General features: G+C 39.1%; 406 protein-coding genes, 21 pseudogenes, 2 CRISPR repeat arrays and 5 riboswitches. Of the genes and pseudogenes, 310 read left to right on the top strand and 117 right to left on the bottom strand.

What is annotated here, in order from left to right; genetic code table 11:
• Positions 1–103: 103 nt before the first annotated feature.
• The 8 genes and pseudogenes from NSQ84_RS05595 to NSQ84_RS05630 form a co-directional block, all read right to left on the bottom strand.
• Positions 104–349 (bottom strand): DNA-binding protein, encoded by a 246-nt coding sequence (locus tag NSQ84_RS05595; protein WP_066247273.1) that lies wholly within the window; start codon positions 347–349, stop codon positions 104–106.
• A gap of 91 nt (positions 350–440) precedes the next feature.
• Positions 441–743: a contact-dependent growth inhibition system immunity protein gene (locus NSQ84_RS05600; RefSeq protein WP_063389303.1), complete on the bottom strand. Its 303-nt coding sequence runs from the start codon at positions 741–743 to the stop codon at positions 441–443.
• An 85-nt stretch (positions 744–828) separates the two neighbouring features.
• Positions 829–961 (bottom strand): annotated as a pseudogene (locus tag NSQ84_RS05605) (recombinase family protein); the annotation flags it as partial.
• Between the two features lie 400 nt (positions 962–1,361).
• Positions 1,362–1,823 (bottom strand): Imm30 family immunity protein, encoded by a 462-nt coding sequence (locus NSQ84_RS05610; protein WP_327874245.1) that lies wholly within the window; start codon positions 1,821–1,823, stop codon positions 1,362–1,364.
• An 84-nt stretch (positions 1,824–1,907) separates the two neighbouring features.
• Positions 1,908–2,189 carry a hypothetical protein gene (locus tag NSQ84_RS05615; protein WP_130158595.1) on the bottom strand — a complete coding sequence of 94 codons (282 nt, stop codon included), beginning with the start codon at positions 2,187–2,189 and terminating at the stop codon, positions 1,908–1,910.
• Positions 2,190–2,196: 7 nt separating this feature from the next.
• Positions 2,197–2,634, bottom strand: coding sequence for a hypothetical protein (locus NSQ84_RS05620; protein ID WP_232515500.1), 438 nt, complete (start codon positions 2,632–2,634; stop codon positions 2,197–2,199).
• Between the two features lie 324 nt (positions 2,635–2,958).
• Positions 2,959–3,252: a hypothetical protein gene (locus tag NSQ84_RS05625; protein ID WP_094245387.1), complete on the bottom strand. Its 294-nt coding sequence runs from the start codon at positions 3,250–3,252 to the stop codon at positions 2,959–2,961.
• A gap of 11 nt (positions 3,253–3,263) precedes the next feature.
• Complete coding sequence (locus NSQ84_RS05630) at positions 3,264–4,973, bottom strand: hypothetical protein (protein WP_339212347.1); 1,710 nt, start codon at positions 4,971–4,973, stop codon at positions 3,264–3,266.
• Positions 4,974–5,399: 426 nt separating this feature from the next.
• On the opposite strand from NSQ84_RS05630, the gene NSQ84_RS05635 reads away from it, so the two are divergent.
• The 4 genes from NSQ84_RS05635 to treR all read left to right on the top strand — a co-directional run bounded on the left by NSQ84_RS05635 (position 5,400) and on the right by treR (position 9,908).
• Positions 5,400–5,885: a PTS glucose transporter subunit IIA gene (locus NSQ84_RS05635; RefSeq protein WP_063386461.1), complete on the top strand. Its 486-nt coding sequence runs from the start codon at positions 5,400–5,402 to the stop codon at positions 5,883–5,885.
• 34 nt (positions 5,886–5,919) lie between these two features.
• Positions 5,920–7,335 (top strand): PTS system trehalose-specific EIIBC component, encoded by a 1,416-nt coding sequence (gene treP / locus NSQ84_RS05640; protein WP_063386460.1) that lies wholly within the window; start codon positions 5,920–5,922, stop codon positions 7,333–7,335.
• Between the two features lie 117 nt (positions 7,336–7,452).
• Entirely contained in the window at positions 7,453–9,138 is a 1,686-nt protein-coding gene (gene treC, locus NSQ84_RS05645; RefSeq protein WP_066249864.1) for an alpha,alpha-phosphotrehalase, read from the top strand.
• A gap of 23 nt (positions 9,139–9,161) precedes the next feature.
• The gene (gene treR, locus NSQ84_RS05650; protein ID WP_063386458.1) at positions 9,162–9,908 is read left to right on the top strand and encodes a trehalose operon repressor; all 747 of its coding nucleotides are present in this window, start codon (positions 9,162–9,164) and stop codon (positions 9,906–9,908) included.
• A 228-nt stretch (positions 9,909–10,136) separates the two neighbouring features.
• On the opposite strand, the gene NSQ84_RS05655 is transcribed toward treR, so the two are convergent.
• The 3 genes and pseudogenes from NSQ84_RS05655 to NSQ84_RS05665 all read right to left on the bottom strand — a co-directional run.
• Entirely contained in the window at positions 10,137–10,253 is a 117-nt protein-coding gene (locus NSQ84_RS05655) for an immunity 22 family protein (RefSeq protein ID WP_261308774.1), read from the bottom strand.
• 495 nt (positions 10,254–10,748) lie between these two features.
• Positions 10,749–11,144, bottom strand: coding sequence for a hypothetical protein (locus tag NSQ84_RS05660; protein ID WP_066249867.1), 396 nt, complete (start codon positions 11,142–11,144; stop codon positions 10,749–10,751).
• A gap of 12 nt (positions 11,145–11,156) precedes the next feature.
• Positions 11,157–11,486, bottom strand: a pseudogene (locus tag NSQ84_RS05665) (transposase); the annotation flags it as partial.
• Positions 11,487–11,555: 69 nt separating this feature from the next.
• Between NSQ84_RS05665 and NSQ84_RS05670 the strand changes: the two are divergent.
• Positions 11,556–11,713, top strand: a pseudogene (locus NSQ84_RS05670) (IS3 family transposase); the annotation flags it as partial.
• Here the strand turns inward: NSQ84_RS05670 and NSQ84_RS05675 are convergent.
• Complete coding sequence (locus NSQ84_RS05675) at positions 11,714–11,887, bottom strand: DUF4274 domain-containing protein (RefSeq protein ID WP_165381986.1); 174 nt, start codon at positions 11,885–11,887, stop codon at positions 11,714–11,716.
• A gap of 929 nt (positions 11,888–12,816) precedes the next feature.
• Between NSQ84_RS05675 and NSQ84_RS05680 the strand changes: the two genes are divergently transcribed.
• The 5 genes and pseudogenes from NSQ84_RS05680 to NSQ84_RS05700 form a co-directional block, all read left to right on the top strand.
• Positions 12,817–13,815 (top strand): LacI family DNA-binding transcriptional regulator, encoded by a 999-nt coding sequence (locus tag NSQ84_RS05680; RefSeq protein WP_066249868.1) that lies wholly within the window; start codon positions 12,817–12,819, stop codon positions 13,813–13,815.
• 96 nt (positions 13,816–13,911) lie between these two features.
• A complete protein-coding gene (locus NSQ84_RS05685; RefSeq protein WP_327859070.1) occupies positions 13,912–15,354 on the top strand; it encodes a sucrose-specific PTS transporter subunit IIBC in 1,443 nt (480 codons plus the stop codon).
• 79 nt (positions 15,355–15,433) lie between these two features.
• A complete protein-coding gene (locus tag NSQ84_RS05690) occupies positions 15,434–16,915 on the top strand; it encodes a sucrose-6-phosphate hydrolase (RefSeq protein ID WP_327859069.1) in 1,482 nt (493 codons plus the stop codon).
• Between the two features lie 16 nt (positions 16,916–16,931).
• Positions 16,932–17,903: a carbohydrate kinase gene (locus NSQ84_RS05695; protein WP_327859068.1), complete on the top strand. Its 972-nt coding sequence runs from the start codon at positions 16,932–16,934 to the stop codon at positions 17,901–17,903.
• A gap of 235 nt (positions 17,904–18,138) precedes the next feature.
• Positions 18,139–18,243, top strand: a pseudogene (locus NSQ84_RS05700) (IS110 family transposase); the annotation flags it as partial.
• Between the two features lie 316 nt (positions 18,244–18,559).
• Here NSQ84_RS05700 and bioA read toward each other — a convergent pair.
• Genes bioA through NSQ84_RS05715 form a run of 3 tightly spaced genes read right to left on the bottom strand, consistent with a single transcriptional unit; the run spans position 18,560 to position 21,208 of the window.
• Positions 18,560–19,933 (bottom strand): adenosylmethionine--8-amino-7-oxononanoate transaminase, encoded by a 1,374-nt coding sequence (bioA, locus tag NSQ84_RS05705; protein ID WP_327859067.1) that lies wholly within the window; start codon positions 19,931–19,933, stop codon positions 18,560–18,562.
• Positions 19,923–20,645 carry a dethiobiotin synthase gene (bioD, locus tag NSQ84_RS05710; RefSeq protein ID WP_327859066.1) on the bottom strand — a complete coding sequence of 241 codons (723 nt, stop codon included), beginning with the start codon at positions 20,643–20,645 and terminating at the stop codon, positions 19,923–19,925. Before bioD ends, bioA begins: the two co-directional genes overlap by 11 nt.
• Complete coding sequence (locus tag NSQ84_RS05715; protein ID WP_063386449.1) at positions 20,645–21,208, bottom strand: biotin transporter BioY; 564 nt, start codon at positions 21,206–21,208, stop codon at positions 20,645–20,647. The genes bioD and NSQ84_RS05715 overlap by 1 nt, the downstream gene beginning before the upstream one ends.
• A gap of 898 nt (positions 21,209–22,106) precedes the next feature.
• Here NSQ84_RS05715 and NSQ84_RS05720 point away from each other — a divergent pair.
• The 3 genes from NSQ84_RS05720 to NSQ84_RS05730 all read left to right on the top strand — a co-directional run bounded on the left by NSQ84_RS05720 (position 22,107) and on the right by NSQ84_RS05730 (position 25,298).
• On the top strand, positions 22,107–23,099 hold the full coding sequence (locus tag NSQ84_RS05720; RefSeq protein ID WP_327859065.1) for a permease: 993 nt from the start codon (positions 22,107–22,109) through the stop codon (positions 23,097–23,099).
• Positions 23,100–23,111: 12 nt separating this feature from the next.
• Positions 23,112–24,026, top strand: a complete 915-nt coding sequence (locus NSQ84_RS05725) for a TIGR03943 family protein (protein WP_242513805.1) — start codon at positions 23,112–23,114, stop codon at positions 24,024–24,026.
• Between the two features lie 747 nt (positions 24,027–24,773).
• Positions 24,774–25,298, top strand: a complete 525-nt coding sequence (locus NSQ84_RS05730) for a GrpB family protein (protein WP_339212351.1) — start codon at positions 24,774–24,776, stop codon at positions 25,296–25,298.
• Between the two features lie 343 nt (positions 25,299–25,641).
• Here the strand turns inward: NSQ84_RS05730 and rpsN are convergent.
• From rpsN to NSQ84_RS05745, 3 genes and pseudogenes are all read right to left on the bottom strand, one after another.
• Positions 25,642–25,901 (bottom strand): annotated as a pseudogene (gene rpsN, locus NSQ84_RS05735) (30S ribosomal protein S14).
• A 44-nt stretch (positions 25,902–25,945) separates the two neighbouring features.
• Positions 25,946–26,488 carry a dCTP deaminase gene (gene dcd, locus NSQ84_RS05740; protein WP_066249898.1) on the bottom strand — a complete coding sequence of 181 codons (543 nt, stop codon included), beginning with the start codon at positions 26,486–26,488 and terminating at the stop codon, positions 25,946–25,948.
• A gap of 20 nt (positions 26,489–26,508) precedes the next feature.
• Positions 26,509–27,708: a GTP-binding protein gene (locus NSQ84_RS05745; protein WP_066249901.1), complete on the bottom strand. Its 1,200-nt coding sequence runs from the start codon at positions 27,706–27,708 to the stop codon at positions 26,509–26,511.
• Between the two features lie 455 nt (positions 27,709–28,163).
• Between NSQ84_RS05745 and NSQ84_RS05750 the strand changes: the two genes are divergently transcribed.
• The 4 genes from NSQ84_RS05750 to NSQ84_RS05765 all read left to right on the top strand — a co-directional run bounded on the left by NSQ84_RS05750 (position 28,164) and on the right by NSQ84_RS05765 (position 30,973).
• Complete coding sequence (locus NSQ84_RS05750) at positions 28,164–28,289, top strand: NAD(P)-binding domain-containing protein (protein ID WP_082829538.1); 126 nt, start codon at positions 28,164–28,166, stop codon at positions 28,287–28,289.
• 263 nt (positions 28,290–28,552) lie between these two features.
• Complete coding sequence (locus tag NSQ84_RS05755) at positions 28,553–29,581, top strand: amidohydrolase family protein (protein ID WP_327859064.1); 1,029 nt, start codon at positions 28,553–28,555, stop codon at positions 29,579–29,581.
• A 52-nt stretch (positions 29,582–29,633) separates the two neighbouring features.
• Entirely contained in the window at positions 29,634–30,344 is a 711-nt protein-coding gene (locus tag NSQ84_RS05760; protein ID WP_063386440.1) for an iron-sulfur cluster assembly protein, read from the top strand.
• A 56-nt stretch (positions 30,345–30,400) separates the two neighbouring features.
• Positions 30,401–30,973 carry a DJ-1/PfpI family protein gene (locus NSQ84_RS05765; protein ID WP_063386439.1) on the top strand — a complete coding sequence of 191 codons (573 nt, stop codon included), beginning with the start codon at positions 30,401–30,403 and terminating at the stop codon, positions 30,971–30,973.
• 397 nt (positions 30,974–31,370) lie between these two features.
• Here the strand turns inward: NSQ84_RS05765 and NSQ84_RS05770 are convergent, their stop codons facing one another.
• Complete coding sequence (locus NSQ84_RS05770) at positions 31,371–32,501, bottom strand: sugar diacid recognition domain-containing protein (RefSeq protein WP_327859062.1); 1,131 nt, start codon at positions 32,499–32,501, stop codon at positions 31,371–31,373.
• Between the two features lie 134 nt (positions 32,502–32,635).
• On the opposite strand from NSQ84_RS05770, the gene glcD reads away from it, so the two are divergent.
• On the top strand, positions 32,636–34,048 hold the full coding sequence (gene glcD / locus NSQ84_RS05775) for a glycolate oxidase subunit GlcD (RefSeq protein WP_063386437.1): 1,413 nt from the start codon (positions 32,636–32,638) through the stop codon (positions 34,046–34,048).
• Positions 34,048–35,364: a (Fe-S)-binding protein gene (locus NSQ84_RS05780; protein ID WP_327859071.1), complete on the top strand. Its 1,317-nt coding sequence runs from the start codon at positions 34,048–34,050 to the stop codon at positions 35,362–35,364. The genes glcD and NSQ84_RS05780 overlap by 1 nt, the downstream gene beginning before the upstream one ends.
• 632 nt (positions 35,365–35,996) lie before the next feature.
• Here NSQ84_RS05780 and NSQ84_RS05785 read toward each other — a convergent pair.
• Together NSQ84_RS05785 and NSQ84_RS05790 are read right to left on the bottom strand one after the other, a co-directional pair.
• On the bottom strand, positions 35,997–36,335 hold the full coding sequence (locus NSQ84_RS05785; RefSeq protein ID WP_063386435.1) for a thioredoxin family protein: 339 nt from the start codon (positions 36,333–36,335) through the stop codon (positions 35,997–35,999).
• A gap of 872 nt (positions 36,336–37,207) precedes the next feature.
• Positions 37,208–37,726 (bottom strand): type II toxin-antitoxin system PemK/MazF family toxin, encoded by a 519-nt coding sequence (locus NSQ84_RS05790; RefSeq protein WP_311067069.1) that lies wholly within the window; start codon positions 37,724–37,726, stop codon positions 37,208–37,210.
• Positions 37,727–38,136: 410 nt separating this feature from the next.
• On the opposite strand from NSQ84_RS05790, the gene NSQ84_RS05795 reads away from it, so the two are divergent.
• The 14 genes and pseudogenes from NSQ84_RS05795 to NSQ84_RS05860 all read left to right on the top strand — a co-directional run bounded on the left by NSQ84_RS05795 (position 38,137) and on the right by NSQ84_RS05860 (position 59,592).
• Positions 38,137–38,259: a hypothetical protein gene (locus NSQ84_RS05795; RefSeq protein WP_261308773.1), complete on the top strand. Its 123-nt coding sequence runs from the start codon at positions 38,137–38,139 to the stop codon at positions 38,257–38,259.
• A gap of 644 nt (positions 38,260–38,903) precedes the next feature.
• The gene (locus NSQ84_RS05800; RefSeq protein ID WP_063386432.1) at positions 38,904–39,167 is read left to right on the top strand and encodes a hypothetical protein; all 264 of its coding nucleotides are present in this window, start codon (positions 38,904–38,906) and stop codon (positions 39,165–39,167) included.
• Between the two features lie 18 nt (positions 39,168–39,185).
• Positions 39,186–40,682: a TIGR02677 family protein gene (locus tag NSQ84_RS05805; protein ID WP_339212356.1), complete on the top strand. Its 1,497-nt coding sequence runs from the start codon at positions 39,186–39,188 to the stop codon at positions 40,680–40,682.
• 47 nt (positions 40,683–40,729) lie between these two features.
• Positions 40,730–41,860, top strand: a complete 1,131-nt coding sequence (locus NSQ84_RS05810; protein WP_339212739.1) for a TIGR02678 family protein — start codon at positions 40,730–40,732, stop codon at positions 41,858–41,860.
• The gene (locus NSQ84_RS05815; RefSeq protein WP_339212358.1) at positions 41,850–46,001 is read left to right on the top strand and encodes a TIGR02680 family protein; all 4,152 of its coding nucleotides are present in this window, start codon (positions 41,850–41,852) and stop codon (positions 45,999–46,001) included. The genes NSQ84_RS05810 and NSQ84_RS05815 overlap by 11 nt, the downstream gene beginning before the upstream one ends.
• A 12-nt stretch (positions 46,002–46,013) precedes the next feature.
• Positions 46,014–47,306: a TIGR02679 family protein gene (locus tag NSQ84_RS05820; RefSeq protein WP_339212360.1), complete on the top strand. Its 1,293-nt coding sequence runs from the start codon at positions 46,014–46,016 to the stop codon at positions 47,304–47,306.
• A 253-nt stretch (positions 47,307–47,559) separates the two neighbouring features.
• Complete coding sequence (locus NSQ84_RS05825; protein WP_242513806.1) at positions 47,560–47,649, top strand: ImmA/IrrE family metallo-endopeptidase; 90 nt, start codon at positions 47,560–47,562, stop codon at positions 47,647–47,649.
• Positions 47,650–48,098: 449 nt separating this feature from the next.
• Entirely contained in the window at positions 48,099–51,344 is a 3,246-nt protein-coding gene (gene hsdR, locus NSQ84_RS05830; RefSeq protein ID WP_339212363.1) for a type I restriction-modification system endonuclease, read from the top strand.
• On the top strand, positions 51,345–52,826 hold the full coding sequence (locus NSQ84_RS05835; RefSeq protein WP_339212366.1) for an N-6 DNA methylase: 1,482 nt from the start codon (positions 51,345–51,347) through the stop codon (positions 52,824–52,826). It abuts the gene before it with no gap.
• The gene (locus NSQ84_RS05840; RefSeq protein ID WP_339212369.1) at positions 52,823–54,235 is read left to right on the top strand and encodes a restriction endonuclease subunit S; all 1,413 of its coding nucleotides are present in this window, start codon (positions 52,823–52,825) and stop codon (positions 54,233–54,235) included. Before NSQ84_RS05835 ends, NSQ84_RS05840 begins: the two co-directional genes overlap by 4 nt.
• Positions 54,236–54,758: 523 nt before the next feature.
• Positions 54,759–55,859 carry an NAD(P)-dependent alcohol dehydrogenase gene (locus NSQ84_RS05845; RefSeq protein WP_311067074.1) on the top strand — a complete coding sequence of 367 codons (1,101 nt, stop codon included), beginning with the start codon at positions 54,759–54,761 and terminating at the stop codon, positions 55,857–55,859.
• Positions 55,860–55,913: 54 nt separating this feature from the next.
• Positions 55,914–57,392: an aldehyde dehydrogenase family protein gene (locus NSQ84_RS05850; RefSeq protein ID WP_327863112.1), complete on the top strand. Its 1,479-nt coding sequence runs from the start codon at positions 55,914–55,916 to the stop codon at positions 57,390–57,392.
• A 445-nt stretch (positions 57,393–57,837) separates the two neighbouring features.
• Positions 57,838–58,993 (top strand): annotated as a pseudogene (locus NSQ84_RS05855) (IS3 family transposase).
• Positions 58,994–59,211: 218 nt separating this feature from the next.
• Positions 59,212–59,592 carry a VOC family protein gene (locus NSQ84_RS05860; protein ID WP_063386412.1) on the top strand — a complete coding sequence of 127 codons (381 nt, stop codon included), beginning with the start codon at positions 59,212–59,214 and terminating at the stop codon, positions 59,590–59,592.
• A gap of 65 nt (positions 59,593–59,657) precedes the next feature.
• Here NSQ84_RS05860 and NSQ84_RS05865 read toward each other — a convergent pair whose 3' ends face one another.
• Positions 59,658–60,701 (bottom strand): LLM class flavin-dependent oxidoreductase, encoded by a 1,044-nt coding sequence (locus NSQ84_RS05865; protein ID WP_063386411.1) that lies wholly within the window; start codon positions 60,699–60,701, stop codon positions 59,658–59,660.
• Between the two features lie 578 nt (positions 60,702–61,279).
• On the opposite strand from NSQ84_RS05865, the gene NSQ84_RS05870 reads away from it, so the two are divergent.
• Positions 61,280–61,474: a hypothetical protein gene (locus NSQ84_RS05870; protein WP_063386410.1), complete on the top strand. Its 195-nt coding sequence runs from the start codon at positions 61,280–61,282 to the stop codon at positions 61,472–61,474.
• A gap of 85 nt (positions 61,475–61,559) precedes the next feature.
• Here the strand turns inward: NSQ84_RS05870 and NSQ84_RS05875 are convergent.
• Positions 61,560–61,691 (bottom strand): annotated as a pseudogene (locus tag NSQ84_RS05875) (ATP-binding cassette domain-containing protein); the annotation flags it as partial.
• Between the two features lie 819 nt (positions 61,692–62,510).
• Positions 62,511–62,599: riboswitch (cyclic di-GMP riboswitch) on the top strand.
• A 515-nt stretch (positions 62,600–63,114) separates the two neighbouring features.
• Here NSQ84_RS05875 and NSQ84_RS05880 point away from each other — a divergent pair.
• From NSQ84_RS05880 to NSQ84_RS05900, 5 genes are all read left to right on the top strand, one after another.
• Positions 63,115–64,386 carry a HAMP domain-containing methyl-accepting chemotaxis protein gene (locus NSQ84_RS05880; protein WP_063386409.1) on the top strand — a complete coding sequence of 424 codons (1,272 nt, stop codon included), beginning with the start codon at positions 63,115–63,117 and terminating at the stop codon, positions 64,384–64,386.
• Between the two features lie 426 nt (positions 64,387–64,812).
• Positions 64,813–65,103 (top strand): hypothetical protein, encoded by a 291-nt coding sequence (locus tag NSQ84_RS05885; protein ID WP_063386407.1) that lies wholly within the window; start codon positions 64,813–64,815, stop codon positions 65,101–65,103.
• A gap of 66 nt (positions 65,104–65,169) precedes the next feature.
• Positions 65,170–65,478, top strand: coding sequence for a hypothetical protein (locus NSQ84_RS05890; protein WP_063386406.1), 309 nt, complete (start codon positions 65,170–65,172; stop codon positions 65,476–65,478).
• Positions 65,479–66,094: 616 nt separating this feature from the next.
• Positions 66,095–67,672 carry a class I SAM-dependent DNA methyltransferase gene (locus NSQ84_RS05895; RefSeq protein ID WP_130156735.1) on the top strand — a complete coding sequence of 526 codons (1,578 nt, stop codon included), beginning with the start codon at positions 66,095–66,097 and terminating at the stop codon, positions 67,670–67,672.
• A gap of 244 nt (positions 67,673–67,916) precedes the next feature.
• The gene (locus tag NSQ84_RS05900; RefSeq protein ID WP_339199374.1) at positions 67,917–68,681 is read left to right on the top strand and encodes a hypothetical protein; all 765 of its coding nucleotides are present in this window, start codon (positions 67,917–67,919) and stop codon (positions 68,679–68,681) included.
• Positions 68,682–68,813: 132 nt separating this feature from the next.
• On the opposite strand, the gene NSQ84_RS05905 is transcribed toward NSQ84_RS05900, so the two are convergent.
• Positions 68,814–69,107 (bottom strand): YxcD family protein, encoded by a 294-nt coding sequence (locus tag NSQ84_RS05905; RefSeq protein WP_063386402.1) that lies wholly within the window; start codon positions 69,105–69,107, stop codon positions 68,814–68,816.
• Positions 69,095–69,529, bottom strand: a complete 435-nt coding sequence (locus NSQ84_RS05910; RefSeq protein ID WP_063386401.1) for a hypothetical protein — start codon at positions 69,527–69,529, stop codon at positions 69,095–69,097. Before NSQ84_RS05910 ends, NSQ84_RS05905 begins: the two co-directional genes overlap by 13 nt.
• A 349-nt stretch (positions 69,530–69,878) precedes the next feature.
• Between NSQ84_RS05910 and cydD the strand changes: the two genes are divergently transcribed.
• Both cydD and cydC read left to right on the top strand, forming a co-directional pair.
• Positions 69,879–71,612 carry a thiol reductant ABC exporter subunit CydD gene (gene cydD / locus NSQ84_RS05915; RefSeq protein ID WP_339212372.1) on the top strand — a complete coding sequence of 578 codons (1,734 nt, stop codon included), beginning with the start codon at positions 69,879–69,881 and terminating at the stop codon, positions 71,610–71,612.
• Positions 71,609–73,330, top strand: a complete 1,722-nt coding sequence (gene cydC, locus NSQ84_RS05920) for a thiol reductant ABC exporter subunit CydC (RefSeq protein WP_339212375.1) — start codon at positions 71,609–71,611, stop codon at positions 73,328–73,330. The genes cydD and cydC overlap by 4 nt, the downstream gene beginning before the upstream one ends.
• A 185-nt stretch (positions 73,331–73,515) precedes the next feature.
• Here the strand turns inward: cydC and NSQ84_RS05925 are convergent, their stop codons facing one another.
• The 3 genes from NSQ84_RS05925 to NSQ84_RS05935 all read right to left on the bottom strand — a co-directional run bounded on the left by NSQ84_RS05925 (position 73,516) and on the right by NSQ84_RS05935 (position 76,433).
• Entirely contained in the window at positions 73,516–74,535 is a 1,020-nt protein-coding gene (locus NSQ84_RS05925; protein WP_063386398.1) for a cytochrome d ubiquinol oxidase subunit II, read from the bottom strand.
• A complete protein-coding gene (locus NSQ84_RS05930; RefSeq protein WP_144597509.1) occupies positions 74,532–75,872 on the bottom strand; it encodes a cytochrome ubiquinol oxidase subunit I in 1,341 nt (446 codons plus the stop codon). Before NSQ84_RS05930 ends, NSQ84_RS05925 begins: the two co-directional genes overlap by 4 nt.
• 369 nt (positions 75,873–76,241) lie before the next feature.
• A complete protein-coding gene (locus NSQ84_RS05935) occupies positions 76,242–76,433 on the bottom strand; it encodes a hypothetical protein (RefSeq protein ID WP_117017358.1) in 192 nt (63 codons plus the stop codon).
• 145 nt (positions 76,434–76,578) lie between these two features.
• Between NSQ84_RS05935 and NSQ84_RS05940 the strand changes: the two genes are divergently transcribed.
• From NSQ84_RS05940 to NSQ84_RS05985, 10 genes and pseudogenes are all read left to right on the top strand, one after another.
• Complete coding sequence (locus NSQ84_RS05940; protein ID WP_094245447.1) at positions 76,579–76,875, top strand: DUF3219 family protein; 297 nt, start codon at positions 76,579–76,581, stop codon at positions 76,873–76,875.
• A gap of 57 nt (positions 76,876–76,932) precedes the next feature.
• Positions 76,933–77,913 (top strand): ATP-binding cassette domain-containing protein, encoded by a 981-nt coding sequence (locus NSQ84_RS05945; RefSeq protein ID WP_094245448.1) that lies wholly within the window; start codon positions 76,933–76,935, stop codon positions 77,911–77,913.
• Positions 77,903–78,677: pseudogene (locus tag NSQ84_RS05950) on the top strand (ABC-2 family transporter protein). The gene NSQ84_RS05945 and the pseudogene NSQ84_RS05950 overlap by 11 nt, the downstream one beginning before the upstream one ends.
• A 1-nt stretch (position 78,678) precedes the next feature.
• Positions 78,679–79,467: an ABC-2 family transporter protein gene (locus tag NSQ84_RS05955; RefSeq protein ID WP_339212379.1), complete on the top strand. Its 789-nt coding sequence runs from the start codon at positions 78,679–78,681 to the stop codon at positions 79,465–79,467.
• A gap of 402 nt (positions 79,468–79,869) precedes the next feature.
• Entirely contained in the window at positions 79,870–80,658 is a 789-nt protein-coding gene (gene fdhD, locus NSQ84_RS05960; RefSeq protein WP_094245450.1) for a formate dehydrogenase accessory sulfurtransferase FdhD, read from the top strand.
• A gap of 12 nt (positions 80,659–80,670) precedes the next feature.
• On the top strand, positions 80,671–83,616 hold the full coding sequence (gene fdhF / locus NSQ84_RS05965) for a formate dehydrogenase subunit alpha (protein ID WP_144597505.1): 2,946 nt from the start codon (positions 80,671–80,673) through the stop codon (positions 83,614–83,616).
• A complete protein-coding gene (locus NSQ84_RS05970) occupies positions 83,609–84,079 on the top strand; it encodes a DUF1641 domain-containing protein (RefSeq protein ID WP_063386390.1) in 471 nt (156 codons plus the stop codon). The genes fdhF and NSQ84_RS05970 overlap by 8 nt, the downstream gene beginning before the upstream one ends.
• A 303-nt stretch (positions 84,080–84,382) precedes the next feature.
• The gene (htpG, locus tag NSQ84_RS05975) at positions 84,383–86,257 is read left to right on the top strand and encodes a molecular chaperone HtpG (RefSeq protein ID WP_339212383.1); all 1,875 of its coding nucleotides are present in this window, start codon (positions 84,383–84,385) and stop codon (positions 86,255–86,257) included.
• 385 nt (positions 86,258–86,642) lie between these two features.
• Positions 86,643–87,458: a metallophosphoesterase gene (locus NSQ84_RS05980; protein ID WP_327874004.1), complete on the top strand. Its 816-nt coding sequence runs from the start codon at positions 86,643–86,645 to the stop codon at positions 87,456–87,458.
• A gap of 761 nt (positions 87,459–88,219) precedes the next feature.
• Complete coding sequence (locus NSQ84_RS05985; protein ID WP_327848182.1) at positions 88,220–88,714, top strand: hypothetical protein; 495 nt, start codon at positions 88,220–88,222, stop codon at positions 88,712–88,714.
• A gap of 130 nt (positions 88,715–88,844) precedes the next feature.
• Here the strand turns inward: NSQ84_RS05985 and NSQ84_RS05990 are convergent, their stop codons facing one another.
• From NSQ84_RS05990 to NSQ84_RS06000, 3 genes and pseudogenes are all read right to left on the bottom strand, one after another.
• Positions 88,845–90,065 (bottom strand): MFS transporter, encoded by a 1,221-nt coding sequence (locus NSQ84_RS05990; protein WP_311067095.1) that lies wholly within the window; start codon positions 90,063–90,065, stop codon positions 88,845–88,847.
• Between the two features lie 205 nt (positions 90,066–90,270).
• Positions 90,271–91,461: an FAD-dependent monooxygenase gene (locus NSQ84_RS05995; RefSeq protein WP_327874002.1), complete on the bottom strand. Its 1,191-nt coding sequence runs from the start codon at positions 91,459–91,461 to the stop codon at positions 90,271–90,273.
• A 16-nt stretch (positions 91,462–91,477) separates the two neighbouring features.
• Positions 91,478–91,832 (bottom strand): annotated as a pseudogene (locus NSQ84_RS06000) (hypothetical protein); the annotation flags it as partial.
• Positions 91,833–92,191: 359 nt separating this feature from the next.
• On the opposite strand from NSQ84_RS06000, the gene NSQ84_RS06005 reads away from it, so the two are divergent.
• From NSQ84_RS06005 to NSQ84_RS06045, 9 genes and pseudogenes are all read left to right on the top strand, one after another.
• Entirely contained in the window at positions 92,192–92,965 is a 774-nt protein-coding gene (locus NSQ84_RS06005; RefSeq protein WP_063386385.1) for an IclR family transcriptional regulator, read from the top strand.
• 219 nt (positions 92,966–93,184) lie between these two features.
• Positions 93,185–94,210, top strand: coding sequence for a TRAP transporter substrate-binding protein (locus NSQ84_RS06010; protein WP_063386384.1), 1,026 nt, complete (start codon positions 93,185–93,187; stop codon positions 94,208–94,210).
• 13 nt (positions 94,211–94,223) lie between these two features.
• The gene (locus tag NSQ84_RS06015) at positions 94,224–94,715 is read left to right on the top strand and encodes a TRAP transporter small permease (RefSeq protein WP_063386383.1); all 492 of its coding nucleotides are present in this window, start codon (positions 94,224–94,226) and stop codon (positions 94,713–94,715) included.
• A 1-nt stretch (position 94,716) separates the two neighbouring features.
• Complete coding sequence (locus NSQ84_RS06020) at positions 94,717–95,991, top strand: TRAP transporter large permease (protein ID WP_063386382.1); 1,275 nt, start codon at positions 94,717–94,719, stop codon at positions 95,989–95,991.
• 770 nt (positions 95,992–96,761) lie between these two features.
• The gene (locus NSQ84_RS06025; protein WP_066251654.1) at positions 96,762–97,877 is read left to right on the top strand and encodes a cupin domain-containing protein; all 1,116 of its coding nucleotides are present in this window, start codon (positions 96,762–96,764) and stop codon (positions 97,875–97,877) included.
• A gap of 46 nt (positions 97,878–97,923) precedes the next feature.
• The gene (locus tag NSQ84_RS06030) at positions 97,924–98,772 is read left to right on the top strand and encodes a fumarylacetoacetate hydrolase family protein (RefSeq protein ID WP_327863087.1); all 849 of its coding nucleotides are present in this window, start codon (positions 97,924–97,926) and stop codon (positions 98,770–98,772) included.
• A gap of 11 nt (positions 98,773–98,783) precedes the next feature.
• A complete protein-coding gene (locus NSQ84_RS06035; protein ID WP_063386378.1) occupies positions 98,784–99,185 on the top strand; it encodes a thioesterase family protein in 402 nt (133 codons plus the stop codon).
• 117 nt (positions 99,186–99,302) lie between these two features.
• Positions 99,303–100,383 (top strand): annotated as a pseudogene (locus NSQ84_RS06040) (long-chain fatty acid--CoA ligase); the annotation flags it as partial.
• Between the two features lie 231 nt (positions 100,384–100,614).
• On the top strand, positions 100,615–100,875 hold the full coding sequence (locus tag NSQ84_RS06045) for a hypothetical protein (protein WP_339212743.1): 261 nt from the start codon (positions 100,615–100,617) through the stop codon (positions 100,873–100,875).
• Positions 100,876–101,106: 231 nt separating this feature from the next.
• Here NSQ84_RS06045 and NSQ84_RS06050 read toward each other — a convergent pair whose 3' ends face one another.
• Complete coding sequence (locus NSQ84_RS06050; protein ID WP_094245456.1) at positions 101,107–101,559, bottom strand: hypothetical protein; 453 nt, start codon at positions 101,557–101,559, stop codon at positions 101,107–101,109.
• 93 nt (positions 101,560–101,652) lie between these two features.
• Positions 101,653–101,859: an ATP-binding cassette domain-containing protein gene (locus NSQ84_RS06055; protein WP_339212388.1), complete on the bottom strand. Its 207-nt coding sequence runs from the start codon at positions 101,857–101,859 to the stop codon at positions 101,653–101,655.
• A gap of 132 nt (positions 101,860–101,991) precedes the next feature.
• On the opposite strand from NSQ84_RS06055, the gene NSQ84_RS06060 reads away from it, so the two are divergent.
• The gene (locus NSQ84_RS06060; RefSeq protein WP_157727926.1) at positions 101,992–102,138 is read left to right on the top strand and encodes a hypothetical protein; all 147 of its coding nucleotides are present in this window, start codon (positions 101,992–101,994) and stop codon (positions 102,136–102,138) included.
• Positions 102,139–102,146: 8 nt separating this feature from the next.
• Here the strand turns inward: NSQ84_RS06060 and NSQ84_RS06065 are convergent, their stop codons facing one another.
• From NSQ84_RS06065 to NSQ84_RS06100, 8 genes and pseudogenes are all read right to left on the bottom strand, one after another.
• A complete protein-coding gene (locus NSQ84_RS06065) occupies positions 102,147–103,955 on the bottom strand; it encodes an IS1182 family transposase (protein ID WP_339212390.1) in 1,809 nt (602 codons plus the stop codon).
• Between the two features lie 145 nt (positions 103,956–104,100).
• Complete coding sequence (locus tag NSQ84_RS06070; RefSeq protein WP_094245458.1) at positions 104,101–104,592, bottom strand: hypothetical protein; 492 nt, start codon at positions 104,590–104,592, stop codon at positions 104,101–104,103.
• A 45-nt stretch (positions 104,593–104,637) separates the two neighbouring features.
• Positions 104,638–104,790: pseudogene (locus NSQ84_RS06075) on the bottom strand (transposase); the annotation flags it as partial.
• Between the two features lie 180 nt (positions 104,791–104,970).
• Positions 104,971–105,579: an ATP-binding cassette domain-containing protein gene (locus NSQ84_RS06080; RefSeq protein WP_339212392.1), complete on the bottom strand. Its 609-nt coding sequence runs from the start codon at positions 105,577–105,579 to the stop codon at positions 104,971–104,973.
• A 1-nt stretch (position 105,580) separates the two neighbouring features.
• Positions 105,581–107,380 (bottom strand): hypothetical protein, encoded by a 1,800-nt coding sequence (locus NSQ84_RS06085; RefSeq protein WP_339212394.1) that lies wholly within the window; start codon positions 107,378–107,380, stop codon positions 105,581–105,583.
• 164 nt (positions 107,381–107,544) lie between these two features.
• Positions 107,545–108,691, bottom strand: a protein-coding gene (locus NSQ84_RS06090) for an IS3 family transposase (RefSeq protein WP_339212396.1) whose coding sequence is annotated in 2 segments (ribosomal slippage) — positions 107,545–108,420 and positions 108,422–108,691 — 1,146 coding nt in all. Because the reading frame shifts where the segments join, the coding sequence is not laid out codon by codon here.
• Positions 108,692–109,620: 929 nt separating this feature from the next.
• Positions 109,621–110,919 (bottom strand): globin-coupled sensor protein, encoded by a 1,299-nt coding sequence (locus NSQ84_RS06095; RefSeq protein ID WP_339212398.1) that lies wholly within the window; start codon positions 110,917–110,919, stop codon positions 109,621–109,623.
• Positions 110,920–111,247: 328 nt separating this feature from the next.
• Positions 111,248–111,484 (bottom strand): hypothetical protein, encoded by a 237-nt coding sequence (locus NSQ84_RS06100; RefSeq protein WP_063389449.1) that lies wholly within the window; start codon positions 111,482–111,484, stop codon positions 111,248–111,250.
• A gap of 1,081 nt (positions 111,485–112,565) precedes the next feature.
• On the opposite strand from NSQ84_RS06100, the gene NSQ84_RS06105 reads away from it, so the two are divergent.
• The 8 genes from NSQ84_RS06105 to NSQ84_RS06140 all read left to right on the top strand — a co-directional run bounded on the left by NSQ84_RS06105 (position 112,566) and on the right by NSQ84_RS06140 (position 122,048).
• On the top strand, positions 112,566–113,264 hold the full coding sequence (locus NSQ84_RS06105; protein ID WP_339212400.1) for a helix-turn-helix transcriptional regulator: 699 nt from the start codon (positions 112,566–112,568) through the stop codon (positions 113,262–113,264).
• 938 nt (positions 113,265–114,202) lie between these two features.
• Positions 114,203–114,955, top strand: coding sequence for an IclR family transcriptional regulator (locus NSQ84_RS06110; RefSeq protein ID WP_339212403.1), 753 nt, complete (start codon positions 114,203–114,205; stop codon positions 114,953–114,955).
• Positions 114,956–115,127: 172 nt separating this feature from the next.
• Positions 115,128–116,024: a class II glutamine amidotransferase gene (locus tag NSQ84_RS06115; protein ID WP_063389444.1), complete on the top strand. Its 897-nt coding sequence runs from the start codon at positions 115,128–115,130 to the stop codon at positions 116,022–116,024.
• A complete protein-coding gene (locus NSQ84_RS06120) occupies positions 116,012–116,719 on the top strand; it encodes a hypothetical protein (RefSeq protein WP_063389443.1) in 708 nt (235 codons plus the stop codon). The genes NSQ84_RS06115 and NSQ84_RS06120 overlap by 13 nt, the downstream gene beginning before the upstream one ends.
• On the top strand, positions 116,701–118,059 hold the full coding sequence (locus NSQ84_RS06125; RefSeq protein ID WP_063389442.1) for an FMN-binding glutamate synthase family protein: 1,359 nt from the start codon (positions 116,701–116,703) through the stop codon (positions 118,057–118,059). Before NSQ84_RS06120 ends, NSQ84_RS06125 begins: the two co-directional genes overlap by 19 nt.
• A 23-nt stretch (positions 118,060–118,082) precedes the next feature.
• Positions 118,083–119,441, top strand: coding sequence for a type III glutamate--ammonia ligase (gene glnT / locus NSQ84_RS06130; protein ID WP_199757349.1), 1,359 nt, complete (start codon positions 118,083–118,085; stop codon positions 119,439–119,441).
• 35 nt (positions 119,442–119,476) lie between these two features.
• A complete protein-coding gene (gene solA / locus NSQ84_RS06135) occupies positions 119,477–120,634 on the top strand; it encodes an N-methyl-L-tryptophan oxidase (protein ID WP_063389441.1) in 1,158 nt (385 codons plus the stop codon).
• Positions 120,635–120,665: 31 nt separating this feature from the next.
• A complete protein-coding gene (locus tag NSQ84_RS06140) occupies positions 120,666–122,048 on the top strand; it encodes an ammonium transporter (RefSeq protein WP_066251084.1) in 1,383 nt (460 codons plus the stop codon).
• A 432-nt stretch (positions 122,049–122,480) separates the two neighbouring features.
• Here the strand turns inward: NSQ84_RS06140 and NSQ84_RS06145 are convergent, their stop codons facing one another.
• Positions 122,481–123,701: an acyl-CoA dehydrogenase family protein gene (locus NSQ84_RS06145; protein WP_082830405.1), complete on the bottom strand. Its 1,221-nt coding sequence runs from the start codon at positions 123,699–123,701 to the stop codon at positions 122,481–122,483.
• Between the two features lie 476 nt (positions 123,702–124,177).
• Between NSQ84_RS06145 and NSQ84_RS06150 the strand changes: the two genes are divergently transcribed.
• The 7 genes from NSQ84_RS06150 to NSQ84_RS06180 all read left to right on the top strand — a co-directional run bounded on the left by NSQ84_RS06150 (position 124,178) and on the right by NSQ84_RS06180 (position 129,877).
• Positions 124,178–124,594 (top strand): hypothetical protein, encoded by a 417-nt coding sequence (locus tag NSQ84_RS06150; protein WP_066251087.1) that lies wholly within the window; start codon positions 124,178–124,180, stop codon positions 124,592–124,594.
• Positions 124,595–124,681: 87 nt separating this feature from the next.
• Entirely contained in the window at positions 124,682–125,656 is a 975-nt protein-coding gene (locus NSQ84_RS06155; protein ID WP_235600511.1) for a DUF3445 domain-containing protein, read from the top strand.
• 74 nt (positions 125,657–125,730) lie between these two features.
• The gene (locus NSQ84_RS06160) at positions 125,731–126,684 is read left to right on the top strand and encodes a PDR/VanB family oxidoreductase (protein WP_339212405.1); all 954 of its coding nucleotides are present in this window, start codon (positions 125,731–125,733) and stop codon (positions 126,682–126,684) included.
• 29 nt (positions 126,685–126,713) lie between these two features.
• Positions 126,714–127,445: a hypothetical protein gene (locus NSQ84_RS06165; RefSeq protein WP_063389437.1), complete on the top strand. Its 732-nt coding sequence runs from the start codon at positions 126,714–126,716 to the stop codon at positions 127,443–127,445.
• Positions 127,446–127,613: 168 nt separating this feature from the next.
• Positions 127,614–128,201 (top strand): dimethylamine monooxygenase subunit DmmA family protein, encoded by a 588-nt coding sequence (locus tag NSQ84_RS06170; RefSeq protein ID WP_063389436.1) that lies wholly within the window; start codon positions 127,614–127,616, stop codon positions 128,199–128,201.
• A gap of 71 nt (positions 128,202–128,272) precedes the next feature.
• Entirely contained in the window at positions 128,273–129,592 is a 1,320-nt protein-coding gene (locus NSQ84_RS06175; protein WP_327847658.1) for a hypothetical protein, read from the top strand.
• A gap of 33 nt (positions 129,593–129,625) precedes the next feature.
• Entirely contained in the window at positions 129,626–129,877 is a 252-nt protein-coding gene (locus tag NSQ84_RS06180; RefSeq protein ID WP_327847659.1) for a hypothetical protein, read from the top strand.
• 417 nt (positions 129,878–130,294) lie between these two features.
• Here the strand turns inward: NSQ84_RS06180 and NSQ84_RS06185 are convergent, their stop codons facing one another.
• Positions 130,295–131,059, bottom strand: a complete 765-nt coding sequence (locus NSQ84_RS06185; RefSeq protein ID WP_327873742.1) for an IclR family transcriptional regulator — start codon at positions 131,057–131,059, stop codon at positions 130,295–130,297.
• Positions 131,060–131,660: 601 nt separating this feature from the next.
• On the opposite strand from NSQ84_RS06185, the gene NSQ84_RS06190 reads away from it, so the two are divergent.
• From NSQ84_RS06190 to NSQ84_RS06275, 18 genes are all read left to right on the top strand, one after another.
• Complete coding sequence (locus tag NSQ84_RS06190) at positions 131,661–132,953, top strand: homocysteine synthase (RefSeq protein WP_327873741.1); 1,293 nt, start codon at positions 131,661–131,663, stop codon at positions 132,951–132,953.
• Between the two features lie 638 nt (positions 132,954–133,591).
• On the top strand, positions 133,592–134,449 hold the full coding sequence (locus NSQ84_RS06195; protein ID WP_327873740.1) for a 3-hydroxyacyl-CoA dehydrogenase NAD-binding domain-containing protein: 858 nt from the start codon (positions 133,592–133,594) through the stop codon (positions 134,447–134,449).
• A complete protein-coding gene (locus NSQ84_RS06200) occupies positions 134,439–135,164 on the top strand; it encodes a 3-hydroxyacyl-CoA dehydrogenase family protein (protein WP_066251107.1) in 726 nt (241 codons plus the stop codon). The genes NSQ84_RS06195 and NSQ84_RS06200 overlap by 11 nt, the downstream gene beginning before the upstream one ends.
• Before the next feature lie 85 nt (positions 135,165–135,249).
• Complete coding sequence (locus tag NSQ84_RS06205) at positions 135,250–136,449, top strand: thiolase family protein (RefSeq protein ID WP_327873739.1); 1,200 nt, start codon at positions 135,250–135,252, stop codon at positions 136,447–136,449.
• A 6-nt stretch (positions 136,450–136,455) separates the two neighbouring features.
• Positions 136,456–137,940 carry an aldehyde dehydrogenase family protein gene (locus NSQ84_RS06210; protein WP_327873738.1) on the top strand — a complete coding sequence of 495 codons (1,485 nt, stop codon included), beginning with the start codon at positions 136,456–136,458 and terminating at the stop codon, positions 137,938–137,940.
• Positions 137,941–138,062: 122 nt separating this feature from the next.
• A complete protein-coding gene (locus NSQ84_RS06215; protein WP_339212410.1) occupies positions 138,063–138,863 on the top strand; it encodes an enoyl-CoA hydratase/isomerase family protein in 801 nt (266 codons plus the stop codon).
• Between the two features lie 266 nt (positions 138,864–139,129).
• A complete protein-coding gene (locus NSQ84_RS06220; protein ID WP_066251023.1) occupies positions 139,130–140,005 on the top strand; it encodes a PaaX family transcriptional regulator C-terminal domain-containing protein in 876 nt (291 codons plus the stop codon).
• 22 nt (positions 140,006–140,027) lie between these two features.
• Complete coding sequence (locus NSQ84_RS06225; protein WP_327873794.1) at positions 140,028–141,002, top strand: MBL fold metallo-hydrolase; 975 nt, start codon at positions 140,028–140,030, stop codon at positions 141,000–141,002.
• Between the two features lie 206 nt (positions 141,003–141,208).
• Entirely contained in the window at positions 141,209–142,144 is a 936-nt protein-coding gene (locus tag NSQ84_RS06230) for a Phenylacetic acid catabolic protein (RefSeq protein WP_066251026.1), read from the top strand.
• Positions 142,144–142,470, top strand: coding sequence for a metal-sulfur cluster assembly factor (locus NSQ84_RS06235; RefSeq protein WP_066251029.1), 327 nt, complete (start codon positions 142,144–142,146; stop codon positions 142,468–142,470). The genes NSQ84_RS06230 and NSQ84_RS06235 overlap by 1 nt, the downstream gene beginning before the upstream one ends.
• A complete protein-coding gene (locus NSQ84_RS06240; RefSeq protein WP_063388948.1) occupies positions 142,467–142,697 on the top strand; it encodes a hypothetical protein in 231 nt (76 codons plus the stop codon). The genes NSQ84_RS06235 and NSQ84_RS06240 overlap by 4 nt, the downstream gene beginning before the upstream one ends.
• Positions 142,698–142,702: 5 nt before the next feature.
• Positions 142,703–143,338: a Phenylacetic acid catabolic protein gene (locus tag NSQ84_RS06245; protein WP_327873795.1), complete on the top strand. Its 636-nt coding sequence runs from the start codon at positions 142,703–142,705 to the stop codon at positions 143,336–143,338.
• 9 nt (positions 143,339–143,347) lie between these two features.
• On the top strand, positions 143,348–144,133 hold the full coding sequence (locus NSQ84_RS06250; protein ID WP_066251031.1) for an enoyl-CoA hydratase-related protein: 786 nt from the start codon (positions 143,348–143,350) through the stop codon (positions 144,131–144,133).
• A gap of 17 nt (positions 144,134–144,150) precedes the next feature.
• On the top strand, positions 144,151–144,951 hold the full coding sequence (locus NSQ84_RS06255; protein ID WP_339212413.1) for an enoyl-CoA hydratase/isomerase family protein: 801 nt from the start codon (positions 144,151–144,153) through the stop codon (positions 144,949–144,951).
• A gap of 109 nt (positions 144,952–145,060) precedes the next feature.
• Positions 145,061–146,644, top strand: a complete 1,584-nt coding sequence (locus NSQ84_RS06260) for a benzoate-CoA ligase family protein (protein ID WP_094245477.1) — start codon at positions 145,061–145,063, stop codon at positions 146,642–146,644.
• Positions 146,645–146,677: 33 nt separating this feature from the next.
• Positions 146,678–147,127, top strand: coding sequence for a thioesterase family protein (locus NSQ84_RS06265; RefSeq protein ID WP_063389426.1), 450 nt, complete (start codon positions 146,678–146,680; stop codon positions 147,125–147,127).
• Positions 147,128–147,162: 35 nt separating this feature from the next.
• Positions 147,163–148,731 (top strand): long-chain-fatty-acid--CoA ligase, encoded by a 1,569-nt coding sequence (locus NSQ84_RS06270; protein WP_240326789.1) that lies wholly within the window; start codon positions 147,163–147,165, stop codon positions 148,729–148,731.
• Between the two features lie 143 nt (positions 148,732–148,874).
• The gene (locus NSQ84_RS06275) at positions 148,875–150,653 is read left to right on the top strand and encodes an adenine deaminase C-terminal domain-containing protein (protein WP_327873736.1); all 1,779 of its coding nucleotides are present in this window, start codon (positions 148,875–148,877) and stop codon (positions 150,651–150,653) included.
• Positions 150,654–151,117: 464 nt separating this feature from the next.
• Here the strand turns inward: NSQ84_RS06275 and NSQ84_RS06280 are convergent.
• A pseudogene (locus NSQ84_RS06280) lies at positions 151,118–151,333 on the bottom strand (hypothetical protein); the annotation flags it as partial.
• 844 nt (positions 151,334–152,177) lie between these two features.
• Here NSQ84_RS06280 and NSQ84_RS06285 point away from each other — a divergent pair.
• The 4 genes from NSQ84_RS06285 to NSQ84_RS06300 are packed head-to-tail and all read left to right on the top strand — an operon-like array spanning position 152,178 to position 155,916.
• Positions 152,178–152,567, top strand: a complete 390-nt coding sequence (locus NSQ84_RS06285) for a GntR family transcriptional regulator (RefSeq protein ID WP_063389422.1) — start codon at positions 152,178–152,180, stop codon at positions 152,565–152,567.
• Positions 152,560–153,459 (top strand): ATP-binding cassette domain-containing protein, encoded by a 900-nt coding sequence (locus tag NSQ84_RS06290; protein WP_063389421.1) that lies wholly within the window; start codon positions 152,560–152,562, stop codon positions 153,457–153,459. Before NSQ84_RS06285 ends, NSQ84_RS06290 begins: the two co-directional genes overlap by 8 nt.
• Positions 153,434–155,392 carry a DUF6449 domain-containing protein gene (locus NSQ84_RS06295; RefSeq protein WP_153028133.1) on the top strand — a complete coding sequence of 653 codons (1,959 nt, stop codon included), beginning with the start codon at positions 153,434–153,436 and terminating at the stop codon, positions 155,390–155,392. The genes NSQ84_RS06290 and NSQ84_RS06295 overlap by 26 nt, the downstream gene beginning before the upstream one ends.
• Before the next feature lie 17 nt (positions 155,393–155,409).
• Positions 155,410–155,916 (top strand): sigma-70 family RNA polymerase sigma factor, encoded by a 507-nt coding sequence (locus NSQ84_RS06300; RefSeq protein ID WP_063389419.1) that lies wholly within the window; start codon positions 155,410–155,412, stop codon positions 155,914–155,916.
• A gap of 63 nt (positions 155,917–155,979) precedes the next feature.
• On the opposite strand, the gene NSQ84_RS06305 is transcribed toward NSQ84_RS06300, so the two are convergent.
• Positions 155,980–156,396: a DUF4395 domain-containing protein gene (locus NSQ84_RS06305; RefSeq protein ID WP_063389418.1), complete on the bottom strand. Its 417-nt coding sequence runs from the start codon at positions 156,394–156,396 to the stop codon at positions 155,980–155,982.
• A 147-nt stretch (positions 156,397–156,543) separates the two neighbouring features.
• Between NSQ84_RS06305 and dat the strand changes: the two genes are divergently transcribed.
• The 3 genes from dat (at position 156,544) to NSQ84_RS06320 (ending at position 159,323) form a co-directional block, all read left to right on the top strand.
• On the top strand, positions 156,544–157,383 hold the full coding sequence (dat, locus tag NSQ84_RS06310) for a D-amino-acid transaminase (protein WP_063389417.1): 840 nt from the start codon (positions 156,544–156,546) through the stop codon (positions 157,381–157,383).
• A gap of 78 nt (positions 157,384–157,461) precedes the next feature.
• On the top strand, positions 157,462–158,388 hold the full coding sequence (locus NSQ84_RS06315) for a dipeptidase (RefSeq protein WP_130156951.1): 927 nt from the start codon (positions 157,462–157,464) through the stop codon (positions 158,386–158,388).
• A 122-nt stretch (positions 158,389–158,510) separates the two neighbouring features.
• The gene (locus NSQ84_RS06320) at positions 158,511–159,323 is read left to right on the top strand and encodes an alpha/beta fold hydrolase (protein WP_339212417.1); all 813 of its coding nucleotides are present in this window, start codon (positions 158,511–158,513) and stop codon (positions 159,321–159,323) included.
• Positions 159,324–159,382: 59 nt separating this feature from the next.
• Here NSQ84_RS06320 and NSQ84_RS06325 read toward each other — a convergent pair whose 3' ends face one another.
• The gene (locus NSQ84_RS06325) at positions 159,383–159,940 is read right to left on the bottom strand and encodes a DUF420 domain-containing protein (protein ID WP_063389414.1); all 558 of its coding nucleotides are present in this window, start codon (positions 159,938–159,940) and stop codon (positions 159,383–159,385) included.
• 170 nt (positions 159,941–160,110) lie between these two features.
• Here NSQ84_RS06325 and NSQ84_RS06330 point away from each other — a divergent pair, with 170 nt between their 5' ends.
• Positions 160,111–160,527, top strand: coding sequence for a universal stress protein (locus tag NSQ84_RS06330; RefSeq protein ID WP_063389413.1), 417 nt, complete (start codon positions 160,111–160,113; stop codon positions 160,525–160,527).
• Between the two features lie 704 nt (positions 160,528–161,231).
• Here NSQ84_RS06330 and NSQ84_RS06335 read toward each other — a convergent pair.
• Positions 161,232–162,623, bottom strand: a complete 1,392-nt coding sequence (locus NSQ84_RS06335) for a polysaccharide deacetylase family protein (protein ID WP_094245495.1) — start codon at positions 162,621–162,623, stop codon at positions 161,232–161,234.
• Between the two features lie 999 nt (positions 162,624–163,622).
• Between NSQ84_RS06335 and NSQ84_RS06340 the strand changes: the two genes are divergently transcribed.
• The 3 genes from NSQ84_RS06340 (at position 163,623) to NSQ84_RS06350 (ending at position 165,464) form a co-directional block, all read left to right on the top strand.
• A complete protein-coding gene (locus NSQ84_RS06340) occupies positions 163,623–164,186 on the top strand; it encodes an FAD-dependent oxidoreductase (RefSeq protein ID WP_063389410.1) in 564 nt (187 codons plus the stop codon).
• A 312-nt stretch (positions 164,187–164,498) separates the two neighbouring features.
• Positions 164,499–165,080, top strand: coding sequence for a cell wall hydrolase (locus tag NSQ84_RS06345; RefSeq protein ID WP_063389409.1), 582 nt, complete (start codon positions 164,499–164,501; stop codon positions 165,078–165,080).
• Between the two features lie 225 nt (positions 165,081–165,305).
• A complete protein-coding gene (locus NSQ84_RS06350) occupies positions 165,306–165,464 on the top strand; it encodes a DUF1540 domain-containing protein (RefSeq protein WP_130156947.1) in 159 nt (52 codons plus the stop codon).
• 98 nt (positions 165,465–165,562) lie between these two features.
• Here the strand turns inward: NSQ84_RS06350 and NSQ84_RS06355 are convergent, their stop codons facing one another.
• The gene (locus tag NSQ84_RS06355; protein ID WP_327873734.1) at positions 165,563–167,008 is read right to left on the bottom strand and encodes an N-acetylmuramoyl-L-alanine amidase; all 1,446 of its coding nucleotides are present in this window, start codon (positions 167,006–167,008) and stop codon (positions 165,563–165,565) included.
• A gap of 195 nt (positions 167,009–167,203) precedes the next feature.
• Positions 167,204–167,383: riboswitch (cobalamin riboswitch) on the top strand.
• Positions 167,384–167,493: 110 nt separating this feature from the next.
• Between NSQ84_RS06355 and NSQ84_RS06360 the strand changes: the two genes are divergently transcribed.
• From NSQ84_RS06360 to NSQ84_RS06400, 9 genes and pseudogenes are all read left to right on the top strand, one after another.
• Positions 167,494–168,462, top strand: coding sequence for an ABC transporter substrate-binding protein (locus tag NSQ84_RS06360; RefSeq protein ID WP_327873733.1), 969 nt, complete (start codon positions 167,494–167,496; stop codon positions 168,460–168,462).
• Positions 168,428–169,489: an iron ABC transporter permease gene (locus tag NSQ84_RS06365; protein ID WP_144598461.1), complete on the top strand. Its 1,062-nt coding sequence runs from the start codon at positions 168,428–168,430 to the stop codon at positions 169,487–169,489. The genes NSQ84_RS06360 and NSQ84_RS06365 overlap by 35 nt, the downstream gene beginning before the upstream one ends.
• Before the next feature lie 4 nt (positions 169,490–169,493).
• Positions 169,494–170,957: an adenosylcobinamide amidohydrolase gene (locus NSQ84_RS06370; RefSeq protein WP_327873732.1), complete on the top strand. Its 1,464-nt coding sequence runs from the start codon at positions 169,494–169,496 to the stop codon at positions 170,955–170,957.
• 230 nt (positions 170,958–171,187) lie between these two features.
• A complete protein-coding gene (locus NSQ84_RS06375) occupies positions 171,188–171,760 on the top strand; it encodes a bifunctional adenosylcobinamide kinase/adenosylcobinamide-phosphate guanylyltransferase (protein WP_327873731.1) in 573 nt (190 codons plus the stop codon).
• Positions 171,757–172,545, top strand: a complete 789-nt coding sequence (gene cobS, locus NSQ84_RS06380) for an adenosylcobinamide-GDP ribazoletransferase (RefSeq protein WP_144598464.1) — start codon at positions 171,757–171,759, stop codon at positions 172,543–172,545. The genes NSQ84_RS06375 and cobS overlap by 4 nt, the downstream gene beginning before the upstream one ends.
• Positions 172,503–173,126, top strand: coding sequence for a histidine phosphatase family protein (locus NSQ84_RS06385; RefSeq protein WP_327873730.1), 624 nt, complete (start codon positions 172,503–172,505; stop codon positions 173,124–173,126). Before cobS ends, NSQ84_RS06385 begins: the two co-directional genes overlap by 43 nt.
• Positions 173,078–173,515, top strand: coding sequence for a bifunctional adenosylcobinamide kinase/adenosylcobinamide-phosphate guanylyltransferase (locus NSQ84_RS06390; protein WP_327873729.1), 438 nt, complete (start codon positions 173,078–173,080; stop codon positions 173,513–173,515). The genes NSQ84_RS06385 and NSQ84_RS06390 overlap by 49 nt, the downstream gene beginning before the upstream one ends.
• Before the next feature lie 158 nt (positions 173,516–173,673).
• Positions 173,674–174,396, top strand: coding sequence for an AIR synthase related protein (locus tag NSQ84_RS06395; protein ID WP_327873728.1), 723 nt, complete (start codon positions 173,674–173,676; stop codon positions 174,394–174,396).
• 238 nt (positions 174,397–174,634) lie between these two features.
• A pseudogene (locus tag NSQ84_RS06400) lies at positions 174,635–174,925 on the top strand (transposase); the annotation flags it as partial.
• A 301-nt stretch (positions 174,926–175,226) separates the two neighbouring features.
• Here NSQ84_RS06400 and NSQ84_RS06405 read toward each other — a convergent pair.
• Entirely contained in the window at positions 175,227–175,808 is a 582-nt protein-coding gene (locus tag NSQ84_RS06405) for a carbonic anhydrase (RefSeq protein WP_066250848.1), read from the bottom strand.
• Between the two features lie 768 nt (positions 175,809–176,576).
• On the opposite strand from NSQ84_RS06405, the gene NSQ84_RS06410 reads away from it, so the two are divergent.
• The 5 genes from NSQ84_RS06410 to NSQ84_RS06430 all read left to right on the top strand — a co-directional run bounded on the left by NSQ84_RS06410 (position 176,577) and on the right by NSQ84_RS06430 (position 184,260).
• Positions 176,577–177,869 (top strand): hemolysin family protein, encoded by a 1,293-nt coding sequence (locus NSQ84_RS06410; protein ID WP_066250846.1) that lies wholly within the window; start codon positions 176,577–176,579, stop codon positions 177,867–177,869.
• A 469-nt stretch (positions 177,870–178,338) separates the two neighbouring features.
• Positions 178,339–179,694, top strand: a complete 1,356-nt coding sequence (locus NSQ84_RS06415) for an aspartate kinase (protein WP_066250843.1) — start codon at positions 178,339–178,341, stop codon at positions 179,692–179,694.
• Between the two features lie 419 nt (positions 179,695–180,113).
• Complete coding sequence (locus tag NSQ84_RS06420) at positions 180,114–181,841, top strand: methyl-accepting chemotaxis protein (RefSeq protein WP_063389391.1); 1,728 nt, start codon at positions 180,114–180,116, stop codon at positions 181,839–181,841.
• Positions 181,842–182,051: 210 nt separating this feature from the next.
• Positions 182,052–182,513: a MarR family transcriptional regulator gene (locus NSQ84_RS06425; RefSeq protein ID WP_339212427.1), complete on the top strand. Its 462-nt coding sequence runs from the start codon at positions 182,052–182,054 to the stop codon at positions 182,511–182,513.
• A gap of 94 nt (positions 182,514–182,607) precedes the next feature.
• Entirely contained in the window at positions 182,608–184,260 is a 1,653-nt protein-coding gene (locus NSQ84_RS06430) for an EAL domain-containing protein (protein WP_339212430.1), read from the top strand.
• A gap of 133 nt (positions 184,261–184,393) precedes the next feature.
• Here NSQ84_RS06430 and NSQ84_RS06435 read toward each other — a convergent pair whose 3' ends face one another.
• Both NSQ84_RS06435 and NSQ84_RS06440 read right to left on the bottom strand, forming a co-directional pair.
• Positions 184,394–184,492, bottom strand: coding sequence for a YjcZ family sporulation protein (locus NSQ84_RS06435; protein WP_063389388.1), 99 nt, complete (start codon positions 184,490–184,492; stop codon positions 184,394–184,396).
• Between the two features lie 75 nt (positions 184,493–184,567).
• A complete protein-coding gene (locus NSQ84_RS06440; protein ID WP_339212433.1) occupies positions 184,568–186,367 on the bottom strand; it encodes a DNA ligase D in 1,800 nt (599 codons plus the stop codon).
• A gap of 33 nt (positions 186,368–186,400) precedes the next feature.
• On the opposite strand from NSQ84_RS06440, the gene NSQ84_RS06445 reads away from it, so the two are divergent.
• Positions 186,401–186,928, top strand: coding sequence for an HAD family hydrolase (locus NSQ84_RS06445; RefSeq protein ID WP_063389386.1), 528 nt, complete (start codon positions 186,401–186,403; stop codon positions 186,926–186,928).
• Here NSQ84_RS06445 and NSQ84_RS06450 read toward each other — a convergent pair.
• The 3 genes from NSQ84_RS06450 to NSQ84_RS06460 form a co-directional block, all read right to left on the bottom strand.
• Positions 186,925–187,767: a Ku protein gene (locus NSQ84_RS06450; protein WP_066250830.1), complete on the bottom strand. Its 843-nt coding sequence runs from the start codon at positions 187,765–187,767 to the stop codon at positions 186,925–186,927. The two genes, NSQ84_RS06445 and NSQ84_RS06450, sit on opposite strands and share 4 nt — an antisense overlap.
• 165 nt (positions 187,768–187,932) lie before the next feature.
• Complete coding sequence (locus NSQ84_RS06455) at positions 187,933–188,100, bottom strand: twin-arginine translocase TatA/TatE family subunit (RefSeq protein WP_063389384.1); 168 nt, start codon at positions 188,098–188,100, stop codon at positions 187,933–187,935.
• Between the two features lie 175 nt (positions 188,101–188,275).
• Positions 188,276–188,470, bottom strand: a complete 195-nt coding sequence (locus NSQ84_RS06460; protein WP_063389383.1) for an alpha/beta-type small acid-soluble spore protein — start codon at positions 188,468–188,470, stop codon at positions 188,276–188,278.
• Positions 188,471–188,843: 373 nt separating this feature from the next.
• Between NSQ84_RS06460 and NSQ84_RS06465 the strand changes: the two genes are divergently transcribed.
• The 4 genes from NSQ84_RS06465 (at position 188,844) to NSQ84_RS06480 (ending at position 192,398) form a co-directional block, all read left to right on the top strand.
• Positions 188,844–190,046 carry a glycine betaine/L-proline ABC transporter ATP-binding protein gene (locus NSQ84_RS06465; protein ID WP_063389382.1) on the top strand — a complete coding sequence of 401 codons (1,203 nt, stop codon included), beginning with the start codon at positions 188,844–188,846 and terminating at the stop codon, positions 190,044–190,046.
• Positions 190,036–190,896 carry a proline/glycine betaine ABC transporter permease gene (locus NSQ84_RS06470; protein ID WP_277986810.1) on the top strand — a complete coding sequence of 287 codons (861 nt, stop codon included), beginning with the start codon at positions 190,036–190,038 and terminating at the stop codon, positions 190,894–190,896. Before NSQ84_RS06465 ends, NSQ84_RS06470 begins: the two co-directional genes overlap by 11 nt.
• Positions 190,897–190,946: 50 nt before the next feature.
• Positions 190,947–191,837, top strand: a complete 891-nt coding sequence (locus NSQ84_RS06475) for a glycine betaine ABC transporter substrate-binding protein (RefSeq protein ID WP_339212436.1) — start codon at positions 190,947–190,949, stop codon at positions 191,835–191,837.
• Between the two features lie 345 nt (positions 191,838–192,182).
• The gene (locus NSQ84_RS06480) at positions 192,183–192,398 is read left to right on the top strand and encodes a DUF6366 family protein (RefSeq protein ID WP_311067136.1); all 216 of its coding nucleotides are present in this window, start codon (positions 192,183–192,185) and stop codon (positions 192,396–192,398) included.
• Here the strand turns inward: NSQ84_RS06480 and NSQ84_RS06485 are convergent.
• A pseudogene (locus NSQ84_RS06485) lies at positions 192,370–192,918 on the bottom strand (IS1595 family transposase); the annotation flags it as partial. The gene NSQ84_RS06480 and the pseudogene NSQ84_RS06485 overlap by 29 nt on opposite strands.
• Before the next feature lie 82 nt (positions 192,919–193,000).
• Here NSQ84_RS06485 and NSQ84_RS06490 point away from each other — a divergent pair.
• Positions 193,001–193,225, top strand: coding sequence for a hypothetical protein (locus tag NSQ84_RS06490; RefSeq protein WP_063389379.1), 225 nt, complete (start codon positions 193,001–193,003; stop codon positions 193,223–193,225).
• 39 nt (positions 193,226–193,264) lie between these two features.
• Here NSQ84_RS06490 and NSQ84_RS06495 read toward each other — a convergent pair whose 3' ends face one another.
• Positions 193,265–193,969, bottom strand: coding sequence for a DUF1836 domain-containing protein (locus tag NSQ84_RS06495; protein ID WP_066250820.1), 705 nt, complete (start codon positions 193,967–193,969; stop codon positions 193,265–193,267).
• Between the two features lie 234 nt (positions 193,970–194,203).
• Here NSQ84_RS06495 and NSQ84_RS06500 point away from each other — a divergent pair, with 234 nt between their 5' ends.
• From NSQ84_RS06500 to NSQ84_RS06515, 4 genes are all read left to right on the top strand, one after another.
• Positions 194,204–195,559 carry a TrkH family potassium uptake protein gene (locus NSQ84_RS06500; protein ID WP_066250816.1) on the top strand — a complete coding sequence of 452 codons (1,356 nt, stop codon included), beginning with the start codon at positions 194,204–194,206 and terminating at the stop codon, positions 195,557–195,559.
• Positions 195,560–195,607: 48 nt separating this feature from the next.
• Positions 195,608–197,593, top strand: a complete 1,986-nt coding sequence (locus tag NSQ84_RS06505) for a penicillin-binding transpeptidase domain-containing protein (RefSeq protein WP_066250824.1) — start codon at positions 195,608–195,610, stop codon at positions 197,591–197,593.
• Between the two features lie 391 nt (positions 197,594–197,984).
• On the top strand, positions 197,985–198,140 hold the full coding sequence (locus tag NSQ84_RS06510) for a hypothetical protein (protein WP_162877044.1): 156 nt from the start codon (positions 197,985–197,987) through the stop codon (positions 198,138–198,140).
• A complete protein-coding gene (locus NSQ84_RS06515) occupies positions 198,130–198,279 on the top strand; it encodes a hypothetical protein (RefSeq protein ID WP_186439327.1) in 150 nt (49 codons plus the stop codon). Before NSQ84_RS06510 ends, NSQ84_RS06515 begins: the two co-directional genes overlap by 11 nt.
• Here the strand turns inward: NSQ84_RS06515 and NSQ84_RS06520 are convergent.
• The gene (locus tag NSQ84_RS06520) at positions 198,276–200,045 is read right to left on the bottom strand and encodes a B12-binding domain-containing radical SAM protein (RefSeq protein ID WP_066250813.1); all 1,770 of its coding nucleotides are present in this window, start codon (positions 200,043–200,045) and stop codon (positions 198,276–198,278) included. The two genes, NSQ84_RS06515 and NSQ84_RS06520, sit on opposite strands and share 4 nt — an antisense overlap.
• 491 nt (positions 200,046–200,536) lie before the next feature.
• On the opposite strand from NSQ84_RS06520, the gene NSQ84_RS06525 reads away from it, so the two are divergent.
• Both NSQ84_RS06525 and NSQ84_RS06530 read left to right on the top strand, forming a co-directional pair.
• Positions 200,537–201,283: a FadR/GntR family transcriptional regulator gene (locus tag NSQ84_RS06525; RefSeq protein WP_063389375.1), complete on the top strand. Its 747-nt coding sequence runs from the start codon at positions 200,537–200,539 to the stop codon at positions 201,281–201,283.
• Between the two features lie 109 nt (positions 201,284–201,392).
• Positions 201,393–201,723, top strand: a pseudogene (locus NSQ84_RS06530) (IS701 family transposase); the annotation flags it as partial.
• A 376-nt stretch (positions 201,724–202,099) separates the two neighbouring features.
• Here NSQ84_RS06530 and NSQ84_RS06535 read toward each other — a convergent pair.
• Together NSQ84_RS06535 and NSQ84_RS06540 are read right to left on the bottom strand one after the other, a co-directional pair.
• Positions 202,100–203,908, bottom strand: a complete 1,809-nt coding sequence (locus NSQ84_RS06535) for an IS1182 family transposase (RefSeq protein WP_339212439.1) — start codon at positions 203,906–203,908, stop codon at positions 202,100–202,102.
• A gap of 108 nt (positions 203,909–204,016) precedes the next feature.
• Positions 204,017–204,271 carry a hypothetical protein gene (locus NSQ84_RS06540; RefSeq protein ID WP_066247536.1) on the bottom strand — a complete coding sequence of 85 codons (255 nt, stop codon included), beginning with the start codon at positions 204,269–204,271 and terminating at the stop codon, positions 204,017–204,019.
• Positions 204,272–205,064: 793 nt separating this feature from the next.
• Here NSQ84_RS06540 and NSQ84_RS06545 point away from each other — a divergent pair.
• Genes NSQ84_RS06545 through NSQ84_RS06555 form a run of 3 tightly spaced genes read left to right on the top strand, consistent with a single transcriptional unit; the run spans position 205,065 to position 207,952 of the window.
• On the top strand, positions 205,065–205,784 hold the full coding sequence (locus tag NSQ84_RS06545) for a (Fe-S)-binding protein (RefSeq protein ID WP_063389374.1): 720 nt from the start codon (positions 205,065–205,067) through the stop codon (positions 205,782–205,784).
• Between the two features lie 18 nt (positions 205,785–205,802).
• Entirely contained in the window at positions 205,803–207,236 is a 1,434-nt protein-coding gene (locus NSQ84_RS06550) for a LutB/LldF family L-lactate oxidation iron-sulfur protein (RefSeq protein ID WP_063389373.1), read from the top strand.
• A complete protein-coding gene (locus tag NSQ84_RS06555) occupies positions 207,233–207,952 on the top strand; it encodes a lactate utilization protein C (protein ID WP_063389372.1) in 720 nt (239 codons plus the stop codon). Before NSQ84_RS06550 ends, NSQ84_RS06555 begins: the two co-directional genes overlap by 4 nt.
• Positions 207,953–208,236: 284 nt before the next feature.
• Here the strand turns inward: NSQ84_RS06555 and NSQ84_RS06560 are convergent, their stop codons facing one another.
• Entirely contained in the window at positions 208,237–209,238 is a 1,002-nt protein-coding gene (locus tag NSQ84_RS06560) for an acyltransferase family protein (protein ID WP_066247926.1), read from the bottom strand.
• A gap of 174 nt (positions 209,239–209,412) precedes the next feature.
• Between NSQ84_RS06560 and NSQ84_RS06565 the strand changes: the two genes are divergently transcribed.
• On the top strand, positions 209,413–211,569 hold the full coding sequence (locus tag NSQ84_RS06565; protein ID WP_339212443.1) for a PAS domain S-box protein: 2,157 nt from the start codon (positions 209,413–209,415) through the stop codon (positions 211,567–211,569).
• A 1-nt stretch (position 211,570) separates the two neighbouring features.
• A complete protein-coding gene (locus tag NSQ84_RS06570) occupies positions 211,571–212,065 on the top strand; it encodes a methylated-DNA--[protein]-cysteine S-methyltransferase (protein WP_339212446.1) in 495 nt (164 codons plus the stop codon).
• Positions 212,066–212,246: 181 nt separating this feature from the next.
• Here NSQ84_RS06570 and NSQ84_RS06575 read toward each other — a convergent pair whose 3' ends face one another.
• On the bottom strand, positions 212,247–213,407 hold the full coding sequence (locus tag NSQ84_RS06575; RefSeq protein WP_339212449.1) for a toxic anion resistance protein: 1,161 nt from the start codon (positions 213,405–213,407) through the stop codon (positions 212,247–212,249).
• Positions 213,408–213,412: 5 nt separating this feature from the next.
• Positions 213,413–214,039: a 5-bromo-4-chloroindolyl phosphate hydrolysis family protein gene (locus NSQ84_RS06580; RefSeq protein WP_063389368.1), complete on the bottom strand. Its 627-nt coding sequence runs from the start codon at positions 214,037–214,039 to the stop codon at positions 213,413–213,415.
• 179 nt (positions 214,040–214,218) lie between these two features.
• Here NSQ84_RS06580 and NSQ84_RS06585 point away from each other — a divergent pair, with 179 nt between their 5' ends.
• Both NSQ84_RS06585 and NSQ84_RS06590 read left to right on the top strand, forming a co-directional pair.
• Entirely contained in the window at positions 214,219–214,533 is a 315-nt protein-coding gene (locus tag NSQ84_RS06585; RefSeq protein ID WP_094245531.1) for a YbjQ family protein, read from the top strand.
• 418 nt (positions 214,534–214,951) lie between these two features.
• Positions 214,952–215,200 carry an aspartyl-phosphate phosphatase Spo0E family protein gene (locus NSQ84_RS06590; RefSeq protein ID WP_066247934.1) on the top strand — a complete coding sequence of 83 codons (249 nt, stop codon included), beginning with the start codon at positions 214,952–214,954 and terminating at the stop codon, positions 215,198–215,200.
• Positions 215,201–215,222: 22 nt separating this feature from the next.
• Here NSQ84_RS06590 and NSQ84_RS06595 read toward each other — a convergent pair whose 3' ends face one another.
• Positions 215,223–215,954 (bottom strand): ZIP family metal transporter, encoded by a 732-nt coding sequence (locus NSQ84_RS06595; protein ID WP_063389365.1) that lies wholly within the window; start codon positions 215,952–215,954, stop codon positions 215,223–215,225.
• A gap of 88 nt (positions 215,955–216,042) precedes the next feature.
• On the opposite strand from NSQ84_RS06595, the gene NSQ84_RS06600 reads away from it, so the two are divergent.
• Complete coding sequence (locus tag NSQ84_RS06600; protein WP_339212453.1) at positions 216,043–216,495, top strand: hypothetical protein; 453 nt, start codon at positions 216,043–216,045, stop codon at positions 216,493–216,495.
• A 205-nt stretch (positions 216,496–216,700) separates the two neighbouring features.
• Here the strand turns inward: NSQ84_RS06600 and NSQ84_RS06605 are convergent, their stop codons facing one another.
• Positions 216,701–218,188, bottom strand: a complete 1,488-nt coding sequence (locus NSQ84_RS06605) for an ATP-binding protein (protein WP_311067140.1) — start codon at positions 218,186–218,188, stop codon at positions 216,701–216,703.
• Between the two features lie 173 nt (positions 218,189–218,361).
• Between NSQ84_RS06605 and NSQ84_RS06610 the strand changes: the two genes are divergently transcribed.
• On the top strand, positions 218,362–218,808 hold the full coding sequence (locus NSQ84_RS06610) for a MarR family transcriptional regulator (RefSeq protein WP_327863584.1): 447 nt from the start codon (positions 218,362–218,364) through the stop codon (positions 218,806–218,808).
• 13 nt (positions 218,809–218,821) lie between these two features.
• Here the strand turns inward: NSQ84_RS06610 and motB are convergent, their stop codons facing one another.
• The 3 genes from motB to NSQ84_RS06625 all read right to left on the bottom strand — a co-directional run bounded on the left by motB (position 218,822) and on the right by NSQ84_RS06625 (position 222,672).
• Positions 218,822–219,601 carry a flagellar motor protein MotB gene (motB, locus tag NSQ84_RS06615; RefSeq protein WP_063389361.1) on the bottom strand — a complete coding sequence of 260 codons (780 nt, stop codon included), beginning with the start codon at positions 219,599–219,601 and terminating at the stop codon, positions 218,822–218,824.
• The gene (gene motA / locus NSQ84_RS06620; protein WP_063389457.1) at positions 219,594–220,388 is read right to left on the bottom strand and encodes a flagellar motor stator protein MotA; all 795 of its coding nucleotides are present in this window, start codon (positions 220,386–220,388) and stop codon (positions 219,594–219,596) included. Before motA ends, motB begins: the two co-directional genes overlap by 8 nt.
• A gap of 163 nt (positions 220,389–220,551) precedes the next feature.
• A complete protein-coding gene (locus NSQ84_RS06625; RefSeq protein WP_063389360.1) occupies positions 220,552–222,672 on the bottom strand; it encodes an ATP-dependent Clp protease ATP-binding subunit in 2,121 nt (706 codons plus the stop codon).
• Positions 222,673–222,915: 243 nt separating this feature from the next.
• Here NSQ84_RS06625 and NSQ84_RS06630 point away from each other — a divergent pair, with 243 nt between their 5' ends.
• The 7 genes and pseudogenes from NSQ84_RS06630 to queF all read left to right on the top strand — a co-directional run.
• The gene (locus NSQ84_RS06630) at positions 222,916–223,950 is read left to right on the top strand and encodes a hypothetical protein (protein WP_066247941.1); all 1,035 of its coding nucleotides are present in this window, start codon (positions 222,916–222,918) and stop codon (positions 223,948–223,950) included.
• Between the two features lie 32 nt (positions 223,951–223,982).
• Complete coding sequence (locus tag NSQ84_RS06635; protein WP_066247942.1) at positions 223,983–224,720, top strand: metallophosphoesterase family protein; 738 nt, start codon at positions 223,983–223,985, stop codon at positions 224,718–224,720.
• A gap of 375 nt (positions 224,721–225,095) precedes the next feature.
• Positions 225,096–225,139: riboswitch (PreQ1 riboswitch) on the top strand.
• Between the two features lie 185 nt (positions 225,140–225,324).
• Positions 225,325–225,984, top strand: coding sequence for a 7-cyano-7-deazaguanine synthase QueC (gene queC, locus NSQ84_RS06640; protein WP_063389357.1), 660 nt, complete (start codon positions 225,325–225,327; stop codon positions 225,982–225,984).
• Positions 225,984–226,421 carry a 6-carboxytetrahydropterin synthase QueD gene (queD, locus tag NSQ84_RS06645; protein ID WP_066247944.1) on the top strand — a complete coding sequence of 146 codons (438 nt, stop codon included), beginning with the start codon at positions 225,984–225,986 and terminating at the stop codon, positions 226,419–226,421. Before queC ends, queD begins: the two co-directional genes overlap by 1 nt.
• Positions 226,421–227,149: a 7-carboxy-7-deazaguanine synthase QueE gene (queE, locus tag NSQ84_RS06650; protein WP_063389355.1), complete on the top strand. Its 729-nt coding sequence runs from the start codon at positions 226,421–226,423 to the stop codon at positions 227,147–227,149. Before queD ends, queE begins: the two co-directional genes overlap by 1 nt.
• Positions 227,150–227,173: 24 nt before the next feature.
• A pseudogene (locus NSQ84_RS06655) lies at positions 227,174–227,341 on the top strand (NADPH-dependent 7-cyano-7-deazaguanine reductase QueF); the annotation flags it as partial.
• Positions 227,342–227,724: 383 nt separating this feature from the next.
• Positions 227,725–228,048: pseudogene (gene queF, locus NSQ84_RS06660) on the top strand (preQ(1) synthase); the annotation flags it as partial.
• Positions 228,049–228,178: 130 nt separating this feature from the next.
• Here the strand turns inward: queF and NSQ84_RS06665 are convergent.
• Positions 228,179–228,358 (bottom strand): DUF2187 family protein, encoded by a 180-nt coding sequence (locus NSQ84_RS06665; protein WP_063389354.1) that lies wholly within the window; start codon positions 228,356–228,358, stop codon positions 228,179–228,181.
• 135 nt (positions 228,359–228,493) lie between these two features.
• Here NSQ84_RS06665 and NSQ84_RS06670 point away from each other — a divergent pair, with 135 nt between their 5' ends.
• Positions 228,494–228,697: a hypothetical protein gene (locus NSQ84_RS06670; protein ID WP_063389456.1), complete on the top strand. Its 204-nt coding sequence runs from the start codon at positions 228,494–228,496 to the stop codon at positions 228,695–228,697.
• A 61-nt stretch (positions 228,698–228,758) separates the two neighbouring features.
• On the opposite strand, the gene NSQ84_RS06675 is transcribed toward NSQ84_RS06670, so the two are convergent.
• Positions 228,759–229,268 (bottom strand): sigma-70 family RNA polymerase sigma factor, encoded by a 510-nt coding sequence (locus NSQ84_RS06675; protein WP_063389353.1) that lies wholly within the window; start codon positions 229,266–229,268, stop codon positions 228,759–228,761.
• A 272-nt stretch (positions 229,269–229,540) separates the two neighbouring features.
• Between NSQ84_RS06675 and NSQ84_RS06680 the strand changes: the two genes are divergently transcribed.
• The 6 genes from NSQ84_RS06680 to NSQ84_RS06705 all read left to right on the top strand — a co-directional run bounded on the left by NSQ84_RS06680 (position 229,541) and on the right by NSQ84_RS06705 (position 237,556).
• Positions 229,541–231,016 carry a spore germination protein gene (locus NSQ84_RS06680; RefSeq protein WP_311067334.1) on the top strand — a complete coding sequence of 492 codons (1,476 nt, stop codon included), beginning with the start codon at positions 229,541–229,543 and terminating at the stop codon, positions 231,014–231,016.
• Positions 231,017–231,039: 23 nt separating this feature from the next.
• Positions 231,040–232,134, top strand: a complete 1,095-nt coding sequence (locus NSQ84_RS06685) for a GerAB/ArcD/ProY family transporter (RefSeq protein ID WP_327873536.1) — start codon at positions 231,040–231,042, stop codon at positions 232,132–232,134.
• A gap of 2 nt (positions 232,135–232,136) precedes the next feature.
• Complete coding sequence (locus NSQ84_RS06690) at positions 232,137–233,204, top strand: Ger(x)C family spore germination protein (RefSeq protein WP_157727934.1); 1,068 nt, start codon at positions 232,137–232,139, stop codon at positions 233,202–233,204.
• A 147-nt stretch (positions 233,205–233,351) separates the two neighbouring features.
• Positions 233,352–234,677, top strand: a complete 1,326-nt coding sequence (locus NSQ84_RS06695) for an oligosaccharide flippase family protein (protein WP_094245541.1) — start codon at positions 233,352–233,354, stop codon at positions 234,675–234,677.
• A gap of 119 nt (positions 234,678–234,796) precedes the next feature.
• Positions 234,797–235,345, top strand: a complete 549-nt coding sequence (locus NSQ84_RS06700; protein ID WP_094245542.1) for a TlpA disulfide reductase family protein — start codon at positions 234,797–234,799, stop codon at positions 235,343–235,345.
• A 312-nt stretch (positions 235,346–235,657) separates the two neighbouring features.
• Positions 235,658–237,556: a heavy metal translocating P-type ATPase gene (locus NSQ84_RS06705; protein ID WP_063389348.1), complete on the top strand. Its 1,899-nt coding sequence runs from the start codon at positions 235,658–235,660 to the stop codon at positions 237,554–237,556.
• A 27-nt stretch (positions 237,557–237,583) separates the two neighbouring features.
• On the opposite strand, the gene NSQ84_RS06710 is transcribed toward NSQ84_RS06705, so the two are convergent.
• Positions 237,584–237,805, bottom strand: coding sequence for a hypothetical protein (locus NSQ84_RS06710; protein WP_082829436.1), 222 nt, complete (start codon positions 237,803–237,805; stop codon positions 237,584–237,586).
• Positions 237,806–238,013: 208 nt separating this feature from the next.
• Between NSQ84_RS06710 and NSQ84_RS06715 the strand changes: the two genes are divergently transcribed.
• From NSQ84_RS06715 to NSQ84_RS06775, 13 genes and pseudogenes are all read left to right on the top strand, one after another.
• Positions 238,014–238,709, top strand: coding sequence for a thermonuclease family protein (locus NSQ84_RS06715; protein ID WP_311067148.1), 696 nt, complete (start codon positions 238,014–238,016; stop codon positions 238,707–238,709).
• 97 nt (positions 238,710–238,806) lie between these two features.
• Complete coding sequence (gene pfkA / locus NSQ84_RS06720) at positions 238,807–239,766, top strand: 6-phosphofructokinase (RefSeq protein WP_066247956.1); 960 nt, start codon at positions 238,807–238,809, stop codon at positions 239,764–239,766.
• Between the two features lie 359 nt (positions 239,767–240,125).
• Entirely contained in the window at positions 240,126–240,344 is a 219-nt protein-coding gene (locus tag NSQ84_RS06725) for a DUF1659 domain-containing protein (protein WP_063389344.1), read from the top strand.
• Between the two features lie 19 nt (positions 240,345–240,363).
• Positions 240,364–240,582, top strand: a complete 219-nt coding sequence (locus tag NSQ84_RS06730; protein ID WP_063389343.1) for a DUF2922 domain-containing protein — start codon at positions 240,364–240,366, stop codon at positions 240,580–240,582.
• A 66-nt stretch (positions 240,583–240,648) separates the two neighbouring features.
• Positions 240,649–240,795 (top strand): YvrJ family protein, encoded by a 147-nt coding sequence (locus tag NSQ84_RS06735; RefSeq protein WP_063389342.1) that lies wholly within the window; start codon positions 240,649–240,651, stop codon positions 240,793–240,795.
• A gap of 252 nt (positions 240,796–241,047) precedes the next feature.
• Entirely contained in the window at positions 241,048–241,923 is an 876-nt protein-coding gene (locus NSQ84_RS06740) for a cation diffusion facilitator family transporter (RefSeq protein WP_063389341.1), read from the top strand.
• A gap of 216 nt (positions 241,924–242,139) precedes the next feature.
• Positions 242,140–242,979 (top strand): PRD domain-containing protein, encoded by an 840-nt coding sequence (locus NSQ84_RS06745; RefSeq protein WP_063389340.1) that lies wholly within the window; start codon positions 242,140–242,142, stop codon positions 242,977–242,979.
• 171 nt (positions 242,980–243,150) lie between these two features.
• Positions 243,151–245,220 carry a glucose-specific PTS transporter subunit IIBC gene (gene ptsG, locus NSQ84_RS06750; RefSeq protein ID WP_339212461.1) on the top strand — a complete coding sequence of 690 codons (2,070 nt, stop codon included), beginning with the start codon at positions 243,151–243,153 and terminating at the stop codon, positions 245,218–245,220.
• Positions 245,221–245,347: 127 nt separating this feature from the next.
• The gene (locus NSQ84_RS06755) at positions 245,348–245,614 is read left to right on the top strand and encodes a phosphocarrier protein HPr (protein WP_063389338.1); all 267 of its coding nucleotides are present in this window, start codon (positions 245,348–245,350) and stop codon (positions 245,612–245,614) included.
• Positions 245,614–247,329 (top strand): annotated as a pseudogene (gene ptsP, locus NSQ84_RS06760) (phosphoenolpyruvate--protein phosphotransferase). Before NSQ84_RS06755 ends, ptsP begins: the two are co-directional and overlap by 1 nt.
• A 639-nt stretch (positions 247,330–247,968) precedes the next feature.
• Positions 247,969–249,951: a methyl-accepting chemotaxis protein gene (locus tag NSQ84_RS06765; RefSeq protein WP_339212464.1), complete on the top strand. Its 1,983-nt coding sequence runs from the start codon at positions 247,969–247,971 to the stop codon at positions 249,949–249,951.
• Positions 249,952–250,384: 433 nt separating this feature from the next.
• Positions 250,385–251,170, top strand: a complete 786-nt coding sequence (locus tag NSQ84_RS06770) for an SDR family oxidoreductase (RefSeq protein ID WP_327848611.1) — start codon at positions 250,385–250,387, stop codon at positions 251,168–251,170.
• Between the two features lie 95 nt (positions 251,171–251,265).
• Positions 251,266–252,135 carry an NAD(P)-dependent oxidoreductase gene (locus NSQ84_RS06775; protein ID WP_327873983.1) on the top strand — a complete coding sequence of 290 codons (870 nt, stop codon included), beginning with the start codon at positions 251,266–251,268 and terminating at the stop codon, positions 252,133–252,135.
• 136 nt (positions 252,136–252,271) lie between these two features.
• Here NSQ84_RS06775 and NSQ84_RS06780 read toward each other — a convergent pair whose 3' ends face one another.
• Positions 252,272–253,057 (bottom strand): CAP domain-containing protein, encoded by a 786-nt coding sequence (locus tag NSQ84_RS06780; RefSeq protein WP_327873982.1) that lies wholly within the window; start codon positions 253,055–253,057, stop codon positions 252,272–252,274.
• Between the two features lie 411 nt (positions 253,058–253,468).
• Between NSQ84_RS06780 and NSQ84_RS06785 the strand changes: the two genes are divergently transcribed.
• Together NSQ84_RS06785 and NSQ84_RS06790 are read left to right on the top strand one after the other, a co-directional pair.
• Entirely contained in the window at positions 253,469–255,478 is a 2,010-nt protein-coding gene (locus NSQ84_RS06785; protein ID WP_082829441.1) for a penicillin-binding protein 2, read from the top strand.
• 566 nt (positions 255,479–256,044) lie between these two features.
• On the top strand, positions 256,045–257,838 hold the full coding sequence (locus NSQ84_RS06790; RefSeq protein WP_144598126.1) for a PAS domain S-box protein: 1,794 nt from the start codon (positions 256,045–256,047) through the stop codon (positions 257,836–257,838).
• Positions 257,839–257,853: 15 nt separating this feature from the next.
• On the opposite strand, the gene NSQ84_RS06795 is transcribed toward NSQ84_RS06790, so the two are convergent.
• The gene (locus tag NSQ84_RS06795) at positions 257,854–259,008 is read right to left on the bottom strand and encodes an aminotransferase A (RefSeq protein ID WP_144598127.1); all 1,155 of its coding nucleotides are present in this window, start codon (positions 259,006–259,008) and stop codon (positions 257,854–257,856) included.
• Between the two features lie 109 nt (positions 259,009–259,117).
• On the opposite strand from NSQ84_RS06795, the gene corA reads away from it, so the two are divergent.
• Both corA and NSQ84_RS06805 read left to right on the top strand, forming a co-directional pair.
• Complete coding sequence (gene corA / locus NSQ84_RS06800; protein ID WP_198318521.1) at positions 259,118–260,086, top strand: magnesium/cobalt transporter CorA; 969 nt, start codon at positions 259,118–259,120, stop codon at positions 260,084–260,086.
• 351 nt (positions 260,087–260,437) lie between these two features.
• The gene (locus tag NSQ84_RS06805; RefSeq protein WP_066247977.1) at positions 260,438–260,992 is read left to right on the top strand and encodes a TIGR00725 family protein; all 555 of its coding nucleotides are present in this window, start codon (positions 260,438–260,440) and stop codon (positions 260,990–260,992) included.
• Between the two features lie 114 nt (positions 260,993–261,106).
• Here the strand turns inward: NSQ84_RS06805 and NSQ84_RS06810 are convergent, their stop codons facing one another.
• Positions 261,107–261,553 carry a hypothetical protein gene (locus NSQ84_RS06810; RefSeq protein ID WP_094245551.1) on the bottom strand — a complete coding sequence of 149 codons (447 nt, stop codon included), beginning with the start codon at positions 261,551–261,553 and terminating at the stop codon, positions 261,107–261,109.
• Positions 261,554–261,819: 266 nt separating this feature from the next.
• On the opposite strand from NSQ84_RS06810, the gene NSQ84_RS06815 reads away from it, so the two are divergent.
• Positions 261,820–262,761 (top strand): chemotaxis protein, encoded by a 942-nt coding sequence (locus NSQ84_RS06815; RefSeq protein ID WP_063389327.1) that lies wholly within the window; start codon positions 261,820–261,822, stop codon positions 262,759–262,761.
• Positions 262,762–262,775: 14 nt separating this feature from the next.
• Here NSQ84_RS06815 and NSQ84_RS06820 read toward each other — a convergent pair whose 3' ends face one another.
• Positions 262,776–263,252, bottom strand: coding sequence for a YkyB family protein (locus NSQ84_RS06820; RefSeq protein WP_066247978.1), 477 nt, complete (start codon positions 263,250–263,252; stop codon positions 262,776–262,778).
• Positions 263,253–263,392: 140 nt separating this feature from the next.
• Here NSQ84_RS06820 and NSQ84_RS06825 point away from each other — a divergent pair, with 140 nt between their 5' ends.
• Positions 263,393–263,707: a metalloregulator ArsR/SmtB family transcription factor gene (locus tag NSQ84_RS06825; RefSeq protein WP_063389325.1), complete on the top strand. Its 315-nt coding sequence runs from the start codon at positions 263,393–263,395 to the stop codon at positions 263,705–263,707.
• A 507-nt stretch (positions 263,708–264,214) separates the two neighbouring features.
• Here the strand turns inward: NSQ84_RS06825 and NSQ84_RS06830 are convergent.
• Together NSQ84_RS06830 and NSQ84_RS06835 are read right to left on the bottom strand one after the other, a co-directional pair.
• Positions 264,215–265,486 carry an MFS transporter gene (locus tag NSQ84_RS06830; protein ID WP_311067157.1) on the bottom strand — a complete coding sequence of 424 codons (1,272 nt, stop codon included), beginning with the start codon at positions 265,484–265,486 and terminating at the stop codon, positions 264,215–264,217.
• A gap of 128 nt (positions 265,487–265,614) precedes the next feature.
• Positions 265,615–266,472, bottom strand: a complete 858-nt coding sequence (locus tag NSQ84_RS06835; protein WP_327873979.1) for a metallophosphoesterase — start codon at positions 266,470–266,472, stop codon at positions 265,615–265,617.
• A 1,256-nt stretch (positions 266,473–267,728) separates the two neighbouring features.
• On the opposite strand from NSQ84_RS06835, the gene NSQ84_RS06840 reads away from it, so the two are divergent.
• The 12 genes from NSQ84_RS06840 to NSQ84_RS06895 all read left to right on the top strand — a co-directional run bounded on the left by NSQ84_RS06840 (position 267,729) and on the right by NSQ84_RS06895 (position 279,876).
• Positions 267,729–268,952 (top strand): EAL-associated domain-containing protein, encoded by a 1,224-nt coding sequence (locus tag NSQ84_RS06840; protein WP_066247984.1) that lies wholly within the window; start codon positions 267,729–267,731, stop codon positions 268,950–268,952.
• A 47-nt stretch (positions 268,953–268,999) separates the two neighbouring features.
• The gene (locus NSQ84_RS06845) at positions 269,000–269,239 is read left to right on the top strand and encodes a hypothetical protein (protein WP_094245557.1); all 240 of its coding nucleotides are present in this window, start codon (positions 269,000–269,002) and stop codon (positions 269,237–269,239) included.
• Positions 269,240–269,565: 326 nt separating this feature from the next.
• The gene (locus NSQ84_RS06850; RefSeq protein ID WP_066247988.1) at positions 269,566–270,411 is read left to right on the top strand and encodes an ABC transporter ATP-binding protein; all 846 of its coding nucleotides are present in this window, start codon (positions 269,566–269,568) and stop codon (positions 270,409–270,411) included.
• The gene (locus NSQ84_RS06855; RefSeq protein ID WP_063389453.1) at positions 270,362–271,282 is read left to right on the top strand and encodes an iron-hydroxamate ABC transporter substrate-binding protein; all 921 of its coding nucleotides are present in this window, start codon (positions 270,362–270,364) and stop codon (positions 271,280–271,282) included. Before NSQ84_RS06850 ends, NSQ84_RS06855 begins: the two co-directional genes overlap by 50 nt.
• 70 nt (positions 271,283–271,352) lie before the next feature.
• Positions 271,353–272,357 (top strand): iron ABC transporter permease, encoded by a 1,005-nt coding sequence (locus NSQ84_RS06860; protein WP_063389317.1) that lies wholly within the window; start codon positions 271,353–271,355, stop codon positions 272,355–272,357.
• Entirely contained in the window at positions 272,357–273,367 is a 1,011-nt protein-coding gene (locus NSQ84_RS06865) for an iron ABC transporter permease (RefSeq protein WP_339212747.1), read from the top strand. The genes NSQ84_RS06860 and NSQ84_RS06865 overlap by 1 nt, the downstream gene beginning before the upstream one ends.
• A 1,031-nt stretch (positions 273,368–274,398) precedes the next feature.
• The gene (gene abbA / locus NSQ84_RS06870; RefSeq protein WP_235600508.1) at positions 274,399–274,566 is read left to right on the top strand and encodes an antirepressor AbbA; all 168 of its coding nucleotides are present in this window, start codon (positions 274,399–274,401) and stop codon (positions 274,564–274,566) included.
• Positions 274,567–274,806: 240 nt separating this feature from the next.
• Positions 274,807–275,262 carry a cyclic-di-AMP-binding protein CbpB gene (gene cbpB / locus NSQ84_RS06875; RefSeq protein ID WP_063386842.1) on the top strand — a complete coding sequence of 152 codons (456 nt, stop codon included), beginning with the start codon at positions 274,807–274,809 and terminating at the stop codon, positions 275,260–275,262.
• Positions 275,263–275,445: 183 nt separating this feature from the next.
• The gene (locus NSQ84_RS06880; protein ID WP_327873270.1) at positions 275,446–276,951 is read left to right on the top strand and encodes an MDR family MFS transporter; all 1,506 of its coding nucleotides are present in this window, start codon (positions 275,446–275,448) and stop codon (positions 276,949–276,951) included.
• A 90-nt stretch (positions 276,952–277,041) separates the two neighbouring features.
• Positions 277,042–277,914 (top strand): LysR family transcriptional regulator, encoded by an 873-nt coding sequence (locus NSQ84_RS06885; protein ID WP_063386844.1) that lies wholly within the window; start codon positions 277,042–277,044, stop codon positions 277,912–277,914.
• A gap of 74 nt (positions 277,915–277,988) precedes the next feature.
• Positions 277,989–278,699, top strand: coding sequence for a 2,3,4,5-tetrahydropyridine-2,6-dicarboxylate N-acetyltransferase (gene dapD / locus NSQ84_RS06890; protein WP_063386845.1), 711 nt, complete (start codon positions 277,989–277,991; stop codon positions 278,697–278,699).
• Positions 278,700–278,748: 49 nt separating this feature from the next.
• A complete protein-coding gene (locus NSQ84_RS06895; protein ID WP_066248000.1) occupies positions 278,749–279,876 on the top strand; it encodes an N-acetyldiaminopimelate deacetylase in 1,128 nt (375 codons plus the stop codon).
• A 97-nt stretch (positions 279,877–279,973) separates the two neighbouring features.
• On the opposite strand, the gene NSQ84_RS06900 is transcribed toward NSQ84_RS06895, so the two are convergent.
• Entirely contained in the window at positions 279,974–280,831 is an 858-nt protein-coding gene (locus tag NSQ84_RS06900) for a mechanosensitive ion channel family protein (RefSeq protein WP_066248002.1), read from the bottom strand.
• Positions 280,832–281,181: 350 nt separating this feature from the next.
• On the opposite strand from NSQ84_RS06900, the gene NSQ84_RS06905 reads away from it, so the two are divergent.
• The 41 genes from NSQ84_RS06905 (at position 281,182) to NSQ84_RS07105 (ending at position 321,930) form a co-directional block, all read left to right on the top strand.
• Complete coding sequence (locus tag NSQ84_RS06905; RefSeq protein ID WP_063386848.1) at positions 281,182–281,730, top strand: peroxiredoxin; 549 nt, start codon at positions 281,182–281,184, stop codon at positions 281,728–281,730.
• Positions 281,731–281,822: 92 nt separating this feature from the next.
• Positions 281,823–282,278, top strand: a complete 456-nt coding sequence (locus tag NSQ84_RS06910) for a TlpA disulfide reductase family protein (protein WP_144598344.1) — start codon at positions 281,823–281,825, stop codon at positions 282,276–282,278.
• Positions 282,279–282,509: 231 nt separating this feature from the next.
• Positions 282,510–283,178 carry a hypothetical protein gene (locus NSQ84_RS06915; protein WP_063386850.1) on the top strand — a complete coding sequence of 223 codons (669 nt, stop codon included), beginning with the start codon at positions 282,510–282,512 and terminating at the stop codon, positions 283,176–283,178.
• Positions 283,179–283,243: 65 nt separating this feature from the next.
• Positions 283,244–283,344, top strand: a riboswitch (TPP riboswitch).
• A 124-nt stretch (positions 283,345–283,468) separates the two neighbouring features.
• Complete coding sequence (locus tag NSQ84_RS06920; RefSeq protein ID WP_311067163.1) at positions 283,469–284,734, top strand: acetylornithine deacetylase; 1,266 nt, start codon at positions 283,469–283,471, stop codon at positions 284,732–284,734.
• A gap of 32 nt (positions 284,735–284,766) precedes the next feature.
• The gene (gene tenA / locus NSQ84_RS06925) at positions 284,767–285,444 is read left to right on the top strand and encodes a thiaminase II (RefSeq protein WP_063386916.1); all 678 of its coding nucleotides are present in this window, start codon (positions 284,767–284,769) and stop codon (positions 285,442–285,444) included.
• A gap of 17 nt (positions 285,445–285,461) precedes the next feature.
• Positions 285,462–286,142 (top strand): thiaminase II, encoded by a 681-nt coding sequence (tenA, locus tag NSQ84_RS06930; protein ID WP_144598343.1) that lies wholly within the window; start codon positions 285,462–285,464, stop codon positions 286,140–286,142.
• A 15-nt stretch (positions 286,143–286,157) separates the two neighbouring features.
• Positions 286,158–286,733 carry an ECF transporter S component gene (locus tag NSQ84_RS06935; protein WP_063386853.1) on the top strand — a complete coding sequence of 192 codons (576 nt, stop codon included), beginning with the start codon at positions 286,158–286,160 and terminating at the stop codon, positions 286,731–286,733.
• Between the two features lie 11 nt (positions 286,734–286,744).
• The gene (locus tag NSQ84_RS06940) at positions 286,745–288,202 is read left to right on the top strand and encodes an ATP-binding cassette domain-containing protein (protein ID WP_311067164.1); all 1,458 of its coding nucleotides are present in this window, start codon (positions 286,745–286,747) and stop codon (positions 288,200–288,202) included.
• A gap of 11 nt (positions 288,203–288,213) precedes the next feature.
• On the top strand, positions 288,214–289,011 hold the full coding sequence (locus NSQ84_RS06945) for an energy-coupling factor transporter transmembrane component T (protein WP_063386855.1): 798 nt from the start codon (positions 288,214–288,216) through the stop codon (positions 289,009–289,011).
• 335 nt (positions 289,012–289,346) lie between these two features.
• A complete protein-coding gene (gene urtA / locus NSQ84_RS06950; RefSeq protein WP_311067165.1) occupies positions 289,347–290,594 on the top strand; it encodes an urea ABC transporter substrate-binding protein in 1,248 nt (415 codons plus the stop codon).
• 24 nt (positions 290,595–290,618) lie between these two features.
• Positions 290,619–291,521, top strand: coding sequence for an urea ABC transporter permease subunit UrtB (gene urtB / locus NSQ84_RS06955; RefSeq protein WP_094245564.1), 903 nt, complete (start codon positions 290,619–290,621; stop codon positions 291,519–291,521).
• 11 nt (positions 291,522–291,532) lie between these two features.
• Complete coding sequence (gene urtC, locus NSQ84_RS06960; protein WP_311067166.1) at positions 291,533–292,597, top strand: urea ABC transporter permease subunit UrtC; 1,065 nt, start codon at positions 291,533–291,535, stop codon at positions 292,595–292,597.
• Positions 292,572–293,321, top strand: a complete 750-nt coding sequence (urtD, locus tag NSQ84_RS06965) for an urea ABC transporter ATP-binding protein UrtD (RefSeq protein ID WP_063386859.1) — start codon at positions 292,572–292,574, stop codon at positions 293,319–293,321. The genes urtC and urtD overlap by 26 nt, the downstream gene beginning before the upstream one ends.
• The gene (gene urtE / locus NSQ84_RS06970) at positions 293,315–294,016 is read left to right on the top strand and encodes an urea ABC transporter ATP-binding subunit UrtE (RefSeq protein WP_094245567.1); all 702 of its coding nucleotides are present in this window, start codon (positions 293,315–293,317) and stop codon (positions 294,014–294,016) included. The genes urtD and urtE overlap by 7 nt, the downstream gene beginning before the upstream one ends.
• 206 nt (positions 294,017–294,222) lie before the next feature.
• A complete protein-coding gene (locus NSQ84_RS06975) occupies positions 294,223–294,525 on the top strand; it encodes an urease subunit gamma (RefSeq protein WP_063386861.1) in 303 nt (100 codons plus the stop codon).
• 13 nt (positions 294,526–294,538) lie between these two features.
• A complete protein-coding gene (locus tag NSQ84_RS06980) occupies positions 294,539–294,862 on the top strand; it encodes an urease subunit beta (protein WP_311067167.1) in 324 nt (107 codons plus the stop codon).
• A complete protein-coding gene (gene ureC, locus NSQ84_RS06985; RefSeq protein WP_066248737.1) occupies positions 294,859–296,568 on the top strand; it encodes an urease subunit alpha in 1,710 nt (569 codons plus the stop codon). The genes NSQ84_RS06980 and ureC overlap by 4 nt, the downstream gene beginning before the upstream one ends.
• Before the next feature lie 11 nt (positions 296,569–296,579).
• Positions 296,580–297,029 (top strand): urease accessory protein UreE, encoded by a 450-nt coding sequence (gene ureE, locus NSQ84_RS06990; RefSeq protein ID WP_063386864.1) that lies wholly within the window; start codon positions 296,580–296,582, stop codon positions 297,027–297,029.
• On the top strand, positions 297,022–297,705 hold the full coding sequence (locus tag NSQ84_RS06995; protein ID WP_311067168.1) for an urease accessory protein UreF: 684 nt from the start codon (positions 297,022–297,024) through the stop codon (positions 297,703–297,705). The genes ureE and NSQ84_RS06995 overlap by 8 nt, the downstream gene beginning before the upstream one ends.
• Positions 297,706–297,872: 167 nt before the next feature.
• Positions 297,873–298,481, top strand: coding sequence for an urease accessory protein UreG (gene ureG / locus NSQ84_RS07000; protein ID WP_063386865.1), 609 nt, complete (start codon positions 297,873–297,875; stop codon positions 298,479–298,481).
• A 2-nt stretch (positions 298,482–298,483) separates the two neighbouring features.
• The gene (locus NSQ84_RS07005) at positions 298,484–299,293 is read left to right on the top strand and encodes an urease accessory protein UreD (RefSeq protein WP_066248729.1); all 810 of its coding nucleotides are present in this window, start codon (positions 298,484–298,486) and stop codon (positions 299,291–299,293) included.
• 26 nt (positions 299,294–299,319) lie between these two features.
• Positions 299,320–299,952, top strand: coding sequence for an urease accessory protein UreH (locus NSQ84_RS07010; RefSeq protein WP_311067169.1), 633 nt, complete (start codon positions 299,320–299,322; stop codon positions 299,950–299,952).
• A 215-nt stretch (positions 299,953–300,167) separates the two neighbouring features.
• A complete protein-coding gene (locus NSQ84_RS07015) occupies positions 300,168–301,844 on the top strand; it encodes a sigma 54-interacting transcriptional regulator (protein WP_063386867.1) in 1,677 nt (558 codons plus the stop codon).
• A 284-nt stretch (positions 301,845–302,128) separates the two neighbouring features.
• On the top strand, positions 302,129–303,277 hold the full coding sequence (locus tag NSQ84_RS07020) for an acyl-CoA dehydrogenase family protein (RefSeq protein ID WP_063386868.1): 1,149 nt from the start codon (positions 302,129–302,131) through the stop codon (positions 303,275–303,277).
• 20 nt (positions 303,278–303,297) lie between these two features.
• On the top strand, positions 303,298–304,068 hold the full coding sequence (locus NSQ84_RS07025; RefSeq protein ID WP_066248722.1) for a glucose 1-dehydrogenase: 771 nt from the start codon (positions 303,298–303,300) through the stop codon (positions 304,066–304,068).
• Positions 304,069–304,288: 220 nt separating this feature from the next.
• The gene (locus NSQ84_RS07030) at positions 304,289–305,908 is read left to right on the top strand and encodes a long-chain fatty acid--CoA ligase (RefSeq protein ID WP_311067170.1); all 1,620 of its coding nucleotides are present in this window, start codon (positions 304,289–304,291) and stop codon (positions 305,906–305,908) included.
• Between the two features lie 79 nt (positions 305,909–305,987).
• Positions 305,988–306,761, top strand: a complete 774-nt coding sequence (locus tag NSQ84_RS07035; RefSeq protein WP_311067171.1) for an electron transfer flavoprotein subunit beta/FixA family protein — start codon at positions 305,988–305,990, stop codon at positions 306,759–306,761.
• A 22-nt stretch (positions 306,762–306,783) separates the two neighbouring features.
• Positions 306,784–307,764, top strand: coding sequence for an electron transfer flavoprotein subunit alpha/FixB family protein (locus NSQ84_RS07040; protein WP_311067172.1), 981 nt, complete (start codon positions 306,784–306,786; stop codon positions 307,762–307,764).
• Positions 307,765–308,151: 387 nt separating this feature from the next.
• Positions 308,152–309,303 (top strand): acyl-CoA dehydrogenase family protein, encoded by a 1,152-nt coding sequence (locus tag NSQ84_RS07045; RefSeq protein WP_311067173.1) that lies wholly within the window; start codon positions 308,152–308,154, stop codon positions 309,301–309,303.
• Between the two features lie 108 nt (positions 309,304–309,411).
• Positions 309,412–310,599, top strand: coding sequence for a thiolase family protein (locus tag NSQ84_RS07050; RefSeq protein WP_066248708.1), 1,188 nt, complete (start codon positions 309,412–309,414; stop codon positions 310,597–310,599).
• A gap of 116 nt (positions 310,600–310,715) precedes the next feature.
• Positions 310,716–311,894, top strand: coding sequence for an acyl-CoA dehydrogenase family protein (locus NSQ84_RS07055; protein WP_144598324.1), 1,179 nt, complete (start codon positions 310,716–310,718; stop codon positions 311,892–311,894).
• An 80-nt stretch (positions 311,895–311,974) separates the two neighbouring features.
• On the top strand, positions 311,975–312,739 hold the full coding sequence (locus tag NSQ84_RS07060; RefSeq protein ID WP_130158406.1) for a beta-ketoacyl-ACP reductase: 765 nt from the start codon (positions 311,975–311,977) through the stop codon (positions 312,737–312,739).
• 22 nt (positions 312,740–312,761) lie between these two features.
• On the top strand, positions 312,762–313,211 hold the full coding sequence (locus tag NSQ84_RS07065) for a MaoC family dehydratase N-terminal domain-containing protein (RefSeq protein ID WP_311067174.1): 450 nt from the start codon (positions 312,762–312,764) through the stop codon (positions 313,209–313,211).
• Positions 313,208–313,609, top strand: a complete 402-nt coding sequence (locus NSQ84_RS07070) for a MaoC/PaaZ C-terminal domain-containing protein (protein ID WP_130158402.1) — start codon at positions 313,208–313,210, stop codon at positions 313,607–313,609. Before NSQ84_RS07065 ends, NSQ84_RS07070 begins: the two co-directional genes overlap by 4 nt.
• 243 nt (positions 313,610–313,852) lie before the next feature.
• Complete coding sequence (locus tag NSQ84_RS07075; protein WP_063386879.1) at positions 313,853–315,022, top strand: thiolase family protein; 1,170 nt, start codon at positions 313,853–313,855, stop codon at positions 315,020–315,022.
• 592 nt (positions 315,023–315,614) lie between these two features.
• Complete coding sequence (locus NSQ84_RS07080; RefSeq protein ID WP_311067175.1) at positions 315,615–317,285, top strand: long-chain fatty acid--CoA ligase; 1,671 nt, start codon at positions 315,615–315,617, stop codon at positions 317,283–317,285.
• Positions 317,286–317,338: 53 nt separating this feature from the next.
• Complete coding sequence (locus tag NSQ84_RS07085) at positions 317,339–318,205, top strand: branched-chain amino acid ABC transporter permease (RefSeq protein WP_063386881.1); 867 nt, start codon at positions 317,339–317,341, stop codon at positions 318,203–318,205.
• On the top strand, positions 318,202–319,206 hold the full coding sequence (locus NSQ84_RS07090) for a branched-chain amino acid ABC transporter permease (protein ID WP_130158398.1): 1,005 nt from the start codon (positions 318,202–318,204) through the stop codon (positions 319,204–319,206). The genes NSQ84_RS07085 and NSQ84_RS07090 overlap by 4 nt, the downstream gene beginning before the upstream one ends.
• Before the next feature lie 2 nt (positions 319,207–319,208).
• Complete coding sequence (locus tag NSQ84_RS07095; protein ID WP_063386883.1) at positions 319,209–319,973, top strand: ABC transporter ATP-binding protein; 765 nt, start codon at positions 319,209–319,211, stop codon at positions 319,971–319,973.
• Positions 319,966–320,673 carry an ABC transporter ATP-binding protein gene (locus NSQ84_RS07100; RefSeq protein WP_063386884.1) on the top strand — a complete coding sequence of 236 codons (708 nt, stop codon included), beginning with the start codon at positions 319,966–319,968 and terminating at the stop codon, positions 320,671–320,673. Before NSQ84_RS07095 ends, NSQ84_RS07100 begins: the two co-directional genes overlap by 8 nt.
• Positions 320,674–320,724: 51 nt before the next feature.
• Positions 320,725–321,930, top strand: coding sequence for an ABC transporter substrate-binding protein (locus NSQ84_RS07105; protein ID WP_327873169.1), 1,206 nt, complete (start codon positions 320,725–320,727; stop codon positions 321,928–321,930).
• Positions 321,931–322,109: 179 nt separating this feature from the next.
• Here the strand turns inward: NSQ84_RS07105 and NSQ84_RS07110 are convergent, their stop codons facing one another.
• On the bottom strand, positions 322,110–322,853 hold the full coding sequence (locus tag NSQ84_RS07110) for a DUF3784 domain-containing protein (protein WP_242513839.1): 744 nt from the start codon (positions 322,851–322,853) through the stop codon (positions 322,110–322,112).
• A 220-nt stretch (positions 322,854–323,073) separates the two neighbouring features.
• Here NSQ84_RS07110 and NSQ84_RS07115 point away from each other — a divergent pair, with 220 nt between their 5' ends.
• Positions 323,074–323,871 carry an ABC transporter ATP-binding protein gene (locus tag NSQ84_RS07115; RefSeq protein ID WP_327873168.1) on the top strand — a complete coding sequence of 266 codons (798 nt, stop codon included), beginning with the start codon at positions 323,074–323,076 and terminating at the stop codon, positions 323,869–323,871.
• 141 nt (positions 323,872–324,012) lie between these two features.
• Here NSQ84_RS07115 and NSQ84_RS07120 read toward each other — a convergent pair whose 3' ends face one another.
• Positions 324,013–325,350 carry a 5'-deoxyadenosine deaminase gene (locus NSQ84_RS07120; RefSeq protein WP_339199658.1) on the bottom strand — a complete coding sequence of 446 codons (1,338 nt, stop codon included), beginning with the start codon at positions 325,348–325,350 and terminating at the stop codon, positions 324,013–324,015.
• Positions 325,351–325,526: 176 nt separating this feature from the next.
• On the opposite strand from NSQ84_RS07120, the gene NSQ84_RS07125 reads away from it, so the two are divergent.
• From NSQ84_RS07125 to NSQ84_RS07175, 11 genes are all read left to right on the top strand, one after another.
• A complete protein-coding gene (locus NSQ84_RS07125) occupies positions 325,527–325,889 on the top strand; it encodes a Na-translocating system protein MpsC family protein (RefSeq protein WP_339212478.1) in 363 nt (120 codons plus the stop codon).
• 169 nt (positions 325,890–326,058) lie between these two features.
• Positions 326,059–326,901, top strand: a complete 843-nt coding sequence (locus tag NSQ84_RS07130) for a creatininase family protein (protein WP_327873890.1) — start codon at positions 326,059–326,061, stop codon at positions 326,899–326,901.
• A gap of 52 nt (positions 326,902–326,953) precedes the next feature.
• Positions 326,954–328,294: an FAD-binding oxidoreductase gene (locus NSQ84_RS07135; RefSeq protein ID WP_327873889.1), complete on the top strand. Its 1,341-nt coding sequence runs from the start codon at positions 326,954–326,956 to the stop codon at positions 328,292–328,294.
• 123 nt (positions 328,295–328,417) lie between these two features.
• Positions 328,418–329,428, top strand: a complete 1,011-nt coding sequence (locus tag NSQ84_RS07140) for an ABC transporter substrate-binding protein (protein WP_327874102.1) — start codon at positions 328,418–328,420, stop codon at positions 329,426–329,428.
• Between the two features lie 42 nt (positions 329,429–329,470).
• A complete protein-coding gene (locus tag NSQ84_RS07145) occupies positions 329,471–330,829 on the top strand; it encodes an amidohydrolase family protein (protein WP_339212483.1) in 1,359 nt (452 codons plus the stop codon).
• Positions 330,822–332,057, top strand: a complete 1,236-nt coding sequence (locus NSQ84_RS07150; RefSeq protein ID WP_339212487.1) for an amidohydrolase family protein — start codon at positions 330,822–330,824, stop codon at positions 332,055–332,057. The genes NSQ84_RS07145 and NSQ84_RS07150 overlap by 8 nt, the downstream gene beginning before the upstream one ends.
• A 93-nt stretch (positions 332,058–332,150) precedes the next feature.
• Positions 332,151–332,849, top strand: a complete 699-nt coding sequence (gene wrbA / locus NSQ84_RS07155) for an NAD(P)H:quinone oxidoreductase (RefSeq protein WP_094245580.1) — start codon at positions 332,151–332,153, stop codon at positions 332,847–332,849.
• 62 nt (positions 332,850–332,911) lie between these two features.
• Positions 332,912–333,937 carry an XdhC family protein gene (locus NSQ84_RS07160; RefSeq protein WP_327873897.1) on the top strand — a complete coding sequence of 342 codons (1,026 nt, stop codon included), beginning with the start codon at positions 332,912–332,914 and terminating at the stop codon, positions 333,935–333,937.
• Between the two features lie 444 nt (positions 333,938–334,381).
• Entirely contained in the window at positions 334,382–335,251 is an 870-nt protein-coding gene (locus tag NSQ84_RS07165; protein WP_339212750.1) for an FAD binding domain-containing protein, read from the top strand.
• Positions 335,252–335,301: 50 nt separating this feature from the next.
• Complete coding sequence (gene pucD, locus NSQ84_RS07170) at positions 335,302–337,557, top strand: xanthine dehydrogenase subunit D (RefSeq protein ID WP_327873896.1); 2,256 nt, start codon at positions 335,302–335,304, stop codon at positions 337,555–337,557.
• Positions 337,539–338,069: a (2Fe-2S)-binding protein gene (locus tag NSQ84_RS07175; RefSeq protein WP_082829479.1), complete on the top strand. Its 531-nt coding sequence runs from the start codon at positions 337,539–337,541 to the stop codon at positions 338,067–338,069. Before pucD ends, NSQ84_RS07175 begins: the two co-directional genes overlap by 19 nt.
• Before the next feature lie 1,155 nt (positions 338,070–339,224).
• Here NSQ84_RS07175 and NSQ84_RS07180 read toward each other — a convergent pair.
• The 5 genes from NSQ84_RS07180 to NSQ84_RS07200 all read right to left on the bottom strand — a co-directional run bounded on the left by NSQ84_RS07180 (position 339,225) and on the right by NSQ84_RS07200 (position 344,985).
• Complete coding sequence (locus tag NSQ84_RS07180) at positions 339,225–339,665, bottom strand: hypothetical protein (protein ID WP_339212491.1); 441 nt, start codon at positions 339,663–339,665, stop codon at positions 339,225–339,227.
• A 1,030-nt stretch (positions 339,666–340,695) separates the two neighbouring features.
• Positions 340,696–341,058 (bottom strand): hydroxyisourate hydrolase, encoded by a 363-nt coding sequence (uraH, locus tag NSQ84_RS07185; protein ID WP_327873173.1) that lies wholly within the window; start codon positions 341,056–341,058, stop codon positions 340,696–340,698.
• 271 nt (positions 341,059–341,329) lie between these two features.
• On the bottom strand, positions 341,330–341,839 hold the full coding sequence (uraD, locus tag NSQ84_RS07190; protein ID WP_339212494.1) for a 2-oxo-4-hydroxy-4-carboxy-5-ureidoimidazoline decarboxylase: 510 nt from the start codon (positions 341,837–341,839) through the stop codon (positions 341,330–341,332).
• Between the two features lie 20 nt (positions 341,840–341,859).
• A complete protein-coding gene (locus tag NSQ84_RS07195; protein WP_339212753.1) occupies positions 341,860–343,122 on the bottom strand; it encodes a nucleobase:cation symporter-2 family protein in 1,263 nt (420 codons plus the stop codon).
• A gap of 246 nt (positions 343,123–343,368) precedes the next feature.
• Positions 343,369–344,985, bottom strand: a complete 1,617-nt coding sequence (locus NSQ84_RS07200) for a PucR family transcriptional regulator (RefSeq protein ID WP_327873176.1) — start codon at positions 344,983–344,985, stop codon at positions 343,369–343,371.
• 178 nt (positions 344,986–345,163) lie between these two features.
• On the opposite strand from NSQ84_RS07200, the gene allC reads away from it, so the two are divergent.
• The 6 genes from allC (at position 345,164) to NSQ84_RS07230 (ending at position 351,932) form a co-directional block, all read left to right on the top strand.
• Positions 345,164–346,411 (top strand): allantoate deiminase, encoded by a 1,248-nt coding sequence (gene allC, locus NSQ84_RS07205; protein WP_327873177.1) that lies wholly within the window; start codon positions 345,164–345,166, stop codon positions 346,409–346,411.
• A 20-nt stretch (positions 346,412–346,431) separates the two neighbouring features.
• Positions 346,432–347,676 carry an alanine--glyoxylate aminotransferase family protein gene (locus NSQ84_RS07210; protein WP_327873178.1) on the top strand — a complete coding sequence of 415 codons (1,245 nt, stop codon included), beginning with the start codon at positions 346,432–346,434 and terminating at the stop codon, positions 347,674–347,676.
• Positions 347,677–347,877: 201 nt separating this feature from the next.
• Positions 347,878–348,600, top strand: coding sequence for an ABC transporter ATP-binding protein (locus NSQ84_RS07215; RefSeq protein WP_327873179.1), 723 nt, complete (start codon positions 347,878–347,880; stop codon positions 348,598–348,600).
• A gap of 14 nt (positions 348,601–348,614) precedes the next feature.
• Positions 348,615–349,460 (top strand): ABC transporter permease, encoded by an 846-nt coding sequence (locus tag NSQ84_RS07220; RefSeq protein WP_066249029.1) that lies wholly within the window; start codon positions 348,615–348,617, stop codon positions 349,458–349,460.
• A gap of 17 nt (positions 349,461–349,477) precedes the next feature.
• Positions 349,478–350,530: an ABC transporter substrate-binding protein gene (locus tag NSQ84_RS07225; protein ID WP_327874030.1), complete on the top strand. Its 1,053-nt coding sequence runs from the start codon at positions 349,478–349,480 to the stop codon at positions 350,528–350,530.
• 52 nt (positions 350,531–350,582) lie between these two features.
• Positions 350,583–351,932, top strand: a complete 1,350-nt coding sequence (locus tag NSQ84_RS07230; RefSeq protein ID WP_339212499.1) for an allantoinase — start codon at positions 350,583–350,585, stop codon at positions 351,930–351,932.
• A 408-nt stretch (positions 351,933–352,340) separates the two neighbouring features.
• Here NSQ84_RS07230 and NSQ84_RS07235 read toward each other — a convergent pair whose 3' ends face one another.
• Positions 352,341–353,582, bottom strand: a complete 1,242-nt coding sequence (locus tag NSQ84_RS07235; protein ID WP_066249019.1) for an MFS transporter — start codon at positions 353,580–353,582, stop codon at positions 352,341–352,343.
• 654 nt (positions 353,583–354,236) lie between these two features.
• Positions 354,237–355,178: a Gfo/Idh/MocA family oxidoreductase gene (locus NSQ84_RS07240; protein WP_063386903.1), complete on the bottom strand. Its 942-nt coding sequence runs from the start codon at positions 355,176–355,178 to the stop codon at positions 354,237–354,239.
• 246 nt (positions 355,179–355,424) lie between these two features.
• Between NSQ84_RS07240 and NSQ84_RS07245 the strand changes: the two genes are divergently transcribed.
• The 6 genes from NSQ84_RS07245 (at position 355,425) to NSQ84_RS07270 (ending at position 361,095) form a co-directional block, all read left to right on the top strand.
• A complete protein-coding gene (locus NSQ84_RS07245) occupies positions 355,425–355,652 on the top strand; it encodes a hypothetical protein (protein ID WP_339212501.1) in 228 nt (75 codons plus the stop codon).
• 887 nt (positions 355,653–356,539) lie between these two features.
• A complete protein-coding gene (locus NSQ84_RS07250) occupies positions 356,540–357,259 on the top strand; it encodes an ABC transporter ATP-binding protein (protein WP_066249014.1) in 720 nt (239 codons plus the stop codon).
• Positions 357,228–359,690, top strand: coding sequence for an FtsX-like permease family protein (locus tag NSQ84_RS07255; RefSeq protein WP_339212504.1), 2,463 nt, complete (start codon positions 357,228–357,230; stop codon positions 359,688–359,690). Before NSQ84_RS07250 ends, NSQ84_RS07255 begins: the two co-directional genes overlap by 32 nt.
• 4 nt (positions 359,691–359,694) lie before the next feature.
• A complete protein-coding gene (locus tag NSQ84_RS07260) occupies positions 359,695–360,198 on the top strand; it encodes a PadR family transcriptional regulator (protein ID WP_063386906.1) in 504 nt (167 codons plus the stop codon).
• A gap of 339 nt (positions 360,199–360,537) precedes the next feature.
• A complete protein-coding gene (locus NSQ84_RS07265; RefSeq protein ID WP_339212506.1) occupies positions 360,538–360,747 on the top strand; it encodes a hypothetical protein in 210 nt (69 codons plus the stop codon).
• Between the two features lie 6 nt (positions 360,748–360,753).
• Entirely contained in the window at positions 360,754–361,095 is a 342-nt protein-coding gene (locus tag NSQ84_RS07270; RefSeq protein ID WP_339212509.1) for a hypothetical protein, read from the top strand.
• Positions 361,096–361,570: 475 nt separating this feature from the next.
• Here NSQ84_RS07270 and NSQ84_RS07275 read toward each other — a convergent pair whose 3' ends face one another.
• Both NSQ84_RS07275 and NSQ84_RS07280 read right to left on the bottom strand, forming a co-directional pair.
• Positions 361,571–362,035: a DUF2269 family protein gene (locus NSQ84_RS07275; RefSeq protein ID WP_327874025.1), complete on the bottom strand. Its 465-nt coding sequence runs from the start codon at positions 362,033–362,035 to the stop codon at positions 361,571–361,573.
• Positions 362,036–362,045: 10 nt separating this feature from the next.
• Positions 362,046–362,645: a TetR/AcrR family transcriptional regulator gene (locus tag NSQ84_RS07280; RefSeq protein WP_066249000.1), complete on the bottom strand. Its 600-nt coding sequence runs from the start codon at positions 362,643–362,645 to the stop codon at positions 362,046–362,048.
• Between the two features lie 713 nt (positions 362,646–363,358).
• On the opposite strand from NSQ84_RS07280, the pseudogene NSQ84_RS07285 reads away from it, so the two are divergent.
• Positions 363,359–364,456 (top strand): annotated as a pseudogene (locus NSQ84_RS07285) (IS3 family transposase).
• A 195-nt stretch (positions 364,457–364,651) separates the two neighbouring features.
• Here NSQ84_RS07285 and NSQ84_RS07290 read toward each other — a convergent pair.
• The gene (locus tag NSQ84_RS07290) at positions 364,652–365,212 is read right to left on the bottom strand and encodes a DUF1629 domain-containing protein (RefSeq protein ID WP_130158177.1); all 561 of its coding nucleotides are present in this window, start codon (positions 365,210–365,212) and stop codon (positions 364,652–364,654) included.
• Between the two features lie 255 nt (positions 365,213–365,467).
• Positions 365,468–365,791, bottom strand: coding sequence for a hypothetical protein (locus NSQ84_RS07295; protein WP_339212512.1), 324 nt, complete (start codon positions 365,789–365,791; stop codon positions 365,468–365,470).
• 439 nt (positions 365,792–366,230) lie between these two features.
• Positions 366,231–366,659: a CRISPR direct-repeat array (repeat unit 30 nt; unit sequence GTTTTTATCTTAACTATGAGGAATTGAAAC).
• Positions 366,660–366,960: 301 nt separating this feature from the next.
• Here NSQ84_RS07295 and NSQ84_RS07300 point away from each other — a divergent pair.
• From NSQ84_RS07300 to NSQ84_RS07315, 4 genes and pseudogenes are all read left to right on the top strand, one after another.
• The gene (locus tag NSQ84_RS07300) at positions 366,961–367,710 is read left to right on the top strand and encodes a DeoR/GlpR family DNA-binding transcription regulator (protein WP_094245600.1); all 750 of its coding nucleotides are present in this window, start codon (positions 366,961–366,963) and stop codon (positions 367,708–367,710) included.
• A gap of 2 nt (positions 367,711–367,712) precedes the next feature.
• The gene (gene pfkB, locus NSQ84_RS07305; protein WP_130158789.1) at positions 367,713–368,627 is read left to right on the top strand and encodes a 1-phosphofructokinase; all 915 of its coding nucleotides are present in this window, start codon (positions 367,713–367,715) and stop codon (positions 368,625–368,627) included.
• 13 nt (positions 368,628–368,640) lie between these two features.
• Entirely contained in the window at positions 368,641–370,506 is a 1,866-nt protein-coding gene (locus NSQ84_RS07310) for a fructose-specific PTS transporter subunit EIIC (protein WP_339212514.1), read from the top strand.
• Between the two features lie 618 nt (positions 370,507–371,124).
• A pseudogene (locus NSQ84_RS07315) lies at positions 371,125–371,686 on the top strand (reverse transcriptase domain-containing protein); the annotation flags it as partial.
• A 294-nt stretch (positions 371,687–371,980) separates the two neighbouring features.
• Here the strand turns inward: NSQ84_RS07315 and NSQ84_RS07320 are convergent.
• Complete coding sequence (locus NSQ84_RS07320) at positions 371,981–372,298, bottom strand: hypothetical protein (protein ID WP_063389469.1); 318 nt, start codon at positions 372,296–372,298, stop codon at positions 371,981–371,983.
• A gap of 254 nt (positions 372,299–372,552) precedes the next feature.
• Between NSQ84_RS07320 and NSQ84_RS07325 the strand changes: the two genes are divergently transcribed.
• From NSQ84_RS07325 to NSQ84_RS07410, 18 genes are all read left to right on the top strand, one after another.
• The gene (locus NSQ84_RS07325; protein ID WP_327874106.1) at positions 372,553–372,789 is read left to right on the top strand and encodes a transposase; all 237 of its coding nucleotides are present in this window, start codon (positions 372,553–372,555) and stop codon (positions 372,787–372,789) included.
• A 284-nt stretch (positions 372,790–373,073) separates the two neighbouring features.
• Positions 373,074–373,568 carry an IS3 family transposase gene (locus NSQ84_RS07330; protein WP_339212757.1) on the top strand — a complete coding sequence of 165 codons (495 nt, stop codon included), beginning with the start codon at positions 373,074–373,076 and terminating at the stop codon, positions 373,566–373,568.
• Between the two features lie 628 nt (positions 373,569–374,196).
• Positions 374,197–375,092: a CRISPR direct-repeat array (repeat unit 30 nt; unit sequence GTTTTTATCTTAACTATAAGGAATTGAAAC).
• A gap of 81 nt (positions 375,093–375,173) precedes the next feature.
• Positions 375,174–375,374: a hypothetical protein gene (locus NSQ84_RS07335; protein WP_130157852.1), complete on the top strand. Its 201-nt coding sequence runs from the start codon at positions 375,174–375,176 to the stop codon at positions 375,372–375,374.
• Between the two features lie 609 nt (positions 375,375–375,983).
• The gene (locus tag NSQ84_RS07340; RefSeq protein WP_327873966.1) at positions 375,984–377,666 is read left to right on the top strand and encodes an AraC family transcriptional regulator; all 1,683 of its coding nucleotides are present in this window, start codon (positions 375,984–375,986) and stop codon (positions 377,664–377,666) included.
• Between the two features lie 66 nt (positions 377,667–377,732).
• Positions 377,733–378,722, top strand: coding sequence for an ABC transporter substrate-binding protein (locus NSQ84_RS07345; RefSeq protein WP_339212517.1), 990 nt, complete (start codon positions 377,733–377,735; stop codon positions 378,720–378,722).
• A gap of 20 nt (positions 378,723–378,742) precedes the next feature.
• Positions 378,743–379,750 (top strand): iron ABC transporter permease, encoded by a 1,008-nt coding sequence (locus tag NSQ84_RS07350; protein WP_063388262.1) that lies wholly within the window; start codon positions 378,743–378,745, stop codon positions 379,748–379,750.
• On the top strand, positions 379,743–380,768 hold the full coding sequence (locus tag NSQ84_RS07355; RefSeq protein WP_063388261.1) for an iron ABC transporter permease: 1,026 nt from the start codon (positions 379,743–379,745) through the stop codon (positions 380,766–380,768). The genes NSQ84_RS07350 and NSQ84_RS07355 overlap by 8 nt, the downstream gene beginning before the upstream one ends.
• Positions 380,769–381,117: 349 nt before the next feature.
• Positions 381,118–381,984, top strand: coding sequence for an alpha/beta hydrolase-fold protein (locus tag NSQ84_RS07360; protein ID WP_327873965.1), 867 nt, complete (start codon positions 381,118–381,120; stop codon positions 381,982–381,984).
• Positions 381,985–382,328: 344 nt separating this feature from the next.
• On the top strand, positions 382,329–383,852 hold the full coding sequence (nikA, locus tag NSQ84_RS07365; RefSeq protein WP_339212520.1) for a nickel ABC transporter substrate-binding protein: 1,524 nt from the start codon (positions 382,329–382,331) through the stop codon (positions 383,850–383,852).
• The gene (gene nikB, locus NSQ84_RS07370) at positions 383,853–384,794 is read left to right on the top strand and encodes a nickel ABC transporter permease (protein WP_066248451.1); all 942 of its coding nucleotides are present in this window, start codon (positions 383,853–383,855) and stop codon (positions 384,792–384,794) included. It begins immediately after the preceding gene.
• Between the two features lie 2 nt (positions 384,795–384,796).
• Entirely contained in the window at positions 384,797–385,609 is an 813-nt protein-coding gene (gene nikC / locus NSQ84_RS07375; RefSeq protein ID WP_133309130.1) for a nickel transporter permease, read from the top strand.
• Between the two features lie 12 nt (positions 385,610–385,621).
• Positions 385,622–386,416 carry an ABC transporter ATP-binding protein gene (locus NSQ84_RS07380; RefSeq protein ID WP_130157864.1) on the top strand — a complete coding sequence of 265 codons (795 nt, stop codon included), beginning with the start codon at positions 385,622–385,624 and terminating at the stop codon, positions 386,414–386,416.
• A gap of 91 nt (positions 386,417–386,507) precedes the next feature.
• Complete coding sequence (locus NSQ84_RS07385) at positions 386,508–387,281, top strand: dipeptide/oligopeptide/nickel ABC transporter ATP-binding protein (protein WP_063388255.1); 774 nt, start codon at positions 386,508–386,510, stop codon at positions 387,279–387,281.
• Between the two features lie 11 nt (positions 387,282–387,292).
• Positions 387,293–388,597: an MATE family efflux transporter gene (locus NSQ84_RS07390; protein ID WP_339212524.1), complete on the top strand. Its 1,305-nt coding sequence runs from the start codon at positions 387,293–387,295 to the stop codon at positions 388,595–388,597.
• Between the two features lie 406 nt (positions 388,598–389,003).
• A complete protein-coding gene (locus tag NSQ84_RS07395) occupies positions 389,004–389,180 on the top strand; it encodes a hypothetical protein (protein WP_339212527.1) in 177 nt (58 codons plus the stop codon).
• Positions 389,181–389,204: 24 nt separating this feature from the next.
• The gene (locus tag NSQ84_RS07400; protein WP_339212530.1) at positions 389,205–390,719 is read left to right on the top strand and encodes a cobyric acid synthase; all 1,515 of its coding nucleotides are present in this window, start codon (positions 389,205–389,207) and stop codon (positions 390,717–390,719) included.
• A 114-nt stretch (positions 390,720–390,833) separates the two neighbouring features.
• Positions 390,834–391,130: a 4a-hydroxytetrahydrobiopterin dehydratase gene (locus NSQ84_RS07405; RefSeq protein WP_311067203.1), complete on the top strand. Its 297-nt coding sequence runs from the start codon at positions 390,834–390,836 to the stop codon at positions 391,128–391,130.
• A 428-nt stretch (positions 391,131–391,558) separates the two neighbouring features.
• Positions 391,559–391,744 carry a helix-turn-helix domain-containing protein gene (locus NSQ84_RS07410; protein ID WP_063388251.1) on the top strand — a complete coding sequence of 62 codons (186 nt, stop codon included), beginning with the start codon at positions 391,559–391,561 and terminating at the stop codon, positions 391,742–391,744.
• A gap of 270 nt (positions 391,745–392,014) precedes the next feature.
• Here the strand turns inward: NSQ84_RS07410 and ade are convergent, their stop codons facing one another.
• From ade to NSQ84_RS07430, 4 genes are all read right to left on the bottom strand, one after another.
• Positions 392,015–393,757 (bottom strand): adenine deaminase, encoded by a 1,743-nt coding sequence (ade, locus tag NSQ84_RS07415; protein WP_339212533.1) that lies wholly within the window; start codon positions 393,755–393,757, stop codon positions 392,015–392,017.
• 49 nt (positions 393,758–393,806) lie between these two features.
• Positions 393,807–393,908, bottom strand: a riboswitch (purine riboswitch).
• Positions 393,909–394,036: 128 nt separating this feature from the next.
• On the bottom strand, positions 394,037–394,576 hold the full coding sequence (locus NSQ84_RS07420) for a chromate transporter (protein WP_094245607.1): 540 nt from the start codon (positions 394,574–394,576) through the stop codon (positions 394,037–394,039).
• Entirely contained in the window at positions 394,573–395,139 is a 567-nt protein-coding gene (locus NSQ84_RS07425; RefSeq protein WP_063388248.1) for a chromate transporter, read from the bottom strand. Before NSQ84_RS07425 ends, NSQ84_RS07420 begins: the two co-directional genes overlap by 4 nt.
• 18 nt (positions 395,140–395,157) lie before the next feature.
• A complete protein-coding gene (locus tag NSQ84_RS07430; RefSeq protein WP_063388247.1) occupies positions 395,158–395,634 on the bottom strand; it encodes an Lrp/AsnC family transcriptional regulator in 477 nt (158 codons plus the stop codon).
• Positions 395,635–395,854: 220 nt separating this feature from the next.
• On the opposite strand from NSQ84_RS07430, the gene NSQ84_RS07435 reads away from it, so the two are divergent.
• From NSQ84_RS07435 to NSQ84_RS07445, 3 genes are all read left to right on the top strand, one after another.
• Entirely contained in the window at positions 395,855–397,090 is a 1,236-nt protein-coding gene (locus NSQ84_RS07435) for an MFS transporter (protein ID WP_339212536.1), read from the top strand.
• Entirely contained in the window at positions 397,087–398,667 is a 1,581-nt protein-coding gene (gene ggt / locus NSQ84_RS07440; RefSeq protein ID WP_130157872.1) for a gamma-glutamyltransferase, read from the top strand. The genes NSQ84_RS07435 and ggt overlap by 4 nt, the downstream gene beginning before the upstream one ends.
• A gap of 1,313 nt (positions 398,668–399,980) precedes the next feature.
• Positions 399,981–400,784, top strand: coding sequence for a site-specific DNA-methyltransferase (locus tag NSQ84_RS07445; RefSeq protein WP_327856205.1), 804 nt, complete (start codon positions 399,981–399,983; stop codon positions 400,782–400,784).
• 89 nt (positions 400,785–400,873) lie between these two features.
• On the opposite strand, the gene NSQ84_RS07450 is transcribed toward NSQ84_RS07445, so the two are convergent.
• From NSQ84_RS07450 to NSQ84_RS07470, 5 genes are read right to left on the bottom strand one after another with little or no spacing between them, the layout of a single operon-like run.
• Positions 400,874–402,073 (bottom strand): ABC transporter permease, encoded by a 1,200-nt coding sequence (locus NSQ84_RS07450; protein ID WP_339212540.1) that lies wholly within the window; start codon positions 402,071–402,073, stop codon positions 400,874–400,876.
• Positions 402,066–403,001, bottom strand: coding sequence for an ATP-binding cassette domain-containing protein (locus NSQ84_RS07455; RefSeq protein WP_327873956.1), 936 nt, complete (start codon positions 402,999–403,001; stop codon positions 402,066–402,068). Before NSQ84_RS07455 ends, NSQ84_RS07450 begins: the two co-directional genes overlap by 8 nt.
• A 17-nt stretch (positions 403,002–403,018) precedes the next feature.
• A complete protein-coding gene (locus tag NSQ84_RS07460; RefSeq protein ID WP_066248495.1) occupies positions 403,019–403,879 on the bottom strand; it encodes an ABC transporter ATP-binding protein in 861 nt (286 codons plus the stop codon).
• Complete coding sequence (locus NSQ84_RS07465) at positions 403,879–404,277, bottom strand: GntR family transcriptional regulator (RefSeq protein WP_066248497.1); 399 nt, start codon at positions 404,275–404,277, stop codon at positions 403,879–403,881. Before NSQ84_RS07465 ends, NSQ84_RS07460 begins: the two co-directional genes overlap by 1 nt.
• 15 nt (positions 404,278–404,292) lie before the next feature.
• A complete protein-coding gene (locus NSQ84_RS07470) occupies positions 404,293–405,018 on the bottom strand; it encodes a hypothetical protein (RefSeq protein WP_327848210.1) in 726 nt (241 codons plus the stop codon).
• A 432-nt stretch (positions 405,019–405,450) separates the two neighbouring features.
• On the opposite strand from NSQ84_RS07470, the gene NSQ84_RS07475 reads away from it, so the two are divergent.
• Together NSQ84_RS07475 and NSQ84_RS07480 are read left to right on the top strand one after the other, a co-directional pair.
• Positions 405,451–406,638 carry a glycosyl hydrolase family 18 protein gene (locus NSQ84_RS07475; protein ID WP_327873955.1) on the top strand — a complete coding sequence of 396 codons (1,188 nt, stop codon included), beginning with the start codon at positions 405,451–405,453 and terminating at the stop codon, positions 406,636–406,638.
• Positions 406,639–407,038: 400 nt separating this feature from the next.
• Positions 407,039–407,911 (top strand): AraC family transcriptional regulator, encoded by an 873-nt coding sequence (locus NSQ84_RS07480; RefSeq protein ID WP_066248502.1) that lies wholly within the window; start codon positions 407,039–407,041, stop codon positions 407,909–407,911.
• Positions 407,912–408,059: 148 nt separating this feature from the next.
• On the opposite strand, the pseudogene NSQ84_RS07485 reads toward NSQ84_RS07480, so the two are convergent.
• Positions 408,060–408,839, bottom strand: a pseudogene (locus NSQ84_RS07485) (IS3 family transposase); the annotation flags it as partial.
• A 200-nt stretch (positions 408,840–409,039) separates the two neighbouring features.
• Between NSQ84_RS07485 and NSQ84_RS07490 the strand changes: the two are divergent.
• From NSQ84_RS07490 to NSQ84_RS07535, 10 genes are all read left to right on the top strand, one after another.
• A complete protein-coding gene (locus NSQ84_RS07490) occupies positions 409,040–411,100 on the top strand; it encodes a thioredoxin domain-containing protein (protein WP_327873336.1) in 2,061 nt (686 codons plus the stop codon).
• 667 nt (positions 411,101–411,767) lie between these two features.
• Positions 411,768–413,273 carry a 4-hydroxyphenylacetate 3-hydroxylase N-terminal domain-containing protein gene (locus NSQ84_RS07495; protein WP_327873337.1) on the top strand — a complete coding sequence of 502 codons (1,506 nt, stop codon included), beginning with the start codon at positions 411,768–411,770 and terminating at the stop codon, positions 413,271–413,273.
• Between the two features lie 20 nt (positions 413,274–413,293).
• The gene (locus NSQ84_RS07500) at positions 413,294–413,815 is read left to right on the top strand and encodes a flavin reductase family protein (RefSeq protein WP_327873338.1); all 522 of its coding nucleotides are present in this window, start codon (positions 413,294–413,296) and stop codon (positions 413,813–413,815) included.
• Positions 413,796–414,656: an FAD synthetase family protein gene (locus tag NSQ84_RS07505; RefSeq protein WP_327873339.1), complete on the top strand. Its 861-nt coding sequence runs from the start codon at positions 413,796–413,798 to the stop codon at positions 414,654–414,656. Before NSQ84_RS07500 ends, NSQ84_RS07505 begins: the two co-directional genes overlap by 20 nt.
• A 29-nt stretch (positions 414,657–414,685) precedes the next feature.
• On the top strand, positions 414,686–415,111 hold the full coding sequence (locus NSQ84_RS07510; RefSeq protein WP_063389618.1) for a heme-binding protein: 426 nt from the start codon (positions 414,686–414,688) through the stop codon (positions 415,109–415,111).
• 61 nt (positions 415,112–415,172) lie between these two features.
• On the top strand, positions 415,173–416,087 hold the full coding sequence (locus NSQ84_RS07515) for a catechol 2,3-dioxygenase (protein ID WP_063389734.1): 915 nt from the start codon (positions 415,173–415,175) through the stop codon (positions 416,085–416,087).
• Positions 416,088–416,628: 541 nt separating this feature from the next.
• Positions 416,629–417,486, top strand: coding sequence for an alpha/beta hydrolase (locus NSQ84_RS07520; protein ID WP_339212545.1), 858 nt, complete (start codon positions 416,629–416,631; stop codon positions 417,484–417,486).
• A 500-nt stretch (positions 417,487–417,986) separates the two neighbouring features.
• Positions 417,987–418,193, top strand: coding sequence for a 4-oxalocrotonate tautomerase (locus NSQ84_RS07525; protein ID WP_130158872.1), 207 nt, complete (start codon positions 417,987–417,989; stop codon positions 418,191–418,193).
• Positions 418,194–418,512: 319 nt separating this feature from the next.
• Positions 418,513–418,782, top strand: coding sequence for a 2Fe-2S iron-sulfur cluster-binding protein (locus tag NSQ84_RS07530; protein ID WP_063389622.1), 270 nt, complete (start codon positions 418,513–418,515; stop codon positions 418,780–418,782).
• A 17-nt stretch (positions 418,783–418,799) separates the two neighbouring features.
• Positions 418,800–420,692, top strand: coding sequence for a XylR N-terminal domain-containing protein (locus NSQ84_RS07535; protein ID WP_339212548.1), 1,893 nt, complete (start codon positions 418,800–418,802; stop codon positions 420,690–420,692).
• Positions 420,693–421,231: 539 nt separating this feature from the next.
• Here the strand turns inward: NSQ84_RS07535 and NSQ84_RS07540 are convergent.
• Positions 421,232–421,933 carry a Crp/Fnr family transcriptional regulator gene (locus tag NSQ84_RS07540; protein ID WP_339212551.1) on the bottom strand — a complete coding sequence of 234 codons (702 nt, stop codon included), beginning with the start codon at positions 421,931–421,933 and terminating at the stop codon, positions 421,232–421,234.
• Positions 421,934–422,107: 174 nt separating this feature from the next.
• Between NSQ84_RS07540 and NSQ84_RS07545 the strand changes: the two genes are divergently transcribed.
• The 5 genes from NSQ84_RS07545 to NSQ84_RS07565 all read left to right on the top strand — a co-directional run bounded on the left by NSQ84_RS07545 (position 422,108) and on the right by NSQ84_RS07565 (position 427,065).
• Positions 422,108–423,133: a hypothetical protein gene (locus NSQ84_RS07545; protein ID WP_339212554.1), complete on the top strand. Its 1,026-nt coding sequence runs from the start codon at positions 422,108–422,110 to the stop codon at positions 423,131–423,133.
• Between the two features lie 231 nt (positions 423,134–423,364).
• Entirely contained in the window at positions 423,365–424,054 is a 690-nt protein-coding gene (locus NSQ84_RS07550) for a Yip1 family protein (RefSeq protein ID WP_158640210.1), read from the top strand.
• Between the two features lie 7 nt (positions 424,055–424,061).
• Complete coding sequence (locus tag NSQ84_RS07555; RefSeq protein WP_130157970.1) at positions 424,062–425,189, top strand: efflux RND transporter periplasmic adaptor subunit; 1,128 nt, start codon at positions 424,062–424,064, stop codon at positions 425,187–425,189.
• Positions 425,186–425,875, top strand: coding sequence for an ABC transporter ATP-binding protein (locus NSQ84_RS07560; protein WP_130157972.1), 690 nt, complete (start codon positions 425,186–425,188; stop codon positions 425,873–425,875). The genes NSQ84_RS07555 and NSQ84_RS07560 overlap by 4 nt, the downstream gene beginning before the upstream one ends.
• The gene (locus tag NSQ84_RS07565; RefSeq protein WP_063389627.1) at positions 425,872–427,065 is read left to right on the top strand and encodes an ABC transporter permease; all 1,194 of its coding nucleotides are present in this window, start codon (positions 425,872–425,874) and stop codon (positions 427,063–427,065) included. The genes NSQ84_RS07560 and NSQ84_RS07565 overlap by 4 nt, the downstream gene beginning before the upstream one ends.
• Before the next feature lie 103 nt (positions 427,066–427,168).
• Here the strand turns inward: NSQ84_RS07565 and NSQ84_RS07570 are convergent, their stop codons facing one another.
• Complete coding sequence (locus NSQ84_RS07570) at positions 427,169–428,338, bottom strand: FtsW/RodA/SpoVE family cell cycle protein (protein WP_063389628.1); 1,170 nt, start codon at positions 428,336–428,338, stop codon at positions 427,169–427,171.
• Between the two features lie 213 nt (positions 428,339–428,551).
• Between NSQ84_RS07570 and NSQ84_RS07575 the strand changes: the two genes are divergently transcribed.
• Positions 428,552–429,406 carry a DUF4349 domain-containing protein gene (locus NSQ84_RS07575; RefSeq protein WP_165381945.1) on the top strand — a complete coding sequence of 285 codons (855 nt, stop codon included), beginning with the start codon at positions 428,552–428,554 and terminating at the stop codon, positions 429,404–429,406.
• Positions 429,407–430,270: 864 nt separating this feature from the next.
• Here NSQ84_RS07575 and NSQ84_RS07580 read toward each other — a convergent pair.
• Together NSQ84_RS07580 and NSQ84_RS07585 are read right to left on the bottom strand one after the other, a co-directional pair.
• Positions 430,271–430,897, bottom strand: a complete 627-nt coding sequence (locus NSQ84_RS07580) for a LysE family translocator (RefSeq protein WP_339212559.1) — start codon at positions 430,895–430,897, stop codon at positions 430,271–430,273.
• A 309-nt stretch (positions 430,898–431,206) separates the two neighbouring features.
• Complete coding sequence (locus NSQ84_RS07585; protein WP_339212562.1) at positions 431,207–432,439, bottom strand: aminopeptidase; 1,233 nt, start codon at positions 432,437–432,439, stop codon at positions 431,207–431,209.
• A gap of 147 nt (positions 432,440–432,586) precedes the next feature.
• Between NSQ84_RS07585 and NSQ84_RS07590 the strand changes: the two genes are divergently transcribed.
• Positions 432,587–433,753 carry an acyl-CoA dehydrogenase family protein gene (locus NSQ84_RS07590; protein ID WP_094245627.1) on the top strand — a complete coding sequence of 389 codons (1,167 nt, stop codon included), beginning with the start codon at positions 432,587–432,589 and terminating at the stop codon, positions 433,751–433,753.
• A 231-nt stretch (positions 433,754–433,984) separates the two neighbouring features.
• Here NSQ84_RS07590 and NSQ84_RS07595 read toward each other — a convergent pair whose 3' ends face one another.
• Together NSQ84_RS07595 and NSQ84_RS07600 are read right to left on the bottom strand one after the other, a co-directional pair.
• On the bottom strand, positions 433,985–435,202 hold the full coding sequence (locus NSQ84_RS07595; RefSeq protein ID WP_066251268.1) for an MFS transporter: 1,218 nt from the start codon (positions 435,200–435,202) through the stop codon (positions 433,985–433,987).
• A 264-nt stretch (positions 435,203–435,466) separates the two neighbouring features.
• A complete protein-coding gene (locus NSQ84_RS07600) occupies positions 435,467–436,504 on the bottom strand; it encodes a metal ABC transporter substrate-binding protein (protein WP_327848549.1) in 1,038 nt (345 codons plus the stop codon).
• Between the two features lie 224 nt (positions 436,505–436,728).
• Here NSQ84_RS07600 and NSQ84_RS07605 point away from each other — a divergent pair, with 224 nt between their 5' ends.
• The 5 genes from NSQ84_RS07605 to NSQ84_RS07625 are packed head-to-tail and all read left to right on the top strand — an operon-like array spanning position 436,729 to position 440,353.
• Positions 436,729–437,502, top strand: a complete 774-nt coding sequence (locus NSQ84_RS07605; protein WP_094245630.1) for a sulfite exporter TauE/SafE family protein — start codon at positions 436,729–436,731, stop codon at positions 437,500–437,502.
• A 22-nt stretch (positions 437,503–437,524) separates the two neighbouring features.
• The gene (locus NSQ84_RS07610) at positions 437,525–438,424 is read left to right on the top strand and encodes a LysR family transcriptional regulator (protein ID WP_063389634.1); all 900 of its coding nucleotides are present in this window, start codon (positions 437,525–437,527) and stop codon (positions 438,422–438,424) included.
• 40 nt (positions 438,425–438,464) lie between these two features.
• Complete coding sequence (locus tag NSQ84_RS07615) at positions 438,465–439,190, top strand: NAD-dependent protein deacylase (RefSeq protein WP_066251276.1); 726 nt, start codon at positions 438,465–438,467, stop codon at positions 439,188–439,190.
• A gap of 8 nt (positions 439,191–439,198) precedes the next feature.
• Positions 439,199–439,660, top strand: coding sequence for a DUF6884 domain-containing protein (locus NSQ84_RS07620; protein WP_063389636.1), 462 nt, complete (start codon positions 439,199–439,201; stop codon positions 439,658–439,660).
• Positions 439,661–439,687: 27 nt separating this feature from the next.
• The gene (locus NSQ84_RS07625) at positions 439,688–440,353 is read left to right on the top strand and encodes a TrkA family potassium uptake protein (protein WP_269467019.1); all 666 of its coding nucleotides are present in this window, start codon (positions 439,688–439,690) and stop codon (positions 440,351–440,353) included.
• A 734-nt stretch (positions 440,354–441,087) separates the two neighbouring features.
• Here NSQ84_RS07625 and rnjA read toward each other — a convergent pair.
• Positions 441,088–442,755 (bottom strand): ribonuclease J1, encoded by a 1,668-nt coding sequence (rnjA, locus tag NSQ84_RS07630; RefSeq protein WP_339212565.1) that lies wholly within the window; start codon positions 442,753–442,755, stop codon positions 441,088–441,090.
• 6 nt (positions 442,756–442,761) lie between these two features.
• Positions 442,762–442,971, bottom strand: coding sequence for an RNA polymerase epsilon subunit (locus tag NSQ84_RS07635; RefSeq protein WP_063389639.1), 210 nt, complete (start codon positions 442,969–442,971; stop codon positions 442,762–442,764).
• A gap of 375 nt (positions 442,972–443,346) precedes the next feature.
• Between NSQ84_RS07635 and NSQ84_RS07640 the strand changes: the two genes are divergently transcribed.
• Positions 443,347–444,117 carry a Cof-type HAD-IIB family hydrolase gene (locus NSQ84_RS07640; RefSeq protein ID WP_066251280.1) on the top strand — a complete coding sequence of 257 codons (771 nt, stop codon included), beginning with the start codon at positions 443,347–443,349 and terminating at the stop codon, positions 444,115–444,117.
• A 176-nt stretch (positions 444,118–444,293) separates the two neighbouring features.
• Here the strand turns inward: NSQ84_RS07640 and def are convergent, their stop codons facing one another.
• Positions 444,294–444,848 carry a peptide deformylase gene (def, locus tag NSQ84_RS07645; RefSeq protein ID WP_063389641.1) on the bottom strand — a complete coding sequence of 185 codons (555 nt, stop codon included), beginning with the start codon at positions 444,846–444,848 and terminating at the stop codon, positions 444,294–444,296.
• A 97-nt stretch (positions 444,849–444,945) separates the two neighbouring features.
• A complete protein-coding gene (locus NSQ84_RS07650; RefSeq protein ID WP_082829604.1) occupies positions 444,946–445,080 on the bottom strand; it encodes a YjcZ family sporulation protein in 135 nt (44 codons plus the stop codon).
• Between the two features lie 518 nt (positions 445,081–445,598).
• Between NSQ84_RS07650 and pdhA the strand changes: the two genes are divergently transcribed.
• The 4 genes from pdhA to lpdA all read left to right on the top strand — a co-directional run bounded on the left by pdhA (position 445,599) and on the right by lpdA (position 450,492).
• A complete protein-coding gene (gene pdhA / locus NSQ84_RS07655; RefSeq protein ID WP_063389642.1) occupies positions 445,599–446,720 on the top strand; it encodes a pyruvate dehydrogenase (acetyl-transferring) E1 component subunit alpha in 1,122 nt (373 codons plus the stop codon).
• A gap of 2 nt (positions 446,721–446,722) precedes the next feature.
• On the top strand, positions 446,723–447,700 hold the full coding sequence (locus tag NSQ84_RS07660; protein WP_063389643.1) for an alpha-ketoacid dehydrogenase subunit beta: 978 nt from the start codon (positions 446,723–446,725) through the stop codon (positions 447,698–447,700).
• A gap of 74 nt (positions 447,701–447,774) precedes the next feature.
• Positions 447,775–449,073 (top strand): dihydrolipoamide acetyltransferase family protein, encoded by a 1,299-nt coding sequence (locus tag NSQ84_RS07665; RefSeq protein WP_063389644.1) that lies wholly within the window; start codon positions 447,775–447,777, stop codon positions 449,071–449,073.
• A gap of 3 nt (positions 449,074–449,076) precedes the next feature.
• A complete protein-coding gene (gene lpdA / locus NSQ84_RS07670; protein ID WP_066251282.1) occupies positions 449,077–450,492 on the top strand; it encodes a dihydrolipoyl dehydrogenase in 1,416 nt (471 codons plus the stop codon).
• A gap of 284 nt (positions 450,493–450,776) precedes the next feature.
• On the opposite strand, the gene NSQ84_RS07675 is transcribed toward lpdA, so the two are convergent.
• Entirely contained in the window at positions 450,777–451,151 is a 375-nt protein-coding gene (locus NSQ84_RS07675) for a hypothetical protein (RefSeq protein ID WP_066250224.1), read from the bottom strand.
• 499 nt (positions 451,152–451,650) lie between these two features.
• On the opposite strand from NSQ84_RS07675, the gene NSQ84_RS07680 reads away from it, so the two are divergent.
• Complete coding sequence (locus NSQ84_RS07680) at positions 451,651–451,782, top strand: GapA-binding peptide SR1P (protein ID WP_082830423.1); 132 nt, start codon at positions 451,651–451,653, stop codon at positions 451,780–451,782.
• Between the two features lie 735 nt (positions 451,783–452,517).
• On the opposite strand, the gene NSQ84_RS07685 is transcribed toward NSQ84_RS07680, so the two are convergent.
• Positions 452,518–453,447, bottom strand: coding sequence for a DMT family transporter (locus NSQ84_RS07685; protein WP_130158511.1), 930 nt, complete (start codon positions 453,445–453,447; stop codon positions 452,518–452,520).
• A 173-nt stretch (positions 453,448–453,620) separates the two neighbouring features.
• Positions 453,621–455,093 (bottom strand): aminotransferase class I/II-fold pyridoxal phosphate-dependent enzyme, encoded by a 1,473-nt coding sequence (locus NSQ84_RS07690; protein ID WP_063389649.1) that lies wholly within the window; start codon positions 455,091–455,093, stop codon positions 453,621–453,623.
• Between the two features lie 197 nt (positions 455,094–455,290).
• Here NSQ84_RS07690 and NSQ84_RS07695 point away from each other — a divergent pair, with 197 nt between their 5' ends.
• Positions 455,291–456,256: a nitronate monooxygenase family protein gene (locus NSQ84_RS07695; protein ID WP_063389650.1), complete on the top strand. Its 966-nt coding sequence runs from the start codon at positions 455,291–455,293 to the stop codon at positions 456,254–456,256.
• Between the two features lie 50 nt (positions 456,257–456,306).
• Here the strand turns inward: NSQ84_RS07695 and NSQ84_RS07700 are convergent, their stop codons facing one another.
• Positions 456,307–456,942, bottom strand: a complete 636-nt coding sequence (locus NSQ84_RS07700; RefSeq protein ID WP_063389651.1) for a DUF1054 domain-containing protein — start codon at positions 456,940–456,942, stop codon at positions 456,307–456,309.
• A 163-nt stretch (positions 456,943–457,105) separates the two neighbouring features.
• On the opposite strand from NSQ84_RS07700, the gene NSQ84_RS07705 reads away from it, so the two are divergent.
• Positions 457,106–457,900: an inositol monophosphatase family protein gene (locus NSQ84_RS07705; protein WP_063389652.1), complete on the top strand. Its 795-nt coding sequence runs from the start codon at positions 457,106–457,108 to the stop codon at positions 457,898–457,900.
• 461 nt (positions 457,901–458,361) lie between these two features.
• Here the strand turns inward: NSQ84_RS07705 and NSQ84_RS07710 are convergent, their stop codons facing one another.
• Positions 458,362–458,547: a DUF5325 family protein gene (locus NSQ84_RS07710; protein ID WP_130158513.1), complete on the bottom strand. Its 186-nt coding sequence runs from the start codon at positions 458,545–458,547 to the stop codon at positions 458,362–458,364.
• Positions 458,548–458,696: 149 nt separating this feature from the next.
• Between NSQ84_RS07710 and typA the strand changes: the two genes are divergently transcribed.
• Together typA and NSQ84_RS07720 are read left to right on the top strand one after the other, a co-directional pair.
• On the top strand, positions 458,697–460,535 hold the full coding sequence (gene typA / locus NSQ84_RS07715; RefSeq protein WP_130158515.1) for a translational GTPase TypA: 1,839 nt from the start codon (positions 458,697–458,699) through the stop codon (positions 460,533–460,535).
• A 23-nt stretch (positions 460,536–460,558) separates the two neighbouring features.
• On the top strand, positions 460,559–460,879 hold the full coding sequence (locus NSQ84_RS07720; RefSeq protein ID WP_232515525.1) for a YlaH-like family protein: 321 nt from the start codon (positions 460,559–460,561) through the stop codon (positions 460,877–460,879).
• Between the two features lie 87 nt (positions 460,880–460,966).
• On the opposite strand, the gene NSQ84_RS07725 is transcribed toward NSQ84_RS07720, so the two are convergent.
• Positions 460,967–461,167, bottom strand: coding sequence for a YlaI family protein (locus NSQ84_RS07725; RefSeq protein ID WP_063389656.1), 201 nt, complete (start codon positions 461,165–461,167; stop codon positions 460,967–460,969).
• Between the last annotated feature and the right edge of the window lie 206 nt (positions 461,168–461,373).

Genomic DNA, 461,373 nt, shown 5'->3' on the forward strand with positions numbered 1-461,373 from the left:
TCTATAGGGTGAGAGGCACGAACCATGAAGGCAGTTGTAGAGTTAGCTTTAAAATAGAAAAACCTTGAAAGGCTTGTAACCAATCAAGGTTATTTAACGCTTTTTAATTGCTATACTTGTTTATCCAATCTATAATGTCTTGTTCTACATGTAGATATTCATCTGGACTATCTTTTAAATCAATTCCGGAAACAATTTGTAAAAGTTCCCAAACAGTTTCATCTGATATATTTGGCTCATCCTGCATTACATATTTTGAAGCCCAATCTGCTACTTCTTCTAGTGTTAGCTTTCCTTGTAAAATCATTTTTAATTTATTAATTATTTCTTCTTTTGTTGGTTGTTTCATTTTTTCACCACTTTCCAATATAATTCCCATTGCTAGAAAAAAAACCTTGAAAGAGTTTTTACTCAATCAAGGTACTCAAGAATTTGTAGTTCTATTCTGCTTTTACAGCTTCTTTTAATTGTTCTACTACACTTTTTAGCCATTGAATTGGAGTTAGCTCAAGATCAGGAAAATATACTCCGTCTGCACAGTGTTGAATGTATTCATTCTTTTCATCATCCGAATACTCACTATTGATGAATTCTGTTAAAAATACGATAGCAGATTTAAGATATTCTTTACTTTCCTCTGTTAACAATTCTTGTAATGCCTCTTCAGGTGAATCTGCATCTTGATGAAAAGTCCCAGCCAAGAACTGAAAAACTGGATCTTCTGGATTATTTTTGACTAACAAGCATTTTTCCCTCCATTCCATTATTTGGTTGAATAACCAGTTAAAATAAAATTCCCTGCTTCATCCTTCTTTAATACTATGTTAGCATTCCCTCATCCTTAAACACACGTAAGAGAGTGTATCCTTGTGCCTTTAATTTCATCTTCTTGGTAGGCAAGGCTGTATCCATCTTTGGCTTGCCCTTGTGTGGAAACTCGGATATATCCAATCACATTCATGATACCTTCCCCCTCCGTTACGCAAATTCAGATTAACGTAACGCTTGTTAACAATGACGAGTATTATACGACCGTCTTTAGTGAAAATACAATACAAAAATAATTTGCCAGCTCTTATTGTCACAGTCAGTTAAAAGTTTATACCCTCTTTCTCGCCACGAGAAAGCTTTCTCTCGTGTTTTAAAGCATACTCGAAGGGTATTAGTGTTGTTAATAGTTTCACCATGCATCACAGCCAAACTCATAGTAGGCAGAACCATTATGAAGTCTGAATTAAAATGTTGGTAAAAACGATATATAAATTTTCTCGTAATTGCACTTTATTATTTGATACATCTGTTAGTTTTAAAATAAAAACCTTGAAAGGCATAAAGCCAATCAAGGTTTTCATAATTAGTTCTTAAATATTATCTAATACCTCATCTACTGACTCACCAAACAATTCTGGATCTTCTTTCTTTATATCTCCTAACAAATCTTTAATAATATTTCTTGTTTTGATGTCGATATTCTCCAAAACTATTGCATAAATTGTACGTACATGGGGGTGATTTAATATTCTGTAATGTAAAATTTCTATCCATTCCCTCCCATAACTTATAACTGTTGGCACAGAAGTAGCAATTAGTTTTAACCCTTCCTCTATTTTATTCTTATATAAATGCTCAATAGTATGCACCAAGTTAAACATTACCTCATGGTGTTCAGTATTATCATCAAAAGCTAAAATTAAATCTTTAATAATTGAAACCTCACCATATTCATATATAATTTTTAAAGCTTGCTCAAATTCTTCCACTTGTTTTTCTGTCTTAAGCAGACGGTTATCGTATACCTTTTTTATTTCCGACTTAATATCCAAAAATATTCCCTCCTTAGCTGTTAGATTTAAATTAGAAAAAACTTGAATGGCTTATAGCCAATCAAGGTTTTTGTTCTAAATCAGTTACCTCCATCTCCAATTTATTTCCCAGTCTTCATACACAGCCGGCAAATAAATTCCTCTTTTATATTGATGATCATTCACAATAAACCAATTTTCATCCTTCAGCCATTCTTCATTATATTCACTCTCTTTAAAATCGTTTTCTTCATCCGTCAGAGCCTTAAAAAACTCTTTAAACTTTACTATATTTTGATTAGGTATAAGTTTACCATACATCCACATGCCTTCAGTGTTGATATCTTGTATTTCGCCTAGACATTCATCTTGGAAATATAAAAACATAATATACTCACTCCTTAGGAGAAATTTTTATGAATTTGCTAGGTATCTCTCCTCTGATCAAATATTCATTGTCTCTTGTAGTCCAAGTTAACGCTCTATTTTTCCAAAAATCAGAAGAAGAGCTATCTCTCTCAATTAATTTTCGAATCTGTTTTGGGGATAAAATAGCTACATTTTTAACTTCTCCTGATCTAATCGCTTTTCTCAAAGAAGAAATATCTAATTCTATTAAGTAATCCCCATAATTTCCAATAATACCTTTATTACCAGTGAAACTAATATAAGGGCTATTTGATTTTGCTCCCCTTCTGTAACCTCCTAAAATATGCTCTATAACAGTAACTTGTCGATTTTTGTATATACCTTTACTATTTGCAGGAACTAAATTACCTGAATCTGATATAAATGGCTTACCAATTCCATTAGATCTTTTAGGTGAATGCAATAAACTATCTCCTCTATAAAGTTTACCAGTACCCTTATTATTGTTTTAATTTGGCTTCTCTATTTCTCCTTCAACGGTTCATTATGTAAAAAATGACCCCAACTGTACTGGAGTCATCTTTAGCTGTATATGCATTTTGAACTGTCTATTTTTTGATGTCATAACTATACGAAGATAATAATTTTTAAATACTTAGTAAATTTTTTGTTTATACTACCCAATATTAAATTTAGAGGAAGCATATTTTTAAAATTCCTGGTCCTTCCCCCCATTAAATTCTTTGGAATAAATATGTTCCGTGTAGATATTAAATAAAAAAACACTTTAATTCGTCTTCTGTTGCAACATTACTTCTAATTTATCTAACTCAATTACTAGTGGTTCATCGTAACTCTCAACTAAGTTGGTATCAAAATACGCTCTCAAGGCTCCTTTTAGCTTAGAATCTTTCCTTAATTCATCAATATTGCTATTGGTATTTACAGTTTCTGATAATTCTTTCAACTTATCTAATAATGTATCTAAAAATTTATGTTCCCTCTGATTTTTTTTTTCATAAACTAAATCCATAACCTTTTGTATTTGAATTTTAATATTATCCATTTCTTCGTTTTGCATAACAAAACCTCCTATTTTGAAGGTATTGGCCTAATTTCCTTTATCCATTCTAAAGAATAATTTAAAGGTAATAAAATTTGGTCAGCATCCCCTTTTAGAATACTACCGGTTTTAGTAATTTGTTTTTCAGCTCTGCCAATATTCAATATAGTTCCTTTTGGAACTTCAATTACGGCTTCATAGTTCCTCGTATTTTTCCATTCTGGGAGTAAAGCTAAGTCAATTTTAGTTTGTATCCTATTTACAGCCGGAGAAGTTGTAGCAAATGTTCCGCCTGCATCTGCATGCCCGCCAAATACTCTATAGACTGTAACATTCTCTTTTGTAATCACTGTTCTATAATTTGAATCTTTAAATGTAGTAGCAATACTCGAAGGTAAAGGCATTTTTTCAATTTCCTCTACCTGATTGTCAATACGAGTTGAGTAATCTTTTCCTTTTTCAACTGTTTTTTTACCAGTACCCTTAGTGCTAAGTTCAACGCCATCGTTGCCTGCTTTACCTCCGCCTACATTTATCCCATCCAACTTACTTAACCAAGCTTGAATCTTATTCTCCACCGGAACCTTAACATTCCCAGCCCCTTTCATGGCGAATCCCATTTGCCGGCTTGGCAGGAGGTGTCTTAAGTTTGTTGCGGCGTTGTCTACGAATCGGCCGACTTGCAACGCACCGTTTGCTGCGCCGGTTTTCAAATGATGCGGCATTTCCTTCGCCCATGCTTTCGCATTTCGAATGCGGGCAACGATGTCTTTTTCAGCATGGACAACTATGTCGGAGGCACGTTGTGATTTTTGCTGGAAGCCCGTTTTTAACCCCGTTAATAATTGAAGATCACTTGCTTCTCTTAGAGGTGAAAAGCGGGCGGCGCTGCTGAATCTAGAAAGCGCGCTGACGCCAGGGACGATATCCAATGGAGCGAGGACACCGCGGAATACTCTTTCGCCTGTTTCTAGTTCCCTCCCTGAAATCCAGTCTTTTCCGGAAACGGCCGAGCTTAATTCCAGTGTACCATAGGCCATGCCCAATGCCATCCCTGCTGGCGGACAAATAAATGAGACGCCGACAATCACGACGAGCGCCGCTATTTGCCCCCAGAATTCTTTGTTCATTTGCCCGTCTTTGATCGATTCATACTGAAAAGCATGGGAATTCAATGTCGTCTGTATATATTCTTTTTTCGAAAAGTCCTGGCGGGTGTTCAGTTCTTTCCATGAGGCGTATTCCCGTTCCATTAGCCTGGCATAGTAGTTGCTGCCGCTGAACAGATCTTCCAGTCCGACCTCGGCTTTCGGCACTTCGATCGTCTCCTGTGAGCCATAAGTTCCTGGAACAACGATTGTTTCTTTTGCGCCGATGCGGTTTTTCGTCTTGATCTCTGATATCGATAAGTCGCGCATCGCTTCGACAAAAGCATCGATATCTTGATAAAACGGCTCATCGATGGTGCGGTCGACAATATCTCCGATGCGGCCGCTAAAGCGGTGCATGACAAGAAAATCCTCATATAAGCTTTGATATTGGCTTTTGCGATCGGTATGGGTGAAAGAGATGACACCATCGCTGTCATATTTGGCTATGTCTGACTGGGCGTCTTCCAAAAGATCGCTGATATCTTTTAAGTTGTCGATCATGCCTTTTCCCCATACACCGACGCCGATCAGGTTGCCGATTCCTTTCTTGGTCCTTTCCCATTCTGAAGGTATATAGTTGACATTCACTGTATCCATGCCTCCGATTGAAACGAAATGGATTCCATCAAGTGGAAAAGCTTTTTGTTTCATTATAAGACAGATAAAGGAATTTTTAGTAAATAGAAATGAAAAAGGGGAATTTTAAGAAAAAACTACCAAGAGGTTTCTAGATTATTTTCTTATTTAGGTAATAGAGACCGATTATATTGTCTCGAATAAAAATGCCCTTTATGGAATATAGGACCAAAGCCGTATAAAGCAACTTTTATTATTTCCACTGTAAACTTGACAGGGGGAAGTTCAAAATTAGGAACTCTTTTATTAAATAAAGTACTTTTTCAGTGGTGACGATGTATACGGGTAACTTTTTTATTGACGAACTTGTATATACAGGTTAAAATAAAAGCATCTTGTATATACAAGTTTTGAAAGCGGTTAAAAGGAGAGTTCATAATGTTAAAAAAATGGTTTCGAAAAAAAGAGGAAACGCTCTTAGCCCCTTTAACCGGAAAAATAGTCGAGATCGAACAAGTTCCTGATCCAGCATTTTCCCAAAAGCTCATGGGGGATGGAGTGGCTATTGATCCTGCAGACGGAATTGTCGTTTCGCCGGTCAATGGGGAAGTTATTCAATTTTTCCATACGAAGCATGCGATTGGTATTCGTTCTGAGACGGGACTGGAGCTATTGATCCACATCGGTTTAGACACCGTTATGATGAACGGTGAAGGATTTGTTGGACATGTGAAGGTCGGTGACAAAGTCAAGGCGGGCGACAGTTTACTGACATTCGATCTTGCATTGATCAAAGAAAAAGCAGCAAGCACGATCACACCGATTGTCATCACCAATATGGATGCCGTTCAATCACTCGAAAAGAAGTCGCTCGAAAGCGTGCAGGCAGGAACGGATTCATTTATGGTTGTCGTAGCAAAATAACACTTGTTTTGTAAACGATTACGGGGGGATCATCATGAATATCAGCAAACAATCAGTTGAAAAGATTGTTGAGTCTGTTGGAGGAAAAGAGAATATTGTAGCGGCAACACATTGTGTTACCCGGTTAAGATTTGCATTAAAGGATGAGGGAAAAGTAGATAAAGAGGCTTTGGAAAGCATTGATCTCGTCAAAGGCTCCTTTTCGGCAAACGGTCAATTTCAAGTCGTGATTGGACAAGGGCTTGTCGATAAAGTGTACAACGAAATGGTGGAGTTGACGGGGATTGACCGCGCGACAAAGCAAGAGATTAAAGATGCAGCGGAAGCGAAGCTAAACCCGCTTCAGCGTGCGATTAAAACATTAGCTGATATTTTTATTCCGATTTTGCCGGCGATTGTGACAGCAGGTTTGTTGATGGGAATTAATAATATCCTGACAGGCCAAAATATTTTTTATGAAGGCAAATCATTTGTGGAAGTGCATAAAGAGTGGGCCGATCTTGCCAGCATTATTAACTTAATTGCCAATACGGCGTTCGTCTTTCTGCCAGGTTTAATCGGTTGGTCAGCGGTAACGAAATTCGGCGGCAGTCCATTGCTTGGTATTGTGCTAGGCTTAATGCTTGTTCACCCAGATTTGTTAAACGCATGGGGCTGGGGAGCAGCGAAAGAAGAAGGAAACATTCCTGTATGGAATTTGTTCGGATTGGATGTTCAAAAGGTAGGATATCAGGGTCAAGTATTGCCTGTGCTAGTGGCATCGTACGTGCTGGCGAAAACAGAGCTGTTTTGGCGTAAACGAATTCCCGATGCGTTTCAGTTGCTGTTAGTCGCTCCGCTTTCGCTGCTATTTACCGGTTTTTTAGCGTTTATTGCGATCGGACCGATTACATTTGCAATCGGCAACGGGATTACAAGTGTATTTGTTTCAGTGTTTCATAATGTTCCAGCAATTGGCGGGCTTCTATATGGAGCGATATATGCCCCTCTTGTTGTCACGGGGATGCATCATACGTTCTTGCCGGTTGATTTGCAGCTGATCACCAACACTGGCGGAACATTTTTATGGCCGATTCTCGTTCTTTCTAATATCGCTCAAGGTTCGGCGGCGTTAGCCATGATGTTTTTAGCAAAAGATGAAAAACTGAAAGGGCTGTCATTCACATCTGCCGTTTCAGCTTATTTGGGTATCACGGAACCGGCCATGTTTGGAGTGAATTTACGCTACCGTTATCCATTTATTTCAGCGATGATCGGAGCAGCAATTGGCGGAATGTTCATTACGCTCAATAAAGTGATCGCATTTTCTATTGGTGTTGGCGGTCTTCCTGGGTTTTTATCAATCGTTCAGCAAAAATGGGCGCCGTTTTTCATTGGAATGGCGATCGCGATTGTGCTGCCATTTGCCCTAACATTTGTGTTAGGAAAAATTCGCAAAGATCATAATTAATAGAACTGTGTTCTAAATAATAAATATGAATAATCAAAGATTCATACCATTGGTGAATGACCGCCAATGGTATCGTTTTTCCCGATAGTCTCAAAATTATAAACGAGGTGATATTCATTGAAGCAGCCATGGTGGAAAAAAGCCGTTGTTTATCAAATTTATCCGAAAAGCTTTAAAGACACGACGGGAAATGGAATAGGAGATTTGCAAGGGATTATCGAGAAATTAGACTATTTAAAGACATTAGGGATTGACGTCATTTGGCTGACGCCTATTTATGCTTCGCCGCAGCGAGATAACGGCTATGATATTAGTGATTATTTTAGCATTCATCAAGATTATGGAACAATGGAGGATTTCGAGCGTTTGCTTGCTGAAGCCCATCGGCGCGGTATCAAAGTGATAATGGATATGGTCGTAAACCATACCTCGACCGATCATGAGTGGTTTCAGCAGGCACGTTCGTCAAAAGAAAACCGCTACCGCCATTTTTATATTTGGAAGGATGCCAAACCAGACGGCAGCCCTCCAACAAACTGGAAATCCAAATTTGGCGGATCGGCTTGGGAGTATGATGAGCAAACGGGACAATATTATCTGCACTTGTTTGATGTAACTCAGGCCGACTTAAATTGGGAAAATGAAGAGCTGCGCAAAACGATTTATGAAATGATGCATTTTTGGTTTCAAAAGGGAATTGATGGCTTTCGCTTAGATGTCATTAATTTGATTTCGAAAGATCAACGTTTTCTCGATGATGACGAATCCCTGCCATTGGGTGACGGCCGCCGATTTTATACAGACGGTCCGCGCATCCATGAGTTTTTGCAGGAAATGAATAGGGAAGTATTTTCTAAATATGATATTATGACAGTCGGTGAGATGTCATCGACCACCATTGACCATTGCATTCAATATACTAATCCAGCACGGAACGAATTGAATATGACGTTTAACTTCCACCATTTAAAGGTAGACTACCCAAATGGTGAAAAATGGGTGGCAGCTCCATTCGATTTTCTGGCTCTAAAACGAATTTTATCTACTTGGCAAGTGGAGATGAATAAAGGCGGAGGCTGGAATGCGCTCTTCTGGTGCAACCATGACCAGCCGAGAATTGTGTCGCGCTATGGCAATGATGGAGCATATCATAAAGAATCGGCGAAGATGCTGGCAACAGTTATTCATATGATGCAAGGAACACCATATATTTACCAAGGTGAAGAAATTGGCATGACCAACCCGAAGTTTGAGCGAATTGAAGAATACCGTGATGTGGAAACATTAAATATGTATAAAATTTTGCTTGAGCAAGGAAAAACAGAAGCAGAGGTGCTTGAAATTTTAAAATGTAAATCGCGCGATAATTCACGGACACCTATGCAATGGGACGACAGTCCGCATGCCGGATTCACAACTGGGACTCCTTGGATTCATGTCGCGCCGAATTTTAAAGAGATTAATGTGAAAAAAGCATTAGAGGATCCAACATCGATTTTTTACCATTACAAACGTTTGATTGAATTGCGAAAGAACTATGACATTATTACAACAGGAAACTATCAGCTATTGTTAGAGGATCATCCGCAAATTTTTGCTTATGTGCGCAATGGAGATGGTGAAAAGCTTCTAGTAGTGGCCAACTTTTTTGGCGGCCAAACAGAATTTGTTTTGCCGAATGAGCTTGATATAAACGGATATACAAGCCGTATCCTACTTTCCAACTATAATGACTCTTCTGAACATGTACAAGAAATCATGTTGCGTCCATATGAAGCGATTGTGTATCATTTAACAAAATGATACTATACAATTCGGTGATGACTATGAAGGAAAATAAATTTATGGCGATTTACAACGACCTTTTGCTTCATATTCGCAAAGGCATTTTTCAGCCGAACGAAAAGCTGCCTTCTGAAAATGAATTGTCCCAGCGGTATCAAACATCGCGTGAGACGATTCGCAAAGCGCTCAATCTTCTATCAGAGCATGGCTATATTCAAAAAATAAAAGGAAAAGGTTCGATTGTGTTAGATGTAGGAAAATATGATTTTCCTGTCTCTGGACTTGTCAGCTTTAAAGAATTGGCGCAAAAAATGAACAAGCCGGCAAGAACGATCGTACATGAACTGGAATTGATCGAGCCTGATGAATATATTAAAAGACAATTGGAAACCGAAAATAAGGAAAAAGTTTGGAAAGTGATTCGTGCTAGGGAAATAGAAGAAGAGAAAATTATTTTAGACAAGGACTTTCTTTGCCAAAAATTCGTTCCAACATTGACGCGCGGCATTTGTGAAAATTCGATTTATGAATATATCGAAAATGAATTAAAGCTTCGCATTAGCTTTGCGAAAAAAGAAATGTTTGTCGACCGAGTGACAGCTGAGGATCAAAAATATATGGATTTAAACGGCTACGAGCATGTAGTAGTGGTGAAAAATTTTGTCTACTTAGAAGATGCGAGCTTGTTTCAGTATACCGAATCGAGACATCGGCTCGATAAATTTCGGTTTGTTGATTTTGCGCGGCGTACTCATCACCCGGGGATGTCCGATAAGTCCTTAAAATGAAGCCAGTGGAGAAAAACGAGTTGTTTTTCTCCACTCAGCTTGTAGACTTTGTTGGCAAGCTGACCTTGAAAGAGTGTCGAACACTCATTCAAGGTGTTTATAATTACTTATATTGCACGGCTCCTAGAAATCTAAACTGATGTTTTTCATTGATATTTCCATTATATTGAAAGTTATAAAGTAAAAGAACTGAGTTCGCTTCTTGATTTAAACGATCACCGCAAAACTCTATAAATTTTGAATTTTCTCCTCATCATAAGAAAAGCCTTCAATTAGAACACGGCAATCAATCGATGGCTCATCATAGAATTCTATTTCTCTAAAATCTTCATTGTAGTAATCAATGTTAAAGTCTTTTTCAAATTCGGAAGGTAGTAAATCTCCATCTTCTTTAGTGAGAGCGCCACCTTGACAGGGATAGTGGTCGCTGGTTTGAGTTCAGTCGGAATCATCCTCAAAAATCTTGATATGACGCGGTTCTTGCCAGAAGCTAATTGAGGTGGAGTAATCCTCTCGCTATAGTAATCGGTGGTAGCGAAGAAAAAGTTACGAAAAAATTTTTATAAAATGGTGGGAAAACAAGGGTAAGGTTTTTGGCGAAAAAAACGGTAGTAACTGATAATTTTTCAGTGGGTTATATTTGATGAAAATTGTAAAATAGGGCATCTTTTTTATACACATTTTGTGCGTACAAGATAACTCTAAAAATTATCATATAGAACTTGAATAGATTACATGCACAAATTGTATCACTAGCAGCTCGTTCGGCACTACGTCACTAGTAGAAAACCCTCAAAAGAGAATTTATATTCACCTTTTGAGGGTTAATTCAATGATATTTTACTTCAATCCTATTCTTACTTCACCGTCATGAAATATCTCAATAACATATCCTGAAGATGGTGAAAATATCCATGTATCAAAACTTACAGCAGTAACATCATCTATAACTTCAAATACTTTATTTAACTCAGATTGAATTATAGGTAATGTCCTTTCATCCCAAATAACATATATAACGTTGCTGTATTCATCAATGTTTTGGTTCAAAAAGGAGATGATCTCATCAACTGTATTCACTTTAGCATGATAAGTCACTTTCTCCCATTCAATACGCCCCCACTCAGTAAATGGAAAAGAATTCTCAAAATCTCTTAGTACTTGCTCTCTCTCACTATCAGATAAGACGTGTACATTCTCACCTAGTGCTTCAATACACTCATCAAATAAACTCATTCAAATTCCCCCTTATCTATTCAAATGTTTTAATAAAGATTTAAAGGTGCTTTCGTTACCCTCGAATGGAATAACGATTTTTCGAGCATTAGCCCCTTTACCATTGCGAAAATCTTCAATGTTTATATGTGTCCCCTTATTTGGGTCATAATCTAATCTCCATCTTACTTTTCTGTCAGCAGACTGCCTACCAATTACTTTACCATATCCAGCACTTGACTTAAGAGTTCCTATATATGGCTTTGAATTTGGTCCTAAATCTCCAACTAGGTCTAGTGCTTTATTTCTAGCCTGTTCATATGTCTTGACTTTATCTAATACTTGTTCCCTTTTACCAATACCCTATTTAGTAATCTTAAAAGCAATTATAAAAAAATGAAGTGACCCAGTAAAATGGGACAAGGAAAAACACTCCATAGCGATCAAGGGGCGGTCTATACGTCTTATGCTTTTCAACATTTAGCCAAAGAAAAAGGCATTACCACGAGCATGTCCCGCAAAGGAAACTGCCATGATCATGCCGTAATAGAATCGTTTCATTCTCTTCATTAAAGGCTGAAACATTCTATTCACAAGAAAAACAAAATCTCACTAACTCTATTGTTAGGAATTTCAAAACCATTATCCCAGTTGTAATTTGCTGCAAATATATGAAGAAGTATCGAATTATTTATATGTTTTACTTCTTCATTGTCTTCACAATACAGGAGCTCTTTTAACTTTTCTAACTCTTTGTTATTCATAAACCCCCTCCTTTTCACAATCTAAGTTTTATATGTTTATCTTAAACGAAAAATCTCCCGTAATTAAAACCTACAAGGAAATATTGTTTCCTATAGGCATTTATCTTCAATTATTTTTCTAGTTTATTTAGTTGTCTTTCCCAAAGTTCCACAGATACACCTTGGTTCGGATATAGTGGCAAACCTTATTTAGGTAATAGAGACCAATCATATTGTCTCAAAATAAAAAGGGGGTGTCTAATAAGTCGTTTTTACGGCTTATTGACGCCCCCATTAATGTGTTAGAAACGTTGATATATCGGTGTTTATGATTTTTTGTTTTCAATGGCGATTTGATTTCTGGACGGCCCCATAAATGATTCTGTTTTGCAGGTAATCTTGACGGCAGCTTGTTGTCGATTTTTTGGTTTTATAATATGTTTGTTGGCGTATTTTTGTTTAAGATAAAAATAAATTTTTTGCATTCTATTAGACTATGATTTATCCTACTACTACACCTTGACAGGGTGGGGGTTGCTGGTTTGAGACCAGTCGGAATCATCGAGATGAAAAGTCATAAATCCTTGAGATATAGGGCATTGACCTATTTACATGTTCAAAAGTTGAGAGTCGATCGAGTAGTGGAAACAAAAGATTGATTATTGAATCACCCGCCAAAGTGATGGGAAAGTGCTTAAAAGTGATTGAATCCCTAGCCAAAGTGATGGGAAAGATCCCAGAAGTGATTTAAATCCCCAGCAAAAGTGGAGGAATCAATCGATCCTAGAAGTAACCTATCAAATTTGCAGCAATCGGTGAATGACCGATTGCTTTATTATTCGGAGCACAGGATTTTAAATCTCGAATGCTTATTTTGTTACCCCATGCATTAAAAATGGGTTTAATATTATAATAAAAAAAAGAGAACTCATTTTTGAGGTGGACTAGGAATGAATAAAACTATTGCAGATATAGCAAAAATTTCGGGAGTTTCCAAAAGCACTGTATCTCGCTACTTAAATGGTGGATCCGTTAGTGAAGCAACAAAAAGAAAAATTGAACTTGCCATTAAAGAAACAGGATATACACCTAATCCTTTTGCACAAAGTTTAAAGGCTAAGAAAACATATTTTATTGGAACGATTGTTCCGCGATTAGATTCCTATGCAGCATCGCATACTTTAATTGGGATTGATGAACAATTAAAAGAGTTGAATTTTCAATTATTAATATCCAATACGAATCAGCAAATTGAACGTGAAATTGAAACGATTTATAGCCTTGCTAGTCAAAAAGTTGCGGGAATTATTTTACTTGCTACTCAAATTACACAAGTACATTTAGAGGCATTTGAAAAGGTGAACATCCCGATTCTTCTTGTTGGTCAAGAACATCCGGATGTACATAGTCTGATTCATAATGATTTGGAAGCAGGCTATGCAATTGGAAAATATGTATTAGAGAAAGGGCATCGAAAAATTGCTTACTTAGGTGTTACCGAAAAGGATGTGGCAGTTGGAGTAAGAAGAAAGGAAGGATTTAAAAGGGCAATAGCAGAAGCGGAAGGATGTGAGGTTCGTTATTTTGAAACAGGTTTTAATATGTTTGCTGCTCAACAAAGAGTAACAGAAATGCTAGAAGGATTTCAGCCGACTTGCATTGTGTGTGCAACGGATAATATTGCTCTTGGTGCTTTAAGGGCAGCACAATTAAAAGGATTGAGCATTCCAAAGGATGTTTCTATTACGGGTTTTGGAGGATATGATGTGACGGAAATTATTCACCCAGGGCTAACAACAGTAAAACTGTTTTTTAAAGAGGCTGGAAAGATGGCAGCGCAAAACATTGTAAAGCTTGTCAATGAGGAGTCAGTTCCAAAAAGAACATTATCAAAATATGAAATTATTGAACGAGAAAGCGTTGACAGCATCATTCCTAATGACTTATAATCAGACTGGAACCGGTTCCATTTCATAAAGTTAGGAACCGGTTCCTAAATCGCGAAAAATGGAACCGGTTCCACTAAATAAATGGGGGAGGAAGCTATGAAATACGATCAAATCGCAAAAGAAATTTTAGAAGCTCTTGGTGGAAAAGATAATATTTCTGCTGCAGCTCACTGTGCGACACGTTTACGTCTAGTTTTAAATGATGAAAGTAAAATAAATCAAGAAGCGCTTGACAAAATGGACGATGTAAAAGGAACTTTTTCAACGGGTGGACAGTTCCAAATTATTTTAGGGTCAGGTACAGTTAACAAAGTTTATCAAGAATTGACCAAATTAACTGGACTTCAAGAAATGTCTACAAAAGATGTGAAAGATGCTGGAGCGAAAAATTTAAATCCAATTCAACGTTTAGTGAAGCTACTTTCTGATATTTTCGTTCCGATTATTCCTGCCATTGTTGCTGGCGGTCTTTTAATGGGAATTAATAACGTATTAACGGCAAAGGATCTATTTATTGAAGGTAAGTCCCTCATTGATGCATATCCAGAAATAGCGGACTTAGCAGCACTTATTAATACATTTGCCAATGCGGCATTTGTCTTTTTACCAATTTTAATTGGTTTCTCCGCTACACAGCGCTTTGGTGGTAACCCGTACTTAGGAGCTACTTTAGGTATGTTAATGGTTCACCCTGATTTATTAAATGGTTGGGGTTATGGTAGCGCCTTAGCGAACGGTGAAATTCCAGTTTGGAGTATTTTCGGATTTGAAATTGAAAAAGTCGGTTATCAAGGGACCGTATTACCTGTATTAGCATCATCCTTTATTTTAGCGAAAACAGAACAATTCTTACGCAAATATATTCCGTCTGCACTTGATAACTTATTAACGCCATTATTAACGATTTTTATTACAGGCATTTTAACGTTTACAGCAGTAGGACCGATTACTCGTTCTGCAGGTAACTTATTAACAGACGGACTTGTTTGGTTATATGATACTACGGGACTCATTGGTGGTGCGTTATTCGGTTTAGTTTATGCCCCAATCGTTATTACAGGTATGCATCATAGCTTTATTGCAGTTGAAACACAATTGTTAGCAGAATTTGCTAAAACAGGTGGTTCGTTTATTTTCCCTGTTGCGGCTATGTCAAACGTAGCTCAAGGTGCAGCAACATTAGCTGTTTTTATGATTATTAATGATAAGAAAATTAAAGGTATTGCGTCCGCAGCTGGTATTTCGGCTCTTTTAGGAATTACAGAGCCTTCTATGTTTGGTGTAAACTTGAAGCTTCGTTATCCATTTATTGGTGCTATTACAGGTGCAGCTATATCAGCCGCATTTATTACGATCTTTAAAGTAAAAGCTGTTGCGCTTGGAGCAGCTGGTTTACCAGGTATTATTTCAATTCGTCCAGATTCCATAGTTCCATACGTAATTGGAATGGTTATTTCATTCATCGTTGCATTCGTAACAACCATCATTTTAGCGAAACGTGCAGCGAAAAAAGAACAAGCAGCAGAAAAAGCATCTTAATAAATTAAATATTGGGGTCTGATCCTTAAAAAGAGGTCAGGCCCTGTGTTTACATCGTGAAGGAGTTTGAGGTTTAAAGATGGAATGGACGAGAAAACAACGGTATCGCCGAATCGAAGAAGCGACAAAAGAAGAATTGAATGCATTAAAAGAAAAAGTCAACAAAAGCATTTGGCGTCAGAAATTTCATATTCAACCAGTAACGGGACTTTTAAATGATCCAAATGGTTTTTCTTATTTTAACGGAGAATATCACTTGTTTTATCAATGGTTTCCGCTAGGTCCTGTTCATGGATTAAAATATTGGTATCACACAAAATCAAAAGATCTTGTCAATTGGCAAAATGTCGGAATTGGTATTAAGCCGAACGATTATTTTGATTCTCACGGAGCTTATTCAGGTAGTGCTATTTGTCATGACGGTAAGCTCCATTTAATGTATACAGGAAATACAAGAGATGAAAATTGGGTTCGTCATCCATATCAATGCTTAGCGGTAATGAATGAAAATGGACGTATTGAAAAATTACAAGAGCCGGTTATTAAAGAAGTTCCAAAAGGTTATACCGATCATTATCGCGATCCGAAAGTTTGGAAGGAAAATGACACTTTTTATGCTGTTATCGGGGCACAGAGGGAAAACAAAACAGGTTGTATTGTTCTTTATTCATCACCTGATTTAAAAAATTGGACATTTGAAGGTGAGGTTCAAACAAACTTAAAGGAATTTGGATTTATGTGGGAATGTCCCGATTATTTTGAACTAGATGGAAAAGGTGTGCTGATCTTCTCACCACAAGGGTTAGAGCCAAAGGGAGATCAATTTCAAAATATCTATCAATCTGGTTATCTTTTAGGGAACACACTAGATTTAAAGACTAAAGTTTTTGAACACGGTGAGTTTGTTGAGTTAGACCGTGGATTTGACTTTTATGCACCACAAACGACAATTGACCATAAGGGACGTCGCCTTTTAGTCGGGTGGATGGGTCTTCCCGAAATCGAGTATCCAACTGATAAGGATGGGTGGGCTCATTGTTTAACATTACCGAGAGAGTTGACCGTTCAAAATGGAAAGCTTATTCAGTGTCCTGTAAAAGAACTAGAAGCATTGCGACAAGATTCGATAAATGTGAAAGATATTCTCGATGATGAGAAAAAAATGTATGCAGGATTCAATGGGACGACGTATGAACTTATTTGTGAATTTACGAACATGGAAGCAGATGAAGTCGGGATTGAATTCCGGTCATGTAAAGATGAAAAAACGGTCATCTCCTATAACAGAAAGGAACAAAAGGTGACCTTAGACCGTACCCATTCAGGGGAGGTTCCAGCTAAAGAATATGGAACAACAAGAACGTGCAGCGTTGAAGGGGATACGTTAAAGCTTCATCTGTTTGTTGATACGTCTTCTGTCGAAATTTTTATCAATGACGGCGTTGAAGTATTTACGAGCCGAATTTTTCCAAGACCTGAAAGCACAGATATTCGCTTCTTTGCACGAAACGGAAAAGTTACATTAGACACAACGAAATATAACTTATCCACTATAAATTAAAAGGGAGGTGTAGACAATGGGGCGCTTATTTTCAATTGGTGAAGTGTTAATTGATTTTATTCCAATGCAAAAAGGCAAAGCATTAAAGGATGTTCAATCTTTTAAACGTGCACCTGGGGGAGCCCCAGCAAACGTTGCAGCAGCTGTTGCGAGATTTGGAGCAGAATCTGCAATGATCACAAAGCTTGGAATGGATGCCTTTAGTGACTTTTTAATTGAAGAGTTACAAAAAATCGGTGTGAAAACAGATAAAATAAAGCGAACAAATGAAGCGAATACAGGATTAGCATTTGTTTCGCTGCGCGATGATGGTGAACGTGATTTTTCCTTCTATCGCAATCCTTCTGCAGATCTTTTGCTTTCAGAAGATGAAATTGAAGAAAGTTGGTTTGTCAAAGGAGATATTTTACATTTTTGCTCCGTCGATCTAGTCGAAAGCCCAATGAAAAAAGCCCATGAAAAAGCAATTCGACTTGTTAAAGAAAATGGGGGAATCATTAGCTTTGATCCCAACGTTCGCCTTCCACTATGGAACAGTGCAGAGAAATGTCGACAAACGATTTTAGAATTTATTCCGAAAGCACATATCATCAAAATTTCCGATGAAGAATTAGCGTTTATCACAGGAATCACTAATGAAAAAGAGGCGATTGAAAACTTATTCACAGGTGATGTAAAAGCCGTTATTTACACAAAAGGAGCTAATGGAGCCGACCTTTACACGAAGAATGCCAAATATGAATCAACTGGTTTCAAAGTTGAGGTTCAGGATACTACAGGTGCAGGAGATGCCTTTATCGGTGGCTTTTTATATAAACTACTCGAAAAAGAAGTAAACCATGATAACTTAATAGATGTATTAAATGAGCACCATCAAGAAATCCTCACCTTTGCCAATGCAAGCGGTGCGATCACAACAACAGGAAAAGGTGCCATTTCATCCTTACCGACAAAAGAAGAAATCCTTAACTTTATTTCATGTAAATAAATACATATTAAGATTATCAGCATAGACCACGGTCAAGGTCTGTGCTGCTATTTTTTAGTAGGAGTGGAGAAAAGGTCGTGACAGCCCCAGAACTATGAGTTCGCAATGAAAAACTGGCCTACTTCACGGATCTTATAAGAATCAGATTTAATATGTTGGATCCATGAGATCGTGGATAAGAAAAGGGAATCATTAAGGTTATATGAAGGCTTCTACAAATAATGGAGGAAGGTTTATGCAAAGTGTCATTGCCTTTGATGTTAGTATGGGAAAGAGCTATATGGTTATTTATAATTTTGCTCAGATTTGTATTTATGAGGGGGAAATATTACATAATCGCCTACAATTACGAAATCGCATCAGCAACTTCGTAATTGTTTAGGAAAAAAAGCAAAAATCGTGGGGGCTATTTGGCATGCGTAAATTTATTTAGTTAGGGGCTTCTAATAAGTCGATTTTCCAGCTTATAGACGCCCCTTTAATGTTGATATATCAATGCTTATGATGTTTCGTTTTCAGTGGATTTTGACTTTCTGGACAGCCCCCTAAATAAATCCACTGAAACAAATAGATTTACTAAAAACTCTTGACTAATTGTAAGTAGGGGATGTCTCAAAACATGAGACATCCCCTTGCAACGATAAAGTACCTTCATCTTAAAACTGCTTGATGTTTACCATTTCCGCAATCGAATAAAAAATAATATCAACAGCGGTCTTTAGCTCATCATCGGTCATCGCCAAAACAGGGATAAACGTGATGACAGGACCTAATGGTCGGATAATAAGCCCGCGCTTTCTAGCTTCTAAAATAATTTTATGCTCAATCTGCTCCGAGCGCTCGAATATTTCTTTTGTTTTCTTATCCTTGACGATTTCGATGCCAATCATGAGTCCTTTTTGACGAATATCACCGACGATCGGCAGTTCATAAAGCTTTTGCAATTTATCTGCCAACGCATGAGCTTTTCGTTGGACATCCGAAACTAAGTTTCTCTGTTCGATCAACTCAATATTTTTTAACGCAACAGAACAAGATAATTGATTTCCCGTATATGTATGACCATGGAAAAATGTTTTATTTTCATGAACATCTCCTAAAAATGCAGAATAAATTTCTTCTGTTGTCAATGTTGCCGCAAGCGGTAAATATCCTCCTGTGATGCCTTTGGCTAAGCAAACAATATCAGGCTGGACATCTTCTTGTTCGCAGGCAAATAATGTTCCGGTTCTGCCGAATCCAACAGCCACTTCATCGCAAATAAGCAAAATATTGTATTTGCGGCAAAGCTTTTCAATACCTTTTAAAAACCCTTTCGGATGTACAATGATTCCTGCCGCTCCTTGAACGAGCGGTTCGACAATCATACCCGCGACTTCTGAATGATGCTGTTCAAGCGTTTCTTCTAGCTTTGTTAAACAATAATTCACAATTTCCTTTTCATCGCCATATTCGTCCATTCTATATACATATGGGGAAGGTACTTCAATTCGTTCAAACAATAGCGGCCTAAAGATTCGATGGAATAAATCCAAGCCGCCAACACTTACAGCACCAATGGTATCCCCGTGATAAGCTTCTTTTAATGAGATAAATTTGTTTTTATCTTTGTAGCGGACAGGGTCAATGTTTTGCCAGTACTGATATGCCATCTTCAATGCAATTTCAACGGCAGCAGCCCCTGTATCGGAATAAAATACTTTTGATAAATTTCCTCCCCAAATTTCCACTAGTTTTTTTGCTAATAAAATGGAAGGAACATTCGCGGACCCTAAAAGCGTAGAATGAGAGATTTTTTCAATTTGTTCATGAAGCACTTCGTTTAATTCAGGGTCACTGTGTCCGTGAACATTTACCCATAAAGATGCATAACCGTCTAAATATTTTTTTCCTTCGACATCATAAAGGTAGCTTCCCTTTCCTTTTTCAATGATGAGCGGCTTTTCTTCGATATAAGACTTCATTTGGGTAAAAGGATGCCATACATATTGTTTATCAAGTTGTTCTAACTGTTCGTACCTATACTTCAATTTCTAATCCCCCTGACAATACATTCTTAAGTTCTTGCTTGGATATCAATGTGTTGGCTAATTGAGTAAGACTGTCTTTAGACAAAGAGTCCATTGTTGGCAATTTAGCAATGATAGGAAGATTCAACATCTTATGTATAGTCCGTACATTATCAATATGAATCATATTGTATTGGTCAAAATGGTTAAATATAAGCCCAAGGATATCAATGTCGTGCTTTTCGGCATAATTTACAGTTGTGAGTGTATGGTGTATAGCTCCTAATCCAGCCAGAGACACGAGAATTGTTGGCAATTCACATTCTTGAATTAAATCTTTTGTCATATAAAATCCGTTAGAATGTTCAATGAGCGGAACCGCGAGTCCACCTGCTCCTTCTACTAGAACAACATCGTATTGATTTTTTAATTCTAAAATTTTATTTTTTATTTCATTTGGCAGAATCGTAGTATTTGTGATCTCTGAAGCTAAATGAGGGGAAACAGCAGGCTCCATATAATACATCCCCGTAGAGCCTTTTTCTTCTCCAATCACTTCTTCATACCAATATTGATCGGCAAAAGAATCGCTCTCTTCTACTACACCTGTTTGAATGGGTTTAAATATTTTTGTTTTCACTCCCATTTCTTTCAATACCAGAAATAGAATGGAAGTGACAATCGTTTTGCCAATTTCTGTTCCGGTCCCTGTGATAAAAATCGCTTTTCCCATTAAGATGCAACTCCTTGTTTATGAATCAAAAAGTTCGTCCGTGGAAGAATCTGCGCTGCGATGATGGAACATAGGATACATAAGAAAATATCTCCCGGTATAGGAATCACAAAACCAAATAATAATGTTTGAGCAATCGTTAACGACTTATCGAAAATAAATTTCATTGCTGCATATAACCAAAGACAGCCAAGAAGATACACTACAAGAAGGCAGGCGAAATTAGCGAGGAAAATAGAAAATGTTTTTACCAATTGAAATCTCTTAATCAACCAGCCATTGACGTATGCTCCTAACACAAAACCTAGTAAATAACCAAATGTAGGTTTAAAAATGTAACTTGGACCTCCTCCTTCCGCAAAAACAGGCGCACCTGCCAGTCCAATCAAAACGTAAACAAGCTGGCTTAACATTCCGAGTTTCGGACCTAACAAACACCCAGCTAAATAAACAGATACAATTTGCAGCGTAAATGGGACATATGGAATAGGGATTTTAATAAACCCACCGATCGCCGTTAACGCCGCAAAAAGAGCAATTAACACCATCGACTTGATTTTCATGCTTTTCCTCCTAATACAATATTTGTTATTTATTATGCAAGAAGAATGATAGAAATGTCAACTAAAAATTTTATTTGGTTAACATATTAAAGAAGAAGGAGGTTAATGAAGGGAACTTTGCCAACTATAACAGCAATCATCGAAAGACCGATTTTGCCAGTGAAGCATGAAGTTTTTTCGGTCCAGACCCGGATAATTTTGACTATTAATAGATAGATATAAGCGATTCAAAATCAATCGGGAGCTGCAGCACATTCTTTCTTACACGGCGAATTATTCCGCCCGCTGCTTCCGGATTAAAAGAGCACAAGCTTATTATGATATAAACCGAGGAGCAAAGAAAAACGGCATCACTAAAATTGGTACCCGCACTTTCGAAAAACGTTTGGGTGCCATTTTTTTTAGCGCACGAAAGATGTAGCATTTCTACAGGAGATTTCATTCATCTCCTTCAGTCACGTTCAAGATCTGATCGATCAAGCGGCCGATGATTTCAGTTTATAATCAAGAAAGTTCTTGTTCGTGTTTATGAATTACTGTTTCGCAATCTTTTAAACACCATCTCTTTTACAGTGTCCAGTTTGCAAGACGGATAGTTTTCTGGAGAATGATGAGTTCAAGTAAAAACAACAAAGTTCGTCGTTTCAGAAGGGTAAACAAATATTTATGAGCAGTCGGGAAACTCAAGGAGTAATAGTGTTTACAAAAATGTGTAGAAAAATTTGACAAAAGTTTGCTGCATTTTCTTTAATTGTAAATTGCCTTTATTAAACATAGTTTGGTAAGGTCTATTTTTTTTCTCTTTGACAACTGCTAATTGGTATGTTAAAAGATAAACAGGCATATAGAAAATAAGAATCATTCTGTTTTATTAATAACAATGTTAGGAGAATGAACGATGGAAAATGCAGGAAAACAGATTGGGAAAGATGTTGCCGGTACGGCCTTATTTGGCGGGATTTTATTGCTGTTTTTATTCGGGGATCGTCTTATTGATCCGAGTTTCATTCCAAAAGAAGTTTTAAATGTAAGTACGTTGTTTTTAAGCATTATTTTAGAGGCCATTCCATTTATTTTACTTGGTGTATTTGCATCAGCGCTCATTCAAACATTTGTTTCAGAGGATACGCTCAAACGCTTCATTCCGAAGCACCCGATTCTCGCTCTCGTTCCCGCCGCAATTGTTGGCGCATTTTTACCTATTTGCGAATGTGCGATTGTTCCGGTCGTGCGAAGACTTGTTTTAAAGGGAATGCCGCTACATTTAGGCGTCGTTATCATGGTGACGGCACCTATTTTAAATCCGGTTGTGTTTGCCTCTACATATTACGCTTTTCAAACAAACATGGATGTCGTTTATGCCCGAATGGGACTAGCGTTTGTCGCATCGATCGTTATCGGTGCAATCATTTATTTCTTTTTTCGCACTAGCTTACCATTAAAAAAACAGCATCATTTGCATGAACATCATCATCATGCAAAAAATCGCTGGCTTGAAACACTTTTGCACGCCAGTGATGAGTTTTTCGATGTAGGGCGCTATTTAATTGTTGGTGCGCTTGTTGCAAGTGCTTTTCAAGCGGGTTTTGATCGAACGACGCTGCTGGAAATCGGGGGAGATCAGACTGTAGCACCTGCAGTCATGATGGGATTAGCGTACATTCTCTCATTATGTTCTGAAGCGGATGCGTTTGTCGCAGCTTCGTTCGGTTCAACGTTTACGATCGGTTCTCTTGTTGCTTTCCTTGTTTACGGTCCGATGATTGACTTAAAAAATACGTTTATGCTGTTTGCCTATTTTAAACCGAAATTTGTAGCTGTATTCATTTTCGTAGTAACGGTTGTCATTTATGGCAGTATCATTCTTCTGCAATCTTTAAACATTTTATAGGGGAGGGAGACTATGCGTTCTTTTCATATGTTCATTCGAGGAATTATATTAGCAGGATATGCACTATTGCTTTTTAAGCTTTTATTGACTTCTCAATTAGCGAATTATGTATCGCCGAAAATGCTTCCATTTATATATTTTGCGCTATTTGTGCTGCTTATATTAGGAGGAATGCAAATATTGCGGAGCGGCATGAATACGTCGGAGAGTCATTGTCATTGCGATGGAGAACATTATATGCCGAAGACGCCTGCTAGTACGGTGTTTATTTATTCGCTCTTTTTGCTGCCAGTAATGATCGGATTAATGCTGTCCAATCATGTGTTGGACAGTTCTGTCGCTTCGAAACGAGGCGTTCAATTCGGTGCACAGCCATTAGCGGAGAGTACCAATTCGCAGGTTCAAACGGAAGAGAAAGATTTAGTAGAGGAATATTTGCGTGATCCAGAAGGTTATATGAAAAAGGTAGACGAGCGAGTAAATGAGATTTTGCAAGAGGACAATTCGGCTGTTCAAAGTACAGAAAAGGAAAATGAGCAGTTGAAAAACGATTTAATCGGAACGGATAAAATTGTTGTGACAGATGAAAAATATATTTCTACCATTAATATGATTAGCGAAAATGTCGAACAATTAATTGGAAAAAAAGTCGAAATTACGGGCTTTGTTTTTCGCGAACGAGATTTTCGTTCGAACCAACTCGTTGTGGCTCGTTTTGGTGTTACATGTTGTATCGCCGATGCGAGTGTTTACGGCATGCTGGTGGAGGGAGAAAATGTTGCGAAGCTGAAGGATGACACTTGGATTAAAGTTACAGGTACCATTCATAAAACAACGTATCATCAATCAACCATTCCAGTCATTGAACAACCCGCTATAGAAATGATCGAGGTACCAGACCAACCGTACGTTTATGAAGAATACTAACTGACTAAAGGGTTCGATGTCTGGCATGTTCCGAAGTTTGTTGAAGAATGGTAGGCTAAAAAAAGAAAGCCTTTTGTTCCCATGTCTCTGTCAAGTAGATAGTAAAAAAGAGTATATTAAGTGCACATCTCCCTGTTAAGAAGACTGTGAAAAAAGAGTGTAATAAGCTGCGGTCTTTTCTCGGAATTCAACCGGGGAAAGGCCGTTAAATTTTTCTTAAAACCATTCGTGATTAACTCATCAATCGCTATATATGCTTGTCCTAATGGTTTTGAATGTAACTTCTCCGTTTTCACATCTCTACTAATCGCGCTCCTTCAGCTGTTATGAGTTCAACTTTTCATGCGCCGTTATACATTTCATCAGCACAAAATACTTCAGCAGAAGCAACAATACAAAAATTTCGCAGCTCAAATGGTCAAAAAGGGAACTAAGTTTAAGTTCAAGTAAAGCATAAAGATTTACAATATTCAATTTGATGCGGAAGAGGTTTATACTTAGAAGAGAGTGGAGGAAGCAGAAAAATTTCGTGAGCCGCTATTTTTTTCTTCAAGGGGACTGCAAAAAAAGTTAAAAATAATGAGGATCACCAATCTTTTTTAAACCGCAGAAATGTTGTCAAGCTCTCATGGAAGAGGAGAAGTTTTACATAATTTGTGCTGTCGCGAGGCGAGATGAATTGGTTCCCCTTTATCATGTTTATGTTCAATTATAAAAAGTAAATCTAATTGATCTAGAGGGTGACATATGAGAAAAACGATAATACTTCCGTGGACAGAAGAGTGGGAAAAATCGTATAAGAAAGAAGCGAAAATACTTAAAGCTATTTTTAAAGATGAAATCGTTGATATATTCCATATAGGAAGCACGTCTATTCCGACAATCGGCTACGCAAAACCAATTATCGATATTTTGATTGTTGTTAAAGATATTGAAAAGGTTGATTTATACAATGAAAAAATGAAGGAATTGGGATATGAACCGAGAGGGGAAAATGGGATATCTGGTAGAAGATACTTCCCAAAAGGACAAGATAACCGAACACACCATGTACATATTTATCAAATTGGCCACGAAAATATTGAAAAACATTTGCTTTTTAAAGAATACATGATAAAAAATCCAGATGAAGCTAAAAAATATGGTGAATTAAAAATGAAATTAGCAAAACAGTTTCCAGATCATACTCATCAATATCAAAAGGGGAAAGAATCGTTTGTCAATGAGATGGTTGAAAAATCTCTCAAATGGGCATCAAAAAATAATAAATAAAGAAAAAGAAACTCGGTCAAGCAATTGTTGTCCAGGAAAAAAACAAAATATACTTATTATGAAATTATTTTGTTGGCCAAAATTTTGGAGAAGACTAAAACAAATTGGTTGCAAACCCTTAAGCTATTTCTTTCTTGCAGGATTCCCCATTACTATTTTATACTATTTATGTATTATATTGTATATGTTCAGAATAAATTTGATCTCACCAACAAAAAAGTTCTTTATGAAAATCAACTCCAATTTTTATTTATAAAAAAACATAAGGAAATAAAGAGCTCAATTTTGCTTACGCCCGCTCTTATTTCCTCAGCCTATTAGACATTGGTGAAATATTTTTGACTCACCAGCTTGATTTTTTGACGCCTGGAATTTGTCCTTTGTAGGCTAACCCACGGAATGCAATGTGCGACAGCTTAAATTTACGGAGATAACCTCTTGGCCTTCCGGTAATTTCACAACGATTTTTTAGACGGATAGGAGGGGGAGCTTTTGAAGAGCTTCATAGTCCCCTTTCTCCTTTAGCTCTCGTCTTAGCTCAGCATATTTAACAACGAATTCTTGTCTTTTTCTTTCTTTCGCTATTTTTGATTTTTTAGCCAATGTTCGTCCTTCCTGTCATATCATTTATTATTGAAAATTCCTCATTATTGCGTGACATCATCGTCTTGAAAAATTCGGCTTTCTGTCGCTCCTTTTTGAAATAGATATTTTCCGCTGTATGGTTTTGCTTCTTGATCAACTTTAGAAATGATAATCTGACAAATTCTTCTTCCTATCGTTAATTCAATCGGTAGGCGATTCGCGTTAAACAGTTCCAACGTGATTTGTCCTTTAAATCCCGGGTCAACCCAACCGGCATTTTGAATAAATAGCCCTAAGCGGCCGATCGAGCTTCTTCCTTCTACAAAAGCAGTAAGATTTTCCGGCAGCTCGATGGTTTCTATAGTAGTAGCAAGCAAGAAAGAGAAGGGGGGAATGACAATTTTCTCGTTTTCAGCCACTACTTCTTTATATTTCGCTTTCGCCTCTAATGATAGATGAGCATTGGTGTGCTCATCCATCACAAGAAAATGATTTCCAAGGCGCAAATCTACTGAAGCAGGTTGAATTTGCTCTTTTGTTAAGGGATCAATGACCAATTCTTTATGTTGTATTTTCTCAAGAATAGTTTTTCCAGATAAAATCATTCCTTCTTTCCTTCCTCCAGTTACACTTTTTGTAAATTCCAAGGGAATGGATCTGGAAGAGTAGACCAGTCTTGATCAAACTCAGCGTCGGTTAGTAAACATTTATCCAATTCCTTTATAATTTCTTCAGGGCGTAAATCTATTCCAATAAATACTAATTCTGTTTGCCGATCTCCGAACTGATCATCCCACTCGTCCAGCAAATGAGGGTTTTCCTTTAAAATTTGCTGCTGCTCTTCTTTCGGTAAAGAAGCGACCCAATAAGAGATCGGTTCAATACTAACAGAAGGTCCTGCCTGTGACATCAAAAGGGCAAGGTTATTTCTAGTTGCGCACCATGCAATTCCCTTTGCCCTTACAATATTTTCGGGCATGGAGTGAAGCCAATTGTAAAAGCGCTCGGAATGGAAAGGCAAACGTCTTGAATAAACAAAGGAAGAAATTCCATATTCTTCAGTTTCCGGTGTATGCTGATCATGCCCTTGCTCTAACTCCTTGATCCATCCTGCTGAAGAGCTTGCTTCCTCAAAATTGAATAGTCCAGTGTTTAAAATCTCTCGAGGATCAATCTCACCTTTGACAGTACGAATAAGTTTCGCTTTTGGCTGCAATGTTTTTAATACCTTTTCCAGCTTTGCCAATTCTTCTTCAGACACCAAGTCACACTTATTCAAGATGAGCACATCACAAAATTCAATTTGGTCAATAAGAAGGTCTGCGATTTCACGAGTATCGTCTTCACTTAACGCTTGCTTTCTATCTAATAGCCGATCACCTGACTGGTAATCCTTCCAGAATCGATTGGCATCTACAACCGTCACCATCGTATCCAATCGACAAAAGCGCGTCAGATCGATTCCTAGTTCTTCATCAATATATGAAAAAGTCTGAGCAACTGGGATTGGCTCACTAATTCCAGTCGATTCAATAATGATATAATCGATATTTCCTTGTTTAGCGAGCCTTTCTACTTCAATTAATAGATCTTCCCTTAATGTACAGCAAATACATCCGTTTGACATTTCGACTAGCTTCTCCTCAGTTCTTGAAAGCTCTCCGCCTTGTTTGACTAATTCAGCATCAATATTGACCTCGCTCATATCGTTCACAATAACGGCTACCTTGAGCCCTTGGCGATTTTGTAAAATATGATTCAGAATGGTAGTTTTCCCTGCTCCTAAGTAGCCGCTTAAAACGGTCACAGGTATTTTTTTATCCATTGTCATCTTCCTTTCAACAATTAAAGTTTTTCTTTGACCTCAGATTGGTTCGAGATAATTGAAAACCAATTTATATAAATCGTAATCATTACGATTTATATAATATTTAAACATATTTTTTTCGTAAATGCAAAATAAACTGTGGGAGTATTGATTTAGAATGCCGCAAGCCGAATATTAAACGATATACATAAAAGCAGAACGGTTGGTGCAATCCATCCATAGCTGCCAAAAAGTACTTCAGAGAAAGGTCTTCTACAAAACAATCGTACAATACACATCATGAACAATTTCTGGAAGCTTGAAATCAATGTGCACAATGCTTTTATAAATGGAAAAAAGATTATCCATTCACAAATTCCGTTTTAGATGGTATAGTTTTTACTATTTTCAAGGAGTGGAAAAGAGATGAACCCTTTTATTCTAATCGTAGGAGCGGGTCTGTCGGGATTGGAATGGGGATATTATTAAAACGATTAGGAATTAAAAATTGCGGAATTTTAGAGCGTGACCGTATTGGGTCATCGTTTATGCAATGGCCGAAGGAGATGAGATTTATTACGCCATCGTTCACAGGATAAGGATTTGGTGCATTAGATTTAAACGCTGTTTCGCTGTCTGTTTTTGATTATAAAAAATTTGTTTAATCACCCAAAAAATTGCTGGAGAAATGGTTGTTTTTTTGTTTAAGTGTATATATCAAATTGAGGATGAACCAAGTATAATTTGATTAAAATTTTCTGAATAAAAAGAAAATAAAGTATTATTACCTGATAAACATCAATGAATATTCGTAAAAAATGATAGCGTTTTCAATTATTTAATTAATCTCATGTGAGGGGGAATGAAATTGATTAAAGCATCTAATGGTGAAGAAATTTTTATTATTGATGCACACATTGCCTTATGGGATGGAAGCAAGGAGAATCAATTGAATATCCACGGAGAACAATTTATTAGTTGTTTTTATGATTATCACAAAAATCTAAGTCCGAAAGAATATTTGTGGCCGAAAGATGAGTTTGTAAAGTATTCTCCAGAAAAACTTGTGAATGACGTGTTTATGGAAGGATATGTGGATATGGCGATTTTTCAGCCAGTTTTTCTAAAAGAGTTTTATAAAAATGGCTTTGGTAATTTTGATGCAAATGAGGAGCTTTCAAAAAAGTACCCTAATCGTTTTATTTGCAATGGAACATTCGATCCTCGGCATGGCGAACGAGGCTTAGAAAAATTAGAAGAAAACAAAGAAAAATACAACTGGCAAGGGGTCAAGTTATATACAGCTGATTGGTATGGTAATTCAAAGGGCTATAAACTATCTGATGATTGGTCAAAAAGATATCTTGAAAAATGTCAAGAACTGGGGATAAGAAACATACACATTCATAAGGGGCCGACGATCACTCCTTTAAATCGGGATGCATTTGACGTAGCAGATGTTGATGATGCAGCAAGCTGTTTCCCTGAACTGAACTTTATTGTCGAACATGTAGGGCTTCCAAGATTAGAAGATTTTTGCTGGATTGCTACACAAGAGAAAAATGTCTATGCAGGTTTGGCAGTTGCCATTGCTTTAATTCATGATCGACCTCGTTATTTTGCTCACATTATAAGTGAATTGTTGTATTGGCTTGATGAAGACCGAATCATTTTTGGAAGTGACTATGCTATATGGGAACCGAAATGGATCATTGAAAAGTTTCTTGAATTTGAGCTTCCAGAGGATATACAAGAAGAGACTGGAGTTACATTTGATTTGGAAGTGAAGAAAAAGATTTTAGCAGGAAATGCAGCGAGATTATATAACATTGATATCGAAAAACAAAAAGAAAAATTAAAAAATTGTCAATTATCCAAACGGATAGCGTGACGAATAGAGAATAGTTGATAAAAAGACTTAAAAGGGAGGTGAAAGGGAGGTAATGGATAAAGAAAAGCAAGTATATAGCATGCTTGAAAAAGTGTATGATCCTGAACTGGATCAGCCGTTAACAGAGTTGGGATTTATCGATCAAGTCATCGTTAAAGATAATCATGTTAAAGTAGTCTTTCGCCTTCCAACTTATTGGTGCTCTCCTAACTTTGCCTACATCATGGCTGAAGATATAAGGAAATATGTATCTGAGATTGAATGGGTAAAAACGGTTCAAGTTCATTTACTCGATCATTGTGCATCCGATGAAATTAATCACGGAGCATCAGCAGGAAAATCGTTTCGCGAAGTCTTCCATAATGTATCTGACGGAGATCTTGAAGAATTGCGCAAAACTTTTGATATAAAAGCCTACTATGCAAGGCAAGAGAAACTGATGAAATATCTACTAAAAATAGGAATGTCAAAGGAAGAAATTACGTCTTTATCTCTACAAGAACTGAATGAACTGTCCCTGCCCGAAGAAGGGAGGCTGTTAAGAGAAAAATATTTGGAGAAGAAAAAAGTATTCCATCACTCAAGTACATTTGCCATAACAACTCCAGAAGGGAAACCATTGACTGAAGAAGAGTTTTCAGATTACTTGAAAGGCGCCAAGCTGACAAGGTTGAGCATGGAGTTTAATGCGCATTATTGCCGGGGATTGTTGGAGGCACGATATAATTTGTCTGCTGCTTATGAAGGCAGTTTGGCAAAATGATTCATAATTTTTACAGCGTACAAATAATTTCATAATAAAAGGAAAGGTGATGTAAGATGAGTAAAAATGTTCTTATTATTACTGGCGATGCTGCTGAAGCATTAGAAGTGTTTTATCCTTATTATCGTTGTATTGAAGAAAATATTAATTGTACAATTGCCTCACCTGTTAAAAAGAAGCTCCAGACGGTTGTCCATGATTTCCTTCCTGAAATGGAGACTTTTACAGAAAAATGGGCATATAAAATCGAATCTCATGCATCAGTAGATGAGATTAATCCTGCCGACTATGATGGATTAATTATCCCAGGAGGGCGTGCGCCTGAATATATTCGTATGAATCCAAAGGTTCAGGAAATTGCTGCTCACTTTTTAAAAGAAAATAAACCTCTTGGGGTGATCTGTCATGGACAATTAGTCTTAACAACTGTAAGAGAATATATCAAAGGAAGAGAGATGACAGCTTACACTGCTTGTAGACCAGAAGTGGAAGCAGCAGGCGCTACTTATGTGGAAAAAATGCTTCATGTGGATGGGAACATTGTATCGGGCCACGCTTGGCCGGATTTACCGGGATTCATGAGAGAATTCTTTAAATTGTTGAATGTAAGAGAAAAGTCTGCTGTTTAAAACTTAAAAGGGCTGATGTATTTGAAAATGCAACCCGAATATCGGATACTTGAAAAAAGTTCGATATTCGGGATTTTTTGTTTCATCAGGAAAAATACGTTTATCATCGAATCCAAGATGTAAGCGGAGGAAATCCAATGAGGATGATTTTGAGTGACGTTCAAATGAGACAGTTAGAGAAAATCATTGGAATGTCAAACATGTGTCCAGACGTTCTCCACATTTAGAGCAGTTCTTAATTACTTGTCTAAAAGGAAATTGCCCATTGAAAGACACTATGGAATTAATGCTTGGTGTATGGCAGCAATCCCAAAGTTTTCCTGCCGGTCGTCTCCCCGAACAACATTTGCCGATTGTCTTTTTTCATTCACTCCCGTTTCGATCAAATTATACGGACTTAACGGTTTAAAGAATTTAATAACAGTAACGATATATAAAATATGACAATTCCTTCTGTTGTTTTAGGGTTAATTCCTGTCAGCTCTTCGATTTTATTTAAACGGTAGTGCAGTGTATTAATATGGATATTCATTTCCTCTGCCGTTCTTTTGATCGATTGATTATTGTTCATATAGTGTTGTAACGTTTCGATTAGAATTTGATCTTTTTCCATCATATGAATGGTTCGCTTCAAAAAATCCTTTTGCATCTCTGATGGAATATCTTCCAAGATGATTTCTAATATAAGATCCTCATAAAATACAATGCTTTTATTTTTTCGTGCTACCTTTAATGCTTTTTGTGCTTCTTTAAAAGATTTATTGATCATGTGTTTGCAAGCTGTTTTTCCTATGCCAATAGCTAAAGTGCTTTTGTATCTGTTTTCGAATCTTTTTTTTAAATCGTTTAACTGACTGTAAAAATAATTTTGTTTATAAGAAGCATCCATCTTTTTTAATACTAAAAAGCGCTCTTGCCCCCATCGAACAATAAAATGTTTTTCTTTCCCGAAGATAGAATAAAACAATTCTATGATTTCTTTTTGAATTCGATGAATATCGTAATTATTTAATGTGTGTATCTCCAATTCCATGAGTGTGCAAACATGAGTGTCATACACAGGAATGCCTAACATAAACCCGCGCTCTAAAAAATCTTTATCCACAGACGAAGCATTGATCCATTCATAAAGATACGATTCTATTCCTCTTATTTCCCATTCGTTTCTTTCAGTATAATATGCTTCTTGTATAATGAGCTCTGTCATTCTTCTAATTAAGTCCGCATAAGGCTCCACTTGTTTCGGTTCGCCAGTTATTCCGATCACTCCAATTACCTTCTTATGAAACATAATGGGCATATTGATTCCTGCTTTGACTCCTTTCAGCACTTGTGCTTTGATTTGATCAATGTAAAGCTTTTGTTTGGACTTAATAACAATCGTAGCTCCTTCATGAAAAGAGCCGATCCGACTCTCATCAGTGGAGGATATGATGATCCCATTAATATCAACTAATATGATATCCTCTTTGACTACGTCCTGAACCTCTGAAATAATTTTAGCAGCCAGCTTTGGGGATAATTGCAACTCGTATCACCACCCTTTTGGTTAAAAAGACAATAAAATAGGCATTTTTGGTATGTTAATTATATCATCATACATAGATAATATGACTCTCATTCTTTATAATAAAACGAAAAGAATAAAAGTGAGGGGTTTGAATGATTGCTCCTGATATAAAGAGGGAATTCATAAATATTGTAGGAGAAGAAAATTTTGAAGATTCGGAAGTTGAAAGGTTAGTATATTCGTATGATGCGACTCCAAATTTTCAATCGATTCCGGATGCGGTCGTTTCGCCTAGAAATACAGAGGAAGTATCTAAAATATTGCAATTATGTAATGAAAATAAAATACCGATTGTTCCGCGGGGCTCTGGTACGAACTTATGCGCCGGCACTTGTCCTGTTGAAGGAGGAATCGTTCTTCTATTTAAACATATGAACAAAATTTTAGAGATCGATGAGGAAAACTTAACCGTCACATGTCAACCGGGAGTTATCACACTTGATTTAATCCATGCGGTGGAACAAAAAGGTTTGTTTTATCCACCAGACCCAAGCTCAATGAAAATATCTACAATTGGGGGAAATATTAACGAAAATTCTGGAGGATTAAGAGGACTGAAATATGGAGTAACTCGTGATTATGTGCTGGGGCTAGAGGCGGTTCTTCCTAATGGGGAAATTGTTCGAACAGGAGGAAAGCTAGCGAAAGATGTGGCAGGGTATGATTTAACGCGCTTATTTATAGGTTCTGAAGGAACGTTAGGAGTGATTACAGAAGCGACATTAAAGCTGATCCCACTGCCTGAATCAAAAAAGACAATGCTTGCTTTATTTCAAGATTTAGAAGCTGCTGCGCGTTCCGTATCGAAAATTATTGCCAATAAAGTAATTCCGGCAACTTTAGAGTTTTTAGATCAGCCGACGCTAAAAGTAGTGGAGGACTATTCACAAATCGGACTGCCAACAGACGTTCAAGCCGTATTACTGATTGAACAAGATGGAACGCCTGAAAATGTGAGTAAAGATATGAAGGTCATGGAAGAAATATGCAGGAGTGAAAACGCCGTATCTGTACAAATTGCCCAGTCAGAAGAAGAAGCTGAAGCTTTACGAACAGCGAGACGCACCGCTTTGTCCGCCTTAGCCAGACTAGCACCAACTACTATTTTAGAAGATGCGACTGTACCAAGATCAGAAATTGCCAAAATGGTCAAAGCCATTAATGAAATAGCCGCAAAACATAACGTAAAAATATGCACGTTTGGTCATGCGGGAGACGGAAACCTTCATCCTACCTGCACGACAGATATTCGGAAGAAAGATGAGATGGAACGGGTGGAAAAAGCTTTTGCTGAAATATTTGCAAAGGCCATTGAACTGGGAGGAACAATTACTGGAGAACATGGAGTAGGAGCCATGAAAGCGCCTTATTTAGAATGGAAGCTAGGAAAATCTGGCATCGATGTGATGAAGTCGATCAAAGCTGCATTGGATCCAAACAATATTATGAATCCTGGGAAATTATTTGCAAAGGATACACGAAAACGAGTGGTGATCTCAAAATGATGACAGAATCAGAAAAGCAAAATATCCAAAGAGATTTCAAGGAACGCATGGACGAAGATGAGCTGTTAAATTGTATGAGATGCGGTTTTTGTTTGCCATCTTGCCCAACTTACATTGTGTCTGGATATAAAGAAAGCCAATCACCAAGAGGAAGAATTGCCTTAATGAAGGCAGTTTATGATGGGGTCCTTCAACCGGATGATGAATTTGAAAAGTCTTTAAACTTGTGTCTAGGATGTCGTGCGTGTGAGCCGGTTTGTCCATCGGGTGTGAATTATGGACATTTATTAGAAGAAGCAAGAGACATAATTAACCAAAATAAAAAGCATTCTTTACCTGTGCGGGCAGTTCGAAATGTGGTTTTTAAACAACTATTTCCTAAGAAAAATAATTTAATCAACATAACTAGCTTAGTTGGATTTTATCAAAGCTCTGGACTTCAAAAAGCGGCACGTAAAATAGGATTTATGAAACTGTTTCCAGATCATCTCCGGGAAATGGAAAAAATATTGCCTGATGTTCCTGAGAGAAAGACACTGCAACAGCGATCTGAATATTTCCCGCCAAAAGGAGAGAAAAAAGCAACTGTTGCTTTCTTTTCCGGATGTTTAATGGACACGTTGTTTCTCGAAACAAATCATGCAACCATTCAATTATTGCAAAAAGCCGGGTGTGAAATTGTTATTCCCAAAACACAAGCATGCTGCGGAGCTTTGCACGGTCATAGCGGAGAAAAAGAACTAGCGAAAGAATTAGCAAAACAAAATATTGAAGCGTTTGGAAAAAACGAAGTAGATTATATTATAACAAACGCGGGTGGCTGCGGCGCTTTCTTGATTGAATATGATCACTTATTAAAAGATGATCCGCAATGGTCAGAGCGCGCTGAAAAATTTGTTGCAAAAATAAAAGACATTACGTCCATTTTATATGAGCTTGATTTTCACAAACAATTTCGCCTTTCACTTCCTGAACAAGTCGTCACATATCAAGATTCCTGTCACCTGAGAAACGTCATGAAAACGTCAAAAGCTCCTAGAGAATTGCTTCGTTCAATTAAAGGAGTAACATTCACAGAAATGGAAAATGCCGATAGCTGCTGCGGCTCTGCAGGCATTTATAACATTGTCGAACCGAAAACATCCATGGAAATTTTAGATCAGAAAATGGAAAAAATGAAAAAAACCAAAGCCACTACAATAGTAACAGCTAATCCAGGATGTTTCATGCAAATGAAGCTAGGAATTGAAAGAGAAGGATTAAAGGATGTAAAAGCTGTTCATATTGTGGATCTATTGTTAGAAGCAGCGAAATAACGAACAAGCACTATATTTGATGTAATTTTGAAACTTAATGTGAATGTTTAATTGCTAAGCTGCAGTTTTTTTGTTCAGATGATTATGGGGGAGGACTTTCTCTAAGAAGCGGACTTGTTTGAAGTAGCTTTTACTCAAGTGTTTCAGACCTTCGGAAGCATCTGTGTCTGATTTTAAGTTAAATTCAACATAAAATGAAGAAAAGAAACGGAATGTACCGCGCATGCATTCCGTTATTTCAACCGCCATCAAGATAGATTTTACGGTTGGCAAAACATTTAGATTTTTCATGAATGAAATAACTAAACGTTTCTTTTTATTCCAGATTTCATTTTTATCATTGGAGATTTTTCTTGCGGCGTTGGCAAGTTTGCTTTCGTTTGATGATCCAGTCTAACTTTAAGCAGGCTCATTCCCTTTTAGAACAAGAATATTTTTTGGGCTGTCCAGAATGAAACATCATAATCATTGATATATCAACGTTTCTAAAATATTAAAGGGGCGTCTATAAGCCGGAAAATCGACTTATTAGACAGCCCCTATGTGTAGAAGACTCCGCTCATGGAATACATTATTAGCATTCCGCCTCTGTGAAAAATCTCAGCCAAAAGGTGCCTTCACCCGCAAACAAGTTACGATTGCTCCGCTAAAAAATAAATTTTCTTCACTTTCTCCTTAAACTGCTCAACATGAACAAACCGCGCTTCTCGCAAAACCTCTTTTCCATCGACATATAAAATTAAAACAGGTGCGGTAAATATGGATAAGTGACCAGCTATGTTCGGAATATCATCCGCGTTGATAAAGCCCATTTGAATCTTTGGAAACTCAGCCAGCACTTTTTCCACCTTTGGCAGCAAAGCATGACAAACACTGCAATTTGTTTTGGATATATATAAAAATGCCAAATGATGACTATTAATAAATTGCTCGACATCTTCTATGGAAAATAAATCATGGTTTGTCTGCAAAATTCATTTCGTCTCCTTTCATGATCAAAAAACTTACTTCATTATACCATAGGAAGGTATAAAGAAATTGAACAGATGCTTCACACGTTGAGAAGCGGGAGATTCACTTGGAGGGGCTTTAGAAGATGTGTATTGACGGCTTCTATTCTTTAATCGTTTGAATAGAAAATATTTGGAAGAACGATTATGAACAAAAACTGGAAGTGATGAATCAAATCTGAGAGTAAACGTTCGATGATTTCAAATTGTGCGGATGATATCGCTTACCTTAACAGGAAAGAAAACGGAAAAACGAATGATGTTAGAAGTCTTTTTTGTATATAACAAAGAAATTTTAACTTATTGCCCTTTGTATTGTTCTTGTTCGTTGATCTGCTGGGCAAAAATACCTTTTTCTATTTATTAGGCAGCAGGCAGCAAAATCAACGGATGCTCTTTTCTACCCCTTGTAAGTGAACACGTACATTAATTATGTTGAATTACACAAGTCATTCAGCCGCTTTGATGCGGAATCGTTCAACATCGCAGACCTTTATGGAGATTTTCTTCGAGAGAAATCTTCTCCAATAAATACATTAAACCCCAGCACCTAAGTACTGGGGCAAAAAAACATGAATCCCCCGCTGACGGGGTGAAATGGCCTGCGACGCGGCAGGCAACTTATTATTAAGTTATGAGCTTTTTGCTGATATTATGCAAGGAGAGGAACCATTTAGGCTCCTCTCCGTTGGAAAACACAAACGAATCCACGTTTTTTCACGTGTGAAATGGTCTGTGACGAGACAGACAACTTATTTTGTATTCTAAGTATAGAAAAAACCTTGGGAAATGTCAATACATGATCAATACACTGTCAATACGTTGTAAGTACGTTACAGATTAAATACCCATTTTACACGGTTCATAATCTTATTTAAATCATCCTTGTTTATATTGCCGATATGTTGCTTTAGCCTTACTTTGTTGACTGTCGTTAATTCTTCCACCTTTACGGCGGAAGTCTGCGTTAAAAACGGATAGACTTCCTTTTTGAGAAAATAATGTGTCGCAAGTTTTGGCGATACCATTGTTTTTCCTTTCCGATCTGTTATAATTTTGGTTTTTAACTTTGTAGTCAGCGGAGCTATCTTAACATTACCGGATGTACGGTTAATTCTGTTATTAGAAAGGACAAGCACCGGTCGTTCTCCGTTTTGCTCTGTGCCGATATTTTCCCCGAGTTCACAAGTGAAAATGGCCCCTTGAACGATCAGTCGTTTCATTTGCGTTTGCTCATTCTCAATCCATTCATTAGCTAATGTGATCTTATTGGGATACCATTCGTCTAGTTTAGCTTTTTTGTCAGCTTTTTTTAAACGTAATCGCTCACGTTTTACTGCATCTGATTCCATCTTCTTCTCCCTTTCCCTTTGTTTTATACCGTTACACTCATGATTGTATCACGTCATGATCTTAAAGTTTGTTAAAGCTTCAATATTTTTTCGCTATACATTCCCATCATTTTGTCGTTTGCAGGGTATGCCGAAACATCAATAGAATGATTATATAACAGTGTTATAACAGAATGTATCGGTGTTTTGACTAGTGATATAGACGAAGGACTAATATTGATTGAACCGAGAGACGTGTGTACCTAGTTAAGAATGAAGGAATCTGCTTTAAGAAAGTATGCTCTCATTCTCCAAGCAAGACGCGGGTGGGAGCGAGGCTATTTAGAAAAGACATTATATTCTCTTGAAGCGTTTTATGGAGATAAAACAGAGCAGCGATATGACGCCAGAAACAAGCGGCAGAAGCAGTAATGGCATGTGTTCGACAATCAAACGTAGCAGTTTGCGAAATGAAGACAAAACGGGAATTAGATCGTTATAACGATAATATACAAACGTTAAAAGTGATGGTGCCAAACAAAACGATCTGCTAAAGTACTCATGATGAGGTTAGATCAACAACAGAAATACATAAAGGAAAGGGATGAACTTCTCACGCGGTTTCTAAAGGAATCCATGGAGACACACAAAATGATCACTGTGGCCAAAGAGGAAGAGCAAAAGAAGAAAAAGTGTTTTGGTCTCTTCATCTCTTTTGTGATTGTTCATTTCACATGCATCCTCTTTTCCCTCAAGTTCAGTATTCATGCGAGAATCAAAATTGTACATTTATTAAATTAGCATTCATATGCATCTTCGCTCTGTATGAGTAAAATGTTTGTTGGAGAAAGATAAGATCCTTCCGTTAGAAGCAGGAGTTTCTCTTAAATGGTAGGGGGAAAGGCAAAATAAATGCAAAAAGGACTCTCCTCCTGTATTGTGATAAGTGCACAAACCAAACACAAGGAGAAAAGAGAGGTGGGCAAACATTAAAAGAGATCGAAATGGAATTATTTTCGATGATTCAAGAAACCTTCGGGGAACTGCTTCAACAGGTGTTGGAGTACATCGATCATGAGTGCCCTTGGTAAACAAACGTCACTATGTGCATCAGACGAAATGAGCCGGTGTAGGAAGGGCTTGAAGGGTTTATGATGGAAGAATACAGCTATGACCCGATGATGGACTGGTTTTCTCAATGGAGATAGAACCGCGTGGATCACCGCTTGCCGGGAGTATTTCGGAAAACGGCAGGAACACCGATTTACAAGCATTAAAAGTGTTGAAAGGATTTAAAAAAACAAAAGAGGCACATACAAACAGGATGAGATGGTTGGCGAACGCTTACAAAACAGATCGTAAAAACGAAATATACCCAAAAAATCAAAACAGCAAAAAAATCCCCATCAAAATCTTGTCTCAATCTCTCTGCAAATCTATTACAATAGAAATAAAAACATAATTTATAAGGTGATGCATAATGGATTCTTCATGGCTGAAGCCGATTTCTGAGGCAAAGTATTTGGCAACGGACAATGCTTATCGCTATCGGGCGATTTTACGATATTTTTATATGCAGCATGAACGAATGCGGCAATATTTGTTTCTTGAAGAAGTATTTGCATTTTTAAAAGAACATAAGGAGTTTCAGAACTATACGGAAGACGATCTCCAGCAGGATTTAGATCAGCTTGTCAAATGGAAAAACTTAATTGCTCGGCAAGAGACGGTGAATATTCGCACAATCGAAGAATTTAAAAAGAAACGGTTTCGTTATCAATGCAGTCCTTACACGGTTGAAATTGAGAGGATGATCCGCACGTTAGAGAAGCTAGGGGATTCATTCGGAGGATCTTTAGAAAAAACGCGTTTTGACCGTTTATACTCTTCACTCGTTCGAATAGAAAATATTATACAAAACGATTTTCAAGAAAAACGAGAAGAGATTAATCAAATTTGGGAAGAAACATTCGATTATTTCAAAAAAATCATTCAAAATTCTGCGGATTACATCGCTTACCTTAACAGTGAGAACACGGAAGAACGAATGATGTCGGAAGCCTTTCTTGTATATAAAGAAAAATTTACGACATATTTACGCGATTTCATCGTTGCCTTACAGAAAACATCGTTAAAAATTGAAAAGTTGTTGGAAGATATCAGAGAAGATGATGTTCACAAACTAGTCGCAATTGTTGCTGATTATCAAATGACGATTCCTCGATTAGAAGAAATGGAAGTGACGAAAGAACAACTTGAAGAAGATTTATTCGAAAAGTGGAGAGGTCTAAAAGAATGGTTTTTAGGCAGAGAAGGACGTGAAAGTGAATTGTATTTTCTTCAGCACCAAACGAATGAAGCCATTCGCCGTATGACTCGGGTCGTGCAAAGGCTGGGGGAACGTCATCACAATTTCCGCAGCCGCAAGAAAGATTTTCTCCATTTAGCAAAGTGGTTTTCCGAGCTTCCGAGTTTAGTAGATGCCCACCGACTATCCTCTGTTGTTTTCGGCTGTTTCCATACAAAGCATCTCATAACAGAGAACGATGCAACAGAAAACTTTTATCGCGATATTTGGGAAGAAGAGCCGACAGAATGGACGGTAAAGCCTCGCGTTCGCCATTACCGTGAAAAGAAAAAGCCGGAAGCGATCGAAACACATGAAAAAGAGAAACAGGAGATGAAGGAGAAATTTTTGCTGGAGAAAAAACGTGAGAAAGAAGAGTTAGAGAACCTCATTCAAGACAATAAAATCGTATTACGAGAGTTGCCGGTGATCGAACCGCACATTCGAAAAACATTGTTAAGCTGGATAGCAAAATCAATGACAAAACAAGACGGAGTCGTAAAAACGGAAAACGGGTGGAAAGTGAAAATCTTGCAAAAGGATTCTTCCTCGATTCAATTGAAAGCCTCTGACGGTACACTTACGATGCCGAATTATGAACTTTATGTCCTCGAAAAGGGAGAGATGTAACATTGGAAAAGACGGAGCAAGGGTTTGATGAAAAAGCGAAAGAAGCCATGACAGCCCTGTTTGAAAACTTCTGGATTGTCCGGGAAGAGGAACCAGAGCTTTATCAAAAGATTAGAGAACGTGAAAAAGTATTGAAACGTTACTTGCAAGAAAAGTTTGGATATCGGCTAATCATTCACCGTTATTTTGCAAAGCTCGAGAAAATCCCGGCTGAGCCAGAATCGTGGATGGGTATTCAAGATTTTCAAGATATATTAGATTATGCCCTGTTTTGCTGCTTATTAGCATATTTAGAGAGCAAAGCCGTCGATGAGAAATTTCTTCTGTCCGATTTATGTGAAGAGATTCAAGCGATGTATCCCGGGGAACTGCCAATCGATTGGACGAATTATCAACATCGGAAGTCGCTCATTCGCGTGCTGAGGACGTCGGAGCAAATTGGTATCGTAAAACGCGTCGATGGGGATCTTGAAGGGTTTGCAAATAAAGAAGACCATGAAGCACTCTATGAAGTCCCCGTTGTATCCCGCTATTTTATGAGATCATATCCGAAAGACTTGTTTCAATATGAAACGATAGAGGAGATTTTAGAAGAAGAATGGAAAGCGTCCCCGCAAGACTATCGCCGCCATCGGATATATCGGCAACTATTTTTATCGCCAGCCATTTATCGAAGACAAAAAGACGATCCTGACTTTTATTATTTAAGAAACTTTCGCCATCGCTTGCGGGAAGATATTGAAAAACATACTGATTATCGCTATGAACTTTTTAAAAATGCGGCACTTTTAACTTTACCGGAACGTCAAAGCCGCTATACGCTGTTTCCAGATCAAAAAGGTACTTCGGAGATTATTCTTCATTTTTCCAAAATTATTCGCCAGCATCTTGATGTTCACATACCTGATGAATATGGACAAATCCGCTTAACACCAAATGATTTTTTAGGTCTGTTAAAAAAATGCCGTGACGAATTTTCCGAAGGATGGAGTAAAACATACCGCGACATGACAATCTCTCAGCTTTCTGATGAAGTATTGAGTGCATTAAAGGAGTGGAAAATGGCAGAACGTGAAGCGGAGACTGGGATGATTATTCTCTACCCTCTTTTAGGTCGATTAGTCGGAACATATCCTGATGATTTTCTAATGAAAGGAACGAATGAAGATGACGAGTAAATGGGAGTTATATCGAGCGGGAGTGTTAAATTTTTGGTATTATGATGAAGAATTTTTTCATTTCGCAGACGGAAAACTTCTATTGCGTGGAAGCAACGGCTCCGGCAAATCGGTGACGATGCAAAGTTTTCTTCCGGTTCTGCTTGATGGAAAAAAGAGTCCTGACCGCCTCGATCCGTTCGGTTCCCGAGCTAGAAGAATGGAAGATTACTTGCTTGGGGAAAAAGAACTCGTCGACAGGGACGAACGAACAGGCTATTTATTTTTAGAATATAAGCGGAAAAACTCTGAACAATATATCACAACGGGTATCGGCTTACGGGCAAAACGGCAGAAAAATATGGATTTTTGGGGATTTGTCGTTTTTGACAATCGGCGCATCGGCAAAGACTTGCGTTTATATAAAGAAGAAAAGACAGACGGGAAGACGCAAAAAATTCCTTTAACGAAACGGGAGTTGATCACTGTTATTGGTGAAGGCGGTACGGTTGTTGATTCGCAACGTGAATATATGGAGTTAGTGAATAAACATATTTTTCGATTTGAGTCGCTTGATGCGTTCCACGAATTGATTGAATTACTCATTCAATTACGCAGTCCGAAGCTTTCAAAAGATTTTAAGCCAACTGTGATCTACGAAATATTAGAAAGCTCGCTGCCAGCACTTACAGATGAAGAGCTGCGACACTTGTCAGAAACGATAGAAAATATGGATCAAGCAAAACAACAATTAGAACAGCTTGAAAAAGACGAGAAGGCTCTAAAGCATCTTTGCCAGCATTATTCGACTTACAATGAGTATATGTTGGCTGAGAAAGCGAATGAATATTTAAAATCGGAAAAAAGCTTTAAAAAGTTAGCTGAAGAAAAGAAACAGTTTGTCGCACAACATCGTGAATATGAGGAAACACTTGCGACATTGAAAGAAGAGACTCAACAATTATCGATTGAACAAGAAGTGCTGCGTAAACGGGAACTTGATTTATCCAATCATGAAGTGTTTCAGGCAGAAGAAAAGCGTAATGAAACAGCGGAAAAACTGCAGAATGTAAACAAAGAGCTCAAAAAGAAAGAAAGATTTATAGATGAAAAACGAGAGCAAGAACGGAAAATTGAACAAAACTTAAACATGTATGAAGAACGTTTCGAACAGTTATTGAAAAAGCTAACAGAACAGTTAGAAATGATGCGGAACGATGCGTTAGAAAGCTCTTTTTCCGAGCATACAATCAACGAAGAAGATTTTCAGCGGAACCGAGAATATGAATTTGATTTTACCGTATGGAAGCGGGAAGCTAATGCACATTTTGATCGACTGGAGCAAATTAACGGACTTTGGAAAGAACATGATGAAATTCAATTACGTTATGAAGAAACGTATAAAGAGCTCGGCGAATTAAATAGGGAATTAGACCAACTAAAAAATGAAGAGAAAAAATGGTATGAACTGGTTGAAGACGAAAAATCCCGTTTGCAGGAAAGCGTGTTTGAATGGAGCAAAATGTATCCGGATATAAAGGTGGATGACGAAGCATTTCAAGTATTTTTACAAAGATTGAATGAGCTTTATGAGCGCTATCATTTCGAAGAGGTGAAACAACCGTTTACGAATCAATATTATCAATCTTTAGAATCGTGGAAAGCGGAAAAAATTAAAAAACAGCATGAAATGAAATTGATAGAAAATGAATTTCGTGAAACGGAAGAAAAATTGCGCTATTGGAAGGAACAAAAAGATCCAGAACCAGAACGAGACATGCAAACGGTGCAAACAAGGGCGTCGCTAAAAGAAAAAGGAATACCTTTTGTTCCGTTATATGCGGCGGTGGAGTTTCAAGAGCACGTGTCCGAAGAGTTGCGGGAACGGATCGAATCTACATTAAATCATGCTGGATTGCTCGACGCTTTAATTGTGGAAGCGGATTTAGATATCCAATATGATCGAGTAATCATGCCAAACCCGGCAATGATGGCACACACGCTAGAGGATTATTTAAAACCTGATGTAGAGAATGACTCAGGTGTTACTAAGGAACGAATCGAAGCGGTATTGCGCAGTATAATCGTATCGGACGAACAGCAAGGTAACGAATATTTTGTCATTAACGAAGCCGGACAATATTCACTAGGACTTTTAAAAGGACATGCCCCTGAAAGGGAAAAGGCAAAGTATATTGGAAGAGCCGCACGGAAACGGCTGCGTCTTGAGAAAATTCAGCAATTTGAGGAAGAATTACAGCTTTTAAACACTCAACTAAGAGAAAAACGAGAGCAGCTCGCGGCAGTGGATGAACGAATTCGCCATATTACGGAAGGGTTTCAATCGTTTCCAACTGACCAAAATGTCAAATATGCCTATGACCAGTGGAAGGAAACGAAACTCAAAGTAGAGAGCAAAGAAAAAGAAACAGAAAAGAAAAATGAAAAATTAGGTCAAATTGCTCGAAAATGGCAGCAAGTGAAAAATACTTTGCGCAACAAGACAGAAGGACTGGACCTTAAGTTTTCGAAAAAAGGGTACGAAGATGCTTTGTCTTATATGAAATCATATTTAAAAGAGTTAAATGATGTACAAATTACGCATGGAAACATCGTGCATACCGATGAAATGATCAAAAACCTAAATGATCAGCTTGAAGCATTACAAAACGAAATAGACGAAGCGAAAGGCGAAATCAATGTTCTTCTCGATCAACAACAGCGAGTATCACTTGAACTTGAGCATATCGAATTGATGTTAACGAAAATGGGAGCGGAACATATTCGTCAAGAGATTCAACAGATTCGAGAACGACTAACGTTTTTAAAAACGGAAATTCCTGAGAAAATTAAGAAACAAGCAGACATCGGGAATCAACTTTCAAACATGAAAAGCAAAATAAACGGTTTAGAGAGAAAACTGGAATTTGCAAAGGTTCTTGTCCAAGCATGGGAAGAGCTATTTGCCAAAGAATTGGAACGAGGGCTAGTGTTTGTTGACGAAAATGAAACAGGCTCGCTTTTGGACAAAGCAATAGACATTTCCAAGAAATATGGTTCTGTATTAAAAGAGAATACACGACTTTCTGTCACCGAACGATTAAACCGAATATTTTTCCAAGAACAACCGAATTTAATCGAATATCGTCCGGCACAGGAACCTGCCGATTGGAACAAACAAAATCCGTTCGTCGAGCTTTCATTAGATGAGGAATCGGAGCTAAAAGCGAACGATTTGAAGGAAAAAGCAGGACGTATCATCATTTTACTAGACTACAAAGGACAACGCGTTACACCATATTATGTATTAAAAGAGATTGAAAAAGATATATTGCTGCAAAAAGAATATATTAACGAACAGGACCGCGAATTGTATGAAGATATTATTTTGAAAACGATCGGGCGAATATTGCGAAGCCGCATACAGCGTGCCGAACGCTGGGTTAAAGATATGAACGCATTAATGGAAAAACGTGATACTTCTTCAGGTCTGACGTTTTCAATTCAATGGAAGCCGAAGACCGCGGAAACCGAAGAAGAAATGGACACGAAAGATTTAGTCGAATTGTTGCGAATGAATTCGCGGCTGCTAAAGGAAGAAGATTTGCAGCGGGTTACGATGCATTTCCGCTCAAAAATCAACCGAGCGAGAGAAATGCTTGAAGAAAGTGGGCAGGGCAATACGCTTCACCAAGTCATTAAAGAAGTGCTCGATTACCGAAAGTGGTTCTCGTTTACGCTTTATTACCAAAAAACAAATGAACCAAAGCGGGAATTAACGAACCAAAAGTTTTATAAATTTAGCGGCGGAGAAAAGGCGATGGCGATGTATATTCCTCTTTTTGCCGCGGCATATTCACGATATCAAGAGGCTGCAGAGGATGCTCCATATATTATTTCGTTAGATGAAGCGTTTGCCGGCGTTGATGAAAATAACATTCGTGATATGTTTGCTTTAGTCGAAGAGCTTGGTTTCAATTATATCATGAACTCTCAGGCACTTTGGGGAGACTACGACACGGTACCATCGCTTTCTATTTGCGAGCTAGTTCGCCCGAAAAATGCACCGTACGTTACGGTTATTCGTTATCATTGGGATGGAAAAGTGAAACGACTTGCGTCAAATCCGGACGAAGAATTTACTTTTACATCATCCATATAGGAAGGATGGTTCATGTTGGAACAAAAAGTAGCGGATGCTGTTGAGTTTTTTCGCGGTGAACCTGGCTTTCACCGCCTTTTTTTGCTGATGAAAAAGAAATATCAATCACTCGGGAGAATCGGCGGAACGGTCAAATTAGACGGTTTTTCCTTTGAAGAAAAAGAAGCGCTCGGGGCGTTTTTTGGGAAGGATTTTCATCAAGAATCTACTCCTTCGGTTTCATTAAAAATGTTTGCCGAACAATTAGAGAAAACGCGCTTTGCCGGTATACCGCTCGTTACGTTACTTGAGAATTATTTTGGTGAAGACATTACAACCAATCAAGAGAAGAGGGAAACAGATCGGAAGAAAAAAGAAGAATTTTTTCAAAACCTTATTCATCAATATCCCGAACAAGCAAGGCTTCTGTCTTTTATAGCTGAATCAGCTCCCCAAAACCGCTTTATTCATATCGCCTATTCGCAAGATAGGGAACATTTGGAGACTGTTTTAAAGAATGTGTGCACTGCGCTTCATCATTTGCCGAAAAAAGGTGATTATGAACGTCTTTCAATTTTTTCACAAAAAGTGCTAAAAGATCCGCACGCATTTGACTTACATACGTTTCAAGGAAAAGTATTTCTTCATGCACTTCAATTTTACTCTGATCAAGACTATGACTTATCCTCAGTCGAGGAAGTCAATGAGCTCCTGCAATCATTTGGCATTTTACGGGAAGATATTTTAAACTTTGTGACATGTGCGGGAATTTTGACAGAAACGGAACAGGGAATTCATTCTGTGTTTGCTTCTGCTGTAAAAACGAATACAGTACTCAATGTGCCATTGCGGGAAATATTGAAGTTAAAGCGTGCATATCCTGCTAAGGGGCAAACCGTATTTGTCGTTGAGAACTCAGGCGTATTTTCCGCTTTGTTGGATTTATTTCCTGACGCTTTTCCGCCGCTGATTTGCACAAATGGGCAATTTAAACTAGCGTCACTGATGTTAATAGACTTAATCATCCAAGAAGGTTGTCAAATATATTATTCTGGAGATTTTGATCCTGAAGGACTAAAAATGGCGCAGCGATTAAAGGAGCGGAATCAGGAGCATATTCATTTATGGCATTTCCAATTAGAAGATTACTTAGCGTCATCTCCAGAGGTTTTGCTGTCGGATGACCGAGTAGCGAAACTAGAAACTGTTACGATCGAAGAATTGCAACCGATCAAAGAGAAAATGCGGAAAATAAAAAAAGCTGGCTATCAAGAAGAAATCCTGAAGAAGCTTTATGAAGGTATTTGTCGCCACATGTGGGATTAGGCTGGAAACATGATTTGCGAGTCTGTTCCCATTCGATTTGCTAACAATGTGCGAATGGGGACAGGTGGTTACATAGTAAAGAAAATACACGTTTTGGATAGACGTGCTTACTTTTCGAGTTTATATTAACATATTTCATTATTTGAGGTTTTAAGCTTTTTGTTGGTTTTAAATTAACTCGAATGTCTATTTCTTTTTCTATATGATGAGCTTGCTCATTTTGGTGCAAGTGGTCAATAATTCCTATGTTGAAATGGAAAGACAAGCGAATTATTTTGCAGCTGCTCTAATATTGCCGTGGAAGCTCTTCCTATACTCATATAAAGCTAGAGGGGTTTATTAATTGAAAGAAATTTTGGATGGTTTCTATAAATGCGATGATTGTAAGAAGTTATCATATATGTTTAATAAGTTACAATTCAATACCAATGCCAGCAAAAGCAAATGTACCAAAGGAAATAAAAACACTCAGTTGCCATTAAGTTGGATCGCCAAACTCTAATGGAGAAAAGATTTGAATGTATCAAAGCAAGATTAACCTAGATTTAGAAATTTTGCATCAACTCCTTCAAGGAAATTCAAAAAATTTACGGTTAAAATAAACCAGATTTTACAAGCTCAAGCATCTGAAAGGATCGGATTTGAAATTGGCTAGTATTTTTAGACCCATTCATTTTTACACAATTATACGGACTCAACTCTATTAAATAGATGTATGACTGGAAATGATATATATTGTAAAATTTATGATAAAATAGCACTATATACATGTTCTTATGGTGAGGTGTGTATATGTCACAAAATTTTCGCTTTTTAGAAGAAAAATGGGAAGTTCTCGCCCGTGTTGGGGAAACGGCAGAACGAAATGTCTATCAAAATCCAAATGTGGCGATAAGTGAGCTTAGAAAATTTGCTGAAACTATAACAAAATATATTTTAGCGTTAGAAGAAATAAAGGAAGAACGCAGAACTGATCAACAGGAGCGTCTGAGAATTCTTTTTTATGAGCAAATTCTGCCGAAGGAAATATATGACTTATTTACGGTCATTCGTTTGAAAGGGAATCAAGCGGTACATAATCCGAGCTATGGTGAAGTAAATGAAGCAAAAGCTTTATTGCATATGGCGTTTCGAATTGCGGTTTGGTTTATGGAAGTGTATGGCGATTGGTCATTTCAAGCTCCAGAATATATCGAACCGACACCGCAAACATCTATATCAGAAGATGAATTGAACCATGTAGTTAAGTCATACGAAGAAAAGCTTGCTCATTTGGAAACAGAGCTTGAGAAGATCCGAAAGGAACAGCTATATATTAGCAATGAAGAGAAACAAAAACGACGTGAGTACTCACAACGGGCAGTCGCCAACTTTGAATTGACGGAAGCAGAAACCCGTATTCTTATTGATCAGCAATTACGTGATGCTGGCTGGGAGGCTGATTCAGAAAAGCTGCGTTTCTCAAAAGGAGTTCGTCCGGAAAAAGGAAAAAACATGGCGATTGCGGAGTGGCCTTTAAAACATGGTTACGCTGATTATGCTTTATTTATTGGCCCCGAGCTAGTAGGGATCATTGAAGCGAAACGTGCTAGTAAAGATATCCCATCTGACATTGAGCAAGCAAAAGAATATGCAAAACTTATTGTTCGGCATGGTCATGAAGTGATCCATGAACCATGGGGAGATCACTATGTTCCATTTTTGTTCGCAACCAATGGCCGCCCCTTTTTAAAACAGCTAGAACAAAAGTCAGGCATTTGGTTTTTAGATGCGCGGAAATCAACGAATCACCCGCGCCCACTTCAAGGATGGTACACTCCTCAAGGACTGAAAAATCTATTAGAAAAAGATACGGAACGTTCGGAGCAATTTTTGCGTGATGAAAAATTTGATTATCTTAAATTACGAGACTATCAAGTCAAAGCTATTCAAGCGGTCGAAAAAGCATTGGAAGAGAAAAAACGCAGCATTTTAATCGCCATGGCAACCGGAACAGGGAAAACAAGAATGGCGATTGGTCTCATTTATCGATTGATCAAAGCAAAGCGTTTTAATCGTATATTATTCCTTGTCGACCGAAAAGCTCTTGGAGAACAAGCGGAAAGCGCTTTTAAAGAAAGTAAGCTGGAAAATTTCCATACGTTCACTGAAATTTATAGCTTACAATCGTTATACGATCAAAAACCAGATGATGAAACAAAAGTACATATCGCTACCGTACAAGGAATGTTAAAACGCATTTTCTACAACGAGAAAACAGAAGACATTCCATCGATTGATCAATATGATTGCATTATTGTCGATGAAGCCCATCGAGGCTATACACTAGATAAAGAGATGAATGACATAGAAATTGAAATAAGAGATCACAATGATTATGTAAGCAAATATCGAAAAGTACTTGATTACTTTGATGCCGTTCGCATCGGTTTAACAGCAACTCCTGCGCTGCATACTACAGAAATTTTTGGACCGCCGGTTTTCACTTATTCTTATCGAGAAGCAGTCGTCGATGGATATTTAGTCGACCATGAACCACCGTATCAATTTGAAACGGTATTAAAAAAGGAAGGAATCACTTGGGCCAAAGGTGAAAAGGTCGACGTATATGATACGGTTTCCGGCACAATTTCACAAGAATACCTTGAAGATGAAGTGAATATTGAGGTTGCACATTTTAATACAAAAGTTATCACAGAAAGCTTTAATCGTGTTATTATACGAGAGTTGACGAATTATATTTCTCCTGACGATGAAGGCAAAACATTGATATTTGCAGCGACAGATGATCACGCAGACTTAGTCGTACGTCTTTTAAAAGAAGAATTTGAAAAAGTATACGGTGAAGTCGAAGACAATGCGATTATGAAAATTACAGGCTCTATTAAAGATCCATCAGGTGCGATTCGACGCTTTAAAAATGAAAAATATCCAACTATTGTTGTGACGGTGGATTTGCTAACGACAGGTGTCGATGTTCCAGCAATTACAAATCTCGTCTTCTTGCGCCGCGTTCGCTCTCGGATTCTTTATGAGCAAATGCTAGGCCGAGCAACGAGAAGATGTGAAGAAATCCGAAAAGATCACTTTAATATTTTCGATGCGGTTGGAATCTATGAGTCTTTAAAACCATATACAAGCATGAAGCCTGTTGTCACTCGACCAAATATTTCACTGACTCAATTAGTAGAAGAATTAGAAGGTTTAGAAAAAGAAGAACACCTTCAGCATCAACAAGAACAAATTATAGCCAAAATCCAACGAAAAAAACGCCAATGGTCAGATAAGCAGCACCAAGACTTTAAAGTATTATCTGGTGGAAAAACAGTTGATGAATTTATAGATTGGGTAAAAAACTTGAATCCTGCTGAATTAACTGGACAGTTAAAAGAGTATAAATCGATGTTCCGTTATATGGATGAAAATCGCTATCGGGAAAATAAACAATATATTTCCACGCATGAAGATGAACTTATTGGAGTTAAACGCGGATATGGAAATGCGGAAAAACCGGATGATTATTTACAATCATTTGGAGAGTTTATCCGAAACAATATGAACAAAATCCCTGCGCTAATGATTGTATGTCAACGTCCAACTGAATTAACGAGAGAAGAGTTAAAAAAATTGTTGCTTGAATTGGACCAGAAAGGTTTTTCCGAGAAAAAATTACAAGCAGCTTGGCGAGAGGCGAAAAATGAAGACATCGCAGCGGACATCATCGCCTTCATCCGCCAGCAGGCTTTAGGCGATCCGCTTATTAGTCATGAAGAACGAATTAAACACGCCATGAAGAAAATTTACCAAATGAAAGCATGGCCGCCTGTTCAAAAAAAATGGCTGGAACGTATTGAAAAGCAATTACTGCAAGAATCTGTTCTTCATCCGGACCCTGAAAAGGCTTTTGAATATGAACCTTTTAAGAGCCGTGGAGGCTATAAACAATTAAATCAAATTTTCGATGGACAATTAGCACAAATTGTTCGCGAAATTAATTATAATTTGTACAACTATCACCAAAAGAAGGAGCAAGCGTAGATGAACAACAGAGAAATCGTCCAAAAACTATGGAATTTATGTAACGTTCTTCGTGATGACGGGATTACGTATCACCAATACGTCACAGAGCTAACGTATTTGCTGTTCTTAAAAATGATGAAAGAAACCGGTCAAGAATATATGATTCCTGAAAAATATCGTTGGGATTCGTTAGTAGAAAAAGACGGGATCGAACTTAAAGAGCATTATCAACAGTTGTTGCTTGATTTAGGAAAAGAGGAAAATGAATTATTAAAACAAATTTATACAGATGCGACATCGAATATAAGAGAACCAAAGAATTTGGAAAAAATTATTCAATCGACCAATAACTTAGATTGGTACAATGCGAAGCAAGAAGGGTTAGGGGATTTATACGAAGGGCTGTTAGAAAAAAACGCGAGCGAAGTGAAATCGGGAGCGGGGCAATATTTTACGCCTCGCGTCCTTATTGATGTTATTGTCGAACTTGTGAATCCACAGCCGGGAGAACGTTGTCACGACCCTGCTGCTGGAACCTTCGGCTTTATGATTGCAGCAGACCGTCATGTTCGTGAGCAAACAGATGATTATTTTGATTTGTCACAAGAAGAAATAGAGTTTCAAAAGTATAAAGCTTTCTCAGGAGTGGAACTTGTCAGAGATACGCATCGCTTAGCAACGATGAATGCGTTACTTCATGATATTCATGGCGAAATCTTGTTAGGTGACACCTTATCATCACTAGGAGAAAGTTTGAAAAATTTTGATGTGATTTTAACGAATCCGCCTTTTGGAACAAAAAAAGGCGGCGAGCGGGCAACACGAACTGACTTCACCTTTACAACATCGAACAAACAGTTGAATTTCTTGCAGCATATTTACCGCGCTCTCAAGGCAAACGGCAAAGCTCGTGCAGCGGTTGTCCTTCCAGATAACGTCTTGTTTGAAGGCGGGGTAGGAGCCGACATTCGCCGCGATTTAATGGACAAATGCAACTTGCACACGATTTTACGCTTGCCAACTGGCATTTTCTATGCCCAAGGAGTGAAAACGAACGTTTTATTCTTCACCCGCGGGACATCAGATGTCGGCAACACAAAAGAAGTATGGGTGTACGATTTACGAACAAACATGCCTTCCTTCGGCAAACGGAATCCGCTAACGAAAGAACATTTTGAAGGATTTATCAAGGCTTACACGGCAGAAGATCGCAGCCAAGTCAAAGACGAGCGCTGGAATGTGTTCACACGTGAAGAAATTGCGAAAAAAGGCGACAGCTTGGATATTGGTCTAATTGCTGATGAATCCTTGTCCGTCTACGAAAACCTGCCAGACCCAATCGAATCTGCAGAAGAAGCGGTGGAAAAATTAGAACTAGCGATTTCGTTACTAAACGAAGTCATTGCCGAGTTAAAAGCTGTCGAACAACCGAACACCTACCAAACAGATTCTAAAGAAATGCTAAAAGTCGCAGAAACATCTGAGGTGCTTGAAAAATGAGCAAAAAGAAACAAAAATCGATGGAAGAACTACTAGAAGAAGCATTAGTGCCGGAAGAAGAACAGCCTTATAAAGTGCCGGAGAATTGGGTTTGGGTTCGTTCAGGTCATGTGGCAAAATGGGGCTCGGGAGGTACGCCTTCAAGAAAGAGATTAGAATATTATGGTGGAGATATTCCTTGGATTAAAACTGGTGAATTGAATGATGGAATAGTTAACGCTTCTGAAGAGACTATTACAGAAGAGGGACTCCAAAACTCTAGTGCAAAGATATTTCCAAAAGGTTCTATAGTAATTGCAATGTATGGAGCAACAATTGGGAAGCTTGGCATACTTGGTATAGATGCAGCTACAAATCAAGCTTGTGCAGTTGGCCAACCATATGACTTTTTAAATTCAAAATATATGCTTTATTATTTTTTAGCAAGAAGAAGCGATTTAATAGTACTTGGCAAAGGTGGAGCTCAACCGAATATATCTCAAACGATAATCAAAGACTTTCCTTTCGCTTTGCCACCTTTAAACGAACAAAAACGCATTGCTGAGAAGATTGAGCGGCTTTTTGCTAAGCTTGATGAAGCAAAGCGGTTGATTGAAGAAGTAAAAGAATCTTTTGAGCTTCAATGGGCAGCGATTTTAGATAAGGCGTTTAAGGGACAATTAGGTACAAACGATCCTAACGAGAAGAGTATGCTAGAAACATCAAATGACATAAAAGAAAAAGATCTTATTCCAAAAGAAGAGCAACCTTATGAAGTACCAGAAAATTGGGTGTGGGTTCGCTCAAGTCATGTGGCAAAATGGGGCTCAGGAGGTACACCTTCCAGAAAAAAAGTAGAATACTATGGTGGAGATATTCCTTGGATTAAAACTGGTGAATTGAATGATGGAATAGTTAACACTTCTGAAGAGACTATTACAGAAGAGGGACTCCAAAACTCTAGTGCAAAGATATTTCCGAAAGGTTCTATAGTTATTGCAATGTATGGAGCAACAATTGGGAAGCTTGGCATACTTGGTATAGATGCCGCTACAAATCAAGCTTGTGCAGTTGGTCAGCCACATGACTTTTTAAATTCAAAATATATGTTTTATTATTTTTTAGCAAGAAGAAGCGATTTAATAGCACTTGGCAAAGGTGGAGCACAGCCGAATATATCACAAACAATAATTAAAGACTTTCCTTTCGCTTTGCCACCGTTAAACGAACAAAAACGCATCGCTGAGAAGGTAGACAATTTATTAAGTAAATTAGAGACTGAGAAAGACATGGTTTTAGAAGTTGAAGAAAAGTTTGATTTATTAAAGCAATCTATTCTTAACAAAGCCTTTCGCGGCGAGCTTGGTACAAACGATCCGACCGATGAACATGCGATTGAGTTGTTAAAGAAAGTGTTAAAATCTAAATAAAACATTTATGTAAGAGCTCATTCAGTGAGTGAACTTTTACCGCTTTCAATGTTGAAGCGATTAACTTCTTATGTGATTAACAAAGTAAACTGTCAACAATCAAAGATTGGAGTTTAAATAAGGTGTATTTGTGTAATGGATTTGTTTTACAATATTATCCATTATAATAACAATAGCATTTGGTTAAGGCATCTCAAAGGATAGTGAAAACTTGAGGTGCCTTTTTGTTTTACAAATTATTATCATGATGATTGAGCGGATTGTTCGGTATTAAATTTAAATTATATGAATTTAACTTAGATGTGACCATGGAATACTAATATCACGCGTGATTTTATTTACAAAAACGAAATTTCAATTAAGGGATTTAAAGAATTAATGGAACGATTTTTAGAACTAAAAGAAAATGAATGAAAAACAAAAATTTAAAGATAAAATAATAAAATTTTTAAAACAAATATCTCGAATTTATATTAAATTTAAAGAAAGCGTTTACAAAATATTTTATTAGGAGGGACTGCCGGTGTTAACAAAAGCTGCTGTTACTTATGGAAAAGGAGAGCCTTTCAAAATTGACACGATCACGATTGATGAGCCGAAAGATGGCGAAGTTTTAGTCCGTATTAAAGCTGTGGGGATTTGTCATACGGATTTAATCGTCCGCGATCAATACTATCCTGTTCCACTCCCGGCCGTATTAGGACATGAAGGGGCTGGAGTTGTTGAGAAAGTCGGAAATGGTGTAACAAGTGTCCAACCTGGTGACCATGTTGTTTTATCGTTTAGCTCATGTGGAGAATGTGCGCAATGTTTATCAGGCAATCCTTATGCTTGTCAAAAGTTTTTTGAATTAAACTTTTCAGGAAAAATGAAAGACGGAACATGCCGCTTGCATAAAGACCATCAAGATATCGCCAACTTTTTTGGACAATCCAGCTTTTCGCAATATGCGGTTGCTTCAGAAAGAAATGTTGTAAAAGTTCCCAAAGATGTACCGCTTGAAATTTTAGGACCATTAGGATGCGGTATTCAAACGGGAAGTGGAGCGGTTTTAAATAAATTGAAACCAGAAGAAGGTTCAAGCATTGTTATTTTCGGTTGTGGCTCTGTTGGTTTGAGTGCACTTATGGCTGCAAAAGTGGCGAATTGTACAACCATTATTGCGGTTGATCTTCAAGATAATCGGTTACAGTTGGCGAAAGAATTAGGTGCCACTCATACGATCAATCCTAAAAACGTTTCTAATGTGGTGGAAGAAATTAAAGCCATTACAGGTGGAGAAGGCGTTAACTATTCTGTCGAAACAACGAGCATTCCTGCTGTGCTGCGTCAAGCGGTAGATTGTTTGGCCACATTAGGAAAAGCAGCAGTCATCGGAGCTCCTCCAGTTGGAACAGAGGTAAGCTTAGATGTGAATACGATTTTATTTGAACGTTCGCTTACGGGAGTATTATTAGGTTCAGGCGTTCCGCAGCTTTTTATTCCAAAACTTATCGACCTATATAAGAAAGGGAAGTTTCCTTTTGATAAATTGATTAAATTTTATACGTTGGAAGAAATTAATCAAGCTAGTGAAGATTCTGAAAAAGGAATAACGATTAAACCGGTATTAAAAGTTTCATAATGCTGAACTTTTTTGTTTGTAATATTCGAAATATTTAAAAAGGAGGAATAGTTTATGTCTGAAGTAAAAGCAGTTGAAAAATTTTCTGTGTGGAAGAAAATGCCTATTGGTGGTGTGTGGAAATATGGCTCCAGCAATAGAGAATGTGTTGTGACAAACCCATACAATAACGAAGTACTTGTCACTTTTAACTATGCAAGCAAGGCGGATATCAATGAAGCGTACGAAACAGCACAAAAAGCGCAAAAGAGTTGGGGACAAACTTCCGCGTATGAACGTATTCGTGTTTTAGAAAAAGTTGCGCAGCTCATCGAGGAAAAAAGAGAAGAGATTGTGGAAATTCTTGTGAAAGAATCTGGAAGTACAAAATTAAAAGCAAATGTTGAGGTCGATTGTGCCATTGCCGATGTAAAAGAAGCGGCAAAATATCCGTTACAAATGGAAGGTTCGATTCGTGAATCTCTCATTCCTGGAAAAGAAAACCGCGTTTATCGTGAGCCAGTTGGAGTCGTAGGAGCGATCACGCCTTGGAACTGGCCATTCTATTTAACCATCCGTGTCGTCGCTCCGGCTATTGCAACAGGAAATGGTGTTGTGCTGAAGCCGGATTTTCAAACACCGATTTCCGGTGGACTCATTGTCGCGAAAATTTTTGAAGAAGCCGGGCTTCCGCAAGGTGTGTTAAATGTAACAGTGGCTGATCTTGAAGAAATCGGTGATTACTTTGTCGAGCATCCAATTCCTGAAGTGATTTCCTTCACAGGATCAACAAAAGCAGGGCAGCATGTTGGGGCTTTAGCTGTGAAAAATCTGAAAAAACCTGCGCTTGAATTAGGCGGAAATAACGCCTTTATCGTACTTGACGATGCCGATGTCGACCAAGCGGTATCTGCAGCGGCATTTGGCAAATATATGCATTCAGGTCAAATATGTATTGCCATTAACCGGATTATCATTGATCGAAAACTTTATGAACCATTTGTTGAAAAATTCAAAGAAGCCACTAAGGCCATAAAAGTTGGGGATCCGTCCGAAGATGGCACAGTTATTGGCCCTATTATTAATAAAAAACAAGTGGATCGAGCAATTCAGTTAGTAGAACAAACACTTAAAGAAGGTGCAACATTAATTCACGAAGGAAAAGTGGAAGGAAACTTAATTTATCCATATATTTTAGGCGATGTGACAAATGACATGGCAGCTGCGCAAAATGAAGTGTTTGCCCCAATAGCGGTCATCATTCCTGTTGATAGTGAAGAAGAAGCTATTGAAGTGGCAAATGGAACACCGTTTGGATTAAGTGGGGCTGTATTCTCTGGCTCATTGGAACGAGGCATTCATGTAGCAAGAAAAATTAAAACAGGTATGATTCACGTAAACGATCAATCGATCAATGTAGAACCGAATGTTCCGTTTGGCGGAGAAAAATATTCGGGTTTAGGACGTTACTGCGGCGAATGGGCTATTGATGAATTTACAACTGTTAAATGGGTTTCAGTTCAAAAACAACCTCGTCAATATCCATTTTCATAATGCTTCTTCATCATGACATATTCTAACAATTTATACCCTTTTGTATTATGTGCGAAATATTGCACATGCTGCAAAAGGGTTTTCTTTTGGCAAGCTTAATTTAGAAGTTATTTCATTCATGATCACAGCGTAAATAGTTCAAAAAAGACATCACACCCGCCTTCAGTTACGATGATCGCGAACATCAAGTTTAATTCTGGGAAACTATTTTGTCCCATCTTCGCTTTTCCGCAGGCTTCGTAAGATCCATGAACGGCTTTTACGAGTTCGTTTCCACCTTCGATTTTCAGTCTCAGTCAGAGGTGTCTTGAGGAGGTTCCTGGATTTGTTTCAATATCAGCTAGCTTATTGCCCATCACAACGTTTCGAAAAGCTTTTTGATGTTAGACTAAAAAGTAGACACAGATTATTATAGTAATAATAGACTGAAAAATGAGGTGTCTACATGACAAAAAAACAAAGGCGGTACGAGGAAGACTTTAAGCGTCAAACTGTTCGTTATATTTTGGAGGAAGCGAAATCCGTTGCACAAGTGGCTCGTGAGCTCAAAATTAACGAAAATACTCTTCACGGCTGGATGAAAAAATATAAGCAAGAACCTGAAATAACAGAAACCCAAACGTTTCGATCCGAAGACCACGAAGTTCGTGAACTGAAGAAACGTATTCGGGATCTGGAGGAGGAAAACTCCATCTTAAAAAAGGCGATGCACTTCTTCGCGAAAGATCATCGGTAAAATATTCATTTATCCATGAGCATCGCTTCGATTACCGATTGGAGAAGATGTGCGAAGTATTGAAAGTTTCTCGAAGCGGTTATTATAAATGGCGTGATCGTCCCAAAAGTGCTAGACAAGAGCGTCGAGAAGAATTGACGCAGGAAGTGCGTCGTGTGTATATCGAATCTCGCCAACTGTATGGGAGTCCAAAGGTTGCCAAAAAGCTTAATCATGAAGGCATTAAGATTTCACAGAAGACGGTTTCCCGCATAATGAACAAAGAGGGAATGAAGTCTCGTACCGTGAAAAAGCATAAGGCTACCACTAACTCAAAACATAACCATCCGGTCCACGAAAATGTCTTAAACCAACATTTTACTGTTACGAAACCAAATGAAGTATGGGTAGCTGATATCACATACATTCCAACGGATGAAGGTTGGCTTTATCTAGCTAGTATGATGGATTTGTATTCAAGGAAAATAGTCGGCTGGCATATAGACTGTTCCATGAAAAAGGAGCTAGTGTTAAGTGCTTTAAAGCAAGCCTATCAGCGTCAACAACCACAGGGTTCTATCCTCCATCATTCTGATCGAGGGAGTCAATATGCTTCAAATGACTATCAAGCTAAGCTAATGGAATACGGAATGAAATGTAGCATGAGCCGCAAAGGAAATTGTTATGACAACGCTTGTATTGAATCATTTCATGGGATAATAAAAAAAGAACTAATCTATCAGACTCGTTATAAAACAAGGGAAGAAGCAAAAAGAGCATATTTGAGTATATAGAAATATTTTACAATAATAAACGTATTCACTCCGCAACAGAGTATTTTTCACCATCTGAATACGAACGTATGTACGACAAAAAGGGAGCTTAATGAGCATATTAATAGAATAGTTAGACCCGAAAATTTACCTTTAAAAATAATTAGGACAACGTCGTAATTATTTTTAAAAGGCCACCAAGCGATAGCGCGGTAGCTGCGAAAAAAAATCTATAAATTTTTGTGTCTACTTTATTGACCTAATATCAAATTGATGAGACGCTTCTGGGCAGACAAGCTGGAGCAAATTAAAAATTATTTGGAGGGGCGCAATGAATAGATACAGTCATATCGATTTAAGAGTAAATTCATGGGAGAAAGTGCGCACGTTTTATGAGAATCTTCTTCCTGCATTGGGTTTTACCCGCACTTTCCATTCGGAAAAATGGAAAGTGTTTGCAGCGGAGGGAGAGCTTCCGAGCGTTCCTTATTTCGCTATCACGGAAGATTCCAATCATAAGCCAAACGAGAATTTGATCGGGTTTTGGGCGCATGACCGGGAGGAGGTGGACCGGATTGCAGAGCTTGTAGTTCGATATGGGGGCACCATCGACAGCGGCCCCTGGCAGTTCCCGATCAGCCCGACTTATTATGCGGTTTATTTTCAGGATCCTTGCGGAAACAAGTATGAAATGGTCCACCGATTAAATTGATTCAGCACCCGTTGTTGCCCAGCCGAAACCTTTTCTTGCTGCTAGCTTCTTTTAGCGGATATCGGTTACGGTTTCCGATTTGTGCGGGCAATTTCCCGCTTGACGGCCGGTGCCACTTTAGTACCCAGCAGTTCGATGGCACGCAACACTTTTTTGTGCGGCAGCGTGCCGACGGTCAATTGCAGAAGGAAGCGATCGTGGCCGAAAATTTCATGCTGGAACAAGATTTTTTCGATCACTTGCTCAGGGCTGCCGACAAAATTGGCGCCCCGTAAGGAAAGAGAGAACTCGAACTGCTCCCGGGTCAATGGCGGCCAACCGCGTTCCCGTCCCAGCCGATCCATCATCGTTTTAAACGCTGGAAATGCAATGTCAGCTGCTTCCTGCGACGAATCGGCGATAAAACCATGTGAATTGATACTGAGGTGTGGCGTTTCGTGCCCCGCCTTTTGCGCTGCCTCCCGGTGTAATTGAGCAAAGGGCGCGAACCGTTCGGGCAGACCACCGATGATGCCCAGTGCCATCGGAAGACCGAGCATGCCTGCACGGACGGCCGACTCCGGGGTTCCTCCAACGGCTATCCAAACCGGAAGCGGATTTTGCAGGGGCCGCGGATAGATCCCTAGATTGTCCAGCGACGGACGATGCTTTCCCGCCCATGTGACCCGTTCGGATTCCCGCAGTTTGAGCAGCAGATCAAGCTTTTCTTCAAAAAGCTCGTCATAATCTTTCAGGTCGTAGCCAAAAAGGGGAAAGGATTCGATAAACGAACCGCGGCCGACCATGATTTCAGCGCGGCCTTGAGTGAGCAGGTCCAAGGTGGCAAATTGTTGAAACACCCTCACCGGATCGTCAGAGCTTAAGACGTTTACTGCACTGGTCAACCGAATGCGTTTGGTGCGGGTCCCGGCAGCGGCAAGCACTACCGCTGGAGCCGATACGGTGTAGTCGGGACGATGATGTTCACCAATGCCGAACACATCCAGTCCGACTTGATCGGCCAGTTCAATTTCCTCCATCAAGTTTTGCAGCCGTTCCCCCGGGCTGATCAATTGACCGGTTTCCGGATCAACCGTCCGTTCTCCAAATGTGTAAATGCCGATTTCCATCCGTTGGCCCCTCCTTTGATTACTGTTCGTTCATACCGATGTTAGATTTATCTTACCTTATTTATTCGAAGCCAGGCAATAAAAAGGGCTTAAGGCAGCAATCGCCTTTCCTCAAGGGTGTTTTGCTATGGATGGGAAGTTCGTTTCGGGCGATTTTATCGTAAAAAAAATTTAGCTGACAGGGAAGACGAGATGCCCCAAGATTTTTCCCTAATTCGCTTATGGAGAGGGAATGCTGGTGTGTTTTGTCGCTGTCCCAACGTTTTTGATTCATTAGCGGAGCGGGAAAACCGCACGGTGCTTTTCATATCCGTTGTTCGCTTCCAGACTGGGAATAACGCCTGTCTATTATCCAAAAGCATTTTTCTCCCGGAAACGGGCATTTTGCGGAACCCAAAAATCATGACGTATCTTCATAGAGGCTTCTTTAGAATGCTGAGAGCGGAGGGATTCTTTCTTCCATCTATTTAAAATAAATCTTGACGTTTGCCGGATATCCAACATATGCCCATACCAAAGCCGTGGCGAATGCATAAAAAATATTGAGATGTAAATTGTTACAACGGGAGGTATGGAAAATGTACCCGGAACGTCAATTTTTCGGAAGGAGACCCTTTTTCTTCGGAGGGCGGAACCCCTTTTTCTTCGGTGCGCCGTTTTTTGGCGGCTTGCTCGGCGGCTTTTTAGGTAGTGCACTGGTAGGACCGCGGCCATATCCGTTTTATCCGCCGTATTACGGAGGATTTTATGGCGGTTATCCGTACTATTGGTAAACGAAAATTTTTTCGACGAGCTGTCTTAAACGGTCATTTTAGAATGACTTTAAGGCGGCTTTTTTTATCCGCAGATTGCAAGATGTAATTCGGGATCAAAGGCAGATGTCGATTCATCATATAACATCGCTTTTGGTTCCATAGCAAGCTCTTGTGCAATTGCCACGCGCTGTTGTTGTCCTCCGGAAAGTTGACTTGGGTAATAGTTCATTTTTTTCAGCTAAAATCAACTTTTTTAAAATAATTCTCCGCAGTTTTACGAGCGGCTTCCTAGGAATTGTTGAGGGCTTTATCTGTACCAGCCATTTCGTCACCATTGGAAATAAGTTAAAGCATCGAAGAGCCCTTCTTATTTCTTTTCAAAGAGCAGCTACATGCTTTTCATTAAAAAAATGTCCAACTATTTTAACTATTCCTGATGTAGAAAGACATCTTATTCTATTGGGATATGCCCTGTATAGATTAAAATTCATAACTGTACCAAGCTTAAGGTTAAGGCAAAAATTTATGTTCCATTTTTCTCTGCCTTTCTTTTCTTAAACAGAGTATATTTTTCTATTTTAAGTGGTACAAAAATAAGTCCATAATCAGAGGTCATTCCCCGTCTGTATGTAAATCATCAATATTCTGGAAAAGCTTTACCCGATAAGCCACAAAAATAAAGCGGACGGAAGAAAAAGAACAAGTTTTCTTCGTCCGCTTTTTGTATTGTTTTTTATTAAAAGTGGTTGGCTTTGTGTCATAGCTTCTGTCATGTAGAGAATAAATTGAAAAATTTACTGCCTTCCATAGGTCTTTTGTCTTCACCAATAAAGAAATCAAGAAGCTGACTATTACACGTTGGCTTGTTACTAATCAATTGATCCTAAATTTCTTGTGATTAACAGGTCGATTGTCATGTATTCAATTAAAACTTTTTACCTATCGATTTTAAAAATAGTTCATTTTAACTATACCATTTTCACTATAAAATTTGTTATACAATTAAGTAAGAGATATTATTTGATAAATTCCTACAAATTTCTACAAAAATATAATTTTGTTTCGGCAAACTACTCGAAAGGGTAGGACGCAAAGCTAAAGGGGCTAAATCTATTTTGATAGACATGCCAGCCAGCTGCCCTTCCTATAAAGAATGGTTTTGATTCTTTTTAAGAAGGTTATTAGCGGATGTATTGTCTATTCAACTGCCCTCTTTAGAATTTTTAAGGGCAGTTTTTTTATTTTGACATAGGAAAGGAGGCTTGGTGATGGAGTAAAATAAAAATACATATTTGGCAAAGTTCATTCTAATGGCCCATTGCAAAAACATCTCAGTCGTTCTAAACCCTCTGTGTCAAAAGGGAGTATGAATTTCCCAGGGAATATTCCTGAAATTGATTTACTTCAACGTCTTCCCGGAATTTCATCTACTGATCAAACAAATTAGTGGTAGTAATAGTTAAGGAAGTAGATGTAGGAAATATTTCATGCATTAAAAGAAGTAATCGACATCAACGAAGAGCAACTCCAACCCTACACCTACTATTCCCCAAAACTATAAAAAAATTTTTTGTTAAATCACAAAATTATCCAATTGATTCAGTTTTGTTTGAAATTGGTAAAAATTACTAAAATAAAACGGTGTAAGGAGGACAATAATGAAAAGTCTGCGATTAAAGATTATTAGTGGATTTGTCGTTGTTATTTTATTATTTACTACCGCAGCAATTTTTGGTTTAAATCAACTTGGACATTTAACTGCAGATGGAACAGGAACAGGAAATACATTTGTGCTAACTGTTATTATTATTTCTGTTCTTGTCAGCTTGACGATTGCGATTGTTCTTTCGAATCGGATTGTAAAACCAATTTTCCAAGTAGTAGATCGTATGAAAATGGTGGCAGAAGGAGATTTGTCTGCAAAGCTGCTTGAAACAAAATCAAAAGATGAGATTGGTCAATTAGTTCAATCAATGAATGAAATGATTTTAAACTTGAGAAATGTTGTTGGGGAAGTAAGAAACACTGCAGAACAAGTAGCTGCATCTTCTGAAGAATTAACAGCAAGTGCCGATCAGACAACAGTTGCAACGGAACAAGTTGCTTCTGTCATTCAACAAGTAGCAAGCGGAGCTGAAACACAGACGAATGGAATAGAACGAAATGCTGCTTCTTTAGAAGAAATTGCACAAGGGGTTATCCGTGTTGCAGATAGTTCTAATCAGGTTGCAGAGCTTGCAAAACAAACTACTGAGCAAGCTGAAGATGGTGAAGGTTCCGTTGTACGTACAGTTGACCAAATGAATTCAATCTATAAATTGGTTAAAGAGACTGATAGCATGGTTAAGTCTTTATATGAACGTTCAAAAGAAATTAGTAAAATTCTTGATGTAATTAGTGGAATTGCCGATCAAACGAATCTTCTCTCTTTAAATGCGGCAATTGAAGCAGCAAGAGCGGGAGAGCATGGAAATGGTTTTGCGGTCGTAGCCGATGAAGTGCGGAAACTAGCTGAACAATCTCAGGCATCAGCAAAGCAAATAGCAGATTTAATCTTAAAAATCCAAAGCGATACAGAAAACTCTGTTAAAGCTATGACAGAAGTAACACATAACGTCGAAAATGGTCTTGAGATCACGAAGGAAACATCTGAAAAATTTGCTCAAATCGTCCAAAATATGAAGGATATTGCACCGCAAATTGAGGATATTTCTTCAATTGCTCAACAAGTCTCAGCGGAAGTAGAAGAAATAACATCTACAGCGGATGAACTTACAACAATAGCAAAAGAAAACGCAGCAACATCCGAACAAGTAGCAGCGTCTACAGAGGAACAATTAGCTTCGATGGAGGAAATAACTTCTTCAGCAAAAATGCTTGCAACAATGGCAGAAGGAATGCAAGAATTAGTTCATAAATTCAAACTATAAAATGGGGAATACAGCCCCATTTTATAGAACATAAGCATTCCGGATGCTGCCGTCTGTTGTTATACCGTAGTTTATAGAATATAAACCTTCGAGATGATTCAAATAAATCTGAGAATGAATATAAAACAAATATTTAGGCAATGAAAGAATCGTTGCCTCAGCTGATTTTATGGACTTCAGAATTTTGAACTTCAGCTTTTGAATGCTCATTTATGATGTTGTGAAATCTTTTCCGTATCGCCCAGCACCTTGCCTCCAAAAATTCCATTCGTGCCGTTCTGCATGAGTGATTCGTTTATTTCGACCTTTCTAACTTTCCCGCCGCATCTTTTTGAAAAAAATCCATGTTTTCACTAGAATATTTGACCAGTAAATTATTTCATTATGAATACTATATTGACAAAAGCAAGAAAGGTGGTGAAACGAATGAGTGTATGGTATCCAGACAAAGAAGAGAATAGACGCTCCGATTCAGAAAAACGTGCGAACGCAAAGGCAAAAGCTGATGTAGATTTTAAAAGTGACGTTGATGTGGATACGGACAACGAATTAGAGAATAAATTAAAAAATATTGATCGTAACACAAATATTGCAAAAGTAAATAATAGCGGCAACTCAAAAGTGGAAATTGATATTCATGTTGATTCCGATTCAGATGCAAAAGTTCGGTCGAAAGCAGAATCTGATCAAGATCAAAACCAAGAGCAAAGAGATTAATTGAGCATAATTAAATGTGGGTGAGATGTCTTTTTTGTCCCACCTATAATATAGGGTGAGAATGTTATGGAACATTTAGATAAAGGAGAGTTCTCTTGGTTACGGAATGCTTCTACTCAAAGCCCTCAATCAAATAAATCTTCCATTGATTCGAGCGGTAATTCAGATGTAAATGTTGATGTAAATATTCAAGTTGATACGATACCCATTGCATTTGCCGTTCTTTACTATTTATTGGCTACTAAGCAATTATCGCACGAAGAGTTTGAGTTTGCTTTACGTAAATTATTGGAGACAACAAACAAGTATAAAAAGCTGAACCGTGACGGTTCTTCAAGAGTCAATTTGTTACATCCTAATGTATGGGGAAGGTAAAATAATAAAGGAGATTTTACTTTCCTTCATTTTTTTAAAGGGAAACATGACAGGTAACCTAGTTTTTTAAGTTTTATCGTTTGGGATTTATTTTAGCATTTGATCATTTCTGAAACTGTTATGATGATAGGGACGGTACGTTTTAAAAAAATGTGAAAATGCAAAAAATTGTAAGACTGTAAAGCATCTTCCTTTATTTGAATTCAGCCCGGGTTACGATCTAGTTATAAAATGGTGAGCACGTAAATGATCGAGAAGATTGGAAAAGAAAGCTGCTGTATGGATGCAGTGAAAGTTTAAAGATTTTGTAAATTAAATTTTTTTATCCCTTCAGCAAAAAGCACTGGCACGTTTTTCTTGATTAAAGCAGCATATGTAGAAAGGGTATTATTTTTTCAACCAAATTCAGAATTGATGAAGAACATAAATGCCCAAAAGTTTGCAGGAAGAGGATATCAATCGACAGTTCATATTGTGAAAATTCGAAAATTTATTTTGTTTCTTATTGCGGCCAAAGCATGGGCCGCTCTTTTGTTTTGAAAAAGAGGAAGACAGATTATGCTAAAATATTTTTAAAATACAATGAATCGACAGCAAGATTTAGAGGGGGAAAACCATGGCGGTTAAAGCAGAGATTGATTTCCAAAAAGAATTATTTGAAGCAGCTAATAAAATGCGCGGAAGCGTGGCTCCAGCTGACTATAAACATTATGTACTGCCGCTTATTTTTTTGCGCTATCTTTCGAATAAATATGAACAGAGCTGCAATGAGTTGGAGCAAATTTTTGCGGAAAATGAAGAAATGCAGCAAGGTTTCGTTTCAGATTCTCATCAATATAGAGATAAAAATGTGTTTGTCGTCCCGAAGGAAGCAAGCTGGCACTATATAATGAAAAATGCTAAACAGCCGAATATTAAAGAAATTCTCGATAATGCGATGAAGCGAATCGAGGAAGAAAACCCAGAATTGACAGGGGTGCTGCCGCAAATTTATCAAGGCTTGAACTTACCGGTAGAAAATGTTGCTGGATTAATTGAAATTTTTTCACGTGATGTGTTTAGTGGCAGCTCGGAAGACAGCATAGATATACTCGGTCGTACTTATGAGTATTTTATTAGTTCATTTGCTTCGTCAGAAGGGAACAGAGGCGGCGAGTTTTTTACCCCATCCTGTATTGTGGAATTGCTGGTGGAGATGCTTGAACCAAAAAGAGGTATCGTGTTTGATCCAGCGTGTGGAAGCGGTGGAATGTTTATTCAAAGCGGGAGGTATGCGCCGAATAAAAAGTCTCTTTTATTTTACGGACAGGAAAATGTCGTCACGACAGTACGTCTTGGAAAAATGAACGTATTGCTTCATGGCATCAATGCGGAAATACGGCTGGGAGATTCGCTGTTGAACGATCAATTTCCTGAATTAAAGGCTGATTATGTGATTGCCAACCCGCCGTTTAATCAAAAAGATTGGGGGGCGGACAGAATATCGAAAAGCGATCCGCGCTTGATCGGGCCTGTTACAAACAGCAATGCAAACTATATGTGGATGCAGCATTTCTTATACCATTTAAATGATGCAGGATCAGCAGGGTTTGTGATGGCAAATGGCGCAATGACAACTAATGTTAAGGAAGAAAAGGAAGTGCGGAAAATATTGGTGGATGAAGGGTACATCGATTGCGTTGTCCAATTGCCGGAAAAACTGTTTTTCACAACAGGCATACCGTGCTGTTTGTTCTTTTTAAGCAAAAATCGCGATGGAAAAAACGGTTACCGTGCTCGAAGAAACAAAATTTTGTTTATCGATGCCCGAAAAATGGGAAAGCCCGTCAGCCGCAAGCAAAAAGCATTGTCTAAAGAAGAAATTGATAAAATCGCATCAGTTTATCGAGCATTTAAATATGAACATGCAAAAAGCTGCGAAAATATTGAAGGTTTCTGTAAAATTGCAAAACTTGAAGAAGTACAACAAAACGACTACAAACTGACACCAAGCATGTACGTCGGAACAGAGGCAGAAGAAGAAGAAGAAGACATTCCTTTTGAGCAAAAAATAGCCGAACTAACGAAACGGTTGCTCGAACAATTTGAAGAATCGAACAAACTACAAGAAAAAATCAAACAAAACCTGGAGGAGCTGATGTATCGGAATGGGGAAAAGTCAAACTTAGTATTCAAAAGGGAAAAAAATGAATGATCTGAGAAAATGTGAAATTTTTTTATCGGTGCTTTCGAAAATTTCCTAATAAAGATTAATCGAGGAAAAAAGGTGGTATTAAGACCTTTCTGTCAGAGAAAAGTGTATTATAATCATTATAAAAGCAGAAGTTAATATGAAACTTTTTCTTCACAAAACCAAACATTTGTTCTATTATTTTATGTAGAAACGTTTAGAGGATAGATATTTGTTATTATAAAATGAATCATGATGGAGGTTTAATATGATGGAAGAAGCGTTAAAATTAATATTATCAGAGCTAAAAGAAATGAAAGAAGGACAATCCCGTTTAGCAGTCGAACAACAAGGTGTAAAGGAACAGCTGAAAGAGCTAAAAGAAGGTCAGTCTCGTTTAGCAGTTGAGCAAAAAGGTATGAAGGAGGAGCTGAAAGAGCTAAAAGAAGGTCAGTCTCGTTTAGCAGTTGAGCAAAAAGGTATGAAGGAAGAGCTGAAAGAGCTAAAGGAAGGTCAGTCTCGTTTAGCAGTTGAGCAAAAAGATATGAAGAAGGAGCTGAAAGAGCTAAAAGAAGGTCAGTCTCGTTTAGCAGTTGAGCAAAAAGATATGAAGAAGGAGCTGAAAGAGCTAAAGGAAGGTCAGTCTCGTTTAGCAGTTGAGCAAAAAGGTATGAAGGAAGAGCTGAAAGAGCTAAAGGAAGGTCAGTCTCGTTTAGCAGTTGAGCAAAAAGATATGAAGGAAGAGCTGAAAGAACTAAAAGAAGGACAACACCGTTTGGCAGTCGAACAACAAGGTGTAAAAGAAGAGTTGAAAGAGCTAAAAGTAGGGATGAAAGAACTAAAAGAAGGACAATCCCGATTAGAAGTAAAAATGGAAAATATCGAACGAAAAATTACAGGAATCCCTAAAACTTATGAGAATTTAGAACAATTTGTAGCACGTCAGCAGCGTGTGATTGAGGAATTGTCAGCACGTTCAGTTGAATACGGGGTAGAGATTAAAGAGATTCATCGCATTTTAAAAAATCAATAAAATAGAGTTTTTTTAGATTCAGAGTGGATTTTAATTGGAAATATGAAAAAGCGCCGAAACATTTTTCATAATGTTCCAGCGCAATCCATAGTCAGCCGAATTTGTGCTGATTATTTTTTAAGGATTGTTCGTTTATCTTCCTTTGACGATGGCAATAATTCCTTCTTCATCATCCAACACAAGTTCAATCCCAGCGTACGGGTCTTCATTTAAAAATTCATCGAGCCAAAGACGCAGAGCTTCGATGATGTTTGCGGTAATAAGTACTTGCTTTCGGTCGTTTACATACGCTTCGGCAGAAAAGCCGTAATCGTCGTCATACATCAGCTCCACTACAACTTCTTCCGGCTTTATTTGTTTTTTTCGGGAAATGTACACGCAGATGGCGTTAATAATATCTTGCTCCGGAATAATCAGCTTTTCCATGGATTTGCAGCCTCTTTTTCTTTTTTATGTTTGATCAGGACGAAAATTTTGCGAATGATCGAGATGAGAATAACGATTGCCAGCAAATTAATGAATAAACCTAAAATTGAACCGAATATACCCATGTTTGCTAGCAGTCCGCCAAATAATAATCCGGCAAGCCCTCCTAACATTAGGCCTTTGAAAAATCCTCCTGATGAGAGTGTGCCTTTGGAGCCGGCAGATTGATTTTTTGGAGTGTTTGCCTTTTTATCTTGGAAATTCGAACTGTTCGTTGTAGTATTTTTATTCAAATTGAAGCTTTTTTTCCCTGATTTGTATGACTTCGCCTCTACTATCGTTGGATGATCTTGAAAAACAACATTTCCAACAGGTGAAAAAATAAGCGCGAAAGTAAACAAAGCTGCTAATAATTTTTTCAATTTCGACTTCCCCCTGTATGAAAGTATTCGTATTTTTTTTGAACTTAGCTTCAATGTTATATACGATAGAAAATCAAATTAGTTTCACGATTTGATATCTTTCTATAATAAACGAATAAAAATTTTTCTTTCATCTAAGCATGTTATTCAACAATTACAAAGTTGTAAACAAGGAATAGAAGACTTTTAAAAAATGGTGAGGCCGTTGTTTTACTTGAATATATTTTATCATGTATACTTGTTTGAAAGTATTTGCGAACTGTAAAACGTTTGGACTGCCATGTTAAAAGAGTTTTTTCAAGTTTCATCAAACTTATCTATGGACGTGTTTTTTTGGAGGCATGAAAGGATGGTTCAGCTAAAAAAATTGGCTTTTAAGCAGAAAACAAAATTGATGTTGCTAATCGTGCTTGCTTTAATCTCTGGTGCTGCCATTATTGGACAAGCTTATTTTTTTGCGGCGATAGTCGATCGCATTTTTTTACAGAAACAGTCTTTTGCTGATGTTTTCCAGTTGCTTTTAGGTTTGTTCATTGTTCTTTTGGCCAGAACTGCATCCCATTATTTCAGCGGTTTAACAGGAATTAAAATAGCGTCCAAAGTGAAAAAAGATCTTCGCCAATCTTTATTAAATAAATTTTCAAGCAACCCGCTGCAAGTATCGCTGCAAGGGAAAACAGGACAAAAAGCAAGTGTATTGCTGGATGCGGTAGATGAAATCGACAGCTACTTTAGCATTTATATTCCAAAGGCAGTTCAAACGTTGATCATACCTCTTCTCATTCTTTTCGTTGTGTTTGCTAGCCATCCATTTACTGGATTAATCATGGTGATTACAGCGCCATTTATACCGATATTCATGATCATCATTGGCTACAAAACGAAAAAGAAATCGGAGGAGCAAATGGAGAAAATGACCGCTTTATCGGGACATTTTCTTGACACCTTGCAAGGGCTGACAACCCTTAAGCTGTTCAACCGTGCGAAACAGCAGAAAGAAGCGATCAGAAAAAGCAGCCATGGCTTTCGTGATGCGACGATGGAAGTATTGAAAATTGCTTTTACCTCTTCTTTTATGCTGGAGTTCATTTCCATGCTTAGTATGGGATTGATTGCCCTTGATGTGGCGATTCGCTTAATTATTTTTCAAAACATTTCTTTTTTTACCGCGTTTTTCATGCTGATTCTAGCTCCTGAGTTTTATAATGCACTGAAAGATTTAGGAAGCGCCTTTCATGCAGGCAGGGGAAGTATGGGGGCGGCAAGAAAGATTGAAGAGGAGCTAAACGCAATCGGAAAGCCAGTAAAATGGGGGAAGGCAGTTTTGCCAAAAGGTGAAGGACCGCCGACCATTCGTATAGAAGGAGCGGGATTTCATTACGAGGGAGATAGGTTTGCCTTAAAAAATATAAATGCTGAAATCCGCCCGTTTGAGCAAGTGGCAATTGTCGGAAAGAGCGGCGCTGGGAAATCGACTTTATTACATGTGATTGCAGGTCTTGTTCCGCTTACTGAAGGGGAAATTTATGTGAACGGAATTCGGCGGTCTGATTTGAACGAAAAGAGCTGGTTCGATGAAATCAGCTATATTTCGCAAAATCCGTATCTTTTTTCTGGAACGATTGCGGAAAATATCGCATTGGGAGGAAAACTCGATGCAACGAAAGAGGAAATCGAACAAGCAGCCGAAAAGGCAGGAATTTTAAAGCTTGTCCAATCACTTGAAAATGGTTTTGATACACCTATTGGAGAAGGAGGAAGGGGAATTTCCGGAGGAGAAAAACAACGAATTGCACTGGCACGAGCGTTTTTGAAAAAACCATCCATTATATTGTTTGATGAGCCGACGACTGGACTGGATCTTCAAACAGAACAAATTTTGCAGGATTCCATAAAGGAATTAGCTCAATCTTCCACCGTCATTACCGTCGCTCATCGGCTTCATACCATTATAAATGCGGATAAAATTCTTTTTTTGGAAAATGGAGAACTCATCGCATCCGGAACACATAAAGAATTGCTGGAATCAGTTGAAGCGTACAGGAAAATGACAACGCTCCAACAGGGAGGCATGGCAAAATGAAAGATTTGCTATTTATTACAAAGCTGACATTAACAGAAAAGAAAGATCTTTTTTTGTCCATTCTCTTCGGATTTATAACAGGAATCGCGACAGTGAGTTTGTTTGCTTCAAGCGGCTATTTGATTTCTAAAGCAGCTCTTGCACCGCCAATTTACACGCTGACTGTTTTCATAGCGTGTATAAAACTGTTAGGGTTTATCAGTGCCGGCAGCCGTTACGGGGAGCGTTATTTTTCTCATCGCGCCACATTCAATATATTAAGCCGGTTGCGAGTTTCTTTTTTTGAAAAGCTGGAGCCATTGGTGCCCGCGATTTTTCTTAAATATCGGAGCGGAGATCTCCTCTCCAGAATTGTCGGCGATGTGGAAACGCTGCAAAACTTCTTTTTGCGTGTTTTTTATCCGCCGATCGTATCCACTCTCATATTTTTATGGACCATTTTTTTCACTTCGTTCTTTTCCTTTTATATTGCCTTGGTGTTATGTATCGGTTTGATTTTCACCACTGTCCTAATTCCGGCTTACTTTGCTTTCAGACTAAAAAAAGTAGAGCGTCATGTTCGGCAAAGCCGCGGGAATTTATCGACAGAAGTTACGGAGTTTTTTTATGGGTTTCGCGATTTAAAAATTTATCAACAGCTTGAGCATAAACAAGAGAAGCTTACCCAACGCTCCGATGCTTATTTGAAAGAACAGGAACGTGAAGCAATCCATAACCTCTTCAGTCAATCTGTCAATACGTTTGTATCTTTAATTGTCTCTTGGATTATTCTTTTGCTTGGCGTCTATTTCGTTGCAGGCGGTCAATTAGATGGTATTTTTCTTGCCATGCTTGTAATGATTTCATTAACTGTTTTTGAACATGCGGCACCGATGGCTGCTTTTCCAAGTTATTTAGAGGACAGCCGTCAAGCTGCTGCAAGACTATCAGACGCCACGCATCAAGACTCTTCTGTAAAAACGTCTGATGAGAAAGAAATGAAGGAGCTTCCCGGTCAACAAGCTCCATCAATTGTCATGGAGAATGTCACCTTTCATTTATTTGGTGAAATTTTAAAAAATGTTTCAATTACATTTCCGGCAGGATCGAAAACAGCCATTGTCGGACCTAGTGGTTCGGGCAAATCGACCTTGCTGGCCCTTTTATTAAAAATTTATAAAAACTTTCAAGGGGTGATTCGGATCAACGGCATCCCGATCGATCAATTAGATGACGATAGCCTTTGGAAAAATGCGAACGTTATTTTGCAGGACAACCACTTTTTCTACGGTACCGTTCGCGATAACCTAATGATTGCTAAAGATGCAGTGCTTGACGAAGATTTGGAAGATGTGCTGAAAAAGGTGAAGCTTGACTATCTTTCTTTGGCCGATCCGTTGTTAGAAAGAGGAGGAAATTTATCGGGCGGGGAAAAGCAAAGACTGGCGATCGCCAGGGTATTGTTGAAAAAAGCTCCGCTATGGATACTTGATGAACCGACATCATTTTTGGATGCTTTAACGGAAAAGTCTATTTATCATCATCTGTTTGAAGCTGCTAAAAATGATACCGTCATCCTTGTCAGTCATCGTCTGGCCGGTCTGGAAAACATGGATCAAATTATCGTTATGGATGAAGGAGCTATTGTAGAAGCGGGAACCTACAAAGAATTGATGAACAAAAAAGGATACTTTTATCAAATGAAGCAAATTGAACAAAGTGTCTTTACAGCAAATTAAAGAAAGCCGACATGGAGCAAACTGTCGGCTTTTTTTCGATTGATTTCTAAGCTTGCTTCAATTTTTATCCTCTTTTGGATATGAGCTCATCTTTCACTGCTGTCCAAAATGATAAAGCTGCAGCAGCGAATAGCACGAGAAAGGGGGCAAACGTAATTAAAAAAGTCTTCATCGTTCCACACTCCTTATTTTGCGTTTTGCCCTTTCACATAATCTTTATCGAACAGAAACAGTTTTATTAGTAAATAAAGGGAAGGGAGCAAAAGGGCTAATCCTAAAATAAAAACGATGATCAGGGAAATGGCCATAGCTTCGTTTGTAAAACTGTCATAAATGGACAAATATGGATAAAGCAAGTACGGATAATGGGAGATTCCATATCCAAAGAAAGCTAACAGAAATTGACCTACTAACAATCCGAATGCCAATCCATAATTTTTTCTTTTCCAAATGAGCCAGACAGTCCCGACATATAAAAGAAACGATAAAGCGAACATCCACCATAAATTAAGGATGCGTTCAAAATGCTCTTGGTTGTGATAGCTCAGTTCATAAATGATGCCGCAAGCTGTTATGATTAAAGGAAATGCCCAGAAAAGAGCATATTTTCTCATTAAATTCGTTGCGTCTGTATCACCAGTTTGATTCGCGTACCATGTAAGAAAAACAGCTGAAATATAAAGGACGGCCGTAATACTTAAAACGACGATGCTCCAAGATAATGGGCTTTTAAATAATGCTACGTAGTTTAAAACTGGATGCTCATCCACCATCGAGACAAATCCGCCTTCAGAAATGGCTAAGACGACAGATAATGATGCAGGGATCAATAATCCAGACAATCCATACATAAAGGCATACCCTTTATGCCCTTTTGATGAATACGTTTCAAATGCGTAATAAGACCCGCGAATGGCAAGCAAAATAATCGCAATGCTTCCCGGAACAAGGAGAGTTGTCCCATAATAAAATGCGGTTTTTGGGAAAAAACCGACAATCCCAACAAAGAAGAAAACGAAAAATACATTGGTTACCTCCCAAACTGGAGACAGGTAGCGTTGAATAATTTTGGACAATATATGCTGCTTGCCACTCAAAATGCTGTAAGCATTAAAGAATCCAGCGCCGTAATCAATGGATCCAACGATCACATAGCCGAACAAAAAGATCCAAAGGACGGATATCCCAATAATCTCCAAGCTCATGACTGCTCACCGCCTAATCGATTTTCAAGCTCTCTTTCCACCGGATTATTTTTAAACAACCGGCGAAGAATCACAATCGTGCCGATTCCTAAAATCAAATACAAAATGGCAAAAAGAATGAGCATAAGACCTACATGGCCGCTTGAAGTTGCTGCTTCACCCGTTGTCATAATTCCGCGAAGGATCCAAGGCTGACGGCCAAATTCAGTCAACCACCAGCCAGCCTCAATCGCGATAAAAGATAGAGGCCCTCCGAGCACAATGAGCATGCGGAACCATTTTTGGTTGATGAAAGCCCATCCGCGCTTCACTCCAATCCAATAGATAAGTGCTAATAAAATCATGAAAACGCCAATGGCTACCATAATATCAAAAAAATAATGAATATAAAGCGGAGGAGATTCAAAATTTGAAAATTGGTCTAGTCCGATAACTTCTGCATTTGGATCTCCATGCGCCAAAATACTGAGCAAATATGGGAATTTAAGTGCATATTTAATGTTTTGTTCGTCATCTAAAATACCAAACATGACTAGAGGAGCATTTCCTTCTGTTTCAAAATGCCATTCCGCAGCCGCCAATTTCTCTGGCTGGTACTCAGCTAAATATTTGCCGGAAAAATCTCCGATAACAGCTGTTGCAATGGAGAAAATCAGTCCTATTTTCATAGTTAAAAACAAGGCTTTTTTATGATAAACATGGTTGGAGCCTTTTAATAATTGGCATGCTGCAATAGATGCCAGCGTAAAGGCGGCTGTCATAAAGGCGGTTGCGACTACGTGTGCGACTTTTGTCGGCATGGCCGGGTTAAAAATCGCACCCAGCGGATTGACATTGATGAGTTCACCATTTACAATGTCAAACCCTTGCGGCGCATTCATAAAAGAGTTGACGATGGTAATAAAAAAGGCAGAAAAGGCGGCGCCAAGGGAGACAGGAATCAGAAAGAGCAGGTGCTTCCGCTGATTTTTAAATCGTTCCCAAGTGTACATATAAATTCCGAGAAAGATTGCTTCAAAGAAAAAAGCAAATACTTCCATAAAAAGTGGCAATGCGATCACATTTCCGGCAAGTTCCATAAAATTCGGCCAGAGCAATGACAGCTGGAGTCCAATCGCAGTTCCTGTTACAACGCCGACAGCTACGGTGATGACATACCCCCGCGCCCAACGTCTAGCCATTAAAAGATAATGTTCGTCATTTTTTTTGATCCCAACCCACTGGGCAATCATGATCATCAACGGAACGCCTACCCCAATGGTTGCGTAAATAGCGTGAAAAGAAAGTGTAAGGATAGTCAGCATTCGACTGCTGAATACGGGGTCTTCAAATAACAATTTTATTTCCTCCTTTTGAATGGGATAAATCTTTGAAACCGGTCATGAGTATATGATCAGGATGAACCAATACAATATGATTTCATTTTACTTTATAAAAATGTGCTCTTTGTCAATTCTCTTTGACAAATGTATATATAGAGAATGAAAAATATGTGAACATTGGCTCTTTTCGCTTAGTTTATGCCATATTATAGCATTTTAGGCAGCCTGTACCATTTGCAAAATCTGAAAAAATCAGCATTGCTCAACATATGTTTGTACAAATATTTAAAGAATATACATGATTTTCAAATCATATCGGATTATCTGCCGGGTTAAGAAAATATAGGGTTAAGTCCTGTGAAAAAAATCCATGTTTTCCCTAGCTTAAAAAGCCTGAAAGCAGCCAACAAGATTCTGTTTATGTTTGGCTGCGAAATTGGCAGAACGTTTGAATCCGTAATCGAACGGATTGTTGCTGCCGCCTCTAAATGTATATTTTTTGGCAAACAAAAAACGGCTGCATTCATCTTGACTATATAAAATCAAAAATGTTACATAGTCCGTTCTAAATCGCACGGGTTTTTAGCTGCTGTTCATCCGGTTAAATAGAGTCAAAACAGCTTCGAATTTATGTTGTATATTCATAAGCATGCTAGTTTGTGGGCAGGAAGCGTTCGTGCTATGATTTTTTATAAACAGCTGCCAAGGAGGGATGGATCGTATGGTGAAGAAAGTAATATTGAATGGTGTAGAGATACAAGTAGAGGAGTATGAAGAGGAAGTGGTTCATCAACCAAACGGTGAGCCATTACATAAAATTCGTTTTGCTTTTAAGGTGAGAAGCGATGAATATCATGATATTACGACGCTGCTGTATCAGCAAACGTTTGATGTGTCAGTTCCTGAAAGAGACCTGAACTTTAGGGGGACGATACAAAATTATTCCACTTCTGTGACGAATTTGTACAAAAAAAATCAGGTTGGTGATTTTCGATTAGAATTAATTGAGACGATTTAACAATGATTGTTTCAATGGCGTAATCCCATGGTGTTCGAAGAAACAGAGGGAGGCACTATGTCAATTCATGTAGAGCATTTGTACAAGCAATTTCGAGTTCACGTTCGGCAAGCAGGGTGGACGGGTGCTGTACGCAGTTTGTTTAAAAGGGAAATTCGTACTGTGGAAGCGGTGCGAGACATTTCATTTACCATTCCTTCGGGAGAAATTGTCGCATTTTTAGGGCCGAACGGAGCGGGGAAAACAACGACAATTAAAATGCTGGCCGGTTTGCTTTATCCAAGCTCCGGGAGCATTCAAGTTGCCGGATATGTACCGTTTGAACAAAAAGCGGAATTTAAGAAGATCATGAGTTTAGTCATGGGACAGAAAAGCCAGCTCATATGGGATATTCCGCCGATGGAAACGTTTCTCGTCAATAAAGCGATATACGAAATAGAAGACCGTGCGTTTCGGCAAACGTTGGATGAGCTTGTCGAGCTGCTGGAGTTAGAAGAGCTCTTGACGAAACCAACGCGGAGTTTGTCTCTCGGACAGCGGATGAAATGCGAATTGGCAGCCGCGCTTTTGCATCGGCCGAAGGTTTTATTTTTGGATGAACCGACGATCGGCTTGGATGTCCATACGCAGGAAAAAGTCCGCCGCTTTATAGGACAATATAACCGCGAGCACCGAACGACAGTATTGTTGACATCGCATTACATGGGCGATGTGACAGCGCTGTGCGATCGGGTGCTCATTATTAATCATGGGAAGCTGTTGTATGATGGTGAATTGGACATGTTGACGGAAAAATTGACGCCGTATAAATTGCTAGAGGTTCAGCTTTCGTCCATTCCCGATATTTCATGGGATGCATACGGCGAATTAGTCGATGCAAAAGAGGGTAAAGTAACGCTTCGTGTGCCGAGGGAACGCATTCACGAGGTATCCTCCCGATTTTTGCAGCAGTTTGATGTTAGCGATTTAAATATAGAAGACCCGCCGATGGAAGAAGTGATAACGCTCGCGTTTCAGGAGGATGCACATGTTTCGTAAATACTCTGTTCTCCTTCGCATGAAATATGTGGAGATGTTTGCCTACCGGCTGGCGACGATCGTGTGGATGACAGGAGCCATGGTTCAGCCGCTGATCACGATGATGGTCTGGATGAATATTGATCCTGATCAGGAGAATGCGTTTATTTTTTACTTTGCGGCATTGATTTTTGTTGAACGCATGACAAGCGCTTGGGACGTTTGGGAATTGGAGCGTGAAATAAGGGAGGGAACCTTTTCTTATCAAATTGTCCGTCCGTTTCACCCGATACATTGGGCCATTGCTGAAAATATCGTGTATAAAGCGTTATTTTTAGTCATTTTAATTCCGGCATGGGGCCTCTTGGCGGTCTTTATTCCGGCGCTGCGGCTGGATCAAATAAGTGCGGCGCAGTGGCTGTTATTCTTTTGTGCGCTTTTATTGGCAGCGGTCATTCGTTTTTTATTCAGCTACACATTTGGTCTGTTAGGTTTTTGGGTGACAAAAGTGACGGCTTTGTATGGCATGTTTGAAGCGGTGTCTCTCTTTTTGTCGGGCCGCATTGCACCGATGTCGCTCCTGCCTCCGTTTTTGAAAACGATCAGCTTTTATTTGCCTTCGATATATGGTCGGGTTTCCAATCGAAATTTTGACCGGAAGCGTCCAAGGGATGGATATTGTGTACGGATTTGGATGGGCTGCAGTTTGGTGCATGTTTTTTATGCTTGCAGTATTGTTGCTTTGGAAGGCTGGTCTAAGGAAAAACCAAGCTGTGGGGGGATAATGTGAAAAGACATTGGCGCATTTTTTGTGAATTTTTTCGGACTTGTTTAGTGGAGGAGCTCGAATATCGCAGCGAATTTTTAGGAAATTTCCTGTCGAGTTTGTTTGGCATTGGGATGGCTATTTTGACAATTCAAGTATTTTTTTATCAAACAGATAACCTCGGCGGTTGGAAATATGCGGATGTTCTGCTGCTTCTTGGTATATTCAATACGCTGCAAGGATTGATTGATTTTGCCCTGAGGCCCAACATGTCCCGTCTGCTGCAGCATATTCGCATGGGGACGTTTGATTATGTATTGACAAAGCCGGTCGACAGCATGTTTTATGTCAGCTTCCGCCATTTAGTGTTTTGGCGCTTAATTGATGTGTTTCTTGGCATCGGCTTGATAATCTATGCGTTAATACAAAAACATTATATGCCGACAATAATGGATGCAGTGATGTTTTTCATTAGTATCGGATCTTCGCTTGTCCTGATTTACGCGCTGTGGATGATGCTGATGACCACCTCCTTTTGGGTTATTCGTATCGATGATCTATCGTTTGTTTTTAATTCATTTTTTGAAACAACACGGTTCCCAATCGGAATGTATAGAGGCTGGCTTCGCATCGTGCTCACATACATTTTGCCAGCTGCCTTTATTACAAGCACGCCGGCGTTGTCTTTGCTTGGAAAATGGAACGGGATGACAACAATCCTATCCGTTGTACTTGCCGGGCTGTTCTTATGGATATCGCGCCGGTTCTGGCGGTATGCGCTCCGATCGTACACAAGTGCAAGCAGTTAAATATTCCGTGCATTGAAAAATGGCAGCAGAGAATGTGAAAAATTTGCTAATAATTTCAAACGGTAGATTTTGGTTAAGGAATGACCGAATAGCTTATTAGATGGATAGATGAAAAAGCAGAGGGGTTACAGTTTTTCAGTTGCTTTTCCCCAGCTGTTTGGCACGATAAAAGACAATGATCAATGGATGATTTTTTCGAACAAGCAGTCTGCCAAAATCAGTCGATGTCGCTTGAAAGATATATATTTCTCCCCTCATTTTTCCCAGCCTGACCTCGCTTAGGTTTTCCAGTGAAACAGTTTCCTTGTATGGACAAATAGAGAAAAAAAGAAGAAAAGGATTTTTTCTGCTTCTGTCGAATATTTTATTTTAGAGGTGTGATTAAAAAGGAAGGTTCCCATTATGGAAAAAGAAATTATTTGTAAAAGAGAAATAATCAAAATTGATCATCAAAACAAGAAAGTGGTGATAGATGAAATTGCGATAGAGTATCCGTTAACAATTTTTGTGGACAATGAGGAATTCGCCACATTAGTATGCTCGCCGTCCCATGTAGAGGAGCTTGTATTGGGCTTTTTAGCTTCAGAAGGGATAATCCGCATAAAAGCAGATGTGAAAGCGCTTCAAATTGATGAGGATAAGGGGTTTGCCTATGTTCATTTGCATCAGCCGATAGGGGATAAGAAAGAGTTTGTTTCCAAACGCTTTATCGGCTCCTGCTGCGGAAAAAGCCGACAGTTTTATTTTTATAATGATGTGAAAACAGCGAAAACGATTATGAACAGCATGACGATTTCTGCCGCACAATGCTTTCAGTTAATGGAAATGTTACATGAAGCTTCATCGGCTTTTAAGCGTACTGGAGGAATTCATCATGCGGCATTATGTTCAAAAGAGGGATTGATTAAGACATTTTCTGACATTGGACGACATAATGCTTTAGATAAATTATATGGCTTCTGCCTAAACGAAAACATTTCTTTAAATGATAAAATAATCGCTTTCAGCGGGCGGATTTCCTCAGAGGTAGTGCTGAAGGTTTCGAAAATTGGATGCGGTATACTTCTATCAAAATCGGCTCCAACAAATTTGGCACTTCAATTGGCAGAAGATTTAAACATTACGACTGTTGGGTTTATACGGGAAAATAAAATGAACATTTATACACATAGCAACAGAATAACAAAATAACAGGGGGAACGTATCGTGGGAAATGTAACGATTACGGTCAACGGGGGAGAAATAACCGCAAGGGAAAATCAATATCTTCTGCAGGCTTTGCTCGAACATGAAATGGATGTACCGCACGTTTGTTATCATGAAAGCTTGGGCGCAATTCAAACATGTGATACTTGTATGGTGGAAGTGAACGGGGAGCTTGTACGAGCCTGCAGCTACAAAGTCCAAGAAGGACTCGTTGTTGAAACAGAGACTTCTAAAGTAAAAGAATCTCAAAAATTAGCGATGGATCAAATTTTAAAAAATCATGAATTATATTGCACAGTTTGCGATAAAAACAATGGAGATTGTACAATCCATAATACGGTTAAAGCTTTAGGCATTGAACATCAAAGCATTCCGTTCCAACCAAAACCTTATGAAGTGGATTATTCAGGATCATTTTATCGATATGACCCAAATCAATGCATATTATGCGGACGCTGTGTAGAGGTGTGCCAAGATGTTCAAGTAAATGAAACATTGACGATTGATTGGAGCAGAGAGCAGCCTCGTGTGATCTGGGACAACGATGTGCCGATTGATCAGTCCAGCTGCGTAAATTGCGGCCAATGTGTAACTGTATGTCCGTGCAATGCCTTAATGGAAAAATCAATGTTAGGGGAAGCCGGCTTTTTAACAAATGTAGAACCTGGTACATTACGATCGATGATTAATTTGACGAAGGAAGTGGAAACAGGATACGGTTCGCTAATGGCCATCTCAGATACAGAAGCTGAGCTGCGCAAGGAAAGGATCAAGAAAACGAAAACAGTTTGCACATACTGCGGAGTTGGCTGTTCATTTTATATATGGACAAAAGACAGAAAAGTTTTAAAAGTTGAACCAACACCGGAATCGCCGGCAAACGGAATTTCCACTTGTGTAAAAGGAAAGTTCGGCTGGGATTATGTCAATAGTGAAGAACGGCTGACAAAACCGCTGATCCGGGAAGGCGACCATTTTAAAGAAGTTGAATGGGATGAGGCGATTCGATATGTTGCAAAACGGTTTAAAGAAATAAAAGATGCACATGGCCCTGATGCTTTAGGATTTATAGCTTCTTCCAAAGCAACGAATGAAGAATCGTATTTGCTGCAAAAATTTGCCCGTCAAGTGATAGGAACGAATAATGTTGATAATTGCTCAAGATATTGTCAATCTCCAGCAACGGTCGGACTATTTCGTACTGTCGGCTATGGCGGTGATTCAGGATCTTTTTCTGACATAGCTTCCTCTGATCTTGTCATCATTATTGGCGCCAATACAGGGGAATCGCATCCGGTTTTGGCATCAAAAATCAAACGAGCGCAAAAACTTTATGGACAAAAGCTGCTCGTGTTTGACTTAAGAAAACATGAAATGGCGGAGCGGGCCGATATGTTTATCAGGCCAAAGCCGGGAACGGATCTTGTTTGGCTGTCAGCTGTAACGAAATACATCATTGACCAAAATTGGCATGATGAAGAGTTTATCAAAGAACGAGTGAACGGCTTTGAACAATATAAAAGTAGCTTAGAGCCGTTTACGTTGGAATATGCGGAAGAAGTGACGGGAATTTCCAAGGACACGCTGATCAAGGTTGCTGAAACGATTCATCAATCTAAAACAATGGTCATTTGCTGGGCGATGGGAGTCACTCAACAGCAGCGCGGAAGTGATACGAGTACTGCCATTTCCAATTTGTTATTAGTGACAGGCAATTACGGCAAACCGGGCACTGGAGCCTACCCGCTGCGCGGCCATAACAATGTTCAAGGGTGCAGCGACTTTGGAAGCATGCCGAACTTTTTCCCGGGATATGAAAAGGTAGCGGATGAAAAAGTCCGCAGCCGTTATGAAAAAGCTTGGGGCGTGACATTGCCTAAAAATCCGGGAAAAGACAATCATCAAATGGTTAAAGCGATTCATGAAGGCGCTCTGAAGGCATTATATGTGACTGGCGAAGATATGGGGATTGTCGATGCCAATATCAATCAAGTCGGCGCCGCTTTTGAAAAGCTGGAATTTTTCGTTGTGCAGGACTTATTTTTAACAAAAACGGCCCAATATGCAGATGTTGTGCTGCCGGCCAGTCCAAGCTTAGAAAAAGAAGGAACTTTTACCAATACAGAACGCCGGATTCAGCGATTGTATGAAGCATTGCCGCCTCTTGGAGATTCGAAGCCTGATTGGCAAATTTATTGTATGCTGGCGAAAGCGCTGGGCTTCAATTGGGATTATCAGCACCCTGGAGAAATTATGGAAGAAGCGGCGTCGCTCGCACCGCTTTTTGCCGGTGTTTCCTATGACCGTTTAGAAGGATTTTCAAGCTTGCAATGGCCTGTTGAGAAAGATGGAACCGACTCGCCGCTTCTTTATGAAGATCGATTCCCGTTTGCCGATGGAAAGGCACAGCTTTATCCGCTTCAAGTCGATTATTTATATGATGTAGATGAAGAGTATGATCTTCACGTGAACAACGGGCGCTTGCTAGAGCATTTCCATGAAGGGAACATGACGTATAAATCACAAGGAATCAGCCGGAAAACCCCGAACGCTTTTATAGAAATTTCGAAAGAATTGGCTGAAGAACGCCGTATTCAAGAAGGAGCCATTGTCAAGCTTATTTCCAAATACGGCTCTGTAAAAGGCCCTGTTCACATAACGGATCGCGTGCAAAAGCATGAAATCTTTATCCCATTGAATGATACGGGCGAATTGGCTATTAATCGTTTAACAGGCAATCATGCTGACCGCGATACAAACACACCGGCATATAAAGAAATTGCCGTAAAAATGGTCGTATTGAAGGAAAAAGGAGACTCCCCAATTCGGCCAAACAACCATCGAAACGGAAAAAGAAATCCGCAAATTGGGGTCAAAGTAGAGAAGAAATGGGAGCGCAGCGATTACACGTTTCCCGGAAGCAAGGTGAAAATACATGGCTAAACCAATTACAACCATCAAAAAAATCGAAGTGTCACAAGAAGAAAAAAGAAAGCAAAATTTATTAGAAATCGAGCAAGCGTTAGCAGACAATAAAGAGGCAGTTTTAGAAGGCATAGCATGTTTACGGAAGCTTCACGATGCAGGTGTTCTGGAAATCGCCAATGCCCTTTTAGCGCGGAAAGATCAAGTACTAGAAAACGTGGTTAAGGAAGTCAGCAGAAAACCGAACATTGATGTTTTAAAAAATATCGTCAATCTGTTGATGCTGCTGGGAACAATCGATCTCGAAAAGCTGCAGGTAATGACGACAAGAATGAATGCTGGAATACAAGAAGCTGCGGCAAGCGTCAATAAAGAAGAAACAACTTCTTTTTTCCAATTGCTATCGGCTTTAAAAGATCCTGACATCAACCGATCGATTACTATGCTTCTTCATTTTTTAAGAGGAATGGGGAAATCTTGAAGGATTGGCAATAAAAGTGAAGCTTGAAAATTGCGAGGGAATGCTTTTGTGCCGAAAAACATCCTAATGAGTAAAGAAATTTGCAACCATTATGTGGAAAGGCAAAGCCCTTCTCATTCGAAAACGACTATTGCCTATCGTTCGTAAAGAAAAACTCAAGAAAAGTCAAAGCGGTCAATCATTCGGAGTTGACATAAAATTAAATATTTGTTATTAAAAAAATGATGATTAGCACTCGATTGATTAGAGTGCTAATTTTTATCTTAATTTTGCACATACGCTTTTTAGAAAGGAGAGGCGGTCATGGAAAAAAAAGAGTTTCAAGCCGAGTCGAAAAGGTTATTAGAAATGATGATCAACTCCATTTATACAAAAAAGGAAGTTTTTTTGAGGGAGTTAATTTCAAATGCAAGCGATGCGATCGATAAAATTTATTACAAAGCACTGACTGATGATTCGTTAACCTTTCAAAAGGATCAATACTACATAAAAGTTATTCCAAATAAAGAAAAGCGGACGCTCACAATCGTTGATACAGGCATAGGCATGACAAAAGAGGAATTGGAAGAAAATCTTGGTACGATTGCTAAGAGCGGGTCGCTCGCCTTTAAAAAAGAAAACGAATTAAAAGACGGCTATGACATTATTGGACAGTTCGGCGTTGGCTTTTATGCCGCCTTTATGGTAGCGGATGTTGTCACTGTCATCAGTAAAGCGCTGGGCAGCGATCAAGCATATAAATGGGAATCAAAAGGCGCTGATGGTTTTACAATCGAACCATATAAGAAGGAAGAGGTCGGAACGGAGATCATACTAAAAATCAAAGAGAATACTGAAGATGACAACTATGACGAATTTCTTGATGAATATCGGTTAAAACAAATCATTAAAAAATATTCCGACTTCATCCGCTATCCGATCAAAATGGATGTCAAAGTACAAAAACCGAAAAATGAGAACGAGAACGAATTTGAAGAGGTTGTTGAAGAACAAACAATCAACAGCATGGTTCCGATTTGGCGGAAAAATAAAAGTGAACTGACAGATGAAGATTATGAAAACTTTTATGCCGAAAAGCATTATGGCTTTGATAAACCGTTAAAACATATTCATATTAGCGTAGATGGGACGGTTCGCTATCAGGCGATTTTATATATTCCGGAAAAAACGCCATTTAATTACTATACAGCAGATTATGAAAAAGGGCTTGAACTGTATTCCAACGGCGTGTTAATTATGAACAAGTGCCCGGATTTACTGCCTGACTACTTCAGCTTCGTTAAAGGAATGGTTGATTCTGAGGACCTATCGTTAAATATTTCAAGAGAGATGCTCCAGCATGACAAGCAATTGAAAATCATTGCGAAAAACATTCAAAACAAAATTAAACGCGAACTAGAAAACCTATTAAAAAATGAAAGAGAAAAATATGAAAAGTTTTATGAAGCATTTGGCAGACAATTAAAGTATGGCGTTTACAGCGATTTCGGCGCAAATAAAGAAACATTGCAAGACTTGCTTATGTTCTACTCTTCAAAGGAGAAAAAACTTGTCACCTTACAAGAATATGTATCAAGAATGCCTGAGGAGCAAAAATATATTTATTATGCAACGGGCGATTCGTATGAACGAATTGAAAAGCTGCCGCAAACCGAGCTGGTTGCAGATAAAGGCTATGAAATTTTGTATTTGACAGAGGATATCGATGAATTTGCGATCAAAATGTTAATGACATATAAAGAGAAAGAATTTAAATCAGTCTCCAGCGGCGACTTAGGAATTAGCGAAGAAGAAAACAAAAAAGAAACTGAAAAAGAACATAAAGAGCTGTTCGAACAAATGAAAAGCATTTTGGGTGATAAAGTAAAGGATGTGCGAGCATCAAAACGGTTAAAAACACATCCTGTTTGTTTATCAACAGACGGCGAAATCACGATTGAAATGGAAAAAGTGTTAAATGCTATGCCGAACAGCCAAAACATTAAAGCGGAGAAAGTGCTTGAAATTAATACAGATCACGAAGTCTTTCAAACGCTAAAAGCAGCGTATGAAAACGATCAAGAGAAGCTGAAGCTGTTCACAAACATTTTATATAATCAGGCTTTGCTAATTGAAGGCCTGCCAGTCCAAGATCCTGTTGAGTTTACAAATGACATTTGTAAAATTATGGTTTCTTAAAAATCCAGGGCACATCTAGCGATTTGTCAAAGCTTGAACAATTTGCAGAGTTCAGCGCCACAACCGGAAAAACTTAGCTGGCTGAAAGGTGCACGATTTATAGATAAAGAAGCACAGAGAACCGATTGACTGATGCAAAAGAGCAGCAAGGCAGCAGCGGATGAATTTCGCAGATATGAAAATGAATGCTTGTTTTAGCTTTTAACGTATGGACATGCGCAAAATAATTAAGAAAGGCAAACCTGTCTTTCCGGCAGAGGCGGAAGGCAGGTTTGTTAATAGTTTGAGCTCTTTTGCAGCTAAGAGTTTTTTTTCAAATTCCTTTAACTCCCACTAGGATCGTTTGAGAAAGTTCGTTATACTTGGGGGAGAGAGGAGTTTGGTTATGCTATTTTTTGTTATATTATTTTTTCTTGGACTTTTCATATTTTTTTTAATAAAAGGAAGTAAAAATACAAAGGATGTAGCTGTTAAGAAAATCACAGTTCGCTGCCCCGATAGGAAAGCTTCTGCAAAGAATATAAAAATACTCCATCTATCTGATTTACACCTAGAAAACTTATCGATCAGCCCAAAGGAATTAGATGAGCTGATTTCAGCAGAACCAATTGATCTTATTGCACTGACAGGTGATTTTCTCGACCGGAAGAGAAGCATCCCAAAACTTTCCGCATACTTGGAAGTATTGAGAAAAACAAATCCAACGTACGGCACGTATGCTGTGTTCGGCAATCACGATTATGTTTTAAAGGAAGAAGACTTTGAAACTTTGAAAAAAATGCTGCAGCATTACGGGATAAAGACATTACAAAATGAGCACGTGACCATTCAGCTTGAAGAAGAATGCTTGAATATTATTGGAATTGATGATTACACGACAAACCGCAGTTATGTTCAAAAAGCTTTTCACGGAGTAGAAGAAGGAATGCGATTAGTGCTGACCCATGATCCAAGCGTTATTCTTGAAATGGAAAACATTCCGTTTGATTACTTGCTGTCCGGTCATTTCCACGGCGGACAAATCAATTTGCCAAAGCCGTACCATCTTTTTTACAAAGGCAAGCTTCCAAGAATGAACATTATTAAAGGACTCCATTACCATAACGAGCGGCCGTTTTATATTAGCGAAGGCCTAGGACAAACAGGAGTGAACATCCGAATTGGCAGCCGCCCTGAAATTACGTTTCATCAATTTTCATAGTATTTTTAACATATCTCTAAAATTGTAATGTTAAGATTGTGAAATTTTCCCTACTATGTTGAAGATGATTCAATAGCTAAAGCAGGATGAACTCCTGCTTTTTTCTTTTTGCAAAAAAGAGTTTATTTTCTTGTATCTTTAATAAAGTCAGCTTTCCGTTTATTTGTTATTTATAAAAGGTTAATCACAGAATCTACTAAGATCCATATTTGCTAATAACTAAAGTTAAATTTACGCTTTTCCTCTAATAGAAATGCATGAATCGATGAAAAAATATAAAGCAATCACACCTTTTGCTCCCATTGTAAAATTGAATAAACAATACTTGCTGCTTTTCCATTGTTCAGCGTGTTGATCAATCGGAATTTTCAACGATCTTGAGTTCACAAAAAATTTTTTGTGAGCGCTTATTAGTTTTTTAACTTCATCCTTTCATTCGTTTCTCCGGTTTTTTTGTAGATGACTTTATTTCTGAACGCCTATAAACATGGTATACTCTTCCTATAAGGAGGCGGAGAAAAGATTTTTTTCACGATTGGGGTATTTAATGGAGAAAAAGCAAAAACTATTTCTAATCGCAAGCTTTAGCAGGAGCTTTAAAGGGAGAAAGTAAAGATTTCAAAAATATTTGCGGCTGCAACGTTCTTATTGCCGTTTCCCTTTGAATTGGCTGGTGATTAAATTTGTCGCCTTCTTTTTACATAGCGACGCAGTCATTGAAGCGATGACAGAAGAAATGATTTAGGAACGGAGGTTTTTTAATGCTGCCAAAAACGATCGAACAATTGGATCAAATTCGGGAAGAATGCCGTAAATTAGTGAATAGACGTTCATCTGTTTCTGCTATTGCTGCAGCTGTTCCAATTCCGGGTATTGATGTGACCGTGGATGCTGCACTTGTGAAAGATCTGCTAAATGAAATTAATCAAAAGTTTGGTTTATCAAAAGAGCAAGTTGATCAATTGGATGCGAAAACAAAAGAGCTCATTATCGTACTGGCAACTTCATTAGGAAATGAACTCATCGGAAGAACAATTGGCAAAAAATTGGTGCTGAGCTTGGTGAAAAAAGCTGCAACCCGGATGGCGGCAAAACAGACGAGCAAACTTATTCCTCTCATTGGAATAGGGGTTTCGGCCGGGATCAGCTTTGCAACGATGAAATATTTAGGAAATAAACATATTGATGATTGCTATAAATTAGTTAAACAATATATCGAACAGGAGGCGTCATCAGAAAATTTTGCTGCAAAATAGTGAGTCTGGTTAGCTGCAATATTTCTAACAATAACCCCCAAAAAGCACTGATGATGATTAATTCAACTAGATAAAACCTCAGAGTAAATAGGATTAAAGCAATGATAAAGCCCCCATTGCTTAAAGGGGGCTATTGTTGAAGAGAAGATTTTCGATCGTGCTCCAAACTTTTCGGCTTTCTGGCAAAACGATGCTGTACAAAGAGGCAATATAAAACTAAACCTACCAACACATAAAGCGAAGTGTAAAAATATAAAGATGTAAATCCAGTAAAGACAACAACTGCTCCAGTTAAAAACGATCCGAGACCGATGCCGATGTCGAAGATCGATAAAAAGGTGCTGAGAGAAGCCGCTCTTCTCTGTGGAGGGACAATTTGTATAGCCATTGTTTGGAAGCTTGGAAACAAGGTTCCCCATCCAAGACCGATAAATACTGCACTTAACAAATAGATGAAGGATGTATTTGCCATGCTCAATATAAATAATCCGAAGGCAAATGAAACGATACATGGGATAACAATGACATTTGCGCCGTATCGGTCAAACCACCTTCCGGTAAACGGCCGGGAAATGAGCAAAACGATTGCATACACGACGAAGAATAAATTCGAGCCGGCGCCAAGGTTCATTTTTTCCGCAAAAACGGAGACGAACGATAATACAGTCGAATAAGCAAAAGCTAAAAAGGCAGCAATCAACGCAATGCGGAATGCTGATACCTCTACAAGTTTTTCAAAGCTGAAATTCACTTTGAAAAGTTCTCTTTTATTTAGTTTTGGCTTCATTTCATGCAGGTTAACTATTCCCCCGGTCAAAAGCGCCCCAACGGAACAAATAAGGGCAATGACGAGCATGACAAAAGAACCCCAATGATCTAACGAGGTAAGCCCTAAAAATGGTCCAATCACCATGGCGACATTGGAAGATAAAATAAAATATCCCATTCCTTCTCCTTTTTTCGATTCCGGCACGATATCTGCCACAATCGCCCCTGTTGCGGTTGTCGCGATCCCGAAACCGATTCCATGAAGAAAACGAATGATCAATAATAAGACAATTGAACTGACAAATAAATAAGAAATAGAGGCGATCAGGAAAATGACCAAGGAAATAATCAACATTTTTTGTTTTCCAAGCTTCTCCATAAATTGGTCGACGAACGGGCGAGTCACGATCGCAGCAAATAAATAAACCATTGCTATTAAGCCAGCCTCAGCTTCGCTGCTTTTTAAATCTTGAATGACAAAGATCGGCAAGGTGACCAGCAAATAATAATAGTTTATAAAAAGAAAAAAATTACAAATTGAAATACTAAAAAAATTTTTCGTCCATAATTTTGCTTCTTCCATATTTGTCCCTTCTTTGAAAAAAATCATTTTTTCAGACTTTTTAAACAACAAACTAATTGTACACCTTTTTTAAAAAAAATAAAAGAATCGTGCAAATGGTATGAAGAAAGCGGTGAAACGAAGGCTATCCATTGTTTTTCACCGCTTTCTATTAAAATATTTTTTATAAGTTCAAATTTTTACGTCAGGCTTCTCTATTCATATATTAATTGATTTGTTTAGTCGTTTTGTCATAGCTATAAAGGAAATCGGCCACTTCATAGTCTTGCGGAGTTCTTTGTTCAAAAATAGTGTTTCTGAGCAGTGTTGCAACAGGATCTTCAGTATGAAGAATTTCACCCCATGTCCGAGCGCTCGTTTGTACTTTTGCTGTACGCGGCAGCCGCTCTTTCTGAAAATCGGCGAATGCTTGCTCATAGCTGTCCGGATATTTTTTGAGCATATCTGCAAGATAAGAAGCATCTTCAAGCGCCTGGCAGCCTCCTTGAGCTAAATATTGCAGCATAGGATGAGCTGCATCGCCAAGCAATGTAACCTTCCCTTTTGTCCAATTGTTAATTGGCAGCCTGTCATACATCGGCCAGCGAATTTGCCGTTGTATAAATGTTAAGGCATTTTTCACATCCGGATGGCATCCTTTAAATCGTCTGTCCATTTCTTCAGGTGTGCCCCAATCATCGGAATTTGCCTTATAATTGTAAGATTTAAACACGACCACTTGATTATAAAGCTCTCCGCGTCTTACTGGATATTGTACTAAATGCAAATAAGGGCCGATCCACATGACGACATCGTCTAAGTTTGCGTTTGAAATTTCGGAAATCGGTATGGTTCCTCTGTAAGCAACATATTCAGAGCAAATGGGTTCGTCATCAACGAAATATTTTCTAAGCTTTGACCAAAGTCCGTCTGCTCCGATGACGGCATCAGCCGTGAACATTTCTCCGCTTTGGCTGTAAACAGAAACAACGTCATGTTCTTGCTTGACAGTCTCAATTGTTTGGTTGTTTTTGAAGCGGACCATACCTGTTTTCTTGCAAGCTTCAAGTAAAATTCGGTGGAGATCCGAACGGTGCAAAACGAGATACGGATGTTTGTATCGGGCTTTGAATGCTTCGCCAAGGTCCATTGCTGACAACTCTTTTGCCGTATAAACATCTTTTAGCACAAGACGTTTTGGAAATACAGCAACTTTTGAGATTTCCTCCATGACTCCAAATCGTTTCAGCACAGCGGTTGCATTTGGTCCCAATTGAATGCCTGCTCCGACTTCACCAAACTGAGGAGCTCTTTCCAAAACTAATGAAGTTTTTCCGGCTTCCGCTGCCGCTAGAGCAGCCGAAAGACCGCCTATCCCCCCGCCGACAATGATTAAATCTGTTTGACTGTTTTTCATATATTGATCCCCCTTATTAGAATGAAAAATGAAATGAATCGACAATTGCTTCAAGTTCACTTTTTACAAAATTCAATTTATAAGGCTGGTGTAAACTATCTTTTACTTCTTGATAACCGTTTTGACTGCTCAAACGTCGAATTTTTTCAAGTATTGGCAAATCATTTGTTGAGAATAAATAGCTTTCCTCTTCTGCAACGTGTTCATGCCACGACCAGTTCGGGACAACGGAAAAATCTCCTTTTTCCCAGTTAAATCGAGTGCCGTCAATGATCGTATAACGGAGCATGATAAATCGATGTGTGCATATGTCTATGGGCGTTCGAATGGAACCCTTTCGGAAGCTTTTGCATCCATGCAGCAATAGTCGGGAAAATTGTATGGCCTAAAAGCATTCCTTAGGCAATACATTTTGCTTAAATTTTTAACGGCGCCTACTCTTGATCTGTGTAATTTAGAAAACGTGACTAACGAAAAAGTTGGAAGCGCATTCAATGTTTTGAAAAATGGTAGTGTTAGCCTTTCACTTTTGGATCATAAAATCCACTATTAGATAACATTGTTATTTAATAATAAAAATAAATAAATATTTTAAAATTGTCAACTTTAATAAAATAAAAATTTTTCAGTTATTTTATTGTGTTTGATTTTTTCAAAGTTCCTTGTTACATTCATGTTTATAAAAGAATTTGGATATTGGGTTAAAAAATGGATTAAAAGGGGAAGAGAAATGCAGCAGCAAAAAAACGTACAAATCATTCAATCGTTGCAAACTGGCGTGCAAATTTTAGAGATTATTGCAAACAATGATCATCCGTTAAAATTTACGGAAATTCAGGAGTTGTCCGGCATTACAAAAAGCAACCTCTATAAATATTTGAACACATTGACGCAGCTTGGATTGTTGTATCGGGATAAAAGACATGGAACATATTCATTGGGAGGAAAATTTATTCAATACTGTTCGGCTGCAATTGGAAGCAAAGATGTGATCGGCAGGGTGACGCCGTACTTAAGAGATATCAGCCGCTACACAGCCCAAACATCGCTGCTTACAGTTTGGACGCATGAAGGGCCGGTTATCGCAAATATTTGGAATGCCAACTACGGTCTAAATATCGGAGCGCAAATTGGAACACGGCTGCCTTTAATGTCTGCCACAGGGAAAATTTTCGCTGTTTTCAACAAAACGCCTGAAATTGAGATTAAGGAATGGAAGTTAAAAGAGTTAAGCAAATTGACGGAAGAACAACGGAAGGAATTTGAAAAGGAGCAAGTTGAAATTGAAAAAACGTACTTTGCTTACGCAGCAGAGCCTTTAGTGGAGCACGTTTCGTCATTTAGTGTGCCGATTTTAGATTTTAATCATGATCTTGTAGCCTCCATAACATTGGTAGGCTTCACGAAGCTGATCCCGCATAAGCCGACGGATGAAGTGAGCCAATACGTCATAAAATGCGCTCGCGAATTATCTGAATCCTTTGGATTTAAAAGCGGGAAGTAGCTTTCTAGCTGGAAAGCTGCTTTTTTATTTTTAATTATTAGAAAATAATAAATATTAAAAATGGTTTGACATAGAGAGCAGATAAATTATAATATAAATGAAACGAATTCACTATTTCAATAATAAATGTTTTTTAATGTTTATTATTGAAAGCGTTTCATTTTTTGGTACCTGCAAACTTTTATTAACAAAGTTGATTTAAAAAAGGGGGATTTTTACATGAAGAAAATGAGAATTATGAGGTTGCTTGTCATGCTGTCCATTTTAGTCATCATTCTTTCAGCATGCAGCGGCAATAACGCAAACGGGGATGAGAAAAGCTCTGAAAAAGGCGGTGACGTATACACTTTTAAAGTAAGCCATGTGACACAAGAATCTCACGTCTGGCATCAAACTGCTTTGAAATTCGGGGAAGAGCTGGAAAAGCTTTCAGACGGAAGAATGAAACTGGAAATTTACCCTGCTTCTCAGCTCGGACTGGAAAAAGATATGGCACAGCAGCTTGAAACTGGCTCATTAGATTTTGGTTTTCTGACAAACGCTTATATGAGTACGCGCCAAGATTCATTAAACGCTTGGTTTATGCCATTCACGTTTAAAAATTTAGAAGAAGCGGTGAAAATGAGAGAATCGGAAGCTGCAAAGCAGATGTTGGAGGATCTGAATTCACAAGGGCTTGTCGGACTTGATTTTATTTTTGCCGGAAACCGCCACATTTTGATGAAAAACGGGCATGTCTCTTCTCCGCAAGACTTGAAAGGGAAAAAAATTCGCATTATTGGCAGCCCGGCTATTCAGGAATTTTGGGAAAAAGTCGGCGCTGGTCCAACCGCAATGCCGCTTTCTGAAGTATATACTTCTTTGCAAACTGGTGTCATCGATGGAATTGACATTGATTTAGATGCGTTAGTAACGGAAAAATATTATGAAAATGCTGAAAATTTAACGTTGACAAACCATATAACGTTCCCATCTGTTATTGTGATGAGTCAAAAAACATATGACAAGCTAACGACTGAAGATCAAGAAATTGTGAAAAAAGCATTAAAAGCAGCAGCAGATTGGGGTGTTCAAGAAGCAATTCAACGAGAGAATAAGAACTTGGAGGAATTAAAAAAGCATGGAGTTAAAGTAAAAGAACTTACCGATACCTCTGCTTTTGATTCGATCGCAAAAGAAGTGAAGGACAAATATGCTGAAAAATCACCGGTTATTAAAAAGTTCTTAGAGGAAGCGAAACAATAACGGGGGAGTTTTTATGAAGTTTATCCATAGCCTGAGTGAAATCTTACACAGTATTGAAAAAATTTTGGCGATCATTTTATGCATTTTTATGCTCATTTCATTATCTTTAGGTGTTTTCTATCGCTATTTCTTAAGCTCTCCTTTAAACTGGTCAGACGAAACCGCCATTTTTTCATTAGCATGGTTAACTTTTATTGGGGGAAGCATGAGTATTAAACGGCAGAACTCTGCTGCCGTTACTCTTTTTATGGATAAAATGAATGGAAAAACAAAAAAAGTTTTGATTGGCATCAGTTTGCTTTCCGTCCTTCTTTTCGCCTTGTATATTTTCTATTTATCTGTCATGTGGCTGTCATCATCTAATATAATGATTCAACGCTCCAATTCGATGCAATTGCCGATGATTATTCCATATTTGAGCGTACCTGTTAGTTTTTTCTTTATTAGCATTCATACGCTCGATTTGATTTTAAAAAATTTCCAAGGCAAAAAGGAGGCATTGTAATATGACTATCGCACTGTTAATCTTTATTATTCTCCTCCTTTTACAAGTACCGATTGCTTTTGTACTTGGAATCACGACGATTCTCTATATATTGTTAACTGGAAATACGGGTTTGTTATCAACAGCGCCCCAACGGTTATATTCAGGCCTTGAAAGTTACGGTCTACTTGCGATTCCGCTGTTTATGATGGCAGGGGAGTTAATGAATTCCGGCGGCATAACAAAGCGTTTAATTCGCTTTGCTACGACTCTTGTTGGGCATTTTAAAGGTGGATTGGCATATGTGAATGTCGTTTCGAATATGCTGCTTGCATCCATTATAGGGTCAGCTACAGCTCAAATTGCTATGATGAGCAAAATTATGGTGCCTTCAATGGAAAAGGAAGGATATTCAAGGGAATTTAGCGCCTCCACGACAGCAGCCGCAGGTCTTTTAGGTCCCATTATTCCGCCAAGCATGCTGTTTATTATCTATGGCGTTTCGTCAGGAGCATCGATCGGTTCAATGTTTTTGGCAGGAATTATGCCTGGAATTTTATTGGGGATTGCCTTTATATTACTAATTGCATACACAGGCTACAAGCAGAAGTGGCAGACGCATGAACGCGCTAAAATATCCGTCATGTTCCAATCTTTCTTGAATGTGATTCCTGCACTGTTAGTACCGTTTATAATTATTGTCGGTATTTTAAGCGGTGTTTTTACTCCTACGGAATCAGCAGCGTTTGCATGTGTTGTAGCGTTAGTTGTCGGTTTTTTTATTTATAAAGAACTGAAAATTAAAGATCTTCCAACTATTATGATTAATACAGCTATTTCAAGTGCTATCATTACTATGCTCATCGCAATGGCAAATTTATTTGGTTGGATGCTTTCATTTGAGAGAATTCCTCAAACAATTGCATCCTGGATGACTTCTTTAACTGAAAATCCGTTCCTGTTTCTTCTATTAGTTAATATTTTTCTATTAATTGTAGGAATGTTTATGGACGGAATCGCTGCATTGATTATACTTGTACCGATATTTACGCCAATCATTGCAAACTATGGAATTGATCCAATTCATTTCGGAGTAATTATTTGTATAAATTTAACAATTGGTCTCCTTACACCTCCAGTTGGAGCGGGGCTTTACCTTGCTTCTTCGTTGGGAAATGTCAAGCTGGAAGCCTTAACGAAAGCCATTTTGCCATTTTTGGTCGTGTCCATTATTGCATTGTTCATCATTACTTATTGGCCGCAGATGGTTCTTTGGCTTCCGAATATAATCAAATAATTGCCCATTAGCTCTAGCTTCAAAGATTTCTGGACATTTCGATAAACGTTTGATTTTGGAACAAACCCGTATTCAAGAAAGAGCGGGTTTGTTTTTGTTTGTTGGAAAGACAAAAAGCTGGAAGTATTAGAGAGTTTTTCTTTAAAGATGCATTTTCCTTTGTGCAGAAAAATAGATGCAGCGAGGAATATCGGTTTTTCTTGAAACTGCTAAACAGTTTGCACAAATTGAAGGAAAAAACCATTCCTACTATTTGTCGTGTATGAGGTTCATTCACAAGATAAAAAGCGCTTTTTACGAATCATTTAGCAAAGGGGGAGAGGAAAATCTAAATTTCGAGCCGTCTCATATTATGACAACTATCAAGCATCCATCACATTATGCAGGTCATATGCAGAAGCTGGCGTTGATGGAAAGTATCGGTCAGAGAAGAAATTTGGAAAAGATTATAATCAAAACAAATGAGGCTTGCATGAAAGTTTAATAGAACGAAACTTTCTGTAAGCCTTTTTTTAGCGTGATGACAAATATTAAGCAGATGAATTGAAATGAGGAAAGAATGCACGGGCACTGCTGAGTGAGGTATCCGCCCAGTTTTTAGAAAATAAATTCTGACTATTGACAATATTAATTTTATTTTTTAATATCGAATTAAGTAATTAAGTTCCCTATATCAGGAACAAATAAAAAATTTTATTTTTTTAGGATTGGTGGAAACGCATACATGATCATTAGTTTTGGATCAATTTTATTTTTCGGGAGGGTTTCCTATGAGCAAAAAAGAAGTCATCACGGACACAGAATTAAAAGAATATTACGATGGGATGAAAAATAGTTATTTAGGTCCGCTATGGTATGATTTAGGACACATGGTGACGAAAGAGCCTGTTCATGATGTGGAGCCATATTTATGGAAGTGGAAAACGATCCGCGATTATGTTATGAAGGCGGGAGAAATTTTAGAACCTGGAAAAGATGCTGAGCGGCGCGTTGTTTATTTGCAAAATCCTAATCTATTAAAACATGGATTAGTCGGATATGGGACACATACGTTGTATGCCGGAATCCAGCTATTGCTGCCGGGAGAATTTGCTCCTTCGCACCACCATTCTCAAGGAGCGATCCGTTTTATTATTGAAGGTTCTGGAGCTTATACAGCTGTGAATGGGGAAAAAGTGTACATGGAACGGGGAGATATGATTCTTACTCCTGCATGGACATGGCATGAACATAAACATGAAGGAACTGAACCGATGATTTGGCTGGACGGTTTGGATGTAGGACTTGTGAAAAATTTGGCTGCTTCTTTCTTCGAGCCTTATGAAAATGGATTTTATCCTGAACAGCCGCCTGAAAATTATTCAACTGAAAAATTTGCAAAAGGTGCGTTTGTCCCGAAAGGCAAAAAAGAAAAGCCTGGGTATCCGTCTCCTATTATTGGCTACAAATGGGAGCGCGCTAAATATGTTTTAGAGCAAATGAGTAAATCTCCAAAGGAAAACGAAGATCCGTATGATGGCTATGCGATTGAATACATCAATCCGACAACAGGAGGATCGGCAGATGAAAGAATCGGTTCGATGATGCAAAGATTGCTGCCGAACCAGCATACGAAAGCGCATCGCCATGTGCACAGCGCCATTTACCATGTTCTTGAAGGAAAAGGATATACAGTCATTAACGGACAAAAATTTGAATGGGAAAGAGGAGACTTCTTCATTCTGCCGCCGTGGAGCTGGCATGAGCATGTCAATGAAGGATCGGAGGACGCCTATTTGTTCTCATTCAATGATAAGCCGGTTATGGACATTCTTGGATTAGAATATGAAGAGGCCCATCCGGAAGGACATCAAAAAATTGAAAAAGTATTTACTCCAGGCCCGTAAATAGACTAAAAATTGTACAGAAGCGATTTAAGTGAGGAGTGTGCCTATGAAAATTGCCATTTTTAATGATAATCGATTAGGAATCGTAGCAGGCCAAAAAGTTTCAGATGTAACAACTACCGCTGACTGGGATCAAACAAATCCGCATGAATCATTAGTAAGGCTGATGGAAAATTTTGATTCATTAAAAGATACACTGGAAAAGGCAGCTCAAGAAGGAAAACAGTACGATCTTGAAGAAGTAGTTTTTAGAGCGCCTGTCCCTTCACCAAGCAAAATATGGGCTGCTCCTGTCAACTATAAAAAGCACCAAGAGGAGATGAACAAACAATTTAACAACGCTCCGAGAACGATTGAAGAACTTGCGCTGTTCTTAAAAGCTCCGTCATCTGTTTCAGGTCCGTCCGATCCGATTTTGCTTCCATTTAAAGACAGAAGAACAGATCATGAAGCAGAACTCGGATATGTCATCGGCAAAAAAGCGAAAAATGTTAAATATGAAGATGCAAAAGATTATATTTTCGGCTATTTCGCCTTATTGGACATTTCCATCCGGGGAAATGAAGAGAGAACATGGAGAAAATCTTTTGATACATTCACACCGATCGGTCCATGGATCGTGACGGCTGATGAGATTGAAAATCCAAATGATCTCTCATTGAAGCTCTGGGTCAATGAAGAATTGCGCCAGGACGGAAGCACGAAGCATTTAATTTATGATTGCTACAAATGTTTGGAAGTCGCATCGACTTATTCGACATTAAACCCTGGGGATATTATTGCAACCGGAACTCCTGAAGGTGTCGGACCGATCCGTGATGGAGATGTCGTCCGCATTCAAGTTGGAAGTGTGGGGGAATTTTCCGTAAACGTGAAATTTGCAGATGAGAATTAGAAGGTGGAAACATGAAAAATATTTATACGTTTAGAGTAGTGTGGGGAGATACAGACGCTGCTGGCATCGTGTTTTACCCGAATTTTTACCGATGGATGGATCAAGCCTCGCATGAATTGCTGCGCTCCGCAGGCTTTCCTGTGGCGAAGCTGCAATCGGATGAAAAGATCATTACACCGCTTTTGGAAGCATTTTGCCAGTTTAAATCACCTCTTCTTTATGATGATGAGGTAGCTGTCCATTCTGAAGTAGTAGAAGTTAACAACAAAGTTTTCAAAATCAAGCATACGTTTAAAAAAGGGGATCAAGTTGTAGCAGAAGGCCATGAAGTGAGAGCATGGACATCTGTCGCAGAAGATCGGCCAAAAGCAGTGCCTGTTCCTGAACATGTCAAAAACATCCTTTTGTCTTAATTTTAAGCTGAAGGCAAAGGTTGTTTTTGATAAACTCAATCGGAAAACCGCCATGTATGTAAGAAGGCGGTTTTCCGTCTACTTTTGATGGGAGGGATTTGAATGGCAGCAAACCGGATGACTGAAAATGTGCTGATTCATGAATTGATTGAAGAATCGGCAAAAAAATTTAAAGACCGTGTTGCTTTTGCAGAAGGGGACAATTTCTATACTTTTGAAAATTTGAATCAATTATCATTAAGATTGGCGAGGCATTTTATACAGCTAGGTTTGAAGAAAGGCGATGCCATCTCTGCACAGCTGCCCAATTGCTGGGAATTTGTTGTCGTACATCTTGCTGCATCGAGAATTGGGTTAGTGTTTAATCCGCTCAGTCCAAACTCGGAAAAAAGAGCTGCAATATATGCTTTCACATTGTGAAGCGAAAGCGTTTGTCACAATTGACAATTGGAAGGGATTCAATCATGAACAACTTGCTCATGAATTGAAGGCTCAGCTTCCTCATTTACAGCATGTTTTGGTGGCAGGGGAAAAGAAGAATGACCGCAGCATAAGTATCACAGCTTTGCTTGAATCAGAACCTGATTCCGTTTCTGATCAAGACATACATGAAAACTTACCGGCTTTTGATGATCCGTGCATCATATTATTTACATCAGGTACAGAGTCCAATCCTAAAGGAGTTCTTCATACATTCCGGACATTTGTTCCGTGCCATCTGCTAAATGGCAAGGAGTATCAAATAACGGACAATGATACCATTTTATGCTTAACTCCATTATGCCACATGTTTTCACTGCCGATGATTATCATTAGCCTTCGATATGGAGCGAAGCATTTACTTTATCGAGAATATAAATCAAATGAAATTATCGACTTATTGAAAAAAGAACAAGTATCTTTTTTGACTGCTGCACCCGCACATTTAATTGACTTATTAAGACAGTGCGAACAGCAAAATGTAAGCGGTTTAAATCCTCGGCTTATTTTAACTGGGGGAACAAAAATACCGGCGAAAATGGTTCAAGATCTTAGGGCTACATTAAACTGCGATGTTGCTGCTCAGTGGGGCATGAGCGAAATTTGTGCAGGAACCTTTACTCGTCCGGGCGATGAAGCTTCGTTAACATGGGAAACAGTTGGCAGACCGGCTCCGGTCGGGGAAGTCATCATTGTAGATGAACGGCACAAACCGCTTCCGACGGGCGAAATAGGAGAAATCGCTTTTAAAGGAGAAAGCTTATTTATTGAATATTATAAAAATCCGCAAGTAACCGCCCAGTCGTTTACGGAAGACGGCTATTTTTTAACAGGGGATCAAGGCTGGCTTGATGAAAAAGGATACCTCCATTTCGTCGGACGGACGAAAGATACGATTAACCGCGGCGGATTAAAATATCATGCTTCAGAAATTGAAGAAGCATTGCAAATGCATCCGAAAATCAAACAAGTGGCAATCGTCAGTGTTCCGGATCCTCGTCTAGGCGAACGGGGCTGCGCCTTCGTCTCTTTGCGAGAAAATGAAACGATTGATCTGGAGGAAATTAAAGAATATTTGCAGGAAAAAGGATTTGCAAAGTATAAGTTTCCAGAATATTTAGTGATTAAAGATGAACTGCCGACCACTCCGTCCGGAAAAATTTCAAAAGGGCTTGTCAGAGCAGAAGCAGCATCCTTATCTGAAAATTAAGCATGTATCAAGGCAGACAACGAGCAAAGGTTGTCTGCCTGTTTTAAACGACATGCTTTGGTCAAACGTGAGCAGAACTCACAAAAGATCAATAAAAAAGTCTGAGAAACCTTTTTTAAAAAGCTGCCCCAATGTTTGCACCAGCAGATCTTATTTTCTGAACAAAAACGCATAAGGGCTACTTTTAATAGGTGCTAGTTCATGTTTTGTGTGCTAGTTCTCTTTTTCATTTTAAAAGTTTAAACCCCATTCTTTTTTTGCCACGGATTTTATTTCGTTAATAGCATTTTGCTTTTTTTGAAGAATATGTTTATATTTTTCATCATCTGTTTCGAGATGGTTATTTACTTCAATTTGATAAGTTGCGTTATTTTCATCATCTATTACAATAAGACCATATGATAATTCTTTACTATAAAAAAGAGGAACCCAAACAATTAAATCCACTTTTTCTTTGCTATTACTTACTGATAAATTGGTATATGTCTGGAAAAGGGGAGCTTCATATACTGTAAGAACCATATCTGATTCGTTTTTCGCATAATCACCTAATGGGTTTTGTTCGAATCCTTTCGCATATGTTTTCACCAATTGGCCATTGGCATAAGTGTGGATGCCAAAATATAAAGCAAATATGCCAACAATTCCAATCATTATTTTTAAAAAAACTTTTTTATAATTCAATGATAACATCTCCCATCTTTTTTAATTCCTCATCATGTGTAACCAATATAATGGTCTTTCCTAATCTATTAAGTTCTTTTACATGTTCCATCACTAGATTGGGTTATATTTATCCAAGCTTCCTGTCGGTTCATCTGCCAATATAATACTGCATTTTTTCATAAACAGACGCGCAATGGCTACTCTTTGCTGTTCTCCACCGGACAAAGTATATATTTTTCTTTTTTCGTAACCATTCAATCCAACTTTTTCTAATGCTGCTGAGACAGTGGTATTGTTTCTATATTTCTTGTCGATCATCAGAATGTTTTCTTCAACAGATAAAGTTTGGGCGAGGGAAGTGGATGACTTCTTTGGTTACAAAGAAAAAGACGGGCGGTATATTAAACGGTTTGCATTGAAACATTTTTCGGTAGAAGGAGAGGAAAACATATGACAGAAGATAATAAAGAAAGATGTAAAGCTTGTGATGGAACAGGAATATTAGGATTTCAATTAGAAACTTGCTGGTTCTGTTGCGGGGCAGGATTAATTAGCAAAAGAAATGAAGTTAAAAAACCAAACCGAAAAATTCATTAATTTTAATATTAATATTTTCTTGAAAAGAGCAAGGGGCTGTCCGATAAGTCCCTAAAATGAAGCAAGTGGAGAAAAACAATTCGTTTCTCTCCACTTGCTTTTATATTTTTTCGATTTTTATCTGAAAGTAGCTGGCGGATGCCGGCTACTTTCAGGAAGTTGTGGGCTAATGCCACAATCCCAAACTCGACATGTACCTTGTCGAGGCCCCGCAAAGAAAATCTGCGGAACGACCGATTGCCCTTGATGTGACCGAACACACTTTCTGCCTCGACTTTGCGTCGAGCGTAGATAGCGGCTTTCTCTTCACATTCAAGGGCTGTTTTGGCCTTTGCTTTCATTTCTTCGAAGATGGGATTCCAGTGAACTTGTCGGTTGCCTTTCGCTTTTGTGCATTTCGCTTTCAATGGGCAATCGGTACAATCTTCACATTCGTATATTTTGAAGCTTTGTTCATAGCCAGATGGATTCTTTTTGTTTTGGTATTTTTTAAACGTTACTCTCCTTCCATTCGGGCAAATAAAACAATCATCCTCTTCACAATAGGTCCAGTTTTTGGCATTTTTAATGTCTTTTTTGTATGTACGTGTTTGTTCTTTTACATAGCTCCCATAAGGAATTAGAAACTCAAACCGGGGCTCTTTCTCATCACCAACTGCATATACATAGTTTTCTTCACTACCATAGCCTGCATCCGCAATAACTGTTTGGGGCATCGGTAATGAAGTGGAGGCTAGCTTCTCCATATGTGGGATAAAGCAACGTGTATCGGTCGGTCGTTGATGAATAGTATAAAACAAGATAAACTGATTCTCTGTCCCCATTTGCACGTTGTATCCGGGCTTGAGCTGACCGTTTTTCATATGGTCTTCTTTCATGCGCATGAAGGTTGCGTCTTTGTCTGTTTTCGAGTAGCTGTTACGGTCACCGAACATTTCCTTTTGTTCCTTGTATCTTGCCATTCGGGGCAGGAAATCTTCACGAATTTGTTTCACCGATTTCTTTAATTGACTGCGTTTTTTTCGCTTCTCTTTCCGAATGGATGTATCGGTCTCCTTTTCGATTTCTTCCGTTAGCGTTTCAACTTTTTCTTCTATTTCTTTTGCGGTTTCCTCCAGGTTTTGTTCGGTGATCTCTGTATGTTGATCGCTTTCCTTTTGCCCTGTTCCGGCTTCTAATTGGGTTAATTCATGAATGTGCTTTAGTGTTTCTTGGATTTTTTCTTTTAATTTCTCTTCGAATTTCAAAGTGGATTTTTTCCACACAAAAGAATACTTATTGGCATTGGCTTCGATCTTAGTGCCATCCAAAAAGTAGTTTTCCATCGTGATGTAATGTTCTTTTATCAATTTGAGAATCATGACTTCAAAGAGCTCATCCATGAAAGCTTTCATCCGTTCCCCTCGGAACTCATTAATGGTGCGAAAATCTGGTTGTTGCATCGCTGAAAGCCACATGGCAGGAATATTTTCTTTAACGAGTTTTTCGATTCCTCGGCAGGAATAAACCTTTTGAGAATAAGCATACAGAATGATTTTCAGCATCATTTTGGGATGATAGGAACTTCTGCCGCCGCCTTTATAATGAGAAAACAATTGTTTATCTGGTATCGCCTCCACCATTTCGTCCACGACACGTGCCACGTGATGTTCGGGTATGAGAGATTCAATATCATAAATCATTTGAACTTGACGGTTGTTATATGGTTTGAAAGTAGGGGCTAAATTTCTTTTGGCAGGAGTTTTTTCTTCTTTTCCATCTAGAGGAAGTGTCATTTGTGTGTTATAATTTTCACGAGTAATCATATGATTGCTCATAAAAAATCGTCCTTTCTGTAATGTTGTGTGGTAACTTCATTTTACTAGAAAGGACGATTTTTTTGTGCATTTTTTTTAAAAAGTGAAAAATGAGGGGCTCCAAAAAGTCAGTTACCCTGACTTTTTGGACAGCCCCTTTTATTTGCTAATAATCATCCGAATAAGGACCTTTCATCAAAGGGATATGTTTTATGAATTTTTTCAATTCGATTCCAAAGTAATTTTCTATATCTCGTTTTAGATTTTGCTCTAATTGAATAAATTCCCTTACGATATAGTCTAAATCAAAAACATTGTACAAATTTTGCTCTGCCCAAATAGATTTCACTCTTGCTTTATTTGAAAATGGAATTAAAGACAGAATAGCACCATCTTCATAATCGTCATATTCAATCGTATAATAATGGAATTCTGGAATATGTTCATCTGTGACTCTGTTTTTCCATTCGTATAATGCTTTATAGAATTCTAAAATAGCAAGTTCTGTTTCAAAGTATAACTCATTATTGATTTTTATTGTAAGTGTAGCTTCTACCGCTAATATGGTAGGAACATCACGTTTATCTTTATTTGAAATAATTCCATTATCAACTACAAAATTGTATTCAAAAGTTATTTTACTGGAAATGCTGTCCATATCTTACCATCATATCCTATCACTATTCTTATTTTTGTTTCACCTTTTTACAATGTCTTCCTTTACCACATCCGTGATATGACTAATCGTTGTTGGGGAGTAGGCATTTCCTAGAATTCGTTCAATAAACTTGCTAATTTCACGCGTACTCATGCCACTTTGATACATGTTAATGATCGCTTCCTCGAGCCAACACTGATAAATTGGTATATGTCTGGAAAAGGGGAGCTTCATATACTGTAAGAACCATATCTGATTCGTTTTTCGCGTAATCACCTAATGGGTTTTGTTCGAATCCTTTCGCATATGTTTTCACCAATTGGCCATTGGCATAAGTGTGAATGCCGAAATATAAAGAAAATATGACAACAATTTTTTTTATAATTCAATGATAACATCTCCCATCTTTTTTAATTCCTCATCATGTGTAACCAATATAATGGTCTTTCCTAATCTATTAAGTTCTTTTACATGTTCCATCACTAGATTGGCGTTATATTTATCCAAGCTTCCTGTCGGTTCATCTGCCAATATAATACTGCATTTTTTCATAAACAGACGCGCAATGGCTACTCTTTGCTGTTCTCCACCGGACAAAGTATATATTTTTCTTTTTTCGTAACCATTCAATCCAACTTTCTCTAATACTGCTGAGACAGTGGTATTGTTTCTATATTTCTTGTCGATCATCAGAATGTTTTCTTCAACAGTCTTATTTTCTACTAATGCAAAGTTTTGAAAAAGAAATCCGAGCTTCTCTCTATATGCCTTAAGAATATCATCGTTTTTCGAAAGATCTAAGCCGTCGATAAATACTTTCCCTGCATCTACCTTTTCAATCCCTCCTATTATATTTAAAAGCGTCGTTTTTCCGCTGCCGCTCTTTCCGCTGAATACGACAAATTCACCTTGCTTGATAGAACAAGAGAAATCCTCGAATAGAACACGATTCCCGAATTTTTTTGTTATATTTTTGATTTCCAGCATTTTATATACCCCCTTTTAATACGCGGGATATGCTTATCTGTTCAAATTTATTTATAAACAGTGAAAGAATGACAATAGTATTTATCAGCACAATTGTACTTGCGAAAAAAATATAAAGGAAAGAGAAATGATAGAACATAATTTTTCCCGCTAAGGCAATTCCCACACCTAAAATGAAGGCACCAATTAACAATCTGAATACACCTTTATACCTTTGAAAAAAAGTTTTTCCGAATACTTTATGAAGTGCTATTTCAATGGCTCTAGAATTAAAATCCATTTTTAAAATGGTAGATAAAGAAATATTAAATAAGATTAACAACATAATGCTTAAAATGATATTGATTAATAAAACTAATATTTTTTCAGCACGTTTTTCTAAATATAAATCTTTTATGTTATTTTTATAGAAAATTTCATCTTCATAGCCAATTTTTTTAATAAAAGCTTCAAAATTATTGTCATTGTTAAATTTAACTAATGAATTAAAGACATAGAAACCCATTTCATTACTAGGTAATTTACTATGGGTATCAAAAATAATGATAGGATTTTTCTTATAATTATCAGCTAAATTTGCCATATTAATATCATGTATTAATAATGTGTAAGGATTTTTAATAGTTATTGTTTCAAAAATCCCGTCATCATTTTGTAACAAGTTGGTAATTTCATTAGGTGTTGATGGATCAAATATACCTTTTTCTTTTAATTCCGCATCTGTATATCTAGAAATGAGATAATATCTGTCCTCTTTCAGTTTATTTAAATCAATTCCTAAATCTTTAATTTCCTTTTTCGCATATTTATTCAAATACACTATAGACTCATTTACATTCACCATACTTGACGAAATACCGCCATTGTTTGAAAAATCAAATGATAAATGAATTCGGTATTTATCGAGATAATCATTATAAAATTTAACTGCATATTCTCTTTCTGTTTCAAAGTTCGTAGTTTCGGTATAGTTTTTTAATAAAAAGAGGACATTATCGTAATCATAATATTCTTCCCAATGATCCCTCTGGTTAATCGTTAATATAGCATCGTAAATCGTCTTCAGATTGAAGGTTAAAGTTAAGATTAAGGTTACAGTTATGATAAACAATATAAAAAAGGCTAATATTTTATATCCTAATGTGTAATAGCTTCTTACAAATGTTTTCTTAATATCCAAATTGCGAAGCATAAGATAGAGAATATTTGTAGAAAGTACGATAACAAACAACATGAGAACTGATATTAATAGAAACTTAGATGATTCAGTTATAAAAATCGCTAGTAACATACCAATAAAAGCACTGCTAATAATAGTTACTGAATTTGTAATTATCAAGGGAACAATTATACTTTTCTTATCAGACCCATTAAAATATTTAATTAAAACTTCCTTTTTTAGGCTATTCACCTCAAACATGGTATATAAGAATATAATGAAAAACACGAAGGTCCAAGCCGAAATAATCATAAATATTGCATCATTTTGATAGCGGTTTTCTTCGGGTTTGCTCATTCCGTATTTATCAATTGTTTCAGAACGCAATTTTTCCACGCTTTTTTTAGTGCCAAAAACATAAAAGTATTCTTCTTTTTTTATCTCAGTAATATCGCTAAAGGGTTTAAATATAATTTCTCTCTTGCCGCTAATTAACGATTTAAATATAGAATGATCATTCTTTACTAATATTCTTTTTTTAAAATAATTTTTATGTTCCTCTGTAGAATAGATCGTATAGGTAGCAGAATTGTAATGCACCCCTTTGTCAAGACACAAATTGATAATATTTAAGTTATCCATTCTCTCCTTTCGCTATGAATGTGGTGCGTGTGCGATAAAGGCTTGACATGGAGCCTCTACGGGCACGATTTTTTGCGCTGGAGCGATGGACAGATAACATCGCATGGCTAAAACAGCCTATCATGCCCGTCTCTCCATATAAAGCCTCTCATCACGTTCGATGGTTAGGATGCTTGAGCCATCTTAGGTTGCTTGTACACTGTTGCTGGCGTCAAATAGTCCAAGGATTGGTGAGGTCGGTCTGTATTATAGAACGTAACATAGCGTCGAATGCCTTTTCGCAACTCTTTAGGATTCTCGAATTCATTGAGATAGATACATTCATACTTTAAAGCTCTAAAGAATCGTTCCGTACGACTATTGTCTGTTGCTCGTCCTTTGCCATCCATTGATACCTGGATGCCATACTCTTTCAACAGCCCGAGATAGTCAGCGTTTGTAAAATGGCTGCCCTGGTCACTATTGATGATGGCCGGCTTACCATGACGCAATGCCCGCTTCAGACAGTCGATGACAAATCCTTTCTCCAGCGTACTAGATAACTCGTAATCGATCACTTTGCGGCTGAACCAGTCGATGATGGTAAACAGGTACATAAAGCCCCGTCCCATACGAAGGTAGGTGATATCCACTCCCCATACATGGTTCGGACGGGTGATCTCCCATCCACGGAGCAGGTAAGGCCGGCAGTACTTGGCATGTAGCCTCTTACTAAGGTTGGGTTTTGGGTAAATAGCTTGTATACCCATAAGGCGCATGAGACGGCGTACGCGTTTATGATTCACATCAAATCCTTTCTCACGAAGTTTCGCAGTCATGCGCCTGTAGCCAAAGTAGGGATGAGCTGTATAAAGCATATCCATTTCGTGCATGAGCATGATGTTTTCTGAGCTTTCTGTTTGCCCCTTTGATTGGCGATACACGCTAGTACGATGAATACCTAATAACTGTGCCTGACGCTTGATGCTGATCGATGGGTGATTGAATTCGACCATAGCCTTTCGTTCGTCAACAGACTTATTTGAGCCCAGATTTTTTTTTCAGCCAGTCAACTTCAACCGTTAACTGACCTACCAATTTCTCTAAATTTTCTTGTTTGGCCTCATATTCTTTACGGATTTTATCCACTTCGCTTGAGCCTTTTTCAAAGACCATCGAGGATCGTTCTAGAAATTCTGCTTTCCAACGACTGACCATGACTGGGCTTAATTCATATTTGGCGGCTATTTCATTGACGGTTTGCTCTTCACGCAACACCTCAAGAACCACCTTAGCTTTAAATTCTGCGGTATATCGGTTTCTTTTTTTCATGGTATCATTATAACTTATTTATCACGCTCATGTGTCTCACCTTATGGGAGCATTATAAATTACTAGAATTAACGGTTGATGATACGACATATATTTTTAAATTTAGTTCTTTGCTCAGTCGGTCTAAATCTTGTATGTACTCTCGATTTAACTTCTCACTTTTCACATCTGTTGTATACTTAAAATCACTTTCAAATACTTTTCCATCTACATAATAAATATATGCGTCCCCTATAATTGTGAAGGCTATAAAAAATAACAGGGAGAAAAACGCAAGCTTCTGTTTATTGACCATACATCATAAATCCTCCATTAAATAAAATGGTATATTTGTCAGCTTGTTCTAATTGGAGCTGCTCTAATATTCTTTCATATTGCTTAGTATCTGCTATCATTTTGATTATAAGGGAATTAGTGTAAAAAATTCCATATTTAAACGTTAATTTTTATATATTTTTGTGGAAATATTGAAAAAAATCTTAAAACCTTGTTATCAAGAGTTTTGAGAGTTTTTAAACTGTGTTTTTCGCAACAGATCTACAAAAATTCGCACATCAACTATTAAATCCAACGTTGGAGAACGAAGCGCACCTTCATAAAGTATTGGTGATTCGATATGGATTGATCCGCACGCTTTAAAGTACTCCATCTGTTAAAATGTGTGAATGACCGCATCCGAATAGTTGAATGCTTCCGACCTTTTAAATCGCTTCATTAACTGCATAAGCAGACTTATTTTGCAAATAAAAAAGAACCGAGACACGTACCAACAGAACATCTCCCGGTTCTTGTATAGTATGCATTTTTTTCAGCTTCTCATGCTTCGATGCAACAGGTGAGAACTCTTTTACAAAGGGGGGAGACACAGTATAATTACAGCATCTCTTAAGTAGTCGATTGGGCAATTTTCCAACTCTTTCTTCGAAAGATTAGTTCATTTCTTTTGTAATCATCGTCAATTGATCTGCAGAGTGGGACACTTCTTCAAACGCTTTTCCTAATTCATTTACCACATTTACAAACGATATCAATTCCGTCTCGATTTTATTGTTTTGATCCATTGTTTTAGCCATTGTGTCCAAAATTTGCTCAAAGTGTTTCTCTGTTTCTTGCATGTTTTGATGACCGTTATTCACTTCTGTTTTTATTTTTTCAAGCGACTTTGTAAGATCCTCTACTTGTTTTTGGGTATTTTGAATGAGAGAAGATACTTTTGAAACTGAATTCTTAGTTTGTTCGGCCAATTTACGGACTTCTTCAGCTACAACAGCAAAACCGCGGCCAGATTCACCTGCTCTTGCAGCTTCTATGGCAGCATTAAGCGATAATAAGTTGGTTTTGTCAGCAATTCCAGTAACAATGCCGACGATTTCTTGCATTTTATTTGATATTTCCAATAATAAATGGACATCATTTGATATATTATCAACGGCACTATAAATGTTCGACATGTTTAATGTCTGTTGATGCATATGTTCTTTTCCTTTTTCGGCACGTTCTTGTGCGGTTAGAGATAGATTAGTTCCGTTTTTTGCAAGGGAAACGATTTCGTTTGATTGCGCGATTAATTGCTGGAAAGAAGCATTTGTCTGCTCCGAGATTGCAGCCAGATTTTGAGATGCTTTTGCAACATTTTTACGAACTGACCTTTTTTGTTCCTCTATTGCAATTGCTTCCTTTAATCTTATTGATTCAGTATCATACGCCTCTAATACCAATTGTTGTTCTAAGTTTATAATTTTAGAGACCGCTCTTATGGCAAGAAAGCAATCTTTCTTATTCATCATATTTTGTTGGATAATATCCATAAGTGCTAAAAATAGATCCTGAAATGCACACATATACCATTTCGTTTGAAGACCTATCCTTACATGCATATGTGCCATTTTAATTCTTTTGTCGGTGAAAGCTGCATCTATTCTTCCGTTAAACATTTCAACAATATGTTGTCTAAGCGTCTTTTTTAATTTTTCTATCGAACTGTTATCATTAATAATTTTTAAAAGCGATGGTTCTTTTTCCAAGTTCTTATAAAATCTATCAGCAATTAAATCAATTTTTTCTATTACGAATGGCTGTATAGCATTAATAATCTGTAAATCTTTTTCTGTTAGGTCGATCATTAAGATTTGCCTTTCAATTTCACTGCCTTTCGTGATACTTATATTGCCTTTCCCTTGATCAAAATTAAAATACGAATTTTCTTGCTTTGTTCTTTTGAAAATCACCTATATTTCACCCCGTTACAACATGTAGGCATGTGCCAATACGAATAAATCCCGAAAAATACAACAATACATAACATTTTTGAAAATATTTTACATCATCCGTTCCAAAAATGTTGGGATGATTTTGGATAACCAACCCTATTATCTAACTAGCTGTATAAGGCAATTAAATATCATTTAGCTTCTTTATGTACCTATTCACGCTGCGAGTACGGATGGCAGTGAAACGATATTGAGCGGCTAGAGCAGAAATAATAGTTTCCACAATTTTAACCATCGTACCAAATGAGTTTTTTCTTCTGCTTAATTTGTTATAAATTATTCAGTTTCAACCGACATGCTGCACTTGTTCGGCATGGGGTTGACCCTCCTCTTCGATTTCCAACTCTCTTAAAATTTTATCGCGATATTTTCGGTTTTGACGTGTTCCTGAAATAATTTCAGAAAGGCGGCTTAACGGGATTTTATGCTGCTCGCAAAACTCCTTATGGGTCATTTCAAGTTCTGCCAAGCGCCGCTTGATTTTCCACCCTAACGGAGTGATGCGTTGTTTGCGAACCGCCATTAAAATCACTCCTTTCTATGATCATTCTGTTTCCCTATGCCGAATTTTGGTAGAATGAAAGGGAGTCATAACTATATTGAGGATTAGAATTCGTTATGAGATGTTGATTCAAAAATCTATTGCTGATTAACTATGTCCTGGTGCTATCTCCGAAAGATTTTCATGTATAACGAGGACGGAGAAACGCAGCAGGAGCTTTTATCATCCTTAAAGCTTCACATCGACCAGATTGTTCAGGAGATTAAGCCTGCTCATCATGTTGTAAAACCAAACTGTGGATAAATAAAAGAACCAAGTTCTTCAATTCATGCCAGTACTAGCTCTATTTAGAGACTATCTATATTTCGGAGAATTTAATGCAGATGGTATTAAAAAACAGTGAAGCATTTCCATTTGTATATCTTCAACTGATTGATGTAGTTGGGAACAAGTTGTTTTCTCGATGCTTCAAATTGGCAATTTTTAAAGGACAGTGATTCAACAGTTTATGTATGAATTTGAAAGCTCAAAGAACTATTTTAGATAGCAAAACTCTGCTTGATGCTTCGAATGGGTATAGCCTTTGATTGAGCTCGTCTATTTCTTTCATTGTTAAGATCAATAATCAGAAGGCTTTCCGGGCATAAAGAACATTTGATATGCTGCATTTTTCAGTCGGCACGCTGTACCTGTTTCATCCAAAGCATCTGCACCGGAACAACAGCTTGCTTATTCCAATCATTGGATCGCGATGCTATTGTTGTGCAATGATTCAACTGCTAGTTCAGTTTCAAGGCTGCAAAAGCGGTTGTGATGATTAATATAGAGGATAAACCGCTGCGCACTGATTATTTAAACGGATATATAGTCCATCGGTAACCTTCATGTAATGATTTATGACGGTTCTTTTGGACCAATGGACTAGGAAACTTACGCAGATTGTCGAACTTTCACATCTATTTACACTTTATTTTTGTTTGACAAGGTAATCGGTTACCACTTTTGATTACATTATATATTCCTATAAGACGAAAATCAACAAAATTTTCCTTTAGGACTAAAAATATTTCTTTTAGGAAGATTATAGAGAGGTTGACAAAAAATGAACGATTTCAAAAAGGAATTGGGCAGTCGGATAAGACGAATTCGTAAAGAAAAAGGTTTGACACTTGAGGAAATGGCAAAAGCTACTGGCATTACGAATAGCGCACTAAGCAAAATTGAAAGAGGAGCAGTTTCAGTTTCTGCTGAGAATCTATCATTAATAAGCAGAGTTTTAGGAGTGAGTAATGATTTCTTGCTATACGGCGAGGCTTATTTGACTAGTGTTCCGATTTCTGAAACTAATGATAAATTTACGTTAGATTCTTGTTTACAAGAAATGACTGACCGTGCTTCAGCTGAAGACGATAAAATTAAAAAATCTCCATTGTTTAAAAGATTTCAGGATTTAACCATAAAATGCTTGAAAGGCGAAAACAGTTCGGTCAGCTTAGATCCTGAAGCACTAATGAATCTATTTAAAGCTTCAGCTGCTCTTTTTGCCGATCCATCTATAAAAGTTAGTGAAAACGAAATGATCGATCAACAAAATGACAAAAACGAACTTTCTCCAGAAGAGCAGGAACTAATCGAAATCCTCCGTCAATTGGATGACGGCGACAAATTTGAAATTATGACTATTGCCAGAATGAAAAGAGACATCACTAAAAGGTATGGCAAACGAAAAAAGGGGATGTCATCTACATCGATTTCCGAGGGGGCTGCCGTATCTGAAAAACGTTATGATAAGTTTGCTTAATTTTATATTCCAAAATGGTAAGTATGTTACCATTTTTAAAAATTGAGCAGGTCTCGTATTTTCCCCTAACAGGTAGACAGTTAAATGTAATGATTTTATGCTCCTAACCGTCTACATGGGAGGGGATTTTTTTAAAGCAAAGAAAGGATAAACGTTTCAATTTTTATCAAAGCATTTATTTTATAATGAAGGTTTGGATTTATTTAGGCATTTTGTAACTGAAAGACAATATTATACAAAACCGACAATTTAAATATGTAAGTGAATTTCGAAACGGATTGACCTTATCCTAAGCGGAATTTGTTGTCAATACGAACTTTTCACGAAAGTGTAATCGAGTACACTAAAACCATTCAACTAAAGAAGAACTATTAAGGGCATCCTGGCTGGTGTACTATTCGTTTTGGCTGGTATTTTCATTACGACACGAGAGAGACATGGGGCTGTCCAGAAAATCAAATCCCATTAAAAACAAAAATCATAAACATCGATATATCAACGTTTCTAAAACATTAAAGGGGGCGTCAATAAGCCGTAAAAACGACTTATTAGACACCCCCATTTTATGAGACCTTCAGGATACAAGGTCAACCAGCTGCAATTTGCGCTTTTTCAACAAGTGCATCCAAATGACGGATTATTTTGTCGTATATTGCTTGGATAATAAATTCGCAAATTGTTACATGATCCGATATACATCCCCAGTTCGCCTCTAGAGAACCACAGAAAATGGAGAAGAGAAAAATTAACTCAACTTGCTCGTTTATTAAATTCCTCCCTCAACCTCTTCCGGTAAAAAATCTCATTATATGGGAAAAAATATAAAAAGTATGTTGGCCGATCTGACAAAACAACGTTGTATCATTTTTTATTTCGTTAATATAAAAGCAAACATTCCATTCTCATTATGTAAATTTTTTTACATAGGAGGGGTTTAGATGTCAGAGGTGATTCGGAAAACGATTTTATTATTGCAAACTATTCAGCCGAACGAAAATAAAGAAGAGTGGAGTACTACGGAAATCAGTAAAAAGCTCGGTATTCCCGTTCAAACGGTGCACCGATTGCTGACTTGTTTAGAAGAGTATGGATTTGTGTATAAAAACAAACAAACGAGAAAATTCCGTCTAGGCCTTACATTGCTTCAATTAGGTCTTTCCATACGAGACAATCTATCGGTTCGTAATGCTGCAGTACCAATTATGGAAAAGCTGGCCCAAAAAACAAAGGAAAGTGTGTACTTGACCGTACCGGAAGGATGTGAAGGCGTGTTTATTGATTGTGTTGATTCGCCGCATTGGCTTAGAATTGTCGAACCGATTGGAATGCGTCTTCCTTTATGCGTAGGTGCTTCGAAAAAAGTGATTTTAGCATACTTGGAAGAGAAAACAAGAAGCCAAGTGATTAAAGATCTTGTAAAAAATGGAAGGATAAAAGACGTGGATCATCTTCACCTACATTTAATGTTAATTCGAAAGCATGGATATTGTATTTCTTTCGGGGAAACAACAGAAGGAACCGCCAGTGTGGCAGCTCCTATTTTCTCTTGGGAAAATAAAGTGATCGCCTCTTTAAGTGTTGCCGGGCCGGAAACGCGTTTTACGAAAGATGAGTTAGCCGGTTTAATATCTACCACAATCAGAGCCGCAAATGAAATTTCCGAAGAACTAGGCTGGGTACCAAACAGATGACCAAAGGATGAAAAAGTCCATCCTATGGAAGAAAAGGTAACATGGTTTTTGTAATTTTCCCAATATTCGATAAAATGAGCTTTTTTTTGGGAAAAAATTATGGAATATTGTATATAACCACAACCTCTCACAAAAAGTTCCAAAAATTTTTCAACGACTGGAGGGAAAAAAGATGTGCGGGATCAGTGGTGTCATCTTTAAAAATCCAAATCACAAAAGGAAAACAGGCGAAGTCATATTGGCAATGCTGGACAGTTTGTTTCGAAGAGGTCCTGATTCAACAGGAGTTGCCATTCTCCATCCAAAGGAAGAGAACGTCTTATATGTTGATGTGAATTATGAAACAAGGGGCAACGGGGAGAAAATCATTTCCTTCTTAAAAGATAAAGCAGATGTGCTGTATTCATCTGATCATGGCAATTACGTCAGAACAAAAATTTTCCATTCAGGAGATATCCAACATATTGTTCAAGGAATCAGTCAGCTGGACGAAGACATTTCAGTCGCAAACATCGGAGAATCGATTGAAGTGTTGAAATCTTTAGGGGGAGCTCATCTTTTAGATGCGCAATTTAAGCTTTCCGTATATGACGGGCAAGTTGCTGTAGGCCATACAAGAATGGCGACAGAAAGCAAAGTCGATATTTCCCATTCGCAGCCGCTCTGTTGCAATTCTTTCAAAGATTTAACGATTATTCACAATGGCCATGTGACAAACTACATTAAATTGAGAGCATACTACGAAAAGAAAGGCTATCAATTTATAACCGGAAACGATTCGGAAGTGATTGCCGTTTATTTAGTAGATGAAATGAAGAAAGGAGCCAGCTTAAAAGAAGCAATGACAGCATCTGTTCATGATTTAGACGGCTCTTTTAGCTATATTGCTGTTACGCCGACAGCAGTCGGTTTAGCAAAAGAACCTTTTAGTATGAAGCCGATTGTGCTTGCGGAAACTGATGATTTCATCGCTTTTGCTTCTGAAAGCTTAGCAATTACAAATGGCTTTGGGGAAAGCTTGCCAGTAAGAGAACCAGGGGCAGAGGAGGTATTGGTATGGAATCTGTGAAAGAAAGTATAGTAATTGATTGCAAGAGTGAAACGGTGACTTCAATCAACCAAATGATTCGGGATTTTGCGAAAAATAATATAAAGGAGGTCATCATCGAAAACCCTCTCGCACGCCATAACCTTGGAGTATGCATAACAGATCCGATTCATCTCATTTATAACGGAGATGTCGGCTACTATGCAGTGAGTTTATGTGATAAGGTGACAGCGACCATAAACGGGAATTGCGGCTGGGCAGTTGGTGAAAATTTAATGAGCGGAGAAATTGTCGTAAATGGAAATGCAGCGTCTTCCTGTGCAGCTTCGCTGAGAGGCGGTATCGTAGTTGTCAAAGGAGAGGCAGGCGCCAGGGCGGGAATCAGCATGAAGGGAGGGACTTTAATTATTGGCGGTAATACCGGATATATGACCGGTTTTATGATGCAAAAAGGAAAAATGATTATTTGTGGAGATGCTGGGAAAGCGCTGGGAGATTCCATGTATGATGGAGTGATCTACGTTGGCGGGAAAATTGCGGAGCTGGGGAATGGAACAAAGGTAGAGGAAGTGTCGGAAGAGGAAAAAGATGAGATAAAGAGTTTGCTTGATTTCTATCAAATAGAACCGCCGCCCTCTTTTCAAAAAATTGTTCCTAACGGCTTGCTTCATCATTTTAATAAAAAGGAGTTTCGCGTATGGAAAGAAATCTTATAAGAAAAAGCAAGGTGTGGAGTCCGGAAAAAATTGAAGAAATTCAAGAAAAAGCTCAGATTGGACGATATCGCATCCGCGGCCAAGCTACAAAAAGAATGGACTTACCTTCCTTTGACGATCTCGTCTTTACTCCGGCAGGACTGTCAAGGGTACCGCTGGAAGGGTATCGGGAGCGATGCGATACAAAAGTTGTTATAGGAGAAGGAAAGGTGAAACGTCCCCTCGTACTCGAAACACCGATCATGATTGCAGGGATGAGTTTTGGGGCGATTAATGCTCATTCTAAAAAAGCGCTTGGCATTGCAGCGACTAGATGCGGCATCAGTACATGTACGGGCGATGGGGGCATGCATCCGATAGAACGTGAATATTCGGAGAAATTGGTCTACCAATTGCTTCCGAGCCGCTACGGTTTAAATCCTTATGATTTGAAAAAAGCCGATGCGGTAGAAATTGTCGTGAGCCAAGGTGCCAAACCAGGTACGGGCGGAACGCTTCTTGGACATAAAGTTTCTGAAGAAGTGGCAAAAATGCGGGATCTTCCTGCAGGAGTCGATCAACGAAGCCCGTGCCGGCACCCCGATTGGATGGGGCCAGATGATTTAGGGGTAAAAGTAGAGCAAATTCGGGAAGCGACTGATTATGAAGTGCCGATCTTTATTAAAATTGGGGCCGGACGCGTTTATGATGATGTAAAGCTGGCGGCAAAGGTTGGGGTGGAAGCAGTCGTCATTGATGGAATGGAAGGAGGAACCGCTGCCTCACCGGAAATCCAATTGGATCATACAGGGATTCCGACCATTTCCGCTGTAGTTGAAGCAGCTCAAGCACTTTACGATATCGGTATGAAGCACGAAGTAAAGCTAATTATCGGCGGCGGAATCAGCAATGGCGCTGATGCAGCGAAAGCCATCGCACTAGGTGCGGATGTCGTTTATATGGGTTCAGCAATGTTAATTGCCCTTAATTGCCAGCGGCCAATTTATATAGAAGACTACCATGCCTTAGGGACAGAACCTGGTGCATGCCATCATTGCCATACGGGTAAATGCCCGGTCGGTATTGCGACACAAGATCCTGAGTTAATGGCGAGATTAGATCCTACAGCTGCCGCTGAAAGAGTGGAGAATTATATCAATTCGATCACGATGGAAATGCAAATTTTTGCAAGATCGTGCGGAAAAAGCAGAGTCAGTGATTTAGATCCTACCGATTTGCGCTCGTTAACATTAGTCACCTCCTATATTACAGGAGTTCCTCTAGTAGGATTAGGGGGCAAAAAACCGTATTTTGCAAGCCTTGACCATGGGAGTTCATTTAAAGATCTTTTAAAAGTGTAAAAAATAAGGGATGGTGATGATCATTGATCGGTATAGTGGAAAGCAATAACAAGGTGTTGGAGGAGACGTTAAAATATATCGAAGGTAAAAAGATCAAATTGGCGTTAGCCTCCTTTTCGGATTTGAACGGTTCTTTACGTGCGAAATTAATTCCTTCCTCCCGTTTACAGTCAGTCTGCCAATCAGGGGCTGGATTCGCCGGTTTTGCTGTAGGCGATCTCGGCCACGGACCGCATGATCCCGATATATTGTGCATCCCTGATTTGCGTTCTATGACTATATTACCGTGGAATAAAGAGATTGCTTGGTTTGCCGGAACTTTAACGGAAGATGGAACTCCTTGGCCGTTTTGTACGAGAACGATTTTGTTAAATGTGCTGACGCAAGCAAAAAGCATGGGATATACGATGAAAACGGGAGTGGAACCGGAATTTTTCCTTGTGAAACAGGGAGAAGACGGGAAAATTGCCCCGTTTGATGAACAGGATAAAGAATTGAAACCATGTTACCAACAGCAGGCGCTTATGAGAAATATCGAATTTTTAGGCACTTTGATTGAGTATATGAATGAATTGAAATGGAATGTCACACAAGCAGATCATGAAGATGCCAATGGACAATTTGAAATCAATTTTGATTTTTCAGATGCGGTGACGTCTGCTGATCGGCATACATTTTTTAAATATATGATTAGAACCATGGCAGAGGAACGAGGACTAATCGCCACGTTTATGCCGAAGCCATTTTCCAATCTGACCGGGAATGGCTGCCATATGCACTTAAGCTTATGGGATGAGCGGGAAGAACGAAATGTATTTGAAGATGCTCATGATCCAAAAGGCTTTGGATTGTCTGCAGTCGCGTATCATTTTATTGCAGGTATTCTCAATCATGCAAAAGCCTTGGCTGCTATTGTCTGTCCAACTGTCAACTCTTACAAGCGGCTAGGAGCGTTAAATTCCTCATCTGGATCTACATGGGCTCCTAATTTTATTTCTTATGGAGGGAATAACCGCACACAGCTTATTCGCATTCCTGATGCTGGAAGGATTGAGTTTCGGGCCATGGACGGTTCCTGTAATCCGTACCTGGCGACTGCTGCGATTTTAGCAGCGGGATTGGACGGCATCGAAAAGCGGATGGATCCAGGAGATCCATTTAACGGAAATTTATACATGTTCCATTCGATAGAAAATGAATTTGACAAATTGCCTTCTACATTGAATGAAGCGATTGAAGCATTAGAAAGCGATGAAGTGTTAGTCAAGGCACTAGGGGAAACATTTATGGAGACCTTTATTAAACGAAAAAAGGCTGAATGGAAAGAATATCATGACTATGTCAGCGAATGGGAAGTTGAAAAATATTTAAAAGGCTACTAAAAACAAATCGTATTGATTTATATGGAGGAATTCGTATGAATTATGACGGGATGTACGATGTGATTGTTATTGGAGCAGGTTCTGCAGGAAGTGCTGCAGCCTATTATTTAGCCCAAAATGGTCAAAGCGTGTTGATGATTGATCAATTTTCTGTTCCAAATTCCTTTGCAAGCCACGCCGGGGAAACAAGAATGCTGCGATTTGGTTATGGCCAAGGGGAAAAATATGTTGATTTAGTTAAAGAAGCATACCGGTTATGGATGGAACTGCAAGAGCAAACAGGAAAAACGTTATTTTATCAAACAGGCACTTTAGTTGTCGGCGAACGCGATTCATCTTTTGTCAATGAAACGATTCAAAGCTCTATTCATCACAACCTCCCAATTGAAATGTTCACAGCAAGCATGGTGATGAACAAATGGCAAGGCATTCAAATTCCCGAAGATTTTACTGCCTGTTTTGATCCCCAAGCAGGATTTTTGTTATGTGAAGTATGTATTCAAACTTATAAAGAAGAAGCTTTAAAACTGGGAGCCAAACTGTTGGAAAACAATCCTGTCTTAAAGCTGTCCATTCAATCGGATATGTCGGAGGTCATTACGGAGAAGGGACGTTTTCAAGCAGCCAATTTAGTGATCACAGCTGGTGCATGGATTCCGAAATTATTGCCGGAACTCGATTTTCCGATCCAAGTGATCCGAAAACCTGTTGCATGGTTTGCACCGTTGGAGGATGGACTATATGATTTTGGTCAATTTCCTGCTTTTGTCTTTGACACAAAAGAAGGTCATTATTATGGTTTTCCGAATTTTCGGAAAACAGGTGTAAAAATAGGACGTCATGACATGGGGATTGAAAGTGATCCAGATTCCGTGAACAGACTATTTGGTTCTTACTGTGAAGATGAACGTGATGTACGAAGCTTTCTTGAAAAATATATGCCGCAGGCTGCCGGCGAGCTGACCGATGGTAAAATTTGTTTATATTCACTTACTCCTGATAGCGACTTTATTATCGATTTTCATCCAAACTTCAGCAATGTGTTGTTAGCCGGCGGATTTTCCGGACATGGGTTTAAGTTTGCCAGCATCGTTGGGAGCATTTTAGCAGATTTAGTCACGCTTGGGAAAACAAAACATGATATTTCCTTTTTTCGATTAAATCGTTTTGAACAAATCGCTACCGAAAGCTAGAGTAATGAAAAAAGTAAGGAGGAGGATTCCTATGGATGGTTTCGTAAAGAAAAGAGCTTCAATATTTTTCGTTTTTCTTCTTTATCTTTTATTCCTTTTTCCGATTTCAGCCTTTGCGCAAGAGAACGAGCCGGTGGTTGATACGGGGGATACAACTTGGTTGCTCGTAGCAGCGGCTATCGTTATTTTTATGCATGTACCTGGTTTGGCTCTCTTTTATGGAGGGCTTGTAAGTGAACGGAATGTTGTATCAACGATGATGCACAGCTTTGTCAGTCTTTTAACTGTGACCATTGTTTGGGTGCTATGGGGATACAGCCTCAGCTTTGGACAGGATGTAGGGGGAATCATTGGAAAACTGGACTACCTGGCATTTAACGGAGTAGGAGGAGAGGCTGCTTTTGGTTCATTAACCATCCCTCATTATATATTTGCCATTTTTCAAGGTGCATTTGCTGCTATAACGGTTGCGATTATTTCCGGAGGAATTGCAGGGCGTATTTCTTTTCCTGCATGGGTAATGTTTTCGGTTTTATGGATCACCTTTGTTTATGCACCAATGGCTCATTGGGTATGGGGAGGCGGATGGCTTTTTGCCATGGGCGAACTTGATTTTGCTGGAGGTACGGTTGTTCATATACTTTCCGGTGTTAGCGCATTAACAGCTGCACTCGTAATTGGGCCGAGATATGAACATATGAAGAAAAATGATGCTCCTCATAATATTGTTTTATTTCTTATTGGAGCGGCCACTCTTTGGTTTGGCTGGTTCGGTTTTAACGCAGGAAGTGCACTTAGTGCAAATGGTATTACCGCTCTTGCCTTTGCCAATACACAAGTTGCCGCAGCAGCAGGGGGCTTGGGATGGCTGATCATAGAATGGATGGTTCGCAAGCGCCCGACGCTAGTAGGAACTGCCACTGGGGCAATAGGCGGTCTTGTTGGCATAACTCCAGCAGCAGGATTTGTCACAATCCCTTCAGCTTTGATTATTGGACTTGCATCCGCCCCTATCTGCTATTTTGCTATCCATTTTGTGAAAGCACGTCTAAAATATGATGATACGTTAGATGCTTTTGGAGTACATGGCATCTGCGGAATATGGGGATCCATTGCAACAGGACTTTTTGCTACTAAGTCAGTGAATCCGGCAGGGAATAACGGTTTGTTTTATGGAAATCCTGAACAGCTGTTCCATCAGGTTATAGGAGTGATTGTGGCTGTTTTGCTTGCGGCAGTAGGAACATATATTGTTTTGAAAATTGTTTCGCTGTTTACACCGTTGCGTGTGAAAAAAGAAGACGAGCTGCTTGGCCTTGATTTAAGCTTTCATCAAGAACCGGCTTATTCAGATGTTGATCAGTCGATAGAAGAGAAGGGTAAATCAAACGATATTGCTTCTCAAATGTCCTAGCATGGCAATGTATTTTTCATTGGTTGTCAAAACGGCAAAGCTATGACCAATTCAATTGTATACGCATAAAAGAATCCTCACCTGATAAACAGTGTGAGGATTCATGTTTGTTTTGATGAATTTGTAAAAACACAACAAGTAGATTTCGACAAAGAAAAACAGCCGATTATTGTTAATTTTTTATACTGTAAAGAAAAAGATTAAAAATCTGTCGTCATGTGATCGTTTTGTTCTCTTATTTCTTTAAAACTATTTTAAGCAAAAAATATACAAAAGGGTGTGGAGCTTGTTTCTGAAATATCTTTCGACTAATCGGAAGGCAGGGCTCCCTCCTCTCGTAAGGCGATTTATTCGGCTAACGATTCTCTTTTTTTGCATTTCAGAAACAAGTTATTGGCACAAACAGTTATATTTCAGATCAAGTGATACAAATTATTCAAACCAAGGAACACCAATTAACGTGCGGCCAATCCATTCGCGCAATATTTCGTTTGTGGGTCCCATGACTGCACCTGCTCGACCGTCACGTAAAAATTTTTCCACTTGCCCGGTTAGATATCCTCTTCCTCCAGAAACTTGTAATGCTTGATTTGTAACTTGTATGACTATATCTGCTGCATGAGTTTTGAGTTCCCAAAGCGGGTATAAGCATTCTGACAATTCTTTTCCACTATTTAAACATTGATCCATCCCTTCAGCTGTACGATAAAGCATGCTTCTTGCACTATCGATTAAAATTTGCGCTTTTGCCAATTCGTGGCGAATGACTTGGTAGCCGGCAACTGATTTTCCTGTATCTTTATGGACTTTTTTCTTTGCCTGGTCAATTGCTGCATTCAAGGCTCCTTGAGCAATACCAACCCAGCAAGCACTTGTGCCTAATAAAAAGAGCGGATCAATGACGTTTTCATTATAAACATTCATTCCGCCTTCAGTCCCAAGACGATTTTCAATAGGGACAAAGACATCTTTAAACTTCATCGGTCCGCTTGAATTTCCGCGAAGCCCCATAGCTGAAAAAGGAAAATATTCGATTCCCTTCTGATTATGATCTACAATTAAAAACATTAATGGATCGTCTTCTATGCTATTTGGATAATTGGTGCAAACAATATACCAATCCGCCTCGCCCGCACTGGTGACAAATGATTTTTCCGCATTTAACAAATATCCGTTTCCTTTGCGGGGAGCCGAACTAACAACATTCCAGAAGTGGCTTCCAGTCGCTGGTTCACTAAAGGCTAATGCGCCAATCTTTCCCTTTAGCACCCCAGGAATATAACGCTGCCGCTGCTCTCTAGTTCCAGCTGTATAAAGCGTTTGGACGGCAGCAGTGTGCATAACCCAACACATAGTAGTGGAAGCGCAATATTGAGAAAAACTTTCGGCTAACAAAGCAAATCCAGTTAGTCCAGCGCCAAGGCCTCCGTCGTCAACAGGGATTGTAACTGCTCCAAATCCAGCATCCGCAATTGCTTGTAAGCTTTCCCGAGGATAACGGCACTCCTTGTCTGAAATAGAAGCACGGGGCAGCAGCTCCTTTTTGCCTAATTCATGTGCTTTTTCAATTAGTTTTTCGAATCCTTCTGGGTAAGACCACCATTTTGGAATTTGCATAATTTCTTCCTGCAGTTCTGTCTGATTGACTACCATTGACATCACTCCTTTTTAAAGGTTACTGTTAAGAATGTTAACAAAAATTACAATATTATGAATATTGTGCTTTTATTTTTACATAGACGATTCTTTCAAAGAAACAGAGATTTCCTAAATAGTGGGAATAAATCAAAAACCTTGTCATTACATTTTACAATGATTCGGTACTCTCCCTGTCTCCTTTCCGTGTAAAACATCGTTGCTGATCTCATTATTGGCGCTAATAATGTTAAGTTCTCAAAGAAATAAAATTTCATTGCCTGCTCATGTTGAATGATCCGAAAGGAAAAGCTCTAATTGTCAGAACATTTTACAGATTTTTGCGAATATTCCCGCCATTTGAGAAAAAACGGTTGTGAGAACGTTACGGTTGTTATTATGATAGGATCATCAGAGTTATAAAATAATACATTTTTTGTTACAAAACATAACATAACTCTGATTATAAAAATTGAAAAAGGAGAGTGGAAAGAATGAGTGAATCAGCGGTAACAGCTATGGATCATCAATTTTTAAGTCAAAAGCCAGGAATTCAGCTAATAAAAGCTGGAACGTATGAAAAAATTGAGTTGAACAATGTTTTGAGTATACCGGCTTTGAAAAGTCAAATTATTGACGTTCCGATTAGCCCATTAGAGAAGCCTTTAACAATTGGATATTTCTCTATGCAAAAGTCGGAAGAGTTTGAATTTTTGTATACTTACTTAGAAGTAAAGGTAATTATAAAGGGGCAGATCATCGTCAGAGATGAACAAGGAAACAAATATGTAGGGGAAGCGGGAGATGTTTTTATCTTTACCCCTGAAACGAAAGTGATCTTTGATGCTGAAAGCGATGGAGATGCGATTTATACGGCACATCGATTGCCGGAGCCAACATTTTTAAATTAAACAAATGAAAGAATTTCCCCTTGTCGTAACGCGGCTTCATGGGGAGGTTCTTTCATCCAGTTTTGATCGTGAGGAGGAGAGAGGGCAGTGAGTGTAAAAACGACTAACCAACATATGATCAAAGAAATTCCGCTTATTAAAAGGTTCCCATTTCCATTTCAAAAGGACTCTTACAGGTATTCTAATAATGCGAGGCCTCTAGAATCCGGGAAACTTGCAGATATTACTCCCGAATATTTTGAAGAAATAGATAAAAAGCGTCAAATACTATTAAACCACCATGAACGTGCTTTTCAATCTTTAGAACATTCAATCGATGGACAGTGGGAAGTGCTGGAATTTTTAATAGATGAACTTGCCATTATTTACCCTGAGTATTTCTCGGTTATAAAAAATGGTCATGAATGGACGTTTGAAAATAAGCTTTTGGATGAGAAACATACATTTACTTTTGGCGATCTATCGACATTGCCCTACGAGCCTTTAGATTTTATCGGCAGACACGTTCAAGAGGATCTCATTTTTATGGGGCAAAGAGACGGTGATTTATATATGGATGCAGGACAATTGTGTTTTCCTGCCAATTGGTCGATTGCCTTTGATATTGGCATGACTTACACCGAGTTCCATTCTCCTGTACCGGTTTTTTTCGACAGCGGTTTAGCGAAAAAAGTCCTCAATTTTCTTTTGAGAATCGAGGCAGGGAAACCGTGGACACGGTTAAACTGGACTTTAACAGTGGAGCCAATCCTTGACACGTTCCCTGAGAATTTTGATGAATGGGGTCCAAAAAAGGAAAAGGTAACTTCAGAAAATGCCGGTCAGCTTGTGCACTTAAGAGTGGAGGATCAAAGGCTATTTCGTATGCCGCGAAGCAATGGGATTTTATTTAGTATTCATACTCATTTAATATCACTTGATGAGCTGAAAAAAAATGAAGATTGGTTGAAACGTTTTTTTCGAGTTTTAAAGGATTTACCTGACTATATGGCTGAATATAAAGGATTTAGTTTATACAAAGGAGAAATCATTCGCTATTTAGAAAAAAGCTTGACAGATTGAAATTGGGAAAATTGGAAGAAAATAGCGTGTGAAGAAGCTGTTTTTAAAAAACATGAAAGGAGGAGGATTACATGATGGCGCGAACACTTGAAGTGATTGTAGAACAAATTACGCATGAAACAGCTGCGATTAAAAGTTTTAAGCTAGTGTCAGCAGACCGTTCGCCATTGCCTCGTTTTAGTGGGGGTTCTCATATTACGACTTATTTGCAAACTGAAACAGGCTTAATCGAACGCCACTATTCTCTTACAAGTGATCCGGACAATACAGGCTACTATCGAATCGCCGTTCGCCGCAATGAGGATTCAAATGGAGGATCAATTTATTGGCACGATCATGTGAAAGAAGGGGATAAGATCTCCATTAGTTATCCGAAAAATTATTTTCCGCTAAGCTTTCAAGCAAAACGCCATTTATTTTTTGCAGCTGGGATTGGCATTACACCTTTTCTTTCGATGGCGAAGGAATTAAAAAAGAAGAAGGCTTCATTTGAAATACATTATGCCGCTCCTTCAAAGGAATTATGTGCCTTTTATCGCCATCTCTCCACTTTTTTTTCAGAGGAAACTCATTTTTATTTTTCAAAGGAAAACAAGAAAATGTCAACAAAGTTAATGGAAAATCAACCGATAGGAACCCATGTTTATTTCTGCGGTCCAGAGGCCATGATCAAAGGATTTGCCGATGCTGCCAAAGTCATTGGTTATTCTGAAAAAAGCATCCACTTTGAACTCTTTACACCGCCAAAATCAGGACCGATGCAGCCATTCCGGGTAAAACTCAATAAAAGCAACAAAGTGATTGAGGTGCCTGAAGGGAAAAGCTTGCTGGACACTTTATTACAGCTTCATATTGATGCGCCATATTCATGTAAAATCGGGGGATGCGGCAGCTGTCAGCTGCATGTTTTAAAAGGAGAAATTGACCATCGAGACTTTTTTCTTACCGAAATGGAGAAAAAAGAAAGCAATGTCATTTTAACATGTGTTTCAAGGGCAAAATCCGGCAGTCTTGTTTTAGATCTTTAAGAGCATACAAGAAAGGAGCAAATGGAATTGTGCACACAACAAAGGTTATCGGAATCGATGATTTTGAATTCAAGATAAACGACGTGAAATGTTCTTTTGAGGAGTTGCTGCCGGGATTTCATCAATATGATCGACTAGGAATAGTCGTACGGGAACCGGCAGGAAGTGCTGGTGCTAGCGCCTTGCTTATGGCAGCTGTCACCAGATTTTATGATTTTTATCGTCAGGATTTAACAGATGAGGAGGGCGGACTTCGAATTTATCCTGATTATTTCATTTTCCATGTCGGAAAACAGCACTTAGATCATTATTGGATGGATATATGGCCGCCCCATAAAGAGGTTATCGTGGAGGATGACCCTGAACAAATTTTAGAAGCGATTAACGATCGGGGCATCACCCGGCTGATTGTGGAAGATATCAAACCCGTTCATGCGACTTTTTTACAAGAAACCATCAGCAGTGCGCAGCAACGAATCGTCAGTGCGATAGCATATTCACCGTCAGGACGGGTTCATTTCGGCGATGTGAGTATTGCAAGCTGTCCAGCAGCAGAACGCTTCGTTTTTGACTCGTTTAATAGATCTAAGAAACTTTTTCAACAAACGGCTGCCCAATTAAAACAAAAACGGGAGAATCTATTTGTCAATGGGCGTGTTATTGAAACTTATCGCCGGATTCCTTTAACAGATGCTCTTTATATGCTTACACGCTCGAACGGTCCGGGCTTCACAACTAGCCGTTATCTTTCTATGTTGTAATTTGATAGAAATCAAGTTACGGCAATGCTTTGTTTGCTTAATATTGATTCGAACTAGCTGCAGCTTATCGTTGGAGAATATCCTGATATTCGAAAAATTCGAATTGAGAAAATTACAAATTGCTTATTCGATTCGACCATGTTGAAAAACAAACAAGGAGGTTGAAAAATGACTAAAACAGCAGATGGGAAAACAAGCGCTTCTGAAGCAGATGAATTTTTTGCGCAAAATCAGCAAGCTGGCAATCTATTTCAATTCATCACTGGGAAACAATTTTTGTTTATCATTGATGAACCGATGATTTTGCCAACGTTGATGTTTATTAAAAAAATTCCAGAACAGACGAAGAAACAAATCTATATATTGAAGAAAAATGATAGCAGCCTTCATTCGTATAAGGGGACAGAATTTTTTCCGAATGAAGCGACTGTCCTTTCATCAACATCCAGTGAGGAAATTTACAAAATATTTGAAAGTCAATTTATCGGTACAAAGCTATTTCTTTCAGTTCAATGGTCAATGTTAAAAGAGCTGAAAAAACTGGCATTGCGGGCTGGTTTTAATGAAGATGAGATCCAGGCACAAGGATGGGGGGAGAAAGAGGAAAGGGTATTTTGTGTAAAGTGTTATCATCTGAACAAGCTGACAGCACAAAAACAAGTAACGTGTGAAAAGTGTCATGCATCGTTAGAGGTTTCAAGACACTATTCTAGGCTCCATGATGCATATTTAGGTTATTTAAAAATAATTTCATGAAACAGAAGAAGGAGGGCCTGAAAAATGGTAGGTTAAAGGCTTTGAAATCTTTAGAATAAGGGGATGATCATGTGGAGGGATTTGAACAGTTTGCCGCAATCCAAATAGAAGTATTCTATTGGTGGTGCATTGCAATCATGCTGCAGATCCATGCGGGGTTTTTGACTCTTGAAGTCGGCATCTCCCGTGTAAAAAACGTATTGGCGACGGCTTTGAAAAATATTATGACGTTAGCAGTCGTGTTACCTGCTTTCTATTTTGTTGGCTGGTGGATATACAATGCGTTTCCAGACGGTTTGATTCCGAGAATGAGTGAAGCGGCATTAGCTGCATTGCCTTGGAGTGAAAATATGGGTCCGAATATAACGGATCATGCGAGTGGAGTTTTCTGGGGTGCTTTTGCGCTGTTTGCTGCTACGACAGCTTCCATCTTATCCGGCGTGCTGATCGAACGGGTTCGATTAAGTGGATTTCTTATTCTTGCCGCTATTCTTGGATCAGTTATTTGGAATTTAGCTGCTTCTTGGGGCTGGCACGGAGAAGGATGGTTTTTAACGCAATTTGGTTATCATGATGTTGCCGCTGCAGGCGTTATTCATGCAATAGCTGGGTTTTTTGCATTAGGAGTCGTGATCAATTTAGGACCTAGAATCGGCAAATATACAGGGGATGAGAAAATTGTTAATATTCTGCCGCATAATCTTCCGTCCACTTTATTAGGGCTGATGCTCATTTATGTTGGTTTTTTCGGCTTCCTCGGAGGCTGTATAATCGCTGTTACAAATGGGGAATGGATGACGATTTACGGTACTCCTACCAATTTATCGGCTTTTGTATTCAATGCTTTAATGGGATTAGCGGGAGGTTTAATAGGGGCATATTTAGGTTCAAAAGGGGAACCGTTTTGGGTCGCTTCAGGCGGGCTGGCCGGGGTTATTTCAGTAGGTTCGGGTTTAGATTTATATCATCCAGCGCTTGCATTTGTTATAGCTGTCATTGGAGGATTGATGTGTCCATTCATTGGAAATTTTCTCGAAAGGAAGGGGATTGATGATCCTGTAGGTGCTATTACCGTCCACGGATTTATCGGGATCTGGTCAGTCCTTGCAGTCGGGATATTTGCCTCCGGCTATCCCAATATAAACGGCCCGGAAATCTCTTTTATTGGACAACTCGTATGTGCAGCGGTTGTGATCCTTCTAGGATTTCTCCCAGGCTACTGGACATCACTGCTTTTGAAAAAGCTTAGTATGTTGAGAATACCAAAGCAAGCAGAGATGCTTGGTATTGATTTAACTGAAATACCTGCAACAGCTTTTCCGGAAGGAATTCCATCTACTCAAGAAAATGGAAGATTAAAAATGATCATGTCAAAGAGCAAAACTAGTTAATAAAAGGATAAAAATGTAAAGGAGGAATAGTAAATGAATACAAGTCCAATAACAAATTGGGAGCATGTCGGTGCTTATTTTACCTTTGGCCCGCATTCTATAGGAGTTGTGTTATCGATTATAGCTGCGATCGGCATCTGTGTTGCGTTGATTTACGCAATGTTTCGACATGAGAATCAAGCTTTTTCGGAAGTAAATCTATTAGCTTCGAAAGCAGTTGATGAAAAATTGGATTTTCCGAAAGAGGGTACGTACGCAGATCCATTAATGGAAAATGTAAACTAGTATAAGAGCAGGTTGCTGTCCTGATTTATCAAAATAGGAGTTTTCATACTCAAACTCTTTTTTATTTTAAATTTAACAATAAGAGAGTATTAAGTTTTGTGTCAGCCACAGCCTTGAAAGCTGTGGGATTCTGAAATGAGGAGATTAATCAATTATTATTGGAAGAATAGTACCGACAAGATGATAGCAAAATTTTCTGTTATCAATAAAAGAGGGTTTTGTATGTACACAAAAGAACCGGGCGTTGATTTTTTAACGCTCGGTTTTTCATATAAGGATAAAAATAACATCTGACCTTATAAATGACAAGAAGGCGAACACCGTCTTTTTTACTGAAACATATGAAAAGTAAAAATCAATTCCTATTTTTAAAATTCCATCTCACTTCTACTTTAAAAGGGTGCAGAAAGCTCTTTTTTATTCTTCTTTCCATCCGAAAACGGCGGAAATTTCTTTTCCTTTTATAAGCAAATATTCGCTTAGCTCATGTTCGATGGTGTCTGGAATCGATTTTTCAAAGCCGACAACAATAATAGACCCTAAAATTTCCCGCTCAAAATTAAAAATCGGAATGGCGGCAGAAGCGATGCTTGGCGCTAAAGCTTCCTGCGCAAACGATATTTTTTGATCAGCAATAAGCTGAAACTCTGTTATTAGCTCGTCTTTCGCCTGTTTGCTTAGCTTTGACAACTCCGATTCCTTCCAAACGTTTACACTTGGATCGTTTTTAAATGTCGCAAAAAGTTTTCCGGCTGCCGAGGAGATCGGAAGGATTGTTCCGACCTGTCCGCCTAAGTTAAGCCCTAAATGACTATGGATCATTTTGACGATCATTGGGCCGTTTGTTGTCCATACGGCAAGGAGAGTCGTTTCTTTCGATTTGGCATTGATTTCATGCAAAAATGGCGTGATTTTGCCGATGAGGTCCTCTTGATTGACAGCTGCCATTCCATATTGAATGAGTGTGCTCCCTAAAGAGTATAAGCCGCTTCCTTTGTCCCGATGAAGGACACCGAGATTCGTAAGGGTATTTAAATATTTATATAAATTGCTTTTTGCTATATTAGTATAATGATGAATGTCGTTAAATTTCATCGGACTGCCGTTTTTGGCAATCAGGTCAATAATTGAGAATCCTACAAGCAAAGACTGAATTTGTGCATGTTTTTTATTTTCTGTCATTGCTAAAACCATCCTTCAACTGATAGGCATACTTCATCTTATTTTACCACTTCAAAAAAATTTTTTCTATATTTTCAAAAAACTACTAAGACTTTGTCAATGAAAATATAAACTAGCAATAGATGAAGTGTGAAAGGATAAAAAATTTGTTCGGGATGCGAGAAAAATCCTCTCAAAAAAGTCTGAAGAGAAAAATGAAGTTCCTCGCCATTTGCTTAATGATGGCAAACTGTTTTTTTATTGCATCAATTTAAGAAATTTCATTTTCGGACTGCTCTCAGTATATTCTTTATTCCTTTTACTCATCCTGCATTCCCTTTAAAAAAGAATAAGTAGATTGGAAAATTATTATCAAATGAAAATACGAGGAAAGGTTACTTATAAAGCATTCCATTACATGAAATGATATCCAAAAAGTTTATCTTCCAATTGAGATTTTATGCTATACTGAAGAAGTCTAAAAAATTTTTGAAAGTTTTGATAAGTAATTGACATCCGGCTGAACAAGCAGTACATTTTATTTATATATAATTAAACCTATTATTTTAGTAGGTTTAATTTTGCGAATATATAAGTTTAGAATTGAAGGGAGAAATAAACTATGTCAAACGAAAGAAAACTTCAGCCCGAAACGCTAGCTGTACATGCAGGACAGGTGCCTGATCCGACGACTTTGTCGAGAGCTGTTCCGATCTACCAAACGACTTCGTATGTATTTGAAGACAGTCAGCATGGGGCAGATTTATTCAGTTTAAAGAAAGAAGGAAATATTTACACAAGGATCATGAATCCAACGACTGATGTATTTGAAAAGCGTGTAGCTGCGCTTGAAGGCGGAATTGGGGCGCTGGCGCTTTCATCTGGACAAGCTGCTGTTTTTTATTCGATTTTGAATATTGCTGGAAGCGGCGATGAAATTGTTTCTTCATTTAGCTTATATGGCGGAACCTATAATTTGTTCACACATACTTTGCCGAAGTTTGGCATCACGGTAAAATTTGCCGATACGACGGATCCGCAAAATCTTGAAGCAGCGATTACTGAAAAAACAAAAGCAATATTTGCCGAGACGATCGGAAACCCAAGAGGGGATGTGCTTGATATTGAAGCGGTGGCAGCAATCGCTCATAAACATTCAATTCCGCTTATCGTTGACAATACAATTCCAAGCCCTTACTTGCTCCGTCCGATTGAATTCGGCGCAGATATAGTTGTTCATTCGGCTACGAAATTTATTGGAGGACACGGAAATTCAATCGGAGGCGTCATTGTCGACAGCGGCAAGTTTGATTGGAAAGGAAGCGGCAAATTCCCTGAGTTCACCGAGCCGGACCCAAGCTATCATGGTCTCATTTATGCTGATGACATTGGTGAAGCTGCTTATATTACGAAAGCGCGCATTCAGCTGTTGAGAGACCTTGGAGCTTCACTTTCTCCATTCAATTCATTTTTATTCTTGCAAGGGCTTGAAACGCTTCATTTGCGAATGCAGCGCCACAGTGAAAATGCGCTTGCAGTTGCGAATTATTTACTTGAGCATGAAGCGGTCGAATCTGTCAGCTATCCAGGCTTGAAAAATCACCCTTCATTCGAACTTGCACAAAAATATTTGCCGAAAGGTCAGGGAGCCATTCTGACATTCGAAATTAAAGGCGGCGTTGATGCAGGAAGAAAACTGATCGATTCGGTTCAATTATTTTCAAACCTTGCCAACATCGGCGATTCGAAATCGTTGATTATTCATCCTGCCAGCACGACTCATCAGCAATTAACGAGCGAAGAGCAGCTGGCAACAGGTGTTACACCTGGTCTTGTCCGGTTATCAGTCGGTACGGAATCGGTTGATGACATTATTTACGATCTGGAACAAGCGATTCGAGCAAGCCAAGCTTAAGATCGTATCGCCAGTTAAAAATTTTGCAGGGATTGCGGCATAAGCCCACTTCACACTGAAAAGCAGCAGGCAACCTTCAGCTGCTTTCATATCGAAAGAAGTAGAGGAAAACGACTGTTTTTCTCTACTTTTATTTTATGGACTTATGGACATCCTCTGCATATTACCGTTTCCCGAAACCAGCGCTCATAGCAGTATGAAACTAGAAAGAAAACTGCCGCGGTTTAGCTGTCGTCAAAACCCCCCTCGCTGTAAAATTCTCTCGTTTCATTTATAGGTAAAAATGAATAAATGTTACATATGTTGATTATAGCCGGTATCTCTAAGGAGAAACCGGGTTTTTATTTTAATTTCCAGAAAATAAATAACATTTTAATTTTTTTCGTTGACAGAACCTGTTGTTTTTATTAATATTTTGTTAAATAAACGATAGTAAAAAAAACGTAATATAACAGAGAGGTGACACCGGTGTCCGACAAATATGTGGTGCACTGTTCCTTTTGCGATTCTACAAATGTTAAGAAAATAGCTGTTTTCGGCACTGCTCAGCTCGTTTCTCAATATTACTGCAACCAATGTAAAAGCGTTTTTGAATTTATAAGATGGCAAAATGATTTGAACAAGGAGGTGTAGTCTGTTTGACGATCCAAACGGTTGGAGTTGTAGGAAGCGGAACGATGGGCTCTGGCATTGCCCAAACGTGTGTGCAGCATGGATTTCGTGTATTGCTTTATGATTTAAATGATGCGATCGTTCAGAAAGCATTTACTCAAATTAAAAAACGCCTTAACAGATTAGTAGAAAAGGGAAAAATGGAGGAACAAACGTTTCAAGAATCAATATCACGAATTGAGACTTGCACCGATTTATCGCTGATGAAAGCGTGTGATCTTGTGATTGAAGCAGTTCCGGAAAAAATCAATATTAAAAAAGAAATTTTCCAAGCGCTGGATGAACATTGTCCAGAACAAACCATTTTAACCACCAACACATCATCGTTTTCTGTCACTGAAATTGCAAGCGTTACCAAAACAGGGGAAAGAGTGGCAGGTCTTCATTTTTTTAATCCGGTTCCGCTAATGCCTTTAGTAGAAGTCGTTAGAGGGGTGAAAACATCTGAGGACACGCTGAAAAAGCTTGCACAATTTGTCTCTTCTCTTCATAAAGATCCGGTTGTTTGCGAAGACACACCGGGATTTATTGTAAACAGAATTGCCCGTCCTTTTTACAATGAAGCATTGAAAATTGCAGGTGAACGTTTGGCGAAGCCCGAACAGATTGACAGGATCATGAAAAAGGCTGGACGTTTTAAGATGGGTCCTTTTGAACTGCAAGATTTAATTGGTATTGATGTGAATTTTTCCACAACGGAAACCGTCTACAATAGTTTTTTCGGAGAGGAAAGATTTCGTCCTCATTATTTGCAGCAGCGCATGGTTCAGTCAGGTAAGCTTGGCAGAAAGGCCGGTGAAGGATATTATCGCTATGAAAACTAAATCATTCACTGTAAAAGTAGCTGGAGAAGGCTCTTTAGCCGATTCGATCATAGCGCAATTGCGCGAAACAGGCCATCAGCTCGAAGATCAATCGGCTGTTCATTCAAATTTTGATATTGTGATCGAAACGACAAATCTCGACATCGACCAAAAGAAAAAACTGTTGGTCGAAATCGAAAAAACATTGCCAAAGGAAACGGTCATTTTGTCTACATGTCTTGGTGTAACAGCAACAGAAACCGCTTCTTGGCTCCAACATCCTGAACGATTAGTCGGATTTGCCGCATTTTTCCCTTGGGAAGATTGTGAACTTGTCGAACTTGCACCGGCTTTGCAAACCGAAAAAGAAAATGTTGAGAAAGCTAAGCAGTTTTTTGAAGAAGTTGGAAAAGAGGTCGAAGTAGTGGAAGACGGTGTAGGATTAGTATTTCCTAGAATTTTATCATTAATTATTAATGAAGCTGCTTTTGCTTTAACAGAAGGTGTTGCAAGTGCAGAGGACATAGACAAAGCAATGATGAAAGGAACGAATTACCCGATGGGCCCCCTTCGCTGGGCGGATCATATCGGTATTGATGATGTTTATGCTGTTTTAGCCGGACTGTTTAAAGAAACAGGGGAGGACCGCTACCGGCCTGCTCCATTTATCAAAAAGATGGTGTATGCCAAATGGTTCGGAAAGAAAACGGGAAGAGGCTTTTATCAATATGATTAAAAATTCCGGTTGATGATGGTAGCTTCGGGAAAAGTTCAAAATGAATCAAAATGCCTGAAAAAACGGTCAAAATGGGGGTAAGAAAATGAAAGAAGCTGTGATTGTTGATGCTGTCCGAACCCCGATCGGCAGGTTCAACGGGGCATTAAGAGAGGTCCGCCCGGACGATTTGGCAGCTCACGTCGTAAGAGAGCTGCTCAAGCGAAATCCGATTGATCCTTCCGATGTGGAGGATGTAATTTTTGGCTGCGCTAATCAAGCCGGAGAAGATAATCGCAATGTGGCAAGAATGGCCGTGCTTCTTGCGGGTTTGCCTGAAACGGTTCCAGGCGTGACCGTCAACCGTTTATGCGGATCGGGTCTGGAAGCAATTAATCAAGCAGCGCTGGCGATTCAAGGCGGATTGGGAGACGTCTATATTGCAGGCGGAACCGAAAGCATGACAAGAGCTCCATATGTCATGATGAAGCCGCAGCTTTCTGGAATGAGGGACACGCCAACTTTTTATGATACAACTCTCGGCTGGCGGCTTGTCAATGATAAATTAGCGGAAATGTATCCGCCGATCAGTCTTGGCGAGACGGCTGAAAATGTAGCTGCGCGCTATCAAATTTCGAGGCAGGAGCAAGATGAATTTGCGTTGGAAAGCCATAAAAAAGCCGGAAAAGCTATACAAGAAGGGCGTTTTCAAGATGAAATTGTTCCGGTGACAATAACAGGGAAAAAAGGGGAAGAAACGATAGTAGATGCAGATGAGCATCCGAGGCCTGATACGACTTTGGAAAAGCTGAATAAATTAAAGCCTGCTTTTGTTCAAGACGGAACAGTGACCGCTGGAAATTCCTCTGGAATCAATGACGGCGCTTCCGCACTTTTAATCATGGAGAGATCGATAGCAGAAAGACTTGGCTTTAAGCCGCTGACACGGATTGTCGGCTCCGCTGTCGCTGGGGTGAATCCATCTTATATGGGGATTGGCCCGATTCCAGCAACGAAAAAAGTGCTGCAAAGAACTGGTTTATCTATCAGCCAACTGGATTTAATCGAGATTAATGAAGCATTCGCATCCCAATCCATTGCCTGCATTAAAGAGCTGGGATTTGATATGGAAAAGGTGAATGTCAACGGTGGAGCAATTGCTTTAGGTCATCCTCTCGGCTGCAGCGGGGCGAGAATTGTTACCACTCTCGTTCATGAAATGAAAAGAAGAGACGTTAGATATGGACTCGCGACGATGTGCATAGGCGTCGGGCAAGGAATCGCCACGATTGTCGAAAAAATATAGAAAGGAATGAAAAATATGAAAAAACACTATCAGCTTTTTATTAATGGACAATATGTAGACAGTTCAAACGGAGAAGTATTCGAAACGCATAATCCTGCAACCGGCGAAGTCATAGCAACGGTAGCCAAAGCAACAAAGAAGGACGTTGACAAAGCGGTGGAGGCAGCCCGTGCTGCATTTGAGACGGGCAAATGGCCGAGAATGACGGCAGCGAAAAGAGCTCGCCTGTTAAACCGTATAGCGGAAATGATGAGAGAGCGATTTGAAGAATTGGTTCGCGTTGAAGTATTAAACAGCGGAAAGACCGTTGCTGCTGCCAAGGGTCAAATTATGCAGGCGATTGAAGATTTTGAATTTTATGCCGCTGCATGCTTAACTCTCCAAGGTGATGTCAATCAAGTTCCAAACGGCTTTTTTAACTATACTCTTAAAGAGCCGGTCGGGGTATGCGGTCAAATTATTCCTTGGAATTATCCGCTCATGATGGCCGCTTGGAAAGTGGCGCCTGCATTGGCTGCCGGCTGCACTGTTGTCTTGAAGCCTGCTAGCTACACTCCAATTACAGCCTATATGCTTGCGGAAATATGCCATGAAGCAGGTGTTCCGGCAGGAGTCCTGAACGTTATTACAGGCAGCGGGTCTGAAATCGGACCATATATGACGGAGCATCCTGGAATTGACAAAGTTGCGTTTACAGGCGAAACGGAAACCGGAAAGGACATTATGAAGCGCGCTTCTGAAACGTTAAAACGGGTAACTTTGGAATTAGGAGGAAAATCGCCGAACATCGTCTTTGACGATTGTGATCTGGAAGGAGCCGTAAACGGTTCGCTTTATGGAATTTTTTACAACACAGGACAATCTTGTGAAGCAAGATCCCGCTTGTTTGTTCATGAAAACATTTATGATGAATTTATGGAAAAATTTCTCGAAAAAGCTTCCCGTATACGAGTAGGAAATCCGTTTGATGAAGGCGTGCATATGGGGGCCGTCATTTCCAAAAGTCATCAGCAAACAATTGATCATTACGTGAAATTAGCGGTGGAAGAGGGCGGAAAAATTTTATACGGCGGCAAAATACCGGAAGGCGGAGAGTATGAAAAAGGGTATTGGTATTTGCCTACGGTTATCGGGGATGTCACAAATGATATGAGAGTTGCACAAGAGGAAATTTTTGGGCCTGTCGTAGTTGTTATGAAATTCAGCGACGAGCAAGATGTGATCCGACAAGCAAATGATTCCATTTTTGGATTAGGTTCGGCTATATGGACGAACGATCATGGAAAGGCACACCGTGTTGCGGCACAAATAAAGGCAGGAATTGTTATGGTGAATTCGCCAATTTCTGCATTTCCTGGAACACCTTTTGGAGGCTATAAGCAATCGGGATTTGGCCGGGAGCTGGCATTAGAAACATTGAATTTGTACACGGAAACGAAAAGCGTCGTTTCTTATATCGGCAGCAAACCATTAAATCTCTTTGGACTCTAATTATATGTATAAAAAAAGATCGTTTAAAAAAAATATAATTTCTATTGAATTATTAGAATATTTAGTATATTATGTTTATGAAACGATAAAATATTAAACGTATAAATAAAGGAGGAATTGCAATGTCAGATACAGTAGCAATAGAAAAGAAAAATTTAACGGTGGTCAAAAACAACGGAGTGGCGGAAATCCATCTTCACATCAATAAAACGAATGCCTATGGACTGGAGTTTTACCAAGAATTCAACGCAGCGATCGATGATCTTCGCTTCGATCCAAACATAAAAGTGGTCGTGCTGATGAGCGATGTGCCGAAATTTTTCTCGGCAGGAGCGGATATCAATTTCTTAAAAGCAGCGGATCCGCGCTATAAAACACAGTTTTGCCTGTTCTGTAATGAAACGCTGGATAAAATCGCCCGTTCGCCGCAAGTATATATCGCCTGTTTGGAAGGGCATACAGTCGGCGGAGGATTGGAAATGGCGCTAGGCTGCGATCTGCGATTCATGGGAGATGAAGCAGGAAAAATCGGCTTGCCGGAAGTATCGCTTGGGGTGCTGGCTGGAACGGGAGGAACGCAGCGGCTCGCGCGGTTGATCGGGTATTCGAGAGCGCTGGATATGAACATAACTGGGGAAACGCTGACACCGCAGGAAGCGCTGGACATTGGTCTCGTCAACAAAGTGTTCCCGCAGGCGGAAACGAGAGAGCGGACGCTCGAGTATGCGAGAAAGATAGCTGAAAGCGCAAGCTATGCGGTTTCCAACATCAAGCTGTCGATCATGAACGGGAAGGAAATGCCATTGAACGTAGCCATCCGCTACGAAGGAGAGCTGCAAAACTTGTTGTTCCGCTCCGAGGATGCAAAAGAAGGATTAAGCGCATTTTTAGAAAAGAGAAAACCAAATTGGAAAGGGATATAAAAAAGAAGGACGAAGCATATCGGCCATAAACGGCCGGTATTTTTTCATCCAGAAAATAATGCGGAAATTTAAAGACAAGTCATATGCCTTCCTCAAGGAGGAGGCAGTTTTTTTTCTGATCGGCAGAGTCGATTTAAACAGCTTCAGGCTTATAAAAAAATAGATTAAAAGGCTCCCTATCTTGAAGAAAAAACTTGTAAAAATGGAATTCCATCCAGCATAATAAAAATAAAAGCAAAATTCAGGAAAAAGACGGGTGTAAGAAAATGAAGCCAAGATCATTAATGTTTACACTATTCGGTGAGTACATTCAGCATTACAGCACAGAAGTTTGGATTGGCAGCTTAATTCAAATGATGTCCCATTTCGGCATTTCTGAATCTTCGATACGGGGAGCCACGTTAAGAATGGTTCAGCAAGGATTTTTTAAAGTTCGCAAAATTGGCAATAAAAGCTATTATTCTCTTACAAATAAAGGGAAGAGAACGATGATGGACGGGTTTGCCCGCGTTTATTCAATGAGAAATTACAAATGGGATGGGAATTGGAGAATTTTGACCTATTCGGTCCCGGAAGAAAAAAGGGAGCTTCGCAATCAAATTCGAAAAGAGCTGAGCCTCATGGGATTCGGCTTGATTTCGCACGGTACGTGGGCAAGTCCAAACCCTATTGAAGATCGGGTGATGGAGTTTATAAAAGATTACCATCTCGAGCCGTATGTGATTTTATTTACTTCCAGTTCAGTAGTATCCCATGATAATCATGAGTTGATTCATAGAGGATGGAATTTTGACGAAATTGCCAAAGAGTATGAATCATTCATTGATCAATATCGGCAAAAGTATGATGATTTTAAGGAACGCATTTGGAATAATGAATTATCAGATCAAGAATGTTTTATTGAGAGAACGAAGCTTGTTCATGAATATCGCAGCTTTTTCTTTATCGACCCGGGGTTTCCGAACGACCTGCTGCCTGCTGACTGGAGCGGCTTAAAAGCTAGAGAGCTATTTTTCAATGTACATCAGCTTTTGTCTGTACCTGCTATTCGATATTTTGAAACTTTATTTGAAAAAGCTCCCGATTGTGAATTGGAAGCGAATCGGGACAGAGCGATCAACCCTTTTATGGACATTGTTTAAAATAAAAGCAAGTAGGTGCATAATGGTGGTCAATATTGAACAAATCGGGAAAAATATATATCGCATTCCGGTTCCAATCCCTTTTCCGATGAAATACATCTATTGTTATATGGTGCGCGATGCAGACGGATGGAGCCTTGTTGATGCAGGATTTCATAATACCGAAGCGATTGAAGCTTGGAAGCAAGTATTGAAACAAATGAATGTTCGTTATGAACAGATTCATTCGATTTATTTCACTCATTTTCATCCTGATCACTTCGGGTTGGCAGGGTGGATGCAGGAAAGAACAGGAGCAAAAGCTTATATAAGCAAAGAAGATTTTGCCATGGCGCAGCGTGTTTGGGGAAAAAACAGCAGCCAGGCGGAGCAAATTGGTGAAATGTGCAGAAAAAACGGTACACCGGAAGATCTTGCGGATGAAATTGAAGAAAGTATGAGAAGTTTGGCAAAGCATGTAACGTTTCCGGAATTGACGATTCTAGAGGATGACGAGGTCATTCTAGGCGAAAGAAAATGGGAAGTTATACCGACACCTGGTCACAGCGATGGACACATTTGCTTTTATCAAAGAGAAGAAAGACTGCTGCTTGCAGCCGATCATATTTTGGATAAAATTACTCCGAACATTAGCATATGGCCCGGTTCAAGCAAAAATCCGCTTGGAAACTACATATCTTCGCTTGAAAAAATACAGCAATTGAAGGTAGACCTGGCGCTTCCTGCCCATGGGGCATTGATCGAACGAGTTGACGACAGAATATCAGAAATCATCCATCATCATCAAAAGCGCTTGGATCAAATATTTCGACTTGCGAAGGATGGCCGTACCGCCTATGATATTGCCCAAGATTTATTTCAGCACAAAAGCTTGAATTCGCATCAATGGCGGTTTGCGATCGCAGAAACTTTGTCGCACTTGGAGTATTTAGTTTTCACAGGGCAAATTAAAAAAGAGAATCGTAACGATATTGTCTTTTATAAACAAAATAAATAATGGATAAGTGCATAGCAAAAAGCTATGCGCTTTTTTTGCGGTCGTAAAAACGGCAAGAACGAAAGGAAGGAGAAAAACCTTTTATTTTTTAAATTAACAAAAAAATTTGATTTTTCTATTTTTTCTTGACAAAAGAGGCGGTTGTAAAATAATATTATGTTAAACAGACGAAATAAATAAAAACGTAATATAAAAGAGGTGAAAAAATGGATCAGGCAGCCCTTTTAAAAGAAAAAATTCAAAACGGTTTTATTGTTGAAGGCGTCGGTGACATGAATGAGGAATATTTAAAGGCATTAAAACAGACGTTGATTATTGTCGGAGATACAGAATTGTTAAGTGTGCCGCCGCTCCTTACTGTTTATGATCAAGCGCCCACTTTAAATAACAAAATTACAGCACTCGCCATTATGCAGGATGAAATCGGTCATGCACATATTGCTTTCAGGCTACTGAAAGATTTGGGCGAAGATACAGACGAATTATTGTACAATCGAGCCCCAAATAAATGGAAAAACCCTTATGCCTTTGACTTTGAACTGTCAAATTGGATTGAGCTTGGAGTGTTTAATGCGTTCTTTGACCGCGCCGGCTACACACTGCTTGGGGATGCGTTTGAGCATACATCTTACGGGCCATGGAAACGCGCATTAGTGAAAGTTGATAAAGAAGAATTGTTCCATCTTAGAAATGGTGAAATCATTATGAGAACAGCCATGAATGATCCGAAATTGCAAGAGGAAGTTCAAAAAGCGGTTGATTGGATGTTTTTAATGGCGCTTGAATTTTTTGGTGTAGAAGACCGTTTAAAATCCAGATCCGCACAGCTTGAATACCGCTTAAAAGGAAGAACAAACGATGAGCTCCGTCAAAAATGGCTGTCGACAGCAGTTCCATTCTGTGAATCAATTGGAGTAAAAGTTCCAGCTCATTATGATGAAGAACAAGGAAAATATGTGCTCGATGTCCCATTCCCTTGTAAATTTGATCCAGTCAATAAAAAATGGCTGTTCGACCAGCCGGACACATGGGAAAACGTCATTAAACGATTTAAACAAAGAGGGCCGCAAAATGAAAGGTTTGTAGGAAGAATTCAAAAAGGGGCAAAAGAATTAGAACAGCTGAGAAAAGAGGTGGTATGATGCAAAAACAAGCTGTGGATACGAAAAAATATTGGGAGGCGCTGAAAGAGGTGATGGATCCTGAATTCCCAATAAGCGTTGTCGATATGGGGCTCATTTACGACATTCAAATGAATGACGGGGAAGTGCATGTGACGATGACATACACAGCCGTTTCCTGCGCCTGCATGGAATGGATTGAAAGCGATATAAAAAATCGGCTTCTTGCAGAAGAAGAAGTAAAGGAAGTACACATAAATGTCGTATGGGATCCTCCATGGACGGTCGACCGTCTTAGCCCAGAGGGAAGGGAAAAATTAAAGTATTGGGGTGTAAGTGCAAAATGATCGCAGAAAAAATAACCTATGATATTTTTGCCCGCATTAATCGGGGAGACAACTTAATGCATATAGGCACGGTAGAAGCAGAAAACAGCGAGCTGGCAAAAGTGTATGCAACGTTTACGTACGACGAAGAGGATTGGACCGAAATGGTTGTCGTGGAACGAAACAAGCTGAATTGGGTGAAAAAACCTGATTGGCTATTTTCAGAGAAAGGAGCTGAAGCATTGTGAGCGTAATGGAACAAGGAACGCATTCTTTGATTGAATTGCTGGAGACAATAGCGGATAACAAATATGTGCTTGGCGACCGTTTAGTGGAAGTTGGTGTAAGCGGTCCGAATTTGGAAGCGACCTTGTCTGCTATAGCTATGGCTCAAGGAGAACTGGGGCATGCAAGACTTTTGTACAATTGGTGTTTTGATTTAAAAGGGGTAAAAGGCAAGAAGCCTGACATTCAAGCACAAACAGGAAAAGCTTTTCAAACAGCTGTAAACGTTCAAAACTGGATTTCTCTCATTGCTTCGCTATATGCAATCAATGCCGCAATCGATATCGTCTTTCAAACGGTGTTAAAAACAAGTCATTCCAAGGTTGCTTCACGGATTCAAAAGCTTGTCCGCGAACAACACGATCATATCATCTATGCAGAAAATTGGGCAAAACAACTTCTTCTTGATCAAGGAGCTGTCCCCTACAGATTTCAAGAAGCATTAAGGGGGGCTGCAGAGGAAGCAAAGGCTTGGCTTGCAAAAGTTGAAAAAAGTGAAGAATTGAAAAAGGAAGGTTATTTCCCGGAAACTCCTTCGTTCACGGAAAAATTTGAAAAACGGCTGCAGCAATTAAATGCGGAACAGCTTGTTCAAGCAAAGTGAGTGATGCTCATGTCAGAATCAGGCGTTCTTTTAGAAATTCAAAACAAAGTGGCTATCATTCAATTAAATAACGCAAAACGTGCCAACGCATTAAGCAAATTTTTAGTAAAAGATCTTTCTTATGCGATAAACACGATAAAAGATCATTCGAATGTAAGCGCAGTTATTTTTACGGGAGGTGAAAGCAAAGCGTTTTGTGCAGGGGCGGATTTAAAAGAAAGGCAGTCCATGAGCGAACGAGAAGTGGAAGAATATGTCGCATTGCTCAGGAAAACATTTACAAATATCTCATCTTTGCCAATGCCGACGATTGCGGCTGTAAAAGGATTGGCTCTTGGAGGGGGATGTGAACTTGCTCTTGCCTGTGACATTCGTGTCATGGAAAAAGGGGCGCTCATCGGGTTGACGGAAGTTTCTTGGGGAATAATCCCGGGAGCCGGCGGCACTCAACGGCTGGCGCAATTAGTAGGAATCGGCAGGGCCAAGCAGCTTATTTTTACAGCTGAAAAAATAAATGGTGAAAAAGCTTATGAAATAGGACTTGTCGAATATATTTGTGAAGCTGGCGAGGCAGAATTGAAAGCGCTTAACATAGCGGAAAAAATCTCGGAAAATTCAATTCATTCTGTCCGTTTAGCGAAGCAGGCTGTCGACAGTTTTGCTCGAGAACTAATGGAAAAGGGTCTGATAGCGGAATGGGATTGTTATCAAAAAACGATTTATCATCCGGATCGTTTAGAAGGATTGGCGGCTTTTCAAGAAAAACGCAAACCTGATTTTTCAAATAATAAATGAACAATGGAAGGAGAATAATGATGACAGTTGAAACAACTGCTAACAAAAATTTAACGGTGGTCAAAAACAGCGGAGTGGCGGAAATCCATCTTCACATCAATAAAACGAATGCCTATGGACTGGAGTTTTACCAAGAATTCAACGCTGCGATCGATGAGCTTCGCTTCGATCCAAACATAAAAGTGGTCGTGCTGATGAGCGATGTGCCGAAATTTTTCTCGGCAGGAGCGGATATCAATTTCTTACAAGCAGCGGATCCGCGCTATAAAACACAATTTTGCCTGTTCTGTAATGAAACGCTGGATAAAATCGCCCGTTCGCCGCAAGTATATATCGCCTGTTTGGAAGGGCATACAGTCGGCGGAGGATTGGAAATGGCGCTAGGCTGCGATCTGCGATTCATGGGAGATGAAGCAGGAAAAATCGGCTTGCCGGAAGTATCGCTTGGGGTGCTGGCTGGAACGGGAGGAACGCAGCGGCTCGCGCGGTTGATCGGGTATTCGAGAGCGCTGGATATGAATATTACAGGGGAAACGCTGACACCGCAGGAAGCGCTGGACATTGGTCTCGTCAACAAAGTGTTCCCGCAGGCGGAAACGAGAGAGCGGACGCTCGAGTATGCGAGAAGGATAGCTGAAAGCGCAAGCTATGCGGTTTCCAACATCAAGCTGTCGATCATGAACGGAAAGGAAATGCCATTGAACGTAGCCATCCGCTACGAAGGAGAGCTGCAAAACTTGTTGTTCCGCTCCGAGGATGCAAAAGAAGGATTAAGCGCATTTTTAGAAAAGAGAAAACCAAATTGGAAAGGGATATAAACGTTAGCTTTTCATATATATTGTGAAGCCTCCTGAATATATATCTTCCTCAGGCGGCTTCAATGCCGCTTCATCTATTCAAAAAATTGATATATAGGATGGTGAAAAAATGGATCTCCGCGGATTAGGTTTGCTTTACAATGCGGCAGTGCGGTTCATTGATGAAAGTGTAGAGAAAGGTTTGGGCGATAAAATAGCCATTTGTTATCGCGATGAGCGCATACACTATAATGAATTGCAGGAGAAAGTCAATCAGACAGGCAACATGCTCCGTGAGCTCGGTTATAAATTGGAAGACCGCCTTTTAATGGTTTGCCACGATACACCCGAATTTATTTATTCATTTTTTGGCGCCATAAAAATTGGTGCTGTCCCCATTCCGGTCAACACCATGATGAAGCCATCCGATTATGAATATTTTTTAAACAACAGCCGGGCAAAGGGCTTAATCATCCATGAAGATATTTGGGAAAAGATTGAAGTTTACAAAGAACGGTTTTGCTTTTTGAAGGATATCATTATCATTCCGGACAGTGAAAGCGAACAATCAGGCACACATTTAAATTTCCTCCAACTGATGAATAGGGCAAGCAAAAAGCTTGATGCAGCCATGACGAACAAGGATGATCAGGCCTTTTGGCTGTTCAGCTCCGGAAGCACCGGTAATCCAAAGGGCGTCATCCATTTGCAGCATGATATGGAATATGCTTTCAGCACATATGCGAAAAAAATATTGCATATAAGTGAAGAAGACCGATGCTTGTCCGCATCTAAACTGTTTTTCGCCTATGGCCTTGGCGGAGGAATGTACTTTCCTTTAGGAGCAGGAGCTTCAACTGTATTAGTGAAAGAACGCGCAACTCCGGAAGCAATGTTTCAGGCGATTGAAACGTACAAACCGACCATTTTCTTTGGGGTTCCGACTTTATATGGAGCGATGATTGATTATGTGTCGCGAACGGGAAAACAATTCGATTTGAGCTCGCTCAGAGTTTGTGTATCAGCTGGAGAAGCGCTTCCGAAAGCATTTTACCGCAAATGGAAAGAAATGTACAATGTCGATATTTTAGACGGAATTGGTTCAACAGAGGCTCTCCACATATTTTTATCCAATCGGATTGGAGATGTAAAGGCAGGAAGCTCTGGAAAAGTCGTTCCTGGTTATGAAGCAAAAATTGTCGACGAAATGGGCAGAGAATTGCCTCCAAATGAAATGGGAGATTTGTTGATTCGCGGAGACAGCATCGCACATGGATATTGGAACCTTCATGAGCAAAACAAGAAAAAATTTGTCGGAGAATGGCTTCATACAGGTGACAAATATTATAAAGACGAAGAAGGATATTTTTGGTATTGCGGGCGCTCCGACGATATGCTGAAGGTTGGCGGGATTTGGGTATCGCCTGTAGAAGTCGAAAATTGCCTTCTTCAACATGAAAATGTACTGGAAGCTGCAGTTGTCAGCGTGCAAAATGAAAATAATCTTGTCATTCCAAAAGCATATGTTGTTTTAAAAGATAGAACGCCCTCCAAAGAAATGGAAGATGAATTAAAAAACTTCGTGAAGCAGCAGCTGGCCCACTACAAATACCCGCGAATTATAGAATTTATTGACGAACTTCCGAAAACAGCAACAGGAAAAATTCAGCGTTTTAAACTTCGGGAATTATTAAAATCGAATTCAGCTCAATAGTTTAAGACATAGCATTGAAAGGAGTACGTACATTTGAAAAGAAACGAATTTCAGCTCAGGGTGAACTTTGGAGATACGGATGCAGCCGGCATTGTATACTATCCGAATTATTTTAAATGGTTTGATATTGCAGGGCATCAATTTTTTAGAAGTATCGGCCTTGCTCCGGCTAAACTCATCAAAGAATACAGCATCATTCTTCCGCTGCTTGATGTCCGCTGTACGTTTGAGCAGCCGTTATATTATGACGACATTATCACTATTAAAACAGAAGTAATGGAAGTGAACCGGAAAACAATAAAACTGAAGCATGAAGTATATCGTGAAGATACAAGAACCGGGCACGGATATGAGCTCAGGGGGTGGGTGAAAGAAGAAAACGGAAAAAAATTTGCAGTGCCCATACCTGAAGAGGTGAAAAAATTGCTTCAAGAAGACGGGTTTGGTGAACAGGCTCAGATCAATCCATGGCTCAGCGCATAAATGAACATTGAAAAAATGTAATGGAGGAGAGTAGCGTGGATCTTAACGTATCCATTCATGATGTGTTTGAAAAAGCATATAAGCGCTATCCTGATAAAGAATTCATTTACGATGGCTATAAACGTTTAACTTACAAAGATATCAAACAAATGTCCGATTCCATCGCCTCCGCTTTCCACCAGCTCGGTATAGGGAAAGGAGACCGCATCATTGCATGCCTGCCGAACTGGCATGAGTTTCTTGCCATATATTTTGCAATTGCAAAAATAGGCGCCATATTAGTTCCATGCAATACGCGATATCGTGTTGAAGAATTGTCTTATATAGTGGCCAATTCTGGTGCAAAAGCAATTTTTGTGGTAGAAGAGCATGGCCATTTCCATACGGTAAAATCTTTAATGGAAAGTAATGAAAGCGCTTTAGAAATGGTGTTTACGGTGCGGTTTCAAGAAGATGGTCACCATTCCTTTGAAGATTTGCTGAAAATAGGACAGTCGAAGCTGCCGCCGGAAGTGTCCATCGATCCGAAAGAAGATGTGTTTTCCATTTTATATACTTCAGGAACAACAGGACTTCCGAAAGGTGCCATGCTCACGCATTTAAATTTTGTCCATAATGCCGCATGTACAGTGGAGGCGCTTCAATGCGACGAAAATGACGTATTTTTAGTGGTCGTTCCTGTCTTTCACGTGTTTGGCATGGTTCCAAGCATACTGGCAGCTGTGACTGCCTGTGCCAAAATGGTGTTTATGGAGCAATTTAAAGCGGAAGCTGTATTAAAAATGATTGAACAAGAAAAGATTACGATACACCATGGAGTTCCGACAATGTTTATATTGGAATTAAATCACCCTCAATTCAAATCCTATGACTTATCTTCGTTAAGAACAGGTATTATTGCGGCAGCACCATGCCCTGTCGAAGTCGTGAAAAAAATTAGAAATGAGATGGGATGCAATATAACTATTTCCTATGGTCAAACGGAAACATCTCCAGTTGTGACAATTACAAGCTTTACAGACAGTGACATCATTCGTTCAGAAACGGTTGGCAGAACGATTCCAGGAGTTGAAATTAAAGTTGTTGATGTGAATCGCCAAACTGTACCGACTGGAGAAATTGGCGAACTTGCTGTGCGCGGGTTAAATGTCATGAAAGGCTACTTTAACATGCCTGAAAAAACGAAAGAAGCCATTGATCAAGATGGCTGGCTTTATACAGGTGACTTAGTGACGCTTGATGAACAAGGTTATGTCCGCATCGTTGGACGGAAGAAGGAAATGATCATCCGCGGCGGCTACAACATTTATCCTCGAGAAATTGAAGAAATTCTTTATAAGCATCCGAATGTAGTAGAAGTAGCCATTATCGGGCTGCCTGACACTGTTTTAGGAGAGATTTCATGTGCGGCGGTAAAATTAAAAGACGGAGCTTTGGAAACGGAAGAATCGATGAAAAATTATTTAAAAGGAAAAATTGCTGACTACAAAATACCGGATAAAGTTGTTTTTGTCGATGAACTGCCAATGACGCCGAGCGGAAAAATTAAAAAAGTAGAACTTCAGCAAAAATTAAAAGAAGATTTGCAAACAGAATTGCGATAATTTCATGCAAGGAAGATCAAACTGTAGACATATGTTTGATCTTCCTTCATCATAAAGTTAATCAACCTTCTGAAAAATTTGACATCCGATTGATGACCTATGGCTTCTTCATAACATTTTTTAAAAGAGTAGGAGTGAAACTGTTGAGACAAAAAGCGTCAAGATCGGAATTAATTGAAGTGGCTCAAGGACGGAGGCCCGCAGATTTAATTATCAAAAATGGTACGGTGATCAACGTCTATTCAGGAGAATTGTTAAAGCAAAATGTCGCTGTTTATCAAGACTCCATTGCATATGTCGGCGAACGGGATGTCCTTTCCGATGAACATACAAAAATTATTGATGCAGAAGGGATGTATGTTTCACCAGGTTTTATTGAACCGCATGCACATCCGTGGGTCATCTACAATCCTGTTAGTATGACTAGGAAAGTTCTTCCCCTTGGAACAACGACAACGGTAAATGACAATTTGTTTTTTTATTTGCATATGGGAGCTGCTGGATTTAAAAAAATGGTCAAAGACTTGAAAGACCTTCCGGGCAATTTTCTTTGGCTTGTCCGGCTTGTCTCGCAAGCAGATTTCAAAGGAGAAAGGGAATGGTTTAATCAAAAGGATGTCCAAGAGCTTTTAGAATTAGAAGAAGTTGTCGGAACAGCGGAGGTCACAAGATGGCCGCTTTTGTATCAGGCTGATTCCTTTTTGCTTGATACAATTGAAGTGGCAAAACAGAAAGGGAAAGTCGTGGACGGTCATACAGCGGGCTGTTCATATGAAAAATTGATTTCCATTGCTGCGAGCGGAGTCAGCGCTTGTCATGAAGCAATAACGGCAAAAGAGGCGCTGGACAGGCTGCGGTTGGGAATGTGGACGACTTTACGCAACAGCTCGCTTCGCCCTGATTTCCCTGAAGTTATAAAAATGATTACAGAAGGGAAAGTCAGTACACATCGAATTACGATGACAACCGACGGTCCGCACCCTGGGTTTATCGAAAAAGAAGGCTTTGTCGATGGATTGATCAGAAGAGCTGTAGAATTAGGAGTGCCGGTCATAAACGCGTTGCAAATGGCTACGATCAATGCAGCCGTTTATTTGCGATTAGATGATTATATCGGCGGGATTGCTCCAGGAAAATTGGCAGACATTTTACTTCTTCCAGATTTGAAATATTTTCGGCCGGATATCGTCATTTCAAGAGGTGAAGTCGTAGCCGAGCAAGGAAATTTGCTTGTGTCGACACCAAAACTAAATTGGAATCAATATGTTGTCCGGGAGCCATTTGCGTTTTCGAAGCAACTTTTGGACTATTTAAACTTGTACCGTTACCCATATTCAAGTACTGAACAAACTGTTCCGGTCGCTTATTTTAAAAGCAATGTCATTACGCAGCGAAAAGATGTTAAGCTTCCAGAAGCAGGGGGATTCGCAGATATTTCCGGTGAAGAAGGCTTATTGTATGCGTCGTTAATTGACCGGAACGGAAAGTGGGTGTCGAAAGCGATATTAGAACGATTTGCCGTTCATCTAGATGGGATGGCGTCAACTTACAATACTACAACAGAATTGCTTGTGATCGGAAGAAATCCAAAAGCGATGGCCCAGGCGGCTAAAAGAGTGCATGAACTAGGAGGAGGAATCGTCATTGTTGATGGCGAGGACATTGTGGTTGAAATACCTCTTCCATTTACCGGCATGATGACGGACGATTCATCATTTGATCAAGCTGTTCGATATCATGATGAGCTGTTAGCAGCCGTGCAGCAAAGAGGATTCCCATTCCATGACATTTTATATACGCTATTGTTTTTAACTTGTGATTTCTTGCCCGGTCTTCGTCTTATTCCATTTGGTTTGTATGATGTTAAGAAAAATGAAATGCTGCTTAAAGCGGAACCAATAAAAGATCAAATCGCGAAGTAAAACTAGAAAAAGAGAGCTGAGCCGTTTCCTCCAGGGGGGGGCAGCCCAAAAAGTCAGAGTTAACTGACTTTTTGAAGCCCCTTCATTTTAGGAACTTATCGGACAGGCCATTTTTCCAATCTTGTTTATATCCTTCAGAAGTCTTATGAAGGACTTTTCTTATGCTCTCTTTCTGAATTCGGTTCTTCAAAAGTTTTTCAGCATATACAATTGCTTCTTGTTGGACCTCATTGCCTCTATGAAGGCCATTTACAAATTTTATTCGATTATTTTTGTCTTTCACAGCAGTATTTCTCCAAAATCCTTCATTTTAGGAACTCAACGGAGAGCCCCTTCTTACAATTAGTCAAGAGTTTTTCGCAACTATTTGTTTCAGTGGATTTATTTAGGAGGCAGTGGTACCCCTTCCTCCTAAATAAATTTACGCATGCCTAATAGATCTAACGATTTTTGTTTTTTTTTCACTAGATCAAATATGTTATATTTTTCCTGAACAATTGCGAAGTTGCTGATGCGATTTCGTAATTGTACGTAAAAATGTGTGTATTAAGATGGAAGAGACACTTCAATAACTTATTCACACAAGCGATGGACGCAACTTTATGACATTTGTTATAAGGTTGCGTTTTGAATTTGTCGTAATATTCTACAAAATGATTGTTTCCAATGCGTCGTTGGCGTTAACGATTCCCTTTTCTTATCCACGATCTCATGGATTCAACATATTAAACCTGATCTTATAAGGTCCGTGAAGTAGGCCAGTTATTTCAATGCGAACCTATCGTTCTTTAGGCTGTCACGACCTTTTCTCCACTTCTACTAAAAAAATAGCAGCACAGACATTGGTCGAGGTCTGTGCTACTAATCTTAATATGTTTTTTTCGGGTTTCACATTGTTGAAGCCTCATTTGAGAGCAACAAGGATAAATACATGCTGAATCTCCTACTATTTGTTTTTTTATATAGTAAACTCCTTTTCTGGTGCACTTTAATCAATCGGGAAGCAGGCTGGATGGACGAAAATGGACAAGAAACATTCTGGGAATGTCGGTACAGTTTGGAAAAGATGTACTTATCGTTTGTTCCAACATTTGAAAATCGGCAGGAAGAATCGTTTAAAAAATAGCAGATGCGGAAAACTCAGTTCATCATTATCTTACGGTTCGTTTCAAAAGCAAAAATTTCCTGGGAAAAGCTTGAAAACTATAATCCAATTTTTCGGTTGATGGCGGTGCTTCTCATCGTCTGTCCATTGGTTGGCGAACAAATAAAAGTTTTGAACATCTGCCAGTTACAAACAGACAGAAAATAGTTTAGAAGAGATGTACTCACTGTTTTAAATAGCACAATCATATAAATCAAACTTTGAAAAAGGACAACAGTCTTTCACAGCGTAAAAAGCTGTGCTTTTTTGACGCAAAAAAATTTTTCCAGAAAGTATTGTCATTTTTTTCATAATAAAGTATGATTTATCTGTATTAAGAATTATAATACAGTTAATACAGATGTGGGGGCTGCGGGAAAATGCTTGATATAGATTTTCGAAGCCGAAAACCGATCTATGAACAGCTTGTCGATCAAATAAAAGAGATGATTGTAAGCGGAGTGCTGAAAGGGGGAGAACAACTTCCCTCCGTCAGAGTGCTTGCGCAGCAATTGACGGTGAATCCAAATACAATTCAAAAAGCTTACCGTGAGCTGGAGAGGATCGGATATATTTACTCGATTCAGGGAAAAGGAAATTTTGTTTCGGAGAAGATTGAGGCATCTAATCAGGAAGAGCTGAAAATGGTTAAAGAAAATTTGCAAAAATTAGCACAACAAGCATTATTTTTAGGGATGCAATCTGATGAGCTCCTGCAGATCATGGAGGAAATTATCAAAGATCATCAAGGGGGAAAAAGAGATGATTGAAGTCAAAAAGGTATATAAAACATTTCAAAATGCGACTGTGTTATCTAACATCGATTTACAAATTGAAAAAGGATCCATCTTCGGGCTTCTAGGTTCAAACGGCGCTGGAAAAACGACGCTGTTGAAGCTGATCGCAGGTTTGTATAAACAAGATAGGGGAGACATTTTAATTGATAAAAAACCTGTATTTGAAAATGAAGACATTAAGCAAAGATTCATATTCCTTACAGATATTCCTTATTTTTTCCCTCATTATACGATCAAACAGATGGCGAATTTTTATGAAAACATATATCCATCCTTCAGCAGAGAACGATTTCAAACATTGCAGGATGTATTTGATCTAGATCTTAAGCAAAAAATTTATCGCCTGTCAAAAGGAGTTCAGCGTCAAGTGGCATTTTGGCTCGCTTTTTCCGCAATGCCTGAACTGCTCATTTTAGACGAGCCGTTTGACGGTTTAGATCCGGTCATGAGGAAAAAAATGAAAAATATAATCATCCAAGATGTGGCAGCGAGAGAAATGACTGTGATCGTCTCTTCCCACAACTTGCAGGAAGTAGAGGATATAAGCGACCATATCGGCATTTTGCATAAAGGTGAACTGCTAATAAAACGGAATTTGGATGACCTAAAGTCGAATATACACAAAGTGCAAATTGCCTTTCAAGGAAGCGTTCCTTCGGAAATGCTGCAGCAGCTTCAAATTGTCTATCAGGAACAAAGAGGCAGCGTGCATTTATTCATTGTAAAAGGAAATGCTGATGAATTTTCCAGCTATATAAAAAGCTTTAAGCCTCTTTTATTCGATTTGCTCCCGCTTACATTGGAGGAAATTTTTATTTATGAAATGGGGGAAAAAGGATATGCAATCGAAAACATCCTTATTTAAAAAAGAGCTGTTAATTCAAAATTTCCGTTCTGTCGGGTGGGTAGGACTAGCGTTTTTGATCGGTCTAATTCTATCAGTACCGATGGAAATTGCGGTGTTGTTTTCCGGGAGAGAGAATTATAATGAAGAGAACATATATGAAAGTTTGTTTTCCATTGCACAAGAACTTCAATTATTCATGTTAATCGTGATACCTGTGCTTATGTCCATTTTTTTGTTTCGGTTCCTGCATGTAAAGCAATCCAGCGATTTTCTTCATAGTCTTCCGATTAATCGGAAAATGCTTTTTTGGCATCATTGGCTGACGGGTGTTGTGTTTTTAATCGTACCTGTCATGATTACTTCTCTAATATTGGCCGTTTTTATACAGGTGTTTGATTTGTCGAGCTATTTTCGTGATTTGAACCTTGTTAGATGGTTTTGTACTTATTTAGCATATACGCTATTATTGTTTTCTATCGGCACCTTCTCTGCCATGCTGACAGGAATTAGCACGATTCAAGCCATATTGACATTGATTATTTTATTGTTTCCTTTCGGGGTTTATCAACTTATAGTGTACAATTTGCAATACATTTTGTTTGGATTTCCGAGCGGCTATTATTTGAATAATAATCTTTGGATCGAATTTTTTTCACCGCTTACGAGGCTGATTTCCCTCGAATTCCAGCCTTTCTCTTGGTGGGAAATCGCCGTTTATTTATTGCTAGCAGCCTTGTTTTGCTGTATTTCCTTGCTTCTGTATACACGGCGGCCAGTCGAATATGTGTCACAAGCTGTTATTTACTGGAAGCTTAAACCGGTTTTTAAATATGGCGCCACTTTTTGTACGATGCTTCTCGGCGGAATGTATTTTGGCATTATTGACTATAGAGGAAGCTTATTATGGATTTGTACTGGATATGTAGTAGGTGCACTTATCGGTTACTTTATAGCTGAAATGATCTTGCAGCAGACGTGGCGAATCAAGCCTAAATTAAAAGGATTGTTTATTTATTTTATTGCAGTGATACTCATATTCATTTTGACCGGTTCTGGTGCGGGAGGATATGAGAAAAAGGTTCCGAGAGTTGCAGAAATACAGTCGGTATTTTTCAGCAACTTTTGGTACTTCGATGACAAGATGACTAATAGATTCATTTACAAGGAACCGAAAATAATCGAAGCAATTCAAAAGCTGCATACAGAAATCGTTGCCGAAAATAGATCCAAAGATGTTTCCGAACCTGAACCGTTGTTTATCGTCTATTATTTAAAAAATGGAAGCAAATCGATCCGCCAATATGAAGTTGATCGGAAATCGTTCGAACGATATTTGAAGGAGATTTATGAATCGAAGGAATATAAAAAAGCAACCTATGAAGTTCTAGACGTAAACGATCAAGATGTTGAACAAATAGTATTTCATTCTAACTATCCAAACTACTATGTTGAAAAAGTGGATATTGCCAATAATTCTGATCAACTAGCAAAAGCATTAAAAGCATTAAAAAATGACATCGCGAATCTTACATATGAAGATATGACCGATGAGAGAAAAGACTGGGGAGAAATTGAAATCATTCTAAAAAATAATAAGCAATTATTCATTCCATGGAAAAAAAGCTTTAAAGAGTTCGATGAGTGGATGAAGAATAACGGAACGGTTAAAAACGCAAGAGTGACAGCTGATGATGTCCAATATGTACTCATAACGGAGAATAACATCAATCACGATTTGGATTATAAAAATATGCTGAAAGAAATTGAACAAGATCCGCAAACGGTCAAAATTGTAGATAAACAGTTGATTGAGCAATGCTTGCAAGATGAAACAGAATCGACTTCAGGAAAAAATATTATGTTCATTGTTTATAAAAATGGAAATTATGAGGTTGGCAGCTTTGCTCATCCAGAAATAGCTGAATCGATCAAGAAACAGGCAAAAAAATAAAAAAGGATTGGAGAATTATGGATGATATAATATCCGCTCAAGAGAGCTTTCAAGACATCTATTGTATGTTTTATAAAAAAGTGTACCGGATTGCTTTTTCCATAACGAAAGATGTACATTTGGCAGAAGATGTATTGCAGGAAACATTTTTGAAATTTTATCAAAAGGCTGAACAAATTGAGGATATGGAAAAAATCTCTGGTTGGCTCGGTACAGTAGCAGCGAGAACTGCGATAGATTTTCTTCGGAAGGAACAGAAAACGCCGTGCCCCCTTGATGAATTATCTATCAGTCAAGGGGGCAATGTGGAACAAACAGCAGAATATGAATGGCTGAAAGAGACCATTTCTCAAGAAATTCGGAAACTAAAACCGAAATACCGCGAAATTTTAGAATTGAAATTGTATTATGATTTAAAAGAACAGGAATTAGCTCAACAGCTAAAGCTTTCGAAAGGAACAGTTAAAACTAGGCTTCACAGGGCAAGACGCACGCTGAAAGTGTCGTTGAAAGATGCGATGTAAAGTTCGGGTGCTCTTGCCCCTTTTTTACGTCTTTTCCCAGATTTTTGAAATCAGGGGAGAAGCTTATGAATTTTTCGCTTTTCGATATTGATACTGCTTCCATTGGAACCGGATAAAGCAGCCGATGCAAAATCCTAAAATCGCAATGAAAGCCGCTGAAAAAACTAAAATCGAAAAAATATATCCTAAAACATCAATATGAAAAGAAAATCCGATAAAAGCTAGCAGCAAGCATGTGCAGGCAATGATTTGATTGAATTGCTGATCAGATCTGTCTTCTAAATGATAGGACGAATGTGGTTTTCGTAAAAACGTTTTAGCGGCCGCCATAATCGGATTGACACCAAAAATGAGTCCAATCAAGCCAGCAATAAGCGGAATAAGAAGAAAAAGCGGCTCGTTTGTGATCCAAGTGATCAAAACAGACAAAACAATTGTCCATTGATTCGTTCTAACTAGAGGACGAGGGATGCCGTCCATGGAAATCCCACCTTTCCATATATGTTTTATGATATTTATATCATAAATGTGCAGGCATTGCATCTTTTTTGATTTTGATCAAGCCTCCATTCATATAATTATGTTACAATGGTTGGTAGATATTATGGAAATTAGGGGGATATGAAAATGTCAATCGGTTATGTAAATGGTCGCTTTGTTGACCTCAATGAACCGGTGATCCCGATTGATGAAAGAGGACACCAGTTTGGCGACGGAGTGTATGAGGTGATCCGCGTTTATAACAAAAAGCCGTTTATGCTGCGCGAGCATTTAGAGCGGTTACAGACAAGTGCTGAAGCGATTAAATTAAAACTCGATCAAACATTGGAGCAATATGAACAGCTGATAAAAGAAGCAATTGAAAAATCAGCATTAACAGATTGCGACGTCTATTTGCAAATTACGCGCGGAGTGGCCGTTCGAAATCATTTGTTTCCAGATGTTTCTGTTTCAACAACGATGACCGTAAGACCTGCAAAGCAATTGCCCCATCATTTGCGGGAGAACGGCGTTTCTGCTATATTCCATGACGATGAGCGGTGGGCCAATTGCTATATTAAATCGCTTAACTTATTGCCGAATATTTTAGCTAAACAAACCGCCCATGAAAAAGGAAGCTATGAAGCGATTTTAGTCCGTGATGAATATGTGACGGAAGGGTCGAGCTCCAACGTATTCATCGTCAAAAACGGAACAATTTATACGACGCCGCTATCAAAGCATATATTGTCAGGAATTACAAGAATGGCGGTAAAATCGATCATTGAAACAGAAGGTTTAACATTAGTAGAAGAAAAGTTTACGAAAGAGGATGTACTTGAAAGCGATGAAGTCTTCATTACGAGCACAACTTCTGAAATTTTACCAATCGTGACCGTAGACGGGCAAAAAATTGGCACGGGAAAACCGGGTGAGATCGCGACAACACTTTATCAAAAATTCCAAGAAAAAATCGCAAACGAATAACGAGCTTATTGATTGTAAAAGCCTGCAAGAAATCTTTCCTGCCAGGCTTTTTTTTATCATAAAAAACAGGGGGAAAACATGAATATTATTGATCTTCATTGTGATGCGCTGATGAAGCTGGCGAATGCTAAAGGAAAGCTGAAGTTTGCTAACGCCTCGTATTTGGATACGAATAAACAAAGATTGATCAAAGGTAAAATTAAGGTTCAATGCTTTGCCGTTTTTATCGATCAAAAAATAAAAACTGAATACAAATTCCAAGCGGCGCTTGAACAAATCGATCTGTTTTTTACAGAAGTGCTTGGAAACAATCCGGAAATGAAACAAATAAAGGATTGGTCTGATTTTTATAAGCTTGAGGAACATGAAATTGGGGCGATGCTGACTCTCGAAGGTGTTGATGCGATTGGCGGAGATCTCTACAAACTTCGACTTCTTTATCAGCTGGGAGTTCGATCGGTTGGATTGACATGGAATTATGCCAATCTGGCAGCTGATGGAGCACTTGAAGATCGAGGCGCTGGTGTAACAGCATTTGGCAAGGAAATCATAAAAGCAAACAATGAGCATCGCGTTTTCACTGATGTCTCCCATTTATGCGAGCGTGCGTTTTGGGATGTAATCGAGCTTGCGGATTATCCGATTGCGACCCATTCAAACGCCCGCGCCTTATGTGATCATCAGCGCAATTTAACCGATGAACAGGCAAGGGCAATGTTTCAAAAAGGCGGTACCATTCACATCGTGTACGCCCCCCAATTTTTAACAACTAATGATCAGGCAGCAATCAAAGATGTAATCAAACATATCGACCATTTTTGCATGCTAGGCGGAGTGAAACAAATCGGACTTGGCTCTGATTTTGACGGAATTGAGCAAAAAGTAATAGGATTGGAAAATGCGGCAAAAACACAAAACTTGATCAATGAACTGCTGAAATATTATAATGAGGACGAAGTGAAAGGATTTGCGTATCAAAATTTTCTCAATCATTTACCGAAATAGGTGCAAAAGCAAACTGTTAAGATTGCTTTTTTTTTGGGTTTAAATCCCCAAAAACATACTTGACTTATCGGAATTATAAACATTATAATAAAAAAAACGAACGATTAAAGGTGGTTAATTTTATGGAAAAAATGTACTATATTCCGAGCCAACAGGCATCGTTAGCTGCCACATTGCATATACCGAACTCTCCATCTAAAAACGGAAAATTTCCGGTTGTTGTTATTTGTCACGGTTTTATAGGAAGCCGAATAGGTGTCAACCGATTGTTCGTCAAAGCAGCCAACCATTTTGCTTCGCTCGGATTTGCCGTTTTGCGGTTTGATTACGAAGGCTGCGGCGAAAGCAGCGGTATTTACGGAACTTATGGCCTCGATCGCTTTATTGAACAAACGATTCATGTCATCGATTTTGTTGAAAAGCTTCCTTTCATCGACAAACATGAATTATATTTGCTTGGCCATAGTTTAGGAGGAGCAGTGGCGACACTCACAGCTGTACGGGATGACCGCGTGAAGAATTTGGCGATTTGGGGAGCGGTCGGTCGGCCATTTGAAGATATAGCGGCCATAGTTGGAAAGGAAGGCTTAGAAGAAGCAGAATCAAGCCAATATGTTGATTATGAAGGCTATTCCTTAACGAAAACATTTTTCCGCTCGCTTGAACAGTACACACCTTTACAAGAGGCAAAATCGTTTACAGGTGACGTATTCGTTGCCCACGGAACAGAAGATGAAGTCATTTCTCCTTCTTATGCTTGCCTGTATGAAAAAAGCTTCAAAAAAAGGGCTAACAGCGTTGAAAAATCACTCATTATCGGCGGAAACCATACATTTTCGTCTATTTGTCATTCAACCGAATTGTTTCAACAAACAGGAGAATGGCTTGAACGGCAAAGAAAGTTAAACGATGATCGAAAAAAAAAGATTATTTAATGAAAGAGTTTCTAAACGAAAAAGAAGGTTGACCGGACAGCTCGGTCAACCTTCTTTTTTTAATAATAAGGAGAAATCAAGATGTATACAAGAACACCAGTAAATGAGACGTATAGCCAAATCGGCATCGCCCAGCGAACTATTTTCCGGTGTTTTTCTACCTGTCTTGACATTCCCCAGAAAAAGGCAAACAATGCAAGCGGAACAATGACGGCTGCTAATATACTATGGGAAGTAAGAATAAATAAATAAAATGTTTTCATAAATCCTTCACCGCCATAACGGGTCGGTTCAGATTGCAAAAAATGATAGGTTAAATAAGAAATACAAAATAAGGTGGTCGTTGTAAACGCTGCGATGATAAAGTTCCGGTGTACTTTGATATTTTTCTTTTTAATTGCATAAAGAGCAGCGAGCAGAAAGACGAACGTAAAGCTGTTAAAAATCGCATTAAGTCTTGGGAAAATCGTCAAATCAAAATGGACTTCGCCTCGATATCCGAGTGGAGAGAAAAATAACAGTAAAATAACGGCATTTATAATAACTGAGAGTGTCACAACAATGCCGGTGTAATTTTTTTTGTTGTGAGGCTGTTCATAGTTTTGAATGGAGTCCATTTTTTTCCTCCTAACATAAATTTTCTCATTGTATATTTTATCATTTTAAAATGGATTTAAAAGTGACAAAGTGGTGAAAATCGAAATTTTGACAAATCTCTACTTAAATTTTAGAAAAATTTTGATAAAATGGAAATAAAGAAAAAATAGTTCTTTTGGAGGGGATGAGGATGTACAAAAAAATATTAGTTCCTATGGATGGATCTGCCCATTCTACACGCGCGCTTGAACATGCTGTAAAACTTGCCAAAACAGTTGGGTCTGAAAAAATCACGATTTTGCATGTCAATAATTTAAGATTTACAGAGCAGTATTATTTTGTTGATATTTCCAAATTAATTGATGAAGAGAACGAAGCGATTTTAAAACCAGCGATTGAATTCCTTACTGAAAGCAACGTCCCGCATGAAACACATATTTTCCAAGGAGAGCCAGCAACAATTATTACGGATTATGCAAAAGAACATGACTATTCCATCATTGTAATGGGGAGTGCAGGAAAAGGCGCGCTTAAAGCAACGTTGTTGGGAAGCGTCAGCCGAAAAGTAGCTCAAGAGGCTCACTGTCCAGTCTTAATCATTAAATAAAAATAAGAAATTTGTCCATTTTAGTTTACATACGAGCTAAAATGGGCTTTTTTTGTTTGCTATAAAGTGAAAGGGAGAAATTGTTCAAAGCTTTTGATTATTACTGGATAGGATGAAATGAAGAGGGGATGGGCACTGCAGAGAATAACAATATGCCTTAAATTACAGCAGAAGCTGTTTTGGGAATAATTTACAATTGCTGTGGCAAGAAAGGCGGTTTGCGGCATGCACTGCCCATGAATAACAGCAGTATAAACGTATTTGTGCATTAAATGAAAAACGTAGAGCAACGACGTCTGGTTTATAAGCAATCAACTTTCTGCAAGGAAAAGCAAATCAATTGCTCTATTGTGTACATCAATCGGCACCAGCTGTTACGACTTGACAAAAGAAAGGGACCCAAAATGCTGACCTTTTTGGATCCCTGCTTTTATGGCCAAAAATGAGTGCAAACGTTAAAATACTGGAACATCTTTTTATGGGAATCGCTTTAAAATCCCTTTTCCTTTTCACACATTTCCACTGCAAAGCTTCTTTAGCAGGACAGATCATTTTTTTCATTAAAATAGGCATCAAACGTTTCAGCTTTCAAAATTTCTGTTGAACGTTTCCATAGATTTGGGAAGCGGATCGCATTCAACACTATAAGAATAGGCATTGTATGCATTTAATATTTCGGTCGCCAACTGCATGTGACGAGGATTTCATTTTTTTGATATCTCTGATACAGTTACAAACTCATAACCTTGTTGTTTTAAATATGGCAAGATTAGCTTCAATGCCTCTACTGTGGATGAATGAATATCGTGCATTAAAATGATGGAACCGTTTTTTGTCTTGGCTTGAACGATTTTAAGTACTTTTTTTGGGTCATCCGTTTTCCAATCTAATGTATCTACAGTCCATAGAATGATAGGCTTTTCAATAGCTGATCTGACCTTTTGATTAACAGCCCCATATGGAGGGCGGACGCAATTCGCTTTTAAGCCCGATGCCTTGAAAATTTCTTGATCGGTCATATTTATTTCTTCAAGTATTTTCTCTTTTTTTAAAGTTGTAAAATCTTTATGGCTAAAGCTGTGGTTGCAAATTTCATGTCCTTCCGAACCTATTCTTTTTACAATATTAGGATAAAAATTAACTCTTTGACCAATCACAAAAAAAGTGGCTTTTGCATGATACGATTTTAATAAATCCAAAATTTCTGTTGTATATTTTGGGTGAGGTCCGTCATCAAATGTTAGAGCAACTATTTTTTTGCTTTTGATCGGCTCGTCTTTTTGGATAGGAGGTTTTTTCGGCAATGGTTCTGCTTTTTTTGGTTTGTTTTCTTCCATCCATAATCGCTTCCGCCACTCCTCTGTCAATAACTCTTTTCCTTTCGTTAAAGGAATGGAAATTTCAGGACTTTCAGCACCTTCTGTTACTTCATTGCTATGAAACTTGAAAACAATGAATTTGTTTGTCAAATAAATATTGGAAAAATCGTTATATGGGTGATTGAGCCACTTGTTAAGCTTCTTTTTGCTAAAGCTTTTTTTATATTTTTTTGATTGAAGAAACTGGTCCGTCAATTGAACATGCAGCTTTTCTTTTGTTTTTTCATCGATTTCAAGAATGTCTTGGCTGTTTATAAAACGTTCTGCTGCCAAATCGACTATGAAGATTTTAAAGTCTTTACTTTCTTTTTCCCCATCTGAATGGCTTTCTGAAGTAAAAACAAAAGAATAGACGCTGTCTGTGACCGGATAGAGGCGAAAAGTCAGAGAAAAATTCGACGGATCTTTAAACAAGCGCCATTTTTGGGATTGAATTTGTTCGTGAAACCGTCTTTTCTCTTCTTTGACGTAAGACTGGATGGATGCATTCAGTTTGCTGCTTTGAAATCTCGGATAGTGTATGGCGGAATGGAATTCTTTTTTATCCTCAATATCTGAAATTAAGTCAACTCCATCATATTGCGATTTTTCTATTTGTTTGCTTCCATTTGCTGGGACAGACTGTACCCTTAATGTTTTGTAATAAAAAGACATTAAAAAAATGAAAATGATCGAAATGAAAACGATGCCGCTTATTTTCCATACAAACGATTTCACTAATGTTCACTGCCTTCTTTAAATAAATGCCGTATGTAAAATGTCAACGAATATAGAGTACTATCAGGATGAAAAGATGTCAAAGCCGTTTTCCATTTTTAATAAATTTTTTTAAAATTGGCTTTTATATCCATCCATTTCTACGATCCTTGTGAAATTCGAAATATCATCATAAATATATTGTTTCAGTCCGTTTTCTTGAGCTTGATTCATGTACTTGATGATTCTTTATCTTCTTGTCATTTCATTCTTGCTTCGGTTTGGATATGCGCTTCACCAATCTTTTTTTGAAAGCTTCGTAAAGAGGTATGGATCTATTTTAAATGTTAGTTGTCGTTCGAAACCTTTATCTCAACCTGTTTCGTGACGATCTAGCGGTGAATAAAGAAGCCGAGAGAATGCGTAAAATATTTATCAAATATTCAAGATGTTGAATGGTCGATTTGCTGCTAGCAGAGCCGTTGTAATGTTCATTTCATAAATAAATTTTTTGTTGCTAAACGAAAGCTTCCCTATTTTTTTTAAGTAAATGATGATTTATTCCATTCTAGAAGTTTCCAACTAATATATTTAGACGCTCTTTCTTTAATATATGGTTCAGTCTGCTGAGAAAATTCACCTGAATTTGCATAATATGGATTACGACTAAGTATCGTTTGTAATGTCAATCGCCAAAGGAGTGTCATATACTGACTTTCATGTTTTTCTTCCTCCGGCGGACTTATGTAGCAGTTTTGTGGAACATTGCACATTGGGGTGTCGGAAGCCGCATAGCGAATTTTAATAGCGTTTTTTACTGTATTCTGAAAATAGATCAGTTGGGGATAAGCGGTTTTTACTTCGGGACTCCAGCCTACAAAAGGTTTTATGTTCAGCTGGAGAAGGGAGATTATATATGAATTTTTTAATTTTCAGAATTGGTAAGCAAGTTTCTTTACATTTTTTTTCGATTGCGCTTACAATGAAATTATAAACATTTTTTGCAAAGGAGGAGTTAAGATGTACGATGTGATTATTGTTGGTGCCGGTCCTGCGGGGGCAAGTGCTGCGTTGTTTACGGCGAAGGCTGGAAAGAAAACATTAGTTTTAGATCACGATAAATCAATGACGAAAAGGGCATGGATCGAAAACCACTATGGTGTTTTAGAAATTACAGGTCCTGATTTAATCGATATTGGGAAAAAACAGGCGGAAAAGTTTGGAGCAGAAATAAAAAACGAGCAAGTGGAAACAATTGAAACAAAACAGGATGGACACGTCGTCAAAACCGATGGCGGTTCGTATGAAGCGAAGCATGTCATTTTAGCGACAGGAGTATTGACGGATTTAGCCGAGAAAATTGGATTAAAAACAAAAGACGGAACAGAGCCTCGCATCAAAACAATATTTGATGTGGATTCAAATGGAAAAACAAATATTGACGGAATTTGGGCAGCAGGTACAGCTGCTGGCGTAAGTGTACATACAATCATTACCGCAGGTGACGGTGCAAAAGTGGCCATCAATGTCATCAGCGAGCTGAATGGCGAACGGTACGTCGATCATGATATATTGAAAAATTAATTTCAAAAAAGACAGGACATTCATTTGTCTTGTCTTTTTTTATGATTTAAAACTCGAATATAGGTGTAAGTCCAAAATCTGTAAATTGTTGAAACTTTATACCAATAGGAAATTGTTGTGGAAAAATATCTCTTGTGCAGGGAGTTTCTAAAAGAACAAAGTACAGTGTATTCAGCAAAATGTTTCCAAAAGACATATGTAAACGCCGAACCTTTGCTGGAATATTTATGAATAATATGAAAAGATTTTTTAATGAATTCTAGATTAGAAGATGTTAGGGTAATAGAGAGCGAAAAAAAGGAGGTAGGATTTATGAAGAAAATAAAAAAATTCATCTTCTCCTCATTTATTGCTCTTGCTGCCATTGTTTTCACCGGACAAGGAAGTGAGGCAAGCGCTGCCTATTCGGTGAAAGAAGGAGATACACTCTGGAAAATTGGTCTAAAATACGGGGTTTCAGTTCAAAAACTAAAATCCGTTAACAATAAAACAACTGATGAACTATATGTTGGAGAAGAGTTGACTATTCCGCCAACTATCTCAGCAAGTGAAAAAGATTTATTGGCTAGATTAGTAGAAGCAGAAGCAAAAGGAGAACCATACGAAGGAAAAGTTGCGGTTGCCACTGTTGTACTAAATCGCGTAGACAGCCCTTTATATCCTGATACAATTACAGAGGTTATTTATCAAGATCGCCAATTTACTCCTGTAGCAAATGGAGAGATTAACAAGCCTGCAAGTGAGGAATCCAAAAGAGCAGTAAATGAAGCTTTGGCATTCCACGGTTTAGGTCAAGGCTCCCTGTATTTTTATAATCCGAAAAAGACGGACGACCAATGGGTTCGAACTAAAAACACAACAATTGTGATAGGCGATCACGTCTTTGCGAAATAAGGAAGCTGCTGCTTATCAGCAGCTTCCTTATTTTTTATTCCAGCACAATCGTTCCTAATGAAAAAAATCGAATCAAGCAAGGACGATGGATTAAAATATTTTTCATCCCGTCATACTTTTTTGCCATGAGATGCATATTTTTAAAAAATTGTCATTGTCAAAAACTATTTGTGTCGTATCAAAACACCTTCCGATGGCAATTCTATAATTGGGAGGTGACATGCGATGGCACAAGACGTTTTATGTGAAGTAAACAACTGCAAATATTGGGCGGATGGAAATAGATGTTCAGCTGATTCCATTTATGTTGTCAGCCATTCGGGGAAAACCGCCAAAGATCAAAAGGAAACGGATTGTAAAACATTTGAACCGGAAACTGTCTAAATAATGGAGAGGGCCGAATTCCATTTCGGCTCTCTTTTATTATTGATAATGATTTTCAATTTTATTCACGTTTATTGGAAAATAGATTAAAAAAATGATCATACATGTTTGTTTAATTCCGCAATCATGGAGGAAAGCTGTTGAACAGCGAATTGAAGGTTGGAACGGTAAATCGATAAAATCATTTCTCCGTAACGATCTCCAGGAACCGCCCACTTTCCATTTAATTCTTTCCAAGTGGTAGCTGATCCGCGCTTCACATAATGAAATCTTGGATCTACAAGCGGCTCATCACCTGGAAGAGGCTTTGTTGTCGCATAAGCAAACAAGTGCTGCAAATGAGCGAGAACTCCTTCTCTTGATGTGGAGAAGCTTGCTCCTCGGACATTCGGGCCTGTCGCTCCAATTCCGGCAAAATTGTTTTGGCTGCGGTCGACAACCCCGGTGAAGCGAAAATAGTTCGTCTCATGAATGGCTTGTGCGTAAGCGATATCACCGCGTATTCCGTATAGTTTGCTTAATTGGATATATAAATCGCCCAGTTGAGGTGCATCTGGATTCGTATTTTTTACGAACTGATCCAACAATGTTCCCGATAAAAGCGGTTCTCCTAAAATAGAAATGTCTTCTGTGGCGGATGCTTGCGGCTCTGATGTAGACAGCAAGCTGGCTAGTTGATTTTGCCTTGGCGGATTTGCTCGCTGCTCTTCGGGAGTTAAAATAAAAGCATCTTTATAGCCCAGCTGCACAAGTTTTGCCAACTGCTCCTTCGCATTTTCCAAATGTTGAAAAGCCCCTGCTTGAACACGGTAAAAACTTGTGCCGTTAACATTAGCAGGTGAAATAAAACTGTCCACGTTTTTTCCCTTCAGTTCCTTTACGCGTTGTTCTGCATTTTTACGCTCTTTGAAGGAACCGGCAATCACTTTGTAAAGCGTGTTGTTTGAAACAGGAGCCGACGGTTTTGTCGACGGCTTTTTTGTTGTGCTTGCCTTTCTCTTTAAATTAAGGGCTTTTCCTATTCCTTCCGCCACACTGACGGCAAAATCACTTATAAAAGCAGAAGAGGTTAACAATTTGATATCGTTAGGATTATCGATAAATAATGTTTCCAATAGAACCGCGGGCATTTTCGTTTCTCTCAACACAAAAAAATTGGCGCTTTTTTTTCCGCGGTCCTGTACGTTATATTTTGGCCCGATTACGCTCATAATATGATTATGAATGATGGAACGGTATTGAATCGTTTTATTGGATGCACCGCGGTTGTAAATATAGCTTTCAAATCCTGTTCCGCCCCCTGAATTGACATGGATGGAGCAGAAAAAATCGACATTTAGTCTGTTTGCCAAACTCGTTCTTTCTTCTAAACTGACAGTGCGATCGTTCGTTCGTGTCATCACGACATCTACTTGAAAGTTTTCTAGCAAATGGTCTCTGGCCATTAAGGCAATAGTCAGCGTAAAGTCTTCTTCTTCATAGCTTCTAAATGTTGCACCAGGATCACTTCCACCGTGGCCTGGGTCTAAAAGAACGACTGTCACTTATGGATCCTCCTTCGTTCCTAAAATCAATTACCCATCCATTAAAATTTTATTCATTTTTACGGCAATCGGTTCAAATCAACACGGTTGAATTGAAAACCTTATAAAAAGTCCAATATAAAACTTGACATAGCATTTTCACATTTTTTCTACCAGAACGGATTTGAATGATGTATAATTACATTCGTCGACAATTTCATTCAAAAGCAAACAGGTGCGGACACTTTTGTCCGCTTAAAAGGGAAGTTTGGTGAAAATCCAACGCGGTCCCGCCACTGTGAATGGGAGCAACCTGAAAATGCCACTGTGTCTACGGGAAGGTTCAGGGAGCGATGACCATGAGCCAGGAGACCTGCCTGTTTGAACACGCCTAAAAACCCTACGAGGATAGGGAGGTGTTTGAAAACAGAACAAAGCGATATGCTTGTTTTCAGACATCTTCTTATCAAAAAAAGAAGATGTTTTTTTATTGGAGGAGGAACGTCATGAAAAAGTTTTCTGCACTGTTTTTATCGTTATTGCTTTTAGTTGGACTTCTAGTGGGCTGCGGACAAACGAATAATGCAGAACAAAAAGAAAATAACAGCAACGCGAGCGAACAAACATCCAAATTATTCCCAGTTACAGTGAAGGACGCATTAGGTGAAGATGTAACAATCAAGGAAAAACCGAAGCGTATTGTTTCACTTATTCCAAGCAATACAGAAATTGTTTACACACTAGGGTTAGGCGATCAAATTGTTGGGGTAACAGAATTGGACAACTATCCGGAAGAAGTGAAAAACAAGGAAAAAGTCGGTGATATGAATTTCAACGTGGAAAAAATCATTTCTTTGAAGCCTGATCTTGTTTTAGCGCATGCTTCAAGCGCTGCAAATGCCAAAGAAGGATTAAACCAATTGAAAGAAGCCGGCATTACCGTATTTGTTGTTGAGAATGCAACATCGTTTGAACAAGTGTATCAAACTATTCAGACGATCGGGAAAATTACCGGAACGAAAGAAAAAGCAGATGAAATCGTTCAAAATATGAAAACAAAAGTAAATGAATTAAAAGAAAAAGCGAAAAATATAACAGATGACGAAAAGCAAAAAGTGTTTGTCGAAATCAGTGCTCCGCCTCAGCTGTATACAACAGGAAAAGGAACGTTTATGGATGAAATGCTTGCCATCATCAATGCGGAAAATGCAGCGGGCGATCAGGAAGGATGGCCGCAAATAACGGAAGAGGCGGTAGTGAAATTAAATCCTGATACCATCATCATCACCTATGGAAATTATGTTGAAAACGCAACTGAACAAGTTCTTGGCCGCAAGGGATGGGAAAATGTTACAGCCATTAAAGAAAAGCGTGTTTATGAAGTGAATGAAGATTTAGTGAGCCGTCCAGGTCCAAGATTGGTAGAAGGAGTAGAAGAACTTGCAAAAGCGGTTTACCCGGATGTATTCGAATAATAAACACGTGGTCGCCTATATGGTGACCGTTTGTTTTCTTGTTTTTTCTATTTTTCTTGGTGTTTCCATCGGGACGTTTCCAATATCATTTTTTGATATTTTGCAAATGATTGGGGACGCCCTTTTTCACATGGGCGGAAATGGCAGCGTTGATGAAAACACGCAAAATATCGTCATGAGTATCCGTTTGCCGCGCGTTATTTTGGCTGGCCTTGTCGGCGCTTCGCTAGCTCTGGCAGGGGCATCCTTTCAAGGACTTTTGCAAAATCCTTTGGCAGATCCTTATACGCTCGGCGTATCTTCTGGTGCATCATTAGGAGCTGTTTTTGTTCTTTTTTTCGGGATTCACATTCCGTTTTTCGGATTTTTTACATTGCCGGTAGCCAGTATTTTAACCGGATTCATGACGATAATTTTTGTGATTTTTTTCGCAGGAATGATTGATAAAGCGATGAGGATTGAAACGATCGTGTTGACGGGAATCATCATGAGCTCCTTTTTAGGGGCTTTGATTTCTTTTATGATCGCGATGTCCGGTGAGGAATTGAGGCAAATCGTCAACTGGCTTCTAGGCAGCGTATCGATGCGCGGCTGGGTATATGTTATGATGCTTTTGCCTTTTTTCGTCGTCGGCTCTTTATTGATTTTAGCCAACGGAACAGAGCTGAACGCGCTCGCCTTCGGAGAAGAAAAAGCGCATCAATTGGGGGTAAACGTGAAAAAGAGGAAATTATTGATCTTGACATCAGCCTCCATTTTAGCTGGTGCAGCCGTCGCGATAAGCGGAACGATCGGATTTGTAGGGCTTGTCGTTCCTCATTTGAACAGGCTGCTTTGGGGAAATGATTACCGGCATCTTCTTCCCCTATCCGCTTTATTTGGGGCTGGCTTTTTAATTTTAGCAGACTTGGTATCGAGAACAATTATGTCGCCAACCGAACTTCCTATCGGTGTCATTACTGCATTGATTGGTGCACCAAGCTTCGCGTTTATTTTAATGAAACAACGAATGGAAAGAAGAGGGTAGCAGCATGTTGCAGATCAAAAATATTGCCGGCGGATATCAACGGCGGAATATTATTGAAAATCTTTCTTTTATTGTAGAGAAGGGAGAAATGTTTGGCATTTTAGGACCGAATGGAAGCGGAAAAACGACGCTGTTAAAAATGATCGGCGGACTCATCCCTGTAAGAAGCGGCACAATTGAACTGGAGGGAAAACCGCTTCAAGCTTATTCCGCGAAACAGCTGGCACGTAAAATTGCCTCACTTCCGCAAAACAATACGCAAATGTTTGACTATACAGTTTGGGAGACGGTAGCGCTCGGCAGGTATCCGTTTCAGCGCGGATTTTTAAAACGGTTGACGTACGAAGATGAACAAGTAATCCAACAAGTTATGGAATTTACAAACGTAACCAAATTGAAGCATCTATCGATCAAGCATTTAAGCGGGGGTGAGAAACAAAGAGTGTTTTTAGCTCAAGCACTCGCACAAAACCCATCTTTGCTTTTGCTTGATGAACCGACCAATCATCTTGATATTACCTATCAAAAAATGCTGCTTGACCAATTAAAAAAATGGACAAAGTCACATGGATTGACAGTAGTGTCTATTTTTCATGATATTAATTTAGCTAGTCTTTATTGTGACAAAATGCTTCTCTTAAAAAACGGCCAGTCCGTTCTGATTGATGATCCAAATGCGGTATTAAATGAAAAAACAATTCATCATGTATACGACGTTTCAGCGATTAAACAATCCCATCCAGAAATAGCACGCCCCCAAATGATGCTGTCGCCTGAGCATAAGCATGATGAAAAAAAAGTTTTTACGAAAGGGGATGTTATTCAGACAAAGGAGCTTATTTATGTAAAAGCGGCATCTCCGCTTAAAACGCTTTCATCCGCAGTTGTCGGAGGCGGGTTTGGCTGGCATCGTCACTTTGTCAACCGGCATGTATCAACAGACGATCATGTTTCTGGCAGCCAAACGGAGATGATAAATTTTTTGCTGGACAATGGTTTCAGCCCGAATGAAACAATCGGGATGCTGACGAGTTCTTATGTAGAAGACGGGGTTGTGGAAGAATGGGAAGAAGAGGGCATTTCGATAATTATCGTCGTTACAGCTTCTATATCACATGGTGCAGATGCATCCAAAAACATGGAAAAGCACGAACACGTTAGAGCAATCAACACTTGGATGTTCATAAACGGGCATTTATCTGACCAAGCCTTTATCGAGGGCATGGTGACCGCCACAGAAGCGAAAACGAAGGCTCTTTTTGATGAAGGAATCATCGATTCTGCCACCGGTTCGAGCGCAGCTGAAGCTTCAATGGATAGTGTGCTGCTGGCCGCAACACAAACGGGAAGCCTTCATCATCATGCCGGAACGGGCGCTACTCTCGGAAAGTTGATAGCCAAAGGGGTATATGAGAGCACGGTCAAAGCGATTCAAAATAACAAGCAGAGATGGACAATAAATGATTGATCATCCATTGCTCTTCTCTTAACCGCGATGAATAACATGTCCATTTATTTGGCAAAGCAGCCGCTTTTTTAACAGCCCTTGAACAACGTCATAGCGAAGAAAATAAATGACACGGGGCAGCGTGATAGAAATAGATATTCTTATGGTGGCTGTGCCGGCTTATTTTTTCGACCGTTTCCATGAAGATCTATTCCGTTTAAAAATAACCGGCTTCTTGAAGGTTTAAAGGAGTGAAAAAATTTGTGTTTACATTTATAACGGGCGGCGTAAGAAGTGGAAAAAGTTCATGGGCAGAACGTTACGTATTGAAACAGAGGAAAAAGGGCAGCCGGTTTGTGTACATTGCCACTTCTCAACCTACGGACGAAGAAATGAAACATAGAATTTTCCTTCATCAAAAGAGAAGAGAACAAAGTGATGTCGATTGGCTGGCAATAGAACAGCCGACGGATATTGGCAAGCTCAGTAAGCCACTCACATCCAATGATCTCGTCTTGCTTGATTGCCTGACAACCCTTTTGACCAACGAGCTGTTTAAAAAGAATGAGGACTGGGTTGAAGATCCGCTTTATCGTCGGTTTGTGTTTGAAAAAATATGGAACGAACTCATGCTGTTCACTAAGTGCGCTCAATTTGTTCTTGTTTCCAATGAAGTCTGCTGGGAAGGGGCTTTGCGGTCAAAGCTTGTGTATCATTATATCCGTCTGCTCGGACATCTTCACCAACGGATAGTCGAGCGTGCAGATTTAGCGATCAGGATGGAATTCGGCGTTCCGATCGCAATGAAAGGAGAACTGGAATGAAATCGCTGAAAATGATGGTTTACGGATTTTTCTTCTCTGTTCAGTTTTTCACGATCATTCCGGTTCGGCGGGAATTTCCGGTTGATGAAAAACGGCTGAAAATTGCGGTACTAAGTTTGCCGGTTCTTGGGCTGCTCATCGGCTGTTTAGGGAGCCTCCTATTATTTTTATTAAAATCGTGGACTCCATTATCTGATGTGGCTGTTACTTTTTTTCTTTTCTTTTATTTTATCGCGATCACCGGAGGAATTCATTTGGACGGCTTTACAGATACGCTGGATGCGTATTTTTCCTATCGAGACAAAGAAAAAAGGCTTGAGATCATGAAAGATCCACGGGTTGGCACGTTTGGCGTTTTGTCTCTTATTTTTCTTCTTTCTTTTCGCTTTTTATTCATCTTTGAAACAACAGCTGGAAATTTGGACATTTTATTTGTAATGCTGATCCCGTTTTTTTCCCGTTTAATCTCCTGTCTGTTAATGATATTAGGACCGGGGATGGCAAAACAAGAAGGATTAGGCTACTTATTTTCTAACGCACTGTCGAAAAAAGACGTCATTGTTTTGATTGTTTATCTTTTATTGCTGTTATTCATTTTTCATCATTATACCCCGTTGTTGCTAATGTTGACCGTTTCCGCTTTTTTTCTGTATTTAGTTTTGAAACGTTTTTTTCTGCGGGCGTTCGGCGGTCTGACAGGAGATGCTATCGGAGCAGCCATTGAAGGAAGTGAAACAGTTTTATGGATGATGCTGTGGTTGTTACACTTATTCGCCATGGATTAACGGAAGCAAATATGCAAAAGCGGTATATTGGTTGGACGGACGAACCGCTCTCTCATGAAGGAAAAAAAGCATTGCAAAGTTTAGCATTTCCTTCCGAACCTGATCTTTTATTTACAAGTGATTTGCGTCGAGCGGCTGAAACTGCCCGGATTATTTATCCGAACAAACCGTATGCAGTATTAAAAGAACTGCGTGAAATAAATTTTGGCGAATGGGAAATGAAATGCTACCAAGAATTGAAAGATGATGATCGTTACAGAAATTGGCTGCGTGAATTTTGGCGATTTCCTCCCCCAAATGGTGAAGCATATGAGGTGTTTTCGAAAAGAGTTAAAAAGGGATGGGAGAAAATCATTAAGCATTTTTCTTCGAAGGAAGTCGTTCACATTGCTGTTATTACTCATGGCGGAGTGATTCGCGAGCTTCTTTATCGATACAGCTTTAGCCGGAAATCTTATTTGGAATGGCAAATAAAGCACGGCGCATTTTATTGTTTAACAGGAAAACGATCAGATGTAAGGAGAGGAAAAAGATGCATGTGGTTGTCGGGGGAGCCTTCAACGGGAAAAGAAAATGGGTGAAAAAATTTTATGCCTTGGACGATACCGCCTCCTATCAATGGTTTTGCGGATATGATGAACAGATACATATTGCTGATCTTTTCCATACAAAACAATTTGAAAAAATAGCAATCATCGAAGGAATCGAACAGTATATCTTTCAGATTATGAATCAATTTGCAGAATGGCGGAACTATTGGGATATGATGGTCGAGGCATGGCGTGGATGGGAAAAAGAAGGGAAGGGGACAATCGTCGTCATCGGCAATGATATAACAAAAGGAATTGTACCGGTTGACCAACAAGAAAGACTTTGGAGAGATGCATGCGGTTTTTGCTTTCAAGATTTAGTCAAAAAAGCTGATCGCTTTGACATTATCTGGTACGGATTGAACGAAAGGCTGAAGTAAAACCGCTCTGAACGCGCCATCCTGAATTTAGTAGTGAAAGTTCTTTGAACATATATTTTTTAGGAAAAGCATACGTTTTTGCTTATCATCTTACTGCTTCAACTTCACGTGACCGTTAGATCGCACATCTTTAATTCAAAAAAAGGAGATTTTTTATCATGCGGGATGTGATTTTTCTGCCTAATGTCAGCGATGAGTATCTTGTCATTGCGGCTGATAATTCTGCTGGAGTAGGGGAAAAAGATTTCGATGTCGTACAGGTCGATTACGAGACCGTTGCATATTTTGGATTGCGTGTTGCTTTATCAGAATGTTTAGCAGTAGGCGCAACACCGATTGCGCTTGTAATCCAAAATTTTATCGGTGATGAAGAATGGGATCGGTTAAAAAAAGGCTGCTGCAAAATTTTTTCAGAATGTGACATGGAGCCGATCCCGATAACGGGCAGTACAGAAAGCAATTTTTCTATGGTTCAATCCGCAGTTGGAATTATCGTCATCGGGAAAGTGAAAAAAGATGAAATGAAGATAAAAAGAACGACCAAAGATGCAAAATTTGCTTGCATTGGCAGACCGCTTGTAGGGGAAGAGGTCATCAAGAATAAGGAGGAAATCGCTCCGCTTTCCCTTATTCAGAAACTTTTAGACCATAAATCTGTGTATGAAATCGTTCCCGTCGGCTCCAAAGGAATTCAATTCGAATGGAATGAATTATGTCAAGAAAATGGACTCAATCACTCAATGATTGTTTCAAAAAAAATTGATATAAAAAAATCAGCTGGACCTGCGACATGTTTTTTGCTCTCTTATGATCCAGCAGGGGAAAAGGAAATTGCAGCCATTGCAGGCAGGCATTTTTATCGTTTGTATACAGGTGATTAAAAACATACTAAGATAAGTAGCACAGACCACGGCCATGGTCTGTGCTACTATTTTTTATAGTAGAAGTGGAGAATAGGTCGTGACAGCCCCAGAACCTTAAGTTCGTAATGAAAAACTGGCCTACTTCACTGCCCTTATAAGAATCAGTTTCAGTATGTTGGATCTTTGAGATCGTGTATAAGAAAAGGGAATCGTTAAGGTGAAGTGAAGACTTCTACATAAAAATCGGGAGGAATGTGATATAAGGCGTTTTCAATCAGGCACATTGTTTTACAAAGATAAAATCAATAAGCGTGGCAACAGTCATCTGCGCAAAATCCTTTATTTTACGATTCAAAATATGATCCGCCAACGACGCTTTGGACACAATCATTTTGTAGAATACTACGACAAATTAAAAACGCAACCCTATAACAAATGTCATAAAGTTGCGTTCATCGCATGTGTGAATAAGTTATTGAAGTGCCTCTTCCACCTTATTACACACAATTTAACTTACAATTACGAAATCGCTTCAGTATCTTCGTAATTGTATAGGAAAAGTATAACATATTTGATCTAGCGAAAAAAAAGCAAAAATCGTTAGGTCTATTTGACATGCGAAAATCTTTTTTTGGCGGAGGGGGTACCCCTTCCGCCAAAAAAAGATTCATTATCTCAAATAACTATTGATAAACCTCTTGACTAATCGTAAGAAGGGGCTGTCTTAGAAAGTCAAATCGCCATTGAAAACAAAAAATCATAAACACCGATATATCAACGTTTCTAAAATATTAATGGGGGCGTCTATAAGCCGTAAAAACGACTTATTAGACCCCCCTCAAAGCAGATTATCGTTGATCAACGGTTTCGTTTTCATAACCATTGACAATAAGGTCTAGTTTTCCAGTATTAGGATCAATAACGAGTCCGTGTACCGGAATATTTTTCGGCATGAGCGGATGGTTTTTAATGATCTCAACGCTTTTTGCGACACTGTCCTCTACCTTGTCAAACCCTTTAAACCATGTTTTCAGTTCGATGCCTGCATTTTCTAATGTTTTAATTGTGTTTTCATCTACGCCGCGTTCTTTCAGCTTGGCAATTAGCTCTTCTGGATTTATTGACGACATGCCGCATTGATGATGGCCGATAACCATTACTTCATCTGCTTGAAGTTCATAGACGGCCACTAAAATGGAACGCATTGTTGAACCGAAAGGGTGTGTCAACACGGCACCTGCATTTTTTACCATTTTGACATCCCCATTTTTAATGTTCAAAGCTTTTGGCAGTAATTCAACAAGCCTTGTGTCCATGCAAGTGAAAATGACAAGATGTTTATTGGGAATGTTAGATGTTTCATATGGTATATACTCTTTATTTTTAACAAAATTTTCGTTGAAGGATAAAATATCGTTCAATACACTCATGTTTTCAACCCTTTCTTTTTATTGACTAAAGTATAAAATTTTTTTATGTTTGGCAAGTCAGAATTCGGCTGTCTAGCCGTTTTTCAGAGATTTCTGGCATTTAACTATAAAGACGAGCCGAGATCCTTGACATTTATTATACATGATTTGCAGGAGTTTAACGATTTTCTCAATACGAAAACGTTGACTACATAGTTTTTATTTAGTACATTAAAAATAATTTAATGATTAGGAGTGACTACATGATGGAAAATTTAGGGCTAGATTAGGAGGTCTTTTGCCACAATGAAATCTGCATACTCTCCTGCCTCTGAACATCCATCTTTGAAGTTTGGAAACGAACAAATGAATGGGAAATGGAAAACATAAGAAATTTTCTTAAAAAAATAAAACAGTATTGTCAAAAATGAAAGGCTGGCTGTTCATAAAAAAGACAAATTCTAAACTTTCCAGCTGATCAATGGAAGCAATCAATGCAAGAAATTCATTGTAAATTGGCTGGTTAAGACGTAAGTAAAGAATATCATTTTGCTTATATGGAAAATTTTTCATAATAATGAAAATGATTCATAAACAGCTAAAACAGCGTGAGTTTTACTTTGTTGCGCACAAAAACGTGATGAAAAAGTTGTCAAAACAAAGTGTCAAACTCGTAAAGGTGCTTCTGTTCATTTTTCATTTATCATATAATTTTTCTATAGAAAAGAATAATAAGAACAGAAAATAGGAGGTGTATTCCTTACTGATTTTAACCAGTAAGGAGAATATTTGGAAATATTGAATTTAGTGCTTGTGGCGCTTTTAATTGCTCTTACAGCATTTTTTGTTGCTTCTGAATTCGCAATCGTGAAAGTCCGTACTTCTAGAATTGATCAGCTGGTGATGGAAGGAAATAAAAAAGCGATTGCAGCTAAAAAGGTGATCGCTAATTTAGATGAATATTTATCAGCTTGTCAGCTAGGGATTACGATTACTGCATTAGGATTAGGCTGGATTGGCGAACCGACGGTCGAACATTTATTGCATCCAGTTTTTGAATACTTCAACCTGCCTGAATCGGTAACAGCCTTATTATCCTTTGTTGTAGCGTTTTCAGTAGTTACATTTTTGCATGTAGTTGTTGGGGAATTAGCGCCAAAAACTTTCGCGATTCAAATGGCGGAAAAAATTACATTAAGGTTTGCCCGCCCGCTCATTCTTTTTGACAAAATCATGAAACCGTTTATCAAAACGTTAAATGGATCCGCTCGATTGCTGACAGGATTATTTGGATTACAACCAGCTAAGGAGCATGACATTGCCCACTCAGAGGAGGAGCTTCGCATTATTTTGTCCGAAAGCTATAAGAGCGGTGAAATAAACCAATCTGAATATAAATATGTCAACAATATTTTTGAGTTTGACAATCGAATTGCTAAAGAAATCATGGTTCCAAGAACAGAAATTGTCGCTTTTGATAAAGACATGAAATTAAAAGATTGCATTCCCATTGTGATGGAGGAGCATTACACGCGCTATCCCGTATTTAATGGCGATAAAGACAATATGATCGGAATTGTGAACATGAAAGAAGTACTCGCCGATTATGTCAAAGGAATTGATGAAGAGAAAACTGTCGGCGAATATGTTCGGCCAGTCATTCATGTTATTGAAACGATCCCTATCCATGATCTGTTAGTCAAAATGCAAATGGAACGCATCCATATGGCCATTTTGATTGATGAATATGGCGGTACAGCAGGTTTAGTAACAGTCGAAGATATTTTGGAAGAAATCGTTGGGGAAATTCGCGATGAATTTGATGCTGATGAAGTACCGCAAATTAAGAAAATTAATGATTCCAAAACAGTTGTGGATGGAAAAGTTTTGATAGAGGAAGTAAATGATATTTTTGGTCTCCAGATTAAAGAAACCGATGTTGACACGATCGGCGGATGGATTTTGACACAGAAAATGGATGCGAAAGTTGGAGATGAAATTGATTTTGATCAATATTCATTTAAAATTTTAGACATGGATGGGTTTCATGTCAAAACAGTTGAAATTGCTGAAAGAAAGTAATGTAAAATAACTTAGATGTGTACCGATCTTCTCTTATATAAAGGAGGAGGTCGGTTTTTTGCATTCGAATGGTCCATCAATTTTATGATAAAACGCAAGAAAAATTTCATGATCAATTACAGGAACGTTTGCTCGATTGTGCACGAGTTTGGGCAATTTGGAATCTTTCCTCATTGCCGTCTATATATACGGATGGCATTCCTGCTAATGAATGGGGATAAGGAGCTCGAATATCATAATTAAAGGGTGTATAAAAAGTGAATCTTTTCTGCCAAAGCATAAAAGCGGTAAAGCACCACAACTTTATTTGTTTACATGTATTCGGAAAGGGCATTGTATTGTAAAATTTTTTTGACATGGTTCAATGCTATAATGGAAAAAAAGCTTGCAACAATGATGTATAAAAGAGATAATAAGATTTATAAAATTTTAAAATTTTGCTAGATTATTGGTAGGGGTTGTAGTAAATATGAAAGTTGTAAAATTTGGTGGAACGTCCGTTGCATCAGGACAACAAATTAAAAAAGTGTTCGACATCGTCACATCTGATCCGAAAAGAAAAATTGTCGTTGTTTCGGCTCCTGGCAAAAGATTTAAAGAAGATGTGAAAGTGACCGACTTATTAATAAAGTGCGGGGAAGAATATTTGAACAATGGCAGCGTAAAGGAAACATATGAAGCTGTTGTGAACAGATATGTTGAAATTGCTAAAGAATTAGGATTATCTAATGATATTATTGATCGAATTTCTGCTGATTTGCAAGAAATTTTACATGGGGACAAATCAAATCCTGCCCGTTTTATGGATGCGGTGAAGGCCAGCGGTGAAGATAATAATGCAAAACTGATCACTGCGTATTTTCAATCGCGCGGAGTTGAAGCCCATTATGTGAATCCTAAAGAAGCAGGGCTTATTGTGAGCGATGAACCAGGCAATGCACAAGTGCTGCCGGAAGCCTATGAAAATTTAAAAAAGCTTCGTGATCGCTCAGGAATTCTGATTTTTCCTGGATTTTTCGGCTATTCAAAAGACGGAAAGCTCGTCACCTTTTCACGTGGCGGTTCCGATATAACCGGTTCTATTTTGGCCAACGGGGTCGGAGCGGAAATATATGAAAACTTTACGGACGTAGATGCGGTCTATTCTGTAAATCCAAATTTTGTTGAAAATCCAAAAGAAATTCGGGAGCTTACATATAAAGAAATGCGTGAGTTATCTTACGCTGGCTTTGCAGTATTTCATGACGAAGCACTTATTCCGGCATTCCGTGCAGGAATCCCGGTAAATATTAAAAACACCAATAATCCATCGGCTCCTGGTACAAAAATTGTGCATGAACGAACAGATTCTAACGGTCCTGTCGTAGGTATCGCTAGTGATACCGGTTTTTGCAGCATTTATGTCAATAAATATTTAATGAACAGAGAAATCGGTTTTGGCCGAAGATTGTTGCAAATTTTAGAAGATTTTGGGCTGTCATATGAACATACACCTTCTGGAATTGATGACATTTCTGTCATTTTGCGCCAGGATCAGTTTGATTCGGAAACAGAACGGAAAGTTGTAGAGCGGATCAAAAAGGAACTGGAAGTCGATAATATAGAAGTTGCTTATGATTTAGCGGTAATTATGATTGTTGGCGAAGGAATGCGGAAAAATGTTGGAACGATGGCCAGAGCTGCAACAGCGCTTGCAAACAGCGGTGTGAACCTTGAAATGATCAATCAAGGGTCATCAGAAGTGAGCATGATGTTTGGCGTAAAAGGAACGGATGAAAAGAAAGCTGTAAAAGCGTTATATGAAGAGTTTTTTGGGACTAAATAACTTAATCAAAATTGTCCACGCCTGCAGACAAAATGTATTTTCTGTCTGCAGGCTGTTTTTTTGTTGGAACAGGTAAGACATTTATGGAGATCCGGGACTTTTTTTCTGATGAATGAGTGGCTTTTTCTTTGAAAATAGCAAGTTCATTCTCCATTTCAAAAACGAGCGATTTTACTTTTTGCTTTCTAAAAGGGTAGTCTATTTATTGAAAAACATATGGCGGCTTTACATATGCGGTTTCAAGCGGATTAAAAAAGATTTTGCAGAAAAAGTTATGGTAAACGGTCGTATGCCTCTTAAAAAGCTAGTCGTCTGAAGCATTGATGATGAAACTAGGTCGATTTTACTATTCTTTAAAAATGATGAATTTTGCACCGATATAAATAAAAAAGGGGTTTGGGAAGGGGATCGTAGATCATATGAAAAAGAATAAAACAGTGACAAGGATCACTACTTCCAAAAAGCAAGGCGGATTGAGAAGAAGGCTGCTCAGAAGCTTTGGAATATTAATGCTGCTAACATGTTTAATGGCCGTTATTAATTTTGGGGTATTAAAAAATTTAACAAATCATACGGAAAGCATCATGAAGGAAGATGTAGAAGGACTGATCCAAAACGAGAAAATGCGATACAATATTGCAGAACGCATTTCATTAATAAACCAGTTTCTTCTATATGGGGACCGAGACATTCGTCAAAAATACGAAGAATTGGCAAAACAGAGCAGCGAGATTCAAAAGCAGTTATTGAAATTGAATTCTTCACAGCAAATGAAGGATTTAGTTGCGAAATGCCACCAATGGGAATTGCTTGTCCGACACGAGGTTTTATTCGACTATGATATGGGGAAAAAGAATGATGCTTTAAAGCAAATGAAAGAAAGTGTACAACCGCTTGGGGAAACGATTATTCAAGAATTTGAAAAAGTGACGTCAGATCGGCAAAACGATGTAATCAAAAGCGGAAATAATATGATTCAACTTAGCAATCTATCTATCATCATCATATTAGCTGTTTTGGCCTCCATACTTTTAATCGGTTTCATCATGTCCTTTAAAATGGCTCGTTCCATTACGAATCCTTTGATCAAAATCGCCGGCCAAATGGAGCAAATATCTAAGGGAAATCTAATGTTGGAACCGTTATCAATAAAGTCGAAGGATGAAATCGGCGAATTGATGGAAGCTGTCAACGAAATGGGGAATCAGCTTCGAAAGATCGTGCAAGACATTCATCATGCTTCAGATACTATGTCAAAACAAAGCAGCGATTTGCTTTCTTCCTCTAAAGAGCTAAAAGAAGGAAGCAACCAAATCGCTGCGACGATGCAAGAGCTGTCGGCTGGAGCAGAATCGCAAGCTAATTCTGCCTCAGAGCTTTCTGAAGCAATGGGTATGTACATGGATAAGATTTATCAAATACATAGGAATGGAAAAGAAATGTTTGATAAATCGAGAGAAGTGCTGGAGTTGACGGACAATGGCAGCAAGCTGATGAATCAATCGAAAAAACTTTTTGATTATATGTTTACAGGCATGCAAAGCAATATGAAAAAAATTAAAAAACTTGATGAACGCTCAAAACAAATTTCCAAACTCGTTGAAGTTATTCAATCTATAGCTGATCAAACAAATTTGCTCGCGCTAAATGCAGCGATTGAAGCGGCTCGAGCGGGGGAACATGGAAAAGGATTTGCAGTAGTTGCAGACGAGGTCAGAAAATTGGCTGAACAAGTTTCCAGTTCCGTTGTGGATATTCAAAAAATCGTGGAAGAAGTCCATAGCGAGACGAATAAAGTGACGAAAAGCTTTGAATTAGGATTTCAACAAGTAGAATCGGGAATGGATTCAATGAACGAAACGAGTGCCGCATTTCAACAAATTAAAGAAACGATTAAAGAAATTTCCGAAAGAATCAACAATGCTCAAAATGATTTAACTGACATGTTATCAACGAGCGAATCGATTAATGATTCGATTTCCAACATCGCATCGATTTCGGAAGAGGCGGCTGCAGGTATTGAACAAACATCAGCTTCAGCAGCAACGGCAAATGAGTCAGCGGCAACCATTGCTTCACATGCCGAATCCATGTCAAATCTGGCTGGAGATTTGCAATCTTTAGTGAAAAGGTTTCAAGTTCAATAATCAATTTTTACGAACCGTATGACAAAATAAAAGGATGAATGGACTGTAAAGCGTGCAAGCATATTGCTGCACGCTTTTATTTTTTTCGATAAGAAAAGATTTTGACTGACTGTTTGGTAGAGCACACTTTTAAAATGACAGCGTTTACATAAACTGTTTTTTCCATTAAAATGAGCATTATAAAATAAAAAAAGGAAAAGGGGATTGGAAATGTTTTTTTCCTATACTCAAGAAGAAATGGAGAGGGCTTTAAACTTGTTTCATACGCTTGCAAAAGCGTATAAAAACGTTTCGGAACACGCCAATCGAGACAGCAAGGAGCATGGTTTGAATCCAACCGAATATGCTGTATTGGAGCTTCTGTACATAAAGGGTCCGCAAAAACTTCAGCAAATCGGGTCAAAACTATTGCTTGTCAGCGGTAATGTAACTTATGTTATTGACAAGCTTGAAAAAAACGGATGGATTTATCGGGAAAAAAATCCGAAAGATAAACGGTCAGTTTATGCAAATTTGTCGGAGAAGGGGCGCCAATATTTTGATGAAATTTATCCGATCCGCGCCTTAAGGATGGCGAGAGTTTTTTCCGGCCTATCCGAAGAAGAACAAGTGCAATTGATCGAACTGTTAAAAAAAGCTGCAGACTCCAGCAATAGTGTGCTGTTTCGATAATTTTTATGAATGAAATTCTATGTAATTATTGAATAAAGCTATGTTTATACCGATATAAAAAATGAGAACCCATAGTTGAGGAAGTGTTAAAATAATGGATCGCCTTTTTCAACAATTTTATGACCTCATTTTTCAATTTCACCCTGATATGATCGTTTTTTGTGATCCAAGAGGATTGGTCAAGGAAGGCAACCGAATGGCTGCGCATTTTTTGCAAAAGAAAGGTTCGATTTATCATTTTTTTCATACTTCATCCAGAAAAGAGATTCAGCATCTTTTTGAACAGGTGAGGATAACCGGCGAACCTGCAACTTTTGAGGCAGTTGTTGAGGAAACGCCTTCGTCCATCTTATGCCTTCCTTTATATAGCAATAATTTTTTTTATGGTTATGCGCTGATTATAAGAGATATTTCAAAAGTAAAGGAAGCGGATGAGAAGATTCAATATTTAACGCAATTTGACGATTTGACAAAGCTGCCAAATGAACAAGCTACTTTCAACCGTTTAGAGTATTTATGCCAAACAGAAAAAAATCCTGCTGCAGTTGTGAAGTTTCAAATTAACCGCTATAAATACATAAACGAAATTTTTGGGAAAGATATTAGTAATGAAGTGATTAAGTCATTTGCAAGGCAGTTAAGAAATATTTTTCCCGATACATACTTTATAGGTCGTCTGTCAAATGACGAGTTTTTAGTTATTGTTTACAATGTTGTAAATAAAGATGAGATGATTCGTGATATTGTGCATCGTATCAATAAGCTGGAAGATATACTTGTCATCAACGATTTGGAAATTTATTACGATTATAGCATTGGCATCGTGTTTTACCCGGTTCATGGAAGAACGCCGAAAACTTTAATTAAAAATAGTGAAATTGCTATCAAAATGGGGAAAGAAAAAAACGAGCGCATTGCCCAATTTAATAATCATAACAGCAAATCGATCGAACGAAGAATTTTTATAGAAAATGAGCTTTACAAAGCTGTGAAAAAAAGAGATTTATGTTTATATTATCAACCGATCGTCGATACAAAAGAAAAAAAAATTACCGGCTTTGAAGTGCTGCTCAGATGGAAACATAAAGAGCTTGGGATGATTCCCCCTTCAGAATTTATACCGATTGCGGAAGATACAGGGCTTATCGTAGAAATCGGCAAATGGAGCATGGAAAAAGCTTGCCAGCAATTAAAGGAATGGAGAGATAAGGGCTTCCGTGACTTGAAAATCAGTGTCAATTTATCTATTAAACAATTTTACCAGCATGATGTTGTGAAAATGATTACGGATTACTTGACGATGTATGAAATTCCGCCTGAATGCTTTGAGCTTGAATTTACCGAAACCGTCCCAATGTACAATTTTGAATGGTTTTTGGAAATCATCCGCAAGTTAAAGAAACTAAATATAGGTTTGAGCATCGATGATTTCGGAACTGGCTATAGTTCGCTCAGTTATTTAACGAAGCTGAAGCTGGATAAAATTAAAATTGACCGTTCTTTTATTCAAAACATTTATTTAGAGCACGACCATAATGTCGTTGTAAAAACGATCATTGCTCTAGCGCAAAATTTGAAGCTTTCCATTGTAGCGGAAGGCGTCGAAAAAAAAGAACAAGTATTTTTTCTGAATCGCCACCATTGTTTTCAAATGCAAGGTTTTTATTTCAGCAAGCCTGTTTCATCTGATGAAGCATTCCAACTTTTGCAAAATTGGCCTGAAAAGAAAAAGCAATTGTTCATTTGAAAATCTTGATCGTCGGACTTCGATTGATTGCTCTTAAAAAAACATTCTGCTTTTAACAGGTGAAACCGGCAATTTTGCCGGTTTCAACGAACGAATTAGCTCTGGCTTTTTTGAAAAAGCCGAAATGTAATATTTACCATCCCCACCAAGATGCTCCGACAATAATGAGAAGAATGAACAGAACGACGATTAACGCAAAGCCTCCGCCGTATCCTCCAGATACTCCAGACATATGAAAACCTCCTTGTGAAATGTTTTATTTCAGTTATAAACTATGCTGAAGAAGCTCAAGTTGTATAGGCGGTTTTCATAATAAATGCTCGACGATGGCTTTAATTTTTTCATGCTGATCGATGGAAAAATAATGTTTCATTGGACAAATACCTGATTTTACCCTGTTGATGCAGTAGTCCATTGTAAAAGATTCGGCATCAAGCTGTTCATTGACTTCATTCCAATGAAGCGGAGCGGCAACCGTTCCATTTTCGACTCCTCTGACGGAATAAGGTGAAATGATCGTTTTTCCCTCTGCATGCTGTAAAAAGTCAATATAAAGGCGGCTGCCCCGTTTTTTCTTCAAGCGTTCAATCGTAAATTCGTTCGGATGCTGTTCGGCTAAATAATTAGCGAAAAAAGACGTAAACCGCCTCGTTTCCTCATATGAGAAAATATTGGTGCCGATCGGAATATGAACTTGAATTCCTTTGTTTCCGGAAAGCTTTGGAAAGGAGGCAATCTCAAACCGATCTAAACATTCCTTCAGCTTGTTTGCAGCATAGATAGCCAAATGAAATTCGTTTTTTGACGGCGGATCTAAATCAAATACAATTTCCGCCGGCTGTTTTTCCTTCCACGTATTAAAGGGGATATGAAATTCAATTGCGAGCTGGTTGCCAAGCCACATAAGCGTTTTTTTATCATTGCAAATGATATAATGAATCCCGTCGATTGTTTTTGTCTGAATAAATTCCGGGGCATAATCAGGACAATTTTTTTGAAAAAATGCTTCTCCCAACAAACCGTGCGGATAGCGGATCACCGTTAAGGGGCGGTCTTTTAAAAATGGAAGCATATAATCGGATATTTCCAATAAATAAAGCAAAAAATCTTGTTTTTGTATATCATATTTCGGCCAAAGAGGTTTTTCAATATGTGTGACAGCCACATCTTTGACATTGGCTTCAGCCATTTTCAGCTGCAAAAAAGTGCAGTCTGTCCAATCATGTTCCAATGCAAAGGAATGGAAAGAAGGTTCTCTTAAACTGCCGCTGTCAATGGAAAGAAACCGTACTTTCATGCAAATGGCCGGCTCTATAGTATATAGGTGGTTTTCCTTTTTTCCTTTCTTTTTTATAATCTCCAACAACGCTTGTTTTTGGTTGTCAGGCATACCGTGAGAAAAAACGCCGGCTTGCACAATTGCTCCTTTATGATGAACAGAAATATGTATGTAGCCGTTGTTTGAATCAAATCCAGTGACAAAAAAGAGCGCTTCTTTAAAGTTTTTGATTTTCAGCCATTGTGATGTTCTTTTCTTGTTCTCATATGTGCTTAACATATGTTTGCAAACAACGCCTTCTCCTTCATGCTGGACAATTTTTTCCCATAATTGGGAAAACTGATGATATGCTTGAATCATTTGGATCGGGATCGGATTCTCTGGACTAACATGCAGCGGTAAACCGAGTTGTTTAAATACGGAGGATAGTAGTTCTTTTCGGTTGGAAAGGGGTTTTTTTGTTATATCCTCTCCTTGCAGCAAAAGTATATCGAAAACGAGAAGCTGATATGCTTCGGTCGTTTCATCGCTTTTTCTTTTCCATTTTCTTTTTAAAGAGGCAACATCAGCGGAAAAAGCTGTTTTGAGCATAACAAGCTCTCCGTCCAAAACAAGCGGAAAAAAAGGACGCCATTTTTCTATTTTTCTTTCGATAAAATGTTTAATTTCCGGGAACGATGGGGATAAATCGTTTCCATTTCGGCTCATGAGAGAAATACGGTCTTCGTCAGCTTGCAATATCGCGCGAAAACCATCATATTTTGGCTCATATAGCCATTGCTCCCCTTCCGGAATATGGAAAGATAATGTCGGCATCATCGGTTGCATAGTGTTCACCCTTAAAGATTGGAGGATAGATTTGTGAAAAATGCAGTTTTTTTAGACAGAGACGGCGTTGTAAATGAAGTGATGACCAATCGTGTCCGTTTCGTAAATAAGCCTGAAGATTTTTATTTGTTAAAAGGAGCAGCTGAAGCTGTTGCGCTTTTGAACAGATCCAATTTTGACGTTTTCGTTGTCACAAATCAGGGCGGAATCGGATTAGGATACATGTCAGAAAAAATGCTCCACAAAATCCATGAAAAAATGGTTCGTGAAATTGAAAAAAAAGGCGGAACGATTAAAGAGGTTGCCTATTGTCCCCACGCACCTAAAGAAGGCTGCGCCTGCCGTAAGCCGGAGCCAAAGATGATTGTTGATTTGGCAAAGAAATATAACATCAATATAGAGAACAGTTATATGATTGGCGATCGTGAAGTAGATATCGCTGCCGGAAAGGCTGCAGGAGCTAAAACGATATTAGTAGGCAGCCGCCATCAAGAAAAAATAGCTGATTTTCATTTTCCGGATTTGCTGTCGGCCGCCCGCTTTATTGTCCGGCAAAGCTAAGCTTTTTTGCGGGTCGTTTTCGTTTTTTTGCCTGCTGCTCCGCTTTTTTCTTCTCCCTTTTTATTTAATGATTTTGAGCGTTCGATGCTTGCCTCAAGCGCACTCATTAAATCGACTACGTTCTTTTTTGGAGACGGTTCAGCCGTTTTTGTTTCGTTTTGCTGTACTTTTTCTTCAATTTTTTCTTGAATCCGCAAACGGTATTCATCTTGATATTTCTCCGGTTGGAACGTTGTTGTCAGCTGATCGATAAGCAGCATGGCAGCGTCCAGCTCTTTTTTTTCAATATTGGTATTTTGAGGAACCCCGGGAACGTCACGGGCGTTTCGCACTTCATCTGGATAATGAATCGTTTCCATTAAAATGACGTCCTCATATGTCCGGATGACAGCCAATTGTTGTTTAGAGCGCATTGAAATCTTTCCAATTCCAATCTTCCCTGATTGTTTCAATGCTTCACGAAGCAATGCATACACTTTTTGTCCGTTTTCGCCTGGACCGATATAATATGACCGGTTAAAATAAATCGGATCAATTTCCGGCAAATTCACGAAATCGACGATTTCAACCGTTTTGTCTTCATTTTCTTCCTTCAGAGCTGCTAATTCCTCATCTGTTAAAATAATGAATTTGCCTTGTACATATTCGAACCCTTTCACAATGTCATCGTTGCCAACTTCTTCGTCGCAGTTTGGACAACGTTTTGCGTATTGAATTGGGGTATGGCATTTTTTGTGAAGCTGACGAAATTTCATATCCTTGTCTTCTGTAGCAGAAAACAGTTTGACCGGGATGTTGACGAGCCCGAAGGATATGGAACCTTTCCACATTGTATGCATATTCATTCCGCCTTTCCGTAAGTTACCTTTTCTTTCTCTTTATTTTTTGCGAAAGGATCAGAATGATTTGTGTTAAAAAATGTAAGTTAAATACTCGAAAAACGGTTCATACAAATTCCGAAAAAAGAAAAAATCGGCAATTTGCCGATTTTACGGTTGAACCAATTATTTTTTTTCATTTTTTTCTTCTTCGTCAAGAATTCCTTTTGTAGCCAGCTTGAATTCCCGCAGCGTTTTTCCTGCTGCTTTTCCAAGCTCCGGAAGCTTGCTCGGTCCAAAAAGCAAAAGTGCAACGAAAATGATTAAAATAAATTCTGTCCAACCAATTCCCATGTTCTATTCCTCCTAAAAAATGTTCCATTTCATGCCGTTATGCAATCGGAACATGAACAAATAAAACTTATGAAACATCATCCAACATCATTTTACCCTAAACAATATGAAAAATGAAGCATTTGGACGAACATGGGAAAGGATAAAATGTTTGTATTATTTACAAAAGTCTATTTTAAGGCTGTTTTCCGCTAAAATCAGCCTGAGCTTGTGCAATTAAACGCTTTGTCATTTCTCCTCCAACAGATCCGTTTGCGCGTGAGGTAGTATTTGAACCAAGGTGGACACCAAACTCTTGCGCGATTTCCATTTTAAATTGTTCAAGAGCTTGTTCAACTCCTGGAACAATTAATTGATTTCGCCTTGCCATTCGAATTCAACTCCTTTTTGCCTGTTTACGCATAGTTTGCAAAAAAGAAGTGATCTGATGTGTGGAACTTGTTGGTTAAAAATAAACAATGTAGTTGACCGTAAAATGTTGATATTGGTATGAATTTACCAGCATATAAAAGGAAATGTAAGAAAACTATATAAAAAAACTATTCAGTACAAACTGATAATTAAATATAAGAGATATCCGCTATATACCGCGTTTGTGTCCATCAAGAAAAATTAGTTATACTTATAAAGCAACGAATCGTTCGGGTTTACATATTTTTATTATGAGCTATTAAAGCTTAGTATGACAATTTTATCGGCGTATTATTTTGAAAGTATTGAATTTTAGAAAAAGGGGTGGAAAAATGCCGATCATTGAGGTGAAAAATTTAACAAAAATTTTTGGTAAAAACCCCGCTCAAGCATTGAAGCTATTAGATGAAGGATTTTCAAAGCATGAAATTTTACAAAAAACCGGACATACAGTGGGAGTGAATCGCGCTTCCTTTTCCGTTGAGGCTGGAGAAATTTTCGTCATTATGGGGTTGTCTGGAAGCGGCAAATCAACATTGATAAGATTGCTCAACCGGTTGATTGAACCGACTAAAGGAAGCATTTTTATCGATGGGGACAATTTATCAAAAATGGATAAAAAATCATTGCGAGAGGTGCGGAGAAAAAAAATCAGCATGGTTTTTCAACGATTTGCCCTATTTCCGCACCGAACGGTTTTAGAAAATGCAGAATTCGGACTTGAAATTCAAAAGGTCCCAAAAGAAGAACGAAGGGAGAAGGCAATCAAAGCGCTTGAAATGGTCGGATTAGGACAATATTTGGAGCAAAAGCCTAATCAGCTGTCAGGCGGAATGCAGCAGCGCGTAGGACTTGCGAGAGCATTGGCAAATGATCCTGAAGTGCTGTTGATGGATGAGGCCTTTTCAGCCTTGGATCCGCTTATCCGAAAAGAAATGCAGGATGAATTGCTCGATCTTCAAGGGACGATGAAGAAAACCATTATATTTATTACCCATGATTTAGATGAAGCTTTGCGGCTTGGAGACCGGATTGCCTTAATGAAAGACGGATCGATTGTGCAAATCGGTACGCCCGAAGAGATTTTAATGAATCCGGCAAACGACTATGTCGAAAAATTCGTTGAAGATGTAGACAGATCGAAAATATTGACGGCGCAGCATATTATGAAACGGCCCGAAACGATCAATATTGAAAAGCATGGACCGCGTGTTGCATTGGAAAGAATGAGAGAAGAAGGGATATCCACCATTTTCGTTGTTGACAGCAAACGGAATCTAAAAGGTTATGTAACAGCTGATGATGCATCAGAAGCAAGAAAAAAAGATGTTCGTGATATTGAAGAAATATTGCGGACAAATGTTCCGAAGGTTGAAAAGGACACTCCAATGTATGATATTTTTACGGTCATCCACGACTCGCCGATACCAGTAGCAGTAGTCGAAAAGGAAAAATTAATAGGGATCATCGTTCGCGGGTCAGTCATCGCGGCTCTTGCAGGTGAAAGCGAGGTGAGCACAAACAGTGCTGAATAATGTGTTGGATTTTGTTCCGAAAATTCCAGTTGCGGAAAAGATCAAACAATTTACGGACTGGGTGACAAATTCTTTTTCGTTTTTGTTTGATCCGTTAAAAAAATATTTTGAGGATTTAATGGAATATGTGGCGGATTTGTTGGGGGCTGTGCCGCCTGTTCTAGTCATATTGATCGTTGCCGTTATTGCCTTTTTTATAAGCGGAAAAAAGTTTGGCCTGCCGGCATTTTCCATCGTCGGCCTTTGGTTTATTTACAACCAAGAGCTTTGGGATCATTTAATAAGTACATTTACTTTAGTTTTGATCGCAAGTTTATTATCCGTCATCATCGGTATTCCAATAGGTATTTTAATGTCTAAAAGCAGAACAGCGGAAGCAATGATTACTCCTATCTTGGATTTTATGCAAACGATGCCTGCATTTGTCTACTTAATACCTGCCGTTGCTTTTTTTGGCATCGGCATGGTGCCGGGAGTGTTTGCATCATTAATTTTCGCGACACCTCCTACCGTTCGTTTTACGAATTTAGGAATTCGCCAGGTGCCGAAAGAATTGATTGAAGCTTCTGATGCATTCGGTAGCACAGCAGTTCAAAAACTATTTAAAGTAGAACTGCCGATGGCGAGAGCCACAATTATGGCCGGAATCAATCAAACCGTCATGCTGGCATTATCAATGGTTGTCATTGCCTCGATGATTGGAGCGCCGGGTCTTGGAAGAAACGTGTTATCCGCTTTGCAGCGCGCTCAAATTGGTCCCGGATTTGTTGCAGGTATCGGTATTGTCATATTAGCCATCATTATCGACCGCTTCACTCAAAGCATGAACAAGAAGCATGATCATGTATAGCAAGTTGGTCTCTTTTCGAATTGAAAAATTAAAAAGGAGTTTTGATATTTATGTTTAAACGAATTTGGAAACGCCTAGGACTTGTTGCCGGAATTTCCTTGTCGCTTTTAATGGCTGGCTGCGGATCAAACGGGGGATCTGAAGGCGGGGCGGCAGATGAAGGAAAAATAAAATTGGTTTACGTGGAATGGGATACGGAAGTCGCCTCCGCCCATGTCATCAAAAAAGTTTTAGAAGATCAAGGATTCGATGTGGACATTACACCTGTTGATAATGCTGTTATGTGGGAATCTGTTGCAAAAGGTGAGGCAGACGGCATGGTTGCCGCCTGGCTGCCGGCTACTCACGGAGATTTATATGAAGAATATAAAGATCAGCTGGAGGATTTAGGTCCAAACTTGGAGGGTGCGAAAATCGGGCTCGTCGTTCCGAAATATATGGACATTCAATCAATTGAAGAGCTCGATCAATATGCTGGCAAATTAAACAAAACGATTACAGGCATTGAACCTGGAGCGGGCGTTGTAAAATCAGCGGAAAACGCTGTTAAAACATATGAAAGCCTAAAAGGCTGGCAAGTCCAAACATCTTCAAGCGGAGCTATGGCAACGGCTTTAGGGGAAGCTTATAAAAATAAAGAACCAATTGTCGTTACAGGCTGGTCCCCGCATTGGAAATTTGCTGCATATGACTTAAAATTTTTGGAAGATCCGAAAGGCTCCTTTGGGAAAGAAGAACATATATCCACAATCGTTCGAAAGGGATTAAAAGAAGATATGCCGAAAGCATATAAAATTTTGGATCAATTCTCATGGACTGCTGAAGATATTGAACAAGTCATGTTGGAAATTTCAGAAGGCAGTGATCCTGCTAAAGCAGCAGAAGATTGGGTCGAAGCAAATCAAGGTAAAGTGGCAGAATGGACAAAAGGTGTGGAATGATCTATTTTAAGAGGGGCTGTACAGAAAGTCAAATCGCCATTGAAAACAAAAAATCATAAACACCGATATATCAACGTTTCTAACACATTAATGGGGGCGTCAATAAGCCGTAAAAACGACTTATTAGACACCCCCTTTTATCATTTTTACATGGTCCGGAGCGCCTTTAGTTTTGATCATTTCAATTGTTTATTTTTAGTAATGGCTGTTCTCTAAAAGATTTTTTTATATGAAAATTTGTTAAATTACCATAATGTGTTAAAATCATCTTATAAACCTTAAGGTAAGATTTATGTAAAGAGTATGAAGAACATATGTTAGCATTACAAAAATGGGGGTGTGATAATGAGCGAAGACAAAGAAACACCTGGAAGAAGACGAGAAAAACAAAGACGAGAAGAATTAATACGAAACCCAACTGGAAATATAAACGATGCGTTTAATAGGGCTGAAACTGGAAACCTTGCTGATTTAGTAGCTAGTTTAGGTTGGAAGGGTACTGGAATACTTATCCTTGCGATCATAATAGGGTTTATAGCCGCATCAATATTCTTAAAGTAAGGAGAGTGCTTTGAGGTCTTTTATTAGTATTTCTTAATAATTCCACAGTTGTATAATTTGATTTTTGACAAGCTGAAATAAGCATTTGCTCTAACACGTTTATCAAATGTTAAATCCTTTCTTTATTAATCAACGGAACTAATAAAGGCAGTGATCCAAATAACGAGTTCCAACCCTTTAGAACCTTTCCACCCAACTTTTCAAGCGATTGTGGAAATTGTTAACGTGTTGAATATGATAAATTCCTTCCTTAACACGTTGCATTTGGCGTTCATTGACCAACACCCCCTTCAATTTGGCAAGCTTCTTATAATTCGTTGCTGTATCAGTGCATAGCAAAGCGGAAGGTGAATAAACTCACCTATCACAGTTCAATTTCTTCGGCTTTAACACGCCCTGTTCCTGTTTTTCGAGCAATCATATTGCCATTTCTATCTTGTGCTGCGACAACTGCAATTGTAAAATTAGAAATCCCTCTTTTCTTATCTTTCTTGCCACATTTCTTAACTTTTCTATGTGATTTCACGCTCCCTTAAAAATGTTGCCCTTTGCCGTTTCTTTGTTATTATATAGGTATTGGCTGCTATAAGGAGGGGACTTATTTGAATCATCAAAAAAATGATGTTTATCTTAACATGATGGAAAATAGCTTACAAAGAATTTCAAACCATTTTCATGAAATGGTCAAGATGATGGAAGAAAAAATGGATTTTACATACGAACGTTATACAGCTTTTGAACGAATGAAAAAGGAATTGCTTGAAGACATGAGGGCTCTCGAATTTTACATAAAAGGTTCGGCTAAAAGTAGTCAAGCCCGAAAATAACGTTCGGGAATTGCACAACCGCAATTCCCGATCTAAAAGTTAGTTATTATCTATTTTTTTCGATTCGCTTTCTTTATCAATGAACGCTTTTGCCCTTGTTTGAAAATGATACGTTAAAACAGCCAATACCGCAGCAACCGTCACATGGCAAATGCTGTCGATTTGAGCTTCCGATAAAGAAGTTTGCTTTTGAAGAAGCCTTTTTGTTTGTACGAAAAGTTTTTTTTCAAACTGCCGGTTGTTGTCGATCTCGACATTTTTTACTTGTTCCAACACATCTGTATATAATTTATAAAACATTAACGGACTGATTAAATCATCATTCCGGTCGGAAATCGTATTAAAAACTTTCATCAATAAGGAACGGACAGTTTCAAAGTCGAATATGGTTTTTAAATCTTTTACAATTAACAATAAAGCAGCTTGTTCGACCGAATATTTTTTTCCAAGTTCAGGAGGACCGATGATTTCTTTTATATCACGCTTGACCCAATTTTGAACGGAAGTTGATTTCAAGGAAGTTAGTTCGCAAAAATTTCCTAAGATGACGATTTCATTCGTTGACAGTCCAAGCTCTCCTTTGTCTCTTTGTTTGCTCAATTTTTTGATGAAGCCAGGTATTTGGTTTGTTTGATCAGAGGGCAATTGTTGTTTCATCACTTCTTCAGGGGATAATTCGTGTATTCCTTTTAAAGATAGTAATAATTGAACCATAACGGAACGACGCAATTGAATTTTTCCCATAACATCCCCCTTTATTAAACAGCCTACCCTTATTTTTAATAAAAAGATATAAAAAAACAAGCATTTTATATGGAATTAATAAGTTCAGATAAATTTTTCTTGAGTATGAATTTGTAGAAATTGGCACAATAACAAATTTTTCAGTTTCGATGATCAAAATTGGAAAAACCTCTTTAAAAAAACTTGTACTTTCTTTATGATAGTATGAGCAGTAAAAAAAAGGATTGAACAAGGATGCTAGTAAATATTCGTAATCGATTAGTTTCACTATCACCAGCTCAGATGCTTGCTATTTTTTATTTTTTAGCTATCACTGTTGCGGTCATTTTGCTCAGTTTGCCGTTTGTTCACAAACCGGATGCCGAATGGACGTTTTTGGATGCATTGTTTACTGCTGTTAGTGCAGTAAGTGTAACAGGGCTGACAACTGTTTCAATCATTGATACGTTTACCGTTCCGGGGATTTTTATTTTAATGATTGTTCTCCAAATTGGCGGCATCGGCATCATGACGTTGGGCACATTGTTTTGGTTCGTTTTAGGCAAAAAAATAGGCTTAAGGGAACGTCAGTTGATCATGGTTGATCAAAATCAATTGAATTTGTCCGGCATTGTAAATTTAATGAGGCAAATTATGTTGATGATTTTGATTATTGAACTGATCGGCACCATCATATTAGGCACATATTATTTAAAATATTTTCCGGAATGGAAGGAAGCTTATTTGCATGGCATGTTTTCTGCCATCAGCGCCACAACGAATGCCGGCTTTGATATAAGCGGTTCGTCGCTTGTACCTTTTGCACATGATTATTTTGTCCAAATGGTTCATATTATTTTAATGACGCTGGGAGCTATCGGATTTCCAGTTTTGATTGAGACAAAAAACTTTATTTTGACAATTGGAACAAAAAGGACATACCGGTTTTCTTTGTACACAAAATTGACAACTGTGACTTTTTTCGCATTGGTCGTTATTGGAACAATCCTGATCTATCTAATAGAATCAAGCAATTATTTATCTGATAAAAGTTTTCTCGAATCTTTCTTCTATGCTCTGTTTCAATCAGCTACCACAAGGAGCACAGGGCTTTATACAATGGATGTCAGCATGTTCAGCGAGACGACTTTGCTGATTATGTCCATATTTATGTTTATAGGTGCTTCGCCAAGCTCTGTGGGTGGCGGTGTCAGAACGACTACCGTTGCAGTCATTTTGCTAGTTGCCTTTCATTTTGCGAAAGGCTCCAGCACGGTGAAAGTATTTAAACGGGAAATACACCCAGATGATATAAAAAAATCAATTGCCGTTATGACAGTTTCTGTTATTTTGTGCTTAACTTCGATTGTCATATTATCTGCAACAGAACGGTTTACGTTAATGGAAATTATCTTTGAAGTTTGTTCAGCCTTTGGAACAACAGGGCTTTCGCTTGGCATTACATCTGAACTTAGTCCGATCGGAAAAATCATAATCATGATCATGATGTTTATTGGTCGGATCGGCATTTTATCGTTTATTTTTTTAATTGGAAAACAGAGGAAGGAAGCCAATTATCATTATCCAAAAGAGCGGGTAATTATTGGATAAAAAAGAATTGTCATAAAATCATAGGGGAGAGGGGGAATTTTTGTGCGGATTCGAAAGCTTTTTTTTAGTGTTTTTGTCGTGCTGGTGCTTTTTTCGGGATGTTCTAAAGATCCAGAGCCGGAGGATCGTTTTGCAGACTTTGTTGCCAATTGGAGAGACCAAAATTTTTCGGAAATGTATGACCAATTGACTGCCAATGTGAAAAAAAATATCAAAAAAGACGAATTTGTTTCCCGCTATGAAAAAATTTATCAAGATTCAGGTGTGAAACAGCTGAAAATCGACTTTAAGAAACCGAAAGAAGAAATAAAGCCTGATAAAAACGGAAATATTACATTCCCATTTGCTGTTTCAATGGAAACATTAGCGGGGAAAATAAGCTTTGAAAACAAAGCCGTTTTAAAAAAAGAAGAAACAGATAATGGAAACGATTGGCGAATTGAATGGAATCCTTCCTTTATTTTTCCTCAGCTTGATGAGGGAGAAGAAATTTCCATCCAGCCTATCGAGCCGGAAAGAGGGGAGATTTTTGACCGAAATGGAAAAGGACTTGCCATCAATGGCCTGTTGTTTGAAATCGGTGTAGTACCGGGAGAAATGAAGGAGCAAAAAGAAACCATTTTGGAACAAACAGCGAAGCTTCTTGAAGTTTCCAAGGAGGAAATTGAGAGAAAATTATCCCAAGGCTGGGTGAAGGAGGACTCATTCGTCCCGCTGAAAATCGTAAATCCGGCTGATACAGAGCTTGTCAACAAACTTTTAGCCATTCCTTCCGTTAAGAAAAAAAATGTAACGGGAAGAATGTATCCTTTTGGCGAGAGCGCTGCCCACTTGACTGGCTATTTGCGGTCAATGTATAAAGAAGAGCTTGAGAAATATGAGGAAAAAGGGTACAGCTCTTCTGAGCAAATTGGCGCAGCTGGATTGGAGCAAGTTTTTGAAGATGAGCTGCACGGAACGACAGGCTGGATCATCAAAGTAAAAGGAACAGATGAAGTGATCGCCAAAAAAGAAGCTGAGAACGGAAACGATATTTACCTTACAATTGATGCTGATCTTCAGCAAAATATTTACAAAGAATTATCAACTGATTCAGGTGCAAGTGTCGCAATCAATCCAAAAACCGGAGAAACTCTGGCTATGGTCAGTGCGCCGTCCTATGATCCGAACGATTTTCTGACGGAATACAAGAAGAAAAAAGATGATCCGAATAAACCGTTTATGGCTAAGTTCAAAAATTTGTATACACCTGGTTCTGTTTTAAAGCCGCTCACAGCAGCGATTGGGCTCAATACCGGAACGATTGATCCGAATAAAAAGATTTCCATTCCAAAAGATACTTGGCAAAAAGACGGGAGCTGGGGCAATTATTATATTAAGCGGGTTCCATCCCCTGCAACACAAGTTGATTTGCGCGCTGCTCTTGCCTATTCAGATAATATTTACTTCGCCCAGGCTGCTTTAAATATTGGAGCCGAAAAATTTATAAAAGGACTAGAGTCCTTTGCATTTCATGAAAAAATTGATTTTCCGTTTCCTGTTGAAACATCGAAAATTGCAAATAACGGTATGGATAATGAAGTACTTTTAGCCGATTCTGGATATGGACAGGGACAAATTCAAATCACTCCTCTGCATTTAGCATACACCTTTACAGTATTTATTAATGGCGGAAACATGATTAAGCCCGTATTAATAAAAGAAGAAGAGAAGACACCATCCAATTGGAAAAGCCATGTTGTTTCAAAGGAACATGCGAATTTGATTTTTCAAGATTTGATTCAAGTGGTGGAGGATCCGAACGGAACGGCATATAAACCTCGAACTCCAGGATTGAAGCTGGCTGGAAAAACAGGAACGGCAGAGCTGAAAGCGGCAAAAGGAGAAAAAGGTCAGGAAAACGGTTGGTTTGTTGCTGTTGATGCGGATAAAAAAGATCTTTTAATAACGATGATGATTGAACGTGTTGAAGATCGCGGAGGAAGCCATTACGTGGTTTCAAAAGTAAAAAATATTTTCAAAGCTAGAAAGTAAAAAAGGTCAACCATCCATTGCGAAGATGAATAGAATAAACGAATTTCAGTGTTGTCATGAATCGCTTCTTTCATTGTTTGGCAGTTTTACGAAATTACGCCAAATAAGAGCGGTTCTTTTTTTATGCAAACAAAGTGCTAAATCATCACTTTTTTTAGCTGCAAAACAGAAAACGGTCCAAAATTGCCGAATAGCTTGAAGTATAAAGCATCAAAATTGCCGCTTAACCCGTTATAAAAGAAGCACAAAATACCCTTGCGGAGCAAGAAAAAACTTAAGCATTGACGATCGGGCATCCATATGGAAGCACATCCCTTTTTCCATCTTTTATAGAAACAGCTGAATAAATGGTTTGTTTCTGAAAAAGATAAAAAAGAAAGGAGGATGCAGATTGAAGAGGAAACAAGCATATAATCAAGCAGAAAAAACGAGCAAAACACCGACAGAAAGCCTTCCTGAAAAAGAATTTTCAGCATCCTATACAGATGAAGACCCGATGAAAGGGGCTAACCGAAATTCAAAAAAGGGGAAAGCACATGGAACATAATAAAAACGTAAAGAACAAAAAAGATGTGAAACAAGATTTGGAATTTGGCAATGAACTGGGAGATTTTAATGCTGCGAAAATTTACGATATTTTAGAAGAAAACAAAAGAAAAACAAAAACAAAAGGTGAGGGATGTTAAGCTTCCCTCACCTTTTTCAGCGCAGTATACGGAAAAGAAAACATATGCGGCTGGTGATCGCTATAGTTGTAATAAACTAACAAAATTGCCGGCTCTTTTACTAATATCTTTTTTTGCAAATACAGCTCAGGATTAAATGGAAGAATTTCTAAAACCGTATGCTTATATAAATCTTTTTCCGAAAGAGACAGATTTAAAAAGGTTTTTCCAAGCATTTCAGGGTTGGACAGGATAAATTGATAGATTGCTGATTGCTCCTGTTTTTTAAGCTTTTCATCCCACCATGGCTTTCGCGGCTTTTGCTTCTGATTGCGCAAATAATCGTATTTCAGAAACCCTTCAACAGTTGGCAAATGTTCTCGTTTGCGTTCTTGAATAAACGAAAATAATCTTCGAAACAAATCTTCGAGCTGATGACCAATTCTTGCCCATCCGCGTTCATCCCAGTAGGCGCCAAATTCTTGAAAGAAATCAAAAGGCGTCTCAAACACTTCTTCTACTAAATATTCCACTGTCGTGTCCATTCGATGGTCGTTCCAAAATTTCTCAAGAACATCTTCCACCTGTTTAATTTTGAGAATATCTTCAAAAGAGAGAACGTTGTTGCTTAAAATTTCGTATGGCGGTTCATCCATATACACGTAGCCAAAATGTTTAGCTCCAATTCGAAGACCAGTCCCTCTGAGCATTTTTAAAAAACCAAGCTGCAGTTCTTCAGGTCTTAATGCAAACACATCGTTAAAAGTTTTTCGAAAAGAGTTGTAGTCTTCTTCAGGAAGTCCGGCAATTAAATCAAGGTGCTGATCTATTTTTCCGCCTTGTTTGATCATCGTCACCGTTCTGGACAGTTTTGCGAAGTTTTGCTTACGTTTCACTAATTCGTTTGTGAAATCGTTTGTTGATTGAACGCCGATCTCAAATCGGAAAAGTCCTTTCGGTGCGTTGTCATTTAAAAATTGAATCACTTCCGGGCGCATAATGTCGCCAGTTATTTCGAACTGGAACACGACGCCCGGAACATGTTCATCAATTAAAAATTGAAACATGTCCATCGCATATTTCCGGCTGATGTTAAACGTTCGGTCGACAAATTTAATTGTTTTCGCACCGTTTTTCATTAAATAGCGAATATCTTCCTTGATTTTCTCCCGATCAAAATAACGAACCCCAACCTCAATGGAAGATAAGCAAAATTGGCAGTTGAAGGGGCAGCCGCGGCTCGTTTCAATATAAACAATCCGTTTGCTAAGATGTGGCACATCTTCATCAAATCGAAAAGGCGACGGCATCATTCGCAGATCAATTTTGTTCCTCTGCGGATTTATAATGACTGCTCCGTCTTTTCGAAAAGCTAAACCGCTCACGTTTTCCCATTCTTGGTTTCCATGTGCTTCCCGCAAAAACTGCTTAAACGTTTCTTCCCCTTCTCCTACGATAATAAAATCAATCTCTGAGATTTTTTCAAGCCATTCTTTCGTATCATAGGATACTTCAGGCCCACCAAAGACAATGATGGTTTCCGGCTTTATTTTTTTCAGTATTTTCGCCACTTTGATTGTTTCTGTAATGTTCCATATGTAACAGCTAAAACCGATTATGTCCGGTTTTTTTCGAAACAAATCTGTTACAATGTTCATCGCGGGATCTTTTATCGTATATTCTGCCATTTGAACTTGAAATTCTGGCTCGGCATATGCTTTTAAATAACGTATAGCCAAGTTCATATGAATGTATTTGGCATTTAATGAACTGACAATGATGTTCATATTTCCACACCTTTTTCATAATGGATATTGAGAAGTAGCGATTTTCTACATTATTGTAACATATTCTTTTCAAATAAGAAGAAGCAGGGATTCACCCTTTTGATAAGTTTTTCGTACGCGTTCTTTTCCGTTTCTATCAATCACCTTAACAAGTCTACAGCTATAAAGCATATTCGTCGAGTGTTTTTGTCATTTTAACTGGTACAGTAAAAGTGAGTTACATATTAGACGTTCGTAACGGATGAAGCATTGTTTAAGAGTTTAGACAAATTTCTCTTTTTTTATGATGAAGTTTCATTCAGTCATTTGCGCGATTTCGGAGACACAGGTCTATGATTCCTTCCAAAAAAGTTGTCAAAAAAGAAAAAGTTTATGGTTAGACGCTGTTATTTTTTCGCCAACACTTTGATTTTTATAAGTCTTTTCCAGTAAAATAAATGTACCGATATTTTGGACTTCATTTTGTTTAGTTGAACTTTGGGGTGAAGCAAATGGAATATAAACAAATCAAACCGAGAAAGCTTTATGAAGAAGTGGCGGAAGCCCTTTTAGATATGATTAAAAAAGGAGAAATAAAACCAGGAGAAAAATTGGAATCCGTTCATCAGCTTGCTGAAAATTTTCAAGTCGGCCGTGCAGCGATTCGTGAAGCATTAAGCGCATTACGAGCAATGGGGATTGTTGAAATGAAACAAGGGGAAGGAACGTTTGTAAAAGAGTTTGATCCCATGTCATTCACGTTTTCTCTTTCGACAGCGGCGTTAATGAATATGAAAGATATTGAACATTTATTAGAGGTTAGAAAAATATTAGAAGTCGGTGCTGCATTTACTGCTGCAGCAAAGCGGACGGAGCAAAATCTCCATGATATGAAAGCTGCGCTTGACGAAATGCTTATCCATATAAACGATGAAGAATTAGGAGAAAAAGCGGATTGGAAGTTTCATAAAGCGATCGCAGCCGCTACGCAAAACCCCATTTTATTAAGCTTAATGAACAATGTAGCCGACATGATTGTTGAAACGATGCGGGAAACACGAAAAATTTGGCTTTATTCAGAGCAAGTAACCGCAGAACGAATTTTTCAAGAGCATAAAGCCATCTTTACAGCAATTGAACAACAAAACGCGGAAGAAGCACAGCATTTAATGCTCGCACACCTGACAAATGTTGAAAAGGTTTTGAAAAAACATCATAAAGCCCATATAAAAACAGGGGCTAAAACAGAGTCTTTTTAACTAGGAATTGACATATGATGCAAGCGTTTTTACACATGCCGTCTCTGACTTGAACTGACAAAAGAACTGTTGTTTTTTGCGGCAATAAAAAATTTTTCGGGAGAAACCCGTTTGGGCAGCACTGAAAACCAACCGCATCCTGTATCCACAAGGAATTCGTCCATCCGTCAAAGAATTTGCCCGTTACATCGATGTTTCCGATACCCACCTCGTGACCGTGGGAGGGGAAACGTATCGAGTGTATCGCTACGAAGGGGCATTGAACGACATTCCAAATGCGGTGGTATTGTTTTGTTGGAAAACCGATCAACCGATGACGAGCGAGCATTTGCGTTGTTTTTTAAGTACAGACACAAAAACTGAGTGATCAGGCTATTCTTGAATACTATGCGAAACGCTGGTCGATCGAAAGCTACTTTCGGCAAACGAAAGAAACATTAGGGGCTGTCCAGAAAGTCAAAATCCATTGAAAACGGAACATCATAAGCATTGATATATCAAATTTCTAAAACATTAAAGGGCGTCTATAAGCCGGAAAATCGATTATTAGACAGCCCCGACATGAGCGAGCCATTAAACGATATTGGACCATCGTACAATTTACGTATATCTATTGCATGACAGAACATTCAAGTGATTTTTCAACCGGTCTTGCGAGTGTAAGATCGAGAAAAATTCACAATCTCACTGAGTTTATTTATTACGAAGCCCAACGAGGAGTGCCACTAGATTCCATTAAAAACCAGTTACGAGTGGCATTAGGGTATTTTTGTTTTCTTTTTAAAGATGGTAATAAATGTAATGGGATTTACTCATCTACAGTTTAAGTTTAAAAGAAAAGGGGCTGTCCGATAAGTCCCTAAAATGAAGCAAGTGGAGAAAAACAATTCGTTTCTCTCCACTTGCTTTTATATTTTTTCGATTTTTATCTGAAAGTAGCTGGCGGATGCCGGCTACTTTCAGTATGTTGTGGGCTAATGCCACAATCCCAAACTCAACATGTACCTTGTCGAGGCCCCGCAAAGAAAATCTGCGGAACGACCGATTGCCCTTGATGTGACCGAACACACTTTCTGCCTCGACTTTGCGTCGAGCGTAGATGGCGGCTTTCTCTTCACATTCAAGGGCTGTTTTGGCCTTTGCTTTCATTTCTTCGAAGATGGGATTCCAGTGAACTTGACGATTTCCCTTCGCTTTTGTGCATTTCGCTTTCAATGGGCAATCGGTACAATCTTCACATTCGTATATTTTGAAGCTTTGTTCATAGCCAGATGGATTCTTTTTGTTTTGGTATTTTTTAAACGTTACTCTCCTTCCATTCGGGCAAATAAAACAATCATCCTCTTCACAATAGGTCCAGTTTTTGGCATTTTTAATGTCTTTTTTGTATGTACGTGTTTGTTCTTTTACATAGCTCCCATAAGGAATTAGAAACTCAAAACGGGGCTCTTTCTCATCACCAACTGCATATACATAGTTTTCTTCACTACCATAGCCTGCATCCGCAATGACCGTTTTGGGCATCGGTAATGAACTGGAGGCTAGCTTCTCCATATGTGGGATAAAGCAACGTGTATCGGTCGGTCGTTGATGAATGGTATAAAACAAGATAAACTGATTCTCTGTCCCCATTTGCACGTTGTATCCGGGCTTGAGCTGACCGTTTTTCATATGGTCTTCTTTCATGCGCATGAAGGTTGCGTCTTTGTCTGTTTTCGAGTAGCTGTTACGGTCACCGAACATTTCCTTTTGTTCCTTGTATCTTGCCATTCGGGGCAGGAAATCTTCACGAATTTGTTTCACCGATTTCTTTAATTGACTGCGTTTTTTTCGCTTCTCTTTCCGAATGGATGTATCGGTCTCCTTTTCGATTTCTTCCGTTAGCGTTTCAACTTTTTCTTCTATTTCTTTTGCGATTTCCTCCATGTTTTGTTCGGTGATCTCTGTATGTTGATCGCTTTCCTTTTGCCCTGTTCCGGCTTCTAATTGGGTTAATTCATGAATGTGCTTTAGTGTTTCTTGGATTTTTTCTTTTAATTTCTCTTCGAATTTCAAAGTGGATTTTTTCCACACAAAAGAATACTTATTGGCATTGGCTTCGATCTTAGTGCCATCCAAAAAGTAGTTTTCCATCGTGATGTAATGTTCTTTTATCAATTTGAGAATCATGACTTCAAAGAGCTCATCCATGAAAGCTTTCATCCGTTCCCCTCGGAACTCATTAATGGTGCGAAAATCTGGTTGTTGCATCGCTGAAAGCCACATGGCAGGAATATTTTCTTTAACGAGTTTTTCGATTCCTCGGCAGGAATAAACCTTTTGAGAATAAGCATACAGAATGATTTTCAGCATCATTTTGGGATGATAGGAACTTCTGCCGCCGCCTTTATAATGAGAAAACAATTGTTTATCTGGTATCGCCTCCACCATTTCGTCCACGACACGTGCCACGTGATGTTCGGGTATAAGAGATTCAATATCATAAATCATTTGAACTTGACGGTTGTCATATGGTTTGAAAGTAGGGGCTAAATTTCTTTTGGCAGGAGTTTTTTCTTCTTTTCCATCTAGAGGAAGTGTCATTTGTGTGTTATAATTTTCACGAGTAATCATTTGATTGCTCATAAAAAATCGTCCTTTCTGTAATGTTGTGTGGTAACTTCATTTTACTAGAAAGGACGATTTTTTTGTGCATTTTTTTTAAAAAGTGAAAAAATGAGGGGCTCCAAAAAGTCAGTTACCCTGACTTTTTGGACAGCCCCTATTTTTTTGTTCTTCTCTTATTTGCAAAAGTTTAGGTATTTTCTCACTAAAAATTGTTTCAATGTCATTGATTATATTTTCTTTTGTAATGTCTTCTGTAGAATATTTAAAATTTCCAAGCTTCCCATAAATTATTTTTAGAAATGATTTTGCATCTTCTTCAGAAAGTTTTTCAATTATAGCTAAAATATCATCTAAATCCAATCTTTCATTAGGGTTCTCCATAACATTACCTCCTTTAATCATTACACTTATATTCTATCGAAAATAACACAATATATAATATGGGAAAATGGTATAATTTGTTATATAAAAATAGAGACTAGGAAATTTAATTACTAATTTCGGGTCTTTTGGGGGGGAAGCGGAATTTGACAAGAGGATACTTTGGAGTTTTCAATGCCATTTTCAAAAAAATACATGCCAAATAAACCCACATATGTATATTCGAATTAATAAGCAAAAAATAAAAATGGTTCTGTTCGTCAATATCTACAAATATGTCGTACATTTCGTGTAGACAATAAAGTTCGGCAACAAACGCTTTATAATCTAGGGAGGTTAGAGCATTTATTAGAGAATGGCTCTGTCGATAAATAAATCGAGGGATTAATCAAATTTTCAGAGCGTTACTTTGACCGAATTCACGGGCAAGGCTCTTCCTCTTCTTTCTCCGTGCTTTGGACAAAAGAGTTTGGGCCGGTTTATCTGTTCCGAAAGGTATGGGAAAAGTTAGGGCTTGGTCGGCTATTATGTAAAATCATGGATGATTCCGAGGCTGCTTCTCAGTATGACGAAGCCGTTTTTGCCATGGTGTTAAACCGTCTCATGGATCCCAATAGTAAGCATGATATCTTCAAACAATGGATCGACACGGCGGCTTTTTTTTATGAATAAAGCAAGCATATTCCTTTCTAGTCATCAGATGACCTGTTGACTAAAGATAAAAAAAGCGATAAAGTGAAAAGAAAAGGGTTACATCTTAGTTGAAACTGTTTCACAAGGCGGGGGGAGCAAATTGAAAGTTTCATTATTTGTCACATGTTTAGTGGATGTATTTAACGGTTCAGTAGGCAAAGCAACAGTTGAGCTTTTAGAAAGACTTGGATGCGAAGTAGAATTTCCGGAAAGCCAAATTTGCTGCGGACAGCCTGCCTATAACAGCGGATATGTTCAAGCGGCAAAAGAAGCGATGAAAAATATGATTCTCACCTTTGAACATGCCGATTATGTTGTCACACCTTCCGGATCATGTGCCACGATGTTTAAGGAATATCCGCACATTTTTGATGAAGATCCGGTTTGGAAAGAAAAGGCGCAAAAGCTTGCAAATAAGACGTATGAATTAACACAGTTTATTGTAGATGTTTTAAATTTGGAAGATGTGGGCGCAACATTAAAAGGAAAAGCAACCTATCATACATCATGTCATATGACCCGTCTTCTTGGAGTTCAGGAGGCACCATTTAAATTGCTGGCAAACGTGAAGGGGCTTGAATTGGTTCCGCTTCCAAATGCATATGATTGCTGCGGCTTTGGCGGAACGTTTTCCGTCAAAATGGAACAAATATCTGAACAAATGGTTGATGAAAAAGTTCGGCATATTGAGGAAACCGATGCCGACTATTTAATCGGGGCAGACTGCGGCTGCTTAATGAATATCGGGGGGAGAATAAGCAGGAAAAATAAACAAGTGAAGGTCATGCACATTGCTGAGGTGTTAAACAGTATCGAATAATGGAGGGGGGAAAGCAGGATGGCAATGAAAATTTCGGATCAGCCGTTTGATCAAAGGGTGCAAAAAAATATTGAAAACGATTTTATGAGAAATGCAGTCCAAGATGCTCAAGAAAGGCTGAGAAAAAGACGTCTGGAAGCTGCTGAAGAGCTTGGCAATTGGGAAGAATGGAGATCGCTCGGTGAACAAATCAGAAAGCATACATTGGAAAATTTGGACTATTATTTACACCAGTTAAGCGAAAATGTTGCAAAAAGGGGCGGACATGTTTTTTTTGCTCAAACAGCGGAGGAAGCGAACGATTACATCCAAAGCGTTATCAAGAAAAAAAAGGCTCGCAAAATTGTCAAATCGAAATCGATGGTGACGGAAGAAATTCATATGAATCAATGTTTGGAGGAAGCGGGCTGTGAAGTTATTGAAACGGATCTAGGCGAATATATATTGCAGATTGATGATCATGATCCGCCTTCGCACATTGTAGCCCCAGCCCTGCATAAAAATAAGGAACAAATTCGAGATGTGTTTCAGCGAAAACTTGGGTATGAGAAAACAGAAAAGCCTGAGGAGCTTGCACTCCATGCGAGAAAAATGCTTAGGGAGGAATTTTTAACAGCGGATGTCGGCATCACAGGATGCAATTTTGCCATTGCCGAGTCCGGATCGTTTTGTTTAGTGACAAATGAGGGAAATGCCCGCATGGTGACGACCATTCCGAAAACACAAATAACTGTCATGGGGATGGAAAGAATAGTTCCAACATTCGAAGAACTTGATGTGCTTGTCAGTCTTTTGACAAGGAGTGCAGTCGGTCAAAAATTAACGAGTTATATAACGGTTTTAACTGGTCCGAAACAAAAAGAGGATGTTGACGGACCGGAAGAATTCCATTTGGTGATTGTTGATAACGGACGAAGCAAAATTTTAGGAACTGAATTCCAGCCTGTTCTTCAATGCATTCGTTGTGCAGCGTGCATTAACGTCTGTCCTGTATATCGGCATATAGGCGGCCACTCGTACGGATCGATTTACCCAGGTCCGATTGGCGCTGTATTGACGCCGCTTTTTGGCGGTTATGATGATTTTAAGGAATTGCCTTATGCTTCCACACTATGTGCCGCTTGTACGGAAGCATGCCCCGTAAAAATTCCGCTTCATGAACTTCTCCATAAGCATCGGCAAGTAATTGTCGAGCGGGAAGGGCGAGCGCCAATAAGCGAGAAGCTGGCGATGAAGGCATTTGGAATAGGAGCATCGAATCAAAAACTGTATCAGTGGGGAACAAAACTGGCGCCAGCAGCCCTCAAACCGTTTTCGAAAGACGGGAAAATTTCCAATGGACCAGGTCCTTTGAAAAATTGGACGTCCATACGTGATTTCCCGGCACCGGAAAAAAACAGCTTTCGCGAATGGTTTCACAATCGTAAAAAAGAAAGTGGTGATCGTTCATGAACGGAACGATTCAAAATCGAGATTCGTTTTTGCAGACGATAGCTCAAAGGTTAGGACGAAATCCCCGGAAGGAAGGGGTGGAACGGCCCAGCTGGTCATTTCACCCTCAAGAAAAAACACTTGCTGGTTATTCTTCCGACGAACTGGTTGATGCATTTATAAAACAATGTAAAAATGTTCATGTCGATGTATACAGAACGACTTCCAAATCATTGAAAAATACGCTGAAAGAGGCGATTGCTTTTTATGGAGGCGGTCCGATTGTGACGTGGGACGATCATCGGTTTGAAGCATTCGGGCTGATGCCTTTTTTATTGGAGGAATTGCCAAACGAAGGAACAGACGTGCATATATGGGATCCTGAGCTTGGTAAAGAAAATATTCAAATTGCGGAAAGAGCAAATATCGGAATTACGTTCAGCGATTATACACTGGCTGAATCCGGGACGGTTGTCTTGTTGAATGGGGGAGGGAAAGGAAGGGCGGTCAGCCTTTTGCCGACAACGTATATTTCCATTATTCCGAAAAGCACGATTCTCCCTAGAATGACACAGGCCGCCAGAAAATTTCATCAAATGGTGGAAAAAGGCGAAACGATTTCTTCCTGCATTAATTTTATTACAGGACCGAGCAATTCAGCGGATATTGAAATGAACTTAGTGGTTGGCGTACATGGGCCAATTAAAACAGCCTATCTCATTATTGAAGATTGCTGAATGGATTGACTAAAAAATTGAACATCTGGCGAAGTCCATCGAGGGGCCTCGCCAGATTTTTTTGGCAAATGTTCGAATTTTCCATACCCCGCTAGGACCTCTGACTTATGACTTGTTTTTAAAGTTAGAAAGTTTAGGAACTGCGACGCCTTTGAAGTTATTTCTCTAACTACTCTAGATTGTTGTATCAGCATCTCGGACTGTAGAAAAGACCTATTTCTGAAAAGCTATTAGAAGCTGTTCTATTTATGTGATGTGACTGTCTGTGTGCGTCAGCCCCGGTCTTATAAGCCTTTTACTATTTTTTTTAGCATTGTCGCTCGAAGTTCAATGATTGGCTGTGCGATCGTTTTGACAAAGCGGCTCGACAGCAAGAACGTAACGACAATTGAAACAATGGCGAATACCGTGATGCTTTCTATTTCTGTAAGCCAGCTTTCAAGTTCGCTGTCTCTGAACGATTGAATGATAAATCCGTGCAATAAATAAACGTAAAAAGTTCTTGTGCCCCATTCAGTGAAAAACTGACGCTTTTTCGGTATTAACGAGAAAAATCCGAACGTCGTAATCAAAGTAAGAAAATAAAATCCGAGCCGCACCAGCCCTGAAAAGATATCCGTTTCGCCAAAAGCTGAATAAGGCATGGAACCGAACAGCCACTCATACTCAAAAGGCAAATAGAAATACGTCACAAATGTAAGCAACAGAGCACTTGCCCCTAAAGATCTTGCAGGCAGCTTCGTCATCATGGCAAAATGTTCTTTCTTTAAATAAAAACCTATTAAAAAAATAGGAAAAAAGACTAGTGTACGTGACAAGCTCAAATAGTTGCTGATGAAATCAAAATATCCAGCTGCAATACCGATAAAGAACGAAAGTCCTAAAGCGACCAATTTATTCAATTTAGAAAACGGGATCAGCATGACGTTCCAGAAAAACAAACTTATTAAAAACCAGAGGGACCAGTGCGGATTCAAAGGATCAATTGAATGGAGCAGATTGTCGCCTTTAATCAAAACATAATAAACTGTATAGATGCCATGAAAAATGAAATATGGCAAAATGAGTTTTTTTGCTATTTTTTTAACGTATCCCTGTTTGTTAAACCCTTTGGCAAAAAAGCCGGAAATTAAAATGAACGCAGGCATATGAAACGTGTAAATAAATTTGTATATGTTCATCATAATGTAATTGTCTTCAATCATCGATCGAATAAAATGGCCGAACACGACAAGAAGAATTAATATAAACTTGGCGTTATCAAAGTAGCTGTTCCTCTCATTCATGTTATCACCTTCAAAAAAAGTTTCGATTTAAAATATAAGACAAATTCAACATTTTGTAAACAGTCGTACTGAAAGGTACATCGAATTGACTAAATTGACAGTGCATGAAGGATTCTAACGTAATTTGTAGAAAATGTAAATATATTGAGAGTGTTAAAATGAGAGGTGGGAAGTTTGAAGCAAAACATTGCAGCCATTGAAGAAGATTTGTTGGCAAAACGTTTAAAAAAAGCGCAACAAGAAAATGAAAAATTAAAAAAATATTACGAAATTTTCGATCGATCAATAGATGCTATGGTGCTTTTAGATCATCACGGCAAGTTTTTTCAAGTAAATCAGTCAGCATGCCGCCTTTTTGAAATGGAAAAAGAAGTCATACTAGAGAAGTCGATAGATGATTTTGTAGCAGCTCTGCCAGGAAACGAATTTATAAAAAATTTTTCTGATCATGAAAAACAGCAATATGCGGAACTCATGTTAAAACTGGAAAACGGCCGAATCAAATATGTTGAATACAGCATCATTGAGAACATTTACGGCACATACAATCTTGCTATTTTTCGGGATGTTTCTTCGAAAAAAATTCTTGAACAGGAACGATCGATCAATGAACAGCTGTTTCCGGATTTATTTGACCGTGCTGTTGACGGCATTGTCATTTTTGATTACGAAGGATTTATTATAGATGCCAATCAATCATTTTGTACAAGCTTTTGCATTCCGAGTGATGAACTCAAAAACTATAAATTTTCAGATTTTATCGAAGATGAGAAAATGAAAAAATATTTTTATGAAATATTGTTTGAAAAAGGAAAAATGAAAGGAGAAATGCCTGTTCGATTAAAAGACGGAACGCGAAAAATTTTTGAATTTACGACCACGTCAAACATTTTACACGGATTTTACATGTCGATATTGCGCGATATTACAGAGAAGAGGCTTATGGAACAGCAAATTTTGAAGAGTGAAGAAAGGTTTAGAGAAATTTTTGAAAATGCTCTTGATGCCATCCTTATTTGGGATCATTTTGGAAATATTATACGCGCGAATCAATGGGCTTGCCGCATATTTGAACTCCCCTTTGATGAACTGTTGAAAAGCAATTTAATGCGATTTATCAATGCAAATGATCCAAAGTTTTTGCAGGTGAAAGATGAATATTTAAAATCCGGTGCCATCCGGGAAGAATTAATGTTTTACATGCCGAACGGACAAAAGAAGCAGCTCGAATTCACATCAAAATACAACCCGAAGGAAAAAACCCATATGACCATATTGCGAAATATCAGCGACCGGAAACGAATGGAAAAAGAATTGCGTGAAAGTGAACAAAAATTTCGGAATGTGTTTAACGGAGCGATGGACGGCATCCTTCTGTTTAATGATGATTGGGTGATTGTTGATGCCAATCCTGCTGCAATGCAAATTTTAGGATTAACACAAGACCAAATTGGACGTGATTGCATATTTCGATTTTTTCCCATTCATTTTAAAAGTGATTGGAAAATGGATGGGTTGACGAAAGAATTTGCGATTACGGTGAAAAATAAGCAGGAAAGAATTCTCGAATGTTCATTTAAACGCCACATTATTGAAAATATGAATTTAGTTATATTTCGCGATATCACTGAAAGAAAAGAAATCGAAGAGCGGCTGAGAAAATCGGACACTCTCAATATTGTTGGGGAATTGGCAGCCGGAATAGCCCATGAAATCCGCAATCCAATGACAGCGTTAAAAGGATTTATCCAGCTGCTGCAAGGAAGCATAAAAGAAGATTATTCCATGTATTTCAATGTCATTACTTCTGAGCTGAAGCGAATTGAATCAATCATTGATGAATTTCTTATTTTGGCGAAGCCTCAAGCTGTTCGATTTGAACAAAAAAATATTGTGAAAATCATGAAAGATACGATAGAATTATTAAATGCACAGGCTATTCTAGTAAATGTGCAAATTCATTTAGACTACGGGGAAGTGCCGGATATATTTTGCGAACCCAATCAATTAAAACAAGTTTTTATTAACATATTAAAAAATGCAATCGAAGTGATGCCAAATGGAGGCAATATTTATGTTTCGATCACAAAAGAAGATGATCACCGGGTTCAAATTTCCATTCAAGATGAAGGGCCAGGAATTCCAAAAAATAAACTGAAGCGGCTTGGGGAGCCGTTTTATACAACGAAAGAGCGGGGAACAGGCCTAGGTCTTATGGTAAGCTACAAAATTATTAAAGAGCACAATGGGAAAATTGATGTCAAAAGCAAAGTAGGGTATGGAACGACATTTTATATTTCGCTCCCTATCAATGGTCAAGAAGGTGTGTAGGATGTACTTTTTGCATACAATGAACAGCCCTATTGGAACGATCGGGATTATAGAGGAAAAGAATCGAATTGTCTCTTTGTTGATGGACGAGCAGGAGCTTACAGAGCTTCTGGCATCTTCAAAAGTTGTGGAACATAAAACGGATCTATTGGAAGAGGCAGCGAAACAGCTTAAGGAATATTTTCAAAGGAAACGAAAAATATTTTCCCTTCCCATTTTTCCAAAAGGCACTTCATTTCAGCAAAAAGTATGGAAAGAGTTGATGAACATTCCTTACGGTGAAGCTAGAAGCTATCAATATGTTGCAGATGGGATCGGAAATCCGAAAGCTGTTCGGGCAGTTGGACAAGCCAATAAAGCGAATCCTATCCCGATCATAATTCCTTGCCATCGGGTGATTGGCAAAAACGGAGCGCTTGTAGGCTATGCAGGCAATCAAGCGGATAAAAAAGCTTTTTTGCTGCAATTAGAGCAATGCAAAAATTGGGCATCATAGAACCTTTCAAAATGAAAAACTCTGCGATGCCTGCGCAGAGTTTTTAAAAAATTTGCTGTTTATATGATGTAAATGCCGTGCCGGTTCTGCATGAGCATTTAAAAAAGCTTGGACGAAATCACTCAACAGCTGTATATGTGTAAAATCTTTCCTCTATAAAAATCATCCCGGTTTGTCTTTTTTATTCTTGTTTAAATTGCAATAGTCTCGTTTTTAAGTCTTTCTCGAGCTGCATTAGTTCTTGCTCAGCCTGCTGCCTTTTTAGACGTCCTTCCTGTTGGATCCTGAGCGTTTCTTCGATTGTTGAAATTAGGTCGTCCTGTGTTTTTTTCAACGTTTCAATATCGACGATGCCTCGTTCATTTTCCCTGGCTGTTTCAATTGTGTTTGCTTTCAGCATTTCTGCATTTTTCAAAAGCAGCTCGTTCGTCGTTTTCGTCACTTGCTTTTGGGCCTCCAGTGCTCCTTTTTGCCGATATAAGGTGAGAGCGATCGCAATTTGGTTTTTCCATAAAGGAATAGACGTCAAAATGGAGGATTGGATTTTTTCCGCTAATGTTTGATTCATATTTTGAATCATCCGGATTTGCGGAGCCGTTTGGATTGTAATTTGCCTAGATAGCTTTAAATCATGGATCCGTTTTTCCAACCGATCAGCAAATTGAAGCATGTCGTTTACTTCTTGAACCGCCATTTGATCTCCAGTTGTTTCCGCTTTTTTTTGCAATTCCGGTATTACTTTTGTATGGAGCTCCTCCAATTTTAATTCACCAGCAGCGATGTAAATGTTTAGCGCGTGAAAGTATTCCTTATTATGCTCATATAAACGATCGAGCAATTGAATATCGGACATCAGCGCTTTTTTTGAATTTTCCAGCCGGACTGTAATGCGTTCGATTTGTGCCCCGATTTTTTGGTATTTGGATAAAATTTCATTGATCGAACTAGATATTTTCTTGAAAAGACGAGAGAAGAAGTTTCGTTTTTCCGGTTTTAATTCTTCCGGGTTTACTTGTTCGAGTTTGCTCATCAGCTCTTTTAAAATATCGCCTATAGGCCCGATATCCTTTTTTTGAACATAGTCCAGCATTTCGTGGGAAAAACTGGAGAGCTTTTGCTGAGCGGAAGCCCCAAATTGGACGATCGAATGCCGGTTTTTGTAATCAATTTGAGCTGCCAGCTGTGCAGCCTTTGCTTTATGCTCCTGTGAGAGCATGTCGATAAATTTTTTCGGCTGTTCTTCTTCGCCGACTGCTAAAGGTGATGCGGGCTTATCTTCTTTTTCTCCAAATGGGTCCTTTAATAGATCATCTAATAGATCCAACTCTTTCTTTTCTTCCAACGTAATCACCTATCTTTCCATTTCGTTGTTTGTTTTTTCGCAACATTTAATTCAAATTGAAGATGTTCGATATCATTCGATAAAACGGTGATTAAATCTTTCTCCAATGATTCGCAAATTTGATTCAACATCTGTTTCGTTTCTTCCAATGATGATTTAACGTTCTGATCGCGGATCGGCTGGGCGGAAAGAAACGTATACTTTTCTGCAAGCTCCACGCAAGAATCTAAATGATAGAAAAAGAATGATTCGCCTTGATAGAAGCGTTTCGGCTCCTTTTCAACGACATGATATATACGTTTGGAAAGCCTGATTGCTTCGACTAGCTGCTGAATCGTTCCGAGCGATCGGGCTCTAAATAAGGTGCGCTGCAGTCGGGCAATTTTTTGTCTTGCTTCTTTTAAATTTTCCTGTACATATTTGTATTCACTGGCTGTCAATCCGTTTTGCTTCAGCCAATTTCTTTTTTGCAGCCATTTGGTGATATAATAGACGATAATACCGCCTGCAACAGCATACAAAGACGATTGAATGAAAGCTTGGTCAAATCCTAAAAACAAGGCAAACCAAAGAACAGACATCGAACAAACAGCAATAAAACTTCTTATGAAAAACAAGAATATCGATTTCATGATCCTACCCCTGTCAGCATTGTTTAATAAATTTACGAACAAACGGAAAGCAAGGTTTCGCTTTTTACTACAATTTTACTACAATTTAGAGAAAAAGTAGAATGATTTGTGAATCGGAATGGAACGAAACGTTTTTTCAAACGTAATAAAGTACAAAAATAAATAATGGAGGGAAATCCATGATTATTACAACAACCAATTCTTTGCAAGGAAAGGAAATTGAAGAATACTTGGGGATTGTCAGCGGTACAACCATTCTTGGGGCAAACATTGTCCGCGATTTTTTGGCAGGCATTACGGATATTGTCGGCGGCAGGAGCGGCGCATATGAAAGCAAGCTTTCAGAAGGAAGGGAAGTAGCTATTGAAGAAATGACAGCGAAAGCTAAAAATCTGGGAGCCAATGCTGTGATTGGAGTGGATCTTGACTTTGAAACATTACGAGATGGGATGATGATGGTTGTAGCAACTGGAACAGCTGTAAAAATCCGATAAAATTGCGCTGTTTTTTAGGCTTGTCATTGTGATGATAGAAATAAGCGCAGCTTTTCTTAATGAAAGGAAAGAAATTTCCGACAATATTTTAAATAGAAAACAAGCATCTTATCATTGCTCAAATATTGTCCTCCGACCTATAAAACGGCAGCGGTTATTGAGGCAATAAGCTTTGGTCTGCTGTCAGCAAGTAAAAAAGAAGTCGAATTTTTTCTTTTAAAAAGGCTTTTGGATAAGCTTTTTATGACTGTATGAATGTTTTGACAATCCTCCTTACGTAAATATTAAAGAGGATTGTCAAATACTTGTGTAAAAATATTGTCTAAATTTGCGAATCTATTTACAAAAATAGTAGAATCTGTAATAATAACCGAGTGCGTGTCTTTAGACCGCGAGATTTGGAAGGAGGATATGAGAAATGGCAACGGAAGAAGAGCTGCGCAAAGAAAAGCTGTTCATAGAAATCATAATAAAAAGGCAAAAAATGATTGAAATGGCTCAAATAAACGGTATGAACAGCAAAGAGACGATTGAGCTGAGCCAAGAACTGGACAAGCTTTTAAACAAATACCAGCAAATGGTAAGCAGCGATGAGAAAAATCAATCGATTTTCCACCCTATGAAATGGACATTAACAAATCCTTTTGTTGCAACGGTTGAAAAATAAAGAAAACACATATTTGACAAGCTTAAAAAAGTTCAGTCAGCACAATCATAAATAAAATTCCGAAAATAAAAGAATATGTCGAAGTCAATTCATGACCATCGCCGTGGCTTTCCGGAATCAATTCTTTATAAATGATAAAAAGCATTGCTCCTGCAGCAAAAGCAAGACCGTAAGAAACTAAAGATTCAACAAATGTTGTTAAATAAAACCCTATTAGAGATGTGACAATCTCGATCGCTCCTGTCAACGTTGCAATGAAAAAGGCTTTGATGCGGGAAATGTTCTGATTGATTAAAAAAAGCGCAACTAATAAGCCTTCTGGTGCATTTTGCAGCCCGATTGCAAGAGCAATTAGATGACCTAAATCTTGTTTCTCTGAGGCATAACTTACTCCGACAGATAGACCCTCCGGGAGATTATGTAAGGTGATCGCCGAGATAATGAGCAATGCTTTTTCGTCAAATTGTATTCCTTCTTTCGTATGCTCCAGTTCAATGTGAGGAATATTTTTCTCTAAAATTGTTAATATAAGCACTCCAAGTATTAATCCGATGCACATTTTCATTATATTTCCGTTTGCTAATGCTTCAGGTATCAACCCCCTCATGGAAGCAGCCATCATAATTCCAGCGCTGAATGCTAATAATAAATCTCTTCCTCTATGTTTAATCGTTTTTTGCAAAAAAAGAATCGGGACAGCCCCTAAACCTGTAGACATTGCTGATAAAAAACTCCCAATATATACGTCGTACATAAAATCGTACCCCTTTTCAGAAAAAATAAATTTTGATAATAATGTTTTATAATAGATTTGTTATTTTATCAATAGAAGGAGATTTTATATGAAAGAAGCGCTCTTGTTTATTGTAGAACTGATTAATGATTTTCATGATAATATTATCCATTTAGTAGAAATGGCTGGTTTTCAATTAACAGATAAACAGCTGCATTTTTGGATCATCGGCATTTTCGGCATGGTTATCTTTTTCATTACACATGTGGTATTTAAATATATAGCAAAATTCGGCATTTTATGTATATCGTTTATTTATACAATGACCGTACTAGTTGTCATAGTGTTTGCCATTGAGATTCAACAAAAAATAACGAATAGAGGAAATATGGAATTTGAAGATATTGTGCAAGGACTATGGGGATTTCTCGCTCTGTTCTTCGCTTTTTTGAGCATTTATATCGTTTATAAAGGTGCAGTAAAAATAATGGAAAAAACACGTTCTCAAAAAGGAAGAAAAGGAAAAAGCGGAAGCCGCATGTCAAGATATCATTCATCGTAAGAAAATGATTGGGTACGACTCAGCATTTTTTAGCCCCGATCCTCTAATCGGTTTTTGATTCAAAAATAGATAAAAGAAGGTAGAAACCGTCGCTTTCATCGGTTTCTACCAATCCTGCATCAAATGCATCATCAAGCATTTTTAGATGTGGCTTACATTAGAACAAGAAGGCTGTTTTTCGTCTAGTTCAGAATCACATCGAGCTTCAGCTTTTATTTGATAGCGGCAGCTTTATCGTCACGGTTGTGCCGACATTCAATTTGCTTTCAATCTCAATGGTGCCGCCATACATATCGACAATGCGTTTGCATATTGCCAGTCCAAGTCCGGTACCGCTGTCTTTCATCGTAAAAAATGGGTCAAAAATTTTTTCCATCATTTTTTCAGGAATCCCTTTCCCTGTATCGATCACTTTGATAACTGCAAGATTTGCTTCTTTTTTGACAATCAATTCTAATGATCCGTTCATGTCCATTGCTTCTAAAGCATTTTTCGTTAAATTTAACAAAACTTGTTTAATATGATTTTTTGTACAATAAATCCGAATAGGATTATGCCGATCCATATGAACTTGAAAATTTGTTCGATGGAGATTGATTTCCGATTTAATGATCGGCATGACTTCGTCGATAATCTGATTTAAGTCGTACAGTTTGTGTTTATGAGCGGTTGGTTTGCCGAGAACGAGAAATTCGCTCACAATTTCATTGATTCGGTCGATCTCTTTTTCTATGACGGAAAAATAATGCTGATCTTCTTCTGACTGATATTTTTTCTTTAACAGCTGAATAAAACCGCTAATTCCAGTTAAAGGATTTCGGATTTCATGCGCTGTGCTGGCAGCGAGAGTACCGACCAGTTCAAGCTTTTGCGCTTTAATTTTTTCTTCTTCCAATCTTGCTTTACGTTTCAGCAAATAATATTGGATCAACAAAAAAATAATATTAAAAAAAATGTATACAATGGCGGCATAAGTTAAAACAACTTGAGAGATTTCCAACGGCTTGACCGGAGCGACCGACGCTTTCAGCACCCATGGAAGCTGGGTAATATCAGTTTGAACAGATTTTTCGGAAGCGTCCTTTTCTTTTTCGCCTGCACTGAAAAGAAAGTTGTTCTTCGTGTCGCTCACCACGATATATAAATCTGGGCTCAGTACATTCATAATATTTTGTATATAGTTTATGCTTAATGTGGCGTATAAAACGCCATTTACATCTTTTTGCTGATTTACAATCGGGGTGCAGATCGTGATAAGCTTTTTATCGTGAACTTCTGAAATAGCAGTCTTTTTTGTTGCGAGCGCAGATTGAAAACATTTTTCCGAAGAGATGTCATGATGTAATGAAACGGGTTGAGTGCCGATTTTTATTGTTCCGTCTGCATTTGCGATATAAAGGCCGGTAAAGCGGGGTTCTTGTTGTAGGGTTTCTTTTAGAGCTCTTTGAATTTGGTTTGGATTATTTTCTTGATCTATGAATAACGCCATTGTTTCCATTCTCGTTTTTGTTTCCGAGATTAAGCGGTCAATTTGACTTTGATGAATGTCTAGCATATATACGGCTTCTTTTTCATGTTTCGAAAAGAGAATATTTTTTTGTTTTTCCCATATGATAAACGAAATCAGAAAAGTGGGCAGGATTACGATCAAAATGTAAAGCAAAACCTTATGGCGATGTGTTAAGTCCAGCATTTCTTTAAACTCCTTCTTTTTCATCAACCTTTTTATTATAGCATGATCTTTTGAAAGAAGATCGGGTTTAAAAAAGTTTTTTTATTCTGAAATTTTCTGTGCAGTGATTGACAATAATGAGAAGTTTCACTATTATAATTCAAGACATTGAAATACTAAAGGAATGATGAAAGTTGGCTAAGGATAACAGCAGTATTGAAAAATCTCTAAAATTTTTTATCGTTCTTTCACGTGCTTATCGCGCAATGAATGATCAAGTTAGCAAGCACATTCAATCATATGGATTAAACTTAACGGAATTTGCCGTTTTAGAGCTTTTGTATCATAAAGGAGATCAGCCACTTCAACAAATCGGCGGAAAAATTCTTTTAGCTAGCGGCAGCATTACGTATGTTATTGATAAATTAGAGCAAAAAGGGCTGTTAGTTCGAAAAGCATGCCCTAAAGACCGCCGTGTCACATATGCGGCAATAACGGAAAAGGGGAGAAAATGGATTGAAGAAATCTTTCCTTCTCATCAAGAGATGATTGATTCGATCGTGAATATTTTGACAGAAGATGAGAAGGAAACAGCGATTAATCTATTAAAAAAAGTAGGGTACCATGCGAAAGAAAAATGAAAGCGGAACCGGCTTAATTCGGCTCCGCTTTTTTATTGTTTGGAAGAATTAGAATTTCCACCCGTCTGTTTTTTTGTCTTCCTTCTGCTGTATCATTGGAAGCAACGGGTTTGTATTCGCCGTATCCTTTCGCACTGAACTTGCTTGGGTCGAGATTTTTGTTTTCTAAAATAATTTTCATCACATTTACGGCTCTCATAACACTTAAATGCCAGTTTGAATCAAAGTTTGAATTATGAATCGGTACATTGTCTGTATGTCCGCTGATAACCACGTTGCGGGCACTGCCCATGGCGAGCATTTTGGCAATGTCAGTAGCCAAAATTTCATCTTTTTTTCTCACTTTGGCGCTGCCTGAATCAAACAATATATCGTCCCGAATCGTGATTAACAAACCCTCTTCGTTTAGTGATGTTTTAATATTGTTTTTCAAGTTGTTTTCTTCAATGTATTGATTAAACCGATTTTGAACTTCCGCTAATTCCTCTTGATCGCTGTTTCCCGATTCATCATTGTCATGAGGCTCATTTTGCACTTTTCCATTTTGTTTGTTTTCTTCGATGTTTTCCATTTCTTGTTGTGGTAGAGGGCTCGGATATTCTAAAACGCTTATGCCTCCGTCAAAATTGGAATTGAAAGCTCTTGCTAAACGCTCAAATTTTTGGGCATCTATCGAACTGAGAGCAAATAGGACGATAAAGAGCGCAAGCAAAAGGGTTAAAATATCGGCATAGGGAATAAGCCAGCTTTCATCTGTATGATGGTCATTGCGGTTTTTTTTTCTACTACGCATCGGACGCAACACTTCCTTCATCAGAAATCTTTGCCCGCTCTTTTTCAGGAAGATAAAATGCCAATTTTTGCTGAATCGTCCGCGGTGCCTGTCCTTCTAAAATGGAAAGAATGCCTTCGATCATCACCTGGCGGACGAGCACCTCCTGCTGAGATTTCCGTTTCAGTTTGTTCGCAAATGGGTGCCATAAAACATATCCTGTAAAAATTCCGAGCAAAGTAGCAACGAACGCGGCGCTGATCGAATGTCCGAGCTCCTCAATATTTTCCAAATTGGCTAGTGCGGCAATCAAACCTAATACAGCTCCTAATACGCCAAGAGTCGGAGCATACGTGCCGGCCTGAGAAAAAATGGCGGCGCCTGCTTCATGCCGCTCTTCCATTGCATTGATTTCTTCTGTCATAACATCTCGGATGAACTCGGCAGACTGACCGTCCACAGCCATGCTTAAACCGGTCTTTAAAAATGGGTCATCTATTTCCTGAAGCTTAGCTTCCAGCGCCAACAATCCTTCTTTCCTTGCGATTTGCGCCCATTCAGAGAAAAGGACAATCAACTCTTGAATCGTATAAGTTTGTGTGTCTTTAAATAAGACGCGGAATAATTTCGGTACTCTTTTAATTTCATTTGTCGGAAAGGCAATAACGACCGCAGCAATCGTTCCGATGATAATAATGACGATAGCTGCCGGATTGATTAAGACGGAAAGACTGACACCTTTTAAAACCATGCCGACAATAATTGCCATAATTCCTAAAAAAATGCCGATAATTGATGTTTTGTCCATGTTCATCAAATCCTTCTTCTTTCTATATTCAATTATTATATCGACAAAGAAAGACGAAAATTTTATATTTGATAAAAAAAATAAACGACACCTTCATCGAATCGATTTTTGCGATGCTGCTCCCAAATAAAAAAACTGCCCTAATGGACTGTTAGGGCAGCTGTTATGAACGAATAACAATTTCTTCATTTTCTACGTCGGCGATTAAATGATTGTGCACTTCACCGTCTAACAGGATGTCTGCAATTTTGTCTTCAATATGTTCTTGAATGACGCGGCGAAGCGGACGAGCGCCGAACGATGGATGATAGCCGATTTCTACCAATTTTTCTTTTGCTTTTTCTGTTACGTCCAATGAAATGTTTTGTTCTTTCAACGTGTTCCGAACTTCTTCAAGCATCAAATCAACTATTTTCAAATAATCTTCTTTATCAAGCGGTTTAAATTCGATAATGGCATCGAAACGGTTTAAAAATTCAGGCTTAAAGAATGAACCGAGAGATTCAAGGATGCTTGATTCTTTTTCCACCGTGCTGTTAAAACCGACGTGAACTTGTTTTGCACCTGCTCCAGCGTTAGAGGTCATAATAATGACCGTATCTTTGAAGCTGACGGTGCGGCCTTGGCTGTCTGTCAAGCGTCCGTCTTCTAATATTTGCAAGAAAATGTGCTGTACATCTGGATGAGCTTTTTCAATTTCATCCAGCAGGATAATGCAGTAAGGGTTGCGACGAACCTTTTCCGTTAATTGTCCTGCTTCTTCATGTCCGACATAGCCTGGAGGCGAGCCGATTAATTTTGAAACAGAATGTTTTTCCATATATTCACTCATATCCAAGCGAATCATGGCATCTTTTGAACCGAACAGCTCCAAAGCTAATGTTTTCGACAATTCCGTTTTTCCAACGCCAGTCGGGCCGACGAACAGGAAGGATCCGATTGGTCGGTTTTTTGCTTTCAATCCAGCGCGGCTGCGGCGAATGGCTTTTGCCACTTTCCGGACAGCATCCTCTTGGCCGATAATTTTTTTCGCCAAGTTTTCTTCTAAATGTTTCATTTTTGCTTGCTCATCCTCTTGCAGCTTGCCGACTGGTATGCCGGTTTTTTCTTCGATGATTTTTTGAATGTCTTCTACTTGAACGATTGCTTGCTGTTTGTCCTTTCCTTGTTCAAGCTGCTTTTCAAGGGCAGCTTCTTCGTCGCGAAGCTTAGCTGCAAGTTCGTATCGTTCTTCCTTTAGCGCTTTTTCTTTTTCATGGGCAATTTGTTTAAGCCGCTCGTGGATGTCTGCTTCATTAGCCGGCTCGGCTTTTAAGTTTAATCTTGAACCAGCTTCATCCATTAAATCGATGGCTTTGTCAGGCAAAAAGCGGTCTTGAATATATCGATGAGATAGTGTGACGCAAGCTTTAATCGCATCTTCTGAATATTTGACTTGATGGTATTGTTCATATTTTTCTTGAATTCCTTTTAAAATGCTGATCGCTTCTTCAATGGAAGGTTCTTTCACAATAACCGGCTGGAAGCGTCGTTCAAGGGCTGCATCTTTTTCGATTTGCCGGTATTCTTTTAGAGTTGTTGCTCCGACAACTTGAAGCTCACCGCGGGCGAGCGCTGGCTTTAATATGTTGCCGGCATCCATAGAACCTTCCGCAGAACCGGCGCCGACTAAAAGATGAATTTCATCGATAAACAGGATGATGTTTTTTCGGGCTTGCAATTCTTGAATTAGCTGCTTCATCCGCTGTTCAAATTGTCCGCGAATTCCCGTGTTGGCGACAAGTGATGAAACATCCAGCAAATAAACTTCTTTATTTTTTAATTTTTGCGGAACGTCTCCTTGAGAAATTTTTAAGGCTAGTCCTTCCACAATAGCTGTTTTCCCTACGCCTGGTTCTCCGATTAAAACCGGGTTATTTTTGTTGCGTCGATTTAAAATTTCAATCACTCGTCTTACCTCATCATCGCGGCCGATGACAGGATCAATCAACCCAGCTTTTGCAGCATCCGTTAAATTTCGGCCGAATTGATCGAGGAAGCCGTTCTGTTTTCCGCCCCCTGATTTCGGTTGTGCTTGAACAGCTTGGTCAAAGCTCTCAAAAGAGTTTGGCATAAATGATTGAAATAATTCATCGAAACCGCTGAATCCGTAAAAACCACTTGGGATTTTTTGTTTATATTGTTGATAGCATTCTTGACAGAGACGCATTTCTTGTTTGTTGTGATTGATTTGTACATTTAATAAAACATTGGCTTTTCTTGCTTGGCAATTTTCACACAACATATAACATTCCTCCTTTTTGACTTTGATTAACTTTGACCAAAAGAAGAAACTTCTTCGACTTTCTTTGACTTTTTGGAATCAAAGAAACAATCTCAATCATTCAATAGTTAGATTCACTGTTTGACCTTTTCTGACTTTATTATACTTTGACCTTTTTTGACTTTCAAGTCTTTTTTACAAATTTTTTTCGTCTTTTTTTCCCTTCTTGTCCATATATTGTTGATAAAGTAAGGTGGGTGAAACATGAGCAATAAATGGGTATTGGCACTTCAAATAGCTTCTGTCTATATCGGCACTGTCATCGGTGCAGGGTTTGCAACGGGAAAAGAGATCGTTGAGTTTTTTTCAAAATACGGCGCTGGAGGAATTGTTGGAATTATTTGTTCTGCCGTTTTATTTGTTTGGCTGGGAACGAAAATGATGTTGATCGGAAGACGCATTAATGCATCTTCGTATTTGCAGTTGAACCAATTTTTGTTTGGGACGTTGTCAGCTTATGTAGTCAACGGCTTGATGTTTATGATGCTGATTGGCATCACATCGGTCATGCTGTCGGGGGCGGGGGCGATTTTTGAAGAGCAACTGTCGCTTTCAAAGCAATTTGGAATTTTTTTAACGATTGTGCTTTCCATTGCTGTGATTTCGTTTGGAGTCAAAGGGCTGTCTTCCGTCAATCTATTGGTTGTTCCGCTTTTTATTTTGTTTAGCCTGATCATCTCCATTGAAGCCATCATAAGGGGTGATTTTATCGATTTATCGTTGGATGGAGTGTTTCAACCAGTCAAATCAAGCTTTTTATATGTTTCTTTTAATCTCTCTCTTGCTCAGGCTGTACTTGTTCCGCTCGCAAACGCAATAAAGGATGAAAGCGCCATTAAATTGGGCGGAGTTGTAGGCGGTCTCGGATTAAGCTTCATTTTATTTTCCAGCTATTTCTCCCTTCTGCATTTGCCGGACGCCGGGCTTTTTGAAATCCCAATGGCTGAAATTGTCAAGCAGCTGTTTTCAGGCTTTTATTACATATACATCCTTGTTATTTTTGGAGAAATATTTTCATCGTTGATCGGCAATCTGTATGGTTTGGAACGGCAATTATCATCGGAAAAGCCTTTGGCAAAAATCGCTGGTGTCATTTTCATCCTATTATTATGTTATTTAGTCAGCCTGATAGGATACGGAAAGCTCATTTCCACGCTTTATCCGCTGTTCGGGTATATGAGCATTGCCTTTTTCATATTATTAATGTTCAAAAAAATTCCAGACGATAACAAATCATGATAAAATAGTAGGGAAATGAAGGAGGAGTTTATTTGGATAAAATCGCGGTCATTTCTGATATACATGGGAATATTCCGGCGTTGTCGTCTGTATTGAAAGATATAAGCTTGCGAAATGTAGATCGAATTTTTTGTTTAGGAGATCTTGTCGGAAAAGGACCTGAATCAAAAGAAGCGATCGATATCGTCCGCAGCTCCTGCGATTTTGTTTTAAAAGGAAACTGGGACGAGCTGATTACAAGGGAAGATGTAAACGATGTCGTTCGCTGGCATCAAAATCAGTTGTCGCAAGAAGACATAGAATATTTGCGTAGCCTCCCGTTTTCCATTGATTTTTATATGAGCGGCCGCCGGCTGCGGCTTTTTCATGCATCCCCTTTCAGCGTCTGGATAAGAGTACAGCCTTGGGATTCGATTGAAAAAAGATTGTCCATGTTTGAAAACAGCGTTGAAACCGGTTTGGGAACGAAGGAGCCGGATGTTGTCGGATACGGTGATGTTCATAATGCCTTTATACAGCATTTATCCGGTAAAACGCTTTTTAATGCAGGCAGTGTCGGTAATCCGCTGGACCTGCCCGAAGCATCCTACTGCATTTTGGAAGGCACGTTCAACTCGGAGAAAAGGGCTCCTTTTTCGATTCAGCACATACGTGTTCCATATGATATTGACCTTGCCATTCAATTAGCTAGAAAAAAAGAAATGCCGGAACTAAAAGAGTATATTCAGGAATTAACGACCTCACGCTACAGAGGCTTGGAAAAGGCATGATGCGGAGGTAAAAGTAAAATTATTGTAGGTAAAAATTAGCGCCTTCATTTAATGAGAACTCTGATTGCTCATTAAATGAAAGGGAAAGTGTGGCAGTAATATAAGAAAGTGCGGCTGCTCCTGGTAGAATGATCATGGACTACATTTAGAGGATAAAAAATTGCCCACAAACGCTCGGCTCAATTCTGTTTTTTGAAAAAGGAGATTTTTTTACCAAGAGGGTACCCTGAAAAAAGTGATTTCGCTATCAAAAAATAGCGATTAAAAAAGTTGCCCACAAAGTCTTGAGTGACTCCAGTCGGAGCATGCCGTTTGCATAACCAATTCTGTATGATATAATAAGATACAACTTGAATAAAAATCCGTTTCGAAAGAACGGGAGAGGTTCTAGCACACCCTCTATAAAAAACTAAGGAAAACTATATCCTTGGGATATAGTTTTTTCAATGTTTGCGAAAGGTTTAGAAGTTGAATAGATTTATGATGATTTCGAAAGGCTTCTGAACAGCTTGCTTCCGCCTCTGTAGCAGAAAAAGAAGCATCAGTTTCTGTTTAAGCTAGGCAGTGTGAATGGCTTTCTTTTTTCAGAAAGGAGCGTTTTCAAATGGATAATAAGAAAGCGGTCGTTGTGTTTAGCGGAGGACAAGACAGTACAACTTGTTTGTTTTGGGCGAAGAAACAATTTGATGAGGTGACCGCTGTCACGTTTCATTATAATCAGCGGCATGCACAGGAAATTGAAGCAGCGAAAAACATTGCGAACGAAGCCGGCATACCTCATTATGTGCTGGACATGTCCTTATTAAATCAAATGGCGCCGAATGCATTAACGCGTTCAAATATGGAAATTGAACAAAAGGAAGGAGAGCTTCCCAACACTTTTGTTCCGGGGAGGAATTTAGTTTTTTTGACATTTGCCGCCATTTTGGCGAAACAACTGGGAGCGAAACATATTGTGACAGGTGTATGTGAAACGGATTTCAGCGGCTATCCTGACTGCCGGGACGTGTTCGTAAAATCCTGCAATGTAACGATTAATTTAGCGATGGAAGAGGATTTTGTGATTCACACGCCGCTTATGTGGATCAATAAAGCGGAAACGTGGAAGTTTGCCGATGAGTTAGGGGTGTTCGATATCATTCGCGAAAAAACGTTGACGTGCTATAACGGCATTATTGGCGACGGATGCGGCGAATGCCCTGCTTGCTTATTGAGAAAAAGGGGATTGGAACAATATTTGGCTGAAAAAGGAGCTAATACGTGATGCTTCATCAATTTTATCCGCAAGTTTTTCATAATTATAGTTATGAGCTGAATAAAGATATGCAAATATCTGCTGCACACTACATCCCGCATGAAAAAGCGGGGAAATGCGCCCGTGTACATGGCCACACGTATTTCGTCAATCTCACTATTTGCGGTGATCAGCTTGATGATTCAGGATTCCTTGTGAATTTTCAGCATTTAAAAAAATGGGTTCATGATCGATTTGACCATACGCTGCTCAATGACCATACGGATGTATTCAATGGTCAAAACAGCGAAGACTTTCCAACGACAGAAGTGGTTGCGCGGAAAATTTGGGAAATTGTCCAGGATCATTTAAATGTACTCCCGAATAAACCGAAATGCTTGCAGGTGTTTGTCAGAGAAACGCCGACAAGCTATGTTGTGTACCGTCCGAAAAGGGAGATGAAATAATGAAAAAAATACCGGTCATCGAGATTTTTGGACCGACCATTCAAGGGGAAGGAATGGTGATCGGACAAAAAACAATGTTTGTCCGAACGGCCGGTTGCGACTATTCATGCAGCTGGTGTGATTCAGCTTTTACGTGGAACGGTTCAGCAAAAGATGAAATTAAACAAATGACAGCAGCGGAAATTTTGGACGATCTTATTGAGCTTGGCGGCGATCGCTTCAATCACGTCACCATTTCGGGCGGAAATCCGGCATTGATTAGAGGATTGGATGAATTGATTATCCTTTTAAGGGAGCAAGGATTTCGCACTGCACTGGAGACACAGGGAAGCCGTTATCAAGATTGGTTTTTACTAATCGATGATTTAACTCTTTCTCCCAAGCCTCCTAGTTCAGGGATGAAAACGAACTTTACTGTGCTTGATGACATTATGAAGCGGCTGATCGATGGCGGACGGAAAGACAATGTTAGTCTAAAAGTTGTTGTTTTTAATGAGGAAGATTTTGATTACGCGAAAAACGTCCACCTTCGCTATCCAAATATTTCATTTTATTTGCAGCCTGGAAATGATCAAGTAAACGAACAAAATGATCACCTCCTGAGAAATCAGCTTTTAGAAAAATTAGAATGGCTGATCGAATTGACTGTTCTATCAAAAGAAATGAACGATGCTCGAGTTTTGCCGCAGCTTCATGCACTTGTTTGGGGAAACAAGCGCGGAGTGTAAATTAATAGGAAAGGATGAAAAAAGATGGCTGGAAGAAAAGATGATGAATTGAAAGATCTGACGCTGTTAGGCAACAAAAATACAAAATATTTATTTGAATACAGCCCAGAAGTGTTGGAAGTATTCGATAATAAACATCCAGACCGCGATTATTTCGTGAAGTTCAATTGTCCGGAGTTTACCAGCTTGTGTCAATAAGGGCACACTTCAGTGGCGACACTGTCGGATAAACCTTGTGAATTCAGGGGAAGAGGATAATGGAGTAAAAAGCGGAAATGGCAATTGTAATCGAATAAAAGAAAAACATGTTCTTGTCTCTTATTCCCATTATCTTTCCAACCCTGAGCCAAGCCTCAAATTTAAGGGAATCTTCTTCTTAAATTTGAGGAAGGTGCAGAGACTATCGAAATCACTCCAGCATGAAGCGAGTAAGAGTAGTGTTGGAGGAAGAGAGTAGAGTACACCAAGATGACAGCATATATTATCTTGGTGGAAGCGCAAGGGTTCTTATTCAATATCGCAGTTGAATAAGAATATGATATAGTCCACCTGTTTGTGAAAAACAGAGGCCAATCACCGGACAACCGGACTTCGCGACCATTTATATCAGCTATATTCCAGACAAAAAATGTGTGGAAAGCAAGTCGCTGAAGCTTTATTTGTTCAGCTTCCGCAACCACGGCGATTTCCATGAGGACTGTGTTAATATTATCATGAATGATTTAATCAAGATCATGGAGCCCCGCTACATCGAAGTATGGGGAAAATTTACGCCGCGCGGCGGTATTTCTATTGATCCTTATGTCAATTGGGGACGTCCTGGAACAAAATACGAGAAAATGGCGGAGTATCGTATGATGAACCATGATTTGTACCCGGAAAAAGTGGACAACCGATAAAGCAAGTCGCTTGAGGCGTTTTTTTGATAAAAGAACCTGCCGAAACTTGCGTTAATTGTAAAAAATTCTTGAAATGGCACTAAACTCTTTGATATAAGAAAAAGTAAAACGGAGCATTCAATTCTCCGTTTTACTTTCCGACAATTTTATAGTTTTTATGATTAACTACTGTTTTTTGTTCCAGATCCATTTCCCGAAAGTTTTCCATGTACGTAAGATCGACGATGACGGAGTTTTCATTTACTTTTTCGACAATTCCTTTGAGACCGTCTTTAAATTCAATAACATCTCCAACTTCAGCAATTTTCATTTGTTCTCTCCTTTTTTATGGATTTTCAAATATTTTGCATGATTTCTTTAGAATTGTAAAGTTTTTTTGGACAATCGCAAAAAAATAGGTGAAAAGTTTCCATTGCTCGGTAGACTGTTTTTCATAGAAAAGGAGATGGTCGAGTTGACAAATCAAGAGATACAAGACATTTTAAACAAGCTTCGTGATGGAGAACTGGAAGAATATTGTGTATCAAAGGAAGATTTTATGGCGTTTCGCAAAGTGCTGATCGAAAGGGAAGATTTTAAACATTTTCATGGAACAGCAAAACGCGGTGGCAGCATTGTTTACCGATATACAAAAGATCCAAGAAGCTGACCGATGTCAGCTTCTTAATTTTTGGCACATCTTCCTCTTAAAAACTGCTATTAAAGACTGTTCACTGTTCTTCCCGTGCCTTTACGGCATATTTCTTCAATTTTTTTAATGCTCCTTTTCTCCAATTTTTTACTTTGTTGACTGTGACATTTAGCTCCTCTGCAATTTCCTTCTGAGTTTTTCCTTCAAAAAAATACATGGTAAACCAAATTCGTTGAGCATCTGATAAAGCGGGGGCAATCCGTTCATATAAATCTCTTGCTTCAATGTCTGTATATGGAAAAAATTCCAATTTAGCAGCTATTATGTCATTCGCATGAAGAACATGCCTTTCTTTATATGTTTGTTTTTTCCTTAATTCTGTCATGAGCGAGCCTTTTATCGTTGCATAAGCATAAGTGGCAAACCGTCCTTTCTGTTCGTCATAATTGATGCTTGCTTTCCAGAGGGCGATCGCTGCTATTTGAAAAAACTCGTCTTGGTCTGTATAAATATTTAAAGTTTTCATAATGTGAAAAATTAAAGGGCGAAAAGCAGTTAGCATCTCTTCAAATGATTGATTCTTTTCCACGTGTGCGCATCCTTTCAAAGAGCGCGCTCTTTTTTTTCCGCGGTAATACAATCGTAAACGGTGTAAATCATTTGAGCGAATCATCATGATTAAGATGATACGCGTCCAATTGTCTGGGAAATTCAATTTTCTATATAGGAAAATGCAATTATTTCGTTTCAGCCTCCTCCGTTTTCACCATTTTTCTCATTATTTCTATAGAAGAAATTTAATTGAATAAATAAAAAGATGGCTTGAAAAAATAATGGAAAGAGGTGGGATGAATGAGCCGAATGTATAAGCAAAATTGGAAAAGAAAAGATTCAATTGAAAAATTGTTTGCTGTCTTCCGCAGTTCTACTGATTTTATTCAATATGACGTCAATACAAGCCATATCAAATATTGGATTTCATATTTTGAAACGTTAGTGGATGTAAATATATTAAATGAAAACATTTTAAAGCCGATTCACTCAAAATATTGGCAGTCATTAGAAGAACTAAAAAACATTTTACCGGTCAAAGATATTTTTTTAACCATTGATACGGATTTAATGAAGGAAAAGCTGTTGGAAGGCTTTGTTATGATTTCGCTAAGCGAATATGGATCTCCGTGCTTGCTCGTTAATGCAAAATTAAACAAAGCTAGAGAAGTTACACTCCCGGAAGTGGAATTTACGGTCATCGGTCCGAAAGAGGCGTTTGTTGAGTCCATTGAATCCAATATTAATTTAATTCGAAAACGATTGCCGATTGAAGAGCTGCGCATACGGACTTTAAAAATTGGCAGGCTGACGCAAACGAGATTAGCGATCATCTATATAGAAGGCATAGCGGATGAGGAAAATGTATTTACGGTTTGGCAAAGAATTTCTAATATCCAAATTGATCAAGTGAATGATAGTTCGTACATTACGGAAATGATCTCTGACAATCATAATTCTCCCTTTCCTCAGCTGTTGGATACGGAAAGACCGGACCGTGTAGTTTCCATTTTGGCGGAAGGGAAAATAGCGGTCATTGTGGACGGCTCTCCCCATGTATTAATCGGTCCGACAACTCTTGTCGAATTTTTCGCATCGTTTGAAGATTATTTTTTAAATTGGATTTTGTCTTCCTTTTTCCGTATTATCCGCCTGTTTGCTGTCTCCTTTTCCATATTGGCAACACCGATTTATGTAGCTGTTTTAAATTATCATTATGAATTAATTCCAACTGATTTACTAAACAATTTTGTCACATCCAGAAGGGAGGTCCCAGTTCCGCCTTTTTTAGAGGCGCTGTTTTTGGAAGGAACGATCGAATTGCTGCGTGAGGCGGGCGCCCGGCTGCCGACAAAGGTTGGACAAACGATCGGCATCGTCGGGGGGATTGTAATCGGAACAGCTAGTGTGGAAGCAGGTTTAACAAGCAATATTTTGCTCATCATTGTAGCGCTTGCTGCATTAGCATCATTTACAACACCTGTCTATAAAATGGGCAATACGATCAGGCTTTTGCGTTTTCCTTTTCTCATGTTTGCCGAAATGTACGGTCTTTTAGGAATCGTTTTATGCTTTTGTTTTTTAGCGACCCATCTTTTACGATTAACTTCTCTCGGACGTCCTTTTTTGGAGCCAATCTATCCTCCGAGAATTACCGATTTAAAGGATGCATTCCTGCGTATGCCGTTTTCAATGATGAATGAACGTCCGAAACAGCTGCGGACGGAGCAGCCGAAGCGAATGGATGAAGAGAAATCGAGGGAAAATAAAGATATTGATGAATAACAGCGGAAGAGGAGGAATCCAACTTGGCGCAAATAGCAGAACGTCATAAAGTTTCCGCACCGCTCGTTTTTTATTTAGTGCACAGCACTCAATTCGGCATCGGTGTATTAGGTTTTCAAAAAAATGTCGTCAAGTATGCGGGACATGATTCATGGATTTCAGTTATTTTGATCGGTCTTATTGTTCATCTGTACATTTGGATGATCTATCAAATTTTGAAACGTTCAAGCGGAAGCTTAATGACACTGCAGCACGATTTGTTTGGAAAATGGGTCGGCAATGGATTGAACATTGTTTGGATCATCTATTTTTTTCTTGGAAGCTGCGCCATATTAATAGGATATATTGAAATTTTGAAGGTGTGGATGTTTGAAGATTTAAATATTTGGATTTATACTGCGATTTTTATGGGATTGCTTTATTACATTTTTAACGGTGGATTTCGGGTAGTAACCGGATTTGCTTTTTTTGGAGTGGTTCTGCCGCTTTGGATTTTTCTTACATTTTTAATTTTCCCGACTCGTTTTGCAGATCTTCAGCACCTCTTGCCAATTATGGATCATTCACCTCAGGAAATTTTCATGGGAACGATGCAGATGGTCATAACTGTTATTGGTTTTGAAACTCTTTTTTTGTATTACCCCTTTGTCAAAAATATTGACAAATCCCAAAAATGGGCTCATATTGGAAATTTATTTACAACCTGTTCATATATCATCATCATGATTGTTTCGATCGTTTATTATTCTGCGGAAGAAGAAATATTGCGCAATAAATGGGCGACGCTAGCGATGTGGAAAATTGTTGAACTTCCTTTTGTTGAAAGATTCGAATATATCGGCATTGCTTCTTGGTCTCTCGTCATCTTGCCGAATATTTGCGTCATGTTGTGGAGCGCCAAAAGAGGTATAACAGAAATTTTTGGAATAACAGAAAAGAAGGTAATCATTTCTGTTCTGGTCGTCATGTTTTTTATAGTCAATGTCATTGTTGATAAAGAAGATATTCAATTATTAAATAAGATCATCAATATGTATGCTCTTGGTATTGTATTTTGCTATATTCCGGTTTTATACCTCATTACGTTTGTACGGGATTTATGGAAAAGGAGAACATAAACATGTGGAAAATTCTCTCCTTCATTATGTTGTTCATGCTGATGCTTTATGGATGTCTGGATAAAGAAATTATTGATGATGTCAATTTAGTGATGGTTATTGGATACGATGTCGGCGAAGGCAATAAAATTAAAGGAACCATTGTTGCTCCTGAATATAAAAAGGAGCAGCCGGTCGACAGCAAGGTGATGACGGTCGAATCAGATTTAAGCAGGGATCTGATTTCCGATTTGCAAAAGGAGTCGCCAGCCCCTCTAGTTTATGGAAAATTGCAATTTGCTCTTTACAGTGAAGACGTAGCAAAACAGGGAATTGAAAAATATGTCGACTCGCTTGAACGAGATGCAAGCGTCGGTTCAAAGGTTATTTTAGCGGTCTGCAAAGGTGAAGCGAAAAATTTGCTGGAAGGAAAATATGGACAACAGGGGACTGCCACGTACTTTCGTAATTTAGTGGAGCATAATATGCACCGGGAAAATTTGCCGATTATCAATTTACACACATATTTGCGCAACTTTCGCATGAAAGGAAAAGACCCTTCTTTACCTTTATTAGAAAAGAAAAACGACCATGTCAAAATAACTGGACTTGCCTTGTTTCAAAAGGACAAAATGGTTGGCGAAATCGAAAATGATCAGCTTTTTTATTTTAAGCTTCTTTCCGATCGATATGTTAAAGGAATTCATACGATCACAATGGATGATGGAAATAAAGCATCTATAGAAAGCATCCGTTCGAAAAGAAGAGCGAACATCGATGAAAAAAATCCGTTCCATTTAACGATAGAGCTGGAAATTGAAGGGTATCTACGCGAATATTCGGAAGGGACTGTTCGTCCGGAAATCTTAAAAAAAGCTGAAAAAGCGTTTGAAAAGGAAATTGTGAAGAACAGTATGGAGATGATCGATATGTTTAAAGAGAAAAACATTGATCCGGTTGGATTAGGGGAAGAAATTTTAAGCCATTCGAGAGGTTTAAGAAAATTGAAAAATTGGAGGGATATTTATTCAAAGATGGAAGTCGATGTGCATGCGGATGTAAAAATTACTGAAACTGGTGTGGTGCAATAATTCTAAATATTTGATTGCTTCGTTTGGCCAATGAAACGAGAAACAGAAATAAAAAAGGCTGACTAAAAATTTTCCTCCCTCTTCCGATCCTCTGTCATGTTTTTGAACTTGTCTCATATGCATGAAATAAGAAAAGAGGGAGGAAAAATGAAAACTTTTTTTAAGGGAGCTCTGCTTTTAATCGTTGCTTCGTTTCTAGGGGAATGCTTTGATTTTATGATTAACATGGTATTGACGCGGGAACTTGGTGAAGAAGGCATCGGCCACTATATGTCGATCATGCCTATTATGTTTTTCATTATCGTGTTAGCAAGCTTTGAATTGCCGATATCTATTTCAAAATATGTGGCGGAAACTGAAAAGCCGTACCATTGGCCAATGTTGAAATATGCTTTTCGCCTAACTTTGTGGATCAGCATTTGCTTCAGCTTAATTGTTTTTTTGCTGTTTCCTGCTCTTCCGCCGCTAAAAAGCTATCATCCTTCCGTTACGGTTTTATTTGTACTGCTTGTTCCGATGATTTCTTTTTCCTCTATTGCTAGAGGCTATTTAATGGGCACGCAGCAAATGGGGAAAATTGCATTTGCAAATGGATTTCGCAAGCTTGTTCAGCTTATTCTGCTCATTTTGCTGTTCAACCTGTTTGAATTTTCTCCTGAAATGTCTGTCATTGCAGGGTTAAGCTCATTTATTACAAGCGAAGCCGTTATTGTTCTTTATTTGCTTACCGTTTATGTCTATCAGGCGCAAGAACTAAAAAAAAACACGCTCGCTTCATCCAAAACAGCTTTGATCCGGCGGAGTTTATTTCGTGTCTCTGTTCCGACAACAATTTTGCGCATTTTTCATTCTATGACACATGCGATTCAGCCGTTTTTAATCAAATATGCATTAATGGCAGCAGGTGTTTCGGAGGTTGGAGCGACAGAACAGTTCGGTCTGCTTTCCGGAGTTGCGATGACGATCGGCTTTTTTCCCGCGTTTATCGCTCATGCACTGTTAACGATTTTGATCCCAACTGTATCAGAAGCGTTTGCTAAAGGAAACCAGGAACTTTTAAAGAAGCTTTTGCAGCAATCGCTCGGAATGACAATGCTTTACGGAATACCTGCGATTGTGATTATGTTTGCTTTTGCTGAGCCGCTTACAAGTTTGTTTGTCAACGGAACTACTGCAACACTTTTTTTAAAGCTTTTATGGCCGTACTTTTTTACCCACTTTTTGATCATTCCGCTGCAAGCGTATTTGATCGGTCTGAATTTAATAAAAGATGCTTTGTTTCATACGGTTTGGGCGCATTTTATCTCGTTTGTCGTCATCTTTTTGCTTGGATCGCAGCCAGAATGGCAAATGTCAGGAGTTATTATCGGGCTCAATGCAGGAGGATTGCTGCAATTGTTAATGCATTATATGACAATATGCCAAAAAATCGGCATTGGCTATTGGTCGCTGAAGGAAAAACGTGTTCATTAAGATTTTCCAGGTTGTCTCTACTGTGATCTATCGCAGCAATAAAGTATGAAATAGCGAAAGTCATCATTTTTCCATCATTGAATGGAAAAAAATAGTGCTCTCATGAAGGGGGAAGCGTTTTGAAAAAAACAGCTGCCTTGCTTTTTCATTTTCTGCTTATATCATGTGTGTTTTTAGGAAGTCAAGAGAGCGATTTGAAACAAGAAAATGCACCGAGCAAAACAACCATGAAAGAAATAATAACGAAAGAAAATTCGAAAGTGCCCGCTAACAATTTTGTTTTGCCAACAACTGACGGCAAGATGGTAAAACTTTCGGATTTTAAAGGGAAAAAGGTCGTGATCAATTTTTGGACGACGTGGTGCCCTCCATGTAAGGAAGAATTGCCTGAGCTTCAACGTTTTTATGAACAAGCGGATTCTGAGCACGTCGCATTTTTAGGAATTAACATTACTTCAGAAGAAGGGGGAAAAGAAGAAGTAAAGTCTTTTTTATCAAAGAGCGGATTTGATTTTCCTGTGCTTTTTGATGAAAAAGGCGAAGTCATGAAATTATACAAGGTTATGGTCATTCCCACTACTTTTATAATCGATGAACAAGGACAGGTGTTTAAAAAAATCATTGGTCCCGTAACAACCGAACAATTAAAACGTTTAACCGATTTGTAAAGCACAGCGAAGCTTCTGTGCTTTTCCTTTTTTAAAAAATAGAATTTTAATGCTTAACATATGAATCGACCGATTTTCCAACCTGCGTTTTTGATCTGTAAAAAACCGTGATTGAGAATGATAATAATTATTAATATTAATTATTAATTTAAAATTAATATAATTATTACTTGAAAAAAATAATTGTTGATATATAATATACATATAGATGTTGATATTTTAATAGTTTTTTACTAGTCGCCAAGAATAGCATATGGAATTCAATAGAAGTGAAGCTGAATTTTATTCTCAGTTAGGAGGTTGTAAGTGAGAATGGAAGCAAAGATGTTTCATAATACGGAATTATTTCAAGGGTTGAAACAGCATGTTGAAATGATTGCGGCCATTGTGTCAGGTGTTCTCATTTTTTTCGCTTGGCTGCTTAGCATAGATGATTTCAACATCATATCAACGATTTTATTTATTTTCGCATTCGTTATAGGGGGATTTGCCAAAGCTAAAGAGGGAATTGAAGAAACGATCCGCGAAGGCAAGTTGAATGTAGAGCTGCTGATGGTTTTTGCTGCTATCGGTTCGGCAATCATCGGCCATTGGCTTGAAGGAGCGATTTTAATTTTTATTTTTGCCCTAAGCGGCGCATTAGAAACGTATACAATGAACAAAACAAACAAGGAGATCTCTTCATTGATGGAATTGCAGCCTGAAGAAGCGCTGCTTTTAGTAGATGGACGGGAAGAAAAAGTGCATGTTTCCACTTTATCGATTGGAGATTTGATCATTGTGAAGCCCGGGGACCGCATTCCGGTGGATGGCCAGCTCATAAATGGTCATACGACAGTGGATGAATCAGCTATAACGGGCGAATCCATCCCGGTTGAGAAAGAGCCTGGAAGTGAAGTGTATGCAGGGACTGTAAACGTAAATGGATCGATCACCGTTCGCGTAACGAAAAAAGCATCGGAAACGCTTTTTCAAAAAATTATTGAACTGGTGCAAAACGCCCAATCTGAAAAATCTCCGTCCCAGCAATTTATTGAAAAATTTGAAGGAACGTATGTAAAAGGTGTGCTTATTGCAGTGGCTGTTTTGATGTTTGCTCCTCCATTTTTATTAGGCTGGAGCTTTCAGGAAGCTTTTTACAGATCGATGGTGTTTATGGTAGTGGCTTCCCCGTGCGCGCTCGTCGCCTCGATCATGCCGGCGACGTTATCCGCTATTTCTAACGGGGCAAGAAACGGCATTTTGTTTAAAGGGGGCGTACATTTAGAGCGTCTTAATAAAATTCGGGCGGTCGCGTTTGATAAAACGGGAACTTTGACAAAAGGCGAGCCGATCGTCACGGACGTAATCGTACGCCCAGACATCGAAAAAACAGAGCTGCTACAAGCAGTTTATAATATTGAGCGGCAATCCTCCCATCCTCTTGCCAAAGCTATTACAGCTTATATTCAGGAAAATGTAAAAGGACTGAAAGATGAATGGGTATCAGTGGATGAACATTCAGGGTTTGGAGTTTCTGCTTCTTGGAACGGGCAGAAAATATTCGTTGGGAAAGCTGCGTTTGTCGGAAAAGAAGAGGCTGAACAATTTCAAAACTCTGTTTCCAAGAAATTATACAAACAAGGAAAAACGGTTGTTTATGTTAAAGACGAAAAAGGAATTGCCGCAAGCATCGCTTTAAAAGATGTACTTAGACCTGATATGAAAAATTTGATGGATGAATTGAAAAGCAAAGGCATCTATACGGTGATGCTGACGGGCGATACGAAAGCGTCAGCTGAAGCCATTGCTAAAGAGGCATCCGTTGATGAATTTCACGGTGAATGTCTGCCTGAAAGCAAAGTTGACCGAATAAAGCAGTTGAATAAACAATTCGGCGTAACGGCGATGATCGGCGACGGTATCAATGACGCACCAGCTTTAAAAACAGCATCTGTCGGTATAGCAATGGGGGAGGGAACGGATGTTGCTTTGGAAACAGCAGATGTTGTATTAATGAAAAACGATTTAACGAAATTGATCAAAGCGATCGAATTGTCGCAAAAAATGAACAAAATTGTGAAACAAAATATTGCCTTTTCTCTATCGGTCATCGCCCTTCTCATATGTGCTAATTTCCTTCAAGTCATTGACTTGCCGTTCGGAGTCATTGGCCACGAAGGAAGCACCATACTTGTCATTTTAAATGGATTGCGGCTATTAAGATCATAAATAAGAAGAATAACAAGGCGGATTAAGCTATATGATCCGCCTTTTATTTTCTTTTAAAAAGTCATTTGGTTCAGAGTCATCGGGTCGTTTCGTTACAATTATGTATGCAGCTACAATAAAAATGAATCCAACCACCCACCCGATTACCGAACTGTAATAATACACATCAATTAACATCATGCCGATTATGGGTGACGAAAATGCCGCCAAGCAGAGGATCGGGACGATATTTCTTTTGATAAATGTCACAAAAAATACACTCCTTAACTCCCCCGATTGCTTTACCATTATTATTATACTAGAATGGTTTTATTTATAAAATATTCCGAGAAAAATGTAAACAACATTTAAAATAACTTTGAAGGTGAAAAATCCTCCACATTTCTTATTGATATGAATGTTCTTTTCGCTTAAAATGATATTTCATTGAATGGACACAATAGAGAGGAAGAACATCATGTGGAGAAAATGGATTGTTTTATTTTTTGGTTTGCTTGCATTATTTTTCGGATGGGAGCTTTGGCAAAAAGATGATTCAGCCGTAAACAATCGGTTGGAAGCCAAAGTAATTGATGTCGTCGATGGTGATACGATGAAAGTCATCGTCAACAATAAAAAAGAAACAATCCGACTTCTTCTTGTCGATACTCCTGAATCTGTACACCCAACGAAGCCTGTGCAGCCATTTGCAATCGAAGCAAGCAATTTTGCAAAAGAAATGCTGTCAGACAAAAAAGTTGAATTAGAGCTTGGCGTTAGAGAACGTGACAAGTATGGAAGATTGCTTGTTTATTTATATATAAACGGACAAATGTTTAATGAAATGCTGCTTGAAAACGGGCTAGCCCGCGTCGCATACGTTCATCAGCCAAATACAAAATATGTAGACCGTTTTTTGGATGTTCAAAAAAAAGCCCAGCAAAAAGAAATCGGAATCTGGAGTATAGAAAACTATGTTACAAACGATGGATTTAATGATAAGATTGGACAAGACGACAAAAAAGAGGGCTGCGACATAAAAGGAAACATTAATTCAAAAGGTGAAAAAATATACCATATGCCTGGCAGCAGGCACTATTATATAACAAAACCAGAAATGATGTTTTGTACAGAGGAGGAAGCAAAAGAAGCCGGATTTCGAAAAGCTGAATAACGAGAAAATCATTTAAGCGGGAAAATTTTTTGATATAATACATTTTATTAAAACATGAGATGGCAGCAATTATTGAACTGCATAATGAGGTGATGGAATGAAACGAATAGCTGTATTAACGTCTGGCGGAGATTCTCCGGGGATGAATGCTGGAATACGTGCAGTTGTAAGAAAAGGGATATTTCATGGGTTGGAAGTTTATGGAGTATACCATGGATATCAAGGATTAATTAACGGTGACATAAAAAAATTAGAGCTTGGCTCTGTAGGGGACATTATTCACCGCGGCGGCACGATTCTCCAATCGTCGCGCTCTGAACAATTTAAAACAGAAGAAGGACAGCTTCTTGCGATTCAACAATTAAAATCATTTGAAATTGAAGGTCTTGTTGTAATTGGCGGAGACGGATCATACCGAGGGGCTTTGAAGCTGACGGAAAAAGGCTTCCCTTGCATTGGATTGCCTGGAACGATCGATAACGATATTCCAGGAACAGATTTCACGATCGGATTTGATACAGCTCTAAATACGGTTGTAAGGGCAATGGACCAAATTAGGGACACAGCGCAATCCCATGAGCGGATTTTTATAATCGAAGTGATGGGGCGGCATGCTGGTGATATAGCGCTTTGGGCAGGAGTAGCTGGAGGCGCTGAAACGATCTTAATCCCTGAAAGATCGTTTGACTTAGATGATATTGTCAAGCGGTTGGAGCATGGTGTTGAACGCGGGAAAAAACATTCCATTATTGCGTTAGCTGAAGGAGTTATGAGCGCATCAAAACTTGCCGATATTTTAAAGGAAAAATACGGCATTGAGACGCGAGTATCGGTATTAGGACATATTCAGCGCGGCGGCTCTCCAACTGGATTTGATAGAGTTCTTGCTTCCAGAATGGGAGCGAGAGCAGTTGAGCTTCTGTTAGAAGGAAAAGGCGGAAGAGCAGTCGGAATACAGAAAAACCAAATCGTTGATCATGATATTGAAGAGATATTGAAAGAAAAGAGCGAACCAATCGGAGAATTATATACGTTGTCAAAACAGCTTTCTATTTAAAAAGAGCGGACACCGCTCTTTTATTTTTTCATCCGTTCCGTTTTGTGATACACAATAGTTTTGCATTTACGAAGTCTCCTTTTTTAATGGGGTTTGACCACTTTCATAATAAAAGAGAGCACTTCGTAAATGCTTTTTTAATTTTGATGAAATTCATTACTCAAACATTTAGTTTTATCCAAATAAAATATTGACGAAACCAAAGAGATTCCGTTTATTGGAAATGGTCAAAACGGCATCAACAGCCGTTGTCTGCAGCGACAGGGCTCCGTTTTCATTTCTTTTTTCACCTTTTTACATATTTGCTGCCCCTTTTTTTTCATTTCTTTATATAAAGAAGGTGAAAGGAGGTGCGAGCAATGGCTGAGGTTCAACCGGTCAAATCACAATTGCGTCTTGTTTTTGAAGAAGGTTTTGATCATTCCGGCAAGCCGCTGTATCGCTATAAAAATTACAGCAATATTAAAACGTCAGCTAGTGCAGATGATTTGCTTAGAGCAGCCCAAGCAATTGCCAGTCTTCAAAAAATGCCGCTTGCCAAAGTGGAACGAAACGATACGCATCAAATTAATGCATAAGTAATCTGGGGGTGAAAAAATGTCTAAATCGCTCGATCTTCTTTTTGCCAATACGGAAGGAAAGACAGTCAGAATTAATGTTGATGAACCTAAGGATTCATTAACAGCAGAGCAAATTGGTCAAGCTATGGAAACAATCATTCAATCAAATGTTTTTACTTCTTCTGGGGGTTCGCTCGTTTCAAAAAAAGGAGCCAGAATTATTGAGCAAACGGTGACAGAATATACGATGAGCTGACGGAAGCGGCCTGTTTCCGGTTCGGGAACAGGCCGGATTTCAGATGCCATAAAGGGAGGGATTGGTTTGCACGATTGGCTGTCGTTTATCAGCGATGTCGGTTTTCCTATTGTTGTGACGCTCTATTTGCTTCACCGGATTGAAGGCAAGCTTGATGACTTAAACCATTCGATTCAAATGATCCCGGTTTATTTGACACAAAAAGAAAATTAATCTCTCTCGATTGATAGCAATCAAACTGTAAAAAGTTTGGTTGCTATATTTTTTTAATGTAATGTAAAAAAAATGAAATAATTTATATTTTTCCTTGTTTTACTAATCTCCATATTGGAATGATCGCTTTGATTTCAGAAAAACCTTTTGATATTAAACCTTTTGTAACAAGGAAATAATCTGTATGTATAGACCTTTACATGTTTTTTTGATAGTATAAATGGCAGACTAAACGAATGGAGTTAGTGGAAGGTGGAAGTTTATCAAAATTTAAAAAAGGGTGAACGGGGAGCATGGATTAGCATTGCAGCCTATATTTTGTTGACCGTTGTAAAGATAGCGGTCGGATATTTTTTTCATTCGGAAGCTTTAATGGCTGACGGACTGAACAACGGGACTGATGTAATTGCTTCGATCGCGGTTTTAGTCGGATTAAAAATATCGCAGCGTCCTCCTGACCAAGATCATCACTATGGACATTTTCGGGCAGAAACCATTGCGTCTTTAATTGCATCATTGATTATGGTCATGGTTGGTTTTGAAGTTCTTACTGAAGGAGCAAAATCAATCATAAACCCGAAAACAGAATCACCTGATTTGATCGCGGCATGGACGGCTATCGGCTCAGCAATCGTCATGTTTTCCGTTTATTTATTTAATGTAAGACTTGCGAAAAAAATAAAAAGTCAAGCGCTCATGGCAGCAGCTATGGACAATCGATCCGATGCATATGTCAGTGTCGGAACATTCCTAGGGATTTTGGCGGCGCAATTTCATATCGCATGGATGGACACAGTTGTTGCGATGATCATCGGAGTGCTTATTTGCAAAACTGCTTGGGATATCTTCAAAGAAGCGGTTCATTCCTTAACGGACGGATTTTCAGAGAAGGAGTTAGACAAATATAAAGAAACAATTAACAATATACCCGGGGTTCAATCGCTTGAAGATATTAAAGCCAGATATGTCGGAAGCACCGTATATGTTGATGTTGTCATTAAAGTTCATTCTAATTTAAATGTCGTTGAAAGCCATGCGATTTGTGATGAAGTGGAAAGAAGGCTGACGGAAGAATTTAATATTACGAACGTACATGTGCATATAGAACCTTTAAAAGGCGACAGTTGAAAAAACGGACTCTTCATTTTTGGAAAGGAAAGTATGAACTGCCGAGAAAGATGAAAAAACTAAATTTTCTATTTCCATTTTAGATGCCTCACCCCCAGTCTTAGGTGTTCGATTGTAAATTTTTTCTTGCTTTTGCTGAGTGCAAAATGCATTGACCTCCCCGTTCTTTTTTTGTACGATTATATAGATTTCTGGTAAAGGAGCGTCTTTTTAAACATGGGGTCCTTTAAAGTAAAAAAGGTGTTGAATAATAATGTATTAATAGCTGGCCACGACACCTTTCAGGAAGTCGTCTTGATTGGAAAAGGAATCGGTTTCGGAAAAAAAAGGGGGGAGCTGATTTCCAACGAAACAGTTGAAAAGATATTTGTGCTGAAAAACGAACAAGAACAGGAACAATATAAAAAACTTCTTCCTTATACAAACGAGAAGATGATAGAAGTTGTTTCAGACTGTATTGCCCACATTTCAAAGAAAGTCGGACTTCCTCTGAATGAACATATTCATATAGCTTTAACAGACCATATTACGTTCGCAATTAAGAGGATCGAGCAGGGGATGGACATCAAAAACCCTTTTTTATCAGAGACTGAAGTGCTTTATCCGAAAGAATATAATATTGCTAGTGAAGTGGTGTCCATTATTGAAGATAAGCTGAAAATCAAGCTGCCCAAAGGTGAGATCGGTTTCATCGCTCTCCACATTCACAGCGCCATAACGCATAAATCAATTTCTGAAGTGAACCGCCATTCTCAGCTTATTGCTCAGTTAATCGAAGTTGCAGAAGATTCCTTAAACATCCAGCTTGATAAAGAAAGCTTTAATTATTTGCGGCTTGTAAGGCATCTTCAGGCAACAATTGAAAGGGTTCTCAAAGAGGAAAAAACGGAAGAACCAGAAGAATTAGCTTTATTGTTGAAAAAAAAATATCCTCTATGCTATAATGTTGCATGGAAAATGATTAAAATGATGCAGCAAGTATTGAAAAAACAAATTGATGAAGCAGAAGCTGTTTATTTAACGATGCATTTATATCGAATAGCAAAAAAAGAATAAATTTTGCGCACGTGTTACTGATTCGATCAGGCATGAGTGAGCAAGGTGTACTGTATAGGGATTTGTTTTCGTACAGTTGACGCCTTGTTTCACCATGCCTTTTTTGTTTTTTCTAATACATCGATTATTCTTGCTGCATTTGTCAAATGATAATTATAAGGAGGTCATGTTATGTTTAAATCAATTTTCGGTGTTTTACAAAAAATAGGACGCGCGCTTATGCTGCCGGTAGCGCTTCTTCCTGCAGCAGGTATTTTGCTTGCATTTGGTAATGCTATGCAAAATCCGGATTTAACAGATAGAATTCCTGCTTTAACGAACGACTGGATCGTGCTTATCGCAAGCGTCATGGAGCAAGCTGGGCAAATTGTATTCTCCAACCTGCCGTTGTTATTTGCAGTCGGCGTTGCGATCGGTCTTGCAAACGGCGATGGAGTTGCAGGGATTGCAGCAGTCATCGGCTACTTAATTATGAATGTTACAATGAACGGTATTTTAACAGGTTTGGGTCAAATGCCTAAAGATATTAGTTCTGATCCAGCATTTGCAAACGTTCTCGGAATTGAGACTTTGCAAACAGGTGTGTTTGGCGGGATCATAGTAGGTATCATAGCTGCTTATATGTACAACAAATATTATAAAATTGAGCTTCCGCAATATTTAGGATTTTTTGCCGGAAAGCGGTTTGTTCCAATTGTGACAGCTGCGTCCGCTGTTCTATTAGGGATTGCGATGTACTTTATTTGGCCGCCGATCCAAGGGGCATTAAACCAGTTTTCTCAAGGAATACTTGAGACGAACAAAACGCTCGCCGCTTTTATTTTCGGTGTGATTGAACGTTCATTGATTCCGTTTGGATTACATCATATTTTCTATGCTCCTTTTTGGTATGAATTTGGTTCTTATGTAAACGAAGCAGGGCACGTTGTTCGCGGCGATCAGGCCATTTTCTTTGCCCAAATCAAGGACGGTGTGGAATTAACAGCTGGAACGTTTATGACAGGTAAATTTCCGTTTATGATGTTCGGTCTCCCTGCCGCAGCACTCGCTATTTATCACGAAGCCAAACCCGAGAATAAAAAAGTGGTCGCAGGGATTATGGGTTCTGCCGCGTTAACATCGTTTTTAACAGGAATTACAGAACCGATTGAATTCAGCTTTTTGTTTGTAGCACCGCTTTTGTTTGCGATTCATGCGATATTTGCAGGACTATCCTTTATGGTCATGCATATTTTACATGTTAAAATTGGAATGACTTTTTCAGGCGGAGTGATCGACTTTATATTATTTGGCGTCCTTCCGAATCGAACAGCTTGGTGGCTCGTTATCCCAGTTGGGCTTGTATTTGCGGTCATTTACTATTTCGGTTTCCGATTTGCCATCCGAAAATTCAACCTGAAAACTCCTGGACGGGAAGATGCAAGTGTTGAAACGTCTGATGATGAGCAGGAGAGCGAAAAAGCCGGAGATCTTCCATATAACATTTTAGAGGCGCTTGGCGGAAATGAAAATATTCAGCACCTTGATGCATGTATCACAAGGCTGCGCGTATCTGTTCATGATCAAAAGAAAGTTGATAAAGAACGCTTGAAAAAGCTCGGCGCTTCAGGTGTTTTAGAAGTGGGCAACAACATCCAGGCAATTTTTGGCCCTAAATCGGACAATTTAAAAACTCAAATACAAGACATCATGAATGGAAGAACTCCAAGAGCAGAAAAAGTTCATTCTCCAGAGCAGGAAGTTAAAGAACAAGTGGAAAATGTTATGCCGGAAGAATTACAAAGCGAAAGCTTAACATTTTCATCGCCTATGACAGGTACTCTTCATCCGATTACAGAAGTACCGGATCAAGTATTCTCTGGAAAAATGATGGGAGATGGGATTGCTATTGTACCTGAAGAAGGTATCGTCGTCTCTCCTGTTAACGGTAAAGTGTTAAATGTATTTCCAACGAAACATGCTATTAGCTTGCAGTCTGATTCTGGCCATGAAATATTGATCCATTTTGGTATTGATACAGTAAAATTGAAAGGAAAAGGATTTGACATTTTCGTTTCAGAAGGCGATACTGTAAAATTGGGTGACAAACTTCTTGAAGTGGATCTTGAATATGTTAAAAATCATTCTCCTTCTATTATGACGCCGATTGTCTTCACTAATTTAAAAGAAGATGAAGCAATTGAATTGAAAAAAGTAGGCAAAGTAAACAAGGGCGAAGAAAACATTATTGCCATTCGGTAGCAGTTAGTAAACCGGCCTTGTTTAAATCGGACAAGGCTGGTTTCACAAATAATTGATTATCAGCTTGCACAACTCGACATGCACTGATAAAATTTTTAAAGAAAATAGCAGAAAGGATTTGATGCAAATGGCTGAAAAAACATTCAACATTACCGCTGACACAGGAATTCACGCAAGACCTGCGACTATATTAGTGCAAACGGCAAGCAAATTTGAAGCCGACATTAATTTGGAATACAATGGAAAAACAGTAAACTTAAAATCTATTATGGGAGTTATGTCATTAGGTATTCCAAAAGGAGCAACCATTAAAGTTACAGCATCAGGTGCTGATGAAAATGATGCACTTCAAGCGATTGAAGAGACAATCAAAAAAGAAGGGTTAGGCGAATAATGATACAGCTATCTGGGATTGCAGCATCAAACGGTATCGCTATTGCGAAGGCATACCGTCTAGAAGAGCCGGATTTAACCGTATCAAAAAAAGAAATACAAAATATTCGAGCAGAAATTGAGCGTTTTGAACAATCTGTCGAAAGCGCCAAAGCAGAGCTCGAGGTAATTAAAAACAGCACAGAAGAAAGGCTTGGTGCGGATAAAGCAGCGATTTTTGAAGCGCATTTGCTCGTGTTGAACGATCCTGAGCTGTTAAATCCAGTCAAAGAGAAAATCGAAAACGAAGCTGTAAACGCTGAATTTGCAATGAGGGAAACAGCTGATCAATTTATTGCGATGTTCGAAGCGATGGAAAATGAGTATATGCGCGAGCGAGCAGCGGATATTCGGGATGTCACGAAAAGGGTTATAGCCCATTTATTAGGCGTTCAAATCCCAAATCCAAGTTTAATTAATGAAGAAGTCATTATTGTTGCAGAAGATTTAACACCCTCTGATACTGCGCAATTAAACAAAAATTTTGTTAAAGCATTTACAACTGATATTGGAGGAAGAACATCCCATTCTGCGATCATGGCTCGTTCTATGGAAATCCCTGCTGTTGTCGGAACAAAGGAAGCTACCGCCAAAATTGAAAGCGGTGCTTTAGTCATTGTTGATGGGATTGAAGGACAAGTAATCATAAATCCAAGTGAAGATTGTATTGCCGAATATGAAAAGAAAAGAGAAAAATATGAAGAGTAAAAAGCGGAATGGGCTAAATTAAAAGACGAGCCGACGTTGTCGAAGGATGGACATCGTGTCGAGCTTGCCGCTAATATTGGCACGCCTAATGACATACAAGGTGTTCTTGACAACGGCGGTGAAGGAATAGGTCTCTACCGTACGGAATTTTTATACATGGGACGAGACCAAATGCCTACAGAAGAAGAACAATTTGAAGCATATAAAACAGTTCTTGAGAGAATGGAAGGAAAACCTGTTGTTGTCCGTACATTGGATATCGGCGGGGACAAAGAGCTTCCTTACTTGAATCTTCCAAAGGAGCTGAATCCTTTTCTTGGATTCCGCGCCATCCGCCTTTGTTTAGAAAAGCAAGATATTTTTCGGACACAGCTTAAAGCGCTGCTTCGCGCAAGCAAATATGGAAACTTAAAAATCATGTTTCCAATGATTGCGACAATCGATGAATTCCATCAAGCGAAAGCTATTCTGCTCGAAGAAAAAGAAAAACTTGTTCAAGCAGGTATTGAAGTAGCTGATGATATCGAAGTTGGAATAATGGTTGAAATTCCATCAACTGCTGTTATGGCGGATCAATTTGCCAAAGTGGTTGATTTCTTCAGCATTGGAACAAATGATTTAATTCAATATACAATGGCAGCAGACCGGATGAATGAACGGGTTTCATATTTGTATCAACCGTATAATCCGGCCATCCTCCGATTAATTTCCATTGTGATCGATGCAGCTCATAAAGAAGGAAAATGGGTTGGAATGTGCGGAGAAATGGCAGGAGACCCGATTGCTATACCGCTTCTGCTTGGACTTGGATTAGATGAATTTTCCATGAGCGCAACATCTATTTTGCCTGCGCGTTCACAAATTAAAAAGCTTTCAAAACAGGAAGCAGAAAGCTTTAAAGAAAAAGTTCTTTCTATGCAAACAACGGAAGAAGTCGTTTCTTTTGTTAAAAAAACGTTCCAAATATAAAAGATAAGGAGCCGATCAGTTTAATCTGAATCGGCTTCTTTTTTTGATGCAAGAGCCGATTTATTTACGGAAGGTGAATATAAAAGAATTTCGGCTCTAAGTAAAATGGAATATGAAAAACGCTGAGATCAGCATTTTTTGATTTTTACATCCGCTTTATTATCCCGATAAAGTCCATCAAAATATAAAAATGATTTGCAGCGAGCGTATAGCTAATTTGATGCAAACGATAGAAAGCAAAACACAGCAGCTGCAGTTCATAAAAAGCTTTTTGTAGTTTGAGCAACTAAAACGACGGGGTATCACGATATAAATTAGGATAAGTTTGCAAATGCAAAAATTTGAAGCCCTCGATATCCGAATCTCTTCTTGTTACTTTCCTCCAATTTGCTAAAACTTTTTTTCTTTTTCACAGCCGGCACCGCTACGGCGGTATCTTTTTTTAAGAAGAAACACATGCAGCCTATGCTTTTTTTATGCAAGATCGCTCCCAAAAACAAAGCCAATTGGAAATATGAAAAAGATAATTAGTTTCATTTTGTAAAAAGATAAATCAGATTGCCGATATATACATTAGAAAACGTATAAGTTTTCTTAATTATTTTTATTAAATAAAGATTTATGTAGGAGATGGAACAAATGTTTAAAAAGCTTCAGTGGAAATTGACAGCGCTCATCACCATATTGTTAATTTTTTCACTTTTGGTTGTTTTTTTCACGTCTGATTATTTTGTTCAAAAGAACATTAAATCAGATGCGTTTCATACGGGGCAATCGATTGTTAAGCAAGCGAAAAAGAACCTGCTTTTACAGATGCAGGAATATGAAAGAATTTTGCTGCTTTTCAGCAATGAACCGGAAATCGCACAGCTGCTTGAAAAAAATGACGATCAATCTTTACAGTCCGTAAAGGAAACGTTTCAATCGTTTTTAAGCGCTAATCAATTGGTCCGGTCTGTCTATGTAGCCAACACTAAGACTCTTGTTGCTGCAGAACCTGAGTTAAACTTAAAGGAAGATTTGATAATCAATTCACGACCTTGGTATAAAAGCGCTGTAACAAGTCCAAACTTTGTTTCGTGGTCAGAGCCTTATCGTGATGGGGAAAAAGGAGAATATGTTGTTACCGCCTCAAAGGCCATTACAAAGGATGGGGTGTTGCTTGGCGTTATTGGAATTGATATTAATTTAACAACGTTTAATGAATTTGTTAAGCAAGTGGAAGCTGGCTTTGGAGGGTATACATTCCTGCTTGATAGAAATGGAGTTGCCATCGCTCATCCGAAAATGACCGGAAAAAATTTATATAAAAACAACGGTCTTATGGCAGCGATTAAAAACCAAAAACGTGGTATAGCTTCTATAAAAGAAAATGGAAAAGATTCAACCATTATTTTTGAAACGATCACGGAACTAAATTGGAAAATCGGTGTAGTCTATTCGGATGCAAATCTGGAGCAAACAGCCCGCACAATCCGGAGCATTAACGTTTCCATTATTATTGCTGCATTGATTGTGGCATTTTTCATCACTAGTTTTGTTTCGAGAAGCATTTCAAAGCCGATTTTGCTTTTAGCTAAAAACGCCGACAAAATGGCTGAAGGGGATTTATCCGGAACATTAACAGTGAAAAATAAAGATGAAATCGGGAAATTGGCTAATAGCTTTACGAAGATGACCGATAACATCCGACAAATTCTCCTCGATCTGGACGGATCCGTGAAGGAGCTGCAGCAATCTGCTCAAACATTAAACGTGGTTTCGGAAGAAGCTACTGCGTCAAGTGAGGAAATTTCCGTTGCAATTGAGGAAATTGCAAAAGGCTCAGGTGAGCAGGCAAACAGTACGGAAATTATAAACGGACAAATCAAACAATTAGAAGATTGTATTCAACAAGTAAACAATGATGTAAAAAATGTCGAAAATTTATCTTACGAATCACAAAATGCCAGCTATAATGGTTTAGAAAAGCTAAATGAGCTTCAAATAAAATCAAATGAGGCTGACAAAGAATCTGAGATGGTCCAATCCGTACTACAAAATCTTGTAGATCGAGTTGAAAAAATTTCTGATATCGTGTCGACCATTTCCAAAATTTCAGATCAGACGAACTTGCTCGCTTTAAATGCAAGTATTGAAGCAGCAAGAGCAGGTGAATCAGGTAAAGGATTTGCAGTTGTCGCTGAGGAAGTAAGAAACCTTGCTGAACAATCGGCAAAAGCGACAGAAAACATTAAAAATATGATTGAAGGAATCCAAATTGAAACGAAAAATGCCTACGATGCAATGAGTCGTTCTAAGAAAATTCATGAAGAACAAAACAAAGCTGTTCAAGTGACAGGCAATGCGTTTCATGAAATTGCAATTAAAATGGAAGATTTGCTTAATGCCATTAAATCAACATTAAATGCGATCAATCGGATGAATGAGCAAAAAGAAACAGTCGTCGAATCGATTGAAAATATTTCTGCAGTAACCCAGCAGCTAGCTGCCTCTGCGGAAGAAGTCAGTGCAACAACGAACGAGCAAGTCAAAGCATTCTCAATGGTTGCGGAAAAAGCGGAATCGTTAAGCGAAGAAAGCAACCGCTTAAAAGGCTTAGTAGAACGCTTTAAGTTATAAAAAATATGCAGGGGGTGTCTAATAAGTCGTTTTTACGGCTTATTGACGCCCCCATTAATGTTTTAGAAACGTTGATATATCGGTGTTTATGATTTTTTGTTTTCAATAGGGATTTGACTTTCTGGACAGCTCCTTCTTCATTTTTGATTTGAATGCAATTCACCTAGATGAGCAGGCAGATAAGAAAATCATAACAGTTGATGTCAAGAAAAAGCATGGGTTTAAAGCTCCCTTTGAGATTTGAATTTTGGACATACTACTGCGTGAAAGAAGACAAGCTTAAACGCACCTTCGCAAGCCGCCTTTGACAGTGTTGAGCAAACAAAAGAAGCTCTATGCCGCTTAAAAATTCAGAATGGGAGTAAAACGAAAGTTCCCACATTTTGATAAGATCATGATAAGATGAAAGAAAAGGTGAAAGGATGGAATGTCAATGGATTTCGGTTTCAAAGGTAAAACAGCACTTGTTTTGGCATCAAGTCAAGGATTAGGTAAAGCGATTGCAACAAGGCTTGTGGAAGAAGGAGCCGACGTGATGATCACAAGCCGAAATGAAGAAAAGCTAATAGACGTGGCAAATCAATTAAATGCGCTTGGAAAAGGAAAAGCAGCCTTTATTAAAACAGACATTACTTCAAAAGAGGAAATTAGCAGGCTAGTTAATCAGACAATAAAAGAGTTTGGCAAAATTGATTTACTCGTTAACAACGCTGGCGGTCCCCCTGCAGGAGGATTTGAGCAAATGACTGATGAAGATTGGCAAAATGCTTTTGAATTAAACTTGCTCAGCTATATCCGTACCATTCGCGAGATTCTTCCGCATATGAAACAAAGAGGAGGGAAAATCGTAAATATTGCCTCTTCTTCCGTGAAGGAGCCGATCCCGGGTTTAATTTTATCCAACACGTTTCGCTTAGGAATTGTGGGGCTGACGAAAACGTTAGCAACAGAATTTGCAAAGTACAATATTTTAATTAACACGGCGTCACCCGGCAGAATTGCAACAGAACGGATTGATCAATTGGAAGAATGGAATGCAGCGAAGCTCGGTATTCCGAAAGAAGAGATCAAGAACAAATATTTGGAAGCGATTCCTCTCAATCGCTACGGAGAACCGAATGAATTTGCGAACTATGTGCTGTTTCTTCTGTCTGACTTGAATACATATATGACTGGACAAACCTTTTTGATTGACGGCGGTTTAGTAAAGTCCATTTAATCGGGTGTGCACTGAAAGCTGAAATGCAAGCGTTTCATAGCAGAACAGTTTCATTACTAAGCCGTATACACTGAAATGGGGAAAGGGTGAACAATATGTCAAAAAAAACAATCGGTTTTATTGGGCTTGGAGTAATGGGAAAAAGCATGGCACGTCATTTGCTTGAAGCGGGTTATCCGCTTACGGTTTATACCCGGACAAAAGAAAAGGCCGAAGATTTGATCAATCAAGGTGCTGCTTGGAAAGAATCGATCAAAGATCTCGCAAAAGATGCGAATGTTATTATCACGATGGTTGGTTTCCCGAAAGATGTTGAAGAAGTTTATTTTAGTGAACATGGAATTTTAGCCAATGCCTATCCAGGAGCCATATGTATTGACATGACAACGACAAAACCATCGCTTGCCGAAAAAATATACGAAAAATCAAAGGAAAAAGGCATTTCCTTTTTAGATGCACCTGTTTCAGGAGGAGATGTCGGCGCAAAAAATGGAACGCTATCGATTATGGTCGGAGGAGATCAAGAGACGTTCGATGAATGTTTTGAAATTTTTGAGAAAATGGGAAAAAATATTGTTTATCAAGGAAAAGCTGGTGCGGGGCAGCATACAAAAATGTGCAACCAAATTGCGATTGCTGCCGGCATCATTAGTGTTTGTGAATCGCTTGCCTACGCTGTTCGGGCGGGGCTGGATCCAGATAAGGTGTTGAAAAGCATTTCCTCCGGAGCTGCTGGAAGCTGGTCTTTGTCGAACTATGCGCCGAGAATGCTTTCGAATCAATTTGAGCCTGGATTTTATGTCAAGCACTTTATAAAAGATATGGACATTGCTTTAGAGGAAGCAAGAAGAATGGAATTAGACCTACCAGGGCTTGAGCTTGCGAGAAGCTTGTATGAAAAACTGGCTGAAATGGGAGAAGAAAATAGCGGAATACATGCATTATATAAGCTGTGGAAAAAATAAAAACGCACATCATTCTTTCAAGTCACACAATTTTAGTCAGCTTCTTCTTTTTCTCAGCAATTAATTTTCAAAAAAAATGTGGGGGCATGTCCCCCACACCTTTTGAACAGTTGAAATGAGTGAACTATCCGATCTATTATTTTCCAATAAACATTTGTGTCCAGTAATTTCCATTTTCTACGTAACCAACGCCGATATGAGTAAAGTTAGGATTTAAAATGTTTTGTCTGTGGCCAGAGCTGTTCATCCAAGCATTAACAACTTCTTCAGGAGTACGCTGCCCCATTGCAATATTTTCCCCTGCTGTTCTGAAGGAAATGCCGAACTTTTTCATCATGTCAAACGGAGATCCGTAAGTCGGGCTTGTGTGGGAAAAATATTTGTTTCTTTGCATATCTAAAGATTTTTCACGAGCTACCTTGCTTAAAGCTTCATCTAAAACAAGAGGCTTCAAACCTTGTTTTTGCCGCTCAGCATTTGTTAGTTCAACTACTTTTTTCTCAAATGCATTTACGGATGAAGCGGTTTGTGATTGTTTTGGTGTTTGGTTGTTGGTTGCTTTGTCATTGGCAGATGGTGCTGGCTGAGTTGTTTTTTGAGTAGTTTGGGCTGGTTTTTTCACAGCTTGCTTGTTCGCAGGCTGGTTTATGTTTCTTTTAATTGCTTCTTTTATAGCATTATTTGCTTCTATGCTTGAATTTTGTAAACAGTTGTTTAATAGATTTTGCAATTCTTTTGAATCAGCTGATTGAATGAGCTGTTTCAATTGATCTTCGTTTATATGATAAGGTCCGAAAGCTTGTACGTAGCTTTTGATTTGAACTGGTTGGTTTTGAATTTCAGCTGCATTGGCATTTGTGCCGGCGCCTGCAGTGAAAATGGCGGCAGCTGCTGCAATAGAAGCAATAATAGATTTCTTCATGCGTTTTCTACCTCCTTGAAATTTGTTCATGTAATTTACGAAACTATCATAACATGCGTTTTTTGTCATATTTTTGTCTATTCCTTCCATTGACAAATAATAGATTTTAAGTTTATAAACATTATCATGTAATTGTTGAAATTATAGGGTTCCAACCGAGGGAATATATGATATACTTCCTTCAAGAAGTGACAAAATTAAGCAAAATGTCTATAAATTGATAAGAATTAGGGGTTGACAATCTGTATAGAAAACAAAACTTTGTAATGTATGTTACAATATATTTACAAGTTCATGAGTCGACTGAAACATGATTTATATTAGAAAAGAAAGGAAGATTCCTTCGTGAAAAAAGAAGCGGAAACAACTCCTTCTGAGACAAAACGGCAAAGGAAAGCGAGAATTTTTCGTATCAATTTTTTCTTTTTTATCGTTTTTCTTTTATTTGCCGCACTTGTCGTCCGCCTTGGCATCGTTCAAATTGTTCAGGGTGAAGAATATGCGAAAGAAGTCAGCCGGACAGAAGTGAATGTTGCGCAATATCCTGCACCAAGAGGAAAAATGTTTGACCGAAATGGGAGAATCGTTGTAGACAACAAAAATGTTCCTGCTGTGACCTATACGGTGGAGAAGACGACCAAAACGAAAGACAAGCTGGAAACAGCAAAAAAATTAGCACAGCTGATTGATCTCGACACATCTTTTCTAAGAGAAAGAGATTTGCGGGATTATTGGATAGCCAAAAATCCAAAAAAGGCAGAAAACTTATTGACGGAAAAAGAGAAAAAATTAGAACCTAAGGAAACATATCCACTTCAGGTTGAACGGGTTCCGGAAGAAGAAATTAAAAAAATCGAGAAGGATCCAAAAGAATTGGAGCTTGCCGCTCTATATACGAAATTTTCATCCGGATATGCGTATGAGCCGCAGATTGTCGCAACGAACTTAAGCCAAGAAGAAGTTTCAAGGGTTGCGGAACAGCTGGAAAATCTTCCGGGTGTCGATGTCATCACAGATTGGGAAAGGGTGTACCCTTATGATGACGTATTTAAAACGATTTTAGGGAAAATCTCATCTCCAAAAGAAGGGATACCAGAAGACAATAAATCATTTTTTGTAGCTCGAGGCTATGCCCGAAATGAACGAGTTGGAAAAAGCTATTTGGAGCAGCAATATGAGGATTATCTAAACCCAAGAAAAGCAAAAGTTCAATATATATCTGATAAAGATGGAAATACGATTTCACAAAAGGAAATTGATGACGGCAGAAGAGGATTCGATTTAAAACTTTCCATCGATATCGAACTGCAAAAAAGAATTGAAAAAATTGTTGATCAGCAGATCAAAGCAGCAAGAGGACGTGGAAATTATTTAGTTGACCGCGCTTTCGTTGTCATGATGGATCCGTATAAAGGAGACGTTTTGGCGATGGTCGGACGAATGTACGATTCAGGAGAGATGTTGAACTTTGATTACGGTGCATTTGGGACGCAATATGAAATGGGTTCTACCGTTAAAGGTGCGACAGTTTTAGCAGGATATCAATTTGGTCTTAGACACGGAACCGTCTTTTATGACGCACCAATTCGTTTAAAAGGGACTCCGGAAAAATCTTCTTATCAAAATATGGGGGCTGTATCTGACCTAACAGCGTTGCAAAGAAGTTCAAACGTTTATATGTTCCATATCGCTATGAAAATTGCTGGTATACAATATTATCCGGGAAGAAGTTTTCCAGCTAAAGACGAAGATTTTCAAAAGATGCGGAATTACTATGCCCAATTTGGTTTAGGGGTTCCGACAGGGATTGATCTCCCGCAGGAGTCCGCAGGGCAGCAATCTGATCCTGGAACTGACAGAGGGAAATTGCTTGACCTTGCCATTGGTCAGTTTGATACGTACACACCGCTGCAAATGGCCCAATATGTTTCAACGATTGCAAATGGCGGATACCGTGTTAAGCCGCGGCTTGTAACAGAAATTCTTGAACCGACTGACGATGGGCTCGGACCGATTGCTCAAGAAATGCCGGTAAAAGTGTTAAACCGAATAAACAATACGGAAGAGGATATTCAACGCGTCCAACAAGGCTTTTATCTAGTGACGAATACTCGACGCGGAACAGCTTACGCTCAGTTACATGGATTAAATGTTGCGGGCAAAACCGGAACAGCGGAAACGACTTATTATGGTACGAAGCGCCAATACTGGGGGACAGACGTTTATAATTTAACATTTATCGGCTATTATCCTGCCAAAGATCCGCAGGTTGCTTTCAGTGTTGTCGTCCCTTGGACAAAAAGAACCGGAAGCGAAGATGTGAATAAACGTATAGCGAGAGATATTGTAAAAGCATACATCGATTTACAGAAAGAATACGCCGGAAATTCCAATGCAAAATCAAATGATGACGAGCAATAAAAAATAAATTATATAGAAGGGCCGTCGCTTTTTAACGAGCGATGGCTTTTCTATTAGTTATCGAAAACCATTCATATAAATTGAACGATGCCGCATTCGCATAAAGATTTTTCGATAAACGGTTCGAAATTCGCACATGCCGCAAAAACCGCAAACTTTTGTCCTATCTGCATATCTCCGAATGGTGTGAAACCCGAAGAAAGCGCAAAAACCGCACATGGCCGCAAAATCGGTAAAGCTCATACCACCTCTTGCATGCCTCCGGTGCGTTGTTAAACCTGAGGGAAGCGCAAAAACCGCAAAATAACCGAAAAATCCGCATAAGACAAAAAAAACTAGCCCTTTTTTGGCCAGTATTTTTTAAAATGTTGATACATACATATTTTTTATAGGGAAGGAAATGCAGTGGAAAAAGTCGAAAAAACATTTTAAATAGTAAGATTGACACATTTTTAGATGTTTATTTTGTAAAACTATATTAAAATTTTAGGTGGACAAAAAGTAGCAGGTCAATGAGCAAGATAGACTTTTTCTTTCTGGAAAGGGTAGTAATAGGGGGGCCAGGGATGAGTCAACAAATACAAAAGGGTGTGCACAATCAAACAGAAATCATTTATTCGATTATTTCTAATGAAGGCTATTTTGAATACATCTCCTCAAATTGTTTGAAAGTGCTCGGATATAAACAAAAAGAACTAATCGGTTCCAATCTTTCAGAATACTTGCATGTAGAAGATATAAATATATTTGAAAGCTTTTTATATCATGGAGATGATATCTTTCCTTGTTCCTTCCGTTTTTTGCAGAAAAATGGATCCTATATTTGGATGAAAACGTCAGTTGATGTTATATACAATCATTTGAACAAGGATCAAAGAGAATTTGTCTTAAAGTTTGCTGTCACTTCGGCGGATGACAAGATAGATGAAGTTCCCAAAGAAGTAAATCCGATACGTGCTGACGGTGCTCTTGATTTTGTGCACGAGCTTCCGTGCCCGCTCATAATTTCAAAAAAAGGGAAAGTTCAATATGCTAATACGGCTGCTGTTAAGCTGCTTGTGGCGACTAGCAGTGAAGATATTGTTGGAAAAATGGTTTTCCAATTTATTGACAAAATGTTTCACGAATCTGTCCATGAAACGATTGAAAATCTTCACAAAGGAATTGATAGCGGAATTTTAGAACAAATTTGGACATCTTTGGACGGGAACAAGATCTATGTTGAGTTGAAGAGCGTGCTTATATCATATAAAGGCGAACAAGCAGAACTGCTTGTCATTACCGATATTTCATCCAAAAAAATATACCAAAGCATTTTGCAGCAAAGCAGTGAAAAGTATCAAAGGCTGATTCAAAATTCCATCGATACAATTGCAGTGATTCATAATGATAAATGGGTTTTTATGAATGAGTCGGGGATCAAGCTTTTCGGTGCGCAAGATTATCCGGACGTATTGGGCAAAAGCATCTATCATTTTTTACACCCGGAATATCATCAGCATGTCAAAGATCAATTAGATGACATAACGAACGGAAGAACGGAAACAATCGTGACCAAGCAAAGCTGGTATACATATTCGAAAAAAATTGTCCATACCGAAATGGTTTGCATTCCGACAACATATTTTGGCGAACCGGCGGTTCAAATAATTTTACGAGATTTGTCTGAACATAAACATGCGGAAGAATTGATGATTCGCTCTGAAAAGCTTTCTGTTGCAGGGCAGCTGGCAGCAGGTATCGCCCACGAAATACGCAATCCGTTAACAGCAATAAAAGGTTTTTTACAGCTGATGCATGGTGAAATCGAAAAAGATAATCAATATTTTGAAATCATTTTTTCAGAGCTGAATCGAATTGAAATGATTTTGAGTGAATTGCTGATGCTTGCGAAACCGCAAGAAACGGTTTTTGAAAAAGCAAATGTCAAAACGATTTTACGCGAAGTTGTTACACTGCTGGAAACGGAAGCAATATTAAGAAATATTGTGATTGAGAAAAAATTTTCTGATGAGATTCAAGAAGTTGTTTGCGATAAAAACCAATTGAAGCAAGTTTTTATCAATCTCATTAAGAATGCAATTGAAGCAATGCCAAATGGAGGAACAGTTACAATTTCTACTAAATCTGAAAATTTTTCCATTGTGATTGAAATAAAAGATGAAGGAGAGGGGATACCGAAAGAGCTGCTAGAAAGATTAGGGGAGCCTTTTTTAACGACAAAAGAAAAAGGAACAGGTCTAGGATTAATGATCACATATAAAATTGTTGAAAATCATAAAGGCACGATCGATGTGTCGAGCAGCGAAAAAGGCACCGTTTTCACAATTAAGTTGCCAAAACAAAAAACAGTGCTTTAAAAGCGCACTGTTTTTCTATTTTCTTTTCAGTTGCACAAAATGCTCAAGCCTGTCCAAAGCTTTTTCCAGCTCTTTTGTCGAGTAAGCGTAAGAGATGCGGATAAACCCTTCTCCAAATTTGGAAAAAGCGCTCCCCGGGACGACCGCAACACCAGCCTTCTCAACCAGCTCCAAAGCAAAATCAAAAGAGCTTTGTCCAAATGATTGAATCGAAGGAAATAAATAAAAGGCTCCGCTTGGTTTAACAACCTCAAATCCCATTTCAACGAGACGACCGTATACGTACTCCAATCGTTTTTCATATTCTTTTTTCATTATTTGACCATCATGAAACCCTTCCGTTAAAGCGTTGTAAGCAGCTTTTTGAGAGATCGACGAAGCGCATGAAACATTATATTGATGCACTTTTAACATATGTTTTGTGATATCTTTCGGCGCAAAAAGAAATCCGATCCGCCATCCAGTCATGCTATGCGATTTGGACAGTCCATTGACGACGATCGTCTGCTCCCGCAAAAAAGAAGCGATCGAGGTATGAGGTGCGTCATACGTTAATTCACTGTAAATTTCATCCGCTAAAATAAAAATATCCTTCCCGCGAACGGCATCGGCAATCTCTATCAGCTCCTCTGCAGTGAATGTAACGCCTGTCGGATTGGACGGGTAAGGCAAAATTATGCATCGGGTTTTTTCTGTTATATTTTGTTTAATCAAATCCGCAGTTAATTTAAATTTGTTTTTTGTCGTATCAACATAAACGGGTATTGCTCCGCACAATTGAATAATTGGCTCATACCCCGGATAAACAGGACCTGGCAGCATTACCTCCGTTCCGGGCTCCAAAATCGTTCGAAGCGCTATATCAATCGCCTGGCTGGCCCCGATTGTAACAATCACTTCCGAACCAGGATCATAGGAGAGATGATATTTTTTATGTACAAATTGGCATGCTGCTTCTCTTACATCGATCAATCCTGCATTATGCGTATACGTTGTATAGTTGTCATCAATTGCCTGTTTTGCCGCTTCTTTTATATGTGAAGGCGTTGGGAAGTCAGGCTGGCCAATCGTTAGCGAAACGACATCGTCATAGTTGGAAACGATGTTAAAAAAAGCTCGAATGCCGGAAATCGCAATGTTTTTTACATTTTGGTTAATCAAATGTTCCATACAAATCACCTGCTTTAATAAGTGTCGTCTTATATTTTATCATGTTTGTCCCAAGCTTTTATTGGTAAACTAAATTTATGTCCAAAAAAATTTAGAAAGTGTGATGTCTATGATACGAACATTAGTCATTACAACTGATTTGGAAGCTAAATATGATGTGGCATTAAAAGAGATTCGAAAAAAGGAAGTTCTTTGGTACTGGGTCGATTTTTACAAGGCGACGGAAGATGAAATTAGATTGCTAGGGAAATTTTTTCATTTTCATCCTTTGTCCATTGAGGATTGTGTCGAAAATGTTGAACGGCCGAAAATAGATTTTTATGACTCTTATATGTTTGTTGTGTTGCACGGAATTCATCAACAGACGCTGGAACCGGAAGAGCTTGACTTATTTGTAAACGAAAAAGGAATCGTCACATTTCACAAAAATGCCATTCGAGATCTAAACAACATTTGGCTGAGAATCAAAAAAGACGATTCTTTAAAAAAAGGGCCTATGAAAATCATGCATCAATTGACTGATAAGCTCGTTGATGATTTTTTTCCGCCCGTGTACCATTTGGAAGATTTATTAAATCAAATTGAGGAAAACAATAAAAACAAATCGATCAATGAGTTAATGAAAGAGCTTTTTTCCATCAGGTCTCAATTATCAAAAATAAGAAGAACAATCATTCCGATGCGGGATTTGATGTACCGGATCATCTCGTCCAACAGGCTGAACGAAATGAAGGAGGAAGATTTGTATTTTTATGATGTTTATGACCATTTACTCAAGCTTGTCGAGATGACGGAGGCAAATCGGGAGCTTGCGGCTGATATAAGGGACAGCTATTTATCTTACAACTCAAACCGGATGAATACGATTATGATGACATTGACGGTTATTTCGTCTATTTTTATGCCTCTTACGTTTATCGCAGGAATTTATGGAATGAATTTTGAATATATGCCCGAGCTGAAAATGAAGTATGGCTATTATATTGTATTAGGAGTCATGGCTCTCATCGGAACAGGAATGCTTTATATTTTTTATAAAATGGGTTGGTTCCGGTTTCATAAAGGTCCAAAATTGTAGCGGGCAAAAAATGCGGCCTGCTTCGTAAAAAATAGGATGGGTAAGTTTTTGCACATTATAAAAAAGAAACTTGAAGAGTGCAAAATTTAACAATGAAAGGCGGAAAATTGCTCTTTCAATTTATCGATACAGCGGTTTTGAAAGACTTGACAAGCATACATAGAAGCTAAAAAGGAAAACAAAGGCGAGAGTAAGAAAAAATTCAGTATGCGCCCCCTCAAATTCTTTTGTAAGGTAAACAATCAAAAGGAACTCTTTTTATAAAAGGCTAAACAGTGACAGCAATACAAGCTGTTCACAAGCTTCGTTCTATAATATAAAACAGCAAAAAATTTGAAATGGAGGCTTATGATGGAGAGAATTGCAGTAATTGGTCAATCCGGCTTGATTCCGGAACATGTCCGCCTCCTGGCTGAAGAAATCGGTTCAGAAATTGCTAAAAGAGGAGCTGTTCTTTTGACAGGCGGCGGAAGCGGAGTGATGGAGGCAGTTTCACGAGGGGCCAAACAAGCAAACGGCCTTGTCGTAGGTATTTTGGCTGGAGACGACAAACAGGCAGCAAACGAATTTATTGATATTCCGATTAATACTGGATTAGGTTTTGATTACAGAAGCGTTTTGCTTGTTCATTCCGCAGATGCCATCATTATGATTGGAGGAGGAAATGGAACGCTTGGAGAATTGTCTGCCGCATATATGAACAAAAAACGTGTCATCATCGTTGAAAATTCAGGAGGATGGTCGAACACCGTGAAGCAAATCGCCTTTGAAGGCTGTTATTTAGATGAGCGGAGAACAGTCGAAATTCAGTTCGCTAAAACGGCTAAATCAGCTGTAGATCTTGCTTTTCAATCCATTTACAACCCTGTTGATCCCGATAAAAATACCGGTTTAATAGGTGACTAGCATGCGGATGTTTAAAAAGTCCAATCGGTTGAAAACAATATATCAACGTTTCTAAAATAGTAAAGGGGCGTCCATAAGCCAAAAACGACTTATTAGACTGCCCCGAGTGTCATCTTAAAAACATGAGAAGGAAGAGATTCTGTTTAAATCAATGCCGAAATATTCCCATCGATTTTGGCGAGGTCTCCAGCGCCACCCGGCAATGGACCTTTGTCCTACAAACACAGGGAAATACCAGAAGCTTCTGCCGTTTGTTAATCGGATAAATGTAAAACGATGTAAACATCTTCTAATGCCTCCGGGATCAACTGCAAATGTTCCGACTCCGGGTGATTCTTGAGGAATAAAACTTGGAGGCGGTCCTGAAGGCGGTCCTTGCTGCTGTCCAAAACCGTCACTCGGACTTCCGCCGATTCCAGGAGGGCCGAATGGAGGGAAACCGGGACCAGTCCCCGTAGGAGGAAACGAAGGAAATCCTCCACCCATCCCTGGAAATCCCGGAAAAAATTCTGGCTGTTGAACTCCCGGGAGGATTTGTCGATAGAATGGATACACGTTCATGCTCCTTTCACTTTTCAGTTGTTCACCATAACATATGCAACTTCACTTTTAAGGTGTTTGACCTACATAAAAGTTTTTTATAAAAAAAGGAAATCAAGTCGTCTTTGTCGAAATAAAATGTATCATTTACGTTTTGTGAGTAACGCTGTTCAGACTTATTTCCCATCGATTTGTAGCGAAAGAAGTATTAAATGAACAAAGAATAAAACCGATATAAAAAAGTGAAGAAGAAACGTTCGCAAATATTAGACGGAAGGAAGAAAGATATGAACGAAAAGGGAATTTTGCTTGAAAGCGGTACGAACGAGTTGGAATTTGTAGAGTTTCTCGTCGGCTCGAATAAATTCGGTATAAATGTGATGAAAGTAAAAGAAATCATTCAGCCTCTTCCTGTAACGAGCGTGCCTCACGTCCATCCATACGTTGAAGGAATTATTGAATTAAGAGGAGAAGTGCTCCCGGTAGTTAACGTACCGAAGGCGATCGGCGATCCGAATTGCGAGCCCAGCGAAAAAGATAAGCTGATAGTAACGGAATTTAACCAACAAAAAGTTGTGTTTCGCGTCCATCAAGTAACCCAAATTCACCGTGTGTCTTGGTCGCAAATTGAAAAGCCTTCTGAAATGTATCAAGGATTGGAAACTCAAATTACCGGCGTTGTCAAAATGGGAGACGAAATGATTTTAATGCTTGATTTTGAAAAAATCGTTGTTGAAATTAATCCTGAGTCCGGAATCCAGCAGGAAAAAGCGAAAAAACTGGAAAAGAGGGACAGATCTGATAAAAAAATTGTCGTTGCCGAGGATTCCCCGCTGTTGCGCAGATTGTTGAACGACACATTGACGGAGGCGGGATTTCAACAGATTGAGTTTTTTGAAAACGGCAAGGATGCACTGGACTATTTAGAGAATATTGTAAATGAAGGCGAACCGGTTAAGGAGCGTGTTGATTTAGTCATTACGGACATCGAAATGCCGCAGCTTGACGGATTGCATTTGACGAAGCGAATTAAGGAAAATCCAGAGCTGGATCATATTCCGGTTGTGATTTTTTCCTCATTGATTACGAATGATTTAAAACATAAAGGACAACAGGTAGGTGCAAATGCCCAAATTAGCAAACCTGAGGTCCATCACTTAATTGAGCAAATCGATGAATTGTTATTTAAAAATGAAGAAGATGATGAATTAAAAGACGAGGCTGAATAAGCCTCTCTTTTTACTCAATCATACCGTTCGCCTAATCGTTTAAACACCGGTTTTTGATATGTATGACGATGGAACCGTTTGGGAGAAGAAAGCGGTCGATTCGCTTTATCCATACCGATATAATACTCCAATAAATTTTTTGCCTTTGACAATGATAGATTTGTTTTCGGGTTTCGGTATGAATTATTTAAGGAACCTAAGTGAGGAAGGTTTTGGAAGTCTTCTTTTGTAGGAGGCATATGAAAATAATAATTTCCTGCCGACACCAGAACATCTGACTGCTGTTTGCTTAATTTTGGATTTTTTGAATAATGCAGTCCTTTCTTTGTTGCTTTTCCTTCAGCGATCAGTTTTTGCAGCGCCTTCTTTTTTAAATAATATAAATATTTAGGATTTGGCGCTGTTTTTGCATGCCGATTGACAACATAGATGGCTCGTGCTATATTTTCCGGCGTCTCATCCCGTAGCTTATAATGACTGATATCGTCCATGATGTCTCTCCTTTTTCATTATTTTCCGTAATCTTTATTTACATTATACTTTCATGAATAGAAAATGCAACCAGTTTTTACAGTCTATTAATTATGCCTATAATAGTTATTATGAAATATTTTAGAAAGCAGGGTGGGTCATGAGCGGAAAAGAGGAATTTCTAGATATAGACGAAGAAACGCTTTTTATCGTGTCGCAAACGTTTAAAGCGTTATCGGATCCGACTAGAATTCGGATTTTACATTTACTAGCGGAAAAACAAGAATGTTCTGTGAATGAAATAGCTGCCGAGCTTGAGCTTTTGCAATCAACCGTGTCCCATCAATTGAGGTTTCTAAAAAATTTGCGTTTAGTCAAATTTAGAAGGGAAGGAACGACCGTTTACTATTCACATGATGATGAGCATGTAAAAAAAATACTAGAGCAAACCATTGACCATGCTCGGCATAATTAAAATGGGCGTCGAGTGGGCAGTTTGATCAGGGGACTAAACGGTTAAGAGATGATCTCGGTATGGAGCCGGGGTCATCTTTTATAATTTATTGGCAGCGGGGCTGATTTCATTCATTTATTTATTTATTTATTTCACATTCTGTAAAAGATTCGAATTTCTTTCGGAGCATGATAGGGAGGGGGTGTCCAGAAAGTCAAATCGCCATTGAAAACAAAAAATCATAAACACCGATATATCAACGTTTCTAAAACATTAATGGGGGTGTCAATAAGCCGTAAAAACGACTTATTAGAACCCCCTTTTTTGCTTGTTATACGTTTAGTAGAAGTTTTCTTGAGGGTAGAAGCAAAACTAATGATGAATTTTTTCGGTAAAGTTTATTATTATCACTTTCCTTCAAACGAATATCACAAAAAAACTCCCAATCAATGCGGTTGTAGGGTGAATTCTCATCCACTATGATCCACATGATTGGGAGTATAAGTCTGACTGTCAAACACATTTTTGTTATAAAACCGATTTGATTGTGTTTTTACCTAGCCGATGCCGTTTTTCGTTTAAATATTTCGGCATCAAGATCATATAAAAGAAAAAGACGAAAAGAATGATAAGAGCCATACCGTAATAAAGTAAATCGATGTTTCGAATGATGTTTGGAAACAATAGTGCAATACATAAAAGCGTAGCAGACTGCGCAAACATCATTAACGGGTCGATCCATCCGCTGACACGTCCCATTAGCTTTGGATGAACGATATTCGGAATCCAACCGCCAATTGCTACGTTCACAGGACCGATGCACATGCCGATCAAAAAAATAATCGACAAGTAAAATTCTACTTCATCCACAAAACCAAGGAGAAAAACAAAAATGCTTGTCAAAAATATCGGTGTAACAAACATTGGAAACGGTTTTATTTTTTTAGCAAAAAATGTTGAAACTGTACTGCCGACTAAAAGACCCGCACCGAGAAAAATGGCAAATAAAGATGAATACATTTCATAAGAATTCGGTGCCAGCTCATATTTCATTGTAAATAACGGAAGAACGGCAAAACTTCCTTGAACAAAGCCGAAAATGAAAAAACCAAAAATAATGAGCGATAAAAGCCGATTATGTAAAATGTACCGAATACCTTCCAAAAAGTCGGAAACAGCGGATGATATATGTAAACCTTTCCATGACACTCGACCGTTTGGTAGCCTTGCTGATTTAGGGATTTTACACGAGCGAATGAGCAAGGCGGAAAGAACGAAGCTTATTAAATCAACCAATACGGCCCCATGAATTCCAACTGTTCGATAAGCCAATGCCCCTAATCCGACACCAAACACTAAAAAAATGCTGAAAAGTACTTGATTCAAACCTGAAGCTTGCGCATATTGATCTTTTCGCAAAATAGCTTGTACTAAACTGGATTCGGCTGGATAAAAAAATTTCGTGACAGCACTCCGCAAAAACAAGATGAAAAAAATGAGCGGAATCGAATTTGTAAATAAGGCGAAAAACAAACATGCAGTCATAATTGCACGAATCCAGTCGCAGTTCTCTGCCACCTTTTTTCGATCGAAGCGGTCTGCTACTACACCGACAATGACAAAAACAAATACAGTCGGCAAAGAATACATCAGCTCAGCAATAGTTGCGTAATAAGGTTTGCTGCTAAAATGCTCCAACAAATAAAAAGCAAACGCCATATTGCCAACTGTTGAACCCATTTGTGAAGCAAGCGCTGCAAAAAACAATTTGACAAAATTGCGGTTTTTAAAAATATCCATTGCGACTCCCCTTAACTGACACTTACAGTAGCTATTATAATTTACCTAATTCAATATGAACATCTTTTTTTCATATTTTGGTTAGAGAAATGAAAGCCAAGTACTTTTAAGCCGGTTAAAAGAGAGGATTATTTGGAATATAATGTAAACAAGGTGATTTCTGGAACTGCCAAAAAACGAAAGGGCAGTCTAGTTGTGCCCAACCCGCGATTGACATAAAGCTTCGTATGATCAACAGTATAAAAGCCCTCCGAAAAGGATTTTGCATAAGGAGGCGTGTAAAGCGGACCTATAAAAGGGATTTTTACTTGTCCTCCATGGCTGTGTCCAGATAATTGGAGATCAACATTGTAATTTTTTGCTTGAAGCACTGTATCAGGTTCATGGACTAAAAGAATAGCAAAATAGTTTTTGTCAATATTGCCCATTGTTTGATGAAAATCAGGTCTTCCAAGCATGACATCATCAAGGCCGGCGACAATCAATTTGCTTCCGTCAATCAGCTGTATCTCTTTTTTTTCATTTTGCAGTAAATGAAACTCTGCATTTTGTAATATATTGCGATAAACATCAGTGCCGTATCCGCCGTGATCATGATTTCCATAAATTGCAAATTTTCCGAAGTCGGCACGGAGGCGTTTTAAAATCGGGGCAATCTGATGCACAGCGGGATAACTGTTCGGCTCATCGATTAAATCACCAGTAAAAACAATTATATCCGGGTTTAGACGATTGATTTGATTGACGATCCGTTCCAGATTTGCAATTGTAAAGTCGTTATTTAGATGTGTGTCGCTGAATTGAACAATTTTCAAACCATCAAAACCTTTTGGTATTTTTGGATGAGAAACATTTATTTTTTTTATTTCTAGTCTTCCCGGTTCAATATATCTTGAGTAGATGTATAAACCGCTGCTCGCGAATAAACTGCACGCAGCCGTCCAGAAAAAATGCTTTAAAAATTGTCTTCTTGTCAACTTATTCATTCTTACCAACCATTTCAGTTTTTATAGCAATCGAAAAAATTATAACATAAAACTTTCAACATCTTGTTTAATGTTTTTTGACAAATCTTCACATGCACGTTTTTTCTGATTAACTATTTTGTTATCATCTATGGACAACATTAAAACAATCATTTGGAAAATATGATGAAAAAGGTTTAACTCTTCTGCTGGAGCGAGAAAGTCTTTAGGAATTGAGAAATGAATGGTGTAATTTTCATAAAACATAAAGGGCAGCTATGTAATGATTTAAATTTCTAGTAAAATTGCTATTAAGGAAGGAGGATTAAAATGGTGTCACTTTAAGGGAAAAACCTATTGTAAGAGGAAATGATGCAAGAAGATTTATTAATAAAGCAAAATTAATAACAGGCATTTGAAAGATAGAGCAAAAAATAAAATAAAAAATTTGCAAAGAGAAGGTATTAGTAATGACAAATATCTTCATAAAACCTATTGAATGAAAAGATATGGAAAAAAATAATAATGAGTCAATGATTATTAATGAAATGATGATACTGATTCATTTAAAACCAATAAAAATCAACAGTCTAGTTTTGAAATTGATAAAAAGAAAAAGTAAATTCGTTTATGTTGAATAACTAATTCAAATAATTTTAGAGGACACCTCAAAATCCCCTATTCGAATCAGCAAGTGAAAAACTCCATCCTTTTGAATATATTTTCTGCTTAGACGATTTTCTCCGTGTAGAAAAAAGTCATTTTGATGAATAGTTTTATCTGGACCCGTCATACTTATGGAAGTAATCACTTCATTTGCAAAGTCGTAGATCGGAGCAGCAGTGCTGAAGCCTTGATGAAACTCGTTCAAACAGATTGTAAATTGTTGAGATTAATGCCGTTAATTGTTTTTCGTTCATTCCTGTATATCTCTATCGGTATTTTAGCCAGAACACTCAAATTACTTTGTTTTCCTTCGGTCCGATGATTTTCGGCTATTTTTCATTTGCAAACGGAATGTTTCTGCTCTCTGTTCTTTTATTGCTCGGTTTTCTGCTTGTATGGTCATTGAAAAAACAAACTACTTTGTTGATTGTGGAAGCGGGCGCAAAACATAAAATCAATTGAGAGGCCAACCGTTGCATCCAGGATGGGCCTCATTCCAATTATGTAAAAATGGGAATGTAGCAAATGCGCAAAAACGGTTCTTCAACATTTTCTAATGTTCCAAATAATGCTATAATCATGTATCATATGAGAGTACAAGAAGCGGGGAGATGCCCATGGACCCACTAGATGTCATAACCAATACCGAAAAAATTGTGCCTTATTATCAGGCGATTTTTAGCGCAGATGAACAAAAGGTGATTGGCTACGAAATTTTAGGCAGAATTCATATGGAAGGGGAATACAAAAGCTTAGGCTTTTTTTTCCATGATGATTCGATCCCTGAAGAATACCGAATGGAAGTAGATGATACAGTCGTCAAAAAAGCATTGGAGGAAATGAAAGAACTGGATGATGATCTTCTCATTTTTATAAACAGGGATCCAAATCTGCTTATGATCGATCACGGCGAAAGCTTTTTAAATTTGCTGCTGGAAGAAAAAGAGAAAGGGCTTGATTTAAACCGGATTGTTCTGGAAATTACGGAACACAATTATTTAGGAGATATCGAACAGCTCCATCATTTGCTCACTTATTACCGGACTTACGGAATCAAAATTGCGATTGACAATATTGGGAAAGAATCGAGCAATTTGGACCGCATTGGGTTATTATCTCCTGATATTTTGAAAATCGATTTGCAGCCATTAAAATTAGCTTCACCCAGCCAATCGTATTTCGATGTTTTATTTTCGATTTCACTACTTGCGCGCAAAATCGGTGCGACGCTTTTATATGAAGACATCGAGGCAAACTTTCAATTGCAATATGCGTGGAAAAATGGCGGAAGATATTATCAAGGATATTATCTTCATTATCCGGAAAGAGAATTTATTGATCGATGTGTTCTAAAAGAAAGACTGCAGCAGGAATTCAACCATTTCATTCAATTTGAAAAGAAAAAGCTTGAAACACTTTATTCATATTCCGACCAGTTTCATCAGCGGGTGTCACAACTAGTGAACAAATATAAAAAAGCTGTCAGCCAATTTGACGAATTAATTACCCATTTAGCAGAAGAGCTTGGCGACATGAGCTTTCGTATTTATATTTGTGATGAAAACGGGTTTCAAAAGTCAGGAAATATTTTCCGAAAAGAAGACCGATGGATTTTTCAAAAAGAATATTATATGAAAAATTGGAGCTGGCGCCCGTACTTTTTAGAAAATATTATTCGCATGCGCGTCAACAAAAAAGGGTTTTTAAGTGATTTGTATAGTGATATCGAAACAGGGGAGACGATCCGCACGTTTTCCTATCCGCTTGATGACGATCATTATTTGTTTATCGATATTCCATATTCTTATTTATATGAACAAGACGGTCTCCTTTGAATAAACCCCCCTTTTTTCTCAAATAATAGAGAAAAAGGGGGGTTTTTATGCAATTTACGAATTTGATCTTCGGCGGTGTTTTTTTGTTAGTTTTGCTTGTTGGCCTGTTTTATACGTTACAAGTGGGCAGCCAGATGGAAAAAAGGCAAAGTGAGTATGATACAGAAGTAAGCGAAAAAGTTGAAAAGCGCCCGTATATTCGAAATCCGATTTTTATTGCTTATATCGTGCTGATTGCATTCGCGCTTTTTTATATTTTTTATATTAGCTTTTCAACTACTTGGTAGCCATAACTTCGCGTTATGGTTTTTTCTATTAAAGGAAATTTTGTTTTGAAAAATTTTTTTATAAAAAGTGTTGACATCGATATTGATAATCATTATCATTATAAATGTAAGACGAAGTAGTTCACAGACGTCTTGAAGTGAAACATCGCGGCTAAACCCCCGCTCCCCCTTTGTTACACATTCGGACGAGAAACCCGGCTTTGGAGGCCGGGTTTCTTCTTTCTCTTAAAAAAATGATAATTGACAAGGAGAAAGGGTGGTATTATATTATATTTGTATAAGAAAATGATAATCATTATCAATTTGGAATAAATTGGAGGTTTTCCATGATCCGCCTATACACAGATCGTTTACAAATTTCCTATGGCAATCGACTGATTGTGAAAGATATGAAAATTGAAATTCCAGATAAAAAAATTACAACGATAATCGGTTCCAACGGCTGTGGAAAATCCACTTTGTTGAAAGCAATAACTCGGATTATTCCGCACCAATCCGGTCGAATTATTCTTGATGGCGAGAGTATTTTAAAGCAGGATACGAAAGAACTGGCGAAAAAAATGGCCATACTTCCTCAATCACCAGAAAGTCCAGCCGGCCTTACCGTTGGAGAGCTTGTATCTTACGGCCGCTACCCATATCAAAAAGGCTTCGGCAGATTAACAAAAAAAGATCTTGAGGTCATAAACTGGGCTTTAGAAGTTACGAAAACGGCCGATTTTAAACACCAGCCAGTCAATGCGCTGTCAGGCGGTCAAAGACAGCGTGTCTGGATAGCGATGGCGCTCGCTCAAGAAACGGACATCATCTTTTTGGATGAACCGACCACTTATTTAGATATGGCGCATCAGCTTGAAGTACTAGAGCTTCTACAGCAGTTAAACAAAGAGCAGGGGCGGACAATCGTCATGGTGCTTCATGATATCAATCAAGCAGCTCGTTTTGCCGATTATATTATAGCGTTGAAAGACGGACAAATTATCAAAGCCGGGACGAGTGACGAAGTAATCGACTGCAACGTGCTGAAAGAAGTATTTCAAATTGATGCTGTAATAGGACGGGATCCCCGAACAGATAAACCAATATGCATCACGTACAATCTAATAAAAGGAGAAGAAAAACATGAAAAAACGTCTTATTCCAATTCTGTTCTTGTTGGTTCTCATAGTTAGCGCTTGTGGTAATAAAAAGGAAGACAGCGCTGAAAAGAAAGAAGAAAAACCTGAAACGATTACATATCAATCGGAAAACGGTCCTGTTGAAGTCCCGGCTAATCCTAAAAGAGTCGTTGTTCTCTCGTCATTTGCCGGAGATGTGATGTCTTTAGGAGTAAATCTCGTTGGTGTTGATTCATGGTCAAAAATGAATCCGCGCTGGAAAGACAAATTGAAAGATGTTGCAGAAGTATCTGATGAAGATTTAGAAAAAATCATTGAACTAAATCCGGATTTAATCATCGGATTATCGACGATTAAAAATGTAGATAAACTGAAAAAGATAGCGCCTACTGTTACGTTTACTTATGGAAAAGTCGATTATTTAACACAGCATATAGAAATCGGCAAGCTTTTAAATAAGGAAAAAGAAGCAAGAGAGTGGGTCGAGGATTTCAAAAAAAGAGCTGAAGAAACAGGAGAAGAAATTCGCGCGAAAATTGGAGAAGATGCAACTGTTTCAGTCATTGAAAGTTTTGATAAGCAATTATATGTGTTTGGGAACAACTGGGGAAGAGGAACAGAAATTTTATACCAAGCCATGAAGCTAAAAATGCCTAAAAAAGTGGAAGAAAAAGCTTTAAAACAAGGTTATTATGCTTTATCGACTGAAGTGCTTCCGGATTTTGCAGGGGATTATTTAATTGTCAGCAAGTATTCGGATGCTGATAACTCTTTCCAAGAAACAGATACTTATAAAAACATACCGGCTGTCAAAAACAATCGCGTGTTTGAAGTAAATGCTAATGAATTTTATTTCAATGATCGACTGACATTGGAATATCAGCTTGAATTCTTTCGAGAAAAATTTCTTGGAAAAAATAAGTAATAAGAAGAAGAGAAATTCAGCAGGCATGAATTTCTCTTCTTTCCATCTAAAAATAGAAGAGATGAGATGTATGTTAAAAAACGATTCTGCTTCATTTTTCTTTAAATTCATATTCGCAGTCATTTTGCTGATTGGTTCGTTTTTTTTAGCGATGGTGTTTGGAGCGGCAGACACTAGTGTAAAAGATGTTTGGCTGGCGCTAACGACAAATGCGGCTGGTAAGACGATTGATATGATTCGGGAAATTCGTCTTCCGCGCGAAGTCGGCGCTATTTTTGTCGGCGCTTCTTTATCAGTAGCCGGAGCAATCATGCAAGGATTGACTCGCAATCCATTAGCAGATCCAGGATTATTAGGGCTGACAGCCGGAGCAAATGCTGCACTCGCTTTGACAATTGCCCTTTTTCCGAACGCAAATTACTTTAGTATGACCATTGCGTGCTTTATTGGAGCAGCAGCTGGCGCCTTTTTAGTTTTTGGAATCGGTGCGGTAAAAAAAGGAAGGATTTCTCCTTTTCAAATCGTTTTAGCGGGGGCTGCTGTGTCTGCTTTTCTTTTTGCCGTCGCGGAAGGAATCAGCTTATATTTTAATATTTACAAAAATGTTTCGATGTGGACAGCTGGAGGACTTGTCGGTGCAACATGGAAACAGCTCAAGATCCTCATACCGATTGCTCTCGTTGGGATCACCATTTCTCTTTTTTTCTCAAGGCAGCTGACCATTGTAAGTTTAAATGAAGAAGTGGCAGTCGGGTTAGGACAAAAAACGGCACAAATAAAAATGGTGCTGTTTATCATCATTATATTGCTTACTGGTGCATCTGTCGCCCTTGTTGGGAATATGGCATTTATCGGTTTAATGGTTCCGCATATCGTCCGTTCGGTCGTAGGGGCCGATTATCGTTATATTCTCCCAATGTCTGCGATATTCGGCGCCTGCTTTTTATTAATCGCTGATACGCTTGCCAGAACGATTAATGCTCCTTACGAAACACCAGTGGCGGCCATTGTTTCCTTTTTAGGTTTGCCTTTCTTCCTGTTCATTGTGCAAAAAAGGGGGAAAGCTATCACATGATCATACATCCGGCAATTGTAAAAAAGCAGCGGCTGATCATACTTGTTCTGATTCTTTTAATTGCTGCAACGGCCATCATCGGAATGGGATTAGGCACCTCCTCCGTCTCGATGAATCGCTTGCTTCCAACTATTCTCGGCCACGGGACGTTTAAAGAGGAGTTCGTTTTATTTTCCGTCCGCTTGCCGCGGATCATTGTGACCTTATTGGCAGGAATGGCTTTGGCGGTTTCCGGGGCGATCTTTCAAGATATTACTAGAAACGATTTGGCTGAGCCGGGGATCATTGGGATTAATGCCGGAGCAGGAGTAGCTATTGCAGTGTTCTTTTTATTTTTTCCAATTGATGTCGGCTCATTTGTGTATTTACTGCCAGTCGCAGCTTTTATCGGCGCTCTTTTAACGGCAGGGGCTATTTACGTTTTTTCTTATGATCGAAATGCCGGTTTAAACCCCGTTCGATTAGTCCTTATCGGTGTCGGCTTCGCCATGGCTTTATCAGGAACCATGATCGTCATTATTTCTTCTGCAGAACGGCAAAAAGTTGATTTTATCGCCAAATGGCTGGCAGGGAACGTATGGGGGGCAGATTGGCCGTTTATTTTGGCAATTTTACCTTGGATTGTCATTTTGATTTCGTTTATTGCTTTCAGAGCTCAACAATTAAATTTATTAAGTTTAAACGATCCTTCTGCTGTCGGGGTTGGCTTGAAGATTGAGAGGGAGCGAATTACGCTTCTATTGGCTGCTGTCGGGCTTGCCGCAGCTGCGGTTTCTGTAACGGGAGGTGTAGCGTTTATCGGTCTTTTGGCACCCCATTTAGCACGGTCACTGATTGGTCCCCGCAATCAACTTTATCTTCCGATTGCGATTTTGTTGGGAGGGTGGCTTCTACTACTAGCAGATACAATCGGGCGAAACATCGCACTTCCGGACGGCATCCCAGCGGGCATTATGACAGCTTTAATCGGGGCGCCCTTTATCTATATTTTATTGAAAAAATCATCATGATCGAGGCACATTTCGTTTAGAAAAGAATGAGGAAAGGAATAAAATAGCTGATAGTAATTTAGAAATCTTCCATTACTCCTATGTGTCGGCTGGCTGTTCATCCTTTTTTAGCTAGACGGCATCTATTTGCTTACATGATACTCGTAATACATCTGGCTGGAAGTAAGACAAATTGATGCCTTATTTAATAAAAATTGGGCGGCAGGAGGGCTGAGATCTCCCTCCGCCGTTCCTGCCTTAGTCAGTGTGAAAAAGTTTGCCTCATAGACTCTCTTTAAATGCTCATTTTTTAGCAGAATTCAAGAAGTTTGGCAGTTGATCGAACATTTTACTGAAGGTAATGACAGCTTCTTTTTCTTCTTCGTTTTATGTGCAGCCTTTCATAAAGAGTATTTTTGTCTCCAAGAGCTTCAACCGTGATGATTTAAAATTGAACATTTTTCCCACCTAATGACGCATTGATTAGCATCTTTCAACTCTTTGTCCTAATTCGAGCTGTCTGACGTACAAAATGACCGGAAATACAGCTCTACATGATCTTTTGCTCTAGTTCAACTATTTTTGAGAAAGTTTGGCTGGCTTCATTGTTCGCTTCCGCCTCAAAGATTATTGAGCAATGGGTCCATGTTTCCCATTTCATTTCAATCAAATCTTTTCATATAACAGAGAGAGCATACGGTTTCAAAGGGGAGAAGCCCTCGCATCAGTTCCAACACTTTATTGGCGAAGAAACGTATCTATCATTTAGAATCAGTGTAAATAAACACAATTGCCGGAGCCAGAGGAACTGAATGCAGCGGTTCGAACGGTGATGTCATTTAATCGACTTGGTTAATTAAACAAAAAACAATCTGCACATGCTCCAGCTTCGGGCTTCTGATTCGATTTCCAGCTTCTTGTAATTGAAAGCTGCGAAAAAAGGAATATTATTTTTCATGATGTAAGCAAATTTCGACATAATTTTAAAGCTGCTCATTATATGTTATGTTTAGGATGTTTTTTAAAATGAAGGCACTGGAGGATGAATAACGATGCGAGCTGTTCAACCGGTATTGTCTCTAGAAGAAAAGCAATTGCTTGTCGCAATTTTGTTTCGCAACCATTTTGCGATTGAATTGGTTGTGAGCGAAATCAATGATATTGAATGCGGAAAAAAAGAGTTTGATTTATGTACATACAAAATTAGTGGAGCTTTATGACAAAATCCGTTCGCATACGTAACCTGTATCCTTGTGAGGACCAGTTTTTGAGTATGAGAGGCATCTGAACGATGCTCTTTGCAAGAGCATCGTTTTTCGCAGAAATGTAAGTTTATCACGTGATAAAACGCTTACATAATGATATCATAAAATAGGAAGTTTCTTTTTGGTAAATGGAACACATTTTCCAGATCATATGTTATGATTAAAATGAAATGTCAAAGTGAGAGGAAGAAACGAATGACAAAAGTTTTTTCTGAAGAATTTACAAATATTTCGATTAAAGATTTGATGATACCTGCAGACAAAGTGGCTCATGTCCAAATGGGAAATAACTTAGAGCATGCATTATTAGTGTTGACGAAAACAGGCTATACAGCTGTTCCGGTTTTGGATGCTCAATATCGCTTGCACGGGCTGATTACGACGAATTTGATCATGGATTCAATTTTAGGATTGGAACGAATCGAATTTGAGCGTTTGCAAAATATGAAAGTAGAAGAAGTAATGAACAAAGATGTTTCCAGATTGAATGTATCGGATGATTGGATGAAGGCGCTGAAGCTCGTTATTAATCATACGTTTGTATGTATAACGAATGAGGACGGTGTTTTAGAGGGGATTTTTACAAGAAGGGTCATCTTAAAAAAGCTCCATAAACAACTAATGATATTAAATTCCAGGTTTCCCAAATAAAAACGCCCTTGCCGGCGTTTTTATTTCATATTGGCTCAATAGTTTCGAATCCATCCAACCTTCAAATAATGAAAATATAGATATTGTTTTTTGGGGAAAGCAATTGAACGAATGCGGATGCTATGGCAAAATGAATTCATGCTTACAAACGATTGAAAGTGATTTTCAAATGAGGTGATCGTGATGAAAGAGGCGCTTATTGACAAAGATAGGGGAAAACTAGACCATAAAGAAACAAAGCGTCCGTTCGTTTTAGCTGCCGTCATGCTGGCGATGTTTATGGCTGCAGTTGAGGCAACGATCGTTTCCACAGCAATGCCTGCCATTGTCGCAGAAATTGGCGGTTTTTCAAAATATAGCTGGATTTTTTCTTCCTATTTATTAATGAATTCCGTAACGATTTTAATATATGGTAAATTGGCGGATTTGTTTGGAAGAAAACCGATTTTTGCTTTTGGCATCATTATTTTTTTAATTGGCTCTGTGCTTTGCGGTCTCGCCGATTCGATGGAAACTTTAATTATATACCGTTTTATACAAGGGATTGGAGCCGGAGCTGTGATGCCAGTCGCCACAACAATTGTCGGCGATATTTATACAGTAGAAGAAAGAGCCAAAATACAAGGATATTTGTCCAGTGTATGGGGAATTTCTGCAATAATCGGCCCCGTTTTAGGTGGCTTGTTCGTTGAGTACATAAGCTGGAAGTTTGTATTTTGGGTGAATGTTCCTTTAGGCATTTTATCAATGGCAGGAATCGGTCTGTTTTTGAATGAACGCATTGATAAGAAAAAGTCGAGCATTGATTATGCAGGCGCCATGTTCATGCTTATTGCGATCAGCTTGTTGATGATCGTCCTTGTCGAAGGAGGAGTCCGCTGGTCTTGGACTTCCTGGGAGGTTGCGGCGTTATTAGCTGTTGCATGCTGCTTCTTTATATTGTTTATTTTTCAGGAAAATCGGGCCGATGATCCGATGATGCCGCTTTCGCTTTGGAAAAATCGCTCCATTTTGCTTGCGAATGTAACGTCCTTGACGACCGGGATGATGCTTATGGGCATTTCCACCTTTTTGCCGACATTTGTGCAAGGTGTTATGGGAAAATCGGCAATGGTGGCTGGATTCACGCTGACAACGATGTCAATCGGATGGCCGATTGCCTCAACAGTAGCGGGGAGGATTTATTTAAAAGCCGGTTTTCGTGCCACATCAATTTTAGGAGGCATTTTTTTATTGGCCGGCAGTCTTGTCTTTGTTATGCTTTCAGCAGATGACGGACCTGTTCATGCTATGATCGGCTCTTTTTTACTCGGCGTCGGAATGGGGCTGACATCGACCTCGTTCATTGTATCGATTCAATCGGCAGTTGATTGGAAAGAACGCGGAATTGCCACCGCCACCAATATGTTTATGCGAAATCTCGGCAACACCGTCGGCGCCGCTTTGCTCGGCGGGATTTTAAACAGCAAGCTGCAAACATATTTGGAGGAGAATAGTGCTGGAAAAAACTTAAACATTGATTCGGCCAACAACCTATTGAATCCAGAATCAGATCTTTCCGGTCCTATAAAAGAGGTGCTTGAGTCTGGTTTGAGCATTGCTCTTCACCATGTTTATTTCGTCGTCTTTTTATTAGCAATTTTGAGCATTCTTTTTATTTTCTTTCTTCCTAAGAGAGAATTAAAATGAATGTTTTTTGCTAAACTTGTTATGACGGAAAAGCAAAAATATTTTATAATGTTTTTGAACTATTGAATCCACTAAGGAAAGGGTTTAGCGATGCAAATTTCGGAATTGCAAATCCTTGTGACTTTGTCTGAAGAAAAAAATATGAGAAAAGCGGCTGACCGACTTTTTGTTTCCCAGCCTGCTTTGTCGCAGCGTCTTCAGTCGATCGAAAAAGCATGGGGATTTAAAATTTTTTTGCGCTCACAAAAGGGATTGACTCTTACACCGGCAGGAGAAAAAGTTGTCCAGTTTGCAAAAGAAATGATTGAAAAGGAAGAGAAGGTAAGAGAGGAAATTTCTGTTTTGGAAGGAGAAGTGTACGGGACGTTAAAGCTTGCAGTGGCATCTATAATCGGCCAGCACTGGCTTCCAAAAGTTTTGAAAAAATATGTACAAAAATACCCTCAGGCGGAAATTTCACTTATAACCGGGTGGTCAAGCGAAATATTAAAATGTTTATATGAAGATGATATCCATATCGGAATCATACGCGGAAACCCTGATTGGAAAGGTTTTAAACAGCATTTGCTGGAAGATACTTTGTATTTAGTTGACACAGAAATTCAAAGCATCGATGATTTAGTACACACAGAGCGGCCTTTTATTCAATTTAAAAGTGATTCTACATACTATCAAGAAATACAAGAATGGTGGCACAGGCAATTTAAAAACCCGCCAAAAAGGACAATTGTCGTTGATCAGATCGAGACGTGCAAGCAAATGGCGTATCATGGTATAGGCTTTGCGATTTTGCCTTCTGTCAGCATTGATGAAAAGGATGGTTCGATCTTTCGACTGCCGCTCATTGATCATGAAGGAAAGCCGATTAAAAGGGATACTTGGTTGATCGGGCATGAATCATCGTTAAAGCTTAAACAAGTGCAGGCGTTTATGGAAATCGTCCATCAATTTATTAATGAATGATAAATTTGCTTGTCAATTGATTCTTTTCTTTGATACAGTAATGGGGGTACAGAAAAACAGAGAGGAGTATTGCGATGAAAATGATGGATGCAAACGAAATTATTTCATTTATACAAAACAGTAAAAAAACGACTCCTGTAAAAGTTTATGTAAAAGGTCAATTAGAAGGAATCAACTTTGGAGAACAGTCCAAAACATTTATTACTGGAAACACAGGCATCATCTTTGGAGAATGGTCTGAAATTGAACAAGCACTAGCAGAAAACAAAGATAAAATTGAAGACTATGTTGTTGAAAATGACCGCCGGAACTCAGCAATCCCGCTTCTTGATTTAAAAGGCGTAAAAGCGAGAATTGAACCAGGTGCAATCATCCGTGATCAAGTGGAAATCGGCGATAATGCAGTCATCATGATGGGGGCAGTGATCAATATCGGCGCCGTCATTGGTGAAGGAACGATGATTGACATGAATGCAACATTGGGCGGCCGTGCAACGGTTGGTAAAAACTGCCACATTGGTGCCGGAGCGGTTTTAGCTGGTGTAATTGAGCCGCCTTCTGCAAAACCTGTCGTAATCGAAGATGATGTTTTGATCGGAGCAAACGCCGTCATTTTAGAAGGTGTAAGGGTAGGAAAAGGCGCGGTTGTTGCAGCTGGTGCTGTTGTAGTGGAAGATGTTGAACCGTACACAGTTGTTGCAGGTGTTCCTGCGAAAAAAATTAAAGATATTGACGAAAAAACGAAAGCGAAAATTGAAATAAAGCAAGAATTGCGGCAGCTCTAAATTCGAAGCGTGGACAGCGTCCACGCTTATCCTTTAGGAGGGGACTCATATGAATAAGGATGCGCTTATTGCCATTCGCCGTGATTTGCATAAAATACCTGAACTCGGATTTCAAGAACATAAAACACAAAAATATTTATTAGATTATATTCATTCGCTGCCGAACGAAAGGCTTGAAGTGAAAACATGGAGAACAGGTATTTTCGTGAAGGTCCATGGAACAAATCCTCGAAAAATGATAGCCTACCGGACAGATATTGACGGATTGCCGATTGAAGAAAAAACGGGGCTTTCATTTCAATCAGAACATCCAGGCTTGATGCATGCTTGCGGTCACGACTTTCATATGACGATCGCTTTGGGGGTTTTAACTCATTTCGCCTATCATCCGATTCAAGATGATCTGCTATTCATCTTTCAGCCGGCAGAAGAAGGGCCTGGCGGTGCAGAGCCGATGCTAAACAGCGAGATTATGCAACAATGGATGCCGGATATGATCACTGCGCTTCATATTGCTCCGGAGCTTCCGGTTGGAACTATCGGAATGAAGCCTGGACTACTTTTTGCCAATACGTCCGAGTTGTTTATCGATTTAACCGGGAAGGGAGGCCATGCCGCTTTTCCGCACACGACACATGATATGGTCGTCGCTGCTTGCGCCCTTGTCACCCAACTGCAATCCATCGTTAGCCGCAATATAGATCCTTTGGAAAGTGCTGTAATTACCATTGGAAAAATTGCAAGCGGCACGATACAAAATATAATTGCCGATCATGCCAGATTGGAAGGAACGATTCGCACATTTTCTGTGGAATCGATGGAAAAAGTGAAAAAGCGGATTGAAGACATGGTCAAAGGTATAGAAATCGGCTACCAATGCAAAGCAGAAATTGACTGGGGTTCGATGTATTATCAAGTGTGGAATGATGAAGCGTTATCAAAAGAATTTATGGAGTTTGTCCAGAATGAAACAGAAGTTCAACTCCACGTATGCAAAGAAGCGATGACTGGGGAAGATTTCGGCTATATGCTGGCGAAAATTCCGGGATTTATGTTTTGGCTTGGAGTTGATTCTCCTTACGGCCTTCATCATGCGAAGCTTTCACCAAATGAACAAGCAATCTTTAAAGCGGTCGATCTTATTTGTCAATATTTTGAATGGAAAGGCAATAAATAGAAGATTCATAGCCTCCTGCATAAAGCAAGAGAAAAAAATTAGAAATACGTTCTATACAAACACGAAGTCATAATTAAAAAGGAAAGAGGATGAGAGATCATCCTCTTTCCTTTTGCTGCTCGTTCTTATGAATCATCACTTGATGAGGGAACGGAATTTCGATGCCGTTTTCATCAAGCACTTCTTTCAGCCGTTTCCGGAGCTTTCTTTCAACAGCCCACTGCTCCATGTTTTTCGTTTTGGCGATGATGCGGATGATCACATCAGACGTGCCGAAATTTTGCACGCCTAAAACGTCCGGACCCTCCACAACCTCTTCAGTTTCTTTTGCAAATTGGTCGCAAGCTTCTTGAAGAATGGACATGACCCGATTTAAGTCTTCATTATACGATATGCTGATATCAACGAGGGCTTGCATATTTCCTCTAGAATGATTGGAAAGGCCGACAATCTGCCTGTTTGGAACATAATGCAATGTGCCGTCAAAGCCTCGGATTTGCGTCGTTCGTAAACCGACAGCTTCCACAATGCCTGAATAATTGCCTGTAGTGACATAATCTCCAACATCAAGTTGTTTTTCTAGGAGAAGGAAAAATCCTGTCACAACATCGCTGACGAGCCCTTGAGCTCCAAAGCCGATCGCAAGACCAACAACCCCAGCCCCGGCTAAAAGCGCTGTGACATTGTAGCCAAACACTTGAAAAACGGTAACAATAAAAATGAAAAACAGGGCATAATGAAAGAAATTCAAAACTAATGTTTGCAGCGTTTTAGCCCGCGTGGTGGAAATTTCCTTCCGATTCTCAAGCCCCTCAAACATTTTGTGAATAATTTTATTGCCGATTGATTTGACGATAATATATGCAATGTAAATTCCAATAAGCTTGGCCAAAACTTCTCCTGATTTTAAAGCCAGATCAGCCCAATCAATAGATTCAAAAAAGTTCAAAACCATTTCCCCTTTCTTTTCAAGCCAATCATTTGGTTATTTGACGGGATCGTGTTAAACTGAATGTACAGTTGAAAGTTTAGCATAGAAAAAGGAATTTTCAATGATTGTTACATTTTTTTAATGATAGCGGCGAAAATTGGAAATAGTATTATTGTTCTCTTCACCGCAATGAAAATGTAAAACAAATTATTTAAATTAATTATTACTTAAAATTGACTAAAATTTTGTTGTTATATATAATAGTAATCGGAGGAAGGACATTGAGAAAATACTCAATTCATTCTCATTTGTTTTTGAAGGAAACGATCAAAAAGTTTCCTTTAAAATAAAATTTTAAAATGGAGGGTTACATAATGGCAGAGCGTTTGGTTGGTAAACAAGCTCCACGTTTTGAAATGGATGCCGTTTTGCCAAACAAAGAGTTTGGTAAAGTAAGCTTGGAAGAAATCATGAAACAAGGAAAATGGACAGTTCTTTTCTTTTATCCAATGGACTTCACTTTCGTTTGTCCAACTGAAATCACAGCTATTTCTGACCGTTATGAAGAATTTGAAGATCTTGATGCAGAAGTGATTGGTGTATCAACTGACACAATTCACACACACTTAGCTTGGATTAAAACTCCTCGCGAAGAGAACGGTTTAGGCGATATTAAATATCCGCTTGCAGCAGATACAAATCATCAAGTATCAAGAGACTACGGCGTTTTAATCGAAGAAGAAGGAGTTGCTCTTCGCGGATTGTTCATCATCAATCCAGAAGGCGAACTTCAATATCAAACAGTATTCCATAACAACATTGGCCGCGATGTTGATGAAACATTGCGTGTACTTCAAGCGCTTCAAACTGGCGGACTTTGCCCAGCAAACTGGAAGCCTGGTCAAGAAACGCTTAAAGTATAATGAAGCTTTTCATTCAAAGGGCCTAGCAGTACGTTAGGCCTTTTTTCAAACGATTATTTTTTTGATATTCATTCTTCAAGGAGGAAACGGAAATGAAATTACGTGAGCCAATGCCTGAATTAGTCGGAGCAACAACTTGGCTGAATGGCGAAGTATCGAAAGAGCAATTAATCGGTGAAAAACCAACATTAATCCATTTTTGGTCAATCAGCTGCCATTTGTGTAAAGAAGCAATGCCGAAAGTAAATGAGTTCCGCGATCAATATAAAGATAAACTGAACGTAGTAGCTGTTCATATGCCTCGCTCCGAAAAGGATTTAGATATTGATGATATTAAAAAAGTAGCGGAAGAACACGGGATTACGCAACCGATCTTTGTTGACAACGAACATAAATTAACCGATGCTTTTGAAAATCAATATGTACCTGCATATTATGTTTTTGACAAAAACGGCATTCTTCGCCACTTCCAAGCAGGAGGAAGCGGAATGAAAATGCTGGAAAAACGTGTTAATCGGGTGTTAGCGGAAACAGAAAACGCTGAATGATTCAACCATCTGCAAAACATTGCAGGTGGTTTTTCATTTTAGAAAAATACCTTTCCGGCTTTGAAAGGACTTGTTTTTATTGCTTCGAAGCTTTCAAAAGATAAGCATCTCCATTTACCATTCATCTGACATCCTTTTTCCAGCTCTCAATCCTAAAGAAATGATTCACATTCCAAATCACAACATGCTATAATAAATGATGCTAGTTTGAACAAAAAGGAGCATAGGTGGATGGCAAAACAATCACAAACTTTTTCCATTATGAATCTATTAAAGGTGCTTTTGGCTGTCATCGTTATCCTTTTCCTATTTTATTTGCTTGCATTTAACGACGTCGTCGTGCGTTTTATATCTCTGCTATTAAATGGATGTTTAGTTGTTCTCGCCTTCCTTGTCTATCGGAAAATAGACTATATGATAAAGATGAAAGAAGAACGAAAAGAGCCTATTCAAACCGAAAAGCTGCCTGATGAAACAGAAATGGCGCGAAAAGAACAGCAATTAAATAAACTGGAGCTTGATAAAACGCAATTGTTGGAGGAGCTATTAACAAAAGCCGGTATCGAAGAGGAAGAAAAACAAAAGTACCGAGCCAAAATTAGAGAAAAAGAGGATGAAGCTTCAAAGCTTCAACAAGAGCTAGCATTCATGAAAGGCCGGATTGCCAACTTGATTTTAAAAAGAGATCCTGAGATCGAGCGGATTGTCCTGCTGCTTGATGCGGATTTTATATTAAATCATTCGTTAGTGGAAATTAATCAAAGGTTTCAGGAAATTAGCGGCAGTTTTTCCGAACAATCCATCGAGCATTTGAAAAAGGCTAATTATATTGATCAACATTTGCAATTTACTCGAATTGGTTATCGTGAATTATTAAAGACAGCAAAAAGGATCAATTAACCGTTAGCTTGTATTTTTCTATATTTTATGATTTAATGAAATTAAATGAAAATTTCATAATATTAACATACCACTAGGGGAGCCGAAAGGCTGAGAAAGGCGTGTGCCTTGACCCTTTGAACCTGATCTAGATCATACTAGCGTAGGGAAGTGGTGCAGTAATATCGAAACCTGTCTATGGGTTTTGTATATACTTGCCCGTTCCCTTATATTGGGAACGGGCTTTTTGCATTACAAGGCTGGTTGGCAAACCATTTTTCAAAACAAAATGTTAAGAAAGGGGAGACAACGTGTTACAAACGCTATTTCAGCAAATTGATGAAAGGGAAGAAGAACTTCTGAATCTTCTAAAAACACTCGTATCGTTTGAAACGCCGAGCCCTCCGGCAAGAAATGCAAAAGAGGCTCAAAAGTATGTCGCCTCATATTTGGAAGACATCGGCTTTTCCATTGATCAATGGGATTTATATGAACAAGATCCAGTCGTAGTAGGAACGAAAAAAGGAAAAGATCCAGAAAATTACCACAGTTTAATTATTAACGGGCATATTGATGTCGCTTCAATCGAAGAGGGAGAAGAATGGCTAACGCCTCCTTTTGAGGCAACGGTTAAAGGGGATTACATATATGGACGCGGTGTAGCGGATATGAAAGGGGGAATGGCTGCCAGTCTGTTTGCATTAAAGCTGCTGCAAGAAAACGGCATTGAGCCGGGAGGGGATATCATTTTTCAGTCCGTCGTCGGTGAAGAAGTAGGCGAAGCAGGAACAAAATCGTGCTGCGACCGGGGATATCGAGCTGATTTTGCCATCGTTGTCGATTCAAGCAACTGTGAAATACAAGGGCAGGGCGGGGTGATCACGGGCTGGATTACGATTGAAAGCCCCGAGACATTTCACGATGGCACGAGAAGACAAATGATTCATGCCGGCGGGAAGCTTTTTGGGGCAAGCGCGATTGAAAAAATGATGAAAATTATTGAAGGACTGCGAGAGCTTGAACAGCATTGGGCAGTGATGAAAACGAGCAAAGGCTTTCCGCCTGGTTCTGCCACAATTAATCCAGCAGTGATTGAAGGTGGAAGGCACGCCGCTTTTGTGGCCGATAAATGTTCCCTTTGGATTACCGTTCACTATTACCCGGAAGAGCATTATGTAGAGGTGATCCGGGAAATTGAAGAACATATCCATCATGTTGCAATGGCTGATCCATGGCTTCGGAAATATCCTCCGAAATTTAAATGGGGCGGCACATCGATGATTGAAGATCGAGGAGAAATTTTCCCAGCTTTTTCATATGACGAACATTCACTCGGAGTGAAAACATTACAAAAAGCACATAAACTGGCATTTAATGAGGAAGCAAAGCTGACGATGTCCCCTACTGTGACAGACGGCGGCTGGCTGAGTGAAGCGGGAATTCCCGTCGTTTTATATGGACCGGGCACGCTTGAAGATGCACATTCGGTGAATGAAAAGCTGTCCATCCCCCAATTAAAAACATTTACAAAATCGCTGATCGCGTTTTTATTTGATTGGTATCAGAAAAAACGATGACAATTACAAAAGCTGCGAAAGGGGTAATTCAAATGTTTACAGACCGATTGTATAAAACTGCAAAACCGATTTGGGAAGCGAGTTACCATCATCCGTTTGTTCAAGGAATCGGCAATGGGACGCTGGATATCGACAAATTTCGCTTTTTTATGGAGCAGGATTATCTTTATTTAATCGAATACTGCCGCCTGTTTGCCCTTGGAAGCTTAAAGGCTCACAATCTTCAAACAATGACAGTTTTTGCTGATCTTCTACATTCGACGTTAAAAGTGGAAATGGATTTGCATCGTCAATACGCTGAAAGAATAGGAATAGAGAAGGAAAAATTAGAACAAGTTCAGCCTGCTGCTACAACCGTTGCATATACGAGCTATATGTTAAATGTGTCGCAGCGAGGATCATTGGCAGAACTGGTTGCCGCAGTCCTTCCATGTACATGGAGCTATTATGAAATCGGCACACGCTTACATGAGATTCCTGGTGCCAGTGAACATGAGTTTTACGGCGAGTGGGTAAAAATGTACGCATCAACAGAATTCGGTGAATTGGCAAAATGGCTGAAAGATTTAATGAATGAGCTTGCAGAAGGAAAACGGGAAGAAGAATTGAAATGGCTGGAAGATATTTTTGTCACAACGAGCAAATACGAATATATGTTTTGGGAAATGTCTGAACGAAAAGAAATGTGGCCAATCGAAATCAATTCTTAATATAGGAGAGAATGAACATGAAATTTTCTGAAAAAATTCGAACAAAAGCAGATCCGATATGGCAGGCCAGCTTCGATCATCCATTTGTAAAAGGTATTGCCGATGGGAGTTTGCCGCTTGAATGTTTTCGTTATTACGTTTTGCAAGATTCGTATTATTTAAGCCATTTTGCAAAAGTGCAATCGTATGGAGCGGCAAAAGCAAACGATTTATATACGACATCGCGAATGGCTCAGCATGCACAAGGAACATTTGAAGCGGAATTATCTCTTCATGAAACATTTGCCAAACAGCTGGGAATCACAGAGGAGGAGAAGGCGAATTTTAAGCCGGCCCCAACGGCGTACGCCTATACTTCCCATTTATATCGAGCGGCGATCAACGGTCACTTAGGCGATATTATTGCTGCAATACTTCCGTGCTATTGGCTATATTACGAAATTGGCGAAAAATTAAAAGATGCGAAGCCAAAAGAACCGATTTATCAACAATGGATTGCGGCTTATGGGGGCGATTGGTTTAAGCAGCTTGTCGAAGAACAAATTGACAGGCTGGATGAAATCGCACAACAAACGATAGAAGCCGATCTAAAAAGAATGGAAGAGCATTTTATCATCAGCAGTCAATATGAATTAGCGTTTTGGGAAATGGCTTACCGTTTAGAAAAATGGGAAGTGGAACCAAAAATCAGTCAATAAAGGAGTTTGATCATAATGAAAGGATTAAAACTGACAGACATTCTAGTAACAATTGTTATTTCGATCGTTTTTGGAATTGTTTATAAACTATGGGGACCGCTTTACTATGCGGTCAAGCCGATCGGGCTGCATGTCGACCAGCTCATATACGGTATGTGGTTTATTGCTGCGACGGTCGCCTTTCTTATTATTCGCAAGCCTGGAGTAGCGCTGATAGCGGAAACAGCAGCGGCATCTGCAGAATTTATAACCGGCTCTGAATTCGGCATAGAGGTTCTTCTTTACGGAATCGTCCAAGGACTATTTGCAGAGATCATTTTTGCGATTTTTCGATATAAAAAGTTTAATATCGGTGTTGTCATGCTGGCTGCAGCCGCTTCAGCAGCTGGTTCGCTAATTATGGATCTTTATAAAGGCTATATAGATGACTTAGTATTTTGGAACTTGCTATTATTCATTGGAGCTCGATTGATTGGCTCAATCATTATTGCCGGCGCGTTTGCCTATTATCTAGTGAAATCTTTGGAAGCAACAGGAGTGACTAATTTAGTAAGACCTGCGTCGCATGAAGATTATGACGCACTGAACTAGAGGTGGCAAACATGGATCTAGTATGCGAAGTGAAAAATTTACGATTAAAATATCCTGGAGAGGAATCCTTGCTTTTTAAGGATGTATCCTCTTCTTTCTATAAGGGAGAAAAAGTCTTGCTTCTTGGTCCTTCCGGCTGTGGGAAATCGACGTTTTTGCAGGTGCTAAGCGGTTTAATTCCAAAATCTATTGAAGTGCCGATGAAAGCAGAAAAAATCTTGACTCCGTCATCTTGGGGATATGTGTTTCAAGATCCTGACACGCAATTTTGCATGCCGTATGTAGATGAAGAAATGGCTTTTGTTTTGGAAAATTTGCAAGTGCAAAGAGAACAAATGCATGAAAAAATGCGAGTTTACCTGGAAATGGTCGGCCTTCATTTTGATGATCTTCATATCAGCATTCAATCATTATCAGGCGGCATGAAGCAACGGCTGGCGATCGCCACTGTTTTAGCATTGCATCCAGACGTGTTATTTTTGGACGAGCCGACTGCAATGCTGGATCCGGAAGGGACAAAAGCGGTATGGGACACGATGAAACAAGCAGCTCAAGATAAAACAGTTATCATCGTTGAACATAAAATTGATCATGTTCTTGACTTTGTCGACCGCATACTTTTATTTAATCAAAAAGGACAAATCGTCGCAGACGGTCCGAAAGAACAAATTTTTTCTCGGTATCGGAAAGAAATTCGCGAAGACGGCATTTGGTATCCCGGTGTATGGGAGGATTATCTTCGTGATAAGCAGGGGTATTACAAAAAGACCCCTTTAAAAGAACAGGTCGTGATTGAGCTTGAGCAATTTAAAGGATATCGAAAGAAGGAAGTCAAAATCGATGTACCATATGGAAAGGTTCATGCAGGTGAATGGATTGCGATAGTGGGGAAAAACGGCGCCGGAAAGAGCACTTTGTTACATTCATTGATGCAGTTTATACAAACGACCGGCACTTATTTGCTGTTAGAAAAAGAAGCAAAGAAAATAAAAAAGCTTTCCAACATGCTGTCGTTCGTTTTTCAAAATCCGGAATTTCAATTTGTCACCAATTCAGTTTACGATGAAATTGCTTATTCGTTGAGGATTGAACGGATGAAAGAAGAAGAAATTCGAACAAAAGTAGAAGAAATGCTCGAATTATTTCATTTACAGAAGCACCGCCATCAACACCCTTATCAGCTTTCAATGGGACAAAAAAGAAGATTGAGTGTTGCCGCTTCAATCATTAAAAAACAGCCGATCATGCTTTTAGATGAACCGACTTTTGGGCAAGACTCATCCAATACATTTCAGCTCTTGGAGCTTTTAGAACATTATCGCAAACAAGGGTCTACCATTTTGATGGTGACACATGATGAACAAATAGCAAAGCATATGGCGACAAGAGTTTGGCGGATCGAAGGCGGGAAGCTCGTAGAGGATGAAATTCATTCTTGTGAGGATGAGCAGATGTATGTTCAGATATAGGGGGATCTACAATGGATTTTGACATAAAAGAAACATGGCTGCATAAAATCAACCCGAGCTTAAAGCTATTGTTTCTGATCGTTTTATTTATTAGTGTTCTGTTTATTCACAACATTAATTTTTTAATCAACTACACAGTTTCCGCCTTTCTTTTATTTGCTTTTTTTACCGGTCATCCGATGAAGCGCATACTTTTATTGCTGATTCCATTCGTGCTTATTTTTGTGTCGACTGCTACCTCCATGATTTTTTTTGGAAAAGGTGAGACAACATGGTGGGAATGGGGGCTGATCCATATTACAGAAGAAAGCTTTTATCGCGGTCTTCATTTAGGATTTCGTGCCCTTATCTTCGCTCTGCTTGGGTTAATGTTTTCGTTAACGACAAGACCGGTTTTTTTATTTTATTCGTTAATGCAGCAATTAAAGTTGAAGCCTAAATATGCTTACAGCTTTATGGCAGGCATTCGTTTAATCCCTATTATGATCGAAGAGTTTCAAACAATACGGCAAGCGATGATTGTAAGAGGTGTCGAACAAAGAAAAGGCTTAGCGAATTTTTTTCATAAATTGAAAGCATACTCGATTCCGCTGCTATCGCAAAGCATTCGCAGAGCGCACAGAATTGCTGTAGCGATGGAGGCGAAAAGATTTTCGAATGACACAAAAAGAACGTTTTACTACGAAATCGGGTTTTCCAAATACGATCTTTGCTTTGTCCTTTATTTTATAATCGCTATTTTGTTAAGCTACTATGCAGCTAAGATGCTTCCGTTTTTCCCGGTTACAGATGTAAGGTATATTGAATAAATGGCAGTCGGCTGCAAAATGCTTTTTCATAATCGCTGCATGGTAGATTTAAATGATTGAATAGTCCCGAAAGCATCCAAGTAAAGTGATTGTCCCAACTTACGAAACGATGGACAGTGTCAAACAATTTTTTCTGAAAAGGAACAAGAAGTAAACCATTTTGAAGCAAAAAGTGAATGAGTTTGTTTGATTAAAAAGAGCCTCTAGGGGAAACACCTAGAGGTATTTTTTTGAAAAATCATGTTAACATTTTTTCCGTATTTGTTGTATGAAGGAAAGGGAATCGGTATTTTTGTTATATAAAATTACATAAAGTGTTAAAAAGGGGGACAATAATGAAAAAAATTTTTTTATTTCTAACGATTTTCTCTGTAATTTTCGCAAGTGGATGTGCCATGTCTTCTGCTTTAGAGGAAAAGGAATCAAGCGATGGACAGAATAGCGAACAAAATGAAACGGATGTTGTGAAAGTCGGTATTCTCCATTCATTAAGCGGCACGATGGCGATCAGTGAAGTTTCTTTAAAGGACGCAGAATTAATGGCGATTGAAGAAATTAACAACTCAGGCGGGCTTTTAGGAAAGAAAATTGAACCGGTTATTGAAGACGGCGCATCTGACTGGCCGACTTTTGCTGAGAAAGCAAAGAAATTACTGCAACAGGATAAGGTAGCGACGATTTTTGGCGGCTGGACTTCCGCAAGCAGAAAGGCCATGCTGCCGGTAGTCGAACAAAATAAAGGCTTGCTTTGGTACCCCGTTCAATATGAAGGAATGGAATCTTCTCCGAACATTTTTTATACGGGGGCGACCACCAATCAACAAATTGTGCCTGCTGTCAGCTGGCTGTTAAACAATAAAGGGAAGAAGTTTTTTTTAATTGGCTCGGATTATGTGTTTCCGCGCACGGCAAACAGTATTATTAAAGCACAATTAAAAGCTGAAGGCGGAGAGGTAGTTGTCGAAGAATATACACCTTTAGGACATACTGATTACAGCACGGTCATCAATAAAATGAAAAAAGTGAAACCTGACGTAGTCTTTAATACATTAAATGGAGACAGCAATGTCGCCTTTTTCAAACAATTGAAGGATGCCGGAATCACATCGAAGGATGTTACTGTGATGTCGGTCAGCATTGCTGAAGAAGAAATTCGAGGAATCGGCGGTGAAGTATTAGCCGGCCACTTAGCGGTATGGAATTATTTCCAGACAACGGATATACCAGAAAACAAAGCGTTTGTTGAAAAATATAAAGAAGCTTATGGTGAAGAGCGTGTAACGGATGATCCGATTGAGGCGGCTTACATAGCTGTTCATTTATGGGCAGAAGCAGTAAAAAAAGCGGGATCTTTTGAGGTTGAAAAGGTCAAGGAAGCTGCGAAGGGAATCGAGTACAAAGCTCCGGGCGGCACGGTAAAAATAGAAGGGGAGAATCAGCATCTGTGGAAAACAGTAAGAATCGGCGAAATTCAACCGGACGGCCAATTTAAAGAAATTTGGAATTCTGGTGAGCCGGTGAAGCCGGATCCGTATTTAAAAAGCTATTCTTGGGCGGAAAAATTATCTAAAAATAATGAATAATCTAAATTGATAGGAGTGAACAGCTTGTCAATTTTCATCAGTCAACTGTTTAACGGGCTGAGCCTTGGATCGATCATGTTATTGATCGCCCTTGGCTTAGCTATAACGTTTGGCTTAATGAATGTCATCAACATGGCCCACGGTGAATTAATTATGGTCGGTGCGTATGCAACCTATGTAATGCAGCTCATTTTTTCTAAATATTTGCCGGAAAACTTGTTTAATTATTACTACTTTATTGCTATACCGATTTCATTTCTCGTTGCTTCGTTTATCGGTTATCTGCTTGAAAAAGGAATCATTCGTTTTCTATATAATCGACCAACAGACAGTCTTTTGGCCACTTGGGGAATTAGTTTGATTTTGCAGCAGATTGCCAGATCCATATTTGGCGCTCCGAATGTTGCGGTTGTTGCACCTGCTTGGATGGATGGAGGCTGGCAAATATTTGGCATTACATTGCCTTATAAAAGGTTGTTGATTTTATCTCTGTCAATCGTTTGTATCGCTTTGCTTTATTATTATTTAAACAAAACGTCTACCGGTTTGAGAATAAGAGCGGTCACGATGAATAGAAATATGGCCTCTTGTTTAGGAATTTTTACAAGAAAAATAGATTCTCTAGGCTTTGCTCTCGGAGCTGGATTAGCCGGAATCGCTGGCTGTAGCTTAACTTTATTAGGACCGATCGGCCCTACAATTGGAACGTACTATATTGTCGATGCGTTTATGGTTGTCATTTTAGGAGGAATTGGCGGATTGAAAGGGACGATTATCGGCGCATTTGGCATTGGAATGCTTAGCACTGTTGTTGAATATTCCTTCGGCGCCACGATGGCAAAAGTCATTGTATTTGCAGTGATCATTTTATTTTTGCAGTGGAAACCGTTAGGTATTTTCTCTTATCGCACAAGGGCATTGGATTAGGAGGACGGATTATGCGCAGAAAACAAATGATTTATCTGTTATTTTTCCTGATTTTACTTCTGGCCCCGTTTTATTTAACCGAATTCCGCTTAGCGTTGCTCGGAAAATTTCTTTGCTATGCGATCATTGCAGTAGGAATCTGTCTTATTTGGGGGTACACCGGGATATTAAGCTTAGGTCACGGCGTGTATTTTGGGATTGGAGCTTATTGCATGGCGATGTATTTAAAATTGGAGGCTTCAAAAGGAGCGTTGCCGGATTTTATGGAATGGAACGGAGTGCAGGAGCTTCCGTGGTTTTGGAAGCCCTTCTTTAATCCTTTCTTTTCCATAATGGCAGCAATTTTCATACCAGCTATGCTGGCAGCGGTTTTGGGCATGCTTACGTTTAAAAACCGGATCAAAGGCGTCTATTTTTCTCTTTTGTCACAGGCAGTCGTTGTTGTCGTCGTCACACTTTTAATTGCCAAACAGGATTTGACAGGCGGTACAAACGGATTAACCAATTTTAGCACCGTTTTTGGGTTTTCTTTATCCTCACCAATAGTACAAATTGTTTTATATGCTATTACCGTTTTCGCTTTGTTTGCCATTTTTATGTTATCTGTTTGGATTACCAAAAGCAGACTTGGCCATGTATTAATTGCCATTCGGGACGGCGAAAACCGCCTTCGGTTTTTAGGATTTGATCCGGCTGTTTTTAAAGTGTTTATTTACAGTTTATCGGCTTCGTTTGCCGGAATAGCTGGCGCGTTGTTTGTTTTGCAGGTCGGTCTCATTTCTCCTTCGATGATGGATATTATCCCTTCAATTGAAATGGTTTTATGGGTAGCCATCGGCGGCCGTCATTCGTTATTCGGCGCCATAATCGGAGCGATTTTAACAAACGGAGCCAAAAGCTTTTTCAGTGAAACATATCCGGATGTTTGGCTTTTCTGCTTAGGCATTCTATTCATTTTGATCGTTGTTTTTTTCCCGAAAGGAATTGCCGGGTTGTTCGAAGCTTTTCCAAAGCGTATTGCGAAATTTTTTGAAAAAGGTGTGAAAAAAGGTGAATCCGATTCTGTCGTGTCATGATATTATTGTTGATTTTGACGGCTTTAAAGCGCTTCAAGGTGTCAATTTAGATGTTCATCACGGAGAAATTCGTTTTTTAATTGGTCCGAATGGTGCGGGCAAAACGACTCTTCTTGATGTCATCTGCGGCAAAACAAAAGCAGCAGATGGAAAAGTGATGTTTCAAGGAGTAGATTTGACAAAGCGGAGAGAGCACGAAATCGTTCGGCATGGAATCGCTAGAAAATTTCAAAATCCGTCCGTTTTTACTGAATTAACCGTATTTGAAAACATGGAGTTATCGATCAAACAAAATAGAAATCTTTTTTCCGTTATGAAGGCGAAATTAACCGCGGATGAAAAAGACGAAATTACGGCAATGCTTGAGAGAACCGATCTTTTAGATCGAGCTTATGACCCAGCAGGCTTGCTGTCCCACGGCCAGAAACAATGGCTTGAAATCGGCATGCAGCTGCTGCAAAAACCGGAAGTTTTACTTCTTGATGAACCGATTGCCGGCATGACTGGGGCGGAAAGGGAAAAAACCGGCTTGTTTATTCAAGAAATAGCTGAGAAATGCGCAGTGCTGATTGTTGAACATGATATGGATTTTGTTCGGAATTTTGCTGAACAGGTAACAGTTATGCATGAAGGGAAAATTTTGTGTGAAGGTTCCATGGAGGAAGTGCAGCAAAATGAGCTTGTTGCAGAGGTTTATTTAGGAAGGGAGGCAAAGGTGTGCTAAAAATATCTAGTTTGAAAGCAGGATATGATGAAACGATGGTGTTGAATAATGTTCATCTTGAAGTTGAAAAAGGAAAGGTCGTTTCCATTCTGGGAAGAAACGGGGCGGGAAAAACAACATTGATCAAAACGATTGTTGGATTGTTAAAGCCGATGGACGGGACTATTTATTGGAATGATCAGGAAATTACACATGAGCTTCCGGAAAGGAGGGCAAAAAAAGGAATCGGATATGTTCCCCAAGGCAGGGAGATTTTCTCTTCGCTGACTGTGGAAGAAAATCTCATTTTAGGCTTTGAAGCTGTTTCGAAAAAGATAGAAAAAACGCTTGTTTTAGAGGAAATTTTCGAGCTTTTTCCTGTTTTAAAGGAAATGTTGAAGAGAAAAGGAGGAGATTTAAGCGGCGGGCAGCAGCAGCAATTGGCCATTGCGAGGGCTCTTGCCGGGCAGCCCGAGCTATTATTGCTGGACGAACCGATGGAAGGGATTCAACCATCTATAGTAGAGCAAATACAGGAGGTCATTGTAAAAATTGCGTCCAAAAAAGGAATTGGCGTCGTTTTAGTTGAGCACAGCATAGATTCAGCATTTGCCTGTTCTGATGAATACTATATTTTGGACAAAAGAACTGTTGTATCAAAGGGTGTAGTAAAAAACACAAATATTGAAGACATTCAACAATATTTAGTAGTTTAATTTAAAACTTCCTCCTCCCCCTAGAAAAATTTTTTTAAATTTTCCATGTTAAAAAATATAACATAACACTTGGTGTTTCACATAGTGTGAATTATATTTGTAATAAAAAATAACATAAAAACACCTTTTATCTTCAACCCATTGAGGGAAATGGAATGTAAGAAAATCGTGTTATTTTTGATTGTCTGTTAGAAAGGAAGGGTGTTATGAAGCTGACAGCCCGAGAGCAGGAAAAATTGATGGTCGTTGTTGCTGCAGATTTAGCGCGCAGAAGGCAGAGAAAAGGCTTGAAGCTGAACTATGCGGAAGCAGTGGCCATCATCACATATGAGATTATGGAGGGCGCAAGGGAAGGACGGACGGTTTCGGAGTTGATGCAATATGGCACAAAAATTTTAACTAGAGATGATGTGATGGAAGGCGTTCCGGAAATGATCGAAAATATCCAGGTGGAGGCAACATTTCCAGACGGAACGAAGCTTGTAACCGTCCATGATCCGATCCGGTAAAAGAGGTGAAAAAATGATTCCAGGGGAATATCGATTAAAATCAGCTCCGATTGTTTGCAATAAAGGGAAAGAGGCGATCAGGCTCAATGTTGTCAATAGAGGGGACCGTCCAGTACAAGTCGGTTCGCATTTTCATTTTTTTGAAGTAAACAGGGCGCTCGAATTTGACCGGCAGCTGGCGTTCGGCAGGCATTTAAACATTCCGTCCGGAACGGCGGTAAGGTTTGAGCCGGGCGATGCGAAAATCGTAGAGCTCGTTGAATTTTCGGGAAAAAAAGAAGTGTACGGTTTAAATAATTTGACGAACGGACCGTTGACAAAGGAGGCGGACAAATGAGTTTTCAAATGCCGCGCAAACAATATGCCGATATGTTCGGCCCGACAACTGGAGACAGCATTAGATTGGCTGATACGGAACTCTTCATTCAAATCGAAAAAGATTTTACCGTATACGGAGATGAAGTAAAATTCGGCGGTGGGAAAGTGATTCGCGACGGAATGGGACAGCATCCATTTGCCGAAAGGAAAGACGTGATGGATCTTGTTCTCACAAACGCCATTATTATTGATTATACAGGTATTTATAAAGCGGATATCGGCATAAAGGATGGGAAAATTGCCGCGATCGGAAAGGCGGGAAATCCATTATTAATGGATGGCGTCACAATGGTAATCGGAGCTTCAACCGAAATCGTTGCGGCAGAAGGAATGATTGTTACGGCAGGCGGAATCGATACCCATATTCATTTTATATGCCCTCAGCAAATTGAAACAGCTTTGACATCTGGAATTACAACAATGATAGGAGGAGGAACGGGGCCTGCAACAGGGACAAATGCAACGACTTGTACACCGGGTGAATGGAATATTTATAGAATGCTGGAGTCAGTTGAACATTTTCCTATGAATTTCGGCTTTTTAGGGAAAGGAAATTCATCCGGAAAAAAAGCGTTAGAGGAGCAAATCAAAGCAGGTGCAGTTGGTTTAAAACTGCATGAGGACTGGGGTTCAACACCGGCGGCGATCGATCAGTGTTTATCCGTAGCTGACGAGTATGATGTGCAAGTTGCCATCCATACAGATACGTTAAATGAAGCCGGTTTTGTAGAAGACACCATTGCAGCGATTAAAGACCGGGTCATTCATACATACCATACGGAAGGCGCAGGCGGGGGACACGCTCCGGATATTATGAAAATGGCCAGCCTGCCAAACGTTTTGCCTTCTTCGACAAATCCGACAAGACCGTTTACAGTCAACACGCTCGAGGAACATTTAGATATGCTGATGGTTTGCCATCATTTGGATCCGGCTATTCCTGAAGATATCGCCTTCGCAGATTCCCGCATTCGCAAAGAAACGATTGCGGCGGAAGATATTCTTCATGACCTTGGCGTATTCAGCATGATCAGTTCCGACTCGCAAGCGATGGGAAGGGTCGGCGAAGTGATTACGCGGACATGGCAAACCGCAGATAAAATGAAAAAGCAGCGGGGCTCCTTAAAGGGAGACGGCCAAGATCATGACAATTTCAGAGTGAAAAGATATGTGGCAAAATATACGATCAATCCTGCGATTGCCCACGGAATATCTGAATATGTCGGCTCTGTAGAAGTCGGCAAATTGGCGGATTTAGTTGTTTGGAATCCGGCCTTTTTTGGGGTGAAGCCGGAAATGATCATCAAGGGCGGAATGATTGCCTATAGTTTGATGGGAGACCCAAATGCATCCATTCCAACTCCGCAGCCTGTTTATTACCGTCCGATGTTCGGATCATTTGGCAAAGCTGTCTCACAAACATCGATCACATTTTTGTCAAAAGCAGCAATAAAAGCCGGCATTCCCGAAAAGTTAAAGTTGCAAAAAATCGTGAAACCCGTCAAAGGAGTTCGTACATTGACGAAAAAGGACATGGTTTTTAATGGTGAAACTCCTTCTATCGAAGTCGATCCACAAACGTATGAGGTAAAGGTAGACGGTGAATTGATCAATTGTGAGCCGGTTGAAGTTGTTCCGATGGCGCAAAGATATTTTCTGTTTTGAGGTGAAGACGGATGATTATTAAAGAAACACTTGGAAATATTTATGCAAAAGCAGTAAAGGAAAAACATGTGGAGCGCGTCTATTTAAGAAGCGATGATCTGCTCAAAAGAATTCAACGAGTGAAAACAGACCACGGGAACGAAATAGGGATTCGTTTAAAGGAGGAAAAGAAGCTGGCAGATGGTGACATTTTATATGAAGATGAAAACAATATGATCATTATTTCTGTCCTGCCTGAAGATGTCCTTGTCATTTGTCCGGCTACGCTGAAAGAGATGGGAGAAATTGCACATCAAATCGGCAACAGACATTTGCCGGCTCAGTTTGAAGGAAATGAAATGATCGTGCAATACGATCATCTTGTAGAACAACTTGCAAACGAGCTGAACATTCCATGTAAACGGGAGAAACGAAAAATAAAACAACCTTTTCGATATGTCGGACATCATCACCATGATTGATTGGCTGCCTTTATTGCAGATATGCGATTCAAACTTTCCTTCCGGAGCCTTCTCCCACTCGTTCGGATTCGAAACATATATTGTTGAGCAGAAAATAAAAGATGCAAGTACATTTAAAAGTTTTTTAAAAACGTACATTGACAAGCAGCTCGTCTATACGGACGGACTGGCTTGCCGGCTTGCATATCAATTTGAAAAAGAAGGGAAACAAGAGGAGCTTTGGAAGCTGGATGAGATTCTTTACGCCAGCTTAATGGCTAAAGAAACGAAAGAAGGGAACCGAAGAATTGGCGAGCAAATGCTGAAGCTTTGTTTAAATATTTACCCTCATCCAACACTGCAACAATATGCTCAAAAAATAAAAGCGAAGGAGCTTTACGGACATGCGGCTCTCGTTTTTGCCATTGTCGGGATAAAAATAGGAGCGGATGAAAAAACAACGCTTGTAACGTATTTGTATTCCACTATTCAAACGCTTGTACAAAACGGAGTCCGCGGCATTCCGATCGGTCAAAAAGAAGGGCAGCTGCTATTAAAAGATTTGCAGGAGGATGTGAGGAGAGCTGTTTTAAAAATTGGCAAACTATCGATCGACGATTTAGGTGCGCAATCACCTGGCCTTGAAATTGCACAAATGAGGCATGAGCAATTGCATGTAAGACTTTTTATGTCTTAACAGACTGTTTTCAGAGTTTCATTATTTTTACAAACTCTCTGCATGCTTGGCTGAAGCGAAAAGGCTGGAAAGCGTAAGAAGCGATCTGCTTCTTTTCAAAAAAAACTGCAAAGCTTGATCAAAAGATAAGGGGGGGAAGATTTGGGGCTAATCCCGAATCAGTCAAAATGGAACCTATACGAATCGGAATTGGAGGGCCAGTAGGAGCCGGCAAAACGCTGCTAGTGGAAAAATTGACTCGCTATTTGTCAAAGGAATTCAGTGTTGCTGTTGTCACTAATGATATTTATACAAAAGAGGATGCCTTATTTTTAATAAAAAACAGCGTTCTTCCGGAGGATCGGATTATCGGCGTCGAAACAGGCGGCTGTCCCCATACGGCCATTCGTGAGGATGCATCGATGAATTTTGCGGCAATTGATGAGTTAAAAGAAAGACACGAGGATTTAGATATGATTTTTGTTGAAAGCGGTGGAGATAACTTAGCGGCAACCTTCAGCCCGGAATTAGTCGATTTCTCCATTTATATCATTGATGTTGCCCAAGGGGAAAAAATCCCAAGAAAAGGGGGACAAGGGATGATTAAGTCTGATTTGTTTATCATCAATAAAATCGACCTCGCTCCTTATGTCGGTGCAAGTCTTGAAATCATGGAACAAGATACGAAAATGATGCGGGGGGAGCGACCGTTCTTTTTTACTAATTTAAAGGAAGAAATTGGTTTAGATAATGTGATCAATTGGATTAAACGAAATGCGCTGCTGGCAGGGTTGTAGAAATGGAAGGAATTTTGCAGATTCGCGCGGAGCAAAAAGGGGAGCGGACCGTAATTACGGATCACTTTTTTCAAGGAGCTTTGAAAATGACAAAGCCGGTCTATACGGAATCGTCGATACCGATCGTTTATGTGATTCATGTCGGCGGCGGATGTGTAGACGGGGATGAATACGCACAAGAAATTTCCTTAGGTGAAAAGGCAAGGCTTGCGGTGACGTCACAATCTTCAACGAAAATTTATAAAACACCGAAAAAACCTGTCAAGCAGAAATTCTTGTTTACATTGCAAAAAGACAGCGTGCTGGAATGTTTGTCAGATCCGTTGATCGTTTATGAACAGGCTCGCTTTGAGCAGGAAACCATCGTCCATATGGAAAAGGGTGCAGCCTTTTTGTACAAAGAAATTATTACGCCGGGCTGGTCTGAAACCGGGCAGCCGTTCTGTTTCGATGCAATTCGGCTAAAATTAAAAGTTTATAAGGAAAATCGATTGATTTTGTTCGATCATTTTTATCAACAAGGGGATCGGGGAATTGATCAATTATTGAATATGGAAGGCTATACACATTACGGTTCGTTCCTCGTTATTTCTGACGAAGTGGATGATAAATTAATGGAAAAGATTTCATGCCAGTTGCAGGGAGGACCGTTTGATGGACGGATCGGCATTTCAAGATTTTTGCCATCTGCCTTTATGATTAGAATTTTAGGAAACCATACCGATCACATTGAGGGGCTGTTTTTGGAAGTTCACCGATTGGCGAGAGCTTATCTATTAAAAGAACCTCCAATCCTATTACGAAAATATTAAAGAGATAAATAGAAGAGGTGAAAAATGTGTCAGTCAATTTTTTATCCGTGCTTTTTTTCGGATTGATTCTCGGGATGAAACATGCAACTGAACCGGATCATGTGATTGCTGTGTCCACAATTGCCAGCAGGACAAAAACTTTAAAGAAATCCAGTTTAACAGGAGTATATTGGGGAATTGGACACACCGCTACCCTTTTGTTGATCGGGATGATCGTGATCGGATTAAAAACAGCTATTCCGGAGAAGGTTTCATTGACATTGGAATTATTCGTCGGGATTATGTTAGTGATTTTAGGAATTTTAAGTCTTCGCGATGGCAGGCACAAACTGGCGCGAAACGATGAAACGGAATATACAAATATTAAATCATTGATCATCGGTTTTATTCACGGTTTGGCAGGAAGCGCGACAATGGTGCTGTTAACGATGACAACTGTTGAAAGCTATTTTCAAGCGTTTTTATACATCTGCATTTTCGGAGTCGGGACGATCGTCGGCATGTTTTGTTTTACAACCATTCTCGGTCTGCCGTTTATTCTCGGAAGCAAAGTGAAAAAATATGTTCCGTTCATTTGCTCGCTTGCCGGAGCAATTAGTATATTATACGGCACCTTTTATATTTATGAAATCGGCTTTAAAGACGGATTGTTTATATAAATCGATTAATTGCTTAAAACCTCGTTTGGATCACTCCATCCAAATGGGGTTTTTTCATGTGTATTGGGATTATTTACTAAATCATTAAAGTATTGTATTCTTTTAATAATCATCCACATTTTTTGTAGAAACTGGTTCGTAAATCAAATATATGTAAAGAGGCGAAAAATCGCCAACCTAAAAAATCCGCAAAACTGTGAGATAGAGGTGGTTAGATGAGCTCAGCCGTTCAATTTCAAATCCCCTTTCCCTATTTTGTCATGTCCCCCAACGAAGAAATCCTCTTTGGCAACGAAGTATTCAATGAATACGTCCGTACTTCTACTAAACATAAAAAAATACACGACATATTTCATATATGGGAAGAATTCAAACATGGAAAAGTTGTGCGAACGGAGGTGGAAGGGAAAAGCTGCATGTTTCTGAAAACGAAAATAGAAGAATCTCAACATTTCTTTTATATAGGGACTTTTTCCTTAGATTTAATTTCATTGCTTGATGAGTTAAAAGAGACCCATCGCCTTAACCGTGAATTAGACGCCATTATCGAAAACTCTTACGACGGCATTTATATTACGGATAAAGAAGGTGTTACGATTAAAACGAATTCGGCAATCGAACGAATTACTGGAATTCCAAAAGAATACTATATTGGGAAAAAGGTAGATTATCTCCAAAAGAGAGGGATTTTAAAAGACTCTGTAACTCATAAAGTTTTGAAAACAAAAAGAACGGTGTCAGTTGTCCAACTAAACTATTCAGGAAGAGAAACATTGTTAACAGGCAATCCGATTTTTAACGAAAACGGCGAAATTGAGGGAGTTGTCACAAATATTCGCGACTTGTCCGAATTAAATGAGCTCCAGAAAGCCTTAAAAAAAGCAAATGAATTAAATGAGACATATAAAAAAGAGATTGACCGATTAAAAAGAAACAAGGAAGATGAGCATGATGTCGTTGTCAATAGCCAGCAGATGAAATTCATTTACGACACTGCCAATCGAATTATCAATGTAGATGCAACCGTATTGATTTTAGGCGAAACGGGCGTTGGGAAGGATGTGTTGGCTCGGCATATTTATGACAATAGCGAAAGAAGGTTTAAAGGGGAATTTGTTAAGGTCAATTGCGGAGCCATTCCCCCTGAATTATTGGAATCTGAGCTTTTTGGATATGAAGGCGGCGCTTTTACCGGAGCGAATGCAAAGGGAAAACAAGGTTTGTTTGAGGCGGCTGACAAGGGCGTGCTGTTTTTAGACGAAGTGGGAGAATTGCCATTAAACTTGCAAGTCAAATTATTGCGCGTGATTCAAGAAAGAGAAGTACAAAGGTTGGGTGGTACGAAAACAAAAAAGGTAGACGTGAGAATTATTGCAGCAACAAATCGTGATTTGAAAGAAATGGTCAAAAAAGGGGAGTTTCGAGAAGATTTATTTTATCGTTTAAATGTCGTCCCGATTCACATCCCTCCTCTAAGAGAAAGAAAAGAGGACATTTTGCCATTAGTAGAAGTGTTTTTGCGAAATGTAAACAAAAAATATCGGAAGCAAAAGAAAATAGACCCTGAATTAAAAGACTTTTTTTACCATTACCATTGGCCGGGAAACATTCGCGAGCTGTCCAATTTGATTGAAAGAATTGTGCTCGTAAATCGGGATCAATTGTTAAAGGTTCATCATTTGCCGCCGGAATATCAAAATGAAAATACGTTCCATTCGAATATTCCATCTTTAAAGGAAGCGATGGAGCAAGCTGAAAAGAATATTTTAAGAATGGCTTGTAAAAAATATAAAACGACGTATGAAATAGCGGAAGCACTGCAAACGAGTCAGCCAACAGTGGTTCGAAAGCTGAGAAAATACAACTTAAATATAAATGGTCATGAAAACTAGCATGCAAAGATCATTTATACTCCTCTTAAACAATGCTGATAAAAATAAATTTACTCCAATCTTTTTCAAGAAAGGATTGGAGTTTTTTTGTGAATCAAAACTGATTTGATCGATTCATATTTGAATCAAATATTTTTCCGAGAAATAAAGACTTTTCTACAAAGTGATTTATTTATGAATTATTTTCCCCCGCTGCATTTCGGAAAAAAGCAATAAAACGATCATGTGTCATTGGCACGCTTATTGCTTATAAAAAAATGAAAACTTGTTGAGGAGGAAGCTGCATGCTTGAAACAACGATACAGGAAATCGACCAGATGAAGCAAATGGTGAAGCAGTTTGTGGACAATGAAGTGGAACCATATGCTCAACAAATAGAAGAAGAGGATCAAATTCCCCAACATATCATCGATCAAGCGAAAGAACTGGGCCTGTTCGGAATCAGTATTCCTGAGGAGTACGGCGGGATCGGTTTAAATACGCTTGGTAAAGCGATCGTTCTTGAGCAGCTTGGTCGTACGCATAACGGCTTTGTCAGCATGATAAGTGCACATACAGGAATCGGTAGCACAGGATTAGTGAAGCTCGGTTCTGATGAATTAAAAAGAAAATATTTACCAGCAATGGCGGCCGGAGAAAAAATAGCCTGTTTTGCCTTGTCCGAGCCTGGGGCTGGTTCGGATGCTACAAATATTTCAACAAGGGCGGAAAAGAAGGGAGATTACTGGGTTTTAAACGGAATCAAACATTTTATAACAAATGCCCCGATAGCTGATATTTTTACCATTTTTGCGGTAACGGATAAGGAGAAAGGAGCGAAAGGAGGGATTACAGCCTTTGTCGTTGAAAGGGATTTTCCTGGATTAATCATAGGGAAAAAAGATAAAAAAATGGGATTAAGAGGATCTCATACAGCACAAGTCATTTTGGAAAATTGCATAGTTCCAGAAGAAAACGTTATTGGCGAGGTTGGCAAAGGATATATATCAGCCTTAAAAATTTTGGCAGAAGGACGGATTGGGCTGGCGGCCAGGTCGGTCGGCTCGTGTGATAAGCTTATTGAGATGTCAGCTGCCTATGCAAAAGAAAGAATCCAGTTTGGGAAGCCGATTGCTCATTTTCAAGCGGTTCAATGGATGCTTGCGGATATGGCGACAGAAACAGAAGCGGCTCGAACGTTAACGTTAAAGGCCGCACAGATGGTGGACGAAGGGAAAAACGTGATGAAAGAAGCAGCAATGGCCAAACTATTTGCTTCTGAAGTCTTTAACCGTGTTGCAGATCGCGCTGTCCAAATTCATGGCGGGATGGGGTATGTATCGGAATATCCAGTTGAACGGTACTATCGGGATGCCAGAATTACAAAAATATATGAAGGAACCAATGAGATTCAAAGAATCATTATCGCAAGAAAAATTCTCGAAGAAGTTTAAGGAAAGGCAGTGAATGGCTTGTGCTAAATAAACTTTTTCATATTCGCGATCAAGTGGCCGTCGTTACCGGCGGCGGGACCGGGCTGGGAAAACATATGGCAGAGGCTTTAGCAGCATCAGGCTGTCATGTGGCGATTTGTTCCCGAAAGGTTGAAAATTGCAGGCAAACAGCTGAAAACATTCAAAAACAATACAATATTCACGCGAAAGGGTATCAATGCTTCGTTCAAAATGAAGAAAGCGTCCGGCAATTTATAACCGAGGTGATCAATGATTTTGGCAAAATCGATATTTTAATCAACAATAGCGGCACAACTTGGGGAGCCGATGTTGAAGACATGCCGCTTGAGGCTTGGCAAAAAGTGATCGATGTGAATATAACAGGTACTTTCCTCATGTCGAAAGAAGCAGGCAAGCATATGATTAAACAACAATATGGAAAAATTATCAATATTGGTTCTGTTGCCGGATTAAAAGCTGAATCTCCTGAAATTTTAAATGCGACCGGTTACAGCGTAAGCAAAGCAGCCATTCATCATTTTACAAAAGAGCTAGCCCGTAAGTGGGCAAAGCACAACATTCATGTTAATGCGATTGCTCCGGGATTTTTCCATACAAAAATGACAGATTATACCCTTCGCCAAAAAGGAGACGAAATAAAAAAACGTAACCCGTTAGGAAAAATCGGTGATACGGATTCATTAAAGGCTTTGGTGCTCTTTTTTGCAAGCCCTGCCAGCAATTATGTGACAGGCCAAATTGTCGCAATTGATGGAGGCAGTTCTCTGTAAGAACGGGGAACTGTTAGATGCTTTGGTTGAATCGGATTCAGGTGGGAAGCTTTTGGCAATTTTGTTTCGAGATAAGAGGAAAAGAAGTGCCTTCTAACGAATTAATTTTATGAAAATTCAGAAAAAATAACGGCATAGATGTGAACAGTTTTGAACGTTAAGGGTCATAAACTGAAAAGAAGCTATTTGTCTTCAATAAAAAGCGCAGGAGGTTGCAATTTTGGAATTGCTAGAAGGACGCCCGTGGAGCAAATGGTATAAAGATCAACCGTCAACATTCAATTTTCCAGAAGTATCTTTATACAATTTTTTGGAGCAAACTTCAAAGCGATTTGGCAAAAACATTGCCGTCATTTTTGAAAATGAAGAAATCACTTATAACGAGTTAAAATGCCGAGTCGATCAACTAGCTGCAGCATGGAACGAAATGGGGCTTCAAAAAGGGGAAAGAATCGGGTTAATGCTTGCCAACCATCCTCATTATATTATCTCATATTACGCAGCACTTGCATTAGGTTTAACCGTTGTGCAAATTAACCCTTTTTACACGGTTAGGGAGCTTTTGCAAATTATCGTTGATTCACAAATCTCATATATAGTGGTTGATGAAAACGCTTTAATAAAAATAAAAGAAGCAAAACACATATATCCTTTTAAAAAGATCTTCGTTTCTCAAAAAAACACGGAAGAAAAAGATCGGCAATTTATCGATTTGAAAGCCTTAATAGATTATTCTAAACAGCTTGAAAAATGTACGGATGTCCAAGCAAAAGAGGATGTGGCAGTGATTCAGTATACTGGTGGGACTACAGGGAAAATGAAAGGTGCGATGCTGACACATTATAATTTAACCTCCAATGTCATTCAAAGTTATTTGATGTATGGCGATAAAATGATTTTCGGAGAAGAAATCATTTTGACGGCAATCCCTTTGTATCATGTTTATGCGATGACATGTGCGATGAATTTAGGGATTTACATTGGTGCCAAAATACTGTTGTTCCAAAAGTTTGACGTTCAAGATATTCTTGAAAAAATACAGAAATATCGGCCAAGTCAATTTCCAGGCGTTCCGAAGATGTATAACGCATTTGTCAATCACCCTGACATCGATCAATATGATTTAAAAAAACTAAAAGTTTGCACTTCAGGTTCAGCACCTTTGCCGGTGGAGGTGTTAAGACGTTTTGAAAAGCTGACAGGAGCGGCAATTGGTGAAGGGTACGGCTTGTCCGAAGCTTCGCCGACCACCCACCGCAATCCGCCATTTGGAAAACGGGTAGTTGGAAGCATCGGCATTCCGTTGCCGGCTACAGATTGCAAAATTGTCGATGAAAATGATCATGAGCTAGGTCCGAAAATGATCGGGGAGCTCTTAATTAAAGGGCCGCAAGTGATGAAAGGGTACTGGAACAATGAGGCGGAAACCAAACAGGCTATTCAAAACGGATGGCTTTATACAGGGGATTTGGCCATGATGGATGATGAAGGATATTTCTATATTGTCGGCAGAAAGAAAGAAATGATCATCGTTGGCGGATTTAATGTATATCCGCAAGAAGTTGAAAGCGTTTTATATGAGCATCCAAATGTAAAAGAAGCAGCAGTTGTCGGGATTCCTCATCAAAACGAAGGGGAAATCGTGAAGGCGTATATTGTTCCGAAACATAATAGCGAAATGGACATTGAAGAATTAAAAGGATTTTGTTATGCCAAATTAGCAAGATATAAAGTGCCAAAAGAATTCGAGATTCGTGACAGCCTTCCGAGAAATTCGGTTGGAAAACTATTAAAAAGAATATTAGTAGAAGAGGAAAAATCACAGAAAAGAAATGTTTGAAGCTTTTTAAAAAACGATCAGCTGAAAAATTGGCAGCGGTCAGCACACTAAGTTCTAAAAAAAGACTGGAGTGATAAATATGAACATATGCGTTTTGATCAAACGAACGTTTGATACGGAAGAGAAAATTATATTGACTGATGGAATCATTCAGGAGGAAGGAGCAGAATTTATCATCAATCCATATGACGAGTACGCCATTGAAGAAGCCATTCAAATTCGCGATGAACAAGGCGGAGAAGTAACAGCTGTTATGGCTGGAAATGAAGACGGTGAAAAGGAATTGCGTACAGCTCTTGCAATGGGGGCAGATAAAGCAGTTCTCATTAAACTTGAGGAGGATGTTGAGGATGGAGACCAATGGACGACAGCAAAAGTTCTTTCAACCTATTTAGAAGGAAAGAACTATGACCTTATTTTAGCCGGTAATGTAGCGATTGACGGCGGAAGCGGCCAAGTAGGACCTCGCGTTGCCGAACTGCTTGGAATACCTTATGTAACAGCGATCACAAAGCTAGAAATTGACGGAAGAAAAGTAAAAATTGAGCGTGATGTCGAAGGGGATGTAGAAGTGATTGAAGCGTCGCTTCCTTTGCTGGTCACCGCTCAACAAGGATTGAATGAGCCCCGTTATCCATCTTTGCCAGGCATTATGAAAGCAAAGAGAAAGCCGCTGGAGCAATTAGAATTAGATGACTTGGATTTGGAAGAAGATGATGTCGAGCCAAAAACGAAAGTATTAGAAATCTTCTTACCTCCGAAAAAAGAGGCGGGCAAGATATTAAAAGGTGAATTAGAAGATCAGGCAAAAGAACTTGTTTCATTATTAAGAAGCGAAGCAAATATCATTTAATCACGACAAAGGGGAGATGAGGATGGCAAGAAAAGTAATCGTTTTAGGAGAGATCCGCGATAAAGCGCTGCGCAATGTTTCGTTTGAAGCAATTGCAGCTGCAAAAGTGTTAGCAAACGGAGGAGAGGTTGTTGGAATTTTAATAGGTGAAAAAGCAGCAAATCTTGCTTCAGACATGATAGCCTATGGAGCGGATCGGGTGGTAGTGGCGGAAAATGAAAAATTTAAGCATTATACTCCTGATGGGTATGCTCAAGCGCTTATGGCAGTGATTGAGGAGGAAAAACCAGAAGGAATTGTCTTCGGTCATACGTCACTAGGAAAAGATCTTTCACCGAAAATTGCCGCAAAATTAAACGCAGGGCTCGTCTCTGATGTAACAGCTATTGAGGCAGACGGTGACAATATCACCTTTATACGACCCATCTATTCGGGAAAAGCATTCGAAAAGAGAGTGGTAACAGAGGGGATTATGTTGGTTACTGTTCGACCAAACAATATAGCGCCATTGGAGAAAAATGAGGAAAGAACAGGTAAAGTTGCTTCCATATCGGTTGAAATAAAAGACTTGCGCACGATCGTAAAGGACGTCGTTCGAAAAGCTTCTGAAGGTGTTGATCTTTCAGAAGCAAAAGTAATTATCGCCGGAGGTCGTGGAGTGAAAAGTGCAGAAGGCTTTAAACCGCTCCAAGAGCTTGCGGAAGTATTGGGAGGAGCTGTCGGGGCATCCCGCGGAGCTTGTGACGCTGGATATTGCGATTATTCGATGCAGATCGGCCAAACTGGCAAAGTAGTTACACCTGATTTATATATTGCCTGCGGAATATCTGGAGCGATTCAACATTTAGCCGGCATGTCCAATTCAAAAGTGATTGTCGCCATTAATAAAGATCCGGAAGCAAACATATTTAAAGTGGCGGATTACGGAATTGTCGGTGACTTGTTTGACGTGGTCCCAATGTTGACAGAGGAATTTAAAAAGTTAAAGGTCCTTAGTTTCTAAACCGCATTAAAAATTTGGTTTTCCTGAAGATCGGAATTTCCATTCAAAAGTCTTGTGCTGTTTTTAGCAAAGCTGCCATGAAGAGAGAGAGGATTAGGGAAAATCTCTATATGCTAGATAGTTATTCGGAAAACGGGTGCGATTCGCAGCATGAAAGGAAAGCGTTTTTAAAACGTTGAAAGTTTTCCCTCAGGGAATGAATTTGTCTTGTCGGCACTTTTGATCAAACGGCTAACTTGTTTGCATGTATTGCAAGCATCTTGGGTGAACCGTTTCTATGACAGAGTGAAGCGGACAGAGATGGACGATTCGGCTTCATCCAACCGGTTTGCTCGAATAAACCATCAGTGAAGCAAGCTATAAATTGGGGACAAAAGAGGTGAAAAAATGGATTTTCAGCTGGATGAAGAAATCGAATTGTTAAAAAGAAATGTGCGAGATTTTGTTCAAGCAGAAGTCGAAGCAGTTGCGAAACAAATTGAAGAAGAAGATAAAATCCCCGAACATATTGTGGAAATGTCCAAGGAACTGGGCTTGTTTGGATTAAGCATCCCCGAAGAATACGGCGGGCTTGGAATCGGGATGGTGGGGAAATGTGCTTTATATGAAGAAATTGGCGCCACCCATAACGGTTTTACAACATTAATCGGAGCACACACTGGCATCGGCACAGTCGGAATTGTCGAAATGGGCAATGAAGAGCAAAAGAAAAAATACTTGCCAGCCATGGCGCGGGGGGAGAAAATAGGAGCATTTGCTTTGACGGAGCCAAGCGCTGGTTCCAATGCAACCAACTTAAAAACGACCGCGATCAAAAAAGGAGATAAATATATTTTGAATGGCACAAAGCATTATATAACAAACGCTACGGTAGCGGATGTTTTCACCGTCATGGCCGTAACAGACGCATCTAAAGGATCAAAGGGAATCACTTCCTTTATCGTAGAAAAGGACTTCCCCGGCTTTCGTGTTGGAGCAGTTGAAAAGAAAATGGGGTTGAAAGGCTCTCATTCTGCTGAAATTATTTTAGAAGATTGCGAGGTTCCAGCTGAAAATATTTTAGGGGAGGAAGGCCAAGGATATGTGAATGCATTAAAAATTTTAGCGAATGGCCGAGCCGGATTAGCAGCCAGAAATTTAGGATCTTGTCAAAAGCTTTTAGACTTATCCGTTCAATATGCAAAAGAACGCATTCAATTTGATGTTCCGATTATTGAACACCAGGCTGTTGCTCACATGCTTGCAGAAATGGCAATGGAAATTGAAGCATTGCGTTCATTTACCTACCGTGTTGCGTGGATGGTAGATCAAGGAATGAAAGTGATAAAAGAGGCAGCAATGTTAAAGCTATACGGGTCGGAAGTGTATAACCGTGTCGCAGATAAAGCTGTTCAAATTCATGGCGGTATCGGCTATATTTCAGATTATCCAATTGAAAGATTTTATCGAGATGCCCGGATTACGAGAATTTATGAAGGAACATCGGAAATTCAAAAAAACATCATTGCCCGCCAATTACAAAAGGAATACGGCCAATAACCATTATGGTCATGCTGTAAATGCAAGTGTTTCGAAACGGATAACAAAAGATTGCTGGAAAAATAATATAAAAAAATTTTAAAGCTGCTCTCCGGGGGAGGAACGTACATGGAGAACATAGTCATTGCCAGCGCTGTTCGAACAGCGATCGGCCGGTATGGCGGAGCATTAAAGGATATCAATTCCGGATTTTTGGCTAGTCATGTTATCAAAGAGGCAATAAAAAGAGCAAAAATCGGGCCAACCCAAGTAGATGAAGTGATTTTAGGCGAGGTAAGGCAAACGACGGAATCTTCAAATGTTGCCAGAGTCGCTGCATTGCGGGCAGGAATCCCTGAAACGGCAACCGCCTTTACTGTGAATCGTTTATGCGCCTCAGGAATGCAGGCAATCGCTTCAGCTGTACAGCAAATTTTAACAGGCCATGCGGAAATTGTCGTTGCCGGCGGCACGGAAAATATGTCAAGGGCGCCTTTCTATTTAAGAGGTGTTCGCTTTGGCGCGGGACAGCCGTATTTGGTAGATTCCAATACTGAGGCAGGTCAGCAGCCGAATGAAATCTATGGAGATCAGCTGGGAATGGGCATAACCGCAGAAAATGTTGCGGAAAAATATAATATTTCACGGAAAGAACAAGATTTATTTGCATTAGAAAGCCAAAAGCGCGCAGAGAGAGCCATCCAAGAAGGGAATTTTCAAGCTGAAATTGTTCCGATTGAAATCAACAGCAAGAAAAATTCGTTCATTTTTCATACAGATGAACATCCGCGCCCGAATACAACCTTGGAAAAATTGCAGCAATTAAAACCGGCCTTTCGGCATAACGGAACGGTGACAGCAGGTAATGCGTGCGGCAGAAATGACGGCGCGAGCGCATTGGTCATCATGAGCGAAGAAAAGGCAAAAAGGTTGAACATTCAGCCATTAGCCCGGATTGTAAATTGGGCGCAATCAGGCGTATCCCCGGAAATTATGGGGATCGGACCCGTTCCAGCGGTGCAAAAATTGCTGGAGCGAACAGGAAAAAAGATGGAAGATATCGATTTAATCGAACTGAATGAAGCGTTTGCTTCTCAGGCGCTTGCAGTCATTCGCGAACTAAACCTTGACTATGAAAAAGTAAATGTGAATGGTGGGGCGATCGCTCTCGGCCACCCTTTAGGTGCGACCGGAGCACGGATTGTCACGACATTGCTTTATGAAATGATGCGAAGAAATAACCGATATGGTATAGCAACTCTTTGTGTAGGCGGTGGACAGGGAATGGCCATGCTGATTGAAAATTTGATCGTTTAAAAATCAACCGCTTCAAAGCCCCTGATCAAAATCCGCTGCAAAGGGATATGCATTCTGGCCGGTAGTATAGGAGAATCAATAGTTCATCTTAATTGGAAAAGGATGGAGAGATTAACATGAACTTACGTCTATCTGAAGAACAAAAAATGGTTCAAAAAACGATAAAAAAATTTGTTGAAAAAGAGTTAATGCCTTTGGAAAATGAAGTGCTCAGAAATGAAAGGGAAGGAAAGCCCAGCCTTCCGCCTGGCAAGCTTGAAGAGCTTCAGCTGAAAGCGAAAGAAGCTGGTTTTTGGGGAATTAACACACCAGCCGAATACGGAGGAGCAGATTTAGGAAATGTTATGCTGGCGATCGTCTATATGGAGGTTGCGAAAACGTTTGTACCATTTAAATTTGGCGGTTCAGCAGATAATATTCTTTACTATGCAAATGAAGAGCAAAAGAAAAAATATTTAATACCGACGATCAATGGGGAGAAGAAGTCATGCTTTGCCATGACTGAGCCAAGTGCAGGGTCAGATACACGAAACATAAAGATGACTGCCGTAAAAGACGGCGATGAGTGGGTGCTGAACGGTGAAAAAACGTTCATCACTGGCGGAAACGAAGCAGACTTTGTCATGGTCATTGCCATTACAGATAAAGAAAAGCATAAAGAATCCAATGGCCGTGAAGGGGTTACATGCTTCATTGTTGATCGAGAAATGGGGTGGAGATCAGAGTATATTCATACGATGGGAGAATGGGGACCGGCCGGGCTGGTGTTTGAAAATGTTCGCGTCCCGGAAGAAAATATTTTAGGTGGATTGCATAAAGGCTATAGCCTTGGACTGGAATGGATCGGCTTTGCTAGATGGGTTGTCGGAGCAAGAGCAGTCGGCGCAGCTGAGCGTCTTTTGCAAATGGCGATCGACTACGCAAAAGAGCGCATTACTTTTGGAAAACCGATTGCCGAAAGACAGGCCATTCAATGGCAAATTGCTGATTCAGCTGTTGAAATCGAAGCGGCAAAATGGCTGGTATTAAATGCTGCCTATACTCTTGATCAAGGAGAGGATAATCGGCATTTAGCTTCGATGGCGAAGCTGTTTGGCGCAAATATGGGGAATCGAGTAGTGGATCGAGTTTTACAAATTCACGGCGGAATGGGATATACAAGAGAATTGCCAATTGAAAGATGGTACCGGGAAGCAAGGCTTTGGAGAATTTATGACGGTACAGATGAAATTCAACGTATGATCATTGCAAGAAACCTTTTAAAAGGACATGTAAAAATCGGTCAATTTATTTAACCATTCATGAAACGTCACTTTAATACAAATTTAACCGGAAATGACGAAATTTTTCGAAAATATGGTTAGGAGGAGCAGAAATGGCTGGTCGATTTGATGGGAGAGTTGCTTTTATAACAGGAGGAAGCCGTGGGATCGGCAAAAGTATTGTCGAGCTTTTCGCTGAGGAAGGAGCAAAAGTGGCATTTATTGATCTAAATGAGGAAGCGTTAAAGGCCACAGCAAATGAACTGAAAGAAAAGGGATTTGAGGTTTTTGCAAAAGCGGCGGATGTGACTGATCGAGAACAAGTGGAAGGTACGATGGAAGAGGTCGTGAATACATTCGGTTCGATAGATATTCTTGTCAACAATGCCGGTGTCATTCGAGATAATTTATTGTTCAAGATGACAGATTCTGATTGGGACACCGTGATGAATGTTCATTTAAAAGGTTCTTTTTACTGCGCACGGGCTGCTCAAAAATATATGGTTGAAAAAAAATACGGACGGATTGTTAATATTTCATCGACTTCCGCTCTCGGCAACCGCGGCCAAGCAAATTATGCAACAGCAAAAGCAGGGATCCAAGGATTTACCAAAACGCTTGCCATTGAGCTTGGCAAGTTTGGGATTACGGTAAATGCGGTTGCGCCTGGATTTATTGAAACTGATATGACGAAGGAAACAGCTAGAAGAATCGGCGTGCCGTTTGAGCAGTTTGTAAGCGCTAGAGCTGCCAATATACCTGTAGGCAGAAGCGGAAAGCCGTTTGATATTGCAAACGCGGTAGCATTTTTTGCAGATGAAAGATCGTCTTTTGTGAACGGGCAAGTGTTATATGTAACCGGGGGCCCGAAAAACTAGAAATCGACGGGGGTGGTTCCAAATGTTTGAACAGCATATCGGAAAGTGTTCTAACAAGGTAAAAAATATCGTTGAAAGTGGTGCTGTAAAGAAATTTGCCGAAGCTATCGGAGATCCTCACCCGATTTTCATCGATGAAGAAACAGGAAAAAAATCACGCTATCAACGCAATATTGCACCGCCGACATTTCCGAGAGTATTTGATTTTGGGGTAATTGCCGGATTGAATCTGCCGAAAAAAGGGCTAATTCATGGTGAGCAGGTGTTTCATTATGTACGGCCGTTAATAGTAGGAGAAGAAATTTTTTGTTGGTTAAAAGTGGAGGATTATGTAGAGAAAACGGGAAAGAGCGGTAAAATGGGATTTTTAGTCCTCAAAGGCTTTGGAGAAGATCCAACCGGTGAAATAATTTTTACTTCTAAACAAACGATTATTATTACGGAAGCGGTTCGAAAGGAGATGATCGTTTGAACAGCCTGTCTGATTTACAAGAGGGGAAGTCATTACAAGTCATTCAGCTCAAACCTGTTTCAAGATTAGATTTAATTAAATACGCTGGAGCTTCAGGCGATTATAACCCGATTCATACAATAGATGAAGAAGCAAGAAAAGCTGGTTTGCCGGGCATTATAGCACATGGCATGTGGACAATGGGGAATCTGGCAAAACTTTTTACCCCTTATTATCATGAAGGGTTTGTGAAGGATTATTCTGTAAGATTTATAGGGAAAGTGTTTCTAAATGATGTGATCACGTTGAAAGCGACATTAAAAGAAAAATTCGACCAACAATACCGTTTTGATGTGGCGGCCGTAAATCAACATGACAGCGAAGTCGTAAAAGGAGAGGTCATCTTTTCGAAATATTAAGGAGAAAGTTTGAGGGGGCCCTACATTACTGTCAAAAAGTTCACTATTGTTGGGTCAGCAGACCAAAACGCATTAATGTAAGTTTTCGCTTGTTCTAAAGTGCAGTACGTAAACTTCTAATGTATGAGGAAAAAGCTGCCGTAATACGTTTTTACAATCTAAGCTGGCCGACATAGATTCAAGTTTTTTCAAAAGCTTTAAACTGCAAGGTGAAAGAAAGCATATAAAGGAGGCGCGAGATTAGTGAAGAGAGATGCCGTGATTGTTTCGGCGGTACGTACAGCAATAGGAAAACAAGGCAGTGCACTAGCTTCTGTTCCGGCACACGTGCTTGGAGCTGAAGTGATAAAAGAAGCGGTAAGACGGGCTAATATTCGACCAGATATGATTGATGATGTGATTTTTGGAAATGTATTAAGCGGCGGCGGGAATATTGCCAGGCTGACTGCACTGCAAACAGGTTTATCGATTAAAATTCCCGGCGTAACCGTTGATCGGCAATGCGGTTCTGGCATTAATGCGGTAAACCTTGCCTCGCAGGCAATCCGGGCTGGAGACGGGGATGTGTATATTGCCGGCGGAACCGAAAGCATGAGTCGAGCGCCATATTTAATGGACCGGCCGGAAAAACCATATAGTCCGAAGCCTCCAAGCTTTCGGAAGTCCCAATTGTCACCAAAGGAAATTGGTGATCCGCCAATGGGAATTACTGCAGAAAATCTTGCGAAAAAGTATGGGATCAGTCGTGAAGAACAGGATGCATTCGCTTTTAAGAGCCAGCAAAAAATGGCCGCCGCCATGAAGGAGGGGCGGTTTGACGAGCAAATTGTTCCGATAGCCATCCCTGTCAAAAAAGGAGAGCCGATCGTTTTTCAAACGGATGAGCATCCCCGTCCTCAAACGACGATGGAGGCTTTGTCAAAGCTGCCGCCGGCTTTTTTAGAAGGCGGAACAGTTACGGCTGGAAACAGCTCTGGTTTAAATGATGCCGCTTCAGCATTAGTTGTTATGTCAAGGGAAAAGGCAGAGGAATTAAGTTTAACCCCGTTGGCAGCCATTCGCGAGTATGCTGTAGCTGGAGTAGATCCAAATATTATGGGGATTGGACCCGTTCCAGCAACAAAAAAGGTGCTGAAAAAAGCAGGACTGACTTTGGACGATATCGATCTCATTGAAATAAATGAGGCGTTTGCCGCTCAAGTCATCGCATGCGACAGGGAGTTAAATATAAACCCTGAAAAATTAAATGTAAACGGCGGAGCGATTGCTCACGGCCATCCGCTTGGTGCAACGGGCGCGATCTTAATCACAAAAGCTGTCTATGAACTGCAGCGAACAGGAGGAAGGTATGCTTTAATAACAGCTTGCATCGGCGGGGGACAGGGAATTGCAACGATTATCGAACGGGAATAACAAAAGTAAAAACTGCCTCTCTTCGCCTCTTAATAGAAAAATGAAAAAATTTTCAAGGCAATAATCAAAACAAGTATTCAAGAAACGGTTCATTTGATAGGTGTGGCAATGAGATTATTTTGTTAACAAAGAAGAATTGTTAAAAATATTTGCATCAGTTCCATTGAAAATCTATTGAAACTAAAGAAGAAATTGAGGTGCACCGTAAATTTGCCTGAAATCGCCTATAGGCATATTACAACAATTTCCTAAAAAACATGCGTCGTTTAGCTTCCACAGCATTGAAAGAAAGGGGAAACGAGGTCAAACATTGATTGAAATCGGAATGCAAAGAGGATTAAAAAGCATTTTCCGCAGTGGGAATTTGCAATTTCATGGGTGACAATTGATTTTATTCTGAAGGGGAAAGCTTCGGAGGAAAACTTGCAAAATTTTATTTTAAAAGTGTTAAATGGGCAGATGTTAGATATTTAAAAAGATTTCCCCTTTCTTTTTGCCAATAATCAATAGAGTTTTTTTTAGATAAAATATTAATCATTGTTTTTTAAATTCTTATGCTTTCTTGAATATATTTCATGAAGGAGTGGTCCGTTTGCTGACACTTCATCACAAATTTTGGCCTAAACTTCCGAAATCGTTAACGGTTCCGGAAACTTCTATTTACGAAAATGTAGAAATAACAGCAAGACGCTATCCTGATCATGAAGCTATCTATTATTACGGCCGTTCGATCACGTATCGCCAACTGGATGAAGAAGTAAATCGAATAGCTGGTTTTTTACAGCAAAAATTCAATGTATTAAAAGGAGAACGAGTTTTATTGTTTATGCAAAACTCCCCGCAATTTATCATTGCCTACTATGCAATCATAAGAGCAAATGCAGTTGTAGTTCCCATTAACCCTATGCTGACAACAAAGGAGCTGGAGTTTTATATTCGAGATGCTGAAATAAAAACTGCCATTATCGGTCAGGAATTAAATGAAAAGGTTGAACCGCTGCTCCACAACACATCTCTTACGAAGCTTCTCATCGCAGCATACTCGGATTATGTTGGAGTTGGGTTTGATGGCAAGCTGCCAAAAGAAGTGAAAATGCCTCCAATTCGTTTTAACAGTTATAACCAGTTTCTATGGATGGATGCCATTCAGGCGAATGATATTCCAGGCGAACATTTTGCCTTGCCTGAAGATTTAGCAGTTATTCCATATACATCCGGTACTACTGGTGTGCCAAAAGGTTGTATGCATACGAACAAGACCGTCCAAGCCAACATTGTTGGAGGATATTATTGGGCTCGGGCAACAGCAAATACGGTTCATCTTGCAACTTTGCCAATGTTTCATGTAACAGGCATGATCATGGGCATGCATTTACCAATTTTTGCAGGAAGCCGGATCGTGATCATGACGAGATGGGATCGAGAAGCAGCAGTTGAGCTGATCAAAAGCCAAAAATGCACTCATTGGGTTACGATCAGCACGATGCTTGTTGATTTCCTTTCCAATCCTAGCCTAAAAGCGGAAGATTTGATTTCCTTAACTTCTATTTCAGGAGGAGGAGCGGCTTTTCCTGAAGCGCTGGGAGAGAAGCTGTATAAAATGACCGGACTATATTTTATCGAAGGATACGGTCTTTCTGAAACCATTGCGCAAACTCACTTGAATCCTTCTGACAGACCAAAATGGCAATGTCTCGGCATCCCGACTTTTGATGTGGATGCTCGCATTATTGATCCGGAAACACTGCAAGAACTAGGAGTTGGCGAAGTAGGAGAAATTATCGTTCATGGTCCGCAAGTGATGGTCGGCTATTATAACAGAGAAGAAGAAAATCGCAAAGCCTTTATCGAATTGGATGGAAAAACATTTTTTCGAACAGGGGATTTAGGACGTTATGATGATGATGGATATTTCTTCATCGTCGATCGAGTCAAACGAATGATTAATATATCTGGATTTAAAGTATGGCCGTCTGAAATAGAGTCGTACCTTTATAAACATCCAGCTGTTAAGCAAGCATGTGTAATCGGAATTCCCGATCCGAAAAGAGGAGAAACTGTTAAAGCCTTTATCGTTTTAGAGGAAGGTTATGAAGGAAAAATAAGTGTCGACGATATGATTGAATGGTCAAAAAAGCATATGGCTGCTTACAAGTATCCTCGCTATGTTGAATTTAGAAAAGAGTTGCCTGTCACAGGCAGCGGCAAAATTTTATGGCGCCAGCTTCAAGAGGAAGAAAAGAAAAAAACGGCGGGTAACTAATTTGTCGCAATTTGTTGTAAGCAATGTTTTCATTCTGCGAAAGGGGGAGAATGATGGAGATTTTTGCGCAGCAGATCTTTAATGGACTAACAGTTGGAAGCGTTTACAGTTTGGTTGCTTTAGGATTAACGCTTGTATACGGCATTTTGCATATCCCTAACTTTGCCCACGGAGCCCTTTATATGATGGGGGGATATATAACATTAACCATGATGACGAAATTTGGGCTGTATTATTGGATTGCCATCATGATTTCCATGGTAATAGTCGGGCTGATGGGAGTGCTGATGGAGCGGTTTATTTTTTATCCGTTAAGAGATGCTCCGCCGATACAGGATAAAATAGCCGCAATCGGAATTCTCCTGTTTCTTGAGGCGTTTGCCCAATTTGTTTGGGGGGCTGACTATCAAACAATGCCGACCCCATATGGTCAGGTGGTCTCCGTAATGGGGTTAACGTTCACCATGCAAAGGCTTCTTATTATTATCTCTACCGTTGTCGTGATGATATTACTGTTTTTATTCCTGAAAAAAACGTTCATTGGATCTGCTATTATTGCGATGTCCCAAAACCGAGAGGGTGCTCATTTAGTCGGCATCAATACAAACAAAATGGCAATGCTTACTTTTATGATTTCCGGAGCGCTTGCTGCGATTGCAGCTTCTTTGTCATCCCCTATCAATCTTGTCTTTCCGGGGATGGGTCATCTTGTGATCTTAAAAGCGTTCGTCATTATTATTATTGGAGGGATGGGGAGCATCCCGGGAGCGATTATTGGCGGATACATTTTAGGGTTTGCTGAAAGCTTAGGGGCAACATATATATCGAACGATTATAAAGATATTTTTGCTTTTATTCTCCTCGTTCTCATCTTAACATTTAAGCCGACCGGATTATTCGCAAAGGGGGGACATTCATGACAGCTCGTTTCAAACAAAAAGCTGTTGTATTGAGCATTGTCCTCCTTGCCCTTTTGCTTCCGTTCATCATTCAAAATGATTATTTTTTCCATATCATGACGCTGTCATTTATTTGGATGATCGGAGTGTACGGCTTAAATTTAATAGCTGGCTATACGGGATATTTGTCTTTGGCGCACGCAGGCTTTTTTGCTATCGGAGCTTACTCGCTGGGGATATTAACGGTAAAATTCGAGATTCATTATTGGCTGGCCTTTTTTCTTGCATGTGCGATCACATGCATCATTGGGTTGGTCATCGGCCTCGTTGCCTTACAAACAAAAGAACACTTTTTTGCCATTTATACGCTATGTGTTGGCTATATAATTTATCTCGTGATTGATAAATGGGAAAGTTTAACAGGCGGAGTGAGAGGTCTGATTGGGATTCCTGTTCCGCCTGATCTTGGCCCTATCTCGTTCCGTTCACCCGTCAGTCAATATTATTTTAACTTATTTTTCCTGCTTGCTGCTATTTTCATGATGTACCGGATTGTTCATTCGCTGACAGGAAGAACGTTGATCGCCATTCGAAACAGTGAAGAGCTGGCCCAGACGATCGGAATATCCGCAATGAAAAATAAATTGGTTTCCTTTGTCCTTTCAACTTTTTTTGCTGCATTGTCGGGAATTTTGTATGCATCCTTTATTCGTTTTATCGGTCCAGATATAAGTTATATAACGATGACATTTGATTTTTTAATCTTTCTTCTTGTCGGAGGAATTGGAACTCTTTCCGGTCCGATTGTTGGAACGCTGTTAATTGTTTGGATTTCTCAGCAGCTCCAATTTCTTCAAGATTATAGAATGCTTATTTTTGGCCCTTTATTAACCTTGTTAATTATTTTCTATCCGAAAGGCATTGTCGGTGGAATTTTCAGTTGGAAAATGAAAATGCAAGAAAAAAAGAAGCGTCTTTCAATGTCTGCTAAGTCAGCCACACAAAGAGCGGAGGAGGGATAACATTGTTTTTGGAAACCCGCCAGCTAACGAAACAATTTGGTGGTCTTGTAGCTGTAGATCATGTGAATTTTTCGGTTGAAAAAGGAAAAATCAATGCAATCATTGGTCCTAACGGCGCAGGCAAATCGACTTTCTTCAACTTGATCAGCGGTTTTTATCCGCCGAGCTCAGGACAAGTGATGTTTAAAGGGCAGGACATTACTCGTCTTCCTCCCAACAAAATTGCCAAGCTTGGAATTGCCCGTACGTTTCAAACAACCCATCTTTTTGAACAGGCAAATGTATTGGATAACGTTTTGATCGGGTTTCGTTTGCGAACAAAATCCAATCTGATTGATGCGTTATTTCTTACAAAGCGGTTAAAGAGGGAGGAGGAACAATCGAAGGAAAAAGCGTTCGAAGTTTTAAAGTTTGTCGGATTAACCAATATGGAAAATAAGATCGTCGCCAACATTTCGCAGGAAGAGAAAAAAAGAGTGGCGATCGCACTTGCACTTGCAACAGAGCCGGAAATCATTTTTCTAGATGAGCCTGCTGCCGGCATCAATCCGGAAGAAACGGAGGGGCTGGCAAACTTAATCGAAAAAATCGTTCAACATAACATTACCGTTTGTTTAATCGAACACAAAATGAAAATGGTGATGAATTTGGCTCATAAAATAATGGTTCTGAATCATGGGAAAAAAATTGCAGAAGGAACACCTGAAGAAATACAAAATAATGAAACAGTCATTAAGGCTTATCTTGGAGGGAGTGCCATTGCTTAAACTAAAGGGTGTTTCCGTTCAGTACGGAGCATATAAGGCTGTTAGAAATGTCGACATCGAAGTGGGCAAAGGTGAGATTGTAGTTTTATTGGGTTCTAATGGTGCCGGCAAAAGCACAGTTTTCAAAACGATCGGGGGCTTACACAAGTGTACAGAAGGAGAAATTATGTTTGAAGGAAAGAGAATTGATCAAAGCTCCCCGGCTCAGATTGTCAAAACAGGCATTGTTCAATGTGCGGAAGGCCGCAAATTATTTCCAAGAATGACCGTATACGAAAATCTTATGATGGGCGCGTTTATTCACCGCAAACAAAAAAAAGAGATTGAAAACACATTACACGAAGTTTATGAGTTGTTTCCGATTTTAAAAGAAAAACGAAACGATTTGGCAGGTTCTTTAAGCGGCGGACAGCAGCAAATGTTAGCGATTGGAAGAGCGTTAATGTCAAAACCGAAGCTTTTGCTCCTTGATGAACCGTCAATCGGGCTCGCACCGATCATCGTTGCCCAAATGTTTGAAGTGATCAAACAGATTAATAAGACCGAAACGACGATTTTACTTGCTGAGCAAAATGCTAATGCAGCGCTTCATATTGCGCATAAAGGCTATGTACTTGAAAATGGCTCCATTGTCGTCGAAGGTTCATCAGAGGAATTGTTTGCTGATGACAACGTAAGGAAGGCATATCTCGGTGCATAAATCATTTTTAATTTTATTGAAAATTAAGAAAATAAAACCGGAGGGAAAAATATGAAAAAACTGAAACGTCTTTTTGCTGCGGGGCTTCTGCTCTTAATGATGGTTAGTTTAGCAGCTTGTGCAGGCTCTCAAATTAGCCAATCTACTGGCGGCCAGAAGGAATCATCAAGCAAAAGCGGAGAAGGAACGGTAAATATCGGCTTTAGCGGTCCTTTAAGCGGACCGGCTGCTTTATATGGAGAACGGACACTGAACGGCATAAAAATGGCCGCAGAAGAAATTAATAACAACGGAGGCTTTGAAATAAATGGAAAAACCTATAAATTAAACATCGTCCCTCTTGATGACAAATATTTGCCGAATGAAACAGCCTCTAATGCCAAACGGCTTCTTCAAGAATATAAAACACCTATTATTTTTACGCCGCACAGCGGTGGAGTGATGGCGCTTCAAGTATTTAATGAGACTGAAAAGTTTTTGATTGGTGCCTATACGAGTGAACCGGATGTAACTGATGCCGGGAACTCCCTTACGATCGGCATACCGCCGCGTTATGACGGCTACGTGGAACCTTTTACAGATTATGCCATGAAACGGTTTGGCAAAAAATTAGCCGCTCTTCCGCCGTCTACCCAATATGGGAAAGACTGGACAAAAACTTTGCTTCCACAATGGGAAAAGAAGGGCGGAAAGGTTGTATATCATTCATCCATTGATTTTTCAAAGGAAACCGACTTTTTCACCATTGTCACCAATGCTCTTAAAGAGAAACCGGATGTTCTATTTATAGGCGGAGCTTCAGAACCTACTGCAAAAGTGGCAAAGCAAGCTAGAGAGCTAGGATTTAAAGGCGGATTCATTATCATGGATCAGGCAAAACTGGATTTTATGGAAAAAATAACAGGTTCCTATGACGTATTAGAAGGTTCTGTTGGAGTGCTGCCGCTCGTAAAATCTAATGATCCGGGAGCGCCGGCATTTGTCGAAAACTATCGAGCAAAATTTAAAGATGAACCTAGCTCTGAATCAGGGCTCAACTATATCGCTACGTATATTTTCGTTGAAGCGATGAAAGCAGCAAAAACTGTTGACGATGCGGAAGCTATTCGCAAACATATGCAAGATGGACTGGATAATCTGCCAAAAGACAAACGTGTATACGAGATTCCATCAATCGGTGATGACGGAAGATTGGAAGTGAAAAGAAAAGTCGCGGTAGTAGAAGATGGTCAAATTGTTTTGAAAGTAGTAGATTAATAGGTTTTCCGATCGGATTGAGCAATGATTGAAAATTTAAGAGGCTGCCTGAATGGGGAGCCTCTAAATACATTTTCCAATGCAATGTTAATGAATATTCGGATATCGGGCATGAAAAAGAGAATTGCTGTAAAGTTTCCGTTATATATTTGTAGATCAGGGTTCCATGTGCACAATTATCATTCGCTTATCTTTTCCAGTAATTTGTCATACAGCTTTTGCGTTTCGCTCCCGTCTTTTTGATTCAAAATGATATAATCATCATCTTTTTCGATATATACATACGGTGCACGCCCTTTGTAAACAAACAATTTTCCTCCTCCACCGTACGGCTCTTTTAGCCGAAAAGATCCTTTCAAACGATTAAAAGCCGCAAAGCCATTACTTTTGGCAACGACATCGGGAAGTTCATCCAACAGCTTCACACGGTCAATCTCATCAATCGGCCATTCCACCCCATATAAACCCGTTACCTTTAACTGACGGTCATTTATGATCACATCATGCTCCTCAAGTCCCAAATAGCCTAAAACGATAACGAATGTGATCACAATAGCCGCAATAATTCCGGTAATCCAATAATATTTTTTCCGTTTATGCTTTAGTTCATATTTTTGTACATAGATCGAACCGCCGAGCAGTACGATGAGAAACAGCAGCATGCCTATTTCAAATCCATATGGGATTTGAAAAAGTGCTAAAATGACCGAAATGAACAAAATGATGAACGTATAAAGCAGCAATCTACCAATTGCCTGCGGATAACCGTTTTCAATTAATCGCTGCTGTTCTTCTTCCGGTCTGTTGTAGAAGCCCGATATTAAGCTGTAATCCTGCTTCTTTACGACTAAATACGTCAGGCCCCCGTGTATGATAAGTGTGAACCCCATAGTGATTAAAAAAACGATCGTATCTGTTGACACAATGCTTCCCCCTTACGCTTTACAAAACATTTTGATTATTTCTACGGTTTTATCTTACAAATGTTTCACTCGCATAAATACCTAATGGAACTAAGCCAATCTGAAGAAAGAAGGAAACACTTTTGATGGAAAAATCAGATTTTTCAATGATCCTCTCTTTCCTTCAACAGAAATTTTTGGAATAATAATTATAATGTAACGTATGGAGAGGAGCAAGCGTATGGTGATTGCACTTGAAAATGTTTCGCTCATTCGCAACAAAAAATATATTTTGGAGAATATAAATTGGAATGTTGATGAAGGCGAGCATTGGTGTATTTTAGGAAGAAATGGAGCGGGGAAAACAGCATTGCTCAATTTGTTAAACGGCTATTTGTTTCCTTCAAAAGGAACGGTTTCCGTCATTGGATTTACTTTTGGCAAGGCAGATTTTCGCGAGGTTCGGAAAAAAATCGGTCTTGTCAGCTCATCGCTCCAAGAAAAAATTTACGGACATGATCTTGTTGAAGAAGTTATTTTGAGCGGAAAATTCGCGTCAATCGGCTTATATGAAACACCGGATGAACACGATTTAGAAGAGATGCGGTCTTTGATGACGCTATTCGGGGTGGAAAAACTAAGCGGGCGTACATATGACAGCCTTTCCCAAGGGGAAAAGCAAAAAGTGCTGATTTTGCGTGCGCTTATGCCTCAGCCGAAGCTCCTTATTTTAGATGAGCCGTGTAATGGTCTTGATATATTGGCGAGAGAAGAGCTTTTAGGGCTGATTGAAACAATTGCCAAAAGGCCCAATGCGCCAACGATCCTGTACGTGACGCATCATGTTGAAGAAATTTTGCCTTGCTTCACCAATTCCCTGTTATTAAAGGAAGGAAAGGTTTTTGCTGAGGGAAGAACAGAAGAGCTGCTTTCAAGTGAACGATTGTCAGACTTTTTTGAAGCAGGCATCGAGGTGGAAAATTTTCATGGCCGATATTATGCGAAGCTTTTGCAAAACAATCATAATAGATTGTCATAGGGAGAGTGGGGCTGTCCAGAAAGTCAAATCCCCATTGAAAACAAAAAATCATAAACACCGATATATCAACGTTTCTAACACATTAATGGGGGCGTCAATAAGCCGTAAAAACGACTTATTAGACACCCCCTTTTTCGGATTTCAGTGGAAAACTGCTTTTTCTTTTTTGAGCATTCTTTTGATCGAGCGGTCTGCTTCTCTTAAAACAATTTCCTTGTCGAGTGTTTTTATTTTTTTGTTTTCCATTACAATCTCCCCATTTATAATGGTTGTTTCTACATTATCCCTTGAAGCAGAATAAACGATCCGCGAAATCGGATCAGCTTCAAAGGAAGGGAAAGTATGAAAATGATGTAAATTTAGAATCACTAAATCTGCTTTTTTGCCGATTTCAATACTGCCAATCTCTTTTTCCAATCCGACCGCTTTTGCCCCGCCGATGGTCGCCATTTTAAATACCTCTTTTGCTTTCATTGCGGAAGGGCCGTGCTTCGGCTTTTGGATGAGGGCTGCAAGCTTCATTTCCTGAAACATATTTAAATTATTGTTGCAAGGCGCTCCGTCTGCGCCTAAGCTTAACGAAACTCCCATTTCCATCAGCCCGGGAATATCCGCAATTCCTGAAGCTAATTTTAGATTAGACCCGGGGCAATGGCTAACATTTACTCCTCTGTCTTTAATGATTTTCTTTTCTTTTTCATCCAGCCAGATGCAGTGCGCCAAAATCAATCGTTTATTGGCAAGTCCAAGATAGTCAAGATATTCGATATTTCGCATCCCTGTCTGCTGTTCAACCAGCCTGATTTCTTCCTGATTTTCCGCTGCATGAGTATGAACTTTTACTTGATATATTTCAGAAAGCCGTTGAACTTCTTTTAACAGTTCTTCTGTACATGAAAGGACAAATCGGGGAGAAAAGGCATATTGAATTCTTCCGTTTGCAAACATATGCCATTTTTCAAGCAAATCAACGCTTTCTTGGAGAGAATCAGTTGTTTTTTCGCGAAGCTCCATTGGCACATCGTCGCCACGATCCATCATCACCTTGCCTGATAAAGCTCTGATTCCGCTTCCTGCAATCGCTTGAAACGCTGCTTCTGTATGGTGAACGGTTTCCATATCGACAATCGTTGTGGTCCCGCTTTCAATCAATTCTCCAATGCCGAGCAATGCGGAATAATAGATCGATTCCTCATCATGTGCTGCTTCCAATGGCCAAATTCGTTTTTTCAGCCAATCTAACAATTCTAAGTCATCCGCCCGTGAGCGGAAAAGTGTCTGGCATAAGTGAACATGGGTTTGAATGAAGCCCGGAATGACGGTCCGATTTTCTGCATTGATGATTTGATCGGCGTCGCATGCAAGATTTTTCCCTATGTTGCTTATGATGCCATTTTCTATGAAAATATCTCCCGTGAAAATTTCATCCGCATGATTCATCGTAATAATTTGTGCGTTTTTGATCAACAGGCTCTTCATATTCCTTTCTCCTTGCTATAAGTATTGAAATTCATTCTAAGAATGTATGCAGGTAAATTCAATAAAAATGTAAGAATTTATGACAAAAATAAAAAAATGTGGAAAAAAAGTTAACAAAGAAATAATCAAACATTTTGAAAAATTGTAAAATCATTTTTAAGAAAAGAGGTGGTTTTTTGAAAGACAAAAGCCTTTTGACAGAACAGAGGCAATCATTAAAAAAAGATATTGCGAGAATTTACAACGAAGTAAATAAAGAAATTTTTCAAACAGGTGTGATTCAACTGCGAGTTGAAGTAACGGATGAAAAAATTTTAATTTTCGGGTTGCATAAACGGGATCCTGCTTTGCAAATTCTTGAAAAAGTAGATGGGGCTTTGACGATGTGGGCAGATTCGTTATTAATTGATGAATTTAAAAAGCGATTTAAATATAAAATGGAAACAATTGTCGGACTTAACGTTTTTTCGGTTTTAAAAGATTATGATCCTTCCACTGGCTCAGCATGCTTGACAATTATTCTTAAAAAAATGAGTTAGCTTGAAGGACGTTTTCCGTCCTTTAGGCTATCCATAGTTCATTCGGTATTGTTTTGATCCTGTTTACGGGATGGAAACAAGCCGTAGGAAAGAAAAGACTTATTGTTTTTCTTTTCCTGCGGCTTTTCTTTTTTCACAAAAGTAATTATTTGTTCGGAGGGGATACGGCATGGAATTTCGCTACCAGGGAGAAGCGTTTGAACAGAAATTTTTTGCAAGACTAACGAGTAAGGAAATTGCTGAATTGCCAAAGCAAAATGCTTTAATCATTTTGCCGGTTGGCGCAGTTGAACAACATGGGCCTCATTTACCGGTATTTACTGATTCTTTAATAGCGGAGGGGATTTTGCATTCAGCTTGCAAACATTTAAAAGAAGAAGATAATATTTGGATTTTGCCTCCAATTGCGTACAGCAAAAGCATCGAACATCTCGGATATGCAGGAACCATCTCATTATCTGGGAGCACTTTAGAGGCAATGATCAAGGATATTGCCGCAAGTCTGAAAAAAAGCGGATTTAGAAAATTCGTCTTATTTAATTCACATGGAGGAAACCATGATTTACTCAATTCCGTTGCCCGCGATATCCGCATTGAAACAGGTTTGATGACTTTCCGGTTGAACAGCTATGACTTCAATATCTCAGAGGATCTCATTGAGGAAAAAGAGGCTGCATACGGAATCCACGGGGGAGAAATCGAAACATCCTTCATTCTTTCCTTCAAAACCGATTGGGTGAAAAAAGAGCTTTGTCCCGATGAGTTCATCCAGTTTCCGGAGAGCGCAAAGCATCTTCAATTAAAAGGCAGCCATTATGTTGCTTGGAGGATGGAAGATATTTCGAAATCCGGGGTTTTAGGAAATGCAAAAAAAGCTTCTAAAGAAACGGGAGAAATCATCGCCAACCGTTTGGGTGAAAAGCTGGCGGTTGTTTTGCGGGAAATGGCGGAATTCGAAATGGAAGATCTCATCAACATGTCTTCCGAAAAGCAGTACAGTCCTTTGACATAGAATGGATGATCAATTGTTTCAAACATAAAGAAAACTTTGGAGGTGTGGAAGCATGGCTTGGAAACAAGAAATACAGCAGCTTTTAGGGAAGGAAAAAGTTCTGTTCGATGCAGCTTCAAGAGGAAAATTTTCTAAAGATTATTATTGGTATTCACCCATTCTCGCACAAAAGCTAAAGGATAAACTGGCCGATTGCATCGCCTTTCCGGAGTCAGAAGAGGAATTAGTTTCGTTAATATCATTCGCCGTAAAAAGAAAAATTCCGATTACGGTCAGAGGTGCTGGAACAGGAAATTATGGTCAGGCCGTACCTCTTCAAGGCGGTATTGTGATCGACATGACGAGGTTTCATCAAGTACTTGAAATCGGCGAAAACGCTGTAACGGTACAAGCGGGAATAAGAATCGGCAAGCTTGAACGGATATTAGAGCGAAGCGGAAAAGAGCTGCGAATTATGCCGAGCACATATATTCAAGCAACGATTGGCGGTTTTGTGGCGGGAGGATCGGGAGGAATCGGCTCCATTACATGGGGCAATTTGTGGGACGGCAATGTGCACAGCGCTTTCGTTTACACAATTGAGGAAAAGCCGAGAAAAATTGTTGTTTCAGGCGATAAACTCGAGCAATATATTCACAATTACGGAACTTTAGGTGTCATGACAGAGCTGCAATTGCCGATCGAGGAGAAAACAGATTGGATGCAAGCAATGGTTTTTCATGACCATTTAGATGAAGCGATAAATTTCGCCCATCAATTTTCGGGAATAGAAACTATGAAAAAAAGGCTCTTATCAGTATGTGAAGAAGCTTTGACAAAGCATTTCGCTCCTTTAAAACAATATATTTTGCCTGAAAAAACGTTAACGATGATTGAGGTCGATGAAAAAGCAAAAAGTGAATTTGTCGAACTCGTTTCCGAACATAAAGGAATATTGGCACATACCATTCCTGCCAATCAGTATCGAAAAGGGGTCCGCCTTTCGGATTTTACTTGGAACCACTCCACGCTGTGGGCCTGCAAAAATGAAGACAATATTACTTACTTGCAAGTTGAGTTTGATATTCAACACCTTTATCATCAAGTCCATTTGTTAAAAAAGGAATTTGGTGAAGAAGTCCTTCTTCATTTTGAATTTATAAAAAGAAACGGAGCAATTATTCCAACGGCCTTGCCGGTCGTTCGTTTTACAAGCGAGAAACGGCTGTATGAAATCATACAATTTTTCCTGAATATAGGAGCTAAAGTGCATGATCCGCATACTTATTTGTTGGGATTCGGCGGTTGGAGTTTACGAATGGATGAAATCATAAAAATCAAGCAAAAAAATGATCCGTTTCATTTGCTGAATCCAGGAAAAATAGCGGACGTCACCTCTTATGCACAAGTGTAACGATGGGAAAATGAATTGAAACGGCTGAAATATACCGAAAAAAGTTCTTATTATCGGCACTAGGTTCTTGGCATGAAGCAGAAATGTAACTAGAAAAATATCAAAAATAGTAGGAGGATTCGTATGCAGGCAAAAGGGAAGGGATATACAAAAATCTTCATTTTATTTCTACTCGTTCTTTTAGCTGGATGCGGCAGCCAATCAGCTTCAACTAATAACGAAGGAGTCAAAGAGGACTCAGAAAAATTGGAAAAAGTGAAGCAAGTCACGAACTGGTTTGCCGAACCGGAACATGGAGGCAACTATGCAGCTTTGATGAAAGGCTTTTATAAAGAAGCAGGCATTGATATGGCAATAGAGCCAGGCGGGCCGCAAGTTTCCCCCATTCAAATAGTGGCATCTGGGGAAGCTGATTTTGGAATCACTCAAGCTGACGATATTTTATTAGCTCGCGATAAAGGAATACCCATTGTGGCGATCGGAGCCATTTTTCAAGTGAACCCGCAGGCGTTGTTGTACCATGCTGATCAAACTATTAAAGATTTTTCCGATTTGAATGGGCGAACGGTGTACACGGCACCTGGAACAGGGTACTGGGCATATATAAAAAAGGCCTATCAGCTCGACAATGCGAAAGAAATGGCATATAGCGGACAGTTGACCCCATTTATAGAGAATAAAGAGTCAGTTACCCAATGCTACATTACGGCAGAGCCTTTCGCCTTAAAGCAGCAAGGAATCGAAACGAAATATTTGCTCATACACGATTCCGGCTACCAGCCTTATGGCAATGTAATATTTACAACCGAAAAAATGGTCAAAGAAAAACCTGAACTCGTCAAACGGTTTATGGAAGCGACAACGAAAGGGTGGGAGTATTATAAAGATCATTCGGATGAAGTAAATCCATTTATACATGAATATAATCCTGATTTATCAATGGAGGCGCTCGAATATGGGGCTGAACAGCAGCTGAACTTAATTTTCGGGCACGATGCGAAAGACCACGGCTTCGGCTATATGTCTCAAGAACGGTGGAACACCTTGCAAAATCAACTCTATGAACTAGGTTTAATTAAAAAGAAAGAAGATATCGCCAATGCCTACACAAACGAGTTTTTGGCGAAAAATTAAAAATGCGCCTCGGAGCAAGTTGGACAAAAAGGGGAGAAAGCTATGAGTCAACAGCATTTGCTGAATGTTTGTCTGCCGCTTGAAGATCCTGGTTCTCTCTTTGAAATCATCATTAACGATGATCGATATGAAAAAATCACAAAGCAGCCTTCTTATCTTCAGCGCAAAGACTTTAAAACTTTAGAGGCCCTTAACTCATCTTCCGATTCATTCATTGATTGTCAAGGATATGTGTTGCTGCCCGGCTTTGTTGATGCTCATATGCATTTAGATAAAGCCTATTCTCTCAGTAAAGTTCCGAACGCAAGCGGGACGCTTCAAGAAGCAGTAATAAATTACCGGAAGCAATCTCCCCATTTCACGGTGGAAGAAATTGAGTATCGGGCGATGAAAACTGCACTGAATGCACTAAGCCATGGTACAACAGCCATTCGCACACATGTCAATTTTGAATTGCCTTTAGGGGAAGACGTTGTGTTCCGGGCGTTGACAGCTGTTTTAAACGTAAAAGAAAAATTAAAACAATACATTACGATTCAAGTCATTCCAATGTTTTTACTGCCTGACGACGATTCGAAAAGAGAGCTGGAATGGATTGAACAAGCGATCAAAATGGGGGCTGATGGAATTGGCGGAGCTCCTCATTTAGCTGAAAACCCTGAGAAGCAAATTGACGGTTTGTTTTCGTTGGCAGAAAAGTACGACAAACCGATTGATTTGCATGTAGATGAAAGTGATGATCCGAACGTATGCACACTGGATTATATTATCCAAAAAACAATGGAGCGGCAATTTCACAATCGAGTTGTAGCCGGCCACCTTTGCTCTTTGGCGCCAATGGAACAAGAAAAAGCTCTTTCTTTAATTGAACGGATGGCGGCGGCACAAATTGGAGCGGTGACGCTGCCGGGTGCCAATATGTACTTGCAAGGTCGATTTGATCAAGGGATTGTCCGCCGTGGCGTCACAAGAATTCATGAAATTTTGCAAAGCGGGGCGACGCTTGCGGCTGCTTCCGATAATGTTCATGATCCATTTCATCCATTCGGGAAGGCGGATTTGCTGCAAATCGGTTTGCTAACTGCATATGTTGCCCATTTAGGAAGCGGTGAAGGCCTAAAACAAATTATTCGGATGATTACCGAATATCCGGCCAAATTATTAAATTTAAATAATTACGGTGTAAGATGCGGAGCGAAGGCAAGCTTCGTTCTATTAAAAGCTAGATCAGTAGAAGACATCTTTACGAATCTGCCTGTTGAAAGATATGTGTTCCGAAACGGAAAACTGCTCTATCAATCTAAAAAAGCTGAACATTGGAACGATCGCCAGTTGTTGATGTATCAGCACGAGACGGAAAGCCAATATGTAAAATTTGAAAGGAATTTACAATATGTATGACCTTGTATTAGAAAATATCAGACTGCCCAATCAAGAAAGGCATCATTTTATCGGGATTCAAAACGGGATCATTGCTGAAATTTCCCCTTATCCCCTGCAAGGAAAAGCAGTGATAGACGGCTGTGGAGATTTAGCCATGCCGCCATTTGTCGAAACACATATTCATCTTGATACGGCATTTACTGCCGGAGAGCCGAGCTGGAATCAAAGCGGCTCGATATTAGAAGGAATTTTATTATGGAACGAACGGAAGCAAACTTTGACGATGGAAGATGTCTACGAGCGAGCCAGGAAGGCGCTGAATCAGTTAATGAAATTCGGTGTTTTATATGTAAGAGCGATCGCAGATATTTCCGATGAACGTCTCGTTGCTTTAAAAACATTGCTGAAGCTGAAATCAGACTTGCAGGATATCATCCATTTGCAAATCATTGCTTTTCCTCAAAATGGTTTATTCTCATGTCCGGAAAATCAGGAACGGATGCTTGAAGCAATCAAGCTGGGCGCTGACGGGGTCAGTGCTGTTCCTCACTTGGAGCGAACGAGGGAGGAAGGGATCGAATCCATTCGATTCTGCTTTTCTTTGGCTGAAAAATACGGCCTATTTCTTCATTTCTTTTGTGACGAAATCGATGATCCGCAATCGAGGTTTATTGAAACAGTTGCATCATTGGCGATTTCATCAGGACTGGAGGACAAAGTGACTGCAAGTCATGCGTGTGCAATGGCCTATTATCCGGATAATTATGCTGCCAAATTATTAGATTTGATTGCGAGTTCCAAAATTCATATTGTAGCTTGTCCTCTGATCAACACGGCAATGCAAGGAAGATATGATTCCTATCCTAAAGGGCGAGGGATTACGAGAATAAAAGAGATGCTGCAAAAAAATATCAATGTTTGCATCGCCCATGACGATATCATGACCCCGTTTTATCCGTTAGGTAACGGGAATATATTGCAGGCTGCACATATGGCTGCTCATGCAGGTCATTTAACGGGAATGAAGGAATTGGAGGAATTGATTAGCATGATATCGATAAACGGAGCTAAAGCTCTGCAAATCAACGATTACGGAATAAAGGTAGGAAATGAAGCAAATATCATTACGTTCCCGGTTGATCATGCTATAGATTTGATTCGCCTTCAGCCCCATTGCCGCTATGTGATAAAGAAGGGCAGAGTTTTGCTTCACACCAATCCGATGGAAACCGTTTTTTATATGTAATTTAAAAGGCTTTGATTCTGTCCCAATACTGATATAGAAATATTCAAATCGGTTTTTATTTGTAATTTTAAAAGGTTAGGAGCAGAAAGCTTTATGGCAAATATTTTAGTTGTTTTTTATAGTGCTTTCGGACATATAAGACAAATGGCGCAATCAGTTTGCGAAGGAGCAAAGGCGATTGAGAAAACAGATGTACGATGTGTAAAAATTCCCGAATTTACTGATCGTTTAATTCCGGCTATTAGAGAAAATCCGTTGATGATTGATAAAAAAGGAATTTCCGCAACATTTCAAATTGGAAAAAGAAAAGAAAATTATGAGCGTGAAAGCGAAAAGCAGAAAATATTTAAAACAGCGGAAATAGAAGATTTCCACTGGGCAGATGGAGTGATATGGGGATTTCCGACGTATTTTGGATCGATGCCGTCCCAAGTTAAATATTTTTTAGAAACTATCGGCGACCTTTGTGTGGAAGGCGCACTGGAGGGAAAGCCCGCGGGCATCTTTACAAGCGCTGGTTCCATTCATTCCGGGCATGAAGCGGCCATCTTAACATCCATCGTACCGCTTCTCCATTTCGGAATGATCATTATCGGATTACCTTATACTCAAAATCCGGAATATTTAACAGACGCCCCCATTGGCGGAACTCCGTATGGACCAACAGTTTTAGCCGGCCCTGATGGTTCGCGAAAGCCGTCTGATGACGAATTAAAAATGGCTGGTCGGCTAGGGAGAAACGTGGCGTATATTGCCAACGCATTGTGTATGCAAAGAGAAAGAAACAGCTGATGATTGCGTTTGAACAAAACAATCATTCTCATTACTTTTCTTTCAGTAAGAGGGGAATTGTTATGGACGATATCCATGAAATTTTAAAGATTGCAACAACTGAGCCAAAAAAGGCTGTGCTTGCCACTATTATTGATGTGGAAGGCTCCGCTTACCGAAAAGAAGGAGCAGCAATGCTGATTCAGGAGGATGGGGAAACAATCGGCGTAATAAGCGGCGGTTGCCTTGAAAATGACCTGCAAGAAAGGGCGAAGCTTTTGCTTGAGGGCGAGTCGCAATGTATCGTATATGACTTGAAAAGCGAAGATGACTTGTCGTGGGGAAAAGGCGCCGGCTGCAACGGCGTCATACGCATCCTGTTGGAGTGCATCGATGACCGTTTGCGAAAGCATTTATCCCGGCTGCATGATTTGCTTCAAAACGGCAAGGACGTTTTCATCCTAAAACAACTCGGCAAAAATTTTTCCGTAAGCAATTATTTATTTTTTACAGAAGACACGGAAACGTTCGGGGAATGGGCTGGTGCGGTGCCGAAACAAATCGATGCCATAGCTGCGCAAGAGAAAAGCGGATTAGTTTGGGTCAATGAACTGTCCTCATATGTATATGTTCAGCGATTTGAGCCTAAACCGAGATTGATTATTTTCGGTGCCGGTTCGGATGCTGTACCACTGTCGCATTTCGCTTCACGGACCGGTTTTTCGGTTATCGTTAGTGATTGGGGAGAAGCGTTGTGCAATAGATGGCGTTTTCCTGATGCCGATCAGCTTATCATCGCTTTCCCGCGGGAAGCGGCAACGAAAATATCTTTTTCCCCCCGCGATTTTGTTGTGCTGCTGACACACCAATTTCAACAGGATCAAGAGCTTTTAAAGCTGTTGTTGCAGCAAAATCTGCGATATATCGGGGTCATCGGTTCAAAAGAACGGACAAAACGCTTGCTGGGAGATCAGGAAATTCCCCGAAACGTTCATTCACCTGTCGGCTTGTCTATTGGGGCAGAAGGCCCTGAAGAAATTGCGATCAGCATTTTAGCAGAATTAATTCAATTGAAAAAGCTTCGATCTCCTCAGAAGGTGCGTGCATAATGAAGCCGCAATCACATTTCACAAAAAGCCAGGCACTAATCGGAATGCCAAAGCTCACTTGACCAATAGACGAACCGATGGTTATGTACCGACGCTGTATCTAAACTTGTCAAGCCCCTTTTTAGAGTTCTTTTACAGTCGGCTTGGAAAAGTCGATAGCAGAGCAAGCGGTGCAATTGCACAAAACAGCCGTTTATTCAACTGGAAATCATCAACGATCTCATTTTTCAATACGAAACTTGATACGCAGCAATAAGTTGTTTGATGAGGATGCTGCCAAGCTGGATCGCTTGCCGAGTCCGCCGATTTTGTTATCCCCATTTAAGGAAGCGGACAGGCGATAATGGTGCACAATCGGTCAAATGCGGACGTCCACAAGGCATTTCCGTTTCTTATCGCAATATGGTTGCAAAAGCACGTTATTTTACTATCAAAGGAAGGGGGATGAAGTTGAAAACATTGTCCTCAAAAATATGGATGCCAACAGATTTAAGAGAAGCATGGCGATTGCGGCAGCTATTGCAATTAGAATCACACTTTATAGCCGGCGGAACATTATGGCAAACAAAATGGGAAAAAGGAGCACCGCAGCCATCTCATTTAATCAGCCTTGAGAACATAAAAATTTTAGAAGCGATATATGAAAAAGAAGATGGCGGCCAAAACTTTCTTCACTTGGGGGCGCTTATCCGATTGGCTGACTGCCTCCGCCATCCCATTATAAAAGCGAAATGGCCTTTATTGACCAAAGCTGTCAAGACCATTGCTGCACCAGCCGTGCGCAATGTTGGAACGATCGGCGGAAACGTCGCCTCAACAATTGGTGATGCCATCCCCGCCCTGTTAGTGATGGAAGCGAAAATCGGTTGTTTTGATGGGGACGACATAAAAAAAATCGATTTAGATCATTGGTTGAATGAAGAATTCAAGGATGATCTTATAACGGAAATAGTGGTGCCGGAAATTTCAGCTCCGCCATCATATGTCCATTTTTATCAAAAAATTGGGAGGAGAGAGGCGTTTTCAGGTTCTGTCGTCACCATTGCAGGGATAATCGGCCAAAATGACAACGGAACAATTGACTTTGCGCGGTTGGCAGCAGGCGGAGGCGAGAATCGTCCAAGGCGGTTAAGAATAACGGAGCAATTGCTGGCCGGACGCAAGGTTGAGTCCGCTATGCTAAAAAAGGTGCATGAGGCGGTCTTTTCTGAATTTCAACCTGTCGGCGATGCTTTTTTTTCAGCGGATTACCGCAGGCGGGTCGCCGCCAACATAGTCATAGCAGAGCTAAAAAAATTAGAGGAGAAAGATTAATATATTCAGATACGAGCTTTTTCAATTGGGATTATGAAGAAGGGAAGGGATTGAGATTGAAACAAGTGTGCATCAGACCGGACGGAGTAGAAAAAGTAACTGGACATTTAAAGTTTTTAACAGATCTTTCGTTTCCGAATATGCTGTTTGCAAAAATTTTGCGAAGCGAATATCCGCATGCCAATATCGTTTCGATCTCAACGGAAAAAGCGGAGGAATTGCCGGGAGTTCGGGCTGTCATTACTAGCAAGGATGTTCCAGGTTTAAACGGGTTTGGCTTAATCTTTCCTGATCAGCCTGTTTTATGCAAAAATAAAGTTCGTTTTGTCGGCGATGCTGTCGCGGCTGTTGCTGCGGAAACAGAGGAAATCGCCGAAGCGGCGCTTCAGCTGATCGAAGTGGAATATGAGCCGCTGCCGGTTGTTGATGATCCGGAACAGGCTATGCTCCCTTCTTCTCCGCAGCTCCATCCGAACGGGAATATCCTACACCAAGCATCTTATCAAAGCGGCAATGTGGAAGAAGCATTTCAATCATGCGACTGTATTGTAGAGGAAACGTATCAACTTCCAAGGCAAATGCATGCGTACATGGAAACAGAGGGCGGGGTGTTTGTTCCGGAAAAAGACGGCACTTTGACGGTGTATGCCGGCACTCAGCATGGATATAAAGACCGCTATCAATTAGCCCGCATTTTAAATATGCCGGAAGAAGACATCCGCGTCGTCTCAAGCCCGCTTGGCGGCTCTTTTGGCGGAAAAGACGAATTAAACATCCAGCCGTACGGAGCCTTATTGGCGCTGAAAACGGGATTTCCTGTAAAAATTCATCAAACGAGAAGGGAATCGGTGCGGTCAGGAATCAAAAGGCATCCGATGAAAATTAAAATGAAAACAGGTGCGAAAAAAAACGGCAAAATCATCGCCCATCAAGTGCGAATTATAGCGGATACCGGCGCATATGCAACGTTAGGTCCTGCAGTATTGGATTTTGCGGTTGAACATGCGACAGGCCCATACATGATCCCGAATATTCAAGTTGAAGGCTATTCGGTTTTTACGAATAACGGCGTTGCCGGTGAATTTAGAGGCTTTGGTGGAAACCAAGTAACCTTCGCATTGGAAGGGCAAATCGATCGCTTGGCGGTCAAGCTTGGAATGAGTCCGCTTGAACTCAGGCAAAAAAATCTGCGCCAGGCACATGATCCCGGTCCTGTCGGGCAAAAAATCGCCCCAACTGACGGCGCTCAACAAGTTTTAAAACAGATCAGCCAATCGAAACTATTAAACAGCTGCCGAAAACAAGATCATAACGGCTTGATTAAGACAGGCGTCGGGGTGGCAATCACCATGCACGGCGGAGGGCTGGGCTATGGACGTTTAGATCCGGCTGGCGGGAGAATTTCATTGAACGAGGAAGGAAAAATCGAAATTGCTTTTGGGTTTGAAGAATTTGGCCAAGGCTTGCTCGCAGTGATTGAACAAATTGTCATTCAAGCAATAGGCTGCTCCCGAGAGGATTTACACATTGTCATCGGCGATACGGACAAAGTCCCGCGTTCAGGCTCATCAACTGCTTCAAGGGGTACGAGCATGGTTTGGCAAGCCATTCAACGGATGAAAGCTCCGTTTCAAAACAACCTGTTGGAAAGAGCCTCACAATGTACGGATGTGCCAGTCAGTCAATTAAAAATAGGCGAAAAAGGTGTTTGGCACCAAGATGAGCTGCTGATTTCATACAAAGAACTGGCAAAACAAACGATGGATGAACCGTTAACCATTGAAACTCGATTTGACTTTCCGACAACCCCTTGCTCCATACCAGGCGGACATTTTTTATATTCGTTTGCAGCTTGTGCCGTTAAGGTGGAAGTGGATCTGGCAACTGGATTTGTTCGTGTAAAACATTTAGAGCAAGCCGTTGCCGCTGGTCCTGTTATTTTTCCGCAAGGATATTTGGGGCAAATTGAAGGCGGATCCGTGATGGCGTTAGGCTATACATTAACGGAAGAAGCGCTGATAGAAAAAGGATCATATGTAACGGAAAACTTTGATTCGTATTTAATTCCGACGATAAAAGATGTCCCCCTTTCAATTGACATCACCGCAATCGAGGAGTTGTGCGAAGAGGATGAATATGGACCAAGAGGCGTCGGGGAAATTGGCACGGTTGCTGTTGCCCCTGCCATTGCAATGGCCATTTATGATGCGACTGGCATCTGGGTGAATAAGCTGCCGGTATCAAGGGAAGAAATCGTCAATAAGATGATGGAAACGGAGATGAGCAAATGGCTGACAAGCAAATGAGCGCAAGTATAAAATTACCGTCTGAAGAACGAATGCGCATGTCGATTTTTGTGAATGGCAAAAAGAAAGAGCTTGAGATTCATCCGGCCGCTCGGCTAGTTGACATTTTAAGAGAGCAGCTGCATCTGACTGGCACAAAGATTTCCTGCGGAATTGGCCGCTGCGGCGCCTGTTCTGTCATCATGAACGGCAGGCTAGTGAATGCCTGCTTAGTCAGAGCTTATCAAGCAAATGAAAAAGAAATTGTTACAATTGAAGGACTTGCGGAAAAAGGGCTTCATCCGATTCAGCAGGCGTTTTTGGAAGAGGGAGGTTTCCAATGCGGATATTGCACCCCAGGAATGATTATGGCTGTCAAAGCGATTTTGGATCAATATCCGAATCCAACTAGTCAGCAAATAGTTGACGGTTTATCAGGAAATCTTTGCCGATGCACAGGCTACTCCGGTATTATTAGAGCAGTTCAAAAGCTTGCTGAAAAAGAAACTTCTCGCTTAGACAGCAAATGTTAAGAAGGCGGAGCAGTTCGGCGATTTTTTTTAACATGATCAGTTGAAAGAAATTATAGATTTTAGCGTTTTTCGGCTTGTTTCCTTGTCTGCAGCGTTAAAAATTTATGGCTATCGCCGAATGAAATTCGTCATACATCGAAAATAAGTGACCCATAAACAAATATATGCCTGATGAAAACAACCGGTATTCAATCTGTGATTCGTTGTAAAAAGAACCGTTACGTTTCATCATCAGCGGTGCATGTGGCTGAGAATGTATTAAATCGCAAATTTACAGCAAGTAAGCCAAATGAAAAATGGCTGACGGATGTCACGGAATTCAAGATAGGAAACGGTAAAAAAGCGTATTTGAGTGCAATTCTAGATCTGTATAGTTATGTATTAGGGCATTCGAACAATCATCAATTTGTGTTTCAAACAGTTGATCACGCTATCGCAAGGGTCAAGTCCAACCCTGCCCTAGATTCCTGGCAAATCAAACCGCTGCTTTTTTTACACAACATTCAGGACTTAATCTATCACAAGTTTAAAAGAACATAAACAACTTTTGATTTATAGTACATCTCATGGGCTTAAGAAGCGAATAATCGAAGCAAAGCGAACACATAGTATGTCAAGAGTGGGACGCTGCATGGAAAACGACCCAATGGAATCTTTTTGGGCAACCTGAACGTGTGAAAGGTATGATCTGAAACGATATGAAACGTTTAAAGCGTTACAACAAGCGATTAAGAGTTTTATAATAACAAACGCTATCAAGAAAAATTAAACGGCTTAAGCCCATTAGAATTTAGAGCTCAAGCCGTTTAAAGCAATTTTATGATTTCCATTGTCTGCTTGACAGGGGACAGTTCAACTTTTGGACAATCCCTTTAAGAAAGTTATTTTCTTTTTAATAAAATAGCTAATATCAATGATGTTTGTAGAGAAATGATAATTAAAAGAGATAGTATTAATTCACTATCTAAAGAAGTATCATAATTAAGTATATAAAATAAAATTACCGATACAACTAGAATAAGAATAAAGTTGGCAATCGTTTGTATCATAGACTTACCACTCCAACTAGATTAATAAGATAAAGTTAATGCGTATGATTTTGTATCTGTTTTTGGAGTTGACGTGATTGATAAACCTGCTGGATAAATTGATATACTAGGTGTTCCAGCAATTCTTTGATGACCATATTCCATTTTTAGCATTTTTTGATTTAGGAAAATATACATATTGACCAATGTACCCTTTGTGTTTTGTATGACTAGTAGAAGGTTTTAAATCATATGAGCCAGCCACACCAGCACTTGGCTCCCAATTACTCGGAGAATACTTAATTGAATAATCAATCGAACGTCCATTTCCTTGAGGATCTTGAGAATATCTATGTTGGTGCTGTTTTACTGTTCCTCCGCTAGTTGGTAGATATAATCCTGAATTTGAAGGGAAACCAATAGTCATTTTATCAACTAAATGAAAAGAAGGTGTTTTTAACCATTGAAAGTTACCATATATATAAAATTTATCTTCTTTTGAACGATCACTAGTTACTTTATATACTGTTCCACCTAATTTTAAAGTTGAAGAAGCAATAGTTCCCATAGTACTAATTTGTCCTGGTTTAACATCTTTTGGTTCATATATAGTAATAATTTTTGATCTAGAATCTATAACTTTAGCTCCCTCTTCAATTAATTGTCTAGCAACTTCAATGGAGCATCAGCTTTTTCTTGAGTGTTGCCAACTTCATTTACAGATAGTTTAATTCTTCTTGTGTAAGACTTTCTTCATTAACATTTGCATCGTTTTCTGCAGCAAATTCTACTCTAGTAAAATTTAGGGAAAATAAAAATGCAATTACAATAAACCTATTTTCTTAAGCATTTTAAAATCCTCCTTATTTCTAATTTTTCAAAATATTAACATATTTACTAGTATTATATTCCTTTTTTCCATTTTTACAATATTGAAAAATTTATCCTCATATCCAAAGTGTTTGTTGAATGTAAAATAAAAGTAGCGAATCGCATTATTATGGGCGTAAGCCTGTTTGCTGATAGCCTGATGTATTTGATAGAGGAGATGAACGTAAATAGTAAATTTGAAATATATATTGATGAGTTCCGTTTTTTCACATTTTTCATATGGTCTTCTTTCATGCGCATGAAGGTTGCGTCTTTATCCGTTTTAGAATAGCTGTTACGGTTGCCAAAGATTTCTTTTTGTTCCTTGTATTTAACCTGCCGTAGGATAAAATCTTCTCGAATTTGCTTCACAGATTTCTTTCATTGACTGCGCTGTTGTTGTTTGTCCTTATGTATGTTTGTATCTGTTTCCTTTTCGATTTCTTCTGATAACTTTTCCACTTTTTCTTCTAATTTCATAGCGGCTTCCTCTAGGTTTGGTTCTCATCTTTATCTGTTTTGATTGTTTTTCTTTTGTTTCGCTCCAGCTTCCAATTGTTGCTCATAAAATCGTCCTTTCTGAAATGTTGTGAGGCAACTTTATTTTACTAGAAGGGACGATTTTTTTTGCTTTTTTAAATAAAGGGGGTCTCCCAAAAGTCAGTAACGCTGACTTTTGGAAGGCCCCGTTTTTTCATGACGTTGTTGAAGAAAGTATTTGTATCCGATTAACTTCCCCGATACACTTGATACCCCCACGGTGAAATAAGCAATGGAACATGATAATGGGTATTTGCATCAGAAATGCCGAAGCGGACGACGACGTGATTAAGAAACAGCGGTTCCTTCAAGGATAAACCTTTGTTTTTAAAATAATCTCCAATGTAAAACAGAAGTTCATAAGTTCCCGGTGTTAATTGCTGCTCAGTGATGAGCGGTTCGTCAACCCGACCGTTTTCGTTTGTGAATGCGGTTTTGAGCAGCTGTTTTTCCGTTTCGTTTTGATCTGTAGCAGAAAACAGCTCGATTTTGACGTTTTGTGCAGGCGTACCGTGAGTTAAATCTAAAATATGTGTTGTTAATCCTTTCATATTCCATCTCCTTATTGACCTTTTTATTTGCCTCGTTTTTCATTTTGGAAGCCCGTTTTGTTACTTTGGAAGCGCTTGTCTGACGGGGCATGGCATTTGAATCACGGCTTTCTTTCACTATTTAACCAGCGTGTAGTTTCTTTGGTTATTATTTCTCAGCAGATTCAGTTGTACCGCCATTTATGGCGCTTAAAAAGAATATGGCTTCGTACTGTGCAAAAGATCAAAAATTACGAAAGTCAATTTGTTCTATCAAAATGGAATGTACGTGTCAGCATAGATTTCTCTCTTCTTTCACTATATCCTTCAGTCGATTATAGGCAATTTTTTTAATTTCTGCTATTGCTTGCTCTATCTCTGCTTCCGCATTGTTTTTGATTCGCTGTTCAATCGATGCAAATATTTCCTGCTTTGTTTTGCCGCGCACAGCCAAAATAAACGGGAATTGAAATTTTTCCATATACGTTTCGTTTAATTTTAACATTCGATCGAATTCTTCATCTGTCAGTTTTTGCAGCCCCGCTTTTTGTTGTTCTGTTTGCGAAAATCGGGTCATTTTTGTTTTTGCGCCTAAAGCAGGGTGATTGCGAATAAGCGCCAATTTTTCGTGTTCGTCAGCTTGATCCACGATCTCAGCCATTTTGGAAAAAAGCGATTGCACGGAAGAAAACGGGCGGAATTTTTCTGCTTTTTCTGCCACCCATGTTGAATCTTCAAATATCCCGCCTAGCTTCTCAATAAATTCAGCCGCACTGAGTTGGTTAACTTGTTCTATGTCCATTCGGCTTTCTCCTTTCGTTTTTAAAATTTGATCGTTGTCGGTGTTAACTGTTCGTCAGCAGAAGATTTTTTCAGTGAGAAATGGTGAAAAAATAAGTTTAAAAAGATGGCTGTAAGACTGCCTGTTATAATCCCATCACTAAAAAGAATTCGCAGCATAGGCGGCAGCTGTGCAAACAAATCAGGAACAACTGTGGAACCCAATCCGAGGGAAATGGAGCAGGCAATTACTAACAAATTGCTTTGCTGTTGAAAATCAACAGTGCTTAACATTTTAATGCCTGAAGCAACGACCATGCCAAACATGATCACCATTGCTCCCCCTAATACAGATGTTGGGATCATCGTGGCAAAAGCAGCAATTTTCGGAATAAATCCAAGGGTGACAAGTATAAAGCCGGCAACGATCGCAACGCTTCTCGTTTTTATATTTGTCAGCTGCACAAGTCCGACGTTTTGAGCGAACGTGTTGTACGGGAAAGCGTTCAAACAACCGCCGATGATGAAAGCCAATCCTTCGGCACGATATCCACGCGCAAGATCTTGGTCGCTAAGATCTTTTCCGCAAATTTTGCTTAGGGCTAAAAAGGCGCCAGTCGATTCAATCATGATGACAATGCCAACTAATGTCATTGTTAAGATCGGCACAAGCTCAAAAGTAGGTGGACCGAAATACAAAAATTTCGGAGAATGAATCCATGAAGCTTGCATTACTTCTTTCACATCAACCTCTCCCATAAAAGCCGCGGCGACCGTACCCGCGATAATCCCGATAAGCACAGAGATTGCCCGAAAAAAGCCTGTGAAAAATCGATTCATAAACAAAATCAAAAGAAAAACCCCAAATGAAAGGAGCAAATTTTCCGGATCACCAAATTTCGGACTTCCTGCACCGCCCGCCATGTTTTTAATCCCGACCGGTATTAAGGACAGTCCTATAAGGGTGACAACTGTACCTGTCACGACCGGCGGGAACAATAATCTTGTTATTTTGCCAAAGAGCGGAGCAAAAAGAATAATGAATATTCCTGCGGCAATGATCGATCCATAGATTGCATTGATGCCGTACTCTTTTCCTATCCCGATCATCGGTGTAACAGCAACAAATGAAGCACCTAATATGACAGGTAAACCAATGCCGAAATATTTTGTTTTGAACGCCTGCAGCAGGGTGGCGATTCCGCATGTCAATAAATCAATCGCAACTAGATATGACAGCTCCTGCGTCGAAAGGTTTAACGCTCCTCCGACAACAAGAGGAACAACAATGGCGCCTGCATACATCGCCAGTACATGCTGCAAACCAAGTGAAAAAAGATGAGTTCCTCCATTTTGATTTGTCAAGTGACCTCTCCTCCTCTTATGTAAAAAAATCTAACACTAGATGTTATTTGTTTTTCATAATAAAAGAACGATGTAGTGAAGTCATTGGTTGAATTACATAATCGTTTTTGCAAAATTTAGTTAATGTATCTAAAGCTTTATAGACAAATTACATTTTCATTTACTAAAGCTCTTGCCTCAATTTTTTTATAATTGAAGCAAATTTTTTATGCGGAATGCCAAGCGGAGGCTAATAGTGGCTTCCGGATCCTTTAAGCTTTTTCCGATGAGCTCCTCGCATTTTTCTAATCGATAGATCACCGTATTGCGATGAACGAAAAGCTTTTTGGCTGTTTCAGAAATTTGACAATGATTTTCCAAAAATAAAAACAGCGTTTGCAGCAGAGCCTGTTTTTCAGTGTCTGCCGGGTCTGAAAGGTTTGTCAAAATCTGTTCGTAAAAATCAATCAGCTCTTCTTTTGGAATCATTTTCAATAGCGTATAAATATCTTTTTTCTTATGAATTTGAATGAATTCTTGATTTCCGGAATACTGTTCTTCTTCCAGCACTTCCAACGCTTCTTTATAGCCTTTTTTTACATCTAAAAATTGTTGGCAAAGACTGCCGATGCCGAATGAGACAGTCCGTTGGAACCTGCTTCTAATTTTCGCTTGCAATTCCTTTAAAAACGGCATGATGGAAGAATGAAGCTCCAGCCATGATTTTTGAATCGGGAAGAGCAAAATGCCTACGTTCCCCTTCACAAAAAAATGAACAGGATTTGGGAACGCATCAGCTTCTTTTTCCATAAATTCAAAAATCCGTTCATTTTCTTTATGGAATTGTGTAAACGTTAAAGATTTTTTTCTTTCATCCAATTTTCCTGCTGCACAAAAATACGATTGATCATTGCGAATTTTAAATTCTTTTGCTTTAATGACAATCTCTTCTTTTGATTGAAAGGCGCCATCTGTAAAATTGATAAAAAATTCATTTTGAACTTTTCGTTTATGTTGTTTAAGAGCATTTTTTTTCATCAATTCAAATGAAATGACATTTGTCGCTTGTTCAATCGTCAACACATGCGAAGGACTGTGAAAAGGAATGGCATCAAAAACAATTAAACATCCGCTGTTGCTTTCATGAGTGTAAATGGGAAAAACGGAAACAGTTCGTTTACTAGAAATAATGGAAAAACAAGTGTAAGAGCTTGGCTGTAAGAAAAAACGAAATCCGTCTGTGTACATTTCCTCGATTTCCGGCAGACTCGATGTAACGGAAGATGAAGAAGCAATCATTTGAAAGTGCTGATCCAACAGTAAAATTGGACAGCCGATCAAGTTTGCCAAATTTTCCAGTAATGAGACGAGCCCTTTTCCTCTTAAAATATGGTTTGTAAATTGCTGATGGATTTCAATCGCATTGAGCAATTCGTTTGTCCGTTTGTCCAATATATAGCTTAATGTCTGGTTCACAACCTCTCCTAACGTAACCTCAATCGGCAATTCAATAATTGGGAAATTTTTTTCATTTGCATACTTCAGGCAAGCCTCCGGAATTTCTTCCAAAAATCGCTTCATTTTAATTGCCAACCCTGCACATTGCTGATCCGCCATATTTTTGATGAGTGCGAGCAGATCATTCGGATTGTCTTTTAAATGAAAGGCAGTTGTTACAAGCAGTTCATTCGGTTTCAGGAAATCGATGATATCCGGTGCATCCATCATATTGACGCTGAAAACTTCTCGATCTTTTCCGTTATGGCCGGCGATGAGCTTGGCATTTTTCATAACGGGAATTTTTAATATTTCGGAAATTTTCATTTTTTCAGCCCCTTTGTCTTCAAATTTTAGTGAACATGCACAAAAGATGGTGAAATTTATATCAAAATTGCCAATGTATATGAAAAAGAATAACGATAAAATAAAGTAAATTCACATTTTATGGAACAAAATGTAACAAGGATATTTGCTTATTTTGAATAGAAAAGAGGGAAGAGACATGACAGTTCATTTACTTGGGCCCATTCAGCTTGAAGAGGAAGTTGAAAGGCTGATCGAATGGCTTGCAACATTCGGTAAAACGGAAAAAGGGGGAGTTACCCGGCTGTTATATAGCGAACAATGGCTGTCAGCGCAGGAAGCGTTGAAGGAGAAAATGGAGGAATGCGGATTAGCTCCATATTTTGATGACGTCGGCAACTTGTTCGGCCGAGCAGAAGGATCATCTCCATCCTCCAAAACAATCTTAACTGGTTCGCATATCGATACGGTTATTGAAGGAGGAAAATATGACGGCGCATACGGCATTATTGCCGGCTTGTTGGCGACTCATTATTTATTAAAGCGTTTTGGAACACCAAAAAAAACGATTGAGGTCGTATCCTTATGTGAAGAGGAAGGCAGCCGGTTTCCGCTTACATTTTGGGGGTCAGGCTCTGTAACGGGGAGGCGCTCTTTTAAACATATACAAAAAATTGTTGATTCTAAAGGGATTTCGTTTGTGCAAGCAATGAATGAATGCGGTTTTGGACAGGAAAGATTTCGCCAGCCATTTCGAAACGATATTCAATGCTTTATTGAGCTGCACATCGAACAGGGCTCTGTGTTAGAAAAAAAGAAAAAATCGTTGGGCATTGTCAGCGACATTGTTGGACAGCGCCGCTATCAAGTAAAGGTTGTCGGTGAAAGCAACCATGCAGGAACAACCCCGATGTCCTGCCGGAAAGATGCGGTGGCCATTGCCTCTGAACTGATTACCTATTTAATGAAACAAGCCAAACAGGTGTGCGACCAACTAAGAGTGACCGTCGGCAAAATAAAGGTTGAACCTAACGTTCCGAATGTGATTGCAGGTGAAGTCGTTTTTACGATCGATATCCGTCATCACGAGGAAGAAATGCTGGAGCAATTTTGTTCAACATTTTCACGTCATTTTAAAAATGTGAGCGCACAATACAATGTCGATATTTTGTTAAATGAATGGCTGAACGTCAAGCCGGTCAAAATGGATCAACAATTGCTGAGACTGTCAAAAGAAATTGCAGAAGAGCAAAATCTGTCTCATGAAATCTTGGTTAGCGGAGCGGGACATGATTCGCAAATGTTCGGAACCTATTGTCCGACTGCGCTTTTTTTTGTCCCGAGTCATAACGGAATCAGCCACTCGCCGAAGGAATATACCGCAGTGGCTCATTTAGAAAGCGGCGTTAAGTTTTTAATCCATTATTTATATAGATTGGCATATTAAAAGAAAGGATTGTGGACGAAATGAAATTTCTGCCTCTACAGACACCTAATAGAACGATCATGACACCGGGGCCTGTTGAAGTCGATCCGAGAGTTTTGCAGGCGATGAGTACGCCGATTTTAGGCCAATTTGATCCTGCATTTACTTCGATCATGAATGAAGTAATGGAAATGCTTCGTTATTTATTTCGTACGGACAACAAATGGGCGTTCCCTATCGATGGAACCTCCAGATCGGGCATTGAAGCGATGCTGGCGAGCATTATCGAACAGGGCGACAAAGTGCTGATCCCAATATATGGCCGGTTCGGCTATTTATTAACCGAAATATGCGAACGTTACGGGGCTGATGTCACTACAATTGAGCGTGAATGGGGAACGGTGTTTGACCCGGAGGATGTAATTAGAGAAATAAAGAAGGTTCAGCCGAAAATAGTCGCGATCGTCCATGGGGAAACCTCAACGGGGTGCATGCAGCCGCTTGAGGAGATCGGGAAAGCTTGCCGGGAGATGGATGTAATTCTTGTAGTCGATGCGGTTGCGACAATTGGAGGAACGGACGTGAATGTCGACGAATGGCAGCTTGACGGCGTGATCGGCGGGACGCAAAAATGCTTATCGGTTCCATCAGGGATGGCTCCCATCACATATAATGACAGAATTGAAAAAATCGTTTTGTCGCGTAAAAAGGTAGAAAGAGGAATTAGGACGGAATTGGATCAGCAAATGGCCACAGGTCAAACAATTATTAGCAACTATTTTGATTTAAGCCAGCTTCAAGATTATTGGAGCCCGCGGCGATTAAATCATCATACGGAAGCTACATCAATGCTTTACGCATTGCGTGAAGGCTTGAGGCTTATTATGGAGGAAGGATTGGATAATCGATTTGCACGCCACCGCCTCCATGAACGGGCATTAATGGCCGGGCTGGAAGCAATGGGACTCACATTGTTCGGCGATAAACGCTTTAAACTGCCGACCGTCACATGCGTCAACATTCCGCAGGGCGTCGATGGAGAATCCGTGCGCCGCATGCTGCTGGATGAATTCGGGATTGAAATTGCCAGCTCGTTTGGCCCGCTCCACGGAAAAATCTGGAGGATCGGTACAATGGGCTACAGCTGCCGCAAAGAAAATATTCTCAAGCTGCTGACAGCATTGGAGGCAGTTCTCATCTATCACGGTGTTCGCATGAACAGAGGTGAAGGAGCACAAGCAGCGCTGAGTATGTATGGAAAACAAAAAAGTAAAGTATCATCTTAGATATTTATGAAACTTTTTAACATGTTGATCGAACAATTGTTACCAAAAACAGTTGTTCGATTTTTTTAATTTTTGATATTTTACACAAAATCTTTTTTAATTTTTATTTATTTTGACAGTGGATAAATCAAAAAATTACGTATAATATACCAATATAGTTTCGTTATGTGTTAATAAAAGTTACATAAAGGGGTGAGAAATATGACATTGATAGTTGAAAATGTAAAAAAGTTTTATAATGATCATCTTGTTTTAAAAGGGATAAACCTTACTGTTCAACCGCATGAATTTATTTGTGTATTGGGAAGCAGTGGCGGCGGAAAATCAACTCTATTAAATTTGATTGCGGGATTTATTAAACCAGATGAAGGAGTGATTAAGGTAAACGGATCTTTTGTAACAAAACCTTCCAAGGAAAGAGGAGTCGTTTTTCAAGATCATGCACTATACCCTTGGTTCACTGTTTTAGAAAATATCGCTTTTGGACCAATCGTGCAAGGGATGCCAAAAAAGAAAGCATTGGAAAAAGCATTACGTTATATAGAATTAATTGGTTTATCAGACTATGCAAACCATTATCCTGAACAACTTTCAGGAGGTATGAAACAACGCGTCGGCATTGCAAGAGCTTTAGCTGGAGAACCTGAAATTTTGTTAATGGACGAGCCTTTTGGAGCGTTAGATATGTTTACCCGTGAAAATATGAGAACTGAACTAATTCGTATATGGAAAGAAGTAAAGCCTACTATTATATTTATTACCCATGATTTAGCTGAAGCTGTCTATCTTGCAGATAGAGTAATTGTCATGAAAAATGGAATGATTGCTACAGAATTAGAGATTCATTTACCCCGTCCTCGAAATTATCGTGATCCTGCATTTAGTATTTTGATGGAGAATTTAGAAGAGCATTTTGTCAGCTAGTTAGGAGGAAGCTTATGAAAAATATGGCGGCCAGACAAGAAGCGGTTTCTGTCTATACGAAAAAAGTGGACAAGGTTAGAAATAAAAAATATTTACATGCTATTCCAATAATTTCTTTTTTTGTTTTATGGGAAGTCATTACAAGATTAAATATAAATTTTTCCATAGTAAATCCCGTTTTTTTTCCACCGCCTTCACTAATATTTCTAAATGGTGTAGAACTATTTCATTCAGGATTAATTACAGACAGTATTGTATCGAGTACGATTCGAATAGTAATTGGCTTTGCAATCGGAGTATTTCTCGGGGTGATTGCCGCATTATTGATAGGAAGGGTAGAGAAAATTGAATTTTGGTTTATGCCTGTCTTTAACATGATCGGCCCTATTCCAGCTTTAGCGTTGCTGCCTTTATTTATTATTTGGTTCGGAATTGGCGAAATTCCAAAAATTATATTAATTGCTTGGACAACATTTTTTCCAGTTATGACGAATACATTTGATGGAATTAAAAGTGTTCATTCTTCTTATATTCGTTCTGCATTAAGCTTAGGCGCAAATGATAGACAAATATTTAAGAAAATTATTATTCCGTCAACATTACCAAATATTTTTACTGGATGTCAAATAAGTTTAGGATTGGCTTTTTCAGCATTAGTGGTTTCAGAAATGATGGGTGCAAAAAGTGGTTTAGGGTATATTATTGTGGACGCTCGAAACTATATGAAAATTTTAAATATGTATGTAGCTATTATTTTAATAGGTATTGAATATAGTCTTTTTTCCTTGTTATTAAAAGTGATTGAGAAAAAACTATTGAAATGGAGAACAGGCGGATTTGAAAATGCTGTAGAAAAATAATAAGGGAGGAATTATAAATGAGAAAAATTTTTCTTTTTTGCCTAGTTTTTTTGACAATGTTTGCAATCGTTGCGTGCGGTTCAAACAGTTCGACAACAACTAGTGAAAATAGTAATAAAGCGAGTGATGAACTAGAAGTGAAGGATATAACATTAGTAGGGGTAAGAGATGCGCAAATTTCTTCACAACAAATCATTGCAGATAAGTTAGGATTTTTTAAGGAAGAAGGGCTAAACGTAACAAACCAATTAATTGAAAGCGGACCAGATATTGGACCTATGATTGCTGGTGGAAGTGCTCCGGTTAGTTTACAAACAAATTTTATGGATATTATTTTAGCTTCCTCAGGCGTTAAGGTGAAAATCGTAGCTCCGCTTGCACAAATTGCAGGAACACAAGCGGTTGTAGCGGGCAAGCATGCTGAAATTAATTCTCCAAAAGATTTGGAAGGAAAATCAATAGGTATTCCTAGTGGTGCTGATGTAATGATTGCAATTCAAAATATGGCCAACGATTATAATGTTGACATAAAAAAGATAAGTTTTGTGAACCTAGCTCCTAGCGATGCTTTAACTGCTCTTGAAAAAGGTGATATTGATGCAATGGCTGCTTGGGAACCGTTTATAACGAAGGCTATCAACAGCGGAGGAAAACTACTATTTAGCGGTACGGTTGACAATTTTGATGAAAAAGAAAAATCTGTTGATTGGATGAGTGTTCATACAACACTGCAAGTAACGGATGATTTCCTAAAAGAAAATCCGAATACGGTAAAAGCAATCATTAGGGCTTTAATAAAAGCTACAGATTACATTAATAAGAATAGAGAAGAAGCAATTAAAATTTTAGCGCCTGAACTTCATTTAGAAGAAAGCGAGTTAAAGGAAATTATGAATAGAAATGTTTATACAATGCAAGTCGACGATTCCTTTATGAACAAAAGCAATGGTTCTGAAGTAGGAGAATATTTATTGAGTGTAGGAAATATCAAAAATATCCCAAATAAGAAAGATTATATTGATTTTTCATTATTAGAAGAAGTTGAACCGGAACTTATGAATAACAAATAACATGAAAAAAGCATGATGGAAAAATTTTTATTTTAAATGGAGTTTGATAAAAATGATCTACGATCTTATAGTCAAAAACGGCAGCGTTGTGTTTCATGACGAAGTGAAAAAAACAAATTTAGCTGTTAAAGACGGCATTGTTGTTGAAATTGGCGATGACATTGACGGGGAAGCCGATGTCGTTTGGGATGCGGAAGGCCAATACGTTTTTCCCGGATTGATTGATGTCCATGTTCATTTCAATGAACCGGGCAGAGAGGATTGGGAAGGCTTTTCAACAGGTTCATCTATGCTTGCAGCGGGCGGCTGTACAACGTTTTTTGATATGCCGCTGAACGGTGTCCCTTCTACAACTGATCTTGAAGCTCTTCAACAAAAAGGAAAAATAGGCGAGGAAAAGTCATTCGTTGACTTTGGATTGTGGGGCGGGCTTGTTCCGGGCAATGAAAATGATTTAGCGCCTCTTGCGGAAAAAGGAGTTGTCGGATTTAAAGCTTTCATGTCTCCGAGCGGCAATAAAGAGTTCGCAGCGGTTGATGATAATACGCTCTTGAATGGAATGAAAACGATCGCCGGCTTGCGTAAAATTTTGGCTCTTCATGCAGAAGACGGCGCAATGGTGCAATTTTTGCAGAGAGAAAAAGAGCGGCAAGAAAAATTCGGTCCGGACGATTATTTACAATCAAGACCGATTGCTGCGGAATGGCTAGCTGTCAGAAAAGCCATTACATTTGCGGAACAGACCGGCTGTTCTTTGCATTTCGTTCATATCAGCAGTGCAGAAGCCGTTGAAGAAATCCAGCAAGCGAAGAAAAGAGGACTTGATGTCACTTTGGAAACGTGCCCGCATTATCTTTTGTTTGACCATGAACATACGAAAAAGCTTGGAGCGGTTGCAAAATGCGCTCCCCCATTGCGCGAATTAAGCGACCAAAAAAAATTGGTTGATTTGTTTTTAAAAGATCAGATTGACTTTGTCGCATCCGACCATTCCCCGTCGCCATGGAGCTTGAAAGAAGATGAAACGAATTTTTTCAATGTTTGGGGAGGAATCAGCGGGGGACAATTTACATTGATGGCGATGATCGAACTATCGGTTCGCTATCGCATTCCTTTTCCGAAGCTGATTCATTGGACATCTGCTAGACCCGCCAAACGATTTGGATTGGACGGGAAAAAAGGGGAAATTGCAAAAGGAAAAGACGCAGATTTTGTGATTATAAGTTTAAAAGATTCCTTCACAGTCGAGAAAAACAGTTTGCTTCAAAAACACAAGCATAGTTTATATGTCAATCATACATTTCCTTGCAAAATCTTTGCGACATTTCAACGGGGGAAATTGGTATTTGACAACGGGCGCATACGGGCTTCCAAGCCTCTTGGCCAATGGCTGAAGTTATGATGGAAAGGGTAAGGGGGCTGTCTAATAAGTCGATTTTCCGGCTTATAGACGCCCCTTTAATGTTTTAGAAACGTTGATATATCAATGTTTATAATGTTTCGCTTTCAATGGATTTTGACTTTCTGGACAGCTTTTTTTTGAACGTTTTCCGTATCCTCCATTTTGCAATCATGTTCCGTGAAAAGTTTTCAAAAAATTTTTTAGCACGTTATCTGCAGCCTTAAAGGACTTGTCGGAAAACCGAAACAGGAAGTTTGGTTAGGCAAATAAAAATGTGAACAGGGGATCTGCGAATATTGAGGTTGGCCCAATAAATAAATGAATAGGTCAGTCTTACGAATTTGTTCAGCTTTTTTGCCGAGTGACAACAGGTTCGAGGTCTCCAAAAAATCGCATAGGTGCCTTCTCCTAAATCGTTACCTTTTCTTTAGAAAATTCAGGAAGAAAGAAGGTGAGGATTGCTGAAATGACTAATATGATTATTGAAAAATAAAAAGCAACATTATAATTCCCGTGGTAACTGTATAGTAAACCCGGCACATAGGCTCCTAGTGCTGATCCAATTTGGTGGCTGAAAGATAGCCAACCAATGATAAAACCAACAGAGTGTTGTTTAAAGTATTGCGTGACCAACAATTGTGTAGGAGCAACAGTGGAAAAATCAACCAATCCAAAAACGATAGCGAAAATAATTAATAGCAGAGGGTTATAGCTATAGAATAGAATAAACAACGATAATGCCCGTATAACATATAGACAGATGAGCATTTTTCGACTGCTCCAGCGATCTGCTAACACACCAGAAAATAGTATTCCTACAATATTAAAAGCAGCCAATATAGTTACTGCTGCACTAGTCGCACTTGTTGGAACTCCACACAACTGGGCATAAGGGATAAGATGTGTATCCATTAAACCTGTAGTGGTAAAACCGCAAACGCTAAATGGTAAAATCAAGAACCAAAATTGTTTTTTACGAAAAGCATCCCAAATTGAAAAATCATTGAATTTACTTGGCTGTTCAGTTGTGCTTTCTTCTTGATCCATTCCGCCAATTGGCAACATACCTTTTTCATTAGGATGGTTTCGTAAAATTAACAGGACAATTGGAAACACAACAATCATTAAAAAACATCCCAAGATGATGACCGTTGCTTTCCAATTCAACCATTGAATTAATAATAGAGATCCTGGTACCAACAGCATTTGTCCGGCTCCAAACCCTGCTTCGACAATCCCTAAAGCAAATCCTCGTCTTTCATTAAACCAGTTTGTAACGACTACTGTTGCAGCCACGTTTGACGCTCCGCCAACCCCAAGTGATACAAATATGGCATATAGAATAAACAATTGCCATGGATGATGGACAAAAGCTGTTAATAGAATACTAACTGCCACCAAAAAAGTACTGACAGAAAGGATTATACGAGGCCCAAATTTATCAACTAACCTTCCTATAAATGGTTGGGAAAGTCCATAAACGATAAAGCTTAATGTCGAAATTAACGATACCGTCCCTCTGTCCATTGAAAATTCCCTTTCCCAAGGTTCAACAAAAGCCCCGAAAGAAAGACGAACACCTTGAACAGCTAAAAGAGATAAAAACGTGACAAATAAAATAACCCAAGCATAGTGAAATCGTAACATCATTTTAGTTTAGTCTCCTAACTTCAAAATTTTAAAGATTCAATATTTTTTCTATTCTACCGAATTGGATGTTTAAGTCAAGCCATTTTTTCCAATATTTTTCTCCGTCAATCGCGACAAAAATCAGTTCATATTCCGAGATGGTGGCTATTTTACAGAAGACGGTCTCAATGATTTGAATATGCCAACTGTCGTCTCCCCCAATCGTGCAAAAATCTCTGTTGAACCGATGCAAATCAAAGGATTGGCAAAGTTTCCCTGGAAATAATCAATCAAGCATTAAAAATGAAATGCGTATATAACACTTTTTTGGGGTTTTTATCTTCACTATGAGGAATTGCAAGCAAGACGAAAGAGAGAAGTTTGTTTGACGTTCTGGAGGCCATTATTTATCATACAGCCAAATTGCCAATTATTTATGTTTCAAAGAAGCCGTGCCAACAATGATTGAACGTGCGGAAAAGAAAATAGCGGAGAGAAAAACAGAAAGCCTCTTCTGCCTTTAAATGGGTAAAGAGGCTTTGTCTTTGTTTGTGGATTTACAATTGCTTCACGTTTTTTTTTTCGCTAATCATATGATCATTTGTTAAAAGTGTGCTGTCTAAGTCGATTGCGATTCATTTCATTAGCATTTTTCCACTGGCGTTAGGAATTTCACTACATCGTCAACAGCTTCACAACTTGTTTTGTCCGTTCATGACTATTTATATCGGATTCAATTTTGCCGTTTTTCACGCAGTTTATAAATTCTTCTACTTCATAATACATCGTTTCAAATTTATGTTCCACGGTTAAATCTTTTATTTCACCGTTTCGATATTTGATGACAACTTTCTTCGGATCACTGATTTTGTCAATTTCAATAACACCTTTTTCTCCTTGGATCTCACTAGGGAAAAAGGAGTCTGTTATTTTGGAATACATTACGACTGCTTCAAAATTATCATAATTTAAAATCATACTTCCTTGACCGTCTGCACCGGTGGATAAGTAATAGTGATTTTTTACTATGGATTTTGGTTCGCCGACTAGATGAACAATCGGTGCTAAGCAGTATACACCCAAATCCATTTTCGAACCGTTTCCTAATTCCGGTTTAAAGGCGTTTTCAATAATTCCTTCTTTATATTTATCATATCGTGAAGAATATTGATTGTAATGGAAAACAAATCGTCTGATCGGAGCGATTTCGTCAAGATGTTTTTTTAAATTTAAAAAGGTCGGTGTAACGGTTGATTTCATCGCTTCCATAAACATGGCATTGTAAGTTTTGGCTGTTTGAATGACCTCATCCATTTCTTGCACGGACGTTACTGCCGGCTTTTCGCAAAGAACGTGAATTCTATTTTTCATGGCCAAAATACTTTGTTCGGCATGGAATTTGTTGGGGGATGCAATATAAACGGCGTCAATATTGCCGCTTTGAAACATTTCTTCAAGGTTGGTGTACACGTGTTTTATTTGATATTTTTCGGCAAACATTTTTGCTTTTTCCATTGTTCTCGAATAAACAGCGCCGAGGGAAAATTCCGGGTGTGCGCTTGCAGCTTTTATAAAATGGTCGGTAATCCAGTTTGTTCCTATAATACCAAATCTCATAACGAATCCCACCTTTATTGTTCATATTTGTACATGAATATCATATTATAACATGTTCTGCAGCAGCTTTTTATTCGATTATCTTTTTTTTGAACTAACTTAAAACTCCATGTCAATAAAAACCAAAACATATTAACATGGTAAGAGCTGTCTGAAAAGTCCCGAAAAAAAGAGTAAACGACAGTTTCTTTTCATCTGCTTTTCTGTTTTGATCGAATTTCTGAAAAGGATAAACAGGCATTCAGAGTGGGAGCAAACCCAACTCGCTTGGTCAATCGGACCGACCATTACATTTATACTGGCCGTATTATTGGTGCCCTTGGGATTGTTCGGTTCGGGATTGCCTTGGCACCGAACACGCAAGGGAAAACATTGCGGGAATTGAAAAAGAACGGTATGGAATTTTGGAAACGGAAGAAAAAGTTACGAATATTTAGAGAAGTTGCTTCACGACTTGCTCCAGCAGCTTGGTAATCCTTTGTCTCGCATCAATAACCCGTGCAAAAGTTCATTATTTGCGGTAATATGATATTGAGTCATGTTTGCATATCTCTTGGTGGTACTGTTTTTATCTGTCAAAGGGGAAGCAGCATGACTCTTTTTCTTTTTTTACACAATGATATGGACTTTACTCTTCAGCTACACATGTGTTTTTATTTTTAGTCACGATATTTTGATTATCCTCTATGACTATACTTCTGATTTTGTCTCTTCACCATTTTCTGTGATTGACACACAATCCCAGTAATGAACCTGTAGACTGTCAACTTGATTTTTTGACCGAAAATGAATTTTCACATTCGTATGAACTTAATCATATATTGAAATTATATATACTAGATATATATTATTTTAGCCTTTAAAATAACTTTCAATAATGATTTTACAATAAATCCGCTTGTTTATAATATATACTTAGTATATAATGAGTGTATAAAAGCAGATGAAATAATTGAGGTAGTGTCAAAAGTCCTTGAGAACTCAGTAGATGTTCATAGTTATTTCCATTAATTAGGTGGAAATGCCATGCAATTACTATTGGCAAAAGCGCCAATAGTTTTGACATTGACGTCAAAGGCAAAGGGAACAAAAAAGCATGCCAAAAAAGTTTTAAAACCATTGTCGAATTCGGAGTTCACTTCTTCTGTGGAGGGTTTTAAGGGCTAACCTAAACCAAAAGGTAGGTCATTTGTTCTATCAGCAATTGAGACGATTACACTATTTTCGGTGCTGGTGGCATACAGAAAATCGGAGGGAGCGTCGCACTGTGGACAATTGATAGAGCGAGGCACTGACGATAATGAAATATAGTGATTTTATATGAAAATTTTTACAATACGAATAATAGAGGAGCGAACGCTATGATTAAAGTTAGCAATCTTACTAAAGAATTTTTGCAGGGGCAAGAGAGAACACGGGTGTTGAAAGGCGTCGATTTGAATATTAAAAAAGGCGAATTCGTAGCGATAATGGGACCCAGTGGCTCCGGAAAAAGCACTTTGCTGCAGCTGATGGGAGGTCTTGACGTACCGACCGCTGGAGATATACAAATTGACGGGAAATATTTAAATAAGATGAGCGAAAAAGAAAGAACAATATTCAGAAGACAAAAACTGGGGTTCGTTTTTCAAAATTATCAACTGCTTCCGACTTTAACTGTAGAAGAAAATATTGCGTTTCCACTTCATGCCGACGGCAAACTGACAAAGGAGAAGAGTCGGGTGATCCAAGAATTGATTCAGGCGGTAGGATTGGAAGGACTTCATCGCAAACGCGCCAATTTGCTCAGTGGCGGTCAGCAGCAGCGTGTTGCTATCGCCAGGGCACTCGTAAATAGCCCGACTGTTTTATTAGCGGATGAACCGACAGGGAATTTGGACAGAGCGAATGCAGAAGAAATTCTCCGGCTATTGACAGTCTTCCATCGTGAAAACAGACAAACGATCGTGATGGTTACTCATGATATTTTTGCAGCCGGATTTGCGGACCGGATTATTCTTTTCAGGGACGGAGGCATCGATCAGGTGGTATCAAGGGAGGAGGGCGACTATGCTAAATATTTGGCGAATTTCATGGCGTAATATCACTCATAACAAAAAGCGTTTTTTCTTTACCTTGTTTGCGATTATACTGGGAACATCTTTTATCACCTCTATGCTGGTAGCCGATAGAACAACTAGAGACGTTTTTAATTACTACACAGATATGTATGTAGCCAATGCAGATTATTGGGTTTTAAGCGATAAGCATACTTATCCGGAAAAAATGATTGAGCCTGTTCAAGATGATCCCGATGTTACGAATATGCTGCTTGTTCTCCAAAAGCAAGCGTTCTTTGAACTTGAAGACGATCACTCTTTAAGTCAGAGATCTGTACGAATTATCGGAGTCAGTGACCAAAACAGCCCGTTACTGGTGCTTCCTGTGATTGAAGGCAGTTTGGATAATGAAGGGGTCATATTGCCGAAAACTGTTGCATCCCTTTTAGGAAAAAAGGTTGGGGATACGGTTCGGTTTGAAGGTTTGGGAGAGGCAAAAGTTTCTGCTATTGTTGAGTATACGCAGCTGCTTGCAAGTCCTAGTGATTGGGACAGTGCTGAATCAACTAGTTTTCGGGTTTTAGTTCCACTCGATATGTTAAGAGAATGGACAGGCAAACATGATGAGATTTCTTATATGCGGTTTCAGGTCAACGGCGATGGCAAGGACCTCTTTCATTCCTTACAGCAGCAGTTCCGTGGGTCAGGTGTGTTCATTCAGCCTGTTGTAGCAGATGACCTTCAGAACAACGATATTAGCGGCCTCTATACCTTCTTTTATATTGTTGCCGGTTTATCGATGTTAGTCAGCGGTTTTATTGTCTTTAACACAATTTATACAAGCGTGATCGAAAGAAAAAAAGAATTTGCTATAATGAAAAGCTTCGGCTACACACAACGTTCTGTGTCTAAGCTTGTGCTCATTGAAATCGTACTTTTGTCATTGATCGGTACAGTCATCGGTGTTCCTCTTGGTATATGGCTCGGTGATCTGTTTATGCAGGAACTGCTCAGCATGCTCCAATTTGATATAGTTTATACTTTAAATTGGAGATTGCCGGCGATTATGGCGGTGATTGTTGGAGTGCTGTTCCCCGTTCTGTTTTCGCTTTTCCCTATTTATCATGCAGGCAAAACATCGATTTTATTGACGTTAAAAATGGCCAGCCAATCGAAGGAATCATCAAGACCTCTGCTGATTAGAGCTGTAGTTGGCTTGGTGCTTCTATGCTTTGTGTTTATCGACCACTCTGTAACTTATGCAGCCGTTTTGGCAGGTGTCATTCTTTTGTTTCCTTTGTTGTTGGCCGGTTTAAGCAGAATTATAAAGCCTGTTTTAAATTTTCTTTTTCATTATGCGGGGAGTTTGGCTGCCAAAAGCCTCTTTCAACAAATCAATCGAAATGCAAATACGGCCGCGATACTCGGCATCGGAATTTCGGTTATTTTATTGCTAGGTGCGGTGGTGGAATCAGCTCCGGAAGGATATGAACAAGAAATCAGGAATACGTATGGGGGAGATATGAGACTTACGTCTGAAGCGCCTTGGTCTACAGAAGATATAACGAAACTGCGTTCTTATGATGGAGTTCTAGGCGTTGAGCCATTAATGGAAGCGACCCCGATTACGTGGGAAACGGTTGACGGAGTAAGCAGACAATTTTCTGTTTTTGCCGTAAGTGAAGATGGTCCGTCGTTATTTGCCGATCAACATGAGGAAAAACTGTATAACCGGTTAAAACAGCAAAATGCTGTGCTTCTTGGTGAACGCGCATTTGATGAATGGGGCGGGGAGATCGGGCAGAGCATTCGGATGAATACCCCAAATGGTGAACAATCTTATGAGGTGGTTGGAGTTGTCAAAACATCGCATTATTCCGGTTATGTTGCGTTTATGGATGAGGAACGTCTCAAGGAGGAATTTGGATGGACAAAAAGCTTTGATTTGCTGCTTACTGTTGACAACGAAGCGGCCAGTTCTATCCGAGATCGGGTATGGTCTGATTTCCACGATCATCTTTCAAAGGTTCAAACGGTTGAAGATGAAATTGAGTCCACAACTTCAACAATTTCCGGTATGAATGAACTGATCTTGATGTTGCTGTTTATGATCATCGGGTTAGCCAGTATCGGCACAGCCAACACCCTTTTGATGAACACGCTGGAACGCGTTCCCGAGATCGGAACGATGCGTGCTCTTGGGTTTACTAAACAACAGGTTAGAAATATGATTATCGCCGAAGGCTTGCTCGTTGGGTTATCCGGAGTTATCGGAGGAATAGCAGCTGGGTTGATCTTAATCTATGTAACAAGTCAGTCTGAACTCATGGACGGATTTATGTCTTTCCGGCTGCCATACAGTAATATGATAATGGCAGTGATATCCGGTGTTGTGTTGAGTCTATGCGCCGCTTGGATGGCAAGCCAAAGTGCCAGCAAAATAGATATCCAATCATCACTGAAAGAAGGTTGACAACTTGTCAGTTAAATATGGAATTTTGACATTGTTATACCAAAAAAAACATCATGGATACGAATTGAAATTAGAATTGGATTCCCTTTTTGGCATTAAAGGCAAAATTAATCCCGGTCAGATCTATACTACGCTTGATCGCCTGATTCGTGATCAACTTGTCTCGTCCGCAGGAATGGACGATCAGGAAAGAAAATTATACGAGTTAACACCAAAAGGTAAAGATGAGTTGGAAAAATGGTTGCTGGAACCGGTGCCATACACCACGACAAAAGAAGATTTTTTCTTTAAATGGAGCTGTGCCCGCAAAATTAATTTTGCTCAGGAAAAGAAAATGCTTGAACAGCAAAAAGCGGTGGTGATTAAAGAAGTGATGGAATTGACCAAATTAAAAACAGAGCTGCTGCTTCAGGGTGACGAAAGCAAATATTTATTGATCACCGGTATTTTATTGCATTTAGAGGCGGATTTAAACTGGATAAATCAAGTTGAAAACCGAATCCATTAAAAGCCGCCAAGTTCAAAGAAAAGTGCGGGCCAGCATAAATAGGATGAAAGGAGAATGGGCTTAGGATTGCGATTCTGGCATATCATTGGGAACTGTTTATCGTAGCGGAAGTGTTGTCTGTCATCTTTCGATATTTTGTTAGAAAACCAAAAACTCAGTATTTTGCTGAAAGCTGAAGCTTGGCTCGGGTTGTATGTATATCTGCAAATAGGTGAGATTTCAACGTTTCTCATTGTTATTACTATATTTGTCATTTATGCTTGTACTTTTGGAATATCCGATTTTATCAGGCTAGATCAATAAAAATCGGTCAGCTGCGCGGTGTTGAGCTGTTAACAGATGAAGAAATATGAAAAGATAAGACAAAACCGTGATGCGAAATATATCGAAAAAAATCGTATATCCTCGCTCATTCACCTGGTGTTATTCGTTGTGATTCCAGCAATATTTTGGTCTATGGGGACGGACGAAACACTTAATAATGAAAATATGAAAGAAGAAAGTAAAAAGACCCCGGCTGGGGCTGCTCCTGTCAAAGAAGATTTCTAGGAGTATATGGATGAAGCAGTACAAATTCATTACTTAAATTTGGCGAAAAATCCTGGTGCTTACAAAAATAAAAAGGTTGTATTCACAGGAAAAGTTATTCAAATTATTGAACATGGGAACAACATTACTTTTAAAGTGAACGTCGATAAAAGTATAGACGGCGTTTGGAAAAATGCGATAGTCGTGAATTACCGAAATGCAAACAAAAAAAGCCATCTGCTTGAAAATGAAATGATTACTTTTTGGGGAACCGTCAAGGGATTAAAAACTTATCAGTCTTCGGGAAAACAAGTAACAATCCCTGAAGTGTACGCAAAGTATATAACGATAATGGGGAATGAAAAATAAGTAACTGAAGCGAACTCGCTATCGAACAGTTTCATGTACGAGGATGTGGAATTAAAAGAACCTTACCGGAGCTATCTAAGCAGGTGATAGGTAATGAAAGCCAAGTGTTATGTTCATCAATTTTAAATTCATCGTAACGCTTTCTATTAATTCTAAGTCACTTATGATCGTGTACAATTTTAAACCGTTGACTCGGAACAGTATATCCGTCCCGAGTTTTTCTTTATATTCTAAAAACTTAAGCTCTATTTTTTGTACTGTGAAAGCTAATTCTTTAGATTCAAATCGCTCTTCTTCACACTGCCATATGGATGGTGATCTTGACGTATAGTGGAAATTTCATTGAACATGGCACGATTGATGTCAGAAGCTAACAAGCCAGACCTTGATTGTTTTTCAGAAGCATTTTCCGTACTCCTTTTTAGAAAAGCTCTCCACTTGATCATTTTCCATCGTTTTCGGCGGAAAAGTGTGTTCAGAAGAATCCCTTGCCAATCATAAGATATAAGATCAAAATAGGAAGAAGTGTTGCAATAGTTCCGAATATCATCCAGAGCCATGACACCCGACGGTACGCTTCCGTGTTGAACTCATTTTCCTCAGTTTGAGCGCTGAGCCGTATCATCTTTCGCTGTAAGGGGAGAAGCACCCCTGCCCAAAGTACTCCTGTCAATACAAACAATATTAATGACAAGGTCAGCCAATTAAATCCCGAAATAAGATACCCCGTTCGAACGGCCATCCAAACTCCGGATGTGATGATGAGCAGCAGTCCCGGAATTGTGAAAACGAAATCGGCAAGCATGACGTTTTTGGCGGCACTATGAATTAATTCACGATTCCCTGTTTGATCTGCCCGCATTTTCCAAAAAGCCGTAATGATAATATTGCCTAAAAAAAGGACAACTCCGACAATATGCATAAATAACAGAAATTCCATATGCCTCCTCCTACCTTTCTTCCTTTGGCTGAAGCATGCCAGACATCAGCTCAGCAAAATCTTTATGATGAAAGAAATGTTTCTTTGAATCAATGGCGCCGCGCATTCGCAGACCAAATGAAATGAGCATAAACAACTCTGCTGTTTTATCGGCATCAACGGACTGAGGGATTACCCCTGCCTCTTGCCCAGCAGCTATCCATAATTTGGACATATGAATGGCTTGTTCATAATACTGTTGGAGTATGTTCTTGACATCAAGCTGATCGCTTTTTCCGAGAAGATACATTAGTACTTGATTGCCGGGATCTTGAGGATTTTCCAGATCCGACAATCGGGCGGTAATTTCATGCATCGGTTCTTCAAATGATTTCTTTTGCGAAGCCTTATTAAAAAAGCGCCCGTTAATTTCGTCCAGCCTATCTTCCAACACCCAGCTGAAAAGCTCGTCTTTGCTTTTTACATAATGGAAAATGGCTCCTTTAGACAAACCGGAACGCTCCATAATGTCATTGAGCGTTGTATTGGTGCACCCTTTTTCACAAATTAATTCTTTCACAGCGTCCAGCAGCAATCGTTTCGTTTGTTCTCGTTTCTGTTCTCGCTTCAATCAAGTTTCCTCCCGATGTTATGCAACTATTTATAATCAATTATAAAAACCGACCGTCGGTTTGTAAATAAATTGTTTTATTTGGTCAAATGCCTCTTATTGATAAATGATCATAGTTTTATCGCTATACTTTGTGTTGACATGATTGTCACTTCCATCTCTAAGGTGACTTCTTCTTCTATATGCGGGTCTAATCTTTTAACTAATGCAAAATACTCCATCTCTAGCCCCCTCTTCTTACTCAACAGAATTGATTATCGGAATGTTTTTGCCGTTTATAGTTTTCCAAAACTTCTTGCCACTTTGAGTATGATAAGTGGTAATTCACCATTATTGTTCGTACCTACAAACTCAAATTTAGCTTTACCATCTCTGTTGTTACCCATAAATTTCACGTATCCTGTTCTAGTCTCTCCTTTATATTCATATTGTACCTTAATTCAGTACTCCCAAATTTGGTGTTTAGTCTACTTGACCTTAATTTTATTGTCCAGTTTAGTGTAGCCGATTCACAATTCGAGTAAAAGACCATGTAGGAAGTTGTGTCTATGATCTAGACTAACATCAGTTAAGGGGAGAAAAAGAGTTAAGAGTCGACTAGGATAAAGCCAAAGCCGTACAACGAGTGTTTGAGTTAAGAGAGCAACATAGAGAAATGTACAGTAAATCTATCAATCATAGGGAGTGTCTATAATGGCTAGACGTTTTGATAAGTGGTCGAGGAAGGAAAGGTGATCGCTCAAACCGCAAGACAACTCGATATTTCATCAAAAACTCTTCATAAATGGGTCGCAGATTATAAAAAAGATGCCGAACATAGTTTTGTCGGAAGCGGAAACCTTAAACCAGAAGATCAAGAAAAGCGCGAACTTCAAAAGCGCATTCGGGATCTGGAGGAGGAAAACACCATCTTAAAAAAGGTCATGAGCATCTTCGCCAAAAACCAGAAGTAATTTATGAATTCCTTCATACGCATAGAAAAGAGTTTCGTGTGGCGAAGATGTGCAAAGTCCTAGGTATTTCAAGAAATGGATATTATGCATGGGTCAAACGCCCAGAAAGCCAACAAAAGAAAAGACAGGAAGCGTTGAAAAAACAAATCAAAAAGATTCATATCGAGTCAAGAGAAACGTATGGCAGCCCAAAAATCACAAAAAATCCTTCAGAAGCAAGGGGTTGAGGACGGTCGCCAGAATCATGAAAGATGGTGATATTCGTTCAAAAACAAAGAAAAAATATAAGGCAACCACGAACTCGAAGCATCATTGGCCGGTGTATCTGAACTTATTGAATCAGCAGTTTGAAGCAGATGAGCCGAATCAAGTATGGGTGGCGGATATTACGTATATTTGGACGAAAGAAGGCTGGTTGTATTTAGCCTCCATCATGGATTTGTTTTCTCGTAAAATCGTAGGCTGGTATCTTTCCGAGCGTATGACAAAGGAGTTATCGGTCCATCCATCAGCGAAGTCCTCAACCTGGTCTGATTCACCATTCGGACCAAGGGGGGGCAGCATGCATCGAATGAATCCCAAGCCATGTTGAGGCAATACGGCATACAGACGAGCATGAGTCGAAAGGGAAACTGATATGACAACGCATGTGCCGAATCGTTTCACAGCATCATGAAAAAAGAACTTATTTTCCACGAAACCTTTACGACAAGGGAAGAAGCGAGACAACGGATTTTTGAATACATTGAGTGTTTTTATAATGCCGAGCGAATTCATTCCGCTAATGAGTACATGTCCCCAATGGAGTATGAGAAGATGCATCGGCAAGGCAAAAAGCAGCAACGTTTCTCACCATAAGTTACGATATAAGGGACATCTTTCCTCTTGAGAAGAGGAATGGTTTACCAAACCGTTCTCCTTCTCAAGAGGCCACCAAACGAAGTGCGGTAGTAGGATTTTAAATTTTTCTCGATTTTACGTGTCTATTTTCTTGACATAATACCATTAGACCCTTATGAGTCAGAGCCTTATTCCCGTATAAAATACCTATATTTAGATTACTTTAACTTCTAAAAAGTCACATCCTGTTATATTATTTTTCTCTATTAGTTCTCTAAGTTCTTCTGATATGAATATTGGAATTTCATCACCCTTGAGTTTAATAATATGCTTTGATTGTATCGCCTCCTTACATAAAGCATATTTTTTTATACTATATATACTTTCACCATCAAGTTCAAACACACTATAATCTGAATTTTCTAAGTTTAATGCATCGACAACATTCAAAATGTTAGCTACCGAAAAACCTTTTAAAATTTTGTTTTCACCTTTAATCACTACATTTATAGGCAGATATTGTATACCATCATCTACTTTCTCTAAAATCGCTTTAAATCTTTCAGAAACTATAAACCACCCTAAATTGTTTGCTAAATAATCTGTTAATCTTTCTCCTTCTTTAGGGTCAAAGTAAAAGGTGATTTCGCTATTCCAATTATGAATATACTTACCTTCCGATAATTCATATTGTTCAAATCCCTTTGTATCTATACAGTATGCTACTACATCTCTATCATCACTATCATCCATTAGCAACTTATAAAATCTCATTATTTCTTCCTCCAATAATCTTTATAAAGCATCTCCGGGTTCTTTCTAATTTCCTGTTTTACTTGTTCGAATAATCTTAAAAATTTCCTTTTATCCCCCTTAGCTATTTTATCAAAAGTTCTAATATTGCTTAACACATACTCGTGATAAGCATTTGGATGTCTTCCATGATGAGGTAGTAATTCTATATTCCAAACGTCATCCAAATCTAGTCCATATTTTTTCGTTATAGCCTCTATTTGTGGAGTATATTTTTTACTTATTATTAGTAGCATAATGATGTTTTTGTAAAGGTTTACCTGCACCCTTAGTGCTAAGTTCAACGCCATCGTTGCCTGCTTTACTTACGCCTAAATTTACCTTTGTCTTCTCACTTAGATAAGCTCGAACTTTATTCTCCAATCCATTGGTGTTTTTGGGCGGAACTTTAACGTTCTCAATCCCTTCCATGGCAAATCCCATTTGCCGGTCAGGGATTGTATTTTTCAAATTGGTCAGGGCGTTGTCTACGAACCGGCCGGCTTTCAGTGCATTATTTGCGCTTTTGTTTTTCAAATGGTGCGGGATTTCTTTTGCCAAGCTTTTAGCATTTCTAATGCGGGGGAATATGCCTTTTTCCGCACGAAATGTTCTTATTTTAGGTCATAGGAACCGATCGAATAGACCTAAACCAATTTTTCCTGAATGAAACGTTAAAAATATGGTCTCACTCTACCTTCAATTGAATGAGAAGGGAATGAGCCGGATGTTTACTTTATTAAAACAGATGGGTCAGGTAAAACGGTTGATACAACATGGATTTCATTGCCGGCAGGCAAACTTTGAAATCTGTTTTAAACGGAAATAAAAAAGAGTCGTCGACCCCCAATCGTGCAAAAATCCCCGGGGATCGACGACTCTTTTAAATCTTCATTGAGCCCAAGAAAATCAAAGATTTGATAAAATTTCCTACTTTCGTTAAAATAAAAATAACCAGTCAAGCATTAAAAATGAAATGCTTATTTAACAAATTTTTTGGGGTTTTTATCTTAACTATGAGGAATTGAAACGGAGTTTGTCTTGTTTCTGAATTTCTGGTTTCAACGGTTTTTATCTTAACTATGAGGAATTGAAACCATCTCTTGATGGTGTACGTCTCATTGAAGTCTTTGAGTTTTTATCTTAACTATGAGGAATTGAAACTTGACATACATCAACGTTTGAATGAATGCTTCTCTTGGTTTTTATCTTAACTATGAGGAATTGAAACACAAGTTTGAAACAGTTACACCTTTTCTATCTGCAGTTCTTATCTTAACTATGAGGAATTGAAACATCTAAGTATTCTTTCGATGTCATCCATGTTCACTGTTTTTATCTTGACTGTCAGGAATTGAAACTTTTGTTTTCTATCGTCGAGGTAAATCTTGATGGCTAGGTTTTTATCTTAACTATAAGAACTTAAATCTCATTCATTCGGACTGGTTCACAACACGCAGGGCAACGTTTTTCATAACTTATTTACTACCCTTTCTCCTTGACAGATGTCTGTAGGAGAAAGGGTTATTTTATTGGCGAACATGATGTAGAAGATTCCTTTTTTTCTCGTTTTGGATTAAATGGACTTGTCATATGATCGTTTGTGACTGATTTTTGTCATAAAACGATCATTTTTGAATGTTTTTGATAAAAAATGATAGATTTTCGAAAGTGCTTACACTATAATGAAATTAGAGAAAGAGAAAACATCCAGATGGGAGTTGATAAGGCTGCTAACACCAGAGAGACACCGGATCATTTTAGAGCTGTTGGAACAAAAGGGAGTCGTCAAAATTCAAGAATTGGTGGAGGCAACCTCTTCGTCAGAATCTACGATTCGAAGAGATTTAAGCCAATTAGAAAAAGAAAAAAAGTTAAAGAGAGTTCATGGCGGAGCTTCCTTATTTCAACAAAGAAGTGAAGAGCTGAGCATCTCCGAAAAATCGACAAAGAATTTAGAAGAAAAGCGGATGATCGCTCAATATGCAGCGAGTCTCATTCAAGATGGTGATTGTATATATTTGGATGCGGGTACAACCACCTTTCAAATGATCCCGTACATTTCTGCTCAAAAAATAAAAGTAGTAACAAATGGATTAACCCATTTGGAAGCACTGCTTGAACAAAATATCGAAACCTATTTAACGGGTGGTTATGTGAAAAAGACCACAAGAGCTCTCATCGGTAAGGGGGCTCAAGAGGGGCTGCAATCGTATCGTTTTGATAAGGCCTTTATGGGTGTTAACGGCATCCACCTTGAGTTTGGTTATACAACTCCTGATCCAGAAGAAGCGGCTGTGAAAAGCCTCGCAATGAATCTCTCACAAAAGTCATTTGTTCTGGCTGATCATACAAAATTTAATGAATTTACCTTTTCAAAAATTACAGATTTAAATGATGCCGTCATTATTACAGATGAAATTGATCAAGAAATCTTAGAAGAATTTTCAGCCAAAACCGCAGTAAAGGTTGTGAAATAATCATGATTTATACGGTTACCTTAAATCCATCGATTGATTATCACGTCCGTATTAATCACTTAAAAATAGGAGAATTGAACCGAGCGGAAGAAACACTTTACTTCCCGGGAGGAAAAGGGATCAATGTGTCCCGCGTATTGAAACGCCTTGGTATCGATAGTGTTGTATTAGGGTATGCAGGCGGTTTTACAGGAGACTTTCTTAAGAATGCATTAATTAGTGAAAATATTGCCATCGATTTCACTGAGGTGGAAGAGCCTACCCGGATCAATATAAAGCTGAAAGGAGATCAAGAAACGGAAATTAACGGGAATGGACCTGCCATCTCAAAAGAAAAGCAGGAAAAGCTATTATCAAAAATTTCTTCTTTGAATAAAGATGATGTTTTAGTGCTTGCTGGCAGTTTGCCTCCAACAGTTCCTGAAAATTTTTACGAGACGATAGCATCGATTTGTCAGGAAAGGGAAATACCGTTTGTCGTTGATACATCAGGACCGAGTCTAAAACGGTTGATACCTATGAGACCTTTTTTAATAAAACCGAACCATCACGAATTAGGAGAGTTGTTTCATGTAAACATTGAGACGGTAGAAGATGCAATAAAGTACGGAAAGAAGCTGCAAAATGAAGGAGCAAGGAATGTAATCGTTACCATGGGAGGAAACGGAGCAGTATTGATTAATGCTGATCATACCGTATTGGCCAAAGTCCCAAAAGGTAACGTGAAAAATACAGTAGGAGCTGGGGATTCAACTGTTGCCGGTTTCTTAGCCTCCTATATTCAAAACCATGACGCGATCAAAGCATTCCAACACGGCGTCAGTGCCGGAAGTGCAACAGCATTTTCAGAAGATTTATGTACAAAGGAAAGCGTGGAACAGCTTCTTCCAAATATTCGCTTGGAAATTTATCGGTAAGGAGGATTGTATAATGAAAATCACGGATTTATTAACGAAAGAGACGATTATATTAGATTTACAGTCTGCTACCAAAATGGAAGTACTTAATGAATTAATAGAAACGCTTGCGAAGGCAGGGAAGCTTCACGATAAAGAAGCGTTTAAGGAGGCCATCCTTGCTCGTGAATCTCAAAGTACGACTGGAATTGGCGAGGGGATAGCGATTCCGCATGCTAAAACGAATGCAGTTAAACAGTCTGCGATCGCATTCGGTCGTTCAAAAGCAGGCATTGACTTTGAGTCTTTAGATGGTAAGCCCAGCCATTTATTTTTCATGATTGCAGCTAGTGAAGGCGTCCACAATGCTCATCTAGAAACACTTTCCCGTTTATCGACATTGTTAATGGATCAAGAGTTTCGTAAAAAAATTGAATCAGCCAATTCTGCTGAGGAAATCATTGAAATTATCAATGAAAAAGAAAAGGAAAATGAAGAAGAGAGCGAGCAGACCGATTCTAAAAAAGGAAAAATTTTAGCCGTTACCGCTTGTCCGACTGGTATTGCTCATACGTATATGGCAGCGGATGCTTTGAAGACAAAAGCGAAAGAGTTAGGCGTTGACATTAAGGTTGAAACGAATGGTTCAAGCGGTGTCAAAAATAAGCTGACGCCAGAAGAGATCGAAGAGGCAGACGCAATCATTGTGGCTGCAGATAAGCAAGTGGAAATGGACCGTTTCGATGGCAAACATGTCATTGAAGTCCCTGTTGCACAAGCCATTCGCCAACCAAAAGAGTTGATTGAACGAGCATTAAAGAAAGACGCACCTATTTACAAAGCTTCGGGAAAAGAAACAAATTCAGCGTTTCAACGGGGAGAACGAAAAGGATTTTATAAGCACCTCATGAATGGGGTTTCAAACATGCTGCCATTTGTCGTTGGCGGCGGTATCTTGATTGCCATTTCATTTATTTTTGGGATTAAAGCGTTCGATCCGAACGATCCATCTTACCATCCGATTGCTGAAGCATTGATGACTATTGGCAGCGGAAATGCCTTTAAATTAATGATTCCTGTTTTAGCCGGATTTATTGCCATGAGTATTGCGGATCGTCCGGGATTTGCTCCGGGAATGGTCGGAGGATTTTTGGCAGCAAATGGGGAGGCCGGTTTTCTTGGCGGATTAATTGCCGGTTTCTTAGCCGGATATTTAGTCGTTCTTTTAAAACGAATCTTTCAGGTGCTGCCGCAATCATTAGAAGGGATTAAGCCAGTTTTACTATATCCTTTATTCGGTATTTTAATTACAGGTTTTATTATGATGTATGTGGTGAATGATCCTGTTAAAGCGATTAACGATGGATTGAAAGCTTGGCTGGAAGGCTTAGGAACTGGGAACTTAGTTCTTTTAGGTTTGATTTTAGGGGGAATGATGGCTGTAGATATGGGAGGTCCGATCAACAAAGCAGCCTTTACATTCGGTTTAGCGATGATTGATGCAGGAAACTACGCCCCGCATGCTGCGATTATGGCTGGCGGTATGGTTCCTCCATTAGGACTAGCCATTGCAACAACTTTGTTTAAAAAGAAGTTTACAAAAGCAGAACGAGAAGCAGGAAAAACGTGCTATATTATGGGGGCAACCTTTATAACAGAAGGAGCCATTCCTTTTGCCTCAGCTGATCCAGGACGTGTAATTCCATCGATTATCGTAGGTTCCGCAATTGCCGGTGCGTTAACGATGGTATTTGGAATTGGTTTGTCAGCACCGCACGGAGGCATATTTGTCATCCCGTTTATAAGCGGCAGTCCATGGTTATATGTACTTGCTATTTTAATTGGTTCATTTGTAACAGCTCTTATGGTCGGTTTCTTAAAGAAAGAAGTAAAAGAATAAAAGACTAATACGAGCAGCAAATTTCTTTTAAGGGTTCGGATCTAGGGTCTGAACCCTTTTATGTGTGCGCCCGGCATGGGTGTAATCTATAGGGTGAAAGTCCCGAGCTGCGAAGGCAGAAGTAGCAGTTAGCTTAACGCAAGGGTGTCCGTGGCGACGCGGAATCTGAAGGAAGCGAGCGGCAAACTTTAAGGTCTCTCGGAACACGAACTTCATATGAGGCTAGGTATCACTGGGTGAGTTTGCACAACAAAACAAAGCCCTTTCTGCCGAAGGTGATACAAAGTAAATGAAGCAGATGGATGGAAGGAAAGATTACACTCTTACCCGGGGAGGTCTGGCTGGCAAGCCAAGTAACCTTGGTAACCTATCTAGTGATAGATAGCTGAACAGTCAGAAGTCAGCAGAAGTCATAGTACTCTTTCAAGCTCGAGATGGAAGAGGAAGGACTGAACAATTAAGGAGAACGAATCGCTAGGCATTCATCTTCTGTGTGGAAGCAGACAATCCGATAGGACTTACTTGAAGGAGGAAGTGGTGAATCCCACGGGGGACTTCAAGAGGGTGGAGCAGAAGATGGCACAAATAGAAGAATTCGTTCACGTGGAGAGGATATCAATGTTGATGGAAATGATTTTGTCACGGGAAAATCTCCTGGCGGCACTGAAACGAGTCGAACAGAATAAAGGAGGTCACGGAGTAGATGGCATGTCCGTAAAAGACCTACGAAGACACCTCTACGAAAATTGGGACTCCATTTGACAGTCGTTGAGAGAAGGAACCTACAAGCCCTTACCCGTCCGTCGAGTCGAAATCCCGAAACCGAACGGTGGAGTAAGGCTTCTAGGGATCCCTACCGTGACGGATCGTTTCATCCAACAAGCGATTGCCCAAGTGTTGACGAAAATCTTTGATCCGACCTTCTCGAACCTAGCATGGTTTCCGCCCAGGTAGAAGGGGACATGATGCGGTTAGGGAAGCAAAGGGTTATATCAAAGAAGGATATCGTTGGGTAGTCGATATAGACCTAGAGAAATTCTTTGACAAGGTGAATCACGACAAACTGATGGGGATCTTGGCGAAAACGATCAAAGATCGAATTCTACTGAAGGTAATCCGCCGGTATCTTCAATCAGGCGTGATGATCAATGGAGTGGTAATGGAAACGGACATGGGAACGACCGTCTCTAGTGAAAATACAATACAATAATAATTTGACAGTTTATTATTGTCACAACCAGTTAAAAGCTTACCCCCACTTTCTCGCCACGAGAATGCGTTCTCACGTGCTTTAAAGTGTACTCGAAGGGTATTAATGGTTTAGTCGCTTTACCATGCATATCTGCCAAACTCCATGTAGGTAGAACCATCATAAACTCTGAAATTAATGTTCAGTTATTTTAAGAGCGAAACCATTAATAATAAAAAGAACCTTGAAAGGCATATAGCCAATCAAGGTGCATAACTATTTTATTCAAATATTGTTTATTTTTCTTACCCACAATTCTATAATTTTTTTTAGTTCAATCGTTTCAATTATGCATTCTTCTTCGTCCTCACTGTAATTATCTATTATTTTGGTGATGTCCTTTTTAATTTCTAACGTACAGTTATTACCCGTACATTCCTCATAGCTAGATTCACCTTTTAAAACCTTGTGTATTAAATTTATCCACGGTTCACCATTGCGTTGAATATCCCCCATAAGAAGAATTGCTACAGGTGAAATACAACTCGGAACGTTTACTTCCAATCCTTTATCATTCTTCTTAAAACTAATTTCATATTTCATAATACCCCCCCTAATACATCGGATATACCGTCTTAACTTTACCCTCGGAATCTAATCTCATTTGTATTCTCATACCATTAGGTAATGTACCCTCATACAAGTTATCCTTAATTAATCTCTTTGATGTTAGTCTAAAAATTGGACACGGAGAACAGGGAGATTATAATAAACTTAATTACAATAGGTTCGAGGTGTCCAATCATGAAAAAGAGAACATTTGATCAAGAATACAAGATTCAAGCGGTGAGTTATGCTTGGAGGGGGACAAGTCCATCGCCCAAGTGGCAAAAGAGTTAGGTTTGGCTTACAACACTCTTCATCGTTGGGTCAAAGAATACAAAGAAAGCAACGGAAAGAGTTTTGTGGGTTCAGGCAACATCAAGCCACAAAATCAAGAAATCATCGAGTTACGCCGTCGCAATCAAGAGTTGGAGGAGGAATTAGCGATCCTAAAAAAGGCGTTAGGTATCTTCACCAGAAACCAGAAGTAATTTACGCCTTCATTTTTCAACTTTCAACACCGTAATGAATTTCTTGTTGTGAAGATGTGCCAAGTTTTCGGTGTTTCAAGAAGTGGGTATTACGACTGGCTCAAGCGTGCGAAAAGTAAACAGAAAGAACGAAAAGAACAACTCACTCAACAAATTCGAAATGAGTATCTAAAGTCCCGTAAGATTTACGGCAGTCCGAAAATTACGCAAGAACTACGCAAACAAGGGATTCGTGTGTCTCAAAAGACGGTCGCTCGCATCATGAGCGAAGAAGGCTTGAGTCCATTACCGTCCGTAAATTCAAAGCCACTACGAACAGTAACCATCCTTACAACGTATATGCCAATCTATTGAAACAGAACTTCCAAGCAACGGCTCCGAATGAAATATGGATGGCAGATATTACGTACATTCCTACCGACGAAGGCTGGTTGTATTTAGCGAGTATCATGGATTTATATACTCGTAAGATTGTAGGATGGTATATCGATACACGAATGACGAAAGAGTTAGTCATCAAAGCGTTACAACGGGCTCTAAACAGCGAAAAACCAACGGAACGAGTGATTCATCATTCGGATCGTGGGAGCCAATATGCTTCGAATGACTATCAGCAACTTTTACAGGAACATCATTTTCAAGTGAGTATGTCGAGACGTGGAAACTGTTACGACAATGCTTGTATGGAGTCGTTTCATAGCCTCATCAAGAAAGAGTGTATTTATCTGAATCGATTCCGCACGCGAAAAGAAGCGAAACAAGCCATTTTTGAGTATTAATCATACCTTTGCCCCATACACCGAGACCGACCAGATCGCCAATGCCTTTCTTCGTCTTTTCCCATTTAGAAGGGATATACTTGACATTCACTGCCTTCATGCCTCCGATTGAAACGAAATGGATTCCAACATGTGGAACAGCCTTCTGTTTCATTATAAGAGAAAATATGTAACTTTTGGTAAATAGGAAGAAAAAAAGGGAATTTTAAGTAAAAACTACCAATCATTTTTCAGATCATGTTCTTATTTTAGATCGTAGGAACCGATCGAATAGACCTAAACCAATTTTTCCAGAAAAATGTTAAATATGGTCTCACTCTTCCTTCAATTGAATGAGAAGGGAATGAGCCGGATGTTTACTTTATTAAAACAGATGGGTCAGGTAAAATGGTTGATACAACATGGATTTCATTGTCGGCAGGCAAACTTTGAAATCTGTTTTAAACGGAAATAAAAAAGAGTCGTCGACCCCCAATCGTGCAAAAATCCCCCGGGGATCGACGACTCTTTTAAATCTCCATTGAGCCCAAGCAAATCAAAGATTTGATAAAAATTCCCCTTTTCGTTAAAATAAAAATAACCAGTCAAGCATTAAAAATGAAATGCTTATTTAACAACGTTTTTTGGGGTTTTTATCTTAACTATAAGGAATTGAAACAAACCTTCTGGCAGAAGGGATCACGCTCACAAAACGCTGTTTTTATCTTAACTATAAGGAATTGAAACCGGTATCTGTCAGGTACCCACCCGGCAAACCTGGTGTTTTTATCTTAACTATAAGGAATTGAAACTTCAAATGACTTTAACGCCTATCGTTAGGCAATATGGTTTTTATCTTAACTATAAGGAATTGAAACACTTCTGCCCCTTCACGCTCTGCCCATTTTTTTATTTTCGTTTTTATCTTAACTATAAGGAATTGAAACTGGAGTGTTCAGTTCTGCCTAGAGCGAGTGCAAGAGATGTTTTTATCTTAACTATAAGGAATTGAAACTTGAGGTGATTGGATGGCAGTCAGCTATGCGAATCGAGTTTTTATCTTAACTATAAGGAATTGAAACTTGAGGTGATTGGATGGCAGTCAGCTATGCGAATCGAGTTTTTATCTTAACTATAAGGAATTGAAACTTGAGGTGATTGGATGGCAGTCAGCTATGCGAATCGAGTTTTTATCTTAACTATAAGGAATTGAAACACAGCAACGCCAAACGCAAGTAAGAATTATATTGAGTTTTTATCTTAACTATAAGGAATTGAAACTGCAGAATCTTGCACGATGTTCACGTCTTCTCCGAAGTTTTTATCTTAACTATAAGGAATTGAAACATGCTTCCACAATATCGTAATGAGCCTGTTCTTCAGTTTTTATCTTAACTATGAGGAATTGAAACTAACATCTGGAAATTGCCATGTCGTATTTTTGATCAAGTTTTTATCTTAACTATGAGGAATTGAAACCCTGTCTTATCAAGAAAAACAGCCACTGGAGACTTGGTTTTTATCTTAACTATGAGGAATTAAGCCCCTGTATCTAAAAAATATGCTAGTCTACTAATAAGTGAAGCTATGAATGAGCGCTAGACGAATACAAAAGGAGCGCATGAAATGACGTGTAAAGAACCTAAATTTACAAAAAGTCCTTTCTTCGTTGATGAACCGGGTAACTGGCACCTAAAGCCTGGAGCGCCGGAAGACATAGTAAAAGAGTTTAATGAATATATGGAAGCCCAAAAAATGTGTGTAGAAGCTCCGAAGTTAGACGAAGCAGAGTTAGAAAAAATCCTTTCAGAGCTAAAAAAACTTTGAACGACTCTTTTTTCTACTGGCTGCTTCCCGTACAAGTATCAATAGGGTCTTGGGGCAGTTGTGATGGAAAACGCGCAGAATTTCACATTCAGCGCTGTAAAGCAGCTGGTTTAATCTTAACGAAGCTTTGGCATTGTCAGGGAAACACATCATTTATATCGGTGTGTATTCTTTCATAATACATTAACAAATCCTTCGGGTAAGAAATGTTAAAGTGGAGCGAATGATTGCAAAAATATGAGTGATGAAAACCGTAATGATTGCAAGGACCAATTAGTAACAAATTGGCAAAAAAACCTAATCTGTGAATCAACGCCACAACGCGTTGATTCTTTTTTTCGCGCTTTTCGATATGAAACAAATTTGTATTTAGCGTTTTCTAAATCGAATTCTTGAGTCCAAAGTGATAAACATTAAGACTAAAGAACTGTCTCGTCATTTAACTTTTAAAAAAGAGAAGAATTTGGTATGATTATAAACAATAATGATAATCATTATCATTTATAATCTTTGTGTTAAAATATTTTCCTTGCTGTTCCTCCAATATTTGAAAAGAAATGAACATGCTAGTTGACATAAAGATACAACTAATTAGGAAGGTGGAAGCTGATGAGTGGACATAGTTTTGTTGTAAAAGAGGCTTCGAATAATTTATCTTTAGATGACTTGTCTTTTAGACTTCGAGATATTGAGTTATTAAAACGGAATGGAAATTTGCAAATTGAGCAGCAGCTAACCTTCTCACATGTTCTTATCATTGTGGTGAACGGACATGGACAATTGACGCTGGGCACAACCGAGTATCGGATTCAACAAAATCATGTGTATGCGTGTATACCTGGAGAGACTTATGGAGGTGAAATACAGGCTCTCGATGAAACAGAAATCTACCTGTTGAAGTTTGAGGTGTTCCGATCAACCGATCAAAGGTATGAATGCATGGTAAATGAGAAAGATGGACGTTTATTTTCTCTGCAAGGTGAAATTCAAGTGTTCCCTTTTGATCAACTCACCTCATTGTGCAAATCGATCTTTCAATATTGGGATAGTGATGACGAGCTGGAACGCTTCCGCAGTCAGTTTACTTTCCAAAAATTGCTCTATATTATTTTGAAAAGCCGATCTTTTTTACACAACAGATCGTCCGCAGCGCTTGAACTGGCAAAGGACTATATGGACCATTATTATTATGAGAATTTGTCCATCGAGCAATTGGCAGCAATCGCAAAAATCAGTCCGAAATATTTTGTCGATTTATTTAAAAAAACGTACGGAATTAGTGCTATCGACTATTTGACAGAGCTGCGGATCAATAAAGCAAAACAGCTTATGGCACAGTCTCATGCCAAGCTAAAAGATATTGCCCATCAAATCGGCTACAACGATGAATTTTATTTTAGCCGCAAATTCAAGAAGCAGGTTGGAGTTACACCAACACATTATATGAAAAGACGACGCCGTAAAATAGCTGCTTATCGCTCTCCCATTACCGGTCAATTGCTGGCTCTTAAAATCATCCCGTATGCTGCGCCGCTTCATCCGAAATGGACCGCTTATTATTATAAGGAGTATCGTACAGATATTTCTGTCCATCTCAATGCTTATCGGAATGGGCAAAAATGGGAGTCCAACATCGAAAAGCTGCTTCAAGCAAAACCTGAAGTAGTCATAAGTACGGATGATCTAGATGAAATGGAGAAAGAAAAATTATCTCGGGTTGCTCCAATTTATTATATTCCGTGGCAGGAGAAAAATTGGCGGGAACAGCTGCTGCTGACAGCTGAATTTTTAGGTGAAACGCAAGAAGCTGAGGACTGGCTTAAAAACTATGACAGAAAAGTAAAGCATGCACGAGAATGGGTGAAAAATAAAGTGAAGGACGATACTTTCCTCATTTTACGAATTTCCAAACAGAATTTGTATGTTCATTGCAATCGGAGTATTACTGATATTTTATTTCACGATTTGCAGCTGGCATCTGCGTATGATTGCAATCAATTAGCCTGCGATGAACGAATGACAATAGATCAGTTAATTGAATTAGATCCTGATCGGCTTCTCTTGCTAATTCGCCAAGAAGAAGAAACGTTAGCTTATTGGAAAACTTTGCAATATTCGTTGCCATGGCAAGAATTGAGTGCAGTTCGTAATAATCGCGTTTATTTCATTTCCTCAGATCCATGGCTGGAGTATTCTGCCAGCGCGCATGAACGAATAATTGACGAAATGGTAAGTCTTTTTTCTGGAAATCGTCCAAAAAGAATTCTGGATACTGTCCATGGTCATATATAAGAAAGACTTTTTATAATTAAAAATGATAATTATTATCAATTGGATGATAGGAGGACATTCTATATTATGAAAAGAAAACTGCTTTACTATGGACTTATCACGCTAATTATTCTTTTATTGGCGGCTTGCGGCGGTAATAAGGAACAAACCAGCAGCACAGGGGGAGATTCAAGCAGTAAAACGGAGCAGAAGAAGGAAGCTGAGTCAAGTGAAACGAGAACGATCAATTACCTCGGCAAAGAATATACAGTTCCTGAAAACGTAGAAAAAATTGTAATCACCGGCAGTATGGAAACGATGGAGGATGCGCTCGTATTGGGCGTTGAGCCTGCTGGAGGCATCACGGTTGGGGGAAAGTTCCCGGAAATGTTCAAGGATATTACAGCTTCAACCGTTTCGATTGGGGAGAAGGCACAGCCAAACATTGAATCGATCCTGAAGCTGAAACCGGATGTCATTTTCGCAACGACAAAGTTTAAACCAGACGTTATTGAAAAATTAGAGAAAATTGCTGTCACGATCCCGGTTTCTCATATATCAACAAATTGGGAAGATAACCTGCGATTATTGGCTGAACTTACGGGGAAACAGGATCTAGCAGAAAAAGTTTTAAAGGAATATCAAGATGACCTCGAAAAGGCGAAAGCACAAATAGGCGAGAAGTTCAAAGATAAAAAAGTAGCTATCGTTCGTATTAGAAGCGGTAATATTATGATCTATTCGAAAGATATATTTTTCAACCCTTCGTTATACGAAGATTTAGGATTTACCGTACCGGAAGAAATCCAAAATGCCAAAGCGCAGGAAGTGATTTCGTTAGAAAAATTTAGCGAAATGAATCCGGATTATCTCTTTGTCCAATTTTCAGAGGATGAGAACCAAGAGAATCCAAAAGCACTAGAGGAATTGCAAAAGAATCCGATCTGGAAAAGCATTAATGCAGTTAAAAACGACAAAGTATTCGTAAACGTTGTGGATCCGTTGGCACAAGGCGGTACAGCATGGAGTAAAATTCAATTCTTAAAAGCAGCGACTGAAAAATTGGCAAATGAATGATGTAGGGCGGGAATCATAATATGCGCTTAAAGATTCCTATATCCATTCTCATTTTATGTTCTTCGCCTATTGCGTTTGTGCTCATAGTTCTATTATCTATACTTTATGGAGCGAAAGATATAAATTTCGAAACGGTTTGGGAGGCGTTCTTTCATTTTGATCCGGAAAATGTAAATCACCAAATTGTAATACATTCCCGTTTGCCAAGAGCGATTGGAGCACTTTTAATCGGAATTTTCTTGGCCATATCTGGATCGATCATGCAGGGAATGACGAGGAACTATCTTGCCTCCCCTTCGATTTTGGGAGTTTCTGACGGATCGGTTTTCGCTATTACACTTTGCATGATTTTCATGCCGGATGCATCATCTTTGAGCATGATAATATTTTCACTACTCGGTTCAGCCATTGCTGTTGGCTTCGTCTTCGGCGTGGCGTCGCTTATGCCAAACGGAATGTCACCCGTTCGAATGGCGATCATCGGAACTATTATTGGAACGTTTCTCAGCAGTATTTCCGCTGCCTTGTCAACGTATTTTCAAGTATCGCAAAACATCAGTTTTTGGTATAATGCCCGGCTGCATCAGATGGATCCCTTTCTAATAAAACTTGCGATTCCTTTTGCAATTGTCGGGATCATAATGGCTCTTTATATTTCCAAATCGCTCACAATTCTTTCTTTAGGTGAAGAAGTTTCTGTGAGTTTAGGACAGAAAACGGTGTTGGTCAAAGCGTTAGCAATGGCCAGCACCGTCATTTTGACTGGTATTTCTGTTGCCTTGGCAGGAAATATTGGATTTGTTGGTTTAATCATTCCGCACATAACCCGATTTTTAATTGGAATCGATTATAGGTGGGTTATTCCTTGTGCCGGAGTACTTGGAGGTATTTTTTTAGCACTGTCCGATATTTTAAGCAGATTTTTGAATTACCCGTTTGAGACTCCTATTGGAGTTGTCACTTCCCTAATCGGAGTTCCTTTCTTCCTCTATTTAATTTACAAGAGAGGAGGAGGAACATATGCATAAACAAATGGCGAGACGATTTTGGACAGTGATGCTGATCAGTATAGTCTTTATTTTTGCTGCAATATATGTCAGCTTAACAAACGGTGAATTTGATATTAAAGTTATCGATATAGTAAAGACTTTGCTGCGGGTTGATCCCAATTCTGAGCATGATTTGGTCATATTTGAATTTCGCTTGCCCCGTATTTTAATAGCTTCATTGATTGGATTTGGTTTCGCAGTGGCGGGTGCAACCTTACAGGGGATCAGCAGAAATGGACTTGCAGACCCTGGCGTTTTAGGAATCAATTCAGGGGCAGGAGCCGCTATCGTTATTTTTATGCTCTTTTTTGAAGGGCAAATAACGGGAAGCGGATGGCTGTCAACTTTGGCGATGCCGCTGTTTGGTTGGATAGGCGGACTGGCTTCAGCACTATTGATTTATTTATTCTCATGGCGAAATGGAAAACTAGATTCCGAACGAGCGATTTTGGTTGGAATTGCAATAGGATTTGGGTTTGGGGCCTTGTCTATGTTTTTATCCTTGAAAATGAACCCTCAGGATTTTGAAATGGCGACAGTTTGGTTGAATGGAAGTATATGGAATGCTAATTGGAAATACATTGTCTCTATTTTGCCTTGGCTCGTCATATTAGTTCCTATTATTATAAAAAAATCGTATATACTCGACTTGCTTCAATTAGGAGAAGATAGAGCAATAGGACTGGGAATTCGTACGGAAAAAGAAAAAAATGTGTTCCTTTTATGCAGTATCGGAATTGTGAGCGCTTGTGTCTCTGTGGCAGGAAACATTGTATTTGTCGGTTTGATAGCACCGCACATCGCCAAGCGTTTGGTCGGAATCCATCATTTTTGGCTAATTCCCGTCAGCGGAACGGTCGGCATGCTTATGGTCATTGTCTCCGATTATATTGCCAGAACTGTTTTTTCTCCAGCTGAATTGCCAGTCGGGATAGTCATTTCCATCATCGGTGTTCCTTATTTCATTTATTTATTATTTAAAGATAGTAAAAAATGAAACGTGGAATTGTGTAAATGATTCATAAGTTCAAAGGTCATCCCGCATCATCTGACCTAATTATTTTCATATAGATGAGAATCATCGTTCGGCACCATTTTGGCATTACTAAGCGATGTCTTAAATACTAGGTAAAGTCTTATGAACCATAGAAGGTGATCCATTCAAAATATCGGCTACCCATCAGGTTGTTTTAATGAAGGAAGAGCCCGTTTTGCCCGTCAGAGAATAGAGTACCAGTTGCGAATACATATGTTTGTCGGCTTTGGAAAAGAGATTGAAATGTTCATTTGGAGGGTTGTAATTTTTGCCCCGATGATATCAATCCATGATATGGAGGCGTTTAACCATGCATAGGAAAAAAGATAAACAAGCTGATGTGATGGACAAAGATACTGCTGGCCGAGAAGTTAGCATTCCGAGTACTGAACAATTTTTAATACGTTCAAAAGAAAATCGGCAATACAAAATTTTGCTTGGTATACCTGATGTGCCTCCTCCTCCTTCAGGCTTTCCAGTTATTTATTTCTTGGATGCTAATGCTATATTCGGAACAATGTTTGAGGCAGTCCGTATCCAATCAAGGCGGCCCGAAAGGACAGGAATCGTTCCAGCACTAGTAGTCGGCATCGGTTACCATATCGAAAAACCGTTTTCTCCTGAACGCTACTATGATTTTACACTGACTCCGCCAGCTTCGGAATTGTATTCGAGACGAGAGGGGACAGACAGACCAGAATATGGCGGAGCGGAACAGTTTTTGCAATTTATTGATGGGGAGCTTAAACCGCTGATCGAAAGCAGGTTCAAAATTGATAAAGACAGACAAGCGATTTTTGGTCATTCACTCGGCGGCCTCTTCGTATTACAAACATTGTTTACAAAGCCGTACGCCTTCAATACGTATATCGCAGGCAGCCCGTCCATTCATTGGAATAAATCGCTTCTACTTGGTGCAGAGCAAAAATTTATCTCTAGTCTAGAAAATGATAAGCATCATATACGATTATTAATCACTGTAGGAGAATTGGAAAAATTCCATAAAAGCGGCATGAATGCGAACGCTAAAGAGCTTGCAGAACGACTATTACGACTCGGTCAAAACAATTTTCACGTGGAATTTAAAGAATTTGAGGATGAAGGCCATGTGTCCGTGCTGCCGGCGTTGATTAACCGTGCTGTGAGGTTTGCACTAAGCGAAAAGCAGGGCACATAATCTGTCAAGGCTCTTATCATGCTTAATAAAGAGAGCGAACTTTTTTCAAAAATTTGAACTGAACCCAAAAAGTTAGACACGGAAATTTAGGCAACTGTTTGGGCATGAATTCGGTATTACACCGGACTCATGCCTTTTAATTTTGCCTTATATGTGATTCAGGATGGAATTTTTGGAAGAAACTCATCAATTTTTTGAAGTGGGAATGTCGAGAAATAAATGGACATTTCAAAAATATGTGATTTTGAATTATTTTTGTTCGAAATAATATTTACAAAAATAGCGAATATATGTATGATAGGAAAATAAAAATAGTAATCATTACGATTTAGGAAGGTGAGAAAATGTTTCGATATTTTAAAAGCATATTAATACTTTTAACAACAATTTTTTTGCTTGTCGGATGCTCACAGTCTTCCTCAAAAGAAAAGGAGAAGAGCAGCAAAGAATTAACATTGCTTTTTAACTTTCCAACCAACACACTCGATCCGCATTTAGACACGAACTATACGATAGTTCGTGCGGGAGTAGGAGAGACGCTTGTCAAAATTAGTGAACAGCAAAAAATTGAACCTTGGCTTGCAGAAGAATGGAAAAGTAAAGATGGGAAAAACTGGACGTTTAAAATTAGAGAAGGTATTACATTCCATAATGGGAAAAAAGTTGATGCTCAAGCGGTGAAGGCCTCGTTAGAAAGAGCAATCAACGATAGTCCATCTGTTCAAGCGGCATTAAAAATCAGCAAAATGAAAGCCGATGGTCAATTGTTAACGATTCAAACGGAAGAAGTATTCCCGCAATTTCCTTCAGAACTCGTACATCCAAATACAGCGATCGTCGATGTTGATGAAAAAGATATTGATAAAAGGCCAATCGGTACGGGGCCATTTAAAATTACTTCTTTTGAGCCTGGGGTAGAGCTGAAGGTCGAACGATTTGAAAAGTATTGGGATGGCAAAGCAAAGCTTGAAAAAGCAACATTTGCTTTCAATGAGGATGCCAATGCACGGAAAATGGCGCTTCAATCAGGAGATGCGGACATTATTTTTAGACCGCCGGTAGAAAATCTTGAAAAATTAAAAGAAGAAAATGTAAAAATAGAATCAGTTCCAAGTTTGCGTACACATCAGCTGTTTTATAATATGAAGAGCTCCTATATGAAAGATGAAAATGTGCGCAAGGCGATGGATGCTTTAATAGATCGGAAGGAAATTGTTGAACATATTTTAAATGGACATGCCGTTGAAGCGAAAGGTCCTTTTTTCGCTGGTTCTCCGTTTGCGCCATCCTATGAAGAAAAGGAAAGCGGAATAGAGGTGGCGAAACAGTATTTTAGTAACGCAGGCTTTCAAGTAGAAGACGGAAAAGTTACGAAAGACGGAAAGGCCGTTCGGCTTAAAGTGCTAACATACGCATCGCGTCCTGAACTTCCTTTAATTGTACAAATTCTCCAATCAAAGGCGAAGGAACTTGGCATAGAGATGTCGATTCAGCAAGTGGAAAATATTGATGAGTATTTAGCGGCCAATGATGATTGGGATTTTGCTACATACAGCAGTGTGACGGCTCCGCGCGGAGATGCGGCATACTTTTTGAATGCGACATACATGCCGAACGGAGCGCTGAACTACGCGAGTATTAACCATCCAGAATTAACAGCTAGCATTCAACAATTGAACCAAACGGTAGACGTGAACGAACGGAACAATTTGGCGAAGAAAGCATTAAAAATCATTGATCAGAAGACTCTCCATTCCTTTATCGTACATCCAAATATTATTGTTGCCTATCGTGACGGAGTAAAAAATTGGGTGACTAGTAAAAGCGAGTATTATATGTTAACAAAAGATTTGGATGTGGAAGGGTAAATGATTCAAGTAGCGAAACGATTCATAGAGTTCATCATATTTTTACTTCTGCTGTCTTTCATTAGTTTTATATTTATAAAACTAGCACCTGGCGATCCTGTCAAACAGATGCTTCAAGTAGATGAAGTGTCCGTTACGAAAGAACAAATTGAAGCGCTAAGAGAAGAACTGAAGTTACATGAACCTATATACGTTCAATATTGGTATTGGTTGAAACGATTTTTCGAGTTTGATTTAGGCCATTCCTATATAACAAAGCAGCCGGTAGTTTCTGAGTTGTTATCAAGGTTTCCTGCGACCATTACGCTCACATGCACTTCTTTAATCGTAATGATTCTGATTTCTATTCCTTTAGGCACTTTATCTGCACTCTATAAAAATAAATGGGTGGACCATATATGCCGTTTGTTTGCACTAGTCGGTTCATCCATCCCCAGCTTTTGGCTGGGGCTCCTTTTCATTGAATTATTTGCCGTTCAATTAGGGATATTGCCAAGCATGGGAAAGGGAACGATTCAACACGTCATCCTGCCATCCCTTACGTTAGGAATCGCGATGTCAGCTGTTTATGTCAGATTGCTGCGTTCCAGTTTACTAGAAAGCTTGAATGAGGACTATGTGAAAGCGGCAAGGGCAAGAGGGATTAGTGAAAAACGGATATTTTTATTCCACGTTTTCCGCCGTTCTTTAATTCCTGTCATAACGATTTTTGGTATGAGTCTTGGGAGTTTAATAAGCGGCACAGTTGTCATTGAAGTACTGTTTGCATACCCGGGAATTGGAAAAATGGTGGTAGATGCGATTATTCGCCGGGATTACCCGGTCATTCAAGGGTATGTATTGTTTATTACGATTTTGATTGTCTTGATTAATATATTCGTTGATATTTGCTGCCGTTATTTAAACCCTGAGATACGTTTAAAAGGAGTAGAGAGACGTTGAAAATGTTTAGACAAATGTATTGGACGCACTCACGAACGCTTCTTTTTATACTATTTGCCTTTTTTCTTGTCATCTTGACAGCTCCGCTGCTTGCTCCATATGATCCGTTGCAAATCAATATGAATGAACGTCTGCTGAAACCAAGTGCGGAGCATTTTTTCGGAACGGATTATTTGGGGCGAGACTTATTTTCTCGCATACTAGCGGGAGGGCAAGTAACGGTCGGAACGAGTATTCTCGTATTGGGCATTGTTTTGTTGATCGGCGTTCCGTTAGGCATGTTTTCAGGATTTGTCGGAGGCCGTTTCGATCGTTATTTGATGAGAATCATAGACGCTTTTCTAGCTTTCCCTGATTTTATTGTCGCAATTGTACTGAGCGGTATTTTAGGCCCCGGTATGTTAAATTTAATTTTTGCAATCGTTGTAGCGAAATGGGGAAGCTATGTGCGGCTTGTCCGCAGCACGGTGTTATCTGAGAAAGAAAAAGATTACATTTTAATGGCGGTTGTCAATGGTTTAAGCACATTTCAAATTATTCGTAAGCATTTGCTGCCCCATGTCGTGGGAAATGTGTTCGTTTTAGCGACGTTGGATCTTGGAAAAATTATTTTGTTGATCGCTTCCTTATCTTACATCGGCTTAGGAGCGCAGCCGCCAACTCCTGAATGGGGGGCGATGCTGAACGAAAGTACACCATATTTTCACACCTCGCCATATTTAATGTTTATTCCTGGAATTGCCATTATGTTTACTGTTCTAGTTTCTAATTTAGCTGGTGATGTATTGCGAGACCGTTTTGATGTAAAAGGATAAAGGGGAGATGGTATGTCATTATTAACTATTGATCAAATGCAAATTAATTTTCGAAATAAGCCGATTGTTGAAAATGTGAATATAATTGCCAGAAAAGGAGAATGGTTTACATTAATTGGCGAAAGCGGCAGCGGCAAAAGCATCACAGCTTCTGCGATTGGAGGGCTTCTGCCGAAAGAAATGTGGATAGCCTCCGGGCATATTCAGTTTGACAACAAGGATATGACTCATTTATCGAATAAAGAATTTCAGAATTTACGGGGAAAAGAAATATCTTATGTTTTCCAAGACTATCAAAGCTCGTTTACTCCTTTTATAAAAATCGGTAAGCAAATGGATGAAATGATCCAAGCTCATTGTTCTTTAACTAAAAACGAAAGAAAAGAAATCGCTTTTCAAGCATTGGAAGACGTACAACTCCCTGCAAAACGCGTCTACAATAGTTACCCTTTTCAATTAAGTGGTGGACAGCTGCAGCGTGCATCTATTGCTATGGCCATTATGCTGAATCCGAAATTGCTTATTGCTGATGAGCCTACCACTGCGCTTGACAGTATGACAGCAGCACATGTGTTAGAGGTCATCGCGAATATCAAAGAGAAAATCAATTGTGCAATATTATTTATTACACATGATTTGAGGCTTGCTAGGAAATATTCCGATACTGTTGCAGTAATGAAGAAAGGGGAGATTGTCGAAACAGGGACGAAAACAAATGTTATTCACCATCCTCGTCATCCTTATACCAAGCAATTATTGAGTGCCGCTCCAACCTTGCCGAATAAAATGCATGAAGTGATCACGTGAAGGCCGAGCGGTCATTCAGCGTTGTACCAGCGATTAGGCGTATTGCCTCGCCTGTTAAACTGGATTTTGCAATGGAAAGGAATATGTCATAATGGCAGATCTATTATTGGCCAAAAATATCAAAAAAATTTATGCTTCAGGTCATCAAGCAGTCAACGGGGTGTCGATATCGATACAAAAAGGCGAATGCGTCGGGCTTGTCGGTGAAAGCGGCAGCGGGAAAAGTACATTGGCGCGCTGCTTGCTTATGTTAGAAAAAATAAGCGAAGGCGAAATTTTTTTACATGACCAACCATTGCATAAAATGACTAAAAGAGAAATTCGAAAAATTCGCCATTGTATGCAAGCGGTGTTTCAAAATCCGGCAGCGGCTTTAAATCCAAAACGAAAGATCATCGATTCTGTCATGGAGGCATTAGATACACATCGTAATATCTGCCCCATTTATTTGCAGGATGTAAGAGAGCACCGTGAATTATGCGCAAAGCGGCTATTAGAGATGGTTGGGATGGCGGACCGCTATCTTTATCGCTATCCCCACGAGTTAAGCGGAGGGCAAAAACAACGTGTTGCCATTGCTCGTGCGATTAGCATCCAGCCGTCTTTGATCATTTTAGATGAACCGACAGCAAGCTTAGATGTCTATACACAAGGGCAAATATTAACTCTTTTAAAGGAGCTGCAAAAACAATTGGAATTATCCTATCTATTTATTTCCCATGATCTCCCGTCGGTTCATTTTTTAAGCGAGCGCATTTTGGTAATGAAAGATGGGGCTTTTATTGACTGCTTTCAAAAGAATGATATATTCTCTCAAGCTCGCCACCCATATACAAAAATGCTCATTCACTTGTTTGAAGGTTAAGGGGGATAATAATGACTCACCGAACTTATCTATCTTTGGCGATTCCGCTTATCATTTCAACGATCACCACCCCGTTATTAGGAGCTGTCGATACGGCAGTAGTGGGACAGCTTCCTGATCCAGCGTATATTGGCGGCGTAGCTGTAGGGACGATGATTTTTAATACGATGTATTGGTTGTTTGGCTTTTTGCGGGTCAGTACGTCCGGCTTTGCCGCACAAGCTTATGGTGCGCAAGATGCCAAGCAATGTTTTTTATATTTCGTAAGACCGTTCCTCATTGCGTTAGCCGTCGGCATTCTATTTATCCTCGTTCAATGGCCGATGAAGCATATCGCATTAACGCTTATTCATCCGGATGAGAAAGTCATGACTTTCACGGACGAATATTTTTCGATCCGCATTTGGGGAGCCCCGTTTACGCTGGCGAATTACGTCATTCTAGGATGGCTCATGGGAATGTCTCGTGTTAAAATTTCGCTATTTTTACAAGTATTTATGAATCTATTAAATGTTGTACTTGATTTGTTGTTTGTGAACGTTTTTCATCAAGATGTGAATGGTGTAGCCGCCGCTACATTGATTTCAGAAGTGGCTGCATTTCTCATTGGAATGTATATCGTGTTAAAGTCTTCCGATCTTCGCCTTTTCTCCATTCCTAGCAGCGAGCTGTGGAATGCAGGAGAATTTAAGAAGATGATGGAGGTCAATCGGGATTTGCTTATTCGCACGATTTGTTTGTTAACCGTGTTTAATCTTTTTACAGCGAGAGGTGCCTCTTTTGGTACCGAAATACTGGCAGCCAATGCCGTTCTCATTCAAATTCATTATATCATGGCGTACTTTTTAGACGGATTTGCCAATGCCAGCAGTATTCTCGTCGGAAAAGCTGTCGGTGCAAAGGATGAAGCTTTGTATAAACGCACTTTATCGTTGACAGGGCAATGGGCGATAATTTCCCCCTTGTTTATGATGCTTATTTATATACTGTTTAAAGATTCGATCATTCCTGTTTTTACGAAAAATCAGAATGTGATCGAACTGGCCAGCTCCTACAGTATTTGGGTCACGATATTTCCACTTGCGGCAAGCTTCGGTTTAATTCTCTACGGTGTTTTTACAGGAGCGACCATGACCAATCCGATTCGCAATTCCATGCTGATTTCTCTTGCAGTATATATAGTTTGTCTTTTTATTTTGATTCCGATGTATTATAACCACGGTTTGTGGCTTGCTTTTATTGTTTTCAGCCTCGGTCGGTCCGTGTTTTTAGCTATGTATGTTCCAGCATTAAACAGAACTTTATTCAAAAAATGAGGTGCCGGTGATCCTAAGTGCTGAGTCTATCAAACGATTGGACACATAAAGATATGCCTTAACTTACAGATCACGATCACTGTATATGCGGAATTTTTCATTTAGCAAAGAAACATAGCAATTATTTTTGATCATCTCGTGCATCATGATACTAGCGGAAAATAAAGGATGTTATAATACTTCAGTCATCATCAATTTTTGAAAAGGGAGCATGAATGAGTTGGAAATAAATCATCGTTGTTGAAACAGTAGAATCCAACCAAAAAGTTACCGTGTAAAAATGTTGGAAAAGAATCATCATTGTTGGAACGGCAAGCAATGTCGGGAAATTGGCATCATGTGGGCGAGTTAAAAATGTGCGACAAAAAAGCAAGCAAGAGACCGACTTTCCCGTGGAATGTACGTGATGATTCGTCAAAGATCTGCTGCCAAAAATTTGCCTGAATTGATCGGCGTGATCAATGAAAAAAATAGCCACCGTGTTTTTTTTTCGAAGATAAAGGATTTACATGCAGTCCTGATTTATTGGCCCGCCTTTTCATACGGCGGTGCTTCATACTCGGAATTTGCGAAACAATTGTGAATGATTGTGAGAGGAGAAAAACAGATGAATAAAGCATTGCCCATCATGATTCAAGGTACGCATTCCGATGCGGGAAAAAGCGTGATTGCGACAGGTTTTTGCCGAATTTTTGCGCAGGACGGGTATCGGACGGCGCCGTTTAAATCACAAAATATGTCACTCAATTCGTATATTACCGTTGACGGCAAGGAAATCGGCCGCGCCCAAGGAGTGCAGGCGGAGGCGGCAAGAACGGTCGCAACGGCGGATATGAACCCGATTTTGATCAAGCCTGTGAGCGATCACACTTCACAAATTGTTGTGAACGGTAAGCCGTATCAAAATTATAAGGCAGCAGCGTATCGGCAGGAATTTTTTGAACTTGGTTTGCAGGTGATTAAAGAAGCGTATCATCATTTGGCAAGTACATATGAGCGAATCGTTATAGAAGGAGCAGGGAGCCCTGCGGAAATTAACTTAAATGATCGCGAACTTGCCAATATGCGCATTGCCCGGTTAACAAACGCTCCTGTCATTCTTGTCGGCGACATTGACAGAGGCGGTGTATTTGCGAGTTTAGTAGGAACATTGCAGCTGCTTGAGCCTGAAGATCGCGATCGCGTAATTGGGGTAGTGATTAACAAGTTTCGCGGGGATATTTCCTTGCTGGAGCCGGGACTTCGCTGGTTTGAAGAGTATACAGGCAAACCGGTTTTAGGGGTCGTACCATATATTTCTAATTTAAACATTGAGGCGGAAGACGCCGTCATATTAGATGCGTTTCCACGTACAAATGAGAAAACTAGCGAGATTGATATTGCTGTTATTCATGTTCCTCACATTTCGAACTTTACCGATGTTGACCCGTTTCTATATGAAAAGGATTGCCATGTTCGCTATGTAAAGGAGGCAAATGAACTCAGAGAACCGGATGTTGTCATTTTGCCGGGAACGAAAAATACAATTGAGGACTTATTGCTTTTGCGAAAATCCGGCTTTGCGGATGCGATAGAAAAGCTTTATCGTGCGAAAAAATCAGTCATTGTCGGCATATGCGGCGGTTATCAAATGCTCGGAAGGGAGATTTCAGACCCGCATCACGTAGAAACAACGATAGGGAGCGCAAACGGATTCGGTTTTTTCCCGATTCGCACCGCCATGATGAAAGAGAAAAGGACGACTCTTACAACAGGGATGGCCCACTTGGCTGATTGTAATGTGCCGGTGGAAGGCTATGAAATTCATATGGGAACAACTTCTTATGAAGGGGACGTATCGCCATTTATTACGACGGAAGAAGGAGTTGACGGCTGCATAAGCCAAGACAGCCTCCTAATTGGAACGTATTTTCATGGCATATTTCATAACGATGAGTTTCGAACGGCATTTTTGAATTTGATAAGAAAAAGAAAAGGTCTTCCGGCGATTTATGAGCGGCCATCAATGAAAAACATTCGTGAAGAAGCCTTTGACCGGCTTGCCGATTGTCTCCGGAAGCATGTAGACATCGAGTTTATTTATCGGGAAATGGAACGGTTTCAAAGCAAATCTTTTTTCTAAGAAATAAACGGAAATCTGATATGTTTGTTCGCCTCTTTACATTTATATGGAAATCTTTTTTGCACTGTGATTTTAGCTGTCTGTTTTTTTATAAAAATCCGGGAGGAAACGGTCATGCGGTTAACAGATGAAGAAGTGCAATCTCTTTTACAAGAGATGGAAGATTGGAAGCTTCTTGAAGAGCGATGGATTGCAAGAAAGTACCTCTTTCAAGATGATTTGCAAGAAATCGAATTCGTGCGGAAAATTTCGGACATTTCTGAAGAAGTAAACCATCATCCCTTCATTTCTATTGACTATAAGTTCATCACGGTAAAAATTTCGTCTCAGAGAGCGAAAGGACTCACAAAGCTTGATTTCGAACTGGCGAAAAAATATGATGAAGCTTATGAAAAAATAAAAGCAGGGTAAGAACGGAAAAAAGTGGATTATATGTGAAGCAGATGACGTGAAGAAAGCCGCATTTTCCGCCGCACCATAAGTTACGATATAAGGGACTTCTTTCTTCTTGAGAAGGAGAGCGGTTTTCAAAAAAATGATGCGATTTAAAAGGCATCCTGTTTTTCTCGAATAGATGGGCAGCTGAAATGATGCGGAGCTGCAAGAAGCGTGTATATGGTCTTTTTGGGGAAAATCTGCATTTATGGATAAAAAAACATGACGAAATTTTGCACACACAAAGCAGGCAACAAGGATGTTAGTTGATGTTGGTGAAGGAAAACTTTTAAGTGATCGGATCATGTCATAGCACCATTCAAAATATCAATTGACAATGTTGAAGGAAAACAACCTGCCGAATTTAATCGTATTACCATGACCGAAGCGCTGCAAAAATCCTTTTGATTTACCGCGAAGCTTCGAAAGAATTATTTATACACCGCAGCACACTTGAATATCGCATTGAACGTGTTGAAGAAATACTCAATGTTGATTTAAATCATGCAGATATGCGCTTTGAGCTCATGATGGCATACAAGCTGTATAATTTGTTTGATTTTGACCGAAGCGAGCTGGCAAAAAGGTGAATTCTATTGATCGAGCAAAGGATTTTGGAACGGGATAAAGTCCGGCGGAAAAAACGGTTAAGCTATCGGGCAAGCGTGTAAAAAACATCTCGTGCGAATTTATGAATGAATCATTTCTGACACGTATTGGAAAGCTTTAGCAGGCTTAAAGAATTTAAACTCTAAGCGAAAAAAGGCAAATGAAACTCCGACAGATGAGCCAATCTCCCTTGCCGGAGTTTTCTTTTTTTATGTGTTTTGCTGCCCATACAATCATTTTCTACACGATTTTTAAATGCCGTGCTCGGCTGCAACTTCTATGTGCTGAAACGTTGTGACGTCAAATAATCCTAAATCTGTAATTTTGAGCTCTGGAATGACAGGCAAACTTAAAAAAGAGAGCGTGAGGAAGAGATTGAAATGCCGATGTTTGCTCACTTTTTGCAAGCTGCTGTTCAATTCATCGAGTTGATGGGCGACGATTGGATATGCTTGATCTGACATCAATCCGCCGATCACAAGCGGCAAAGAGGCGAGCGTTTTTCCATCATTCACAACTACTAGCCCACCGCCGATTCTCTTTATCTCTTGAATGGAGCAGATCATATCCTCATCGTTTGTGCCGGCAACGATCACATTATGGGAATCGTGGGCGACGGTTGTGGCGACTGCACCGCCGATTAAGCCTAATCCTTTTACAATGGCAAGGCCAATGTTTCCAGTATTTTTATGGCGTTCGAGTACAGCCAGTTTTGCCAAATCTTTTTCAATGGAAGGGATGAAGCAAACACCGTCGCTCGGAACTTCCATCATTCTTTTAACCGTTTCAATTTGATTCGGAATAATTTCTATTACATGCGCTTTTTGGTTATTTTTTACGTGAATGGCCAACCGTTCTTTTGTAACCTCGTTTATGTTTAGATTGACAGAATTTCTTGATAAAACGGAAGGTTTTGGTTGATCTATAGATCCTATATATTGACCGTTTTCCGCTATCACTTTTCCGGCTTTCAAAACTTTTTCAATCGTAAAAGCTTTGAAGTTATCTACTATGACAAGATCTGCTCTATATCCAGGTGCGATCGCTCCTTTTTGCGATAGTCCGAAACATTGGGCGGCATTAATCGTCGCCATTTGAATCGCTATGAGAGGATCAAGTCCATGCTCGACGGCAAGACGAATATTGTAGTCAATGCTTCCCTCGGCAATTAAGTCGTCTAAATGCTTGTCATCCGTACAAAATAGACAGCGGTGGCTATTTTTTTCATTGACCACGCCGATTAGTTCTGGCAAATTTTTTGCAGCAGATCCTTGACGGATCATGACGTACATTCCGCGAGCAAGGCGGTCTTTTGCTTGCTCTTTTGTCACACATTCATGATCTGTTTGAATGCCGGCCGCTCTGTAAACATTGACTCCTTCAATGCCAAGACCTGCGCCGTGTCCGTCGATCTTATATGCTGATGCCGTTAAAAGCTTGTCAATGATGCGGTCATCTAAATTTTGAACACCTGGGAAATCCATCACTTCCGCAAGCCCGAGCACCCGAGGATGCTTGTAAAAAGGTGCAAGTTCATCATCATTTAACACAGCGCCGGCATTTTCAAACGAAGTCGCCGGAACGCAGGAAGGCAGCATGCAATACACATCTAAATCTAAGCCTTCTGAATCCTCCAGCATAAAAGATATACCTTTCGTCCCGGCGACATTCGCAATTTCATGCGGATCTATAATAACGGTTGTCACACCGTGGGGCAGAACTGCTTTGGAGAACTCCTTCGGTGTCACCATCGAAGATTCAATATGGACATGAGAGTCGATGAAACCTGGTACGATGAATTTATTCTCGGCATCAATGATGTTTACCCCATCATATTCTCCGATTCCAGCAATCACTCCGTCCGCAATGGCGATGTCTCCATGCAAAATTTCTAAATTGAAAACATCGGCAATTTTTCCGTTTTTAATCACAATGTCTGCCGGAATTTGTTTGCTAGCCACTTGGATTCTTTTCTTTAACATGTTTTTGTCCATTCTCACTTTTCCCTTCTGTAGTAAACTCGCGCGTTGAGTTTGACAGGGAGAGTTGTGTATCGTCTCTCGTAGTCAAACTATTTACGGTAGTTTGGTAGAAACGTTTGGACCGTATTTCCAAACTTATACGAGAAAATCATTCGTATTTTTAAAAAGAGATTATACGACTCTAATTGAAACAAAGCAAGATAGTTGGCGCATTTCTTGACAGAAAAATTTTCTCAGGTATTGCGAAAAGCTGAGAATCACAGTTTCTCTGGTGCTCCAAACAGACCGGTTTTAAAAATTGGGCAGAACAACTCCTCCATAAACAAAGGAAATCATAATGAGAATGGCAGGGTGAACCTTCCATTTTTCTAAGGCAAAGAACGATACAGCAGCAATGATGAGCGATTGGATAATTCCGAGCGAATGGACAGAGTCTTCTATCATTTCCCAAGTTAAAAGCAGCATCATGACCGCAATAACAGGCTGTACAAGCAAGGTCATTCCTTTCACAACTAAAGATTCCCGGTGGCGTTGAATCAGTTTTAACAACAGAATCAAAGCGAAAGCTGACGGAAATACAGTCGCAAACAAGGCGATGAAAGCCCCCCACCATCCGTACACATCATAACCGACATAGGCGGCGATCTTCGTCGCAATAGGGCCCGGCAAAGAATTTCCCAGTGCGAGCATATTGGAAAATTCTGCATTTGTCAGCCATTTGTAATGATTGACAATCTCCTCATACATAAGCGGAATGGAAGCGGGTCCTCCTCCATAACCGAGTATGTTGGCCAAAAAGAAACCGATGAATAAGCTGATCCAGATTTTCATGCAGACATCTCCTTACTTCTGCTCTTCCGTTTTAAATGGAAAGCTCCATATGTTAAAAACATTAGAATTACAATAGCTGGATGAATCGAAATCACTTGCAGTAGGCAAAACGAAACAATCATCAGCAGGACGCCAAGCCATTTTCCCAATCCTTTCACGGCCTTTGCGGAAAATTCGTAAGCCAACTGCCCAAGCATGGCGGCGATCACCGGCATAACAGCAGAAATCATACCGTGTATAACAGGTGAATCGCTTAAAGCTGTGACCATTTTGAATAATAGAATCATGGCCAAACATGTAGGCAAAATATGAGCTGCTACGCAAATAAAAGCGCCTAATGCCCCTTTTTGTTTATATCCTAAGTAAGCGGCCATTTTTGTCGCGATCGGACCGGGCAGGGTATTGGCAATCGCCAATATTTCTGCAAATTCTTCATCTTTTACCCAACGGTATCTGGAAACTGCTTCATAACGGAAAAGCGGTATGACGGAAGGACCGCCTCCGAATCCAAAAATTCCGGTTCTCAGCATAGCCATGATAAGACTTTTATAAGAAGTTTGCATATTTCTCCCCCTCATCCTTTATAATTTCATTCCCATGCGGCTCTTGTATCGTTTAATGAGAATTTGACAGTCAACGCTGACGACACCGCGCATCGGATACAATTTTTTTGTTAAAAAATTTTCCATTTCTTGATTATTTTTAAAGATTCCATGCATATGGAGCTTGCTTGGTCCAGTCATATGGTACAAGCTTGTAACGGCATGCTCCTCCGCCAATTGTTCTGCCACTTCCTCTAAATATTGCGGTTCCACTTCAACGTTGAAAAAGGCGGAAACATGAATGCCGATTTTCGTCGGATTGATAACCGTCGTAAATTTCTCGATAATTCCTTTTTCAATTAAGTTGTTTATTCTCGCCTGAACGGCAACTCGAGACAAACCGATTTCTTTTCCGAGATCGGTATACGATATCCGGCTGTTTTCATGCAGCTTCTCTAAAATTTGTTTATCAATATGGTCTATGTCTAAATTCGGAATGTTGTATTCGAATGCCATTCATACCACCCTTTATTTCGTTATGTAGTTAATTTTCTAATTATAATTTCCTTTAGTATACAAAATATGTTTTATGATTTCTATAAAAAAATAAAAATATTTATTTGTTTACGAAACGAAAAAAACTTTGTTAAAAAAATTTACAAATTCAAGGAACTTTCCTCAGCAGCTTTCTATAATGAAATCAAATTTTTTAAAAAAGTTGAGAGGGGTGAAGAAAATGAAACGTACACATCCAGCCATCGCTATTTTCTTGTTTTTTCTAGGATGGGTATTTATGTATGCGGATCGAAATATTTTGTCGCCAGTGATGGGAGAAATAGGAGAGCAGTGGAATTTAAACAATAGTCAATTAGGTTTGATGTCCACTGTATTTTTTATTGCCTATTCGATCATGCAAATTCCAACAGGATTTTTGGCTGATCGGTTTGGAAGAGTGAAAGTTTTAGTAATTGGTTATATATTATTTGGCATTACCACTTTTTTGAGTGGATTGGCATCTTCATTTGCATTGTTTTTGCTGATGCGCGCTTTAACAGGTATTGGAGAAGGCACTTATTACGGTTCGCAATACGGAATTTCTTCCAACATTACCCCTAAAAAATACAGAGGGATCGTTTCTGCAGTGATCAATAGCGGAATGGCTTTCGGCATTTCTCTTGGTTTTATTGCTGCTAGCTATTTCACATATACCTTAAACAAAGGATGGCAATTTTCATTTTATCAATTTGCCATTCCAACTATTATTGTTGCCATTTTGATAGGAATATGTGTACGAGATCAATCCAGCCATGAAAAAAAACAAGAAGTTCCTCATATGAAAGATAGCCAAAACTTAAAACGGTTGTTTACAAAAAATCATCTTTTCGTTTACATTCTCATCTTCTGCTCTTTATATGGATTCTTCGGAATGCTTACTTGGTTGCCTTATTATTTGCAGACGGTAAAAGGGGTAGAAGGCTCGCAAACAGGGATCATATCTTCTTTAGTGCCTTGGGCTTCGATTCCGGGGGCTATTTTCTTTGGATATGTTTCAGATAAAGTAAAAAATAAAAAGCTGCTGATCATCTTTTTAGCTTTTGCTGGAGCTGTTTGCCAATTTGTCATCCCTTATGCGGAAAATTATTCTTTGCTGCTAGCAGGATTAGTTTTTTACGGACTGCTAGGAAAATTGGCGCTCGATCCCGTATTAATATCTTATATGGCTGAAATTACGCCGTCATCCATGTACTCCAAAGTGTATGGTTTTTTCAATTTCAGCGGAATGCTTTCTTCAATTTTTGCACCTTATATTACGGGCTATTTTGCCGATATCACCGGCAAGCTTGAAATCGGCTTTTATTTGTCAGGTGTTTTGCTAATCATCGGCGCTGTTTTATTTCTATTTACGGAAGGTTCAAATCGCATGACCCATTTCGTTCAATACTACAAACCGGGGGAGGAACAAGTAAAATGAGCCAATCAATGATCGGAACGAAAAGTATGGTTGTCAGTCCGCATTATTTAGCATCGGCAGCCGGTTGCCGCATACTGCAAAAAGGAGGCAACGCCTTCGATGCAGCGGTAGCGGCCAGCGCCTGCTTAGCGGTCGTTTATCCGCACATGACAGGGATCGGAGGAGACTCTTTTTGGCTGTTTTACAGTAAAAAGGATCAAGCAGTTCGTGCGTATAACGGCAGCGGCCGGTCAGGCTATAACGCCACGCCTGAAAAATACGAAGGTTTACCCGCCATTCCGTATCGAGGCATTCAAAGTGTTATCACCGTGCCGGGAATGGTTGACAGTTGGGATGCCATCATAAAAGAATACGGAAGACTTTCATTGGCGGAGGTTTTAGAGCCTGCTATCGAATATGCGGAAAATGGATTCCCTTTTTCAAAGGATCAATATGTCAACACGCAAAAAAATGTTCAAATTCTGCGAGAATTTCCGGAAACATCATCGATTTTCCTGCCTCATCATCGAATTCCGAGCATAAATGAAAAATTTATTCAGAAGCAATTGGCGGATACATTGAAAGAGTTAGCGAACAAAGGAAGAGATCATTTTTACAAAGGCAGTTTAACAAAACGCATTGTATCAAGCCTTCGAGAAAAAGGCGGGATTTTAATAGAGGATGATTTTGCGGATCATCACGGAGATTGGGTCGAACCGCTGAGCGGAACTTACCGCGGTTATACCATGTATCAGGTTCCGCCCAATTCACAAGGCTTTGCCGGGCTAATGGCGCTAAATATTTTAGAAAACTTTGATTTTAAAACGATTCCGCACGGTTCTTTTCAGTATTATCACCTTTTGACAGAATCATTGAAAAAAAGCTTTCAAGACCGAAACAAAGTATTGACAGATCCCGAATTCTACCAGATTCCGCTTGATAAATTGTTAAGCAAAACATATGCGAAAAAGCTGGCCGAATCGATCAGTCTGACAAAAGCAAGCGAAGTGAAGACTCAGCCTGTCGGAAACGACACTGCCCATGCGGCTGTCGTGGATGAAGAGGGGAATGCGGTTTCCTTTATACAAAGTCTTTATTTTGAATTCGGTTCATGTGTTGTTGCTGGTGACACAGGGATTTTAATGCAAAACAGAGGATCGTTCTTTTCTCTTGATCGTTCGCATGTCAATTGCTTGGCGCCGAGAAAAAGAACGTTCCACACGCTGATGCCTGCAATGGCTTTTAAAGATGGAAAGCCGTATATTTTATACGGAACACAAGGAGGAGAAGGGCAGCCGCAAACACAAACAGCTATCATTACAAGAATGATTGATTATCGAATGAGCCCTGCAGAAGCAATATATGAGCCAAGGTTTGTGTGGGGAAGAACGTGGGGAGAAGAGACGGAAGAATTGAAGATGGAAGGCCGCATCTCAAAAGAAGTGATCGAATCGATGATCAAAGCTGGCCATCTTGTGAAAGTTGTTGAACCTATTGATAAAATAATGGGGCATGCCAACGCCATATTAATTGATGAACAAAGCTTTTTACATGGCGGGGTTGATCCAAGAGGAGACGGTGCGGCAATCGGTTGGTAACGACGAATTCATAAAAAGCGGGGATTTATGCTATCCGTTGTTTCATATTTAAATATATTGGAGAAGGGTTTACGGAAAGTATCCAGCTAGGGCAAAGCCTGCAGAATTCATTATTGGAATTCTACAGGCTTTTATCATTTGAAGAGGCTCTCACATCGGTATATTCAACCCTGGAAATAAATTAGGAGAAGCTACAGCCAAAAGAAAGGTTTTAGTAGAAATATATAGGGAAGCGAAAACACCAACGATTGCAACAAGCGGTTTCGCGGACTAAATCTTTCATCAAACCTCCTTAACAAAACTTACGTTGATTTCCAGCTGCTGCTTTTCGTCAAAAACAAACAGCAAAATGAAATTTTATATTCCGCAATACTGGTCCATATAATTGCTAACAAATAGCCAAAAATGCCATGATGACCATTTTAATCTCCTTCACCATCTACACAGGCAATCATATTAGAACATTTTTTATGTATTTTTACTTATCAAATTTGTATTTGATTATTTACAAGTAATAATAAGGAGTATAACTAATATATAAAAAGAAAATTTTTAACAGCGCTCATTACGTTTGTTATTTCTACTTTTATCATAGCGATTTTATTTCGCCAGTAGCATTTCTTTCTGACCAACAAACAGGATCTTCTTTTCACAATCTTCTCATGATATCTCATCTGTAAGCTTTGGGGTGTTCTTTTATGGACTACCCATATCGATAGCAATTGCTTTCATTACCAAAAGGTTTTTCGCATTTGCTTTACATATAATCTTCGGAATATTGCCTGCTATTGTATTATGGTTTTTGCAGTTTTTTCTTTAGCTATTTCCGTTATTTTTTTTCTTCGTTGACGAAGTCATTAAATATGGAATAAATAGGGGCTTAATGGTTGAATCCTCATGAAACAGAATGAAACACCGGGAAAGTTATTCTTCAGTTTAGGACTGTAGCCAATTGAGCAACATACATCTGAAAGTGAGTGCTGAAAATGTTTCAAAAAAACCGGAGAGCTTTGGAGTGCATGATAAATACCTTGGCTGTAGTATGGAAAACTTTGATTGGACGAGCAAACTGGACAGAGATCAAGAAGGAAATAACGTCCCCAGAGGATTATGCGGAGAAGGTCATAAGCATAATCAGATAATCTGCACGCGATAATGCCCAAATACGAAAATTAAAATAAATAGGCAAGACAACAATCCACTGAAAGTCGCTGCGCCAAATGCTAGATACGAGCTAAATCGGTTGAGAATATACGTTCTTCTATAGTATGATAAAATAGTTATCTCGTTTATTTTTAAAAGGGTGTTTGGATATGGACACAGAAACTGCATCTGTGAGAACGTTTAAATATGGAAACAATCTCGAAGTAAAAATTGAACTAAATGATTGCATATCCTTTTTAAAGTCTTTAAAAGATGAAAGCATCGACTTGATTGTAACAGACCCTGCTTATTCTGGAATGAATAACAAGCTGAAGCTCGGGAAGGGCAGAATCGTCGGTGAATATAAGCAAAAGGGAACGGAAAATGGGAAATGGTTTGCGGAATTTGAAGACAGTGAAGAAAACTATCATCTCTTTTTACAAGAGTGCAAGAGGGTGCTGAAAAAAGATACAGGGCACATTTACATCATGTTTGATTCTTTTTCTTTATTAAGCTTAGGGCATTTAATGAGAGAGTACTTTGACGTAAAAAACATCATCACTTGGGATAAAATCAATATGGGAATGGGGCATTATTTTAGAAGAAGGCACGAATATATTATTTTTGCTACGAACGGAAACAACCGCAAAATTAGAAACCGGTCTTTTCCGGATGTATGGAGGTTTAAACGAATTCACCATTCGAAATATCCGACGCAAAAACCGGTTGAGCTGTTCCAAGCGATGATTTATGCAAGTGCCGAAGAGGGATTTACGGTTTGCGACCCGTTTTTAGGGAGCGGATCGTCAGCTATTGCAGCCATAAAAAACAACTGCCGATTTTTAGGATGCGATATCGCAAGCAATGCTTTTACAGCCAATGAAGAAAGAATTCATCACTATCTTAAAACAAAAGAAGACATCTATCAGCCCAAGCCTTGCCATATCGAAGGCGAACCGGTATTTTGGGAATAAAGACCGATCATAACTACGCAGCTTGCAAATGTTATTCATCTTCACCAAACCATAAAAAAATCGGCGTTTAGCCGATTTTTTTATTTTGATCATTGTCTGATCCAAGACCATATTTCTTTTGGCGTGGCATTTTTTCCGTACATTAAGATGCCGACTTTGAATATTTTTCCAGCTAGTTTCATAAAGATCCAAACACTTATTATTAAGATTGCAAGTGATATGACAATTTCCGCCCATGGCCATTCCTCTAATATCGACAAACGAAGAATCAAAACAGCGGGTGATGTGAATGGAAGATAGGTGCCGATTTGCGCCCATAGCCCGCTTGGATCTGTCAGCACAGGTCCGACAAAAACAAATGACAAAAATGGCAGCAGGATAACTAATCCTTGAAAGTTGCCGGCGGTATATATATCTGCCATTGTGGCGCCGATGCCGACAAAAATTGACGAAAACAGCAAGTAGCCTAAAAGGGCAATCCCGATGAAAAGAAAAAGATGAGGAACGAACAAATAGTGAAATATCGGAACATCAATTTTCCATAAAACGATTGGAATGATAAAAATGAAAAATACAACAACTTGTAACATTCCTAATAGGAAATAACCAATAATTTTACCTTGCATGAGGTCTTTTGGCGTGACCGATGAAAGAATGATTTCCGCAATTTTATCTTTCTTTTCCTGCGAGGCGCTTTGAAAAATCATCATGCCGCTAAAAACAATGGATAGTAAAATGATGCTGGCAAAGGCCCCTGGTACAATGCGTTCTAAAATTTTTTCCGTTTCTCTTCCTCCGCCTTCAGTTTTTGAGATTTCACTAACGGTCGATTGTTCAAAGACGATTCCTTTCGAAATGGCTGCTAATTGATTTTTCGATAAACCAAGCTGCTCCAGCAGCTGAATTTGATTGGCAAACATCGGGCTAATCACATCGCTTGTGTAAACAGGGACAACGCCATCCGTTAATGACTGTTCACCGATAAACAAATAGGCTGTATTCTCTCTATTTTTTAGCAAATCTTCTATCTTATCTTCCGCGATGCCAGTTTTCTGAAGCTTGAATGGAAGGTTGTGAAGCTGTACTGCTTCCTGCAAGGCTGGCAAAATATTCAGCTTATCATTGACATAAACAGTTGTTACACTTTGATCCTCATCTGAATTGGCAAGATTTCCGAGCAGGAAAAAAGCTAAAAAGAGAATAGGCGTTATAAACAAGCTGATGATAAATGATTTGTTTTTTAAATTCCGCTTTATTTCCCATTTTGCTATTTTTATAGTATTACTCATAATTTTCACCAGCTTCCTGTAATAAATTTTGATCTGTGGCAACATCAATAAAGATTTCATGCAGGGAAATGCGGTCAAGCGATAATTCTTGAATTATCATATATTCCGGAAGGTTTTTTAACCATTTGGCAGGTTGAATGTCTTTTGTTAAATAAAGAGTTGATACATCTTCATTTTGTTCTATTCGTTGAACACCAGAAATTTGTTCTAGTACGGCGCGGTCATTTTTTCCGCGGATGACACATTTGAAATTCGCATATGTTTTCTTTACTTCCTCTATCGATCCATAAACCACCTTGCGGCCGCGATGGATCATAAATAATCTGTCACACATCTCTTCTACTATATTCATTTGATGGGAAGATAGAAGAATCGCTGTGCCGTTATTAGCTAAGCTTCTTATTTCTTTTTTAAATAACTCCTGGCTCACAGGGTCTAATCCGGAAAACGGTTCGTCTAAGATGAGCAGTTCAGGCTCATGCAGGATCGAAGCGATAAACTGTACTTTTTGTCCCATTCCTTTTGATAGTTCATCAATTGATGACTGTTCTTTTCCTTCTAAGCCAAATTTTTTTAAATAGACTTTAGCCCGCTCTTTTGCTTTTTTTAATGGGTAGCTTTTTAAATCTGCTAAATAAAGGAGAATATCCATTACTTTGACATTTTTATATAAACCGCGTTCTTCCGGCAAATAGCCAATTTTATGGCGCGGGATCATATTTTTTTGGCTATTGTGGAATGTAATGCTTCCTTCATCTGGATACATAATCCCCATAATGTTGCGAATGATCGTTGATTTTCCAGCCCCGTTCGGTCCTAATACCGCCATAATTTCCCCTTTTTTCACTTCAAACGATATATTTTGGATAATCGGCTGATGTTTGAATGATTTTCCTAATTTTTCAACTGTTAAAACCGTTTCGTTCATATTTATGTTCCTTTCTGTTAAATTGGTTGATTGAGCATAATCGTGATAATTTCTTCCAACTCTAACGATTCTGCTTTGATCCAATCGTATTGATGCTCTATTAAATACTGTTCTGTATTTTCTTGTTGTTGAGTGATGACAATTTGCTTTCCTTTTCTTCCAACTTCACCCGGTATCGGTTTATTTGGCAGAGGCCGCTGCAAAAAGTAACGTTTATATCTGCTGGCTAATTCTTCTTTTTCAAATTTTCCAAGCAATTGTCCGTTTTTCAGTACAATTAGATAATCAGCAAGCTTTCGAATATCATCTGTTTGATGGCTGGCAATGATCATCAGCTTTTCGCTTCTTTCCATCCATTCTACGAGAATATCCATCAGCATTTGTTTTGAAGGGATATCCATATGAGCGGTTGGTTCATCAAGAATCAAAATGTCGGTATCGCAGGCTAAAGTTAAGGCGATGCTTAATTTCTTTTGAACACCTTGTGATAAATTTCGATATAGCTTTCTTAAAGGGATATCGAACATTTGTACAAGCTGGTCGAAATATTTCTGATCCCATGTTGAATACCAATGGGAAGTGAGCTTCATCAATTCCAATCCGTTAAAGGAATTGCATCCAATCAATGTCTGCGGCAGGTACGAGATGTGCTGCTTCCAGCTTTCATCACGATTTTGTATTGATTGACCAAATAAGCGGATCTGCCCCTCATCTTTTTTCGCAAGATTCATCAGCATTTTCATTAATGTACTTTTACCAGCTCCGTTTTTCCCAATGAGTGCATGAATCGTTCCAGGCTCAAACGAAAGATCAATTGGCCCTAATTGAAAATCATCGATCGTTTTTCTTAACTGCATGATTTCTAACCAAGGCTGCATTAAGAACCCTCCTTTTCCCGCAATTCAACCATTACTTGTTGAAAGATTTGCTCAATCTCTGCAAACGTATAGTCATGGCGGAGCGCCGTTTGTACAGCGGTTTGAATAGCTTTGTACACCGTTTCTGTCTTTACTTTTTCTTTCTTAGCATCGTCTATGTCAGCTACAAACGTTCCTTTCCCTTGTGTTGTCTGGATAAACCCTTCATATTCAAGATTTTGGTAGGCGCGTCTAGTCGTAATCACACTAATTTCAAGGTCTTTTGAAAGGGTGCGGATCGAAGGCAGCGGTGAACCAGCAGGAAGCTGACCGCTTGCAATCAGCGCTTTAATTTGTTCTTCCAATTGATAATAAATAGGCTCCGGAGAATCTTTTGCAATCTGAATAGGAAGCTCCATTCAACTTCCTCCTTCTTAAAATAAATAATCCATTTTTTCGATTTTTTTGGACATATATTTTTGCGAGTAGAGCACGCCTATAGCAGCGAAAAGAACTGACGCAATAATACTTACTAGAGGCCATTTTTCCGCCATGAGCATCGTCAAAGGCACAAAGCCGTTTCCATATAAAACGTTAAATATCGTAAAGATAAACATGAATCCAAAAAATAAAGCGAATATATAAAGGGCAAACCTCACCGTTGAAAGCCGGTAGCCGACATCACTAGCTGGAAACGAAGCTCCTAAATGAATGCCAATACCAATCCAAATCATGATAAATGCGAAATATTCCTTTAAGTCCAACGCTGCTCTAAGATCAGGGGAAAACACATAAGTAAGAATCGATACCCCTAAATAGTAAGGAACGGCAAAGGCGAAAAAAATGATAAATCTGCTTTTAATGAGCACATCCTTTTGGATCGGCAGCTGCCTAAGTGTAATAAAAAAAGGAGATGCCCAAAAGTCGCCGCCTATTTTTTGATGATTAAATTCTTTCGGTTTGATCCATGCAGTTCCAAAACCAAATACAATAAAGAACAAAAAATCTAGCATAACGGTGCTTCTTTCCATATTTTTCGGAATGACAGTGGCGAAAAACATCGAAAACGTGATGGCCATCAAGGCAAGCAATACAAATCCCAATTTCAATTTTTTTAATTCAAACTTTGCTAGCCAAAACGCTTCCTTCCAATCGTTCATATTGATCTCCTCCAAGTGAACTGTTTTACTGTGTATATCTATATACACACTATATAACGTTTTGTTAAATTTGACCAGTCTTTTTTGAAAAAATGTATGGATAGGCATCAACAACATTCGTTCTAAAAATTTTTAAGTAACTCCAAACGGTATGTAGAAGGACTGCAAAAAAATTTCAACTTCTGGAGCACAGGATGTAAATAAAAAAATTCGAAGCAGCTGATGAAAAAAATGTACGGAGAAACACGCAGCAAAATGGAACTGTAAAAAGGTCAACAGCAGATGAAAAATTTCTATGTAATTTTGCGACAGTCTTTTTTTAAATACTTTTTCCAGCGCATATTTGCTGAATCTATGGACAGAAGTGAAAAACTCGGGAATATTCATCCTCTTGTTTAGGAAGTATAAGAAAAAACAAGAGGAGATGTTGTGATGAGAAAATTTGTCATTTTGCTCTGCCTTTCGCTCGCTCTTTCTGGATGCGGAAATGGAAATGATAAAAAGCAGGGCGCTTCTTATGATCAACAGCAAGGAACGACAACTCAGAATGAAGGAGATAGCTCGCTCATTAGGATACAGCATAGCCAATCTCCAGCAAAACGAATCCAAAAGGTAAACCCTGATCAGACGGCCCGCGACAAAAGACCTATTAACTCAATTGGATTTCTTGAGCCGATCACTCCGCAGCAATCCGTTTCTGACTTAAAAGGTGTCAGTCAGCATTTATCATATGTAGCTTTTTTCAGCTACCGAGTGAACGCCGATGGAAGTCTTGTTCCAATTGAAGACAGTGAAGCACTCGCAGCTGCTAAAAAATCCGGTGCGATTCCGATGATGGTCATCACCAATTTTACAGAAGGAAATTTTTCACCGGATATTGCTCATCGGATCTTTACAGATAAAACAGCCTCTAAAAGTTTGATCAATGGCGTTATTCAGACGATGAAAGCAAAAGGATATAAAGCTTTAAATATCGACTTTGAACATATTCGGGAAAAGGATCGTGAGCTGTATAACGGCTTTCTCGAAACGATTTTGCCGCAGGTTCGCAAAGCCGGCTTTACGGTTTCAACTGCATTGGCCCCAAAAACGAGCGATGAACAAAGAGGACCATGGCACGGAGCCCATGATTATAAGAGACATGGAGAGTTAGCAGATTTTGTTATTTTGATGACGTATGAATGGGGATGGTCCGGCGGTCCGCCAATGGCGGTGTCACCGATTCCGCAAGTTCGCAAAGTACTGGATTATGCCGTTTCCGTCATTCCGCGAAACAAAATTGTGATGGGCGCCCCTTTGTATGGGTACGATTGGACTTTACCATACAAAAAAGGCGGTAAATTTGCCAAACGAATCGCTCCGGCGGAAGCAGCAGACCTAGCGGCGAAAGAAGGAGTTGAAATTCAGTATGACAACGAGGCGCAGGCACCTTGGTTTCGCTACACCGATGATCAAAACAAAACACATGAGGTCTGGTTTGAAAATGAACAAAGCATGCAGGCAAAGTTTAATCTCGTAAAAGAATACGGACTGAATGGAGTGGCATATTGGGTGCTTGGCGAGCCTTTCCCTCAAAATTGGACTTTGCTTGAAGAGGAGTTTATTATTCAAAGACACTAAGCGGAGAAAAATGGCATTAGCCCGCAACATTCTGAAAGAAGAAGGCGTCAACTGCTTGCATATCAAAATCGAAGGTATACAAAATCAGTAGAGAAAAACAGCTCGTTTTTCTCTACTTGATTTATTTTAGGGACTTGTTCGAAAACCGTTTATGAAAATTGAGCCGTTTCTTTGCTTATTTATGATAATGATCATTTCACCAAATACTAAACAAACATATTGCTTTCATTATTTACCTGATCTATTTCACTTGTTCCATCATAAAACCGTTTTTATTCATAAACTGAGCAGGTTGCGCAAAAATGCACATGATCATATCACCACCCTGCATAATTGTGCACAAAATATCGGGTAGATCCATTCAGCTCCTGCTATTCTTGTAATCAAGGGAGGTCATATAATGGATTTGCTTAAGAACATGAACAGAGCCATACAGTATATTGAAGAAAACCTTACACATGATATTGACTTTAAAGAGGTGGCAAAAATCGCTTGCTGTTCCGAATATCATTTTAAAAGGATGTTTTCTTTTCTTGCAGGTATTACACTATCAGAATACATCCGCCGCAGACGCCTGACTCTTGCAGCATTTGAACTTAAAGATAGCAGCGTAAAGGTCATCGACATTGCGATAAAATATGGGTACAACTCACCAGATTCTTTTGCAAGAGCTTTTCAAAACTTGCATGGTATAACACCGTCAGAAGCCAGAAATCGTGGTCATTTATTGAAAGCTTATCCACGAATGACCTTCCAGTTAACAATTAAGGGAGGAAATGAAATGAACTATCGAATTGTAGAAAAAGAGGCATTTCGTATTGTTGGTATTAAAAAAAGAGTTCCGATCATTTTCAAAGGAATTAATCCGGAAATTGCCTCGATGTGGAAAAGCTTAGATGATGAAAAGATCAATAAACTTAAAAAACTTTCGAATGTCGAGCCTTTAGGCCTGATTCAAGCATCCACGAACTTTTCTGAAGGCAGAATGGAGGAAAAAGGGGAGCTTGATCACTATATTGGCGTAGCAACAACTAAGGAATGTCCAGCTGAATTTACACAACTTGTAGTTCCTGCCTCAACATGGGCAGTATTCGAAGCAATCGGACCATTTCCTGATACACTGCAGGATGTATGGGGACGCATTTATTCTGAATGGTTTCCAACCTCAAACTATGAACAAATAGAAGGTCCAGAAATCTTATCAATCGGAAGCAAAGATTTAACTTCCCCGACTGTAAAATGTGAAATTTGGATTCCGGTACTGAAAAAGTAAAAAAAAAGCATTAGTTATCTCTTTTTGTAATTAATTCCTAATAATGGTATATTAATTTTCAAGTGTTTATAGTTTAAAAAATATGAAGGGGCTGTCTAATAATGAACTGCCCCCTGTCAAGTAGACAGTAGAAATAATAAAAATATACCTAAGCGGCTTTAGCTCTATATTCCATGGGGCTAAGGCCGTTTAATCTTTATGATACCTTTCATAATTATAAAAGCGGATGTACTCATCCATCGCAAGAGCTAATTCTTCAAATGTCTGTAAATAATACTTCTCGCATTTAAAGCGTTCCCCAAAAAGATTCCATTGGCCCATTATCAATACATCTGCCTACTCTTGACACACTTTGTGTCATCCCTGCTTGGTCTATCCTACGTTTAAAACCATGAGAGGTATATTGGAACCCACGGTCACTATGAATAAGTGGATGCTCTCCATTTAAAAGTGCGGTGGCTTGATCCAACGTTTTGAATACAAGATGATTATGATTGGAATGTCCTAAAACATAGCTCACAATTGATCCATCATATAGATCAAGAATAGCACTTAAATAGGCTTTCTTTGATGAACCATATTTTAATTCTGTGACATCAGCTACCCATTTTTCATTTGGCTTTTCCGCTGTGAATTCACGATTCAATATATTTTCTGCAACATGTTGAGGGGTAGATCGCTTATAAGATTTCTTCTTTTTTTGAATAACAGATTGTATACCGGCAACTTTCATCAGTCTATAAATTCGTTTGTAATTGAAGTTCTGACCAAGCTTTCGATTTATATTCAAAGTCATTCGACGGTAACCATAGATGCCGTCAACTTTCTCATAGAGAACTTTCATCTCTTTTACGATTTCTTCATTCTGAAGTTCTCGGGAGGAAGGCGAACGTTTTAACCACTTATAGAAAGCAACTCGTGAAATACCGAATCTAATAAAAGGAACTATATATTAAAGCAGGTTATATGCAACAGGAGATCGAATAGTTAATAACTGTATCCTATTTTATTAAGCAGATCGCAGACTTCCATTTCAAAAATGACATGATCCTTTAAGCGAATTTTTTTACTTGAATTTAGGGCAAGGCTATTATGAAAATAAAAATTCATGAGAAAAGAAGGTGTCGTATGTCAACGAACAATAAACCTAACCGATTAATCACTGAAAAGTCTCCGTACTTGCTTCAGCATGCTTATAACCCTGTTGACTGGTACCCGTGGGGATCAGAAGCTTTTGAAAAAGCAAAAAAAGAAAACAAACCTTTGCTTGTCAGCATCGGCTATTCAACCTGTCACTGGTGTCATGTCATGGCTCATGAAAGCTTTGAAGATGAAGAAGTTGCAAAGATATTAAATGAACGGTTTGTCGCTATAAAAGTAGATCGTGAGGAGCGACCAGATATTGATTCCATATATATGAGGGTATGCCAGATTCTCACGGGGCAAGGCGGATGGCCGCTCAATGTATTTATCACACCGGATCAAAAACCTTTTTATGCAGGCACTTATTTTCCTAAGCAAAGCCGTTTTGGACGTCCGGGATTTATCGATGTGTTGCAGCAGCTTTCGGAAATTTATCAAAAAGAGCATGAAAAAATTGAAAAGACAGCAGCACGCATAACGGAAGTTTTAAATAAAAATGCCAGTCAAAATAAGAAAGGTGAGCTGAAGCAAAGCGTTCTTCATGAAACGTTTCATCAGCTTTCAAGCAATTTTGACACAATTTATGGAGGGTTTGGTCAGGCACCGAAGTTCCCCATTCCTCACATGCTCATGTTTTTAATGAAATATTACGAATGGACTAAACATGAAAATGCTCTTTATTTTGTGAATAAAACGCTTGTGCAAATGGCAAAGGGAGGGATTTGGGATCATATTGGCTTCGGATTTGCCAGATATTCGACAGATGCCATGTGGCTCGTTCCGCATTTTGAAAAAATGCTGTACGATAATGCCCTTTTGCTTTATACATTCTCCGAGACCTATCAAGTGACCCAAAACCCTCAATTTAAAACAATTGCAGAACAAATTATTGAATTTGTCCGGCGGGATATGCGGAATGAATCAGGGTCTTTTTATTCTGCCATTGATGCAGATTCTGAGGGGGAGGAAGGGAAATTTTACGTATGGACAAAACAGGAAGTGGTAGAGATTCTCGGGCAGGAACTAGGCGAACAGTTTTGTCATATTTACGATATAACTGAAGAAGGGAACTTTGAAGGAAAAAATATCCCGAATCTCATTCATACGAATGAAGAAAAATCGGCAATTACCTATCAAATGGGGCTGGAAGAGCTAAAAGAGCAATTGGAGCAGGCGAGACAAAAGCTTTTTGAAAAACGAATTGAAAGACCGTTTCCACATGTTGATGATAAAGTGCTGACCGCGTGGAATGCTCTCATGATTGCTGCACTAGCAAAAGCAGGAGCTGTTTTTGATCAGGAAGCATATATCGAAATGGCAAAAAAGGCGCTGGATTTTATTGAAAATCATTTAATTGTAGACGGAAGGGTTATGGTGCGCTATCGCGATGGCGAAGTAAAACAACAGGCGTTCATTGATGATTATGCATACCTTCTTTGGGCCTATATCGAAATGTATGAAGCGACATTTAATTTAACTTATTTGCATAAAGGTAAACAACTTGCTGATAAAATGATTGATCTTTTTTGGGATCAAGAAAATGGCGGATTTTTCTTCACAGGTCATGACAGTGAAGCAATGCTTGTCAAGGAGAAGGAAATTTATGATGGTGCGCTCCCTTCAGGAAACAGCGTTGCGGCCTTCGCGCTTTTGAAATTGAGCAGGCTGACCGGCAATTTGGATTTACACGAAAGCGTTCAGCAAATGTATTCTATTTTTAAAGAAGAAGTGGAGCAATACCCAAGCGGTCATACGTTTTTCTTGCAAAGCCTTTTGATGGAACAGCTGCCGCAAAAAGAGGTTGTCATTATTGGTCCGAAAGATTGCAGCAAAAGGAAAAGATTATTGAATCGTATTCAACAGGCGTATACAATGGAACTTTCAGTGTTAGTTGCTGAAGATCCAAATCAATTTGCACAAATTGCGGAATTTGCGAAAAATTATCGCATGATCAATAATGAAACAACTATTTATATATGTGAAAACTTTGCCTGCCAACAGCCGACAACAGATGTAGAGGAAGTTATAAATACATTGAACTTATAATGAAAATGTACGATACTATTATCCCCAACAGGCAGGCAGTAAAAAACGATGCATTTAATACGATGTTCTGAAAGTCTGCCTCGGACTGGGGTTTTTATGTGAAAGGACAATCCTGAAAACGGGGAGTCGTTCGTTTGCAGTTTAAAGAGCACTTTCTGATCGGTGACTTGATCCGATTGCTGACGATTCGGCTCCTGGCAGCGTAGAAGAAACGCTGATCTTATCGGCGGTGCCGCAAACATGTTGGAATAAAGAGCAATGCCCAGATAGCACAAGGGATTAAGAAAGTTCACATTGCTAGGTAATTGAAAGATCAGCGGGAAATGTGATTACAACATTTCAGTACATTAGACAGGGATATGTATGAGCATTATATGATAAAAAACGCCTGGAGACTATTCACCGGAAGCGATCGAAGCCAAGATATGTATGAATATTATTTGAGAAGACTGTCTCACGCTCAAATCGCCAGCTTGTTGCCATTTTGACGCAATGCTGGTGTTTGGCAATGAGGCAGTCTTTTTTGTGTATTTTCAACAACAATTGTTTAGTTTTCAATGATTTTTAAACAAACGCTGTCATTGTCTGAAAATTCAAATCAATTATATGATAGAACCGTAGAGGAAATACCAGTTCATTATATTTTCATTTAGGAAGGTGATAAAAGATGATGAATGGTAAGGAATATTTAGAAAGTTTAAGAGATAACAGGGTTGTTTATTTAAATGGAGAAAAGATTGATGATGTTACAACACATTCTGCCTACGAAAACTCTGCTCGCTCCATAGCAAGAATGTATGATGCTCTTCATGATGAACAGATGGGAAAAATTTTAACGATGACTACTGAAGAAGGCTATCAAACTCACAAATTTTTTAAAGAACCAAAAAATGCTCAAGATCTTTTAGAAGCAAGAGATGCGATTGCACAATGGGCCAAGCTGAGCTATGGCTTTATGGGGCGCACCCCTGATTATAAAGCTTCTTTCACAGCACATTTGAAAGCGTTTGCGGATTATTACGAAGGTTTTGAGGACAATGCGCGAAATTGGTACAAAAAAACAACAAAAGAAGTTCCGTTTATTAACCATACGATTATTAATCCGCAGGTCGACCGTTCAAAACCTCTTCATGAAAATAAAGATGTTTATGTTCGCGCTGTAAAAGAGCGGGATGACGGTATTATTGTAAACGGTGCCAAAATGGTGGGAACGGCAGCTGCACTAACTCATTATAACTTCGTCTCTAACTATGGAGCTCAAGATTTAGGAGATGGTGATCAAAGCCATGCACTCGTCTTCTTTGTACCGATGAATGCGCCTGGCGTAAAAATGATCAGCCGTCAATCGTATGAACAAATCGCAAAAACATTAGGTTCTCCGTTTGATTATCCGCTTTCCAGCCGTTTTGATGAAAACGATGCAGTCATTGTATTAGATAATGTATTTATTCCTTGGGAGAACGTACTTGCCTACAAAAATGTAAACGTAGTAAACGGGTTTTTTGTTGAAACGGGATTTGTAAACCGCTTTACATTCCAAGGTTGTACGCGTTTTGCCGTCAAGCTTGACTTTATGGTCGGCTTATTAATGAAAGCGACAGAGGCGGCAGGTACGAAGCAGTTTCGTGGGGTTCAGGCAAATATCGGTGAGGTTATTGCCCTTCGCAATATGTTTTGGGCTCTTTCTACCGCAATGGCAGCCAATTGTGAAACGAAAAATGGCGTTGCACTTCCGAACCTTCAGTACGGCGCTGCTTACCGTGTGCTCGCTCCAATGGTATGGCCGCGCGTCAAACAAATTTTTGAACAAATCGTTGCGGGGGGCCTCATTCAATTGCCTTCCAGTGCCAGCGACTTTTTAAATCCGGAGCTGCGACCGTATCTCGATCGTTATTATCGCGGTTCAGGCATTGATGCAAAAGAGCGGGTGAAATTGATGAAAATGATTTGGGATGCGATCGGAACGGAATTTGGCGGACGTCATGAGCTTTATGAAATCAACTATGCGGGCAACCATGAGAACATTCGTCTAGAGACGTTAAAAATTGCTGATGCAACTGGAGATTCCGACCGATTTAAAGAGTTTGTCGATTCCGCTTTGGATGATTACGATCTAAACGGTTGGCTCAATGATACTTGGGTATCTCCACAAAAAGAACTTGTGCAGAAATAAAAAGAAAGGAGTTGGTGGATATGGACGATCGCTTGTTTCGCAATGCGATGGGGAAATTTGCTACAGGGGTGACGGTCATTTCAACGGAGCATAACGGAGATATTCATGGAATGACAGCAAATGCCTTTATGTCCATTTCCTTAAATCCGAAGCTTGTATTAATTTCCATTGGAGAAAAAGCGAAAATGCTGGAAAAAATTCAACAATCAAAAAAATATGCCGTTAACATCTTGTCGCACGATCAACAAGTGCTTTCGATGAATTTTGCCGGGCAGCTGGAAAAACCAGTCGATGTACAATTTGAACAGCTAGGGGGGCTGCCGGTCATTAAAGATGCTCTTGCGCAAATTTCCTGCCAAGTTGTTAATGAGGTTCAAGCAGGTGATCATGTCCTTTTCATCGGGGAAGTGACGGATATAAACATGACAGAGCAAGATCCGCTTCTGTTTTTCAGCGGAAAATACCATCAGCTTGCTCAAAGCGAACAAGCGACGGCGTCGAGCAAAAAAAGGGGGCATTTCATTGAAAACAATCATCATTGATCATCAAAATGATCTAGATCTTATTGCCTCTTGCCCTGTCGTTGCTGCACTAGGGTTTTTTGACGGCGTTCATCTCGGACATCAAAAAGTCATTCAGACCGCTAAAAACTTGGCGGAAAAAATGGGGGTAAAAACAGCGGTTATCAGCTTTTTTCCGCACCCTAAAGACATAATCGGCAAAACGGGAAAACGTGTCCAATATTTGCTCCCGCCTGCCGAAAAAGCAAAAAAGTTTTCCCATTTAGACATTGATTACTTTTATTTAATACGATTTACATCGGAATTTGCAAGACTTGAGCCGAAGGAATTTGTCCAGAAATATTTAGTTCCGCTGCAAATCAAGCATGTAGCAGCTGGATATGACTTCACGTACGGCCGAAAAGGAAAAGGAAGTTTAGATACGATGGAGGAAGACAGCGGATACTCAATCACTGTCACGAAAGTAGAAAATGTCAAACGAAACGATGAAAAAATTAGTTCTACGTTGATTCGAAATAAGATTCAATCAGGATTGATGGAAGAACTTCCTGATTACTTGGGGGAATTTTACGAAACAAAAGGAAAAATGATCCATACTGATGCAAAAGATGAATTGATTTTGGATCGGTACTATATGCTTCCTCCAAAAGGATGCTACGACGTGGCAATTGATATAGGAAAAGGGTGGTTTGAGGGACGCGTGCTTGTTACTAAGCAGAAAAAAATCTATTGGCTTGGTCCATCCATATCTTCTGTGTGGAGTATTTCTCGAGTCAAAGTAAAATGGATTGCCAGAAGTTTCGATTTCACATTAGAGATCGAAGAAAAGGAAGAGAAAAATCTAGTATTTACAAAAGGATAGCGGTGTTGACTTTAGGAAAGGGGGAAGAAATGTTGGCGTTTTTACAGCAAAAAAGCATCAGCAGTGACTTGGCGAAACAAATGATTGACAAAGCGGTACAAAAGGCTGAAGAACTTGGAGTGAAAGTGAACATTGCTATTGTGGATCAAGGCGGAAATTTGAAATCGTTTTTCCGGATGGACGAGGCGCCTCTTTTAAGCATACAAATTGCTCAAAATAAAGCCTATACGGCAGCGGCTTTCGGGATTCCGACCCATCAATGGTATGACATGATCAAAGATGAGCCGAGCTTGCGCCTTGGGATTGTCCATACAGAAAAGCTTGTCGTTTTTGGAGGAGGGTACCCGATTTATGACGGAAACGATTTAGCTGGAGGAATCGGGGTCAGCGGCGGCTCAGAAGAAGAAGACAGATTGTGCTGCGAGGCTGCGTTATCTTTATTGGAAACGGTTTAATGGAAAGAGCTGATGATCAAATTCATTAAAATAAGATTTTTCAATGAAAGGGAGGATTCAAATGAGCGAAATTTTAAGATTAGGGAGATTGGAGCTTCGGGTGTTGGATTTAGAAGAATCTGTAAAATATTACACAAATGTCATTGGGCTTGAAGTGACGGGACGCGAGGAAAATCGAGTATATTTAAAAGCTTGGGACGAATATGACCATCACAGCATCATTTTGCAAAAATCCGATACAGCTGGAATGGATCATATGGCATTTAAGGTAAAAGATATTTACGAGCTGGAAAAATTAGAATATAAAATTGAGCAATTTGGCTGCAAACTTTCCCGAATTTCCAAAGGTACTAGATTAGCAGAAGGAGAAGCGGTTCGTTTTCAGCTTCCAACAGGCCATCATATGGAGCTGTATACGGAAATAGAACAAGTAGGGACAAAAACTGGGAATCTAAACCCAGATCCATGGCCGGATGGACTAAAAGGAATTGCTCCGCATCGATTGGATCACGCTCTTTTAACAGGCGATGATTTAAAAACAGCAACCCGCTTCTTTACGGAAGTGCTCGGTTTTAGACAAACCGAGAAAATCGTTACGGTAGATGGAGAAGATTTAGTCGGAAGCTTTATGTCAGTGACGAACAAAGGTCACGATCTTGCATTCGTGAAAGGACCGGATGCGAAATTTCATCATGCAGGATTTTATGTCGATAACTGGTATGAAGTATTAAAGGCAGCAGATATTTTAACCAAAAATAATGTTCAAGCAGAAGTGACGCCAACAAGACACGGCATTACACGAGGCCTTACCGTTTACTTTTTTGATCCATCCGGCAATAGAAATGAAGCATACACAAGCGGTTATATGAGCTATGCAGACTTTCCGACCATTACTTGGACGGAAGATAAAATTGGAACAGGTATTTTCTATCATCGAAGAGAACTCATTGAATCATTCTCTAAAGCACTAACATAAAAATACAAAGATCAAGAATATTCTTGTTAAAGGGGTTCGATCATCTCTTCTGATTCGGGAAACACGTAAGGAGATGTTTGCAGCCCCTTCGCTATTTATTTTGCATTCTTAAAAAAGAAATGCTTCAGATGGCTGACCGAAAATCGCTTGAAGTCGATGTTTGGGGTCAGCTTCTTTTTATACGGACATGCGAATCCATAATTTACGGATTGTTTTTTTGATGCGGTTTCCATGCCCAATTTTAATTTCTTTAACAGTACGTTTCGCTTTGTTGCGATTTCATGCCCATTTTTTTCTGGAAATTTCTTTAACAGCACGTTCCACTTTGTTAGGTCTATTCAAGGATCTGTTTTAATGTATGAAAAAATTTGTTATTTTTTCCTTTTGTTTCTTATTATGAAACAATGGAGTTGTATAAACAATAAATACCGTTTACGATTGGGATAATTAGTATTTTCTAAAAATTGCGTCAATTAATTTCGTGTCAGGAGTACGTGTTGGAAAATGATTCGATAATAGAGTCGAGAGGGGAGGAATTGGTTTGCAAGAAGCGACAAGTGCCCGTGTCAAAACCGGAGACTATGAAACTTATTTTTACCGCACCGGCATCGGAAATAATGAAGCGATTCTTTTTATCCATGGGTCCGGTCCTGGAGCAACTGCTTGGTCTAATTGGCAATATGCGCTCCCATTTTTCAAGGAAAAAGGATTTGATTGTATCGCGCCAGACTTAATCGGTTTTGGAATGTCGGAACATCCGTCTTCACCTCCGAAAGGCATCCGTTCTTGGATGAGGTTATGGGTGGATCAGCTTAAATACCTTTTGGATGCATTGGAAGTGAAAAACGTTCATTTAGTGGGAAATTCTTTAGGCGGGGCTGTTGCTCTTCATTTATTGGCCGAGGCGCCTGAACGAATTGATCGCGTTGTGTTGATGGGCTCGGCGGGCGCTCCGTTTCGATTGACTCCAGAACTTGACCGCGTTTGGGGGTTTTATGAGGATCCATCCGCAGAGGCAATGGCGCAGATCATTCGCTGGTTTGCATATGATGAAAGCTTTATTAAAGACAATCTTGACAGTATTAGTAAAATGCGCTTTGAGGCCGCAATGAATCCTGCCGTGCGCCGTTCCTATGAAGCAATGTTTCCTCCGCTTCGCCAGCGGATAGTAGATGATCTTGTTTTGCCAAGCGCCACTTTGCGCCGCATACAACAACAAGTTTTACTCGTTCACGGGCTGAATGATCCGATCGTTCCTGTTGAGACAAGTTATTATTTTGCCAAACATCTTCCGCGGGTAAAAATGATGATTTACGGACAATGCAGCCATTGGACGCAAGTGGAATATCGAGACAGCTTTCATTCTTTGCTTTTGCATTTTTTTCACAATGAAATATAAGAATATTTTTATGTTTTTATCAAAAACAAGGTTATGATTCACTTTTTCAAAGCCAGACAGCATTGCGAATATGCCTAGTACAACACAACAGTTACGGTTGTTGTACATTTCAATCATTGACGCTTTATCTAGAAAGACAGCCTGCACTAAAAGCGATTTGAAATTTTTTGCAGCCGGCATCGCATTTTCTCACTTTAGCGGCTGTCTTCCCGCATCATGTTAAAAGAACGATTTACGAAAAATGTTGGGTCAGATGTATGCTTCATTTTTATAGTTTTTTAAAGGAATGGTGTCATTATTTCGACGGTTGCGGTGCTAGTGTGTCAGGGGCCATTATTTGAACGATAACAAACTTTCTCGTGACCAAGAAATCAGTGCAATGGTAGAAATCGTTCTAAGCGAGAGTTAGCCGATGCAATAGCAAAACGTTTTCTCCATAAGCCTGAACTTCTTTCGTTCGGTTGAAGCCTTTTTATCTTTGGAAAGGAGAGTCAAAACGTATGCCTTTCATTCAAGTTCACTTGTTAGAAGGTCGTTCTCCGGAAAAAAAGGAGACACTTATCTATGAATTAACGGAGACGGTGTGCAAAGTATTGGATGCGCCGAAAGAAAATGTCCGCATCATGATTCAAGAAATGCCTCTAGAACATTGGGGAATTGCTGGAGAATCTGTGAAAAAACGAAGAGAACATGAAAAAGAGGGATGACATCGGCAGATACAAAAGTAGAAAGTTAATCGGTTATGAATGGGGAACATGTTGCGTGATTAAGAACTCCGTTCGACGCTTTCAAGAACTGCGGCATTGGTCGTGAAGAAGAAAACATAACTTAAGCAAAAATATTTATTATGCTTATAGGTGTCGGATGCCCATGATGTTATGTTCATCAACGATGCGATCAATGCTATGGCTTTTTTGTTTCTTTTCGCCAGCGCTAGTAAAAGTAGGTGAAAAATGGCGCATAACGTCATGCTGTAGAGCATGCTTGAATAATAGAAAAAATTATCATGTTGGGAAGGAGATAATAATGGTATATCAAATTCATATAGGCGGAGAAATTTTTTCTTGCGGAGAGAGCGTTGATTTATTAAAAGCTGCGAGATCTCATCAAGTAAAAATTCCTTATGGATGTGCAAATGGAGGGTGCGGAATGTGCAAAGTCAAAATCCAAAAGGGAGAATACAAAATTGGATTGTGTTCGAAAGGAGCTCTTTCGGATGAGGAGCGGCAACAAGGTTATGTATTGGCTTGCAAAACGTATCCGCTCAGCCACTTGATTGGTGATCTTGTTGAATAAAGCTAAGGTGGTAACATATGAACAAAAAAAGATCGGCAATAGATCAGCTGGAATTAAATTTTGATAACGGTTACATTTATATGGGGAAATCCCGCTCGATGATTGTGGCGACAAATGCGCTCGGATTATTGCGCAGAGATTTAATTCGCGACATGGGATTTGAACGGATGAAAGGTTTTTTGTTTCGGTATGGATGGAATCTAGGTAGACAAGACGCGAAAGAATTGATGAATCATGCAAACTGTACAGTAGAGGAGTACATTCAAGATGGCCCAAAGCTGCATACGATGAAAGGTCATGTGAAAGCGAGATGTACTTTTTTAGAAGTCAGAAGGGAAAATGGAAAATATCAAGTCAGAATGGAAGGATATTGGTGTCATTCCTATGAAGCAGAAGAACATGTGCGCCATTTTGAGACATCATCCATCCCAGTTTGCTTTACCCTTTCTGGTTATGCCAGCGGCTTCGTTTCAGAAATTGTCGGAGAAAAGACGATTTTCAAAGAAATTGCTTGTCAAGGTATGGGAAAAGAAGAATGCCATTGGATCGGCCAAACGGTGGATCGATGGGGAGAAGAAGCGGAACAAGAGCTGTGCTATCTTGAAGAGTCCCCAATCGTAGAAGAGCTGGCGGCAACATACGAAAAACTTTTAGAAGAACGGAATAATTTAAAATTTGTGACGGATGTTCATAAGAAGCTCACTGAGGAAATCATTAAAGGAAACAATTTAGACTCCGTAGTTCGTCAAGTGTTTCAATCGACGAATGTCCCAGTTTTAATTGAGAATCTGCACCTTCATCCGATGGCCTATGCCGGGATTGCTTCCAATGAATTAGAACAATATAAAAACGAACTTATTGACTATGTAGGAAAAAATCCTTTTTGCCAGCCTCAAGCCATCGTCACATCAACACAACTTCTTCATTTGCGCCATCATGATCGCCTGATGACACCAATATTTTTGCAAAACAAAATTGTAGGATATTGTTCGTTTGTTTATCGCGATTTGCATCAATATAACGCCTCAATTTCTCCTATGATTTTAGAGCGGCTGGCCTCTGTCAGCTCGGTATGCTTGCTCAATGAAAAAGCGAAGCTAGAATCGTATGAACGGATTAAAGGATTTTTTTTAGAGGAAATGATTAATGCGGGACAACAAAGCAATGATCACGACTTAATCATGAAAGCTAGTTTAATAGGAGTGGATTTATCCAAGCCTTTTTATATCTGTGTGCTGGATTGCCGGTTTCAAGAAGATGATTTATCGAAGGAGCTGGAAATGCAAAAAGAAGTTTTAAGTTTTCTTTCCGCTTACGGCAAAGATCAAAAACAAAACATGTTGATTGGCCAGCGTGCTAAACATCTTATTTTGCTGGTAACAGCAGATCAAGTTGCTAAAACAGGTATACAAACATGGCTGTCAAAAATCGTTGATTTACTATCTTCACAATTCTCTACTATTAAATTTTACGGGGGAATCAGCTCCAAAGCAAACAATGTGTCAAATGCCGGGGAAGCATATAAAGAAGCACTTACAGCGGTCAGGGTGTCATCGAAACACCAACAAATCATTTCATTTGAATCGTTAGGAGTTGTTGGTGTGCTGATTAATGAAAAGAATGAACAAGAGGTAAAAAAAATGGCTAAAGCTTGCCTTGGAAACTTAAAACTGGATGATCCAAAAAATATCGAGTTCCTGCGAACATTGTACATCTTTCTAGTCAATGGAGGCAATTTGGAACAGACAGCGGCAGATTTGGCGTTATCCATCAGCGGATTGCGTTACAGGGTGAGCAAAATCGAAAGCATTATTCAGCAGGAACTGCGAAATCCTATGATTCATCATCAACTTCTTTTATCGATCCAGTCATTAATGATGATTGGAGAGATCGATATCGGCATTAAATAATGAAGGCACCTAAAGGTACGGACATTTTCCTGCATGGGAATGGCACCGGTTGTGCTTTTGTATTCATAATAAAAGTTTCATATGGAAATTCTAAAATTTGCAGGAATCAAGTGCAAATTTTGAGTTAAATTCCATTTGGTATCCCATACTCAGGTAGACGAAAAAAACAGATGCATTTCATATGATGTGTAAAGAGTCTGCCTGGGATGGGGTTTTTAATGGCAAAGAAAAAACAAAACCTCAAATCAGGAACCTTTCATTTGAAGGAAAAGATTAAAGACACTTATATGAAGCACACCCCGAAACGATCGAACAGGTTCTCATTTTTTTAGCCTTAGCCGCTTTAAAAAATGCCTGTCCTGCGATCGAATCATTGTCCCGGCATAGTATTCCCTATTTTCATTGTTTTACTTGACAGAATATATGCACGACTAGATCTTTGTTAAATGAAAAATAAATAAAGAAAACTGGCGATTTGCCAGTTTAAAGTTCCGGCTCCATCTCTGAAAGACAAGGCGCATATAAGATGTTTTTACAATTTAATCAATTCGGCAGTAGGAAACGGGGCAATTTTCACAATTGATTGCATCTTTTAAATATTGAAGATCGTGAATGGTGATTTTTTTATTTTGAAAAGAAATTACGCCTTTTTTCCGCAAATTGCTCAACATTCGATTGATGCTTTCTCTAGTTGCTCCGCAAAAATTCGCAAGCTCCTGATTGGTCATGTCGATATTGATGAGAATGCCATTTTCAGTTTCTACTCCATAGGTGTTCGCCATTCGTATGAGTGTGGAGTATAAGGCACCTTTCTTCCCGTTTAAAATCAAATCGCGGAATTTTGTTTGAGTAATTTGATATTGCTCGCTCATCCATTTTAGGAACGAAAGGCTAAGATGCGGATTTTCAAACAGTTTGCATTCTAATCGTTCTTTTTTTATGAAATAAATAGAACTGTTTTCCAAAACTTTTGCGTTAAATATGTGCTTCGGGTCATTTGAAAAAATAGAAAATTCACCAATAAGGTCGCCTTTTTTGCAGATCTTTAGCGCTAATTCTCTTCCATCTGAAGTTGTTTTGCTTATTTGCACCAAGCCGGATTGGATGCAATATAATTCATGAACCTCCATGCCTTCTTGAAAAAGATATGTCCCTTCCCTCACGTTTATGATTCCGTCGAAATATTCATGCAAAGCACTCAATGGATCGGTTAAGAATGGATCCGCCACTTGTTTGACCATTATAAAACCTCCTTTCAAGAAGGAAACCATCTATATACCAATATTTTACCAGAACCTAGGAATCTTGATTGTGAAAAAATGGTGAATTGTGATGTAAAGCACATTTTTTTATGAATAAAAATTAGGTGATTACAAAAAAATAAAATGAATTTAAATGATAAGGAGGGAAAAAGAGTGCCGCAACGCATTCAATCGTATGTAAATCAAGCACAGCAAGCATTGCAGCAGATTCAACAAATTGCCAAAGTACTGAAACAGCAAGAACAGCAAAACGCTAATCAAGCATTTAGCTCAAATCAATTTACAGCACAACAGACACAAGCATTTGGACAAAAGGAACAAAATGCGGTGCAAAATTTGCAGCAAATTGAAAATTTGGCTCAGTCGCTTCATAGTCAAGCACAGCAGCTGCAAAATTATCAACCGAAAAACCAGTATCAAGCAGTATACCAAGCTCAACAACCGCAAAATCAATATCAAAGTCAGCAAGCATCAGGCTTCAGCATCAATCCGTTAAGCGGACAAGCGAGCCAAACAAACGTTAATGAAGTGCGCCAGCAAAATCAGCAATCAGCGCAGCAAATACCGAACCAATATCAAACGCAGCAATCATCCGGCTTCAGCTTCAATCCGTTAAGCGGACAAGCGAGCCAAACAAACGTCAATGAAGTACGCCAGCAAAACCAGCAATCAGCACAGCAAATACCGAATCAGTATCAATCGCAGCAATCATCAGGCTTCAGCTTCAATCCGTTAAGCGGACAAGCGAGCCAAACGAACGTCAATGAAGTGCGCCAGCAAAACCAGCAATCAGCGCAGCAAATACCGAACCAATATCAAACGCAGCAATCATCCGGCTTCAGCTTTAATCCGTTAAGCGGACAAGCGAGCCAAACGAACGTCAATGAAGTGCGCCAGCAAAACCAGCAATCAGCACAGCAAATACCGAATCAGTATCAATCGCAGCAATCATCCGGCTTCAGCTTCAATCCGTTAAGCGGACAAGCAAGCCAAACGAACGTCAATGAAGTGCGCCAGCAAAATCAACAATCAGCACAGCAAATACCGAACCAATATCAAACGCAGCAATCATCCGGCTTCAGCTTCAATCCGTTAAGCGGACAAGCAAGCCAAACGAACGTCAATGAAGTGCGCCAGCAAAATCAACAATCAGCACAGCAAACCCAAGCTCCGTTTTAAAAAAACGTGGCAAGCAGGAGCAAATTAGAGCTAGACAACATGCGGACAAAATGATAACCAAAGAGTTAATAACCTGTAAAAGACCGTAGAATGTATTTCTGCGGTCTTTTCATCATGTTAAGGGAAGTTTTTCAAAATATTTGTAAGAAATTCAAAAAATGTGAAACTTCATTCTTATCAATCTCGTAAAATAAATTGAAAATAATCATTATAATGGAGGAGATGACTTTAATGAGTGAGCAACTGAACATTCAGCATTCAAATGAAAAAGTGGATAAACCGTCGTTGTTAGGGATTGTGACAAGTCCGATTGAGACGCTTGAGCGGATCAAACAACAGCCAAAAGTATTGCTTCCATTAATTGTTGTCATTATTATTTCATCTTTGGCAGCTTACCTTTCAGTGTTATCAGTCGACTATAGCATCGTGGAAGAGGAATTAGGTGCAGAAGGAGCAGCTTACGTCGGCGCATTTACAAAAGTTGGTGCACTTGTGTTTGGTATCATTGGCGGACTTATTACACTATTGATTTCGGCACTAATTCTTTTTGCCATTGTAAAAATTGCCGGAAAACAAATTCGTTTTAAACAAATGTTTTCAATGACCGTTTTTATTTCTCTTGTTACTTCAATAGGAACACTGTTAAATGCGATTATTTTATATTTTGTCGGTGGAGGAGACACCCCTAATCAAGTATTTACTAGTTTAAACAGTATTGTAGGAGCTGAAGGGGCGCTTGGATCATTTTTGTCATCTATCGAAATTTTTGGAATTTGGGGAACAATATTGACCGCTTTTGGGCTTCATCATGTAGGTCAACTGTCAAAAGGTGCATCATGGACTATTTCAATCGTTTTATTCATTCTTGGCAGTCTGCTATTGACATTATCTGGAGCAACACAATCATTAGTGGGGGCATAGTAATAGTATGAGAAAGAAAGTTTTGATCGGTGTAGGAGTAGCAGTTATCATCGCTTTATTTGTTGGGATCAGTATTTTTCGTGCTGCATCGAAAGAAAATCCGACTGTAGAAACAGTCAAATTGGAGCAAAAAGAAATTACCGGGAATGTTATGATTCCCGGTACTCTTCAATTAATGAATGAACAAAAAATTTATTATGATGCTGAAAGAGGAAAGATCAAAAAAATCCTTGTCAAAGAAGGGGACAAAATAAAAAAAGGAGCACCTCTCGTCATTTATGAAAACGAACAATTAGAGCTTGAAAAGGAACAGGCCAAGCTTTCGATTGAACAAAGCTATATCAAACTAGATCAAATCAATGAGCAGTTGGATGATCTGAAGAAAAAAGAAGAAGAATTGAAGAAACAAGTCGGTAAAGAAGAAGCAGAAAAGCAAATAGAAAATGAAAAAAATCAACTGCAAATGGATAAGAAAATGACGAATCTTGAGCTTAAACAACAGAAGATTCAACTGGAAACAGTAGAAAAGAAGATTTTAGAACTTGAAGTGAAAAGCGAAGTTGATGGAATTGTGATTACCGTAGATGAAGACGCAGCAGTAGCAATGGGCGAAAATGTGAAGCCGATCATACATATTGGCAGTTTGAACAAAATGAAAGTGGAAGGGGTCATTTCTGAATACGATTCTTTAAAAATTAAAGAAGGTCAGCCTGTAGTTTTAAAATCTGATGTGGTGCCTGATGCAAAATGGAAAGGAAAAGTATTGAAAATTGGCATTTTGCCTCAACAAGGCAGTGAGATGGCGGCGGAAACAGGAAACGAGGCTGTCCAGTATCCAGTGGAAGTTCTTGTCCAAGATCAGAACATCCCGGTGAAGCCTGGCTTTAAATTGATTATGGAAATTGAAACGGAAAGAAAAAAAGCGAATGTCATTCCTCTTACCGCTGTTAAACAAGATGATGATCAACAATATGTTTATGTAGTGAAAAACGGAAAAATAACAAGAAAAGAAATTAAAACTGGTACTTCAACCGATGAATATATTGAGGTGACGAGCGGTTTAACAAAAGATGATGAAATTGTTCGTGAACCATCTGATGAAATCAAAGCAGGCGTGGAAGTGACAATCAAATGATCAAGCTGGAAGATGTGACGAAATCTTATAGAAACGGTAAAGAAACAATGGATGTGCTCAAAAACATCAATTTAGAAATCCGGCAGGGGGATTTTGTGGCCATTATGGGGCCGTCCGGTTCCGGCAAATCAACTCTCATGAATATTATTGGCTGTTTGGACCGCCCGACATCAGGTGCTTACTATTTTGAAGGGAAGGATATATCGTCTCTTGATGATCAAGAATTGGCCAAAATACGCAACAAGAAAATCGGTTTTGTTTTTCAGCAGTTTCATCTTCTGCCGCGGTTGAGCGCCTTAAAAAATGTAGAGCTGCCAATGATTTACGCCGGCATTGGAAAAAAACAGCGGGATGAACTCGCTAAGCAGGCTTTAATAAAGGTTGGACTCGGCGATAGAATCCAGCATATGCCAAACGAATTATCGGGGGGCCAAAAACAACGGGTGGCAATAGCTCGAGCCATTGTGAATAATCCAAAGCTCATTTTGGCAGATGAACCGACTGGTGCATTGGATACGAAAACAAGCGAAGCAATTATGGAACAATTTACAATGCTAAATAAAGAAGGGACAACCATCATTGTCGTAACGCATGAACATGAAGTGGCTCAATTTGCTAAGCGTACGATTGTAGTAAGAGATGGAGAAATTTTACAAGAAGATTTGGGACGGGGGAGCACATTATGAATTTGATGGAAAATTTTCGGATGGCGTTTTCCTCCATTCTTGCCCATAAGCTCCGTTCAATTTTGACAATGCTAGGAATAATTATCGGAGTCGGATCTGTTATTTTAGTTGTAGCAATCGGCCAAGGGGGCGAACAAGCCTTAAAAGCCCAAATTGCAGGCAGCAGCAATACGATAGAAGTGTATTATCAACCAAGTGAAGAAGAGTTGAAAGCAAATCCGAACGCAATGTTAGTGGATCCGTTTACCCAAGAAGATGTTGAAGCGTTGAAAGGGATCCCTGAAGTTAAACAGGTTGTTGCTTCCACGACAAGTTCTTATCAAATAAGGTATAAAGAAGAAACAATCGATGCCACGGTCTATGGGATCAATGCTGCATATATGGATGTCAATCAATTAAACATTAATAAAGGCCGACTGTTTACGGAAGCGGATTTTTTAGGCGGCAGACGTGTAGCGATTATTAGCGACCAACTAGCAAAAGATTTATTTAAAAAACAAAATCCGATTGGCGAGGTCGTTTGGGTATCGAATCAGCCGTTCGAAATTATCGGCATACTTGAAAAACCGACAGGAATTTTTGCCTTTGGCATGTCGGAAATTTACACTCCATGGACGGCTTATCGAAATGCTTTCGGTCAAACGAATTATACGCAAGTAACGCTTGAAGCAGTTAGTGCAGACGAAATCAAAGCTGCAGGGGAAAAAGCTGAGCAATTGCTAAACGACATGCATCAAACAGAAGATTCGTATCAAGTGGTGAATTTTGAAGAAATTGCAGAATCCATCGGCCAAATTACCCGTATTATGACCATGATTATCGGAAGCATAGCCGGAATTTCCCTCGTAGTTGGCGGCATCGGTGTCATGAACATCATGCTCGTCTCCGTCACCGAGAGAACGAGAGAAATCGGCATTCGCAAAGCTCTTGGTGCAACAAGGAGACAAATTTTGCTGCAATTTTTAATTGAATCGATGACATTAACATTAATTGGGGGAACTTTAGGGATTTTATTAGGTGCAGGAATTGCATCCATCATTTCCATTTTTGCCGGTTGGCCATCATTAGTATCATGGCAGGTTGTCGTCGGCGGACTTTTATTCTCAATGTTTATTGGGATTCTCTTTGGACTATTGCCGGCAAACAAGGCGGCAAGATTGGATCCAATCGAATCGTTAAGATATGAGTGATACAGAAAGCTGCTGCCTTTGCCTTCCATAGGCGAGAAAAATTCATGCTAATACAATTTGTTTCTTAAACAAAACAAAAAAGGTGTCCAACTTTATTGGACACCTATTCTTTTGAAAACATAGATACACGATGGTGCCATCGGATACTGAAAATCAATCCGATCGCCATCATGCTGCCAATAAGGGAGCTTCCTCCATAGCTGATAAAAGGAAGCGGTATACCTGTGATCGGCAGAAGGCCAATCGTCATGCCGACATTTTGAAATACATGGAAGACAAACAAGCTGATGACGCCAGTACAAAGATAGCTGTTAAACGGTTCAGTTGTTTCAATTGACACTTTAATGATGTGATAGATTAATAAGAAAAATAAACTAATGACAATACTAGTGCCGATAAATCCAAATTGCTCCCCAATCACACTGAATATAAAGTCGGTGTGGTTTTCAGGGATATATACTTGTCCATGCCCAACCCCTTTTCCGAAAATTTGGCCAGATCCGATAGCTTTTAGAGAATTGAGCAAATGATAGCCTTCAGCGCTTTTATATCCTTCGGGATTTAACCATGCATAAATCCGGCCGAACTGATATTGCTTGACACCTAAATATTTGGCAAGAAATTCAGGCATTCGCAATACAAGATAAAAAATTGTTGCAGCAAAGAGGGTTACGATGAGAAACCCTAATGTAAGAATCCGCCAAGATATGCCTGAAACAAGAATAAGGCCGGCTAAAATGGCAAACATGACAAGCGCAGTCCCAAAGTCAGGCTGCAGTATAACGAACAATACCGGTACTGCTGTCGTCACACCCATTTTACATAACAAAATGAGATCGGTTTGAATGGTTCGATGCAAATACTTTTGATGATGCTTGCAAATAATATGGCTCAAAGCAATGATTAAGAAAACTTTCATGATTTCTGAAGGCTGAAACGAAAAACCGGGAAGAGTAAACCATGCTTTAGCGCCATTTATTTCTTTGGCAATTTTTTCTGGTGAAATCATTAACAAAAATAGAAGAAATATCCCAAAACCGTATAAATACCATGTCATTTTTTGAATTTGTTCTGAATCGAACAGCATGACAACTCCGGCAATAAGACAGCTGGCTGCATAGAAGGCAATTTGCTTAAAAATAAAGTTTACCGCATATTGCCCTGAAGTCATTTGCGCTCCGTAAATGGCCACGCAGCTCGCGCAAAATAGTAGAAATATAATAAATGCTAATTGATAATCAAACCGCGATTGCGCCTTTTTGTTAGAATCCATGAAGCCCACCAACTTTATGAAAATGATTTTTTTAGAAGAGTAGAATTTCCTTATGTTAGACGAATGGTAAAAGCGAAAGGTTTCAAGCGCAAGTACGTTTATTATAGTAGCACACTTTCATTTGTTTGCACACATTTTATTCATCTATTTAAGATACCTTTGCTTCATTATTTCGTCTAATCCATAAACTGTAATTAACTGGAGATGATGAAAATGAAGAAAGTCTTGATTGGTTTGTTGCTGCTCTTCTTGGTCGCCTGCAGCAATTCAGAACAAAAATCATCCGTAGAAAGTGCTAAAATGGATCAGACCATGATAGAGAAAAAAATTGAAAAAAAAGGAGAAATGGAAACAGTTGAAGCGAAATCAGCTGCCAGCACATACTCAAACGAACGAAAAGTTATGTACACTGCGAATATAACGGCAGAAGTGGTAAGCTATGATGAAACGATTGCAAACTTAACAAAGAAGGCCGAAAGCAGAGGGGGCTATATCATTCAATCAAATGCAGTGGAACAGGATGGAAAGATCGAGGCATATGTAACGTTCCGCATTCCTCAAAATGAACTTCAACGATTTATAGAGGAAGTGAAAAAGGCAAGCATATCAGTCAAATCGGAGCAAATGACTGGTGAAGATCAAACAGAAGAATATGTCGATTTAAACTCTCGATTGAAATCGAAGCAAGCGGTTGAAGCTCGGCTCCTTAAATTTATGGAATCGGCTGAGAAAACAGAAGACTTGTTGAAAATTTCGGAAGATTTGGCAGCTGTCCAAGAAGAAATCGAACAATTAAAGGGCAGAATAAAATATATTGAAAATAGAACAGACTATGCAACAGTTGAACTGCAATTAACAGAAATAAAATCTCATGAAAATTTTTCAAAGGATTTTAATACGTGGGAAAAAACGAAAGAACAATTTTTGACAAGCATTCATTGGATTGTTCAGGCGGCATCTTGGATTGTTGTGATCGTTGTAGGGAATTTACCAATTGTTTTATTGGCGCTTATTATATTTTTCTTCGTCTATCGAACATTTAAAAAGAAACAGGAGAAAACTGAGTAATCTTTTTTACTTGTGGATCGGCTGTTAAAATGATAAAGACCGCACAATTTATTAATGAAATTGTGCGGTCTTTTTCAATTTGAATTTTTTAACTCCGTCTTCAAAGAAGCTTGCGAGCCAAGGCATGTTTTTTTAGGGGTATCTTTAATTCGTTTTTTCGCATAATAGAAGCCCTCATTATTGTTTTAGAAACGTTGATATATTGAGGATTTGGCTTTCCGGAAAGCCCTGGAAATACCGATTGCAGCGCTTTTGCTTTCGTCATCGTTTGTTTATTATGGGCAGTTTCGGACTTCACGTACTAAAAATGTGAAGTCTCTTTGTTATGAATTCGCTCCGTTTATTCTGCATTTAATTAACTAAGTAGTATAAAATATATCCGCAAATGATTGATAAAAAAAGATGCTGAAGAAACCGCTGCAAACGATGTTCAAAAAATGTTTTTATTTGTAGAGCCGGCTTAGTTTTTTCTGCGTTCACCATGTTCACCTCTCATTTGTACAAATATATGCGAATTAGAAGGTTAAAATGAATAAACACCTTCAAATGATTGGAATGATGATTATTCAGCTTGACGATTTTGTTTTTGGGAGAAGGATGATAGGAAGAATTCAGTTATGTAGGAGGACAAATAGATTAATAAACGTAGAATTATAGCAGACAAAAGAAGCTGTAAAAAGAATGAGTTTGGACGGCTTTAAAACATGTTGAAAAAATCGATCTTACTGCCTTAAGAAAAAATAGTGCGGGAAAGTAATGATGTTGATTCGGACATTCATCTTCTAAACAAATGAAGTAGGGGGCAGAGTAAAAAAACTGGAGCGAAAAAAATTTCGCTCCTGACGTTCCCCCTCATTGTATCTACTAAATTTTTGTAAAAAGCAGCTTTCCGCCAAGAACTGCAAATAAAATAGATTTGCCGTAATGAATAGCAGAAACTGTTTTTTTAGATTGAAACAGAATTTTTATTTTGCCAGCTAATGCTGAAAATAAGGAAAACAATACCAATGCCTGTACAATGAAAATAAGACCTAGCACAAACATGTCGAGCTGAACATGGACGCTGTTTGTTGATACAAACTGCGGCAAGAAAGCTAAAAAGAACAATGACACCTTCGGATTTAACAGGTTCATCAAGATGCCTCTTTTATATAAAGAAAAGAGTGAAAGACTTTTTACATTTGCTATTTTACCGGAAACTGCTGATTTCCCTTCCTTATAAGATTCCCATGCTAAATATAACAAATAGATCGCACCGACAGATTTAATAGCTGTAAAAATAACAGTAGATTGATAGAGTATGGCTGACAGTCCGAGTGATGCGATTAAAGTATGTCCGATAAGTCCGGTACAAAGTCCGAGAGAAGTGATGAACCCCGCTCGAAAGCCGTAAGACATGCTTTGTGCAATAACAAATAAATTATCGGGTCCTGGTGCAACGGTTAATAAAATAGAAGCTGCAAGAAAACTTAAAATGATGGACAATTCCATTTTTTACGTTCTCCTTTTCGCATAGTGGATCATTATAAAGTTTTTATATTTACAGAGGCTGTTTTTTTCTTTGAATAAGAATGAAAAGGGCAAAGTCAAATGACCGCCCATTAGCATGATAAAGTACGATTCGATTCAAAGAAGACAAATACTATGATGATGTTGATGCAGCAAATAAGCAAAACGAGAAATATAGAGCTTTTACTGACTTGCCTGAAACAAACGTCAAGGATGTACGGTACAGTTTCAGATAAGTGTTGTGCAATATTTAAGCAAGGCTTTCATGAGAAACGATCAGCCGGCCCTTTTTTAAAACGCCCAATTTCCTTTTCGGAAGATTGGTTCACGTGTGCCGTCCGGAAGAATGCCGTCGATGTCCATTTCTGCACTTCCGATCATAAAATCAACATGTGTAATGCTTGTGTTGAGACCATGCTGTTTCAATTCATCCTCTGTCATCGTCTTTCCGCCTTCTAAGCAAAATGCATAGGCGCTGCCGATCGCTAAATGGTTTGAAGCATTTTCGTCAAACAACGTGTTATAAAATAAAAGATTTGACTTTGAGATCGGTGAGTTATGAGGTACTAAAGCAATTTCACCTAAATAATGAGAGCCTTCATCTGTTTCGACTAATTGCTTCAAAATTTCTTCGCCTTTTTCGGCTGTTACATTTGTAATGCGTCCTCGTTCAAATGTGATGACAAAATTTTCGATTAAATTTCCGCCGTAGCTTAACGGTTTTGTGCTAGTCACATAACCATTTACCCCATCTTTTTTCGGAGCTGTGAACACTTCTTCTGTAGGCATGTTTGCCATGAAAGAAACGCCTTTTTCATTAACGCTTCCTGCTCCCACCCATAGGTGCTTTTCAGGCAGTTCAATAGTTAAATCCGTTCCAGGAGCTTGATAATGGAGCTTTCTATATTTTTTCGCATTTAAATAATCGACTTTTTGATGAAGGTTTTCATTATGTTTTTTCCATGCAGAAACCGGATCTTCCTCATTAATACGTGTTGCTTGAAAAATAGCATTCCATAATTTTTCAACTCGAAGCGATTTTTCTTCATTTGGAAAAACTTTCTCCGCCCATTCTTCGCTTGCGGCAGCGATAACCGTCCAGCTGACTTTATCCGATTGTATGTATCTGCGAAACGTATTTAAAGCTGTTCCAGACGCTTTCTGGAAATTAGCGATTCTCTCAGGCTGAATGCCTTTTAATAAATCAGGGCTTTGGGACACAATAGAAATAAAAGCTGCATTTCTTTCTGCTAGGGCAGTTCTTTCGAGAGACTTCCATTCAGGATATTCTAAAAACACGTCATCAGGAGCCTTTTCATATTTTAATCTTGTTAAAACATCATCTTGCCAGTCGATATGAATATTCCTTGCACCAAACTCATAAGCTTTTTCCGCAATAAATCGGACGAGTTCTTTTGCATCTATGCTTGCAGAAATGAACAATTCTTGTCCTTTTTGAACATTGACTCCGACCTTGACGGCAAGTTCTGCATATTTTTCAAGCTGCTGTTTGAAAGTTGTCATCATCATTCTCCTTTATTTCCTACATATTTTTTTCTGTATTTTACCAAAAAAATTAAAATAAAACCAATTGGATTGCTTAACGAAAATGAATAATAGAGCTACAATAGAGATAGAAAAGAAAGAAAAAGAAACAGGTGTGTGAAGAATATGAATTTTTTAGATGAAATGGTTATTGTCAACAAATCGCATCGAGAATTAAGAGAAAAAGCCGAAAAACTTGCGGAGAAGTTCGCGGAGCGAGCCGCGAAAAATGATCAGGAATCTTCGTTTCCATTTGAAAACTTTTCAGATTTAAAAACGGAAGGATTTCTGAAATTAACTGTGCCAAAAAAATATGGAGGAAATGAAATTTCTTTATATGAATTTCTGCTTGTTCAAGAAAAAATTGCAGAAGGAGATGGAGCGACAGGTTTATCGTTAGGGTGGCATAATGGAATCGTAATGGATTTATCCGAATCAAAAAAATGGGATGAACGCACGTTTGAGCGCATTTGCGAAGAAATTGTCGCTGAAGGAAAATTAATCAATAGCTGTGCATCAGAACCGGCTGCCGGAAGTCCTGCAAGAGGCGGAAAACCAAAAACAACGGCAAGAAAAGAAGGAAGCAGCTGGATTATTAATGGCCATAAATCGTTCACATCACTGGCCCCGATTCTAGATTATTTTATTGTAACCGCAACAATTGAAGAAACAGGTGAGGTTGGCGAATATTTAGTCCCAAAAGGAGCAGAGGGGCTTTCCATAAAAGAAACATGGGATACAATCGGCATGCGCGCGACAAGAAGCGACGATTTATTACTGCACAACGTAAAGGTCGAAAAAGACGCTCTCGTTTCGATCAGACAAGCTACATTCAGTCCTTCCACTCCGAAAGGATGGCTTTTACATATTCCTGCCTGCTACCTCGGGATCGCTATCGCCGCAAGAAACTTTGCTGTCAAATATGCAAAAGAGTATCAACCTGCCAGTCTTTCTCATCCAATTTCAGAACTTTCGGAAGTGCGGCGAAAAACAGCTGAAATGGATCTGGAGCTTACAAGCGCACGGCATTTTATGTACAGTGTGGCGAAAAAATGGGATGAACAGCCGCATTTACACGAACAAATGGGGCATGAGCTGGCTGCCGTAAAATATGTTGCCACAAACAGTGCGATCAAAGTCGTTGACCTAGCCATGCGAATTGCAGGCGGACAAAGCTTAAGAAAAGAATACCCATTGGAGCGCTACTATCGGGATGTCAGATGCGGTCTTCATAATCCTCCAGCAGATGATATAACGTTAAAAATTTTCGGTGACCGTGCTTTTCAAGAATAAAAGAACACAAAAGGCGTTTTCTCAGGCTGAAAAGTTGATGGACAGCCGAAAAACGCCTTTTATTATTTCTGTGTTCATTCGTTCCTTAGTACAAATAAAAGCTTTCATTTATTACATTTGAACAAAAAATTGTTCATTGGTTTTAACTTCATTCAATCTTTTTTTATTGTCAAAACAACTTTGTCTTTTGTTTCACATCAATTGAAAAGTAGCTGCTGTCTTGTAAAAATGTTAAGATGTCCATTCTTTCAGCTTTTGATCGGAAGGTAAAAGCATGGAGAGCATGCCGATAAATGGAAGAAAGCCGCACGCGATCATAACTGGCTTTAAGCCGAATAAGTCCGCGAGAGCACCGAGCACGACTGATCCTAAAGCGCCTAAACCGAAGGCAAGACCGACCATTAAGCCTGATGCAGTTCCGATTTTTCCAGGCATTAGCTCTTGTGCGTATACGACAACTACAGAAAAGCTTGACAAAATAATAAAGCCGTTAATGAGCATTATTGGAATTGCCCAAAATTCATTCACATAAGGCAAAATGACCGCCAGCGGAGCTGATCCAAGCATTGAGAAAGCAATGATATTCCGTCTTCCGAAACGATCTGAAAGCGGCCCTCCTAAAAATGTTCCGATTGCACCTGCTGCTAAAAATATAAAAATATATAGCTGTGTTTTGCTGATGGAAAGTCCATGTTCATGAATTAAATAAAAAGGGTAAAAATTAGTGATTGCTGCATGATACCATGAACGAGCAAAAACTAAGAAGATGAGCAGCATAAGTCCAATTTTCACTTGCTTTTTTCGAGCGGCAGGAACTTGCACAACGGCTTTTTTTGCGCTTGTTTTTTTTCGGCTGTCGAGCTTTTCCTTATACCAATTTGCAATGTATAGAAGGACGATGACGGCCATGCCGGCAATTAAAGTAAACCAAATCGCGCCAAATTGTCCCATAGGGACGAAAATAAGAGCTGTCATAATGGGAGCAAGAGATTGTCCGGCATTACCTCCAACTTGAAAAATGGATTGGGCGAGCCCTTTTCGTTCTCCCGCTGCTAAATGCACCACTCTTGAACCTTCCGGATGAAAAACGGCTGAACCGATTCCGACGAAAAATACCGAAACTAAAACAATCCAATAATTAGGTGCAAAAGCAAGTCCCAGCATGCCGAAAAACGTACACGTAAGCCCGATGGGCAGCAAATAAGGCATCGGCTTTTTATCTGTATAAAACCCGACAGCAGGCTGAAGCAAAGATGCCGTTAGCTGAAGGCTGAATGTAATGAATCCAAGCTGCATATATGTAAGATTCATTGATTTTTCCAATATAGGGAAAACTGCTGGAATAACAGCTTGAATCGAATCGTTTAGAAGATGAACAAATCCGATAATAAATAATATTCTGTATAATGTAATTTGACCCATATTCTGTTTTTGAACAGCTGCTTCCATTTTGGTTTCTCCTCTCATATTTATTCGTATGTCTAAATATTTTACTTGATTTTACAAAAATATGAAATAAAAAAGTTTAACAGTTTACAGTAGTTTTATTATGTCGACTTAGTATATATAAAGGTCTGTCTAGAAAGTCAAATTTCCATTGAAAACAAAAAACTCATAAACATCGATATAACAACGTTTTCTAAAGCATTAAAGGGGCATCAATAAGCCAAAAAAGACTCATTGGACAGCCCCCTAAAAGCGTGCAAATAGTATTTAATTTAAAGCTTCAGATAACGTTTCAAGATTGCGTTTCATAATGCTGAAGTAGTCTTCGTTATTGTTTAAATCTGTTTCCGAAACACTTTCTAAATTATGTAGCGTTAATGATTTGGCACCAATTTCTTGTTGGATGATTTTTGCTACTTTTTCAGATACATTTTGTTCAAAGATCACATGTTTTAAATGATGTTTTTTCGATAGTTCAATGATTTTGACAAGCTGCTTTTGACTAGGCTCATCTGTTGGAGATAATCCCGATATTGGAATTTGTTCAATATCGTAGCGGTCTTCCCAATAACCATAAGCAGCATGAGCCACAAGAATATATTTTGTTTTCGATTTTTTAATTGTTTCTTGAAATGATTGATCCAGTTCTTCAAGATCTTGTTTAAGTTGAGCGAAATTTTGTTCAAAATATTCTTTTTGATCAGGAGCCGCTTCCGTTAAAGCGTTCTTGATGTTTTCCGCAAGAGTAATGGCCCTATTTGGATCAAGCCATACATGAGGGTCAACATCTCCATGTGCATGATCGTGTTCCTCTTCGTTTTGGTTCCCATGTTCTTCTTCATGATCTGAATCTTCTTCATGATGTGAATGCTCTTCTTCTCCACTTTCATGGTCATGTTCATCTTCGGACGCACTTAATAATGGGATTCCTTCAGCTGCTTTTACAATTTTGACATTGCCGTCTTTCAGCGTTTTTTCTGCCTTATCAGCAAATCCTTCTATACCAGCTCCAGTATAGATAAATAAATCCGCTTTCGCAATTGCTTCCAAAGTTTTTAATGTAGGTTCATACGTGTGGGCTTCTACATTCGGTGGGTAAACACTTTCGACGTGAACGTATTTACCGCCGATTTTTTTAGTGAAATCTGTCAGTGGATAGATTGTTGTATAAATTTCAATTTCTTTTTGATTGTTTTTGTCCTCATTATTATTGTTCGTTTCGGAAGCATTGTTGTTATTTTGGCCGCAGCCGATAGGAAAGATTGCAAGCATTGCCATTAAAAATGCAAAAAAGACTTTTTTCATCGATTTGAACTCCTTTCAAAATATATGTGTACCCCGCTGTATTAAATCGTAATGATTTCGATTTAATTATATATAACATTTTCTAAATGGGCAAGGCTAGAAGCACTAAAAACAAAAATATCACAAACTATAACATTTTGTTATACCCCATGTTGAATAAGCATTTCACACCAATCCTTCTCACTGGTACCCTTTAATTAGGATATTAACAGAGGTGAACTTGAATGGTGGAAATGGTTTTGCTGCTCGCTCTTGGACTTTTGTCAGGCGCTTATGGGGTAATGGTGGGAGCAGGGGGAGGATTTGTGTTTGTTCCTGCTCTCTTATTGCTGTTGAAATTGCCTCCTGAAATTGCAGCTGGTACGGGTCTTGTTGTGGTTTTTCTCAATTCTATATCAGGGTCGATGAATTATATACGGCAAAAGCGTGTTCATTTTTCTATCAGTTGGCCGATCATCTTCGGCTCCATCCCGGGAACGTTTATCGGCACTTGGCTGTTGGGAATTATTTCACCCGACTTTTTTTATTGGATATTTGCCGCTGCTTTATTCATGCTCGGGATGTTTTTGCTTTTAAAAAAAGCTCCGGAAGAGCCGGAACATAGTATGAAAGCAGGTTTTTTCAATGAGGGCAGAAACCGTTTAAAAGCTGTTTTTTTATTCATCATCGGACTTTTGTTGGGAACTTTATCGAATTTTTTTGGAATTGGCGGCGGATGGTTGCTCGTCCCCATTTTAATTTATTTATTGAAGATTCGTCCTCACGACGCAACTGCGATTTCTCTTTTTGCATTATCGATCTATTCACTTGTTGGTGCGCTGAATCAAATTGCATTAGGGAATGTTAATTGGACGGCCTGCTTGTGGGGCGGAATAGGAGTGATGATCGGCTCTCAACTGGGAGCTATCTTATCAACAAAAGTGCCTGGAAAATGGATTTTGCAAATGTTGTCTTTTTTGCTGATAGGTGTTAGCATGAAGTTGTTTTTAAGTGTTTAAATTGTAAGGAAGTGATTCCGAATTGGATTTGGAAAGTTTAAAAATGTTTTGTCTTGTTGTTGAGGAAGGGAGCATCAGCCGTGCTGCAAAGCTTGTCTATGTGTCCCAGCCGGCTGTTACGAGAAAAATCCATCAACTAGAGGATTATTATGGAACCCCATTGTTTGACCGTTCGAACGGAAAAATGACTTTGACAAAAGCCGGCAAAATGTTATATCCGATTGCCAAAAATATTGTGGAAGAAATTCAACAATCAAAAGAAGCAGTAAAGGAAATAACCGGACACAAAGATTTTACACTAAGTGTCGGAGCGACGTTGACAATTGGGGAATATCTTTTGCCTAGTCTGCTCGGAAAATTTAAAAAAGAAGTGCCAGATGTAAAGCTTTCATTAGCGATTTCTAATACTCCGGGCATTATTGATCGGCTTGTTGACCGCAAAATTGATATCGGATTTGTAGAAGGAGTTGTAGAAAACAGCATTTTTCATGTAAAAAAGCTTGTCGATGACGAGCTTATTTTAGTATGCGGAAGAGAGCATCCTTTGAAGGAGAAAAAACAAATTGACATTGAAGAGCTGGCAAAAGAAAAAATGATCTGGAGAGAAAAAAATTCAGGAACCCGTCTCATTATCGAAAATACTTTAAAAAAATATGGGGTGTTAGATAAAATAAATTATTATATGGAGCTAGGAAGCACGCAGGCTGTAAAAGCTGCTATAGAATCCGGGCTGGGAATCGGCTTTTTGCCGAGGATTACGGTGTCAAGAGAACTGAAATACGGCTACTTACATGAATTGAAAATAAAAGATGTGGAAATTAAACGGCATTTATCGATATTGTCTCGGACTGAACGGTTCCGCAAAGAAATTGTTGACGAATTTATTGATTTCATTTATAAAAAAATGGTAAGTTCAGGTTAAAATAATTGTTTTCACAATTAATAAAAAAGGATGAAAAAAGATGGCTTTGATATCCGAAATCGCTGATCTTTTGCAACAATCTGAACATGCTGTTGTATTTACTGGCGCAGGGATGTCCACTGCCAGCGGAATTCCGGATTATCGTTCAAAAACTGGTTTGTGGCGCAAAAAGGATCCGAGTAAATTGGCAAGCATTGAAGCGATGGAGACAAACCGTGATGAATTTATTCAATTTTATAAAGAACGCCTTCAATTATATAAAAGCAAATCTCCGAATGAAGGACACTACTTGCTGGCAAAATGGGAAAAGGAAGGGAAGATTCAATCGATTATTACTCAAAACATTGATGGGTTCCATCTCTTAGCAGGAAGCAAAAACGTAATTGAACTTCATGGAACACTTCAAACGTTTCACTGCCACAATTGCGGCCAACGCTTTCTAAATGATGTATACTTGAAAAATCAATATTATTGCGGCTGCGGGGGCTTTATTCGTCCTTCCATTACACTGTTCGGAGAGCTGCTTTCGGAAGATGCTTTTAGAGATGCGGAGCTTGAATGTGAAAAAGCAGACATTATGATCGTGCTTGGTTCATCTTTAACAGTTCGGCCAGCGAACGAAATACCGCTCTTGGCAAAAAGGATGGGAGCGGTATTAGTGATTGTCAACCAAGAACAAACAGACTTCGATGAATGGGCTGATTTTGTTTTTCATAACGATATTATACAATTTTTGAATGAATTGAATAATCGATTGAACAGGTGAAATGTTAAATGAGAAGGATTTGTGTCATACCTTGCGGAACAAAAAAAGTATGGGATAAAGAGCCCAGTGCAGGTGCTGTTTCCGCAGAAAAAGCGTATATAGGAGTTTTTCACCGCCTTTGCCAGGCGTATGCTAAAAAATTTTTCGATGAATGGGTGATTTTGTCTGCCAAGCATGGCTTTTTGCGGCCAAATGATTTTGTGCCTGGTCCTTACAATGTTTCCTTTAGCATGAAAAAGCATCCTGAATTAATGACAATCAACCAATTGAAGGAACAAGCGGTTGAAAAAAATTTGTTAGATGTAGATGATATTGTTCTTTTGGGAGGAAAGAAATTCCGTCCATATATAGAACAAGTGTTTACAAATAAGACAGCTTTTCATTATCCTCTTTCCGATTGCAAAGGAATAGGGTTTATGCAGCAAAAGTTGAAACAAGCGATTGATTTTGGCCAAGAAATACAAGAATAATGTCATTCAAGTTGTAATGGGGGAGTATTGATGAAAAAGGAGTTTGCCGTAATCGGGTTGGGGCGGTTCGGCGGAAGCATTTGCCGAACGTTATCGGAAGAAGGAGCAGAGGTGCTTGCCATTGATGTGGATGAGGATCGAGTAAACGAATTTGCCAATATTGTTTCACATGCTGTTGTAGCGGATACAACGGATGAAGCCGTATTAAAAAGCTTGGGAATCAGAAATTTTGATCATGTGATCGTAGCCATCGGCGACAATATTCAAGCGAGCATTTTGACAACCATTATGTTGAAAGAACTAGGAGTTAAGCATATAACGGTGAAAGCTCAAAACGACTATCATGAAAAGGTTTTGTCAAAAATAGGAGCAGATACAGTTGTTCACCCTGAACGGGATATGGGGCGGCGGCTTGCCCATAATCTTCTTTCGAACAATGTGTTGGACTATCTTGAGCTGTCGGAAGAGCACAGCATTGTTGAAATTGCTGCTAACCGCAACATTGCCGGTCATTCTCTCATCGAGCTCGATATTCGTGCGAAATACGGAATCAATATTGTTGCGATTAAACGAAATAACGAAATTATCGTATCGCCGCAAGCTACAGAAGTAATCAAGGCAGGAGATATTTTAATTGTCATCGGAGCTGACGTCGATATTGATCGGTTTGAAAAGAAAGTGCTAGGAGAATAATGAAAACTTATATACATTCTTTCGGAGCTTTAAATGTTTCATCCGCATGGGCAAAATCAAAATCTACTGAAGAATGAACTGAACTTATCCAGTCAAGTAAAAACAATCATTTGAAGCTTACATGGTAATTGAATGAGAAGCAGCTGTCTAGAATGCCTAAAGACAGTTCTTCTCATTCTTTTTTTGTTTGCCGGCTCAAAATCCTTGCTTATTGCAAGAATGTCGTTGTTTTTTCTGGCAATCGAATACATGTCTTCTTTAACTACAAATTGATTTCTTTATTATCTCCCTTTACTGCTGCCACTTGCAGCACCTGCTCCTGAAAAATTCTGATTATGACATTATCCAAGTCGAATTTTTTCATCAAATGTTTTTCAAATGATTGCGTATAAATTTATATGATGGCACAAACGTACATAAAATGTCTTTCTGCTCTTCTATTAAACACTTGTATATCGAAAAAATTAACCATAAAACTTTTCGGTATTTTTCATTTACATGTTTTGATCTCCGTCTTTCTTCTCTTCAAGCACTCACTTTTTCGTTTTTTATAAGAACTTTTAGCTGACGGCTGCCCGCTTTAAAACCATCTACCTAAAAAAGCAAGAGCGGCCGGATGCTGCGTGTTATGAGCCGACAAAATAACAACTGGACATTTTTGCAAAATAAATCCCTCTTATGTTAAACAGTATGTTCCACTGTCAACACAAGAGGGATCGATCACAAGTTATTACTTAAATTTCCATTATAATTGGCAAGATCATCGGTCGGCGTTTCGTTTTTTCATATAAAAACGGAGCGAGTGTATCGACGATTTCATTTTTGATTTCCGACCACTGCGTAGTTCTTCTTTCCAATACTTTATTTAAGTGCTTAGTAATCAGTTCTTGGGCATCTTTAATTAAATCGCCGGATTCTCTCATATAAACGAAGCCGCGCGATATAATGTCAGGTCCTGCAGCAATTTTGAACTCTTTCATATTGATGCTGACGACAACGATTACGAGTCCTTCTTCAGATAAAATTTTTCGGTCTCTTAACACAATGTTTCCAATGTCGCCAATTCCGCTTCCGTCAATATAAACGGATCCGGACGGAATTTTACCGGCAATGGATGCTTCGCGGTCGTTCATCGCCAGCACATCTCCGTTATCCATAATAAAACAGTTTTCCTTTGGAACTCCGCAATCGACAGCTAGTTTCATATGCATGATCTGCATTCTATATTCTCCATGAATCGGCATAAAATATTTTGGCTTCATTAACCGCAGCATTAATTTTTGCTCTTCCTGTCCGCCGTGGCCAGATGTGTGGATGTCATTTAACGACCCGTGAATTACTTCCGCACCGGCGCGGAAAAGCAGATTGATCGTTCTTGAAACCGATAAAGTGTTCCCTGGGATGGGCGATGATGAGAAAACGACCGTATCACCGGGAATAATTTGGATTTGCCGATGAGTTCCATTTGCAATTCGGGACAGAGCGGCCATTGGTTCGCCTTGGCTTCCTGTACATAAAATCACGACCCGATGAGCGGGCAGACGGTTTATTTCATTTGCATCAACAAACGTATCTTTCGGGCAGCGAATATACCCGAGTTCTTGACCAATTTGGATAGCTGCTTCCATACTTCTTCCAAAAACAGCTATTTTTCGATTGTTTTTAACAGCTGCTTCAGTTACTTGCTGAAGTCGATGAATATTGGATGCAAATGTTGCAAAAATGATGCGGCCGCTTACTTTTCGGAAAATGTCGTGAATGCTTTCGCCGACCCGTCTTTCAGACATTGTAAATTCAGGAATTTCGCTGTTTGTGCTGTCCGATAAAAGACAGAGCACACCTTCTTTGCCGATTTCCGCCATTTTAGTTAAATTTGCAGGTTCCCCGACTGGAGTAAAATCAAACTTAAAATCTCCTGTATGAACGATATTTCCTGCGGGAGTTTTGACAACAATTCCATATGAATCTGGAATGCTGTGAGTTGTACGGAAAAAAGTTACGGCAGTTTTTCTGAACCGAATCACATCATCCTCCTGGATGATGTTTAGTTTAGCTTGTCTTAAAAGTCCATGCTCTTCAAGCTTATTGCGAATCAGTCCGATCGCCAGTTTACCGCCGTAGATAGGTACATTAATTTCCCGCAGCAAATAAGGTATACCGCCTATATGATCTTCATGACCATGTGTGATGAACAAGCCTTTAATTTTTTCTTGGTTTTTTACTAAGTACGTATAGTCCGGAATCACATAGTCAATCCCTAGAAGTTCGTCTTCTGGAAACTTAATTCCAGCATCAATTAAAATGATTTCATCTTGAAATTGCACACCGTACGTATTTTTTCCGATTTCGCCCAATCCGCCGAGGGCGAATGCTGCTACTTGGTCTCTTTTTACAAATTTCATATACTATCATTTCTCCAATACAGAAAAATTTTCGCTTTGTTTTTCAAATTCATAAAACGGACCGCTAATCGGTTGAATATATTCTATGTTTATGGAGCGGCCTTTTAATTTTTCACGAACTTCTCTTTCTGATTCCGCTTCAACGAAAAATGTTTTCGTTCTTTCCCGAACAGGCGGTTCATTCGGGTTTTCCTGATAAAAAACTTTAAACATCATTTGCGTAATCTCTCCTTACTTTCCATGTTAAACTAGCTTTTATTATTATAGTCGATTCTGATGGCAAATCCAACCTTCATTGAAAATAACGAAAACCGGGCTAAAGCCGCCCGGTTTCTTTAAGCAATCGATTTTCTGCGAAGCAATTGCTTCCACTGTTTTTTAATTTTTTTCTTTAAACGTTTTAACATATCAACTCCTCCTTCAATAAGATGTCAAAGTCGAGTCCGATTGTATTTACTTATATTATATGCTATTTTTTTATTTTTTTTATGGCTAAACGTGGAAAAGCTCTATTGACATAAAGCGTTTGCATACTATACCGTTTTGTTTAGTGTAAATAAGGTTTTCACGAAAGAGAAAAGGAGATTGAACATGGGGAAAAAATTTATTTTTTTTGATATAGACGGTACTTTATTGGATCATGATAAACGTTTGCCGGAATCTACTCTTGACGCGGTCTCCCGTTTGAAAAAAGCCGGACATCACGTCGCCATCTCTACCGGCCGCGGCCCTTTTATGTTTAAAAAGCTAAGAGAAGAGCTCGGAATCCATTCTTATGTCAGCTATAACGGACAGTATGTTGTGCATGAAGGAGAAGTCATTTATGAAAATCCTTTGAAGGTCGATGCGTTGGAGCAATTAATCGAAGCGACTGAAAATACTGATTACCCGCTTGTATTTTTGAGTGAAGAAGATATGAAAGCAAATGTGGAAGATCATCCGTTTATTCATGAAAGTTTGAAATCTTTGCACCTCTCGCATCCTGAGTACAGACCTGATTATTTTCAAGAAAAACATATTTACCAAGCGCTTTTGTTTTGCAAAGAAGGAGAAGAAGAACAGTTCAATATTTCTGAAGAGATAAAATTTGTCCGCTGGCACCAGCTTTCAACTGATGTTGTTCCAAAAAAAGGATCGAAAGCAGAAGGGATCAAAAAGATAATGGATATGCTTGGCGTTAGCCGTCAAGATGTGGTTGCTTTTGGAGACGGTTTGAATGATATAGAAATGATTTCGTTTGCTGGAACAGGCGTTGCTATGGGTAATGCTGTTTCGGATGTGAAAAAAGTAGCTGATTTTGTTACAAAGCCTGTTGATGAAGATGGAATATTTTATGCTGCAAAGCAATTGCAGTTGATATAAATCCGAAGCTAAACTTAAAAAAATGCCTTGCAAAGGCGATTTCAAATGGTAGTGTGCACAAAAAATTTCTCTTTATGAACAAAAAATCCCGAAAGAACTATTCGGGATTTTTTGCATGGATTTTCGTTTTGCTTGAAATATTCCGAGGCTTGGATGCCGGGCGCTAACTTCTGGCTTCATCTGTCAATTGGAGTTGCATTTTCCGGTTCTTTAAAAGGATTCTCTTTATTGATCCGATCATAAAACATAATGCCGTTTAAATGATCTATTTCATGCTGAAACACAATAGCGACAAGACCTTTTAAACGAAGATCGACTTCATTGCCTTCAAGGTCAACCCCTTTGACGCGGATGCGTGCATAACGCGGAACATATCCTGGAACCTCTCTGTCAACGGAAAGGCATCCTTCACCGCTTGTTAAATAACTTTGTTCCACTGAATGGCTTACAATTTTTGGATTGAACAGGCCGTACGAATATAATTTTCCTTTTTCATCCGTCACATGAACGGCAATCATTCGTTTTGATACATTAATTTGTGGGGCGGCAAGACCGATCCCAGGCCGCAATCCATATTTTTCTGCAATCTCTGGATCTTGACTGTTTTTTAAGTATTGAAGCATCTCCGCTAAAATTTTTTTCTCCTCTTCAGAAGCGGGCAATTCCACTTCCTTGGCAACTTGACGAAGAGTTGGATGTCCTTCCTTAATAATATCTTCCATTGTAATCATTGCTAATCACTCCTGAACCTATATCAACAAATTTCATTATACATAAATCTTTTAAAAGAAACAAAAAAGAATTGCCCGAAAATCGGACAATCATCAATTAATAGTTTAAGCAGGCAGCGCCAACAATAATGAGCAAAATAAAAAGCACAGCGATCAATACAAATGTCCAGTTTGAAACTGGAAAATATCCGTATGATGGGTAATGATAAGACGGATTGGAATAATAATGCATCTCTTTCACCTCCACATAAGGACTCCATATCGCCTTATTTAGGGCAAATGTCTATATCATCGTATGATGAAGCAAAATAAAGGTATAGACGTTTGCCTAGAAGACTTCCTTATTTATATAAATTCTTCTGTAATTTATATAGAGAAGCAACACGCTCTCCAGATAAATGATTCGCTTCCGTCTGTATCTGTAATAGTGATACAGAATTATCTGTTGTATTAGTACAGATTTAAAAGTAAAAATATTTCCAATTATCTTGAAAGCGTTTTATATATTGTTTTAAAAATAAACAAATTAATTGACGCATGTGAAAAAAGGGTGTACACTATGAAGTGAAATCGATGTGTATTACTATTTTAAATAAAAAAATTAATACAGTTTGTAAAGCGATCTTGCAATGTACTTGACGATTTTGGCAATTAAAGATCCGCAATGTGTGTCTCCATGAACAATTTGGGGTAATCTAGTTTTATGGATGAATTTAAAGGCTGAGAAAATGAAACGAAGAGGTGTGTTGAATGGCAAAAAAGGCGAAAAATGTTGTCGTTGACAGCGAAAAGCAATTTGATGCGATTCGCAAGGAATTCCAAACGTTCCAAATTTTAAACGAAAAAGGCGAAGTCGTGAATGAAGATGCGATGCCTTCCCTTTCTGATGAAGAATTAAAGGAATTAATGAGACGAATGGTATTTACCAGAGTGTTGGATCAGCGTTCAATTTCTTTAAATCGTCAAGGTCGTTTAGGTTTTTACGCACCGACTGCCGGACAAGAAGCATCACAAATTGCTTCTCATTTTGCCTTGGAAAAAGAGGACTTCATTCTCCCGGGCTATCGTGATATACCGCAGTTAGTTTGGCATGGATTGCCTTTGTATCAAGCATTTTTATATTCCCGCGGGCATTTTCATGGAAACCAAATGCCTGAAGACGTAAACGCTTTTTCACCGCAAATTATTATCGGCGCCCAATATGTGCAAGCTGCAGGGGTAGCATTAGGCTTGAAAAAACGCGGCAAAAAAGCAGTTGCTGTTACGTATACAGGTGATGGAGGAACGTCTCAAGGCGACTTTTACGAAGGAATAAACTTTGCTGGGGCATTTAAAGCACCTGCTATTTTCATCGTTCAAAACAACCGGTTTGCAATTTCAACACCTGTAGAAGTGCAAACTTCAGCTGAAACACTTGCACAAAAAGCTGTTGCAGCTGGAATCCCTGGCATACAAGTAGATGGAATGGATCCGCTTGCTGTTTATGCAGCTGTGAAGGAAGCGCGTGAACGGGCAATAAACGGTGAAGGTCCGACATTAATTGAAACATTATGCTACCGCTACGGTCCGCATACAATGGCAGGAGACGATCCAACGAGATATCGGGCAAAAGAGCTTGATGACGAGTGGGAGGCAAAAGATCCGCTTGTTCGTTTCAGAAACTTCCTTCAAGCAAAAGGATTGTGGAGCGAGGAAGAAGAAAACGAAGTTATCGAAAAGGCGAAAGAAGATATAAAAGAAGCAATCAAAAAAGCGGATGAAACTCCAAAACAAAAAGTGACAGACTTAATCAACATTATGTTTGAAGAAGGAAGCTGGCCTTATAACCTAAAAGAACAATATGAAATTTATAAAGAGAAGGAGTCGAAGTGAGCATGGCGCAAATGACAATGATTCAAGCAATCACTGATGCGTTGCGTACGGAACTGAAAAACGACGAAAATGTGTTAGTATTTGGGGAAGATGTTGGTGTAAACGGCGGTGTGTTCCGTGCAACAGAAGGACTTCAAAAAGAATTCGGCCCAGACCGAGTTTTTGATACACCTCTGGCAGAATCAGGAATTGGCGGCTTGGCAATCGGTTTAAGCACACAAGGCTTTCGTCCGGTAGCTGAAATTCAATTCTTCGGTTTTGTTTATGAGGTTATGGATTCCATTTCTGGACAAATGGCGCGTTTGCGTTATCGCTCCGGGGGCCGCTGGCATGCTCCGATCACCATTCGTTCTCCTTTCGGCGGCGGCGTTCATACCCCTGAGCTTCACGGGGACAGCTTGGAAGGCTTGATGGCGCAGCAGCCTGGTTTAAAAGTCGTTATTCCTTCCACCCCTTATGATGCAAAAGGGTTGCTTATTTCAGCAATTCGGGATAATGATCCGGTCATTTTCTTGGAGCATATGAAGCTTTATCGTTCCTTCCGTGATGAAGTTCCGGAAGAAGAATATACAATTCCGATCGGCAAAGCGGATATAAAACGTGAAGGGAAAGATATTTCGATCATCACTTACGGGGCAATGGTGCATGAATCTTTAAAAGCTGCTGACGAACTTGAAAAAGAGGGCTTTTCAGCAGAAGTGATCGATTTACGTACAGTAAGTCCGCTGGATATAGAAACGATTATTGCTTCAGTAGAGAAAACAAACCGCGCGATTGTCGTGCAGGAAGCCCAAAAACAAGCAGGAATTGCTGCTAATGTTGTTGCAGAAATTAATGAAAGAGCGATTCTTAGCTTGGAAGCTCCTGTTTTCCGCGTAGCAGCTCCGGACACTGTCTATCCATTCTCACAAGCGGAAGATGTATGGCTTCCAAACTACAAAGATATCGTTGAAACGGCTAAAAAAGCATTGAATTTCTAATTGGCTAAAAAGAGGAGCATCATCTTTTCTTCTTTTCGGCCATCAACTGAAAATTATTTAGGAGGTTGAAATCTGTGGCTTTTGAATTTATAATGCCGGATATCGGTGAAGGCATTCATGAAGGTGAAATAGTAAAATGGTTTATCAAACCTGGTGATGAAATCAATGAAGATGATGTTCTTTGTGAAGTGCAAAATGACAAAGCAGTTGTTGAAATCCCTTCCCCTGTAAAAGGAAAAGTATTAGAATTAAAAGTGAATGAAGGGGAAGTTGCAACTGTCGGTCAAGTATTAGTCACAATTGATGCTCCAGGTTATGAAAATCAATCAAAAGGCGATGAAAGCGGTGAAGCAGCAAAAGAAGAAAAGCCTTCCACAGAAGAGCAAAAAGTGGAAAGCAACGCTTCACAGTCTGCTTCAGAAGACGTAGATGTTAACCGACGCGTTATTGCAATGCCATCCGTCCGAAAATATGCGCGTGAAAAAGGCGTTGATATTCGATTGGTACAAGGCTCAGGAAACGGCGGGCGCATATTGAAGGAAGATATTGATGCTTATCTGAAAGGTGGACAAGAAGAAGCAAAACCTGTTGAAAACGTGGAAAAAGAAGCTGCAACAGGCGTATCGGCAGGAGAAAAAGCAGCGCCGGCTCCGGTTGTCCTTGAAGGAGAATTCCCAGAAACCCGCGAGAAAATCAGCGGTATTCGAAAAGCAATTGCAAAAGCGATGGTTAAATCGAAGCAAACTGCGCCACATGTAACATTAATGGATGAAGTCGATGTAACAGAGCTTGTTGCACATCGGAAGAAATTTAAAGCTATTGCGGCAGAACAAGGCATTAAGCTTACATATTTGCCTTATGTTGTCAAAGCTTTAACATCGGCACTGAAAAAATATCCAGTATTAAACACGTCGTTTGATGATGAAACAGAAGAAGTTATTCATAAGCACTATTACAATATCGGAATTGCAGCTGATACGGAAAAAGGACTTTTAGTTCCTGTTGTCAAACATGCAGATCGAAAATCGATTTTTGAAATCTCTGCAGAAATTAATGAATTGGCAACAAAAGCGCGTGAGGGCAAACTTACTCCAAATGAAATGAAAGGCGCATCATGCACGATAACCAATATCGGTTCCGCTGGCGGCCAATGGTTTACTCCTGTCATTAATCATCCAGAAGTAGCCATTCTAGGTCTCGGACGCATTTCTGAAAAACCGGTTGTGAAAAACGGAGAAATCGTTGCAGCCCCTGTTTTAGCGCTGTCTTTAAGCTTTGACCATCGAATGATCGACGGTGCAACTGCACAAAATGCGCTTAACCATATTAAGCGTTTATTGCATGATCCCCAATTATTACTAATGGAGGCGTAATAAATGGTAGTAGGAGATTTCCCGATTGAAACTGACACTCTCGTCATAGGAGCTGGTCCCGGCGGCTATGTGGCTGCAATAAGAGCTGCGCAATTAGGGCAAAAAGTTACGATCGTTGAAAAAGGATCTCTTGGCGGCGTCTGCCTCAATGTTGGATGTATTCCTTCTAAAGCATTAATTAGTGCAGGACACCGTTATGTAGAGGCTAAAGAATCAGAAGATATAGGAATAAAAGCTGAAAATGTAACACTAGACTTTTCTAAAGTGCAAGCTTGGAAAGAAAGTGTCGTCAAAAAACTTACAGGCGGTGTTGAAGGCCTTTTAAAAGGAAATAAAGTTGAAATTGTAAAAGGCGAAGCATATTTTGTTGATCGCAACACCGTCAGAATCATAAACGAGAATTCAGCTCAAACGTATAAATTTAAAAATGCAATCATTGCAACTGGCTCCCGTCCAATTGAAATTCCAAGCATTAAATTTTCTGAGCGAGTCATTGACTCAACAGGAGCGTTGTCCCTGCAAGAAGTTCCGAAAAAAATGGTTATCATTGGCGGGGGAGTCATTGGCATAGAGCTTGGAACTGCTTATGCGAATTTCGGCACTGAAATTGTGATTATTGAAGGAGACAAAGAAATTCTTCCAGGATTTGAAAAACAAATGACAGCTCTTGTAAAAAGAGCGTTGAAGAAAAAAGGAAATGTCGAAATTCATACTAGCGCACTTGCAAAAGGTGTTGAAGAAACAAAAGACGGAGTAAAAGTGACATTTGAAGCGAAAGGAAAAGAGCAAGTAGTGGAAGCGGACTATTGTTTAGTTACAGTAGGACGCAAACCAAACACTGATGAACTTGGTCTCGAACAAGTCGGAGTAGAAATCGATGAAAAAGGCTACATTAAAATTGACAAACAGTGCCGGACAAATATTTCAAATATTTATGCTATCGGCGACATCGTTCCAGGACCTTCACTTGCTCATAAAGCTTCATATGAAGGGAAAATTGCTGCAGAAGCGATTTCTGGAAAACCTTCTGAAATCGATTATAACGGAATTCCTGTCATTGTCTTCTCAGAACCTGAGTTGGCTTCTGTCGGATATACGGAACAACAGGCTAAAGACGAAGGAATTGACATTGTGGCAGCTAAGTTTCCATTTGCAGCAAACGGCCGCGCATTGTCATTAAATGCAACCGATGGATTTGTAAAATTGATTACACGAAAAGAAGACGGCCTTGTTATTGGGGCTCAAATCGCAGGTGTCAGCGCATCAGATATGATTGCTGAACTTGGACTTGCGATCGAAGCAGGCATGACGGCAGAAGATATTGCCTTGACAATTCATGGCCACCCGACATTAGGAGAAATTGCAATGGAAGCTGCCGAACTTGCACTTGGAACACCGATTCATATTATAAATAAGTAATGCAGCCCAAAGGGGGCAGTCTAATAAGTCGTTTTTTCGGCTTATTGACTGCCCCTTTTAATGTTTAATAACGTTGATATATCGGTGTTTATGATTATTTGTTTTCAATGGGGATTTGACTTTTTGGACAACCCCTTTTTATGATGAAAAATAAATGATGGAACAATTCTCTCACTGTTGTGAAAGTTTTTTCACAAAAATATGTTGTGCAGAGATTTTGAGCACAAATCCTATTTAACTAAAGAATCTTCTCAGCGCTTAATTACCTCAAACCGACATTCTCATTATTCGGAAAGCACTTCTGAGACCGGCTCTACAATTTCATCTTTTGTTGAAACTGATCCTTTAATATGCAAAATGATGCCGTCATGATCCATCACGATAATGGAAGGATATGTTTTAATATTAAACCGCTTAGATTCAGGGTTATCAGCTTGGTAGATCATCATATTGTCCATTTCCTCTGGAAATTGTTTTTTTAAATCTAATAAAGCATCGTAGTAAATTGATTCTTTTTCCATCATTTTTTGGTCGGTAAAAAAAAGAATTTGTTTTTTGTCGGAGCTTGAAATCGAGTGATCGTCTTTCGGATCAGCAATACAAGATGACAATAGAAGCAGTACGGCAACGGTATAGGTATATGCAATAAATTTCACCATTGTCCTACCTCTTTCGTTTAAAGAAAACTGGTAAAATGTGTTCATTTTTTCTTAACGCCATTTTAACATATTTAATTCCGTCACTTTTGAATGTTATGCAAATGTTACAAAAATAAAATATTATTTAAACAAATTAAAAAATTCAAATCGTGTACGAGAAGTATGATATCTAGAGCGAATGTTTGAGTTGTTGGGTTGTAGACTTTAGATGCACGTAATGGATCATACTCAGCATCATGTAATGCTAATGATCATAAAGATAAAGGTCATTTGAAAGCTACTTTGAACCAAAAAAATGTCCCCATCCCCATATAAAATGTACAAAACTTTAATTGTAGCGGATAAAATCAATTTACATATTTTTTAATGCATAAAAAAATAAATGTGTTATACAATTTTCTGCTTGACGAATATAATGTGACATATTAATATATAACTATCAGGTCATTTTGTCTCCACTTTATTCTTTATGACGCTATATGGAAAAGGGGAATACAGGATGGGAACAATTGTCTGTCAAGACTGCAATTCAACAATTCATTTCTTTGATGATGAAAAAGTTACGGTATTGTATGGTAAATGCAACAATTGCTGTACAGAAAAGAATCGTAAAAAAAGCAATCATCAATAACATATTGAATAACACGTGTAACAAAGGGGTTTAAGATAAATGGGCTGTCTTTAAGGCAGCTTTTTTTTATGTAAAGCAAATGCTGGTGATCTTAATGGAATGGATGCTTGCAGGATTGTGATTGAGAGCTAAGACAGAAAAACATCGTTTGAATTCATTTTTTATCAATTCACCTTTGTCTTTTTCAGTAAGTACGGTCATTGCGGTTTTTAAGTGTTAAAACGACAGCGGTGCGGTTTGTAAAGATTGATGAAACATATACCAAATGTCACTTGTGCATAAAAGGTTGGATGAAAAATTTATTGGATTTACGACAAATTTCGCAGCCAATATTGGAACTGGCAGCAATTCGATATAGCGAAGTTTGTTATCGATGTCTTTTCAATAAAAGTATAAAAAGTGGTGTCTATTCCATTCATTAGGCGGTAAAATGTAGCTAAAGGACTTTTGTGAAAGGAGCTTTACAATGGAGGTAATGGCAGCAAGCGTCTTTTCGGCAATTATTATATTTATTACTGTCTTTTCTATGATAAGGGTATTCATCATCGCTTTTAAGAGGAAAGAAATAACGCTTCGGGAGTTCATCATCTTCACCATATCTTCAATTGTTACAGGTTTAATTATTGCTTCCGTTTTACCGTTTGTTTATCAAAAAATATTTCATTACATCTATTAACTGTTTTTTTAATGAAAGACCTTCCCTACGAAGCAGGAAGGCCGTCGTCCATTTTTTAGTTATGTATTAGCACTTTTTACAGAAGCATTCGTAGTCAATTCCTTATTTGAAAGTCCTTTATTTTTCAAAAACATACTGACTCCAATTAAAGATAACGCTCCGCCAATCATTTGGGAAATAGATGTAGCTTCTCCTAAAAATAAGTATGCTAATATAATTGCCCCTATTGGTTCACCTAAAATACTCATTGAAATTGTCGTAGCATCCAAATATTTTAAAAGCCAATTAAATAATGCGTGACCAAAAATATTGGGGACTAGTGCTAGAAGTACAAATATGCCCCAATCATGAACTGAATAATGAATCAGCGGGATCTCGTAACTAAGATTGTAAATCAATAATACAAATCCACCTATAAAGAACACGCAAAAACTATATATTGATGTTGGAATTTTTTTGCATAATACTTGTCCAAAAAGCATATGAATGGCTACTGCTAACGTTCCTGCTAATGAAAGGAAATCTCCATATAATGCTTTTGTAGAAAGATTAATATCTCCCCATGCAATAATGATTGAACCGCTAACAGCTATAAAAATACTCACAATCCCAATAAGGTTTGTTCTCTCTTTAAAAATAAAATAAGCTCCTATCATAACAAATACAGGCTCTAATGTAGTTATAATCATTGAACTTGCTACTGTTGTATATCTAAGGGAATCCATCCAAAATAAGAAATGAAAACCTAGGAAGATTCCAGATAAAAGTAGTTGAATCCAATCCTTCCATTGAATGTTAATAGCTCCTGTTTTGATTTTCTTCCAAGGGAGAAACGGCAGCATAACGATCACCGTAAAAAGCAGTCTATACATTCCTAATATAGATGCAGGCGCATCAGACCATTTAACAAAAATAGAAGAAAATGAAATAGAAATAACACCAATTAGTAAAATAAAAATAGGCGGAACGGGAAATTGATATTCTTTCATTGTTGTCGCTCCTTTTAAAAGAATTGAATATTATTATAAATTAAATACGGTAATGGTTTTAGCCATTACCGCAGCAAAATTATTTTATGATCGATCTTCAGCAAAATTTGGTTTCATCCGTTTTTCGACTTGTCCTCGAATGTATGGATTTATAAAGCTTCTTCAGCGATTTCTCATTTAATCGGTTTATGCTCTTTAATAACGCGAATGTAGGAAAGAGTTGGATCTTCTGTACCTTGAACAGGCAGGCCGGCATCTAAATTTTTTCGGATGTAATGTAAATTTTCTTTAGTGATGATTTCTCCTGGTATGAAAATCGGTATGCCCGGTGGGTACACCATGACAAATTCTGCAATAATGCGTCCGACAGATTGTTCAAAAGGCACCATTTCCGTCTCTGCATAAAAAGCATCTCTAGGTGTCAGCGCCAAAACAGGAATATCGGGCAGAAGGACAGAGACTTCCGCTTGCTTGTTTGCCTGATGGGAAAATTCTTTTGACAAAGCACGAAGCGCTTTTATTAAAAGTGATGTTTCATATTCTGTATCACCGGGCGTGATCAGACAGAGCAGATTGTACAGATCGGAAAGCTCCACTTCAATGTTGTATTGTTCTCTTAACCACAGCTCTGCATCATATCCCGTTATGCCTAGTTCTTTCACAGAAATAATTAATTTTGTCGGATCATAATCATACGTTGCATTCGTTCCCAAAATTTCTTCTCCTACACAATATAGATGATCAATTTTGTTAATTTCGTATCTTGTCTGATTCGCCAATTGAATCGTTTGCTCTAATAATTCATAGCCCTTCGTTGCCAGCTGCTTTCGAGCTGCATCCAGTGATGCAAGAAGCAAATAGGATGTCGATGTCGTAGTCAGCATGCTTAAAATCGATTGAACACGGTCAGGAGACACAAGACCTTCCCGAACATTTAAAATAGAGCTTTGCGTCATCGATCCTCCCAGCTTATGAACGCTAGTTGCCGCCATATCTGCCCCTGCCTGCATGGCGGATAATGGCAGCTTGTCATGAAAATGAATGTGGACGCCGTGCGCTTCGTCTACAAGAACAGGGACATTATATGAATGAGCAATATTTACGATTTGTTTTAAATCAGCTGAGATTCCGAAATACGTTGGATTAATGACTAAAAGCCCTTTTGCATCAGGATATTGCTGAAGAGCTTTTTCAACTGATTCTGTCGTTATTCCGTGAGAAATGCCGAGGTTTTTATCCACTTCAGGATGTATAAAAACGGGGGAAGCCCCTGAAAAAATGATTGCTGACATGACCGATTTATGAACATTTCTTGGAACAATAATTTTATCTCCAGGTCCGCAAACCGACAGGACCATTGTCATAATGGCTCCGCTCGTACCTTGTACCGAGAAAAAGGTGTGATCGGCCCCGAAAGCTTCAGCAGCCAATTTTTGTGCTTCTTTAATAATTCCTTTTGGCGAATGAAGATCATCCAAAGGACCGATATTAATTAAGTCCATCGCGAGAGCATTATGTCCGATAAATTCTCGGAATTTTGGCTCCATTCCGGCTCCTTTTTTATGGCCGGGAATGTGAAATTGAATTGGATTTTTTTGAATATGTTCTAAAAGACCTGTAAACAATGGTGTATCATGCTGTGACAATTTTCCTTTTCACCTACTTTTTAAAGGTTCCCCAAAATTAAAAACAAATGAAATTATAGCACTTTCCTTTAAAACCTGCAAAAGGCATTAAATATGGTTTTTAATATCTTTGTGCTTCTCTTTGTTTGAGCTACGTTTTTATAAAGAAGGAATTTAATGCGTGGAAAAAGAATAATACGAAATGGGGAGGGGTAAACATGGTATTTTCAACAAAAATTACCGAACTGCTAGGGATTAAATATCCGATCATTCAAGGGGGACTTGCTTATTTAGCGTATTCAGAATTAGCAAGTGCAGTAAGCAATGCAGGAGGGCTCGGTCAGATCACGGCTATGTCTCTTCCGAATCCAGCTGCGCTTCGAGAGGAAATACGGAAGGTGAAACAAAAAACGGATAAGCCGTTTGGAGTGAACTTCGCCATCGGTCAGCATGGCCGTCCATTTTCCGATATGCTTGATGTGGCGATTGAAGAAAAAGTGCCGGTCATTTCCATCACTGGCGGGAACCCGGCTCCGCTTTTTGACCAATTAAAAGGTGTCGATGTAAAAAAACTAGTTCTCGTTGCGGCAAGAAGACAAGCGGAGAAAGCGGAAGAGCTTGGAGCAGATGCAGTGATGGTCGTCGGACAGGAAGGCGGCGGTCATTTAGGAAAAGACGATATCGGCAATTTCGTATTAATTCCACAAGTAGTGGAAGCTGTCTCCATACCGGTGATTGCTTCTGGAGGCATTGCGGACGGGAGGGGACTAATGGCAGCATTGGCTCTTGGAGCTGAAGGGATTGAAATGGGAACTCGTTTTATTGCAACGAAGGAATGCGTTCATGCACACCCGTTATATAAAGAAGCAATTGTCAACGGTACTGAACTTGATACCGTCATTATTAAAAGGTCGTTAGGGGCACCAGGTCGGGCGCTTCGAAATAATTGGACCGAAAAAATTTTGGAAATTGAAAGAGAAAGAGGAGATTATGAGTCGCTAAAAGATTTCATTAGTGGAGAAGCGAACAAAAAATATATTTATGAAGGCAAAATCGAGGAAGGATACGCATGGGCCGGTCAATCTATAGGGCTGGTAAAAAATATTCCGTCTGTTGCGGAACTGTTTGACGAAATCATTGAACAGGCGAAAGAGATAAGGCGGAAATGGTCCAGCATTGCTTAATTGTTTTCAAAAGAAATAATGGTCAGCGATGCAGCGCATCCTGACCATTTTTAAACAGTGCTTTTTTGTGTGATTTGATAAAGCGGCATTAACGTTTTAAACGTCTCGTCAACCTTTTCCAAAAATTGCTCCCTGCTCATGGAGAGAACTTCATTTTTTGGAAGGTTGATGCCGCATAACATTTCTGCTTTTTTCACCGATTGCAGACGTTGAAAAATTCGTTGAAAATCTTCGTCAGATAAATTTTTTTGTTTTTCCGCATCCGGTTTTGTATGATCGGCTGACCAGAAATAATCTTCAGGAATTTGCTTTCGAATTTGCTGCCAATTCTGTAAAAATTGTTTTCCGATTTCTTCTTTCACAGGGGATTCATAAATAATGGCAAACCAAACAAAGACGTGTGTGCTCCATAATCCGATTTGAAAATGAGGGAGCTTCTTATAACCCCGTTTACTGTTTGCAAATGCAACCCATGTGTCATTGGGAGGATGAACGGTACGGCGGGCATGTTTTGCTACATGATAAAATATTTCATCTCCCGTCAAAGCAGACAAAGTAGGTGCAAAATGCTGTCCCAGCGCTTCAAGTTTTGGGCGCACCCGTTTTTTTAGCTCATCCATTCTCGCTTCTAAACCGTCTATTTGAAAAACTTCAAAATCTTCCTTCACAAATGGCACAAAATCCATAAAAATCCTCCTTGTGTTGTTTGTCCACATTGTAGCACAAACCGACAGAGAAAGAAAAATAATGTGGGTGAAATATTGCAATGATAAAGGTGAAAAACTTGATTTTCTCCATTTCTTTACAGTATGCTAAAAAAGGTGATTGAATAGAAAGTGGGTAAGATAGATGAACTGGCATGAAATAGATCAAAAAGCAAAGCAATGGATTTATGAGGCTGGTGAAAGAATTCGCCAATCATTTCAACAAAAGCTGGTCGTTGAAGCGAAATCAAGTCCAAACGATTTAGTGACGAATATTGACCGGGAAGTAGAGCATTTCTTTTGGGAAAATATTCGCAAAACGTTTCCGGAACACAGCATTTTAGGAGAAGAAGGTTCCGGTCATGAATTGAAATCATTGGACGGTATCGTTTGGATAATTGATCCGATTGACGGAACAATGAATTTTGTACATCAAAAGCGGAATTTCTGCATTTCGGTTGCTGTTTTTGCGGATGGTGTCGGTCAAATAGGACTGATTTATGATGTCGTCAGAGATGAAATGTACCATGCGATAAGGGGGAACGGCGCCTATTTAAACAAAACGGAGCTTCCGCCGTTACAAAAGAAAACAATAGAAGAATCCATCATCGGCTTGAATGCATCATGGCTGGTGGAAAACAGACGAATTGACCCAGCAATATTAAGTCCGCTTGTCAAACGTTTAAGAGGAACGAGATCATTTGGTTCAGCCGCTCTTGAATTTGCCTATGTAGCTGCAGGCAAGCTGGACGGCTATATTACAATGAGACTTGCTCCTTGGGATTTTGCGGCAGGTTTAATCCTTGTCGACGAAGTAGGCGGGGTTACGACAACGCTTGACGGAAAACCAGTCGATTTGCTTAAAAAGCAAAGCATTTTCACCGCTAACCAAACCATTCATCAACAAATTATCGAGGAGTATATTAAAGGGAAAATATAAAGCTGCAAATGCTGTTGACAGCTTATAGATCATCATAGCTTGCTAAAAAACAAGCATGAAGAAAGCAGTATAAAAAGTCTCTTATAAAAATATGAAAGAATTGGTATCGTTCGGCAAACTTCACATCGTGATGGCAGGCGAGAAAAATGGAACAAGTGTGGAGCAATGAAATGTTGTAGCAATCAACGTTTTGTAAATAGGGCTAAAAATCGGGTTGTTTAAAAATTTACATAAAATGGAACTTTTTTTTATCCATTCCATTTCTGGCTGGTCTTTTGAAAAAGGCTATTGTAAATGAGTTTTAGCTAAAACCGAACATATTGTGAAACAAAAGATGGGTCTTTGTAGGTTTGAAAGAAACTAATGCCATGTAATAAAGCCCCTCTATCAGTAGAGGGGACGATCTATGTATCATAAACCGTTTGAAAGTATAAAATGGCCGATGCCAAGATGTAAATTCTTTATAATAATCCTCTCTCTCGCATTTTCTTTTTTTGGGTAAAGCCGAGTCCAAATACTATAATAATTCCAATGATGCTAACAACTACTCCCAACAGGCTGCCAGCCCCTATTGCAAAGCCGACCAACACAATAAGCAGCGCCGCAATGGTGGCGAGAACCCAAAATATCCATTTTCCGTTGCCCATTCCCATCCTCCTTTCATCAATCCAAGACGAAAACCATTAATAGCCTTTAAGCCTCTTTCCATCTTTAGTTTATCGAAAAACGTTCAACGTTTCCACAGTATTTATGGTATAATAGCCTAGGTTCAGTTTAGCAAATAGGAGATGACAGTGTGAAAGTTAGAAACGACTTACGCAATATTGCTATTATCGCGCACGTAGACCATGGGAAAACAACATTGGTTGACCAATTGCTTCGCCAATCAGGAACGTTCAGGGAAAATGAACAAGTGGCGGAGCGCGCATTAGATTCCAATGACTTGGAGCGCGAGCGCGGAATCACCATCTTAGCCAAAAATACGGCGATTGAATATAAAGGAACGACCATTAATATTTTAGATACGCCTGGTCATGCCGACTTTGGCGGAGAAGTAGAACGAATTATGAAAATGGTCGATGGCGTGCTGCTAGTTGTCGACGCCTATGAGGGCTGCATGCCGCAGACAAGATTTGTTTTGAAAAAAGCGTTGGAACAAAACTTAACACCGATTGTCGTCGTGAACAAAATTGACAGAGAGTTTGCCCGGCCTGAAGAAGTTGTCGATGAAGTGCTTGAGCTGTTTATTGAGCTTGATGCAAACGATGATCAATTAGAATTTCCGGTTATTTATGCTTCGGCCATCAACGGAACGGCAAGCACAGATCCAACTAAACAGGATGAAAATATGGAAGCTCTATTTGATGCGATTATCGAACATATTCCTGCACCTGTTGATAACAGCTCAGAACCCCTTCAATTCCAGGTGGCGCTGCTGGATTACAACGACTATGTTGGGCGGATCGGCATCGGCCGCATTTTTCGCGGAGAGATGAAAGTCGGACAACAAGTCGCATTAATGAAGCTTGACGGAAGTGTGAAGCATTTCCGTGTTACGAAAATGTTTGGATTTAAAGGATTAAAACGATTGGAAATTGAACAGGCAAAAGCTGGTGATCTTGTCGCTGTTTCTGGAATGGAAGACATTAATGTCGGGGAAACGGTTTGTCCAGTTGATCATCAAGAGGCGCTACCTGTTCTTCGGATTGATGAACCGACGCTGCAAATGACGTTTTTAGTTAACAACAGTCCTTTCGCAGGCAGAGAAGGAAAATATGTGACGGCGAGAAAAATCGAAGAAAGGCTGCATGAACAACTGCAAACAGATGTTTCGCTAAGAGTGGAGCCGACGGATTCCCCGGATAAATGGATAGTATCAGGGCGAGGCGAGCTTCATTTATCCATTTTAATTGAAAACATGCGCAGGGAAGGGTATGAGCTGCAAGTTTCGAAGCCTGAAGTAATTGTAAAAGAAATCGATGGAGTACTTTGCGAACCGGTTGAACGGGTGCAGGTGGACGTTCCAGAGGAATACACAGGTCCTGTCATGGAATCATTGGGCGCGCGCAAAGGGGAAATGGTCGACATGATCAATAACGGAAATGGACAAGTCCGCTTGATTTTTATGGTGCCATCGCGCGGATTAATCGGCTACACGACCGAATTTATGTCTTTAACAAGAGGATACGGCATCATAAACCATTCGTTTGACTCGTATCAGCCTATGCAAAAAGGACAAGTTGGCGGAAGGCGTCAAGGGGTTCTTGTTTCAATGGAAACTGGAAAAGCTACCTCTTATGGCATTCAACAGGTCGAAGATCGCGGAACGATTTTCGTTGAACCCGGAACAGACGTGTACGCTGGGATGATCGTAGGTGAACATAATCGTGAAAATGACCTTGTTGTAAATATATGTAAAGTAAAACAACAAACAAATATCCGTTCTTCGACGAAAGAACAAACGGTCGGAATGAAAAAAGCTCGGATTATGTCGTTGGAAGAAGCACTTGAATATTTAAATGATGATGAATATTGTGAAGTCACGCCTCAATCGATTCGTTTAAGAAAGAAAATCTTGGATAAAAACGAGAGGGAAAAAGCAGCGAAAAAGAAAAAACTGTCAAATCAAAGCTAATGAGTGAAAGGGGGAGGGACGTAGTGACAGAAGAACAAGTAATTGAAAGGCTGTCTTTTTTTGCGCGTCTTTTCCGTGTTCATGAGCAGCATGATGTCGGAATGTGGTATTTGTATATTACCATTCTGATTTTATCAATTATTGTATATAAACTGGGATTTGCTAAGAAGCTCCCGATTTTAAAGTCTGCTATAATCTATTTATTTCTCGCTTTGGGCTGTACGGTGCTGACGTTTTTGGCAATTTTTCTGCCGATTGCAGAAGGATTGGTAGTCGCTGTCCTTATTTTAAGCATATATAAAATTCGGCTTTACTATTCGAAAAAAAATGAAAACAACACATAGCTTTAAAGAAAATAAAAACAGATGTCGGTATGTGCCAGTGCGCACCACCTTCATCTGTTTAACTTTTTTCTGAGTATTTTTCTGTTCTCAAAAAAGCTCATTCCTTTTTCTTTCGCGGTACAAACGGAACTTTCCGGTTGATAGTCTTTTGTTTGTTTTTTCCGTAATTCGATTATAGCAAGTATTGCACATATATGTATGAATCGGTCTATTCCTCAGCTGTTTTGCCTTCAATGATTCGTCATCAATTGTTTCGATTTTATCGCATAAAACACATTTGACTTTCATCTTGCTTCTCACACTTTCTAATCAAATTTTTAAGCTTTGTACAACGTTGTTCGTCTCAGCATCAAAAGGCTTCGATGATAGTTTGGATTGCTTTCAGACAACACGCCTCTATACTCACTCGCCTCTCGCATAGTATATCACGTTTTGCTTCCGCTCACACAATTTCTTTTGCAACTTTGCAAAAGAATCAAGCCAGCAGCGGCTTT

It is taken from the genome of Aeribacillus sp. FSL K6-3256 (assembly GCF_037965805.1).
GTDB classification, from domain to species: Bacteria; Bacillota; Bacilli; order Bacillales; family Aeribacillaceae; genus Aeribacillus; species Aeribacillus composti.

Bases quoted from the DNA above. Each gene is read 5' to 3' on its own strand.
- NSQ84_RS06805 (WP_066247977.1), top strand. From the start codon at position 260,438: ATGGAGAGAATTGCAGTAATTGGTCAATCCGGCTTGATTCCGGAACAT.
- NSQ84_RS07685 (WP_130158511.1), bottom strand. From the start codon at position 453,447: ATGAAAGAATATCAATTTCCCGTTCCGCCTATTTTTATTTTACTAATT.
- NSQ84_RS06725 (WP_063389344.1), top strand. From the start codon at position 240,126: ATGGCTGAGGTTCAACCGGTCAAATCACAATTGCGTCTTGTTTTTGAA.
- NSQ84_RS06060 (WP_157727926.1), top strand. From the start codon at position 101,992: ATGACAGAAGATAATAAAGAAAGATGTAAAGCTTGTGATGGAACAGGA.
- NSQ84_RS07055 (WP_144598324.1), top strand. From the start codon at position 310,716: ATGAACTTACGTCTATCTGAAGAACAAAAAATGGTTCAAAAAACGATA.
- NSQ84_RS05860 (WP_063386412.1), top strand. From the start codon at position 59,212: ATGAATAGATACAGTCATATCGATTTAAGAGTAAATTCATGGGAGAAA.
- NSQ84_RS07235 (WP_066249019.1), bottom strand. From the start codon at position 353,582: ATGATGTTACGATTTCACTATGCTTGGGTTATTTTATTTGTCACGTTT.
- NSQ84_RS06110 (WP_339212403.1), top strand. From the start codon at position 114,203: ATGTCAGAGGTGATTCGGAAAACGATTTTATTATTGCAAACTATTCAG.
- NSQ84_RS07470 (WP_327848210.1), bottom strand. From the start codon at position 405,018: ATGAACGATTGGAAGGAAGCGTTTTGGCTAGCAAAGTTTGAATTAAAA.
- nikA (WP_339212520.1), top strand. From the start codon at position 382,329: ATGTTTCGATATTTTAAAAGCATATTAATACTTTTAACAACAATTTTT.
- NSQ84_RS07195 (WP_339212753.1), bottom strand. From the start codon at position 343,122: ATGTATGCAGGCGCCATTGTTGTTCCTCTTGTTGTCGGAGGAGCGTTA.
- NSQ84_RS06975 (WP_063386861.1), top strand. From the start codon at position 294,223: ATGAAGCTGACAGCCCGAGAGCAGGAAAAATTGATGGTCGTTGTTGCT.
- ureG (WP_063386865.1), top strand. From the start codon at position 297,873: ATGGAACCTATACGAATCGGAATTGGAGGGCCAGTAGGAGCCGGCAAA.
- uraD (WP_339212494.1), bottom strand. From the start codon at position 341,839: ATGGACATAGAACAAGTTAACCAACTCAGTGCGGCTGAATTTATTGAG.
- NSQ84_RS06995 (WP_311067168.1), top strand. From the start codon at position 297,022: ATGATTGATTGGCTGCCTTTATTGCAGATATGCGATTCAAACTTTCCT.
- NSQ84_RS06085 (WP_339212394.1), bottom strand. From the start codon at position 107,380: ATGGATAACTTAAATATTATCAATTTGTGTCTTGACAAAGGGGTGCAT.
- NSQ84_RS06230 (WP_066251026.1), top strand. From the start codon at position 141,209: ATGGATCAGGCAGCCCTTTTAAAAGAAAAAATTCAAAACGGTTTTATT.
- NSQ84_RS06105 (WP_339212400.1), top strand. From the start codon at position 112,566: ATGAACGATTTCAAAAAGGAATTGGGCAGTCGGATAAGACGAATTCGT.
- glcD (WP_063386437.1), top strand. From the start codon at position 32,636: ATGATTGCTCCTGATATAAAGAGGGAATTCATAAATATTGTAGGAGAA.
- ggt (WP_130157872.1), top strand. From the start codon at position 397,087: ATGAGCCAATCAATGATCGGAACGAAAAGTATGGTTGTCAGTCCGCAT.
- NSQ84_RS06455 (WP_063389384.1), bottom strand. From the start codon at position 188,100: ATGGGAATTGGTTGGACAGAATTTATTTTAATCATTTTCGTTGCACTT.
- NSQ84_RS07725 (WP_063389656.1), bottom strand. From the start codon at position 461,167: ATGAAAGTCAAATGTGTTTTATGCGATAAAATCGAAACAATTGATGAC.
- NSQ84_RS06815 (WP_063389327.1), top strand. From the start codon at position 261,820: ATGAACGAAAAGGGAATTTTGCTTGAAAGCGGTACGAACGAGTTGGAA.
- NSQ84_RS06030 (WP_327863087.1), top strand. From the start codon at position 97,924: ATGAAAATTGCCATTTTTAATGATAATCGATTAGGAATCGTAGCAGGC.
- NSQ84_RS07270 (WP_339212509.1), top strand. From the start codon at position 360,754: ATGGATGAAGCAGTACAAATTCATTACTTAAATTTGGCGAAAAATCCT.
- NSQ84_RS05985 (WP_327848182.1), top strand. From the start codon at position 88,220: ATGCTGCCAAAAACGATCGAACAATTGGATCAAATTCGGGAAGAATGC.
- NSQ84_RS06345 (WP_063389409.1), top strand. From the start codon at position 164,499: ATGAAGAAAATAAAAAAATTCATCTTCTCCTCATTTATTGCTCTTGCT.
- NSQ84_RS05745 (WP_066249901.1), bottom strand. From the start codon at position 27,708: ATGGATAAAAAAATACCTGTGACCGTTTTAAGCGGCTACTTAGGAGCA.
- NSQ84_RS07480 (WP_066248502.1), top strand. From the start codon at position 407,039: ATGGATTTGCTTAAGAACATGAACAGAGCCATACAGTATATTGAAGAA.
- NSQ84_RS07640 (WP_066251280.1), top strand. From the start codon at position 443,347: ATGGGGAAAAAATTTATTTTTTTTGATATAGACGGTACTTTATTGGAT.
- NSQ84_RS06005 (WP_063386385.1), top strand. From the start codon at position 92,192: ATGCAGCAGCAAAAAAACGTACAAATCATTCAATCGTTGCAAACTGGC.
- NSQ84_RS06020 (WP_063386382.1), top strand. From the start codon at position 94,717: ATGACTATCGCACTGTTAATCTTTATTATTCTCCTCCTTTTACAAGTA.
- cydD (WP_339212372.1), top strand. From the start codon at position 69,879: ATGGTTCAGCTAAAAAAATTGGCTTTTAAGCAGAAAACAAAATTGATG.
- NSQ84_RS06045 (WP_339212743.1), top strand. From the start codon at position 100,615: ATGCATCCGAAAATCAAACAAGTGGCAATCGTCAGTGTTCCGGATCCT.
- NSQ84_RS06070 (WP_094245458.1), bottom strand. From the start codon at position 104,592: ATGGACAGCATTTCCAGTAAAATAACTTTTGAATACAATTTTGTAGTT.
- NSQ84_RS06190 (WP_327873741.1), top strand. From the start codon at position 131,661: ATGTCAAACGAAAGAAAACTTCAGCCCGAAACGCTAGCTGTACATGCA.
- NSQ84_RS06370 (WP_327873732.1), top strand. From the start codon at position 169,494: ATGTTGCAGATCAAAAATATTGCCGGCGGATATCAACGGCGGAATATT.
- NSQ84_RS07120 (WP_339199658.1), bottom strand. From the start codon at position 325,350: ATGAAGAGCCTGTTGATCAAAAACGCACAAATTATTACGATGAATCAT.
- NSQ84_RS06440 (WP_339212433.1), bottom strand. From the start codon at position 186,367: ATGCAACCGATGATGCCGACATTATCTTTCCATATTCCGGAAGGGGAG.
- NSQ84_RS05825 (WP_242513806.1), top strand. From the start codon at position 47,560: ATGGAAAGACAAGCGAATTATTTTGCAGCTGCTCTAATATTGCCGTGG.
- NSQ84_RS05725 (WP_242513805.1), top strand. From the start codon at position 23,112: ATGCGTTCTTTTCATATGTTCATTCGAGGAATTATATTAGCAGGATAT.
- NSQ84_RS07405 (WP_311067203.1), top strand. From the start codon at position 390,834: ATGCGGTTAACAGATGAAGAAGTGCAATCTCTTTTACAAGAGATGGAA.
- NSQ84_RS05625 (WP_094245387.1), bottom strand. From the start codon at position 3,252: ATGCAAAACGAAGAAATGGATAATATTAAAATTCAAATACAAAAGGTT.
- NSQ84_RS06140 (WP_066251084.1), top strand. From the start codon at position 120,666: ATGGATGGTTTCGTAAAGAAAAGAGCTTCAATATTTTTCGTTTTTCTT.
- nikB (WP_066248451.1), top strand. From the start codon at position 383,853: ATGATTCAAGTAGCGAAACGATTCATAGAGTTCATCATATTTTTACTT.
- NSQ84_RS05680 (WP_066249868.1), top strand. From the start codon at position 12,817: ATGAATAAAACTATTGCAGATATAGCAAAAATTTCGGGAGTTTCCAAA.
- queC (WP_063389357.1), top strand. From the start codon at position 225,325: ATGGATAATAAGAAAGCGGTCGTTGTGTTTAGCGGAGGACAAGACAGT.
- NSQ84_RS06080 (WP_339212392.1), bottom strand. From the start codon at position 105,579: ATGCTGGAAATCAAAAATATAACAAAAAAATTCGGGAATCGTGTTCTA.
- NSQ84_RS05730 (WP_339212351.1), top strand. From the start codon at position 24,774: ATGAGAAAAACGATAATACTTCCGTGGACAGAAGAGTGGGAAAAATCG.
- NSQ84_RS06300 (WP_063389419.1), top strand. From the start codon at position 155,410: ATGGATGATATAATATCCGCTCAAGAGAGCTTTCAAGACATCTATTGT.
- NSQ84_RS07615 (WP_066251276.1), top strand. From the start codon at position 438,465: ATGGCTTTGATATCCGAAATCGCTGATCTTTTGCAACAATCTGAACAT.
- NSQ84_RS06065 (WP_339212390.1), bottom strand. From the start codon at position 103,955: ATGAGCAATCATATGATTACTCGTGAAAATTATAACACACAAATGACA.
- NSQ84_RS07400 (WP_339212530.1), top strand. From the start codon at position 389,205: ATGAATAAAGCATTGCCCATCATGATTCAAGGTACGCATTCCGATGCG.
- NSQ84_RS05720 (WP_327859065.1), top strand. From the start codon at position 22,107: ATGGAAAATGCAGGAAAACAGATTGGGAAAGATGTTGCCGGTACGGCC.
- NSQ84_RS07660 (WP_063389643.1), top strand. From the start codon at position 446,723: ATGGCGCAAATGACAATGATTCAAGCAATCACTGATGCGTTGCGTACG.
- NSQ84_RS06420 (WP_063389391.1), top strand. From the start codon at position 180,114: ATGAAAAAGAATAAAACAGTGACAAGGATCACTACTTCCAAAAAGCAA.
- NSQ84_RS05895 (WP_130156735.1), top strand. From the start codon at position 66,095: ATGGCGGTTAAAGCAGAGATTGATTTCCAAAAAGAATTATTTGAAGCA.
- NSQ84_RS06055 (WP_339212388.1), bottom strand. From the start codon at position 101,859: ATGATCGACAAGAAATATAGAAACAATACCACTGTCTCAGCAGCATTA.
- uraH (WP_327873173.1), bottom strand. From the start codon at position 341,058: ATGAAAGGATTAACAACACATATTTTAGATTTAACTCACGGTACGCCT.
- NSQ84_RS07250 (WP_066249014.1), top strand. From the start codon at position 356,540: ATGATTAAAGTTAGCAATCTTACTAAAGAATTTTTGCAGGGGCAAGAG.
- NSQ84_RS05595 (WP_066247273.1), bottom strand. From the start codon at position 349: ATGAAACAACCAACAAAAGAAGAAATAATTAATAAATTAAAAATGATT.
- NSQ84_RS05795 (WP_261308773.1), top strand. From the start codon at position 38,137: ATGGCATGTGTTCGACAATCAAACGTAGCAGTTTGCGAAATGAAGACA.
- NSQ84_RS07425 (WP_063388248.1), bottom strand. From the start codon at position 395,139: ATGCAAACTTCTTATAAAAGTCTTATCATGGCTATGCTGAGAACCGGA.
- NSQ84_RS06855 (WP_063389453.1), top strand. From the start codon at position 270,362: ATGAAAAAACGTCTTATTCCAATTCTGTTCTTGTTGGTTCTCATAGTT.
- NSQ84_RS06605 (WP_311067140.1), bottom strand. From the start codon at position 218,188: ATGCTGGACTTAACACATCGCCATAAGGTTTTGCTTTACATTTTGATC.
- NSQ84_RS07130 (WP_327873890.1), top strand. From the start codon at position 326,059: ATGGAATTTCGCTACCAGGGAGAAGCGTTTGAACAGAAATTTTTTGCA.
- NSQ84_RS06745 (WP_063389340.1), top strand. From the start codon at position 242,140: ATGGGGTCCTTTAAAGTAAAAAAGGTGTTGAATAATAATGTATTAATA.
- dat (WP_063389417.1), top strand. From the start codon at position 156,544: ATGTCAATCGGTTATGTAAATGGTCGCTTTGTTGACCTCAATGAACCG.
- NSQ84_RS07500 (WP_327873338.1), top strand. From the start codon at position 413,294: ATGGACGATCGCTTGTTTCGCAATGCGATGGGGAAATTTGCTACAGGG.
- NSQ84_RS06885 (WP_063386844.1), top strand. From the start codon at position 277,042: ATGCAAATTTCGGAATTGCAAATCCTTGTGACTTTGTCTGAAGAAAAA.
- NSQ84_RS05690 (WP_327859069.1), top strand. From the start codon at position 15,434: ATGGAATGGACGAGAAAACAACGGTATCGCCGAATCGAAGAAGCGACA.
- NSQ84_RS07700 (WP_063389651.1), bottom strand. From the start codon at position 456,942: ATGGATTTTGTGCCATTTGTGAAGGAAGATTTTGAAGTTTTTCAAATA.
- NSQ84_RS07035 (WP_311067171.1), top strand. From the start codon at position 305,988: ATGAACATATGCGTTTTGATCAAACGAACGTTTGATACGGAAGAGAAA.
- NSQ84_RS07275 (WP_327874025.1), bottom strand. From the start codon at position 362,035: ATGGAATTTCTGTTATTTATGCATATTGTCGGAGTTGTCCTTTTTTTA.
- NSQ84_RS06595 (WP_063389365.1), bottom strand. From the start codon at position 215,954: ATGTACGACGTATATATTGGGAGTTTTTTATCAGCAATGTCTACAGGT.
- urtA (WP_311067165.1), top strand. From the start codon at position 289,347: ATGAAAAAAATTTTTTTATTTCTAACGATTTTCTCTGTAATTTTCGCA.
- NSQ84_RS06185 (WP_327873742.1), bottom strand. From the start codon at position 131,059: ATGACAGAAAATAAAAAACATGCACAAATTCAGTCTTTGCTTGTAGGA.
- NSQ84_RS05635 (WP_063386461.1), top strand. From the start codon at position 5,400: ATGTTAAAAAAATGGTTTCGAAAAAAAGAGGAAACGCTCTTAGCCCCT.
- NSQ84_RS07600 (WP_327848549.1), bottom strand. From the start codon at position 436,504: ATGAAAAAAGTCTTTTTTGCATTTTTAATGGCAATGCTTGCAATCTTT.
- NSQ84_RS06695 (WP_094245541.1), top strand. From the start codon at position 233,352: ATGAAAACTTTTTTTAAGGGAGCTCTGCTTTTAATCGTTGCTTCGTTT.
- NSQ84_RS06665 (WP_063389354.1), bottom strand. From the start codon at position 228,358: ATGAAAATTGCTGAAGTTGGAGATGTTATTGAATTTAAAGACGGTCTC.
- NSQ84_RS07230 (WP_339212499.1), top strand. From the start codon at position 350,583: ATGATCTACGATCTTATAGTCAAAAACGGCAGCGTTGTGTTTCATGAC.
- NSQ84_RS06360 (WP_327873733.1), top strand. From the start codon at position 167,494: ATGAAAAAGTTTTCTGCACTGTTTTTATCGTTATTGCTTTTAGTTGGA.
- NSQ84_RS07360 (WP_327873965.1), top strand. From the start codon at position 381,118: ATGCATAGGAAAAAAGATAAACAAGCTGATGTGATGGACAAAGATACT.
- NSQ84_RS07435 (WP_339212536.1), top strand. From the start codon at position 395,855: ATGAAACGTACACATCCAGCCATCGCTATTTTCTTGTTTTTTCTAGGA.
- NSQ84_RS07675 (WP_066250224.1), bottom strand. From the start codon at position 451,151: ATGGTGAAATTTATTGCATATACCTATACCGTTGCCGTACTGCTTCTA.
- NSQ84_RS07590 (WP_094245627.1), top strand. From the start codon at position 432,587: ATGAATTTTTTAGATGAAATGGTTATTGTCAACAAATCGCATCGAGAA.
- NSQ84_RS06535 (WP_339212439.1), bottom strand. From the start codon at position 203,908: ATGAGCAATCAAATGATTACTCGTGAAAATTATAACACACAAATGACA.
- NSQ84_RS06330 (WP_063389413.1), top strand. From the start codon at position 160,111: ATGTACAAAAAAATATTAGTTCCTATGGATGGATCTGCCCATTCTACA.
- NSQ84_RS07620 (WP_063389636.1), top strand. From the start codon at position 439,199: ATGAGAAGGATTTGTGTCATACCTTGCGGAACAAAAAAAGTATGGGAT.
- NSQ84_RS06525 (WP_063389375.1), top strand. From the start codon at position 200,537: ATGGAATATAAACAAATCAAACCGAGAAAGCTTTATGAAGAAGTGGCG.
- NSQ84_RS05870 (WP_063386410.1), top strand. From the start codon at position 61,280: ATGTACCCGGAACGTCAATTTTTCGGAAGGAGACCCTTTTTCTTCGGA.
- NSQ84_RS07460 (WP_066248495.1), bottom strand. From the start codon at position 403,879: ATGCAGCCTTGGTTAGAAATCATGCAGTTAAGAAAAACGATCGATGAT.
- fdhD (WP_094245450.1), top strand. From the start codon at position 79,870: ATGGAAAAAGAAATTATTTGTAAAAGAGAAATAATCAAAATTGATCAT.
- NSQ84_RS06910 (WP_144598344.1), top strand. From the start codon at position 281,823: ATGAAATTACGTGAGCCAATGCCTGAATTAGTCGGAGCAACAACTTGG.
- NSQ84_RS05760 (WP_063386440.1), top strand. From the start codon at position 29,634: ATGGATAAAGAAAAGCAAGTATATAGCATGCTTGAAAAAGTGTATGAT.
- NSQ84_RS05820 (WP_339212360.1), top strand. From the start codon at position 46,014: ATGTTGGAACAAAAAGTAGCGGATGCTGTTGAGTTTTTTCGCGGTGAA.
- NSQ84_RS07040 (WP_311067172.1), top strand. From the start codon at position 306,784: ATGGCAAGAAAAGTAATCGTTTTAGGAGAGATCCGCGATAAAGCGCTG.
- NSQ84_RS07585 (WP_339212562.1), bottom strand. From the start codon at position 432,439: ATGACAACTTTCAAACAGCAGCTTGAAAAATATGCAGAACTTGCCGTC.
- NSQ84_RS07445 (WP_327856205.1), top strand. From the start codon at position 399,981: ATGGACACAGAAACTGCATCTGTGAGAACGTTTAAATATGGAAACAAT.
- NSQ84_RS06915 (WP_063386850.1), top strand. From the start codon at position 282,510: ATGGCAAAACAATCACAAACTTTTTCCATTATGAATCTATTAAAGGTG.
- NSQ84_RS06150 (WP_066251087.1), top strand. From the start codon at position 124,178: ATGAGTGAATCAGCGGTAACAGCTATGGATCATCAATTTTTAAGTCAA.
- NSQ84_RS07085 (WP_063386881.1), top strand. From the start codon at position 317,339: ATGGAGATTTTTGCGCAGCAGATCTTTAATGGACTAACAGTTGGAAGC.
- NSQ84_RS06255 (WP_339212413.1), top strand. From the start codon at position 144,151: ATGATGACAGTTGAAACAACTGCTAACAAAAATTTAACGGTGGTCAAA.
- NSQ84_RS05905 (WP_063386402.1), bottom strand. From the start codon at position 69,107: ATGGAAAAGCTGATTATTCCGGAGCAAGATATTATTAACGCCATCTGC.
- NSQ84_RS06385 (WP_327873730.1), top strand. From the start codon at position 172,503: ATGGATGATGCTGTGGTTGTTACACTTATTCGCCATGGATTAACGGAA.
- NSQ84_RS05940 (WP_094245447.1), top strand. From the start codon at position 76,579: ATGGTGAAGAAAGTAATATTGAATGGTGTAGAGATACAAGTAGAGGAG.
- NSQ84_RS05810 (WP_339212739.1), top strand. From the start codon at position 40,730: ATGACAGCCCTGTTTGAAAACTTCTGGATTGTCCGGGAAGAGGAACCA.
- rnjA (WP_339212565.1), bottom strand. From the start codon at position 442,755: ATGAAATTTGTAAAAAGAGACCAAGTAGCAGCATTCGCCCTCGGCGGA.
- NSQ84_RS05835 (WP_339212366.1), top strand. From the start codon at position 51,345: ATGAACAACAGAGAAATCGTCCAAAAACTATGGAATTTATGTAACGTT.
- ade (WP_339212533.1), bottom strand. From the start codon at position 393,757: ATGGACAAAAACATGTTAAAGAAAAGAATCCAAGTGGCTAGCAAACAA.
- NSQ84_RS07595 (WP_066251268.1), bottom strand. From the start codon at position 435,202: ATGGAAGCAGCTGTTCAAAAACAGAATATGGGTCAAATTACATTATAC.
- NSQ84_RS06430 (WP_339212430.1), top strand. From the start codon at position 182,608: ATGGATCGCCTTTTTCAACAATTTTATGACCTCATTTTTCAATTTCAC.
- NSQ84_RS05970 (WP_063386390.1), top strand. From the start codon at position 83,609: ATGGCTAAACCAATTACAACCATCAAAAAAATCGAAGTGTCACAAGAA.
- NSQ84_RS07005 (WP_066248729.1), top strand. From the start codon at position 298,484: ATGGAAGGAATTTTGCAGATTCGCGCGGAGCAAAAAGGGGAGCGGACC.
- NSQ84_RS07420 (WP_094245607.1), bottom strand. From the start codon at position 394,576: ATGAAAATCTGGATCAGCTTATTCATCGGTTTCTTTTTGGCCAACATA.
- NSQ84_RS07045 (WP_311067173.1), top strand. From the start codon at position 308,152: ATGGATTTTCAGCTGGATGAAGAAATCGAATTGTTAAAAAGAAATGTG.
- NSQ84_RS07225 (WP_327874030.1), top strand. From the start codon at position 349,478: ATGAGAAAAATTTTTCTTTTTTGCCTAGTTTTTTTGACAATGTTTGCA.
- NSQ84_RS06715 (WP_311067148.1), top strand. From the start codon at position 238,014: ATGTGGAGAAAATGGATTGTTTTATTTTTTGGTTTGCTTGCATTATTT.
- NSQ84_RS07160 (WP_327873897.1), top strand. From the start codon at position 332,912: ATGGACGATATCCATGAAATTTTAAAGATTGCAACAACTGAGCCAAAA.
- NSQ84_RS05995 (WP_327874002.1), bottom strand. From the start codon at position 91,461: ATGAAAAACAGTCAAACAGATTTAATCATTGTCGGCGGGGGGATAGGC.
- NSQ84_RS06905 (WP_063386848.1), top strand. From the start codon at position 281,182: ATGGCAGAGCGTTTGGTTGGTAAACAAGCTCCACGTTTTGAAATGGAT.
- NSQ84_RS06625 (WP_063389360.1), bottom strand. From the start codon at position 222,672: ATGTTGTGTGAAAATTGCCAAGCAAGAAAAGCCAATGTTTTATTAAAT.
- NSQ84_RS07540 (WP_339212551.1), bottom strand. From the start codon at position 421,933: ATGGTCAAACAAGTGGCGGATCCATTCTTAACCGATCCATTGAGTGCT.
- NSQ84_RS05675 (WP_165381986.1), bottom strand. From the start codon at position 11,887: ATGAATAACAAAGAGTTAGAAAAGTTAAAAGAGCTCCTGTATTGTGAA.
- NSQ84_RS06520 (WP_066250813.1), bottom strand. From the start codon at position 200,045: ATGAACATCATTGTCAGTTCATTAAATGCCAAATACATTCATATGAAC.
- NSQ84_RS07385 (WP_063388255.1), top strand. From the start codon at position 386,508: ATGGCAGATCTATTATTGGCCAAAAATATCAAAAAAATTTATGCTTCA.
- NSQ84_RS07530 (WP_063389622.1), top strand. From the start codon at position 418,513: ATGGTATATCAAATTCATATAGGCGGAGAAATTTTTTCTTGCGGAGAG.
- NSQ84_RS07510 (WP_063389618.1), top strand. From the start codon at position 414,686: ATGTTGGCGTTTTTACAGCAAAAAAGCATCAGCAGTGACTTGGCGAAA.
- tenA (WP_144598343.1), top strand. From the start codon at position 285,462: ATGAAATTTTCTGAAAAAATTCGAACAAAAGCAGATCCGATATGGCAG.
- NSQ84_RS06935 (WP_063386853.1), top strand. From the start codon at position 286,158: ATGAAAGGATTAAAACTGACAGACATTCTAGTAACAATTGTTATTTCG.
- NSQ84_RS07680 (WP_082830423.1), top strand. From the start codon at position 451,651: ATGGGAACAATTGTCTGTCAAGACTGCAATTCAACAATTCATTTCTTT.
- NSQ84_RS06245 (WP_327873795.1), top strand. From the start codon at position 142,703: ATGGAACAAGGAACGCATTCTTTGATTGAATTGCTGGAGACAATAGCG.
- NSQ84_RS05780 (WP_327859071.1), top strand. From the start codon at position 34,048: ATGACAGAATCAGAAAAGCAAAATATCCAAAGAGATTTCAAGGAACGC.
- dcd (WP_066249898.1), bottom strand. From the start codon at position 26,488: ATGATTTTATCTGGAAAAACTATTCTTGAGAAAATACAACATAAAGAA.
- NSQ84_RS06435 (WP_063389388.1), bottom strand. From the start codon at position 184,492: ATGTCTGGAGTATCTGGAGGATACGGCGGAGGCTTTGCGTTAATCGTC.
- NSQ84_RS07535 (WP_339212548.1), top strand. From the start codon at position 418,800: ATGAACAAAAAAAGATCGGCAATAGATCAGCTGGAATTAAATTTTGAT.
- NSQ84_RS07220 (WP_066249029.1), top strand. From the start codon at position 348,615: ATGAAAAATATGGCGGCCAGACAAGAAGCGGTTTCTGTCTATACGAAA.
- NSQ84_RS07490 (WP_327873336.1), top strand. From the start codon at position 409,040: ATGTCAACGAACAATAAACCTAACCGATTAATCACTGAAAAGTCTCCG.
- NSQ84_RS06100 (WP_063389449.1), bottom strand. From the start codon at position 111,484: ATGGCGGTTCGCAAACAACGCATCACTCCGTTAGGGTGGAAAATCAAG.
- NSQ84_RS06555 (WP_063389372.1), top strand. From the start codon at position 207,233: ATGAACGGAACGATTCAAAATCGAGATTCGTTTTTGCAGACGATAGCT.
- NSQ84_RS05865 (WP_063386411.1), bottom strand. From the start codon at position 60,701: ATGGAAATCGGCATTTACACATTTGGAGAACGGACGGTTGATCCGGAA.
- NSQ84_RS06015 (WP_063386383.1), top strand. From the start codon at position 94,224: ATGAAGTTTATCCATAGCCTGAGTGAAATCTTACACAGTATTGAAAAA.
- NSQ84_RS06450 (WP_066250830.1), bottom strand. From the start codon at position 187,767: ATGCATACAATGTGGAAAGGTTCCATATCCTTCGGGCTCGTCAACATC.
- NSQ84_RS06630 (WP_066247941.1), top strand. From the start codon at position 222,916: ATGAGCAATAAATGGGTATTGGCACTTCAAATAGCTTCTGTCTATATC.
- ptsG (WP_339212461.1), top strand. From the start codon at position 243,151: ATGTTTAAATCAATTTTCGGTGTTTTACAAAAAATAGGACGCGCGCTT.
- NSQ84_RS06600 (WP_339212453.1), top strand. From the start codon at position 216,043: ATGAAAGAAGCGCTCTTGTTTATTGTAGAACTGATTAATGATTTTCAT.
- abbA (WP_235600508.1), top strand. From the start codon at position 274,399: ATGCGAGCTGTTCAACCGGTATTGTCTCTAGAAGAAAAGCAATTGCTT.
- def (WP_063389641.1), bottom strand. From the start codon at position 444,848: ATGATTACAATGGAAGATATTATTAAGGAAGGACATCCAACTCTTCGT.
- NSQ84_RS06180 (WP_327847659.1), top strand. From the start codon at position 129,626: ATGAATACAAGTCCAATAACAAATTGGGAGCATGTCGGTGCTTATTTT.
- NSQ84_RS05685 (WP_327859070.1), top strand. From the start codon at position 13,912: ATGAAATACGATCAAATCGCAAAAGAAATTTTAGAAGCTCTTGGTGGA.
- pfkB (WP_130158789.1), top strand. From the start codon at position 367,713: ATGATTTATACGGTTACCTTAAATCCATCGATTGATTATCACGTCCGT.
- corA (WP_198318521.1), top strand. From the start codon at position 259,118: ATGATACGAACATTAGTCATTACAACTGATTTGGAAGCTAAATATGAT.
- NSQ84_RS07240 (WP_063386903.1), bottom strand. From the start codon at position 355,178: ATGAGATTTGGTATTATAGGAACAAACTGGATTACCGACCATTTTATA.
- NSQ84_RS07150 (WP_339212487.1), top strand. From the start codon at position 330,822: ATGTATGACCTTGTATTAGAAAATATCAGACTGCCCAATCAAGAAAGG.
- NSQ84_RS06395 (WP_327873728.1), top strand. From the start codon at position 173,674: ATGCGGGATGTGATTTTTCTGCCTAATGTCAGCGATGAGTATCTTGTC.
- NSQ84_RS05880 (WP_063386409.1), top strand. From the start codon at position 63,115: ATGAAAAGTCTGCGATTAAAGATTATTAGTGGATTTGTCGTTGTTATT.
- motB (WP_063389361.1), bottom strand. From the start codon at position 219,601: ATGCGTAGTAGAAAAAAAAACCGCAATGACCATCATACAGATGAAAGC.
- NSQ84_RS06215 (WP_339212410.1), top strand. From the start codon at position 138,063: ATGTCAGATACAGTAGCAATAGAAAAGAAAAATTTAACGGTGGTCAAA.
- NSQ84_RS06590 (WP_066247934.1), top strand. From the start codon at position 214,952: ATGGCAACGGAAGAAGAGCTGCGCAAAGAAAAGCTGTTCATAGAAATC.
- ureC (WP_066248737.1), top strand. From the start codon at position 294,859: ATGAGTTTTCAAATGCCGCGCAAACAATATGCCGATATGTTCGGCCCG.
- NSQ84_RS05805 (WP_339212356.1), top strand. From the start codon at position 39,186: ATGGATTCTTCATGGCTGAAGCCGATTTCTGAGGCAAAGTATTTGGCA.
- NSQ84_RS06820 (WP_066247978.1), bottom strand. From the start codon at position 263,252: ATGGACGATATCAGTCATTATAAGCTACGGGATGAGACGCCGGAAAAT.
- NSQ84_RS06830 (WP_311067157.1), bottom strand. From the start codon at position 265,486: ATGGATATTTTTAAAAACCGCAATTTTGTCAAATTGTTTTTTGCAGCG.
- allC (WP_327873177.1), top strand. From the start codon at position 345,164: ATGACAGTTCATTTACTTGGGCCCATTCAGCTTGAAGAGGAAGTTGAA.
- NSQ84_RS06220 (WP_066251023.1), top strand. From the start codon at position 139,130: ATGAAGCCAAGATCATTAATGTTTACACTATTCGGTGAGTACATTCAG.
- NSQ84_RS06415 (WP_066250843.1), top strand. From the start codon at position 178,339: ATGAAAGTTGTAAAATTTGGTGGAACGTCCGTTGCATCAGGACAACAA.
- NSQ84_RS05800 (WP_063386432.1), top strand. From the start codon at position 38,904: ATGGAGATAGAACCGCGTGGATCACCGCTTGCCGGGAGTATTTCGGAA.
- NSQ84_RS06010 (WP_063386384.1), top strand. From the start codon at position 93,185: ATGAAGAAAATGAGAATTATGAGGTTGCTTGTCATGCTGTCCATTTTA.
- NSQ84_RS06320 (WP_339212417.1), top strand. From the start codon at position 158,511: ATGGAAAAAATGTACTATATTCCGAGCCAACAGGCATCGTTAGCTGCC.
- NSQ84_RS07525 (WP_130158872.1), top strand. From the start codon at position 417,987: ATGCCTTTCATTCAAGTTCACTTGTTAGAAGGTCGTTCTCCGGAAAAA.
- NSQ84_RS07705 (WP_063389652.1), top strand. From the start codon at position 457,106: ATGAACTGGCATGAAATAGATCAAAAAGCAAAGCAATGGATTTATGAG.
- NSQ84_RS06500 (WP_066250816.1), top strand. From the start codon at position 194,204: ATGCTAGTAAATATTCGTAATCGATTAGTTTCACTATCACCAGCTCAG.
- NSQ84_RS07635 (WP_063389639.1), bottom strand. From the start codon at position 442,971: ATGATGTTTAAAGTTTTTTATCAGGAAAACCCGAATGAACCGCCTGTT.
- NSQ84_RS06475 (WP_339212436.1), top strand. From the start codon at position 190,947: ATGTTTAAACGAATTTGGAAACGCCTAGGACTTGTTGCCGGAATTTCC.
- hsdR (WP_339212363.1), top strand. From the start codon at position 48,099: ATGTCACAAAATTTTCGCTTTTTAGAAGAAAAATGGGAAGTTCTCGCC.
- NSQ84_RS07180 (WP_339212491.1), bottom strand. From the start codon at position 339,665: ATGGGAACTATTGCTTCTTCAACTTTAAAATTAGGTGGAACAGTATAT.
- NSQ84_RS06250 (WP_066251031.1), top strand. From the start codon at position 143,348: ATGTCAGAATCAGGCGTTCTTTTAGAAATTCAAAACAAAGTGGCTATC.
- NSQ84_RS05815 (WP_339212358.1), top strand. From the start codon at position 41,850: ATGACGAGTAAATGGGAGTTATATCGAGCGGGAGTGTTAAATTTTTGG.
- bioD (WP_327859066.1), bottom strand. From the start codon at position 20,645: ATGGGAAAAGCGATTTTTATCACAGGGACCGGAACAGAAATTGGCAAA.
- NSQ84_RS06305 (WP_063389418.1), bottom strand. From the start codon at position 156,396: ATGGACGGCATCCCTCGTCCTCTAGTTAGAACGAATCAATGGACAATT.
- NSQ84_RS06200 (WP_066251107.1), top strand. From the start codon at position 134,439: ATGAAAACTAAATCATTCACTGTAAAAGTAGCTGGAGAAGGCTCTTTA.
- NSQ84_RS07395 (WP_339212527.1), top strand. From the start codon at position 389,004: ATGATTCGTCAAAGATCTGCTGCCAAAAATTTGCCTGAATTGATCGGC.
- pdhA (WP_063389642.1), top strand. From the start codon at position 445,599: ATGGCAAAAAAGGCGAAAAATGTTGTCGTTGACAGCGAAAAGCAATTT.
- NSQ84_RS07570 (WP_063389628.1), bottom strand. From the start codon at position 428,338: ATGGATTCTAACAAAAAGGCGCAATCGCGGTTTGATTATCAATTAGCA.
- NSQ84_RS05755 (WP_327859064.1), top strand. From the start codon at position 28,553: ATGAAATTGATTAAAGCATCTAATGGTGAAGAAATTTTTATTATTGAT.
- NSQ84_RS06795 (WP_144598127.1), bottom strand. From the start codon at position 259,008: ATGGAACATTTGATTAACCAAAATGTAAAAAACATTGCGATTTCCGGC.
- NSQ84_RS06315 (WP_130156951.1), top strand. From the start codon at position 157,462: ATGAATATTATTGATCTTCATTGTGATGCGCTGATGAAGCTGGCGAAT.
- NSQ84_RS06025 (WP_066251654.1), top strand. From the start codon at position 96,762: ATGAGCAAAAAAGAAGTCATCACGGACACAGAATTAAAAGAATATTAC.
- NSQ84_RS06790 (WP_144598126.1), top strand. From the start codon at position 256,045: ATGAGTCAACAAATACAAAAGGGTGTGCACAATCAAACAGAAATCATT.
- NSQ84_RS07145 (WP_339212483.1), top strand. From the start codon at position 329,471: ATGAGTCAACAGCATTTGCTGAATGTTTGTCTGCCGCTTGAAGATCCT.
- NSQ84_RS06495 (WP_066250820.1), bottom strand. From the start codon at position 193,969: ATGGGAAAAATTCAATTGCGTCGTTCCGTTATGGTTCAATTATTACTA.
- NSQ84_RS06945 (WP_063386855.1), top strand. From the start codon at position 288,214: ATGGATTTTGACATAAAAGAAACATGGCTGCATAAAATCAACCCGAGC.
- NSQ84_RS07310 (WP_339212514.1), top strand. From the start codon at position 368,641: ATGAAAATCACGGATTTATTAACGAAAGAGACGATTATATTAGATTTA.
- NSQ84_RS06580 (WP_063389368.1), bottom strand. From the start codon at position 214,039: ATGAAATCGATATTCTTGTTTTTCATAAGAAGTTTTATTGCTGTTTGT.
- queE (WP_063389355.1), top strand. From the start codon at position 226,421: ATGAAAAAAATACCGGTCATCGAGATTTTTGGACCGACCATTCAAGGG.
- NSQ84_RS06210 (WP_327873738.1), top strand. From the start codon at position 136,456: ATGAAAAATATGAAAAAACACTATCAGCTTTTTATTAATGGACAATAT.
- NSQ84_RS05900 (WP_339199374.1), top strand. From the start codon at position 67,917: ATGATGGAAGAAGCGTTAAAATTAATATTATCAGAGCTAAAAGAAATG.
- ureE (WP_063386864.1), top strand. From the start codon at position 296,580: ATGATTATTAAAGAAACACTTGGAAATATTTATGCAAAAGCAGTAAAG.
- motA (WP_063389457.1), bottom strand. From the start codon at position 220,388: ATGGACAAAACATCAATTATCGGCATTTTTTTAGGAATTATGGCAATT.
- NSQ84_RS07015 (WP_063386867.1), top strand. From the start codon at position 300,168: ATGAGCTCAGCCGTTCAATTTCAAATCCCCTTTCCCTATTTTGTCATG.
- NSQ84_RS06240 (WP_063388948.1), top strand. From the start codon at position 142,467: ATGATCGCAGAAAAAATAACCTATGATATTTTTGCCCGCATTAATCGG.
- NSQ84_RS07320 (WP_063389469.1), bottom strand. From the start codon at position 372,298: ATGAAATATGAAATTAGTTTTAAGAAGAATGATAAAGGATTGGAAGTA.
- NSQ84_RS06145 (WP_082830405.1), bottom strand. From the start codon at position 123,701: ATGGTAGTCAATCAGACAGAACTGCAGGAAGAAATTATGCAAATTCCA.
- NSQ84_RS06810 (WP_094245551.1), bottom strand. From the start codon at position 261,553: ATGAACGTGTATCCATTCTATCGACAAATCCTCCCGGGAGTTCAACAG.
- NSQ84_RS06780 (WP_327873982.1), bottom strand. From the start codon at position 253,057: ATGAAGAAATCTATTATTGCTTCTATTGCAGCAGCTGCCGCCATTTTC.
- NSQ84_RS06540 (WP_066247536.1), bottom strand. From the start codon at position 204,271: ATGGAGAACCCTAATGAAAGATTGGATTTAGATGATATTTTAGCTATA.
- NSQ84_RS06125 (WP_063389442.1), top strand. From the start codon at position 116,701: ATGGAAAGAAATCTTATAAGAAAAAGCAAGGTGTGGAGTCCGGAAAAA.
- treR (WP_063386458.1), top strand. From the start codon at position 9,162: ATGAAGGAAAATAAATTTATGGCGATTTACAACGACCTTTTGCTTCAT.
- NSQ84_RS05615 (WP_130158595.1), bottom strand. From the start codon at position 2,189: ATGTTTTTATATTTCCAAGATGAATGTCTAGGCGAAATACAAGATATC.
- NSQ84_RS07345 (WP_339212517.1), top strand. From the start codon at position 377,733: ATGAAAAGAAAACTGCTTTACTATGGACTTATCACGCTAATTATTCTT.
- NSQ84_RS07255 (WP_339212504.1), top strand. From the start codon at position 357,228: ATGCTAAATATTTGGCGAATTTCATGGCGTAATATCACTCATAACAAA.
- NSQ84_RS06705 (WP_063389348.1), top strand. From the start codon at position 235,658: ATGGAAGCAAAGATGTTTCATAATACGGAATTATTTCAAGGGTTGAAA.
- NSQ84_RS05790 (WP_311067069.1), bottom strand. From the start codon at position 37,726: ATGGAATCAGATGCAGTAAAACGTGAGCGATTACGTTTAAAAAAAGCT.
- NSQ84_RS07380 (WP_130157864.1), top strand. From the start codon at position 385,622: ATGTCATTATTAACTATTGATCAAATGCAAATTAATTTTCGAAATAAG.
- lpdA (WP_066251282.1), top strand. From the start codon at position 449,077: ATGGTAGTAGGAGATTTCCCGATTGAAACTGACACTCTCGTCATAGGA.
- NSQ84_RS06860 (WP_063389317.1), top strand. From the start codon at position 271,353: ATGTTAAAAAACGATTCTGCTTCATTTTTCTTTAAATTCATATTCGCA.
- NSQ84_RS05840 (WP_339212369.1), top strand. From the start codon at position 52,823: ATGAGCAAAAAGAAACAAAAATCGATGGAAGAACTACTAGAAGAAGCA.
- NSQ84_RS06460 (WP_063389383.1), bottom strand. From the start codon at position 188,470: ATGGCAAGGCGAAATCAATTAATTGTTCCAGGAGTTGAACAAGCTCTT.
- solA (WP_063389441.1), top strand. From the start codon at position 119,477: ATGAATTATGACGGGATGTACGATGTGATTGTTATTGGAGCAGGTTCT.
- NSQ84_RS06515 (WP_186439327.1), top strand. From the start codon at position 198,130: ATGGAACATAATAAAAACGTAAAGAACAAAAAAGATGTGAAACAAGAT.
- NSQ84_RS07140 (WP_327874102.1), top strand. From the start codon at position 328,418: ATGCAGGCAAAAGGGAAGGGATATACAAAAATCTTCATTTTATTTCTA.
- NSQ84_RS07175 (WP_082829479.1), top strand. From the start codon at position 337,539: ATGGCTGACAAGCAAATGAGCGCAAGTATAAAATTACCGTCTGAAGAA.
- NSQ84_RS06115 (WP_063389444.1), top strand. From the start codon at position 115,128: ATGTGCGGGATCAGTGGTGTCATCTTTAAAAATCCAAATCACAAAAGG.
- NSQ84_RS05890 (WP_063386406.1), top strand. From the start codon at position 65,170: ATGGAACATTTAGATAAAGGAGAGTTCTCTTGGTTACGGAATGCTTCT.
- NSQ84_RS07135 (WP_327873889.1), top strand. From the start codon at position 326,954: ATGGCTTGGAAACAAGAAATACAGCAGCTTTTAGGGAAGGAAAAAGTT.
- NSQ84_RS07060 (WP_130158406.1), top strand. From the start codon at position 311,975: ATGGCTGGTCGATTTGATGGGAGAGTTGCTTTTATAACAGGAGGAAGC.
- NSQ84_RS06035 (WP_063386378.1), top strand. From the start codon at position 98,784: ATGAAAAATATTTATACGTTTAGAGTAGTGTGGGGAGATACAGACGCT.
- NSQ84_RS07390 (WP_339212524.1), top strand. From the start codon at position 387,293: ATGACTCACCGAACTTATCTATCTTTGGCGATTCCGCTTATCATTTCA.
- NSQ84_RS06225 (WP_327873794.1), top strand. From the start codon at position 140,028: ATGGTGGTCAATATTGAACAAATCGGGAAAAATATATATCGCATTCCG.
- NSQ84_RS05695 (WP_327859068.1), top strand. From the start codon at position 16,932: ATGGGGCGCTTATTTTCAATTGGTGAAGTGTTAATTGATTTTATTCCA.
- NSQ84_RS06550 (WP_063389373.1), top strand. From the start codon at position 205,803: ATGGCAATGAAAATTTCGGATCAGCCGTTTGATCAAAGGGTGCAAAAA.
- NSQ84_RS07430 (WP_063388247.1), bottom strand. From the start codon at position 395,634: ATGGCATTCGAATACAACATTCCGAATTTAGACATAGACCATATTGAT.
- NSQ84_RS06570 (WP_339212446.1), top strand. From the start codon at position 211,571: ATGTACTTTTTGCATACAATGAACAGCCCTATTGGAACGATCGGGATT.
- NSQ84_RS07200 (WP_327873176.1), bottom strand. From the start codon at position 344,985: ATGAAAATTTCCGAAATATTAAAAATTCCCGTTATGAAAAATGCCAAG.
- NSQ84_RS07350 (WP_063388262.1), top strand. From the start codon at position 378,743: ATGCGCTTAAAGATTCCTATATCCATTCTCATTTTATGTTCTTCGCCT.
- NSQ84_RS06160 (WP_339212405.1), top strand. From the start codon at position 125,731: ATGGCGCGAACACTTGAAGTGATTGTAGAACAAATTACGCATGAAACA.
- NSQ84_RS07555 (WP_130157970.1), top strand. From the start codon at position 424,062: ATGAGAAAGAAAGTTTTGATCGGTGTAGGAGTAGCAGTTATCATCGCT.
- NSQ84_RS06670 (WP_063389456.1), top strand. From the start codon at position 228,494: ATGGTCGAGTTGACAAATCAAGAGATACAAGACATTTTAAACAAGCTT.
- NSQ84_RS06405 (WP_066250848.1), bottom strand. From the start codon at position 175,808: ATGAGTGTATTGAACGATATTTTATCCTTCAACGAAAATTTTGTTAAA.
- NSQ84_RS05765 (WP_063386439.1), top strand. From the start codon at position 30,401: ATGAGTAAAAATGTTCTTATTATTACTGGCGATGCTGCTGAAGCATTA.
- NSQ84_RS07695 (WP_063389650.1), top strand. From the start codon at position 455,291: ATGGTATTTTCAACAAAAATTACCGAACTGCTAGGGATTAAATATCCG.
- NSQ84_RS06325 (WP_063389414.1), bottom strand. From the start codon at position 159,940: ATGGACTCCATTCAAAACTATGAACAGCCTCACAACAAAAAAAATTAC.
- NSQ84_RS06765 (WP_339212464.1), top strand. From the start codon at position 247,969: ATGTTTAAAAAGCTTCAGTGGAAATTGACAGCGCTCATCACCATATTG.
- NSQ84_RS06845 (WP_094245557.1), top strand. From the start codon at position 269,000: ATGCAATTTACGAATTTGATCTTCGGCGGTGTTTTTTTGTTAGTTTTG.
- NSQ84_RS06940 (WP_311067164.1), top strand. From the start codon at position 286,745: ATGGATCTAGTATGCGAAGTGAAAAATTTACGATTAAAATATCCTGGA.
- htpG (WP_339212383.1), top strand. From the start codon at position 84,383: ATGGAAAAAAAAGAGTTTCAAGCCGAGTCGAAAAGGTTATTAGAAATG.
- NSQ84_RS06690 (WP_157727934.1), top strand. From the start codon at position 232,137: ATGTGGAAAATTCTCTCCTTCATTATGTTGTTCATGCTGATGCTTTAT.
- NSQ84_RS07210 (WP_327873178.1), top strand. From the start codon at position 346,432: ATGAAATTTCTGCCTCTACAGACACCTAATAGAACGATCATGACACCG.
- NSQ84_RS07475 (WP_327873955.1), top strand. From the start codon at position 405,451: ATGAGAAAATTTGTCATTTTGCTCTGCCTTTCGCTCGCTCTTTCTGGA.
- NSQ84_RS07020 (WP_063386868.1), top strand. From the start codon at position 302,129: ATGCTTGAAACAACGATACAGGAAATCGACCAGATGAAGCAAATGGTG.
- NSQ84_RS06290 (WP_063389421.1), top strand. From the start codon at position 152,560: ATGATTGAAGTCAAAAAGGTATATAAAACATTTCAAAATGCGACTGTG.
- NSQ84_RS06480 (WP_311067136.1), top strand. From the start codon at position 192,183: ATGAGCGAAGACAAAGAAACACCTGGAAGAAGACGAGAAAAACAAAGA.
- NSQ84_RS07340 (WP_327873966.1), top strand. From the start codon at position 375,984: ATGAGTGGACATAGTTTTGTTGTAAAAGAGGCTTCGAATAATTTATCT.
- NSQ84_RS06465 (WP_063389382.1), top strand. From the start codon at position 188,844: ATGCCGATCATTGAGGTGAAAAATTTAACAAAAATTTTTGGTAAAAAC.
- NSQ84_RS06560 (WP_066247926.1), bottom strand. From the start codon at position 209,238: ATGAATGAGAGGAACAGCTACTTTGATAACGCCAAGTTTATATTAATT.
- NSQ84_RS05885 (WP_063386407.1), top strand. From the start codon at position 64,813: ATGAGTGTATGGTATCCAGACAAAGAAGAGAATAGACGCTCCGATTCA.
- NSQ84_RS07605 (WP_094245630.1), top strand. From the start codon at position 436,729: ATGGTGGAAATGGTTTTGCTGCTCGCTCTTGGACTTTTGTCAGGCGCT.
- NSQ84_RS07710 (WP_130158513.1), bottom strand. From the start codon at position 458,547: ATGGGCAACGGAAAATGGATATTTTGGGTTCTCGCCACCATTGCGGCG.
- cbpB (WP_063386842.1), top strand. From the start codon at position 274,807: ATGACAAAAGTTTTTTCTGAAGAATTTACAAATATTTCGATTAAAGAT.
- NSQ84_RS05715 (WP_063386449.1), bottom strand. From the start codon at position 21,208: ATGAAAATCAAGTCGATGGTGTTAATTGCTCTTTTTGCGGCGTTAACG.
- NSQ84_RS07455 (WP_327873956.1), bottom strand. From the start codon at position 403,001: ATGAACGAAACGGTTTTAACAGTTGAAAAATTAGGAAAATCATTCAAA.
- NSQ84_RS07560 (WP_130157972.1), top strand. From the start codon at position 425,186: ATGATCAAGCTGGAAGATGTGACGAAATCTTATAGAAACGGTAAAGAA.
- NSQ84_RS06895 (WP_066248000.1), top strand. From the start codon at position 278,749: ATGAATAAGGATGCGCTTATTGCCATTCGCCGTGATTTGCATAAAATA.
- pfkA (WP_066247956.1), top strand. From the start codon at position 238,807: ATGAAACGAATAGCTGTATTAACGTCTGGCGGAGATTCTCCGGGGATG.
- NSQ84_RS06835 (WP_327873979.1), bottom strand. From the start codon at position 266,472: ATGAATAAGTTGACAAGAAGACAATTTTTAAAGCATTTTTTCTGGACG.
- NSQ84_RS07650 (WP_082829604.1), bottom strand. From the start codon at position 445,080: ATGCATTATTATTCCAATCCGTCTTATCATTACCCATCATACGGATAT.
- NSQ84_RS07115 (WP_327873168.1), top strand. From the start codon at position 323,074: ATGGTGATTGCACTTGAAAATGTTTCGCTCATTCGCAACAAAAAATAT.
- NSQ84_RS06900 (WP_066248002.1), bottom strand. From the start codon at position 280,831: ATGGTTTTGAACTTTTTTGAATCTATTGATTGGGCTGATCTGGCTTTA.
- NSQ84_RS06390 (WP_327873729.1), top strand. From the start codon at position 173,078: ATGCATGTGGTTGTCGGGGGAGCCTTCAACGGGAAAAGAAAATGGGTG.
- NSQ84_RS05990 (WP_311067095.1), bottom strand. From the start codon at position 90,065: ATGGAAGAAGCAAAATTATGGACGAAAAATTTTTTTAGTATTTCAATT.
- NSQ84_RS07215 (WP_327873179.1), top strand. From the start codon at position 347,878: ATGACATTGATAGTTGAAAATGTAAAAAAGTTTTATAATGATCATCTT.
- NSQ84_RS07165 (WP_339212750.1), top strand. From the start codon at position 334,382: ATGAAGTTGAAAACATTGTCCTCAAAAATATGGATGCCAACAGATTTA.
- NSQ84_RS06850 (WP_066247988.1), top strand. From the start codon at position 269,566: ATGATCCGCCTATACACAGATCGTTTACAAATTTCCTATGGCAATCGA.
- NSQ84_RS06425 (WP_339212427.1), top strand. From the start codon at position 182,052: ATGTTTTTTTCCTATACTCAAGAAGAAATGGAGAGGGCTTTAAACTTG.
- NSQ84_RS07290 (WP_130158177.1), bottom strand. From the start codon at position 365,212: ATGAGATTTTATAAGTTGCTAATGGATGATAGTGATGATAGAGATGTA.
- NSQ84_RS07575 (WP_165381945.1), top strand. From the start codon at position 428,552: ATGAAGAAAGTCTTGATTGGTTTGTTGCTGCTCTTCTTGGTCGCCTGC.
- NSQ84_RS07565 (WP_063389627.1), top strand. From the start codon at position 425,872: ATGAATTTGATGGAAAATTTTCGGATGGCGTTTTCCTCCATTCTTGCC.
- nikC (WP_133309130.1), top strand. From the start codon at position 384,797: ATGTTTAGACAAATGTATTGGACGCACTCACGAACGCTTCTTTTTATA.
- NSQ84_RS06840 (WP_066247984.1), top strand. From the start codon at position 267,729: ATGCCCATGGACCCACTAGATGTCATAACCAATACCGAAAAAATTGTG.
- NSQ84_RS06285 (WP_063389422.1), top strand. From the start codon at position 152,178: ATGCTTGATATAGATTTTCGAAGCCGAAAACCGATCTATGAACAGCTT.
- NSQ84_RS07465 (WP_066248497.1), bottom strand. From the start codon at position 404,277: ATGGAGCTTCCTATTCAGATTGCAAAAGATTCTCCGGAGCCTATTTAT.
- NSQ84_RS06205 (WP_327873739.1), top strand. From the start codon at position 135,250: ATGAAAGAAGCTGTGATTGTTGATGCTGTCCGAACCCCGATCGGCAGG.
- NSQ84_RS05850 (WP_327863112.1), top strand. From the start codon at position 55,914: ATGTCTGAAGTAAAAGCAGTTGAAAAATTTTCTGTGTGGAAGAAAATG.
- NSQ84_RS06825 (WP_063389325.1), top strand. From the start codon at position 263,393: ATGAGCGGAAAAGAGGAATTTCTAGATATAGACGAAGAAACGCTTTTT.
- NSQ84_RS06350 (WP_130156947.1), top strand. From the start codon at position 165,306: ATGGCACAAGACGTTTTATGTGAAGTAAACAACTGCAAATATTGGGCG.
- NSQ84_RS07090 (WP_130158398.1), top strand. From the start codon at position 318,202: ATGACAGCTCGTTTCAAACAAAAAGCTGTTGTATTGAGCATTGTCCTC.
- NSQ84_RS05750 (WP_082829538.1), top strand. From the start codon at position 28,164: ATGGGGATATTATTAAAACGATTAGGAATTAAAAATTGCGGAATTTTA.
- tenA (WP_063386916.1), top strand. From the start codon at position 284,767: ATGTTTACAGACCGATTGTATAAAACTGCAAAACCGATTTGGGAAGCG.
- NSQ84_RS07265 (WP_339212506.1), top strand. From the start codon at position 360,538: ATGAAGAAATATGAAAAGATAAGACAAAACCGTGATGCGAAATATATC.
- NSQ84_RS07495 (WP_327873337.1), top strand. From the start codon at position 411,768: ATGATGAATGGTAAGGAATATTTAGAAAGTTTAAGAGATAACAGGGTT.
- NSQ84_RS06680 (WP_311067334.1), top strand. From the start codon at position 229,541: ATGTATAAGCAAAATTGGAAAAGAAAAGATTCAATTGAAAAATTGTTT.
- NSQ84_RS07335 (WP_130157852.1), top strand. From the start codon at position 375,174: ATGACGTGTAAAGAACCTAAATTTACAAAAAGTCCTTTCTTCGTTGAT.
- NSQ84_RS06340 (WP_063389410.1), top strand. From the start codon at position 163,623: ATGTACGATGTGATTATTGTTGGTGCCGGTCCTGCGGGGGCAAGTGCT.
- NSQ84_RS07105 (WP_327873169.1), top strand. From the start codon at position 320,725: ATGAAAAAACTGAAACGTCTTTTTGCTGCGGGGCTTCTGCTCTTAATG.
- NSQ84_RS06295 (WP_153028133.1), top strand. From the start codon at position 153,434: ATGCAATCGAAAACATCCTTATTTAAAAAAGAGCTGTTAATTCAAAAT.
- NSQ84_RS07065 (WP_311067174.1), top strand. From the start codon at position 312,762: ATGTTTGAACAGCATATCGGAAAGTGTTCTAACAAGGTAAAAAATATC.
- NSQ84_RS06755 (WP_063389338.1), top strand. From the start codon at position 245,348: ATGGCTGAAAAAACATTCAACATTACCGCTGACACAGGAATTCACGCA.
- NSQ84_RS05945 (WP_094245448.1), top strand. From the start codon at position 76,933: ATGTCAATTCATGTAGAGCATTTGTACAAGCAATTTCGAGTTCACGTT.
- NSQ84_RS06235 (WP_066251029.1), top strand. From the start codon at position 142,144: ATGCAAAAACAAGCTGTGGATACGAAAAAATATTGGGAGGCGCTGAAA.
- NSQ84_RS06980 (WP_311067167.1), top strand. From the start codon at position 294,539: ATGATTCCAGGGGAATATCGATTAAAATCAGCTCCGATTGTTTGCAAT.
- wrbA (WP_094245580.1), top strand. From the start codon at position 332,151: ATGGCAAATATTTTAGTTGTTTTTTATAGTGCTTTCGGACATATAAGA.
- cydC (WP_339212375.1), top strand. From the start codon at position 71,609: ATGAAAGATTTGCTATTTATTACAAAGCTGACATTAACAGAAAAGAAA.
- NSQ84_RS05660 (WP_066249867.1), bottom strand. From the start codon at position 11,144: ATGAGTTTATTTGATGAGTGTATTGAAGCACTAGGTGAGAATGTACAC.
- NSQ84_RS06775 (WP_327873983.1), top strand. From the start codon at position 251,266: ATGTCAAAAAAAACAATCGGTTTTATTGGGCTTGGAGTAATGGGAAAA.
- NSQ84_RS07355 (WP_063388261.1), top strand. From the start codon at position 379,743: ATGCATAAACAAATGGCGAGACGATTTTGGACAGTGATGCTGATCAGT.
- treP (WP_063386460.1), top strand. From the start codon at position 5,920: ATGAATATCAGCAAACAATCAGTTGAAAAGATTGTTGAGTCTGTTGGA.
- NSQ84_RS06585 (WP_094245531.1), top strand. From the start codon at position 214,219: ATGATTATTACAACAACCAATTCTTTGCAAGGAAAGGAAATTGAAGAA.
- NSQ84_RS06170 (WP_063389436.1), top strand. From the start codon at position 127,614: ATGACTAAAACAGCAGATGGGAAAACAAGCGCTTCTGAAGCAGATGAA.
- NSQ84_RS06260 (WP_094245477.1), top strand. From the start codon at position 145,061: ATGGATCTCCGCGGATTAGGTTTGCTTTACAATGCGGCAGTGCGGTTC.
- queD (WP_066247944.1), top strand. From the start codon at position 225,984: ATGCTTCATCAATTTTATCCGCAAGTTTTTCATAATTATAGTTATGAG.
- NSQ84_RS07515 (WP_063389734.1), top strand. From the start codon at position 415,173: ATGAGCGAAATTTTAAGATTAGGGAGATTGGAGCTTCGGGTGTTGGAT.
- NSQ84_RS05980 (WP_327874004.1), top strand. From the start codon at position 86,643: ATGCTATTTTTTGTTATATTATTTTTTCTTGGACTTTTCATATTTTTT.
- NSQ84_RS05925 (WP_063386398.1), bottom strand. From the start codon at position 74,535: ATGAGCTTGGAGATTATTGGGATATCCGTCCTTTGGATCTTTTTGTTC.
- NSQ84_RS06730 (WP_063389343.1), top strand. From the start codon at position 240,364: ATGTCTAAATCGCTCGATCTTCTTTTTGCCAATACGGAAGGAAAGACA.
- cobS (WP_144598464.1), top strand. From the start codon at position 171,757: ATGAAATCGCTGAAAATGATGGTTTACGGATTTTTCTTCTCTGTTCAG.
- urtC (WP_311067166.1), top strand. From the start codon at position 291,533: ATGCGCAGAAAACAAATGATTTATCTGTTATTTTTCCTGATTTTACTT.
- NSQ84_RS07580 (WP_339212559.1), bottom strand. From the start codon at position 430,897: ATGGAATTGTCCATCATTTTAAGTTTTCTTGCAGCTTCTATTTTATTA.
- dapD (WP_063386845.1), top strand. From the start codon at position 277,989: ATGAAAATGATGGATGCAAACGAAATTATTTCATTTATACAAAACAGT.
- NSQ84_RS06120 (WP_063389443.1), top strand. From the start codon at position 116,012: ATGGAATCTGTGAAAGAAAGTATAGTAATTGATTGCAAGAGTGAAACG.
- NSQ84_RS07550 (WP_158640210.1), top strand. From the start codon at position 423,365: ATGAGTGAGCAACTGAACATTCAGCATTCAAATGAAAAAGTGGATAAA.
- NSQ84_RS07050 (WP_066248708.1), top strand. From the start codon at position 309,412: ATGGAGAACATAGTCATTGCCAGCGCTGTTCGAACAGCGATCGGCCGG.
- NSQ84_RS07450 (WP_339212540.1), bottom strand. From the start codon at position 402,073: ATGAGTAATACTATAAAAATAGCAAAATGGGAAATAAAGCGGAATTTA.
- NSQ84_RS06770 (WP_327848611.1), top strand. From the start codon at position 250,385: ATGGATTTCGGTTTCAAAGGTAAAACAGCACTTGTTTTGGCATCAAGT.
- NSQ84_RS06880 (WP_327873270.1), top strand. From the start codon at position 275,446: ATGAAAGAGGCGCTTATTGACAAAGATAGGGGAAAACTAGACCATAAA.